365 protein-coding genes, 3 tRNA genes, 2 other RNA genes, 11 pseudogenes and 2 riboswitches (2 of these 383 running past the window's edge) are annotated in these 461373 nt (G+C 39.7%); of the genes and pseudogenes, 206 read left to right on the plus strand and 175 right to left on the minus strand.

Going from position 1 to position 461373, the window contains the following annotated elements; all coding sequences use genetic code 11:
* Positions 1-1072, minus strand: a pseudogene (locus G7074_RS22840) (PLP-dependent aspartate aminotransferase family protein) (it extends 43 nt beyond the left edge of the window).
* A gap of 123 nt (positions 1073-1195) precedes the next feature.
* Between G7074_RS22840 and G7074_RS22845 the strand changes: the two are divergent.
* The 5 genes from G7074_RS22845 to G7074_RS22865 all read left to right on the plus strand — a co-directional run bounded on the left by G7074_RS22845 (position 1196) and on the right by G7074_RS22865 (position 5311).
* Positions 1196-1690: a hypothetical protein gene (locus tag G7074_RS22845; RefSeq protein WP_233603884.1), complete on the plus strand. Its 495-nt coding sequence runs from the start codon at positions 1196-1198 to the stop codon at positions 1688-1690.
* A 305-nt stretch (positions 1691-1995) separates the two neighbouring features.
* The gene (gene mqnE, locus G7074_RS22850) at positions 1996-3189 is read left to right on the plus strand and encodes an aminofutalosine synthase MqnE (protein ID WP_166211536.1); all 1194 of its coding nucleotides are present in this window, start codon (positions 1996-1998) and stop codon (positions 3187-3189) included.
* 107 nt (positions 3190-3296) lie between these two features.
* The gene (locus G7074_RS22855; protein WP_124561345.1) at positions 3297-3920 is read left to right on the plus strand and encodes a histidine phosphatase family protein; all 624 of its coding nucleotides are present in this window, start codon (positions 3297-3299) and stop codon (positions 3918-3920) included.
* A 45-nt stretch (positions 3921-3965) separates the two neighbouring features.
* On the plus strand, positions 3966-4712 hold the full coding sequence (locus G7074_RS22860; protein WP_166211539.1) for a menaquinone biosynthetic enzyme MqnA/MqnD family protein: 747 nt from the start codon (positions 3966-3968) through the stop codon (positions 4710-4712).
* Positions 4709-5311: a hypothetical protein gene (locus G7074_RS22865; RefSeq protein WP_124561347.1), complete on the plus strand. Its 603-nt coding sequence runs from the start codon at positions 4709-4711 to the stop codon at positions 5309-5311. The genes G7074_RS22860 and G7074_RS22865 overlap by 4 nt, the downstream gene beginning before the upstream one ends.
* Before the next feature lie 79 nt (positions 5312-5390).
* On the opposite strand, the gene G7074_RS22870 is transcribed toward G7074_RS22865, so the two are convergent.
* Together G7074_RS22870 and G7074_RS27715 are read right to left on the minus strand one after the other, a co-directional pair.
* Positions 5391-5708, minus strand: coding sequence for an HPF/RaiA family ribosome-associated protein (locus tag G7074_RS22870; protein ID WP_233603936.1), 318 nt, complete (start codon positions 5706-5708; stop codon positions 5391-5393).
* 80 nt (positions 5709-5788) lie between these two features.
* Complete coding sequence (locus G7074_RS27715) at positions 5789-5917, minus strand: hypothetical protein (protein WP_255420126.1); 129 nt, start codon at positions 5915-5917, stop codon at positions 5789-5791.
* A gap of 170 nt (positions 5918-6087) precedes the next feature.
* Between G7074_RS27715 and mutS the strand changes: the two genes are divergently transcribed.
* The 4 genes from mutS (at position 6088) to G7074_RS22890 (ending at position 10492) form a co-directional block, all read left to right on the plus strand.
* Entirely contained in the window at positions 6088-8700 is a 2613-nt protein-coding gene (gene mutS / locus G7074_RS22875; RefSeq protein WP_124561348.1) for a DNA mismatch repair protein MutS, read from the plus strand.
* 63 nt (positions 8701-8763) lie between these two features.
* On the plus strand, positions 8764-9264 hold the full coding sequence (locus G7074_RS22880; protein ID WP_124561349.1) for a C40 family peptidase: 501 nt from the start codon (positions 8764-8766) through the stop codon (positions 9262-9264).
* 148 nt (positions 9265-9412) lie between these two features.
* Positions 9413-9880 carry a TlpA disulfide reductase family protein gene (locus tag G7074_RS22885; protein WP_124561350.1) on the plus strand — a complete coding sequence of 156 codons (468 nt, stop codon included), beginning with the start codon at positions 9413-9415 and terminating at the stop codon, positions 9878-9880.
* Positions 9881-9886: 6 nt separating this feature from the next.
* Positions 9887-10492 carry a thioredoxin family protein gene (locus G7074_RS22890; protein WP_124561351.1) on the plus strand — a complete coding sequence of 202 codons (606 nt, stop codon included), beginning with the start codon at positions 9887-9889 and terminating at the stop codon, positions 10490-10492.
* Here G7074_RS22890 and G7074_RS22895 read toward each other — a convergent pair.
* Positions 10489-11676 (minus strand): DUF1624 domain-containing protein, encoded by a 1188-nt coding sequence (locus G7074_RS22895; protein ID WP_124561352.1) that lies wholly within the window; start codon positions 11674-11676, stop codon positions 10489-10491. The two genes, G7074_RS22890 and G7074_RS22895, sit on opposite strands and share 4 nt — an antisense overlap.
* Positions 11677-11947: 271 nt before the next feature.
* On the opposite strand from G7074_RS22895, the gene G7074_RS22900 reads away from it, so the two are divergent.
* The 3 genes from G7074_RS22900 (at position 11948) to G7074_RS22910 (ending at position 14999) form a co-directional block, all read left to right on the plus strand.
* Entirely contained in the window at positions 11948-13372 is a 1425-nt protein-coding gene (locus tag G7074_RS22900; RefSeq protein ID WP_124561353.1) for a glycoside hydrolase family 125 protein, read from the plus strand.
* A 249-nt stretch (positions 13373-13621) separates the two neighbouring features.
* On the plus strand, positions 13622-14818 hold the full coding sequence (locus G7074_RS22905; protein ID WP_124561354.1) for a GAF domain-containing sensor histidine kinase: 1197 nt from the start codon (positions 13622-13624) through the stop codon (positions 14816-14818).
* Positions 14805-14999, plus strand: coding sequence for a hypothetical protein (locus G7074_RS22910; protein ID WP_166211542.1), 195 nt, complete (start codon positions 14805-14807; stop codon positions 14997-14999). The genes G7074_RS22905 and G7074_RS22910 overlap by 14 nt, the downstream gene beginning before the upstream one ends.
* Here the strand turns inward: G7074_RS22910 and G7074_RS22915 are convergent, their stop codons facing one another.
* Both G7074_RS22915 and G7074_RS22920 read right to left on the minus strand, forming a co-directional pair.
* Positions 15000-15353 carry a nuclear transport factor 2 family protein gene (locus G7074_RS22915; RefSeq protein WP_124561356.1) on the minus strand — a complete coding sequence of 118 codons (354 nt, stop codon included), beginning with the start codon at positions 15351-15353 and terminating at the stop codon, positions 15000-15002. It abuts the gene before it with no gap.
* A gap of 218 nt (positions 15354-15571) precedes the next feature.
* On the minus strand, positions 15572-17728 hold the full coding sequence (locus G7074_RS22920) for a glycoside hydrolase N-terminal domain-containing protein (protein WP_166211545.1): 2157 nt from the start codon (positions 17726-17728) through the stop codon (positions 15572-15574).
* 331 nt (positions 17729-18059) lie between these two features.
* Between G7074_RS22920 and G7074_RS22925 the strand changes: the two genes are divergently transcribed.
* The 7 genes from G7074_RS22925 to G7074_RS22955 all read left to right on the plus strand — a co-directional run bounded on the left by G7074_RS22925 (position 18060) and on the right by G7074_RS22955 (position 30313).
* Entirely contained in the window at positions 18060-20213 is a 2154-nt protein-coding gene (locus tag G7074_RS22925; RefSeq protein ID WP_166211548.1) for a GH92 family glycosyl hydrolase, read from the plus strand.
* A gap of 198 nt (positions 20214-20411) precedes the next feature.
* Positions 20412-21005, plus strand: coding sequence for an RNA polymerase sigma factor (locus G7074_RS22930; protein ID WP_166211551.1), 594 nt, complete (start codon positions 20412-20414; stop codon positions 21003-21005).
* A gap of 63 nt (positions 21006-21068) precedes the next feature.
* Positions 21069-22229 carry a FecR family protein gene (locus G7074_RS22935; protein ID WP_166211553.1) on the plus strand — a complete coding sequence of 387 codons (1161 nt, stop codon included), beginning with the start codon at positions 21069-21071 and terminating at the stop codon, positions 22227-22229.
* Positions 22230-22324: 95 nt separating this feature from the next.
* Positions 22325-25894 (plus strand): SusC/RagA family TonB-linked outer membrane protein, encoded by a 3570-nt coding sequence (locus tag G7074_RS22940; RefSeq protein WP_240916387.1) that lies wholly within the window; start codon positions 22325-22327, stop codon positions 25892-25894.
* A gap of 4 nt (positions 25895-25898) precedes the next feature.
* Positions 25899-27326 (plus strand): RagB/SusD family nutrient uptake outer membrane protein, encoded by a 1428-nt coding sequence (locus tag G7074_RS22945; RefSeq protein WP_166211556.1) that lies wholly within the window; start codon positions 25899-25901, stop codon positions 27324-27326.
* Between the two features lies 1 nt (position 27327).
* Complete coding sequence (locus G7074_RS22950) at positions 27328-29775, plus strand: zinc-dependent metalloprotease (protein ID WP_166211559.1); 2448 nt, start codon at positions 27328-27330, stop codon at positions 29773-29775.
* Positions 29768-30313: a DUF3347 domain-containing protein gene (locus tag G7074_RS22955; protein WP_166211562.1), complete on the plus strand. Its 546-nt coding sequence runs from the start codon at positions 29768-29770 to the stop codon at positions 30311-30313. The genes G7074_RS22950 and G7074_RS22955 overlap by 8 nt, the downstream gene beginning before the upstream one ends.
* A 103-nt stretch (positions 30314-30416) precedes the next feature.
* Here G7074_RS22955 and G7074_RS22960 read toward each other — a convergent pair whose 3' ends face one another.
* Entirely contained in the window at positions 30417-32240 is a 1824-nt protein-coding gene (locus G7074_RS22960; protein WP_166211565.1) for a M60 family metallopeptidase, read from the minus strand.
* Positions 32241-32964: 724 nt separating this feature from the next.
* Between G7074_RS22960 and G7074_RS22965 the strand changes: the two genes are divergently transcribed.
* The 11 genes from G7074_RS22965 (at position 32965) to G7074_RS23015 (ending at position 46426) form a co-directional block, all read left to right on the plus strand.
* A complete protein-coding gene (locus tag G7074_RS22965; protein ID WP_166211568.1) occupies positions 32965-33528 on the plus strand; it encodes an RNA polymerase sigma factor in 564 nt (187 codons plus the stop codon).
* A gap of 75 nt (positions 33529-33603) precedes the next feature.
* The gene (locus G7074_RS22970; RefSeq protein ID WP_166211571.1) at positions 33604-34773 is read left to right on the plus strand and encodes a FecR family protein; all 1170 of its coding nucleotides are present in this window, start codon (positions 33604-33606) and stop codon (positions 34771-34773) included.
* Positions 34774-34944: 171 nt separating this feature from the next.
* Positions 34945-38268, plus strand: a complete 3324-nt coding sequence (locus G7074_RS22975) for a TonB-dependent receptor (protein WP_166211574.1) — start codon at positions 34945-34947, stop codon at positions 38266-38268.
* Between the two features lie 11 nt (positions 38269-38279).
* Positions 38280-39932: a RagB/SusD family nutrient uptake outer membrane protein gene (locus tag G7074_RS22980; protein WP_166211577.1), complete on the plus strand. Its 1653-nt coding sequence runs from the start codon at positions 38280-38282 to the stop codon at positions 39930-39932.
* Positions 39933-41429, plus strand: a complete 1497-nt coding sequence (locus G7074_RS22985; RefSeq protein ID WP_124561369.1) for an arylsulfatase — start codon at positions 39933-39935, stop codon at positions 41427-41429.
* 555 nt (positions 41430-41984) lie between these two features.
* Complete coding sequence (locus G7074_RS22990) at positions 41985-42851, plus strand: class I SAM-dependent methyltransferase (RefSeq protein ID WP_124561370.1); 867 nt, start codon at positions 41985-41987, stop codon at positions 42849-42851.
* 463 nt (positions 42852-43314) lie between these two features.
* Positions 43315-43743 (plus strand): DUF1801 domain-containing protein, encoded by a 429-nt coding sequence (locus tag G7074_RS22995; RefSeq protein ID WP_124561371.1) that lies wholly within the window; start codon positions 43315-43317, stop codon positions 43741-43743.
* Between the two features lie 330 nt (positions 43744-44073).
* A complete protein-coding gene (locus G7074_RS23000) occupies positions 44074-44727 on the plus strand; it encodes a hypothetical protein (protein WP_124561372.1) in 654 nt (217 codons plus the stop codon).
* A 40-nt stretch (positions 44728-44767) separates the two neighbouring features.
* Complete coding sequence (locus G7074_RS23005; protein WP_124561373.1) at positions 44768-45124, plus strand: hypothetical protein; 357 nt, start codon at positions 44768-44770, stop codon at positions 45122-45124.
* Positions 45125-45299: 175 nt separating this feature from the next.
* The gene (locus tag G7074_RS23010; RefSeq protein ID WP_124561374.1) at positions 45300-45650 is read left to right on the plus strand and encodes a ferredoxin; all 351 of its coding nucleotides are present in this window, start codon (positions 45300-45302) and stop codon (positions 45648-45650) included.
* Positions 45651-45856: 206 nt separating this feature from the next.
* A complete protein-coding gene (locus G7074_RS23015; RefSeq protein WP_124561375.1) occupies positions 45857-46426 on the plus strand; it encodes a hypothetical protein in 570 nt (189 codons plus the stop codon).
* 233 nt (positions 46427-46659) lie between these two features.
* Here the strand turns inward: G7074_RS23015 and G7074_RS23020 are convergent.
* The 3 genes from G7074_RS23020 to G7074_RS23030 form a co-directional block, all read right to left on the minus strand.
* Positions 46660-46732: transfer RNA gene (locus G7074_RS23020), tRNA-Lys, on the minus strand.
* A 205-nt stretch (positions 46733-46937) separates the two neighbouring features.
* On the minus strand, positions 46938-47639 hold the full coding sequence (locus tag G7074_RS23025; protein WP_124561376.1) for an NUDIX domain-containing protein: 702 nt from the start codon (positions 47637-47639) through the stop codon (positions 46938-46940).
* Between the two features lie 2 nt (positions 47640-47641).
* Entirely contained in the window at positions 47642-48313 is a 672-nt protein-coding gene (locus G7074_RS23030; protein ID WP_124561377.1) for an HAD family phosphatase, read from the minus strand.
* A gap of 201 nt (positions 48314-48514) precedes the next feature.
* Between G7074_RS23030 and G7074_RS23035 the strand changes: the two genes are divergently transcribed.
* Positions 48515-49666, plus strand: a complete 1152-nt coding sequence (locus G7074_RS23035; RefSeq protein ID WP_124561378.1) for an aldose epimerase family protein — start codon at positions 48515-48517, stop codon at positions 49664-49666.
* A 312-nt stretch (positions 49667-49978) separates the two neighbouring features.
* Here G7074_RS23035 and G7074_RS23040 read toward each other — a convergent pair whose 3' ends face one another.
* The 5 genes from G7074_RS23040 to G7074_RS23060 all read right to left on the minus strand — a co-directional run bounded on the left by G7074_RS23040 (position 49979) and on the right by G7074_RS23060 (position 54116).
* Positions 49979-51148 carry an alpha-hydroxy acid oxidase gene (locus G7074_RS23040; protein ID WP_166211580.1) on the minus strand — a complete coding sequence of 390 codons (1170 nt, stop codon included), beginning with the start codon at positions 51146-51148 and terminating at the stop codon, positions 49979-49981.
* A gap of 148 nt (positions 51149-51296) precedes the next feature.
* The gene (locus G7074_RS23045; protein WP_124561380.1) at positions 51297-52118 is read right to left on the minus strand and encodes an amidohydrolase; all 822 of its coding nucleotides are present in this window, start codon (positions 52116-52118) and stop codon (positions 51297-51299) included.
* 12 nt (positions 52119-52130) lie between these two features.
* Complete coding sequence (locus tag G7074_RS23050; RefSeq protein WP_124561381.1) at positions 52131-52460, minus strand: L-rhamnose mutarotase; 330 nt, start codon at positions 52458-52460, stop codon at positions 52131-52133.
* 1 nt (position 52461) lies between these two features.
* Complete coding sequence (locus G7074_RS23055) at positions 52462-53316, minus strand: fumarylacetoacetate hydrolase family protein (RefSeq protein ID WP_124561382.1); 855 nt, start codon at positions 53314-53316, stop codon at positions 52462-52464.
* A 35-nt stretch (positions 53317-53351) separates the two neighbouring features.
* Positions 53352-54116 (minus strand): SDR family NAD(P)-dependent oxidoreductase, encoded by a 765-nt coding sequence (locus G7074_RS23060; RefSeq protein WP_124561383.1) that lies wholly within the window; start codon positions 54114-54116, stop codon positions 53352-53354.
* Positions 54117-54470: 354 nt separating this feature from the next.
* On the opposite strand from G7074_RS23060, the gene G7074_RS23065 reads away from it, so the two are divergent.
* The 7 genes from G7074_RS23065 (at position 54471) to G7074_RS23095 (ending at position 69668) form a co-directional block, all read left to right on the plus strand.
* Positions 54471-57206, plus strand: a complete 2736-nt coding sequence (locus tag G7074_RS23065; RefSeq protein ID WP_124561384.1) for a hypothetical protein — start codon at positions 54471-54473, stop codon at positions 57204-57206.
* Positions 57206-58759 carry a glycosyl hydrolase family 65 protein gene (locus tag G7074_RS23070; protein ID WP_166211583.1) on the plus strand — a complete coding sequence of 518 codons (1554 nt, stop codon included), beginning with the start codon at positions 57206-57208 and terminating at the stop codon, positions 58757-58759. Before G7074_RS23065 ends, G7074_RS23070 begins: the two co-directional genes overlap by 1 nt.
* A 283-nt stretch (positions 58760-59042) precedes the next feature.
* Positions 59043-60620, plus strand: coding sequence for a glycoside hydrolase family 28 protein (locus G7074_RS23075; protein ID WP_124561386.1), 1578 nt, complete (start codon positions 59043-59045; stop codon positions 60618-60620).
* Between the two features lies 1 nt (position 60621).
* Positions 60622-63438, plus strand: coding sequence for a glycoside hydrolase N-terminal domain-containing protein (locus tag G7074_RS23080; protein WP_124561387.1), 2817 nt, complete (start codon positions 60622-60624; stop codon positions 63436-63438).
* Between the two features lie 104 nt (positions 63439-63542).
* Positions 63543-67010 (plus strand): malectin domain-containing carbohydrate-binding protein, encoded by a 3468-nt coding sequence (locus tag G7074_RS23085; protein WP_166211586.1) that lies wholly within the window; start codon positions 63543-63545, stop codon positions 67008-67010.
* 98 nt (positions 67011-67108) lie between these two features.
* The gene (locus G7074_RS23090; RefSeq protein ID WP_124561389.1) at positions 67109-68695 is read left to right on the plus strand and encodes a sodium:solute symporter; all 1587 of its coding nucleotides are present in this window, start codon (positions 67109-67111) and stop codon (positions 68693-68695) included.
* Between the two features lie 40 nt (positions 68696-68735).
* Entirely contained in the window at positions 68736-69668 is a 933-nt protein-coding gene (locus G7074_RS23095; protein ID WP_124561390.1) for a dihydrodipicolinate synthase family protein, read from the plus strand.
* Positions 69669-69719: 51 nt separating this feature from the next.
* Here the strand turns inward: G7074_RS23095 and G7074_RS23100 are convergent, their stop codons facing one another.
* The gene (locus G7074_RS23100; RefSeq protein WP_124561391.1) at positions 69720-70589 is read right to left on the minus strand and encodes an AraC family transcriptional regulator; all 870 of its coding nucleotides are present in this window, start codon (positions 70587-70589) and stop codon (positions 69720-69722) included.
* A 226-nt stretch (positions 70590-70815) separates the two neighbouring features.
* On the opposite strand from G7074_RS23100, the gene G7074_RS23105 reads away from it, so the two are divergent.
* The 22 genes and pseudogenes from G7074_RS23105 to G7074_RS23205 all read left to right on the plus strand — a co-directional run bounded on the left by G7074_RS23105 (position 70816) and on the right by G7074_RS23205 (position 109494).
* Positions 70816-72453: a fucose isomerase gene (locus G7074_RS23105; RefSeq protein WP_166211589.1), complete on the plus strand. Its 1638-nt coding sequence runs from the start codon at positions 70816-70818 to the stop codon at positions 72451-72453.
* An 11-nt stretch (positions 72454-72464) separates the two neighbouring features.
* On the plus strand, positions 72465-73133 hold the full coding sequence (locus tag G7074_RS23110) for a DUF3826 domain-containing protein (RefSeq protein ID WP_124561393.1): 669 nt from the start codon (positions 72465-72467) through the stop codon (positions 73131-73133).
* A 456-nt stretch (positions 73134-73589) separates the two neighbouring features.
* A complete protein-coding gene (locus G7074_RS23115; protein WP_124561394.1) occupies positions 73590-76859 on the plus strand; it encodes a SusC/RagA family TonB-linked outer membrane protein in 3270 nt (1089 codons plus the stop codon).
* 11 nt (positions 76860-76870) lie between these two features.
* The gene (locus tag G7074_RS26785) at positions 76871-77587 is read left to right on the plus strand and encodes a RagB/SusD family nutrient uptake outer membrane protein (RefSeq protein ID WP_205944109.1); all 717 of its coding nucleotides are present in this window, start codon (positions 76871-76873) and stop codon (positions 77585-77587) included.
* 188 nt (positions 77588-77775) lie between these two features.
* Positions 77776-78719, plus strand: a pseudogene (locus tag G7074_RS28020) (RagB/SusD family nutrient uptake outer membrane protein).
* A 398-nt stretch (positions 78720-79117) separates the two neighbouring features.
* Positions 79118-80779, plus strand: a complete 1662-nt coding sequence (locus G7074_RS23125) for a polysaccharide lyase family 1 protein (protein WP_124561396.1) — start codon at positions 79118-79120, stop codon at positions 80777-80779.
* Position 80780: 1 nt separating this feature from the next.
* On the plus strand, positions 80781-82412 hold the full coding sequence (locus G7074_RS23130; protein WP_166211592.1) for a polysaccharide lyase family 1 protein: 1632 nt from the start codon (positions 80781-80783) through the stop codon (positions 82410-82412).
* Between the two features lie 117 nt (positions 82413-82529).
* Positions 82530-85691 (plus strand): DUF6298 domain-containing protein, encoded by a 3162-nt coding sequence (locus tag G7074_RS23135; RefSeq protein WP_166211595.1) that lies wholly within the window; start codon positions 82530-82532, stop codon positions 85689-85691.
* Positions 85692-85726: 35 nt separating this feature from the next.
* A complete protein-coding gene (locus tag G7074_RS23140) occupies positions 85727-87094 on the plus strand; it encodes a glycoside hydrolase family 140 protein (RefSeq protein WP_166211598.1) in 1368 nt (455 codons plus the stop codon).
* A gap of 115 nt (positions 87095-87209) precedes the next feature.
* Positions 87210-88142, plus strand: a complete 933-nt coding sequence (locus G7074_RS23145; protein WP_240916388.1) for a glycoside hydrolase family 43 protein — start codon at positions 87210-87212, stop codon at positions 88140-88142.
* A gap of 79 nt (positions 88143-88221) precedes the next feature.
* Entirely contained in the window at positions 88222-90054 is a 1833-nt protein-coding gene (locus G7074_RS23150; protein WP_166211601.1) for a six-hairpin glycosidase, read from the plus strand.
* Positions 90051-91613: a sialate O-acetylesterase gene (locus tag G7074_RS23155; RefSeq protein WP_240916389.1), complete on the plus strand. Its 1563-nt coding sequence runs from the start codon at positions 90051-90053 to the stop codon at positions 91611-91613. The genes G7074_RS23150 and G7074_RS23155 overlap by 4 nt, the downstream gene beginning before the upstream one ends.
* Entirely contained in the window at positions 91613-94387 is a 2775-nt protein-coding gene (locus tag G7074_RS23160; RefSeq protein ID WP_166211604.1) for a glycoside hydrolase family 2 TIM barrel-domain containing protein, read from the plus strand. The genes G7074_RS23155 and G7074_RS23160 overlap by 1 nt, the downstream gene beginning before the upstream one ends.
* Positions 94388-94526: 139 nt before the next feature.
* Positions 94527-97268, plus strand: a complete 2742-nt coding sequence (locus tag G7074_RS23165; RefSeq protein ID WP_166211607.1) for an alpha-L-rhamnosidase — start codon at positions 94527-94529, stop codon at positions 97266-97268.
* A gap of 254 nt (positions 97269-97522) precedes the next feature.
* Complete coding sequence (locus G7074_RS23170) at positions 97523-98188, plus strand: DUF3826 domain-containing protein (RefSeq protein ID WP_124561403.1); 666 nt, start codon at positions 97523-97525, stop codon at positions 98186-98188.
* Between the two features lie 127 nt (positions 98189-98315).
* A complete protein-coding gene (locus G7074_RS23175; RefSeq protein WP_124561404.1) occupies positions 98316-99446 on the plus strand; it encodes an exo-alpha-sialidase in 1131 nt (376 codons plus the stop codon).
* A gap of 95 nt (positions 99447-99541) precedes the next feature.
* Positions 99542-100939 carry a DUF4974 domain-containing protein gene (locus G7074_RS23180; protein ID WP_124561509.1) on the plus strand — a complete coding sequence of 466 codons (1398 nt, stop codon included), beginning with the start codon at positions 99542-99544 and terminating at the stop codon, positions 100937-100939.
* 3 nt (positions 100940-100942) lie between these two features.
* Positions 100943-101836 carry a sugar phosphate isomerase/epimerase gene (locus G7074_RS23185; RefSeq protein ID WP_166211610.1) on the plus strand — a complete coding sequence of 298 codons (894 nt, stop codon included), beginning with the start codon at positions 100943-100945 and terminating at the stop codon, positions 101834-101836.
* A gap of 10 nt (positions 101837-101846) precedes the next feature.
* Positions 101847-104357 carry a right-handed parallel beta-helix repeat-containing protein gene (locus G7074_RS23190; RefSeq protein WP_166211613.1) on the plus strand — a complete coding sequence of 837 codons (2511 nt, stop codon included), beginning with the start codon at positions 101847-101849 and terminating at the stop codon, positions 104355-104357.
* 54 nt (positions 104358-104411) lie between these two features.
* Positions 104412-105497: a Gfo/Idh/MocA family protein gene (locus G7074_RS23195; RefSeq protein ID WP_124561407.1), complete on the plus strand. Its 1086-nt coding sequence runs from the start codon at positions 104412-104414 to the stop codon at positions 105495-105497.
* Between the two features lie 172 nt (positions 105498-105669).
* The gene (locus G7074_RS23200; RefSeq protein WP_166211616.1) at positions 105670-107259 is read left to right on the plus strand and encodes a sodium/solute symporter; all 1590 of its coding nucleotides are present in this window, start codon (positions 105670-105672) and stop codon (positions 107257-107259) included.
* A 69-nt stretch (positions 107260-107328) separates the two neighbouring features.
* Complete coding sequence (locus G7074_RS23205; protein ID WP_166211619.1) at positions 107329-109494, plus strand: alpha-L-rhamnosidase C-terminal domain-containing protein; 2166 nt, start codon at positions 107329-107331, stop codon at positions 109492-109494.
* A 61-nt stretch (positions 109495-109555) separates the two neighbouring features.
* On the opposite strand, the gene G7074_RS23210 is transcribed toward G7074_RS23205, so the two are convergent.
* Positions 109556-110287, minus strand: a complete 732-nt coding sequence (locus G7074_RS23210) for a GntR family transcriptional regulator (protein WP_124561410.1) — start codon at positions 110285-110287, stop codon at positions 109556-109558.
* 230 nt (positions 110288-110517) lie between these two features.
* Between G7074_RS23210 and G7074_RS23215 the strand changes: the two genes are divergently transcribed.
* The 3 genes from G7074_RS23215 to G7074_RS23225 all read left to right on the plus strand — a co-directional run bounded on the left by G7074_RS23215 (position 110518) and on the right by G7074_RS23225 (position 116177).
* Positions 110518-112344 (plus strand): class I mannose-6-phosphate isomerase, encoded by a 1827-nt coding sequence (locus G7074_RS23215; RefSeq protein ID WP_124561411.1) that lies wholly within the window; start codon positions 110518-110520, stop codon positions 112342-112344.
* 72 nt (positions 112345-112416) lie between these two features.
* Complete coding sequence (locus tag G7074_RS23220) at positions 112417-113820, plus strand: sugar porter family MFS transporter (RefSeq protein WP_124561412.1); 1404 nt, start codon at positions 112417-112419, stop codon at positions 113818-113820.
* 14 nt (positions 113821-113834) lie between these two features.
* Positions 113835-116177, plus strand: coding sequence for a GH92 family glycosyl hydrolase (locus G7074_RS23225; RefSeq protein ID WP_166211622.1), 2343 nt, complete (start codon positions 113835-113837; stop codon positions 116175-116177).
* 166 nt (positions 116178-116343) lie between these two features.
* On the opposite strand, the gene G7074_RS23230 is transcribed toward G7074_RS23225, so the two are convergent.
* Together G7074_RS23230 and G7074_RS23235 are read right to left on the minus strand one after the other, a co-directional pair.
* The gene (locus G7074_RS23230) at positions 116344-117636 is read right to left on the minus strand and encodes a GH36-type glycosyl hydrolase domain-containing protein (protein WP_124561414.1); all 1293 of its coding nucleotides are present in this window, start codon (positions 117634-117636) and stop codon (positions 116344-116346) included.
* A 158-nt stretch (positions 117637-117794) separates the two neighbouring features.
* Positions 117795-118568: an IclR family transcriptional regulator gene (locus tag G7074_RS23235; RefSeq protein ID WP_124561415.1), complete on the minus strand. Its 774-nt coding sequence runs from the start codon at positions 118566-118568 to the stop codon at positions 117795-117797.
* A gap of 274 nt (positions 118569-118842) precedes the next feature.
* On the opposite strand from G7074_RS23235, the gene G7074_RS23240 reads away from it, so the two are divergent.
* The 18 genes from G7074_RS23240 (at position 118843) to G7074_RS23315 (ending at position 144927) form a co-directional block, all read left to right on the plus strand.
* On the plus strand, positions 118843-121596 hold the full coding sequence (locus G7074_RS23240) for a family 78 glycoside hydrolase catalytic domain (RefSeq protein ID WP_166211626.1): 2754 nt from the start codon (positions 118843-118845) through the stop codon (positions 121594-121596).
* A gap of 1 nt (position 121597) precedes the next feature.
* Positions 121598-122530, plus strand: coding sequence for a glycosylase (locus tag G7074_RS23245; RefSeq protein ID WP_240916390.1), 933 nt, complete (start codon positions 121598-121600; stop codon positions 122528-122530).
* A gap of 47 nt (positions 122531-122577) precedes the next feature.
* Positions 122578-122700, plus strand: a complete 123-nt coding sequence (locus tag G7074_RS27730) for a hypothetical protein (RefSeq protein ID WP_255456754.1) — start codon at positions 122578-122580, stop codon at positions 122698-122700.
* 7 nt (positions 122701-122707) lie between these two features.
* Positions 122708-125197 (plus strand): sugar-binding domain-containing protein, encoded by a 2490-nt coding sequence (locus tag G7074_RS23250; RefSeq protein WP_166211629.1) that lies wholly within the window; start codon positions 122708-122710, stop codon positions 125195-125197.
* Between the two features lie 172 nt (positions 125198-125369).
* Positions 125370-126530 carry an ABC transporter substrate-binding protein gene (locus tag G7074_RS23255; RefSeq protein ID WP_124561419.1) on the plus strand — a complete coding sequence of 387 codons (1161 nt, stop codon included), beginning with the start codon at positions 125370-125372 and terminating at the stop codon, positions 126528-126530.
* Entirely contained in the window at positions 126527-127678 is a 1152-nt protein-coding gene (locus tag G7074_RS23260; protein ID WP_166211632.1) for a CaiB/BaiF CoA-transferase family protein, read from the plus strand. The genes G7074_RS23255 and G7074_RS23260 overlap by 4 nt, the downstream gene beginning before the upstream one ends.
* Positions 127679-127984: 306 nt before the next feature.
* On the plus strand, positions 127985-129148 hold the full coding sequence (locus G7074_RS23265; RefSeq protein WP_166211635.1) for a CaiB/BaiF CoA-transferase family protein: 1164 nt from the start codon (positions 127985-127987) through the stop codon (positions 129146-129148).
* The gene (locus G7074_RS23270; protein WP_240916391.1) at positions 129141-130187 is read left to right on the plus strand and encodes an extracellular solute-binding protein; all 1047 of its coding nucleotides are present in this window, start codon (positions 129141-129143) and stop codon (positions 130185-130187) included. Before G7074_RS23265 ends, G7074_RS23270 begins: the two co-directional genes overlap by 8 nt.
* Positions 130184-130375 (plus strand): hypothetical protein, encoded by a 192-nt coding sequence (locus G7074_RS27375; protein ID WP_240916392.1) that lies wholly within the window; start codon positions 130184-130186, stop codon positions 130373-130375. Before G7074_RS23270 ends, G7074_RS27375 begins: the two co-directional genes overlap by 4 nt.
* The gene (locus G7074_RS23275; RefSeq protein ID WP_124561423.1) at positions 130376-131455 is read left to right on the plus strand and encodes a Gfo/Idh/MocA family protein; all 1080 of its coding nucleotides are present in this window, start codon (positions 130376-130378) and stop codon (positions 131453-131455) included. It begins immediately after the preceding gene.
* A 68-nt stretch (positions 131456-131523) separates the two neighbouring features.
* Positions 131524-131883 (plus strand): MaoC/PaaZ C-terminal domain-containing protein, encoded by a 360-nt coding sequence (locus G7074_RS23280; protein ID WP_240916393.1) that lies wholly within the window; start codon positions 131524-131526, stop codon positions 131881-131883.
* A 206-nt stretch (positions 131884-132089) separates the two neighbouring features.
* Positions 132090-133385 (plus strand): L-fucose:H+ symporter permease, encoded by a 1296-nt coding sequence (gene fucP / locus G7074_RS23285; protein WP_166211638.1) that lies wholly within the window; start codon positions 132090-132092, stop codon positions 133383-133385.
* Between the two features lie 15 nt (positions 133386-133400).
* The gene (locus G7074_RS23290; protein ID WP_166211641.1) at positions 133401-136841 is read left to right on the plus strand and encodes a glycosyl hydrolase; all 3441 of its coding nucleotides are present in this window, start codon (positions 133401-133403) and stop codon (positions 136839-136841) included.
* Positions 136838-138922 (plus strand): glycoside hydrolase family 127 protein, encoded by a 2085-nt coding sequence (locus G7074_RS23295; protein WP_124561427.1) that lies wholly within the window; start codon positions 136838-136840, stop codon positions 138920-138922. The genes G7074_RS23290 and G7074_RS23295 overlap by 4 nt, the downstream gene beginning before the upstream one ends.
* Before the next feature lie 147 nt (positions 138923-139069).
* Positions 139070-140488, plus strand: coding sequence for a sialate O-acetylesterase (locus G7074_RS23300; protein ID WP_166211644.1), 1419 nt, complete (start codon positions 139070-139072; stop codon positions 140486-140488).
* Positions 140489-140625: 137 nt separating this feature from the next.
* Complete coding sequence (locus tag G7074_RS23305; RefSeq protein ID WP_124561429.1) at positions 140626-142929, plus strand: DUF5703 domain-containing protein; 2304 nt, start codon at positions 140626-140628, stop codon at positions 142927-142929.
* 79 nt (positions 142930-143008) lie between these two features.
* The gene (locus G7074_RS23310) at positions 143009-143797 is read left to right on the plus strand and encodes an SDR family oxidoreductase (RefSeq protein ID WP_124561430.1); all 789 of its coding nucleotides are present in this window, start codon (positions 143009-143011) and stop codon (positions 143795-143797) included.
* Positions 143798-143907: 110 nt separating this feature from the next.
* Positions 143908-144927 (plus strand): zinc-binding alcohol dehydrogenase family protein, encoded by a 1020-nt coding sequence (locus G7074_RS23315; RefSeq protein ID WP_124561431.1) that lies wholly within the window; start codon positions 143908-143910, stop codon positions 144925-144927.
* A 214-nt stretch (positions 144928-145141) separates the two neighbouring features.
* On the opposite strand, the gene araA is transcribed toward G7074_RS23315, so the two are convergent.
* From araA to G7074_RS23330, 3 genes are all read right to left on the minus strand, one after another.
* A complete protein-coding gene (gene araA, locus G7074_RS23320) occupies positions 145142-146635 on the minus strand; it encodes an L-arabinose isomerase (protein ID WP_124561432.1) in 1494 nt (497 codons plus the stop codon).
* A gap of 127 nt (positions 146636-146762) precedes the next feature.
* A complete protein-coding gene (locus tag G7074_RS23325) occupies positions 146763-147464 on the minus strand; it encodes an L-ribulose-5-phosphate 4-epimerase (RefSeq protein ID WP_166211647.1) in 702 nt (233 codons plus the stop codon).
* Positions 147461-149161 carry a ribulokinase gene (locus tag G7074_RS23330; protein WP_166211650.1) on the minus strand — a complete coding sequence of 567 codons (1701 nt, stop codon included), beginning with the start codon at positions 149159-149161 and terminating at the stop codon, positions 147461-147463. The genes G7074_RS23325 and G7074_RS23330 overlap by 4 nt, the downstream gene beginning before the upstream one ends.
* A gap of 201 nt (positions 149162-149362) precedes the next feature.
* Between G7074_RS23330 and G7074_RS23335 the strand changes: the two genes are divergently transcribed.
* Together G7074_RS23335 and G7074_RS23340 are read left to right on the plus strand one after the other, a co-directional pair.
* Positions 149363-149812 carry a nuclear transport factor 2 family protein gene (locus G7074_RS23335; protein WP_124561435.1) on the plus strand — a complete coding sequence of 150 codons (450 nt, stop codon included), beginning with the start codon at positions 149363-149365 and terminating at the stop codon, positions 149810-149812.
* 70 nt (positions 149813-149882) lie between these two features.
* Positions 149883-151235, plus strand: coding sequence for a PhoH family protein (locus tag G7074_RS23340; protein ID WP_124561436.1), 1353 nt, complete (start codon positions 149883-149885; stop codon positions 151233-151235).
* Positions 151236-151399: 164 nt separating this feature from the next.
* On the opposite strand, the gene G7074_RS23345 is transcribed toward G7074_RS23340, so the two are convergent.
* Positions 151400-152611, minus strand: coding sequence for a TCR/Tet family MFS transporter (locus G7074_RS23345; protein ID WP_124561437.1), 1212 nt, complete (start codon positions 152609-152611; stop codon positions 151400-151402).
* Positions 152612-152894: 283 nt separating this feature from the next.
* Between G7074_RS23345 and gyrA the strand changes: the two genes are divergently transcribed.
* The 3 genes from gyrA (at position 152895) to G7074_RS23360 (ending at position 157841) form a co-directional block, all read left to right on the plus strand.
* On the plus strand, positions 152895-155480 hold the full coding sequence (gene gyrA, locus G7074_RS23350; RefSeq protein WP_124561438.1) for a DNA gyrase subunit A: 2586 nt from the start codon (positions 152895-152897) through the stop codon (positions 155478-155480).
* A gap of 27 nt (positions 155481-155507) precedes the next feature.
* Complete coding sequence (locus G7074_RS23355) at positions 155508-156596, plus strand: tetratricopeptide repeat protein (RefSeq protein WP_124561439.1); 1089 nt, start codon at positions 155508-155510, stop codon at positions 156594-156596.
* Between the two features lie 99 nt (positions 156597-156695).
* On the plus strand, positions 156696-157841 hold the full coding sequence (locus G7074_RS23360; protein ID WP_124561440.1) for a lipopolysaccharide assembly protein LapB: 1146 nt from the start codon (positions 156696-156698) through the stop codon (positions 157839-157841).
* A 158-nt stretch (positions 157842-157999) separates the two neighbouring features.
* Here the strand turns inward: G7074_RS23360 and G7074_RS23365 are convergent, their stop codons facing one another.
* Both G7074_RS23365 and G7074_RS23370 read right to left on the minus strand, forming a co-directional pair.
* A complete protein-coding gene (locus G7074_RS23365; RefSeq protein WP_166211653.1) occupies positions 158000-158917 on the minus strand; it encodes a hypothetical protein in 918 nt (305 codons plus the stop codon).
* 195 nt (positions 158918-159112) lie between these two features.
* Positions 159113-159484 carry a hypothetical protein gene (locus tag G7074_RS23370; RefSeq protein WP_166211656.1) on the minus strand — a complete coding sequence of 124 codons (372 nt, stop codon included), beginning with the start codon at positions 159482-159484 and terminating at the stop codon, positions 159113-159115.
* Between the two features lie 264 nt (positions 159485-159748).
* Between G7074_RS23370 and G7074_RS23375 the strand changes: the two genes are divergently transcribed.
* Positions 159749-160447: an endonuclease V gene (locus G7074_RS23375; protein ID WP_166211658.1), complete on the plus strand. Its 699-nt coding sequence runs from the start codon at positions 159749-159751 to the stop codon at positions 160445-160447.
* Between the two features lie 64 nt (positions 160448-160511).
* Here G7074_RS23375 and hemF read toward each other — a convergent pair.
* From hemF to G7074_RS23395, 4 genes and pseudogenes are all read right to left on the minus strand, one after another.
* Positions 160512-161403, minus strand: a pseudogene (gene hemF, locus G7074_RS23380) (oxygen-dependent coproporphyrinogen oxidase).
* A 114-nt stretch (positions 161404-161517) separates the two neighbouring features.
* Positions 161518-162750, minus strand: coding sequence for an MFS transporter (locus G7074_RS23385; RefSeq protein WP_166211661.1), 1233 nt, complete (start codon positions 162748-162750; stop codon positions 161518-161520).
* Between the two features lie 103 nt (positions 162751-162853).
* Positions 162854-163048 (minus strand): coproporphyrinogen III oxidase, encoded by a 195-nt coding sequence (locus G7074_RS23390; RefSeq protein WP_124561470.1) that lies wholly within the window; start codon positions 163046-163048, stop codon positions 162854-162856.
* Between the two features lie 126 nt (positions 163049-163174).
* Positions 163175-163483, minus strand: coding sequence for a phosphoribosylpyrophosphate synthetase (locus G7074_RS23395; protein WP_124561471.1), 309 nt, complete (start codon positions 163481-163483; stop codon positions 163175-163177).
* A 79-nt stretch (positions 163484-163562) separates the two neighbouring features.
* Here G7074_RS23395 and G7074_RS23400 point away from each other — a divergent pair, with 79 nt between their 5' ends.
* The 3 genes from G7074_RS23400 (at position 163563) to G7074_RS23410 (ending at position 166259) form a co-directional block, all read left to right on the plus strand.
* A complete protein-coding gene (locus G7074_RS23400; RefSeq protein WP_166211664.1) occupies positions 163563-164048 on the plus strand; it encodes a DUF4442 domain-containing protein in 486 nt (161 codons plus the stop codon).
* 10 nt (positions 164049-164058) lie between these two features.
* Complete coding sequence (locus G7074_RS23405) at positions 164059-164688, plus strand: helix-turn-helix domain-containing protein (protein WP_124561473.1); 630 nt, start codon at positions 164059-164061, stop codon at positions 164686-164688.
* A 212-nt stretch (positions 164689-164900) separates the two neighbouring features.
* Positions 164901-166259: an MATE family efflux transporter gene (locus G7074_RS23410; protein WP_166211667.1), complete on the plus strand. Its 1359-nt coding sequence runs from the start codon at positions 164901-164903 to the stop codon at positions 166257-166259.
* A gap of 241 nt (positions 166260-166500) precedes the next feature.
* Here the strand turns inward: G7074_RS23410 and G7074_RS23415 are convergent, their stop codons facing one another.
* From G7074_RS23415 to G7074_RS23440, 6 genes are all read right to left on the minus strand, one after another.
* Entirely contained in the window at positions 166501-167235 is a 735-nt protein-coding gene (locus G7074_RS23415) for a hypothetical protein (protein ID WP_166211670.1), read from the minus strand.
* A 38-nt stretch (positions 167236-167273) separates the two neighbouring features.
* A complete protein-coding gene (locus G7074_RS23420; protein ID WP_124561476.1) occupies positions 167274-167957 on the minus strand; it encodes a pseudouridine synthase in 684 nt (227 codons plus the stop codon).
* 42 nt (positions 167958-167999) lie between these two features.
* Positions 168000-168902, minus strand: coding sequence for a histone deacetylase (locus G7074_RS23425; protein WP_166211673.1), 903 nt, complete (start codon positions 168900-168902; stop codon positions 168000-168002).
* On the minus strand, positions 168902-169762 hold the full coding sequence (locus tag G7074_RS23430; protein WP_124561478.1) for a bestrophin family protein: 861 nt from the start codon (positions 169760-169762) through the stop codon (positions 168902-168904). Before G7074_RS23430 ends, G7074_RS23425 begins: the two co-directional genes overlap by 1 nt.
* A 130-nt stretch (positions 169763-169892) precedes the next feature.
* A complete protein-coding gene (locus tag G7074_RS23435; RefSeq protein ID WP_124561479.1) occupies positions 169893-170498 on the minus strand; it encodes a DNA-3-methyladenine glycosylase in 606 nt (201 codons plus the stop codon).
* Between the two features lie 3 nt (positions 170499-170501).
* Positions 170502-170990: a GAF domain-containing protein gene (locus tag G7074_RS23440; RefSeq protein ID WP_124561480.1), complete on the minus strand. Its 489-nt coding sequence runs from the start codon at positions 170988-170990 to the stop codon at positions 170502-170504.
* Between the two features lie 106 nt (positions 170991-171096).
* Between G7074_RS23440 and G7074_RS23445 the strand changes: the two genes are divergently transcribed.
* The gene (locus G7074_RS23445; RefSeq protein ID WP_233603942.1) at positions 171097-171849 is read left to right on the plus strand and encodes a DUF3291 domain-containing protein; all 753 of its coding nucleotides are present in this window, start codon (positions 171097-171099) and stop codon (positions 171847-171849) included.
* 1 nt (position 171850) lies between these two features.
* Complete coding sequence (locus G7074_RS23450; RefSeq protein ID WP_124561481.1) at positions 171851-172102, plus strand: hypothetical protein; 252 nt, start codon at positions 171851-171853, stop codon at positions 172100-172102.
* A gap of 412 nt (positions 172103-172514) precedes the next feature.
* On the opposite strand, the gene G7074_RS23455 is transcribed toward G7074_RS23450, so the two are convergent.
* From G7074_RS23455 to G7074_RS23500, 10 genes are all read right to left on the minus strand, one after another.
* Entirely contained in the window at positions 172515-172850 is a 336-nt protein-coding gene (locus tag G7074_RS23455; protein WP_124561482.1) for a Dabb family protein, read from the minus strand.
* A gap of 99 nt (positions 172851-172949) precedes the next feature.
* Positions 172950-173447, minus strand: a complete 498-nt coding sequence (locus G7074_RS23460) for a YMGG-like glycine zipper-containing protein (RefSeq protein ID WP_124561483.1) — start codon at positions 173445-173447, stop codon at positions 172950-172952.
* Positions 173448-173574: 127 nt separating this feature from the next.
* Positions 173575-174297 (minus strand): adenine nucleotide alpha hydrolase, encoded by a 723-nt coding sequence (locus tag G7074_RS23465; protein ID WP_166211676.1) that lies wholly within the window; start codon positions 174295-174297, stop codon positions 173575-173577.
* Positions 174290-174973, minus strand: coding sequence for an NAD-dependent deacylase (locus G7074_RS23470; protein WP_124561485.1), 684 nt, complete (start codon positions 174971-174973; stop codon positions 174290-174292). The genes G7074_RS23465 and G7074_RS23470 overlap by 8 nt, the downstream gene beginning before the upstream one ends.
* A 41-nt stretch (positions 174974-175014) precedes the next feature.
* Positions 175015-175947, minus strand: a complete 933-nt coding sequence (locus tag G7074_RS23475; protein ID WP_166211679.1) for an ABC transporter substrate-binding protein — start codon at positions 175945-175947, stop codon at positions 175015-175017.
* 104 nt (positions 175948-176051) lie between these two features.
* A complete protein-coding gene (locus G7074_RS23480; RefSeq protein WP_124561487.1) occupies positions 176052-176645 on the minus strand; it encodes a DUF6580 family putative transport protein in 594 nt (197 codons plus the stop codon).
* A 38-nt stretch (positions 176646-176683) separates the two neighbouring features.
* Positions 176684-178549, minus strand: coding sequence for a TonB-dependent siderophore receptor (locus tag G7074_RS23485; protein ID WP_124561488.1), 1866 nt, complete (start codon positions 178547-178549; stop codon positions 176684-176686).
* A 98-nt stretch (positions 178550-178647) separates the two neighbouring features.
* Positions 178648-178842: riboswitch (cobalamin riboswitch) on the minus strand.
* A 639-nt stretch (positions 178843-179481) separates the two neighbouring features.
* Positions 179482-180603, minus strand: a complete 1122-nt coding sequence (locus G7074_RS23490; RefSeq protein ID WP_166211681.1) for a PKD domain-containing protein — start codon at positions 180601-180603, stop codon at positions 179482-179484.
* Between the two features lie 16 nt (positions 180604-180619).
* Entirely contained in the window at positions 180620-181723 is a 1104-nt protein-coding gene (locus tag G7074_RS23495; RefSeq protein ID WP_166211684.1) for a YncE family protein, read from the minus strand.
* 19 nt (positions 181724-181742) lie between these two features.
* The gene (locus tag G7074_RS23500; RefSeq protein WP_166211687.1) at positions 181743-183776 is read right to left on the minus strand and encodes a TonB-dependent siderophore receptor; all 2034 of its coding nucleotides are present in this window, start codon (positions 183774-183776) and stop codon (positions 181743-181745) included.
* 94 nt (positions 183777-183870) lie between these two features.
* Positions 183871-184065: riboswitch (cobalamin riboswitch) on the minus strand.
* A gap of 84 nt (positions 184066-184149) precedes the next feature.
* Here G7074_RS23500 and G7074_RS23505 point away from each other — a divergent pair.
* Both G7074_RS23505 and G7074_RS23510 read left to right on the plus strand, forming a co-directional pair.
* Positions 184150-185397, plus strand: a complete 1248-nt coding sequence (locus tag G7074_RS23505) for a serine hydrolase (RefSeq protein ID WP_166211690.1) — start codon at positions 184150-184152, stop codon at positions 185395-185397.
* Positions 185398-185509: 112 nt separating this feature from the next.
* The gene (locus G7074_RS23510; protein WP_124561493.1) at positions 185510-186913 is read left to right on the plus strand and encodes a sigma-54 dependent transcriptional regulator; all 1404 of its coding nucleotides are present in this window, start codon (positions 185510-185512) and stop codon (positions 186911-186913) included.
* A gap of 190 nt (positions 186914-187103) precedes the next feature.
* Here G7074_RS23510 and G7074_RS27735 read toward each other — a convergent pair whose 3' ends face one another.
* The 6 genes from G7074_RS27735 to gatB form a co-directional block, all read right to left on the minus strand.
* A complete protein-coding gene (locus tag G7074_RS27735) occupies positions 187104-187895 on the minus strand; it encodes a chloride channel protein (RefSeq protein WP_255456755.1) in 792 nt (263 codons plus the stop codon).
* A gap of 26 nt (positions 187896-187921) precedes the next feature.
* Positions 187922-188893 carry a chloride channel protein gene (locus G7074_RS27385; RefSeq protein ID WP_255456756.1) on the minus strand — a complete coding sequence of 324 codons (972 nt, stop codon included), beginning with the start codon at positions 188891-188893 and terminating at the stop codon, positions 187922-187924.
* Between the two features lie 37 nt (positions 188894-188930).
* Positions 188931-189653 (minus strand): RluA family pseudouridine synthase, encoded by a 723-nt coding sequence (locus G7074_RS23520; protein ID WP_124561495.1) that lies wholly within the window; start codon positions 189651-189653, stop codon positions 188931-188933.
* A gap of 193 nt (positions 189654-189846) precedes the next feature.
* Positions 189847-190536, minus strand: coding sequence for a response regulator transcription factor (locus G7074_RS23525; protein WP_113951181.1), 690 nt, complete (start codon positions 190534-190536; stop codon positions 189847-189849).
* 103 nt (positions 190537-190639) lie between these two features.
* Entirely contained in the window at positions 190640-191752 is a 1113-nt protein-coding gene (locus G7074_RS23530; RefSeq protein ID WP_166211693.1) for a TlpA disulfide reductase family protein, read from the minus strand.
* The gene (gatB, locus tag G7074_RS23535) at positions 191752-193203 is read right to left on the minus strand and encodes an Asp-tRNA(Asn)/Glu-tRNA(Gln) amidotransferase subunit GatB (RefSeq protein WP_166211696.1); all 1452 of its coding nucleotides are present in this window, start codon (positions 193201-193203) and stop codon (positions 191752-191754) included. Before gatB ends, G7074_RS23530 begins: the two co-directional genes overlap by 1 nt.
* Before the next feature lie 312 nt (positions 193204-193515).
* Between gatB and G7074_RS23540 the strand changes: the two genes are divergently transcribed.
* The 3 genes from G7074_RS23540 (at position 193516) to G7074_RS23550 (ending at position 195354) form a co-directional block, all read left to right on the plus strand.
* A complete protein-coding gene (locus G7074_RS23540) occupies positions 193516-194073 on the plus strand; it encodes a hypothetical protein (protein ID WP_124561498.1) in 558 nt (185 codons plus the stop codon).
* Between the two features lie 124 nt (positions 194074-194197).
* The gene (locus G7074_RS23545) at positions 194198-194725 is read left to right on the plus strand and encodes a hypothetical protein (protein WP_124561499.1); all 528 of its coding nucleotides are present in this window, start codon (positions 194198-194200) and stop codon (positions 194723-194725) included.
* A 125-nt stretch (positions 194726-194850) separates the two neighbouring features.
* Positions 194851-195354, plus strand: coding sequence for a hypothetical protein (locus G7074_RS23550; RefSeq protein ID WP_124561500.1), 504 nt, complete (start codon positions 194851-194853; stop codon positions 195352-195354).
* 49 nt (positions 195355-195403) lie between these two features.
* Here G7074_RS23550 and alaS read toward each other — a convergent pair.
* Positions 195404-198024, minus strand: a pseudogene (gene alaS / locus G7074_RS23555) (alanine--tRNA ligase).
* Between the two features lie 116 nt (positions 198025-198140).
* Here alaS and G7074_RS23560 point away from each other — a divergent pair.
* The 6 genes from G7074_RS23560 (at position 198141) to G7074_RS23585 (ending at position 204835) form a co-directional block, all read left to right on the plus strand.
* Entirely contained in the window at positions 198141-198476 is a 336-nt protein-coding gene (locus G7074_RS23560; RefSeq protein ID WP_124561502.1) for a MerR family transcriptional regulator, read from the plus strand.
* A 589-nt stretch (positions 198477-199065) separates the two neighbouring features.
* On the plus strand, positions 199066-199569 hold the full coding sequence (locus tag G7074_RS23565) for a hypothetical protein (protein ID WP_158674089.1): 504 nt from the start codon (positions 199066-199068) through the stop codon (positions 199567-199569).
* A gap of 57 nt (positions 199570-199626) precedes the next feature.
* Positions 199627-200538, plus strand: a complete 912-nt coding sequence (locus tag G7074_RS23570) for a ComEC/Rec2 family competence protein (protein ID WP_166211699.1) — start codon at positions 199627-199629, stop codon at positions 200536-200538.
* Positions 200539-201086: 548 nt separating this feature from the next.
* A complete protein-coding gene (locus G7074_RS23575) occupies positions 201087-201863 on the plus strand; it encodes an enoyl-CoA hydratase/isomerase family protein (protein WP_124562420.1) in 777 nt (258 codons plus the stop codon).
* Positions 201864-201886: 23 nt separating this feature from the next.
* The gene (locus tag G7074_RS23580) at positions 201887-202570 is read left to right on the plus strand and encodes a hypothetical protein (protein WP_124562421.1); all 684 of its coding nucleotides are present in this window, start codon (positions 201887-201889) and stop codon (positions 202568-202570) included.
* A 96-nt stretch (positions 202571-202666) separates the two neighbouring features.
* Positions 202667-204835 carry a S9 family peptidase gene (locus G7074_RS23585; RefSeq protein WP_124562422.1) on the plus strand — a complete coding sequence of 723 codons (2169 nt, stop codon included), beginning with the start codon at positions 202667-202669 and terminating at the stop codon, positions 204833-204835.
* Between the two features lie 41 nt (positions 204836-204876).
* On the opposite strand, the gene G7074_RS23590 is transcribed toward G7074_RS23585, so the two are convergent.
* Positions 204877-205587 carry a DUF3307 domain-containing protein gene (locus G7074_RS23590; RefSeq protein WP_124562423.1) on the minus strand — a complete coding sequence of 237 codons (711 nt, stop codon included), beginning with the start codon at positions 205585-205587 and terminating at the stop codon, positions 204877-204879.
* Between the two features lie 4 nt (positions 205588-205591).
* Positions 205592-206197 (minus strand): transcriptional regulator, encoded by a 606-nt coding sequence (locus tag G7074_RS23595; protein ID WP_166211702.1) that lies wholly within the window; start codon positions 206195-206197, stop codon positions 205592-205594.
* A gap of 127 nt (positions 206198-206324) precedes the next feature.
* Between G7074_RS23595 and G7074_RS23600 the strand changes: the two genes are divergently transcribed.
* From G7074_RS23600 to pdeM, 4 genes and pseudogenes are all read left to right on the plus strand, one after another.
* Positions 206325-207359 (plus strand): ligase-associated DNA damage response exonuclease, encoded by a 1035-nt coding sequence (locus tag G7074_RS23600; RefSeq protein ID WP_166211705.1) that lies wholly within the window; start codon positions 206325-206327, stop codon positions 207357-207359.
* Complete coding sequence (locus tag G7074_RS23605) at positions 207356-208945, plus strand: ATP-dependent DNA ligase (RefSeq protein WP_166211708.1); 1590 nt, start codon at positions 207356-207358, stop codon at positions 208943-208945. The genes G7074_RS23600 and G7074_RS23605 overlap by 4 nt, the downstream gene beginning before the upstream one ends.
* A 61-nt stretch (positions 208946-209006) precedes the next feature.
* Positions 209007-211483 (plus strand): annotated as a pseudogene (locus G7074_RS23610) (ligase-associated DNA damage response DEXH box helicase).
* Between the two features lie 109 nt (positions 211484-211592).
* Positions 211593-212231 (plus strand): ligase-associated DNA damage response endonuclease PdeM, encoded by a 639-nt coding sequence (pdeM, locus tag G7074_RS23615; RefSeq protein ID WP_124562428.1) that lies wholly within the window; start codon positions 211593-211595, stop codon positions 212229-212231.
* Here the strand turns inward: pdeM and trxA are convergent, their stop codons facing one another.
* The 5 genes from trxA to G7074_RS23640 form a co-directional block, all read right to left on the minus strand.
* Positions 212232-212528 (minus strand): thioredoxin, encoded by a 297-nt coding sequence (gene trxA, locus G7074_RS23620; RefSeq protein WP_090763274.1) that lies wholly within the window; start codon positions 212526-212528, stop codon positions 212232-212234.
* Between the two features lie 115 nt (positions 212529-212643).
* Positions 212644-213258, minus strand: coding sequence for a hypothetical protein (locus tag G7074_RS23625; RefSeq protein WP_166211711.1), 615 nt, complete (start codon positions 213256-213258; stop codon positions 212644-212646).
* A 75-nt stretch (positions 213259-213333) separates the two neighbouring features.
* Entirely contained in the window at positions 213334-214695 is a 1362-nt protein-coding gene (locus G7074_RS23630; RefSeq protein ID WP_124562430.1) for a dihydrolipoamide acetyltransferase family protein, read from the minus strand.
* Between the two features lie 56 nt (positions 214696-214751).
* Positions 214752-215996, minus strand: a complete 1245-nt coding sequence (locus tag G7074_RS23635; RefSeq protein ID WP_166211714.1) for a competence/damage-inducible protein A — start codon at positions 215994-215996, stop codon at positions 214752-214754.
* 4 nt (positions 215997-216000) lie between these two features.
* Positions 216001-218661 (minus strand): putative LPS assembly protein LptD, encoded by a 2661-nt coding sequence (locus G7074_RS23640; protein WP_124562432.1) that lies wholly within the window; start codon positions 218659-218661, stop codon positions 216001-216003.
* A gap of 74 nt (positions 218662-218735) precedes the next feature.
* Here G7074_RS23640 and G7074_RS23645 point away from each other — a divergent pair, with 74 nt between their 5' ends.
* The 3 genes from G7074_RS23645 (at position 218736) to G7074_RS23655 (ending at position 221507) form a co-directional block, all read left to right on the plus strand.
* Positions 218736-219599 carry an N-acetylmuramoyl-L-alanine amidase gene (locus tag G7074_RS23645; protein ID WP_124562433.1) on the plus strand — a complete coding sequence of 288 codons (864 nt, stop codon included), beginning with the start codon at positions 218736-218738 and terminating at the stop codon, positions 219597-219599.
* Positions 219600-219613: 14 nt separating this feature from the next.
* Positions 219614-220390 carry an N-acetylmuramoyl-L-alanine amidase gene (locus G7074_RS23650; protein ID WP_166211717.1) on the plus strand — a complete coding sequence of 259 codons (777 nt, stop codon included), beginning with the start codon at positions 219614-219616 and terminating at the stop codon, positions 220388-220390.
* A 163-nt stretch (positions 220391-220553) separates the two neighbouring features.
* Positions 220554-221507, plus strand: a complete 954-nt coding sequence (locus G7074_RS23655; protein WP_124562435.1) for an MlaD family protein — start codon at positions 220554-220556, stop codon at positions 221505-221507.
* A gap of 171 nt (positions 221508-221678) precedes the next feature.
* Here the strand turns inward: G7074_RS23655 and G7074_RS23660 are convergent, their stop codons facing one another.
* The 5 genes and pseudogenes from G7074_RS23660 to G7074_RS23680 all read right to left on the minus strand — a co-directional run bounded on the left by G7074_RS23660 (position 221679) and on the right by G7074_RS23680 (position 225466).
* Positions 221679-222584: a ribonuclease Z gene (locus G7074_RS23660; protein WP_124562436.1), complete on the minus strand. Its 906-nt coding sequence runs from the start codon at positions 222582-222584 to the stop codon at positions 221679-221681.
* Between the two features lie 71 nt (positions 222585-222655).
* Positions 222656-223033, minus strand: coding sequence for an STAS domain-containing protein (locus tag G7074_RS23665; protein ID WP_124562437.1), 378 nt, complete (start codon positions 223031-223033; stop codon positions 222656-222658).
* A 44-nt stretch (positions 223034-223077) separates the two neighbouring features.
* On the minus strand, positions 223078-224022 hold the full coding sequence (locus tag G7074_RS23670) for a phosphoribosylaminoimidazolesuccinocarboxamide synthase (RefSeq protein WP_124562438.1): 945 nt from the start codon (positions 224020-224022) through the stop codon (positions 223078-223080).
* A 106-nt stretch (positions 224023-224128) separates the two neighbouring features.
* Positions 224129-224407, minus strand: a complete 279-nt coding sequence (locus tag G7074_RS23675) for a hypothetical protein (RefSeq protein WP_124562439.1) — start codon at positions 224405-224407, stop codon at positions 224129-224131.
* Between the two features lie 100 nt (positions 224408-224507).
* Positions 224508-225466: pseudogene (locus G7074_RS23680) on the minus strand (PhoH family protein).
* Between the two features lie 103 nt (positions 225467-225569).
* On the opposite strand from G7074_RS23680, the gene G7074_RS23685 reads away from it, so the two are divergent.
* Together G7074_RS23685 and G7074_RS23690 are read left to right on the plus strand one after the other, a co-directional pair.
* Positions 225570-226358 carry an S-adenosyl-l-methionine hydroxide adenosyltransferase family protein gene (locus G7074_RS23685; protein ID WP_124562441.1) on the plus strand — a complete coding sequence of 263 codons (789 nt, stop codon included), beginning with the start codon at positions 225570-225572 and terminating at the stop codon, positions 226356-226358.
* Positions 226359-226489: 131 nt separating this feature from the next.
* Positions 226490-227020 carry a hypothetical protein gene (locus G7074_RS23690; protein ID WP_124562442.1) on the plus strand — a complete coding sequence of 177 codons (531 nt, stop codon included), beginning with the start codon at positions 226490-226492 and terminating at the stop codon, positions 227018-227020.
* A 173-nt stretch (positions 227021-227193) separates the two neighbouring features.
* Here G7074_RS23690 and G7074_RS23695 read toward each other — a convergent pair whose 3' ends face one another.
* The 7 genes from G7074_RS23695 to rpsO form a co-directional block, all read right to left on the minus strand.
* On the minus strand, positions 227194-228144 hold the full coding sequence (locus G7074_RS23695; RefSeq protein WP_124562443.1) for a D-2-hydroxyacid dehydrogenase: 951 nt from the start codon (positions 228142-228144) through the stop codon (positions 227194-227196).
* 69 nt (positions 228145-228213) lie between these two features.
* Positions 228214-229287, minus strand: a complete 1074-nt coding sequence (gene serC / locus G7074_RS23700) for a 3-phosphoserine/phosphohydroxythreonine transaminase (protein ID WP_124562444.1) — start codon at positions 229285-229287, stop codon at positions 228214-228216.
* Between the two features lie 259 nt (positions 229288-229546).
* The gene (locus tag G7074_RS23705) at positions 229547-231970 is read right to left on the minus strand and encodes a TonB-dependent receptor (RefSeq protein ID WP_124562445.1); all 2424 of its coding nucleotides are present in this window, start codon (positions 231968-231970) and stop codon (positions 229547-229549) included.
* A gap of 99 nt (positions 231971-232069) precedes the next feature.
* Positions 232070-232741 (minus strand): ribulose-phosphate 3-epimerase, encoded by a 672-nt coding sequence (rpe, locus tag G7074_RS23710; RefSeq protein ID WP_124562446.1) that lies wholly within the window; start codon positions 232739-232741, stop codon positions 232070-232072.
* A 273-nt stretch (positions 232742-233014) separates the two neighbouring features.
* Positions 233015-234094, minus strand: a complete 1080-nt coding sequence (locus tag G7074_RS23715; protein ID WP_124562447.1) for a hypothetical protein — start codon at positions 234092-234094, stop codon at positions 233015-233017.
* Positions 234095-234224: 130 nt separating this feature from the next.
* The gene (pnp, locus tag G7074_RS23720; protein ID WP_124562448.1) at positions 234225-236360 is read right to left on the minus strand and encodes a polyribonucleotide nucleotidyltransferase; all 2136 of its coding nucleotides are present in this window, start codon (positions 236358-236360) and stop codon (positions 234225-234227) included.
* 175 nt (positions 236361-236535) lie between these two features.
* Complete coding sequence (gene rpsO, locus G7074_RS23725) at positions 236536-236820, minus strand: 30S ribosomal protein S15 (RefSeq protein WP_047797868.1); 285 nt, start codon at positions 236818-236820, stop codon at positions 236536-236538.
* A 355-nt stretch (positions 236821-237175) separates the two neighbouring features.
* Here rpsO and G7074_RS23730 point away from each other — a divergent pair, with 355 nt between their 5' ends.
* The 5 genes from G7074_RS23730 to G7074_RS23750 all read left to right on the plus strand — a co-directional run bounded on the left by G7074_RS23730 (position 237176) and on the right by G7074_RS23750 (position 242733).
* Positions 237176-237574, plus strand: a complete 399-nt coding sequence (locus G7074_RS23730; protein WP_124562449.1) for a hypothetical protein — start codon at positions 237176-237178, stop codon at positions 237572-237574.
* A gap of 82 nt (positions 237575-237656) precedes the next feature.
* On the plus strand, positions 237657-238076 hold the full coding sequence (locus G7074_RS23735; RefSeq protein WP_124562450.1) for a thioesterase family protein: 420 nt from the start codon (positions 237657-237659) through the stop codon (positions 238074-238076).
* 268 nt (positions 238077-238344) lie between these two features.
* Positions 238345-239769 carry an MATE family efflux transporter gene (locus tag G7074_RS23740; RefSeq protein WP_124562451.1) on the plus strand — a complete coding sequence of 475 codons (1425 nt, stop codon included), beginning with the start codon at positions 238345-238347 and terminating at the stop codon, positions 239767-239769.
* Between the two features lie 214 nt (positions 239770-239983).
* Entirely contained in the window at positions 239984-241771 is a 1788-nt protein-coding gene (gene lepA, locus G7074_RS23745; RefSeq protein ID WP_124562452.1) for a translation elongation factor 4, read from the plus strand.
* A gap of 80 nt (positions 241772-241851) precedes the next feature.
* Positions 241852-242733 carry a bifunctional 5,10-methylenetetrahydrofolate dehydrogenase/5,10-methenyltetrahydrofolate cyclohydrolase gene (locus G7074_RS23750; protein ID WP_124562453.1) on the plus strand — a complete coding sequence of 294 codons (882 nt, stop codon included), beginning with the start codon at positions 241852-241854 and terminating at the stop codon, positions 242731-242733.
* A gap of 401 nt (positions 242734-243134) precedes the next feature.
* On the opposite strand, the gene G7074_RS23755 is transcribed toward G7074_RS23750, so the two are convergent.
* Positions 243135-243470, minus strand: a complete 336-nt coding sequence (locus G7074_RS23755; RefSeq protein WP_124562454.1) for a Rieske 2Fe-2S domain-containing protein — start codon at positions 243468-243470, stop codon at positions 243135-243137.
* A 107-nt stretch (positions 243471-243577) separates the two neighbouring features.
* On the opposite strand from G7074_RS23755, the gene G7074_RS23760 reads away from it, so the two are divergent.
* Both G7074_RS23760 and G7074_RS23765 read left to right on the plus strand, forming a co-directional pair.
* On the plus strand, positions 243578-244201 hold the full coding sequence (locus G7074_RS23760) for a 7-carboxy-7-deazaguanine synthase QueE (RefSeq protein WP_124562455.1): 624 nt from the start codon (positions 243578-243580) through the stop codon (positions 244199-244201).
* 69 nt (positions 244202-244270) lie between these two features.
* Positions 244271-246124, plus strand: coding sequence for an OmpA family protein (locus G7074_RS23765; RefSeq protein WP_240916394.1), 1854 nt, complete (start codon positions 244271-244273; stop codon positions 246122-246124).
* Between the two features lie 234 nt (positions 246125-246358).
* On the opposite strand, the gene G7074_RS28025 is transcribed toward G7074_RS23765, so the two are convergent.
* The 3 genes from G7074_RS28025 to recQ form a co-directional block, all read right to left on the minus strand.
* Positions 246359-246493, minus strand: coding sequence for a DUF2071 domain-containing protein (locus tag G7074_RS28025; protein ID WP_199748423.1), 135 nt, complete (start codon positions 246491-246493; stop codon positions 246359-246361).
* Positions 246494-246569: 76 nt separating this feature from the next.
* The gene (gene kdsA / locus G7074_RS23775; protein ID WP_124562457.1) at positions 246570-247382 is read right to left on the minus strand and encodes a 3-deoxy-8-phosphooctulonate synthase; all 813 of its coding nucleotides are present in this window, start codon (positions 247380-247382) and stop codon (positions 246570-246572) included.
* Positions 247383-247483: 101 nt separating this feature from the next.
* Positions 247484-249673, minus strand: coding sequence for a DNA helicase RecQ (gene recQ / locus G7074_RS23780; RefSeq protein WP_124562472.1), 2190 nt, complete (start codon positions 249671-249673; stop codon positions 247484-247486).
* 91 nt (positions 249674-249764) lie between these two features.
* Between recQ and G7074_RS23785 the strand changes: the two genes are divergently transcribed.
* Entirely contained in the window at positions 249765-250733 is a 969-nt protein-coding gene (locus tag G7074_RS23785) for an SIS domain-containing protein (protein ID WP_124562458.1), read from the plus strand.
* A 14-nt stretch (positions 250734-250747) separates the two neighbouring features.
* Positions 250748-251839, plus strand: coding sequence for a mannose-1-phosphate guanylyltransferase (locus G7074_RS23790; RefSeq protein WP_166211720.1), 1092 nt, complete (start codon positions 250748-250750; stop codon positions 251837-251839).
* Positions 251840-251926: 87 nt separating this feature from the next.
* On the opposite strand, the gene rlmB is transcribed toward G7074_RS23790, so the two are convergent.
* Positions 251927-252694: a 23S rRNA (guanosine(2251)-2'-O)-methyltransferase RlmB gene (rlmB, locus tag G7074_RS23795; RefSeq protein ID WP_124562460.1), complete on the minus strand. Its 768-nt coding sequence runs from the start codon at positions 252692-252694 to the stop codon at positions 251927-251929.
* Positions 252695-252896: 202 nt separating this feature from the next.
* On the opposite strand from rlmB, the gene dnaB reads away from it, so the two are divergent.
* The gene (gene dnaB, locus G7074_RS23800; RefSeq protein WP_166211723.1) at positions 252897-254459 is read left to right on the plus strand and encodes a replicative DNA helicase; all 1563 of its coding nucleotides are present in this window, start codon (positions 252897-252899) and stop codon (positions 254457-254459) included.
* 313 nt (positions 254460-254772) lie between these two features.
* Here the strand turns inward: dnaB and chrA are convergent, their stop codons facing one another.
* Both chrA and G7074_RS23810 read right to left on the minus strand, forming a co-directional pair.
* Positions 254773-255990, minus strand: a complete 1218-nt coding sequence (gene chrA, locus G7074_RS23805; RefSeq protein ID WP_124562462.1) for a chromate efflux transporter — start codon at positions 255988-255990, stop codon at positions 254773-254775.
* A gap of 37 nt (positions 255991-256027) precedes the next feature.
* Positions 256028-256363, minus strand: a complete 336-nt coding sequence (locus tag G7074_RS23810) for a tetratricopeptide repeat protein (RefSeq protein WP_124562463.1) — start codon at positions 256361-256363, stop codon at positions 256028-256030.
* Positions 256364-256425: 62 nt separating this feature from the next.
* Between G7074_RS23810 and G7074_RS23815 the strand changes: the two are divergent.
* The 5 genes and pseudogenes from G7074_RS23815 (at position 256426) to G7074_RS23835 (ending at position 261579) form a co-directional block, all read left to right on the plus strand.
* Positions 256426-257162 (plus strand): annotated as a pseudogene (locus G7074_RS23815) (electron transfer flavoprotein beta subunit/FixA family protein).
* 89 nt (positions 257163-257251) lie between these two features.
* Positions 257252-258220 carry an electron transfer flavoprotein subunit alpha/FixB family protein gene (locus G7074_RS23820; protein ID WP_124562465.1) on the plus strand — a complete coding sequence of 323 codons (969 nt, stop codon included), beginning with the start codon at positions 257252-257254 and terminating at the stop codon, positions 258218-258220.
* Between the two features lie 52 nt (positions 258221-258272).
* Positions 258273-258887 (plus strand): bifunctional nuclease family protein, encoded by a 615-nt coding sequence (locus tag G7074_RS23825; RefSeq protein ID WP_124562466.1) that lies wholly within the window; start codon positions 258273-258275, stop codon positions 258885-258887.
* Positions 258888-259060: 173 nt separating this feature from the next.
* The gene (locus tag G7074_RS23830) at positions 259061-260440 is read left to right on the plus strand and encodes a nucleoside permease (protein WP_124562467.1); all 1380 of its coding nucleotides are present in this window, start codon (positions 259061-259063) and stop codon (positions 260438-260440) included.
* 8 nt (positions 260441-260448) lie between these two features.
* Positions 260449-261579 carry a DUF3667 domain-containing protein gene (locus G7074_RS23835; protein ID WP_124562468.1) on the plus strand — a complete coding sequence of 377 codons (1131 nt, stop codon included), beginning with the start codon at positions 260449-260451 and terminating at the stop codon, positions 261577-261579.
* Positions 261580-261787: 208 nt separating this feature from the next.
* Here the strand turns inward: G7074_RS23835 and G7074_RS23840 are convergent, their stop codons facing one another.
* From G7074_RS23840 to G7074_RS23895, 12 genes are all read right to left on the minus strand, one after another.
* Positions 261788-263077: a citrate synthase gene (locus G7074_RS23840; RefSeq protein ID WP_124562469.1), complete on the minus strand. Its 1290-nt coding sequence runs from the start codon at positions 263075-263077 to the stop codon at positions 261788-261790.
* A gap of 132 nt (positions 263078-263209) precedes the next feature.
* On the minus strand, positions 263210-263740 hold the full coding sequence (locus G7074_RS23845) for a DUF3347 domain-containing protein (RefSeq protein WP_124562470.1): 531 nt from the start codon (positions 263738-263740) through the stop codon (positions 263210-263212).
* A 97-nt stretch (positions 263741-263837) separates the two neighbouring features.
* A complete protein-coding gene (locus tag G7074_RS23850) occupies positions 263838-264380 on the minus strand; it encodes a hypothetical protein (RefSeq protein ID WP_124562471.1) in 543 nt (180 codons plus the stop codon).
* A 151-nt stretch (positions 264381-264531) separates the two neighbouring features.
* Entirely contained in the window at positions 264532-265035 is a 504-nt protein-coding gene (locus tag G7074_RS23855) for a hypothetical protein (protein WP_124560058.1), read from the minus strand.
* 127 nt (positions 265036-265162) lie between these two features.
* A complete protein-coding gene (gene miaA, locus G7074_RS23860) occupies positions 265163-266083 on the minus strand; it encodes a tRNA (adenosine(37)-N6)-dimethylallyltransferase MiaA (protein WP_124560057.1) in 921 nt (306 codons plus the stop codon).
* Complete coding sequence (locus tag G7074_RS23865) at positions 266083-266727, minus strand: hypothetical protein (protein ID WP_166211726.1); 645 nt, start codon at positions 266725-266727, stop codon at positions 266083-266085. Before G7074_RS23865 ends, miaA begins: the two co-directional genes overlap by 1 nt.
* Before the next feature lie 190 nt (positions 266728-266917).
* A complete protein-coding gene (locus tag G7074_RS23870) occupies positions 266918-267280 on the minus strand; it encodes a hypothetical protein (RefSeq protein WP_124560055.1) in 363 nt (120 codons plus the stop codon).
* Between the two features lie 50 nt (positions 267281-267330).
* Positions 267331-268425 (minus strand): MBL fold metallo-hydrolase, encoded by a 1095-nt coding sequence (locus G7074_RS23875; RefSeq protein WP_166211729.1) that lies wholly within the window; start codon positions 268423-268425, stop codon positions 267331-267333.
* A 147-nt stretch (positions 268426-268572) separates the two neighbouring features.
* Positions 268573-270129 carry a SusD/RagB family nutrient-binding outer membrane lipoprotein gene (locus G7074_RS23880; RefSeq protein WP_124560053.1) on the minus strand — a complete coding sequence of 519 codons (1557 nt, stop codon included), beginning with the start codon at positions 270127-270129 and terminating at the stop codon, positions 268573-268575.
* A gap of 25 nt (positions 270130-270154) precedes the next feature.
* Positions 270155-273544 (minus strand): SusC/RagA family TonB-linked outer membrane protein, encoded by a 3390-nt coding sequence (locus G7074_RS23885; RefSeq protein ID WP_199748326.1) that lies wholly within the window; start codon positions 273542-273544, stop codon positions 270155-270157.
* Positions 273545-273746: 202 nt separating this feature from the next.
* Positions 273747-274901 (minus strand): FecR family protein, encoded by a 1155-nt coding sequence (locus tag G7074_RS23890; RefSeq protein ID WP_158674040.1) that lies wholly within the window; start codon positions 274899-274901, stop codon positions 273747-273749.
* Positions 274902-275046: 145 nt separating this feature from the next.
* Positions 275047-275634: an RNA polymerase sigma factor gene (locus G7074_RS23895; protein ID WP_166211732.1), complete on the minus strand. Its 588-nt coding sequence runs from the start codon at positions 275632-275634 to the stop codon at positions 275047-275049.
* Between the two features lie 682 nt (positions 275635-276316).
* On the opposite strand from G7074_RS23895, the gene G7074_RS23900 reads away from it, so the two are divergent.
* Positions 276317-277333, plus strand: a complete 1017-nt coding sequence (locus tag G7074_RS23900; protein ID WP_039482617.1) for a LacI family DNA-binding transcriptional regulator — start codon at positions 276317-276319, stop codon at positions 277331-277333.
* 26 nt (positions 277334-277359) lie between these two features.
* Here G7074_RS23900 and G7074_RS23905 read toward each other — a convergent pair whose 3' ends face one another.
* Positions 277360-278292: an AraC family transcriptional regulator gene (locus G7074_RS23905; protein ID WP_124560050.1), complete on the minus strand. Its 933-nt coding sequence runs from the start codon at positions 278290-278292 to the stop codon at positions 277360-277362.
* 185 nt (positions 278293-278477) lie between these two features.
* Here G7074_RS23905 and G7074_RS23910 point away from each other — a divergent pair, with 185 nt between their 5' ends.
* Together G7074_RS23910 and G7074_RS23915 are read left to right on the plus strand one after the other, a co-directional pair.
* The gene (locus G7074_RS23910) at positions 278478-280547 is read left to right on the plus strand and encodes a TonB-dependent siderophore receptor (protein ID WP_124560049.1); all 2070 of its coding nucleotides are present in this window, start codon (positions 278478-278480) and stop codon (positions 280545-280547) included.
* Positions 280548-280573: 26 nt separating this feature from the next.
* Entirely contained in the window at positions 280574-281641 is a 1068-nt protein-coding gene (locus G7074_RS23915; protein ID WP_124560048.1) for an HmuY family protein, read from the plus strand.
* 367 nt (positions 281642-282008) lie between these two features.
* Here the strand turns inward: G7074_RS23915 and G7074_RS23920 are convergent, their stop codons facing one another.
* The 4 genes from G7074_RS23920 to G7074_RS23935 form a co-directional block, all read right to left on the minus strand.
* Entirely contained in the window at positions 282009-282188 is a 180-nt protein-coding gene (locus G7074_RS23920) for a hypothetical protein (protein ID WP_010602585.1), read from the minus strand.
* A 184-nt stretch (positions 282189-282372) separates the two neighbouring features.
* Entirely contained in the window at positions 282373-282957 is a 585-nt protein-coding gene (locus tag G7074_RS23925; protein ID WP_124560047.1) for a biliverdin-producing heme oxygenase, read from the minus strand.
* 78 nt (positions 282958-283035) lie between these two features.
* Positions 283036-283455, minus strand: coding sequence for a response regulator (locus G7074_RS23930; RefSeq protein ID WP_124560046.1), 420 nt, complete (start codon positions 283453-283455; stop codon positions 283036-283038).
* A gap of 1 nt (position 283456) precedes the next feature.
* Entirely contained in the window at positions 283457-285670 is a 2214-nt protein-coding gene (locus tag G7074_RS23935; RefSeq protein ID WP_124560045.1) for an ATP-binding protein, read from the minus strand.
* Positions 285671-285818: 148 nt separating this feature from the next.
* Here G7074_RS23935 and G7074_RS23940 point away from each other — a divergent pair, with 148 nt between their 5' ends.
* Complete coding sequence (locus G7074_RS23940; RefSeq protein ID WP_166211735.1) at positions 285819-286196, plus strand: response regulator transcription factor; 378 nt, start codon at positions 285819-285821, stop codon at positions 286194-286196.
* Here G7074_RS23940 and G7074_RS23945 read toward each other — a convergent pair.
* Genes G7074_RS23945 through G7074_RS23955 form a run of 3 tightly spaced genes read right to left on the minus strand, consistent with a single transcriptional unit; the run spans position 286193 to position 287551 of the window.
* The gene (locus G7074_RS23945; RefSeq protein WP_166211738.1) at positions 286193-286999 is read right to left on the minus strand and encodes a mechanosensitive ion channel family protein; all 807 of its coding nucleotides are present in this window, start codon (positions 286997-286999) and stop codon (positions 286193-286195) included. The two genes, G7074_RS23940 and G7074_RS23945, sit on opposite strands and share 4 nt — an antisense overlap.
* A gap of 18 nt (positions 287000-287017) precedes the next feature.
* Positions 287018-287170, minus strand: a complete 153-nt coding sequence (locus tag G7074_RS23950) for a hypothetical protein (protein ID WP_158674039.1) — start codon at positions 287168-287170, stop codon at positions 287018-287020.
* Positions 287171-287182: 12 nt separating this feature from the next.
* On the minus strand, positions 287183-287551 hold the full coding sequence (locus tag G7074_RS23955; RefSeq protein ID WP_124560042.1) for an STAS/SEC14 domain-containing protein: 369 nt from the start codon (positions 287549-287551) through the stop codon (positions 287183-287185).
* Positions 287552-287686: 135 nt separating this feature from the next.
* On the opposite strand from G7074_RS23955, the gene G7074_RS23960 reads away from it, so the two are divergent.
* Both G7074_RS23960 and G7074_RS23965 read left to right on the plus strand, forming a co-directional pair.
* Entirely contained in the window at positions 287687-288805 is a 1119-nt protein-coding gene (locus tag G7074_RS23960; protein ID WP_124560041.1) for an alpha/beta hydrolase, read from the plus strand.
* Positions 288806-288953: 148 nt separating this feature from the next.
* Entirely contained in the window at positions 288954-291224 is a 2271-nt protein-coding gene (locus G7074_RS23965; protein ID WP_166211741.1) for a glycosyltransferase family 4 protein, read from the plus strand.
* 120 nt (positions 291225-291344) lie between these two features.
* Here G7074_RS23965 and G7074_RS23970 read toward each other — a convergent pair whose 3' ends face one another.
* Positions 291345-292811 (minus strand): glycoside hydrolase family 130 protein, encoded by a 1467-nt coding sequence (locus G7074_RS23970; protein ID WP_124560039.1) that lies wholly within the window; start codon positions 292809-292811, stop codon positions 291345-291347.
* A gap of 153 nt (positions 292812-292964) precedes the next feature.
* Between G7074_RS23970 and G7074_RS23975 the strand changes: the two genes are divergently transcribed.
* Positions 292965-294086, plus strand: a complete 1122-nt coding sequence (locus tag G7074_RS23975) for a sensor histidine kinase KdpD (RefSeq protein WP_124560038.1) — start codon at positions 292965-292967, stop codon at positions 294084-294086.
* Here G7074_RS23975 and G7074_RS23980 read toward each other — a convergent pair.
* Positions 294072-295175 carry a metallophosphoesterase gene (locus G7074_RS23980; protein ID WP_166211744.1) on the minus strand — a complete coding sequence of 368 codons (1104 nt, stop codon included), beginning with the start codon at positions 295173-295175 and terminating at the stop codon, positions 294072-294074. The genes G7074_RS23975 and G7074_RS23980 overlap by 15 nt on opposite strands.
* 220 nt (positions 295176-295395) lie before the next feature.
* Here G7074_RS23980 and G7074_RS23985 point away from each other — a divergent pair, with 220 nt between their 5' ends.
* A complete protein-coding gene (locus G7074_RS23985) occupies positions 295396-296598 on the plus strand; it encodes a DUF763 domain-containing protein (RefSeq protein WP_166211747.1) in 1203 nt (400 codons plus the stop codon).
* A 325-nt stretch (positions 296599-296923) separates the two neighbouring features.
* Here the strand turns inward: G7074_RS23985 and G7074_RS23990 are convergent, their stop codons facing one another.
* Both G7074_RS23990 and gltB read right to left on the minus strand, forming a co-directional pair.
* Complete coding sequence (locus tag G7074_RS23990) at positions 296924-298390, minus strand: glutamate synthase subunit beta (protein ID WP_124560035.1); 1467 nt, start codon at positions 298388-298390, stop codon at positions 296924-296926.
* Positions 298391-298393: 3 nt separating this feature from the next.
* Positions 298394-302892 (minus strand): annotated as a pseudogene (gene gltB, locus G7074_RS23995) (glutamate synthase large subunit).
* Between the two features lie 422 nt (positions 302893-303314).
* On the opposite strand from gltB, the gene ffs reads away from it, so the two are divergent.
* Together ffs and fsa are read left to right on the plus strand one after the other, a co-directional pair.
* Positions 303315-303413, plus strand: an RNA gene (gene ffs / locus G7074_RS24000) — signal recognition particle sRNA small type.
* Between the two features lie 90 nt (positions 303414-303503).
* Positions 303504-304163 carry a fructose-6-phosphate aldolase gene (fsa, locus tag G7074_RS24005; RefSeq protein ID WP_124560033.1) on the plus strand — a complete coding sequence of 220 codons (660 nt, stop codon included), beginning with the start codon at positions 303504-303506 and terminating at the stop codon, positions 304161-304163.
* 184 nt (positions 304164-304347) lie between these two features.
* Here the strand turns inward: fsa and G7074_RS24010 are convergent, their stop codons facing one another.
* From G7074_RS24010 to G7074_RS24020, 3 genes are all read right to left on the minus strand, one after another.
* On the minus strand, positions 304348-304854 hold the full coding sequence (locus G7074_RS24010; protein ID WP_124560032.1) for an HAD-IIIA family hydrolase: 507 nt from the start codon (positions 304852-304854) through the stop codon (positions 304348-304350).
* A 140-nt stretch (positions 304855-304994) separates the two neighbouring features.
* Positions 304995-306281 carry a sugar MFS transporter gene (locus G7074_RS24015; RefSeq protein ID WP_124560031.1) on the minus strand — a complete coding sequence of 429 codons (1287 nt, stop codon included), beginning with the start codon at positions 306279-306281 and terminating at the stop codon, positions 304995-304997.
* A gap of 102 nt (positions 306282-306383) precedes the next feature.
* On the minus strand, positions 306384-307502 hold the full coding sequence (locus tag G7074_RS24020; protein WP_166211750.1) for a formylglycine-generating enzyme family protein: 1119 nt from the start codon (positions 307500-307502) through the stop codon (positions 306384-306386).
* 183 nt (positions 307503-307685) lie between these two features.
* Here G7074_RS24020 and G7074_RS24025 point away from each other — a divergent pair.
* The 4 genes from G7074_RS24025 (at position 307686) to G7074_RS24040 (ending at position 310470) form a co-directional block, all read left to right on the plus strand.
* Positions 307686-307758: transfer RNA gene (locus G7074_RS24025), tRNA-Lys, on the plus strand.
* Between the two features lie 248 nt (positions 307759-308006).
* Positions 308007-309224, plus strand: coding sequence for a site-specific integrase (locus G7074_RS24030; RefSeq protein ID WP_166211753.1), 1218 nt, complete (start codon positions 308007-308009; stop codon positions 309222-309224).
* 95 nt (positions 309225-309319) lie between these two features.
* Positions 309320-309808, plus strand: a complete 489-nt coding sequence (locus G7074_RS24035; RefSeq protein WP_124560028.1) for a hypothetical protein — start codon at positions 309320-309322, stop codon at positions 309806-309808.
* Positions 309766-310470, plus strand: a complete 705-nt coding sequence (locus G7074_RS24040; RefSeq protein ID WP_124560027.1) for a nucleotidyl transferase AbiEii/AbiGii toxin family protein — start codon at positions 309766-309768, stop codon at positions 310468-310470. The genes G7074_RS24035 and G7074_RS24040 overlap by 43 nt, the downstream gene beginning before the upstream one ends.
* Before the next feature lie 735 nt (positions 310471-311205).
* Here the strand turns inward: G7074_RS24040 and G7074_RS24045 are convergent.
* The 3 genes from G7074_RS24045 to G7074_RS24055 all read right to left on the minus strand — a co-directional run bounded on the left by G7074_RS24045 (position 311206) and on the right by G7074_RS24055 (position 314070).
* Positions 311206-311409, minus strand: a complete 204-nt coding sequence (locus tag G7074_RS24045; RefSeq protein ID WP_124560026.1) for a hypothetical protein — start codon at positions 311407-311409, stop codon at positions 311206-311208.
* A gap of 163 nt (positions 311410-311572) precedes the next feature.
* Positions 311573-312121 (minus strand): imm11 family protein, encoded by a 549-nt coding sequence (locus G7074_RS24050; protein WP_166211756.1) that lies wholly within the window; start codon positions 312119-312121, stop codon positions 311573-311575.
* A gap of 29 nt (positions 312122-312150) precedes the next feature.
* On the minus strand, positions 312151-314070 hold the full coding sequence (locus G7074_RS24055; protein WP_166211759.1) for an AHH domain-containing protein: 1920 nt from the start codon (positions 314068-314070) through the stop codon (positions 312151-312153).
* A gap of 467 nt (positions 314071-314537) precedes the next feature.
* Here G7074_RS24055 and G7074_RS24060 point away from each other — a divergent pair, with 467 nt between their 5' ends.
* Complete coding sequence (locus G7074_RS24060; protein ID WP_124560024.1) at positions 314538-314891, plus strand: transposase; 354 nt, start codon at positions 314538-314540, stop codon at positions 314889-314891.
* Positions 314892-315140: 249 nt separating this feature from the next.
* Positions 315141-315353, plus strand: a complete 213-nt coding sequence (locus G7074_RS24065; protein ID WP_240916395.1) for a transposase — start codon at positions 315141-315143, stop codon at positions 315351-315353.
* Between the two features lie 171 nt (positions 315354-315524).
* Here G7074_RS24065 and G7074_RS24070 read toward each other — a convergent pair whose 3' ends face one another.
* The 5 genes from G7074_RS24070 to G7074_RS24090 all read right to left on the minus strand — a co-directional run bounded on the left by G7074_RS24070 (position 315525) and on the right by G7074_RS24090 (position 320564).
* Complete coding sequence (locus G7074_RS24070; RefSeq protein ID WP_124560022.1) at positions 315525-315761, minus strand: hypothetical protein; 237 nt, start codon at positions 315759-315761, stop codon at positions 315525-315527.
* 307 nt (positions 315762-316068) lie between these two features.
* Positions 316069-317814, minus strand: a complete 1746-nt coding sequence (locus tag G7074_RS24075; protein WP_166211762.1) for a S41 family peptidase — start codon at positions 317812-317814, stop codon at positions 316069-316071.
* A 180-nt stretch (positions 317815-317994) separates the two neighbouring features.
* Complete coding sequence (locus G7074_RS24080; RefSeq protein ID WP_166211765.1) at positions 317995-318519, minus strand: endonuclease V; 525 nt, start codon at positions 318517-318519, stop codon at positions 317995-317997.
* 7 nt (positions 318520-318526) lie between these two features.
* Entirely contained in the window at positions 318527-319327 is an 801-nt protein-coding gene (locus G7074_RS24085) for an alpha-ketoglutarate-dependent dioxygenase AlkB (RefSeq protein ID WP_124560019.1), read from the minus strand.
* A 19-nt stretch (positions 319328-319346) separates the two neighbouring features.
* Positions 319347-320564, minus strand: coding sequence for a hypothetical protein (locus G7074_RS24090; protein WP_124560018.1), 1218 nt, complete (start codon positions 320562-320564; stop codon positions 319347-319349).
* A 273-nt stretch (positions 320565-320837) separates the two neighbouring features.
* Here G7074_RS24090 and G7074_RS24095 point away from each other — a divergent pair, with 273 nt between their 5' ends.
* From G7074_RS24095 to G7074_RS24120, 6 genes are all read left to right on the plus strand, one after another.
* On the plus strand, positions 320838-321947 hold the full coding sequence (locus G7074_RS24095) for an acyltransferase (protein ID WP_166211768.1): 1110 nt from the start codon (positions 320838-320840) through the stop codon (positions 321945-321947).
* Between the two features lie 282 nt (positions 321948-322229).
* The gene (locus G7074_RS24100; protein ID WP_124560016.1) at positions 322230-322703 is read left to right on the plus strand and encodes a (2Fe-2S)-binding protein; all 474 of its coding nucleotides are present in this window, start codon (positions 322230-322232) and stop codon (positions 322701-322703) included.
* Positions 322700-323338: a hypothetical protein gene (locus G7074_RS24105; RefSeq protein WP_124560015.1), complete on the plus strand. Its 639-nt coding sequence runs from the start codon at positions 322700-322702 to the stop codon at positions 323336-323338. The genes G7074_RS24100 and G7074_RS24105 overlap by 4 nt, the downstream gene beginning before the upstream one ends.
* 57 nt (positions 323339-323395) lie before the next feature.
* Positions 323396-324502, plus strand: a complete 1107-nt coding sequence (locus G7074_RS24110) for an XdhC family protein (RefSeq protein WP_124560014.1) — start codon at positions 323396-323398, stop codon at positions 324500-324502.
* On the plus strand, positions 324499-325083 hold the full coding sequence (locus tag G7074_RS24115) for an NTP transferase domain-containing protein (protein ID WP_124560013.1): 585 nt from the start codon (positions 324499-324501) through the stop codon (positions 325081-325083). The genes G7074_RS24110 and G7074_RS24115 overlap by 4 nt, the downstream gene beginning before the upstream one ends.
* Before the next feature lie 26 nt (positions 325084-325109).
* Complete coding sequence (locus G7074_RS24120; RefSeq protein ID WP_166211771.1) at positions 325110-327263, plus strand: molybdopterin cofactor-binding domain-containing protein; 2154 nt, start codon at positions 325110-325112, stop codon at positions 327261-327263.
* Positions 327264-327420: 157 nt separating this feature from the next.
* On the opposite strand, the gene G7074_RS24125 is transcribed toward G7074_RS24120, so the two are convergent.
* The 16 genes and pseudogenes from G7074_RS24125 to G7074_RS26815 form a co-directional block, all read right to left on the minus strand.
* Positions 327421-329817, minus strand: a complete 2397-nt coding sequence (locus G7074_RS24125; protein ID WP_240916396.1) for a glycoside hydrolase N-terminal domain-containing protein — start codon at positions 329815-329817, stop codon at positions 327421-327423.
* Positions 329818-329904: 87 nt separating this feature from the next.
* Positions 329905-331737, minus strand: a complete 1833-nt coding sequence (locus G7074_RS24130) for a right-handed parallel beta-helix repeat-containing protein (RefSeq protein WP_166211777.1) — start codon at positions 331735-331737, stop codon at positions 329905-329907.
* Positions 331738-331794: 57 nt separating this feature from the next.
* Complete coding sequence (locus G7074_RS24135) at positions 331795-334038, minus strand: beta-galactosidase (RefSeq protein ID WP_166211780.1); 2244 nt, start codon at positions 334036-334038, stop codon at positions 331795-331797.
* Between the two features lie 85 nt (positions 334039-334123).
* Entirely contained in the window at positions 334124-334603 is a 480-nt protein-coding gene (locus G7074_RS24140) for a hypothetical protein (RefSeq protein WP_124560008.1), read from the minus strand.
* 16 nt (positions 334604-334619) lie between these two features.
* Positions 334620-336515 carry a RagB/SusD family nutrient uptake outer membrane protein gene (locus tag G7074_RS24145; protein WP_124560007.1) on the minus strand — a complete coding sequence of 632 codons (1896 nt, stop codon included), beginning with the start codon at positions 336513-336515 and terminating at the stop codon, positions 334620-334622.
* A 17-nt stretch (positions 336516-336532) separates the two neighbouring features.
* On the minus strand, positions 336533-339724 hold the full coding sequence (locus tag G7074_RS24150; RefSeq protein ID WP_166211783.1) for a TonB-dependent receptor: 3192 nt from the start codon (positions 339722-339724) through the stop codon (positions 336533-336535).
* Between the two features lie 298 nt (positions 339725-340022).
* Complete coding sequence (locus G7074_RS28030; protein ID WP_370526656.1) at positions 340023-340136, minus strand: FecR domain-containing protein; 114 nt, start codon at positions 340134-340136, stop codon at positions 340023-340025.
* Between the two features lie 8 nt (positions 340137-340144).
* Complete coding sequence (locus G7074_RS24155) at positions 340145-341074, minus strand: FecR family protein (protein ID WP_166211786.1); 930 nt, start codon at positions 341072-341074, stop codon at positions 340145-340147.
* 104 nt (positions 341075-341178) lie between these two features.
* Entirely contained in the window at positions 341179-341757 is a 579-nt protein-coding gene (locus G7074_RS24160; RefSeq protein WP_233603876.1) for an RNA polymerase sigma factor, read from the minus strand.
* A 408-nt stretch (positions 341758-342165) separates the two neighbouring features.
* Positions 342166-343407 carry an MFS transporter gene (locus G7074_RS24165; protein WP_166211789.1) on the minus strand — a complete coding sequence of 414 codons (1242 nt, stop codon included), beginning with the start codon at positions 343405-343407 and terminating at the stop codon, positions 342166-342168.
* A gap of 2 nt (positions 343408-343409) precedes the next feature.
* Positions 343410-345128 carry a hypothetical protein gene (locus G7074_RS24170; protein ID WP_166211792.1) on the minus strand — a complete coding sequence of 573 codons (1719 nt, stop codon included), beginning with the start codon at positions 345126-345128 and terminating at the stop codon, positions 343410-343412.
* A 47-nt stretch (positions 345129-345175) separates the two neighbouring features.
* The gene (locus G7074_RS24175; protein WP_166211795.1) at positions 345176-345784 is read right to left on the minus strand and encodes a hypothetical protein; all 609 of its coding nucleotides are present in this window, start codon (positions 345782-345784) and stop codon (positions 345176-345178) included.
* A gap of 15 nt (positions 345785-345799) precedes the next feature.
* Positions 345800-346369, minus strand: a pseudogene (locus G7074_RS27740) (RagB/SusD family nutrient uptake outer membrane protein); the annotation flags it as partial.
* 20 nt (positions 346370-346389) lie between these two features.
* Positions 346390-347448, minus strand: a complete 1059-nt coding sequence (locus G7074_RS27745; RefSeq protein WP_205944112.1) for a RagB/SusD family nutrient uptake outer membrane protein — start codon at positions 347446-347448, stop codon at positions 346390-346392.
* Positions 347449-347528: 80 nt separating this feature from the next.
* Positions 347529-349505 carry a SusC/RagA family TonB-linked outer membrane protein gene (locus tag G7074_RS24185; protein ID WP_205944223.1) on the minus strand — a complete coding sequence of 659 codons (1977 nt, stop codon included), beginning with the start codon at positions 349503-349505 and terminating at the stop codon, positions 347529-347531.
* Positions 349472-350563, minus strand: a complete 1092-nt coding sequence (locus G7074_RS26815; RefSeq protein WP_205944114.1) for a TonB-dependent receptor plug domain-containing protein — start codon at positions 350561-350563, stop codon at positions 349472-349474. Before G7074_RS26815 ends, G7074_RS24185 begins: the two co-directional genes overlap by 34 nt.
* A 385-nt stretch (positions 350564-350948) precedes the next feature.
* On the opposite strand from G7074_RS26815, the gene G7074_RS24190 reads away from it, so the two are divergent.
* Positions 350949-352250, plus strand: a complete 1302-nt coding sequence (locus tag G7074_RS24190; RefSeq protein ID WP_166211798.1) for a hypothetical protein — start codon at positions 350949-350951, stop codon at positions 352248-352250.
* Between the two features lie 761 nt (positions 352251-353011).
* A complete protein-coding gene (locus tag G7074_RS24195; RefSeq protein ID WP_124559999.1) occupies positions 353012-355171 on the plus strand; it encodes an FUSC family membrane protein in 2160 nt (719 codons plus the stop codon).
* A 4-nt stretch (positions 355172-355175) separates the two neighbouring features.
* On the opposite strand, the gene G7074_RS24200 is transcribed toward G7074_RS24195, so the two are convergent.
* The 3 genes from G7074_RS24200 to G7074_RS24210 are packed head-to-tail and all read right to left on the minus strand — an operon-like array spanning position 355176 to position 358961.
* Positions 355176-355592, minus strand: coding sequence for a hypothetical protein (locus G7074_RS24200; protein ID WP_124559998.1), 417 nt, complete (start codon positions 355590-355592; stop codon positions 355176-355178).
* Between the two features lies 1 nt (position 355593).
* Positions 355594-356592 carry a PorP/SprF family type IX secretion system membrane protein gene (locus G7074_RS24205; RefSeq protein ID WP_124559997.1) on the minus strand — a complete coding sequence of 333 codons (999 nt, stop codon included), beginning with the start codon at positions 356590-356592 and terminating at the stop codon, positions 355594-355596.
* Positions 356589-358961: a gliding motility-associated C-terminal domain-containing protein gene (locus tag G7074_RS24210; RefSeq protein WP_124559996.1), complete on the minus strand. Its 2373-nt coding sequence runs from the start codon at positions 358959-358961 to the stop codon at positions 356589-356591. The genes G7074_RS24205 and G7074_RS24210 overlap by 4 nt, the downstream gene beginning before the upstream one ends.
* A 443-nt stretch (positions 358962-359404) precedes the next feature.
* Here G7074_RS24210 and G7074_RS24215 point away from each other — a divergent pair, with 443 nt between their 5' ends.
* Positions 359405-359815 carry an organic hydroperoxide resistance protein gene (locus tag G7074_RS24215; protein ID WP_166211800.1) on the plus strand — a complete coding sequence of 137 codons (411 nt, stop codon included), beginning with the start codon at positions 359405-359407 and terminating at the stop codon, positions 359813-359815.
* A 223-nt stretch (positions 359816-360038) separates the two neighbouring features.
* On the opposite strand, the gene bioB is transcribed toward G7074_RS24215, so the two are convergent.
* From bioB to G7074_RS24235, 5 genes are all read right to left on the minus strand, one after another.
* Positions 360039-361040, minus strand: a complete 1002-nt coding sequence (gene bioB, locus G7074_RS24220) for a biotin synthase BioB (RefSeq protein WP_124559994.1) — start codon at positions 361038-361040, stop codon at positions 360039-360041.
* A 21-nt stretch (positions 361041-361061) separates the two neighbouring features.
* The gene (locus G7074_RS27395; protein WP_240916397.1) at positions 361062-361592 is read right to left on the minus strand and encodes a magnesium transporter; all 531 of its coding nucleotides are present in this window, start codon (positions 361590-361592) and stop codon (positions 361062-361064) included.
* Positions 361589-362410, minus strand: a complete 822-nt coding sequence (locus G7074_RS27400) for a magnesium transporter (protein WP_240916398.1) — start codon at positions 362408-362410, stop codon at positions 361589-361591. The genes G7074_RS27395 and G7074_RS27400 overlap by 4 nt, the downstream gene beginning before the upstream one ends.
* A 149-nt stretch (positions 362411-362559) precedes the next feature.
* Positions 362560-363681: a magnesium/cobalt transporter CorA gene (gene corA, locus G7074_RS24230; RefSeq protein WP_166211803.1), complete on the minus strand. Its 1122-nt coding sequence runs from the start codon at positions 363679-363681 to the stop codon at positions 362560-362562.
* Positions 363682-363683: 2 nt separating this feature from the next.
* Complete coding sequence (locus G7074_RS24235; RefSeq protein ID WP_124559992.1) at positions 363684-364295, minus strand: WbqC family protein; 612 nt, start codon at positions 364293-364295, stop codon at positions 363684-363686.
* 259 nt (positions 364296-364554) lie between these two features.
* On the opposite strand from G7074_RS24235, the gene G7074_RS24240 reads away from it, so the two are divergent.
* Entirely contained in the window at positions 364555-365568 is a 1014-nt protein-coding gene (locus G7074_RS24240; protein WP_166211806.1) for a glycosyltransferase family 2 protein, read from the plus strand.
* Positions 365569-365692: 124 nt separating this feature from the next.
* Here the strand turns inward: G7074_RS24240 and G7074_RS24245 are convergent, their stop codons facing one another.
* The gene (locus G7074_RS24245; RefSeq protein ID WP_124559990.1) at positions 365693-366409 is read right to left on the minus strand and encodes a TlpA disulfide reductase family protein; all 717 of its coding nucleotides are present in this window, start codon (positions 366407-366409) and stop codon (positions 365693-365695) included.
* 12 nt (positions 366410-366421) lie between these two features.
* Positions 366422-366838 (minus strand): type II 3-dehydroquinate dehydratase, encoded by a 417-nt coding sequence (gene aroQ, locus G7074_RS24250; RefSeq protein ID WP_124559989.1) that lies wholly within the window; start codon positions 366836-366838, stop codon positions 366422-366424.
* Positions 366839-366985: 147 nt separating this feature from the next.
* On the opposite strand from aroQ, the gene xerD reads away from it, so the two are divergent.
* The gene (gene xerD, locus G7074_RS24255) at positions 366986-367885 is read left to right on the plus strand and encodes a site-specific tyrosine recombinase XerD (RefSeq protein ID WP_124559988.1); all 900 of its coding nucleotides are present in this window, start codon (positions 366986-366988) and stop codon (positions 367883-367885) included.
* Here the strand turns inward: xerD and prmC are convergent.
* Positions 367882-368739 carry a peptide chain release factor N(5)-glutamine methyltransferase gene (gene prmC, locus G7074_RS24260; RefSeq protein WP_166211809.1) on the minus strand — a complete coding sequence of 286 codons (858 nt, stop codon included), beginning with the start codon at positions 368737-368739 and terminating at the stop codon, positions 367882-367884. The genes xerD and prmC overlap by 4 nt on opposite strands.
* 164 nt (positions 368740-368903) lie before the next feature.
* On the opposite strand from prmC, the gene ribD reads away from it, so the two are divergent.
* The 4 genes from ribD to G7074_RS24280 all read left to right on the plus strand — a co-directional run bounded on the left by ribD (position 368904) and on the right by G7074_RS24280 (position 372346).
* Positions 368904-369959, plus strand: a complete 1056-nt coding sequence (gene ribD, locus G7074_RS24265; RefSeq protein ID WP_166211812.1) for a bifunctional diaminohydroxyphosphoribosylaminopyrimidine deaminase/5-amino-6-(5-phosphoribosylamino)uracil reductase RibD — start codon at positions 368904-368906, stop codon at positions 369957-369959.
* Positions 369956-370822: a DMT family transporter gene (locus tag G7074_RS24270; RefSeq protein ID WP_124559985.1), complete on the plus strand. Its 867-nt coding sequence runs from the start codon at positions 369956-369958 to the stop codon at positions 370820-370822. Before ribD ends, G7074_RS24270 begins: the two co-directional genes overlap by 4 nt.
* On the plus strand, positions 370809-371423 hold the full coding sequence (locus G7074_RS24275; RefSeq protein WP_124559984.1) for a YigZ family protein: 615 nt from the start codon (positions 370809-370811) through the stop codon (positions 371421-371423). The genes G7074_RS24270 and G7074_RS24275 overlap by 14 nt, the downstream gene beginning before the upstream one ends.
* A 62-nt stretch (positions 371424-371485) precedes the next feature.
* Positions 371486-372346 (plus strand): nucleoside phosphorylase, encoded by an 861-nt coding sequence (locus tag G7074_RS24280; RefSeq protein WP_124559983.1) that lies wholly within the window; start codon positions 371486-371488, stop codon positions 372344-372346.
* Positions 372347-372440: 94 nt separating this feature from the next.
* Here G7074_RS24280 and G7074_RS24285 read toward each other — a convergent pair whose 3' ends face one another.
* Both G7074_RS24285 and G7074_RS24290 read right to left on the minus strand, forming a co-directional pair.
* Positions 372441-372836 (minus strand): DUF1398 domain-containing protein, encoded by a 396-nt coding sequence (locus tag G7074_RS24285; protein ID WP_166211815.1) that lies wholly within the window; start codon positions 372834-372836, stop codon positions 372441-372443.
* 3 nt (positions 372837-372839) lie between these two features.
* Positions 372840-373889, minus strand: a complete 1050-nt coding sequence (locus tag G7074_RS24290) for an aldose epimerase family protein (protein ID WP_124559981.1) — start codon at positions 373887-373889, stop codon at positions 372840-372842.
* Positions 373890-373965: 76 nt separating this feature from the next.
* Here G7074_RS24290 and G7074_RS27405 point away from each other — a divergent pair, with 76 nt between their 5' ends.
* The 5 genes from G7074_RS27405 (at position 373966) to G7074_RS24310 (ending at position 378000) form a co-directional block, all read left to right on the plus strand.
* The gene (locus tag G7074_RS27405; protein WP_240916399.1) at positions 373966-374517 is read left to right on the plus strand and encodes a galactokinase family protein; all 552 of its coding nucleotides are present in this window, start codon (positions 373966-373968) and stop codon (positions 374515-374517) included.
* A 212-nt stretch (positions 374518-374729) separates the two neighbouring features.
* Entirely contained in the window at positions 374730-375113 is a 384-nt protein-coding gene (locus G7074_RS27410; RefSeq protein ID WP_240916400.1) for a hypothetical protein, read from the plus strand.
* Positions 375114-375190: 77 nt separating this feature from the next.
* Complete coding sequence (locus G7074_RS24300; protein WP_124559980.1) at positions 375191-375721, plus strand: RNA methyltransferase; 531 nt, start codon at positions 375191-375193, stop codon at positions 375719-375721.
* Positions 375722-375779: 58 nt separating this feature from the next.
* Complete coding sequence (locus tag G7074_RS24305) at positions 375780-376442, plus strand: YdeI family protein (RefSeq protein ID WP_166211818.1); 663 nt, start codon at positions 375780-375782, stop codon at positions 376440-376442.
* 241 nt (positions 376443-376683) lie between these two features.
* Positions 376684-378000, plus strand: coding sequence for an OmpA family protein (locus tag G7074_RS24310; RefSeq protein WP_124559978.1), 1317 nt, complete (start codon positions 376684-376686; stop codon positions 377998-378000).
* Positions 378001-378132: 132 nt separating this feature from the next.
* On the opposite strand, the gene G7074_RS24315 is transcribed toward G7074_RS24310, so the two are convergent.
* The gene (locus tag G7074_RS24315) at positions 378133-379431 is read right to left on the minus strand and encodes a DEAD/DEAH box helicase (protein WP_124559977.1); all 1299 of its coding nucleotides are present in this window, start codon (positions 379429-379431) and stop codon (positions 378133-378135) included.
* Between the two features lie 341 nt (positions 379432-379772).
* Between G7074_RS24315 and G7074_RS24320 the strand changes: the two genes are divergently transcribed.
* The 3 genes from G7074_RS24320 to G7074_RS24330 all read left to right on the plus strand — a co-directional run bounded on the left by G7074_RS24320 (position 379773) and on the right by G7074_RS24330 (position 381452).
* Positions 379773-379934 carry a hypothetical protein gene (locus G7074_RS24320; RefSeq protein ID WP_158674036.1) on the plus strand — a complete coding sequence of 54 codons (162 nt, stop codon included), beginning with the start codon at positions 379773-379775 and terminating at the stop codon, positions 379932-379934.
* Between the two features lie 6 nt (positions 379935-379940).
* Positions 379941-380011, plus strand: a tRNA-Met gene (locus G7074_RS24325).
* Positions 380012-380429: 418 nt separating this feature from the next.
* Positions 380430-381452: an LD-carboxypeptidase gene (locus tag G7074_RS24330; protein ID WP_124559976.1), complete on the plus strand. Its 1023-nt coding sequence runs from the start codon at positions 380430-380432 to the stop codon at positions 381450-381452.
* Between the two features lie 92 nt (positions 381453-381544).
* Here the strand turns inward: G7074_RS24330 and G7074_RS24335 are convergent, their stop codons facing one another.
* Together G7074_RS24335 and G7074_RS24340 are read right to left on the minus strand one after the other, a co-directional pair.
* Positions 381545-382861: a nicotinamide mononucleotide adenylyltransferase gene (locus G7074_RS24335; protein ID WP_124559975.1), complete on the minus strand. Its 1317-nt coding sequence runs from the start codon at positions 382859-382861 to the stop codon at positions 381545-381547.
* A 193-nt stretch (positions 382862-383054) separates the two neighbouring features.
* On the minus strand, positions 383055-383489 hold the full coding sequence (locus G7074_RS24340; protein WP_090763600.1) for an Hsp20/alpha crystallin family protein: 435 nt from the start codon (positions 383487-383489) through the stop codon (positions 383055-383057).
* A gap of 69 nt (positions 383490-383558) precedes the next feature.
* Between G7074_RS24340 and G7074_RS24345 the strand changes: the two genes are divergently transcribed.
* Positions 383559-384044, plus strand: a complete 486-nt coding sequence (locus G7074_RS24345; RefSeq protein WP_124559974.1) for a thioesterase family protein — start codon at positions 383559-383561, stop codon at positions 384042-384044.
* A 47-nt stretch (positions 384045-384091) separates the two neighbouring features.
* On the opposite strand, the gene G7074_RS24350 is transcribed toward G7074_RS24345, so the two are convergent.
* Together G7074_RS24350 and folB are read right to left on the minus strand one after the other, a co-directional pair.
* Positions 384092-385375, minus strand: a complete 1284-nt coding sequence (locus G7074_RS24350) for an FAD-binding oxidoreductase (RefSeq protein WP_240916401.1) — start codon at positions 385373-385375, stop codon at positions 384092-384094.
* Between the two features lie 120 nt (positions 385376-385495).
* On the minus strand, positions 385496-385864 hold the full coding sequence (folB, locus tag G7074_RS24355; RefSeq protein ID WP_124559972.1) for a dihydroneopterin aldolase: 369 nt from the start codon (positions 385862-385864) through the stop codon (positions 385496-385498).
* Positions 385865-385976: 112 nt separating this feature from the next.
* On the opposite strand from folB, the gene G7074_RS24360 reads away from it, so the two are divergent.
* The 7 genes from G7074_RS24360 (at position 385977) to G7074_RS24390 (ending at position 396819) form a co-directional block, all read left to right on the plus strand.
* Positions 385977-387167, plus strand: a complete 1191-nt coding sequence (locus G7074_RS24360; RefSeq protein ID WP_124559971.1) for an acyl-CoA dehydrogenase family protein — start codon at positions 385977-385979, stop codon at positions 387165-387167.
* A 2-nt stretch (positions 387168-387169) separates the two neighbouring features.
* Positions 387170-389821 carry a DUF3857 domain-containing protein gene (locus tag G7074_RS24365; RefSeq protein ID WP_124559970.1) on the plus strand — a complete coding sequence of 884 codons (2652 nt, stop codon included), beginning with the start codon at positions 387170-387172 and terminating at the stop codon, positions 389819-389821.
* Entirely contained in the window at positions 389808-390188 is a 381-nt protein-coding gene (locus G7074_RS24370; protein ID WP_124559969.1) for an SRPBCC domain-containing protein, read from the plus strand. The genes G7074_RS24365 and G7074_RS24370 overlap by 14 nt, the downstream gene beginning before the upstream one ends.
* 601 nt (positions 390189-390789) lie before the next feature.
* Positions 390790-391485 carry an ABC transporter ATP-binding protein gene (locus G7074_RS24375; RefSeq protein ID WP_124559968.1) on the plus strand — a complete coding sequence of 232 codons (696 nt, stop codon included), beginning with the start codon at positions 390790-390792 and terminating at the stop codon, positions 391483-391485.
* A gap of 12 nt (positions 391486-391497) precedes the next feature.
* Positions 391498-393990: a TonB-dependent siderophore receptor gene (locus G7074_RS24380; RefSeq protein ID WP_124559967.1), complete on the plus strand. Its 2493-nt coding sequence runs from the start codon at positions 391498-391500 to the stop codon at positions 393988-393990.
* On the plus strand, positions 393990-395447 hold the full coding sequence (locus G7074_RS24385; protein ID WP_205944116.1) for a DUF3526 domain-containing protein: 1458 nt from the start codon (positions 393990-393992) through the stop codon (positions 395445-395447). Before G7074_RS24380 ends, G7074_RS24385 begins: the two co-directional genes overlap by 1 nt.
* Positions 395448-395460: 13 nt before the next feature.
* Positions 395461-396819: a DUF3526 domain-containing protein gene (locus G7074_RS24390; RefSeq protein WP_124559965.1), complete on the plus strand. Its 1359-nt coding sequence runs from the start codon at positions 395461-395463 to the stop codon at positions 396817-396819.
* Positions 396820-397071: 252 nt separating this feature from the next.
* Here G7074_RS24390 and lysA read toward each other — a convergent pair whose 3' ends face one another.
* Both lysA and G7074_RS24400 read right to left on the minus strand, forming a co-directional pair.
* Positions 397072-398244 carry a diaminopimelate decarboxylase gene (lysA, locus tag G7074_RS24395; protein WP_124559964.1) on the minus strand — a complete coding sequence of 391 codons (1173 nt, stop codon included), beginning with the start codon at positions 398242-398244 and terminating at the stop codon, positions 397072-397074.
* Between the two features lie 318 nt (positions 398245-398562).
* Positions 398563-399876 carry an aspartate kinase gene (locus G7074_RS24400; protein WP_124559963.1) on the minus strand — a complete coding sequence of 438 codons (1314 nt, stop codon included), beginning with the start codon at positions 399874-399876 and terminating at the stop codon, positions 398563-398565.
* 261 nt (positions 399877-400137) lie between these two features.
* On the opposite strand from G7074_RS24400, the gene G7074_RS24405 reads away from it, so the two are divergent.
* The 10 genes from G7074_RS24405 (at position 400138) to rnpB (ending at position 408391) form a co-directional block, all read left to right on the plus strand.
* Positions 400138-401874 carry a phospho-sugar mutase gene (locus G7074_RS24405; protein ID WP_124559962.1) on the plus strand — a complete coding sequence of 579 codons (1737 nt, stop codon included), beginning with the start codon at positions 400138-400140 and terminating at the stop codon, positions 401872-401874.
* A gap of 605 nt (positions 401875-402479) precedes the next feature.
* Positions 402480-402851, plus strand: coding sequence for a hypothetical protein (locus G7074_RS24410; RefSeq protein ID WP_124559961.1), 372 nt, complete (start codon positions 402480-402482; stop codon positions 402849-402851).
* Between the two features lie 172 nt (positions 402852-403023).
* A complete protein-coding gene (locus tag G7074_RS24415) occupies positions 403024-403794 on the plus strand; it encodes an MbnP family protein (RefSeq protein ID WP_166211821.1) in 771 nt (256 codons plus the stop codon).
* Entirely contained in the window at positions 403795-404832 is a 1038-nt protein-coding gene (locus G7074_RS24420; RefSeq protein ID WP_233603874.1) for a cytochrome-c peroxidase, read from the plus strand.
* Positions 404795-405772 carry a transporter gene (locus G7074_RS24425; RefSeq protein ID WP_124559959.1) on the plus strand — a complete coding sequence of 326 codons (978 nt, stop codon included), beginning with the start codon at positions 404795-404797 and terminating at the stop codon, positions 405770-405772. Before G7074_RS24420 ends, G7074_RS24425 begins: the two co-directional genes overlap by 38 nt.
* Positions 405773-405781: 9 nt before the next feature.
* Positions 405782-406213 (plus strand): hypothetical protein, encoded by a 432-nt coding sequence (locus tag G7074_RS24430; protein ID WP_124559958.1) that lies wholly within the window; start codon positions 405782-405784, stop codon positions 406211-406213.
* 110 nt (positions 406214-406323) lie between these two features.
* Complete coding sequence (locus G7074_RS24435; protein ID WP_124559957.1) at positions 406324-406578, plus strand: YHS domain-containing protein; 255 nt, start codon at positions 406324-406326, stop codon at positions 406576-406578.
* Positions 406579-406677: 99 nt separating this feature from the next.
* Complete coding sequence (locus tag G7074_RS24440) at positions 406678-407328, plus strand: SCO family protein (RefSeq protein WP_166211824.1); 651 nt, start codon at positions 406678-406680, stop codon at positions 407326-407328.
* Between the two features lie 114 nt (positions 407329-407442).
* Positions 407443-407865 carry a cytochrome c gene (locus G7074_RS24445; RefSeq protein WP_124559955.1) on the plus strand — a complete coding sequence of 141 codons (423 nt, stop codon included), beginning with the start codon at positions 407443-407445 and terminating at the stop codon, positions 407863-407865.
* Positions 407866-408003: 138 nt separating this feature from the next.
* Positions 408004-408391: RNase P RNA component class A (gene rnpB / locus G7074_RS24450), an RNA gene on the plus strand.
* Positions 408392-408395: 4 nt separating this feature from the next.
* Here the strand turns inward: rnpB and G7074_RS24455 are convergent.
* On the minus strand, positions 408396-409274 hold the full coding sequence (locus tag G7074_RS24455; RefSeq protein WP_166211827.1) for a polyphosphate kinase 2 family protein: 879 nt from the start codon (positions 409272-409274) through the stop codon (positions 408396-408398).
* 143 nt (positions 409275-409417) lie between these two features.
* Here G7074_RS24455 and G7074_RS24460 point away from each other — a divergent pair.
* Together G7074_RS24460 and G7074_RS24465 are read left to right on the plus strand one after the other, a co-directional pair.
* Positions 409418-411867: pseudogene (locus G7074_RS24460) on the plus strand (transglycosylase domain-containing protein).
* A gap of 171 nt (positions 411868-412038) precedes the next feature.
* Complete coding sequence (locus G7074_RS24465) at positions 412039-415191, plus strand: basic secretory protein-like protein (RefSeq protein WP_124559952.1); 3153 nt, start codon at positions 412039-412041, stop codon at positions 415189-415191.
* Positions 415192-415266: 75 nt separating this feature from the next.
* Here the strand turns inward: G7074_RS24465 and G7074_RS24470 are convergent, their stop codons facing one another.
* Positions 415267-415617 carry a GIY-YIG nuclease family protein gene (locus G7074_RS24470; RefSeq protein WP_124559951.1) on the minus strand — a complete coding sequence of 117 codons (351 nt, stop codon included), beginning with the start codon at positions 415615-415617 and terminating at the stop codon, positions 415267-415269.
* 133 nt (positions 415618-415750) lie between these two features.
* Between G7074_RS24470 and G7074_RS24475 the strand changes: the two genes are divergently transcribed.
* The 4 genes from G7074_RS24475 (at position 415751) to bioD (ending at position 418869) form a co-directional block, all read left to right on the plus strand.
* A complete protein-coding gene (locus G7074_RS24475) occupies positions 415751-416527 on the plus strand; it encodes a LexA family transcriptional regulator (protein ID WP_124559950.1) in 777 nt (258 codons plus the stop codon).
* 80 nt (positions 416528-416607) lie between these two features.
* The gene (locus G7074_RS24480) at positions 416608-417063 is read left to right on the plus strand and encodes a hypothetical protein (RefSeq protein WP_166211830.1); all 456 of its coding nucleotides are present in this window, start codon (positions 416608-416610) and stop codon (positions 417061-417063) included.
* Positions 417064-417137: 74 nt separating this feature from the next.
* Positions 417138-418268, plus strand: a complete 1131-nt coding sequence (locus G7074_RS24485; protein ID WP_166211833.1) for a pyridoxal phosphate-dependent aminotransferase family protein — start codon at positions 417138-417140, stop codon at positions 418266-418268.
* Positions 418246-418869, plus strand: coding sequence for a dethiobiotin synthase (gene bioD / locus G7074_RS24490; protein ID WP_233603873.1), 624 nt, complete (start codon positions 418246-418248; stop codon positions 418867-418869). Before G7074_RS24485 ends, bioD begins: the two co-directional genes overlap by 23 nt.
* Positions 418870-419177: 308 nt before the next feature.
* Here bioD and G7074_RS24495 read toward each other — a convergent pair whose 3' ends face one another.
* The 10 genes from G7074_RS24495 to G7074_RS24540 all read right to left on the minus strand — a co-directional run bounded on the left by G7074_RS24495 (position 419178) and on the right by G7074_RS24540 (position 433080).
* On the minus strand, positions 419178-419876 hold the full coding sequence (locus tag G7074_RS24495; RefSeq protein WP_124559947.1) for a GDSL-type esterase/lipase family protein: 699 nt from the start codon (positions 419874-419876) through the stop codon (positions 419178-419180).
* 25 nt (positions 419877-419901) lie between these two features.
* Positions 419902-420804: a glycerophosphodiester phosphodiesterase family protein gene (locus G7074_RS24500; RefSeq protein ID WP_124559946.1), complete on the minus strand. Its 903-nt coding sequence runs from the start codon at positions 420802-420804 to the stop codon at positions 419902-419904.
* A gap of 21 nt (positions 420805-420825) precedes the next feature.
* Positions 420826-421725, minus strand: coding sequence for a glycerophosphodiester phosphodiesterase family protein (locus G7074_RS24505; RefSeq protein ID WP_233603872.1), 900 nt, complete (start codon positions 421723-421725; stop codon positions 420826-420828).
* A gap of 5 nt (positions 421726-421730) precedes the next feature.
* On the minus strand, positions 421731-423140 hold the full coding sequence (locus G7074_RS24510; RefSeq protein WP_124559945.1) for a calcineurin-like phosphoesterase family protein: 1410 nt from the start codon (positions 423138-423140) through the stop codon (positions 421731-421733).
* Between the two features lie 77 nt (positions 423141-423217).
* Positions 423218-424792, minus strand: a complete 1575-nt coding sequence (locus G7074_RS24515; protein ID WP_166211836.1) for a DUF5689 domain-containing protein — start codon at positions 424790-424792, stop codon at positions 423218-423220.
* 32 nt (positions 424793-424824) lie between these two features.
* On the minus strand, positions 424825-426408 hold the full coding sequence (locus G7074_RS24520) for a SusD/RagB family nutrient-binding outer membrane lipoprotein (RefSeq protein WP_124559944.1): 1584 nt from the start codon (positions 426406-426408) through the stop codon (positions 424825-424827).
* A gap of 10 nt (positions 426409-426418) precedes the next feature.
* Positions 426419-429913 (minus strand): SusC/RagA family TonB-linked outer membrane protein, encoded by a 3495-nt coding sequence (locus G7074_RS24525; RefSeq protein WP_233603871.1) that lies wholly within the window; start codon positions 429911-429913, stop codon positions 426419-426421.
* A 119-nt stretch (positions 429914-430032) separates the two neighbouring features.
* Positions 430033-431037: a FecR family protein gene (locus G7074_RS24530; protein ID WP_166211839.1), complete on the minus strand. Its 1005-nt coding sequence runs from the start codon at positions 431035-431037 to the stop codon at positions 430033-430035.
* Positions 431038-431160: 123 nt separating this feature from the next.
* Complete coding sequence (locus G7074_RS24535) at positions 431161-431727, minus strand: RNA polymerase sigma factor (RefSeq protein WP_124559942.1); 567 nt, start codon at positions 431725-431727, stop codon at positions 431161-431163.
* Between the two features lie 63 nt (positions 431728-431790).
* Positions 431791-433080, minus strand: a complete 1290-nt coding sequence (locus G7074_RS24540) for a sterol desaturase family protein (protein ID WP_240916402.1) — start codon at positions 433078-433080, stop codon at positions 431791-431793.
* A gap of 103 nt (positions 433081-433183) precedes the next feature.
* Here G7074_RS24540 and G7074_RS24545 point away from each other — a divergent pair, with 103 nt between their 5' ends.
* The 5 genes from G7074_RS24545 to G7074_RS24565 all read left to right on the plus strand — a co-directional run bounded on the left by G7074_RS24545 (position 433184) and on the right by G7074_RS24565 (position 438202).
* Positions 433184-433942, plus strand: coding sequence for an ROK family protein (locus G7074_RS24545; protein ID WP_124559941.1), 759 nt, complete (start codon positions 433184-433186; stop codon positions 433940-433942).
* A gap of 101 nt (positions 433943-434043) precedes the next feature.
* Positions 434044-435459 (plus strand): NADP-dependent phosphogluconate dehydrogenase, encoded by a 1416-nt coding sequence (gene gndA / locus G7074_RS24550; protein WP_124559940.1) that lies wholly within the window; start codon positions 434044-434046, stop codon positions 435457-435459.
* A 30-nt stretch (positions 435460-435489) separates the two neighbouring features.
* The gene (gene zwf / locus G7074_RS24555; RefSeq protein ID WP_124559939.1) at positions 435490-437004 is read left to right on the plus strand and encodes a glucose-6-phosphate dehydrogenase; all 1515 of its coding nucleotides are present in this window, start codon (positions 435490-435492) and stop codon (positions 437002-437004) included.
* A gap of 109 nt (positions 437005-437113) precedes the next feature.
* Positions 437114-437839 (plus strand): 6-phosphogluconolactonase, encoded by a 726-nt coding sequence (gene pgl / locus G7074_RS24560; RefSeq protein ID WP_124559938.1) that lies wholly within the window; start codon positions 437114-437116, stop codon positions 437837-437839.
* Positions 437840-437845: 6 nt separating this feature from the next.
* Entirely contained in the window at positions 437846-438202 is a 357-nt protein-coding gene (locus tag G7074_RS24565) for a DUF5655 domain-containing protein (RefSeq protein ID WP_124559937.1), read from the plus strand.
* Between the two features lie 45 nt (positions 438203-438247).
* Here the strand turns inward: G7074_RS24565 and G7074_RS24570 are convergent, their stop codons facing one another.
* The 3 genes from G7074_RS24570 to G7074_RS24580 all read right to left on the minus strand — a co-directional run bounded on the left by G7074_RS24570 (position 438248) and on the right by G7074_RS24580 (position 441889).
* Entirely contained in the window at positions 438248-439129 is an 882-nt protein-coding gene (locus G7074_RS24570; protein ID WP_124559936.1) for an exopolyphosphatase, read from the minus strand.
* A complete protein-coding gene (gene ppk1 / locus G7074_RS24575) occupies positions 439129-441189 on the minus strand; it encodes a polyphosphate kinase 1 (RefSeq protein WP_124559935.1) in 2061 nt (686 codons plus the stop codon). Before ppk1 ends, G7074_RS24570 begins: the two co-directional genes overlap by 1 nt.
* A gap of 100 nt (positions 441190-441289) precedes the next feature.
* A complete protein-coding gene (locus G7074_RS24580) occupies positions 441290-441889 on the minus strand; it encodes a hypothetical protein (protein WP_166211842.1) in 600 nt (199 codons plus the stop codon).
* 76 nt (positions 441890-441965) lie between these two features.
* On the opposite strand from G7074_RS24580, the gene G7074_RS24585 reads away from it, so the two are divergent.
* The 3 genes from G7074_RS24585 (at position 441966) to G7074_RS24595 (ending at position 444797) form a co-directional block, all read left to right on the plus strand.
* Positions 441966-442457 carry a YajQ family cyclic di-GMP-binding protein gene (locus G7074_RS24585; protein ID WP_113948827.1) on the plus strand — a complete coding sequence of 164 codons (492 nt, stop codon included), beginning with the start codon at positions 441966-441968 and terminating at the stop codon, positions 442455-442457.
* Between the two features lie 136 nt (positions 442458-442593).
* Positions 442594-443037 carry a GNAT family N-acetyltransferase gene (locus G7074_RS24590; RefSeq protein ID WP_124559932.1) on the plus strand — a complete coding sequence of 148 codons (444 nt, stop codon included), beginning with the start codon at positions 442594-442596 and terminating at the stop codon, positions 443035-443037.
* A gap of 146 nt (positions 443038-443183) precedes the next feature.
* Positions 443184-444797: a S8 family peptidase gene (locus G7074_RS24595; protein WP_124559931.1), complete on the plus strand. Its 1614-nt coding sequence runs from the start codon at positions 443184-443186 to the stop codon at positions 444795-444797.
* A gap of 47 nt (positions 444798-444844) precedes the next feature.
* Here the strand turns inward: G7074_RS24595 and G7074_RS24600 are convergent, their stop codons facing one another.
* Positions 444845-445891 (minus strand): NAD(P)-dependent alcohol dehydrogenase, encoded by a 1047-nt coding sequence (locus tag G7074_RS24600; RefSeq protein WP_124559930.1) that lies wholly within the window; start codon positions 445889-445891, stop codon positions 444845-444847.
* A 195-nt stretch (positions 445892-446086) separates the two neighbouring features.
* Between G7074_RS24600 and G7074_RS24605 the strand changes: the two genes are divergently transcribed.
* The gene (locus G7074_RS24605; protein WP_166211845.1) at positions 446087-446740 is read left to right on the plus strand and encodes a YceH family protein; all 654 of its coding nucleotides are present in this window, start codon (positions 446087-446089) and stop codon (positions 446738-446740) included.
* 245 nt (positions 446741-446985) lie between these two features.
* Here the strand turns inward: G7074_RS24605 and fabF are convergent, their stop codons facing one another.
* The 3 genes from fabF to G7074_RS24620 all read right to left on the minus strand — a co-directional run bounded on the left by fabF (position 446986) and on the right by G7074_RS24620 (position 449661).
* Complete coding sequence (fabF, locus tag G7074_RS24610; protein WP_166211848.1) at positions 446986-448236, minus strand: beta-ketoacyl-ACP synthase II; 1251 nt, start codon at positions 448234-448236, stop codon at positions 446986-446988.
* A gap of 162 nt (positions 448237-448398) precedes the next feature.
* A complete protein-coding gene (locus tag G7074_RS24615) occupies positions 448399-449163 on the minus strand; it encodes an SDR family oxidoreductase (protein ID WP_124559927.1) in 765 nt (254 codons plus the stop codon).
* A 12-nt stretch (positions 449164-449175) separates the two neighbouring features.
* Positions 449176-449661, minus strand: coding sequence for a PaaI family thioesterase (locus G7074_RS24620; protein WP_124559926.1), 486 nt, complete (start codon positions 449659-449661; stop codon positions 449176-449178).
* Between the two features lie 248 nt (positions 449662-449909).
* On the opposite strand from G7074_RS24620, the gene G7074_RS24625 reads away from it, so the two are divergent.
* The 3 genes from G7074_RS24625 to G7074_RS24635 all read left to right on the plus strand — a co-directional run bounded on the left by G7074_RS24625 (position 449910) and on the right by G7074_RS24635 (position 452624).
* A complete protein-coding gene (locus G7074_RS24625) occupies positions 449910-450821 on the plus strand; it encodes an AraC family transcriptional regulator (RefSeq protein WP_124559925.1) in 912 nt (303 codons plus the stop codon).
* Positions 450822-450904: 83 nt separating this feature from the next.
* Complete coding sequence (locus tag G7074_RS24630; protein ID WP_124559924.1) at positions 450905-451744, plus strand: SDR family NAD(P)-dependent oxidoreductase; 840 nt, start codon at positions 450905-450907, stop codon at positions 451742-451744.
* Between the two features lie 28 nt (positions 451745-451772).
* Positions 451773-452624: an SDR family oxidoreductase gene (locus tag G7074_RS24635; RefSeq protein WP_166211851.1), complete on the plus strand. Its 852-nt coding sequence runs from the start codon at positions 451773-451775 to the stop codon at positions 452622-452624.
* An 89-nt stretch (positions 452625-452713) separates the two neighbouring features.
* On the opposite strand, the gene G7074_RS24640 is transcribed toward G7074_RS24635, so the two are convergent.
* From G7074_RS24640 to G7074_RS28035, 3 genes and pseudogenes are all read right to left on the minus strand, one after another.
* A complete protein-coding gene (locus tag G7074_RS24640) occupies positions 452714-453133 on the minus strand; it encodes an arsenate reductase ArsC (protein WP_166211854.1) in 420 nt (139 codons plus the stop codon).
* 12 nt (positions 453134-453145) lie between these two features.
* A complete protein-coding gene (locus G7074_RS24645; protein ID WP_124559921.1) occupies positions 453146-453712 on the minus strand; it encodes a DUF6428 family protein in 567 nt (188 codons plus the stop codon).
* Positions 453713-453869: 157 nt separating this feature from the next.
* A pseudogene (locus G7074_RS28035) lies at positions 453870-454079 on the minus strand (ArsR/SmtB family transcription factor); the annotation flags it as partial.
* Between the two features lie 141 nt (positions 454080-454220).
* Here G7074_RS28035 and G7074_RS24655 point away from each other — a divergent pair.
* Positions 454221-454634, plus strand: coding sequence for an EamA family transporter (locus G7074_RS24655; protein ID WP_124559920.1), 414 nt, complete (start codon positions 454221-454223; stop codon positions 454632-454634).
* A gap of 124 nt (positions 454635-454758) precedes the next feature.
* Here G7074_RS24655 and G7074_RS24660 read toward each other — a convergent pair whose 3' ends face one another.
* Positions 454759-457044 carry a GH92 family glycosyl hydrolase gene (locus tag G7074_RS24660; protein ID WP_199748323.1) on the minus strand — a complete coding sequence of 762 codons (2286 nt, stop codon included), beginning with the start codon at positions 457042-457044 and terminating at the stop codon, positions 454759-454761.
* 320 nt (positions 457045-457364) lie between these two features.
* Here G7074_RS24660 and mnmA point away from each other — a divergent pair, with 320 nt between their 5' ends.
* Entirely contained in the window at positions 457365-458456 is a 1092-nt protein-coding gene (mnmA, locus tag G7074_RS24665; RefSeq protein ID WP_124559919.1) for a tRNA 2-thiouridine(34) synthase MnmA, read from the plus strand.
* Between the two features lie 124 nt (positions 458457-458580).
* On the opposite strand, the gene G7074_RS24670 is transcribed toward mnmA, so the two are convergent.
* Positions 458581-458895 (minus strand): hypothetical protein, encoded by a 315-nt coding sequence (locus G7074_RS24670; protein ID WP_124559918.1) that lies wholly within the window; start codon positions 458893-458895, stop codon positions 458581-458583.
* 291 nt (positions 458896-459186) lie between these two features.
* On the opposite strand from G7074_RS24670, the gene G7074_RS24675 reads away from it, so the two are divergent.
* Positions 459187-459549 (plus strand): response regulator transcription factor, encoded by a 363-nt coding sequence (locus tag G7074_RS24675; RefSeq protein ID WP_124559917.1) that lies wholly within the window; start codon positions 459187-459189, stop codon positions 459547-459549.
* Between the two features lie 48 nt (positions 459550-459597).
* Here the strand turns inward: G7074_RS24675 and G7074_RS24680 are convergent, their stop codons facing one another.
* Positions 459598-460194: an FMN-dependent NADH-azoreductase gene (locus G7074_RS24680; RefSeq protein WP_124559916.1), complete on the minus strand. Its 597-nt coding sequence runs from the start codon at positions 460192-460194 to the stop codon at positions 459598-459600.
* A gap of 196 nt (positions 460195-460390) precedes the next feature.
* On the opposite strand from G7074_RS24680, the gene G7074_RS24685 reads away from it, so the two are divergent.
* Positions 460391-460615: a hypothetical protein gene (locus G7074_RS24685; RefSeq protein ID WP_166211857.1), complete on the plus strand. Its 225-nt coding sequence runs from the start codon at positions 460391-460393 to the stop codon at positions 460613-460615.
* Between the two features lie 44 nt (positions 460616-460659).
* On the opposite strand, the gene G7074_RS24690 is transcribed toward G7074_RS24685, so the two are convergent.
* Positions 460660-461373: the 3' portion of an ion transporter gene (locus tag G7074_RS24690; RefSeq protein WP_124559914.1), read on the minus strand. It continues 111 nt past the right edge of the window; 714 of the gene's 825 nt are visible here — the last part of the coding sequence; its start codon lies off the right edge, out of view; its stop codon occupies positions 460660-460662.

Consider the following 461373-nt stretch of genomic DNA (forward strand, 5'->3'; position numbering starts at 1 on the left):
TGTTCCAACCCAACCGAAATGCGCAACAGGTTTTTAGGTGTTTTACTATCCGGTCCTTCAATCGAGTAGCGGTGTTCAATCAAACTTTCAACGCCGCCTAAGCTGGTAGCCTGCGCAAACAACTGCACTTTATTAACCGCTTTACTTGCTGCCTCTACACCACCTTTTACCAGGAACGACATCATACCACCAAAATCTTTCATTTGGCTTTTAGCAATTTCATGTTGGGGATGCGTTTCCAATCCCGGATAAAAAACAGCTTCTACCTTCGGGTGCTGATTTAAATATTTAGCTACTTTTTTACCATTCTCGCAGTGACCTTTCATGCGGTATGCCAGGGTTTTAATACTGCGCGTTAACAGATAGCAATCAAAAGGCGATGGAACGGCACCACCGGTTTGCTGCACATTCTTAATTTTATCCCACAGTCCATCCTTTTTCGCTGTAATCAAAACGCCACCTAATACATCGCTGTGGCCACCCAGGTATTTGGTACTGCTGTGCATTACAATATCAGCCCGAGCAAAATCGGGTTTTGTAAAATAGGAGAGGCGAAAGTACTGTCGCAGGCAAAAGTTATATTGGCTGCCTTTGCAATTTTAGTTATTGCACTTATATCCGTAACTTTTAACAAGGGATTGGAAGGTGTTTCAGACCAAATGAGTTTGGTGTTAGGCTTAACAGAGGCTTTAACCAGATCCAGGTCTGTTTGGTCGACGAAATCAAATTCAAGTATATCGGCGAAAATGGTAAGTAATTGTTTTTTAAAGCCCCAATACATATCATCGGGTGCAATAATATGGCTCCCTGCTTTTAACGCCTGAAACAAGGCCATACCCGAAGTATTGCCCGATGAGAAAGCAGCTGCATCTTCACCGTATTCTAATTTGGCTAAAGTGTTTTCTAAAGCAGACCGGTTTGGATTGCTTACCCGGCTATACATATGGCCTCCAGGGTACCCGCCATGCTCATCGCGAAAAAAAGTTGTAGACAGATTAATGGGAGGAGTAACATCGCCTGTAGCACTGTTAACGAGATTAGATGCGTGAATAGCAAGGGTTTCGGGTTTCATGATAATAGGGGTTGATCGAAATAATATCAGATTGCAATTTAATATTTTGCAGCTAATTTAAACTTCGTAATTGTTTTGGCAAGATTTATGTAACAACTTTGACAGAATTTAAATTAAACTAAAATGAAAAGATTATTTATAGCTATCGCAATCGCATGTTCTACTTTAGTAATGTTACAAAGCTGCAATACTGCAAAAAGGGTAACCGCAGGTGTTACCGGTAGCAGAGGTACAGTAGTGCGCGACTGGGTAGTAAGCAATGTAGCTTTAGAAGGTTTACCTGATGGTGCCGTGCAAGGTTTATTCGGCGAGAAATCGTACAAATGCTTTCAGGGCAGTACCTGGAAATTAACCAACAGCGGTAACGGATCGTACACTTTACCGGCATCAAGCGCGTGCGGATCGGTAATGCAGACTATTTTCTGGTCGGCAGCACCAAAAGATCAGACTTTCCAGTTTAAAAAAATCTACGAAGGTGATAAAGCTAAAAACGTAACTGAAGGTTACCGTTTAGTATTAACCGAACTTTCGAGCACCCAAATGGTATTAAAATCGCCAATTGAATTTGGTGGCAGAACAGCAAACATCATTTTAACGTTTGTACCAGCTGCACGATAATATTTAGCATTGAAAAACATACCCGAAAGCACTTCTGAAAAGAGGTGCTTTTTTGTTTACAACCTATTTTTATGAGCCACGGAAGCACGGATTAGCACGGAAGCTTCCCTGAAGAATATAGCTTACATAAACAATTAAATTTTGAATGATTGAATGTTTAAGGCAGGATGCATATTTACTCATTCAAAAATCAATCCTTCTAACATTCAAATAATGTATTGAGAAATAATAAAATACCGGTTTGTTACAAGAAAATGATTTTCAAATCGCCTCATTATTGTATTTTTGTTCAAAATATTTCAGGAATGAATACAACTGATCAGGTTGAAAAAATACTAGCTGATACCAACTTATCAACTGAACTACAAAACATTGCACACAAAGTTCTTCAGGGAGAGCGGATTAGTTTTGATGAAGGCGTTTACCTCTATGAGTACGCAGAATTAGGCTATCTGGGCGTTTTGGCCAACTTTGTAAGGGAGCAAAAACACGGCGATAAAACTTATTTTAACCGTAATTTCCATTTAGAACCTACCAATCTTTGTGTTTACGATTGCAAATTCTGTTCGTACTCGCGCCTATTAAAGCAAAAAGAAGAAGGCTGGGCCTTAACCATGAACCAAATGCTCGATATTGTAAAAAAATACGATGATGAGCCGGTAACCGAAGTGCATATTGTTGGCGGTGTTTTACCACAGTATGATGTGGCTTTCTATTCAGCACTGTTTACTGCAATTAAGCAATACCGTCCTGATTTGCATGTTAAAGCTTTAACGCCGGTAGAATACCACTATATTTTTAAGAAAGCTAAAATTGATTACGCAACCGGAATGCGCCTGATGAAAGAGGCCGGTTTAGAATCTATTCCGGGCGGAGGTGCAGAAATTTTCCACCCTGAGGTGCGCGATCAGATTGCCAAAGATAAATGTACAGGCGAACAATGGCTGGCTATACACGAAGAATGGCATAAACTGGGTATGCGTAGCAATGCTACCATGCTTTATGGTCATATCGAACAATTCTGGCACCGGGTTGATCATATGGAGAAACTTCGCGAGCTACAGGACAAAACAGGTGGTTTCCAAACCTTTATTCCGCTAAAATTCCGCAACCAGCACAACCAAATGAGTAATGTGCCCGAAGTTTCGGTAATTGAAGATTTAAGGAATTATGCCATTGCCCGTATTTATATGGATAATTTCGATCACATTAAAGCCTATTGGGCGATGATTAGTCGCGAAACAGCACAATTGTCGTTGAATTATGGCGTAGATGATATTGACGGCACATTGGATGATACCACAAAAATATACTCAATGGCCGGTGCTGAAGAGCAAACTCCTGCAATGAGCACCAAAGAACTGGTAAACCTGATTAAACAAGTAGGCAGAAAAGCCATAGAGCGCGACACTTTATACAATGTGGTAACCGATTTTGAGCATGTTGTTTTCGAAGAAGAAAAGAAACCTGCTTATTATAAATTACCGGTAGTGAATTAATTTAAATGAATGATTGATTGAAGGGTGAAATTACTGAATAATAGAATATTACTTTAACGTCCCCTTATTCAATCATTCAAAACCCGCTCATTCAATAAATATAAAATATGAAGCAAATTTATATCATCCGCCACGGCGAAACGGAATTGAACAGACAGGGCATAGTACAAGGCAGGGGTATAAATGCTGATTTAAATGATTTAGGTAGGGCACAGGCCGAGGCTTTTTATCAAACGTATAAAGATGTGGGCTTCGATAAAATCTACACTTCTGATTTAAAACGCACCTGGCAAACCGTACAGAAATTTATTGATTCGGACCTGCCCTGGGAACGTTTATCGGGCTTAGACGAGCTGGCCTGGGGAATTTGGGAAGGAAAACCCAATACAGAGGAGGCACGCGAAGCTTTTCGTTCGATGCTGCAATGCTGGCAGGAGGGTAACTACAGTGCCCATTTTGAAGGTGGCGAAAGCGTTCAGGATGTGTATGAACGTTTAAAACAACCCATGGAAGTTTTAATGACCCGGCCGGAAGAGCAGAAAGTATTACTTTGCATGCACGGAAGGGCCATGAGGGTTTTCTTATGCCTGCTGCTAGGAAAACCTCTAAGCGAAATGACCGAATTTCCGCATCAGAATACTGTTTTATACAAAATGGGCTTCGAGGATGGAAAATTTACCGTTCTTGAATTTAATAGTGCCGTTCATTTAGACGGTTTAGTGATTGGATAATCCGCTTAACGCCAAACGCGTTGCGCAAAACATTAGCATAACACCTTGAATAAGATTAAAATATCGGCTGTTGCCTACACCAATACCAAAGCATTTATATACGGCTTAGCACATTCGCCTATCATCGATAAGATAGATTTAAGTTTAGATATTCCTTCAGATTGTGCCGCTAAAGTAATTAACGGTCAGGCAGATATTGGTTTGATGCCTGTGGCCGCTATTCCATTAGTACCGAATGCTAACATTGTGGCCAATTACTGCATAGGAAGCGATGGCGCGGTAAATTCGGTATTTATTTTTAGTAATGTTCCGGTTAATGAAATCAAAACCCTACGATTGGATGCCCATTCCCGGACCTCGAATAACCTGGCTAAAGTTTTGCTAAAATTCCATTGGGAGAAGGAAGTAGAATTTACAACAGATCAAAATGCAGAAACAGATGCCTTTGTTTTAATCGGCGACCGTACTTTCGGTAAAACACAAAATTTTGCCTTTGTTTACGATATGGGCGAAGAATGGAAGAAGTTTACCGGTTTGCCTTTTATGTACGCTGCCTGGGTAGCCAATAAAGAAATTTCGCAGCAATTTAAAGATGAGTTTAATGCCGCTTTAAAGTTTGGCTTAGATCATCGTAAAGAAGTTTTAGCAGAATTACCACCTGTAAGCAATTTTGACCTGGAAGATTACCTTTACCACAAATTACAATTCGAGGTAACTGAGGATAGGATGAAAGCCCTTAATTTGTTTTTAGGCTTTATTGGACAACTAGATGAAAAACTAGCTGTCAGGTGATTAAGCAAATAAAAAGGAAGAAATGCATTAAAGCATATCCAATATTTCCACAAAGAACCTACAATAAGGAAATAGAAGATTATGATTGTTTCTATCCTAATACTTTTGCCAGCCATATTTTAACTTTAAAATCAAAAACATATAGAAAGTATTTAAAGGCTTTAGGCGAAGAACTTTCAAAGCTTTTAGATGCCCTGGAATTAGATGCCCTTATCTTTTTAGGTGATGAAAAATTGGCCTGGCGTTTTCGGGAAGGTAAATATAAAACCTTTAAAAAAGGGATGGATTTCTTTACAAAATCAGGTATAAAAAAGGATTTTAAGGGAGGTCTAATCGTAAACAAAGCATCTTTACCTCAGTTTATTAAACACTTTGTTGATCTTGTTCGCACCAACGGAATAGTACAATACATTTATTTTATCGATAAATGTCAAAGCATATTAGGTTCGTTTTGTAATGTTGGCAATATACATATTGATCTGATGAATAAAAACAGCAATGAATTATTCCAAAGCGCTATATGTAGTACAAAATTTGAGTTTTTAAGTGAAAGATGTGTTTTCCAGTTTGATATGAACGATAGGAAGCCAATAAAATAATAAAGCAACCCAATTCAGATTGCTTTATTCACCGTGCATAGCACTGCAGAACTTATTTCTATCTATTTACACATCAATTTTAATGGCTTTTCAACTTACCGGCCACTTTTTCGAGTGTACTTTTTAATTTTGTTAAAGCACCATTAAGGGCTAAATCGTAAGTGTTCCCCATGTTGGTTACTGCAATAGGATCTTTTCCTGTAATCCGGGCTTCTAATAAACATCTTTTATCGTCTAAACCATCTTTACTGCCATTTTCATCAGATAAATGAACTTCCAAACGCGTAATCAAATCACTGTATCTGCTCAGCCCTTCATTTAGCTGGCCTTTAATTTTTTCTTCGTACTCGTGGTGTATGGTTAAACTCTTGTCGGCATTCAGTTGGATCGTCATCATATTTATATTAAGTTTTATGTAGTTTAACGCATAAGTATGGGTATTTGTTTAAATTATAAAATTATGTAAATAAGTTAATTTTATGAGGAAGGCTTAAAACCGGCTATTGTTTTTAAACCTGATAGGAGCGGGCACGATCCCGATTTTTCATCGCGAGAAGTAAAGCGGATAGCAGGACTAAACTTTCCGAAAGGTGAAGAACGCTTCATTTTCAAATAAGGGTTTATTTAAATTGGTTAATTGTTCATGTTCGCTAACTTAAAACTGCCAACTGTGGATTGGAAACTGATTTCACTAACAATCTTTCAACTTTTCAACAAAACAACCGTACAATGCATATTCGTGCTATCTTTATGGCTTTTGCAAATTAATTTCAGTTTTGGCTAAAGACACGAATAAAGAAACCCCGTTAATGCAGCAATACAACGCTATAAAGGCGAAGTATCCGGGCGCATTGTTATTATTTAGGGTAGGCGATTTTTACGAAACCTTTGGCGAAGACGCCGTAAAAACAGCACAAATATTAGGTATTGTATTAACCCGCAGAGGAACGGGGCCAAATGGCGGCGCCCTCGAACTTGCTGGTTTTCCGCACCACTCTCTTGATAACTATTTATCTAAACTGGTACGTGCGGGCCAGCGTGTAGCCATTTGCGATCAGCTGGAAGACCCCAAAACAACCAAAACCATTGTTAAACGTGGTGTAACAGAACTGGTTACTCCTGGCGTGGCTTATGGCGATAATATCGTTAACCAGAAATCAAATAACTTCCTCGCTTGCGTTTTCTTCGATAAAACACAATTGGGCGTTTCATTTTTAGATATATCAACAGGTGAATTTTTAATTGCACAGGGCAACAGCGATTATATCGATAAACTTTTACAAGGTTTTAAACCTACAGAAGTTATTTTCCAGAAATCGAAACGACAGGCCTTTACCGAAAATTTCGGCGATCGCTTTTATATTTTCGGTCTGGATGAATGGCCTTTTACCAGCGATTACGGTAACGAAACGCTGATGAAACATTTCGAGGTAACTTCGTTAAAAGGTTTTGGTATAGACCGTTTACAAAGCGCAATTGTTGCTGCTGGTGTTATTTTACACTATTTAGGCGAAACAGAACACCGTAACCTGCAGCACATTACCTCAATTAGCCGCATTGAAGAAGATCGTTACATGTGGCTTGATCGCTTTACCATCCGTAACCTCGAACTGGTTAACTCTCCAAACGATAATGCAGTAACCTTGTTCGATATTTTGGACCATACCTGCACCCCAATGGGCGCGCGTTTGCTGCAGAAATGGATTATTATGCCTTTGAAGGAGCTGAAACCTATTCAGGAACGCCTGGGCATGGTTGAATATTTTGTGAAGCACGATACTTTACAAGAGGAATTTTTATCGCACATTAAGCAAATCGGCGATTTAGAACGCCTGATTTCTAAAGTTGGTTTACAACGTGTTGGGCCACGCGAACTGGTGGCTTTGAAACGCGCTTTGTACCATATCGAATCCGTTAAAAAACTGGCTGCCGATTCTAAAAATCCGTTTTTAATCAAAATTGCCGATCAGTTAAACCCTTGCCTGGCCATTCGCGACAGGATTGAAAGAGAATTACAGGCCGATCCGCCAGCACTATTGGTAAAAGGAAACGTAATTGCCGACGGCATTGATGAAGACCTGGACCGCCTGCGTAAAATTGCTTTTGGTGGTAAAGATTACCTTGTTCAGATACAGAAACGCGAAGCTGAAGCCACAGGAATTCCTTCCTTAAAAATTGCTTTCAATAACGTATTTGGTTATTATTTAGAAGTAACCCATACCCATAAAGATAAAGTACCAGAAGGTTGGATCCGTAAGCAAACCCTGGTTAATGCCGAAAGGTACATTACACCTGAACTTAAAGAATACGAAGATCAGATTTTAGGAGCCGAAGAGAAAATACAGGCTATCGAAGTGCGTTTGTATAACGAACTGATGTACGAAACGGCAGGTTATATCAAACCTATCCAACTCGATTCGTTCTTAATTGCCCAATTGGACTGTTTGCTGTGTTTTGCCCAGCTTGCGGCCAAAAACCATTACAATAAACCAAAAGTTACACCCGATAAGGTACTTGACATTAAAGGTGGCCGCCACCCGGTAATTGAAAAACAGCTACCGGTAGGGCAGGAATACATTACCAACGATGTCTATCTGGATACCGATAGTCAGCAGATTATTATGATTACTGGTCCCAACATGGCGGGTAAGTCGGCCATTTTACGTCAAACTGCTTTGATTGTATTGATGGCGCAAATGGGTTCGTTTGTCCCGGCAAAAGATGCTGAGGTGGGTATTGTAGATAAGATTTTTACCCGTGTAGGTGCTTCCGATAATATTTCATCAGGCGAAAGTACATTCATGGTCGAAATGAACGAAACGGCCAGTATCCTGAATAACATTTCAGACAACAGCTTAATTTTATTGGATGAAATTGGTCGTGGTACCAGTACTTACGATGGTATTTCGATTGCATGGGCCATTGCTGAGTTTTTACATCAGCACCCAACATCGCGCCCCAAAACCCTTTTTGCTACGCACTACCACGAGCTAAACGAACTGGCCAATACCATGCCGCGCATTAAAAACTTTAATGTTTCGGTTAAAGAAATGACCAATAAAGTAATCTTCTTGCGGAAACTTGTTCCGGGTGGAAGTGAGCATAGTTTTGGTATCCATGTAGCTAAAATGGCGGGTATGCCTCCAAAATTAATCAGCAGGGCAAACGAAATACTTAAAAAATTAGAAATCGACCGTACGGAAGGCCAAAGCATTAAAGACAGTATTAAAAAAGTGCAGAATCAGGCTTACCAGTTACAAATGTTCGCCATTGATGACCCTGTTTTGGTAAAAATAAGAGACACGCTTAATAATTTGGATGTAAATGCTTTAACACCAGTTGAAGCATTACTTAAACTGGATGAAATACAGCGTTTAATTAAGAATTAAGCAGATTAGGGGCTTATGGATAAAAATATTTAACCATAAGCCCTTGTTACTAAATTTATACCTATGCATACTAGCTTTAAACCTTACGCTTTCTATTTGGTTGCTTTAGTACTCTTCCTTTCATCGTGTGGTACGCGTAAATACACCGTTAAAACCGATACGAAAGGAGCAAAGGCGGCCGATGCCATGAGTAATTTAAAAAGCAAGCCGCTTTACCGCTTCATTACCGACTGGACTGGTGTTCGGTACCGTTTTGGCGGTTTGGATAAAGGCGGGATAGATTGCTCGGGATTTGCCTATTTGTTAGAAAAGGAAATTTACGGTGTAACCTTGCCACGTATCTCACGCGATCAGGCCAATGTGGTAAGGAAAAAAGGTATAGATAATTTAAAAGAAGGCGATCTGGTTTTCTTTTCCTTTGGAGGCAACGATGTAGACCATGTTGGTGTGTACCTAAATAATGGTTTTTTTGTGCATGCCAGTACTACCCGGGGCGTAATAGTTGATGATTTGACATTGCCGGCGTATCAGCGCGTATTTGTTAAATCAGGTTCGGTTAATTAGATCTCTCCCGTCATTTCGACTGAAGCTCACCGATTTTCATCGGGAGCGAAACGGAGAAATCTACATTAGATCTCTCCGTTTCGCTGTGCTTTAGTCGAGATGACGACTATCGTTAAAACAAACCCGCTTAAATTTCGTTATTCATCTTATGCGCACATTCCTTTTAATCTGCTTATCTTTAATTAGTTATTCGTTAAGCGCACAGGTAAAACTGTTAACGCTCGATGAACTGGATAAACGCATTGCCGCTGGTAAGGATACCACCTATGTGGTTAATTTTTGGGCAACCTGGTGCGCCCCTTGTGTAGCCGAGCTACCGAACTTTGAAAAACTGCGTGTAGCCAATTTAAAAAAGCCTGTAAAAGTACTCTTGATCAGTGTAGATTTTAAATCGAAACTGCAAAAAGAGGTAATTCCTTTTGTAGTAAAGAACCAGATCAAAGCTGAAGTGTTTCTGTTAAACGAAACCGACCAGCAAAAATATATCGAAAGGGTAGACCCCAAATGGACAGGCGCTATACCTGCAACATTATTTGTGAAACAAAAAACCAGACGCTTTTACGAACAGGATTTTACAGAGAAACAACTCAAAAGTACTTTGTTAAACTTAAAATAAGAGGTTATGAAACAGTTATTTCTAATTGGCTTGATGTTAATTTCGTTAGGTGCCTGTGCACAAGGCGAAGGGTATAAAGTTGGCGATGTGGTTAAAGATTTCGCTTTAAAGAATGTAGACAATAAAATGGTATCGATGGCCGACTACAAGGATGCTAAAGGCTTTATTGTCGTTTTTACCTGCAATACCTGTCCGGTAGCTCAGGCTTACCAGGATCGTGTTGCTGAGCTAAATGCCAGTTATGCCGCCAAAGGATATCCGGTTATTGCCATTAACCCAAATGATGCCGGTGCGGTTCCAGCCGAAAGTTTCGATAAAATGCAGGCCCTGGCCAAAGTAAAGAATTTCACTTACCCTTATTTGCTCGATCCGGACCATGTAGTTACCAAACAATTCGGTGCAAGCAGAACGCCGCATGTTTTCCTGGTAAATAAAAGCGACAAAGGAAATGTAGTTGAATACATTGGTGCAATAGATAATGACCCTGAAGGTGAAAACGCCACAAAAGAAGATTATGTAAAAAATGCGATCAATAATTTAGCCACAGGTAAAAAGCCTGCTGTTACCACAACCAAGGCTGTGGGTTGCAGTATAAAATGGAAAAAAGGCTAAACATACCTTAGCCACCATTGCCGGTGTGTTTCCTTATATTGCTTAAACCATCTACAAGGTAAATAAAGCGAGGCAACCACACTAAGCCATATTACATAAACCAGTGGCAAATTGAAGCCAAAAGCTGCCGGCCTGAACATAAATGGAATCTGAACAATTTCTTTAGTACTATGGCCAGTTGCAAAAAATACGATTACCAGTAACGTGTGCAGCAGGTAAAAGTGCAGCACATAGTAAAAAAATGGAACAGCACCGTACACCGAAGTTATTCTGGTAAACCAATTGCTTAGGTTTTCGGTAACGGCCAAAAAAAGCATTGCCGGGCCTAAGGTCATAGATATATATTGCAACGATGGCGGGTATTTGTTTACATTGAAAAAAGTGAGCAGGTTCTTAAACAGATCATCATATTCTTTACGCGGAACCGGATCGCCATATACATTGATTAATCTCAAGGCTACAAATACAAACACCGCTAAAAAACCTACCATCAATAAATTGCGTTGCCGGCGTTCGGCTTCGTATCCCTTTCTATACCAGGCGCCAACACCATAACCCACAAACATCACACCTGTCCACGGAAGGATGGCGTAAAACACACCTACAAAATGATTAGCAGATAGCGGTACAACCGTACCCGATGCAGTAAAAAATACTTTTAAAATCATTCCGCCTGCGAGGTCTTTTGGTGCCGGGAATAAGTTAAAAAGGTTATGTCCAAAAACCAGCACCAACCCAATAATCAGCACCGTTTTATAAGAAATCCGGCTGAAAATAGCCAAAAAGATCATGCTGGTACCAATAGCCCAAATTACCTGCAGGATAATAAAATTGTAGCCAGGATTAAAGGTTAAGCCAAAGGTGATGATTACGATTTCGACCAATATGAGCCATAAGCCACGCTTAAATAAGAACGCACTGGCCTGTGCAGCTGTTCTGCTTTGGGCGGATAAATAAGCAGATAATCCGGAAAGAAAAACAAAGGTTGGCGCACAGAAATGCGTGATCCAGCGGGTAAAAAACAGCATTCCTGTTGTGGTATCAGGATTTAATGGATCGCCTGTCATGGCACCGATATGAAAAAAATCGCGGGTATGGTCTAAAGCCATAATGATCATCACCAATCCACGCAGTATATCAATCGATAAAATACGTTTTGAAAGTGTGCTTTGTGCTGCATCCATAGCGATAAGTTTGGTTAATAAAGATACAAATTCAATTGGTTTTTATGCCTTTCTAAACTTACCGTTGCCGGTATTGGCCAGGTTATTAAAGCTCAATAGGAAAATCGATTTAGGAGTAGCTGAATTGGCAATTTCAATTTTGATCTTCAAAAAATTATAATAATATTTGTTAAACGCTAACCGAATAATCCCTATCAATAAAACAGATCATGCATCAACGATAGCTGAACCTCGTTTAGACAAAATTAAAAAAAGACCATAACACATCATAATGAAAAGAAGAACATTTATACAAAACACAGGTTTGTTAGGCGCAGGCGTAGTGGCTTCCAAATTCTCTTTTGCAGCTAATTTAGCCCCCGAATTTCCGGTTGTACGTGTAGCTGCGGCAAAAAGACATTTTCAAAGTAAGGCGGTAGATAATGCCATAAAAACCTTCCAGGCCAATGTTAAAAACCCTGAATTAACCTGGTTGTTCGAAAATTGTTTTCCAAACACTTTAGATACTACGGTTTATCACAGCGAAAATGGTGGCAGACCCGATACTTACGTTATAACCGGCGATATTGATGCGATGTGGTTACGAGACAGTTCGGCGCAGGTGTGGCCTTACCTGCAATTTGTAAATGAGGATGAACCCCTTAAAAAACTGATTGCCGGTGTAATTATCCACCAAACCAAATGTATTTTGAAAGACCCTTATGCCAACGCCTTTTATGGCGATGCTACCAAAGTAGGGGAATGGAAAACAGATAAAACCGCTATGCAACCGGGAGTGCACGAGCGTAAATGGGAAATAGATTCGTTATGTTACCCGATTCGTTTAGCTTACCACTACTGGAAAAAAACAGGTGATAAAACACCATTCGATGCCGATTGGAAAAAAGGAATTGAAGCAACTTTAAAAACCTTTAAAGAGCAACAACGTAAAGCAGGAAAAGGCCCTTATCATTTCCAAAGGGAAACTACACAACCAACTGATTCGTTGCCAATGGCAGGTTATGGTTTTCCGGTTAACCCGGTGGGTTTAATTTGTTCGGCTTTCCGTCCGAGCGATGATGCGACTATTTTTCCTTTCCTCGTACCTTCAAACTTCTTTGCAGTATCGAGTTTAAGGCATGCGGCCGAAATGATTAAAGTCTTAAACAGTGATAAAATATTAGAAAGCAGCTTATTAAACCTGGCCGATGAGGTGAGTGCTGCGCTTCAAAAACACGCCATTGTAAACCACCCGAAATATGGTAAAATTTATGCTTTTGAGGTAGATGGTTTTGGTAGTTCGTATTTGATGGACGATTCGAATGTACCTAGTTTATTAGCCTTGCCTTACCTGGGCGCGATGAAAATCGAAGATCCGATTTATCAGAATACACGAAAATTTGCCTTGTCAAAAGATAATCCTTACTTCTTTAAAGGCACAGCAGCCGAAGGTATTGGCGGACCGCACGCTGGTCAGGATATGATTTGGCCAATGAGTATCACCATGCGCGCCTTAACATCTAAAGATGATGCCGAAATTAAAGCGTGTATCGAAAGTTTACGTAAAACGCATGCAGGCAAAGGATTTATGCACGAGTCGTTTCATAAAGATAATCCTGCCAACTTTACTAGAGCCTGGTTTGCATGGTCGAACACTTTGTTTGGCGAGTTGCTTTGGAAAACATACCACGAAAAACCAGCTTTATTAAAAGCTTAATATCACTTCACCGCATTTATGTGTTTTTGATGCTTATTTAAAAATGGCTCAACATATAAATGCGGTTTTTGCTTTTGCCCAAAACAACATTCACATCAAACTTCACAATTAGCAATAATCTACACCGTATTTATACGCTTTTTAGTTTTTTACAGCATAATCTGTGTAAAATAAAAGCTAAGTTGTACAGATCCTGTTTTTTGAGAAAAGAAATATAGTTAAATTGCTGGAAAATTATTCATTCCGGCCTTGCAAAACCCCGTAACAAACATTCAAGCTGATATTGAAGCAGTAAATAATATCCCCACTGTAGCCAATATTTTAGAAATCGTATGCCGCACTACCGGGATGGGTTTTGCAGCTGTTGCCCGCGTAACTACCGATAAATGGATTGCTTGTGCTGTGCACGACGAAATAAACTTTGGCTTAAAGGTTGGCGGCGAACTTAAACTGGAAACCACAATTTGCAACGAAATCCGACAGCACAAAAGTGCAGTTGTTATTGATCATGTTGCCGAAGACCCTGAATATGCAGGGCACCACACACCTTTAATGTATGGTTTTCAAAGTTATATCTCTGTTCCAATCACCTTAAAAAACGGTGTTTTTTTCGGAACCCTTTGCGCCATCGACCCGAAGCCTGCAAAGCTTAAAAACCCGGCCATTATTGGCATGTTTACCATATTTGGTGAGTTAATTGCTTCTCATTTAGATGCGCTTGAACAGGTAGCTGAAGCAGAAAAGGAACTTAAAAAGGAGCAAGAAATTGCCATTGTACGCGATCAGTTTATTGCAATTCTCGGTCACGATTTAAAAAATCCTTTGAATGCGATATCCAGCAGTACTCAACTTTTATCCCGCTTAAATTTAGATGAAAAAGGTAGCCGCTTAACTAAAATTATCGCCGATGCTTCTTTCAGAATGAATGGCTTGATTGATAATATCCTTGATTTTGCAAGCGGCCATTTAGGTGCAGGTATTTCAGTAAACCGTACTAAAGACGAAGACCATGAGCGTTTATTAAAAGAGGTAGTAGAAGAGTTGCAAGCCATTTGGCCGGAACGACGAATAAATATGGTTTTCGACTTAACACACCCAATTAATGCAGATGGGAAACGGTTGGCGCAGCTTTTTTCTAATTTACTGGCTAATGCAATTAATTACTCGCCTATTGATTCGGTTGTAGAAGTAACGGCCAGCAGTACCAGCAATCAATTTAATTTGTGCGTAACCAATGCCGGAAAGCAGATACCTGCAGCCGCGATGGAACGCCTATTTCAACCTTTCTCACGCGGTGAGGTAGAACCGAACCAAAAAGGACTTGGACTAGGCTTGTATATTGCTTCAGAAATTGCCCATGCACACAATGGTACCCTTAAAGTATCATCAAATGCAGATAAAACTTGTTTTACCTTAAACTTTGCCAACAATAATGATAACAGTTAATGATCAGCTGCCCACTTCAACACTTCTGGAGTTAAAAACTGGTGACGCAATTAAAAACGAAAACAATCAATCCGGCGTGATTGAGCTGATAGAAATCACAGAAACAGATGAGTTTTTGATGTTTCGCTTTGTGCTTACTGAAGGCGAAATTAGTGTAAGAAAGCTCAAGCAGGTTTGTTAATTATAAAATGGGTCGCGGGTCGAATATGACCTGAATCGATTTAATTTTTTCGTCCTCAAGCTGGTACCAGCCGGCACAGAAGATGGTTTTACTGCCCATATTAATATCATACCACAGGCAAACCTCTTCGCCATCTGTAAATACTTTTTTAATATCGTATTTAAACTTCATCTTCTCCATATCAGCAATGTAAATATCAGCTCCATTTCTTTCGCCCATTACACCTTTAAAATACACCTCGTTATGCAATTGCTGCCTTGCCAGATTAAAATCTTCAGTGTTTAACGCATTTAAAAAATCCTGTACAACAACTTTTGCATTGTGCTCGGTTAGTAACTTATTGGGCGTACTCATATTGTAATTGCTTTAAAGGTAAAACGTGGGGAAGAAATAAATGTTTGAATTTCTGTGAAATATCAAATGAGCGGTGGAGACACCGCCCAATAGCAATGTTTGAGGTGGGTTGTCTCCACCCACCTGATAGACTTGTGAATTTTTCATTCATTTATGAACAGCTTCTGAATGATTGAATGACGAATAAAGAAAAGCCATTCAATCACACAGTAATACATTTAATTAAACTGGTATACTTTGCCAGCCTGGGTATTAAAACTATACCTGAAATCTTTGCCCGACTTTTCTTCAATTATGCCTTTTGCAGTAACCTTAAGCTGATTAGGGCTTCTCACAATGCATTTTTCTCCTGATAATGATTTGATCGCTAAGGCTACCACTTTAGCATCTTTCCATTGCAAGTTGATGATTTCGAAATTACCGCGGGCTTTTAAGCCTTTAATGTTGCCATTCTTCCACTTATCGGGTAATGCAGGTAGGAACTGCAATTCGCCAGCCTGGCTTTGCAACAACATTTCAGAAATACCAGCCGTGTAGCCAAAGTTTCCATCAATCTGGAAGGGTGGATGCGCACAAAACAAATTCGAATAGATACCACCACCTTTATTGTAATCGGTACCCGAACCACCCACAGGGGTAATAAAGTTCTGTAAAATTTTATAGGCATGGTTTCCATCCTGCAACCTGGCCCAGAAGTTCATTTTCCAGGCCATCGACCAACCTGTCGATTCATCGCCTCGGGCAATTAAGGTTACTTTTGCAGCCTGCGCCAGTTCTGGTGTTTTAATGGTGCTGATTTCTCTGCCCGGATGCAGGCCAAAGAGGTGCGAAATATGCCTGTGCTGATCTTTCGGATCATCGCGATCGGTTTCCCATTCCTGCAACTGGCCCCATTTACCGATTTTTGGTTTTAATAAATGTGCTTTTAAATCGGCAATGTGTTTTTTATAATCGGCATCTATGCCTAAAATATCAGCCGATTCGATGTAATTGGTAAAGAGATCGTAAATAATCTGATGATCGTGTGTTACCCCGTCTTCGGTAGGGCCATGCTCTGGCGACCAACCCATAGGGGCTACCAAAGTACCATCAGGACGTCTTTTTAGGTGGTCGTCCCAGAACTCAGCAATTTCTTTAATAATTGGGTAGGCGAAGTTTTTCAGGTAAGCTTTATCCTGGGTAAAAGCATAATGCTCCCAAAGGGCTTGTGCATACCAAGCACTGCCCGGTGTATTCCACAAGAAACTCATGCCCCCAAAAATATTGTTCTCTGTTTTTACTGTCCATCCCCGCGTATTTGGATATTGCTTTCGGGTATGCATTTTACTCACCTCGCGCATGCTGTTGATGTAATCGAGGTAAGGTACCTGACATTCGGAAAGATTTGTAGGTTCTGCCAGCCAATAATTCATTTGAATATTGATGTTAGAGTGGTAATCGCTTCCCCAGGGCGGAGTATTGCTTTCGTTCCATAAACCCTGAAGATTGGCCGGTAAACCACCTGCCCTGGAAGAACTAATCAACAAATACCTACCATACTGGAAAATCAGAGCCTCAAGTGCAGGGTCGGTTACCTTTTTATAGTTAATTAACCTTTGGTAAGTTGGCAGGTTTTGATTTGCTGCATCACTGGTACCCAGGTTTAAACTCAGGCGGTTATACAGCTGGCTATAATCGCTAATATGCGCTTTCAGCAGGTTATTGTAACTTTTTGCTTTAACGGCATTTAAAATCCTGTCTATTTTAGGAGCCGGTTCTTCGCCTTTCCAGTTTTGTTCGCGCTTGTTAACATAATTGGTCGCAGCTGTAAAAACAATGGTTACTGCATCTGCATTTTCTATTTTAATTTTTTCGTTATCGCCATCTTTTACGGTACTCAATTTTCCATTTTCAATTTTAACCAAAGCAGTAGCCTGATAAGTTATGCCGTTTGGCAATTTACCAGTCAGCTGAAGAATATTTCCGTTGGCTGTTATCGTGCCTTGATGCGCACCTTTTAAGCCAATAGCAGCCGAATAAGCATTTTTTTGGTTAGCTGTAAAGCGCAACACCATCACTTTATCCGGAAAGCTACAAAAATACTCGCGTTTAAATTGCGTTCCATTTTGCTTATAATCAATGGAATGAACTGCTCTGGTGATATCCAGTTTGCGGGTGTATGCGGTAAATTGCTGATCATTATTGTTAAAATCGATAAACAGATCGCCGAAAGCCTGATACATGCCCCGGTCGTTTTCATCGCCAGTCCATAAGGTATTATCGTTAAACTGAATGTGTTCCTGATCAACCCCACCAAAAATCATCCCGCCAATACGGCCGTTGCCAATAGGGTAGGCTTCGGTCATCCATTTTTTTGCAGGTTTATTATCCCACATCGTGAAAGCAGGGTTTTCTTTAGCCTGGGCTTTTGCCTTGTTTGTGAATTGAAATAGCAAGCACGAAAATAGTGTACAAATGAGGAGTTGCCTGTAATTGAAAAGCATGATGGTTATTTGATTAGTGTGTAACCAAAGATATATAAAATAGCGTGGCAAGAACCGAAACACCCCGAATAAAGCATCCCGATATTTGGCATATTATTCAATTATTTAAGCATAAGGTTATACGTAGCCACTTAAAATCAATTGGTAACTAATATGATATTTTATTGATGGACCTGATAGATTTTCTATATTTGATAGTACACACTAAAACGTTTTATGTAAAATGAAATCTCTAACCAAATCATTACACTTTATCTTATTTCTAAGTGCCCTGAGCTTGTATCAGCTACAGGCGCAAACCAAAGCCAGATTAACCAAATATGTAAATACCTTTATTGGCACAGCACCTTTAACCGATCCTAAAATACTGGGTTATGAGTTGCCACAGGGCTGGCGATCGTGGGCTGGTTTAACTTTTCCGGGTAGTTCATTGCCGAATGCCATGGTGCAACTGAGCCCGATAACCGAATTTGGTTCAGGCGCAGGCTATGAGTATGAAGACGATACCATTTACGGATTTGCGCATACCAACAAAGGGCACTGGAACCTGTGTAATATCCCTGTTTTACCACTATCGAACCCTTTAGGTAAATTCGGTTCTAAATTTTCGCATAAAAACGAAAGCGCTACTCCTGGCTTTTATCAGGTTTATCTGGATGATTACCAGGTAAATGTTAGGCTTACATCAACCTTAAGATGTGGTTTCCACGAATATGACTATAAAAACAATGGCGACAGGCAAATCCTTTTTAGCATGGGTAAGGCCAATAGTGGTGTTTCTACCTGGAACATAGCACAGGATGGGGAATCGGCTATACAAGGTTTTCAGGGAGGTGAGAACGTTTATTTTTATGCTGAAGTAAACGGAAAGATTGATAAACTTGATATTACCGATGCAAGCAAACGTTCGGGCTATGCCATTGTACATTTAGCCGATGGAAGCAAAGGGCCGGTAACTTTAAAAATAGGCTTGTCGTTTGTGAGCATTGCCAATGCCAAAGAAAACCTTAAACAGGAAATTGGCAATAAAACCTTTGCACAGATCCGTAACGAAGCAAGCAGCACCTGGGAAAACTTATTATCCAGTATCGAAGTAAAGGGTGGTACCAGCAAACAAAAACAAATGTTGTACTCTAGTTTGTACCGCTCGTTTTTATGGCCGGCCTTGCGCAGCGATGTAAATGGCGAATATAAAGATGCCAAACGCCAGGTGGTAAAAAGCGATTTCAGGTATTATACCGAGCCTTCGCTTTGGGATACTTACCGCAATAAAGATGTGCTGCTTGGCCTAATTACACCGAAGGTAACTTTAGATGTAATTAAATCGATGAAGGATGTAGGAGAAAAAACAGGTTTTATACCTACCTTTTTTCATGGCGACCATGGTGCTTCTTCTATTGCAGGCGCTTATTTAAGAGGAATTGATGATTTCGATATCCAGGCTACCTACCAGATTTTATTGCGTAATGCCAATGTAGCCGGTGGTGCGAGGCCATTTATAAAAGAGTATATCGAAAAGGGTTACATTTCTGACCCTGATGTAAAGAACCCACATGTAGAAACCAAAGCCAAGGCTGGTGTATCTAAAACACTGGAGTATGCATATGATGATTATTCGCTGGCACAGGTTGCGCAAAAATTGGGCGATACTGCCAATTATCGCATTTTAATGGCCAGATCGAAAAACTATAAAAACATGTTCGATCCATCAACGCGTTTCATGCGTGGCAGATTAGAAAACGGCGATTGGATTAAACCCTTTAACCCACAATATCCTTATTATGAATACATGTACCGCGAAGCCAATGCCTGGCAGGTTTCTTTTTATGCACCGCACGACATGCCCGGGCTAATTGAACTTTATGGAGGTGCAGCAGGTTTTGAATCGAAGTTAGACTCGTTATTTACCGTACCCTGGAATCCTAAATACATTGTCCGCAACGTAGAAACCATGATTGGCCAATACTGCCAGGGTAACCAGCCCGACCACGAGGCTCCGTTTGCCTATACTTTTATTGGTAAGCCCGAAAAATCGCAGAAGATAATCGATAAAATTTTAAACGAATTATATGGCATTGGTAGTGATGGTTTAGCACTGTCGGGTATGGATGATGCCGGCGAAATGTCGGCCTGGTACGTATTCAGTGCTTTAGGTTTATACCCATTTTCGGCCACCGATCCTAAATATATTGTAACCGCGCCCTTGTTTGATGAAGTGAAATGGAAAACCAGCAGCGGTAAAATCTTAACCATTACCAAGCCCGGAAAGGGAAGAGGCATTAGCCAGATTAATGTAGACGGTAAAACGAATGAGGGTTATTTTATTTCGCACGATCTGTTTAAAAACGGAGGCCATGTGCTGATCGAAACAAAATAGGAATAATCTGTTGCGTGTGGGTTAACAAATTTACGATTAAGCAGCAACTATTGAATTTTAGTAGTCAGGTTTTAAAAAAGTCTGACTTTTTTGTTTTAATCCATCGTTTTAAATGTTAAAATAGAGCTATAAAGCTGTAAAATAAACGCTTTTGCAATTTTATACTTACTTTTGTATGCCAAACAGGCAAAATACTTAATGAACAAAAGCACGGAGGTTGGCCTTGATACTATTTCCTTATTAAAATCTGGAAACAGAGTAGCTTTTGATGAAGTTTACCGCCATTATAGCAGCAACCTTTACCTACGCATTTTAAAAATGGTAAAAGTACAGGAGGTGGCCGATGAACTTTTGCAGGATGTATTTTTAAAAGTTTGGTTAAAACGCGACCTCATTGACGAGAACCAGCCCATTAAGGCATGGATTTATAAAATTGCCCAAAACTGCATTTACGATCACTACCGCTTATTGGCTAAAGATGCCAAAATGAGACAATACCTGATTGATCACTATTCGGAGCTTTACAACGAAACCGAAGAATATTTGCTGGATAAAGAGCGGCGGGCAGTTTTAAATCTGGCTTTGGACCAGTTACCGGAAAAAAGAAAACAGATTTTTATGCTATGCCGCATAGAGGGGAAGAGTTACGAAGAAGCCGCATCTATATTAAACATCAGTCCCTCAACGGTAAGCAACCAACTGGTAAAAGCTACCAAAAGCATGAGGGATTATGTGTTTTTCCATTCGAAAGAGTTCATGATTTTCGCAATTGCACTGCATTTAAATAAATAATTTATTTTTTTATTTCCGGAGTAGTGTGTTTTTGCTTTTGCTGCGTATACCTAACAAAGCAAGATGAAAATAACTCCGCAAATAGAAAACCTATATTCCCGTTATTCAAGCAACGAAATTACCGAAGCTGAACTCAATCAGCTGCTCGATTATTTTAATGTGGTCGATCGTGCTGATTTACATGCACTAATCGAATCGGAGCTTTTCGAAACAGACGAGCAATACGAGGCGAATACAAACCTGCAAAAGCATTTAAGCAATATTCATCATGTTATTTCGGCCAGTATAGATGCAGTAGAAAAACCACGCACGGCCAGATTACAGCCTGCATTAAAATCGTTGCTTAAAATTGCTGCCACCATTTTAGTCATACTGTCAATCGGTTATCTGGGTTATACCTATTTATGGAAACAGGCCGATATTTTGCCAGGCAGAAGTCTGGCTACACTTAAAATGAGTAATGGCCAAGAAATTAACCTCGATACTTTAGCCAACAAATCTATTACCACTACTTACGGAATTCAAATCACCAAGTCTTCAGGCGATCGCATTGTGTATACACGCGTAAGCGCCGTTGCAGATACCAACAGTTATTTACAAACCATTACTACACCATTAGGTGGAAAATACAAGATTACGCTTGCCGACGGAACACAGGTGGTTTTAAATTCTGGCTCTACCTTAACTTTCCCGATTGGGTTTAACCAGGCTGAAAGAAGAGTTTCGCTAACCGGAGAAGCTTATTTTGAGGTAAGCAAAGATGCCGAACATCCTTTTATCGTTTCTGCGGGAAGAGAAAGAATTACCGTACTGGGCACGAAATTTAATATATCGAGCTATCCCGACGATGACTTTATAAGCACCGCCTTGTTAGAAGGTAAAGTAAATTGTTTAGATGTTAAAACCAATGCCAATCTCATTTTACATCCGGGCGAGGCTGCTTTGATCCAAAACAATCAGTTAAGCAAATCGGCGGTTGATGTTTCCAATATGGCTGCTTGGCAGCAAGGATTCTTCGCTTTCGAAAACGAAGAACTTGCTGTAATTATGAAACGCCTGAGCCGCTGGTACCAGCTGAATGTAGATTATACATCAATCCCCGAAAAACGCATTTATGCCCGTATAGCTATGCAGGAAAACCTGGCTACTGTATTGGATATGTTATCGACCACCAGTGGCATTAAGTTTAAAATAGAAGGAAGGAGGGTAACTGTAATGAAGTAAGCTTTACGCAAAAACATTTCTACCACCTTATCAACAACCACTAACAAACTTTAAAGAATTTTAAATTGAAATCATCCCTTCAACTTAATAGGGTTATGGCTTTTGTAATGCTGTTTTTGCTTACACTGAGCCTTAAAACCACGCAGGCGCAAACTGCCACTTATACTTTTACATTCAATAATGCACTCATAAATGGGGTAATTACTGAAATTGCTAAAAAGAGTAATTATCAATTTATTTTTGATGCCGAATACCTTAAAAAAGCTAAACCGGTAACCGCTAAAATTAGCACCAATTCATTAAAAACAGTTCTCGAAACGGTATTTAAAGATCAGCCTTTCGATTACGAGATTAATAATAATACAATTGTTTTAAAACCCTCAAAGGCATTGGCGGATGAGGAATATATATTACACGGAATGGTAACTGATAGCTTAGGTTCGCCATTACCAGGTGCTTCGGTAAAAATAAAAGGGACTAACAAGTACATTTTAACTGATGGTAACGGACACTTCAACATCAATTTAACCGATCAATACAATACACTTGAAATCGTCTATGTTGGCTATCTTTCTGCTACCCAACGTGTCGATCGCGCTGCTGCTTTAAAAGTAGTAACGATTCGTTTAAGTGCTAATGCATCCTTATTGGCAGAAGTTGTGGTAAATGGCTTTCAATCCCTTCCACTCGAAAGAAATGCCGGAGCATTTAGTGTTGTTGATGGCAAGAAACTGAATGAGCAAATTAATCCGAACATTCTGGCCGCATTAGAAGGCCGTGTGGCTGGTTTGGCTTATGATAAAAACCCATTCGGATTAGGCGCCGATAAACAAGTTATACGAGGCAGGGGAACATTTTCTATCAACACAACTGGTGTTAGAACAGATCCTTTAATTGTTATTGATGGACTGCCTTCTGAAACTGCACTTGAAGATATTAATCCTTATGATATTGAATCTGTAACGGTTTTAAAAGATGCAGCTGCGTCTTCCATTTATGGGTCAAGATCTGCCAATGGTGTAATTGTATTAACAACCAAAAGAGCAAACAGCCCTGTTAAAATCTCTTTAAATACCGATTTCTTTGTGGATGCAAAGCCGAGGTTTAATTCAATGCATTATGCATCTACAGCCGATATTGTAGATTTAGAAACCGACGTATACAATAAAGAGCGTGCGCGTTATACGACAACCGAATCGATGTTTGGCGCTTATGGAACAGTCGCAAATGGAACTATCAGATATTACAGCCCACTATATCAACTATACCGGGATAGAGATGCAGGTAAGATAACGGCAGATCAGGTAAACCAGCAATTAGACATGTGGAGAAATTCTGATTATTATGAACAGTACCGCGATAATGTTTGGCAAAACGCTTTCCGCCAGCGTTACAACCTTTCTTTGAGTTCTGCAAGTGCAAAATCAAACACCTATGCTTCTGTAAATCTCGACAATTCTGCGCAAAGAGTAATCCATAATAATGATCAGAAGCTCAATATCTATTTTAAAAATACTTACAATGTAAATAAGTGGTTAACTACTACGCTTGGTTTTAATGGAAGTTATACCAAATCGGTTTCAACCGATGAATCTTATGATGCTTACAATGTAATCCAACCTCGATATGCTTCTATAGTTAACCCTGATGGCAGCCTTGCATATGCAGATTATGTAAACTTGCCTGATGGTATTGCCGGTGGAAATGTTAATGGCGCAATGGTTGGGACTTTAAAGAATAATGCACAGTTCCGTTCTTACCGGTTCAATATCCTCGAATCATTAAATGAAGGACAGGTTAACGCAACCAATATTGCATTAAGAGGTTTTGCCAATATACAGGCAAAATTAATGGAAGGCCTTAACTTTTCAAGTCAGTTGCAATTCGAAAATACAGCTACTAAATCAAATCAGTATTATGATGTAAATTCGTACAAGATGCGTGCGGCTTATAATGCACTTATTGGCTATACACCTGCAACTAACGTTTATACTTATGGGCTACCTACAGGAGGAAGATATGGTCAGAGGGAAAGAGGCAATAATAGTTATACTTTTAGAAACCAGTTGAGTTTCGACCGTACTTTTGACAAGGGAAAACATGCCATCTCTGCTATTGCTGGTTTTGAGATGCGCCAAACATTTTTACCAAGAGATATCGAAGATCTAAGATACGGTTATGATCCCATTACTCTTACCTCTACTTTAATTAATACCCAATCCATTAGTCAAACTGGTTTACCAAGTTATATTTATGGTGGTAGCAGAACATTATCTGTTTTAGGCAGAACGCAAACCGAAATTAAACATCGCAATCTTTCTACCTATGCCAATGCAGGCTATACCTATTTAAATAAATATAACATTACGGGTAGTGTAAGGGTAGATCAGGCTGATTTTTTTGGTGTAGATCCCGAATATAAAAACAGACCACTTTGGTCGGTAGGCGCAAGCTGGAATGCCAGTAACGAAGAATTTATTCAGGAACAAAAGTGGATTAGCCTGTTAAAGCTACGTACTACGTATGGCGTAAACGGAAACCAGAACTCAGAAAGTTCTAAATACTTAACAGCAAGAAGAAGAAGTGATAATCTCTTTCCATCACTACAATACATTGATATAACTGCTTTACCAAATCCAAAATTACGTTGGGAAAAAACAGAAACCTATAACGGCGGGGTAGATTATGCATTTTTATCTAACCGTTTAAGAGGAAGTATTGATGTGTATTACAAAAAGAGTACAGATTTAATTGTGAATACGGAATTAGACCCGACTGTTGGGGTAGCATCGAGAGCGATCAATAACGGTACATTGATTAACCGGGGTATCGAATTCACATTAGGTGGCGATTGGTTAAAATCAGGCGACCTCGTTTTAAGCTCAACATTTATTCTTGGCTTCAATAGAAACCGAATCGGTAAGGTGAACAGTGCAATTTCGCAGGCAGGTAACTACGTATCTTCTCCAGCACTGTATTATATAGAAGGCTCGGCATATAATACCTTATATGCTTATCGTTATGGCGGCATGGTAAATGGCTATCCATACTTTTTAGATGAGAACGGCAAGGCCAGTATTGAGTTTGATGCCAGTGGAAACCCCATTATTTCAAGTATAAAAAGTTTGAACAATTTTGGAAGCTTAGTAAATATGGGTACCATAACCCCAACTTACAATGGTTCATTTTCACAACGTATTTCTTATAAAAACTTCGAACTGGGTGCTTTATTGGTGTTTTCTGGGGGTAACGTGATTAGAAGAGATGTAACCAATATCAGTGCATATGATGTAACCGACGAGAACATTACGCAAAGGTTTAAAAACGGAAATATACCCGAAGTACCTCGTTTATTGGTAGACTATCCGGAAGCTTTAATCAACAGTGCCAGTACCATTAATACCATGTGGCAGGCTGCCGATGTAAATGTGGTGAAGGGCGATTATATCAAGCTCAGGAATATTTCCTTATCCTATAATTTGCCTAAAGGCATGATTGGAAAATTTAAACTTCCATCTGCAAAATTTACCGCACAGATTACCAATTTATGGTATGCTAGTGCGGCCGGAGATGATATTGATCCGGAATCTTTCTCGGGACTTACAGGTACCAGAACTCTAGAAAATCCTAAATCATTTGTGTTTGGCTTAAATCTAACCTTTTAACAAGATGAAAAAGAATATAACTATTATCGCGTTCCTGGCCGTTATTTTAATGGGCGGATGCAAAAAATATACAGATCTAACCCCAACAGGTTCATTACTGGTAGAAAATGCTCAAGATTACTACGAGTTGGTATCTTATCCTAACCGTGCTTATCTCATCAGCAATTTTCAGTATCTGGTAGATGATATGTGGATGAAAGAATCGAATTTTATTGGTATTACACCCAATATTAATACGGTACATTTCAGCTTTAACGAGAATATTGATCGTGTTTCGATGATTACCTCATCTAACTTTTACGACCGCTCATACGTTTACATTAATCGCTGGAACACTATTATTTCGTTGGTTGATGGAAGCAAGGGCGATGACAATGTAAAAGCACTGGCCAAGGCCGAAGCCAAAGTTTTAAGGGCATTTGATCACTTTCTGCTGGTAAACGTTTACGCCAAAGCCTACAACGCTGCAACTGCAGCAACCGATGGTGGAATTTGTATCATGGATAAATATGATTTAGAGGCACAGCCCGTAAAATCGACTGTTGCACAAGTGTATGATTTTATCCAGAAAGATATAGATGATGCCCTTCCATATTTACAGGCACAACCATCAGACCCCTACCATCCATCGTTGGCTTTTGCATGGGCATTAAAGGCTAAAGTACATTTATTTAAAAAAGAGATTGCACAGGCCAAACAAGCTTGCGAAAAGTCGCTTGCTTACAATAACCAGATTTTTGATCTGGTTAATTATACTACAAAACAAGGTGGCCCGTCTGTTACGCCAATCATCGCACCAAACAATCCTGAGGTACTGAGTTACATGTATATACAGGGGTACAATGAAACCAATTTTGGTTATACCTGGATAATCAGCCCTGAATTGAGAGAGTTGTTTGGCACTAATGATGCCCGCTTTAACATGTTTTTTAACACTACCAGCGCAAGCTTTTTAGATATTGGATCAAACTCAGCATATTACAGCATTTTTTACACCAGATTCTTTTACCCAACCGTTGGCTTAAAAACTACTGAAGTATATTTAATGCAAGCCGAGTGTTTGGCCAGGGAAGGTGATTTAACCGGTGCCATGGCTGTGGTAAATAAACTCCGCGAAAAAAGGATCATCTCAGGTACAATTACGCTTCCTGTACCCGCCACCAGAAAAGAAACGATGGATATCATTATCAACGAACGCCGCAAGGAGTTGTTTCTAGGCTTTAACCGCTTTATGGATTTAAAACGATTAAATACCGAACCAGAATATTCAAAAACAGTGGTACGCAAGTTTCCGATTGTGAATAAGACCGTGCCACAACAAACTTATACTTTGTTACCTACTTCGAGGTTGTACATCATTCCTTTTCCGCTCAATATACTTAAGAAAAATCCAAACCTAACATTAAATACCGACGAAAAGCTTCCGTTTTAAGATGAATATTAAAAAGATTATTTTTCCGATTGCCTGCGTGCTTTCAATAGCTGCCTACGGACAAAAAGTACAAGTAAAAACTGACAGTACAACAAAGAAAGCCACAGCCGATTACAGCAAGCTGATCCCTGAAAGTGCCTTAAGTCAAAGCGGATTGTTTGATGTGAAACGTGTAGAACAGAAGTGGTATTTTGAAGTGCCCGACAGTATGCTTAACCGTTATATTTTAGCGGTAACACGTTATGTAACCACCCCGCAGGGTATGGGTAGTTTTGGCGGTGAGCAAACCAACGAGCAAACCATTTATTTTGAAAAAGGCAATAACAACAACCTTTTGCTCAGATCAGTTCTATACCGTCAGGATGTAAAAAGCAACGAAGAATCTATTTACAAGGCTGTAATGCAATCGCAGGAAAACCCGATTGTAGCTGCTTTCGAAATTAAAGCTAAAAACCCTAAAACGGGTAATGCTGTAATTGAGGTAACCGATTTCTTTAAAAAGGATAACCCGATCGTTTCAATCGGTGCGACAGAAAAATCAGATAAGAAGCTGGGTAGCGTAGCTGATGACCGATCTTTTATCGAAAAGATCAGTACTTATCCTATCAATATCGAAATTAAGACCACCAAAACCTACAGCACCTCTGCAGGCAATATTCCTTCAGGCGCCTTAACCGGAGCTGTAACGGTACGGTTGAATACTTCTTTTGTACTGTTACCTAAAGTGCCGATGCGCAAACGTTTTGCTGATGAAAGAGTAGGTTATTTTAATAACAAATACATTCTGTTTGATGAAGAAAGACAACATGCAGATGCAAAGTACTTTATTGAGCGTTACCGCCTCGAGCCTAAAGATGCTGATTTAGCGAAGTACAAGCGAGGTCAGCTGGTTGAGCCTAAAAAACAAATTGTGTATTACATCGATCCGGCTACGCCAAAAAAATGGCGTCCATACCTGATCGCAGGAATAAACGACTGGCAAAAGGCTTTTGAAAAGGCAGGCTTTAAAAATGCCATCGTCGGTAAAGAATGGCCAGAGGCCGATACCACCATGAGCCTGGAAGATGCCCGTTTCTCTGTAATCAGGTACTACGCATCCGAAACACCAAATGCTTATGGCCCCAGGATAAGCGACCCGCGTAGTGGCGAAATTATCGAAAGTCATGTAGGTTGGTACCACAATGTGATGAAACTGGTACAAAGCTGGTACATGATTCAGGCTGGTGCACTGGATGAAAGGGCACGTAAAATGAATTTCGACGATGAGCTGATGGGACAGTTGATCAGATTTGTTTCTTCACATGAGATAGGTCATACCATTGGCTTAAAGCACAATATGGGCGCAAGTAGTCAAACTCCTGTTGAAAAATTAAGAGATAAGAAATGGGTAGAGGCTAACGGCCATACCGTTTCGATTATGGATTATGCCCGTTTTAACTACGTGGCCCAGCCTGAAGATCACATTGCACCGGCAGGTATTTACCCACGTATTGGGGCTTACGATAAATGGGCCATTAACTGGGGTTACCGTTATTACGATCAAGCAAAAGATGAATATGCCGAAGAGAAGATTACCAAAAAAATGATCCTCGATTCGCTTACAGCCAACCCAAAACTTTGGTTTGGTGGCGAAGGTAAAGAAGAAGACCCGCGTAGTCAGACAGAAGATCTTGGCGATGATGCTATTGCTGCCAGCGATTATGGCATTAAAAACCTGAAAAGGGTAGTACCCAACCTGGTAAAATGGACTTATGAACCGGGAGATCTGTACAACAATTTAAGCGATATGCACAAGGCAACTGTGCGCCAGTTTAGCCGTTACCTCTACCATGTAATGAAAAATATTGGCAACAGTTATGTAACCAAAAGAAGCGCAGATGAGGCAGGTGTTGTGTATACCGAAGTACCTAAAAAGCGTGTAAAAGGAGTAGTTGATTACGTAGGCCGCCAGCTTTTTGATGCACCACTCTGGCTATACCCGGCAGCGATTACCAGCAGGATTGCTACCAAAAGTATGGACGATATTGTGGATCAGCAAAATCAGATGCTAAACATGTTTTTGAGTCAGGGCTTAATTTACAACATAAGTCAGAAAGCACTGAACTCTGCCGATCCATATCCGGTAAAAGAATATTTAAATGATTTGAAAAATACCACCTGGATTAAATTCAGTGGAGCAGAAGCCAGCGATGTTTACCGCCGAAGCCTGCAGCGTTCTTACCTCGAAAAGTTAAATATGCTTATTAACCCGAAAGATATTGTTGATGGTAAAGCTATGACCACTGCCCAGCGCAGTGATGTGCGCCTGGAAGCCATAGCACATTTAAACGACATTAAAGAAACCATTAAACTGCTTGTTCCGCAAACCAGTGGAATAAACCAGCTGCACCTGAAAGACATGTTGCTGGAAATCGAAAAAATAACCAAAAAATCAAATTCAAATGCCTAATGTGAAACCTTACCTTATTGTTTTGCTCGTTGCCGCCCTATGGTTTGGCAATAGTGCAAAAGCACAGGTACTTACTTCGTTGCAAGAAGTGGGTACGCCAGAACTGGCCCAGAAACGCGAAGTCTTGAAAGAAAGCGTTATCGCCAGCTACCTGGGTATTAAAAATAGCCTTGTTAAATCTGATTCGCTCAATGCGGTTAAGTTTGCAAACGAACTGGTTACTGGTTTAAACCAATTTAAGTTTAAGAAACTCTCGCTCGAAAAAATGAATGAGGCTACCACAACACGTCAGGAAATGATCAGTCTTGCATCGGCCATTGCAGCAACCAGATCAATCAATAAGCAGCGCAGCGAGATGGATAAACTATCGGTTAAAATGTGGCTATTAATTGAAAGATTTAAACCAGAAAAAATGAGCCTTTATAAGCAAGTTTGCCCTATGACGGGCACTACCTGGATTAGTGACGATAGGGCCATCCAAAATCCTTATTACCCTAAAAACATGCTCACTTGTGGCGAGGTTAAAGCCAGTATTTAAGAAAATAAATAATTAGTTAATGATAAAAAGCGGCTATCTGGATAGATGCCGCTTTTATTGATTATTTGAGACAGAAAGAGCGCGCCGAAACCGGCCCGTTTTTTTAGTTATAAAGCCCCAGCTCCGCTAAGGATGCAAATTGCAAACCATCGTGTGCGTTATTGGCGATAACTTTAAGGTACCTTAAGGTTTTGGTGCTACCAAAGGCAAAATATTGTGCTCCACCCGCATTTTGTGCCACATAACTGTTTATAGCAGTAAAATTCACATTATCGGTACTGGTTAACACCTGGAAATCTTTAATCGCTCTACTTAATCCGCTTCGCTGAACTAAGCTTAAGCCTTTTGCTGTTTTGGACGATCCCAAATCAATTACAATCTGGTGTGGATAGCTTGTTGCCGTGCTTGTCCACCTCGAGTGCCAGTAAGTACTGTAGCTGCCATCAATTAAAGTAGCAGCCCTGCCGTTAGTAGCTCCTTCGCCACTGGTTTCTTCAGAGCTGAAAGAATTGATGGTCCAGCCGGTTTTGCTTAACTCTGTTAATGGTGCAACGTTATCCTGCAGGGTAGAAGGATCGGTAGTTGGCGCAGGTAAACCTAAAGCAGCCATATCAGTGTAAATTTGGGTGGTAGCTGCCGTAGTTGATAAATTTAAACCCCATTTCTGAAAGAAATTGCTTAGGTTCTTACCCGATATGTTACAGGCTTTCAACATAAAATAACGAAGTTTTGCATCATCGTTGGCCAATGTAGGGTTCTCTACACGCATGTCTTTGGCCAATGTTCTGTAGAAATTATCGCCATAAGCAAGGGTTAACTGTTGGAACATCGCTAACCTGATCCAAACATCTGTTAATGGATTGGCATAGCTGGTTGATCCGTTGTAATCTTTGGTACCATCGGCTTTACCTAAATAAGAAAAAACTTTTGGCCAGGTACCATCATTTACGAGTCTGTTAATAGAAGGGGTAAGCGTTCGTTGCACATATAAACTGTAAAGGTTAACGGTAACTTCGCCCAAAGTACCCCAGCGCCACATCATCTGGTGCTGATGGCCCAACTCATGCCACATGCCCCAACCGTTGGTACCCACGCTGCTTAAGGTTAAAATGGCATTTACATCCGAAGTAATATAAGCCGTACGGTAATCGTAAGCGAAAAAATAATAAGCCGGATCTTCGTGCTGGGTAAGCAAATAGGTATGCACATTTTTTGCATGTGCAGGCAATGAATTATCTAAACCATTCAAATCATCTTCGAGGGCAATTACCTGCGTAATTTTATTCAGTATGGCTGCCTGATCTTCTGTTTGGTACTGTATTGCTTTGGTGCGTGAAACAACAATAAAACAATTGCTACCTTCTAACACTACATCTGGCGTGGTATACGTTTGCAGTTGATTAATCCAGTCGGAATTTGTACTTACCCCAAGTTTAAAATAAGGTGCAAACTGATAACCACTGTTAAAGGTTAGTTTAGCGGTTGATCCGGTAGTGGCATTCGTATACCTGATCCATAGTAAACCGCCCACTGCATTGGTGATGGTATTGGTACCGGCAGTTAACTGTACAACTGTTGGCTGGGTATTCCAGGTGCCATATCTGGAGTAAGTACCAATCAGTAATTTAGGTAAACGTGTGCCCGCTGTTTGTTCTACGGTAATATCAAGGGTAGCATTTGGGGCCATGTATAAGCCAGTTGCAGTAAAATCTGTTAATTGGTACCCGTTTTTTAAGCGATCCTTTTCAATTGAGGCACTGATTTTTTCGGTAACGTTAAAAATGTTGGTTTGTGTTGCCGATTCTACCATGGCGCCGCTTTTAGGCGTTTGGTTTGTTGCCACTTCTTCGGGCAATACAGCTGCTTTTTTACAGGCAGCAAGGCACGTAATGGCCAGGGCAGTAAAGAGTAAAAGTTTCTTTTTCATGTTTAGGTTTTTGTAGGTTAGGTTATAAATAGCCCGAAACTAAAGTTAGCTACCGGGTTAATTGGTTTAGTTGTTGGGGTTAAATAACCATCAGACAGCACAAATCAGGGTATTAATGCACGGTTATTTAAAATTTGGTTACAACAGCTGTTTCTTAATTGATGTAAATCTCTGAATATCAATAAACGATAAACATCAAGTCTTTCTACAACGTCAGCCGAATGTATAAAGATTTACACCCAGATAAAAGAAAAAAGATTGCGCAACCGTTTGATTGTAATGGCCAAATAGTATTGCTATTGCCCGAAGGACGATATAATAAAGGTAGAGGCAGTAGTTTTCGGGATTAAGTATTTGGTTTGCCTTGTGTATTCTTAAGCATTTCACAATAATTACATGCCTTGCAAGTTCATTTTGAAAAACAGATCCCTTCAATTTTATGCAAAAAAAAGCCAGGACATAAAAGCTAAACTATTAACTTATAAAAGTATAGCTGGAAAGACAATACGTTTTAAAGTGGATTAATCGCACTGGGTTTAATTTCAGTTGATCAAACGTTTGCGCAATGATGGCCAAAAATTAACTTTTATTTATTTCTAAAGTAATGCTTAATATTGATTTGATGAATCCCGATTTTACAGAACCAAACGCATCGGAATGAATTAAATTATGCGCTGCTGTTTACTGCAGCTGGTAATTTTAAATTAAGGTCATTTTATTGTTAATGAATAACTATACCAAACTTCCCGACCTGGTACTCATTCAATTGGTAAAAGAAGGAGACCAGTTTGCCTTTTCGCATATTTACGAAAGGTATTGGGGAATGCTTTTTATACATGCAAGAAAAATACTCGGCAATGAAGATGAAGCTAAAGATATTGTTCAGAACCTGTTTTTTAGCCTTTACACCAATATCCATCACATAGATTTTAAAACTTCTTTCTCTTTTTATCTGTACCGTTCGGTAAAAAATATGGTGTTAGATCATATCAAACACCAGAAAATAGTTGACCGCTATCTCGAATCCTTTACTAATTTCTCCGATCAGGGAGCACTTGTTACTGATGAGGAAATTAGGCGCAAAGAACTGGAAAAAATTATTGAGCAGGGAATTGATGAGCTCCCCGGTAAAATGAAAGAAGTATTCTTGCTAAGCCGTAGAGAAAACATGTCGCACAAAGAAATTGCCGAAAAATTAGGCATTACCCAACACACCATTAAAAGCCAGATAAGCAATGCCATTCGCATTTTACGCAATAAAATAGGCGCCTGCCTGATGCTTTTCTAATTTAAATTAAAATATTTTTTTTCTTTCTCATACCATCGCCACTTTCAATCGTCTTAGTTTAACAAGCCTATTGAAATGAACATGGAAGAATCCACCTTTAAAGAACTTCTACAAAAATACCAGGATGGAAAATGTACTCCGGAGGAGCTTAACATTTTGGAGAGCTGGTATGTGGCAGAAGCCAGAAAGCCGATCCCCGCATACAGTGAAGCTGAACTGTATGAAATTAAAACTGCCGTATGGGATGACTTTTCGAAAAAAGCAGGTTTTAAGGCACAAGACTTTTCTCCAGAAAGCAAAACCGTTAAATTATTTAGGAACCTTGGCATTGCTGCAGCCCTTGTTGTGGCGCTGGGTATTGGTTTTTATTTTTACAGTACCCAAAATACCCAAACCAACCAATTGGCAAATAAGCAAACTACACCAATAGTACCGGGTAGTAACCGTGCCATGTTAACGCTTGCCGATGGAACAAAAGTTGCGCTTGATGACTCGAAAAACGGAGAACTAGCTCAAAAATCGGGCATTCAAATTGTAAAACTGGCAGATGGCCAATTACTTTACCGGATACCGAAATCAACACAAAAAACAGGTTTAGCGCACCTGTTAAATACCGTACAAACACCCAATGGCGGGCAATATCAGCTTATACTCGAAGATGGCACCAAAGTTTGGCTAAATGCAGCTTCTTCTTTGCGCTACCCTATGGCTTTTAGCAATCACGATAGGGTTGTTGAACTAGAGGGAGAAGCCTACTTCGAAGTGGCAAAAGATAAGAAAAGAAGATTTGTGGTTAAAACCATCCAACAGGAGGTAGCCGTATTGGGTACTCATTTTAATATTAATGCCTACCCCGAAGAAAGCAGTGTAAAAACAACCTTGCTTGAAGGCAGTGTACGCGTAGTACAAAAAAACAAAGAAACAGGCGCTACCGTACTTTTAAAACCCGGACAAGCTTCTCAATTTAATGGCGACCGGTTTGATGTGAAGGAAGTAGATACCGAAGAGGCCGTGGCCTGGAAAAACGGTTATTTCGTATTCGATAACGAAGACCTTAAAACAGCTGTTAGAAAAGTAGCACGATGGTACAACCTTGAGGTAGTGTACACCGGGCAGTTTGGAGCAGTAGAAATAGGAGGATCTGTATCGCGGTTCGATAATATTGATCAGGTACTACAGGTACTTAGGTTAACTACCAGGTTAAATTTCAAAGTTGAAGGAAGGAGGTTAATCATCAGTCACTAAAATTTAGCCTATAAATCGAAGGCGCGGCAACGCCTCCGATTACTGATAAAGGCTTAAAGCAATATTAATTATTTCAATAAACCAACTTAGCAAACCAAATGTATGAATTTTAAACAAAAAATCTTGGGTAGGGCATTTTGTGCCCATCGCGGACTAAAACGATACCTTATTATGAGAATCTCTTTGACCATGGTTTTGATGACATCGATCTTTCTACAGATCAGTATCGGTGCCGATGGTCAGAATATTACCCTAAAAGAAAATAATGCAGCACTGAAAGATATTTTAAAAAAAATAAAGAAACAGAGTGGCTACAGCTTTATTTATATGGGCAATGTTTTTAAAAATGCAAAACCAGTAAGCATATTAGCTAATAATGAAAGCATTACAGCGGTACTGGATGATGCTTTTAGAAACCAACCGCTTGATTATATGCTTAGCAATAAAACCATTATTGTTCAGCAGAAAAGCAATATACTGCCTCAAAATAGCAATATTGTACAGCTTAAAGATGTAAGCGGGAAAGTGCTCGATGAAACAGGCAGCCCCTTGCCGGGAGCCAGTATTAAAGTTAAAGGGCAAAATGTAAGTACAACAACAGATCTGAATGGGGTATTTACCCTGAAAGGCATTTCGGCCGATGCTGTTTTAACCGTTTCTTTTGTGGGTTATGAACCACAAGATGTGAACGTAAATACATTAGGCCAACTGGTTATTAAACTTAGTCCGGTTTCTGCCAAATTGGGCGATGTAGTAGTTGTAGGTTACGGTACACAAAAGAAAGCCAACCTCATCGGATCAGTTTCACAATTAACAGCCAAAGACATCAACGACAGGCCGGTATCTTCTTTAGCCAACGCACTTACGGGTCAGTTGCCGGGCGTTACGGTAATACAGCGTAGCGGTCAGCCAGGTGTAGGTACGGGTAACATTCAAATCAGGGGTGTAGGTTCGTTTGGCGCTAACGCAGGTGCATTAATATTGGTTGACGGTATTCCCGTAAACTCGTTTAATGATATCGACCCCAACGACGTAGCGAATATTTCGATCCTAAAAGATGCCTCAACAGCTGCCATATATGGTTCGCGGGCTGCAAACGGTGTTATTTTGGTTAGCACCAAAACCGGAACCAGTAGCGATGGTAAAATTAAAATTGCCTATAACGGTTACACTGGTACACAACGGGCTACAACTTACCCCGAATTTGTCGATTCGTGGGAGTATGCTACCTTGCTTAACGAAGCACAGCCGGGTGCCTATACAGCAGCACAAATCCAAAAGTATAAAGATGGCTCCGATCCGGATAATTACCCCAACGAAAACTACATCAAACAGGTATTAAAAAAATCAACTTTTCAAACCGGACATAATTTATCGCTATCCAACAGCTTAGGTAATACACAATATTTACTTTCTGCTGGTTATCTCTATCAAAATGGTATTGTAGAAAAGAACAATTATAACCGCTACAATATCCGGTTTAATATGGCTAATCAAATTAGCAAAAAGCTTAAATTAACCACACGCCTTTCGGGAGCACAATACATTAATAACGAACCCGCACCGCCAGCCACTTTAGACTGGACTGATATGTTAACCAACATTAGCCAGGTAATCAGGGTACCAGCCATTTATGTAAACAAACTGAGTAACGGAGATTATGGACTGGGTGTTGTGGCTAAAGGTACACCGGTTTCCTATTCGGATAACGAATCTTTCTTTAAAAGCAAACAGACCGATTTATTGGCCAATATGCGTTTGGATTGGGAAGTAATTAAAAATTTAAAACTTTCTGTTATTGGTGGATATACCCAACTAACGGGTAATTCGCAACGTTTTTTAGCCAACCAACGCTTAAACAGTACTGTTACGCTTGGCCCGGGAAGCCTTAATCAGGTTAGTTTAAATAATAACTACAAAACATTACAACAACTGGCTGAGTATAAAATAAAGATCAAAGACCACGAGATTGGTATTCTTGCCGGACATTCGTACGAATTCAATAAAACAGATACCGTTTCGGCAAACAGATCAGGATACAATAGTAATACCCTTACCCAAATTAATGCCGGAGATGCCAGTACCCAAAAAAATACTGGAAACGGAGCTGAATTTGCACTCGATTCTTATTTTGGTAGATTGAATTACAATTACAACAACCGCTACCTGGCCGAGTTTACAGTACGTTACGATGGTTCATCACGCTTTCCTGACGCCAGTAAATATGCAACCTTTCCGGCCGGGGCTATTGGCTGGCGTATTTCGGAAGAGTCATTTTTAAAAGATAAATTCAACTGGCTAAGCGACCTTAAAATTAAAGCTTCTTACGGTACACTAGGGAATCAGAACATTGGTAACTACGCTTATCAAAACGTACTGAATGCGGGATTTAATTATCCCTTTGGTGGCACTTTATCAACCGGTGTAGCCAATACCCGACTGGTAGATCCAACCATTAAATGGGAATCGACCCGAACAAAGGATTTAGGTGTTGAAGGTAGTTTATTTAAAGGGAAACTGGGCTTTAGTGCTACCTATTTCGATCGTTATACTTACGATATTTTGGTTAGTCCGGCTTCCAGTGTATCAACTGTATTGGGCTTTAGCGTTGGCTTACAAAACTCTGGCCGCTTAAGCAACCGTGGCTGGGAATTTACCTTAGATTATAGAAATAACATTGGCAGTTTAAATTACGCAGTAAACGGAAACTTCTCTGTGATCCGCAATAAAGTACTCGATTTGGGTGTAGGTAATATTACCCAACCTAACGGAATGGTAGGAAACGGATCAACCTTGTTTAATGGTTTTCCTATGGATATGTACTATGGCTATCGGGCTGATGGTTTGTTTGTTGATGCCGCCGATATTGCCGGTTATGCCAATCAGAAAAGCATTAACCCGAATGTAAAACCGGGCGATATCCGTTACCAGGATATAAGTGGCCCCAATGGTGTTCCTGATGGTAAGGTAGATGCCACTTACGACCGTACTTTTTTGGGCAGCAGGATACCTAAATACACTTTTGGCTTAAACCTTTCAGCCAGCTACAAGAAATTTGATATATCTATCCTGCTACAAGGCATAAGTGGTGCCAACGGTTATTTGGATGGTTATGCCGGATGGGCTTTTTACCAGAACGGAAATATTCAGCGTTACCAGGCTGATTCGCATTGGTCGACTGCCAATCCCGATCCCAATGCCAAATACCCACGCTTAGAAACCATTTCGAATACCGGCACAGCAAATACCTTAACTTCTTCGTTCTGGATGTTGAACGGTAGTTATTTGAAAGTGAGGAATGTACAACTGGGTTACAAATTTACTTCAGCATCGTTAAAAGATAAGGGAATTGAGGGCCTAAGGGTGTATGCTACAGCACAAAATCCACTTGCTTTCAGCAAATATCCTAAAGGCTGGGATCCTGAAACCATTACAAGTGGTTCTTATTATCCGATTATGGCAGTATACACACTGGGTTTAAATGTTAATTTTTAATGATTACTGAGATGAAAATATTATATAAATCTATATTACCAGGCTTAATTGTACTTTTACTGATGGTATCGTGCAGGAAAGAACTGGACAGAGCGCCTTTGGATCAGTTTTCGAGCCAAACATTCTGGGATACCGAACAAAATACCATGCTGGCACTAACCGGGGTATACAAAGGAAATATTCAGATGTCGGTTAATCCAACCAGTGCAGAGTTTTCGGCTACCGATTGGTGGTCTTACCATGGTTTGCTTTACCTCGAATTTGCTACCGATAATGCTTACGACAGGAGAGGAGACAATTCGGGTTTTAATACACTCACCAATGGCACGCTAACGGCAACCAACAGTTACCTGGCCAATTACTGGAGCTTAAGTTACAAACGTATTGCAAGGTGTAACTACTTTATAGAGAATATTGCCAAAGCACCGATTGATGCTGCTAAAATAGCCCGAATGACTGCAGAAAGCAGGTTTATAAGGGCTTGCCAGTACTTTTATCTTTCGCAATATTTTGGCGCTGTTCCTTTAGTCGAAAAAACACTCACCCTTACCGAAGCCAATACCGTAAGCAAAAGTACCAAAGATCAGGTTCAGGCCTATGCCGAAACGGAATTTAAGGCCATTGCTGCTACATTACCGAAACAGAACAGCATGCCGGCTGCCGAACGTGGAAGGGCTACACAGCAGGCAGCACTTGCATTTTTAGGCCGCATTTATCTTGCCCAACAAAAATGGACTGAAGCTGCAGCTACCTATAAACAGCTTATCGATCTCAATGAGAACCTTATTGATCCGAATTATGAAAGTCTTTTTAATGGCACCAACGAAACCAGTAAAGAGATTATTTTTGCCACACAATACATTCAGGATCTGGCACCCAATGCCATGATGCAGCATAATTATCCGGCTAAACTGGGCGGTTATGTTTTATACTGTCCGCTGGGAAGTTTGGTAGAATCGTACGAATTTACAGATGGTACGCCTTTTTCTTATGCTGATGCAAGGTACAATGCAGCCAATGTAGGCCTTAACCGCGATCCGCGCCTGAAATATACGGTATTGTATAACGGGCAGGCTTTCAAAAATATCGTTTATACCAGTAATCCAGATGACAGCAGTTCTCCCGACCAGTTAACTACAACCAAACAAGCCACCCGTACCGGTTATGCACTTAAAAAGTTTAACAGCGAGGCTTTTAGTGGTGGCGACCTGCAAAACTCGGGCGTCGATTTACCAATTATCAGGTATGCAGAGGTTTTGCTAAGCTATTTAGAAGCCAAACTCGAATCTGGTGCGGCTATCGATCAATCTTTGCTTGATGAAACCATCAATAAAGTTCGCGGCAGGGCCACAGTTAACATGCCTAAAGTAACAGAAACCAATCAGGCAGCATTGCGTACCATTTTACGCAGGGAAAGAAGGAATGAACTGGCACTGGAAGGAATCCGCTATTGGGATTTGTTACGCTGGAAAAATATCGGACAGGTACTGAACGGCGATTTCTACGGTGCGGCTTTTCCGGGAGCAACCAATCTTCGGAAAAAAGGAACAGCTGTAGATCCTTACAGCAGATGGTTTGTAACGTCTAAAGCTTTCAGAACCGGACAAGACGAACTTTGGCCTGTGCCGCAGAGTGAGGTGAATATTAATCCTAAACTTAAATAAATGAAAATTCCATTACTGATTTTAATGTCTTTTTTTGGTCTGCAGAGCTTTGCCCAGAAAAAACCCAATGTAATTTTAATCTGTGCCGATGATTTGGGCTATGGCGACCTGAGCTGCTACGGTGCAACTAAATTGCACACCCCAAATCTGGATAAACTTGCTGCCAAAGGTATCCGTTTTACCAACGGACACTCTACTTCAGCTACCTGTACACCTGCGCGCTACGCCTTAATGACTGGCGAATATCCATGGCGGAAAAAAGGAACAGGTATTCTTCCTGGCGATGCTGCATTGATTATTCCAACGGACAGGAAGACCTTACCAAAAGTTTTTAAAGAAGCTGGTTATCAAACCGCAATTGTGGGTAAGTGGCATCTGGGCCTTGGCGATCAGGTAGAAAAAAACTGGAACGGAGAAATTAAACCCGGACCTAATGAAGTTGGTTTTGGTTATTCTTTTATTTTTCCGGCTACGGCCGATCGGGTTCCTACTGTTTTTCTTCAGGATCATCAGGTAGTGGCGCTGGATAAGGCAGATCCGATTGCAGTAGATTACAAGCAGAAAATTGGCGACGAACCTACCGGAAAGGAAAACCCTGAGCTGCTAAAAATGAAAAGCACACCGGGACAGGGGCACGATAATACCATTGTAAATGGCATTGGTCGCATCGGTTTTATGACGGGTGGAAAAATGGCCCGTTGGGTAGACGAAGAGCTTTCTTTCACCTTCCTTACGCAGGCCAAACAATTTATTGCATCGAAAAAACAATCGCCTTTTTTCCTTTATTTCGCTTTAACTGAGCCGCACGTACCGCGTATGCCGGCAACCATGTTTAAAGATAAAAGTGGTTTAGGCGCCAGAGGTGATGCTATTTTGCAATTAGACTGGACAGTAGGAGAAATTATGAAGGAACTTGAACATCAGGGCATTGCACAAAATACCATGATTGTATTTACCAGTGATAATGGTCCGGTGCTGGATGATGGTTACCAGGATGAGGCTGTTACACGACGCAACGGACATACCCCTGCCGGAACACTTAGGGGTGGTAAATATAGCGCACTGGAAGGCGGTACGCGTGTGCCGTTTATCATCAACTGGCCAGCGGGTATTAAACCGGCTGTGTCTGACGCGCTGGTATCGCAAATCGATTTTATTCAATCTTTTGCTGCCTTATTGCAGGCCAAAATACCGGCTGGAACGGCAACGGATAGTGAAAACCAATTGGCTTCTTTTTTAGGAAAAAATAAAACCGGTCGCTCTGTTTATATTGAGCAGGGTGGAGCGCTTTCCATTATTAAAGATAACTGGAAATACATTACACCAGAAAAAGGACCTGCTTATGCTAAGGCGGTAGGTATTGAAACCGGAAACCTGGATGCGCCACAACTTTATGACTTGAGTAAAGACAAGGAAGAAAAAAATAATCTGGCTGCTACTTATCCCGATAAAGTAAAGGCACTTGCTGCTTTACTGGCAGAGATTAAAAGTAAATAGCACCCTACATTTTGATGTGAAAAGCATCGGTTTATAGCGCAGGCACTCCGTAAAAGGAGCTGCCTGCTTTTTTGTTTTAAGTTGTTTATCAAGTGATGCTATTCAAAGGATCGTCATGCTGAATGTATTTCAGCATCTCCTATGCCGGATACTTCGGTGTCGTCATTTCGAGCGAAGTGCAACGTAGTCGAGAAATCTGTCTTTATAGATTTCTCCGTTCGCTACCGGTGAAAAACCGGTTCACTTCAGTCGAAATGACGATTCTTCTATTGGGTCTGTCAATAGTAGCGGAATCGAAGGGCCTTTGTTATTCCATTCGCTTATCGTTATTGCGTAGGTCCGTCATTCCCGCGTATGCGGGAACCGTAATGCTTTCACTATTGTTCCATATCCACAGGCTTTTTTCCGCCTGACGCCGCGGGGCTTCGATATTCATTTCCCAGGTATAAAATCGGATCAGGGCAATGGCCAGAGCAGTAGGTTAAATTGTAAACTGGCTATACAATTAATACCAATCCCAATGCTTAAATTTAAGTAGCAGCAATAATTAAAGTTATGGATTCAACCCCTCCACCATTTGATCCTCTGAAATACAAACAAACCACCCACCAGCAATGGCAGGAAGCGGCAGAGGCCTGGTATCGCTGGAGTCCTTTGTTGCACCAATGGCTGGGCAAAACCACCGAAAAAATGCTCAATATGGCTGGCGTAACTACCGGACAAAACCTGCTTGATATTGCTGCTGGTGCCGGAGAGCAATCTATTACTGCTGCCAGAATGGTGGGGCCAACAGGCAGGGTTTTAGCTACCGATATTTCTGCTAATATTCTCGAATATGCCAAACAAATGGCCGCACAGGTCGGATTGAGCAACATTGACACCGCTGTAATGGATGGCGAAAAGCTAACGCTCGATGATGAAACATTTGATGTTGTAATTTCGAGGGTTGGGTTGATTTATTTCCCCGATCAGCAAAAGGCCCTGAAAGAAATGTTACGGGTACTTAAACCGGGAGGAAAAATAGCTGCCATTGTTTATTCCGTACCCGAAAAGAATACATTTTTCGCTATACCGGCCGCTATTATCCGCACACATGCCAAACTACCACCTACTTTACCGGGCCAGCCGGGGCCTTTTAGTTTAAGCCAGAAAGGGGTTATTGAGCTGGCTTTTTCTATGGCTGGGTTTAAAGATGTAAAATCGTGTCTGATTAATGCTCCTTTAATTTGCGAATCTGCTAAACAATGCCTGCAATTTGAAAAAGAATCGTTCGGGGCTTTGCATCAAATGATGAGCGGTTTATCCGAACCTGAGAAAGTTACGGTATGGGATGAAATAGAAACAGCGCTCAAACAGTTTGAAACAGAAAACGGTTTTGAGGGACCCTGCGAAATGTTGGTGGCTGTGGGTGAAAAGGGCTAGGTAATTCGCTTTATTTTGTCACAGATGCATAGAAAATCACAGATTTGAAACCATCAGATATAGCTCACCATCCGCTAACACAAAATTACCCCAAAATCGGCCCATGATTAGCATTGCTCAACCTAATATTTAGTTGTTCTTAACCCTATAATCCAAAGTCCTATCAACCAAAGCCAACAACTATAGCCAATGGTACTTACTATTTCACCTTGTATGCTCAAAGCAATCCCCAGCACGGGGCGAAGCAGGTACGAAGTAAACCTGGCTAAAAGGTGGCCTAAACGTGGGGTGAATGCGGAATTAAGGTGGGGTTTAGTGGTTATTTGGAATTTAATCAGATCGATTAAATTGGAATCATTCTCTTTACCCTAAGATACAAAAAAATAAGGGTATAAATATCCGATTGTTAAAATCGATATATTTGTTGTTAGCGCCACGCCTGACAGTATAATTCAACATATAAATGAATATCCCTGCACAAATAGAAGCTTACATTACCAGTCAACCCGAAGCCAAACGCAGCGACATGCAGGCGTTACACCACATCATTACAGCACTAATGCCAACTGCTCAACTCTGGTTTCTCGATGGCAAAAACAGTGAAGGTAAAATTGTTTCCAACCCAAACATCGGGTATGGGCTTTACACCATCACCTATGCTGATGGCAGAAGCAAAGATTTTTATCAGATTGGTCTCAGCGCCAATACAACTGGTATTTCGGTGTACATTATGGGGATTGAAGATAAGCTATACTTAGCCCAAACCTACGGCGCAACAATTGGCAAAGCCAGCGTTACAGGCTATTGCATTAAGTTTAAAGCTTTGAAAGATATTGATGTAAGTGTACTTCAAACAGCAATACGCGATAGGGTTGAGGGAGGAGTGATTTAATCTATATCAATCATTACTACATAATACATTTGAGCGTTAATTACATCCTGAATTTGAAACAGTCCTTCTTAACGTGCTAATTGCTTAATGATTAAAATAAGCCACCTTCAACCAATTAAGATAGTTAAGCCGCTTATTTCAGCAGATAATTAGCACATCTTATCCTGACAATGAAACAGCCCTTTCTTAATGTATTCAATCCCTTGGTGATTAAAATAAGCATGTGATGAACAAAAATATGAATAGCGATGCAACCTTCTATTGATCCTCGTCGTCTTTCCTAAAAACATAATTACCTAGATACTTACAGCACCAAAGAAATTTTAAACTATGAAAAAATCTACTTACCTGCTTATCCTCGCGCTTTGCGTTTTTACCAGTTCTTGCACCATGATGGTTAAGGGTTTCGCCAAACTCTTGGTTAAAGATTACAATGATTACACCAGTACCCATATTTCTGATATCCAAATTGTAAATCAGAATGGAAAGAGTGAAACATTTGGCAATTTGTACCCGCAAAAAACGGTTTATCTATATGTTTGGGGAAATAAGAAACTGTCTGAGCAGCAAGAAAAATCATACCTGTTATTGAAGGAACGTTTTGCTAAATATCCGGATGTAGTTTTTGCTACGCTTTATGTAGGCTCTGATACGACATTAAATACCAATAGGTTAGTTAACAATGCTTCATCGGCTGAATTCAGAGAGATTTTGAAACTTGGCGATCCTGCACCATTCATTATTGGAAAAGATGGTGCGATATTAGCTTACAAAGGCCCAAAACCAGATGACAAAATTATAGTAGATTATGTTATTTGCCAGGCCATAAAAGGCGAAGATGGAACCAAATCCGCTAAACGGTTTATTAGGGGAGTGAATGGGAATAGTCAGTTTAAATCGGATAAACTCATTGAATGGTACACTGCCCACTACGGCAAAGCTCCTGCAAATAAACTTCCGATGTCTCTATCTTCTACAAACTAGATTTTTATTCCCAATAGCGTGGAGTTTTTAAAAAAAAATATTGGCAAAGAAGTCCTCATCCATTGATTGGGAGAAAGTGAGCTATTCAGAGAAGGTATATCCACAACATTCATTTACGTTGCTAAAGTTGACCATGCCAAACGGTAAGCCAGGGACAGGCTGGGTTGATAAGGCTTTTAGCAAATATGAGTTCAAAGAATTTTGTCCTTATCACATTAGGATAAGTATCGACCTTACTGATAAAATTGCTGAAGATAATCCTGATTTGGATATGGGAACAATTGAGGATTTCTTTTTAGATGGGCTAAAGAAAATGTGCATTTGCCATTTAGTTTCCAGGCTCGCAGCAGATAAAGGAATAGATATGTTATTTATGCTGAAAAGGATGCACCTGTAGCGCAATTTTTAACAATGTCTGCGCAATCAGAAGACAGATTCGTATCTTTCACTTATAAAATTGACTTCGATCCTAAGTGGAGGAAAGTGGATAAATTACTTAATGCGCAGGAAAGAAAATTTGGCTGGTAAAACGCTAAATAAGTGGTTACTCCTCCACAATCAATAATAGCATAATGAAAATATTTGGAAATTTTTTCGATAAGGAACTACCAGGCAGATACCCAGAAAACGTTCAGGGAGATTTTTATGTAGAGAACCAGGTATGTATTACTTGTGGAGCACCTGAAGCCGAAGCGCCAGATCTGATTGAACATTCGAAAATCGAATACGGACATTGCTATTTTAAAAAGCAGCCACAAACTCCCGATGAACTCAATAGGGCAATAAGCGCAATGCAGGTTTCATGTATCTCAGGGCTTCGATACGGAGGTAAGGATGAGGAAATACTAAAACGGCTTTACGAGGCGGGACTAGCTGATGAATGTGATCACAAACCTAAAAGTAAATACCGTTCTCGTTTATAACGGGGGATTGCTGAAAACTGCGATTCTACATTTCTTAATGTGCTTAATTACTTAATGATAAAATTAGCCACCATTAAGCAATTAACGTAGTTAAGGTGTATTGCCTTTTACTACTGGATTTATACATTAAAAAGCTCCTTAATTGTTTTCCATTAATACAACTTAATGTTTATAATTATATTATTTACGACCCAAAATAATTAGATATGAAAAGAATATTACTCTTAGTATTGCTTATTGGTTTTACCAATTTAGTTAGGGCACAGAAATTTGAAATTTACGGAGCTTATGGGCTAGGTTCAGCGCAAGAAATCATAGATGGCCTATCAGATATGGGCACTTCATTAATAACAGGTGGTAATGCCAGTAGCACTACATCTCATGGCTTTGGGCCAATCATTGTTGGCGCAAATTATTACCTTACTGCAAGGCTAACCGCTGGTGTTTTATATTCAAACACCTCATCAAAATCAACTGTTTCTGCCGGAAGTACAGCTGGCTCGGATTATAAGAATACCTACAACGTTTTTATGGCAAGAACTGATTACCGTTACGTTAATAAAACAATTCAGTTGTATTCTGGCATTAGCCTAGGCGCATCCATAGCTAAAACTAAGCCTGAAAATGGAAACAGTACAAATACAGCCAGCAGTACAGACTTTGCCTACCAGGTTAATGCACTCGGAATAAGAGCAGGCAAGAACATAGGCGCCTTCGCCGAATTGGGCTTTGGTTACAACGGTATTATCAATGTTGGTATTTCGGCGAAATTTTAAATAAGCCGAGTTCGAAACAACAATTTGCTATCTTAAGGAGCTAAGCAATGCATTTTTGCATCATGCTTAGCTCTTTTCCTTGCTGCCCTAAGACTTGCGCCAGGTGTGAAGAACTGCAATTCTATCGCTATCTTAAGTTTATACTTATTTAATACCACAAAAAAATGTGAAAGCGCATTAGCGCCGACACTTTTTAAGCACAAAAAAGCCCCACATTTCTGTGAGGCTTTCTGTGATCCCGCTGGGATTCGAACCCAGGACCACTACATTAAAAGTGTAATGCTCTACCAGCTGAGCTACGGAATCATTTCCCTTTGTTTAAGGAGGTGCAAATATAGAGATTTATCCTTTCTTTGCAAATGTTTTTATAAAATGTTTTTGGTTCTTAGCGTTAAAATAATGTTATCTGTTTGTAACCTGCTGATTTTAAATTTGTAAGATCTGAAAATATTTTTCATCTTTTTTCTTAAAAAAATAGGCAGAACAAAAACGAGCGCTTAAGCTTAGCCAATTACTGTTTTGTGGCCTTAGGTATAAAGTTCAAAAAGGATTGAAACTGGGCTTTATGCTTGTTTTTATCCAGTTTAAAATAGAAAGCACCACGTCTGGAGCTCGATTTATCTTTTTCCGTTTGTTTAATGAGCAAACCACTGGCAGTTATTTTGCGGATAAAATTCCTGTTATCAATTGGTGCATCGTACACCTGCTCGTATAGTGCCTGCAATTGCGGGATGGTAAAACGTTTAGGTAAAAGTTCGAACAAAACAGGGTGGAGGGCTGCCTGATAACGGATTTTATCCATAGCGGCTTTAACCATAATGTTGTGATCGAAAATCAGTTCAGGTACATCTTTAATTTTAAACCATTCGGCATGGTATTGATCGTTAATCTGTTTGCTGTATTTATTGATATCGATCAAGGCGAAGTACACTACCGATACAGTACGTTCAATCGGATCACGATCGGGACTACCGTAAGCGTGCAGCTGCTCTAAATATACATCGTGCAGACCAGTAAGTTCTAAGAGGATGCGCTTCGCAGCGCCGTCGAGGTTTTCGGTTTCGCCGATAAAGCCCCCCATTAAGCTCCATTGATCTTTAACTGGCTCAATGGCCCTTTTTATAACCAAAAGTTTCAGTTCTTCGCCATCGTAACCAAAAATAATGCAGTCTACGGCAACCAGTACAGGTTTTTGATTTAAATATTTTCCCATGTTTAAAAAAGCATATTTAATTTAGTGTCATTGTAATCCGTAATATACCCTAAAATATTCGGATAACCTTCAAATTCTTCAATGGTATGTGTAGTGGTTAATACCACGCAAGGCATGCCCGCATTCAGGGCCGATTCTACACCTTTTGGCGCATCTTCAAAAACCAGGCAATCAGCCGGTGCAGTGCTCAGCGCAGCTGCAGCCTTTAAAAAGGTTTCGGGATCGGGTTTACTTGTTTGCACATCATCGGCACTTACAATCGCATCGAGGTAATGGCGGATGTTTAAACCATCAACCACGAAATCGATATTAAAAGGAATGGCTGCTGAGCCAATAGCCATTGGAATATCTGCATCCTTTGCCCGCTCCAAAAAGCCAGCCAGCCCATCAATTAATGCCAAGTGGGGTAAATAACCGGCCTGATAGCGCTTTTCTTTATCTACTGAAAGGCGTTCTACCTCAGCGGCGCTAAATTTACCTTTGCCGAAAACACGCTCCAGAACTTCGTGATTTTTACCGTACATTTCCTTTTTAACACTTTCGTAATCCAGTGCTGCACCTAAATCTTCGGTCATAATGCTGTACCAGGCCAACGTATGGTATTCCATATCGTTAATCATGGTTCCGTTTAAATCGAAAAGAAAAGCTTTAGGTCTGAAATTCAAATCGTGCATATTCTTGCTAAATTATGTGATTTTTTTTGATGTAGGGAATGATGATCAATATTAAGAGAAATAATATTATAATCGTTAACTTAACGTTAATTATTTTTTTACTACTTTAGCGTTAACCAAAAATAAATCTATATGAAAGCATGCGGGTTTTAATCTGTACAAATCACGACTGCTTCATCACCCTAAAACCAATAATAACTGATGAAAAAACCATTTCTTAAAGCGTTACCAGTGGCTACATTGTGTTTAGCCCTTGCTTTTTCTTCCTGCAACTCCAAATCGGATAAAGGCAGCGATACAGCCGCACAGCACGATTCGTTAAAATACAACAGCACGATTGATGGAAAAAGTGTTAAACTTTACACATTAAAAAATAAGCAGGGGGCTTCCGTTTCGATTAGCAATTACGGTGGCAGGGTGGTTTCGTTACTGGTACCCGATAAAAACAATAAATTAACTGATGTAGTATTGGGTTACGATAGCATCGGGGCTTATCGTAAAAAAGGCGAACCGTTTTTTGGCGCACTGATTGGCAGATATGGAAACCGGATTGGCAAAGGTAAATTTGCTTTAGATGGAAAAGAATATCAATTGCAGCTTAATGATGGTGTAAACACCTTGCACGGCGGTACCGATGGTTTTTTTGGCAAGGTGTGGGAAGCGAAGCAAGTGGATAGCACCAAACTGGAACTGAGCTATGTTTCTCAGGATGGGGAAGCTGGTTATCCGGGTAAACTGGATGTTAAGGTTTCCTATACGCTAACCGACGATAATGCCCTGCAAATTGATTATGTGGCCACTACAGATAAAACTACCATCGTAAACTTAACCAACCACGCTTACTTTAACCTAAACGGCGAAGGCGACAGCACAATTCTAGATCACGAATTAGTGATCGATGCCAGTGCTTATACGCCGGTAGATTCTACCCTGATTCCAACCGGTAAATTACAACCTGTTGCAGGCACTGCTTTCGATTTTAACAAAAGTAAATTGATTGGCAAACAAATTGGCGATAACGACGAGCAATTAAAATTTGGTAAAGGTTACGACCATAACTTTGCATTAACCCATCACGATGGTAAAGCACCCGTAGCGGTTGTTAAAAGCACTAAAACAGGTATTGTGTTATCGGTGATTACAACAGAGCCTGGATTACAGTTTTACAGTGGTAATTTTTTAACGGGCGCTGATAAAGATGGTAAAGGTGGTAAATCTTACCCTCACCGTTCGGCATTCTGTTTAGAAACGCAACACTTCCCTGATGCCCCAAACCACCCGAATTTTGCATCGACGGTGCTTAAACCGGGCGAAACGTATAAGACCAGTACAACTTATAAGTTCTCGAAATAAGATCGGGTATTGGCCGGTGTCTCACCGACTAGTAGATCAGAATTTAGCGTAGCTTTTTTCTGACCACGGAGGCACGGATAAGCACGGAATAACATATTTCTTGTTTGGTATCTCACTCACCAATAGATCAGAATTAGCGCAACTATTTTCTGGCCACGGATGAGCAAGGAATAGTGTTTTTCTTATTCGCTTATTGTTCGGTGTCTCACCAACCGGTATATAAAATTAAAGCTCCTGCTATACAGGAGCTTTTTTTATTTTTAACCAAATCTTCGGATAATCCTGTTTTTGGTACCTGGGCACTCTATTAACTTATACCGCTAATAACCTTTCAGGGAATTGCGAAATTTTTTCGATCGTGAGCTGTTGCATAATCTGGTATAAATGGGTTTTAAACATATTGATGGTATGGTCTCCACCTTCATTACCCAATGCCCCAACGCCATACATAAACGGGCGGCCCATAAAGTTAAATTCAGAACCTACTGCATGTGCCCTGGCCAAATCAACTCCAGAACGGATTCCTCCATCCAGCATGATCTTGAGTTTTGATTTATAGGCTTCATTTCCGGCGAGTTTAATTAAAGAGTTAATCGATGATTCACCAGCATCAATTTGTCGCCCGCCATGATTGGAAACAATAACCCCATCCACACCAATCTGTATAGCTGCCTGCATATCTTCATCAGTAGCTATGCCCTTTAATACCAATGGCCCTTTCCAGATTTCGCGGATGGCCGAAACCTTTTCTATGTCAACCTTCCCTGTAAACGTTCGGTTCATAAACTGTCCCAGCTGCGACATGTCCATTCCTTTTTCCATATAAGGTTTTAAGGTGGCAAAAGAGGGGATACCATGCTGTAGTGTTTTTATACCCCATAATGGTCTTGCAAATGCCTGTAAGATGTTGTTTACCGACATTTTAGGTGGTATTGAAAGGCCACTTTTAATTTCCTTGTACCTTAACCCGAAGGCAGGCACATCTACCAGCACAACCAGAACCGGACATTCAACTGCTTTCAAACGTGATAAAATATCATCCCTAAGTTTATTTTCTGTAGGGTGGTAAAGCTGAAACCAGGCTTTTCCTTCCGAAACTTCAGCAATCCGTTCGATACTACTGGTCGATACCGTACTCAATGTATAGGGGATATCGTGTTTAGCTGCCGCTTTAGCTAGAATTTCGGGCGCATTGGGCCACATTAAGCCTTGCAAACCGATAGGAGAAATACCGAAAGGAGCACTGTATTTGCGGCCAAAAAGCTCAACCGACATATCAATATCTCCACCAACACGTAAATAGTTAGGTTTTAAATATATATTACCGAAATCAGTTTCGTTACGGACCAGATTTAGCCCTTCGTTACAGCCGCCTTCTAAATAATCGAATGCAAATTTTGGTATTCTTCTTTTTGCTTTACTTCTAAGGTCAGCTACAGAAGGATATTGAGAATGATAAGGAAAGGTAATTTTTTTGCTCATTATTAAATTTATTATCTTGGCCGCAGGGGTGTTAAAAACCGAAAACTAACACTATATATTGTAATCTCCATCCTGCACTATCGGCCATGTTTGGTTTCTGGAGAATTTAAGTGCCAGGTAATAGCCACAAGGGGCTTAAAAACAGTCTTTAAAGACTATAAAAAACCTTCGCGTTATCAGAAAAGATCAATCTCCTTTCTGCAACAGTGAAACGTTCGGTATATTTATTTACTAAATTAAACCAATCCTCGTAAGGCCTGCTGAGTAACATTACCGGCCAGTCGCTGCCATACATTACGCGTTCAGGGCCAAAATGTTCAAATATTACATCAAAGGCGTTAAACAGTTCTTGCTCTGTCCAGTTTTTCCAGTCTGCTTCAGTTAATAAACCCGATACTTTACATTGCACATTGGGGTTTGCAGCCAAAGTTTTAATGTTTTCAGCCCACAATTTCAAATCCTGACTTTTTACATCTGGCTTGCCACAATGATCCAATACAAATGGCTGATCGGGAATTTGATCAACCATTTGTATAATGGCTTCCAACTGGTCGTGATAACACAACAAATCGTATGTATAATTGTATTTTTTCAACTGTTTAACTCCAGCAATAAAAGCTGGATTGAGGATAAAATCCCGGTTCTCAGCCTGCAGGATGTGCCTCCAGCCCTTAATGGTTTTATGATTGTTCCAGTAGCTTAAGCGCTCATCAAGATCAGGGTTTAACAAATCAACCCAGCCTACAATGCCTTTTATAATTTCGTTCTCTCCGGTCAGGGTTAAAAGAAAATCGTTTTCTTCTTCCGATTGACTGGCCTGCACTGCAACGCATCCGGTAATATTCAAATCGCTATACACCCTTAAGAGGTTTTTAGGAGAAAAATCTTTACGGATGGTTTGCATATCCTCATTAATCCAGTTATCTCTAACAGGGTCGAAATTCCAAAAGTGTACGTGGGTATCAATCATATTGTAAAAGCACTAAAGTTTAAATATCTGATCCATTAAGATCCATTTTTCGCCCGGTTTGGCACCTGGCAATGCCTGCTGGAATTTCCACATTAAAGTTTCCCATTCCTGCACTTTGGGGTTGGCTAAATCGGCCTTTCCTTTTTCTTCAAAAGAAAAGCTTTCGTTTACCTCCATAATCATAAATAACCGGTTACCAGTTAAATATATATCGAGGTTTTCGATCCCGGAAGCAATAATGCTTTCTTTAATTTCAGGCCAAACTGATTGGTGATATTGCTTATATTCTACAATAAGCTGCTCATCATCAACCAGATCGAGCGCCAGGCAATATCTCTTCATATTAGTTTTCGATGTAAGCTTTAACAGTCTGTTTACTTGTACCCAGGCCATCAATACCCAATTCAACTACATCGCCTGCCTTTAAATACCATGGCTCAGGTTTTTGTCCTAAACCTACACCAGCAGGTGTACCTGTGGTAATTACATCGCCAGGTAAAAGAGTCATGAACTGACTGATATAAGCAATCATAAACGGCACATTGAAAATCAGGTTCGAGGTATTTCCATCCTGTAAAGTTTTGCCGTTAACGGTTAACCACAAACGTAAGTTGTGTACATCAGCAATTTCATCCTGTGTAGCAATAAATGGCCCAATTGGTGCAAAGGTATCGGCGCTTTTTCCTTTCACCCACTGTCCGTTACGCTCCAGCTGGAATTCGCGTTCGCTGTAATCGTTGTGCAATACATAACCAGCAATATGATCTAAGGCATTTTCTTCTGATACGTAACTGGCTTTTTTACCAATAACAATAGCTAATTCTACTTCCCAATCTGTTTTTTTACTGTTTTTAGGGATCACCAAATCATCATTCGGGCCTACAATAGCGCTGGTAGCTTTGAAGAATAAAATGGGTTCGGCTGGAATAGGGGCATTAGTTTCTGCCGCGTGGTCTTTGTAATTTAAACCAACACAGATAATTTTAGAGGGACGTGCCAAAGCAGGACCTAAGCGTACACCTTTATCTACTTGTGGTAAATCAGCCGATGCAATAGCTGATTTTAATTTTTCAAGGCCATCGCCACCAAAAAACTCTTCGTTATAATCACTAACCAATGCAGATACATCGAAATAGTTATCGTTGATAATTACTCCTGGTTTTTCTGCTCCAGCTTCGCCAAATCGTATTAATTTCATGTTAAAAGGTTCTTTATTGTATTTAAAATAGGGTATTAATTGTTCAGGGTAGTAAATCCACCGTCAATCGGGTAATCGCAGCCGGTAATAAACGAAGCTTCGTCGCTACATAAATATAAAGCAAGCGCACCAATTTCTTCAGGTTTAGCCATGCGGCCGATAGGTTGTGTTTTAGATAATTTCTCGAACATTTCGGGGATGTTATCCGGATAGTTTTTCTGTAAAAAGCCATCTACAAAGGGCGTGTGTACCCTTGCCGGAGAAATTGAATTACACCTGATGTTTTCGCCGATATAATCTTTAGCTACGCTCATGGTCATGGCTTTTACTGCACCTTTTGCGGTACTGTAAGCAAAACGATCGGGTAAGCCAATTAGTGCTGCAATAGAAGCCATATTGATGATCACGCCACCGCCAGCCAAACGGATTTGCGGAATGGCAGCATACAAACAATTGTAAACACCTTTAACATTTACGCGCATTACACGGTCAAAATCGCTTTCTTCAGTGGTATCGGCTTTACCAATATGTGCAATACCGGCATTATTTACTAAAATATTTATGCTTCCAATCTGTTCAAAAACAGCTTTAACCGCCTGGTGGTCTGAAACATCGCAGGCATAACTAAAAGCCTGTTTGCCGGCAGTCTTAATTTCATCAAGTGTATCTTGTGCCTGTGCTGTACCCAGTTCGATGATATGTACTTCGGCATCCTGTTTGGCCAGAATAGTTGCAATAGCCCTGCCAATCCCACTTCCGCCGCCTGTAACTACTGCTTTTTTATTTTTGAGTGAAAACATGTTTGTTGTTTAAATTGATTGATAATGTAATATACGTATTTTGATTTGGCATCCTTAAATTATAAATTGAGCTTACCAGCGCCTAAAAAACGGACTTAATGTTATAATTGATTAGAATACGACTACAAATAAAATAAATATTGTTGATTAAAAATTTTATCTTCTTGTCTAAATATTAACAGATATTGTCATACCTGCCACAAACCTTTAAAAGGGCTTTACCTTGCATAAATTTTACAAAAGCTAAAGGCTAATTTACTTATATTTGAATATTATTTTTATATTTAAATAATATTACAACCAAATATTACACAAAATCCTAATTTTTAAGGGTTTGTTATAAGAGCCAATTGCATGAGAAATTTTCTGATTTTTATTTCCTGTTATTTTTTATCGATCTCTTTTTCAAGTGCGGCTAGTCGCGCCGAAAAAAATATATTAATACCAGCAACTGCGCATGTAAGGGTAAAGTTTGGCGCAGAGCAGGTTTTAAAAGCCTTAAATAAAATTGGTTATCAGGCCAGCATAACCGTGCAAGGCCAAAAGGCTACAAGCAGACCAGGTATCATCATCGGCATATTTACTGATGCGGTTTTGGCCAGCAAACTTCCGGCTGCCTTAAAAAGCAAAATAGCCAATGCAAAAAAAGAAGCTTATACCATTTATACAGATAAAAGTGGCACCTTATATATAGCAGGTCATGATGCATCGGGCACCTTATATGGCTGTATTGAACTGGCCGATAAAATTAACGAAACAGGTAAATTACCAACTGCATTAGCCGTTTCAGATCAACCCGAAATGGTACTCCGCGGAACTTGTATTGGCTTGCAAAAGCCCGATTATCTTCCTGGTCACGATGTTTACGAATATCCCTACACACCAGAAACTTTCCCCTGGCTTTACGACAAAGCCTTGTGGATTAAATACCTGGATATGATGGTAGAAAACCGTTACAATTCGCTTTATCTTTGGAACGGCCATCCATTTTCTTCTTTATTGAGACTAAAAGCCTATCCTTACGCAGTAGAAGTAGACGATGCCACACTTAAAAAGAACGAGGAAATTTTCAGGTTTTTAACCCACGAAGCTGATAAGCGTGGCATTTGGGTGATCCAGATGTTCTACAATATCATTATCCCAAAGCCATTTGCTGATAAACATGGATTAAAAACACAAGATCGTAACCGTCCGATTATTCCGTTAATTGCCGATTATACCCAAAAATCGATCGCAGCATTTGTAGAAAAATATCCAAATGTAGGCTTAATGGTTGCATTGGGCGAAGCTATGGAAGGCGTGGGGCAGGATGATATCGATTGGTTTACCAAAACCATTATCCCGGGTGTAAAAGACGGATTAAAAGCTGCCAGGATAAAAGAAGAGCCACCTATTGTATTGCGCGCACACGATACCGATGCGCCAAGCGTAATGAAAGCCGCATTACCGCTATATAAAAACCTGTACACCGAAAATAAATTCAACGGCGAAGCTTTAACCACCTACACACCACGCGGTGCCTGGGCAGAGCTGAACCGTAAACTGGCCTCAATCGGTACAGTAAACATCTCTAACGTACACATTCTGGCCAATTTAGAGCCTTTCAGATATGGTTCGGCTGATTTTATTCAGAAATCGGCACAGGCCATGAACAAGATTTATGGTGCTAAAGGCTTACACTTGTACCCGCAAGCCAGCTATTGGGACTGGCCTTACACTGCCGACGAAGTAAAAGGACGCTTACTGGAGGTAGACCGCGATTGGATCTGGTATAAAGAATGGGCCAGGTATGCATGGAATTCGCAAAGAGACCGCAACCAGGAAGTTAATTACTGGGGTAAGGCACTAGCCAATAAATATGGCACCACATTAACTGGCGGCAAAGCCATATTAAATGCTTATGAAGAATCGGGAGAAATCTCACCCAAACTCTTGCGCAGATACGGCATCACCGATGGAAACCGCCAAACCTTAACACTGGGCATGTTAATGACGCAATTGATTAACCCTTTCCGTTATGGTGTATTTACTTTAATGTACGAATCGGAAGCACCTGAAGGCGAAATGATTATCGATTACGCCGAAAAAGAATGGAAAAAGCAGGGGCACATTGGCGAAACACCTGTACAAATAGCCAAAGAAGTGGTAGCGCATGGTCAGAAAGCATTAACTGCTATACAAAACGCTGCACCAACGGTAACCAAAGATACCGCAGAATTTAACCGCCTTAAAAACGACATGTATTGTTACGATGCCATGGCGAACTTTTATGCCGAAAAGGTAAAAGCTGCACTCTGGATTTTACGTTATAAATATTCTAACAGCGTAGCAGACCTTGATCAGGCACTTCCGTTTCTCGAAAAAAGCGCAACACATTATGCCGAACTGGTTAAACGCACCGAAAAAAGCTACCTGTATGCCAATAGCATGCAAACCAAACAACGCAAAATCCCCATGCGCGGGGTTGATAAAACATTTATACACTGGCGCGAAATGTTACCGGTTTTTACTAAAGAGCTCAACCATTTTAAACACAGTATCGATTCGCTAAAATCGGTTAAACAAGGAGCAACAGCTAAAACGGTAACCTATAAAGCTGCCGAAGTAAAGATTTTAAACCATCCTGAAAGCTATATTTTAGCCAAAGATGCTGTTGTTTTTACTGACACAACCGTTAAAATTAAAGAGCTTGCCGATGAATTGCTGGGTTTAAAAGGCATTAAACTGGCTAAAGCAGATCAGATCAAAAACGGAACTGAAATTAAGTTCAGTACAGCTGTGCCGGTAAAATTACTGGTAGGTTTTTTCAATCAGAAGAATTCGCAATTCCTTGCGCCGCCACAGTTGGAAACCGATGCAAGCGCCAATAATTATGGTCAGTCGGAAATTAAAATATCAAATGCCCTGGTGCCTTATGGTTTCCCTCCGGTAAATGTGCACGCTTACGCTTTTGCAGCCGGAACACATAGCTTAACTTTAGGTAAAGGAGCTTGTTTGGTTTTAGGTTTTATTGATGATAAACAGGAACTCCGGATTTTTAACGCTGGTTTAGATGGCAGGGGAAAAGACATAGATTGGTTATTTGAATAATGATAAATACAAGAAATTTGATAGCTGCTGCGACACTCTCGTTATGCACTATTACCGGTTTTGCACAGCAAAAAATTATTTTAGGAACAGAAAAGCTGAAGAAATACGTTACCTATTTCAATTCAATTGATACGGAAGCGGTAAAAAACTATGTTCCCAATGCCGAAGCATTTACCTGGCTGGCAGGTCAAATCCCTTTATTTGAATGCCCGGATGAAGTGCTGGAACAAAATTATTATTACCGCTGGTGGACCTACCGCAAGCATCTGGTAAAAACACCGGAAGGGTTCATCTTTACTGAATTCATAGAACCGGTTAAACATGCTGGCAAATACAACTCAATTAGCTGTGCCTTAGGTCATCACCTTTACGAGGGCAGGTGGTTAAAAGACAACAGTTACCTGCAGGATTATGTGAAATTTTGGTTGTACCATGCTGATGTAGGTCAAACGAAGCAGCGTTTTCACCAATTTAGCAGCTGGATCGACGATGCGGTATATCAAAACAATCTGGTAAAGCCTGATCAGGAATTTTTAAAGGAAATTCTGCCTGCGTTGGATAAAGATTATACCAAATGGGAAGCTGAACGTAAACTTAAAAACGGATTGTTCTGGCAGAACGATGTGAAAGATGGGATGGAAGAGTCGATCAGCGGATCGCGGAAAGACCAGAACCAGCGACCAACCATTAACAGCTACATGTATGGAAATGCCATTGCTTTAAGTAAGATTGGTAAAATTCTTGGCAACAAAACCTTAGTTAGCAAATACAACCTCAAAGCGGACTCGGTTAAGAAACTGGTTCAGGATAGCCTTTGGAACCCCGCCTCGGCCTTTTTCGAAACCAGAAAAGCAAAGGGAGGTCATGCCGAGGTTCGCGAAGCCATTGGCTTTATTCCCTGGGATTTTAATTTACCTGATGATAAAGCTACCTATGCAAAAGCCTGGGATCAGCTATTGGATACCGCAGGTTTTAATGCGCCCTGGGGCTTAACTACAGCTGAACGGAGAAACCCAACCTTCAGAACACGTGGCTCGGGTCACAGTTGCGAATGGGACGGTGCGCTTTGGCCATTTGCCAGTTCTCAAACCCTGAAAGGATTGGTGAACCTGCTTACCAATTACAAGCAGCATGGTAAAATGAATGCCAGCGTATTTTATGCAGCGTTACATAAATTCGCTGCATCGCATACTAAAAACGGCAAGCCTTATATTGGTGAATATCAGGATGAAAAGAATGGCGAATGGTTAAAAGGCGATAATCCGAGAAGTAGTTTTTATAACCATTCTACTTTTTGCGATTTAATTATCAACGACCTGGTTGGCATTAAACCACGAACAGACAATACTTTGGAAATATATCCGCTAATCCCTAAAAACCAATGGGATTGGTTTATGCTTGATAACGTTTCATATCACAACAAAACTTTAACAGTATTGTGGGATAAAACCGGAACTAAATACAATAAAGGCAAAGGATTTCTGGTATTTGCAGATGGTAAAGTGATTTTTAAAGGCAAAGACTTGAAGCCAATAAAAGTGCAGCTGAATTAAGGGGATGAAGCGATGAAATCGCTGATCACATGCAAGCCCTGTCCGTAGTGTTAAGCAACGCGTCACTACGGATTGGCGAATAGAATTGAGTTTACAACTCAGTAACAAAGAACGAGTCAGAGACTCTTTTCCATGCGAAAATCCGTAGAGCCCTTCGGAACTCTACGGACAGATGAGGAAATTAAGCGATAAAATTGCTAATCAGGTCCGTCCTCGTTACAAACGAGGACGATATAGAGATGCCGAAATAAATTCAGCATGACGAAATTTATTAACAAAGCAGATGAAATATTTAATCAGGACTTTAACTTTTGTAATTGCGATAACAGCTTCCGTAAGCCTTAGTGCACAGAGCTACTATAATGTAATCAAGTATGGCGCTAAAAACGACAGCAGCAAGCTCGCCACTACTGCCATTAAAAATGCCATCGAAGCAGCATCAAAAGCAGGTGGTGGTACCATTTATTTCCCTGCAGGTAAATATTTAACTGGCGCAATCCATTTAAAAAGCAACATCACGATTTTGATTGATGCCGGCGCTGAGCTTCATTTTAGCGATAACTTCGACGATTACCTTCCGATGGTGAAGAGCCGTTACGAAGGGGTAGATGTAAGCAGTTTCTCGCCATTGTTTTACGCCTATAAAGCCGAAAATATCTCTATAATTGGTCGCGGTATTATAGACGGGCATGGCAAAAAATGGTGGGATTTTGTAGAAGGTTATAAAGAAGGTCAGCCGATCTCGAAATGGCAAACCACCTTTGCCAGCCTCAATAAAGACATTATACTACCCGACGACCCCAAACAAATGAAACGCGGCTTTTTGCGTCCGCCGTTTATACAACCCATGTTTTGCAAAAACGTATTGATAGATGGCATAACCATTCGTAATTCGCCATTTTGGACCGTAAATCCTGAGTTTTGCGAAAACGTTAAGGTTCATGCGGTAACCATCAACAATCCCCATTCACCCAATACCGACGGTATCAACCCCGAATCGTGTAAAAATGTACACATTTCAGATTGCCACATCAGCGTAGGCGATGATTGTATCACCATCAAATCGGGCAAAGACGCTCCGGGCAGAAAGATGGCTGTTCCTGCCGAGAATTATGTGATTACCAATTGCACCATGCTATCAGGCCATGGCGGAGTTGTAATCGGCAGTGAAATGTCGGGCGATGTGCGCAAAATCACCATCTCCAATTGTGTGTTTGACGGAACCGACCGGGGCATCCGCATTAAAACTGCCCGTGGCAGAGGAGGTGTGGTTGAGGAGATCAGGGTAAGCAACATTATCATGAAAAACATCAGAGAGCAGGCCATTGTACTGGATATGCAATATGCCAAAACCAATCCCGAGCCTGTTTCAGAGCGTACACCGATATTCAGGAATATCCATTTCGCCAATATTACGGGGCAGGTAAATCAGGCTGCCTATTTAAACGGCTTGGAGGAAATGCCCATCAGCAATATCACTTTTAACGACATTAACCTCGAAGCCAAAAGCGGTTTTTCGATCAGCAACGCCGCTGATATTGAACTGCATAATGTATCCGTAAATACACAAATTGGTGCTGCTGTAAAAGCCTTAAAAGTAAATAACCTCATTATTGATGGCTTAAAAAGCAATAAAATATCTGCAAATGCCGCTGTAGTAGATCTTACCAATGTTTCGGATTTGTTTTTATACAATGCCTTTCCTTCAGCCGAAATAAATAATTACCTAAAGTTGAGTGGCGCTGAAACCAAAAACATATTTTTAGGCAACAATAATTTCAGAAGGATAAAAACGCCGGTTAAAAAGGAAAAAGAAGTAACGGCTACCATCGAAATTATATCTGGCGACAAAGTACAATAACATGAAATTTAAATTTTTACTGGGCACTTTAATTTTAGCGGTAACCGTTCAATCGAATGGCTGGACACAGGAAAATAACCATACTTTATGGTACAACAAACCTGCAGAAAAATGGACCGATGCCTTACCAATTGGTAATGGCCGCTTAGGCGCTATGCTTTTTGCCGGAACAGCTGAAGATCACATCCAGTTTAACGAAGAAACCCTGTGGACCGGCAAGCCAAGAGATTACAACCGCAAGGGAGCCTATAAATATTTAAACGACATTAGAGAACTGCTTTTTAAAGGGAAGCAAAAAGAAGCCGAAACTCTTGCTCAGGCAGAATTTATGGGCCGGCAGAGCGAATCAGGCGACAGGAATACCTGGGTAAGTCAGATGAAAGCGGGGAAGGGCATTGAGGGAAACCCTGCATTAACCAGTTTTGATGATAAGCTTTGGAAAAGCATTAAAGTGCCTGCCTTTGATGGCTGGGAGACTGTGGGATTAGCCAATTTAGACGGAGCAGTTTGGTTTAGAACAAGTTTTGATGTTCCGGAGAATTGGATAGGAAAAGACCTCGTACTTGACCTCAACCGTGTTCGTGATCAGGATTTCACTTATATCAATGGTCAGTTGGTGGGCAACACCGATAACACCGAGCCCAGAAAATATACCATTCCAGCAAAACTGGTCAAAAAAGGCAAAAATATAATCGCCATCCAGGTACTCAATTATGCCGATAAAGGCGGATTGGTAGGTTATAAAGATACCAGCAAAAATATTGGAATTTATCCCGTTGGCGCTGACATTTCGCAAGGCGTTTCGCTGGAAAAGGAATGGAAATATAAAATACAGGACGAAAATCCGCCTGCTATACCGCAATATCAGGCAAGTTATCAGCCTTTTGGCGATTTAAATTTATACTTCAGGCAAAGCAAATCGCCGGTTAGCCATTATAAACGCTCGCTTGATGTGAGTATGGCGATTGCTAAAACCACTTTTACGATTGATGGTGTAAATTATCAGCGCGAATATCTGGCTAGTCAGCCTAACCAGGCCATTGTAATTCATTTAACGGCCGATAAACCCAAAGCCATTAGCTTTGATGCGGTGCTATCAAGTCCGCACCGTAAATCGTCGGTAAAGATGCTTGATAAGCAAACACTGTCTTTAAGCGTACAAGTAAAAGATGGAGCCTTGAAAGGGGAGAGCCGGCTAACGACCATCGTTAAAAAGGGAACTTTAAAAATCGTTAACAACAAGATCAGCATCAATCAGGCCGATGAAGTAACGCTCTATTTAACGGCTGGCACCAATTTTATTAATGCACAGGATGTTTCAGGTTTGCCTGCTACTGCCAATATTAAAGCATTAAACAGCCTGAAAGTAAAAACCTATGCTGAAATTAAACAAAACCACCTTAAAGAATACCAGCAGTACTACAACAAATTTGAGGTGAGTTTTGGACGTTCAGAAAATGAGCAGTTGCCAACGGATGAGCGCCTGGCCAAATTTGCAAGTTCAAATGATGCTGCATTTGCGGCTTTGTACATGCAGTATGGGAGGTATTTGTTAATTTCAAGTTCACGACCAGGTACACAGCCTGCTAATCTTCAGGGAATATGGAACGATTTATTAACCCCGCCATGGGGCAGTAAATATACCACCAACATTAACCTGGAAATGAATTATTGGCCAACAGAAATACTCAACCTTTCTGCTTTAAACGAGCCCTTATTCCAAAAAATTAAAGGATTAACCAAAACAGGTAGCGAAACGGCCAAACAATATTACAACGCGCGTGGTTGGGTTTTACACCACAACACCGATTTATGGAACGGAACCGCGGCTATAAACGCTTCTAACCACGGTATCTGGATGACAGGCGGGGCATGGTTAAGTCAGCATTTATGGGAACATTACCAGTTTAGTCAGGATCGCAAATTCCTGGAAACAGAAGCTTATCCTGCGATGAAACAGGCGGCTTTGTTTTTTGTAGATTTTCTGGTGAAGGACCCTAAAACTGGCTGGTTAATCAGCACGCCTTCCAATTCTCCTGAAAATGGTGGTTTAGTAGCAGGACCAACCATGGATCATCAGCTTATCAGATCGCTCTTTAAAAACTGTATCGCAGCTGCCGATGTGCTTCATACCGATGCCGATTTTAAAAAAACATTGGAGGAAAAACTAAAACAGCTGGCTCCCAACCAGATTGGCAAATATAGCCAGTTACAGGAATGGCTTGAAGATAAAGACGATACCACCAACAAGCATCGCCACGTTTCGCATTTATGGGGTGTTTATCCAGGTAACGACATTACCTGGGATAGTGATACCAAAATGATGCAGGCGGCAAAGCAATCGCTGTTATATCGCGGAGACGATGCTACAGGCTGGAGTTTGGCCTGGAAAATAAACTTTTGGGCCCGGTTTAAAGATGGCGACCACGCCATGAAACTCGTAAAAATGCTAATGAAACCGGCCAACAACGGTGCGGGGTCGTATGTAAACCTTTTCGATGCACACCCGCCATTTCAGATCGATGGCAATTTTGGCGGCGCTGCAGGCATAGCTGAAATGATTTTACAAAGTCATCAGGGTTATCTGGATATTTTGCCGGCCTTACCAACAGCTATACCTACGGGCAGCATTAAAGGCTTACAAGCCAGAGGTGGTTTTGAGGTGGATTTGAGCTGGGAGAACGGCACATTAACTTCATTCATGCTTAAATCTAAAACCGGTGGAGATTGCACGCTGCATTACAAAAACCAGGTTGTGCAACTGCATACCAAAGCAGGCGAAACCTATAAACTGAACGGAGATTTGAAACTGCTGTAAACATGAATAATAAAATCGTCATTGCGAGGAGGAACGACGAAGCAATCTCCTGTAATAGATACTTCCGAGGCCCTGGTTCATGTCTACACGAACCTAAAATCAATATGTCGAAACATTTCTTCATTTTATTGATCTTATGGAATATAAACTTTGCTAAAGCCCAAATCCGCAAAGATATTTCCTTAAACACCAATTGGCTTACGGTTGCCGACGAGAAAAGCAGCACTGCTTTTGATGGCTTTCAGGCGTTTACCTATCAAACTAGAAACTGGAAAAAAGTTAATGTGCCGCATACCTGGGATCAGTACGAAGGCTACCAACGCAAACTGCATGGCAACAAGCATGGCTATGCCTGGTACCGCAAAACATTCAAAACTAATGAAATTAAACAAGGTAAGCGGTTCTTTTTATATTTTGAGGGTGTGGGTTCTTATGCAACAGTTTGGCTTAATGGTCAAAAAGTAGGCTACCATGCTGGAGGCAGAACAACATTTACGCTCGATGTTACGGCGGCAATTAAACTCAATAACAGTGAAAATATATTGGCAGTAAGAGCCGATCATCCAGCCAATATCCAGGATTTACCCTGGGTTGATGGTGGTTGTTCTACCGAACGTGGCTTTTCAGAAGGCTCGCAACCCATGGGCATTTTTAGGCCGGTACATTTGATTGTTACCAACGAAGTGCGTGTAATGCCTTTTGGCGTACACATCTGGAACGACAATCAAGTTTCGGAAAAAGCGGCTGTTTTAAACTTCACCACTACCTTAAAAAATTACAGTTCCAAAAACAGGTTCGTCACAGTTTCCAACACCTTGCTTGATGCCTCCGGAAAAGTGGTACAGGTATTAAGACGCAATGTTAATCTCGTGGCAGGAAAGGAAATAGATGTGGCGCAAAAAACCGCTACCATTGTTAACCCTAAACTGTGGTCGCTTGAAAATCCCTATCGCTATACTTTAAAAACAATAATTATTGAAAATGGCAAGATACTCGATGAACAATTAACGCCTTATGGCATTCGTTGGGTTAGCTGGCCTATAGGCGAACAGGCCAGTCAAAAGGTATTTCTATTAAACGGAAAGCCTGTTTTTATCAATGGAATTGCCGAATATGAGCATTTAATTGGTCAGAGCCATGCTTTTAGCCCTGAGCAGATCCGTTCGCGGGTGATGCAGATTAAAGCGGCCGGTTTTAATGCTTTCCGCGATGCGCACCAGCCGCACAATTTACTGTACTCAGATTACTGGGATAAGGAAGGGATTTTGTGCTGGACACAAATGGCAGCTCATATATGGTACGATACGCCTGAGTTTAGAAAAAATTTCAAAACACTCTTAACCGATTGGGTAAAAGAAAGACGGAACAGTCCGGCAGTGGTTTTATGGGGATTGGAAAACGAAAGTACCTTGCCCGAAGATTTTGCCCGCGAGTGCACCGAATTAATCCGCAAACTCGATCCAACAGCTTCATCGCAAAGAAAGGTAACCACCTGCAATGGCGGTAAAGGCACCGATTGGGATGTGCCCCAAAACTGGACAGGCACTTATGGCGGCAATCCTTTAACTTATGACGAAGATTTGCAAAGACAGGTTTTAGTAGGCGAGTATGGTGCCTGGCGAACCATTGATCTGCATGATGTTGATGCGGCTGGTAAAGGTTATACCGAAAACAAAATGACAGATTTAATGGAAACCAAAGTACGCCTTGCCGAGTCGGTGAAAGATAAAACAGCTGGTCATTTTTTCTGGTTGTACAGTTCTCACGATAATCCGGGACGGGTTCAGGGTGGCGAGGGGCTTCGCGATTTAGATCGGATTGGTCCGGTAAATTACAAAGGCATGTTTACCCCCTGGGAAGAACCTACCGATGTTTTTTACATGTTTAGGGCTAATTATGCGCCAAAAGCAACACAACCAATGGCTTACATTGTATCGCATACCTGGCCAAACCGCTGGAGCAAAGCCGGTGTAAAAGATAGTGTAGTGGTATACTCGAACTGTGATGAAGTTGAGCTTTTTAACGACATTAACGGCCATTCACTAGGCAAAAGAAAACGTGGTGCCATAGGTATGCATTTCCAATGGGATAAGCCTGATGTTCAATACAATGTGTTATACGCTGTGGGGTATGTTAACGGGAAAGCAGTAGCTAAAGATCAGATCGTTTTGCAGAATTTACCCCAAAGCCCGAATTTCAACTTGCTGGTTAGCGAGAAGCAAATTACAAGACCAGAAAAAAACTATCATTATGTTTACCGAATGAATTGTGGTGGCGATGATTATATCGACACTAATGGCAATAAATGGTCGGCCGACAGGAATTTAACGGCGAACAACTGTTTTGGATCAAGCTCCTGGACAAAAGATTTCCCGGGTGTACCCACTTTTTTTGCCAGTCAGCGCCGTACTTTTCAACCCATAGCCGGTACATCCGACTGGAAATTATTTCAAACTTTCAGATATGGCCGCGATCGGCTGAAATATTACTTCCCATTGCCTGATGGCGAATATTTTGTCGAACTTTACTTTGTAGAACCCTGGTTAGGCATTGGCGGAGGCTTAGATGCGAAAGGAATGCGCTTATTCGATGTAGCTTTAAACGGTAAAACGGTAATACAGGATTTAGACATTTGGAAAGAAGCCGGCAGCAATGCTTTGTTGAAGAAAACTATCAAAACTACAGTTAAGGGTGGCGCACTAACTATCAATTTTCCGGAGGTAAAAGTTGGGCAGGCAGTTATTTCGGCTATAGCCATTGCCAGCTTAAACCCGAACATTAAGCCTGCGCCAGCAAGCCCATCGCTTTTAACTAAAATAAAAAACGCAGAGCTGCATAACTGGCTCGATATAGGCGAGGAGCAGTTTATCGGAGAAAATACAGGTTTTACCAATTTGCCATCCAATTTGTTTGGTGCCGAATGGCTTAAAGCTTCTCGTGGACAGGAGAGTATCGAATTTACCGCAACAGATACGGTAGACACTTTTGTGGCATTGAACCGCAACAGCAGTGTGCCGCAAGGTTTCGAAGATACCAAAACCGCATTAACCAATAGTAAGGCAGAAACCTACCAACTGTATCGCAAAAGGCTTAATCCACGGGAACGAATTATTTTTGATAGCCGCACAGCAACTGTTTTCGTTTTACCTGTTACCCATTTACAACCCGCTTACGATTTAAAAAGCACCATAACCTACAAAGCAACTGATGCCGCATTAAAAGGTAGCAACATTGCAAAAGAAGAACTGATGGGCAAAGAACGGGTAACTTTTAAAGCCAATACTGATGCCGTTTTAACCTGGCATATTGCTGTAGGTGTTGCCGATACTTACTCTTTAACCATTAAATACCACAATCCGTTTGAACAGGTGCTGAAAGCAAAACTCAAATTTTTATCGGCAGATGGAACTTTAATGAAAACAGAACAGGTAGAATTTGCACCAACCAAGGCTGGTAAATGGAACTATTACAGTACCAATACCGGCAGTATGATTAATGCGGGCGCCTATCAATTGAGAATTGTTGCTACCGAAACCAAAGGGCTCAGTATCGACGCTTTAGATGTTCAATAAGATAAGATGGTACAATATGTAGCCAAAATCTTATATGAATACAGCTATTTAGACACGCATATTTGTTTTAACCAAATTAATAAACGAGCCAACCAATAATGAAGGGTCTACCTATATTCGATCTTGCGATTATCGCCATTTATCTGGTTGGAATGATATTAGTTGGTGTTTATTTTTCGAGGAAAAATAAAAATGCCGAGCAATTTACAAAAGCTTCGGGCCTCATTCCCGGATGGGCAATAGGTTTATCTATTTATGCAACGTTTTTAAGCAGCAACACCTTTTTAGGAGTACCCGGAAAAGCTTTTGGCGGTAACTGGAATGCTTTTGTATTTAGCATTTCTATGCCCCTGGCCGCATGGGTAGCCTCCAAATATTTTGTACCCTTTTACAGAAATACAGGAGAAATATCGGCTTATACCCACCTCGAAAAGCGCTTTGGTGCCTGGGCGAGAGTATATGCAGTAGTATGCTTCCTGTTGACGCAACTGGCACGGATGGGCTCCATTTTTTTCGGTATTGCACTGAGTTTACAGGCTTTAACCGGCTACTCGATGCAGCTGATTATGATTGTAATGGGGATCTGTATCATTGTTTATACCGTTTTAGGAGGAATTGAAGCGGTAATATGGACAGAAGTAGTACAAGCCATTGTGAAAACATTTGGCGCGCTGCTCATCCTTTATCTGATCATCAGCAATATGCCAGGCGGGGTAGCTAAAATTGTAGAGATTGGAAAAACGGCCAACAAATTTAGTCTGGGTAGTTTCAAACCCGATTTTATCAGTTCGTCGTTTTGGGTGGTACTGCTTTATGGTTTTTTCATTAACCTGAACAATTTCGGTATGGACCAGAACTACATTCAACGCTACCATACCGCTTCATCAAGCAAGGCGGCATCGAAATCAATCTGGTTGTGTGTGTGGTTATATATTCCGGCATCCTTATTATTCTTTATTATAGGATCTTGCTTATTCGCCTATTACGAAATTAACCCGGAGTTGGTTCAATCCATTAAACACCAGGTAGCGGTAGAACGCTTGTCCTTACATGCTTCTGCAGCTGAAATATTGAAAGTACAAAATGCATTACAGCCTGCAGATTACGGGGATAAAATTATGCCGCATTTTATGGTAACTAAAATACCTGTAGGTTTAGTGGGCTTAATTGTTTCGGCCATTTTATCGGCAGCCATGAGTACCATCAGTTCGGGCATGAATGCTTCGGCAACGGTATTTTCTGTCGATATTTATAAAAGGTATTTTAAACCTGCAATTAGCGAAAAGCAAAACTTATCGCTTTTACACATCGCAACAGTAGCTTTTGGCTTGCTGGGCATGATTGCCGGTATTGCCATGATTGGGGTAAAAAGCATACTGGATGTGTGGTGGGAGCTATCTGGCATATTTGCTGCCGGTATGCTGGGCTTGTTTTTACTGGGTATTATCAGCAGGCAAACCAAAAACCATGAGGCCATAACCGCAACCATTATCGGCATAGCCGTAATTATATGGATGACATTTTCTTCACTTCTTCCTCCGGAATATGAAGCTTTTAGAAATCCGCTGCATAAAAACATGATTATCGTAACCGGTACTTTAACCATTTTTTTAACAGGGCTTTTCCTGACGAAAATTAAAAACAGAAAAATTAAAACGGCCAGCCAGGCCCCGGTTAAGGTCTAACCGGCAATTATTTAGAACAATTTTATCCCATCAGAATACAATGGAAAACTCACAAAAAGGGTTCATCCCGGTTATGCTTACGCCTTTTTTAAGCAACGGAAATATCGATTATCCGGCACTTACCCAGCTTACAGAAATTTATTTGCAGGCTGGGTCGTCGGGTTTATTTGCCAATTGCCTTTCGAGCGAAATGTTCGAATTAACAGATAAGGAGCGTATTCAGGCAATAAAACATGTCGTAAAAGTGGTTAATGGTGCGGTACCGGTGGTGGCTACCGGCACCTTTGGTGGCCCCATTTCCAAACAAGCGGATTTTGTAAAAGAAGTGAGCGACACCGGCGTTGAAGCAGTTATTGCCATAACTAGTTTACTGGCCGATGAAAACGAAAACGATACCATTTTTAACGATCGTGTTTTCGATCTGTTAAAACAAACCAACGATATCCCTTTGGGTTTTTACGAATGTCCAGTGCCTTACAAAAGAGTAATAAAACCCGAACAACTTGCTGATTTTGTTGCTACAGGTCGTGTAATTTACCATAAAGATACTTCGCTCGATATTGAAGCCATTAAGCAAAAAATAAAACTGACCGACGGTAACGCTTTTGGACTTTATGATGCTTATGTGGTACATGCCGTAGCATCTTTAAAGGCAGGTTCTGCTGGTTTATCTTGTATTCAGGGCAATTATTTCCCAGAGTTGATTGTGTGGCTTTGCGATCACTATAACGATGAAGCCGTTAAAGATGAAGTACAAAAAGTACAACAGTTTTTAATTGATAACATGGATGTGATGCACAACGTTTATCCGGTAGTTTCTAAATATTTCCTGCAAAAACGTGGCTTAAACATCTCTACATTTACCCGTAGAAACGTAGGCACCTTTACACCAAATGTGGTTAAAGAAGTAGAAAAATTGTTTGATGATTATACTGCCTTAAGATGTGATTTAAATATTGAGGTGTTCATATAAAAGGAATAGTTAAACCTTACAGGTTTTAAAAACCTGTAAGGTTTAAAAATTTTAATTCAAATACTTCCTTTTATAATCGAGTGGGGTCATTCCGGTTACTTTTTTAAAGTGCCTGTAAAAATTAGAAACATTATTGAAACCGCAATCGAAGCAAATCATCTCAGTTGGCAATTTATTTTCGATTAAGAAGCGGCAGGCATGACTCACCCTGATTTCGATCAGAAAATCGTAGAAAGTCTTTTTAGTCATCAGCTTGAAGTAACGACAAAAAGAAGTCACGCTCAAATTGCTTAAGGAAGCCACTTCTTCTAAAGTGATATCCTTTTTATAATTACTCAAGGTATAATTGCAAATCTTATTAATGCGCAATGTTTCAGACTCATTGCTCTGGTAAAAAGTATTTTTACTCGTTACAATGGTCGAATACTCATCAGTTTCGGCCAATGTTTTTAAAATCGATAACAGGATAATAATCCGGTCAAGATTAGTAGCATCTACTGCGGCGCGCATTAAATCAATCAGTTTATCCTTCGCCTTTCCTTTAATTACCATTCCGCTTTTTGCCTTTTCAAATAGTTTCGGAATCAGGTAAGCCTCTGGTAAAGTGAGCATGTACTTGCCCAAACAATCGGGGAGAAAGTGGATCACCATTGCCTCAGTAGTTAAATCGGGGTTGTTCTGAAAATACTCATCCTTGCAGCGCCAGGTGTGGGGTAGGTTTTCACCTAGCAATACCATTTCATCAGGCACAAAATTACTGATGTTATCGCCGATAAAACGCACACCTTCACCCTTAATCACATAGTGTAATTCCAGCTCCGGATGGTAATGCCAGATGTTGCCGAAATCGGGTTTAATATCGTGACGGATACTGAAAGAACTTTGCAGGGTAATGGGAACTTTATGAAAATGAGGTTTCATGATTTTAATTAAAACATTTGGTTAGGTCTGCGTTTGATGTTTGTGCGTACACCAATTGCAAGAGCCTAATTTAGGGAGATAAATGATAATATCCTATATTAATTTGATAAAAAACATTATAAAATGCTGTATTTCATTGCTGAGTTTTGTATAGAGGCACAATGTCATAACCAAATTACAAACGAACAAATTATTTTCCTATAAATTTTATGTTCATTAATAAAATATGAGACCAGATAAACCAAGCGAAATTCTTATCGTTTCCAGCGGAGACTTACGCCTTTCGGCAAACCAGAGTTGCTGGGAAGCGCAAGCCGAAATGGAGCAAAAATTAACTGCCGCAATTGAGAAATTTGGTTGGACGGTTAAACGTGCACACCCTTACGATCCGGATAAAAAACACGGCTTTATCGATTCGCAAAGAATGGGCATGGATATCTTCCGGAAAATAGATCCTGAGCAGCCTTTAATCGTTGCAGAAAGCGTTTGGCAATACTCACACCATGTATTGGCCGGCTTAACTACTCATCGCGGCCCGATATTAACGGTTGCCAATTGGAGCGGACAATGGCCGGGACTGGTGGGTATGCTAAACCTGAACGGCTGCTTAACCAAAGCACAAATTCCGTACAGCACTTTATGGAGCGAAAATTTTACCGATGATTTTTTTAACGACGGTTTACAGGAATGGCTCACTACCGGAAAAGTTAGTTATGACCAAAGTCACGTTAAAAGTTTTGCGCTAAATAAAATTCCATCAAGCGATGATAAAAAAGGTCGCGATTTTGCCAAAAACCTGAAAGAACGAAAAGTAATTATGGGTGTGTTTGATGAAGGATGTATGGGTATGTACAATGCTATCATTCCGGATGAACTGCTACACCGCACTGGTTTCTTTAAAGAACGCCTTAGTCAGTCGGCATTATACGCGGCTATGCTTCAGGTTACTGACCAGGAAGCTGAAGATGTTTTAAACTGGCTTTTGCAAAAAGGAATGACTTTTAACTGGGGCACTGAAGAAGCCACACAGTTAACCAAAAGGCAAACCCTCGAACAATGCCGCATGTATATTGCAGCCCTACGCATTGCTGATGAATTTAGTTGCGATACGATTGGCATACAATACCAGCAGGGATTAAAAGATTTAACTGTTTCAAGCGACCTGGTTGAAGGATTATTAAACAATGAAGACCGTCCGCCTGTATATGCGTTAAACGGCAAAGAACTTTATGCCAAAAAGGCTTTGCCTCATTTTAATGAAGTAGATGAATGTGCCGGCCTGGATGCTTTGCTAACCTACCAGCTTTGGCAAGAACTGGGTATGACCGGCGAAAATACCCTGCACGATATCCGTTGGGGTGAATATTACAAAGATGGCGAAATTGATGGCTTCGTATGGCTGTTTCTGATTTCGGGCGCAGCACCGCCTGCACATTTTATAAATGGTTATGCCGGCGCAAGCAGCGAGAGGCAACCGGCCATGTATTTCCGTTTGGGTGGCGGCTCGTTAAAAGGCATTAGCAAACCCGGCTTTATTGTATGGAGCCGCGTATATATAAAGGATAATGAATTACATTGCGATTTAGGTGTAGGCGAAGTGGTATCATTACCAGAAGCCGAAACGAAAAGAAGATGGGAGGAAACCACACCAGAATGGCCAATAATGCAAGCCATTTTAAAAGGTGTAAGCCGCGACCAGTTAATGGTGCGCCACAAAGCCAACCACATACAGGTAGTATATACCAATTATGAGGCCGGTGCACACGAAGCCTGTAGAATTAAAGCTGCTGCTATGGACGAACTGGGCATAAAAGTGCATTTTTGTGGAGATATAAACCTTGGTAAGAAAAGAAATTCTAATTAAAAATATAAAAAATGAAATCACAGATTTTAGCCCTGTTGTTAACGTGCTCAGCTGCAACCACGGTTTTTGCTCAAAATAATGCAGTTGCCGATAAGGCCGCCTATACCAAAACCATTACCGAGCGTGCTGCTAAAATTGTAGTACCCCTGGGTATTACCGATACTAAAAAAGCAGAGAAAGTTACAGGAATCATCAGAGATCAATACAGTAACCTGAACGATATTTACACAGCGAGAGATCTTGAGGTTAAAGAAATTAAAGAAAAGAACAAAGACAATAAAGTATTGAGAGATTCGGCTTTGGCCAAACAAGACCGTGCTGTAGAGGCATCGTTGGCCAAACTTCATAAAAAATACATCAGCAAACTGTCTGCACAATTAAACAGCGAGCAAATTGAAGGTGTTAAAAATGGAATGACCTATGGCGTACTACCACTTACCTACAAAGCTTACCAGGAAGAGATTTTAACCTTAACCGAAGATCAGAAAAAACAAATTCTGGTTTGGTTAACCGAAGCCCGCGAGCGCGCCATGGATGCAGAATCGTCGGATAAAAAACATGCCTGGTTCGGAAAGTACAAAGGCCGCATTAATAATTACCTTTCGGCCGCAGGTTACGACCTTAAAAAAGAAGGTATTGAATGGGAAAAAAGGCGTAAATTAAAGGCTCAGGGAAACTAATTATAATCAAGCCGGGTACCTGAAAATTTTTTATCATTTTTTATTTAAGAATATTTCATTTATATATGAATTTATCACTACATTGTATTGTCAATTAAGAAAAGGGATAAATGAGTATTTACTTTATTTTATCAGAGCAAAAATAAGTCAATATTTAACTACAATTCTAGCTATATCCATGTTTTAATTACAATTTAAATTATAATATACTTTCTAACCAAAGGATTAACAGAGATTGAAATATAATGAGCCAAATTACCTCTATTTTTTTGTATCATTTTTAATAAACGTTGATTTGACGTTATATTTTTTTATATAGGAAAAAAGCATTGATCTCCTTATTACTGATAATCAATTGCAACTTTATAATAATAAAGACAAAATTATAAATACCAGAGCATTAAATGGAAGGACTAAGCCTTCCAAAACCATGTTAAAAACTAACCAAATAATAAGATGAACTTAAAATTTTTACGCAAAATTTCTTTGCCTTTGCTGCTTATGCTTATGGCAAGTACAATTCTCTTTGCCCAAGACCGAAAGGTTACCGGTAAGGTTGTTGATCAATCCGACGGGAGTGGTATTCCCGGGGTGAATGTAAGCATCAAAGGTATTCCCAGTAACGTAAGCACAAATGCAGACGGCGTTTACACCATCCAGGTAAAAAACAACACAGATGTATTGGTATTTTCTTATATCGGATATATAAGGCAGCAAATCACGGTGGGTACCCAAAACAATATCAATGTAAAACTTCTTCCAGATAATAAAAACCTCGAAGACGTGGTGGTGGTGGGTTATGGTACCCGGAAGAAAATCTCTTTAACAGGTTCCGTTTCTACACCAGATTTAAAAACTGTAGAAGATATACCTGCCTTAAACATTACATCGGCTTTAAAAGGTACTACACCAGGTTTAAGTGTTTCTGGCGGAGCACAAAGACCAGGGCAAGGAACTACCATTACTATTCGTAATCCGGTGGTATTTGCTAAAGATGGCGGACAAGGAACCAATCCGTTATTCGTAATTGATGATATCATAAGGACACAAGCCGACTTTGATAATCTTGATATTAATGAGGTAGAGAGTGTAACAGTGCTGAAAGACGCAGAAGCAGCCATTTTTGGTATTCAAGGTGCGAATGGTGTAATTATGATTAGAACTAAAAAAGGAAGAATCGGAGCACCAAAATTTAATATTAGCAATTCATTAGGGGTTTCTACCGCTACCATTATGCCTAAATTGATGAATTCTTCGCAATTAGGAACGTTTTCAAATGATTATACAAATGCATCAGCATATATTCAAACTGTACCAGGTGTACCAGTAGACAAATTCATTAATGCTGACGGTTATTTAGTAACAGCAGGCGTGCCTGCAAGTTCCAGAACGGCTGCCTGGTATACTCCAGATGAGTTAGAATATTTTGCTAATAACAGTCATGATTACTTCAATGATGCTTTTGGTCCAGCTTACGTTTGGAGAACAGCAGCAAATATTAGTGGCGGAACAGATAAAGTAACTTATTTTATTGGTGGCGATTTCGTAAATCAGAACAGTAACTTTAAAGGAATTAATTCGCATAAATATGGTTTAAGGGCTTCAGTAGAAGCAAAACCTGCTAAAGGTCTTGTAACTTCATTATCATTAAATGCAAATATTGGTTATTCAAGAAGTTACTGGTATAAATTAACAAGTACCTCAGAGAATTTAGATAATGACGCGGCATCGTTACAAAATGTTCAGCCATGGCAAGAATATTTTATCAATGGTAATCCGGTAATTATTGGAGGAAGTAATACTGGTGGTAATGATAACATCAATTTTTTCCAAATCCAAAATTCAAATAACTATACCGGCGGTACAAATACATCAACAAATATTTTAGCCAAAGTAACTTATGAAATTCCAGGAATTAAAGGCTTAATGGCTACAGCAACATTTAATAAAAACTTAAATGCAGCTAACAATAAGCAATTCGGTACCACATTTGTTTATTATAAATACGCTGGGTTAGGCGCAAACAACCACATTCCGGGAGGAAATTTAACAGGTACTTTTAATGTGTTAAACGGGGATAAAGTTCGTTTAACACCAACATTTGCTGATAGCTACCAGATAAATGGTGGTTTAACCTACAATCGCACCTTTGGAAAGCATAGTATTTCTGCATTGGCTTTATTTGAGCAACGTGAACAATACAGTGAGAGTGTTAATGCCGAGGCAACAGGCTTAGTGGCGGGTGCCTTGGATTACCAATCATTTGCAGTAGGTACATCAAGCTCTAATCAATCATCAGCAGTAAGTCTTTTTGGCTTCCAATCTATTATCTCGAGATTAAATTATGATTACGATCAGAAATACTTGTTTCAAGCGATTTTTAGAAGAGATGGAAGCTCACGATTTGCACCGGGCAATAACTGGGGTAATTTTCCAGCTGCATCGGTTGGCTGGGTAGCATCAAAAGAATCTTTTATTGCTGATAATTTTAAGTGGTTAGATATGTTAAAATTCAGAGCCTCATTTGGTTTGTCTGGTGTGGATAATACAAAAGCTTATCAATATCTGGCCAATTATAACTTAGGTACTGGTAGCGCTGGAGGAGCTGTATTTAATGGAAACGATAACAGAACAATTGCGATTAAGCCAAATTTAGCGATTCCAAACGCAGATGTAACCTGGAATAAAGAGTTCAAAACCTCTTATGGTGTTGATATGGCTTTCTTAAAAAATCGGCTATCATTTACCGGAGAATACTATTGGAATCACGGTACAGATATTTTAACATCATTAAGCTCATCAGTTCCTGCTACAATTGGAGCAAGCACACCAACTGAAAACTATACCAATGCAAACACATTTGGTTGGGAGTTCTCTGCAACCTGGAAAGATAACATTGGAAAAGATTTCACTTACAGTTTTAGTCCGTTCTACACCTGGATGGATAATAAAATGTTAAAGGTAGATCAATCTGCAGCAATTGTTGGTACAGTTGAAGATGTTACCGGAAGATCTTCTGATTTAGGTGTATTTGGTTACAAATCATTAGGTATTATCAGAACTCAAGCTGAGGCTGATGCAATTATAGCACAAAGAGCTACAGCTGCAGGTGGATCTGCCAATGTTAAAATATTTGGACAAGCCTTGCAACCTGGCATGATCAATTACGAAGATGTGAATGGTGATGGGGTGATTAGTACCGATAAGAAAGATCAGGCATTCATCAAAAGCAGACAAAATAATCATAATGCTTTGGGTTTGAACTGGAATGTTGGCTATAAAGGATTGGTGTTAAATGTAATTATGGGCGTTTCATGGGGCGGCTGGACAACAATTGATGGTTTAAAGCCAGCAAATCAATCTAGTGCCGCAACAGGTGCATCTATTTATGATAACAGAGCGGCTTATTGGGTTGATCACTGGACACCAACAAACACAGACGCCACATACCCTAATCCGTTCTTTAGAACCAATTTTGAAGTAACGTCTGACTTTTGGTTAGTTAAGGCGACAAGTTTTAACATAACAAGTTTGAATTTAAGCTACAACATACCAACTAAAATTGCTAATAAAGTAGGTATGGCTAGTGCCAGAATTTTTACGGTCGCTACCAATCCAATTCAATTTATTAACCCATTCCCTGGTAAATACAGAGATTTGCAAACAGCTTTATATAGTTACCCAACACTAAAAACTTGGTCGTTTGGTTTAAATATTGGCTTTTAATACGTATAAAAATGAAAAAGATATTCGTTATAACTGCATTAAGTTTAGCTGTAATTTCGCTAACAAATTGCAAAAAAGTTTTAGAAAAATCAGACGTAGGAAATTTTACTGCTGAGCAAGTATTTAATGATTCAACCACGGTAAAATTGAATGTAGATTATTTATATAGTCAAAATCAGCCTAATTGGTTCGGTAGTACAGGCGGTTCTATTCACTCTGCCGGAACATATAATTTAACAGAAGAAAGTCAAGGAAGTAATGTTTTTGTTTTAGGTACTGCAACAATAGAAAGTGTTACTGATTTAGGGGTTGCTAACGCGAATAATAATAGCTATGGAAAAATCAGGACAATCAATACTTTCTTAAGAGATTTAAACGCAGGCAACCTGGATATAGCCATGAAACGTAGATTTGCCGCTCAGGCCTATTTTTGGAGAGCATTCAGATACTTTGAATTAGCTAAGCTGTACGGAGGGGTACCATTAATCTTAGTGCCACTTAACGCCGTTGGTGATGAAGCAAAACAATTGGCTTTAACACCTCGCGCTAAAACCAGTGAAGTATTTGCTCAAATTAAAAAGGATTTGGATTCTTGTGTAAAATACTTACCTGCAAAATGGCCTAAACAAGCCGATTATGGTCGGATTACTTCAGGCGCAGCTGCTGCTTTTATGGGTAGGGTATTGCTAACCTATGCCAGCCCGAGTTTAATCCAAGTAACGATGTAACAAGATGGCAAGCTGCTTATGATGCAAATAAAACTGCAGTAACACTTTTATCTGCAAACGGTTTTGGACTTTATTCAAAGTTCGACTATACCATGTGGACAACCGAAGGAGGAACGTCTACTGGTGCTCCATTAAATCCAGAAGCCGTACTCGTAACCGGATATAATACTTCTTCGGTAGATATTAATATGAATAACAACACATTCGATAATGGGGCCAGACCTAGATCTGTTTCTGGAAGCGGTTCATATACGCCTAGTTACGAAATGACTTTAGCTTTTCCAATGTTGGATGGCAAGCCAGCTACCGGAACCGGAGCATCCACAAAGTATCCGTATACAATGTCTACATTCTATAAAAATAGAGACCCAAGATTTAATGCAACTATTGCCTACAATGGAGCAACCTGGGGTAGTGTAATGAATGGTACCCGTTTATGGACATACTATTATTACAGTGCAGCTTCAGGTACAACAAATAAAACAACAGAAGCAACGGCAGCGAGCAATACCGGTTTTTATTTACGCAAGGGGTAGATGAGACAAAGGCATCTCCAAGTACATTTATCGGAACCGATTGGATTGAAATCCGTTACGCTGAAGTGCTCCTGAATTTAGCAGAAAGTGCAGCAGAATTGAATAAATTGGGTGCAGCAGATGAACCCTATGCAAATTTGATCGCGATAAGAAAACGGGCTGGAATTGAGGCTGGTGCCGACGGTTTGTATGGTTTAAGTGCTGGCATGTCACGCATTGATTTAGTCGCTGCTATTATGAAAGAAAGACAGATAGAATTCGCATTTGAAGGTAAAAGATTTTTTGATCTACGAAGGAGAAAGCTGCTTGAATCGACCCTCAACGGAATGAAAAGAAATGCACTTGTAATTCAGTTAAACAGAAGTGGTACGTTAGCAACCGACTATATTGCTTCTACCAGGGAAGCATCTGCCATAACTTCATTAGATGCCTTGTACGCTTCTAGTTTTACATTAAATTTAAAAGCATTGGATACCCAGAACATTAATTTCCAGGCAGGTAATTATTTCTATGGTATTCCAACAGCGGCAATAAACAATAACCTTAATTTACAGCAAAATAATACCTGGGGCGGTCCCTTTGATCCGCTTCAATAGATGCTTTAATAATTTTTTGGGGCGGTTTGCTCATCGCCCCGGTTTTTTTATAATTGGTTTGGAAAAGGAAACATTAATTTGTTTCCTTTTTTTCATTTAAGAATGTTACATTTATATATGAATTTTATTTATATCTTGTAACAGGGTTGAGAGAATGAATTTGATTTGTTACAGCTAATATTATCAATTGGTAATATTATACAAAACATAGCCAAAATTATACAGTAAACCACCCCAATTTGCATGCAACTTTGAAATATAATATACTTTCTAACCAAAATACTAACAAAGGATAAACAAAGAAATGAGCCGCAATTTTTAATAAATTTGTTCAGGCATTCCTGCTAACCAAAAATATTTGCGTAAATTCTTTCGCTTCCCAAACAAGCAAAACACAAATGAAAAAGAACCTTTTAAATCTGTTGCTTGCAACAGCATTAACGCTCCCGGTAAATTATGCATTTGCGCAATATCCAAACATCCCGGCCGACATTAAAAAATCATCCGATTCTATGATGAAAGAGGCTTATCACCAATCGGATATTGCCTGGGAAAAAGCTAAGCCAATTATGGAGAAAGAGGCCAAAATGGGCAAACCTTATATTCCGTGGGCAGGCCGCCCTAATGATTTACCACAATCAGAACTTTTGGCTTTCCCAGGTGCTGAAGGTGGTGGTGCTTATAGTTTTGGCGGTCACGGCGGTAGGGTTATTGTGGTAAAAAATTTAAACGATAAGGGTCCTGGTTCTTTGCGCGATGCCTGCGAACAGGGAGGTGCCCGCATTGTAGTTTTCAATGTAGCAGGTATCATCCGCTTAAAAACACCGCTGATTATTCGTGCACCTTATATTACAATTGCCGGTCAAACTGCACCTGGTGATGGCGTTTGTGTTGCCGGCGAATCGGTTTGGTTAAATACACACGACGTAATTGTACGCTTCATGCGTTTCAGAAGGGGCGAAACTTTTGTGGGCCGCAGGGATGATGCCATAGGTGGCAACCCGGTGGGTAACATCATGATCGACCACGTTTCGGCCAGCTGGGGTTTAGACGAGAACATGTCGATGTACCGCCATATGTACAATGATAGTACCGGTAAAACCGAAGAAAAACTGGGCACGGTAAATATCACCATTCAAAACTCGATCTTTTCTGAAGCACTAGATTACTGGAACCATGCTTTTGGTAGCACTTTAGGTGGCGAGAACTGTGCCTTTGTTCGTAACCTTTGGGCCGATAACGGTGCGCGTAACCCTTCAATCGGCTGGAACGGTATTTTCAACTTCGCCAATAATGTGGTATTTAACTGGAACAACCGCTCAACTGATGGTGGCGATTATACTGCACAATATAATATCATCAACAACTTTTATAAACCAGGTCCAGTTACCGAACTTGGCGATCCAATCAGCTATCGCATTTTAAAGCCAGAATCGGGCCGTAGTAAATTACCTTATGTGGTATTTGGCAGGGCTTATGTTAATGGCAACATCATCGAAGGAAACGAAAAAGTAACCCGCGATAACTGGAATGGCGGTGTACAAATGGAAGATAAAAAAGGAGGCTTAATGTCTTTCGAAACGGCAAGTAAATATTTCCCGGCCATGAAAGCACAAAAACCTTTCCCAATGCCTAAAATCAGTATTATCCCAACACTACAGGCTAAAGATTATGTACTGGCCAACGCTGGTGCTACTTTACCTAAACGCGATCCGGTTGATACCCGTGTAATTAAACAGGTGGCTACAGGCAAAATCGAAGTTCATCCCGATGCCAAACCTTCAGCTTTTCAGTTCGAACACCGCCGTTTAGCTAAAGATTCTTACAAACATGGCATTATTACCGAAATTTCACAGGTAGGTGGTTATCCTGAATATAAAGGAACACCTTACAAAGATACTGATGATGATGGTATGCCAGATACTTACGAAATCAAAAACGGCTTGAACCCTAAGGATGCTACTGATGCGGTTAAAATCACCAAAAGTGGTTATTCAAACATCGAAGTTTATTTAAACAGCGTAGTTCCGGTTTCAATTGTAAAACCTAACACTAAATAATATGCGCACCTGGAGCTCAATTTTTAGCGTACTGGTCCTTTGTGCCGTAGGAAATGTAGCATTTGCACAATATCCGGTTATACCTGAGGCGATGGAAAAGAAAGCCGATTCGCTTTTAAACAGTATAGAAGAGAAATCGGAACTTCAGTTTCTGAAGGTAAAATCCATTATCGATGAGGAGGCCAAACATGGCAAACCCTATATTCCATGGGCAGCCAAACCCAGCGACTTACCTCAATCCAAACTGGTAGCCTTTCCGGGCGCCGAGGGTGGTGGCGCTTATTCTTTTGGCGGTCGCGGGGGTAAAGTTTACGTGGTAAACAACTTAAACGATTCGGGCAAGGGCAGCCTGCGCGAAGCCTGCGAACAGGGTGGTTCCAGGATTATTGTATTTAATGTTTCGGGAATCATCAAACTTAAAACACCACTGATTATCCGCGCACCGTACATTACCATTGCAGGCCAGAGTGCCCCGGGTGATGGCGTTTGTATTGCCGGCGAATCGGTTTGGATCAATACCCATGATGTAGTAATCCGTTACATGCGTTTCCGCAGAGGCGCTACTGATGTAACCCGCAGAGATGATGCCATTGGCGGCAATCCGGTTGGAAATATCATCATCGACCACGTTTCGGCAAGCTGGGGACTGGATGAAAACATGTCGATTTACCGCCATGTTTATGATAAAAAAGATGGTTCTAAGCCCGAAAAGCTACCAACTGTGAACGTAACCATTCAGAACTCTATTTTTTCGGAGGCTTTAGATACTTACAACCATGCTTTTGGCAGTACCATCGGCGGCTTGAACAGTACTTTTATGCGTAATTTGTGGGCATCCAATATCAGCCGTAATCCATCAGTTGGTATGTATGGCGATTTCGGCTTTGCCAATAATGTAATCTTCAACTGGTGGAACCGCAGTGCAGATGGCGGAGATAATGCTTCTTTTTATAGTTTCGTTAACAACTACTACAAACCAGGACCTATTACACCTGCCGGCGAACCGATTTCTTATCGTATCTTAAAGCCAGAATCGGGGAGAGACAAAAAATTTGCCAACGAATTTGGTAAAGCTTACGTTACCGGAAATATTACTGAGGGCAATCCAAAAGTAACCCAAAACAACTGGGATGGTGGCGTACAACCAGAAACCAAACGCGATAAACAAAAACTGCTCGATTCGATGCGTGTAGATAAACCTTTGCCAATGGCAAAAATTTCGATCATCGATACCAAAAAAGCTTACGATTATGTACTGGCTAATGCCGGGGCAAGTTTGCCGGTTCGTGATGCTGTTGACCAACGCATTGTAAAACAGGTTAGCACAGGCAAAATAGAACACGTAGAAGATGGGAAACTGCCGGCTAAACAAAGTTATGTTAAACGACGCTTACCAGCCGATTCGTATAAACAAGGCATCATTTCGGATATTGCGCAGGTTGGCGGCTATCCTGAATACAATGGAAAACCTTACTTAGATACCGATCAGGATGGTATTCCGGATGCCTGGGAAACTAAGCATGGCCTCAACCCGAAAGATGGAAAAGATGCCGCAAGCCTTACAAAATCGGGTTATGCGAATATTGAAGTGTATTTGAATAGCCTGGTAGATATCAGTAAAGTGAGACCTTAAGCTTAAATACAATCCGCGATCGTCATGCTGAATTTATTTCAGCATCTCTTTAACAGCGACCCTGAAATAAATTCAGGGTGACGCGTATTTGAATTAAGTTGATTAACAAAAACATAAATGCCAAAAACTAACCACATATTAAAGTCACCATCACTTAAAACTATCTCCATTCTGGTGATTGCGTTTTTTGTGAGCCAGGTATCCTTTGGTCAGAAAACCAAACCAGTTGAGCCACCTAAGCCCATATTTAAGGGTAAAGATGGTAAAATGGCGTACACTGCTGATGCCCAGGGAAACCGCATTCCCGATTTTTCTTATGCCGGTTACATGGCTGGCGAAAAAGCTATTCCCACAGCTACAGTTAAAATTGTGGTTCCGGTGGTTGAGGGCGATGCGACCCCGTATATTCAGCGTGCTATTGATATGGTTTCTGCGCTGCAACCGGGCAAGAATGGTTTACGTGGTGCAGTTTTATTAGAAAAAGGAACTTATCAGGTTGCCGGAATCTTAAAAATTTCGGCTTCTGGTGTCATCATCAGGGGGAGCGGAATGGGAGAGAATGGCACCAGGATTTTCGCTACCGGTTTAGATCGTATCGGCCTAATCAGGATTTTGGGCAAAAACAACAAAATTCAACAAGCGGCAGTTGCCATTAACGATACGTATGTGCCTGTTAATGCCATGCAACTTACGCTGGCCGATGCAAGTGGATTTAAAGTGGGTGATAGAATCACCATACAACGTCCATCCACAAAAGAGTGGATTGAAACACTAAAAACAGTTGAGTTTGGCGGTGGCGAAAGTGCGCTCGGCTGGAAACCAGGTACAAGGGATATTTTCTGGGACCGTAAAATTACCGCCATCAGCGGATCAACCATAACTTTCGATGCGCCCATTACTACCGCACTCGACGCCAAAATTGGTGGTGCAACTGTTGCTAAATACAAATGGGATGGCCGCATTGCAAAGGTTGGTATTGAGAACCTAAAACTCGAATCAGATTACCACAAAGACAATATTAAGGACGAATATCATCGTTGGACAGCTATCTGCATCGAAAACGCAGAAGATGCCTGGGTACGGCAGATTGTTTTCGAGCATTTTGCAGGTTCTGCAGTGAATGTTCTGGCTACAGCCAAAAGAATTACAGTTGAGGATTGTAAATCCTTAGCCCCGGTTTCTGAAATTGGTGGCGAACGACGCAATACCTTTTTAACCACAGGCCAGCAAACGCTTTTCCAAAGGTTGTATTCAGAATATGGCTACCACGATTTCTCGGTTGGTTTCTGCGCACCCGGACCTAATGTTTTTGTACAATGCCAATCGTATTTGCCATTTAGTTTTAGTGGCGCTTACGATAGCTGGGCTTCGGGAGTGTTATTCGATATCGTAAATATTGACGGGCAGGCATTAAGTTATCTGAACCGTGGTCAGGATGGCCAGGGAGCAGGCTGGAGTGCTGCAAACAGTGTTTTTTGGCAGTGTAGTGCAGCAAGAGTCGACAATTACCAGCCACCCACTGCTCAAAACTGGGCTTTTGGCACCTGGTCGCAATTTGCAGGTAACGGTTACTGGGACATGTCGAATGAGCAAATCCAGCCCCGTAGTTTGTATTATGCCCAGTTAAAAGACAGGTTAGGCAACAGCGTTGATGCCCGAACCTTTGTACTTCCGGTTGAAACCGAAGCATCGAGCAGTCCGCCTGTTGATGTTGCCCTTAAACTCACCAAACTGGCTTATAAACCTGCATTAACCTTATCCGAATATATCGATTCGGCAGCAGAAAGGAATAAAATCCCAACCGATAAAGGTCAGGCTAAATCCGTTACCAGCTCAGGATTTCACAGCAGCAGCACCGTGCAAACAGCTGGTATAATGAGCATAAAAAATGGCTGGATTGCCCGTGGCAACGAAATTGTGCTTGGCGACAGGCAGGAAGTTCCCTGGTGGAATGGCAGCGCCCGTCCGCATGGCTTAAAAAACACGAAATTCCACATTACCCGTTTTGTACCGGGCCGCGAAGGAAATGGCTTAACCGATAATTTAGAGGAAATAACCGATTCGATGAAAAATGGCCAGGTTAAAATCCTTGATCACAATTATGGCCTTTGGTATGATAGGAGAAGAGACGACCACGAGCGTATCCGCCGTATGGACGGAGAAGTTTGGGCACCATTTTACGAACTTCCTTTTGCCCGTAGCGGACAGGATAAAGCCTGGGATGGTTTGAGTAAATACGATATCACCAAATACAACCTCTGGTATTGGGACCGTTTAAAAACTTTTGCTAACCTGGCCGATCAGAAAGGTTTGGTACTCATTCACGAAAACTATTTTCAGCATAACATTATTGAAGCCGGTGCACACTATGCCGATTTCCCATGGCGTACCGCAAATAACATCAACAGTACAGGTTTCCCTGAGCCCGTTCCTTATGCAGGCGATAAACGCATTTTTATGGCAGAGCAGTTTTACGATATCAGCAATGCACACCACAGAGCAATCCATAAAGCTTATATCCGAAAATGCCTGGAAAATTTCGACGGAAACTCTGGTGTAATCCAGCTTATCGGTGCTGAGTTTACAGGCCCTCTACATTTTGTACAATTCTGGATCGACACCATTAAAGAATGGGAAAAGGAAACCGGCAAACACCCGATTATTGGGCTAAGCGTAACGAAAGACGTGCAGGATGCCATTTTAGCTGATCCGGAACGCGCAAACGTAATCGATTTAATCGATATCCGCTATTGGCACTATCAGGCCGATGGCACTGCCTATGCACCGCAAGGAGGTTTAAGCCTTGCCCCACGTCAGCACGCACGCTTATTAAAACCTAAGAAAACATCTTTTGAAGAGGTTTATCATGCTGTTTCTGAGTATAAAACCAAATTCCCTGAAAAAGCGGTAATCTATTCGGGCGATAGCTACGATAATTTCGGATGGGCCATTTTGATGGCAGGCGGTTCACTTTCTAACGTAGATCATATCGATAAAGCTACACTTAACCTCATTGCAGGTACCAAGGCCTTTCTTCCGGTAGGAAAAAATACAAAGCAATATGGTTTGGAAAACGCAGGAAAAACCTATGTTCTATACAACGCCACCACCGAAGCCATAAGTGTAGACCTGACTAAAACCAGCGGGAAATTCAGTTTGAAAGTATTGAATCCTAAAACCGGAAAAGTACTGAAAGAAGAGAAAATAAACGGAAATACGGTTGCCAAAATCAGTAAAACCGGTGCAGGCGACGAGGTAATTATCATCAATAAAATTTAGTTATGACGCTTAAATCTAAAATATTTCTTTTATCAATGATATCCTTACTCGCCTTTGGCTGTAAGAAAAAGCCGTATTTTGGCGATAATAGCTTACTGGTTTCCGAAAATGGCAGATATTTAACTACCGGCGACGGAAAACCTTTTTTCTGGCTGGGCGATACCGGCTGGTTACTGTTTGGCAGGCTAACGCGCGAAGAGGCCAATACCTACCTCGAAGATAGAAAGCAAAAAGGCTTTAATGTAATCCAGGTAATGGTTTTGCACGATGTGCCCTCGCGCAATGTGTATTTAGATTCGTCGGTAGTGCATGCTGATGTGTCCAGGCCAATGGTTACGCCAGGCAATAACCCCAAAGATTCTGTTGCTTACGATTATTGGGACCATGTAGATTACATTGTAGACAAGGCGGCCGAAAAAGGGCTTTACATGGCCTTGGTACCCGTTTGGGGAACCAATGTTAAAACCGGAAAAGTAAAAGAAGCGCAAGCCAAAAAATATGCCGAATTCTTAGCTAAAAGATACCGTGACAGATGGAATATCATCTGGCTAAATGGTGGCGACATTAAAGGTTCTGACGGCTTGAAAGTGTGGAATGCAATCGGCCAGGCACTAAGGGCCAACGATCCGAATCACCTAATTACTTTTCACCCAAGAGGCAGAACAGCCTCTTCGCAATGGTTCCACAATTCGCCGTGGAGCGATTTCGATATGGTACAATCGGGCCATCGCCGTTACGAACAGGATACTTCTAAAAACGAAAAATTACACTACGGCGAAGACAACTGGAAATACATTGAAACCGATTATAAGCTAAAGCCTGTTAAACCTACTATCGATGGCGAACCCTCGTATGAAGATATTCCCCAGGGTTTGCACGATACTACCCAACCACGCTGGCAAGATGCTGATGTGAGAAGGTATGGTTACTGGTCGGTTTTTGCGGGGGCTTTTGGCTACACATACGGCCATAATTCGGTAATGCAGATGTACAAGTTTACGGATAAAAAACCTGCTTACGGTCCAAAAGACCAGTGGATTACCGCCCTGAATGCTAAAGGGGCAACGCAAATGCAATATTTAAAACAGCTGATGCTATCGCATAATTATTTCGATCGCGTACCCGATCAGACGCTGGTTGCCGGTAAAAACGGAGAAAGGTACGAGCGTGTACTCGCTACAAGAGGCGAAGATTATGCCTTCTTTTATACCTATACAGGCCAAAATTTCAAAGTACAAATGGGTAAAATTGATGGTGATGATGTAAAGGCATCGTGGTTTGACCCAAGAACAGGAAAAATCACACCAATTGGCGAATTTGAAAACAAAGGGATTCACGAGTTTGATCCTCCGGGAACACCTGCAAATGGTAACGATTGGGTGTTGATTTTAGATAATATATAGATAATCGTCATTTCGACTGGAGTGAAGCGGAATGGAGAAATCTATTTAAAGGATGTGAGATTCCCGCCTGCGCGGGAATGACGATCAGGGAAGTAAAGAAATAACAAAAAAAAACGTGTTAAAATCAAAGTTAATATCATCATTTCGGTTAGCTATAATTGGTTTGCTTTGCTGTGGGTTAACTTCCTGCTCCAAACAGGCTTACTTATTTACTTCGTTCCACGAACCGGCTACAGAAGGTTTGCGCCTGTTGTATAGTTATGATGCTTACCACTGGACCGATTTAAACAAAACGTTCTTAAAACCGGCAGTTGGCACGCAGAAAGTATTGCGTGATCCATCAATTGTTCAGGGTCCGGATGGCACTTTCCATTTAGTTTGGACCTGCAGCTGGAAAGGCGATAAAGGTTTTGGTTATGCCAGCTCCAAAGATCTCATCCACTGGAGTGCTCAGCAATTTTTACCAGTAATGGAAAACGAACCTAAAACCGTTAATGTTTGGGCTCCCGAAATTTTTTACGATGATGAAAAAAAAGAATTTGTAATTATTTGGGCATCAACCATACCATTCCGCTTTGCCAAAGGGATAGAAGAAGAGGAAAATAACCACCGAATGTATTCGGTTACAACTAAAGACTTTATAACTTTTTCTCAGCCGAAATTATTTCTTGATCCCGGTTTTAGTGTTATTGATGCCGTGATTGTGAAACGCGCAACTAAAGATTATGTACTGGTACTGAAAGACAATACCCGTCCGAACCGCAATTTAAAGGTAGCTTTTGCCAGGTCAGCTTTGGGGCCTTACAAAAATGTGTCTGAAACTTTTAGCCCGAAATTAACCGAAGGCCCTACGGTTGTAAAAACCGGAAAAGATTGGCTGATTTATTTTGATGCCTATGGACAAAAGATTTATTCGGCCTATAAAACAACTGATTTTAAATCCTTTAAAGATGTGACTTCCGAAGTTTCAATACCCGAAGGGCATAAACACGGAACAATTATAAAAGTGAAAAATAAAGTAATTCAGGATTTATTAAAGAGTAGATAACTCGTACAAACCTTGCAGGTTTTAAGAACCTGTAAGGTTTAAATAAGAACTCAGTGCCTTAGTAGTTAAAATATTAAAAATGAAAATATTTAAAATAATTAGTTTAGTCCTGTTGTTTGCATTGGCGATATCAAACGCGCAAGCGCAAGATACCGTGCGTTACACAGGCAAAACACTGGTTAATGCCGATTATCATCATGGCCAGCTAACACCGGTAGTGGGCGTGCACAATATTCAAACTTTCAGGGCGAACAGGGAACACCCTGAACTGGCCGAAAACTTTGGTTGGACTTATAACCACGCACCCATGCTGGCTTACTGGAATAACCGTTTTTATGTAGAATATTTAAGCGATAAAGTAGGAGAAAGCATCCCGCCGGGACAAACTTTACTACAATCGTCGAAAGATGGTTATACCTGGACCAAACCCGATGTAATTTTTCCGGTTTACCGTATTCCTGATGGCACTACAAAAGAAGGGCGCACCGATGTAGCTAAAGATCTCGATGCGGTGATGCACCAACGGATGGGTTTTTATGTATCCACCAAAAACGTATTCCTGGTTTTGGGCTTTTATGCCATTAGTTTCGATGCCAAAGATGATCCAAACGATGGGCATGGCATTGGCCGGGCGGTGCGCGAAATTCAGGCAGACGGCAAATACGGACCAATTTATTTCATTCACTACAATCCAGGTTATTCAGAAAAAAACACCCGATATCCTTATTATACAAAAAGTAAAAGCAAAGCTTTTGTTGAAGCTTGTAAGGAGTTGTTGACCAATAAATTAATGACCCAGCAATGGAACGAAGAGGCAGACCGAAAAGATCCGCTTATCACCTTGCAGAAGCAATACAAAGCGTTTAGCTATTACCATTTGCCTGATGGCCGCGTAGTAGGCTTATGGAAAAATGCACTAACGGCTATCAGTACCGACAATGGTAAAAGCTGGCCTGAAAGTGCTTTCCGTGCACCCGGTTTTGTAAACAGCAACGCCAAAATATGGGGACAGAAAACAAGCGATGGTAATTATGCAACAGTATATAATCCATCCGAATACCGCTGGCCACTTGCCATCTCTACCAGCAAAAATGGCTTAGACTATACTGACCTGTCCTTAGTTAACGGCGAAATCTCTCCGATGCGCTATGGCGGCAATTACAAATCCTATGGTCCACAATATGTGCGCGGCATAGAAGAAGGCAACGGAAAACCTGCCGACGGGAAACTTTGGGTAACCTACAGCATGAATAAAGAAGATATCTGGGTTTCTGGTATTCCGGTACCGGTAAGCACCACGGTAAAAACGCATGTAAACGATGATTTTAGTAAAATGCCGGCCGAACAGGCTTTAGCATTTTGGAATATTTACAGCCCGTTATGGGCACCTGTAAAGGTTGAAAACGGTAATCTGGTTTTAAAAGACAAAGATCCCTTTGATTATGCCAAAGCTGAACGCGTATTTCCTGCATCGGCTAAGCTAAGTGCTTCTTTCTCAGTCACTCCGAAACAGGATAATTTTGGCTTATTGGAAATTGAGCTGCAAGACGAGAAAGGCATGGCTACCGTTCGTTTAACTTTCGATACTGCAGGCGTGTTAAGTGCAAAAGCAGGTGCACGTTACAAAAACTTCCTAAAATATAAAGCTGGCGAAACTTACGATATTAAACTAAAACTAACCACCGCGAATCGTTTTTACACCATAACGGTTAACGGCAAAGATGTGCTCACCAGCCTGGCCTTTCAACCTCTAGCCAATGTTTCGCGCATTGTGTTCCGCACCGGAGATGTTCGCCGTTTCCCGGATGTTGATACACCTGCCGATCAGACCTACGATTTAAAAAATGCGGGCGAAGCCGAGAAAAAAGAAGCTGTTTACCTGATTAAATATTTAAAAACGGAGGGATTATGAGGCAGTTGACAGTTTACAGTTCGGAGTTTGCAGTTTTCCCTTCATTGCGCTTAAAGCGCTTCGTCATTCCGACTGTAGCGAAGGAATCTTTTAAGCAAACTATTAAGATTTCTCGGCTACGTTGCACTTCGCTCGAAATGACGATAATCATTACGCTCTTATCGTTTTTTTCGCTTACCACCAATGCCAAAATCCTGTTGCCGCAAATCTTATCCAGCAATATGGTTTTGCAACGCGATAAACCCATCACGATCTGGGGCTTCGCAGCTGTTGGCGAAAAAGTAACGGTTACCTTTGCAGGCCAGAAAAAAGAAGCGATTGCCGGCCAAAACGGAAGCTGGGCAGTGGTATTAAATCCATTAAAAACATCGGCAGAGCCACAAAGCATGATCATTTCTGGTGCTAATACAATCGAACTCAGCAATATCCTGATTGGTGAGGTATGGCTTTGCTCCGGCCAGTCGAACATGGAATATGCCATGCGTAAACTTGCCAAAATCCCGAAACCAAAAAACGACAAACTGGGTTTCCCGGCTGATGAAGTTGCACAGGCGAAAAATAAACAGATCAGAATTTTCCTGGTGAATAGAAAAACGTTGATTAAACCCGATTCTATTCATAAAAGCTGGAGTGTAGCCCAGGATTCAGCCTTGCGGGCTTTTTCGGCTGTAGGTTATTTCTTTGCGAAGGAACTACAGCAAAAGCTCGGCGTTCCGGTGGGGGTAATTTCTTCCGCTGTACCCGGCAGCGCCATCGAGCCCTGGATTAGTCAGGAAGCATTTGCTACAGAACCTTATTTCAAAAACGAAAAAGTGGGTAACGATCCGGGCAAGTTTTATACACCAATGATTGAACCGCTTTCCAAATTTAAAATCGCTGGCTTTTTATGGTATCAGGGAGAAACCAATTGCTTTTTAAGCGAAACGATCAGCTACAGTTATAAAATGAAAACGCTGATAAACCTCTGGCGCAAAGCATGGGGCGAAAGTAATCTGCCTTTTTATTATGTGCAGATTGCCCCTTTCGATTACAGCAAGCAAAAAAGCGATAAAGTGGTATTGACCGCCGATACAGAGCCTGCTTTTTGGGAAGCACAAGAACAGATCTTACGCTTGCCCAATACCGGAATGGTTTCAACCTCCGATTTAAACGATAACGGTGGCGATTTACATCCAACTTATAAATGGGAGGTAGGCAGGCGTTTAGCACTTTGGGCTTTAGCCAAAACTTACAAGCAAAAAACAGACTTTTCTGGTCCTGTTTATAAAACAGTCGCCTTTAAAGGCGATAAAGCCGTACTCGATTTCGAATATTTAAATGCAAACGCTTCTGATACTGTTACCGGCTTTACACTGGCAGGTGCTGATGGCAAATTTGTACCAGCCAATGCAGTTATCAAAGCCGGCAAGGTATGGGTTTCTGCTAAAGATGTAGCGCTGCCTAAAGCGGTGCGCTATAACTGGACAGAAAATCCCACCGGAAATTTTTACAACCACGGTTTACCCGCTTTACCTTTTCGAACCGATAATCCATTAAACCAGCAATTTAAAACCAATTAATGTTAAAACGAGCATCACTATTTCTTTGCTTTACTTTACTGTTTTGCCTGGCAAAGGCACAACAAACAGAGAAATTATATCTATCGGGTACGGGTAACGACAATACGGTAAACTGGGAATTCTTTTGTACAGAAGGCATGAATTCGGGCAAATGGACAACCATCCCTGTTCCTTCAAACTGGGAGCTGCAGGGCTTTGGCAAATACAATTACGGTTTCAACAAAGAAGAAAATAAAGGTAAGGAGCAAGGCCTTTACAAGTATAATTTCAATGTTCCCACTGTCTGGAAAAATAAGGAAATCAATATCGTTTTTGAAGGCTCGATGACCGATACTGAAGTCAAAATTAATGGTCAGCTGGCGGGAGAGATCCACCAGGGTTCATTTTATGTTTTTAAATACAACATTTCCAAACTGATTAAATTTGGAAGCGATAATTTACTTGAAGTAAAAGTAGCTAAACATTCTGCCAATGAATCGGTTAACAATGCAGAACGCAATGCTGATTTCTGGATTTTTGGTGGTATTTTCCGTCCGGTTTATCTGGAAGCTTTACCCCAAACCCACATCAACAGCGTACAAATCAATGCACAAGCTAATGGAATATTGGCTGCAAATATTTTAACCACTGGTGATGCTGATCAAATTTTGGTTCAATTAACCGATGTAAAAGGAAATAAATTCGGTAGTAATACCGCTTTTAAAATTACAGGGGCTAGCACGAGGATCAACCAGGCGTTTAAAAACCCCGCGCTTTGGTCGTCGGAGTTCCCGAATTTATATACCGCTACTTTTAAGCTAAGCAAGAATGGAAAAATGCTCCATACGCTTACCAAAAAAATAGGTTTCAGAACGGTAGAACTACGCGAGCGCGATGGCGTGTATGTTAACGGCGTAAAAATGAAATTCAAAGGGGTAAACCGACATTCCTTTTACCCATCATCTGGCCGTACCACCAGTAAGAAAATCAGCATTGCCGATGTGAAGTTAATGAAAGAAATGAACATGAATGCTGTTCGCATGTCGCATTACCCGCCTGACGGCCACTTTTTAGATGTTTGCGATTCATTGGGCTTATTTGTGATGGATGAACTGGCAGGCTGGCACGGCACATACGATACCCCAACCGGCACCAAATTATTTAAAGAAATGATGGCTAATGATGAAAACCATCCGTCTATTATATTTTGGGCCAATGGAAACGAAGGTGGCCATAACCGCGAACTCGATCACCTTTTCCCCGAAAACGACATTCAAAAAAGACCATTAATCCATCCCTGGGAAGTTTTTGGCGGTTTTGAAACCACGCATTACCGCGAATTTAATTATGGCATTGGCAATTACGATCATGGCCATAACATTTTAATGCCTACTGAGTTCCTTCATGGCATGTGGGATGGTGGCCACGGTGCGGGTATTGAGGATTACTGGAACGCGATGTGGAACAATCCGCTTTCGGCCGGAGGCTTTCTCTGGGACTTTGCCGACCAGGCTGTAGTACGCACCGATAAAAACGGCATTTTAGATACCGATGGCAATCATGGCCCAGATGGTATTGTTGGCCCTTACCACGAAAAAGAAGGTAGTTTTTTTACAATCAAGGAAGTTTGGAGTCCTGTGTTTGTCGAAAAAAGAGAAATCACACCAGCATTTGACGGAGCGTTGCGCCTGGAGAACAGATATGCTTTTACTAATCTGAATCAATGCAGCTTTGAATGGAAACTGAAAAGCCTGAAAAACGATGGTACCGAAGCGTATTTCAAAGCAGGCAAAGCTGATGCGCCCGATATTAAACCCTTTCAGAAAGGAAAACTACAAATTAACCTTCCGGCCGGCTGGAAGAATTTCGATGCCTTATATTTAACTGCAAAAGATGTTTATGGTCAGGAATTATTTACCTGGAGCTTCCCAATCAGCCTGCCGAAAGATGATGCCGCTAAGCTAGTAGTAACTACTGGTCCATCGAAAGTGAACCTGAAAGAATCGGCGACGCTTTTTCAGGTTTCGGCCAATGGCATCCAACTCACTTTCGATAAAACCACCGGCCTGTTGCAGAAAGCCGAAAATACCAAAGGAATTATCCCTTTTAACAACGGACCTGTTTTACAGGAAGGTGTAAATAACTTCAAAAATTTCACAAGCAGAATGGACGGGCAAAACCTGGTTATTGCTTCTACTTTTGACCGCAAGGAGAGTTACAATACCTTAGAGTGGACCATTTATCCATCGGGCTGGTTAAAAATGCAGGTAAAATATTTCCCTGCCGCTTATTTTACCACTTTCGTGGGTTTAAACTTTTCTTACCCCGAAACCGAAATTAAAGGCGTAACTTATAAAGGAAACGGTCCTTACCGGGTTTGGAAAAACCGAATGAAAGGCACGCAGCTGGGTATTTGGAAAAAAGATTACAACGATTCCGCCACCGGAGAACCAGCCTGGCAGTACCCTGAATTTAAGGGCTACTACTCGAATATGTACTGGTGCGAATTTGTGGGCAGGCAACAATCTTTTAAAGTAGTAACCGATCGGGAAGATGTTTTCCTGAGGTTATTTACCCCAAAAAAATCGAAAGACACAGAATATGATAACATGAGCCCAACTTTTCCTAATGGGGATATTTCTTTCATGAATGGAATATCTGCTATTGGTACCAAAACACAAAAACCAGAAACAACCGGCCCGATGGGCATGAAGCATGTTTTTTACGATTTTGAAAAAGAACCGGCGAGAGCATTGGATATGACCTTGTATTTTGATTTTTCACCTAAGAATTAACCCCAGATGAATTGGATAAACACAGATAAAAAATACTTTTAATTACACTATTGGATTATTGCAGAAAAGATCAGTGTTTATTTGTGTGCATCTGTGGCAAAAAATAATTAACGAAATCAGTGTAATCACCACAAAAAAAATGAACATTAAAACCTACATATCGATAATCATACTGCTGCTGTTGCTGCCATTCCAGAAAGTGGTGGCCCAGGTGAGTCTGCAAAACCTGAAATGCGAGATGTTGGTTAATCCATTAGGTATTGATGTAACACAACCCCGGTTGAGCTGGGAAATCATTTCTTCAAAACGTAATGTTATACAAAAAGCTTATCAGGTTCTGGTGGCTTCAACCGCCGAAAAACTGGCACAAAATGAAGGCGATCTCTGGAATTCGGGAAAGGTAAATAACGAAGAGTCGATCCACGTTAAATACAATGGACAAGCACTGACCAGCAGAATGCGCTGTTACTGGAAGGTAAAAACCTGGACTACTGCCGGCGAAAGCGAATGGTCAGCACCCAATTCGTGGACGATGGGCTTACTCAACTACAAAGACTGGCCGAAAGGCTGGATTGGTTTCGACAGGGCTTTTCCCTGGGATAATACCAAAACCGATTCCCGCTTATCCGTACGTTATTTCAGGAAGGAATTTCAAAACACTAAAAAAGTAAAATATGCCACGGCCTCCATTATTGGTCTGGGCTTGTACCAGCTTTACCTGAATGGCAAAAAAGTAGGCGAGGAGGTACTCACACCTTCACCAACCGATTACAATAAAAACGTAAAGTACAATACTTACGATGTTACCTCGTATTTGCAGGAAGGAAAAAATGCGGTAGGTGCTGTTTTAGGCAATGGTCGTTTCTTCGCCATGCGGCAAAACGAAAAACCCTACAAAATTAAAACCTTTGGTTTTCCTAAAATGCTGCTGAACATCCGTATCGTTTACAGTGATGGCAGTACGGCCAATATCGATACTGATGACAGCTGGAAAGGCACTGCCGATGGACCTATCAGGGCCAATAACGAATACGACGGCGAAGAATACGACGCAACAAAAGAAGCGATTGGCTGGAATAAGGCAGGTTTTGACGACAGCAAATGGCTGAAAGCAGAGTTTGTTCAGGAACCTTTGGGAACCATCGAGGCCCAGATGAACGAAAATATGCGGGTGATGAATACGCTCAAACCCCTTTCAGTTAAGACAATCCCGGGTGGCAGATACCTGCTGGATATGGGACAGAACATGGTTGGCTGGCTACAGATTAAAGTAAAGGGGCAGAAAGGCAAACAGGTTAAATTGCGCTTTGCCGAATCACTACAGGAAAATGGCGAGCTGTTTACCGCAAACCTGCGCAATGCCAAATGCACTGATTTATATACTTTTAAAGGAAACGAAGCAGAATCTTGGGAACCCACTTTTGCTTACCGGGGTTTTAGGTATGTAGAAATATCTGGACTGAATTATACCCCCAGCCTGAATGATTTTACCGGAAAAATGATCTACGACAAAATGAACACCGTAGGTACTTTCGAAACTTCAAATGCGCTAACCAATCAGATTTTTAAAAATGCCTGGTGGGGAATTGCCGGTAACTATAAGGGCATCCCGATCGACTGCCCGCAACGCAACGAACGCATGCCCTGGTTAGGCGACAGAGGTGCTGTAGCACACGGCGAAAATTTCCTGTTCGATAATGGAAAATTTTATGCCAAGTGGCTGCAGGATATCAGAAATGCACAAAAAGAAGATGGTGCCATCCCCGATGTTGCACCTGCTTTTTGGCGCTATTACAGCGATAACATGAGCTGGCCAGGTTCTATTGTACTTATTACCGAAATGCTCTACAAACAAACCGGCGATGTAAATGCGGTAACCGATAATTATCCTGCCATCAAAAAGTGGCTTCGCTACATGCAGGAGCGGTACATGAAGGATTACATCCTCACCAAAGACAGTTATGGCGATTGGTGCATGCCACCTGTAACCATTGAAACGGGCAGAGGTAAAAGCGCAGATAAAAAATATCCTTCCGAATTGATTTCGACGGCTTATTACTACCACTTTACACAACTGATGATGCAGTTTAGCCAGATAAGCGGAAATGATAATGATTACAAAGAATTTAAAGCATTAGGCGATAAAATTAAAGCAGCCTTTAATCAGAAATTCTACAATGAAAAAGGCTTTTATGCCAGCAACAACTTAACAGATAACATTATTCCGCTGTATTTCGGAATGGTACCTGAAGCGAATATTAATCAGGTTTTCAAAAACATCGTGTACACGGTTGAAGTAACCAATAAAGGGCATTTAAGTAATGGTTTGGTTGGGGTACAGTGGCTAATGCGCTGCTTAAACGATTACGGCCGGTCAGATTTGGCCTACACCATTGCCACGCAAAAAACTTACCCGGGTTGGGGTTACATGATCGATAACGGTGCAACCACCATCTGGGAGCTCTGGAACGGAAATACTGCTGATCCGAAAATGAATTCGCAAAACCATGTAATGATGCTGGGCGATTTGCTAATCTGGTATTACGAAAATCTGGCGGGTATTAAGGCCGAAAGTCCGGCGTTTAAAAAAATTACCATGAAACCCGAAATGATTAACGGTTTGGACCAGGTAACTGCGGGTTATCATTCCGCTTATGGCCTGATTAAAAGCAGTTATAGCAAAACAGATAATAAGTTTAACTGGAAAATTAGCATTCCGGCCAATACAACAGCTACGCTTTACATTCCTGCTAAAAACAAAAATGCAGTTACAGAAAGCTTAGGTTCAATAAGAGATTTAAAATTTATAAAATTAGAAAAAGACAGGGCCATTTATGAAGTAGGGTCGGGAGATTATGAGTTTGTGGTGGAGCAGAAATAACTCCTGTACCGTCATGCTGAACTTGTTTCAGCATCTCACCATAGAGCTCGTCATTTCGAGCGGAGTACAACGTAGTCGAGAAATCTGCTCATATAGATTTCTCCGTTGCGCCGCTGGTGAAAAACAGCTGGCTCCAGTCGAAATGACGATTCTTCTATTGGACACTGTCAACCTCATAGCAGAGTTTAAAACAGCCAAGATGACGCGCATTTGCACACTAAACAAAATTTTTAAAACCAATATAAAATAATATTATGAGAAAGATTTTAAGATTCTTTATGCTGATCAGCCTACTGATGATTTCAGTAAATATATTCAGTCAAACAAAAGAAATTGTTGCACCTGAGGAAATTACCAGCAAAGCCAAAGAATGGGTTTCAGCTTTAAATTTAACCGATGCAAGCAAAAAAACAGCGGTTGAGCACATCATCGCAGTGCATTTAACAACCATCAGAGACTGGCATAACGACCATCCTTCATCCACAGTTCCCGATGGGATAAATCCGGTAACCGGTACCAAATTAAGCGACTTAGACAAACAGATTATCGCCGATTCGGCCATGCCTGCTGCTGTGCACAAAGCCCTGATGGACGGCTTAAACCAAAACCTAACAGCCGATCAGGTAGAATTGATCCTCGATAAATATACCATCGGAAAGGTGGCTTTTACCATGAAAGGCTACAAAGCCATAGTGCCCGATTTAACTGCCGATGAAGAAGCTAAAATACTGGCTTACTTAAAACAGGCGAGGGAGCAGGCTGTTGATTATAAAAACATGAAGCAGATTTCGGCCATTTTTGAGATCTACAAAACCAAATCGGAGCAATTGCTCAATAACAACGGCCGTAGCTGGAGAGCGCTTTACAGTGCTTACACCAAAAAAATTAAAGAAGAAAAAGCAGCAAAAGCAAAACAGTAGCATTTAGTTTAGTCTCATCGTCATTCCCGCAAACGCGGGAATCTTAAAGCAAAAGAAATGCATAGCGAATCCATTAAGATTCCCAGTCGAGCTGAGAATGACGACCGTTCATAATTAATTAAAGAATATGATATTCAAAAGAACTTTAACCATAGCCGCAGTAGCATTCGCTTTAACCGCCAATGCTCAGGTAGAAAAATGGCAAACCGGTATAGTTAAGCAGGAGTTTTTATACGAAAAGGCACCGTTTCCGTCTTGTCACTCGGCTACTATTGCCGAAACGCCAACAGGCCTGGTGGCTTCATTTTTTGGAGGTACCAAAGAAAGAAATCCAGATGTGGAGATTTACATCAGCCGCTTTGTTGATGGAAAATGGCTGGCACCGGTTTCGGTAGCGAATGGTATTATGGCCGATGGTAAACGATTACCTACCTGGAACCCGGTATTGTATCAGGTACCCGGCGGCGATTTATTGTTATTCTACAAAATCGGACCTAAGCCTTCAGAATGGTGGGGTATGATGCGAACCTCAAAAGATGGTGGTAAAACCTGGTCGGAAGCTACGAAATTGCCTGCGGGGAACATCGGTCCGGTTAAAAATAAGCCCGTACTGCTAAGCAACGGAAACCTGTTCGCGTCATCGAGCCGGGAGGGTGATGGCTGGAAAGTACATTTCGAGGTAACTAAAGATAATGGCAAAACCTGGCGTACCGTAGGCCCATTACAAGAAAATGGGCTTAAAGCCATTCAACCCAGCATTCTGCAATACGGAAAGGGTAAACTGCAAATTTTAGCACGTACCGCCAACCGGGCAGTTGCCGAGTCATGGTCGGCTGATAATGGCGAAACCTGGACACCGCTTACCAAAACTACATTGCCCAACAACAACTCGGGTACCGATGCCGTTACGCTGAAAGATGGCCGCCAGGTATTGGTTTACAACCATGTGCTGCCTCCGGGCGATTTAGCGAAAGGAGCACGCACACCGTTAAATGTTTCTGTTTCTAAAGATGGTAAAACCTGGTACGCAGCACTGATTTTAGAAGATTCGCCCATTAGCCAGTATTCTTATCCGGCTGTAATCCAAACGGCTGATGGCATGCTACATTTCATTTATACCTGGAGAAGGGAAAAGATCAAACATGTAGTAGTAGACCCCTCAAAGCTAAAATTGAAGAAAATTGAAAATGGCATTTGGCCAAAACTGAACGGATATGCCGCACCGGTAATTACAGAAACCAAAAACGAGGAGCCATGAGAAATCTAAACCGATACGTCATTGCGAGGAACGAAGCAATCTTAATGCGTCTGAAGTTGTCTTTGGCTCCATGCTATCACCCTTTGAAGGGGAGGGTGACAAAACTACTTGCCATTGTAATAGTTTGGGTTCTTTCTATCGAAGCCGTTTCTGCCCAAACTCAAAATTCAGATAACGCCTACAAAAAACCTTTAATAGAGGTACTTAAAGCCATTGAAACCCGCTATAACGTAAAGATTAAATATGCTGAACCACAGGTAAAAGATAAGTGGGTAAATTATGCCACATGGCGTTTTCGGGCAAATGTTGACGAAACCTTAGCCAACGTGCTTACGCCGCTGGACATGAAAGTTAACAAAGAGAAACCAGGGGTTTACAAACTTAAAGAATACGAATATTACCGTTGGGAGGTACAAGATGGTTGGGCTTATTTGGATAGCTTGGCTTCAAAATATACAGATAAAGCGAGCTGGGAAAAACGGAAAGCCTTAATAAAACCTCAGCTTTTTGAAGCCTTGCAACTATCGCCTTTACCAGCTAAACCAGATGCGAAGCCCATTATAACCGCTAAAAGAATTTTCGACGGCTATTCGGTAGAAAACATAGCGCTGGAGATTTTACCCGGCGTTTGGATTAACGGATCACTTTATAAACCATTAAATATCAAAGGCAAAACACCACTTATCTTAAGTCCTGATGGACATTGGGAAAAACAGCGCTACCGTGCTGATTGTCAGATTCGTTGTGCCATGCTGGCCAGAATGGGCGCAATGGCTTTCAGTTACGACCTTTTTGCCTGGGGCGAATCGATGTTGCAGTTTAAGTATGAAGATCACCGAAAAAGCCTGGCGCAAACCGTGCAAACATTGGGTGGAATCCGTATTTTGGATTATTTCACCAAATTAAAGGAAACCGATACCAACAGGGTAGCCATTAGTGGTGGTTCGGGAGCTGGCAGTCACTCGATTTTAATGACTGCCATGGATAACCGTATTAAGCTCAGCGCACCGGTGGTGGCCATGTCATCATACTTTTATGGTGGTTGCCCTTGCGAAAGCGGTATGCCCATTCACCAATGCGCTGGCGGAACCGATAATGTAGAACTGGCTGCAATGGCTGCACCAAGACCACAATTACTCGTATCGGATGGCAGCGACTGGACTGCGCATACGCCTGAACACGATTTTCCATACCTGCAAAAAATGTATGGCTATTATGGCGTAAAAGATAAAGTTGAAAATGTGCATTTACCCGACGAAAAGCATGATTTCGGACCAAATAAGCGCATTGCCCTTTACGACTTTCTGATTAAATATTTCAAGCTTAACGGTAATGCGGTAAAAGACAAATCCGGAAAATACGACGAAAGCAAAGTAACCATCGAAAAAGAAAATGCCTTGTATGTTTTTGGCGATAAGGGAGAAAAATTACCCAAAAACGCTGTTATGGGTTTTGAGAACCTGCAAAAAATGTTTCCACAAAGCCTGAATTAAATTATGGAACACCAGAACAGAAGAACTTTTATTCACCATCTCGCATTAATTAGCGGTGGCTTAATGCTGCCCAATATTTTGCAGGCGGCTCCCCTAAAAAGCAGATACAAAGTAGCTGTAATTGATTTGATGATACTCAAACGTCAGAAATTAAGCGCATTAGACCTGACCAGTGAAATTGGAGCCGATGGATTGGAAATCGATATGGGCGGGCTGGGCGACCGGGAAACCTTCGACAATAAACTGGCAGATCCGGGCATCCGCCAGCAATACATAGAAAAAGCAAAAGCGCTTAACCTCGAATTTTGTGCATTGGCCATGACCGGTTTTTATGCACAGTCTTTTGCCAAACGTCCTACCTACCAAAAAATGGTGCAGGATTGTTTAGATACCGCTAAAGCCATGCACATTAAGATAGTCTTTTTACCATTGGGCATACAGGGCGATCTGGTTAAAAATCCTGAATTGAGGGTACCCATTGTTGAACGTTTAAAAATAGCAGGTAAAATGGCTCGAAAGGCAGGTGTAGTGATTGGTATCGAAACCGCACTGGATGCCAAAGGCGAATTACAGTTGCTGAAGGAAATCAACTGTAAAAACATCAGAAGCTATTTCAATTTTTCTAATGCGATCAAAAATGGCCGCGATTTACACGAGGAGCTAAGAATATTGGGACGCAAAAACATCATACAAATTCATGCCACCAACGAAGATGGGGTTTGGCTCGAAAACGACCCCAAAATTGACCTCAAAAAGGTAAAACAAACTTTAGATGAAATGGGCTGGATCGGTTGGCTCGTTATTGAACGCAGTCGTGATGCCAAACAGCCTACTAATGTGAAATACAACTTTACCGCCAACACCAAATACCTGAAGTCCATTTTCCAAGCCGGATAACCATTTTGTTATGAGAATTTACCTAACCATTTTGTTGATTTTAAATTTAATGTGCTCGCAATTAAATGCGGCTGATATTTATGTCTCTAAAATCGGTTCAGATCGCAATAGTGGTACAAAGGAAAAACCATTAGCTTCCTTACATTTTGCCATCCGGAAGGCGAGGGAGTTGCGGCGCTTAAACGATAATTCGATTAAAGGCGGGATTAATATCATCATTGAAAATGGTTATTACACTTTAGACGAAACCATTGTCCTTCGACCGGAAGATTCAGGCACAAAAGATAATCCGACACAGATTATGGCTACTCCCGGCGCAAGCGTTATTTTTAGTGGCGGTATAAAAATTAAGGGCTGGAAGAAATTAACCACATCCCTTGCAGGTTTACCTAAAAAGGCCACAGGTAAAGTTTGGATGGCTGATGCCCCTATGTTTGCCGATAATACTTTGCAGTTCAGGCAGCTCTGGGTAAATGGCAATAAGGCTGTTCGGGCTAAAGATGCCAATGGCGATGTCATGAACAGGATTTTATCCTGGGATGCACAATCTCAAACCTGCAAAATCCCCTTAAACAAAAACATCAACCTGAGTAAGGCAAAAGGTATCGAAATGGTGATACATCAATGGTGGGCCATTGCCAATTTGCGGGTAAAATCGGTAAAAAATCAAAACAATGCTGCTGAGCTTTCCTTTTTACAGCCCGAAAGCCGCATACAATCTGAGCATCCCTGGCCAGCGCCATGGATTTCTGACAAAACCGGAAACTCTGCTTACTATCTTACCAATGCCATTCAGTTTTTAGATGAACCAGGCGAATGGTTCGAAGACCTACAGCAGCATAAAGTATATTACTGGCCCACATCCGCGCAAAATATGCTTCAGGCAGATGTGGTTGCGCCGGCTTTAGAAAGCCTGGTAAAGGCGGCCGGAACAGTTGATCATCCGGTGTCGTACATTTCGTTTAAGGACATATCTTTTCAGCATGCATCATGGTTATTGCCATCCAAGCAAGGCCACGTACCGCATCAGGCAGGCATGTACATGCTCGATGCCTATAAGTTAGACCAACCGGGAACTGCCGATAAACCGACATTAGAGAATCAGGCCTGGGTTGGCCGGCCAGCTTCGGCTATCGAAATCAGCTACGCCAATCACATCGATTTTGAAGGTTGCAGATTCGAACACCATGCTTCAACCGGTATAGATTACCAAAAAGGAACGACTAACAACCAGATTAAAGGCAACTTGTTTAAAGATATTGGCGGATCGGGTATACTCATTGGTACTTTTTCGGATGAAGCTACTGAGGTACATTTGCCTTACCAACCTTCAGATGAGCGCGAAATTTCGGCTAACAACCTGATCGAAAACAATCTGATTACCGATGTAACCAACGAAGACTGGGGTGCGGTTGGTATTGGTGCGGGTTACGTGCGTGCGCTGAAAATCATCCATAACGAAATCAGCGATGTTTCTTACTCCGGAATTAGCATGGGTTGGGGCTGGACAAAAACCAAAAACGCAATGAAGGATAACACCATCAGCGGCAATAAAATCCATCATTACGGCAAACACATGTACGATGTGGCCGGCATTTACACTTTATCAGCCCAGCCGAACTCTTTTATTACCGAAAATGTGATCGATAGCATTTACACAGCCAGGTATGCACACCTTCCCGACCACTGGTTTTACCTGTACACAGATGAGGGATCTTCGTTCCTTACCATTAAAGATAACTGGACACCAAGCGAAAAATACCTGCAAAATGCCAACGGACCCGATAATTCATGGGAGAATAACGGGCCGGAGGTTCCCCAAAAAATCAAGCAAAATGCAGGACTAACACCTCCATACCAGTACCTGCTTAAAGATAAATCACCTATTTCTGCCACCCGAAAAATAAATAACGCAATAGATAAGCCCGTTGTTTTTGAGCTGATTTTTAAAGCTGGAGCCGTACCCAACGATAAAACCCTGACAGCATTTGCCCGCGAAAATAACCTTTTAAGATCATCCATTTACAGCTGGGAAAACCGTTTGGTGGTTTACACTTCAAACTTAAAAACAGAAAGTTTACAGCAAACTTTAAAAAGGCTCAATGCCACTGAGATTAAGTTGTACGAGAATATGTTTTACGATTTCGACCGGAAACAGCAATGTGGAACAGCACCGGTAAAAGAATGGGACAATATTATTCTATCGGCCAATCTGATTAATGACGAAAAGCTGCAAAAAGAATACCTCGATTACCACAAAACACAATTCGAGAAATGGCCCGAAATATCAAAAGGTTTTTGCAATGCCGATTTTCAACGCCTGGTTATCTTTAAAAAAGACCGTCAGCTGATGTTGATTATCAGCATACCCAAAGGTGCAGATTTAAATAAACTGAACCCTAAAACAACCGAAAACAACCCTAAAGTTGATGAATGGAATGCATTAATGAAAAAATACCAGGAAGGAATAGCAGGCACCAAACCCGGCGAGGTTTGGGTTTTCTTTAAACCTATAGACTGATCCGTCCCCCTTTGGAGGGGGCAGGGGGAGGAAATAAATAATACTTATTAAAATATGTTAAGATTAGGAATATTAGGATTAGGCGAGGGTAGAAGCACCATTTCTGCCTCACTGGCAAGCACCAAATTTAAACTGATTCAAATTTGTGATGCCAATAAAAAACTGTGCGAAGAACGCGCACTGGAGTTCGATTTTCAGAACTGGACCACCAATTACGACGACATGCTGAAAAGCGACAAAATTGATATGATTGCGATTTACACCCCCGATCATTTGCATTTTGAGCACATTAAGCTGGCTTTGGAGCACGATAAACATGTGGTTTGCACCAAGCCTTTTATCGACGACCTTTCGCAGGCAAACGAACTCTTGGCACTCAGTAAAAAAACGAAAAAGAAAATTTTTGTAGGCCAGAGCTCACGTTTTTTCGAACCAGCCATGCGGCAGCGAAAAGATTTTGACAAAGGTTTAATCGGCGAGTTAATCACCATCGAAAGTCATTACCATGCCGATCACCGCTGGTTTTTAGAAAAAGGCTGGTCCTTAAAACAATCGTTTAAATGGTTGTATGGTGGTTTAAGTCACCCTGTAGATTTTATTCGCTGGTACATGCCCGATATTGAAGAGGTAATGGGTTATGGTATGCTGAGCAGCAATGGCCAAAAAGCAGGCTTAAAAAACCAGGACACCATGCACTTCATTTTCAAGGCCAAAGACGGCAGAATTGCGCGTGTTAGTGGTGCCTATACCGGACCAACCCAGCCGGCAAGCCGCGATAGCGGCATGAGCTGTATCTTACGTGGAACAGAAGGCGCAAGTCAGGCCGATTACCACGAACTGCGTTATTCGGTTACTACCAAAACCGGTGAAGAGAAAATCATTACCTGGGGCGATGCCACTTTAAAGCATTATTTCCGTTTCGAAGGGCAAAGTCACCATGCCGGCGAGTACCAGAATTACCTGGATTATTTTGCCGATAGCATTAACAACAAGTTTACTGCTTATCCCGATTTAAAAGAGGGAATAGGTACCATAGCCCTTTTACAGGCCATGGATAGATCGCTGGAAACAGGATTACCCGTAAAAATTGATGAAATATTAACCAGTTATAACATTACGAGAGAATCGATAGGACTATAGAAATTCGTCATTGCGAGGAGGAACGACGAAGCAATCTTACTACTTAGGCTATGTAAGATAACCGCATTAAGATTGCTTCGTGCCTCGCAATGACGACAAATTAAAGGGCATGTATCGCGGGCGGATAAAGAAGTAATTCCGTGGCAAACAAATAAAAAAACAAACTAACCAAATGCACAACATTGTAGAACGTTTAACCAGTTTAGATTACATCATCGTAATGGCCTACCTCATCATCCTCATGGTGATTGGGTACCACGCCAGTTTTTCGAAGAAAAAAAGCGAAGATGAAACCTTATTTTTAGCCAATAAATCGTTAGGCTGGGCAAGTATAGGTTTCAACATGTGGGGTACAAATGTAGGTCCATCCATGTTGCTGGCCTTTGCCAGTATAGGCTACACCACAGGTATTGTGGCCGTCAATTTTGACTGGTATGCCTTCATCTTCTTATTTCTGCTTGCTATCGTTTTCGCACCAAAATACCTGGCTGCGCGGGTAAGCACCATGCCCGAGTTTATGGGGAACCGTTACGGCGATTCGACCCAAAATATACTGGCCTGGTATGCCCTGGTTAAGATTTTAATCTCCTGGCTATCATTAGGCCTGTTTGCAGGCGGTTTTTTGGTACGGCAGATTTTAGGCATCCCCATGTGGCAATCGGTTACTGTTTTGGTTGCTTTTGCCGGACTGTTTACCTTTTTTGGAGGCTTAAAAGCCATTGCCAAGGTTAACGTTTTCCAGATGATTTTACTCATTGCTGTATCTCTTTCACTTACCCTTTTAGGCCTGGACAAGGTTGGAGGCATCTCGGCTTTGTACAGTAAAACTCCCGGCCATTTCTGGAATCTGATACAACCTGCAAGCGATCCAAAATATCCCTGGTATGCCATACTTTTAGGTTATCCGGTAGCTGCCGTAGCTTTTTTCTGTACCGATCAATCCATGGTGCAGTCGGTTCTGGGCGCTAAAAACCTTAAGCAAGGACAATTAGGTGTAAGCTTTATCGGCTGGTTAAAAATCCTTTCACTGCCTTTATTCATCGTAACCGGCATATTGTGTTATGTACTTTTTCCTAACCTGAAAGATCCTAACGAAGCCTACATGACCATGGTAACCAATCTTTTCCCTCCGGGCATGAATGGTTTAGTGATTGTGGTACTGATTGCGGTTTTGGTTGGTACCATCGGCTCTTCATTAAACTCTTTGAGTACCGTTTTCACCATGGATGTGTATGTAAAGAAAATTAACCCACAGGCCACTAATAAGCAGATTATCAATATAGGCCGCTTAACGGTGGTTGCAGGCTGTATTTTCGCTGTAATCGTAGTGCTGGCCATCGATAACATCAAGGGATTAAACCTCTTCGATGTATTCCAATCCGTACTGGGTTTCATAGCACCTCCACTTTCGGTGGTTTTTCTGTTGACTGTATTCTGGAAACGCACTACCCGTAAGGCTGTAAATTTTACGCTATCAATCGGTTCAATACTGAGTCTGAGCACCGGAATTGTTTATTTATGGGTTTTACCACCCAGCGAATACACTTTCTGGCCGCATTACCTGATGTTGTCTTTCCTGATTTTTGCAGGCTTATTGGTTATCGCCATATTGATTTCACTTTTAGATAGAACACCCAGCGTTTATACGGCTAACGAAGCACACGAAGCCAATATCGAAAAACCCGACCGAATGGTTTGGATTTCGTGGATTGCCCTGGCCGTTGTAATGCTTGCACTATATATTTTCTTTAACGGGCACTAGAAATCTAACTAGCATAGATCTCTCCATTTCGCTGCGCTTCAGTCGAGATGACGAACCAAAATAAAAAATATGAAAAACCTAAAAAAAATACTCTTCATTACCTTGCTCCAGGCAATGGTAATGCCGGCTTTTGCGCAAAAAGCATCGTGGATCTGGTATCCAGGCGATTTTGATATTTACATGAGCAATGTGATGCAGAACCGGCGAACAGAACGTGGTTCGTTTTTTCCTGTATTCTGGAAAATGGATAGCCATTATGTGCTGGTCGATTTCCATAAAGAATTTACACTTAGCCAACCCGAGGAGGTTAAACTCTTTGTAGAAGGCACTTATAACGTTAAAATAGACGGACAGGCCATTACCGGTTTCCCTAAATCCATCCAGATTCCTGCCGGGAAGCATAAACTTAGCCTGAAAGTATATAGTCAGGCTACAGTACCCGCCATTTTTGTGCAGGGTAAAACTGTTGTATCAGATGAAAGCTGGTTAGCCACTTTCGAAGATAAAGAATGGATTGATGCGAGCGGGAAAACTTCCGATAAATCGGGTACTACCTTTGTTTCGGCGGGTTCATGGAGCTTAACCGACCCTAAAAGCTTACCATCTGCGTTTAAATTACCTGTTGTTGCACAAGCTTCCGTAAAAACGGATAAAGCCGGAGCCGGTTATGTAGCCGATTTTGGCAAAGAAACCTTTGGCTTTATAAAAATACACGGTTTAAAAGGTAAAGGCAAACTCAGTATCTATTATGGCGAATCGAAAGAAGAAGCTTTATCAACCGATAAATGCGAAACGCTCGATTACCTGGATATTGATCTGGCCAGTAAAAAAGATTCGGTAATGCCGCTCTCCAAAGCCTTCCGCTATGTTAACTTTCAGCCCGGTAGCGGTGTTTCTGCAGATTCTATTTCTATGCTTTATGAGTATGCGCCGGTTAGCGAAAGAGGAAGTTTTAAATCCTCAGATGCGGAGCTGAACAAGATTTACGATGTTGCCAAATATACCTTCCACCTCAATACCCGCGAGTTTTTTATCGACGGGATTAAACGCGACAGATGGGTGTGGAGCGGCGATGCCTACCAGAGTTACCTGATGAACTATTACTCGTTTTTTGATGCACCAACGGTAAAAAGAACCCTTTTGGCCCAACGTGGCAAAGATCCGGTTACAGCACATATCAATACCATTATGGATTACTCTTTCTATTGGTTTTTGGGCATTTACGATTACTATAAATTTACTGGCGACAAAAAATTTGTGCAGGACATTTATCCCAGGATGCAATCCTTAATGACCTACATCGATGGGCGGAAAAACAAAAATGGCTTATTGGAATGGATGCCGGGCGACTGGATTTTCATTGATTGGGCCGATAAGTTGAGTAAAGATGGCGAAGTAAGTTTCGAACAACTGCTTTATGCCAGTAGCTTAGAAACCATGGCAATATGCGCGAAACTCGCCAACGATACCGAAAGTGCAGCCAGATATGAAGAACAGGCCAAAGTACTGAAAGCCAAAATATTTGATTTGTACTGGAACCAGAACAAACACGCTTTGGTACACAGCAGGGTGGCAGGTAAACCGACGGAAAATGTGACCCGTTACGCCAATATGTTCGGCATCTTTTTCGATTATTTTACGCCTGAACAAAAGCTGGCGGTAAAAGAACATGTTTTGCTGAACGACAGCATCAATAAAATTACCACGCCATACATGCGTTTTTACGAGCTGGAAGCACTTTGTGCAATGGGCGAACAATCATACGTATTAAAAGAGATGAAAAACTATTGGGGTGGCATGCTTAAACTGGGTGCTACTTCTTTCTGGGAAGAATACGATCCCAACAAGAAAGGAACCGAGCATTTGGCCATGTATGGCCGGCCTTTCGGAAAAAGCCTTTGTCATGCCTGGGGTGCAAGCCCGATTTATTTACTGGGCAAATATTATCTAGGCGTTAGTCCTGATTCACCAGGTTACAAAACCTACACCATCGAGCCCAACTTAGGCGGTTTGGCTTGGATGGAAGGCAAAGTACCTACTGCAAATGGCGATATCGCGGTTTACATGAACAAAAAGGAAATCAGGGTAAATGCTGCTGTTGGTACCGGAAAGTTAAGGGTTAAAAGCAAGTCTAAACCTGTGGCAAGTGGAGCAGAAATTAAATCAATAGGAAATAACTTGTACGAAATCACAATAGAAAAGGGTAGAAACTATAGCGTTCGCTACAATTACTAGTGTGCATTTAAAATTACCGGGAACCATCAATTGATGTTGATCGTTCCCGGTTAATATCAGCTTAACTATCCCGTCTGCTTTCTACAGTGTACACAAAACTATCGGCATGGTAATAGCCTAAATTATATTCAATTGGCCGTTCTCCCTGATCAAAAACATAACGTTTTCTAAAAAGCAGGGGACTCCCAACCTCAACATCCAGTTTAGAGGCCATAAATTTATCAGCAGCTTTGGCGCTAATTTCCTCTTTCGATAAATTCGCAATTATCGAATGGTCTCTTTCCAGGATTTCATACAAAGGGCGTTTAAAATCTTCATCACCCGTTAGGCCAATCCTGGGGTGAAAGTAAGAGATGAAATAAACAAAAGGGCCTTCCTCTTTTCCCCTTAAACGCTCCAGTTTAAGAACCTTTTTATCCGTACCAATATCAAAGAAATGGGCCAGTTTCTCATCTGCATATACCCAGCTGATGTGAAGTTCGAAATTTTTAATCGGAATGCCTCTTGCCTGCATTTCTTGCGAAAAACTTAACCAGTTACTCGCTTTCGAACTAACCGAAACCTCAGCAACCTTAGTACCGATACCTTTTTTACGGATCAGCAAGCCTTCATAAACCAATTTGTTTAAGGCCTGGCGCAGCGTTGTTCTCGATATGGCCAGCTGCTTAGCCATATCCACTTCATTAGGCAGAAATTTAGTGGCATATTCAGGATCTTTAATCAGATTCCGCAATAATTCTTCTGCCTGAATGTGCAAAGGCACAGGGCTTTTATGATCGATTGAAAATTTCATTTTTTATGCAGCAATGCTTTAAGTACTACAATTATGCTTATGCTGTTGAAACAAAGATAGAAAAAGCATGTACAAACAACAACACATGTATGCATCCTTATTTCCATTTAAAGTAACTGATGGTAGTTAAAAGGTTATTATTCAATCTGGATAAAAGAAATTGAATAAAACATTAGGATAAATGTACATACATATATACATTTGTTCTTTAATAAGATAGTAGCCCGTTTATGGAAGTAAAAAATAATCCTCAGGAAACACGCACCACTGAACAATGGAGACAAAGTGGAGAAAAGATTTTACCAGAAAATATCAATCATTTCAATCAGCCTGCAGATGGTTATAACCTGTACCCGGTACATGCTTTGGGTGAGGGAAAAATATTTGATGGTTATGCTGCATTGGCCTCGTGGATTATTGAAAAAAGAACAGTAATTATAGATGGTTATGTTGGTGTTTTCTGGCGCGAAACAGAACTGGCTTTACAACAAATCTTTACCAATAAGAATCTAAAAGTTAACTGGCTGCGTACAACAAGCCAAATGAAAAGTGCAGATGTGGTACAAGAATCGGTAAATCCTTTTCTGGGCGAAGCTAAAAGTGTTTGGGGTAAAAAAACTACGCTTAAGCTTGCAGATTTTTTCGAACCCGGATTCACCCAAAGCCAACCCGATACTGCTTGTGAAATAAATATTGTAATTGGAATGGGTGCCTCATTAGTGAATTGGGATGCACCAATCATTTACCTCGATATCCCTAAAAATGAAATCCAGTACCGCATGCGTGCGGGCTCGGTAACTAACCTGGGAGCTACTACTACTGCGAGTGCTTTCGAAATGTATAAGCGCTTTTATTTTGTAGATTGGGAAGTGCTGAATAAACACAAAGCGGAAATTTTAAACCGCATTAGTATCGTTGCAGATGCCCAGCACAAATCATCGGTAAAGTGGATCGCGGCAAATGAACTGAAGAAAGGCTTAAAACACATCAGCCAGTCGGTATTTCGGGTTAGGCCATGGTTCGAAGCAGGCGCATGGGGCGGTCACTGGTTGCAGGAAAACATTAAAGGTTTAAATAAAGATGAAGTAAATTATGCCTGGTCTTTCGAAATGATTGTTCCCGAAAACGGCATAGTATTCGAAAGTAACGGGAACCTGTTAGAAGTTGCTTTTGATTTTCTGATGTTTAGCGAAAATCAGGCTGTATTGGGTAAACATGCTTCGGTTTTTGGCACCGAATTTCCGATCAGGTTTGATTTTCTCGATACGATGAGTGGTGGAAATCTTTCCATCCAATGTCACCCTTCATTGAAATACATCCGCGAAGAATTTGGCGAAAACATTACGCAGGATGAAACTTATTATATTCTTGAATGTAAGGAGGATGCGAAAGTTTACCTGGGTTTTCAGGAAGATATCAATCCAATCGAATTTAATCAGGCTTTAGTTAAAAGTCAGCAGCTAAGACAAGAAATAAACATTGAAGATTTTGTGCAGGTACACGATGCGCAGAAACATGATCTTTTTTTAATTCCAAACCGTACGGTGCACAGTGCCGGTGCCAACAACATGGTACTCGAAATCAGTGCAACACCTTATATTTTTACCTTTAAAATGTACGATTGGGTTCGTTTAGGTCTGGATGGTCAGCCCCGGCCAATTAACATTGAACATGCTTTTAAAAACCTTGACTTTAACAGAAAAGGGAAGGTGGTAACCAACGAGCTGATTTCGAAACCATCGGTAATTGAAAAAGGAGAGGATTGGGAGTTGATCCATCTGCCAACACACCGCGAACATTTTTATGATATTCACCGCATGGAGTTTGACACTGAAATCACGGTAAAAACCAATAATGCCTGCCATATTTTGATGCTGGTGGAAGGTACAACCATCAAATTAAAAAATACAGATGGCCAGCTTAGTGAATTCCATTATGCCGAAACTTTTGTTGTTCCGGCTGCAGCCGAAAGTTATACGCTGATTAATACGGGGAGTGGAAAGGCTAAAGTAATTAAAGCATTTGTAAAAGATGATCTGACTGCTGTAACTTTATAAAACAGCGGTCAGATTTGATGTGGATTTGTAATCCATTGTCAAACGAATTAAATTTTAACCAAAATAGAAATTATGAGTGAGCAAAAAAGAAGCCGTGTTTTTTTAATAACGCTGGTAGCATCGCTGGGCGGCTTTTTATTCGGCTTCGATATGGCCGTTATATCAGGAGTTTTACCGCTGGTACAAAAGCAGTTTGCATTAAGTGCCTCTCAGGAAGGATGGTTTGTATCTTCGGCCTTGTTGGGCTGCATCATCGGGGTAGCTCTTTCGGGCGAACTGAGCGACAGGTTTGGAAGGAAAAAACCGCTTATTTTAACCGCTATCCTTTTTGTTGCATCGGCCCTGGGTTGTGCATTACTTCCCAATCTGCCGGGCGTTATCGCATTCCGACTGTTAGGCGGTATTGGCATCGGCATTGCCTCCAATGTAGTGCCATTATACATTTCTGAAATCGCACCTGCACACATTAGAGGCCGTTTAGTTACCTACTATCAGTTTGCAGTTACACTGGGTATCCTGGTGGCTTACCTCAGTAATGCGGCTTTATTAAGCGGTGCTTCGACGGCTCTCACTGATACTTCTGCCTGGAGCAAGCTTTTCAATCAGGAAGCTTGGCGGGGTATGTTGGGGATGGGTGTGCTGCCTGCTGTTTTATTTTTATTTGGATTATTGCTCATTCCGGAGAGTCCACGCTGGCTGATACAAAAAGGCCATATCGCCGCAGGCACCTTAATTATCAGTAAAATTAACCGACAAGCGCCTTCAGAAATTGATCCCAATCAGTTTGCAACTGAAAACAACGGCACTAAAAATTCATATAAAGAATTATTTGCACCAACAATGCGTAAAGCCTTGTTAATCGGCATCTTATTGCCCTTATTTTCGCAGTTTAGCGGCATTAATGCCATTATATATTACGGACCAAGAATACTCGGTAATGCGGGCATTTCGTTAAGTAATTCGCTTATCAGCCAGGTTATTTTTGGTCTGGCCAACGTACTTTTTACCCTGTTCGCCATCTGGAAAGTGGATAGCTGGGGCAGAAGGCCACTTTATTTATACGGAACTGCCGGAGCTGCGATTTCACTGATCTTAACCGGTATATGCTTTTATTTTAACGCAACTTCAAGCATTTGGCTTTTGGTATGCGTTTTGGCTTTCCTTGCCTTTTTTGCCTGCTCAATTGGCCCCTTAAAATTCGTGGTTGCGGCTGAGATATTTCCCGGAGCCATCCGCGGAAGGGCATTGGCCATCAGCATTATGGTTATGTGGGTAGCCGATACCATCGTAGGGCAAATTACACCAATCTTGCTAAACGAACTGGGTAGCGCGGGTACTTTCTGGTTTTTTGCCTTCTTCTGTATCGTAGCCTTTATTGCAGTTTATAAATTGCTTCCAGAAACCAAAGGTAAATCGCTTGAAGAGATAGAAAATGACTGGAAAGAGGAAGCCGATAAGCCTGTTTTTTTTCACTAAAAAGAACTCCACCTATGAATTTAAAGCACAAACTTGCCGTTTTACTGCTGCTTAATTTATTTTACAAACCGATTAAAGCACAGTCAGACCACGATTTGCTGGCTTATGCCGATCCACGCATTGGTACAGCGCACAGCCGCTGGTTTTATTTTACACCCGGGGCAGTTCCCTTTGGGATGGCTAAAGCCGCACCATCAACCAACGGCTCTTATGGCAATAAAAGTGGCTGGGAAGCTGTAGGATACGACCAAAGGCATACTTCTATCGAAGGTTTTGCCAATTTTCACGAATTTCAGATTGGCGGGGTTGTTTTTGCACCATCCACCGGAAAACGGCAAACCCTGGCAGGAGCTTTGGAACATCCCGAAACCGGTTACCGTTCTGCTTTCGATCATAAAGACGAAACTGCCACACCCGGCTATTATTCGGTGTTGTTGAAAGATTATGGCATTAAAGCCGAATTAACGGCTACTAAAAGGGTGGCTTTTCATCGCTATACTTTTCCAAAATCAACCGAAGCACACATCCTTTTCGATATCGGCCACCAGCAGGGAGAGAGCGGAGAGGTAAGTGATGCAAGGGTTTACCTCACCAGTGATGGCAGAATTGAAGGTTATGTAATTACGAGGCCGGTATATGTACAAAAATATCAGCCCGGTGCCGACGTAAAAATGTACTTCTCTGCTGTCGCCAGTAAAAAGCCTTTAAAATTTGGCACATTTAACGGTGGCGAAATTACCACAGGAAACAAAAGTACCAGTGGCAAAGGAGCTGGCTTATATCTTACTTTTGCTACAAAAGAGCAGGAAAGCATTACCTTAAAAGCCGGGCTTTCGTATACATCAATCGCAAACGCTAGGCTAAACCTGGCTAAAGAAGCTTCAAACCTTTCTTTTGATCAGGCTAAGGCACAGGCCTTAAATACATGGGCCAGCTACCTGGGAAGAATCAGGGTAACTTCGGCAAATAAAGCAGATCTGACGAAGTTTTATACCGGATTATACCATGCCTTATCGGGACGTGGTTTGGCCAGCGATGTAAATGGGGCTTATCCTAAAAATGATGGAGGGATTGGTCAGATTCCGCTGGATAAGAACAATGTTCCGCTACATAACCATTACAATACCGATGCAATTTGGGGCGCTTTCTGGAATTTAACCCAGCTGTGGGCTGTAGCTTATCCTGAGTATTATTCAGATTGGGTTAAAAGTCAGTTGCTGGTGTATAAAGATTCGGGCTGGCTATCTGACGGGATTGCCAATAGCCGCTATGTATCAGGCGTGGGTACCAACTTCGTGAGCTTAGCGATGGCAGCAGCATACAACTCAGGAATCCGCGATTTTGATATCAAAACTGCTTATCAGGCTGCGCTCAAAAATGAATTAACGTTTCAAAACCGGCCATTTGGTGCAGGAAAGCCCGATTTAGATCGGTTTTTGAAATATGGTTACGTTAATCATTTGGATAGCGGTAGTGGTGCCAGCGAACGCTGGCAGTTTTCGGCCTCGCATACCTTAGAGTATGCATTCAGCTGCTACGCAGTTGGCCAATGGGCAAAACTTTTAAATAAAACAGCCGATTACCAGAAGTTAACTACACTTTCCAATGCCTGGAAAACCATTTTAGATCCTGCAACCAAATTCATCAGACCAAAAGATGAGCATGGCCATTTTATATCCAACTTCAATCCTAAACAGGCCTGGAGAGGTTTTCAGGAAGGAAATGCATGGCAATATACTTTTTACGTTCCCCAAAACCCGGATGCTTTGATTGCAGCCATTGGTAAAGCTGATTTTAACAGCAGACTGGATAGCATTTTCACCGTATCTGAAAAAAATAAATTTGGAGGTGGCACAACATTAGATGCTTTTTCGGGACTTGAAGGGCTTTACAACCACGGTAATCAACCCAACCTGCACACTTCATGGCTCTTTAATTTTTCAGGCAAACCATCGCTTACGCAAAAATGGGTAAGAAAAATTATGGATGAATTTTATGGCACCGAAGGTATTCACGGTTACGGATACGGGCAAGATGAAGACCAGGGGCAGCTTGGTGCCTGGTATGTAATGGCTTCGATGGGTATTTTTGATGTAAAGGGCTTTACCGATGCCTCGCCAGAAACAGGCCTCTCCGCGCCAGTTTTCAATACGATCAGAATCAAAGGCAATAAGAAATATTTCAGCGGTAAAGATTTCGAAATTATAACCCTTAATAATAATAGCGAAAACCGGTATGTACAGTCTTTTACACTGAATGGCAATGCTTTAAAAGCTCCATTTATGAAACTTAAAGATATCCAAAATGGCGGGAAGTTAGTAGTAAAGCTGGGTAAAGAACCAAAAGATACGTATTGATCTTTTACTCCGGGATCGTCATTTCGAGGGAGAATTCATTAGCATCAATTTAATTTCAATTAGTAATCGTTTTAAGATTCCCGCCTGCGCGGGAATGACGATCCCTCAAAAAAAAGGGATAGCAAACACCTGGTTTACTATCCCTTTTTCAGCTTTTAATTAGAAACTACTTCTTTTTCTCCAGTGCTGTTATTGCGGTCCACAATACGCCGGCTTCGCCCCTAAAACTTGATGAACCTTTTGGTTTATTGTCGGGTGTATACCATTCGTAAAATCCATTATTGCTGATTACACGGGCCAGCATCGGGTCTAGTGCTTCCTTGGCTTCTGCCAATAAATTATACCTGATTAGCTGGGTAACCATTCTGCCTCCAAACCAGGTCCAATCGCCACCATTTTGGTAAGAATATGGCCCCATTACTTTATTTTGAAAGGTACCGGCCGGGTAAACAGGGTAGAGTGTAAGGCCGATGGTTGCAGCATTGGCGTCTTTTACGTTTTTCTGCATTTTTTCATAAGCTTCCTTTACCTGTTTTTTGCTTAGCAAACCCGCTTCAATGGCAACCGCTGTACCACCGTGATAGTAAACTTTCGATTCATCGAACGAAGCCGGAAAAGGGGAGCCATTTAAATAAAGATGCGGGATATATTTCTGGGCTTTATCATCCCATAAATACTTGTTGATATTCTGGCGAACGCTTTTGTAAATGCCTTTCCATTTGGTAATCTCTGCAGGATTTAAATCGCCAACCGCAATAAAATCGTTTATCGCAATTAAAAACATGGCATTATCGTAAATATCAATCGCCCTATGGGTATTCTCGTCAATTACCACGCCCCAGCCTTGCTCGGGTTGTACATCGCCCCAATCGGCAGTAGTGGCACCCCAAATCAAGCCATATTTCTCGTTAAACCTTTCTTTCAACAGAAAATCCATAGCCCTTTCCATTTGCTTTTTAACCGGTAAGCCGGCTACCTGCTCATTTAAAATGGATTTATCGCCTGTAATATTGATATACTTTGCAATAGCCTGAATCAAGGAGGTTTCCTGATCGGTTTCTACCGTATTTTTATGTCCAAGATATCCCGGTACAAGGTCTGATTTATAAAAAGTACCTTCCGAGCCAGCCTGTTTTGACGGGATATAGCCATCCAGAATAGATCCGTCAGCCTGCTGAAACTGGAAAAATGTAATCAGGTGTTTCCTAATCTGCGATTTATCGTTAACCTTACAGCTCAATTCGATAAAGGTATTCAAATCCCTGATCCATACTTCACCATAACCATCGCCTGCGGTAAAACCTTTTTTAATCAATGCTTCGGCCATGGTTTTAACCTGATTCATTACAGCCGGTGTTACATTTTTTTGTGCTTTTGGCGCAATAGCTTCGGTTTGAGCCAACGATGTACCGGGTACGGCTAATGCAACCAGCATGGCTAATGCTATATTTTTATTCATAGGGTTGTAGTTTATATTGTTTATGCTGCTCCATACTGAAGCCGCTATTTGTTAGTTAATCTATATGTACAAACATATATACATTTAATTAAATATCAAACATTTTAACAATATAATTACGCCTGAGTTTGCATTGGATTTAAACCCAACGCAAACGCCTAAACCCCAATTCTTTGTTCTATTTTTTTAACGCATTTATTGGCTTCGGCCAAAATCACATCGCTTTCGATAGCCTGATCGGCATTTAGAGCATTCAGCATCGAAATGGTTAGACAGGCAATAATCCCTTTATTATTGGCAATACCAATGGGCACAGAAATATCAGTTACGCCCGAAACAGCATCACTGTTTTTGAAATAAGAGCCTGTTTGTTGAATATCAGCTAAAGAACTTAAGAAATCTTCCTGCTGTGGTTTGGCATATTTTTTAAAAATGGTATTGTTTTTCAGCACGGTATTCCTTTCTGCTTCCGGCATATAAGCGAGTAACACTTTACCCGATGCAGTTAATGGCAAAGGAAACAAATTCCCTTCTTCGATGGAAAGCGCAATTGGCCCCGGGCTTTTGGCGTGGATAATTACCATTACCTGGTTCATGTACAGAATACTCAGGTGACACGATTGCCGTATCGAATTGGCCAGTTCTTCTAAAGGAAACTGTGCGGCTTTCCTTAGCTCATCAATAGGTGAGTGGCGGTGCGACAGGTAAAAAAGTTTAAGCGATAACCGGTATTTCCCCGAAACCTCATCGCGCAGAATATAACCGCGGCTTTCCAAACTCATTAACATCCGGTAAATCTCATTGGGTGTTTTTTCTATACCAATGGCTATTTCGGTTTGTGATAGTGGGATGGATTGAGACGACAGGTACTCTAAAATATCAAGTCCTTTATCTAAAGCTGGCGCCTGATACTTCGATTCATTTTCTTTCATACAGGTTTAATTTGGTTGTATCGTATTTTTTACAGTTTCAAACATACAAAATGCTTTCATATTTCTCGTTCAGAACGAAATTATATAATTATTACAACAATATATGTTTTCATATTTAAAAAAAAGATTTATATTTGAATTACATGTAAAATTTAAAGTTAAGCAAATTCTACAGCTTATTTAATACGGGCCGGGAATTTATTTCTAACTAAATTGAACACGATAACCAACTATAAACCTAAATCAAAGCATCGAGAGCAATACCATAGGGCTAATGAACAAACTTGTAATCTTTTCTTTTCTTTACCTTTTCACTTTTTCGCTGTTTGCCCAGAAGATTAAGGTGTCGCGCCTAAGCTGCGAATACCGCTCAAATCCTCTTGGAATCGACCTTGCTCAGCCACATTTAAGCTGGCAGTTGGTGTCTCCGCGTCATAATGTGCTGCAAAAGGGATATCAGATTTTAGTGGCCACAAACCTGAGCACTTTAAAGCAAAACAAAGGCGATGTTTGGGATTCTAAAAAAACCATTACCAATCAATCTATCCAGATAAAATATAAGGGTCAAAAATTATTACCGGCAACAAAATACTACTGGAAAATTAAAGTATGGGATAATTTGGGGAATGAGTCTGCCTGGAGCGAACCGGCTTTTTTCGGGATGGGCTTGTTAAACATTTCTGACTGGAAAGGTGCTAAATGGATTGCCTACGAAAAACTGGCCGATTCTAACGTTAATGCGTTACCTACAGATGGTAAAAAGGATAAGTTTAATGGCAATAATATTCTGCCCATGTTTCGCAAAGGTTTTACCGTTAGCAAAACCATTAAAAAGGCAACGGCATTTATTTCGGGCTTAGGCCATTTCGAAATGACTTTGAACGGCAAAAAGGTAGGAAATGATTTTTTAGCTCCCGGCTGGACAAAATACGACCGCGAAGCCTTATATGTAACCTACGATATTACTCAGCACCTTAAAAAAGGTTCGAATGCGGTTGGGGTAATGTTAGGCAATGGTTTTTACTACATTCCACCGGTAAAAGAAAGGTACCGGAAACTAAAAGTTGCCTACGGCTTCCCAAAAATGATTTGTCGTTTGTTTATTGAGTATAGCGATGGAACTTCAGCAAATGTAATCAGCAACCAAAGCTGGAAAACGGCACCTTCGCCAGTTACTTTTTCGAGCATTTACGGAGGCGAAGATTACAATGCCACTTTAGAGCAAAAAGACTGGAACCTGCCGCTTTTTAACGATAGCAAATGGAAAGCTGCCATGCTAGCTGACGGGCCAAAGCTAAATGCACAAAAAGAAGAACCTTTAAAAATTTTCGATCATTTTCAGGCACAGCAGATTACCCAAACTGCTAATGGCGAATGGGTTTATGATCTCGGACAAAATGCTTCGGGCATTATTGAACTTAAAGTAAGTGGCAAAAAAGGCGATACCATCCGCATTACACCTGCAGAACTTTTAAAAGAAGATGGCACTGCTACCCAGAAAAACATGGGCGGCCCCTCATATTTCACCTATATTTTAAAAGGTAGTGGCGTAGAAACCTGGCGACCGAGATTTTTTTATAGCGGTTTCAGGTACCTACAGGTTAAAGGGGGCGTACCAGTGGGAAAAGAAAATCCATCCAGGAAAGCTGTGATTCACGATTTAAAAGGCCTTCATATACGCAATGCTGCCGAAACAGTTGGTAAATTTTCATCTTCCAGCGAATTATTCAACAAAACCTTTAACCTGATTAACTGGGGAATAAAAAGCAATATTGTAAGCGTATTTACCGATTGTCCGCACCGCGAAAAACTGGGCTGGCTGGAACAGCTGCATTTAATGGGCAGCTCGGTAAATTACAATTATGCCGCGGCACCTTTGTTTGAAAAAGCAGCGGTGGATATGCAAAACTCACAGCTGGCCAATGGTCTGGTGCCCGAAATCGCACCCGAATATGTTAAATTCGAATGGGGTGGCGATATGTTCCGCGATTCGCCTGAGTGGGGAAGCAGCAGTATTCTGGTCCCCTGGGATTTGTACAAATGGTACGGCGATAAACAAACTTTGGTTGATCATTACCCAACCATGCAGCGTTACATTCAATACTTAGGTACAAAAGCCGATAAACACATCCTTTCGCAAGGTTTGGGCGACTGGTATGACCTCGGACCAAAACCTCCGGGCGTTTCGCAGCTCACCCCAATGGGGATTACGGCTACTGCCATTTATCATTACGATTTAAAAGTACTCGAAAAAATAGCGACTTTATTGGGTAAAAAAGCCGATGCACTGGCTTATGCCAATCGTGCGGTATTGGTACGTGAAGCATTTAACAACAAATTCTTTAATACGCAAACCAAGCAATATGGCTCTGGCAGTCAAACAGCAAATGCCATGGCCGTTTATATGGGGCTGGTTGAAGAAAAAGATAAGCAGGCAGTAATCGATAACCTAATCAAAGACATCAAAAACAACAACAATAGCTTAACCGCAGGCGACATTGGTTACCGCTATGTGTTGCGGGTTTTAGAAGATGCTGGCCACTCGGATGTGATTTTCGATATGAACAGTCGTATTGATGTTCCGGGGTATGGCATGCAACTGACCAAAGGCGCTACTGCCTTAACCGAAAGCTGGGCGGCATTACCCAGTGTTTCAAATAATCATTTCATGCTAGGGCATTTGATGGAATGGTTCTACAGCGGGGTTGGCGGGATCCGCCAGGATGAAAATTCGGTAGCCTTTAACCGGATTAAAATCTATCCGGAAGTGGCCGGCGATTTAACTTCCGCCCATACGGCCTACCAGTCTGTTTATGGGAACATTTCAACCGACTGGAAAAAAACGGCTGATGGTTTTGAGATAGCAGTAAACATTCCGGTAAATACCACTGCTGTGGTTTATATTCCGGTTTCTCCTCAGCAAAGTCTTTCAGAAGCCAGTAATTCAGCCTTCCAAAACATGGGTATAGCTAATGGCAGAATGCAGGTGGCTATCGGTTCAGGTTATTATAAATTTAAGGTGAAATAACATGAGAACGATTTGGATATATCTAATTGGCATGTTAACGGCGGCTACAGCGGGGGCCCAGGAAGCTAAAAATCCAGTTTCCGCTGCAGAGATGAAAAAGATTTACCAGGAAGTTAAAACCCCTTTCAAATACGGGTTGGTAATGGTTCCGAACGACAAAGACCATAAAATGGATTGCCCAACCATATTTAGAAAAGGTAAATACTGGTACATGACTTACCTGATTTTTAGCGGCAGAGGTTACGAAACCTCGATGGCCAAAAGCAGCGATTTATTGCACTGGGAAAAGCAGGGTAAGTTAATGTCGTTTGCCGATTCAGGTAAATGGGACGATAACCAAAAAGCCGGGTACAACGCACTTTTAGATATCAAATGGGGTGGAAGTTACCAGGCTAAAAGCTTTAATGGCAAATACTGGATGTCGTACTTCGGTGGTAAAGAACGCGGATACGAGGTAGAACCTCTATCAATCGGTATGGCATACACCGATAAACATCCTTCAGTAGTGCAGGAATGGCAACGATTGGATAAACCAGTATTGAGCTCGCTCGACAGCGATGTACGCTGGTGGGAAAACCGGCATAAACTATTTAAAAGTACGGTGATTGCCGATCAGAAAAAGTTAACCGGCCATCCTTTTGTAATGTACTACAATGCTGTTGGCGATTCGCTGGCGAATAACAAAAAAACACGCTGGTACGAACGTATCGGTATGGCGGTATCAGATGATATGATCCATTGGCAACGCTTTATGAAAGATCCGGTGGTTCACCACCCGGTTGGCATTACCGGCGATGCCGTGATCCAGCAAATAGGCGATAATTACGTAATGTTTTACTTCGGTGCTTTCTGGCAGGACAGAAAAGGTTCTTTTAACCGCTTTGCGGCATCTAAAGACCTGATAAACTGGACCGACTGGACGGGGGCAACCTGATCGAATCGTCAGAAAAGTACGATGAGCTTTATGCACACAAATCATTTGTGATCAAATATAAGGGTGTGGTGTACCACTTTTATTGCGCGGTGAATAAACAAGACCAGCGTGGCATTGCTGTGGCTACTTCGAAAGATTTAGGAAAAAGTAAAGTGAATTTTGTTCAATAATTAAGAAATGAGAATACGGGGTAGCCATAAGATTTTATTTTTTTTAATTGCATGTTTAGCGATATCATATCATTGCGCCGCGACCATTATTCCTACTGGTTGGTGTCTCACCAACCAGTATAGCCAAACTTCGGTCGGTGAGACACCAACCGATAGGATTACGGAAACCAGAAGTAGAACCAGTTTTAACAAAGACTGGAAATTTTACTTAGGCGATGAACCGAAGGCAAAATCGGTTACTTATAGCGATTTGAAATGGAGGAAATTAACACTGCCTCACGATTGGAGCATTGAAGGCAAGTTCGACAAGAAAAACCCTGCAAAACCAGAGGGTGGAGGCTTACCAACCGGTATTGGCTGGTATAGAAAAGAATTTACTGCGCCAGCCAACTTCAAAAACAAATTGATCAGTATTGAATTTGATGGCGTTTACAAAAACAGCGAAGTTTGGGTAAACGGCCACCATCTGGGCAAGCGTCCTTATGGTTACAGCTCATTTTCTTACGAGATCAGCCAGTTTTTAAAACCCGGTAAGAACATCATAGCAGTAAAGGTCGACAATTCTGCACAACCCGATTCACGCTGGTATTCAGGATCGGGTATTTACAGAAATGTGTGGCTAAGCTCAACAGCAAAGGTGGCTGTTGCCAAATGGGGAACATTTGTAACTACCGATACTAAAGGCAAGGTGAGTGTGCAAACCCAAATCAAGAACAAAACCCTCAGACTGCAGCTAGTAGCTTTGGTGCACACCATTTACGATGCCAATGGCAAATTGATTTCAAAAACACAACCACAAAATATCAAAATAGATACGGCAGGGTTAATCGTCAACAGCGAAAGCCTGCTTAAAAACCCGGTGCTTTGGTCGTTGGCTAAGCCTTTTCAATATAAACTGGTTACGCAAATTGTCCAAAACAACAAACCCATCGATACTTACGAAACTAAATTCGGATTCCGAACTTTCCATTTCGATGCCGAAAAGGGCTTTTCGTTAAACGGAGTACCTACCAAAATATTGGGTGTTTGCCTGCATCACGATTTAGGTGCTTTAGGTGCTGCTGTTAATGTACGCGCCATGGAACGTCAGCTTGAAATCATGAAAGCGATGGGCGTAAATGCTATCCGTACAGCTCACAATCCGCCTGCACCCGAATTTTTAGACCTATGCGATAAAATGGGTTTTCTGGTTATGGATGAAGCTTTTGACATGTGGGCGAAGAAGAAAAACAAAAACGATTATCACCTCAATTTCGCCGAATGGCACAAGCGCGATCTGGAAGATATGATCCTCCGCGACCGTAATCATCCGTCCATTATCCTTTGGAGCATTGGTAACGAGATCCGCGAACAGTTCGATAGTACTGGTGTAGCCATCACAAAAGAACTGGTTTCAATCGTTAAAAACCTTGATCAAAGCCGACCAGTAATTTCGGCCCTGACCGAAACCGACGCGAAGAAAAACTTTATTTATCAGGCCAATGCCCTGGATATTTACGGCTTAAACTATAACCACAAACTGTATAAAGACTGGCCTAAAAATTATCCGGGTGTTAAATTTCTGGCTACCGAAACCACTTCTGCATTAGAAACCAGAGGTTTTTACGATACTGCCGATACTATTCGCCGCTGGCCGAGAGACGGAAAAACGAAATTCACCGAAGGGAATGCAGCATGGTCGGCATCTGCCTACGACAATGTTTCGGCCTATTGGGGCTCTACGCACGAAGAAACCTGGAAAGCAGCAAAAAAATACGACCATGTTTCGGGACTGTTCGTTTGGTCAGGTTTTGATTACCTTGGCGAGCCGCTACCTTATCCATGGCCGGCACGTAGCTCGTATTTCGGGATTGTAGATTTAGCAGGTTTCCCAAAGGACTCTTATTATCTGTACCAAAGTGAATGGACCGATAAGCCTGTACTGCATCTCCTTCCTCACTGGAACTGGGAGCCGGGTAAACTGGTTGAGATTTGGGCTTATTACAACCAGGCCGATGAGGTAGAACTCTATTTGAATGGAAAATCATTAGGCAAAAAATCAAAACAGAACGATGATCTTCATGTACAATGGAACGTAAAATTCGAAGCAGGTACAGTCAAAGCGGTATCGCGTAAAAATGGAAAAGAGGTTCTGGTTCGTGAAATAAAAACTGCTGGCGATCCTGCCAAAATTGAATTGATAGCAGACCGGAAACAGATCAAAGCCGATGGTAAGGATTTGTCTTTTATTACCGTACGTATTTTAGATGCAGCCGGAAATGTAGTGCCTAATGCCGATAACCTTGTTGATTTTAAAGTAGCAGGTGCAGGTTTTATCGCCGGTGTAGACAATGGCTTTCAGGCAAGTATGGAGCCTTTTAAAGCCAGTTACCGCAAAGCTTTTCATGGTTTGTGCCTGGCTATTTTACAAGCTACAGAAAAAGCAGGAACAATTAAGTTAACAGCAACATCAGCAGGTTTGTCCTCGTCATCAATAGTGATTAATACGGGTAAATGATGAGATAAATGCAGTTCGAAGCAGTAATGGGAGAGTTACCGGAGGGATGAAAGCTTGAAAGTTTTCATCTCGACTGTAGTGCAGCGAAATGGAGAGATCTATAATCAGATTTCTCGACTCCATTGCACTTCGCTCGAAATGACGGAATAAAAAAATTAAATAATAAGAATAAGTGGAGAAGACGATTAATTTAAAAGGAATAACCTGGAACCACAGTCGTGGGTTATTGCCCATGGTGGCAACCGCACAGCGTTTTTCAGAATTGCACCCTAACGTGAACATCACCTGGGAAAAGCGGAGCTTGCAACAATTTGCCGATTTCTCTATTCAGGAACTGGCCGAACATTTCGATCTGTTGGTAATTGATCACCCATGGGCTGGCTTTGCGGCCAAAACCAAATCAATTGTTCCTTTAGATTTTTACCTTAGCGAGGCTTATTTAAAAGATCAGGAAAACAATTCGCTGGGGCAATCTTACGAAAGTTATACCTACGATGATCATTTATGGGCTTTACCCATTGATGCTGCTACGCCTGTTGCCGCCAGCCGGCCGGATTTATTAACAGAAAGAGGCTTCTCTTTACCAAAGTCGTTTGAAGATTTACTAGCCCTGGCCGATGCGGGTCTGGTCGCTTTTGCAGGCATCCCAATTGATGTTTTAATGAATTTTTATACCCTTTGCTGCTCTCTGGGCGAAGATCCCTGCCAGAGCGATGATCAGGTAGTATCGATCGAAACCGGAGTAAAAGCATTGCAAATGTATCGCCAACTGGCATCAAAAATAGATCCGACCAACTTTAGCAGAAATCCGATTCAGGTTTATGAAGCCATGACTTTATCCGACGAAATTGCCTATTGTCCCTTTGCCTACGGTTATTCCAATTATTCGAGAAATGGTTATGCGCGCAAAGTGCTGCATTTTTATGATATGATCTCGCTGGATGGAAAAACCAATTTGAGGAGCACACTGGGCGGCACCGGATTGGCTATCTCTGCCAAATGTGCCGATCCCGAAATGGCGGCCAGATATGCTGAGTTTGTTGGTTCACCAGCTTGTCAGTCAACACTATATTTCGAAAGTGGAGGTCAGCCAGCTCATTTGGCAGCCTGGAAAAATGAAGAAGTAAACCGGCAAAGCCAGAATTACTTTTTAAATACCTTACCTGCCTTACAACGTGCATTTCTCCGTCCGCGCTATCATGGTTCGATGTATTTTCAGGATCATGCCGGCGATGTAGTGCGCGATTATTTGATGGGCAAAGGTGATGAAATAACAGTTTTAACTGTTTTGAACGAATTATATCAAAAATCTAAAAGCTTAGCAGTATCATGAACAGGCCGTTAGAAGGACTTTTGGTTTTAGAGTTCTGTCAGTTTTTGGCAGGACCATCGGCTGGCTTAAAACTGGCCGACTTAGGCGCACGCGTAATTAAAATCGAGCGACCTCAAACCGGCGATGCCTGTCGCGCTTTATCGATCAAAAATCTGTTTGTGGATGAAGACAGTTTGCTTTTCCATACCATCAACCGCAATAAAGAAAGTTATACCGCAGATTTAAAAAATCCGCAAGATTTAGAAAAACTTAAAAAACTGATTGCCAAAGCGGATGTGATGACGCATAATTTCAGACCGGGAGTAATGGAGAAAATTGGCCTGGATTATGCCCGGGTACAACAAATAAATCCAAAAATTATTTACGGCATGGTTACCGGCTATGGCAATGAGGGGCCGTGGAAAAACAAACCCGGCCAGGATTTATTGGTACAATCGGTTTCTGGTTTAACCTTTTTATCGGGGATAGATACCGATGGCCCCGTTCCATTTGGTTTATCTGTTTCTGATATTATGTGCGGTAATCACCTGGTACAGGGAATCATGGCAGCTTTAATTAAAAGGGCCAAAACCAATAAAAGTGTACTGGTTGAAGTGAGCCTGCTCGAATCGATTTTGGATGTGCAGTTTGAAGTAATTACCACTTACCTGAACGATGGGGGAAAATTACCAGATAGAAGCGGTGCAAAAGGCAGTGCGCATGCCTATTTAAGTGCGCCTTATGGCATGTACGAAACCAAAGACGGTTATATTGCCATGGCCATGGGAAACCTGCCAAATATTTGCGCCATTATCAATTGCGACATAACAGATTTATACGTTGAAGCAGGTTCTGCTTTCGAAAACCGCGATAAATTAATTGTACGGTTGGCCGAAACCTTTAAACAGGAAAATACCAGCAATTGGGTTAACCTGTTAGAAAGTAACGGTATCTGGTGTGCGGAGGTGCTCAATTACCAAACAGCCACTGCTTTAAGTACCTATAAAAATCTGAACATTGAGCAACAGATTGATTTGGACGGAGGAAAAAGTATCAAAACCACGGTAAGCCCGATCCGCCTGAACCAAAGAAAGTTATTTGCCAAAAAAGCTGCGCCAAAACTAGGTTTTGATACGGAAAGTATTAACAGGGAGTTTGAAATAAAATAGACAATCCGTCACCCTGAATTTATTTCAGGGTCTGTTTACAGTAGAAGAGATGCTGAAACAAGTTCAGCATGACGATCATGTTTACTTTAAACATATCCCACCAATATGGTTGGGATGACGAATAACTTAGAGTGTTTCGTGGTGACACGAACCACAAAGCAACCGATAGATAGTCGTCATTTCGACTGGAGCGCAGCGAAATGGAGAAATCTTTTAAAACAGATCCCTCCGCTACGGTCGGGATGACGGGAACGACTCGTTGGTCGGGACGACGGGAGAAGAATAAAGAATATAAAAAATAAAATTATGCGACCGCTTGAAGATTATTTAGTTATCGATTTCAGTCAGTTCCTTTCGGGGCCTTCTGCGAGTTTGCGTTTGGCTGATATGGGTGCGCGTGTAATCAAAATTGAGCGTTTAGGGGTAGGCGATATTTGTCGCACCCTTTACACTTCAAATCTGATTATGAATGGCGAATCGTCGGTTTTTCATGCCATTAACCGGAATAAGGAAAGTTTTGAAGTTGATTTAAAAAGCGTAGAAGATTGCGAAATGGTACGCGAGCTGCTTAAAAAAGCAGATGTGATGATCCACAACTTCCGGCCGGGCGTAATGGAACGTTTAGGTTTCGATTACCCATCCGTTAGTGCTTTAAATCCAGCCATTGTTTACGGCGAAATTTCGGGCTATGGAACTGATAGCGAATGGAAAAATAAACCCGGACAGGATTTGTTATTGCAATCTGTTACCGGATTAACCTCCCTTACCGGCAATGCAGATAGCGGTCCGGTTGCCATGGGCTTATCCATTGTAGATATGCTGGCAGGTGCACATCTGGCCCAGGGAATATTGGCCTGTTTATACCGCAAGGCCATCAAAAATGAAGGTGGTTTTGTGCAGGTTAGCATGATGGAATCGGCTTACGATTTTCAGTTTGAAACCATTACAACCTTTATGAACGATGGCGGCGCTTTGCCCGAAAGATCGAAGCAGAACAATGCAAATGCCTATTTGGGTGCCCCTTATGGCATTTACCAAACCGAAAATGGCTACCTGGCGTTGGCCATGGGCTCTATTCCTCAGTTGGGGAATTTACTGGGCTGCGAAAAGCTCGAAGATTATGTTGAAGTGAGCGAAGCTTTCGATAAACGCGATGAAATTAAAGCCATATTAGCCAGTCATTTGCTCAGCCAAACCACCGAAAAATGGCTTTCAAAATTAGAACCAGCCGATATCTGGTGTTCGGATGTATTAAACTGGAACGCTTTAATGCAACATGATGGTTTCAAAGTATTAAATATGATACAGGAAGTTCAAATGTTGGATGGCTATAAATATGAAACCACCAGATGCCCAATCCGTATTGATGGAGAATTATTAACTTCACCAAAAGGTTCGCCAAAACTGGGTCAGGACAACGAGAAAATCATCAAAGAATTTATTACACACAGTACCATTGCCAATGTCTAACCAAGCTGATACCTTCAAAATTGCCGTACGTAAATTTGGTCCTTTCGAATCTGCTATGCAGAAATTCTGGGACAGCTATTGTGCAGTTTCCGGTTGCACACTTCAACTGGAATTGGTGATTATGGATTTACACGAACTTTACGAGAGCACCATTACACGTAAAGGTTTGGCAAATGGTTTATTCGATATTGCCCACATCAATACCGATTGGGTGTATGAAGGTTACCTGAGTCAGGCATTTGAGATTTTAAACCCTTATATTAACACCAATAAACCGGTAAGCTTTCCCAACGGCTGGAGTAAATCGTTATTGAGCTTACAGCGTTTTGGCTGGGAAGTAGTGGGATTGCCCTTTCACGATGGCCCGGAATGTTTCATTTACCGCAAAGATTTATTTGAAAACGAAACTGAGCAGGCAAATTATCTAAAACAATATGGAAAGGTGCTCGAAGTACCCCAAACCTGGGAAGATTTTCATCAGGTAGCTCAGTTTTTCAACCGCCCGGCCGATAATCTGTATGGTAGCATCTTTGCCTGTTATCCCGACGGTCACAATACGGTTTTCGATTTTTGCCTCCAACTGTGGACCAGGGGAGGCAGCCTGGTAGATAAAGCCGGAAACATCAGCATTAATTGCCAGCCCGCTGTTGATGGCCTTGATTTTTACCGGAAAATAGTGAACGATAAAACCGCTGTTCATCCTCAATCAAAAGATTTTGAATCGGTTGCCGCCGGAGTAGCTTTTGCCAAGGGCGAAGCCGCCATGATGATCAACTGGTTTGGCTTTGCCGGAATGTGCGAAGTAGATGCAAATTCGAAGGTAAAAGGGAAAGTTGGGGTAGATTTACTACCTGCAGCTGCCGGTAAGGCATCGGCGTCCTTAAATGTATATTGGCTTTATACAATCGCCAAAGGCAGTAAAAACAAGGATGTAGCTTACGATTTTCTGAAATTTGCCACTAATGCAAAACAAGATAAACTGCTGACGCTGGAAGGGGCATCGGCTGCCGCCTTTCGACATGGAAAGATCCGGAGGTGAACGAAATTATTCCTTATTACCACAAATTAGAACAGTTGCATGAGGTGGCCAACATGCTGCCGCAGCATAAAAACTGGACACAAATAGCCAAAATTATTGATGAAATGGTTTTGAAAGCGATGCACACCACAGAAGCATCTGCAAGTTTAATTGAAAGAGCCCAAAACCAGATTAACGAATTGAATTAGATGAGTATCGATATCCAATATAAACCAACTTTACCCGAAACCAAACAGCCGATTATCATTATTGGTGCTGGTGGAATTGTGGCTGATGCCCATCTGCCTGCATATAAAATCGCTGGTTTCGAAGTTTATGGCATTGTAAACCGTACAAAAGAAAGAGCACAGAAACTGGCCGATGCTTTCGGCATTCCGCATGTTTTTGATACCCTTGCCGAGGCAGTTGCCGCAGCACCAAAAAATACGGTATTCGATGTTACCATCATGCCCGAGCAGTATATCGAAACGTTAAAGCAACTGCCCGATGGTGCAGCGGTTTTAATACAGAAACCAATGGGCGATGATTTTAACCAGGCCAAAGAAATTTTAGCTTTATGCCATGCAAAAAAACTCAAAGCCGCCATTAACTTTCAATTGCGTTTTGCGCCTTTTGTAAGTGCTGCAAGATACTTGATAAATAAAGGTTTAATTGGAGAACTGTATGACATGGAAGTGCGTGTTACCGTTAAAACCCCCTGGGAAATTTTCCCGCATGTAATTATTCACCCGCGTTTGGAAATTCAGTACCACAGTATCCATTATGTTGATTTAATCCGTTCATTTTTAGGCAATCCTAAAAGTGTGCTGGCTAAAACCTTAAAACACCCGGCTAAAAGTTTGTCTTCTTCGCGTTCTACCATTTTATTCGATTATGGAGATACCATGCATGCGGTAATTAACACTAACCACGACCATGATTTTGGTCCAAACCACCAGGAAAGCTACATCAAATGGGAGGGAACCAAAGGAGCCATTGTAGCTAAAATCGGCTTATTGATGGATTATCCGCATGGTGTGCCTGATGTTTTTGAATATTGCCTAGTAGAAGCAGGTAAAACACCGCTATGGCAAACCGTAAAACTGGAGGGTTCCTGGTTTCCAGAAGCCTTTATCGGTACCATGGCCAATTTAATGCGCTACAATGAAGGCTCAACCGATGTTCTACATACCAGTGTTGAAGATGTTATCGATACCATGGCGGTTGTGGAGAGTGCCTATCAATCGAGCGATACGGGTGGGGTGAAGGTTAAACAACAATTTAATTAAAACATCGTCCTCGTTTGTAACGAGGATGAAGGAGCAAAGCGATTGTATCGCTTAAAAAAACGAAAACTATGTATTTCAAATCAACATTTTTTGAAGACTACCAATTACAGGATAAACGTGTAACCTTAGGCCGCACCATAACCGAAACAGATTTTGTTGTTCACGCGGGACATACCGGCGATTTTTTTCCACACCACATGGATGCCGAGTGGTGTGCTACCCAACCGTTTAAACAGCGTATTGCACACGGCACCATGATTTTCAGCATTGGTATCGGTCTTACCGCTTCAGAGATTAATCCCGAAGCCATGTCGAAGGGTTACGATAAGCTTCGCTTTATAAAACCTGTTTTCATTGGCGATACCATCCACTCAACAGTAACCATTTCTGAAAAAGGGATAGCAAAAGACCTGAATATGGCACCGTAACCGAGCACGTAGAAATCATTAACCAGCACGGAGAAGTAGTACTGGTTTGCGACCATCTGCTTGTAGTAAAAAAAGTTCATTAGTTCTGTAATCATTAGTTCATTAGTCTGGATGCTTATATCTAAGCGCCATACCACCACCAATGAACAAGTGACACCAATGAACAAATGAACTATTGAACGAATGAACCAATAAAACCAAATATAATGAACCACAATACACCAGCTGAAATTGTAACTGAGCACGATCCCTCATCGGGGAAGAAGTACATATTACCATTTATACTTGTAGTTAGCCTATTTTTCCTTTGGGGAATGGCACATAACCTCGATTCTATCCTCATTCCACACCTTAAGAAAGCTTGTAATTTAAATAACCGCCAATCCACCTTAATTGATACTTCGGTTTTCTTTGCCTATTTCTTAATGGCCATTCCAGCAGGTATTGTTTTAAAGAAATGGGGCTACAAAGCGACAATGATTTCAGGTTTACTGGCCTTTGCATTTGGCGCATTTTTATTTGTTCCAGCGGCTAATAACCTTTCGTATATTACCTTTCTCATTGCACTTTTTATTATTGGTTGTGGTTTAACCCTGCTCGAAACCTCGGCAAATCCTTATGCTGCAGTATTGGGCGATCCGGCAAAAGCCACCAGCAGGTTAAACTTAGCCGCATCTTTTAACGGTTTAGCGGCCATGGTAGCACCAATGATTGGTGGTTTGTTTATCCTTTCCGGAAAATCGCATACCAAAGATCAACTTGCAGCAATGACTGAAACCAGCCGCAACAGTTATTTCCTTGAAGAAGCTGCTTCAGTTAAAACACCATACATCTCTCTGGGAATTATTTTACTGGTTATTGCAGTTATATTTTATTTCATCCACCTTCCCGAAATCAAAACCAAAAGTATTGATGGCGAAGCCAAAGGCAGTTTCTTTGGAGCATTACGTCACAAACACCTCAAGTGGGCAGTTGTAGCACAGTTCTTTTATGTGGGCGCACAGGTTTGCGTAACCAGTTTTTTCATCAGAATGGCGCAACAAGGTGGTGGTTTCGACGAGAAAACAGCTGCCTCTTACTTAGCCATATACGGACTCTTATTTACTGTGGGGCGCTTTGCAGGTACTGCGATCCTTCAGTTTGTATCTTCAAGTAAACTTCTGGTCATTTATGCAGTTATTTCGATAATCTTGTGCCTGGTAGCTATTTTAGGACAGGGTTCTTACGTCGTTTATGCTTTAGGCGGACTCGGATTCTTCATGTCGATTATGTTCCCGACTATTTTTGCACTGGGTATCGATGGCATTGGCGATGATACCAAACCGGGTTCATCGTGGCTCATTATGTCGATTGTTGGTGGGGCCATTTTGCCATTTGGTATGGGGAGCCTGATTGATTTGTATGGCGATAACATTCAGATTGGCTATAGCATACCACTAATTTGCTTTATAGTGGTGCTTTACTTCGGTTTAAGCGGCTATAAAATTGCACACAAATCTTAATTGCCTCTGCGAAAAATGAAACTTAGTTGGTTTAAGATACTGTCCGTTGTTTTATTGTTAAGCATAAGCTTTTCAAAGCAAACCTATGCTCAAAACGAAAATGCAAAGCCCTGGGTATTTTGGTACTGGATTAAGGCAGGCGTTTCAAAAGCAGGTATAACCGCCGATTTGGAGGCGATGAAAGCCAATGGCATTGGCGGAGCATATTTAATGAGCATCCAGGGCGCAGATAAGACACCGCTTTACAATCCGCCCAGTGTGCAGCTTACGCCTGAATGGTGGCAAATGGTCGAGTTTGCCATGAGTGAAGCCAAACGACTAAACCTTAAACTGGGCATGCATGTAAGCGATGGTTTCGCCCTGGCTGGTGGCCCCTGGATTAAACCCGAGCAATCTATGCAAAAAGTAGTTTGGTCAAAAATAAACATCAGTAATACAATCACTAAAATACATTTACCTCAACCCGAAAGTAAGGAAGATTATTACCGCAATATAGCGGTGTATGCTTATCCTTCACCTATTGGCGAAGGCATCTCTACACGCACGGTAATCCCTAAAATTACGGCTAGTAATGGTGCTGATGCAAGCGGATTGATAACGCCTGGCAATAAGAAAAACTTTGGTTCCAGCGAACCATGCTATATCCAGTACGAATTTGAAAAACCTTTCACTTGCCGAACGGTAACCATCAGGCTGAGCGGCAATAATTACCAGGCCCAGCGTCTGGCCATCCAGGTGAGTAACGACGGAAAAACCTATCGTTCCATTGGCAGGTTAGAGGCTCCGCGGCATGGCTGGCAGGACACAGATGAAGATGTTACGCATTCAATTGTGCCCACCACAGCTAAATTTTTCAGGTTTATTTACGATAAAATAGGTTCCGAACCAGGAGCAGAAGATTTAGATGCCGCCAAGTGGAAACCTTCATTAAAGCTGGTGAATCTCGAACTTTCTGCCGAAGTGCAGATTAATCAGTTTGAAGGGAAAAATGGCTCGGTTTGGCGGTTGAGCAAAAGAAGCACTGAGAGACAAATTGCCAAAAATCTTTGCGTTCCGTTAAAAGGTATTATTAACCTCACCAGTAAATTAAATCCTGACGGTACTTTAAACTGGAAAGCTCCAAAAGGAAACTGGACCATTCTAAGAATCGGACATACATCTACTGGCCATACCAATGCTACCGCAGGTGGTGGAATGGGCTTAGAGTGCGATAAATTTAATCCCGCAGCTGTTAAACTTCAATTCGATAGCTGGTACGGAGAAGCTTTAAAACACGGCGGACCCGAAATTGCTAAAAAGGTATTGAGTGTTTTTCATGTCGACAGCTGGGAGTGTGGCAGCCAGAACTGGTCGCCTTTGTTTAAAGCTGAATTTTTAAAACGCAGAGGTTATGATTTAACGCCCTATCTACCCATTATGACGGGTTTACCGGTAGAAAGCGCAAAAGTATCTGAAGATTTCTTATACGATGTAAGAAAAACCATTGCCGAACTGGTTGTTGATCAGTTTTATAAGACTCTGGCCAAGCTCGCAAAAGAAAAAGGTGTAACCTTTACAGCCGAGAGTGTGGCACCTACCATGGTAAGCGATGGCCTGTTACATTATAAAACCGTAGATGTACCCATGGGTGAATTTTGGCTGAACAGCCCTACACACGATAAACCAAATGATATGCTCGATGCCATTTCTGGTGCACATATTTATGGTAAAAATATTATTCAGGCCGAAGCATTTACCACCGTACGGATGGACTGGAACGAAAATCCGGGGAATATGAAAACGCTGCAGGACCGTAATTATGCCCTGGGAATTAACAAACTAAGCTACCACGTTTTTGCGCATAACCCCTGGGTGGATAGAAAGCCGGGGGTGACCTTAGATGGGGTAGGTCTTTATTTTCAGCGCGACCAAACCTGGTGGAAACTCGGAAAAGCCTGGATAGATTATGCCACACGCACACAAAATCTGTTGCAGCAAGGCAAACCAGTGGTTGATATTGCTGTTTTCACAGGCGAAGAATTACCCCGCCGTTCGGTTTTGCCCGATAGGTTGGTAGAAACCTTACCGGGAATTTTTGGAGCTGATGTTGTCGAATCGGAAAGAAAACGTTTGGCAAATGTTGGAGAACCATTGAGGCAGATTCCTTCCGGTGTTACCCATTCGGCCAACATGGCCGATCCCGAAAACTGGGTAAACCCTTTACGTGGCTATGCTTACGATAGTTTTAATCCCGATGTATTGGGCACCGCTACCGTTAAAAATGGTGATGTTGTTTTTGCAAGTGGTGCTACTTATAAAATTCTGGTATTCCCGGGAGCCATGAAAATGAACCCCAATTACCAGTACATGAGCTACGCAACAGTTAAAAAACTTTTCGAGTTGATAAAAGCAGGAGCTAAGGTAATTGTTGGAGATAAACCACTTTATCAATCTGGTATTAAACAGGTTAATGCCATGGAGTTTAATAAAATTGTGGATGAAATTTGGGGTGGAAACTTCGAATCATATAAAAACAATAACCATCCTGTTTACACCAAAAAAGTAGGATTGGGACAGATTTTTAAGGCACCTTTCTATGGCGAAACCTTTGATGTTTTAGGCTTGAAAAGAGATTTAAATATTAATGAATTCACAAACAATCATTTAAATAAGGATTATGCACCTGATATTGCTTACGCCCACAGAGTTGATGGAAACAAGGAAATTTACTTTATCTCTAATCAGCAAAATAGAAAAAGAGCATTACTCTTCAACATAAGAAATGGCAAAAAATCGATACAAAGCTATGATGCAGTAAGTAATGTATGGTCTGAGCCGCATAAGATTAACAACACATTTGATGGTACTGACATCAATTTAACCTTATATCCTAACCAATCTATTTTTTTGGTACTGGATACGCCGGAAGTATTTTCTTTTTATTCGCGTAGTGCAGAGGACGAATTGAAAGCCGCAAAAAATAAATCCATCGATAAAAAAGCGTTGGATATTTCAGATAACTGGCAAGTACAGTTCAATCCTGCTTATGGTGGCCCACCAAAACCAGTTGCCTTTAATCAGCTTAGCGATTGGACCAAAAATCCTGATTCATTAATCCGCTATTATTCCGGAACTGCAGTTTACACCAAAAATTTCACTTATAAGGGCGATACGCAAAAGGCCTGGATAGATTTAGGTGCTTTTTCGAGCATGGCAGAGGTTAAAATCAATGGCATTACTTGCGGCACTTTATGGACCCCGCCTTATCGCCTGGATATCAGCAAAGCCATTAAAAAAGGGGAGAACCAAATCAGTATTGAGGTAGTAAACACCTGGGCAAACCGTTTAATCGGCGATAGTAAATTACCTGAAGATAAAAGAATTACCAAAACAACAGCACCTTTCCGCTTGGAGGGAAAGCCATTAAATCCGGCTGGCTTATTGGGACCGGTTACCATTCAAATTGAAGAAAAATGATAAAAAAAGAATTGCATAGCTGCTCGTTTTTAAATGATATACTGAACCGTTGCTGGTCATTCATTTCTTTATCAGCTTTAGTCTTTATTTTTTTGGCTTTAGCCTCCGTGGCAAAAGCACAGGATAAGTCGCTGGTAAATACTTCAAACAGTCCTTATGCCAAACTGCACAGCATTAACCTGAGCGATGTAACCTGGACAAAAGGTTTCTGGGCCGACCGCTTTAAAGTTGCTACCGAAACCATGGTACCCAACATGTGGGCCATTTATAACGATCCTAAAATCAGTCATGCCTTCAAAAACTTCGAAATTGCTGCAGGCTTAGATACTGGATCACATGCAGGTCCATCTTTCCACGATGGTGATTATTACAAAACATTAGAAGCAGTAGCCGTACTTTACGCTTCGACCAAAAACCCTAAGCTGAACGATATGATGGATAAGGCGATTGCGGTAATCGGTAAATCGCAACGTGCAGATGGCTACATTTACACCAAAGCCATGATCGAGCAGCGAAAAACCGGCGCCAACAACCAGTTTCAGGATCGCCTTAGCTTCGAATCTTACAACATTGGTCACTTAATGACCGCCGGCTGCATCCATTACCGCGCTACAGGTAAAACCACCTTGCTCAATATCGCCAAAAAGGCTACCGATTATTTGTATAATTTCTACAAATCAGCTTCGCCTACTTTGGCCCGGAATGCCATTTGTCCATCACACTATATGGGCGTTGTGGAAATGTACCGGACTACAAAAGATACCCGCTACCTCGAACTGGCCAAACATTTAATTGCCATTAAAGGAAAAATAGACGACGGAACGGATGATAACCAGGATCGTATTCCCTTTTTACAGCAAACCAAAGCCATGGGGCACGCAGTAAGGGCCAATTACCTGTATGCTGGCGTTGCCGACTTATATGCCGAAACTGGTAAGGATTCGCTTTTGAAAACGCTTAATTTAATGTGGGATGACGTAAACCAGCATAAAATGTACATTACCGGTGGTTGTGGTTCGCTTTACGATGGCACGTCGCCTGATGGAACCTCATACAACCCGGCAGATGTGCAGAAAATACACCAGGCTTTCGGACGCGATTACCAGCTGCCCAACTTTACGGCACACAACGAAACCTGCGCCAATATTGGTAATGTGCTCTGGAATTGGCGCATGCTACAGATTAGCGGCGATGCAAAATATGCCGATGTGATGGAACTCGCACTTCACAACAGCGTTTTATCAGGCATTAGTTTAGATGGTAAGAATTTCTTGTATACCAATCCGCTTGCCCAATCAAATGATTTGCCCTTTAAACAACGCTGGTCGAAAGATCGTGTACCTTATATCGCTTTATCTAACTGTTGTCCACCAAATGTAGTGCGTACCATTGCGGAAGTGAGCGATTATGCCTACAGCGTTTCAGATAAAGGCTTGTGGTTCAATTTATATGGTGGTAACAACTTAAGTACTAGGCTGGCTGACGGCAGCAAGTTTTCCTTAACCCAAGAAACCGATTATCCATGGGATGGGAAGATCAAAATTACGATGAAAGAAAGTGCGGGCAAAGCCTATTCGATCTTTTTAAGGATCCCCGCCTGGACTCACGATGCAAAGATCAGCATTAATGGTAAAGCTGAAAAGATACCAGTAGTTCCGGGTACATACGCGGAGATTAAGCGGGTTTGGAAAAAAGGCGATAGGATTGATTTAAATTTACCTATGGAGGCTGTATTAATTGAAGCTAATCCTTTAGTAGAGGAGAACCGGAATCAGGTAGCCGTAAAGCGTGGCCCTGTGGTATATTGTTTAGAATCAACCGATTTACCGGGCAAAAGTATTTTCAATGCTTTTGTACCCGCCTCAACCAAATTTGAAGCTCAAACCATGGATATTGATGGAGCGAGGGTGATGGCATTAACGGGCAATGCTAAAATTGTAGCACCTAACAACTGGAAAAATGTACTTTACAAACCTATTGATGATAAAAATACAGCAACAACATTAAAACTGGTACCATACTTTGCCTGGGGCAACCGGGGCCATTCAGAAATGTCGGTTTGGTTGCCGCTGAGTAGATAAAATTACTCTGATCGTCATCTCGACTGAAGCAAAGCGGAATGGAGAGATCTATAATAGATTTTGCTTCGCAGAGCCTTCGGGTTCTCGACTACGTTGCACTTCGCTCGAAATGACGACCACGGTAATCGCTAAAAAAATAACACAACAATGAAATTAAAACTAATACTTTTCTTAAGCCTTTGCAGCAGCATTGCCTTCGCCACGGTAAAGCCTGCATCCATTTTTACCGATCACATGGTGCTACAACAGCAAAGCAATGTAGCCATATGGGGCTGGGCAAAACCCGCAAGCAAAGTTAAAATTGTGACTTCTTGGAACAAATCAAGCTATACCGTAAGTTCAGATCAGGCTGGAAAATGGAAAGTTAAAGTGGCTACCCCTTTAGCCGGCGGACCATACGAAATTGAACTAAATGATGGCGAAAAACTGGTACTGAAAGACATCCTGATTGGCGAAGTTTGGTTTTGTGGTGGCCAGTCTAATATGGAAATGCCCATGAAAGGTTTTAAAAGCCAACCCATAATCGGTTCAAACGAAGTGATTTTAAAGTCTTCTAATCCAAATATTAGGTTGTACACGGTTCCGCGTTCATCTATCACAGAGCGGCAGGATAACAGCAAACCTTCGCAATGGAAACTATCAGAGCCAGAAGCCGTTTCGAATTTCAGTGCTACCGCTTATTATTTCGGTTCGCTGCTGAGCGAAATGTTGCATGTACCCATTGGTTTAATCAACGATAGTTACGGCGGTTCTACTATCGAGGCATGGATGTCGCCAGATGATTTAAAGCCCTTTACAGAAGTTAAAATCCCTGCAAAAGGCGATTCCATTAAAGAAGTAAGCAGAACGCCCACTACTTTATACAACGGCATGCTTTATCCGGTTATTGGTTATGGCATTAAGGGTGCCATCTGGTATCAGGGCGAATCCAATTACGAGCGGCCACAGCGTTACGAAGATTTATTCCAAGCCATGGTTTCGAGTTGGCGACAACACTGGGATAACGGCGAATTTCCTTTTTACTATGCGCAAATTGCACCCTACAACTATTCATTAATAGCCAAACCAGGCACCAACTATAATTCGGCTTATTTAAGAGATGCCCAGCGCAAATCGCTCAGTAAAATCCCACATAGCGGAATGGCGGTTTTAATGGATATTGGCGAAGAAAAATCTATTCACCCCGCCAATAAAAAGCAAGGTGGCGAAAGGCTTGCCTATCTAGCCCTGGCTCAAACTTATGGCATCAAAGGCTTTGGTGCATTTAGTCCTACATATGAATCGGTAAGTATTGAAAAAAATACTGCCACCATTAAATTTCAAAATGTACCCAACGGATTAACTTCTTTTGGTAAAACATTATCTTTATTTGAGATTGCGGGCGCAGACCAGAAATTTTATCCAGCCAAAGCAGCGATAAAAGGCAGCAGTGTAATCGTTTCGGCCGAAGAGGTAAAAATACCTGTAGCGGTACGTTATGCCTTTAAAGATTTTGTAAACGGCGATTTATTTGGGAATGATGGCCTGCCAGTTTCCTCTTTCCGTACCGACAATTGGGAGCAATAACCATGATTTTAACCACAAAGACACAAAAGCAAAGAAATATTTTGAGAATGGACTTAAATGTGCTTATGCATTTGATATGGTCAATATTTTTAAACCATTCCTCAGGTGTTCTTAGATCTCTCAGGTGGTCGAAAATAATGCACCTTGAAACTAAAAAACTTGCCTTGGTGCTCTTAGTGCCTTTCTGTTTCGCTATACCAGCTGCATTTTCACAAGGAAAAGATTTAGCTAACGTAGTTTGGACTAACCAAAGTATCAATTCAGCCGAATCTATGCCGGTTGGCGGTGGCGATATCGGTTTAAATCTCTGGGTAGAAAAAGGCGAAGTTTACCTGTACCTTTCACGCAGTGGGACCTTCGATGAAAACAATACCCTCTTAAAACTTGGCCGAATCAAGCTCCAGTTCAGCCCGAACCCATTTGCTGGACAAACTTTTAAACAAGAACTGGTTTTGAAAGATGGTTATGCCCAAATCTCAGGTGCAAACGGAAAAACAAAAACCGAAATCAAAGTTTGGGTAGATGTTTTTAAACCTGTTATCCATTTAAACATCCAATCGGGCGAAAAAATAACAACAACTGCTAGCTACGAAAACTGGCGTTTTGCAGACCGCATTACTAAGGGTAAAGAAAATAACCAGAACTCGTATAAATGGGCGCCGCAAGGCATTGTAAAAACATTAAAAGATGAAATTGCCTTTAAGCAAAACCGCATACAGTTTTATCACCAAAACAAAGCAGAAACCGTATTCGATGTAGCCGTAAAGCAGCAAGGATTGGAGGATAGAAAAACCGGGCTGTTTAATCCCTTAAAAAACCTGGTTTTTGGCGGTTTAATGCAGGGAGATAATATGGTAGTAGCTGGAAATTACAATGGAACTTATTTGAGCACCCCCTTTAAGGCCTGGAGCCTGAAAAGTAAAAAACCAACTACAGCCGAACACCTCACCATTACACTACATACCAGTAAAACTGCGGCTATTGATATCTGGGAAAAGGAACTAAACAGCCTTAACCAAAGCATCAAAAACGATCAGCAAGCCAGCATCAAATGGTGGAATAATTACTGGAACAAAAGTTTCATTTACATACAGGCTAAAGATGAAGCTGCTAACCAATCGGCTAAAAACTATCAGCTTTTCCGCTACATGTTGGGCTGTAATGCATTCGGTAAATATCCCACTAAATTTAACGGCGGATTATTCACTTTCGATCCGCAGCTTACCGATACAGCTTTAAAATATACTCCTGATTTCAGAAACTGGGGAGGAGGTACCCATACCGCACAAAATCAGCGTTTGGTTTACTGGCCTATGCTTAAAAGTGGCGATTTCGATATGATGACACCGCAGTTCGATTTCTATCTCAATTTACTCAGAAATGCAGAAATCCGAACAGAAGTTGCATGGGGCCATAAAGGAGCAAGTTTTACCGAGCAATTGGAGAATTTCGGACTACCAAATCCTGCCGAATACGGCTGGAAACGTCCAGCTGATTTTGATAAAGGTGTGGAATATAACGCCTGGCTCGAATACGAATGGGATACGGTTCTGGAGTTTTGTATGATGATCCTCGAAACGAATCGCTACGACAACCGGAATATAGATAAGTATCTGTCATTGATTGAAAGCTCGCTAACGTTCTTCAAAGAGCATTATACTTATTTAGCCAAACAACGTGGTGCAAAAGCTCTTGATGGTGACGGGCATTTGGTTTTGTATCCCGGTTCAGGTGCAGAAACCTATAAAATGGCATACAATTCAACTTCTACCATTGCAGCACTGAAAACGGTGCTCCAGCGCCTGGTCGAATTGCCTGGCTTAACCGAAAATAAACGTAACGAATGGACAGCAATGCTCAAAACCATTCCTGATATCAATTTCAGATCTTTTCAGGGGCATACCACCATTGCTCCTGCAAAACTTTGGGAAAGGATTAATAATGTAGAAAGTCCGCAACTATATCCGGTTTATCCATGGGGTATTTATGGTATTGGGAAGCCTGATTTAGATACCGCCATCAATACCTTTAAATACGATACTGATGTACTTAAATTTCGCAGTCATGTAGGATGGAAACAGGATAATATTTTTGCCGCCAGATTAGGTTTAAGCGAAGAAGCAGCCAGATTAACAACGCTAAAATTAAAAGATTCAGAACGAAGGTTTCCTGCCTTTTGGGGACCGGGCTTCGACTGGGCACCCGATCACAATTGGGGTGGCTCCGGAATGATTGGTTTACAGGAAATGCTTTTGCAGGCAGATGGAAAACAGATTTACCTTTTTCCAGCCTGGCCGAAAGCTTGGGACGTACATTTTAAATTGCATGCGCCATACCAAACTACGGTAGAAGGAACTTTAAAAGATGGAAAATTGATCGATTTGAAAGTATTACCCGAATCGAGGAAGAAGGATATTATAAATATGAATAACCACAGATAAAAAGGATGAACACAGATTTCAATATAAAAAAACGTTATCCGTGTTTATCTGTGAAATCTGTGGCAAAAAATGAAAAAATATGGATTTACAGTTAAAAGAAAAAGTTATTATCATTACCGGCGCGGCTAAAGGCATTGGCCGAAGTATTGCCGAAGTATTTGCTAAGGAAGATGCCATTGCCGTAATTGTAGGCAGAAAGGCTGAAGACAACCAGAAAGTGGTTGACGAAATTACTGCGCAAGGCAAAAAAGCCGAACAGTTTGTAGCCGAACTTTCCCGACCTGAAGATTGCGAAAAAGTAGTTGCGCAAATCGTAGCTAAATTTGGCAGGATAGACGGTTTGGTTAACAATGCTGGCGTGAATGATGGAGTAGGCCTTGAAAGTGGTAATTATGAAGGTTTCATGGCATCGCTGCACAAAAATGTAATACATTACTATTTAATGGCGCATCATGCCTTGCCCGAGCTGATTAAAAGCAAAGGAGCAATTGTAAACATTACTTCAAAAACTGCCGAAACCGGTCAGGGAAATACCTCTGCCTACGCAGCAGCCAATGGCGGTAGAAACGCATTAACCCGCGAGTGGGCGGTAGAGCTATTAAAATATGGGATCAGGGTAAATGCGGTGGTAGTAGCCGAATGCTGGACACCAGCCTACGAAACCTGGATCGAAACCCTGACAGATGCACAGGAAAAGCTGAACGAAATTACGGCTAAAATCCCTTTAGAAAACAGAATGACAACCGCCGAAGAAATTGCGAATATGACAGTTTTTCTAATGTCGAACAAATCAAGCCACACTACCGGACAGATTATCCATGTAGATGGCGGATATGTGCACTTAGACAGAGCTTTGGCAAATGCTTAAATATTAATTATTGAATGAAAGAGTTATGAATGATTGAATATTATCAACAATATATTTATTCATTAATTAGCATTCAATCTATCATTCAAAATTCAATCATTAAAATTAAAATGAAAACCCTTACCTGTACAACCCCTGGCACTTTCGAATATTCAGAAACTGAAAAACCTGAACTTCAAAAAGACCAGGCCATTATTAAAATAAAGAGAATTGGCATTTGTGGTACCGACTTACATGCTTTTGAAGGCACGCAACCTTTCTTCAATTATCCACGCATTTTAGGGCACGAGCTTTCGGGCGAGCTGGTTGCCATTGATGGCAGAAGCGATTTTAAAATAGGAGAGGCTGTTACCTTTATTCCTTATTTTAATTGCGGCGAATGTATTGCCTGCCGCATGCACAAACCCAATTGCTGTGTTAAAATGCAGGTTTGCGGTGTGCATGTAGATGGTGGTATGCGCGAATATTTAACTGTGCCATCGCGTACGCTTTTGCATGGCGAAGGCTTGAGTTATGATGAACTTGCTTTGGTAGAACCTCTGGCCATTGGTGCTCATGGGGTGCGCAGGGCTGATGTACAACCCGGCGAATTTGTGCTGGTAATAGGAGCTGGTCCAATCGGCTTGGGTACAATGGAATTTGCCCGTATTGCCAGCGCAGAGGTAATTGCACTCGACATAAATGATGACCGTCTGAAGTTTTGCAAAGAAAAATTAGGTGTTACACACACCATAAATGCCTTATCGCCTGATGTAACGGAGCATCTAAGTAAAATTACCAATGGCGATATGCCTACAGTGGTAATCGATGCAACAGGTAACCAAAAAGCCATAAACAATGCCATAAACTACATGGCCCATGGAGCCAGATTTGTATTGATTGGCCTGCAAAAAGGAGATTTAATTTTTAATCACCCCGAATTCCACAAACGCGAGTCGACCTTAATGAGCAGCAGAAATGCTACCATTGTAGATTTTGAACATGTAATTCAATCTATCAAAACCGGTTTGGTTAACCCCGCAACATATATCACCCATCAGGTTAATTTTGAAGACATTAAAGATAACTTTGAAAGCTGGTTAGATCCGAAAAACGGGGTAATTAAGGCAATTGCAAAGATTGGGGAGTAGATAAATCTGTCATTCTGAACGCAGTGAAGAATCTCTAACCGAATTGTTTAATTGGATGGGATTCTTCACTGCGTTCAGAATGACAAAAACCATCGTCCGCGTTTGCAACGCGGATGTACGAGAACAGCGATTGTATCGCTGCCGAACCATAGGCATAAAAAAAGCCGATAATTTAGATCATTATCGGCTTTAACATTATCGAGCGCTTTGTTGCTTAACCTTTATAAAAAACCTCATTCCAATGTAGTTCATTTCTAAACTGGTTGATTTTGGTATCAGCTCCGATATTTATGTATTCTAATCCTGCGATGTTTGCAAAATCTGATAAGTGTTCGGTAGTTAAATTCTGACTGTAGGCTGTATGGTGTGCACCACCTGCGTAAATCCATGCCGCACAACCCGTTTTCATATCCGGCAGCGGTTTCCAGAGCACACGGGCAACAGGAAGATTAGGCAGGTCATTTTCGGCCTCAACTGCTTTAACCTCATTAACCAGTAAACGGAAACGGTTACCCATATCAATTAACGATGCATTTAAGGCATCGCCGCCACCTACGTTAAACACTAAACGTGCAGGATCGGCTTTACCGCCAATACCCAGCGGATGCACTTCTAAACTTGCTTTTCCCGAAGCTAAGCTGGCATCAACTTCCAGCATGTGCGAACCTAGAACCAATGCATTAGAAGGATCGAAATGATAAGTATAGTCTTCCATAAAAGCATTTCCGCCCGGTAAACCAGCACCCATTACTTTGCAGGCGCGTACCAAAGCCGCTGTTTTCCAGTCACCTTCACCGGCAAAACCATAACCATCGGCCATTAAGCGTTGGGCAGCAATACCTGGTAACTGAATCATACCATGTAAATCTTCAAAAGTATCAGAGAAACCTTTAAAACCGCCATCAACCAGGAATTTCCGTAAGCCAAGTTCAATTTTGGCAGCATCGTAAACCGATTGATGTCTCGCACCACCAGCCTTCAAATCATCGGCCATCTCGTAAGTAGCCTCGTACTCTTTTAGTAAAGCTTGAATAGCATCTTCACCAACTCCATTAATCACGGCCACTAAATCGCCAATGCCATAAGTATTTACCGAGAAACCGAATTTCATTTCTGCTTCAACTTTATCGCCATCCGTTACGGCTACAAAGCGCATATTATCACCAAAACGCACAAATTTAGCACCTTGCCAATCGTTCCAGCCTGCAGCAGCTCTGCACCAGGTATCAATCTGTTTAGCTACTTCTTCATCCTGCCAGTGCCCAACCACAACTTTACGGTCTTTACGCATACGCGAAACCATAAAACCGAATTCGCGGTCGCCATGTGCACTTTGGTTCAGGTTCATAAAATCCATATCAATCGTATTCCACGGAATATCGCGGTTAAACTGAGTATGTAAGTGCAGCAATGGTTTTTGCAATACATTTAAGCCTCTGATCCACATTTTAGCAGGCGAGAAAGTGTGCATCCAGGTAATTACCCCGATACAATTTTCGTCGATATTGGCTTGCTGTAAAGTTTCAAAAATCTCTTCGGTAGTTTTCACAATCGGTTTGTACACCACAGAAACCGAGATATTTCCATTCTTGTTTAACGAATCAGCAACTTGTTGTGCATGCGCTGCCACTTGTTTTAAGGTTTCTTCGCCGTACAAATGTTGTGTTCCGGTAATAAACCAAACCTGTAATTTTTTTAAATCAATCATTACTGTTTATGTTGTTTTTATTTATTCAATTAAACCTCACAGGTTTTATAAAACTGTGAGGTTTCTTATTTTTTGTTCAATTTCGGTTAATGAAACTCCTAACTGCCAGCTCAAAACTGAGAACTAACTACTTCTGTCCGTAATAAGCACCGGCTCCATGCTTGCGTTCATAATGCTTCTCAATGAGCGAGTCTTTTAACTTCGGGGCCTGTGGATTAATTTGCTGCGTTAATAAGGCCATCTGCGCAACTGCTTCTAGCACTGCGCTGTTGTAAACCGCTTTTTCTGCAGTTTTTCCCCAGGTAAAAGGAGCGTGGTTACTCACTAAAATCATTTCTACTTCTTTATGGCTTAAACCTAAACTTTCAAAATGGTTTATAATCTGGAAACCCGTTTCATATTCATAATTGCCTTTAATCATGGCATCATCCATAGGAGGCGCGCAGGGAATATCAACAGTTAAATGGTCGGCATGGGTGGTACCAAAAATCGGGATGGCTTTTTGTGCCTGTGCCCACGCCGTACCATAAGTAGAGTGGGTATGTACTACACCACCAATATTTTCCCAGTGTTTGTACAAAACAGCATGTGTTTGGGTATCAGAAGAGGGACGAAGGTTCCCTTCAACCGTGTTACCATCAAAATCTACAATCACCATTTTTTCCGGTGTTAAATCATCATAAGGCACACCGCTCGGTTTAATGGCAAAAATGCCTTTAGCACGATCGGCAGCGCTTACATTACCAAAGGTAAAAAGTACCAGCCCTAGTTTGGGCAACTGCATATTGGCCTCGTAGGCCTGCTGTTTTATGTCCTGATAGTTGCTCATGATAAATAAGGTTTTACGTCTTTTTTACTGTATTTCTCCAGGTAACGGCCCAGGCCTAAATATTGATCGTAATGCTGGCGGTAAAGCTTTTGCTTTTTCACGTTGGGTTGGTATTCTTTTTCAAAACCAGTTCCCATGGCAGCCATTGCAGCCTCAATGTTTGGATAAATACCTGCCGCAACAGCAGCAAACATGGCTGCACCTAAAGCGCAGGTATGCTCAAAACGGTGAATCCTGATTGGCATTTCTAATACATCGGCCATCATTTGCATAATATAAGCCGATTTTTTAGCCACACCACCAATACCAATAATCCCTTTTACAGGTACGCCTTGTTCTATAAAGCGATCTACAATGGCCTTAGCCCCGAAACAAGTTGCTGCAGCCAATGCCCGGAAAAATCTTGGAGCATCGGTACCCAAGCCTAAACCTGTTATAGCGCCTTTAAGTTCCTGGTTGGCATCAGGTGTTCTGCGACCGTTCAACCAATCTACAGCCAGCTCTGCATAATCTTCGTCCTCTAAAGCATCGGCCTGCTTACTCAAATTGGCAATAATCTTGGCTTCAAGCTCTTCCTTTAAAGCCAGCGCCGTAGCTTCATTTATTAATTCAGATTCCGTTAATAAACTATTTAGTGGCCAGCTGATTAAATTTTTAAACCAAGCATATACATCACCAAAAGCCGATTGTCCGGCTTCCAAACCGGCCATCCCCGGAATTACCGAACCATTTACCTGTCCGCAGATACCGTTAATCAGTTTACCATGTAAATCTTCGTTTGGTGCCACTAATATATCGCAGGTACTCGTGCCCATTACTTTACTTAAATAATAGGGTTCAATCTGACCTCCAACAGCTCCCATGTGCGCATCAAAAGCTCCTACACCAATTACCACATCGGTATTTAAGCCTAACTTATCAGCCCATTCGGTACATAAAGTTCCTGCAGCAATATCAGAAGTATCGGTATCGTTAAATAATTTGGCCCTGAAACCAGCCAAAAGCGGATCGAGACTGCTAAAGAAATCTTCTGGCGGTAAACCATTAAATTCTTCTGCCCATAAGGCTTTGTGTCCTGCGGCACAGCGGCTGCGTTTCATGGTGGTTACATCTTTGCCGCCACAGAGTAAAAATGGAACCCAATCACAATGTTCCACCCACGATTGGGCACTTTTCTTAATCGCCGAATCGACCCTTAAGGTGCGCAAAAGCTTAGCCCAAAACCATTCAGAGGAATAAATTCCACCTACATATTTTAAATAATTGGTTTCGAATTTGGTAGCATGCTCGTTAATTTCTGCCGCTTCCTTAACCGCGGTATGATCTTTCCATAATACAAACATGGCGTTAGGATTTTCTTCAAAACCAGGTGTTAAGGCCAAGGGAGTACCACTTGCATCAACCGCCACCGGACTTGAACCCGTAGTATCAACAGAGATTCCCTTTACCAGTCGGGCAATTTCTGCACCACCAGCTTTTTCTATACACTGTTTGATGGTGTATTCCAATCCTTCAATATAATCTAGCGGATGTTGCCTGAATTGATTAATAGCAGGTTTACAATATAAACCTTTTTGCCATCGTGGATAAAGAAAAACAGAGGCCGAAATTTCTTTCCCGTTAGCGGTATCGACTAAAACAGAACGAACAGAATCCGTCCCGTAATCTACGCCTATTACATAGTTTGCTGTGCTCATAACAATAAATAATCGTCTAATTAACGTTTATTTTTTTGAATTAAAAAATTTTATCGTTTTTTTATCTTTCAGGAAAAGGGAAGGGCTTAAAAATTAACATTTTTGCTGCAAATAAATAGTGCATCACAAAGTTTGAAATGAATATATTTATCCTGAACAATAACAAGTTACTGATTTAAAAACAAATACCACATTAACGCCATGAAGTACATCATCATATTAAGCATCTTGCTTTTAGGAACCACAGCATCGTTCGCACAAACGAAACAAGATAGCCTAGACATTAAACGCGCCGCACTTGATTACATTGAATCGCAACACAAGCCCAATCCTAAGCAAATGGAACAGGCATTACACCCACGTTTGGTTAAACGGACTTTTTGGAAAGATAAGGCCACCGGAAAAGATTATGTGCGCGAAACATCAGCAGAGTCGATGGTTCTATTGGCTGAAAGCTATAATAAGAAGAGCGACAAATTCCCTGTAAACCCTAAAAAGGATCTTAAGTTTCTTGATGTTTCAGATAGGACTGCTTCTGTAAAGCTATTAGCCGATGAATGGATTGACTATATGCACCTGGTAAAACTGAATGACTCATGGAAAATTATAAATGTACTTTGGCAATATAATGATAGTGCCCAACACCAATAAAGAATTGAAGCACGCTAAAAAAGAATGGCAAACTTTCGGCTTATTATGGCTAAAACCTTAAATTTACTTTATGGCCAAAAAAGATAAAGCAGATCCCGGTTTAACAAAGAAAATTTTCGTTTTGGATACCTCAGTAATCCTTTATGATCATGATGCGATTAACAATTTCCATGAGCATGATGTGGCCATTCCAATCCAAGTGCTCGAAGAACTCGATAATTTTAAAAGCGGTAACGATACCCGTAATTTCGAAGCCAGAAGCTTTATCCGCTTAATTGATGAAACGGCTAAGCAAAAGCTCATCAGCGACTGGACTCCGCTTAAAAAGCCAAATTCGGGTAAGTTTAAAGTAATTCTGAACGAAAACCCACTTGCTGTAAATGCCGAAGAGGTGTATGGCAAGGGCAAAACCGACCATAAAATTTTAAATGCTGCTTTAAGTTTAAAGGCCGAACATCCAGATAAACGCGTTGTGCTGGTATCGAAAGATATCTGCCTGAGGCTAAAAGCCAAAGCCTTATCGTTAAACGCCGAAGATTACGAAACCGGTAAAATTAAAAATGTAGATGAATTATATGCCGGCAAAACTGAACTGCACAATTTTTCGACAGAAATTATAGAGGCCGTAAAACAGCAACCGTTTACTGATGCTACAGATATCGGGCTCCCCGCCAAAAGTGCCAATCATTTCTACATTCTTAAAAACAAAAGAAAAACAGCCAACGTATTTTATAACAATAGCTTAAAAACCATTTCGGCCGTTTCTACTGATGCGATATTTAAAATCAAACCCAAAAATATAGAACAGGCTTTTGCTATACATGCACTTTTAGATCCCCAAATTAAACTGGTAAGCATACAGGGAAATGCCGGAACAGGTAAAACTTTGCTTGCATTAGCCAGCGCATTAGAACAGCGTAAAAACTTCAGGCAGATTTACGTTACCAGACCCATTGTTTCGTTAAGCAACAAAGATATTGGTTTTCTGCCTGGCGATGCGAAATCGAAAACCGATCCTTTTATGGCACCCATCTGGGATAATCTCAGGTTTATTAAAGAACAGTTTATCGGCGACCATAAAATGTCGGAAAAGATTGATGAACTGATCAATACTGAGAAAATAGCCATTGCACCTTTGGCTTTTATACGCGGAAGAACGCTGACTAAGATTTTCTTTATCATTGACGAAGCCCAGAATTTAACTCCTCATGAGGTAAAAACCATTATTTCGAGGGCAGGCGAGCATACCAAAATTGTATTTACAGGCGATATTTACCAGATAGATACACCTTATCTGGATTCGGAAAGTAATGGATTGTCATATTTAATAGAAAACGCCAAAAACCATCCCTTGTATGCACACATTACTTTGCATAAGGGTGAAAGGAGCGAGTTGGCCAACCTGGCGAATGAGTTGTTGTAACTTTTTATTTCCTCCTGATTGCACGGAGCATACAAATGATACCGTAATTTAATCTGCGTTTATCTTCTTAAATCTGCGGGAAAATAATGATGGAATAAACTTGCTTAAATCTCCCGCTGATTTCGCGGATTACACGGATGCGCTTATTAACTTGCGGGAAATAACTAATGGTATTTATTCAACGATCTGATTGCAATAAACAACCCAACCAAAGTTAAAACAGCACTCAGAATAAACGGTGCTCCTGGAAAATACACCGGCGCATGCCCCTCAATAAAATAAGCAAAAATATGGGTCATTACCCAGGGTGCAAATATCGCAGCCAAGCTCTGCAAACCGGTTAAAACGCCCTGCATTTCGCCTTGCGCATTTGCAGGAATCTGGTTAGAAATTAAACCCTGCATCGCTGGTCCTCCAATTCCGGCCAGTCCATAAGGTAGCATAAAGGCAAACATCATCCAGCCCTTTGTAGCAAAAGCAAAAGCCACAAAACCGATTATATACAACATCAAACCAAAATAAACCGCTTTCTTTTCGCCTATTTTTGGTAAAATAACCCGGATTAAGCCACCTTGCACCACACCAATTACCAAGCCCACAAACCCCAACGAGTAACCCACCCATGAGGCATCCCAGTTAAATTTCTCCATGGTGTAGAAAGTCCAGTTAGATTGTACCGAATGACTGGAGAAATACAATAAAAATAAAGTAGCCATTAACCCCATCAAAGCCGGGTATTTGCCAATGCTTCGTAACGAACCTATTGGGTTGGCTCTTTTCCATTCAAAAGCTCTGCGCTTTTCTACTGGTAACGATTCGGGTAAAATAAAATAACCATATAGCCAGTTAATTAGCGATAAACCCGCGGCTACCATAAAAGGAACGCGCGTACCAAAATGGCTAAAGGCGCCTCCCAATACAGGCCCTAAGATAAAACCTACACCAAAAGCTGCACCTACCAGACCAAAATTCTGCGCCCTTTTTTCGGGTGCAGAAATATCTGCAATATATGCTTGTGCAGTAGTAAAACTGGCACCAGTAATACCAGCTACAATCCGCCCAACGAATAACCAGATCATGGAAGGTGCAAAAGCCAGGAAAATATAATCAATACCCAAACCAAACAAAGAGCTTAATAAAACCGGCCTGCGACCGTAGCGATCACTAAGCGCACCAATAATAGGCGAAGATATAAACTGTACTGAGGCGTAAGCGAGCGTTAGCCAACCACCATATTCTGCTGCCAAACCAAAGCCACCACCTGTAAAATCCTGTATCAGCTTTGGTAAAACCGGAATGATGATCCCAAAACCTGTAAAATCTATCAGGAGGGTAACCATAATAAAACCCATTGCCGATTTTTTTTCGTTTGCCATAGTGTAAAAGGTTGATGCGCAAAAGTATCAGAATTACCCCATAAACTCAATTTTAGTTCTCTACAAACCGCATAAAGTCTATCAGGTTTTAAAAACCTGATAGACTTATCCAAAAACGCTTAAACTAACCTACAGCGAATTAAAAACAGTCAGGAGATTCAAAACCCTAATGAAAGCCTAAAACTTTTCCACAATGCCTTATTTCGGCATAATTTTGTTAAATTCGCAAGGTTATAACAATACCTTTTTTAAACATCGTTTTTAGTAACGAGAATAATAATTTATGGCAGAAGATTTAGAGAATCAGCAGAACGACAAAATCATTCAAATTAATATAGAAGAGCAGATGAAATCGGCCTACATTGATTATTCAATGTCGGTAATCGTATCGAGGGCTTTGCCTGATGTACGCGATGGATTAAAACCAGTACACCGCCGTGTTTTATACGGTATGTTGGGGCTGGGCGTAACCAGCGGTAAGCCTTATAAAAAATCTGCCCGTATTGTGGGTGAGGTTTTAGGTAAGTACCACCCGCATGGTGATGCATCTGTTTATTTCACTATGGTTCGTATGGCTCAGGATTGGAGTTTACGCTATCCAATGGTAGATGGACAGGGAAACTTTGGCCACATTGATGGTGACTCTCCGGCTGCGATGCGTTATACCGAGGCTAGGTTTAGTAAACTGGCTGAAGAAATGGTTGCTGATATTAATAAAGATACAGTAGATTTTCAGTTAAACTTCGATGATACCGAGCAGGAACCAACGGTTCTACCTTCAAAAATCCCGAACCTTTTAGTTAACGGATCGAGTGGTATTGCAGTAGGTATGGCCACCAACATGGCCCCGCATAACTTAACCGAGGCTATTGATGGTGTAATTAACTATATCGACAACCGCGAAATCACTGTAGAAGAATTAATGAAGTTTGTAAAAGCTCCTGATTTTCCTACCGGTGGTATCATTTATGGTTATACCGGCGTAAAAGAAGCTTTTGAAACTGGCCGTGGCCGTATTGTAATGCGCGCCAAAGCCGAAATCGAAAACATAAAAGACCGTGAGGTAATTATTGTTACCGAAATCCCTTATCAGGTAAATAAAGCACAAATGATTGAGCGTACTGCTGAATTGGTTGGCGAGAAAAAACTGGAAGGCATTTCAAACATCAAAGACGAATCGAACAAAGATGGTATCCGTATCGTGTACGAAATTAAACGCGATGCCAATGCTTCAATCGTATTAAATAACTTATATAAGTATACTGCGCTACAAACATCATTCAGTGTAAATAACATTGCATTGGTAAAAGGCCGTCCGCAAATGCTAAATCTTAAAGATTTAATTGTGCATTTCGTAGACCACCGTCATGATGTTGTTGTTCGCCGTACCAAATTTGAATTAGCTGAAGCCGAAAAACGTGCACATATTTTAGAAGGTTATTTAATTGCTTTAGATCATTTAGACGAAGTAATTAAATTAATTCGTGCTTCAGAAACTCCGGAGGAAGCCCGCGTAGGATTGATGGAGAAATTTGGTTTAAGCGATCTTCAGGCACGTGCTATCCTCGATATGACTTTACGTCGTTTAACGGGACTAGAACGTGATAAGATTAAAGAAGAATATGCTGAGCTGATGAAAACCATCGAATACTTGAAATCTGTTTTAGCTGACGAAGGCTTAAGGATGCAAATCATTAAGGATGAGTTGGAAGAAGTAAAACAGAAATTCGGCGATGCCCGTAAAACCACCATTGTTCACTCTGCCGAAGATATGAGCATGGAAGATTTCATCGACGATGAAGAGGTAGTAATTACCATTTCGCACGAAGGTTACGTTAAACGTACGCCAGCAACCGAATTTAAAGCGCAGGGTAGAGGTGGAAAAGGATCAAAAGGCAGTACTTCACGTAACGAAGACTTTATCGAACACATGTTGGTGGCCACAAACCACAACTATATGCTATTCTTTACCGAAGCAGGAAGATGTTTCTGGTTAAGGGTTTACGAAATTCCGGAAGGTTCGCGTACCAGCAAGGGAAGGGCAATCCAGAATATCATCAATATTCCGAAAGAAGAGAAAATCAAGGCCTACATTAAGGTTAAAAACCTGAAAGACCAGGAATATTTAGAGAACAACTTTATTATTATGTGTACCAAAAAAGGTACTATTAAGAAAACTTCTCTTGAAGCTTATTCACGTCCGCGTGTTAACGGTATCAACGCCATTAACATTAACGAAGGCGATGTATTATTAGAAGCTTGTTTAACCAATGGCGACAGCGAAATTGTAATGGCTTTACGTTCAGGAAGGGCTATCCGTTTCAACGAAAAAACTGTTCGTCCGATGGGTAGAACTGCTACTGGTGTACGCGGTGTAAGGCTGGCACACGATCAGGATGAAGTAGTTGGCATGATTGCTGTAAACAATCCTGAGGTTACCGTGTTAGTAGTATCAGAAAAAGGTTACGGAAAACGTACCGATATTGAAGATTACCGTGTAACCAACCGTGGTGGTAAAGGAGTAAAAACCATTAACGTTACTGAAAAAACCGGACAATTAGTTTCGATTAAAGACGTTACTGATAGCGAAGATTTGATGATCATTAATCGTTCTGGTATTGTTATCCGGATTCCGGTATCAGCTTTAAGGGTTATGGGTCGTGCAACGCAAGGCGTACGCTTAATCTCACTAAAAGGCGACGACGAAATTGCATCGGTAACCAAAATCGACCACGAGGAAGATGAAGAAGAAACAGTTGATTTAGAAAGTGTTGTAGTTGATGGCGAAGAATTAGAAGCCGATACTACAGCAGAAGCTGATGATGCTGACGAAGATGATGATTCAGATAACGAAACGGAAGAAAATTAACTAAAAATTAAGATTAGAATAAAAATTATGAAAAGAGTATTTCTAAGTATATTTCTGGCAGGTGCAGTAAGCGCTGCTTTTGCTCAGAAAAGCGAAGTTTCAGCAGCAAGAAACGATTGGGGCTTATTCCAGCTAACCTCGTCTAATGCTTCAACTCCACTGGCAAAAAAATTAGAATCTTTAGCAAAAGGATTAGCTCACACCGATAAAGCTATTGCTGATGAAAAATCTAAAGTAATGCCAGAAGCATGGTCATACCGTGCACTTTTTGCATCATCAGCTGCAATTTTAGATTCTGTAAGCACAGCAAATGCTGATGCAAACTTAAAAATTGCAAGAGAAGCAATTGTTGAAGCCAAAAAGCTGGATACTAAAGGTGCAGAGAAAGATAATATCAATTTAGCTGAAACCAACGTAATTAACGCAGTTAGAAACGGTGGTGTAATTGCTTATAATAAAAAAGATTTCAAAACTGCTTATCAAAAATTTGTTCAGGCAACCGAAATTAACCCTCAGGATACTTCAATGTATTTAAACGCAGGTATTGCTGCAAGAACGATTGAAGATTATCCGGGCATGATTACCCAGTTTAAAAAAGTAATCGCTTTTAATGCGCCACAATCTAAAGATCTGTATAATGAAATTATCAGCACCATTTTAGCCAAACAGAAAGATACCACTGCTGCTTTAGCTGTAATTAAAGAAGCAACGGCTAAATTCCCTGAAAACACTGAGTGGATCAAAACTGAGACTCAAATTTATATTGATAGGGGTGATGCTGCAAAATCTGAGCAAATGCTGGTAGCTTTAGCAACTAAAGAACCAAACAATGCAAATTATCAGGTTTTATTAGGAAACATTTATTTCGGTCAGGCTTTAAAATTACAAGCCGACAGAAATAAAATCGATCCTAAAAAAGTGAAAGAATTTAACGAAGTAACCGCTAAAATGAACGCTTTGTTAGATAAATCGCTTCCTTTTTACAAAAAAGCACTAGAGGTTGACAGCAAAAATGCAGGTGCATTAGAAACGTTGAAAACCATTTACGCTTTCAGAAACGACACTAAAAACTACGACGAAATTAAAAAACGTTTAGACGCTTTGCCTAAACAATAATTTAGTTAACGTTTTAAAAAAAGAGCCCTGAAATTTCGGGGCTCTTTTTTTTATGTCTATTTTTATGGTTTATTATAGTTTTACTCATTTCTTTATCCTATGCAGAATTGCTTTAAAATATCATTGATCGCTTTAACTTTAGTCTCTTTTAACGCGGCAGCTCAAAAAAGCCAAATCCTGATCGCAAGAAATTCGGTTGGTAAATTGCAGGCTTCAATTGCCAATAAAGAAGACCAAAAGAAACAACTGGCAATCATTACCGATGGCTTAAAATCAATTGAATCGGCCGAGAAAGACAGTAAAACAAAAAACTGGACCGAAACCTGGTCAATAAAATCCTACTTAACTTCTTTCGCGGCTATAATTGATACCGATCAGGGCAATTCGAATAAATATTACGATACAGCAGTAGAGGCGGTGGCCAAAGCCAAATCGCTTGATAGATACAACGATAATTCTGGCCTGATTAAAGCATCTGACCACAATATCCTGATCAAAAAGCAGGATAAAGGCAACGAAGCTTTTTTCAATAATGAATTTAAGGAAGCTTTTACCGATTTAAAGGAAGTAAGCAATAAGTTTCCAGCAGATACCACATTGGCATTAAATACGGCCATTTGTGCTTTAAACATTCAATCGTACGATGAATCGTTAAATTATTTTAAACGCGCCAAAGAAAACGGCATTAAAAATCCGTCGGTTTACCAAAAAATGGCGCAAATGTATGTAGTAAAATCTGATTATGAAACTGCAATCAGGACGCTGGAAGAAGGACTGGTATTAAATCCGTTTAACCGTTTCCTAACCAACGACTACATTAATCTTTTACTCGATACTGAAAATTACAGTAAAGCCACTTCATTGATTGAAAAAAACTTACAGGTTGAAAAGGGTAGTAAATTACTGTATTTTCTTTACGGTTATTTGCAGCAAGTTGGCGGAAACAATTCTACCGCAATTTTAGCTTACGATAAAGCTTTGGCAACTGATCAGAATTATTTTGACGCATTGTACCAACTGAGCATCGCGTACATCAATACCGCTAACGAAACGCTTAAAAAGAATGATGCCGATAAAGCCAGTAAATACAATGGTTTAATTAATCGCGCACAATTTGCTTTACAGCGCGCCAACGAAATCAATCCGAACGATAAAAAAACTGTTCAGCTGCTGCTTGATATTTACACCCGTAAAAAAGCTACAGACAAAGTTCAGGAGCTTAACCGCAAACTTCAGGAACTATAATTCCAATAAAGATATCGCACTGATTCATTAATTTATTTTGTGATTTTTTGAGCTGATTACAGCGAGTAGGTTAGTATTGCTAAAATACAACTTAACATAATATTAATTATATGACAAATTAATAATCTAAGATATTATCCCTGTAACCTCCGTTTTACTTAAGAAAAACTTAATTTTTCTAACTGATGATTATTCAGGTAAACCAAGGTGTTTTCGTTTGAACAATAAGGCGAATGCTCATCACGTGGAATAATTTTATTTTCATTCGTTTCAATATGGCGAATCCTGATTTTGTTGTAATCCACCTTAACAATGCTTTGGTTGATTAAGAAATAAATATGACCGAAAACATTTTGGCCATATTTGATATTAATCCTTTTTTCCAACGTAATGGAAAATTCTTCAAGCTTTAGAATTACATATTGAATTACAAATCCTTTTTTATCATCGATTTTCAAAGAAGATATTAATTCCGGATTTTCATAATCTTCTATATTAAAAACAGAAAAATTTCCGCGTGGTTCTTCTTCATCCTTAAAAAAATAACAAAGGCTCAGGCGCTTGTAATCTGAAGAGCAAAACAGATCTATCGGATCACCCATGCTTCGGTTATAATCAAAACTGTCTTCTTCAAAAAATATATTTCCATAAAAATCGATCTTCAAGTGCCATTTATTCCATTTTTCAGCTTGGAAAACAGACATATTAAAATAAAAATGACGATCTGGCAAACATTGAAACTTATTGAATTTATGAGTATTGAAAATTTCATCGGCTAAACTGATGGTTTCTTTGTGATTAAGGTCGGCATCAACAATTTCTATAAATAGGCTCTGATTACCCACCCCTTTAACGAGTGCAATTTCATCCGAATTTGCTATAAAATCAATTGCAACTATTTTCTCTATTTCATCCATGCTTTCCTGAATTTCCTCTGGCGCTGAATATGCTATAATGCCATGCTCTCGCTTAAAACTTCGGTTTAATTGTCGGGTAAAAAAATAGATGAATACGACGCCGATAATTTTAGCAATGGCATAGGATGAAGTGAGCATTAAAATTTGGACTAAAACCATTTTAGGTTGTTTACCGCTATTTATTTGTTTTCCGAACCAATTTAGCTAAATAAAACAACTAAGATGTAAATAAAAGGACTTTAGTATGCGGATTTTTGTTACGACTATCTGATAGGAATCCCCTTCTTCCCTTTTGACAAAAAATTCCCATTTGATATTATGCATCAAATGGGAATATCGTTTAAATTTATTTAATTACACACCAACAGCTTCTTCAGCCTGAGATTTGATATAACTATCAACCTGGTCGTGTGGAACTTCTTTTACAGGGATTAAAAAATCTCCGTTTGATCCTGATATTACAATTTGATTTTGGAAATGCCCAGGAAATGATCCTCTCGATATATATGGCGATGTACCACTTGCTAAAGGTCCTGTCCAGCCCATAGAATTAATTTTAAGTCCACCAACAAACTGCGGATCACGTGTTAAGGTAAAGCCATACGAATAGTTTGGCGCATCGCCTTGAACTTCTACAATAAAAATCCCAGGGGTACGTAATCCTGTCCACAGATAAGTTACTGTTGTTTTGGCCGGATTTACCGGTTCAGTTGAATAAAATCCCATTTTTTTTGTTTTATAGATAATCCTCTTTTTTACAAGGGTTTCGGTTTCCCTACAACTCAAGGCTCAATCAGATTATAAAGAACAAAAGAGCGTTTCGCACTGATTATTCCTTAAAGTTGTCAACCAAATATCCAGTAAACAGCTATATCAAAACAGCGTAATATCACCCTTATTTTGCTGCGTATTTCTACTTAGCATTTGAGTATATTTACTGTTGGAACATGATTGATAAAAACTATTTATCTCCAAACTTGTACTTCAAATATGTACGATCATTATAGCTTTCAGGAAGCAACCGCTTACCAAATTGAGCTTGCAAAACAATTAAAATTTGCGCAGGTAGATAAAATTAAAACCATTGCTGGTGCTGATATTTCGTTCAACAAAAACAGTACAACCATGTACGCTACAATTGTGATGCTTGAATATCCGGCTATGGTATTAAAATCTTTTGCTTTAGCCACTTTCGAAACCAATTTTCCATACAAGCCTGGTTTTTTAGGTTTTAAAGAAGTTCCGGCTTTGCTGAGAGTTTGGGAATTAATTGCAGATAAGCCGGATATTGTGGTGCTTGATGGCAATGGAATTCTGCACCCGAGGCGCATGGGTGTTGCGTCTCATTTTGGTATTTTAACCAATCAGGCAACAATTGGTTGCGCCAAAAGTCTGTTGTATGGCGAAAATCATGTGCCTGAACCCAATAAATTTAGCACAACAGTAATTAAAAGCCATGGCGAAACGCTTGGATTTGCACTCCGTACCAAAAATAATTGTGCGCCGGTTTACGTATCGGCCGGGCATTTAATTACGCAGGAACAAAGCCTCGAAGTAATTAAAAATTGTATTGGAAACTACCGGATTCCGGAGCCAACAAGATTGGCGCATAACATTGTCAACGACTTTAGAACTGGCAAACTCAAAGCCGGTTTTCATGAAGTTGTACCAGATTTAACGCTGTTTTAATTATCGCGAATAAAGCATAGGGATGCTGAAATAAATTCAGCATTGACGATTTTAAGTTTAAAACCTACACCCAGTTTATGCCTTTTTTAAGCAATTGCACAGTTTCATATTCTTCAGTACCAACAGCTGGCTGTACATTATAACCCCAATTGGCCTGTGGCGGTAAGCTCATCAAAATTGATTCGATACGGCCATTGGTTTCCAATCCGAATTTAGTTCCAGAATCGTAAACCAGGTTAAATTCTACATAACGGCTCCGGCGCTGATACTGCCATTCTTTTTGTTGCTCAGTAAATTCTTTATCGCGGTTACGGTCAATTAATTCAGTATAAATCGGCAGAAAAGTTTCGCCAACATTGATAGAGAAATCTAAAATCTGCTCCCAGCTTAAATTGGTATTTTCTGGTTTTAACCGATCATAAAAAATGCCGCCAATACCACGGGTTTCTTCGCGGTGTTTAATAAAGAAATAATCGTCGGCATGCGTTTTAAATTTCGGGTAAAAATCTGCGCTGAACTCATCGCAGGCATTTTTTAATTTATGGTGAAAAAACCTGGCGTCATTTTCAAAAACATAATGTGGCGTTAAATCAATTCCGCCACCAAACCAGCGTGTGTTTTCATTAAGTTCGAAATAACGGATATTCATGTGGATAATCGGTACCAGCGGATGGTTCGGGTGGATTACAATAGAAACACCTGTTGCAAAAAAATCGTCTTCGGTTACATTGAAAGCTTTTTTAACGGCTTCGGGTAGTTTGCCGTGTACAGCCGAAAAATTTACGCCACCTTTTTCGATAATCGCACCGTTCTGCATAATCCGGGTACGTCCGCCTCCCCACCGTTTCGCTCCCAAAGCTCCTCTTCAAACTTCCCTTGCCATCGGCAATTTCCAATCCACGGCAAATCTCATCTTGTATTTGCTTATAACGCGCTGCTACTTCTTCTTTCAACATGATGGCTCTTTCTATTTCCATACAAATTTAAGGCTATTAAAATAGCTATACTGATTTATGTTTAGATAGTACATTTTATTGACATTGACTGTGATTCGACCAGCCTGCTTTTGATTATTCCTCCAGGTAATCGAGGTCTTTACTAAAGCTTTCTTTTAAATACAATACAGAAATCATCGCAATTGCCGTTAAAACCCCCATTACAATAAATGCTGCCGGAATGATGTGATAACGGTGTACAAAAAACTCAAAAAGGAAAGTAATCGGAATTAATGCGCCACGTACAAAATTGGGTGCGGTGGTGGTTACGGTAGAACGGATGTTGGTACCAAACTGTTCGGCTGCGATAGTAACAAATGTAGCCCAATACCCAACAGCAAAACCCATAAACAAGCAAATGAGGATAAAGTTACTTTCAGTTAAACCGGTACTGGTAAGATAAACTATAACAGTAATTACTGATAAACCCTGAAAAATAAGCACAGTTTTCCTGCGCGATCTTAAAACCTGAGCCAGTACACCGCAAACTACATCACCAATGGCAATACCAAAATAAGTGTACATAATTCCTGTGCCGGCATTCAAAATATCTTTAGCGCCCAAAGCCTTACCAATTTCGGGCGATTGTGTAACCAGGATACCTACAATAAACCAAAGCGGAAGCCCCAAACAAATGCAAGCCAGATATTTCAAGAACCGTTTACGATCGGAGAATAGCATAAAAAAGTTACCTTTTGAGACCGCTTTATCCTGCTCAGCATTTTTAAACATCCCCGATTCGAAGGTACCTATCCGTAAAAACAATAATAATATGCCCATACCACCACCTACGAAATATGAGGTTTGCCAATAGAAATGTTTCCCAATTGTTGCAGCAGCAGCGGCACCCAATAAGCCTATTCCGGCCACAACCATTGTTCCGTAACCACGTTTTTCTTTATCCATGGTTTCGGTAACCAGGGTAATCCCTGCACCAAGCTCTCCTGCTAAACCAATACCTGCAATAAACCTCACAATAGCGTAAGCATGTATATCAGTAACAAAACCGTTGGCTATATTGGCTAGTGAGTACATCAATATAGATCCGAATAATACCTTAATGCGGCCAAATTTATCGCCAATAATCCCCCATAATAACCCACCAAACAATAAACCAAACATTTGCATGTTAAGCACATATTCTCCTTCGGTACGCATGTGCTCGGCCGAAATACCAATATCGGTAAAGCTTTTTAAGCGGACTACTGAAAATAAAACAAGATCATAAATATCAACGAAATAGCCCAGGGCGGCTACAATAACTAAGAAAATTACATTACGTTTGTTGGTTTGGGCTTGCTGGTCCATTTAAATATTTGGGTTTAGTCGCTGAAAGTACGCATTAACACAAATAAATTAAAATAGATTTTAAAATAAAAGCCACACTTTCTGTAGTGTGGCTTTTATGTGCTTAATGCAACATCTGTTTTGTGGTATCAGGAAGTTTTTTCGTTGTGTCAGTCATTTTCTTAGTGGTATCCATCACTTTGGTAGAATCCGTCTTCGTGCTATCTGAGGAACCAGCCATATTTTTAGACGAATTGCATGCTGAGGTGGCTATTATCAAAGAACCAGCAAAAGCAAGACTTAAAATTGTTTTTTTCATAGTTTTTATTGTTATCTATAATTCTAACAACCTTATAATCATTTGGTTTTAATTTTCTTCGCTAACCACATTATTGTTTAAAGGCATCAAACTGATTATCAAATTATAAACTGCAACGACATAAAATTATGCATGGTGTATTTTCAGCTTATTCAGCAGTTCGGGAGAAACGTTTTCGGCATAAACCCCATAACCATCTACCAAAACGCCTTTCAAACTTCCGGTATTCGATGAAATGGCATACACCACCGAACTATCTGCCGGATCGGTCATGCCTTCAAAACGGTAAACTTCTTCAATTTCAAACTCCTCCGGCATCAGAAACAAATTAATCGATTTGCATTCCAGTCCAACAGCAGTTAAATTAAAATCCAGGTTATAACCCCGGTGGTCTAAATCGCTTAAAGCGGCGGTAATGGTGTCGTATACATGCATAACCTAATTTACGCAAATATTACCAAATCAACCGCTATAAAACTTTAAAAGGTGCTAAAACTTTCTGATATTAGTAAGTATGATTATTTCTCAAAACACCCTTAAATGGGTAATGCGCTTTTACCCTCCGTTATTTTTTCAGCGCATTTGGGTTCAGAAATTTGAAAATGAATTTAGAAGCTGCACGGTTAAACTGAGTAAAAGTTTCCTGAATAAGAATTACAATGGCTCTATTTTTGGTGGAACAATTTATGCAGCAACCGATCCGTTTTACGCTTTATTATTTGATCAGTTGATGCAGCGTGAAGGATTTAAAGTACGTGTATGGCTTAAAAGCGCTTCTATACAATATTTAAAACCCGGACGCTCAACTTTATATTTTACCATCACCATAACCGACGAAATGCTTGTAGAAGCTACACGTGCGCTAAAAACCACCGGAAAGTTTGTAAAAGCCTATCCGATGGAAATTACCACCAAAAGCGGCGAATTGTGTGCTACTGTAATGAATGAAGTATATGTAAGAAACCTGCACCAGGGCGAAACTCCCCGTGTTGCCTATTAATTTTTAGATTATGCCGAGTATCAAGAGTTTAATTATGCAGGGCGAAGGTGTTATGCTCGATTTTAAGAAAACCATTAATAATACCGAGAAAATTGCGAAAAGCCTTGTGGCCTTTGCCAATAATAAAGGTGGTAAATTGCTGGTTGGCGTTGCCGATGATGGTTCGATTAAAGGTGTGAAATCGGAAGAAGAGGAAAAATACATGATCCTTACTTCGGCGCACCAGTTTTGCAAACCTGCAATAGAACCCAATTTTGAAGAGATTTATGTTGACGACAAACTGGTATTGGTGGTAAACATTCCCGAAAGTGATACTAAACCTCACTATGCGCTCGATGACCAGAAAAAATGGTGGGCCTATATCCGTATCGATGATAAAAGTGTGCTCGCCAGTAAAATTATTGTAGAAGTATTAAAAAACGACTACAAAGATAAAGGCGTGTTGATTTCTTATTCGGATAACGAAAAGAAACTGCTCGAATATCTGGAAGAAAACGAAAAGATAACGCTTAAAGAGTTTAGTAAACTGTTGCGCAGTTCTTACCGCAAAGCCCAAAAGATACTGGTTAATTTAATCCTCACGAACGTAATCAAATCGCATACTACTGAGCGGGAGGAATATTTTACAGCGGTACGGTAGGTTTTTCAAACACATTACACTCCTCTATTATTGATTGACGTAAATAAAAAGAGGTGTCATCTCGACTGGAACGTAGTGGAATGGAGAGATCTAGCTCGATAGATTTCTCGACTGCGTTGCACTCCGCTCGAAAGGACGCTAACCTAGGGGTGTATATTAACTTTTCTACACTCCTATTTTTTGAGGTTTAAAAACCCGACCTTTGTCTACCTATGTTTTCTAAAATTTACCAAAAATATAAACCCTACTATAAAGAAAATCTCCATCTTGCCTTACCTATTGTAGGCTCACAGGTTGGACATACGCTGGTGCACATGGCAGATAGTATTATTGTAGGCCATTTTACAGACACTACTCAACTCGCTGCCGTATCGCTTGTAAACAGCATTTTCATTCTAATTCTCGTAATTGGCCTGGGCATTTCGTATGGTTTAACGCCCCTGATTGCGCAGGAAAACGGCCGTCAGAATTACGAAGAATGCGGCCGCTTATTATCAAACAGCTTAATCATCAATATTTTAATTGGTGTCGTGCTTTATTGCCTGGTACATTTCGGCGTATTATTGGTTATCGATCACCTCGATCAAACACCAGCTGTTGTAAAATATGCCAAGCCATACCTAGGACTGCTTTCTGTATCCATCATTCCATTGCTGATATTCCAGACCTTTAAACAGTTTGCAGAAGGCTTGGGCTTTACCAAACAGGCCATGTTCGTATCGATATGGGGCAATGCCTTAAACATTACCCTGGGAATTATCTTTGTTAAAGGAATGTTCGGCATCAAACCTATGGGGGTAAGTGGTGTGGGTTGGAGTACCCTAATCGACAGGCTTTTAATGGCAACAGTGATGTGCTTTTATGTTTTAAGGTCAAAACATTTCAAAAAATATCTGACTCATTTTAAAGCTACTTTTATTGATAAGGCACGTGCGCTAAAAATTATTAAAATTGGTGCGCCGGTAGCCATGCAATATTCTTTCGAAATCAGTGCTTTTAGTGGCGCGGCAGTATTAATTGGAACCATCGGCGCAGTAGAGCAAGCTGCACACCAGATTGCCATTAGCTTAGCTGCAATGACTTACATGATGGCCAGTGGTGTAGCTTCAGCCGCTACCATTAAAACCGGCACCAATTTAGGCAAGAAAAATTTTGATGATCTGCGCAAATCAGCCATAGCCAGTTACCATGTTATATTACTATTTATGACTTGTACAGCCATAATTTTTGTGCTGGCGCATAACATTATGCCTTTTATTTATACCGAAGATCTATCCGTGGTAGCCATTGCAGCTCAATTGTTGATTATTGCAGGCTTTTTTCAGCTTTTTGATGGGACTCAGGTGGTAGGCCTCGGCGTATTGCGCGGGCTGGGCGATGTTAATATACCCACTTTTATCACCTTTCTGGCATATTGGGTAGTTGGAATCCCTGTAGGTTATTTGCTGGGCTTTAAATTCAATCTGGGCGTAAACGGAATCTGGTATGGTTTAACTTTTGGTTTATTAACGGCTTCTATCCTATTGTTTTTACGGTTTCAGAATAAAACGAAGGCGCTAAATAACCAATAATCTGACTACAATGAGCAAGAGTTATGTTAAGCACCCTGCATATCCAATCCTTCGACAGGCTCAGGATGACAAACTATAGGAAAAATCAAAAATTAGCTCCCTGCAAACCAATGAACTAATGACTAATGAACCTGATTATACAGTCCTTCGACAGACTCAGGATGACAGGCCATAAGAATAGAACCTGAAAATGAGCTCACTGCAGCCAATGAACCATTGACAAATGAACTAATAAACCAACCTACTTCCCAGCCACATTAACCACAACTCCGATAGTAAAGATAGAATTGCCCGCCGACATGTATTTGCGACTCTTTAAGCCAATATTACTACTTGTTGTATATTGGAGCTGGAAAGTTTTACTTAAAGCCATACGCGTAAAGAAAACAGGCTCAAAGAAAATATTATCTTCTTTTGGCTGAACTACTCCGTTTAAAAAGAAACGATCCATTTTTACGTGACTAATCCTCAACGCTGTCCCATAATTGATTGGAAAATCCTTTCCGAACAAATGCAGGTTATTTTTCTTTTTAGAACTGTAATTAACCTGCAAAAATGCTTTGCGGTAATCTACCTCCTGTAATTCGCTGCTAACTAAAACATCATCCTTAAAATCACGGAAAGTAATATCACTCCAGCCTTTTCCAACACCGCCGTAAATTTCAATAATGCGGTTATTATCCGGACCAAAAGTATCAAAATACCCTCCTCCAATTTCAATCAGTTTATGTCCGAAATCTTTGGCTTTTCTTTCACTGTTCATGGTTGATCCACTAAAAAGTACACCAATGTGATCGGAAACCGCATAGGCACCATTAATACTGGCATTACCCTTTAAAGAAATGTGACCGCCTCCGCTAAACTCTCCCTGCTTACTAAGCATCGGGGTATTTGGAACGTTGGGCATGTAAACTGAAGAACAACTGGCTACAAAAAGTGCTAAAACCGGAAGGGAAAAACGTAAGTATTTAATCATAGATGCTATATAAACTGATTTTGAAGGCAAAAATTGTGCTAGCGTTCCATTTTCATAAAATCCATCACCCTTTTAAATTCATCGTGTAAACCAGCTTTAAGATGTATTTGTTTCTGACTAACCGGATGAATGAATGAAAGCTCAGAGGCGTGCAGCAACATGGTGGTCATATCCCACTGTTCTTTAAAAAACTTATTCTGTTTATTACAGCCATGCGTCCTATCGCCAATAATGGGATGTAAAATGTGGCTGAAATGGCGCCTCAACTGGTGCATTCGGCCTGTTTTAGGGCATGCCTCAACGAGCGAATACCGTGAGGTAGGATGTTTACCAAAAGCAACATCAACTTCTGCCCTTTGCAATGTTTTAAAAGAGGTAAAGGCATCTTGCATGGTTCCATTCTCTTTAGCTAAAGGATAGTCTATATCCATCATATCAGGTGTAAAGCCCCTTAATATGGCGAGGTATTTTTTATCGGTTTTAGCATTCATAAATTGCTGATGCATAGTAATTTCAGATAGCTTATCAAAAGCAAACAATAAGATTCCGCTTGTTTTTCTATCCAGCCGGTGTACCGGACTTACATGTTTACCCACCTGATCCCTAAGCATCTGCAAGGCAAACTCGGTAGCATCACGCGCAATAGACGATTGGTGAACCAGCAAGCCGTGTGGTTTGTTGATTGCAATCAGGTTTTCATCCTCGTAAATAATCTCCAACATATCGGCGCGAAGATAAGGATATTATAGTTTTGGCGTAACAGCCTAGGCAAATAAATCAAAAGCCAGCCTGTAGGTATTGCAATGTGCATCTACAATTTCTTTAATATCTGCCGAATAACCACCACCCATACTCACCTGTAAAGGCAAGCCTTTATCTTTGCAAGCCTGCAGTACCACCCTGTCTCGTTCTTTACAGGCGGCCTTACTTAAAGCCAGCTTCCCCAGTTTGTCGGTAGAGAGTACATCAACCCCCGAAAGGTAAAAAACAAAATCGGGCTTTGATCTTTCAAAAGCATTTTTTAGGCTGGCATGTAAAAGTGCAAGATAAGCTTCGTCTTTCAGACCGTCTTCCAAGGCTATATCCAAATCAGACAGCTCTTTCCGGAACGGGAAGTTTTTATCGCCGTGCATGGAAAAGGTAAATACTTTAGGCTCATTTTGGAAGATTTCGGCAGTACCATTTCCCTGATGCACATCTAAATCTATAATTAATATACGATTAGCCAAATTACTATCTAATAAATAGTTAGCAGCAACAGCCTGATCATTTAACAAACAAAAACCTTCGCCCCAATTACTACCAGCATGATGTGTTCCGCCGGCTACGTTAAAAGCTATACCATGCGCTTTGGCATAATGCGCACCATCAATCGTGCCTTGTACAATACGGAGTTCGCGCTCCAGCAGCTGCGCATTTAGCGGAAAACCAATTCTTCGCTGATCGCGGAGTGAAAGGGTTAAATCGCGCAATTGCTCCCAATACTCCCTTTGGTGGGTTAAACGAACTGTGGCTTCATCAACACAATCGGGATGAAACAAATTGGCCTGCGATATGGTACCTTCATGCAAAAGCTGACCGGGTATCAACTCGTATTTTAGCATGGGGAAACGGTGCCCTTCCGGTAAAGGATGCGCATATAATTGATGCCAGGCAATTTTAATCATTAGCTTAAAATCTCCTCTACATGTTTTTCTATATTGGTGCAAATCTGATCAACCGGCAAATCGTTCGCATCCTGACCAAATGGATCTTCTATTTCTTCAGCTATCAACTCCAAACTCGCTAATACATAGAGAATAAAGGGAACAATCAGCACCAGGTAATAGCCTAAACTAAATACCCAGCCAATTGGAATGGTAAGCACATACACAAAAATAAACTTCTTGATAAACACACTGTATGAAAACGGAATAGGCGTATTCTTGATCCTTTCACAACCACCACAAATATCAGTAAACTGGTTTACATCATTAGTAAGCACAATTAGTTGCTCCTGCGAAACCAACCCTCTTTCGAGCAAATTATAAAGTCTCGAAATCATACTGCTAGCAATCTGGTTAGGAATATGTTTATGCTCCTCTACCTCGATCAAAAAGCTGTTTTTGCCAAAATACTTTTTTTCCCTTAAATGCTCTTTTAAGGCAAATGCGTATTTAGGAATACCATATTCAAAAAACTTTAAATCTTCTTCCGGTAATTTTAACGCTTTAATCTTCATTGCAAAATTGCGACTTACATTGGTTAGTCCACCAAGTAACTTCCTACCATCCCACCACCTGTCGTAAGAAGTATTGGTCCTAAATACGAGCAGCATGGAGATTACAAAACCCAGTAAGCTGTGCATCATACCGATGTTACTCACATAATCGCTTTTGGATAACTTAAAAATATTGAGCTCCAGAAAAGAAACCAAACCCGAAAACGCAGCCACACTTAACATCAAAGGCCATAGTTTACGGAAGGTATCGGCTTTATGGATATGAAAAATAAAAGTAAACCAATCTTTAGGGTTGTAATTAATCATTTCAGCTGTTTTAATTAGATAGCACGTCGTTATTAGGGAAATTCACCTTCTCAATATTACAAAAAAAGCAGGTAATGTTTCCAGTCCTGCTAGCAATTATTGCTTAATACCTTAGGAAGTATCTATGTTATTAAACTTTGTTTGGCTTGCTTACATATTTATTGCCTTTTACAAAAAAGCGCCACGGCAATAAAGCATGTTCTTGCGCGTAGGCGATACCAACCCTTGGTGAAGCCGCAATTTCTGCTTCTTCATACCGGATATTATGATCCTCTACCCAGATTTCGTCACCACCTAAGTGTTTTGCATTAAAACCTTTATCAATCCCCAATGCCTTTGCGGCAGAACCCGGACCGGCCGCTATTGCTCCTTTTGTATAAGGCATTTTGCGGCGCGCTTCAATTACATCAATACCTACCAGTGGTTCGATACCCCTGATTAACACAGCATGCGGTTCGTTTTCTACAGATGTGACAATATTGAATAAGTGATGCATGCCATAGCAAAGATATACATAAGCTACCCCGCCTTTCGCATACATGGTTTCGGTGCGGTTTGTCCTACGGCCACTATATGCATGCGACGCCTTATCCTTTACACCAAAGTAAGCTTCCGTTTCGACAATTATGCCTGCGGTAATCTGATCATCAACTTTCGTGTACAACACCTTACCCAACAGATCTTTTGCGAGCGCAACCACATCTTCATTCAGGTAATATTCGGTTTCCAGTTTCAAAAATTATATCGATAAATTATTTAACAAAACAACGATAACCTGCTCCAAATAAAGTCGATCTGTATCATCAAATTTATTCAATACTTCGCTATCTACATCTAACACACCAATTACTTCATCTGCTACAATTAAAGGAAGCACGATCTCAGATTTTGACGCCGAAGCACAGGCGATATGCCCCGGAAATTCTTCCACATCAGGCACAATAATGGTTTCGGCCTTTGCCCATGAAGTACCACAAACGCCTTTTCCCTTTTTTATGCGCGTACAGGCAACTGGTCCCTGAAATGGCCCCAAAACCAATTCATCCTGTTTCACCAGGTAAAAACCTACCCAAAACCACCCAAACTGTTCTTTTAATGCAGCAGCAACGTTAGCCATATTGGCTACAAAGTCGGTTTCGCCATCCAGTAAAGCTTCTATTTGAGGAATAATGGATTGATATTGTTCCTCTTTTGAGGTATTTCGGGTTATTGTTAAATCTTCTGCCATCTTACTAATTCTATAACCAAAGTTAATGATGATTTGCAATAAGCAATGCTATTGCAGATTTAATGACGAAATTTTGAACGATAACCTATCCTTAAATTCATTAGTTTTGGCAGTTAAAACTTCGACTGCTTTGATTACAGCCTTAACCATTACAAAATTTCGTGGCCTTACCATTCCCTTTGCTTTTATAGGCATGGCTGTTTTGCGTTTACCCTTGTGGCTCAACAAAAAATGCAGGTTCTGGAAATTAATGGGTAGTGGCAAAAATGCAGAGATTGATCTGGCTACCGATTTCAAACACTGGGCATTACTTACCACCTGGGAGTACCAGGAAGATTGCGAAGCTTTTTACCGCAATTCGCTGGTAACAAAATGGTTTAACTTCTTTGGTCTGGAAAGCTGCACCACCTTATTAAAACCTTTATCAAGCCATGGCTTATGGTCTAAAAAAGAACCTTTTAAGAGTGACAAAGACAATAACGAATACAACGGAAAAATTGCTGTGATTACGCGGGCTGCGATCCGGTTTAACCGTCTGAAAGAGTTCAGGCAAAACATTAAAAGAGCTTCCGATGCCATGAGGACTGCCCCCGGATTTATCCTCGCTGCAGGCATTGGAGAAAATCCTTTTCTGGATCAGGCTACTTTCTCCATCTGGGAAAATGCCGAAAGCGTAAAAAATTATGCCTACAAAACTTTTGACCATGCCGATGTGATTAAACTAACCAGAGCACGCCAATGGTACAAAGAAGAACTATTTGCGCGTTTTGAAATCATAACCAGCTACGGTAAACTAAACGGCATACCGATTAACGATTACCAACCACAAGTTAACCCCACCAAACCTAAAATTATTTAAAATGAGAGTTATAGCAGAATTACCACACCCTGAGTGTAAAATCACCATCTTTTCTATGAACCAGAAATACATTGTGAAATTTGAACAAGGCTCCTTCGAGCAAAGCTATAAATTAGCCGAACTCGACCTGAGTGGAGGGGGTGTAAATGATGTATTCGAAATACTTGACGAAGCATTTATCACAACAGTTATTGAACGCTTTAAATTAATGCGGAGCGATTTTACAGCCGCTTATAACAGGCATCAATATTAAATACGTAAATAGCTGATTTACTGATTATTAATATATAAATCAAAATTATATTTTGAAATTTAAGCTGTTTCAGAGAAACAAAACTACATTTAAGTCAGCATTTAGTTTAATTAAACAAATTTAAAATACTGATATAATGACAATTAACAATATACACAAAATATAATTCCGACTGCTTATTTTGCCAAATATATGGGAGGTTTGGTACAGAAACGTCATTTCGAAGTGTAACGAAGTCGAGAAATCTGTATAGATAGATTTCTCGACTTCGCAACCGAAGAACCGGCAGGCTCCATTCAATAGCTATCAGATCGAAATGACAATGATATTATTGGGTTTATATTTAAAGATCTCTCCATTCGCTGCGCTTCAGTCGAGATGACGATTACCGAAATATAGGTTGGGTTTGATCTTAAGCAATCACCGTATCGTGTACCACTACCCTGTACCAGTTTTTCGAGAATTTCTCTACAGCATCAAGATGTGTCTTATCTTCCTGATAAGCATTATGATCTTCGATATTTGCGAAGGTTATGGTTAGAGAGTAAGTAAACGAATTATCGGTAACCGGACGTACGGGTGTGTTTGCGGCCAAACCATAACTTAAAGTTTTAATGTATTTAATGGGCTTCAGGCTTTCGAAGAAATTGGCAAAATCGGCTATTTCACTTTTGGTTAACTGTGGTTTTAACCAGAACATTACAAAATGTTGAATCTGGCCTTTATCAGCTAAAGTTTGGTCTGTCATGAGGATTTTTTTTTGCGCAATATAGAAATGATTTTATGGTGCACAAAAAAAGCGTTGCGATTTTTACATCGCAACGCTTTTATTATATTAAGTAACCTGTTAGTTCTTAGGCTGAACACGACCTGATTTTCTATCTTCCCCTCTACCGATCAAATAACCACCACCAGCGCCCACTAAGCCACCAATAATGGCGCCACGACCTTTTTTCTTATCAATTAAAGCACCACCAACAGCACCGGCAGCACCGCCAATTACAGCGCCTTTAGCAGCATCACTCCAGCCTTTTTTCTTAGCTGTTGGTTGTGTACCACCGTAAGCACCGCTCGAACTACCACCTGAGCTTGCATATGACCTTGAAGAATTAGCTCCAGCCCTTCTTGCCGCTGCAAGTTCTGCCTGATGTTTAGCTTCTTTTTCCTGTTCTACTTTAGCTACTTCTGCTTTTTTAAAGCTATCTAATCTTAAACTATCCTTTACAGCTTTAATAGCCAACTGCTTTTCTGCCTGTTGTTGTTTTAATGCTGCTTCTTCTTTGGCCTTATTGTTACAGGCAAACATTACTGAGCTTAGTGCGATTACCACGAATATCTTTTTCATAACTTTTAGTTTTAAATGACGTTTGTCTGGCCCCTAACCTGCCAAACAATTTTCATTTGCATGTGCGATTTTAGTTAATTACAGATACTAAAGAAAAAATGATGCCAAAATGTTTTATAAAAGAAAATTATTCAACTAAATCGGTATACCAAAAGCCCGAAAGCTCCGTAGTCGAGCAGGGAGAATCACTTTCTGAAGCAGTTTTTGCAGGCGCATTATAAGTCCTAAAAACCTGCTCACCGACTGAAAAAGCGATTTTTTGTTTAAACACAGGCCCTTCAAAAGCGAAAGTATGAAATTCACCATTTTCGCCACAGGGATCAATTTCAAGGGGAAGGCTATTAATCAAATCCTCACTGATTACTTTTCCACATATATCTTTTAGGTTTTGCTGCGTACAAACAATGATGGTTTTATAGTCCAAACCTATAAACTCGCTGATCAGTCGCCTTGTATCTTTCTGCCAAAGCGGAAAAATAGCTTTGAGACCAATTTCTGCCAACTTATCTTCACGGTATAAACGAAGGTCTTCCAGAAAAATATCACCAAAAATAGAATGCGTAATACCTTCTGCTTTAAATTTACTGAGGTGGGTACGCATGGTATTATCGTAAGTTTCCATATCGGGCATTTCTCCCAAACGGATCTGATATAAAGGAATACCAATGCTTTCGGCTTGTCTAATCAGCAAAGCCTCTCTAACACCGTGCATCGAAACGCGGTTGTATTGTTCGGTAACAGTAGTAACCATGTACCTGATTTCGATTGTGGGGTCCTGAAGGGCATAGTGGAGTGCCAGTGTACTGTCTTTACCGCCACTCCAGTTGAAAATGCAGATTTTCTTATCCATTTGTTAAAATACTTTTCAGCTGCTCCATCCCGTTTACGGCATTTTGCTCAATGGTAATTACATGCTGATATCGTTTAACATCAGGGGTTTTAGGATCAATAATGTATTTTTTTACTTCTCGCGGAACGAAATCGATTAGTCCGGCTGCGGGATAAACTGCCAGTGAAGTCCCAATCAGCACAAATAAATCAGCTTGTTTGCAGATTTTAGCAGCCACTTCAATCATCGGCACAGCTTCGCCAAACCATACTACATGAGGCCGTAACTGAGAACCTAATTTACAGCGTTCGCCCATTTTAATTTCTGTTCCCTCAATGGGGTAAGTTAAACTGGGCCGCAAACTCGATTGCGAACGGGTTATGATGCCATGCAGGTGCGTAACCTTAGTTGATCCGGCACGCTCATGCAAATCGTCTATATTCTGGGTAACAATCTCTACATCGAAATCTTTCTCCAGTTCCGCGAGTATGTAATGCGCTGCATTGGGTTGAGCCGCTACCACCTGCCGTCTTCTTTCGTTATAAAACTCCTGTACTAACTCCGGATTTCTTTCCCAAGCCTCGGGAGTAGCCACATCGTACACGTTATATCCTTCCCACAAACCGTCCGAATCCCGAAAAGTTTTCAATCCACTTTCGGCACTAATCCCCGCTCCTGTTAAAACAACTAATTTCATAAGATGATTACACCGATTAATAGATTACACTGAGTTAATGATTATACGGATTGAAGTGATTGAGCATAATTGATAAACTTTTTAGCTATCCTTTCATCTGCTTTAAAGATCTGCGGATGAAACATACAGGCTAAAGCTTCAATACCTTCTACCAGAGTGCCTACACTAGGCTGGGTAAACATATCAAAATCTGCAATGTACACCTGATTGTTTTTTACAGCTTCCAAATCATTCCAGCCCGTTTTAGTTGTAAGCAAACTCATTTCTTCGAGGCTGCGTTTTTGATCGAAGCCACAAGGTGCAATAATCAAAACCTCAGGATTATACTTTACAATCTTTTCCCATGGGGTAACAATCGAATCGCCTGCAGGGTTAGAAAGCATATCAACCCCTCCTGCTGCTGCAATCTGAAAGGGAATCCAGTGCCCGCAATTGTATATAGGCTCTATCCATTCCATTAGCATCACACGCTTCAAAGGTGATTTGCTTTCCCGCAGTTTATCTAAAATCTGATCGGTTTTCTGCTGTAATCCTGCCAGATAGCTAAAAGCTACTTCTTCTTTTCCCAATGCCCTGGCAATGGTAATGGCGCATTCGAAAACATCCTGCAGGTTATTGGGCGAAAGCGGCACCAAAGTTGGCTGCTTGCTCAGTTTCATTACTGCAGTTTCGGTACAAACTGTATCTATGTTGCATACTTCGCAAATATCCTGCGTAAATACAACATCAGGCGCAATGCTTTCCAGAAGTGCATCATCTACCCAGTACAGACTTTTGCCCTGTGCTTTGGATGCAGAAAAAATCCGGTCGATTTCTATACTCGAATAGTTTTTACCTTCCAGGATACAGCGTACTACCTTGGGTTGATCTGCTGCTTCTTTCGGACATTCGAAGGTTACACCATGCAGGTAATCCTGAAGGCCCATATCGTAAATCATTTTTGTGGCAGCGGGTAAAAAAGAAACGACTTTCATTTGATGTAAAATGGAAAAGGTAAAATGTAATTGAATATTCTAAGTTAAAAAAAATCCTCTTTTGAACTGAGTCAAAAGAGGATTTCTATTTTTAAAAGGTATTATTATGCAGCTTGTGCTTCTAATTTTAATACCGGATATTTTGCTTTTAAAATCTCGAAAGCGCCAAAAAGTAAGGCTCCATAAATAACTGTTCCTTCTAAGAATCTAATTTCGAATGGAATAGCTTTAACCAAACAGTTCCAGTAACCTGCTAAATCCTGGGTATATGCCGGATTATTAATCCAAACACCCAAGTCGGTAACCAACCAATGGATAAGCACAATAGTTAATGTTGAGGCCAATAAATTTACCACGTTTACATTTTTAAGCAGAATTCTACCTACTAAAACCATTAACGCAAAAGCAATATAGGTCCAATACCAGCCCTGGTACAAAAATGAACCCCCACTGTATTTACTGAAAATGGTTGAAGCTAAAATAAAGTCGCTTAAAAACAAACTCAACAACGGAAAAGCAAAAGCTTTGGCGTGATCTTTAAAATAGGCACCACCGAATAAGGCAACCGCTCCGATTGAGGAGAAATTAGCAAATTTCAGTTCATCTGAATTAAATGTTACCAGTAAACGGAAAGCCGTAATCACCAATATCATTAATAGCAGTATTAAGGTGCGCGGATTAAACTTTAAATGAGACATTGTATTTTGGTTATTATTTAAGCAAAGTTAATTTTTTATTAGCGTATATTAAAACTTACGCCTGTATTAAAGTTAAAGCCAGGTGTATTGTAGCCAATAATTTCACTGTATTTTGCATTCAGGATATTTTTGGCATCAAAGAATACTTTTACGCGTTTTTTAGCCAAAGCATATTCTACGTAAGCATTTAGCAATTTATACGATGGCAGCTCTTCGTTTAAATAAGATATAAAATTGGTATCGAAACGTTTACCAAAGTAACGGTAATTGGCGCTGATGTATAAGTTTTGAGTTGCCTGTGCACCCGCTGTAATACCAAAAGTATTTTTCGGTCTGCGGATCAGGAAATCTACAGTTCCGGTATTTCCTTCAACATAAGCATAATAACCATTAACATTAAATACACTAAACTTAACTGCCGGCTCTACCTCTACTCCTTTAAATTTCTGGTTTCCCTGGTTAATATAACCTGTAGTGTAAACAATAGCATCGGTTAAATCGCGTTTAAAACCAGCTACACGCAAGCTAAACTGATCATCGGCAAAGCTCAGGTTTACACCTGCTTCGTAGTTCTGCGATTTTTCTGGCTTCAGGTTTAAATTAGCTCCATATTGTCCGAAAAGCATGTTTAAGCTAGGCACTTTGAACGCTGTAGATACCGTTCCAAACAACTTCACTTCTTTAATGATATTGATGGTTGGGGTTACCGAGTAAGTATAGTTTTCGCCATATTGATCGTGTTTGTTGTAACGGCCGCCTACCTCAAGGTTAAACACACTTAAATCGTGTAAAAACAACGATCCATAAGCTGCAAAAATGTTGGTTGTCGGATTGCTTGAATTGGTAATCAGTTTTGTTTTGCGGTTATCGATACCTACTAATAAATCTAATTTATTACCCAATTTCTGATTGTAGAATAAATCGATCAGGTTCATTTTACCGTAATTTACAAAATTACTGGCAAAGCCCATGAAGCTCGAATTTACATCGTTCGAGTTGCTTTCGTGACTATAGTTTAAAGTAATTTTTCCGGTATTGAGTTTGTATTCGGCATTAAAACCTCCGCTAAACTGCTTCAATATCGAATTATTGGCTGGTAAACCATCAGCAAAAGCGCCTTCATCTATTTTATAGTTACCATAGAAATAACGTAAAAACGGATTAACAGAAAGGCGCTTATCCAGTTGAATACCGAAATTAGCATTAACCCCATCCGTTTTAAAGCCATCTTTATCAAATTCGGCTGTGCTGCCTGCCGGCGCTACCGCTTCCGAAATACCATCGGTTTTAAGGTGTGTATAGTTAATGTTGTAAGAAAAACCTTCAACACCACCATTCAAGCCAATTGTTCCTTTATACGTTTCAAAACTTCCGGCACTGGCTACACCATAAATGGTATTTCCTTTTGGTCCGCCTTTTTTGGTTACAATATTAATTACCCCTGCTACTGCATCTGAACCATAAATGGTAGACTGGCCACCTCTTAAAATTTCGATATGATCAATCTGATCGATTGAGAATAAACGTAAATCGAATGTTCCGCTGATACTTGAAGGATCGTTCTGTACAATTCCATCAATTAATACCAACGTATAACCGCTAGCCGAGCCCCTGAAAAAGATACTCTTATCCTTACCCTGACTGCTGTTTCCACCGCTGATGATGATACCAGCTTGCTCATTCAATAAATCGGGTAATGATTTTCCGTTGCTGCGCTCCAACACCTCTCTGCTGATGATGCTAACCACTTTACCGGTTTGTGATTGTTTTTGATCGTTTTTGGTGGCAGAAATTACCACATCTTTAAGCTGCAAAGTGTCTTTTTGCTGCGCATTAGCCAACTGGCTAATCATTAGCTGCGCCAGACCTAAACCAGCAGCGGCTAAAATTGTTGTTTTGTTCATTTTGATGGTTAGTTTTACCTATAGCCAACAGATTGTAAAAAGAAATGAAAATACGTAAACGTTAAGTACTTCAAAACCCAGCTTCAATCCCCGAAAGCTACGAAATTAATGCTAGAGGCAGGTCTTCTGACTTACTCCCGGTTTTCTGCCTTCCCATTCCGGCGAGCTGGAGCAGTGGCGAAAGAATAGAAAAACCGTTACAGAGCTTACAGCTGCGGGACAGTTACAGATTTACACTGTATTCCCTTTTAATTCCGGATGTAATGCCGGAAACCAAAAGCGCCGCAAATGTAATAAAAAAAATACAACAACAATAGAATGTAAAATTTATTAGCACCAGGGCTTTTCCTGTGATCTAAACGAGCAATTTTTCCGTTATCGAGAAATGACGATCACCTTTTAAATCTGCGACCTTTACTGTGTAATCAGCGGGAAATATTCGCTAACCATTTTCGCGCAGATTTAATGATGAACGCAGATAAAATAAAGACTAAGCGCTTATGACTAAATATTAAACGTATCAGGCGAATTACCGAAACCAACTAGCCTGATACAAATTCATTATGATTAGATATGTTTTGTATGTAATTCAATACATTTTGAGTGTCGCGTGATATGATTTCAGTCTTCTTTGATATAATTTGTATGTAATTCGATACGTTTTGAGTCTTGCATGATACTTCTTCAGTGTAATTTGATACTTTTTGTATGTAATTAAATACGCTTTGGGTCTTGCATGACATGATTTCAGTCTTTTTTGATATGATTTGTATGTAATTCGATACGTTTTGAGTCTTGCAAGAAAATATTTTAAACTAACCAGATGCAGATTAACTCTTGTTAGTATTTATTAAAAACGATGTAAACGAAAAAGGCCTGCACCAGGCAGGCCTTCTTTTATTGAGACGTTATTTATAGGTAGATGCTCGTATTTATTTGATCCCTAAATCAACTGCACCTTTAACTTCAGTAGAAATTTCTCCAAGGCTACCTGCATCGGCACTTTGGCCAGTATACACCTTAACAAAATCGATTGTTTTTAAATCAACTTTGTTTCCGCTTTTATCAACCGCCAACGATAAATCGAAGCTGTTATACAGATTGGTTTTGTAATCATCGCCTGTAGAATAACTGTCGGTATAGCCCCAATCAAAAGGAGAACTGATCACAATACTACCTACCTTACCTGTTGATGGCGGTAATAAGGTACCTTTAAACGTAATTGTTTCCTGATTTGCAGCAAATTCAGGGTAAAAATTGTGTTTGTGAAAATTATTAACCTTCACTTCGCCGCTATTTCCCTGGTTATCTTTCCAGGTTACATTTGCAAACGCTTTAGGGTTGGTATAGGTAATCTCATAGTTTTTAATGGTTGTAGCTTTGGTGTACTCGCTTCCGGCCAATTCATACCATTCATCGTCAGCAAGGCCATTACCATTGCTATCCTGACTAACCATTACAACGCCTGGTTCAGAAAAATGATAAGGAGCACCTGATGGGTTACCATAAATGGCAAGATCGTTACCTGTGTTATTAACTACCGAGTGGTCGAAACCGAAAATAATGTAGCCACCAAAGCCACCTAAAGAGATTAAGTTAGTGGTACTTCCAATTAATTTCTGCGCCTGTTCTGGTTTACCTAAAGTTTCGTTTACAAATTGCCCTGGTGCAGGTAAATAATCTAAAATCCGGCTAATAAATTTGCTGCTTGCAGGTGTAATCTCAACCACCGGAACCGGAACGGTAATGGTGTAAGTATGTGTAAATTCGCCAGCTTCGTTATAACCCTTGTACGCTAAAACATAAGTACCGGCTTTTGTGGCAGTAAAGTTATAGTTGTAAATGGTACTTACCACTTTGCCATCTAATTTCCATTCGTGCTGAAAAGCCTGGCCATTGTTTGTACCTGCGCTAAAATTGGTTGCTACCGCTACCTTAGCTTGTACTGCATCTGTTTTAACCAGTAGATTTACATCAGGCCCGAGTACGTTATCTTTCTTACAACTGAATAAGAACAGACAGAAAACCATGGCATAGTTTATTGATTTTTTCATTTTGTGTGTGTTTATGTTATTTAAATAAGAATGCAATGTGTGCCGGAATATCGCCGGTGGTAAACGTAAATTTCTTTTTGCCTGCTTTATCGAAACAGTAAATGATACCTGGAGTAACATAATCCCTGGCATCGGTTACAAAAATATCTCCTGATGTTGGATCTACTGCAATGCCATAAGGGAGTGTAATTGAAGCTTCAGTACCATCGGTTATAAAATTATTACTTGCAACTGTTTCATCTTTTACGTTAAGTTTCACGTAGGTTGATTTTGAGGTAGCGTAGCTGTAAGAAAACAGGTAAGCGTCATCATCATTAATCCAGAAGTCGCTAACAGGAACATTGAAGTTCTTTTTAACAGCATCGGTTTTGGTGTCGATTACATACAGCGACGAAGCAATGGCTGCATAATCACCTCTCGAAATCACATACACATCACCATACTTATCGGCTTTTAAATGGTGAAGGTTAATGGCAACATCAATTTTTTTAATCTCGGTATTGGTTGTTAAATCAATTACCGATACAGTTCTGTCGTAGTTTGGATAGTTGTAACCACCAGAATTGGCCACATAGAGTTTGGTACCTACAACCGCCATTTCTTCGGGTTGATTACCTACCGTTATTTTAGTTTTAATGGTACTCAAAGCAGTGGTATCTACTACGGCTACATAGCCATCATAAGATGTGATATAAGCGAAATTCTTATAAAAGGTAACATAACGCGGGTTGTTGATATCCAGTTTAGCCACCTGCTTTGCGTTGCTGGCATTTAAAATTTCTACTTTATTGCTTCCGTTTACAACAACATACATTTTAGCGCCGTAAATTTTGATGTCGTTACCCACATCGCCCAGGCCTAAAGTAACAGCCGGATTGGCTGCGCCAAATATATTCCTCGTGTATTTCCCATCATCATAGCTATAGTAATCTAAAGATGATTTGTTAGAACCCCAGTTGCCTTCATTCAAAACATATAAGCCCTTTACGGTTAATGATGGGGTTTTGGCTCCCTGTTCAGCGTCTTCATCTACCGGGGTATCTTTTCTACAGGCAAATGCCAGGGCTGTTAAAAGCAAAAAGCCGGTTAGTTTTAAAACGTGGTGTAATTTGTATTTCATATCGTGATTTTAAATTGGTTTAAAAATTAGCGGATAAAGTAAGTCGGTAGTTACGACCAGGCATTGGATAGTTAAGTACCACATCGTAATACTGGTTAAAAACATTATTGATTTCGGCATTGATGAAGAACCTGCTTTGGTGGTAAAAAAAATTTGCACCAAGTGCTAAATCGTGGGTGTACCACGGCTTAACATAGTTAGCTGCTATATTGGCCTTTTGGCTATATCGTTCGCCGGTGTAGATGTAACCATAATTAAACACCAGGTTTTTATAATCAATTCCAAATCTTGCCGATCCGCTATGTACAGGGATGTAGGGAATCTGATCGCCATACCTGAAGGCTGTGGTACTAATATCTACTGCTTTTTCGAAGGTATAATTCGCACTTGCCTTCAGCTTCAACTGTAAATCTAAATCCCAAACCGTTTGAATATTGGTTTCGAAGCCTCTGATACGCACACGATCGAGGTTAACCATGGTCCATCTGCCTAAATTATTACCTGGAATGGCTACAATCTTATCTTTTACCAGATTATAATAGGCATCAGTCTGAAGGGATAAATAAGCAAGGCGCCTCCCGTTTGAAGTATGTCCGTAAGTAAAACCCAGGTCGTATTGACTGGTGTATTCGGGTTTTAGCTTGGAGTTTCCAATAAACGTGTAATAGAGGTCGTTAAAAGTGGGCATCCGGAAAATGGATTTGTAAAAACTGCGAATGCGGAAATCTTTGGTTTGAAAAGGTTGCCACGATGCCATTAAAGCCGGAGTATATTCCTGCCTGTTGGCTGATTGATTACCATTTTTAACCTGCTCTGCAATCAGGGTTGCTAAAACATTGGCTTGTATACTCAATCTTTTTAGGTTTAAGGCGCTCGCAAGTGCTACTAAACCGGTATTACGTTTAGGGTAAGCAAAATCGTACAAATTGGCATCTAACTGTTGTAAACTGTAATCTGTAGCCAGCGAAACCTCCCAAATACCCGATATTTTATAAAGATTGACTGCAGAGATGTACCATTCCGTTTCGGTAAAGCGGTTGTCTAAAAAGCCGTTTTGTTGTTTAAATTCGGGATCGAGGTAACGCATAAAACTATATGCATACTTCGTATTGAACATAAAATTATAGCGGGCACTCCTTTTATTCTGGTACGAAGCCTGAATAAAACTATTATCGTCCCACTGGCGCTGTGTAAAGGTAAACCTGTTCGAAACAATAGCCCCGGGCAGTCCGCGTGCCGAATTGTAGTTGTATAATTTAAGGTTCCACTTGCTGCTATCAGGCAATAAGCCAAACAGCGTTGCTTCTACCCTTGCCGATTTAACATCGCTGTTATTCCGGATAATGGTGGTATCGTAAGCCAGTTCTTTATACCTGAATTTATATTTGCCGTTGGATTCTAAATAGCTGGCATCTAAAAGGAGAGAGATTTTATTGCTGATTTTTTGTTTATAACTGATATTCGGGTTAATCAATCCGAATGAGCCGGTTTTTAAACCAACGCCCAACCCATACTTTTTCCCTTCATTAAAAGCAGGTTGTGCTGTTCGAAGGTAAAGTGCACTGGCTGCTGCATAACTTCTGGCTGGCATCAGTAATTCGGGTTTTTGACCAACATAAACAGCAATCTCTTCGAGGTTATCTAATGAAAACTTGCCTAAATCTACCTGGCCGTTTTGGGCATTTCCAAGCTGCACACCATCATAAAAAACAGCAGTATGGTTGCTGCCCATGCTCCTTACATTAATAGTTTTTAAACCGCCAACACCTCCGTAATCTTTTAATTGTACACCGGCGAAATAGCGTATGGCATCGGCAACCGAAAGACTGTTCAGGCGTTTTAATTCCGTCCCTATGAGTATTTGTACCGGAGTTGGCGATAAATTTACCTTTGAGTTTTTATACTCTGTTATTTTAACATCCTGCAATTGATTGGCCTTTGCGGTATCAATCTGCGCGACTGAAATAGCAGGCAAAAGAATGCCCGTGCCCAATAGCGGTGCCAGCAAAAAGAAAAACCTGGTGCTTAGTAAAACACCTTTAATTTTGATCATTTGATTGTGAGTTTAACCCACAGCCAACAGATAGAAAAGAAATGAAAATACGAAAAACGTAAGTACCTCACCCCTAGCTTCAATCCACGAAAGCTATGAAATATAATGCTAAGGCAGGTCTTCTGACTTACTCCCGGTTTTCCGGCCTTCCCATCCCGACAAGTCGGCACAGTGGCAAATGATTGGAAACCCGTTAAGGAGCTTACAGCTGCGGGACAGTTACAGATTTACACTGTATTCCCTTTTAATTCCGGGTGTAATGCCGGAAACCAAAAGCGCCGCAAATGTAAGAAAATTAACCAACATGTAAAATGGATGATGGAAAATGGTCGTTTTAACAGAAAAGGCTAAATTAGGAATCACATTATAACACATGAGAAAAATTTTAACTGTTGTACTTTCGTTAATCAGCTTATCTGCCATGGCGCAAAAAACCGATACCGTGTTTCTCAGGAAACTGATGGAGTCGAAACCCGAACTTTTTTCGGCTGTGCTCAATCATCCGAATAAAAACCAAATACAAATTATGTACACACAGGTTAACCGCGATGCCCAAAACAAGCCCAGCTTTAAAACCTTCAGTTATAATTTAGATCCTCATCACTATTTTTATCCGGCCAGTACCGTTAAACTTGCGGCTGTAATTTTTGCGCTGGAGAAAGTAAACCGTTTAAAAAGCACTGGTTTAACCGCACAAAGTATTATGGTTACAGATAGTGCTTTTAAAGGTCAAACCAAAGTACTAAAAGATACGAGCGCCAGTAATGGTTTGCCATCTGTTGCTCATTACGTTAAAAAGATTTTGCTCACCAGTGATAATGATGCATTTAACCGATTATTTGAATTTATTGGTCGTGCAGAAATTAACCAGAAACTAAAAGCATATGGCTTTAACGACAGCCGGATATTAAACCGTTTAGCCATAGGCGATGCAGGCGAATCAACTAAACACTCCAATCCGGTTAAATTCTATAACAGCAGTCAACTGGTGTACAATCAGCAGGCACAGTATGATCCCAAAGATTATGAACTGAGCTTAACCAATCTCACTATGGGAAAAGGTTACCTGGATAGCGCCGATAAACTGGTAAACAAACCCTTTAGCCTGGCCGGAAAAAATGCCTTCGCGATTAACGATCAGCAGAAATTGATGCAAAAACTGATTTTTCCGGAAGCATTTCCTGCAAAAGAACGGTTTAAATTAACTGCTGATAATTATAAACTCATTTACACCTACATGAGTAAATATCCAACAGAAAGCGATTTTCCTAAACATGATCAGAAAGAATTTTGGCCTACCTATGCTAAAATGCTTTATTACGGCCGCGAGAACATTAGTCCGGATCCAAACATCAGGATCTTTAATAAATATGGCGACAGCTACGGTTATATTATCGACAATTCTTACTTCGTTGATTTTAAAAACGGCATCGAATATTTTTTAACCGCAGTCGTACATAGTAATGAAGACGGCATATTTAACGACAATAAATATGAATACGATACCGTTTGTTTTCCATTTATGAAAAACCTGGGCAAAAGTATTTATGAAGTGGAATTAAAAAGAAGCAAAAAACATAGGCCCGATTTAAGCAAGTTCAAACTCGATTATAAGCATTAAACAGTAAAACCTTTCGTAGCTTTTTGGGTTTATAGCGTATAAATTGTACAAAAAACTATACATTAATTAAAAAATAATATATTCGCATTTCAAATAAAAGAATAAAGCACTAATGGCTAAACTATTAATAATTGACGATGAACGAGCGATAAGAAGTACCTTACGCGAAATTCTGGAATACGAAAATTACGAAGTTGAAGATATCGATAATGGTATTGATGGCCTCGAGATGATCAAAAAAGGGAATTATGATCTCGTACTTTGCGATATCAAGATGAACAAGATGGACGGTATGGAGGTGCTCGAACAAGCCCAGGCCATTAAGCCCGATTTACCTTTTATTATGATATCTGGTCACGGTACAGTAGAAACCGCTATCGAAGCCAGCAAAAAAGGCGCTTTCGATTTTATTTCCAAACCACCTGATTTAAACCGCTTACTAATTACTGTACGCAATGGTTTAGATCGCGGAACTTTGGTAACAGAAACCAAGGTATTAAAGCGTAAAGTAAGTAAAACACGCGAAATACTGGGCGAATCGGAAAGTATTTCGAAAATTAAAGAAACCATCGAACGTGTTGCCCCTACCGAAGCCCGTGTATTAATTACAGGCGCAAATGGCAGTGGTAAAGAACTGGTTGCCCGCTGGTTACACGAAAAATCGAACCGATCAGAAAGCCCTTTAATTGAAGTAAACTGCGCCGCTATTCCTTCAGAACTAATTGAAAGCGAACTATTTGGTCACGAAAAGGGATCGTTTACCTCTGCGGTAAAACAACGCATTGGTAAGTTTGAACTGGCTAACGGCGGCACCTTATTTTTGGATGAGATTGGCGATATGAGCCTTTCGGCTCAGGCAAAAGTGCTTCGTGCATTACAGGAACATAAAATTACCCGTGTTGGTGGCGAAAAGGAAATTGATGTAAACGTGCGTGTTTTAGCCGCAACAAATAAAGATTTATTAAAAGAAATTGAGAATGGTAATTTCCGTATGGATTTGTACCACCGCTTAAATGTAATTAATATTCATGTGCCTCATCTTACCGAACGTACTGATGACATCCCTGTAATTGCGCAAAACTTTTTAGAGCGTATTTGTGGCGATTACGGCATGCCGGTTAAAAAGATAAACGACGGCGGAATGTCGGCCTTACAAGCTTTACCATGGACAGGTAACGTACGTGAGCTGCACAACATGATTGAACGTTTGATTATTTTGAGCGATAAAGTAATTACTGAAAATGATGTGCGTGCTTTTGCCAACCCTGGCGGTGGAACAAACATTGGTGCTGCAACCAGTGCTCAGATTGCCAGCTCAGGCGGCTCAAGCCTTGCTTCTACTTTCGATTCGTTTAATAATTTTCAGGATTATAAAGATCATGCAGAACGCGAGTTTATTAAATTCAAGCTCGAGAAAAACAATTGGAATGTTTCTAAAACGGCCGATGAAATCGACATTCAGCGTAGCCATTTATACAGTAAAATTGAGAAATTTGGTTTAAAAAGAGCTGAGTAGTACGATAAGTTGAAAAGTTTTGAAGTTGGAATGTTTGAAGATTAGCCGGATAGCATTCCAATTTTTTTATGTCAATAAACCAATCGTCATCTCGACTGAAGTGCAACGGAACGGAGAGATCTATCAAGAATATTCACCAAAAGATTTCTCCACTTCTCTCGAAATGACGATAACTGAAGATGAATTGACTCTAACCCATATAATCATTCTGCCGCATCAGCAAGGCCCTGTATTTGTTAAAGATTGCAGTCTTAGAAACGAACCCCAGATAACGGTTTTGTTCAGAGAGTACCGGTAAAATCCATACATTTTCCTGTTCCATCTTTTCCAGTACCATTTTAAGATCATCGGCCTCGGTAAGTGTGTTTGGTGCAGCTTGTACCAAATCTGCAGCCAGTAAGTTTTCCTTATCCGGATTGCCCATCATCTCATTAAACAGCTTTTCGATGTAAATGATACCTTTAAAATCGCCCGTCTCATCGGTAACCGCACAAATATTTTTACCCGATTGTACAATTTCATTCATCTTTAGCGAGAGTACATCATTCAGTTGTAACTGGGGATAACTCTTCTCAATCAGATATTTTAATTTCATCTGGTTCAAAACCGTAGTATCCTTATCCTCGTGAGATAAAAGCTCACCTTTATCAGCCAATACTTTGGTGTAAATAGAATGTTTTTGCGAACCACGGTTAATGGCGTAAGAAATAGCCGTAGTAATCATTAACGGCACCATTAAAATATAGCCTCCCGTAATTTCGGCAATAAGGAAAATACCCGTTAAAGGCGCGTGCATGATGGAACCCAAAGCAGCGGCCATACCCGCCACAATAAAATTCGACACGTTTAACTGCGCCATACCGGATAAATTTACCGTATAGGCAAAAATAAATCCGATTAATCCACCCATGATTAAGCTTGGCGCAAACGTTCCGCCATTACCACCGGCACCTAAGGTAATGAGGGTAGCAAGGGATTTCATGAAAATGGTGACCACAGTAAACAACACTACAATCGCAGGATATTATTGTAATCTTCGAAAATACTGTTGTTAATTACGGCCAGGTAATCGCCTTTTAGTAAGCCTTTCATCGTAATATAGCCTTCGCCATATAATGTTGGAAAAAGAAATACCAAAGCGCCAAGCATTAAACCGCCCACAACTACCTTGGTGTAAGGATCTTTTATTTTATAAAAGAGGCCTTTAATGGCATAATTCGCTTTGGTAAAATAAATGGAAAACAAGCCAATTAAGCCCGCCAAAAGCACATAATAAACCAATGCATCCATTTTCCAACCCTCAGTTACCAAAAAGAACAACTGCTGCGTGTAAAATGCCCTGGCCACCACGGCTGCGGTAGCTGCCGATAAAAGCAGCGGAATAAATGCTGGAATAGTAAACTCGGGAAGCAGAATTTCTATTGCGAAAACAATACCTGCCACCGGACTATAAAAAGCGCCTGCAATACCTGCGGCCGCACCACAAGCCACCAACATGGTAATTTCGCGATAGGAAAGCCCCAGAAAACGGCCCAAATTTGAACCAATGGCCGAACCACTGGTAACTATTGGCGCCTCCAGGCCTGTAGAGCCACCAAAACCAACCGTAACTGCAGCTGTAATTACCTGCGAATAAATGTTGTGGGGTTCTACCCTGCTCGATTTCTTCGAAATAGCATATAACAAAGGTGTTAAACCGGTTTCGAATTTTGTTCTTCGTATAAAATACTTAATATACAAAACGGTTAAAAGGATCCCAATCATCGGAAAAATAAAATACAGGTAGTATTTATATTTCCAATGCCAGTCTGATTGAAGAAACTCTTCGATATGATGGGTTAAACTTTTTAAAGCAGCCGCCGCAAGTCCGGCCAAAACACCTACTATAATAGCCAGAACTACTAAGAAATTACGGTTTGATATCTTTGATTTCCGGTATTGGTTAATCTGATCAAGGTAATTTACAAAGCGGATATACATTTAGTTCTATTTTTACTTTTCAGCAGAAAAACGAAGGTTAAGCGTCAAATTTGTCCAAAAGCTTAATTAAGGTGGCAAAATCTTTTGGATATGGCGCATCGATCACAATGTCTTTATCATCAAGCCCTTTAAACACCAGGTGCCTAGCGTGTAGTGCAAAACGTTTCATGATGGGTTGTTCTTCTTCTCCTTTGGTTAACCTGTAACCTCTTTTGATCGAAGAAAGAAATACGGGTTTTCCTTTATACATATCATCGCCAACAATGGCAGCCCTTTGTGTGGCTAAATGGATGCGGATTTGGTGCATGCGGCCAGTAATAGGCTTGCACTCAACCAAAGTATAGTGTTTATAATATTTTAGCGAATCGAAAATGGTTTCGGCACGTTTTCCCTCAACCCTATCAATGGTTACATTCTTATTTCCATCGTTTAAGATTGGTAAATCGACCATTAGCTCATCAAAAATCACATGACCATCTACCACAGCATGATAGGTTTTATTTACCTTTCTTCTTTCAAACTGCATAGAAGCATGACGATAGCCTTCAGGATTTTTCGCAATAATTAAAGCTCCAGAAGTTTCCTTATCTAAACGGTGACATACCTGTGCATCATAGCTATACTGCTTGGCTAAACGCAAAACATTGGTTTCGCCAGCCGCGCCTCTTTCATCAAGCGATGCTAAGAACGGAGGTTTGTTAATGACAATAAAATCGTTGTCTTCGAAAAGGATAAGGTCTTTAAAATTTGGAAACTTCAAACTGTGCTGTGATTAATGAAGCGCAAAAATACGATTTTATTTTTTAAGCCACCCGTCGCCCTGAATTTATTTCGGGGTCTCATGGATAAAGACGCAGATCTCAATATAAAAAGAGCAACACTTTGCTTAACCAAAACAAAAAAGCCGTCCTAATGCGAGATTAGGACGGCTTATATTTTTAGGTCAATATCAATTAAGATAGCTCAAATTTATATCCCACACCTTTAACCGTCGACACATAGGTTTCGCCTAATTTTTCGCGCAGTTTACGGATATGTACATCGATAGTACGGTTAGTTACCACTACAGAGTCTTCCCAGATATTTTTAAGGATCGATTCGCGGGTGTAAACTTTACCTGGTTTAGAAGCTAAAAGATATAATAATTCGAATTCCTTTTTAGCCAGCACCACTTTATTACCACCTTGAAAAACGAGGTATGCTTCGCGGTCAATTACTAAATCACCAATTTCAAGCTTATTTTCTGATACTTCTTCTGTACCTGCATTTCTTCTTAAAATTGCATTGATGCGGCTTACTAAAGCCCTTGGTTTAATTGGTTTGGCGATATAATCATCGGCACCCACATTAAAACCGGCAATTTCCGAATACTCCTCGCTTCTGGCCGTTAAGAAAACCATAAATGTATTTTTGAATTCAGGAATTGCACGCATTAAACGGCAAGCCTCAATCCCATCCATTTTAGGCATCATAATATCCAGGATAATCAAATCAGGATGAACCTTCTTTGCAACTGTAATTCCCTCCTGACCGTTGGTTGCGGTGAAAACCTGGTACCCCTCTTTCTTTAGGTTGTACTCAATAAGCTCCAGAATATCTGGTTCATCATCAACAATTAATATTTTCTGACCTGCGTTGTTCATAGTTAAATATTTGTTACGAAAGTACTGTCTATGATGCAATATTTAGTTAAGCCTAAGTTAAGAAATTGTTAATTACTTAAATTAGTTTAACATGAAATTTGTTTTAACGTAACGTTTTGGCTAAGAAGTCCTCCAGCGCTGTTCCACGAAGGTTTTTAGCTACAATTTTCCCTGCCGGATCAATCAAATATGAAGTAGGAATCGCTTGCACCTGATATTTTTTTACCGTTTCACCGTTAAAATCTTTCAATTCCGATACATGTGTCCAGGTTAATCCGTCGGCTTTAACTGCACCTAACCAGGCTGCTTTATCGGTATCGAGCGAAATACCCAGAACGTCAAAATTCTTAGTTTTGTATTGATTGTAAACTTTTACCACGTTCGGATTTTCCTGGCGACAAGGCTGGCACCACGATGCCCAAAAATCTACCAATACATATTTTCCTTTATAATCAGCTAAACTAACGGGTTTACCTTCTGCAGTATTAATGGTAAATGCTGGTGCTATTTCGCCAACTTGCACTGCTTTTAACTGCGCCATTTGCTTAACGAAAGCATCTACAGTGGCATTACCTTTAATATCTTGTTTAACCTCATCAGCAAATTTTACCAGTTCAGCTTCAAATTCCTGCGGACTTAAAGTGTTCATGGCATAAAAACTTGCCAACGTACCTTTATTGTCTTTAGCAAATTTTAAGATCTGCGTATTTAACTGATTGATGTAAGATTCGTACTGAGGCTTCATCGATTCTAAAATGGTCGCCCTGTTTTGCGGTTGCGTAGCTACTTTCGCTTCAAAATCAGCCTGTAGTTTTTCAACTTGCTTGGCAAAGGTATTTCTGATACCATTAAGCTCCGATAATTTATCTACCTCGTTTGCACCCGAAATTTTGTACGCCATGGTTTTATCAGCCAAATCAGCTTCCAGTTTAATTGCATCGTCGTTTTTAGCAATCAGCATAAATTCATGGTTACCTACCGATACCCTGAAAAAATCTACAGAAGGGGTTTTACGTATAAACTTAAATTCGCCTTTTTCCGATAAATTAGTCGAATCGATTGCAACCATATTACTATTTTGCATACCATACAAAAACACCTTTTTTTCTGCCCCCGGATTTTGGAAAGTTCCGTCAATCGTGAAGCTATCTTTTGGTTTACATGCGGTGAAAGCAATTGCAATCAGCACAATCAGGCTCAATTGTTTTATTCTCATTATTTCAGTTTTTCAAGTATTAATTCGTTTAATTTTTTTGCATCAGCTTTTCCTTTGGCAAGTTTCATTACATCGCCAACAAACAAGCCTAAAACGCCTTTTTTACCTTTTTTATATGCTTCTACCTGTTGCGGGTATTTATTTAACACTTCATCAATAAAACTTCCCAGTTCATCACCGTTTTCGGTAATTAAAAGATTTAAAGTCTGGGCAAGCTCTGCTACATCCGTACCCGCTTTGGTTTCAATTGCAGGCAATAGTTGTTGTATGGCAATTTGTTGAGTTAGCTTTTTATCATCAACAAGATTAACTGCAACCGCAAGCTGTTCAGGTTTAACCTTATAAACATCAATGGTAATAGCTTTTTCGTTTAAAATAGCCCTAACCGGACCAATGAGCCAGTTAATTAAACTTTTTTTGGTATTTACGAGTGGTAAAGCAGCATTAAAATAAGTTAGTAAAGCTAAATCTTCTGCAAACAAGGCTGCATCGGCCTTACTAATGCTAAACTCCGCAATCATCTTTTTCGAAATCTCATTTGGCAAAGCAGGCATGGCCGATTTAATTTCAGCTAGCCAGCTATCCGAAATGTGAATAGGCTGTAAATCCGGATCGGAAAAATAACGGTAATCGTTTGCTTCTTCTTTGGTACGCATAGGTGAAGTAGTACCATTTTCAGCATCAAAATTAAGCGTACTCTGAATAATTTTTCCTCCGTTGCTAATCACTTCAACCTGACGGCCAAATTCAAAATCCATTGCCCTGCGTACGTTGCGCATGGAGTTTAGGTTTTTCACTTCGCAGCGGGTACCAAATTCAGTTGTGCCCACCGGACGGATTGAAATATTGGCATCGCAACGCAAACTACCTTCTTCCATGTTTCCATCGCTCACATTTAAATGCCTCACCAGTTTCCTGATTTCGCTCAGTAAAGCCGAAGCTTCTTCCGCACTGCGGATATCAGGCTCCGTAACAATCTCAATTAAAGGCACTCCAGCGCGATTCAAATCAACCAACGAATATTGATCATCCTGATCGTGGATACTTTTACCTGCATCTTCTTCTAAATGAATGCGGTTAATACCGATTTTCTTTGTCGATCCATCAGCAAGTTCAACTTCCAGGAAACCGTTAACACAAATTGGCTGATTATCCTGCGTAATCTGATATCCTTTAGGTAAATCGGCATAGAAATAGTTCTTCCTGTCGAAATGATTGATTTGGTTGATGGTACAATTTAACGCCAGGCCAATGCGAACCGCTTTAGCTACCACTTCTTTATTTAGCTTTGGCAAAGCACCGGGCAAGGCCAGCGAAACGGTTGATATATTTTGATTAGGCGAAGCACCGAAAGCAGCACTATCAGCAGAAAATATTTTGGTATTGGTATTTAACTGAACGTGGATTTCCAGTCCTGAAACGAGTTCGAAATTGCTATTTTGTAAAGACATTAAAGCTTTATATGTTAAAATTACAGGCAAATATAGTTATTATTTAGTCTTTCGTTAAAAAAGGCTTGATGGAGAATTTTTTAAAAATCCCTATCAAAACAACCTTTCTTTAACTAACAAATAAACAGCTGACAATCAATAAAATACAAGACAACTGGCAATTTACTCAATACACTGAGTAAAATTACTCCGGTGTATTGAGTAAAACGAATCCGTTAAAGAATGTTAAATCCAAATCACCTAATTAAACTACTCTTTATCTGCGCCGTCTATCCTAATAATTAACACACACAAAACCTTTAATTTAAGATTATGAAAAAGTTAGTTTTATTTGCCGCAGTCCTGATGGTTTCATTATTCGGCGTAGATTATGCAAAAGCACAAGTTAGTTTAAATGTAAATATAGGCTCACAACCTGTTTGGGGTCCAACCGGATACGACCATGTAGATTATTATTATTTCCCGGATATAGATGCTTACTATTATGTTCCTTCTTCCCAGTACATTTATTTAAATGGTAACCGCTGGATATGGGCGAACAATTTGCCTGCACAATATGGCAACTTCGATTTATATCGTTCTTATAAAGTGGTAATTAACAAGCCAAAACCTTATTTGCAAAACAATTTTTATGTTACCAGGTATAGCCCATATAAAAACTATGGTGGTCGCCAGGCGGTAATAAGAGATAGTCGCGAAGCTAAATACTATGTAGTTAAAGGCCATCCCAACTATGCTCAGAAACAGGTAACTGTAGTACGTCCCGAACGTAATAGACCACGAAATATAAAAGTAGTTAAGCGGGTAGAACGAAACGATAATGGTAGACCAGAAAGAAATGGTGGCGAACGAAGAAATGAACGCCATTAATCAAAATATTTAGTTAGTCGTGTAGAGGAGCATCCCAAAAAGATGCTCCTTATTTATTTAATGAGTTTGGCACGTAGTTTGGATACTTTAAATAACACTTAAACACACATAAATTAAATCTGTTATGAAAAAATTATTTTTAGTCGCGGTAGTTATGATGGTTTCATTGCTCAGCATGCCGGCAAAAGCCCAGTTAAATATTAACGTTAATATCGGTTCTCAGCCCTTATGGGGTCCAACGGGATACGACCATGTAGATTATTACTACCTACCCGATGTAGAGAGTTATTATTACGTTCCGCAAAGGCAGTTTGTTTATTTAAATGGAAATGACTGGGTATTTGCCAACTCTTTGCCGTCCAGATACGGTAACTATGATTTATACAACGGTTACAAGGTTGTGATCAATTCGCCAAAACCCTATTTAAATTTCAGAAATGATAAAGTAAAATATGCAAAGTATAAAGGTAATAAAGGCCAGTTGATTATCAGAGACAGCCGTGATAGTAGATATTATGTTGTAAAAGGACACCCGCATGGCATGCCTCCAGGTCAGGCTAAAAAAATGTATGGAAAAGAAGATAACGGGGAAGATCACGGAAAAGGCCATAAAAAAGGTCATGGAAAAGAAAAAAACAAAGAAAAATACTAATATGAGCATTTAGTTAAATTAAAGGAGTGCCAGAATAGGCGCTCCTTTTTTTATATAGCTGTTACAATAGATTTTTTGGCACAACGTTTGAATTACATTAAACACACACAAATTAATAGATTATTATGAAAAAGTTATTTCTCCTTTCCGCGATTTTAAGTATCGTGGCTTTAACGTCTAATCAATCTAACGCTCAGGTAAGTATTAATGTAAATATTGGTTCACAACCTGCATGGATCCCGGCAGGCTATCAGGATGTTAATTACTACTACCTCCCCGAAGTACAGTCTTACTATTGTGTTCCGCAAAGACAGTTTGTTTATTTAAGTGGAAACAGATGGACCAGATCAAGATATTTACCTGCAAGATATAGAGGCTATAACCTGAACCACGGTAGAAAAATTGTAATGTATGGTGATAATCCTTATCGCAGCTATAATAACCACAGGGTAAGGTACGCCAGTCATCAAAACTATTATCGTTCATCTTATGGCGGTGGCGACAGAATCAGATACAATCCATCAAGAAATAACTATAGAAGCTACAGGGAAGATAACAGACACCACGATAGAAATGTGAATGCGAGTTTATTCTCGAGAGGACACCGTGAAAAACATGGCAGACATTAAAATAAAAAAAGAGGCTTTAAGCCTCTTTTTTTATGCATTTATACTATGCTTAATGTGCATGTGGAATAAAAGTTTCGGCCTTTTCTAATACTGCTTTTAAACCAGCTGGATTCTTACCACCAGCTGTTGCATAAAATGGCTGTCCGCCTCCGCCACCCTGAATTTCTTTTCCAAGCTCACGAACAATATTAGAAGCATTTAATCCTTTTTTAACCAAATGATCGGAAAGCATAACCGTAATACCAGGCTTGCCTTCAATTTCTGTAGTAAAAACCAAAAACAGGTTATCAACCATATCTTTTAAAGAGAATGCCAGATTTTTAACTGCTTCAGCACTCTGTATATCAATATGTTTGGCAATTAAATTAATTCCGTTAATACCGCGTACGTGATGTACAATTTCATGTTTTAAGGTATTTACGCGTTCAATAGTCGATTTTTCAATCTCCTTTTTCAGTTTCGCATTTTCGTCAAGCAAAGCTTGTACAGCAGCCGACAAGTCTTTACTACCGTTCAATAATGTTTTTAAATGTCCTAATTCTTTCCTTTGATCTAAGAAATATTGTTCTGCTTTATCAGCAGTAATTGCTTCTATACGACGAACACCGGCAGCAACTGCACTTTCTGAAACAATTTTAAACGAACCAATCTGACCGGTAGCTTTTACGTGCGTACCACCGCAAAGTTCTTTAGAGAAATGATCGTCGAAAGTAATCATCCGAACAAAATCACCATATTTTTCACCAAATAAAGCGGTTACCCCACTTTCAATAGCATCCTGATAAGGCACGTTTCGTTGCTCTTTCAGCTTAATATTTTGTCTGATTTTCTGGTTCACAATCACTTCAATCTGCGCCAGCTCCTCATCGGTTACCTTTGCAAAGTGAGAAAAATCGAAACGCAGGTAATCAGCATTTACCAGTGATCCTTTTTGGTTAACGTGCTGACCTAAAACCTGTTTTAAGGCAGCATGTAATAAGTGTGTAGCCGAGTGATTATCTTCGGTTAAAACACGTTTATCTTCATCTACAACAGCCCAGAACTTACCTTCCAGATTATCTGGCAATATATCAGCAAAATGAACTGTTAAGCCATTCTCTTTTTTGGTATCGGTAATATCAATCCAAAACTGGCGACTGTGGTCCTCTAATCGGCCGGTATCTCCTACCTGACCACCACTTTCTGCATAAAAAGGTGTTTGGCGTAAAACCAGCTGAAACTGCTCTTTGCCTTTAGCTTTTACTTTACGGTATTTTAAAATTTCGGTCTCAATTTCTAAGTCATCATAACCTACAAACTCGCTTTGATCATCGGCATTTACAATTACCCAGTCACTGGTATCAATAGCGGTAGCGGCGCGGCTATCGTCTTTTTGTTTTTTTAATGCCTGTTCATAGGCTTTTAAATCAACCGACCAGCCTTTTTCTCTTGCCATCAGCTCTGTTAAATCGATCGGGAAACCGAAAGTATCAGAAAGTTCAAAAGCAAAACTACCTTCTACGCTATTATTTACAGCCTGATATTTCTCAAAACGCTGAATTCCTGTTGATAGTGTACGTAGGAAAGAAACTTCTTCTTCCAAAACCACTTTCTGTACAAAATCCTGTTGCGAAACCAACTCATCGAAAACACCTTTAAACTGTTCGGCCAGCAAAGGCACTAATTGGTTTAAGAAAGGCTCTTTAAAGTTTAAAAAAGTGTACGCATAACGTACTGCACGGCGTAAAATCCTGCGGATTACATAACCAGCTTTATTATTAGAAGGCAATTGACCATCTGCAATAACAAATGAAATGGCACGGATATGATCGGCCATTACACGCATAGCGATATCGGTTTTCTCGTCTGCACCGTATTTTATTCCTGCTTTATCAGAAATAAACTGAATCATTGGCTGAAAAACATCGGTATCGTAGTTAGATGTTTTTTCCTGTAAAACGCGTACCAAACGTTCAAAACCCATTCCGGTATCCACATGTTTGGCTGGTAAACTTTGCAAGGAACCATCTTTTAAGCGGTTAAACTGCATAAATACATTATTCCAGATTTCGATTACCTGAGGGTGATCTGCATTTACCAGCGTAGCACCATCCACTAATGCTTTTTCTTCATCGGTACGGCAATCAACATGGATTTCTGAGCAAGGGCCGCATGGTCCTGTATCGCCCATTTCCCAGAAATTATCTTTTTTATTTCCTGGTAAAATATGGCTCTCATCTACATATTGTTTCCAAAGGTCAAAAGCTTCCTGATCTTTAGCTAAACCTTCTTTCTCGTCGCCTTCAAAATAGGTAACATATAATTTTTCTTTTGGAATTTTATAAACTTCGGTTAGTAGTTCCAGCTCCAGGCAATGGCTTCTTTTTTAAAATAATCGCCAAAGCTCCAATTGCCCAACATTTCGAACATGGTGTGGTGGTAAGTATCAATACCTACTTCTTCCAAATCGTTATGTTTACCCGAAACCCGCAAACAACGTTGAGTATCTGCAACACGAGAATATTTGATGGCAGCCTCTCCCAAAAATAAATCTTTAAACTGATTCATACCCGCATTGGTAAACATTAAGGTTGGGTCGTTTTTAACCACAATCGGTGCGGAAGGAACAACATGATGCTGTTTCGATTCAAAAAAACTAAGGAATGCCTGTCTAATCTCTTTTGCTGTCATTTCAATAATATTGGAGGGAACAAAATTAAAATTTTATTGCGTTATTAAGGAAAAATCGAGCTACATTTGAACACTTTAATTAATCGATATAAAACACTCATAATCAAGCTCAAAATATGCCGTATAAAGAAAGAGACATTAATAAAATGTATTATACCATGGGCGAAGTGACTGAAATGTTTAATGTAAACGCTTCACAGATTCGTTTTTACGAAAAAGAATTCGATATCCTTCAACCTAAGAAAAACAAAAAAGGCAACCGTCTTTTTACTCCAGAAGATATAGAAAACCTGAAAATCATCTTCAACCTTGTCGATGAAAAAGGCTTCACTTTAAAGGGCGCTAAAGATTACCTGAAAAACAATAAATCTGATGTAAAAGAAAATCAGAAAATTATTGATTCTTTAGAAAAGCTAAAAGGTTTTCTGGTTAATCTATCTCAGGAACTTTAAAACATAAAACCTTACTTAAAAGTATTTTTAGAATTACATTCCTTGTAGTTTTAAAAATATTTTTTCTATATTAGTTCTACAGAACAAAAAATCACCTCTATTTTCTTTAACCGATTAACGCTCGCTTATGAAAGTATGGTATTTTTTGTTACGTGTCTTTTTTCCTCGCTATGTATCTGATCAAGATTATTTGCGTAATCTTTTAGCGCTCACCAATCGCAATCAAATAGTTATTTCTATTACATTGGCTTTTAGGGCCAATTCAGTAAATGACTCCCACCGTACGCTATACAAGTGTGATGTAGGTATGGCTCCTAATTACAAAAATCGTCCGGTTATCCCCTATTACCTTCCTAAGCAATTTACTTGAAAAACAATTTATTATGCGTTTTAAAATTTTAAGCATTGTATTTGTAATGATCGGATTTATTGCAAGTGCACAAACAACAGAACAGGAAGAGCCATACGCGATATTGTAGAAAACGTTGCCGAAAACCTTCCTGATGATTACGATATAACCGAACTGGTTGAAGTATTAACCAGGTACCGCAAGCACCCCATTAATTTAAATAATACCTCGGTTGAGGAATTGAAAACATTGATTTTTATTTCACCACTCCAAATCAACAATTTCTTTGCCTATTCCAAAGAGAATGGAAGGTTGCTGGACGTGCATGAATTGCAAATCATTCATGGTTTTGATGTTAAAACAATTGAAAATTTAATTCCATTTGTTACCGTAAATAAAATAGCTGAATATGAAAGCTTGCAGTTAAGCAAGCTGTTTGGTGCTGGGGAGCACGATATCATGATGCGGTTTGCTCAAACCTTAGAAAAACAAAAAGGTTTTACAGATTTGCCAGGGAACCGTTATTTAGGTACGCCTGAACGCTTTCAAACACGGTGCCCTTATAACTATGCTTCGATAATTTCGGCTGCCTTAACATTTGATAAAGATGCAGGCGAAAAATTTATAGGCAAACCATTCGATTTCTTTTCTGCCAACGTAACACTGTCCAAATTGGACAAGGTAAAAAAGTTGGTTCTGGGCGATTATACTTTGCAGTTTGGCCAGGGATTGACTTTATGGTAGGCTTTTTCTTTTGGCCAAGGTCCTGATGTAACCAGCGTTGCCAAAAAGGATTTAGGTTTGAGCCCTTATACTTCAGCCAACGAATATTCATTCTTCAGAGGTGCGGCGGCTACCATTAACCTATATAAATATTTCGACATTACTCCTTTTGTTTCCTTCAGGCATTTAGATGCCAGCCAAAAAGAAAATAAGCTGGGCGAGCCTGAGCAGTCTACCATTAATCAAACTGGCTTACACCGGACACCAACAGAAATTAAAAACAAAAACAGCCTAACTCAGCGCACTTACAGCCTGGTTTTGCAGTATACTAAAAATGAGTTTGGTGTAGGCACTGTTGCTTACCAAAGCAGTTACGATAACAGTTTTATAACACAAACCGCACTTTATGATAAATATAGTTTTATGGGCAATAAACTAACCAACCTGGGGCTTTTTTATAATTATACCTTCAAAAACATGTATCGGTATAATGAAGTCGGCAAAGCTTTAAATGGAGGTGTAGTGGCAATAAGTGGCGTACTAATCAGTTTATCGTCTTCGGTTTCTGCGGCGGTAACCTACCGTAACTACAGCAAAAATCAGGGAGTGCCCGAATCAACCGAGGCGGTAAATGAAAGAGTCTTTTTTTCGGCCTTTTGCCAGCTCATCTATAATCCTTTCTCCATTTGGGACGTTGGCTTTCAACTTTCTTATTTAGCTGTTTTCGGGCTATTCTATTTACAGCCAAAAATTTATAACCTGTTTTATATCGAAAATAAATGGCTAGATAAATTATGGAATTTTATAGCGATGTCGTTGGCGGCACAAATTGCTACTTTCTCTTTAAGCATCTATTACTTTCACCAGTTTCCACTCTATTTTCTCATTGGTAATCTTTTCATTACACTACCCCTGGTATTAATGATGTATTTAGAGGTTGCCGTATTAATTCCAGGGCTTAGTTTTTGGCTCCTGCTTTCGAATGGCTAATCAAGCTCACCAACACAGTTTTAAAATGGATAACCAATCTGCCTTTTGCAACCTTTTCTTCTATCTACATTACTTTAACCGAATTTATATTGTTGAGCTTTAGCCTGGGTTTATTTTTTTACGGTCTCGCCAGGCTCAATAAAAGGTTCATCTTTTCATCATTATCTCTTTTTGCCTGTTATCAGTTACTCATCGCTTACGGTAGCCTCAGGGCCTCATAACAACATAACATCGTCTTCTTTTCGTTAAGAAAAAACTATGCTGCTGCTTTTACGCGGGGAAAAAAAACCGTTCTGGTTACCGATTTTTATTGATAGACAATTCATTAAATTATAAGCAATTACAAGGATCAGGTTCCTTTTCTGCCATGTGGATTACTGCAAACAGTAGGTTCGATTTAAACAGCATTCCTCCAGATATCAGGTTTCAAACCTTATTAATCGATTCCACTAATAAAGATTATCGTATCAAACAATTACAGGAAAACACAAAAAGTGCTTACGTTTTAAAGAAAAATAAAGCATATTTGATACAACTAACCCAATAAGATGGAAAATCTGGTTTTGTACCATGTTGCAGAAAGAATTGCAACAATAACAATCAACAGGCCTGAAAAAAGGAATGCATTAGACCCTCAGCTCATTGCCAAACTTACAGCAGCATTTATAAAAGCATCGGAAGATGATTTGGTTAAAGTGGTAATTTTAAATGCAAACGGAAGTTCGTTCAGTGCAGGTGCGGATTTAGAATATCTGCAACAACTACAGCAGAATTCCTTTGAAGAGAATGTAGCCGATTCTAATAACCTGAAAAAGCTTTTCACCACCATTTATTATTTACCTAAAGTGGTTATAGCACAGGTTGAAGGGCACGCCATTGCCGGAGGCTGTGGTTTGGCTACCATCTGTGATATTGTTTTTGCAACTCCAGAAAGCAATTTTGGTTACACCGAAGTTAAAATTGGCTTTGTGCCGGCTATTGTTTCGTGCTTTTTAAAACAGAAGGTCAGTGAAACAGTTTCCAAAGAAATTCTGCTCACCGGAAATACCTTCTCTGCTGAGCAGGCACAGAAATATAATTTAATCAACTTTGTAACAAATTCGAATGAAATTCATCAAAAAGTACAAGATTTTGCATTAAGTTTGTGTAACGAAAGCTCTGGAAATTCATTAATGATTACCAAACAGCTTATTAACCAGACGAATAATCCATTACTGGAAAAAAGCCTGGAAACTGCTGTTCAAATCAATGCCCGGGTTAGAGAAAGTGAAGATTTTAAAAAAGGAATCGCTTCATTTCTGAAAAAAGAAAAAATTAATTGGTAAAAAAACTAAACTGAAATAAAAACATGTTCAAATCAATCAAAACAAGCGTTGTAGCTTTAATCTTAGTGGCTAGTGCAGTAATTGCTCATGCGCAAAAGAAAATGACCGAAGGTACTCTTACTTACGGTTTAGTATACAAATTAACGGAGGAGCAAAAAGCTGCTATGGGCGGACAAGAGCCACCTGCAGAACTGAAAGTTAAATTCAATAACGGTTTAACTAAAATTGAAATGGAGCAAGGTCCGGCTTTAATTGGCATTGTATCAGACAATAATGACAAAACAGGTTTACTTTTAATCGATGTGCCAATTGCCCAAAAACAATTCGCGGTTAAACAATCAAAAGAAGATATTGAAAAAGCAATGGGTGCATTGCCTAAGTTTTCTGATTTCAAAGCTACAGGCGAAAAACAAACTGTTGGTGGCTTTAACGCAGAAAAATATACTTTTAAAGATGACAAAGGTGGTACGCACGAACTTTGGGCAACTAAAGATGTGGAATTACCAAATGTAGGTGCTCAAAACTATTTCCCTGGTTTAGCAGCTTTCCCGGTAAAATACACTTTGGTACAGAGAGGTATCGAAACTACTACTACCTTAAAATCGATAGCAGAAGGTAAAGTTGGCCCAATTTCGAAAGAAGTTCCAACCGGATACGAAGTAGTTACGATGGAAGATTTAGCAAAAATGCAAGGTGGTGGTGAATAATTAACCATTTACAGCTAATTAATAGCTTTTTAACTGACGGCTTTTTATTTAAATTAGTCCAAAAGTTAAAAAGCTTTTTTTATGACCTAACTTTATATGATTAAAAAACTATTACTCAGATTATCAGTTACCTGCATTGCAATATGTGCTGTAATTGATGTAAATGCCCAAAACATTAACTGGGCAAAGGATGGTAACTCCTACTATCAAATTGCTGGCGGAGAAATTATTTCAATAACACTTCCTAAAAGCGACAGAAAAACAATTATTTCAAGAGCATTATTAACACCTGCAGGTAATAACGATGCTATTGCCGTAAGAAGCTTTCAGTTATCGAACGATGGCACAAAAGCATTAATTTATACCAATAGCAAAAAAGTTTGGCGCTACGATACACGTGGCGATTACTGGTTGGCCGATTTAACTGCAAACAAGATTGTACAGATTGGAAAGGACAGACCAGCATCTTCTTTAATGTTTGCCAAATTATCGCCCGATGGTAGTAAAGTAGCCTACGTTAGTAAACACAATTTGTATGTAGAAAACATTGATGGAACCGGTGCGAAAGCTTTAACTACAGATGGTACCGATCGCATGATTAACGGTACTTTTGATTGGGTTTACGAAGAAGAATTCGATTGTCGTGATGGTTTCAGGTGGAGTTCGGATGGGAAATCGATTGCTTACTGGCAGATCGATGCTACTAAAATCAAAAACTTTTTGATGATCAACAATACGGATTCGATTTATCCTTATACCATTCCGGTTGAATATCCTAAAGTTGGAGAAAATCCTTCAGCCTGTAAAGTTGGAGTAGTTGATATTAATACCGCCAAAACCAACTGGTTAAATGTACCGGGCGATAATGTTCAGCACTATATTCCACGTATGCAATGGGTGCCAAATAGCAATAACATCATTTTACAACAACTTAACCGCGAGCAGAACGAAAGTATAGTATTTATCTGTGAGGCCTCTTCTGGTGCTGCAAAAGCCGTTTATACCGAAAAAGCCAAAGCCTGGATTGATGCACAGGATGAATGGAAATGGTTAAACGACAATAAAGAGTTTACCATCGTATCTGATAAAGACGGTTGGAACCATCTGTACAGAATTAGTTTAGATGGCAAAAAAGAAACCCTGATTACCAAAGGAAATTATGATGTGATTGATGTTAAATTAATTGACGTTAAAAACAACATGGTTTATTTCCTGGCCTCTCCAACAAATGCCACGCAGAAATACCTTTTCAAAACCAAATTAGATGGAAAAGGAAAATTAGAGCAGGTTACCCCTTCAGTTTTACCTGGTACACACAATTACGATATTTCTCCAAATGCAGCATTTGCCCGTCATTCATACAACAGTGCTATTGTTAGGCCAATTACCGAGTGGATGAATTTTACAACTGGTAATCCGTTTACCATGGATGGCAGCATCACTACACAGCTTTCAAAACAAGAGGCAACAAAAAATAAAGTAGAGTTTTTTAAAGTAACTACCGAAGATGGTGTAGAAATGGATGGTTGGATGAAAAAACCTGATAATTTTAACCCATCTAAAAAATACCCTGTTGTGTTTTATGTGTATGGCGAACCCGCTTCGGCAACTGCACTTGATACCTACGGCGCAGGAAGAAACTTTTTGTATGCCGGCGATATGGCGAAAGATGGCTACATCTACATTTCAATGGATAACAGAGGGGCACCAGTACCAAAAGGGAGTACATGGCACAAAGGTATTTATAAAAATATTGGGGTAATAAATATCCGGGACCAAGCCATGGCAGCGAAGAAATTACTTTCCACCAATGCCTTTATGGATAAAGACCGTGTGGCTGTTTGGGGCTGGAGCGGCGGTGGTTCGTCTACCCTGAACCTGATGTTCCAATATCCTGAAATTTACAAAACAGGTATTGCTATTGCAGCAGTGGGCAACCAGTTAACTTACGATAATATTTATCAGGAACGTTATATGGGAACGCCTTTTCCAAGCAAAGAAGCTTATGTTAAAGGATCGCCAGTTACACATGCAAAAAACCTGAAGGGTAACTTATTATATATTCATGGTACGGGCGATGATAACGTACACTACCAGAATGCTGAAATGCTGATCAATGAGTTAATTAAAAACAGAAAGGTTTTTCAATTAATGAGCTATCCAAACCGTACACACAGTATCTCTGAAGGCGATGGAACCAGCGAGCATTTATCGTTAACCTACACCAAGTTTTTAAAGGAAAACTGCCCTCCGGGAGCAAGATAATAGATAATCACACTTAAAAAGCAGCCCGAAAGCTGCTTTTTTTATATCACAAACATTTGGGTTAGCATAGCCGTTACAATGGCAATTCCAAAACTCAGCAGGGTTCCGATTAATACATATTCCGTTAATTTAAGGTCGTGGGCTTCTTTTAAGTCGCCAAACCTGAATATAGATTTTGCCGCAAGCAAAAAGCCAACTGCTTCAAAATGCTTGGTCAATATAAATACAAATATCAATACCCTTTCCAGTATACCAATGTATTTACCGGCATTCTGCAATGATTTTGGGCTGTCTGGCTGATTATCCGGAATCCAGCGGGCAATAATAACCCGCATGATAATGGAGGTAGGCATGGTTAAAAACAAAGCTCCCGAAATGATTATCCAGGTTTTGGTTTCGTTCAGGTAACTGATATCCAGACTTCCTTTATAAAACAGATGCCATACTGCTACAATAGATGTTAAATGCAATACCTGATCGATAAAAAACAGCAAGCGGGCATTTTTTTTCGTTTGAAACAATAATTTCAATGCATCAATTGTGAAATGGATTACTCCTACAAGTAAGGCCACTTTCCATACCGCAAAACTTAAAAATATCAGGAATATCAACGCAATATGTATGGCTACATGCAGGTAAAGTTTGGCTGATTTTAGTTTCTTTATCTCTTTTTCTTCAACCCAAGAGGCTGGTTGCAAAAAGAAATCCCCAATTAAATGGGCAATAATAAGTTTGATGAGGTAGATATCCATTATTTTAAAACATTTGGTTCAATTTTTTACGGTACAACTTATCCATATCCATTATTTCGGCAAAATGAGCACGCTTTAGGGCTTCACTAACCGATGATTGTGTTCTGCCCGAAATAGCAGCCAATTTGCTTTGCAATATATTTTCATACTCCAGCGCCAGTTTAACCATTTCGGCAGCTACAATGCCCCAACTATCCATTGCAATAAGCGCAAGCTTAATTAAGGTATTTATTTCTTCATCAAAATCAGCAGAACTGGTTTTAATGGCCAGGTTCAACTTGATTTGTTTTAAGCTATCAAAGGCAGCACCAGAGTACACAAAAGCATCGCCACTATCTTCTGTCAGTTTCTTTCTTTTGCCTCGCACTTCACCAATCCCCAATCCCATTCTCACATCTGCAGCCCTATTCAACCTAATACAAGCCTTTAAATATATAGCTGTTTTCAATGCTTCTGCTGCACTTACTTCTACCTGAAAACTATCGCCCCGAAAAATCTCCCACCTGTTATGCTTGCCCGAAACAACTTTTAGCGCCCCTTTTAAGCTTGCTAACCAGGTATCTTTTATTTTACGTGAGCCTATAATATCGCCTGTTATAATGCAAATCATAACACCAATATCGATAAAATAATTAGAAACAACAAATAATATCGGGTAATTACCCGATATTTCTATTTATCGGGTAATTACCCGATATTAAACTAAAACCAATTGAGATATTGATTGTTAAATAGTCATGGCATTAATCGAATTTACCAAAAGAGGCATTTATTGCAATCAGGGAGATTTTTACGTAGACCCCTGGTGGCCTGTAGATTATGCCGTAACCACGCATGGCCATAGCGACCATGTTCGGTTTGGCAACAAATATTACCTCTGCCATACGCTTACCAAGCCTATAATTCAACGCAGAATTAGTGAAGATTTAAACGTAGAAACGCTCGAATACGGCGAAAGTATTACCCGCAATGGCGTAAATATTTCATTCTTCCCGGCAGGGCATATCATTGGATCGGCACAGGTTAGATTGGCTTATAAAGGTGAAATATGTGTAATATCGGGCGATTATAAAATTGAAGATGATGGTATTACTACACCTTTCGAGCCCGTAAAATGCCACTCATTTGTTTCTGAAAGTACTTTTGGCTTACCGGTTTACAAGTGGCAAAAACAAGAAGTGGTTTTTAACGGCATTCAAAACTGGGTAAACGATAATATCAGTCAGCAACGTACAAGTGTATTAATTGCCTATAGTTTAGGCAAGGCACAGCGGCTGATTAAAAATCTGGCGGGCAACGTTGCGATATATGTGCATAGCAGTATTGCGAACCTGAACGAGGTAATTGTAAATGCAGGCGTAAATTTACCCGAAACCATCAAGATAGTACCCGAAACCACTAAAGAAGCCTTGCAAAAAGGAATTGTGATAGTTCCGCCTGCAATGCGTGATAGCCGCTGGATCAAAAATTTAGCCCATCCGGCTACAGGCATCTGTTCCGGATGGATGCAGGTTAGGGCACATCGTCGCTGGCAGAGTGCGGATGCAGGTTTTGCATTGAGCGACCACGCCGATTGGAACGGCCTTATGGAAGCCATTACCGCAACAGGAGCCGAAAAGGTTTATGTAACCCATGGTTTTACAGCTGCATTTAGCCGCTTTTTAAATGAGAAAGGTATTGAAGCCAGTGAAGTATTGACCAAATTCGGACAGGAAGATGATGAGGACAACAAAGTTGATTTAGCCGGGCAAAACGAAAGTAAATTACCATGAAACATTTCGCACAACTGATTCAGCAGCTCGAGCTCAGCAACAAAACCAATGATAAAATAGCGGCTTTGGTTCATTATTTCAACTCTGCTAATGATAAAGATAAAGTTTGGGTAATTGCTTTATTTACCGGAAAAAAGCCAAAAAGACCCATCAAATCAGCTCTGCTTAAATATTGGGCAATCGAAATTACCCAAACGCCAGAATGGTTATTTTCGGAAAGCTACGCCAATGTGGGCGATTTAAGCGAAACTATTGCTCTTCTTCTTCCACCTGCAGAAAACACTTCCGATTTGCAGCTTTACCAATGGATTGAAGACCTGCATTGCCTGGAAGGCAAGGATGATGATACCAAAAAGGCTTTTATTTTTAATGCCTGGAACCATTTGGAAACACAGGAGCGCTTTATTTTTAACAAACTGATTTCCGGAAATTTCAGAATAGGCGTTTCAAACAAAATGCTCGTTAATGCTTTGGCTAAACAAAGCAGTTTAGATAGTGCACAGATTATGCACAGTATTATGGGTAAATGGAATCCTTACGAAATTACTTTCCATGAGCTTGTTAATGGGATCCATGTAAATACCGATAATTCCTGGCCCTACCCTTTTTGCCTCGCTTATGCTTTGGAACAGGAGCCCGAAAACCTGGGAGATATTACGGAATGGCAGGCAGAATGGAAATGGGACGGCATACGTGGACAAATTATAAAACGAAATGGCGAACTTTTTATCTGGAGCCGTGGAGAAGAACTGGTAACCGAACAATTCCCTGAATTGCATTTCCTGGTTGATGCACTGCCTGATGGTATCGTTTTAGATGGAGAAATACTTGCCATACAAGATAAAAAAGTATTGTCATTCAACACATTGCAACAGCGTCTGAACCGCAAAACAATTAATAAAAAACAGTTAGAAGATGCCCCTATTGGGTTTTTCGTTTACGATCTACTGGAATACGAAGCACAGGATTATAGAACACAACCGCTAAGCGAAAGAAGACAAATTTTAAACGGTATTATTGGCAATTTAGGCGAAAGCGTGGTAATCCTCTCCCTGGTTATAAATTGTAACAGCTGGGAAGAACTCACAGCGTTAAGACAAACTTCGCGAGCTATAAACAGCGAAGGCATTATGCTCAAAAAGCTTAATTCGTTATACCATAGCGGCCGTAAGCGAGGTGATTGGTGGAAATGGAAAATCAATCCATATACCGTTGATGCTGTAATGATTTATGCGCAGAAAGGAAGCGGCCGAAGGGCAAATTTCTTTACCGATTATACTTTTGCTGTTCGCGATGGCGAAAACCTGGTCACCATAGCCAAAGCATATTCGGGCTTAACCGATAAAGAAATTAAAGAAGTAAATAGTTTTGTAACCCGTAATGCCATCGAAAAATTTGGCCCCGTGCGCACCGTTAAACCCGAACTGGTTTTCGAAATTGCATTTGAAGGTATTGCCGAAAGCAAACGGCATAAAGCAGGACTAGCCTTGCGTTTTCCACGTATATTGAGGTGGAGAAAAGATAAAAAAGCAGCAGAAATTAATACATTGGAAGATTTAAGGCAGTTGCTACAGTCTACTTTGTAATACAATCGCTTAAACCTCACAGGTTTTAAAAACATGCAAAGTTTGTATAAAAAATTAAACAATGAACCAAACCAAAACCAAAGGTTATAAAAAGATAAAACAATGGCTTAAAACCCATAAGCGCAGGCCGTTTCAGTTTCAGGAAGAGGCCTGGCAGTATTATCTTAATGGTTATAGTGGTCTGGTAAATGCCCCTACTGGTTTCGGCAAAACCTTTTCTTTATTTCTGGCAGTTGTAATTGAGGCCATGAACGCCTCCGAAAGCAGCAATAAAAAAGCAAAAGACCGGTTGCAATTGATCTGGATTACGCCTTTACGCTCTCTGGCTAAAGATATTGCCCGGGCGATGCGCGAAACTTTACTGGAACTGGAACTCGACTGGCATGTAGGTGTAAGAAACGGCGATACTAGCCAGGCGGAAAAAGTTCGGCAAAAAAAATCGATGCCAGAAATCCTGCTGATTACCCCGAAAGCCTGCATTTGCTTTTGGCTCAAAAAGGATCATCAACTTTATTTAAAAACCTGAAATGCATTGTGGCCGACGAATGGCATGAGCTATTAGGCAGTAAACGTGGCGTATTGGTTGAATTGGCTGTTTCTCGCATTAAAGGCTTGCAAAAGCAGGAAAAACAACAATTTTTAAGGGTTTGGGGGATATCTGCTACCATTGGAAATATCGATGAAGCACTGGATGTTTTAGAACCTGATATCAACACCAAACGCATTATTGTTAAAGCTGACCTGGAAAAGAAAATCCTGATTAAATCTATCCTGCCCGATGATATTGAAACACTCCCATGGGCAGGGCATTTAGGACTAAAGCTAGCTTACAAACTATTGCCGATTATAGAAAAAAGCAAAACAACCCTAATTTTCATTAATACCCGCGGCCAATCGGAAATGTGGTACCAGCATTTGCTCAATATTGAACCCGAACTGGCCGGGCGCATTGCCATACACCACGGTTCAATAGATTTCGAACTTCGCAACTGGATTGAGGATGCTTTGCATACGGGTCAGTTGAAAGCTGTTATTGCCACTTCATCTTTAGATTTAGGAGTAGATTTTAAACCTGTTGATACGGTAGTACAGGTAGGCTCGCCTAAAGGTGTAGCCCGTTTTTTACAGCGTGCCGGCCGGTCGGGCCACTCTCCTCACGAAACCTCTAAAATATATTTCCTCCCCACTCATGCTCTGGAACTCGTAGAGGCTGCCGCAATAAAAGAAGCAGCCAAAACCAACAATATCGAAAGCAGAGAACCCTTTATTATGGTTTTCGATATGCTGGTACAATACCTGGTTACCCTGGCTATTGGCGATGGCTTTGACGACCGGGTGATTTATAACGAGATTAAAAACACCCATGCTTTTAAAATGATCGTCCCTGAGGAATGGAGTTGGGTGATGCAGTTTATTACCTCGGGCGGTGATAGTTTAAGTGCCTATAACGAATTTAAGAAAGTAACTAAAGATGAAGACGGACTTTGGAAAGTAAAGAGCCGCCAACTGGCCATGCGCCATCGCCTGCACATCGGAACCATTGTTAGTGATGCCATGCTGAAGGTAAAATTCCTCTCAGGAGGCTACATTGGCATGGTAGAAGAATATTTTGTAACCCGGCTAAAGGCAGGCGATAACTTCAGACTGGCTGGTCGCGTGCTCGAATTTATCCATGTAAAGGATATGACGGTAATTGTGCGCAACAGCAAACAAAAAAATGCGATATCGCCGAGCTGGAATGGCGGCAGGTTGCCCTTGTCGTCAAATTTAGGCTCGGTTTTGCGTAAGAAATACAATGAAGCGCTGGATAAAACCCATCAGGATGAAGAGTTGGATTCGGTTTACCCCCTGTTCTTATTGCAGGAAAAACGCTCGCATGTGCCGCGTAACGATGAATTATTAATCGAACTGATTAACAACAAAGAAGGTTTCCATTTATTTGCCTACCCCTTTGAAGGAAGGCTGGTACACGAAGTGCTTGCTGCGCTTGTAGCTTATCGCCTGAGCAAATTGCTGCCCATCAGTTTCTCTATTGCCATGAACGATTACGGATTTGAACTGCTTAGCGAAACAGAAATACCCATGGACGAATCAATTGCTTACGAAGTTTTTTCGCCCAAAAATTTAACGGAAGACATTACCCTGAGCATCAATTCAACAGAAATGGCGCGGAGGAAATTTCGTGATATTGCCTGCATTTCGGGTTTGGTTTTTCAGGGTTACCCCGGAAAATATGTGGCTAATAAACACCTACAGTCATCGGCAGGTTTATTTTTTAATGTTTTTAGTGATTATGACCAACATAATTTACTTTTACGGCAAGCATACGATGAAGTGTTTTATCAGCAACTGGAAGAACCGCGACTGGCCGCTGCATTGGAAAGAATTCAGTATGGTGCAATTGTAATTACTCACCCGAAAAGCTTTACCCCGCTTTCTTTTCCAATTAAGGTAGATAGTTTGCGGGAAAACATGAGCTCGGAAGAACTAGAGCAGCGAATTGCAAGGATGAAAGCAGAATCAGAAAAAATTAAGTAATACTTTTAACTATATAGGGCATTTGAGAAAATATAAGTTCTAAGTTTTGGGCGATATGCCTTATAAGTTATTATATTTCTTAAATGGTAACACTATCACATATTTATTAATGACCATTACAAGCCACGGAGAAGAACTGATTTTAGATAAAGAGCGGGCTTTATTTCTACCTAAACATCAACTTTTGGCCATAAGCGATCTGCATTTGGGTAAATCGGCTCATTTTCGTCAAGCCGGAGTGCAGGTGCCTGCTACCATTGCCCAGAGTGATTTGCAACGGTTAAGTGGCTTAATTGAAAAATATCAACCCCAAACCCTACTCATTACCGGCGACATGTTTCATCATGGTTTAAACACAGATATTGATGATTTTTCGACGTGGAGAGCACAATATGCTGATTTGAAATTACTGCTCGTAAAGGGGAATCACGATAAACTGGCCCATGCAGATTATGCGAAAATGGGAATTGAAATACACGATCTCAGTTATTGCTTAGGGCCTTTTTGTTTTATTCACGATGCACCCAAAAATGATGCAGCAGAACTTTACCCTATTAGCGGGCACATCCATCCGGGTGTAACCATTGTGGGCAAGGCCAAACAACGGCTCAAATTTCCTTGTTTTTACTTTGGCAGAAGTTATGCTGTTTTACCTGCTTTTAGTCTCTTTACGGGCTTGTATACCGTTTACCCTAAAAATAATGAAAGGATATTCGCTGTAACCCCCAAAACCGTTGTAGAGGTTTAATTAAGCGTGCTGATCTATAACCTGCTTCAACTGTGCAGCCTGTACCACACCGCTCTGGCGCCAAACAGGTTTCCCATTTTTAAACAAAATTAGCGTAGGCACACTCTGTACATTAAAGGCCGCTGCAGCAGGCTGGTTTTTATCGATATCTACTTTGATAATCGCTGCAGAATCTCCTACCTGTGACTTTAACTGATCCAAAACGGGTTTCATCATTTTGCAGGGTCCGCACCATTCGGCAAAAAAATCAACCAAAACAGGCTTTTCGCCATTGATTAAATCGGAGAATTTAGACATGCTACTTGTTTTTAGTTAGAAACAAAGGTAAATGGGATTGGTTTTAACGAGAGCAGTCAAGTTCTTTTAAAACTTGACTGCTCAGAATTATAATTTTGCAACAATGCAATATAAATTAAGCATTTACCGGCAGTTCTACATTTAAAGCAGTTACCCAGCTATCAAACAGGTCTTTCTCTATTTTAATTACTTCAGCGGCGTGATTTTCCCAGTCAGGTGAAAAGTTAACCAGCTGATTAATCATTTCTTCTAAATGGCCTTCTTCTTCTAAAATAATCGACTTAACGTTTACCTTACTTTTCGCCTCATCTAAAACCGCCTGGTAAATTGGATAAAGCTCATCGGCACGCACCTCTATTGCGTAAGTAACAAAAAGGTAAGCTGCAAACTTTAAATCGTAACCAGAAAGATTAAATGCTGCTTTCAAGTAACGGCAAACCGCAATATCTAAAGCATGTAAATAATATTTGGTGTTATTTGGAGATAACAACTCTGCGTTGGTATAGGTCTTACAAGAGGTTTCATCAACCTTTGCAATCTGCTTTTTCAGGTAATAGGCATGGCGATGTTCTTCGGCAGCATGTTTAAGAATAATGAGATTAACATTTTCCTTATGTTCTGATGCCGAAATCTTTTTAGCACCTGCATTTTCCATGTAAGACAATGTATTTAACCATTTGGCATGCAACACATTATCGGAAACTATCTTTTTTAAAATTGAATCTAACATTCTTTAATGGTTAAACTGGTAAAAGGTTTAGATTGTTGGCATTATGCCAGCTGAAAACTTTTAACTGTAAACTTGTTATATCTCCCTGTTCAAATCCCAGGCCTCTAAATAATCGGCAACCCTGCGTACAAACATACCACCCAACGAACCATCAACTACCCTATGATCGTATGATAATGAAAGGAACATCATGTGGCGTATAGCAATTACATCACCGTGTTCGGTTTCTAATACCGCAGGCTTCTTTTTAATAGCACCTACAGCCAAAATAGCAACCTGAGGCTGGTTAATAATTGGTGTGCCCATTACATTACCAAAACTACCTACATTGGTTAAGGTAAAGGTTCCACCCTGGGTTTCGTCGGGTTTTAATTTAGAGTTTCTGGCACGCGTGGCCAAATCATTTACAGCTTTGGTTAAACCTACAATATTTAACTGATCGGCGTTTCTGATTACCGGAACAATTAGGTTTCCGCTTGGTAATGCTGCTGCCATACCAATATTTATATCCGCTTTTTTGATAATCTGTGTTCCGTTAACCGAAACATTAATCATCGGGAAGTCTTTAATTGCTTTTGCAACTGCTTCTACAAAGATCGGTGTAAAGGTAATTTTCTCGTTTTCGCGTTTTTCGAAGCTGTTTTTCACTTTATTACGCCATAAAACCATATTGGTTACATCGGCTTCAACAAATGAAGTAACATGTGGCGAAGTACTTTTGCTCATCACCATGTGATCGGCAATCAGCTTACGCATCCTGTCCATCTCAATAATCTCATCGCCACCGCTTACTGATGTGGTAGATGGCTTACTTGCGCCAGAAGGTTGTGCTACTGGCTGAATATTTGGCTTGCTCTCGCTTGCTTTTTCAACCGGAGGTGGTGGAGCCAAAATAACAGTTTGCGTTTTAATTACATTTCCGCCATTTCTGTTGGCGATATAGTTTAATAAATCGTCTTTATTTAAGCGGCCATCGGCACCAGAGCCTTTAATTGCATCAAGCTCTGCAAGCGAAATATTTTCCTGTGCGGCAATACTTTTAACCAAAGGTGAGTAAAAACGCTCAGCAGCACTAAAATCAGCTTGCTGGCTTGTATTTTGTTCCGGCAATTGTTCAATCCCCGGAATCGTTTCAGTTTTCTCTTCTGTTACCGGAGCAGCAACAGCAATTTCTTCTACCTGAGGGGCAGATCCACCTTCGGTTTCTATAATCGCAATTATATCACCAACCTGGGCAACTTCGTCTTCCTTAAATAATTGTTTAACCAATTTACCCGCAACCGGCGAAGGAACTTCTGAATCTACCTTATCGGTAGCGATTTCCAGAATGGTATCATCTAAATCAATAGTATCACCCGGTTGCTTTACCCATTTAATCACCGTTGCTTCTGCAACACTTTCACCCATTTTTGGTAACAATAGTTCGTATTGAGCCATATTAAATTACAGTATTTTATATTGGTAACGCCACAAAAATACAGTTTTTATTCCTTCTAAACTGTTTCTTTAAGTAGATTTAATAACATGGTTAATGCTGCAGTTGCCGAACGCTCGATGTTTTGAATACGTTTGTTACTGAAATTAAACAGTTTAGCTACAGTTTTATCTTTCGAAGAAATTGAAATCCATACGGTGCCAACTGGTTTGTCTGCTGTTCCGCCATCTGGTCCTGCTATTCCGCTTACTGCAATAGCATAATCGGTTTTAAAGTGTTTAATAGCGCCTTCTGCCATTTCTTTTACCGTTTCTTCACTAACTGCACCGAAGGTAGCCAATGTAGCTGCCTTTACGCCAAGCACCGATTCTTTAAGTTCGTAAGCATAGGTAACCGCTCCGCCCCAATATACTGAAGAACAGCCCGGGTGTTGGGTAATTAAATGGGCTATATATCCACCGGTACAACTTTCGGCTGTAGATAGGGTAAGACCGCGGACATGCATGATGTTTAGAATCGCCTTTTCCAAAGGAATATCTTCATCAATCACCACAAATTTATCCACCTTTGCCATAATTTGCTTGGCAAAAACCTCCACCTCAGTTTTTAATTTGACTTCATCATCGCCTATGGCAGATAAACGCAAACGCACCTGCCCTAGTTTGGGCAAATAGGCAAGTTTAATATGTGCCGGTAATGCATCTTCAATTTCTTCTATTTCTTTGGCCAGAAATGATTCGCCGATGTTTGCTGTAAGAATGGTTTTATGTACAATGGCCGGAAGTTCAAACCTGCGTTTTAAGCGGGGAAGAATTTCATCCCCCATGAGGTACATCATTTCGAATGGAACACCAGGCATAGAAACAAAAATCTTATTGTTCCTTTCAAACCACATACAGGGCGCTGTACCGTTTTTATTTACAATTACCTCGCAGCCATCCGGTACATCGGCCTGCTGAATATTAACATCAATTAGAGGGCGTTTAAATTTTTCAAAAATCTGACGCACCATTTCTAAAGCACCTTCATCGCGCCTAAAGCCCATGTTAAAATACCTGGCCAGTGTTTTTTTGGTGATATCATCTTTAGTTGGTCCTAAACCGCCCGTAATAAGAATAATATCAGCTCTTTGTTCGGCCTGGGCTAAAGCATCCAGAATGTGTTGTTCGTCGTCAGATATCGAAGTGATTTGTTTTACAGAAATTCCGGTCAGGTTTAGCTGTTGGGCCATCCATGCAGAATTAGTATCTACAATTTGTCCGATTAGAATTTCATCACCAATGGTAATAATTTCGGCTAGCATAAATTTATTGGTATGTGCTGTAAAAACCTTGTCTTTTGCTCAATTTTAAATCCTGTAGTATCGATGCTTTTACTTTAATCGTTACAGAATAACTTTTGTAAGCACCGTAGGGTACCCAGTTTACACTCATATCCCAGCAATGTAAATCGCGATAAATGGCCAAGTTCATAGGTGTTAAGCCTCTGTTTTTAAAATCGTAACCAGAGTTAAAGGTAACTTTCCATTTAGGCGTTAAATTAACATCGCCATTAAAATTCAGTGTATTAGAAATGGTTGTACGATTTCCATCATTCGAATACTGAAAACTATAAGAGAACGAAAAATTCCAAGGAATATTGAAATCAACAAAAGCATTCGGATCACGGCTAATGGCGGCCAATTGTTCCGACTGAATATCGGTCAGGCCTTTTTTATTCGCAGCTTCTCCTAATTTATCGTTAGCCTCGTTCTTGCGTTTTAAAGCTTCAGGGTTTAAGCTGTAATCGAACGAGAAACCAAGGTTTGCCAAACGTGGCAATATTTTTCCGCTCTGCCAGAAATAACGGTCCTGCCTGATCAACAAGTTGGAGCCAGGAATGGTATCGGGTCTAAGTGAATAAGGGTCCAAGGTACCATTATAGTTGATTCCCAGCTTATCTGTAAACTGAGATCGACCACTAAAACCAATGGTAGATAATTTGTAAGACTTAGCTAAAAAGTTGTAGGAGCCACTAAAACTCAAGCCCTGTATAATGGGGATTTTTTTTGACCCTGTGCCTGTAGTATCGTTCTTATTCCTCACCTTCAACTCTACCGTATTATCAACCCCGAAACCAATTGATGCATTAGGCCCACCGAAAGATCCCTGCTGCGCCATACCATCAAAAATAGAATATTTTAAGGGCTGGCCTCCAGTTAAAATTTCCTTACCGTTTTGATCGATAGCAGGTCTGTAAGGCCCTGCTCCTGCTTTAGTAAAATCGGGCGAATAAGAGAAAGAAACGTTTGGAGTCATTACATGCCTTAAGGCCTGAATCTTTCCTTGTGGGTTAAAATCTCTTCTTCCATAAATCTTCGTCGACATACTGGTAGAAAGGCTATAGCTCCCTGCCCTTTTAAAACCGCTAAGAGTATCTTCTCTAAAGGTATAGGTGTTATCGGCAAACTGGGTGTAACGTCTGTTTACGCTCTGAAAATTCCAGACTTCATTATACGTTCCTCCTAAACTAAAGTTTAAATATTTTAAGGCTGTGAACGACATATTAACCGGAATGCTGTGTGCAATACCACTTCTTAAACGCTTTAAACCATCGTTATCAAAAAGTAAACTATCAAAAGTATCAATACTATTTGTTCCCTGAAGACTATAACCAACCGTTATTTTTTGATACCACTTCTGTTCTCCAACAGCATTTTTTTTACTGAAAGGGTTAAATGTAGGTACGTTAAATGTTACTTCTGGCAACCTAAGTGATATGGCCCTTGTACTTAAAGTCTGATCACTTCTAGCAGCCAAAGACAAGTTCATGTTGTTTGAAAATGTTTTGGCATAACTGACACTACTACTTGTAGAATTGGTAGAAATTGCATTAATATCGTACGAAGTACCTGCTGCCGTATTTCTATAATATCCCCTTTTACCACTCGACACCAACCTTACACTGGCACTGAAAGTCGTACCAGGCTTAGCATTGGCATTTTGGCTATGACTCCAGTTAATACTAAAGTTTTTGGTTGGGTTTCTAAAAGCCTCAGTTCCTTCCAAACCATCTTTAAAGCTGGAGTAAGACAGGTTAATGTTACCGTTAAATTTATACCGCTTGGTGTAATTACTTAATAAACTGGTTTCGTAAGAACCATTGGTATAAATAGAGCCCATTATTTTGGCATCCCAGTAATCGTTTAAGCCAAGATAGTAACCCCCATTCTGCAAGAAAAATCCACGGGTTGCATCCTCACCCGGTGTAGGTAATATTACACCAGATGTACGTTTATTCGGCTTTGGAAAAAATGCGAAAGGCAGACCAAAAAAGGTTGGAATATCTTCAATAACCATGTAAACCGGGCCGGTGATAATCTGCTTTTCGGTTACAACGCCTTTAGAAATCATTAAACCAAAGTGTGGATGCGGCAAATTACAGGTACTGTACATCACATTTTTGATATGCAGTTCATCATCTATCTGTTTTTTACTTTGTCCGCCAGAAAAGAACCCACCTTCCTGTTCAGAGAAAACGCCATAAACCTTGGCCCGTGTAGTTTCCGAATTATAAAAAATAGAATCGGCTATTGCTGTACCGTCAGCACCCGATTTAAAAATTGGCCTACCAGTATATCTTCCCGATTTCGGATCTTTTACTCCTGTGGCAAAAATCGTATTTTGCTTTTTGTCGTATTTGATATATCCCGCATCAAGTTCAAAATCGCCATAAACTACTCTGGCATTTCCGTACAGGTAAACAATGTTTTTATCGGCACTCATCTTCACAGAGTCATCGGCCTTGTATTCGACTTTCTGATCGATACTACTGTTATTTTTGCCCTTTTTAAGGGTTGTATCCTTTTTAGTTGTGTCTTGCTTAATGATTTGCTGCAATGAAAAATGAGAAAATGCGTTAGCTTTACTAACAGCAAGTGTTAATAAAATGACAGAAATTAGTAAAATAGAGCTCTTAAGAAGTTTCAAATTCGTATTTGAATGTTATTTTTGCACAAATGTTTAATCAAAAACGTTCAAAATTAGTGAAAAATATACCATTGATGTATCTTAAATCCATTTTAACATTTATTATTTGCTTTACGCTATCAAACTCATTTGATAATCAGGCTTTTGCGCAGGAATATAAAATTAAAACAATTGTAATTGATGCCGGCCATGGCGGTAAAGACGGCGCTACACATGGCGTTTATTCGAAGGAAAAAGACGTGGCCCTAAAAACAGCTTTAAACCTTGGCCGGGCGCTTCAGGATAGCCTGAAAGATATCAAAGTGATCTACACCAGAGAATCGGATGTGTTTATTCCGCTTTATGAGCGTATTAATATTGCAAACAACTCAAAAGCCGATCTTTTTATCTCCATTCACTTAAACGATATGCCGGTTCGCGTTTCGCGGGTTGTTGATTATTATAAAAAAGTTCGGGGCAGAAAAGTTCCGGTTTATAGAACCGTTACTTCCAAAAGCACTTCTACCCGTGGCACTGAAACATTTGTATCGGGAACAGGACGTTTGGGCGAACAGGACGAAGTAATTAAACGGGAGAACGCATCTATGTTTCTGGAGGATAACTACCAGAAAAACTACGAAGGCTTTATTGCCAATACCCCCGAAAACGATATTATGTTATCTTTAATGAAACAAACCAACAGAGACAGGAGTTTAAAGTTTGCTTCTATGCTTCAACAAGAGTATGTTAACGCAGGACGCATTAACCGTGGCGTACAGGAAAAGAGCTTAGCTGTACTTGCAAGGGCAGCAATGCCGGCGGTTTTAACCGAAATTGGTTTTGTTAGTAATCCAGATGAAGAAGATTATATGAACTCGCCAGAAGGGCAGAAAGAGATAGTTGATGGTATTATTAAGGCAATTAAAAATTACAGGCGTATAGCTGAAACATCATTTTAACAAACCCATTTTAAATGAAGATTAAACTTCTGGTTAGCCTATTTTTTCTTTCGGTAATAGCTGTTACACATACATTTGCACAGGGATACAAAATTAAAACCATTGTGATCGACCCTGGTCATGGTGGCCGAAAGCCAGGTGCATCGGGCAGTTTCTCAAAAGAAAAGGATATTTCATTAAAAGTTGCGCTAAAATTAGGCGATATATTAAAGGAAGAACTGCCGGATATTAAAATCATTTACACTCGAAAAACCGACATTGATGTTGACTTATACAGACGGGCAGAAATAGCCAACGAGGCCAACGCCGATTTGTTTATTTCGATTCATTGCAATTCTATGCCGCCAGGCAACAAACACATTAAAGGTGTAGAAACATTGGTTGCCGGCTCCCACCGCTTAAAGGAACAGGATGCTGCCATCCGCGAAAACGCCGATATCAAACTTGAAAAAAACTATAAAACCAAGTACGATGGCTATGACCCAAACAATCCGAGTAGCTTTATACTGCTATCTTTACTAAAAAACACATTTCGTGATAAAAGCATTAAATTTGCCAAACTAATCCAAAACAGCTACATCAGCAGGGATGAAAGATTAAGCCGTGGTGTTAAAGAACAAGGCGTGCTGGTATTACAACGTTGTGGTATGCCTGCTGTATTAACTGAGGTTGGTTTTATTTCAAATTCTGACGAAGAGAAGTATATTAATTCTGCAAAAGGTCAGAGTGAAATTGCCAATTCTATTTTAGATGCAATAAAAACATATAAAAAAAATATCGAAGTTAAATAAGTGGCATTATAAATGATAGTTATTTTAACTTTGCAGAAAATATAGAACATATACCAAACAATTAATGCTGGCTTTGTGTATTTATAAAGTTTAGCTTAAAAAATAAATTACGCTCTACAAGTTTAGATTGATAACAAAACTTGTAGCCATTAAAGAAACACTCATGAAGATTAAGAACGAAACCAAAGTAGGTATTTTAGCTGCATTTGCCATTGCTTTATTAATAATTGGATATAATTTTTTAAAAGGGAATTCTATCTTCTCAAACGAAACTACTTTATTTGCCAAATATACCAGAGTAGATGGTTTAACGGTATCTAAACCCATACTGATTAATGGTTACCAAATTGGCCGGGTGGCAAAACTCGAACTTCAAACCGATGGAACTATTATTGCCACTTTAAGTATAAACAGCAAATATGAAATTCCTGAAAACAGTATTGCACGTTTAGAAGGTACAGATTTATTGGGTAGCAAAGCAATTGTAATGTCGTTAGGTAATTCTAAAAAAATGGCCGAAGATGGTTACACTTTAAATGCAAATGTAGAAAAAGGACTAATGGAGCAGGTTCAGCCGGTACAAAAGAAAGCTGAATTGATTATTGGTAAAATGGATTCTATTTTAAGCAGTGTAAACTCAATCCTGAATCCTAACTTCCAAAAAAATGTTGACAAAAGCTTTAACAGTATTGCCGGTACTTTAGCTTCGTTAGAAACCACATCGAAAAAAGTAGATGGTTTAGTAGGATCTGAAAGTGCACGTATTGAAGCTATTTTTAAAAATGTTGAAGGTATTACAGCTAACCTGAACAACAATAACAAAAAGATTAGCGATATCTTAACTAACATTAACACCGTTACCGATAAATTTGCAGCAGCTAATTTTAAACAAACATTAGATAACGCCAACAATGCTATTGCCGATTTACAAAGTGTAATTTCAGGTATTAAAGATGGTAAAGGAAGTTTAGGTTTATTATTGAACGACAATAAAATGTACGAAAACTTAAACAACGCTTCTAAAAACCTGGATGCATTAATGATCGACTTAAAAGCCAATCCAAAGCGTTATGTTCACTTCTCTGTATTTGGAGGTGGTAACAAAAAAGACAAGTAATTATTTTTAATAAATTCGGAAGCCCTGGAGAAATTCAGGGCTTTTTTTGTGCTCAATTGGCGGAGAAATTTATGTTAACCATATAAGCATATAAGGCGATGTAAACTCAAATGTTTCTGACATGAATTATATGGTTAAATAATAGCAAATAGGTTAACACAGAATACCTTTTTAAAGCTGAAAAGTCCTCCCCTCTACTGCCAGCTCGGTATTATCAAAACCAGCCTGAGCCTCTTCGAAAAGCATTTGTAAAGTTTTGTAGCGTGATGAGAAATGGCCGATCAACAATTTCTTTGCGCCTATGGTTTTAGCAACCTCAGCAGCTTGTAGTGCAGTAGTATGATGTGTTTCTCTGGCCCTATCCAACAAATCGTGCATAAAGGTTGCCTCATGGTAAAGCGTATCGCAGCCCATTATTGTCGGAAAATAACTTTCATCAAATAAAGTATCCGAACAATAAGCGTATGCTCTGGGTGGATCGGCAGCTACAGTATAATCGGCACTGCGTAAAATTTCTCCGTTAGGCAGCTCAACATCCATTCCTTTCTTGAGGGAGGTATAATAAGCCATCGGAACGTTTTCTGCCTTATCCTTAATCAGTTTACGCTGCCTTTTCTTTTGCTGAAAAAGGAAACCTGTGGTAGGAATACGGTGATTTAAAACAATGGTTTTTACAATCAGATCGCTGTTTTCGAAAATCTGTTTCGGTTCATCTGCCTCAATCGGAAAAAACTCTATCGGATAGCGCAAAACCGTATCGGAATATTTAAACTGGATTTCGAGAATTTCGAGCAGTGGCTTTGGACCGAAAATTTGTATGGGCTTTATCCTGCCGTTTAAATGCAGACTGGAAAGCAAACCAATCAGCCCAAAGTAATGATCGCCATGTAAGTGGCTGATAAATATATAATCGATGCGGGCGGCTTTTAAATTAAATTTAGCCAGTTGTTGCTGGGTCCCTTCGCCACAATCAATTAAATAGCATTTTTCGTTACAATTTAAAAGCTGTGCCGATGGATTCCGGTTAAAAACAGGAGTTGCCGAACTGCTTCCTAAAATGGTAACTTCAAATTTCATAATGATGAGATATAAAAAGCCTCGTAGATTTTGAAAAACTACGAGGCTATAATATTATTGGATAATATAGATTATTTAGCGCCTCTGAATTCTTTTTCCAGTTCATCCATAAAGATGAAATCGGTTGCCTCTTCTAATGTATTAACAAACGTAACAGACTGAAATATGTTTGATAATTCTATAATTGTAGCAAGCTCATCGCTAATTCCAGTTACGATAAACAATCCTCCAGCTGCTTTGCAAAGCCTGTCGCCAACCAGTAAACAGCTCAAATCCTGTGCATCATTGCATTCAGTAACGTGGCTAAGATCAACAATTATATTTTTAAACCCTTCTGCATTAAGCAAATACAGTTCAGATTTTAAACCGGGGGCATTATCGTTTGTAAACCTGGTTTCTTCCAACCTTAAGCTTACATATTTATCGTGTTTATCTACTGAAAATTTCATCTCTCTAATCTTTATTGCACTAATGTATAAATTTCTTTCGGAAATTAAAGTGTTTCAAGTGCCTTTAAAACATTAGTTTCGATGCGGCTCGAAATGGCATCTGCATCTGCTTTCATAAAGGTCTCACCTACAATCTTTTCGTAAAGCTCGATATAACGCTCCGAAATGGAATTTACAATTTCCGGAGTCATTTCTGGTACCACCTGCCCATCTTTACCCTGAAAGCCGTTTTCGATTAACCATTTACGCACAAATTCTTTCGAAAGTTGCTTTTGTACTTCATTATTATCCTGACGTGCCTGGTATCCTTCTGCATAAAAATAACGTGATGAATCAGGTGTGTGGATTTCATCAATCAGATAAATTACGCCATCCGCCTTACCAAATTCATATTTCGTATCTACTAAAATTAATCCGCTTTTTGCAGCAATCTCAGTTCCACGCTTGTAAAGTGCATAAGTATATTGTTCTAATTTCTCGTAATCAGTTAAAGAAACAATTCCTTTGGCTAAAATATCTTCTTTCGAAATGTCTTCATCGTGACCAACAGCTGCTTTAGTAGTTGGGGTGATAATTGGTTGAGGCAATTTATCGTTCTCTTTTAAACCATCAGGTAAAGAAACACCACAAACTGAACGTTTACCTGCACTGTATTCGCGCCATGCGTGACCAGCTAAATAACCCCTGATTACCATTTCTACCTTAAAAGGCTCGCAAATACGACCAATGGTTACCATCGGATCTGGCACAGCTAAAACCCAGTTGGGCACAATATCCTGTGTGGCTGCTAAAAACTTAGCTGCGATCTGATTTAACACCTGTCCTTTGAATGGAATAGCCTCTGGCAAGACAACATCAAATGCAGAAATGCGATCTGACACCACCATTACCATAAACTGATCGGCTATAGTATACACATCGCGAACTTTACCTTTGTAAAAATTGCTCTGATTGGGGAAATTAAAATGGGTTTCTTTAAGTGCTTTCATGAGGCGGTAAAAATAGGAAAAAAGTCGGAAAGTCCGAAGACTGGGATCAGAAGTCCGAAGATATAATTTACTAAAAAAACAGCAGTTAATAAGCTACGGGTTTAGTTCATTTCAGCTTATTTAAAACCTCAATAAAGGTCTTTGTCAAAATGGTGCTGATATTTTCACTTTTCACTTGAAGCGTGATATGATTATTAATTTTAATCAACTGAAGCCTTCCTTTAAAAATGTGTGCCTCATCAATATTAACAAATTCGAACAGCTTTCTAAGCGTTTCCTTTTTACAAACCCATTCTTCATTGTTTTTCGAAATGATTAGACGAATGGTATGCGGCAGTTTCTCAAAAGAAAGTTTTAGGTTATTTTCTAAAAAGATACTTTCCATAATAATAATATTAGATGGATAATGTAAGACGGATAATGGTTTTTGAAGGCTTTAACATTTTCCATGCTACATTTTACATCATCCACCTTACATCACCCATTTACTGAATATCACCATAAGCTTTAAGAATATCTTTAACCAGTTTATGGCGAACTACATCTTCTCCGCTTAAATAAATAATATCAATACCTTTAATGTCTTCTAATATCCTTAAACCGTTAAACAAACCCGACATCTGTTTCTTTGGTAAATCTACCTGCGTAACATCACCGGTAACAATAAACTTAGCTGTTGGCCCCATACGGGTTAAAAACATTTTTAACTGCATATCGGTGGCGTTTTGAGCCTCATCCAATATTACAAAGCAATTATCTAAGGTACGGCCACGCATAAATGCTAAAGGAGCGATTTCTATCGTACGGTTTTCAATATAAAACTTCAGCTTTTCAGCAGGGATCATATCGTCCAACGCATCGTAAAGCGGACGTAAATACGGATCGATCTTTTCTTTTAAATCACCTGGAAGGAAGCCGAGGTTCTCTCCTGCTTCTACAGCCGGCCTGGTTAAAATGATACGCTTAATTTCTTTATTTTTCAGTGCCCTTACTGCTAAAGCAACTGCTGTATAGGTTTTTCCTGTTCCGGCAGGACCAATGGCAAATAAAATATCATTTTTAGCAATACTGCTCACCATTTTACGCTGATTAGCCGTTCTGGCTTTAACCAATAAGCCATTTGTACCGAAAACAATCACTTCTCCGCCTCCACCAGTTGGCTGTTCGACATCTTTTTTTGCCAGGTTTGTTGCTTTCGCTCCCAGTATCGATTCTACATCGTTATTGGTTAGCGAACTATATTTTTCGAGGTGAGCGACCAGCTGGTTAAACTTCTCCTCAAAAGACTTAAGTTCCTGTTCATCACCGAGAACCTTAATATCACTTCCCTCGCCACAAGTTTCAACTTCGCGAAAGCACCTTTAATCATTTCGTAATTCTCATTATTCGGCCCCCAAAAGTGAGCAGGATTTACGGTATCCAGAGTTAATTTTAATTCGTTCAAACTGTAGTATTTTAAAAAGTTATCGGGGTATATTAATTAAAATTTGAATATTTGCAGACGCTTAGGCCTGTACACAAGAATAAGCAATAATAATGAATTTTTAATGGGGATAATTACTTTAACAACAGATTTAGGTTCAAAAGATTTTTACCAGAGTGCACTAAAAGGTAGTCTGCTGAGTCTTATGCCTAATGTTAATTTAATTGATATTACCCACGATGTTCCTTCGTTCAATATTTCGTACGCAGCTTTCGTTTTAAAGAACGCTTATCCCTATTTCCCAAAAAATACGGTACACTTAATCGGCATCGATTCTGTGTATAGCGAAAACACTAAATACATTGCAGTAAAGCACCGTGATCATTATTTTGTAGGCGCCGATAATGGTATTTTCTCCCTCCTTTTTGATGAGCATCCGGAAGATGTGGTAGAGCTGAATATCATGCAGGATTTGAAGTATCTGCACTTTCCATTGGTTGATATTTTTGTAAAAGCTGCTACACACCTGGCTAAAGGGGGTAAGCTAAAAGATATCGGTTTACCTGTAGCAGAGATTGAGCAAAAGATGCTTTTACATCCTGTTATTGAGAAAGATGTGATTCGCGGAAGTGTAGTTTACATCGACACTTTTTGCAACGTAATTACCAATATTACAAAAGATCTTTTTACCCGTATACAGCAAAACCGCGATTTTACCCTGCATTTTAGAAAGAGCGAAACCATTACCCAATTGAGCTGGCATTACAATGAAGTACAGGAAGGCGAAAAACTTTGCCTATTTGGTATTAGTAACCACCTCGAAATTGCCATTAATAAAGGTAAAGCCAGTGGTTTGTTAGGCTTACACCTGGGCGACATTGTTAGAGTGGAGTTTCATTCGAAGGCTGGTTAAAAGGAGAAAGACCAAAGCCGAAAGCTTGATTAAGAATAAATGACGATCGCTATTAGTTGCAGATTGTGACGTTATTCATCTTCTCTTTTAGGAAAATAAAACAAGTTCACTCTTTTTCACGTTTATAGCACATGAAGAAATATTTTTACCTACTCTTTGCCCTCTTATTTAATCTTCAGCTTTTCGCTCAACAAGATACCACAGCTTATGCTGCCCAGCGCGCCAAAATAAATTCACTATTGGTCGAACGAAGTGCCAAATTTGGTCAGTACGACGAAAGCCTGAACCAGCGTACCGGGATTTTTGGCTGGCAAACCAAGCGTGATATTAAAAATTCCAACGAAATCCTGCGTCAGGTTGTACTAACAGATAATAATATTTTTACCGAGCTTAAGATATTGATGGACTACAAAGATCTTCAGAATCAACAGAAAATAGCTGTTTCTGATCATTCGGAAGAACGCATACAACGCTATATGCAAACCATTAAAAAATTACAGGATCAGAATGAGCAATTAAAGGTAGCTGCCGACAAAAGGGATAAAAGTAAAAACCTGGTTAATTACCTCGTGGTGTTTTTAATTTTGGTAATGGCCGGTGGTTTTTATTTTTTCAACAAAAAACTACAGCAATATAAAAAGTATGAAAAAAGCGCTATTTAAAGTCCTGGTTAAAATTAACAAGGTCATTTTGCCTAGTTTGTATAAGAAAGATCCTAATAAGCTAAACACATGGCAAAAAGCGATTTTAGGTTATCGTTATTGGGTATTAAAGAAGGCGTTAGATTAGATATCAGACCTTACAGATTTTTTAAACCTGCAAGGTCTGGTATTATTTATTTTTTAAAATGCTCGATAATCAATGTAGCCAATTCCGAACCAATACGCTCCTGAGCTTCATTTGTTGATGCACCAATGTGTGGTGTTAACGAGATTTTAGGGTGTGTTAAAATTTCAGCCAATGGTGTAGGCTCATTATCGAAAACATCTAAACCTGCAAAAGATACTTTACCAGAGTTTAATGCTTCAATTAAAGCAGGCTCATCTATTGTTCCACCACGTGAGCAGTTTACAATACCAACGCCTTTTTTCACTTTAGCAAATTCTTCAGCACCTAAAATCGGCTTATCAGCAAATGGTGTATGCAAGCTTAAGAAATCACTTCCGGTAATTACTTCATCCAAAGAAACGGTTTTAATTGGAATACTTACCGATTGACCGCCCTGAAAATCTAAAGTAATTTCAGTTTCGGTTGGATATAAATCGTAAGCTAAAACATTCATACCTAAACCTAAAGCAACTTTAGCAGTAGCACGGCCAATACGACCAAAACCGATAATACCAATGGTTTTCCCACTTAGTTCAGTTCCTTTTGCATAAGCTTTTTTAAGGTTATTGAACTGACTTGAACCTTCAACAGGCATTTTACGGTTAGCATCCTGTAAAAACCTGATACCGGTAAATAAGTGAGAAAATACCAGTTCGGCTACCGATAAAGAAGAAGCTGCAGGAGTATTTACAACTGCAATACCCTGACTACGTGCATATTCCACATCTATATTATCCATACCTACACCACCTCTACCAATTAATTTAATATTTGGTACAGCATCAATCAGCTCTTTTCTAACTTTTGTAGCACTACGAACTGTAATCGCATCATACTTTTTTAAAGCTTCAGCCAGTTGATCTTGTGCAATAGTTTCGGTATCAACCTGGAAACCTGCTTTTTCTAATAATTCTTTTCCGATCGGATCAATTCCGTCGTTTGCTAATATTTTAAACATTGTTACTTATGATTGCACCGATTAATAGTTTACATTGATAAATCTATTAATCGGTGGTTATAATTTATATTAATTCACCTTTGCCTGTTGTTCCTCAAATGCCTGCATGGCATCAATTAAAGCGTGTACGCTTGTAATTGGCAAAGCATTGTACATCGAAGCACGGAAACCACCAACACTTCTGTGGCCTTTAATACCAACAATACCTTGTTCTTCTGCATATTTCAGAAATGGTTTTTCCAGTTCGGCATTTTCCATTACGAAACAAATATTCATTTTAGAACGATCTTCAAGTGCACAAGTACCTTTGAATAAAGGATTACGATCAATCTCTCTGTAAAGTGCTTCGGCTTTTTGCTTGTTTTCTCTCTCGATTTCAGCAACACCGCCTTTTGATTTTAACCAACGCAGGTTTAATAAAGCAACGTAGATAGAGAAAACCGGTGGAGTATTGTACATCGAACCATTATCGATATGCGACTGATAGTTCAGCATTGATGGAATTTTACGGTCGATCTTGTTTAGAATCTCGTCCTTAACAATCACAATGGTTAATCCGGCCGGGCCCACATTTTTTTGTGCACCTGCATAAATTAAATCGAACTGAGAAACATCAATCACACGGCTCATGATATCAGACGACATGTCGCATACTACCGGAACAGTGGTTTTAGGTGTTTCGAAAAGCTCAGTACCGTAAATAGTATTGTTCGAAGTGTAGTGGAAATAAGCACTATCAGCCGGAATCTCGAAATCTTTCGGAATAAAGGTATAATTAGCATCTTTAGAAGAAGCCACTACATTTACATTGCCTACCAGTTTAGCTTCCTTTAAAGCCTTACTAGCCCAAACGCCAGAATCTAAATAGCTTGCAGTTTGTCCATCGCCCAACAAATTCATCGGCACCATTGCGAACTGTAAACTTGCACCACCCTGTAAAAATAAAACGGAATATCCCGATGGCACATTTAATAATTCCTTTACCAATTTATCAGCTTCTGCAACAACTGCCTCAAACTCGGTTGTTCTGTGCGAAATCTCTAAAATTGATAATCCATCGTTAAAATCTAAAACAGCCTGAGCTGCTTGTTTAAACACTTCTTGAGGTAAAATACAAGGGCCTGCGCCAAAATTATGCTTCATCTTATTATATAATGTTTTATGGGCGTAAATGTAAAATTTTTATAGCAGTTATGCCTATAAAATCGTACCATAAAAAATTAAATTTTGTTAAAAAAAAGACTAAAAATGATGTTTTTCTTGCAGTTTTTGCAATGAGGCTTCCAAGTAGTCAAATATGTTGAATTGATATGGTATGAAAGCTGTTTTTCTGATAGAAATGGCTCCACTTTTTAATCGGAAATACTTCTACTGCAACTTTTAGGGCAATGTAACCGACTGCTTAATTATTTTTCAATTTAACAATCAGTTTTAAATTAAATTGCCTCCCGGTTAAATAATTTGGAATGGCGTACTGAACATTATCTACATCCTTTAACCATAAATAAGAAACTGTATTATCGATATTGAGCAGGTTAAAAACTTCAAAAAACAGAATCACGGAACTGAAATTACGGTCTAAGAATTTTGGTTTATGCAAAGCAGTATCGTCCAGGAAATCTTTAGAAAAACCGATATCTACCCTTTTATAAGATGGAACAAAAAACTGATCCAAATATCTAGGTGTTTGTGTAGGGCCAATGGGCAGGCGTGAGCCATAGAGCGCATTTAAATGCACCTTATATGTAGGACTGTTCAACAACCGATCCTGAAAGAAAATAGAGAAATTTAACCGCTGATCTGTTGGCCGTTTTAGATAACCCGGATAAATGGTGGTTCCGTTTTGCACATAACTATCACCGATAATATCTTCATTGGCATGCATCACCGACATCCTGAAATACGAAACCAGGTCTTTCACAAACTCCCCTCCTATACTAAAATCGGCACCATAGGCATAGCCTTTTGATATTTCATTTGCGAGGTATTTTATCCTTAAATTATCAATTTTGTAAGGAATTAACCGGTCGGAATATTTAAAATAAGCTTCAGAAGTAAATTTTAAGCGTGTGCCGAAGGCATCAAAAGCGTATTCATAACCCAAAGAGGTATTGTAAGAACTTTGTGCTTTCTGATCGACATTTAAAACGCCCGAGAAATTGCGGATGGTACGGTATGATGGCGGTTGTTTGTAAACGCCAGCCGTAAACCTTAAAATTTTATTGTTAGAGTTAGGCCGGTAAGCAATCAGCATCCTCGGACTGATTAACAGTTGTTTACTTAAAGAACCGTAGGTCGCGCGTGCCCCCAACTGTAGCTCGGCCGAGCTGGAAAGCGAATAACTATCCTGAATATAGGCGCTGTAGTTTTTGATATCGAGGTTATTCTTAACGTTAATTACATTCTGCATTACAACATTTTTACCATTATTGGGCAAAATAAAACCTGCAGAATCGGTATAGTTATATTCATTCAATTTATCGTTATATGTAGATTGATCGAATTTAAATCCCCATGAAAAAACATGACTGTTAAAATTCTGATCAACCTTTATTTCTGATGCAAAAACCTGGGTATTTAAACTGTTTCGCCCATAATTATAATAACTTCCTATTCCTTTATTTTTACTAACAGGGCCAAAATTTTCGCCCGAAAAGTTATTGTCTACTTCCGCAAAAACGTAGCTTCCGTTAATATCGAAACGCTCACGCTCAATCGTATTAAAATAACTGTTTATAAATTTAACCACTAAATTTGGTCTCGGCGAATAAGCAGCAGTAACAGCACTACCAAAAGTCTGATAATCGTCTATCTCCTGCCCAGTATAATCTACATTTAACTTAAGTGTAGTGCTTAATGTTCCAAACTGCGTTTCGCGGTTGGTAGGTACCAGTTTAAATTGACCAATATTAAAATTACTCAAAAAACTGATGTTAAATTTAGGCGAAAAATCATACTGGTACAGCACTTGTGCATCAGCGTAATTGGGACTGTAACTCCCTTTTTCGTCCTGCTTAATTAGCACACTCGTATTATTCTTGTAACGTAAGCCAGCCAGTAAAAAACTGTGCTTAAATACTTGCTTTGTGCTTAAAGAAGTATTTAACAAACTGGTACTCAATATGGTCTGGTTACTATCGGGTTTATCGTATCTGATATCCAGAATAGATGAAAGCTTATCGCCATATTTGGCTTCAAAGCCACCAGCCGAGAACTTTGCTTTGCTGACCAGATCGGAATTGATAAAACTAAGTCCCTCCTGCTGCCCGTTGCGGATAAGTACAGGCCGGTTAATTTCTACATCATTGATGTAGATTAAATTTTCGTCAAAATTACCCCCACGAACGCTGTACTGTGCACTTAATTCATTATTGGTAGATACCCCAGGCAAGGTTTTGAGCATTGTTTCAAAATTACCCGAAACCAAAGGCATAGCGCCAATATCGGTAACATTTATGGTGGTGGCATTACTGAGCTGGTTTTGCTTATTGGTAATATTTACCTGCTCCAGTTCATTAATATTGGCTATTAAATTAACTTTTTGCAATATTCGCGCACCAGAACGTTCGTTAAATTTGATGGTTTGAGGCTGATAGCCCAAGAGGGAATATTTAATACTAAAGGATTTGGATTTTGAATAAATGGTATACACACCAAATTCATCGGTTACAGTTGATTGTGCCTGACCTAATACAATAACGGTAACTTGTGCCAGCGGCAGCTTTTCTTCATTTTGCACAATCCCCGAAACCCTAACCAGAGGTTGGGCGACAGCTAAACCGCAACCGGCAATTAAAAGAAGAAAGAGGAGCCGTAATTTGAGCATTTTTAGTATCAACAGGTATTTGCCAGGCAATAAAAAGTATTAGCATTTAAGTGCTAAAAAATTACTTATTATCATCAGAACAATTTAGCAATAAAACAATTAAATACTCACACTATTATGGGTTAATTGTTTCATCTCAGAAATAGTTACTGTAGGGCTTTCAGTCGCAAAAATTGCATTACCCGCTACAAAAGCATTCGCACCCGCCGATATCAGTGTAGCTATATTCTGCAAACCTACACCACCATCTACCTCAATAATTAAATCGTCGTTAATTCCTTTAATCAACGCTTTCAGATCCTGTATTTTTTTATAGGTATTGTGAATAAAAGCCTGACCGCCAAAACCGGGGTTAACAGACATAATCAGCACCAGATCCAGATCTTCAATTACATCCTGCAATAAAGTAACAGGTGTATGTGGGTTTAAGGCCACCCCGGCTTTACAGCCTGATGCCTTTATTAATTGAATACTACGGTGCAAGTGTGTACAGGCTTCGTAATGAACGGTAATGCGGTCTGCCCCTGCCTGAGCAAAATCCTGAATGTATTTATCAGGTTCCACAATCATTAAATGAACATCCAAAGGTTTTGTTGCATGTTTTTTAACAGCACCCATAACCGGAAAGCCAAAAGATATATTGGGTACAAAAACGCCATCCATCACATCAACATGGAACCAATCGGCTTCACTGTTGTTAATCATTTCAATATCACGCTGCAAATTGCCAAAATCGGCAGAAAGTATGGATGGGGCTATAATGTATTTCATATTTTGGTATTAATCCTTTCAATAATGCGAATAAATCGCTTTTATATTGTATCTGCAAAGTCTAAAAGCAATCGTCACCCTGAATTTATTTCAGGGTCTTAATAACAGGTAAGATGCTGAAATAAATTCAGCATGACGAATTGGTAAGAATTTCCTTTTTCATAGCAATACTGCAAGTTACAAAAGAACCATGAAAGTTTTTAGTGAGAAACATTCAAGTTCTCATTTCATATGAAAGAAAAATTTCTATTTGTCAGCTTAAAAATATATTATTTACTTAGAATCCCTGTCCCTTTCGTGTTTTTTAACTGTATTTAAATAAGTTAGAATTAATTTTCTTTTTTCATTATCTCTCATCTTGTTCTTTAACAGATCGTAAAAAACGTTTATGTATAGCAGTTCATTATCCTCAACATAATAAGTTAAAATTTGTGGTTTTGTAATCTTTGAATTTTCGTAAGCTCCTTTTAGTGTTTTACTCTTTTCATCCCAGCTATACTTTACAATGGTAGAATCGTTTAACAAATAATTTAAGTCCGGGTAATCATTATTCTTCCATTCATTAAAGCCATGGGAGTAAACCATTTTTAACATCAAAGGATTGGTCTTCAGCTTGATTGACTCCAGCCATTTTTGACGCGATCCCAAAGCACCTGTGGTATTCCCATTAGACAATTCATTCAATACAGGGATGAAACGGTTATTATAATATTTGTAGAAATACAAATTATTCCACCAAATCCCCGAGCCGGTGATATAATCTTCCCTGTAATAAATTATGGTTTTGCCATCTGCATCTTTATAATGATTAAGCTCAAGGCCATAATAATTATATATCGCTTTTTTTGCTAATAACGAATCGCCATTAAAGAAATAAAGATTAGTTCTTCCCCGGACCCGATCTTCATTAAAAGAAATTGCAAACTCCTTTTTATTTCTACTCCCTTTACCAAAAGCATAAAATTTAACCGGAATATTTTTTTCACCCAGATAAATACTGTCGAGTTCTATTTTACCAAAGATTTTTTCAGCTTGATCAATCTTTATTGATCTCTGTTTAATAGCTGTTTTTAATGTACTATATTCTAATTTATTTAACTTCCGGTTAATTTGTTGAATAGCTAAAAACACAGAATCGGCATAAAAAGAAGTTTTTTTCACCAATGAATCAGTTGAAAGCCTTCCAACACTATCCATAAAGGCAATCAAGCTTTTTTCGCTGAAATTAGCTGATTTGTTTTCTAAGGTTCTCGATGTATTTTTTTTATTGGTGTTGCCTTTTGATTTATGCTCTTGTTGGTTGCAAGCCATAATCAAAACTGAAAATAACAAAAGTAGTGCGGTATTCTTCATAATAGAGAAGCGATTTAGAACTCAATAAATCTAAGAAAAACGTTTCACATAAAACAAAAAACCCTTTCAGCTAACTGAAAGGGTTTTCGTTATTGAGATGCTGAAACAAGTTCAGCATTACGTTCACCTATTAAGCTTTTGGTGCAGCTGGTTTTTCAGGTCTTGGTAATAAAACCTTACGGGAAAGTTTCATTTTACCTTGTTTATCGATGTCTAACAATTTAACCTCGATTTTATCACCTTCTTTTAACACACCATCCATGGTTTCTAAACGTTCCCACGAAATTTCAGAGATGTGTAATAAACCATCTTTACCTGGCATTACTTCAACAAATGCTCCGAAAGGCATAATTGATTTTACTTTACCTTGGTAAATTTCGCCAATTTCTGGTTTAGCTACAATGTTACGGATACGGGTAACTGCTGCATCAATTGATGCTTTATTATCAGCAAATACCTCAACAATACCTTTTCCATCAACTTCTTCGATAGAGATTGATGCACCGGTTTCGCGTTGCATTTCCTGAATAATTTTACCTCCAGGGCCGATAATTGCACCAATAAATTCTTTATCGATAGTTAAAGAAACAATACGTGGAGCATGTGGTTTGTAATCCTCATTCGGCTGGCTGATGGTTTTCTTCATCTCGTTTAAGATGTGTAAACGACCATCTTTAGCCTGCAATAAAGCTTTTGTTAAAACCTCGTACGATAAACCATTGATTTTTAAGTCCATTTGACAAGCAACGATACCATTTTCAGTACCAGTTACTTTAAAGTCCATATCACCTAAATGATCTTCGTCACCTAAAATATCAGAAAGGATTGCATATTTACCAGTTTTCTCATCGGTAATTAAACCCATTGCAATACCCGAAACCGGAGATTTGATTTTAATACCAGCATCCATTAGCGCTAATGTACCAGCACACACAGTTGCCATTGATGATGAACCGTTTGATTCTAAAATATCAGATACAACACGGATGGTATAAGGATTTGCCTCACCTTGTGGCAATACTTTTTTCAAAGAGCGTTGTGCTAATGCACCGTGACCAATTTCGCGGCGACCTGCACCTCTGTTTGGTCTTACCTCACCAGTTGAAAAACCAGGGAAGTTATAGTGCAATAAGAATTTTTGGTAACCATTAAAGAAAGCACCATCAATCATTTGCTCATCATCTTTGCTACCTAAAGTAACTGAAGTTAAAGATTGAGTCTCGCCACGTGTAAATACAGCCGAACCGTGAGCAGCAGGTAAATAACCAACTTCACTCCAGATAGGACGAATTTCAGTAGTTTTACGACCGTCTAAACGAATACCTTCATCTAACAATAAATTTCTAATCGCATCGTACTGTACATCATGATAGTAATGTTTTGCCATTGCTTTAGTTAAATCAGCAGTATCTTCTGGCATTGCTTCGAAGAATTCGTTAATAATTGCTGTGAAACCAACTTTACGCTCATCTTTGTTCGAGCCAGATTTAGCTAATGCATAAACTTTATCGTAAGTATCGGCGTAAACTTTTGCTTTTAAATCAGCATCGTGATCTTCGTGGCTATATTCGCGTTTTACAGTTTTACCTGTAGCCTCTGTTAATTCAACCTGGATAGCACATTGTTTTTTAATTGCATCGTGTGCAAATTTCAATGCTTCAACCATTTCATCTTCCTGAATTTCATCGCACTCACCCTCAACCATACCGATATCGTTAGCCGAACCAGCAACCATAAACTCTAAAGTTGCACGCTCTAAATCACTGGCATATGGATTGATTACCAATTTACCATCGATTTTAGCAACACGTACTTCAGAAATCGGACCATTGAAAGGAATATCTGAAACTGATAATGCAGCCGATGCAGCTAAACCAGCTAAGCAATCAGGCATAATATTTTTATCAGCAGAAATTAATGAAATCATCACTTGAGTATCAGAGTGATAATCTGAAGGGAACATTGGACGCAAAGCCCTGTCAACCAAACGAGAGATTAAAACCTCGTAATCAGATAATCTTGCCTCACGACGTAAAAAGCCTCCTGGGATACGGCCTGTTGCTGCATATTTCTCCTGATAATCAACCGATAAAGGTAAAAAATCAGTACCTGGTTTAGCGCCCACTGTTGATACTACTGTTGCTAACAACATGGTATCGCCCATTTTTACTACAACCGAACCGTCAGCCTGTTTAGCCAGTTTACCAGTTTCAATTTCTACAATTCTGCCATCGCCCAAGTCGAACGATTTTTTTATTACATTCATTTAAATAGAATTATGGTGTGTTTTCCTCTTTCTACACACCGTTGTTTATATATGTTTTTGTTTTTGCAAACGAAGATAGAATTAAAAAATCTATCTATGATAATCCCCGTCATTTTTTTTTGAGGTAAAGTAAAAAGCCATTCCCTAAAGAATGGCTTTTCTGATAAACTTGCGCTTATTTTTGTTTAATGATATCACGCAACTGAAGAGTTTTGATGATAGCACGATAGCGCTCAATATCTTTTTTGTATAGGTAAGCCAAAATACCGCGGCGTTTACCTACCAATTTTTGAAGTGACAACTGTGTAGAGAAATCTTTACGATTTTTCTTTAAGTGTTCTGTTAAGTGCGCAATACGGTATGTGAATAACGCTACCTGACCTTCTGCAGAACCAGTGTTGGTTTCTACTTCGCCGTGTTGTTTAAAGATTTCGGCTTTCTTTTCTGGACTTAAATACATTTCTTGAATAATATTAAAGCAATAAAAATTAATTAATTGTGGCGCAAAGATAAAGTTATTTTTGGTTAAAAGCAAATGACAGTATGGATACTTTTTCAGCCCTTAATACCTTGATTATTAGCTTAAATATTTAATAGTTAATAAGAATGAATCCTAGAGTTTTTCTATTTTAGAACTTAGATACCATTAATACCAAGAGATGCGGAAACCGAAAGTTAGCAAAGAACCCAAATTATCATTAAACACCATTGTTGGAGTGTGCGCAGTTGTAACAAGTATTTGCGCAATAATTATAACACTATACCAAACCAGATTACAACGAATTCAGCAATATGCATCAGTAAAACCGCTGTTAATGAGCTATTCCAATAGCTTTTCTGATAAAATAAACACTAACGATCAATCTTATCATTACGAACTTCTGATTGCAAATCAAGGTTTAGGGCCGGCAATTGTATCTGATTATGCATTTTATTATAAGTCAAAACCCTATCAAAACATAGCCGATATTCTTAAACAAATAAAAACCGACCACAAACTGGATTCAACAAAAGCTGTACTGCTTACTAATTTATGGAAAAATGAAGTGCTACCAGTTGGAGAAAAATTAAGTTTAATCAAAATAGATGATGAACGTCTGGGGCCATTGGTCGAAAAGTCTGATATTAAAATAATGGTTCAATATGAATCGCTTTATGGGCAACAGTGGAGGTTTATGAGTAATGATAAATCCGGGCCGAAAGAAGTTGAATAACTTTTTCTTTTGAAAAGCTGTAACAAAAACTTTAAAAACGGCTTTAAAGTAAATACCTTACTTTTGCAGAAAACATTTACCCTTGGAAAAGAATCAATACAGCATCTTCGAAAGCGAATTACGTGTCCGTCCGGATGATATAGACATGTTCAACCACGTGCACAACAGTAAATATTTAGATTATGTGCTGGCTGCCCGTTACGAACAGATGGAAAGGTTTTACGGAATGCCTTGGGAACATTTTACCAAACTAGGGTTAGGCTGGGTGGTAAGCCGTGTTGATATCAATTTTAAACGCCCTCTATTGATGAACGACTTGATGCTGATCCGTACCGGAATTTTAACCATGCACGAAAAAGGTTGCTCGGTGCAGTTCGAAATCATCAATAAAAAAACCGGCAAGGTAGCTTCGGATGGCATTTTTGACTACGTATTGATTGACCTGAATACCAACAGAGGCTCTAAGGTTACTGAAGAGATGATCAAAGCTTACAGTATTTAAGGGCGATTACACAGATAAGAGTACTGAAAAAATAATCCGTGAGTTCCGTGCCTCCGTGGCAAATTAACCATCAACTAAAATAATCGTCCTCAAAATTTGACGTTTAGAATTTTTCTTTATCTTTGATCTATCAAAAAGACCAGAGCCATGATAGTATCTGCAATCCGTTTGAGGTTCTAAACACCGAGGATTCCCTCCGATTTTAATTTTAGGTATATACGCGTAATGCGTATCATTTGGTTTATTCATTACATTTTAACTTTATTATATGTCACAGTCCATAAAGACAAAGGGCAAACTATCTTCTTTTTTCGAGCTGCTCGTGCAAGCTATAAAAGGTCACGAGGTCGATTTAACAGCTATCAGTATAAAAAGGGCCATTATTTTACTGGCCATCCCTATGATGCTGGAAATGGCTATGGAATCTGTTTTCGCGCTGGTTGATTTATATTTTGTTGGCCATTTGGAAAATAGTAGTAACGCTATACAAACCGTTGGCTTAACAGAATCTGTTTTAACTATTATTTATTCGCTCGCTATTGGTTTAAGTATGGCTGCCACAGCAGTTGTAGCCCGCAGAATAGGTGAGAAAAATCCCGAAGCTGCTTCAAAAGCAGGTATGCAAACTATTTTAATTGCCGTAAGCGTTAATCTCATTATCAGTATTTTAGGCTTAATTTATGCCCGCGATATTTTATTACTGATGGGCGCAAGTACGGTAACCGCCGATCATGGTACTCCTTTCGTACGCATTATGATGGGTGGTAGTCTTATTATTGTATTGCTGTTCTTAATTAATGGTATTTTCAGAGGTGCCGGAAATGCCGCCATTGCCATGCGAAGTTTATGGATCGCAAACATTGCAAATATTATCCTCTGCCCTATTTTCATCAACGGTTTTGGCCCGATACCTGCATTTGGTTTAACCGGCGCAGCCATTGCAACAACCATTGGCCGAGGTTTGGGTGTAACTTACCAGGTTTACAATCTTTTTAATGGTAAGAATGCATTAAAAATTATCATTAGTAATTTTATTCCCGATTGGGAGCAGATTAAGGCTATTGTAAAAATTGCCGTTCCTGGTATTTTGCAGTTTAGTATAGGTTCATGCAGTTATATTTTTCTTACAAGATTAGTTGCAACAACCGGAGGGCCAGATGGTTCGGCAGGATTTCAAACAGCTTTGAGATTAATGATGTTTTCTATATTGCCTGCATGGGGGCTTAGCAATGCTTCTGCGGCTCTTGTTGGGCAGAATCTAGGTGCTGGTCATTTAGATAGAGCTGAGAAATCAGTCTTTATAACAATGAAGTATATGGTCGGTTTTATGGCAATAATAAGTATACTTTCTCTGACATGCGGAAATTTATTTGCAGCGTTTTTTACATCAGATAAAAAGGTAATTGAAATCGCAAGTTATGCATTAAAAACACTAAGTATTGGCTTCATCATTTATGGATTGGGAATGGTACTTACTAGTGCATTTAATGGTGCCGGCGATACCTGGACACCTACAAAAATAAACGTTTTTGCCTTTTGGCTGTTTCAGATTCCCTTCGCTTACTTTTTGACCAGGTTTTTAGAGCTGGGCCCAACCGGAGTATTTATAGCTATACCAACCGCCGAAGCAGGAATTGCTGTAGCCGCTTACATCCTGTTTAAAAAAGGTAAATGGAAGAAAACGGTTGTTTAAACACTATAAGAAATTAAGATGAGGCTATATCATAAATTAAATATAAATTATCAATCCAGAGTCTGTCGGAAAACCATGAATAAATGCCTTCCATAGTATTTTGATGTGTTTAACCAGATAAAATTGAAGTAATTTTATAACTAATGATACAGCCTCTCCTATCTTCCATTTTCCCCCTTACAATTTCCATTAAAAAGCATATCTTTGCGCAAAGATGAAGCATATACGTAATTTTTGCATTATTGCACATATCGACCATGGTAAAAGTACCCTGGCTGATAGGTTATTAGAATATACAGCGACGATTTCGCAGCGTGAAGCGCAGGCGCAATTGCTCGATAATATGGATTTAGAGCGTGAGAGAGGCATCACCATTAAAAGTCATGCCATACAAATGAACTATAAAGTTGGTGATATTGAATATAATTTCAACCTAATCGATACACCCGGACACGTAGATTTTTCATACGAAGTTTCGCGTTCTATTGCTGCCTGCGAAGGTGCGCTACTTATTGTAGATGCATCGCAAGGTATACAGGCCCAAACCATTTCTAACTTATATCTTGCTTTAGAGCACGATCTGGAAATTATTCCGATTTTAAATAAAATGGATTTACCGGGCGCAATGCCAGAAGAGGTAAAAGACCAGATTATTGATCTGATTGGCTGTAAACGTGAAGATATTATTCCTGCATCGGGTAAAACCGGAATGGGGATTCCTGATATTATCCAGGCAATTGTTGATCGTGTTCCAGCACCAGTTGGCGATCCGGAAGCACCTTTGCAAGCTTTAATCTTCGACTCCGTTTTCAACTCATTCAGGGGAATTATTGCTTACTACAAAGTAGTAAACGGAGAAATTAAAAAAGGTGATAAAGTAAAGTTCATCAATACTGGCAAAGAATACTTAGCTGACGAAGTTGGTATTTTAAAGTTAGATATGGCGCCACGTAATGTGGTTAAAACCGGAGATGTAGGCTACATTATTTCAGGAATTAAAGAAGCAAGAGAAGTAAAAGTTGGGGATACGATTACGACTACTGCAAGACCATCATTAGATGCCATTCAAGGATTTGAAGAGGTAAAACCAATGGTTTTTGCCGGTATTTATCCTGTTGATACCGATGAATTTGAAGAACTTCGTGAGGCCATGCACAAATTGCAGCTTAACGATGCCTCAATCGTTTTCGAACCTGAAAGCTCTGCAGCTTTGGGCTTTGGTTTCCGTTGCGGTTTCTTAGGCATGCTGCATATGGAGATTATCCAGGAACGTTTGGAGCGTGAATTCGATATGACGGTAATAACAACCGTTCCCAACGTATCTTACGTTGCGCATACTACCAAAGGCGACGAAATTTTTGTAAATAATCCATCTGATCTACCTGACCCAAGTAAATTGGATTCGGTTGAAGAACCTTATATCAAAGCCAATATCATTACTAAAGCTGATTTTGTTGGCCCTGTGATGTCACTTTGTATTCAGAAAAGAGGAACAATTGTAAATCAATCATACTTAACATCGGATCGTGTAGAATTGGTTTTCGAAATGCCAATGGGCGAAATTGTATTCGATTTTTATGATAAACTGAAAACAATTTCTAAAGGTTATGCATCCTTCGATTATCATCAGGTTGGTTACCGCAAATCTGATTTGGTTCGTTTAGATATGTTAATTAATGATGAACCTGTTGATGCTTTATCATCATTGATCCACCGTAGCAATGCTTACGATTTCGGAAAAAAAATCTGCGAGAAATTAAAGGAACTGATCCCACGTCAGCAGTTTGAAATTAAAATTCAGGCTTCTATCGGTGCCAAAGTTATTGCCCGTGAAACATTAAGTGCTTTGCGTAAAGATGTAACCGCCAAGTGTTATGGTGGTGATATTTCCCGTAAACGTAAGTTATTGGAGAAACAGAAAAAAGGTAAAAAACGTATGCGTCAGGTGGGTAACGTAGAGATTCCGCAAACGGCATTTATGGCAGTTTTGAAATTAGACTAAAAATAGAATCAAGTGTAAAGTATCAAGTTGCAAGCAACTGAAATCTTGATACTTTATACTTGCTACCCCGATATTTAAACATGAAACTATTAGACGGTAAATACGTATCAGAAAAAGTTAAAGTTCAGATTGCCGAAGAAGCAGCTGAGTTTTTGAATAAAACAGGGCGCAAGCCACATTTAGTTGCTATTTTAGTAGGTAACGATGGTGGCAGCGAAACTTATGTAGCGAGCAAGATGAAAAATTGTGAGAAGGTAGGTTTTAAATCTTCACTTCACCGTTATGATAACTCGGTTACAGAAGCAGAATTGCTGGCTAAAATTGAGGAAATTAACCAGGATGAAGATGTAGATGGCTTAATTGTACAATTGCCATTGCCAAAACACATCGACCCTGAAAAAGTTACTGAAAAGATCGATCACCGCAAAGATGTAGATGGTTTCCATCCGGTAAACCTGGGCAGAATGATGCGTAATTTACCATGCTTTATTCCGGCAACGCCTTACGGTATTTTGCTAATGTTACAGGAATACAATATCGATACAACCGGTAAACATTGTGTTGTGGTTGGCCGCAGTAATATTGTGGGCAGTCCTATGAGTATTTTAATGGCCCGAAATGCAAATCCTGGAAACTGTACTGTAACACTTACCCACTCGCGCACCAAAGATCTAAAAGAACAGGTTTTACAGGCCGATATCGTAATAGCTGCTATTGGTAAAAAGAACTTTGTTACAGCCGATATGGTTAAGCCGGGCGCCATTATTATCGATGTGGGCATTAACCGAGAAAATTCTTCGGAAACTAAATCAGGCTTTAAACTATATGGTGATGTTGACTTTGATAATGTTGCACCAATATCATCGTACATTACCCCGGTACCAGGCGGCGTAGGCTTAATGACCATTGTGGGTTTATTGAAAAATACTCTGGCATCAGCAAGGAAAGAGATTTATTCTTAAAGGTAGAAGGTTATAAGGTGGAGGACTCAACGTCCAAAAAATATAGAAAAGCGGTTCATTGTTGGATCGCTTTTTTTGTTTAGCGATATGCGATTGGTGATTAGCGTTTGATGATTACTTCCCTATTTGTACTGTACTCTAATAGAAAGGCGACCTGATTAAAATGTTATTCTCACATAAAAGATCCTGAAACAAGTTCAGAATGACGTATCTCACTGGTTCGTTATTGCGATAATGAATGAACTTATGGTTAGTAAACTATTGATAAATTGAGCATAAGCGGCCGCTAGGAACAATTAACCCATAAAACAGGGAGTTGGGTGTTGTGAGTTTGGAGTTTGGAGTCAGTTAACCTATTTAAACAATTAACCAGTTAACCTACTAATGAACAAGTGAACCAATTAACCCCACAACTTGCTCCACCAGCTTTCTTCAAAGCCAATGTACAAGCCATCCTCCCGCAATTCGGTTGGATAGATGCGAATGTAATCTCCCTGCCCTTCTGCTCCTCTTCCGGTTTCGAGGCTGTACTCATAACGGTGAATGGGACAAATTAAATGCCCGTTTTTACACCAGCCCCCGCTAAAATGTCCGCCTGCATGTGGACAATGTGATTGGGTAGCGATAAGCTTGTCTTCATTATTGATTACACAGATCTGTTTGCCACCAATCGAAATGGTTTTAATGTCGTCGGCTGGTGGAATCTGATTGTTATTTAAGGCTTTAAACCACTTCATACAGCTAAAATACGGCAAATAAATATCAGTATTATTTCATCTTTCTATTAAATTTCGAAATAGGAACTGCTTCCCCATATTTTTTTAAGATATTTGCATCCTCAAAAATGAAACAAGACATTCCAGAAGACGGCACATTACTTCCTTTAATGGAAGAATTTTACACCATACAGGGCGAAGGATTTAACACTGGCAAAGCGGCATATTTTATCCGTTTGGGCGGTTGCGATGTGGGTTGCCACTGGTGCGATGTTAAAGAAAGCTGGGATGCCGAAATGCACCCGCTAACCGCTTCGGATGTTATTGTAGAAAATGCCGACCGCTTTCCGGGTAAAGCCGTTGTAATTACCGGTGGTGAGCCTTTAATTTACAACCTCGATTACCTGACCAATAAGCTGAAAGAAAGAGGCATACTAACCTTTATTGAAACCTCTGGTGCCTACCCGCTATCTGGCAACTGGGACTGGATCTGTTTATCGCCCAAAAAATTTAAAGCACCAAGGCCAGACATTACCCCTTTTGCCAACGAGCTGAAAGTAATCGTTTTCAATAAAAGCGATTTTAAATGGGCAGAAGAATATGCCGCAATGGTATCGCCGGGCTGTAAGCTTTATCTCCAGCCCGAATGGTCAAAATCCAAGGAAATTACACCAATGATTATCGACTATGTGATGGCCAATCCGAAGTGGGAAATTTCTTTACAAACACACAAATTTTTAAATATTCCTTAAAAACGATACATTAGCTTTATAACCAAATGTTAATGTATGAGGTTTTGTCTGTTCCTATGTTTTAGTTTTTTGAGCTTTTGTGCATTTGCGCAAGGCTCGGGCAATAAAAAAGCACAAAATTCTTTTGAGAACGCAGGTGCCGCAATCCAAAAGCAGGATTTCGCAGGTGCTGAACAGTTACTGAAAAATGCCGTTGAAAGCGATCCGCTATTCCAGAATGCCTATATTGTTCTGGCTGGGGTTTACAAAATCCAACGGAAATATCTCGAAGCTAAAGGCGCTTATCAAAAAGCCATACTTGTTAATAAAAGCGTAAAACCTGAGGTTATTTTTGGCCTGGCAGAAACTGAGTTTGCTACACAGGATTATACTAAGGCAAAACAAGATTTCGACACCTTTTTGGCCCTCGATGCTTCATCTGAACGTGCTAAAAAAGCAAAGAAATACTTACTGGATTGCGATTTCGCTATTTCAGCAGTTAAAAAACCGGTAAAATATATACCAACCAATCTCGGTGAAGGGGTGAATACAACAGATGCCGAGTATTTCCCTGCGTTGACTGCAGATGGCGAAACCTTAATATTTACCCGACAGGTTAATGGCAACGAAGATTTCTGGACTTCACAATTCAAAAATAATACCTGGACTAAAGCTACGCCCTTATCGGCCAAAATAAATACCGAACGCTATAACGAAGGTGCACAAACCATTTCACCTGATGGCAAATACCTTTTTTTTACGGGCTGTAACCGCCCTGACGGATTGGGCAGATGCGACATTTATGTTTCGCACCGTGAAGGCAAAGACTGGGGCGAGCCTTACAATGTAGGTAAGCCTGTAAACTCCGAATATTGGGAGTCGCAACCTGCCATTAGCCCTGATGGTAGAACCTTGTATTTCATCAGCAACCGACCTGGTGGTTCTGGTGGTTACGATATATGGAAAAGCACCATTACTGATGACGCTAAGTGGGGGCCTGCAGTGAACCTTGGTCCGGATATTAATACCGCATATGATGAAAATACACCTTTCTTACATGTAGATGGAAAAACCCTCTATTTTTCATCAGACGGATGGCCGGGTTTTGGCAACAAGGATATTTACTACAGCCGCATGGATGACAGCGGAAAATGGCAGAAACCATTTAATATTGGCTACCCCATTAATTCGTTCGATGATGAGAGTGGTTTAGTTGTAAGTGCCGACGGAAACTTTGGTTTGTTTTCGTCGAATTTAAAGAACGGCTTTGGTGCGCAAGACATTTACAGTTTTGGGATTCCGGAGCAAGCCAGGCCGGCAAAAATTACCTATGTTAAAGGCGTAGTAAGAGATAAGGACACTAAAAAAACCATTGAAAGTAACGTTCAGGTAATCGATCTTAAAACCAATAAGACCGTTTTTGATGACTACACCGATCCTGAAACGGGCGAATTTCTCGCGGTAATGCCCATAGGGAGCGACTATTTGTTTAACGTAAACGCTGAAGGTTACCTGTTTTATTCAGAAAATTTCGAACTAAAAGCAGCTGATATTAGCAAACCCTACCAGATAGCGGTAGAGATTGAAAAAATAAAACAGGGCGGTAACGTAACCCTTCGCAATATATTTTTCGACACCAATAAATTTAACCTGCTGCCTGCTTCTATCCGCGAGCTCGATTTATTAATTGAGTTCCTGCATCAAAATGAATCGGTTAACATCGAAATTCAAGGACATACTGATAATGTTGGCGATGATAAGCTGAATGAGAAATTATCGTTTAATCGGGCAAATGCAGTGTACGATTACCTGATTAAAAACCAGATTGATACCAAAAGGCTTACTTTTAAAGGCTTGGGTGCAAGCAAGCCAATTGCTGATAATAAAACTGAACTGGGCAGAAAAAATAACAGGAGAACCTCTTTCGTGATTACGAAGGTTTAATATTTTAAGTTGTGATTCTGAATGTAGTGAAGAATCTCCCTCAAATGAAAACACATCCACAAAAGATGCTTCATTGCATTCAGCATATAAAAATCGCGAAATCACATCGCTATAGCTTTAAGACCCCACCTGCACGGGAATGACTGTCTAAATTCGCTAGAGGTGGGTGTCTCTTTAATAAATACCACGCCACGTTTCCAGTCATCTCCCGCTTTAAACCTCAGGTTTACTTCTTCAAAAAGTACTATGAAAAAGTACATTGAAGCCAAGCAGCTTTACGTCGACAAACATAAATCCAACCAGGCTTACATAATATTTCCCCTCCCAACTATCAAATTCAGTATTAGGCGGTAAATACTTTAAAAGAATTTCCTTATCTACAGCATACTGTGCAAGTGCAAGCTTACTCCCTCTGCAGTTAAGAAAACTCCTTTGTTTGAAACCATTACAAAACCGCTTGTCTGATACGGATCAGTTTGGTTAAAGTTTCTTCAAGCAAATCTAAATGCAGCATATTGGCTCCATCAGATTTGGCATTAGCCGGATCGGGATGTGTTTCGATGAACAGGCCATCGGCACCAACGGCAATGGCTGCTTTAGCAATGGTCGAAATTAATTCGGGTTTACCACCAGTAACACCGCTGCTTTGGTTGGGTTGCTGCAAGCTATGGGTACAATCCATCACCACGGGTACGCCAAAACTTTGCATTTCGGGTAAACCGCGATAATCAACTATTAAATCCTGATAACCAAAGGTATTTCCTCTGTCGGTTAAAATCACTCTATCATTACCGGCTTCTTTAATTTTCTCCACTGCAAATTTCATCGAACCAGCTGATAAAAACTGGCCTTTTTTTACGTTAACTACTTTGCCAGTTTGGGCTGCTGCAATTAACAAATCGGTTTGGCGACATAAAAATGCCGGAATCTGCAATACATCTACATAAGCTGCTGCCATAGCCGCTTCATCACTTTCGTGAATATCGGTTACTGTAGGCACACCAAATTCGCGGCCAACCCTTTCCAAAATCCTTAAAGCCTTTTCATCGCCAATGCCTGTAAATGAACTGCCTTTGCTCCTGTTAGCTTTGCGGTAAGAACCTTTAAAAATATAAGGAATTTTAAGTTTATCGGTTATGGTAATAATCTTCTCTGCAATGCGCATGGCAATTTCTTCGCCTTCAATAGCACATGGACCAGCCATTAAAAAGAAATTCCCTGAATCTGTATTTTTTATTTTATCTAAATAGTTAAGCATGTAAAATGGATGATGTGTGATGGAAGATGTAAAATGGATAATAGACAAGAAGATGGGAAAAATAACTGGATACATGATCCATATTACCTTTCCCATCTTCATTAATTCCCTAGTTCTGACATGAATTTAATGCGCATCAATTGAATTTCTTCGCGCGTGTAGTCTGTTTCGCCTAGCTCGTTTAAGGCTTCATCAATAGAATCGCTTTCTGCAGCCCTGAAATAATCAAAAACTTCATCCTGTCTGTCGTCATCAATTACTTCATCAATGAAATAATTCAGGTTGAGCTTTGTTCCGGAGTTTACAATCGATTCTACTTCTTTAAGGATTTCCTCGTAGGTAATACCTTTTGAATCGGCAATATCTTCGAGGCCAATCTGCCGATCTATATTCTGGATGATGGAAACTTTCATTTGCGATTTATTGGCCTGGGTTTTAATAATCAGGTCAATCGGGCGCTCAATGTCGTTATCCTCTACATATTTTTTAATCAGTTCAATAAACGGCGTTCCGAATTTCATTGCCTTTCCTGAACCTACACCAGAAATCTGACGAAGTTCATCCATAGCGATGGGATAATGTGTACACATTTCCTCCAGCGAAGGATCCTGGAATACCACGAACGGTGGAACGTTTTTCTGCTTAGCGATTTTTTTACGTAAATCTTTCAGCAACGATAAGAGGTGCGTATCTAAAGCACTTGTGCCTTGCTTAACATCATCATCATCATCGTCGGCACCACTTTCAATCGGCTCGTTTAAAATAAACTTCAGGCTGTAAGGGTTAACAATAAAATCTTTTCCCTGCCTGGTTAATTTTAATAAACCATAATTATCGATATCCTTAAAAAGGAAATTATTTAACACTGCCTGGCGTACAATCGATTTCCACATCAGTTCGCCATCTTCTTTACCGATACCGAACTCAGGTACTTTGCTGTGCTCATAAGCAATGGTCTGGGCAGTTTCTAAACCTAAGAAAACATTCAATAAATGGGCATCATCAAACTTCTCGCCTGTTTTTTCTATGAATTTTAAAAGGGTAGACAATTGATTTTCAGCATCAAATTGCTTTTTAGGCTTCTTGCAGTTATCGCACATGCAATTACAGCCTGTTTCGTTAAAGTTTTCGCCAAAATAATGCAAAATCTGTTTACGGCGACAAACGCCCGATTCGGCATAATCAATTACTTCTTTTAATATCTGTGTACCAATTTCCCTTTCAGAAACCGGTTTATCTTTCATAAACTTAGCAAGCTTATCTACATCTTTTTGCGAGTAGAAAGCAATACAAACCCCTTCGCCGCCATCACGTCCGGCCCTACCTGTTTCCTGGTAATAGCCTTCCATGCTTTTAGGCACATCGTGGTGAATTACAAAACGTACATCCGGTTTATCGATCCCCATACCAAAGGCAATAGTGGCTACAATCACCTCGGCATCTTCCATTAAAAATTTATCCTGTGTTTCTGCCCTCACCTTAGGGTCTAAACCTGCGTGGTATGGCAAAGCACTAATGCCGTTTAAGTTTAAAGCTTCGGCAACTTCCTCTACTTTTTTACGGCTTAAACAGTAAATAATCCCAGATTTACCGGGATTGGATTTAATGTACTTGATAATCTCTTTGGTAATATCGCGCTTGGGGCGGATTTCGTAAAACAGGTTCGGCCTGTTAAATGATGATTTAAACAGGGTAGCTTCTGTCATCCCCAGGTTCTTCATAATATCCTGCTGCACTTTTGGTGTAGCGGTAGCCGTTAAAGCTATAATTGGAATATTATTGCCCAAACCAGCGATAACCTGTTTTATTTTACGGTATTCAGGCCTGAAATCGTGCCCCCATTCAGAGATACAGTGTGCTTCATCTACCGCAACGAAAGAGATTTTAATCAGATTTAGAAATTCAATATTATCTTGCTTTGCTAGCGATTCAGGTGCAACATACAATAATTTGGTCTGACCGCTTAAGAGATCAGATTTAACTTGCGTAATTTCAGATTTATTGAGAGATGAATTCAGAAAATGAGCGATACTGTCATTTCCACCAAAAGCCCGCAATTGGTCTACCTGGTTTTTCATTAATGCAATTAACGGAGAAATAACAATTGCCGTCCCTTCGCTCATTAAAGCTGGTAACTGATAGCAAATCGACTTTCCTCCGCCTGTTGGCATAATAACAAATGTGTTATTGCCTTCTAAAATATTTGTTATGATCGACTCCTGATCACCCTTGAAATTGTCAAACCCGAAGAAATTTTGTAGGTTATCAAATAACGACTTTTTCACGTCCATTTTGTGTAATAAAATATGCGATGCTATTTTTCTATCCAAAATAACATAATTTTACAAGAATTTCAAGTATTAACAGACAATTATTTTCTCTTTGAAAAGTAAAAAATCAATTATACAATCGGCTGTAAGCACTTTAGAGCTCGAAGCAGCAGCAATATTAAACGTTGCCAGAAATATTAATGACGATTTTGAAAAAGTCGTAACCAGCATTTTACACTGCAAAGGCCGGGTGATTGTAACCGGAATTGGCAAAAGTGCAATTATTGCCCAAAAAATTGTGGCCACCTTTAATTCAACCGGTACACCAGCTATATTTATGCATGCTGCCGATGCCATTCACGGCGATTTGGGCATGATCCAGATAGACGATGTAATTATCTGCCTTTCAAAAAGCGGCAACACGCCCGAAATTAAAGTACTTGTTCCCTTACTCAAAACTTCGGGTAACCTTTTAATTGGTATGGTAGGTGAATTAGGCTCTTTCCTGGCCGAACAGGCAGATCTGATTCTGAACACTGCTTTCGAAAAAGAGGCTTGTCCGCATAATCTGGCTCCCACTACCAGTACCACTGCACAACTTGCCCTGGGTGATGCCCTGGCTATTTGCCTGCTCGAATGCCGTGAGTTTAATGAAGCAGATTTTGCGAAATACCACCCTGGTGGATCCTTAGGTAAAAAGCTGTATCTAAAAGCGAGAGACCTGGCCCTATCCAACGAAAAACCATCTATTTCACCCACAGCATCGGTAAAAGATGTACTGATCGAAATTAGTAAAAACCGTTTAGGCGCCGTAGCTGTTGTAGATAACAACAACCATATACTTGGGGTAATTACCGACGGCGATATTAGGAGGATGTTGGAAAACAACAATACAATTGAAAATTTAAAAGCCGAAGATATTATGGGCAAAACACCCAAAAGCATCCAACATGATGCTTTGGCAGTGGATGCCCTGGAGATTATCAAACAAAATAACATAACACAGTTGTTAGTTCTGGAACAAAACACTTACTTTGGCATCATCCATTTGCACGACCTCTTAAACGAGGGGATTGTGTAATTTTAAAACATAAAATGAATAAAGATTATTATGCCTTAATTATGGCCGGCGGCGTAGGAAGCCGTTTTTGGCCGGTAAGCAGAACAGAATATCCAAAACAATTTATTGATTTCTTTGGCATTGGTAAAACACTGATACAAAGTACTTATGACAGATTTTTAAAAATCTGCCTACCTGAGAATATTTTTATTGTTACCAACGAGATTTATGTAGATCTGGTAAAAGAACAACTGCCGCAGTTAAGCGAAAACCAAATATTAGCAGAGCCATTACTTAGAAATACGGCACCATGCATTGCCTACGGAAGTTTTAAAATTGCTGAGTTAAACCCCAATTCTACCATTGTAGTTGCTCCTTCCGATCATACCATTGGCAATATGGACGAGTTTATAAAATCGATAGAACAATCTTTAGATGCAGCATCGAAAAATGATTGCTTGATTACTTTAGGCATTAAGCCAAATCGTCCGGATACGGGATACGGATACATACAACACACTGATTATGTGCTAAATACCGATACAGATTTACACAAGGTTAAAACATTTACAGAAAAACCCAACCTCGAACTGGCCAAATCATTTATTCAAAGTGGCGATTTTTTATGGAATGCGGGAATTTTCATATGGTCATCAAAATCCATTCTGAAAGCTTTTGAGAAACACTTGCCCGATATGTATGAAATATTCAATCTGGGCAGGGCTGACATGAACACAGCAGGTGAAAAAGAGTTTATCAACAATGCTTATTTTCAGTGTACTAACATCTCTATAGATTTTGGCATTATGGAAAAAGCCGAAAATGTATATGTGCTTCCCTCCGATTTTGGCTGGTCTGACTTAGGTACCTGGGCTTCGATTTACGAAATGGCCGAAAAAGATTACGTTGGAAATGCAGTTATCCCGTCAGAACAGGTTATTATGTTCGATTCTTCGAACTGTATGGTAAATGTACCAAAAGATAAGCTGGTGATTATGCAGGGTTTGCACGATTATATTGTAGTAGAAAACAACAATATGCTAATGATTTGCCCAAGAAACGAAGAACAACGTGTTAAAGAATTCGTTGCAGAAGTAAAATCGCGTTTTGGCAATAAATTCATTTAAAGATGTAACATGGACGATGTAAGATGGATGATGTAGCATAGTTCCGCATCCCCCATCTTACATTTTCCATCATACATCCATCTTACATTAAATGCTTCTTTGTCTGATCGCTTCGTATATAATTACGCCTGCCGATACAGAAACATTCAAAGATTCGATTTTGCCGGCCATTGGTATTTTAGCCAGATGATCTGCAACCCTTAACAAATCGTTCGAAATCCCTTCATCTTCCGAGCCCATTACAATTGCTGTTGGCATGGTATAATCAGGCGCATATATTAAATCGTTTGTTTTTTCTGTACAGGCTACAATCTGTAAGCCACTCTCTTGTAAAAACAAGCAGGTTTTGTGCAAGTTGGCATGGCGGCAGATGGGAATGCTGAACAGGGCTCCGGCCGATGTTTTAATGGCATCAGCATTAATCTGTGCAGCATTTTTTAATGGCACCACGATGGCATGAACACCCGCACAGGATGCCGTCCGTGCAATAGCGCCCATATTGCGTACATCAGTTACGCTATCTAAAATCAAAATTAAAGGTACCTCTCCTTTTTCAAAAATGGCAGGTACAATGTCTTCAATATTTTGATAGGTAATTGGCGAAATTACCGCAATAATGCCCTGGTGGTTTTTCTGCGACATCCGGTTCAGTTTCTCAATAGGAACTGAATTTAAAGGGATTAAGGTATCTTTTAAAAGTGCTTTCAACTCCAGAAATAATTCGCCCCCAAGGCCACGTTGCTGATAAATGGTTTCAATATCCCTTCCAGCTTTAACAGCTTCTATAACAGCCCTGATACCAAATACAAACTCATTATTCTCTTTTGCGCGTTGCGGTCTTCTAAAATTATCCATGTTCTAAAATTGTTAGGCAAAAGTATTCAAATAAAATGTTTTAGCCCTCATCTATGTTATTCTTATTCACATTTAATTGTTCAAAAAAAAAAAATGTTTCCTAAAACCCATAAAAAAATCAATATGATTATGCTTCAATTTGTTAACAAAGAGCTAGTAACTTATTCAAACAAGCCCATCAAAATTTAACTACTTTTGTGGAATGAGTAACGATAATGAACAAGGCGGAAAAAATAGCTTCGCTGCCCGAAAGAGCAGACTGAGCAATACAGTAAGTTCGATGGGAAAAATCCCACCACAGGCATTAGACTTGGAAGAGGCAGTTTTGGGAGCACTCATGCTCGAAAAAGATGCCCTATCAGCTGTAATTGATGTTTTAAAACCGGATGTTTTTTACAATATCGCCCATCAAAAGATTTTTGAGGCCATCCACGTTTTGTTCCAAAAATCGAAACCAGTAGATATTTTAACCGTTACTTCAGAATTGCGTACCATGGGTGCGTTAGAAATTGTGGGTGGTGCATATTATATTACCAGTTTAACTAACCGGGTTGCTTCGGCCGCAAACATCGAATTTCATGCCCGTATCATTTCTCAGAAATATATTCAGCGTGAGCTCATCAGAATATCGACTGAAATTATTACCAATGCCTACGAAGATACTACTGATATTTTCGATTTACTGGACCAGGCAGAAAAAGGACTTTTTGAAATTGCCCAGAATAACCTGCGAAGAGATACGCAGAAAATGGAGGATATCATTAAGCAGTCGTTAGCATCGCTTGAAGAATTAAGAACAAAAACAGATGGTTTAACTGGTGTTCCAACTGGTTTTACCGGATTAGACAGAATTACCGGGGGCTGGCAAAAACAGGATCTGGTAATTATTGCTGCGCGTCCGGCGATGGGAAAAACCGCATTCGTACTTACCTGCGCACGCAATGCAACGGTTGATTTTGCCAAACCATGTGTGGTGTTCTCGCTTGAGATGTCGTCTGTTCAGTTGGTTAATCGTCTTATTTCAGGAGAAGCCGAAATTGAGCAGGAAAAAATCAGAAAGGGAAATTTACAGGAGTGGGAATGGCAACAGCTGCACAGCAAAATTGGCCGCTTAACCGAAGCTCCCCTATTAATTGATGATACACCTGCACTGAATATTTTTGAGTTCAGGGCTAAATGTCGGAGGCTAAAATCGCAGTACGATATTCAATTGGTAATTGTCGATTACTTGCAGTTAATGCACGGTAAAGGCGAAGGTAAAGGTGGCGGTAACCGTGAGCAGGAAATCGGTAGTATTTCAAGGGCACTAAAATCTGTTGCTAAAGAGCTAGATGTACCGGTACTGGCACTATCACAGTTAAGTCGTGCGGTAGAGAGTAGACCTGGTTTACAGGGAAAAAGGCCAATGTTATCCGATTTACGTGAATCGGGTTCAATTGAGCAGGATGCGGATATGGTATTGTTCTTATACCGTCCTGAATATTACGGTATCACCGAAGATGAGCAAGGAAGATCGCAAGCAGGTATTGGTGAGGTAATTATTGCCAAGCACCGTAACGGTGAAACCGGTATTGTACCACTTAAATTCGTAGGTAAGTTTGTTAAGTTCCAGGATCTGGAAGATGATTTTAACGCACCGCCGAGTTCTTTTGCAGCTGATCCGGCAGCCGGAATGTATCCATCTCAAGATTTTGAAAAACAAAGCAACGTAATCATCCGTCCTTCAAAAATGGATGATTACAGTGATGATGATCCACCGTTTTAATAATCAGTTGTCATCCTCAGCCTCCCGATGAATCGGGATAGGTAGTCGAAAGAGCCGGTTAACTAAATCAAACTATGGTCCTTGTAATCAGGATCACACTATAAATATAAAGGCCTCTATTCTTATAGAATACAGGCCTTTATCGTTTTTAACCATACACTTAATTACCACTAAATCCTGATAATCTCTGTGAAATAACGAATGGGCGGTGGGGACACCGCTCACCTGATAGATCATCATAAGCTCAGAACATATATCGATTAAACAAAAGCCTATAATTATAGGCTTAAAGCATATATCATTTAGCTAAACACTAAAACAAATAGGCCAATAGTATACCGGCTAAGACGATAATTGGCGGGCTCACTTTGGTAAAGTTGAGCAAAAGAAACGTAATCAGCATAATGCCTAAAAATAACCAATTAAAACCCATTGGAATTAACAGGAGAATAAAAGCGGCAATAATAAAGCCTACACTTACAGCATTAATGCCTGAAAGACTGTGCTTAATTCGCGAGATTTTTTTAAGGTCATCCCAAAAAGGTACGATAAACAAAACGAGGATTAAGCCTGGTAAATTAATACCGATTACACCAATTAAACCTCCTAAAATCTGTCCCCAAAGGCCATAACCAAAATTTTTCATGCTTAGTGCCCCCAGGTAGCTGGTAAAAGAGAAGGTTGGTCCGGGTAAGGCTTGTTGTAGTGCAAAGCCCGATAAAAATCCAGAGGCGTGCAAATAATGCTTCATCTCTACAAACTCGGTAAACATTAAAGGTACCAACACCTGTCCGCCTCCAAAAACCAGTATTCCATTACGGTAAAAATTCTCCAATAAACGAATAGGCAAACTAAAAGGCGATGTGCGGTTAATGATAGCGCCCACTAATGCGAAAAGCAACAAAGCACCCAAAAAATAGATTAGTTTTCGGGGGTTAACATTCGAAAATAGTTTAACCCTGAGTTCGGCTTCTTCTTTAGGGGTTTCAATGGCTGATGAGATCATCCCTCCGATTAAAATAGACAAGGGAAAAACATAGGCATTCCGTAGCACCAGCGTGGCAATAACCGAAGCAATGGCCAGAAATATGGATACCTGAGAAGAAAGCACTTTTTTACCCAGCTGCCATGCGCCATAAGCCACAATACCAAGCGCAATGGGCTGAATATATTCTAAAACCGCATTAAATTTTTGCTTCTGATCGAGCATGGCATAACTGATTGCAGCAAAAGTCATAATGCTGGCTGTGGGTAAAATCCAGATCAAAAAAGTAATAATAGCCAGTTTCAGCTTCCCTACTTTCCAGGCTATACCTACTAATGTTTGCGTGGAGGCCGGCCCGGGTAATACCTGCGCCAGTGCATTTAACTCCAAAAGCTCTTCTTCGGAGATAAATTTAGTACTCTGTACAAAATATTTAAGCAATAAAGCCAGATGCGCCTGCGCCCCACCAAAAGAGGTGAAGGTAAAAAAAATAACATTCCGGATAAACAGCCACTGCTTTTTGGCAGCAATAGGTTTGGTTTGCATCAATTAAAACTGATAACTGTTAACTAACAAGACTAAACTAGTCATCTTCATAATCTAATCCTGCTGCCGAATTGTAAGCGCCCTGCAATTCGGAAAAAGCATGCATATCGCGTTTATTGCGCGCCACTTGCATTCCCTTTTGATAAATTTCGATTGCTTTTTCTTTCTGTCCGTCTCTTTCAAATAATTTACCCAAATGGTAATAAGTGCCAACATAATCGGGATGCTTATCAGTTAACTGAAGGTAAAAAGAATAGGCTTTTTCTTTATCATTTTGCACGTTATACTCTGTGGCTAAGGCATATAGTATAAACGGATCGTTGGGATCACTTTCTAAAAAATCTAATAACTTACTTAAACGGGTACTTGACATTTTTATTCCTTGCTTTTTTAATTAAATTTGCAGAAAGACCTTATATAATAAACATATAACATATGAAAATATTAGTTTGTATCAGTAATGTGCCAGACACAACGACAAAAATAACTTTTACCAACGATAATACCGAATTCAATACCGCAGGAGTACAATATATTGTTAACCCTTACGACGAAATTGCACTGGCAAGGGCAATTGAGCTAACTGAAGGTGGTAAAGGAACAGTAACCGTAATCAATGTGGGCGAAGCCGCCAACGATCCAACCATTAGAAAAGCACTTGCAATTGGTGCCGACGATGCAGTTAGGGTAAATGCAGCTCCAAGAGATGCATATTTTGTGGCTAAGCAAATTGCAGAATACGCTAAAGACAAAGATTTCAATGTTATTTTAACCGGTCGCGAATCTATCGATTACAATGGCAATCAGGTTGCAGCCATGGTTGGCGAATTTTTAGATATCCCTTCGGTATCGATTATCAAAAAACTGGATATAGACGGCGATACAGCAACTATCGAAAGAGAAATTGAAGGCGGGAAAGAAGTATTAACCGTTTCGGGTAAATTTGTAGCCAGCTGTGCTGAAGGTGTAGCCGAGCCTAAAATCCCTAACATGCGTGGTATCATGAGCGCAAGAACAAAACCTTTAGCAGTTGTAGAGGCTGTTGCCATCGACGAGGTAACCAAGGTAACCAAATACGAAACCCCTGCCCTCGCGGAACAGTTAAATTAATTCCTGCCGATCAAACCGAGCAGTTAATTAGCTTGTTACACAGCGAAGCTAAAGTAATCTAGTCAGTTAGCAATTCAGTTGACTGACCGAGCAGAGATAAATTAATAATAATAAATATAATACTCCCGCTAAGGGATTTAAGGATAAATATATGTCAGTATTAGTATATGTAGAACAAGCTGAAGGTAAATTTAAGAAATCTGTATTCGAAGCCGTTTCTTATGCCAAAGCCATTGCCGATCAACAATCTACCAGCTTAACCGCCATTTCAATTGGCGATGTTGCCGAAAGTGAATTAAAAGAACTGGGAAAATATGGTGCAGCTAAAGTATTAAATGTAAGTGCCGATCAGTTAAAATCTTTCGTTAATCAAGCTTATGCCAGCGTTATTGCTGCTGCTGCCGAGAAAGAAGGCGCAGCAATTGTGGTATTATCTAACTCTTTCTCAGGTAAAGGTTTAGCGCCACGTATTGCAGTAAAACTTAAAGCAGGCTTAGCCGATGGCGCTGTTGAACTACCAAGTACTGATGGTAAATTTGCCGTTAAGAAAACTGCTTTCTCTGGTAAGGCTTTTGCCATTACCGAGTTAACTTCTGCCAACAAAGTAATTGCTTTAAACCCGAATGCATTTGGTGTTAAAGAAAATGCTATCGATGTAACTATCGAAAACTTTGTCGCTGATATTAAACAATCAGACCTGGGTACTGTTATTAAAGATATTGTTAGGGCTACTGATAAAGTTTCGTTACCCGATGCTGAGCTGGTAGTATCGGCAGGAAGAGGTTTAAAAGGCCCTGAAAACTGGGGAATGATAGAAGAGCTTGCAGGCTTATTGGGCGCTGCTACCGCTTGTTCTAAACCCGTTTCTGATGCTGATTGGAGACCACACTCAGAGCACGTTGGTCAAACCGGTATTGCCATCAGCCCGAATTTATACATTGCTATCGGTATTTCTGGTGCTATACAGCATCTGGCAGGTGTAAGCTCATCGAAAGTGATTGTGGTAATTAACAAAGACCCGGAAGCTCCTTTCTTTAAAGTAGCCGATTACGGTATCGTTGGCGATGCTTTTGAAGTTGTACCAAAATTAATTGAGGCATTAAAAGCACATAAGGGATAATATTTTACAGACCTTATAGGTTTTAAAAAACCTATAAGGTCTTATCATAAATATGAAAAAAGTTAAATTAGATATTGTAGGTTTATCTTACAGCCAGACTCAATCTGGTGCTTATGCCCTTGTTTTAGGAGAAGTAAATGGACGCAGGCGCTTACCCATTATTATTGGTGCGTTCGAAGCTCAGGCCATTGCCATTGAAATTGAAAAAATGACTCCAAGCAGGCCATTAACGCACGACCTGTTTAAATCGATGGCTGATACTTTTCATATCAACATTCAGGAAATTATTATCTACAACCTGGTTGACGGCGTTTTTTATGCCAAACTGATTTGTAGCGACGGCAAAAACACACATGAAGTTGATGCCCGCACCTCGGATGCTATCGCACTGGCTGTTAGGTTTAATGCCATGATTTATACCTACGAATTTATCCTCGCTTCTGCAGGTATTGTAATTGAAGGAAATGATTTTCTTTTTCTCGAAAATATGGATTCGATTGCTAAAGAACCTGAAGCCGATACCTTGCCTACCTCAGGCCAGCAACCAGGCTATAGCGATCTTACCTTAGAAGAGCTGCAACAAAAACTACAGGAGGCCATAGCCGAAGAAGCTTATGAAAAAGCAGCAAGGTTAAGAGATGAACTGAATAAGCGCGGAACTTCTTAATTTCCCACCTTCAGGCATTAAAAAAACTCAAATCTTTTCAGATTTTTCTACAAAATCTCACCAATAAAAAAGCTAAAACCCAAAATGATCCAAATTGTTTAAAATAATTAAGGATCATTTTGGATTATGACTTAAAATAGTTCTATATTCAGCTTTTAAACTAAACTATTATTATGAATGTTAAGTTTCGCTTAACTATAATGAGTTTCATGCAATTCTTTGTATGGGCTGCCTGGTTAATTACAATTGCAAATTATTGGTTCGGAACCAAACAATGGGATGGTGCAGATTTTGGAATTATTTTTTCTACAATGGGCATTGCCTCGCTGTTTATGCCTACTCTCACCGGTATTTTAGCTGATAAATGGATCAATGCAGAAAAACTTTATGCCATTTTGCATATTCTTTACGCGGCGACCATGTTTTACCTGCCACAGGTAAATGATGCACACACCTTTTTCTGGGTAATACTGGTAGCCATGTGTTTTTATATGCCAACCATAGCGCTTAGTAACTCCATTAGCTACACCACCTTAAAAAACGGCAATTTCGATGTAGTAAAAGACTTTCCTCCTATCCGCGTTTGGGGTACCATTGGCTTCATTGCTGCTATGTGGATTACCAATTTAACCGGTAATAAAGCCAGTGCCAACCAGTTCTACATTGCGGGTATAAGTGCTTTACTTTTAGGTGTATATTCTTTTACACTACCAGCCTGTAAACCATTAAACTTAATCAGCGATAAGAAAACATTTGCACAAAAACTTGGGCTTGAATCTTTTAAGCTTTTTGCCGATTATAAAATGGCCTTGTTTTTTATCTTCTCGATGTTTTTAGGGGCTGCTTTACAGTTAACCAATGCTTATGGCGATGTTTTTTTAGATGAATTTAAGTTATTCCCGGTTTTTGCAGAATCATTCGTAATTAAATATTCCACTATCATTTTATCGATTTCGCAGGTATCTGAAACACTTTTTATTCTGGCTATCCCCTTCTTTTTGAAAAGGTTTGGAATTAAATGGGTTATTGCCATTGCGATGTTTGCCTGGGTGTTGCGTTTTGGTTTATTTGCCTACGGCGATCCATCTACCAACCTCTGGATGATTATCACTTCTTGTATCGTTTATGGTATGGCATTCGATTTCTTTAATATATCGGGATCTTTATTTGTAGAAACATCAACTGCGCCAAAAATCCGTTCTTCTGCCCAGGGCTTATTCATGATGATGACCAATGGCTTTGGGGCTGTGTTTGGCAGTTTGGTTTCGGGCTGGATGATTAGCCGCTTCTTTACCACTTATTATCATAGTATTGGTTCGCTATCTAAATACGTTAAAAGTGAAGAAGACAATGCACACTTGCTTAAATTCTTAAAAAACAAAGGCATTGATGTGCTGCCAAACGGAGATCTGAGCAGGGCATTAGATGTAAAAGACTGGCATAACATCTGGTTAACCTTTACCATTTATGTACTCGTTATAGCAGTCGTTTTTGTTGTGATATTTAAGCACAAACATACCCGCGCCGAAGTAGAAGCCATTAATCATTTATAATCCGTCCCATGTCAGCTGGTAAGTACAGAAAAGAACACGATTGTTTAAACTGTGGTTCGCATGTAGAATCACATTATTGCAGTAAATGCGGTCAGCCTAATTTAGAATTAAAAGAGAGTTTCTGGGCTTTTATTAGTCATAGTATTGCCCACTATTTTCATTTCGATAACAAATTTTTTCAAACGCTTGCTCCACTCCTAACCAAACCCGGTAAAGTTACACTCGATTATCTGGCCGGTAAAAGAGCCAGGTACATCAACCCGGTGAGCATGTACATTTTTGTATCAATTGTATACTTTTTGGTGGTTTATTCGCCAAAGCATGTAGCAAAGGATAATCATGACGACGATGGCATCACGGTTGAAAAGAAAAAGAATCAGAATGTAACCGATAGTGTAAGCAAAGCGCTGAAGCTAGCAGGAATGCCTGAGAACAACGCTATTATTAAAAAGACCGTAAAATCTTTAGATAATGCGATAAAGATTAAAGAATTTAAAAAACTGGGGTTTAAGGACCAGGAAGTTGAGCTGAACCGGATAAAAGCCGAAAACGTTACACTTAAATCTGATTCGCTTGAAGATATTATTGATAATTACAATGATATCCATATCGAAAGGAACGACAGTACTTATGCGGCCTATCTGGTACGTCAGCAAAAACTTCCTTCAGCCGATCAGGATAGCTGGTACGAAAAGTTAATCAAAAAAAGGGCGATTAGCCTTGGCGAAAAATCGGAAGTGATTAATGAAACCCTGGAGCACAACAGGCCAAAACAATACTTTTTATTGATGCCGTTACTGGCGCTTTTCATCATGTGGAATTTCAGGAAGAATCACATTTACTATCTCAACCACCTGATTTTCACCATTCATGGGATGACCGCCTATTTTATCGTTCAGATTTTTACAGCTCCGGTAATTAAGCATGTATTTGGAGGCAGTGGTGTCTTTACCAAAATTATCGAATTGGCTGTTTTGGTTTGGATATGCTGGTATATGTTCAATGCATTAAAGGTATTCTATCAACGCAAAACCGGCAGTATCATCTTTAAAATGTTCTGGATCTTCGTACTCTTCTGGATTGCGTTTAAGGTATCAGAATTTGTTATGATTAATTTAATTTATTACGTAGCTACGTAGCCCGCGCTTCGTTACTACTTAAGAGAGTCGTCAGCTCGATCGGAAGGTAGTAGAGCGGAGAGATCTAATTCATAAGTGTTATCGAGATAAATCTCTCCCTGCCTGTACGGGCTTACACTTCAGTAGAGATGACGGCTATTAGTAAAAAAGTATTACCCACAAAAAAACCACCCGAATTTTCGAGTGGTTTTTTTTATGTTTAATGAAACTATTTTCTGTTTTTAATCTCAACAAATTCCCTATCGGTTTCACCAACGTAAACCTGACGCGGACGACCGATTGGCTCTTTGTTTTCGTGCATTTCTTTCCATTGTGCAATCCATCCCGGTAAACGTCCTAAAGCAAAAAGAACGGTAAACATTTCTGACGGGAAGCCTAATGCGCGGTAAATAATACCTGAATAAAAATCTACGTTCGGATATAATTTTCTGTCGATGAAATACTGATCGGTTAGGGCTGCTTCTTCTAGTTTTTTAGCAATTTCTAAAATCGGATCGTCGATACCTAAATTCTCTAAAATATCATCACAAGCCTTCTTAATGATTTTTGCTCTTGGATCGAAGTTTTTATATACCCTGTGTCCAAAGCCCATCATACGGAAAGGATCATTTTTATCTTTAGCTTTAGCAATCCATTTTTCAGTATCGCCACCATCAGCTTTAATCAGTTCGAGCATATCGATAACGGCCTGGTTTGCACCACCGTGAAGCGGTCCCCAAAGTGCGGCAATACCTGCTGAAACTGATGCATATAAATTACAATCAGACGAACCAACAATACGTACAGTAGATGCCGAACAGTTTTGCTCGTGATCTGCATGCAGGATCAGTAATTTGTTCATTGCATTTACCACAATCGGGTTTACTTCGTAATCTTCGGTACGCTGGCCAAATGTCATCCAAAGGAAATTGGTAACATAATCGTATTTATTTTTTGGATAAATAAGCGGATGACCTAAAGACTTTTTATAAATAAACGAAACGATTGTTGGAAGCTTAGCCAATAACTTAATAATGGTTAGGTTTTGCTCTTCTGCAGTTTGGTTTGGCTTTAAGCACTCTGGATAAAATGTAGATAGAGAGAAAATTAGCGACCCTAACTGACCCATTGGATGAGATCTTGACGGATAACCATCAAAGAATTTTTTCATATCCTCGTGAATCAGCGTATGCTTACTAATTTCAGCCTGAAAACCGTCTAATTGCGCTTGGGTAGGAAGATCTCCGTAAATAACCAGGTAAGCTACTTCTAAAAAACTAGATTTTTCTGCTAGCTGCTCGATACCGTAACCTCTGTATTTTAGAATGCCTTTTTCACCATCTAAAAAAGTGATTTTGCTTTTTGTAGAACCTGTATTTTTAAAACCAGTATCTAAAGTTACAAAACCTGTAAGATCTCTTAATTTTGAAATATCAATGGCCTTTTCGTCTTCTGTTCCTGTAATTACTGGCAATTCTATTGTCTTACCATCAACTTTGATCTCTGCAATATCTGACATATTATTGTATTGTGTTTATAGCTTTCTAAATTATATAAAATTAATATACATGCATAACAAATCTGTTAAATTAATATGAATAATTAGTCAGGAAGACGTAACAATCATGCTTAACAAAACAAATCGTGCCTGTTATTTCGATTTGATTTCTTCAACTACCCTTCCGCACTCCATCATCTCGTTTCCGTAATAAGGATTCTTAATTTTCTTTTCCGTTGATAGCCAGTCGCCTCCTTCGCCTTTATTGGCCATTGGACAATGCTGCACATAAATGGTGCCTTTTTCTATTTCGGCATTTTTAACTAAAGCAATTAAATCGGCGCTTAAAACGGTGAAGTCTTTTCTTTGTACTACCAGATTATTGGTACCCGCAATTTTACCGGCAACCTCAGCAGTAAGCTCGCAACCTTCGTAAGCTGCCAAACTATTTTTCAAAGCTTCGGCCGTTTTTTGGGCAACTGCAGCATCAGATTTAACCAGAGCGTTTTTTAATTCGACATATTGAGCAAAAATTACCGATTTTTTTTCATCTTTTATCGTTACATCATTTTTAACGCTCACAGAATCTGTTTTTACGGAATCTTTATTTTCAGTTGTCTTTTTTTCTGACTGATTGCAGGCCATTAATGCAGTGAGTATGGCTATTCCGAATATTCTTTTCATTGTATTTGGTTTTCGGCTCAAAATAGCAATTAATATGTTAAATAAATAAAAAAAGCCCCGCTAATTGCAGGGCTCTTTAAAATAAATGATATTTTAATTATAATTTAAAATTATAACCGATACGCAGGTTATACTGACCTGTTTTCATGAAATACAAATCAGATGCGCTATTGTTTACATAGCCTTCGTATCGTGCACCAATTTCAAGTCCGTTATTCCACTCGTAGCCAAGGCCTCCGGTATAAATGAAGTTCATTTGTGCACTTTCTTTAACTGCCAGGCCAGTACCCAGGCCACCGCCTAAATACATCCTATCAATTACATAAGCTTTAACTCCACCCATTAAAGGAATAAACTGAAAATTTAAGGGGCTGTCTTTCCACCTTAAGCGGGTATAACCAGCCGAAGCCGTTACAGCAACATCTTTGGATAAATCGTATTGCAATTTTACGTCTGCTCCGTAGCCATAATCCATTTCTGAACGATCTGGAAACAATCCGGCATTAACACCAACTCCTATTTTAAAGGCCATGCCGTTAGTACTCATGGTCTGACTCATTTCTTGTGCCTTTAAACTGTTGGTGCTTAATATTGCAATTGCCGTTAATGCCGTTGCAAAAAGTCTTGTAAATGTTCTCATTGGTAAAGTATTTAAGTTATCAAATAAAGGTTTAAATGATATACGATAAAACCAGACAACCAGATTTTTAATTTTCATTTTTTTCAGAATATTATGAAATAAAAAAGCCTCCCTTAAAAAAAGGAGGCTTCTCATTTATTATTGGAAATGATTACAAGCTAAATCCGTAAGCTAATCTGATACCAGCGAAACCAATGCTACCATTATTTGAATAACCTTCATATTTGGCTGCTAAATCTAATCCGTTACTCCAGGCATAACCAACTGCCGGTGAGTAAACGAAAGAAGTTCCAGAACCTTTATTTGTACCAAAACCTGCGCCAATTTCTGCTAAGCCATATGCACCCGCACCAGAATCATCAAAGAAATATTTTGCTCCTGCTTTAACCGGGATTACTCCAAAGCTTCCGCCTCCGTAAGAGTCTTTAATAGAAAAATTATTGTAACCTGCAGTTACTGGAATAGACAATTGCTTATCTACGTTAAACTGATACCGGATATCACCTCCAATCACTAAACCATATCCAGTTGACGTTCCCGCTCCTACATTTAATCCTATTCCTAAGTTCCGGCTTGATTGTGCATTAACATTTGTAGTAAAGAATAACGCTACAACAGCTGCTGATGTAGCAATAATTTTCGTAATTGTTTTCATGTTTAAGATATTGTTTTTGAGTTAAACTAATATGCTTCAACAAACACAAAGGCTGTGCCAAAAGGGCTTTTTAAGCACTTTTCAACTCATAAAGTAGCCTTAAAACGACTAATTTTGTTAAATTAAACTACGATGAAACTTTTTGCAAAACCAGCTGTTTTAACTGGTTGGTAGTAGCTGAAGCATCGAGCCAATTGATGTTTACATTGTCCTTTTCCATCTTTCTGAAAAAGGTATTCTGCCTTTTGGCATACTGGCAAATGGCAATGCCTAACCTGAGCTTTAACTCATCTAATGTATCTAAGCCCTCGAGGTAATTTACAATGAACTTATACTCGAGTCCGTAGAAGATGAGTATTTCTTTACTAATGCCTACCTGTAACAATTGTTGTACCTCTTCTATTAAACCTGCCTTAAACCGTTCTTCTAACCGGGCCAGTATTTTAGCACGCGTAACTTCTACCTCGTTCTTTAAGCCAAAAATTACCGGTTTGAGCAAAGGTCGTTCAACCATTTCGAGCGTATTCTCCTTTAAATAAGCTGCAATTTCTAAAGCCCTGATTAATCTTTTTTTAGAAGATAGATCGACGTGCCCTACATTTTGACTAGGATTGTTTTGCAATTGCATAGTCAGTTCTTCTTTTGGAAGCAACTCCAGTTGATCTCTCAGAGGCTGGTTAACAGGAATAGCTGTAAAAGTTTGGTTCTGCAGCAGGCTATGGATATACATGCCTGTACCACCACAAAGGATCGGTATTTTGTTTCGGCTGATAACCTGCTCAAAAGCTTCGTAAAAATCGTTCTTAAAAGCGTCTACATGGTAACGTTCACCGGGCTCTAAAATATCAATCAGGTGGTGAGGAATAGTTGTACCTGCTATATTATACTCCTGGAGATCTTTCCCGGTTCCAACATCCATTCGCTTAAAAACCTGACGACTATCTGCACTGATGATTTCACCATTTAACGCATGAGCCACCTGAACAGCTAATTTGGTTTTGCCAGATGCAGTTGCACCTAAAATGATGATAAGGTTGTGCTGATTCATTAAAATTTGAGGATGAATTTTAAACTCCCGGTATTGAATATTTGTGCATCTCCAATTTGTGCGTCTTTGATTAACTGGCGTTGAAGCTGTCCGTTTAATCCATAATATTGAGGAGTTACCACTGCTGTTTGTAAGAAACCAAGCCTTAAATACGCTTCGCCTGCCGACCAATCCCGATCGGCGTAAGTCATTAAATCGTTTGGTTGATATAATGCTGCAAAATACGAAATGAGTTTGCTCAGGCCTCCAGTAATAGAATAACCTGCCTTCACTGCAAAGCGGATCAGCTCTGCCGATTTATAATTTTCGGTATGGTTCATTTTACGGAGGGCAGAAAAAGTAGCTACAGCAACGAGTTCGTCCTTTTCGAACAAACCAATTTTATAGCGACTGCTCACTGCACCCTGCAAATGGTTTTCGTTTAAAAAAGTATCGGCTTCGGGTTTGGCAATCTTATGAATTTTTGTTTTCCGGCCATGAACTCGTTTATTCTGACCAAGCAATGAAGTAAGTCTGGCCAAAACCTGTGCAGGTTTTAGGTACCAAATATCTTCCCAGAGGTGAATAAGCTTAAGATTCGCTATGGCATACTTTTCCTGAAGCTGAATAAGGTTTTGGGGATCAAATGGATTATTTAAACTCACCAAATTAATGACGAGTTGATCTGTTAACTTTAACAATTGAAACTCCCCTCTAAAAAGAATCTACAATCTACCTTACAAGCGGCAAGTGCTTTTATTAATTCATTATGCCAGCTGCTATCGGAAGTTAAAATGCTCAATCACCAGAAGTTTAGTTCAGAAAAAATTCAGGTGCAAATTTAGCATCAAATTATTAAATCCACTCTTTTTCTTTAAAGTTAGTATGGATAATTTCAATAAGGGTTTCCACTTCCCTTAGTCCTGCGTCATCGAGTGAGGTATTTTTTAAACCTGCTTTATTTGATCCAAAGTCTTCTAAATGCTGGTTCGAAGCAGAAAATTCTTCGGTATTAACCTTCACCTCTACCTCCTTACCGTTAATATAAACCCCTGAAAAAAAACGCTCGGTTATTTTTTCACCATTAACGGCTATATTTTTTTCGCTGTATAGGTCGTAGCCTGTTTCAGAATTTTCGTGCACGGTATAGCCACGTGTAGCGTAAGGCTGCATACCAGCCCTAATGGTTTGAAAAATTTCTACAAGATCGGTTTTCATGATGGTATTATTTTTCAATTAAACACCGCTAAGTAATTATTGTTTAATTTTTATGCTTCAAGCCACCAGTTTTCTGTTGGCATATATTGGTTTAAAATTATTGTTTCGCCTAAACGTGGGGTAACCAGGGGCAAATGTTTAACAGCAGCGGCTTCTACTACCCTTTTAACCGGTTCGTTCCACGGGTGCATGGCTAAGCTAAATTTACCCCAGTGTACCGGCATTAAAACTTTTGCCTTTAAATCAATAGCGGCCTGTACCGTATCTTCCGGAAACATGTGTATGTAAGGCCAATAGGCATTATACTGCCCGCATTCTAATAAAGCCAGATCGAACGGTCCATAGGTTCCTCCAATTTGGGCAAAATGTGTATCGTAACCAGAATCACCACCTAAAAACAGTTTACAATTAACAGTTTTTAATACGAAGGCCGACCAAAGTGTTCGATTGCGTTTAAATTTCCTTCCGGTAAAATGCCTGGCCGGAACTGCCGTTAATTCGAGACTATCAAATAAAGTTATCGATTGACCCCAGGCCAGTTCAGTAATTTTATCTGGCTTAATTCCCCATTTTTCTAAATGTTCGCCTACACCAAGTGAAGTAACAATCGTTTTTGCACCGGGCGCAATGGCTAACATACTCTGATAGTCGAGGTGGTCATAATGATCGTGGGTAATCACCAGCACATCGATATTTTTGAAATCAGCTGCTTTTACTACATCGGTACCAGGGAAAGCCTTGCTCCCAATAAATGAAAAGGGCGAAGGTGCTTTACTAAAAACCGGATCGACCAAAATCCGCAATCCATCAAGCTTGATTAAATAAGAAGAATGCCCAAACCAGATAATTTCGGGCGCATTGCTTTTAGGTTGGGTATCTAAATCAGGTTGATTAAAAGGAAGTGCCTGCACAGGGATCTTACCGGGATGCTTTTCGAAAAAGAATGCCTTTAATATGGTAAAGAAACTTACACCTTCGGGTTGCATTGGCGTAACTGAAAGATTTTGTAAGGCTCCCTGATTATAATTGGGTAACTGTTGGGTTTTGGCCAGTCTTAACCCTCTTGGTAAGCGACCAAAAACAGGCAGATTGGTTATTACTAAAAACGCAATAACGAGAAAAAGTATTATGTATAAGGCTATCATGTTATTTATAAATTGGAGCAAAATATGAATATGCTTTTATAAATATAATACACTAAAGATAAATGACGTATGGATTACTTGCGGGTTAAAACAAAAAAGTTCTCCGGTTTTAGTGCCGGAGAACTTTTTCAATTGATTAAGAGCGAATTATTTTAACAGCCACATAGCCTGGTTTACATCATCGTTACCTCCGTACTGGCTGGCAATGGCGGCCGAAAGGTTAGCCGAATTGTAACTCAGTTCGTTTGAAGGATACAACCATCTTAAAGGAAAATTAGTAGATGGCGAATTTAAGTTTGTAGTAGAATTAAGTTTAAATACCGGATAACCCGTTCTTCTGTTTTCGAACCAACCCTGATATTTGTTCCCCTGCAAAAAGCTGGCTAGATACTTTTGTGTAATTACCTGTGCTATTTGCTGCTCGGTAGTTCCCGTTAAAGCCACAGTAGCCGGAAAAGCATCGATATAAGCCGCATCCATTTTCATGTTATGGTTATAATCGGCCAAATCAGGGGTGTATTGGGCTATAAACTTCATTGAGTTGGTAATACCGTTGGCATAATAAGTTTGCGCAGGTGTACCGGTTATCCAGCCGCGTATGCTAGCTTCGGCCAGAATAAATTGTAAATCCCAATAGTTAAAAACGCCTACAGGCTCTGCGTTTACCAGGTTTACGTAACGGGCATTGATATCGGCATAGTCTTTATTCACCCTTCTGGTTTGTAAACTCGAAAATGAATCGGAAGGCTCTACACTGGGATATGCTGCCATATCGCTTTGCGAAACACCGGCAGTAATTTTAACCGGAGATGGCTTGGCATAATAGAAAAGACGCTTATCGTTAGTTCCCTTTAGTGGTTCTAATAGTACATTGGTTAACATGGTATAATTCGACTTAACGAATGAGTTACCCGATCCAGCGGGAACATCGCTCCATGGATAATTCTGACCAGCAGTTGCATTGTAAGCCAATGCAAAGTTATCATTGAAATCGCGCATTAAAGGGCGGTTGGCTACGATATCCTTAAAGCGTTCAATCACTTTCAAATCGGCATCACCTGTTTTTTTATAGAGATTGATTAATACATGCAACTCGAAACTATTGGTTAACCTTCTCCATTTATCGGTACTGCCAGCAAAAATAGGATCGCCTTCAAAGGTAGCTCCTGATGCAAATAAGGCATTGGCCTGATCCAGCTCGTTCAAAATACCAAGGAAAACCGTTTTTTGGCTATCATATTTAGGTTGTAATATCGCCTCCGATTCGCCTTTAACAGCATCGGTATAGGGAATATCACCAACCTGCATGGTGGTCATAAAAAATTGCCATGCTCTTACAAAATGGCCCAATGCCTGGTAGGATTTTTTTAGCCCATCGCTGGTGGCGTAATTTTCCATAGGGGTAATATTGCGCAAGAGGGTTATCCTACTAAAATCAGTGCGGCTAATTTTGTTGTATTGAAAATTCTCTTGTCCTTCGCCCCAGGTTAGATATTTGCCCAGTAAGAATGGCTGCATAAAAGATTTGGTGCTGCTGATATCTCCTCTGGTAATATTTAAAATCATACCCGTAGCCAGCATGGCTGAATTTACCTGTGTTGTTGTATTGGGATTGGTATTGATATCGTCGAACTTGCTACAACCGTTACTTAATAGTGCCAATGCAGGCAATAGTAAGCTATATTTTAAAAATTTACTTTTCATAAAATCTTCTTTAAACAATAAATAACTAGAAACCTACCTTAACATTAAAACCTACCATTCTCATTGATGGTGAGTTTAAGTTCTCGGTATCAACATCGGGATCTGAGTATTTGAAATTGGTCCACATAAACAGGTTCTGCCCGGTTAACGAGAAAGATGCGTTCTTTAAGCCCAGTTTAGTTGCTGTTTTTGATGGTAAGCGGTAACCCAGTGAAACTTCACGTAGCTTAACAAACGATTCGTTCTGTACCCTTGCATCGCCACCACGGTACCATTGTGCATAATCCTGATAGCCAATTGGCACATCATTTACGGCATATTTACGGGTATCGCTGGTAATCTGACCGTATTTATCGTAAGTAACACTTCCTGATACCACTTTAACCCCCTGGCCAACATAATTATTCTGCCCAAGTACTACCTGATTGTAACGATATTCGTTATCTGTTTCGGGAGCAGTACCTGAATCGAACATTTTATCGTAAACGTAATTGTACATTAAGCCACCAATACGCCCGTCGATATTAACGCCAAGCGACCAGTTTTTATAGGTGAAATTATTGATAAAGCCAAAACTGAAATCGGGATCTCCGTAACCTAGTTTTTTAACATAATCGCTCCAAACCGGGTAACCACTTTCGTGAATTACATTCCCTTCGGGATCTTTAACCCAGTAATTATCAGTATAGGTATCTAACCTTTCTCCTTTTTTAACCCATAAATTATCAGGAGAGTATACCGGATCTAAATTTACATAATAACGGTGCTGGTTAGACCAGTTGATAGTAGAATACCATTCGAAATCTTTGTTTTTGATCACTGAACCATCCACTGTAATTTCAAGCCCCCTTCTTTCAAAAGTTTCCTGGGTGTTTATAATAGCCATAGAAAAGCCCGAAGAATTTGGCAAGAATGCTGTATTACCATTTTGCTTCAAATCGGTTTGTCTGTTGTAATAGTATTTATTAAAATAGGCTACATCAAAATGCAGGCGTTTTTTAAATAAATATCCGGCAGCTCCAATCTCGTAAGTTCTGTTAGAGCTTGGTAATAAACCTTCCCCGATAAGGTAATTTGGATAACTTGCAGAATTTAGGCCATTCCAGGCAGCAGTAGTTGTACCGTATGCTTTATTAATTGCAAACGGATCGAATGCTGTTTTAAATACGGCCCACGAACCACGGATCTTGAACATATCAATAACCTTTGGTAGTTTAACCAATTCAGAAACTACGATACTCGAACCAATTGATGGATAAAAGTAAGACCGCGACGCTTTTGGTTGTGCAGAATTCCAATCGTTTCTACCGGTAAAATCAAGGAAGATGGCATCGTTATAGCCAATAGAAGCCCTGCTATACAAACTGTTGATCTGTCTGGTTCCATATCCTTGTGATACTGTTGGTGGCTCTACCGAACCTGCTAACGAATAAAAAGTTGGCGAAATTAATCCGTTCTTAGTTGTTCCACTTAAGGATTCGTCTATATAATAATAAACCGTTCCACCCGCCAAAGCATCTATTGTAAACTTGTTAAGTTTCTTTTTATACCCCAGTATTAAATCATCATTTGTACTAAAGCCTCTCGAATCCTGAATAGAATACATTCCTCTGGCATTCCAACCACTTCCATTCACCGCACCACCACGGGTAGAAAATATATTTGCAGTTGGGTTGCGGAAAGTAGTTTTGTTATTATAGTTATCGTAACCTAAGCGTACCAATAAATTAAAGTCGCTATTGATCTGATAACTGGCCGTAACATTCGCATTTAAGGTATTGTTTTGGGTACCATTTAACTTCTCGTAAGCGATTAAATATGGGTTATCGTACCAGTTGGTGTACATCCAGTTCTGGGTTTTATAAGGCACTTTCCAGTAATCTTTATAATCGCGAATATCGTATTCAGTACCTGTCCACATAATTAACTGGTACAAATAACCCTGGTTGTTATAACCTCCGCCCCAAATTTGGTCGGCCCAGCGGCGGCTTACCCCCATGTGTCCTTCCAGTTTAAATTTATCGCTTAGCTTCATCTCACCGGCCATGGTTAAATTCACCATGTTCAGGTTCTGATTTGGGAATTGTCCTTTATTGTAAATATCATTTAATCCAATCCTAAAGCTTCCGTTCTCGCCGGTTTGGGCAATACTGATATTGTTATTTAAAATAATCCCTGTAGATGTAAAATTCTTCAGGTTATCTTTCCCTTTCGATACCAAAGGCATATTATCTTCAAACTGCTTGGTAACAGGATTCCAGTCTCTGGCAGTTTTACCTGCATCAAGCTTAGGACCCCAAACGTAGTCGTTATCAATAACGCCATTCTGTCCCCTGCCATACGAGCTTTGTACCTTAGGTATAGCCAGGAAACCCAATGATGCCATGGTATTGCTGTTGATATCAATTGAGAATCCTTTACCTGCAGCACCTTTTTTGGTTGTAATTAAAAGTACACCTCCCGATGCTCTTGAGCCATACAATGCAGATGCGGTTGGGCCTTTAAGTATATCCATACTTTCAATATCATCAGTAGGCACATCTCTTAACGACATGTTACCATAAGGCACACCATCTATAACCAACATAGCTGGTTCGCCACGTAATTCAATAGTAGGACGGGCATTAAATTCGGTTGAGTTTTTTATTACCAAGCCAGAAACCCTTCCGGTTAATGAAGTAGCAACATCTACACCTTTAACGGTTTGCAGATCTTTGCCCGCTACCTTTTGTACGGCATAACCCAACGATTTTTCTGACCGTTTTATTCCCAAAGCTGTAACTACCACATCTGTTAATTCGGTTGTGGCAGCTTGTAAAGAAATCTTATAATCACGTTTGCTGTCAATAACAATTTCTCTGGTAGTGTAACCAATAAACGAGATAATCAGCGTGGTACCTACATTGGCATTAACTGAAAAGTAACCATTAGCATCAGTTGAAGTTACCGACTTGGTTTCTTTAACCATTATGCTAGCGCCAACAATAGGCAAGCCATTTTCGTCTGAAACTCTGCCACTAATCGTTTCGAAAAACGGATTTGAGATCAGCTCATTTTTTTTTCTGAGTACAATTGTTTTATCAAATATTTTGTAGCTCAGTAACTGATTTTTAAGGCATAAATTAAGCACCTGCTCAAGTGGTGCATTTTTCACATCGATGCTTATATTGTGTGCATTTTGCAGTTCAAGATTATCGTAAAGAAAAACGTATTGGGTTTGTTTCTCTATCGATTTAAATATCACTTCCATCGAAACATTTTTTTGTTTCAATGTGATGTTCTGACTATAAACACTTGCGCTTACCTGGCACAGACAAGCGAATAAAAATAGTGCGGTTAGTTTCATCACCAATATTAATTGTGTGGGCTTACGCCGGATTAATGATCCGGTCATAAAAAATGTACTAAAATTCATGATTGAATTTGGGTTTAAAACATAATTGCTTAGATAACTTATTGTGTCCCTGCTGCAGATCAGCTGGCGCAGGTTTTTAACCCACTCATTGCAAATAAAGTGGTACGAACACTTTGCATTGCTTTTAAGCGGATTGAGATCGAATGTCTGGAGTATTATATCTTCATATGCTGCACTTTATAGTTTGATTTGGTTTGGTTATTTATTTAGGGTTCACTGTAATCTGATTGTATTCTACTTTGCAATGAATACCACTGTAAGCCAGCATTTCGACTAATTTTGCTATACTCACATTTCTAGGTATTTTGCCTGAGTATTGTTTTGCCGGAATTTTGCCATTGTAGATCACCTCCGCATCATACCAACGCGAAACCTGGCGCATCACTGATGGGAGATCTGACTTTTCGAACTGGAAGTAGCCATTTTTCCAGGCAACTACAGCCTCGAGATCTGCTATCTCATTTACTGCAATACCATCAACTTTACCATTCAGGCTAGCCTGTTGACCAGGTTTTAAAAGTGCCTTTTTATTGCCCCGTTTAATTTCAATACTACCTTCGAGCAAGGTAGTACGCTGATAAGCTTCATCAGCATAAGTATTTACGTTAAAATGAGTGCCCAGCACTTTAATATCAGATTGATCGGTATGAACAATAAATGGCTTTGTTTTATTTTTAGCTACTTCAAAGTACACTTCACCGGTAACTTCTACTTTACGTTCATTGCCAACAAAAGCGGAAGGAAATTTAACCGACGAGCTTGCATTAAGCCACACCTCAGTACCATCTACCAGAATTAAATGGTATTGGCCACCGCGTGGGGTGCTTACTGTGTTGATGGCTGCTGCTTTTGCAGTTGTGTTACCTGTAAACCTGTAAAGCAACTCGCCGCTTTTCGTTTTAATTACCTGCACCCCGGATTGGTTTGCAACTTGCCCATCAGCAGTTTTATTGAGGATAACCTGAGAACCATCGGCCAGTTGCAGTACTGCATTGTTGCCTCCCGGAATAATTGGTTTTGTATTTGTTTTAATTGAGGTAGCCAAAACGGGAGAGCGATCGCTTTGGTTGAAATAGCTATATATACCCGCAATTAAAGCAATTAAAATAACCGCCGCTTTAAAAAACAGTGCATAATTTAATTTAATCTGCTTAGGTTTTGGTTTATCGATATGGATTATTCTAGCAGTTACCCGATTTAAAATTTGTTTTTTAACTTCAATATCTGCTAACTCGTTATGTGTTAAATCAGCACCATCAATACGCTCGTACCACTCCTCTACCAGCTTTTTTTCGGCTGGTGTAGCAGTTTGGTTATTGTATTTTTCGATTAAATATTTGATTTCGTTCGTATTCAAAATAGTGGCTTTTATATGTGTATACGGTTGCCTGGCATAAAGTACCATGGCATTATTATTTTTTTTTATAATAAATTGCTAAAACCTGCCTAAAGGTCTATCAAAGGCATTAATAACCAATTATTGGGCAAAATGAAAAGGAAAATTATAAGTGTTTGGCAATAAACAGAGCCAGTAAGGCTAGCGAAGAATCATAATCCTTAACACGCGTACGCAAGCGCTGGTAAGCCATTTGTAACTGATTTTTCACGGTTTGCTCGGATAAAGACAAGTCCTGTGCGATTTGCTTTATAGAAAGGTCGTCCTCTCGTTTAAGCAGGTAAATTTCTTTCATTCGTACCGGCATCCGTTCTACTTCGGTATCAATAATGGCTTTCAGTTCTTTTTCTAAGATTGTATTTTGAGAATGTATATCGGATGGCGCTACATTAGCGGTTACACTAATGGCATATTTTAAGCGAACGCTGTCTTTTTCGTAAAGTTTTAAGATTTTGTTGCGGAGGATCGCAAATAAATAGGCCAGCACACTGCCTTCGGCATCCAATAATTCAATCTTATCCCACAAACTTACAAATACATCCTGAACCAGATCCTGGGCCAGATCGGTGCAGTGTACCTTTTTATAAGCTTGTTTGTATAGCGCATTCCAGTAAGCATCGAACACCAGGTTAAATGCTTTATTTTTGTCTAATTTGACCAGAAGAAAAAAGTTACTTTCTAATGCTTTGTACATAAACAATCTGGGATGACGGTTAAGGTTTTTAAGGTGCGCCAAAGAAATAACATCATTATTAACCTAATGTTAAATTTATTAAATTATTTGGTACAGCGTTGTTAAATTAAAAATTTGCTGATACAAAAAAGAATACCTGATATAACTGGGATGTGATTATTTGATGTAAAAAATGGGTTTCTACTTATCCTTTAAGTGTACTGGTTATCTATTTGGTTAAAAATATATTGCTGCACAAGATAGCATTTCCTGCAACAAATTACCCTGTTAAAAAACGCTTAAAATTTATACCTTTGAAAAGGGTTAACATATAGCTTAGATAACTTATTGTTTCCTGCTTGCAGGAATAAACCCGATTTAACGAGGAGTGGTACGAACACTTCTCGTTTTTTTTTAAAACACCCCTCGTTACAAGGGGCATTTCTGTTAATCATTGGGGGGTGTTTCTTTATTCTCGCTAAGACTAATAATGTGCTAAAACCATTTTTTTAGTCTCCAGGAATTGCTTTCTATCTATAAATTTTATATTATTAAGTATTAATCAGGCAATCTGTTTTGTGGCCCGAATGTATCGATATTTAATGCTTTGAAGAAAAGATTTGAAAGAAAAAAACAACGCAAACGTTTGATTAATTTTGTATTATTACATATTGAAGAAATTTAATGTAGTTTAGCACTTAGAATGCAATCGAAACCAACAACCATAAAGGAAATAGCCAGAATTTTAAACATCTCACCCTCCAGTGTATCAAGAGGGCTGCATGACCATCCGAGTATTGGAGCAGTAACCCGTGAGAAGATTAAACAGCTGGCCAAGTCTCTGAACTATGAGCCTAATAATGCGGCTATACTTTTTCAAAAAGGCAAAACTTACACTATTGGAGTAATTTTACCAGAACTTTCTGAACACTTTTTCTCTATAGCCATTTCGGCAATTGAAGATGAGGCCATCAAGAAAAACTATACGGTAATTTTTGCCCAGTCGCACGATAACTATGAACAGGAAGTAAAGCTGGTAGAAAAAATGAAAAACCAACGTGTGGATGGATTATTGGTCTCGATCAGTAAAGACACCTCGAAGTTTGATCATTTTGAAAAATTAAATTCTTTCAATATTCCGGTAGTATTTTTTGATCGGATCCCTCCTTTTAAAAATGTCCACTATGTAGCTTGCAGCCTCGAGAGCGCAACCATTAAGGCGGTAAACTACCTGCTTAAAAAAGGGCACAGAAGTATTGGTATGATTAACGGGCCAAGCACACTGTACGCCAGCGAAGAGCGTAAAGATGGGTATATGCAAGCCATTACTTTTAACCGTTTAAAGTTCGATCCATCTTTAGTAGTCAACTGCGATTTAACCGAAGAAGGTACCATAGAAGCTGCTGAACAGTTTTTAAACCACAAAAGGAAACCAACCGCAATTGTTGCATTTAACGATTATGTGGCTTTGTTTTTAATCAAGTACTTTAAAAAATTAAATGTAATTAACGATTTCGATGTAGTGAGCTATGCCAATCTGCCTATTATCAGTTACCTGGATAATTCGCCGGTTGCTTCGGTAGAACAATACCCCTATTTACAAGGACAAAAGGCTGCAAACATCCTGTTGGATTTGATTCATAGCCCCGTTCCCGAAAATCAGGCCTATTACAATACCATTGTAGAATCAGACCTGATTATTAATGAGGTTAAAGAATAGTACGGGCAAACGTTTGTGCTAAATAATTAATGCTTATTTAAACTACCTGGCAAAACCTCGTATTGTTTTTTAAAGGCAGCAATAAAATGCTGCGTGTTTTTATAACCTACCAAAAAAGCGACTTCGTTAACCGTTCGCTTTTCTTTAGCCAGGTAGTAATGTGCTTTTTCCATTCTGATTTTATACAGATAGCCAAATACTGTATGGCCGGTTAGCGCTTTAAAACCTTTTTTAAGTTTAAAATCGTTAATACCGGCTTTGCGCGAGAGCTCAATTAAAGAGCTTGGCCTCTGCAGGTCGCGCTCTACCAGTTGCCGGGCATAAATAATCTTTTTTAAATCTTCTTCCTTTAAAACAACCCGTTGTTTATCCAACTTTTGGTTACTGTGGATCACAATTAGATCAAGCATACGCGCTTCTAAAAACAAACGCTTTACCCTGCCCGAATGATTGGCATGACTTAAGCTTTGTAAAATTGAGCTTACTTCGGGTGTTATCGGTTCTCTTAAAGGCAAAAGCGCGTCCTGATGAAATTCGCGTCCCATTGCCTTCTGAAAATAAGCTTCGGTAAGTTGAATATATACCAAACTTGTTTTTTCGGCTACCCGGAAAGCAATGTGGTTTACTTTACCCAGATTAAGGTTTTGCTGGTTTTTAGTCAGCGATAAAAAATTTTGTTCTGCCCCACTACAGGATGTTAAGCTTCCGTTTAAACAAAATAACAGCCCAATGTGCTCGTGTGATGATTCAAAACATAAATCTTCAGGTTGATCACTTTCAAGCTCAACCAAACTGATATGAATGCCTTCGAACCACATTTCCTTTACATCTACATGCATATGTGGTGTGTTAATGGCAATCTCTGCTTCCTCTATATCCTTTAAGCCTGCAAAATTTGCCGGATAAATATTTTTATAGCATACCGTTCCATTAGCCTTTATTGAGCGCTTAATCTTCATTGATAACCAATTTATTTAATTCTTACGGGTGATACTTTCCTATCCTTTTGAGCGATATAAAAAGCCTAATCCCTATCTGTGCTTTCAATTTAATCCGTTTAGCGGCATTAATTATCCGTTTAACGTTATCTCCTTTTGGTGATAATGCACAAATTTGCACAATTATTTATAATTAGTCTAAATAAATGAGAATATATTTATCAATTGCCTTATCGCTTTGTGGATTTGTTACTGTGGCTCAAGAAATTAAAGTTGATACCGCTAAGGCAAATGATTTAAAAGAAGTTGTCATTACCGGTCAGTTCGGCCCACAATCGTTACGTAACTCAGTTTACAACATCAGAACCATTAGCGCAGAGCGGATTAAGCTTCGTGCAGCAAATAGCGTACAACAGGTTTTAAATACCGAATTGGGCTTTCGTTTCAGCAACGATTTAACTTTGGGTACAACCGATGTTTCTTTAATGGGCATGACTGGCAGAAATGTTAAAATATTACTGGATGGTGTGCCCCTTGTTGATCGCTCGGATGCACGAGAGAGCTTAAACCAGATCGACATTAATACTGTAGAAAGGATAGAAATTGTAGAAGGCCCCATGTCGGTAGTGTATGGTACAGATGCCCTTGCAGGTGTAATTAATATCATCACCAAAAACCCCGGCAAGGCCTTGTTAAGTGTTAATGCGCGCATACAGGAAGAAACTGCAGGAAATGAATATAACCTGCTCAATGGTGCAGGGCAACACAATCAAAATTTAAGTGTAAGCTGGCAGAAAAATGGCTGGAGTGTACTGGCCGGTGCCTCGCATAACGAGTTTGGTGGATGGAATTTAGCACCAAAAGATGCTTTTATACAAGAATTTAGTTTATACCAAAACCAATGGAAACCCAAAGCACAATGGCTTGGAAATGCCAAAATTGGTTACCGCAACCAGAACTTTAATATCTGGTACCGTTTGGATGGCGTTAAAGAAGATATCGACAGTAGGTTTGGAATAAATTCTACCACTTTTGAGGGGAAGCTTGCCACTTACACCACCAAACGTTATAATCAACAGTTACAATCTGAATGGAGGATAAACAATAAACTACAATTAACTGCAATTGCCGGTTATACCGATTTGCAGAGATCAACCCACACCGTTATCCGTAATTTCACCAGTAACAGCGAAAGATTAAGTTCGGATAAGGGCGAACAGGATACCGCCAAATTTAACAATGGCATTTTTAGAGCTACAGCTATCTATGTACATAATCCATCTGTCTCATTTCAACCAGGAATTGAATACAACCGCGATGCTGCCAGCGGACAAAGAATTAGCGGATCGCCGGTGATTAACGATTATTCGGCATTTGTTTCTGCAGAAATTAAGCTTTCACCTAAAATTAACATTAGGCCCGGATTAAGGTTTATTAAAAATTCGGTGTACGATGCGCCACCTGTAATTCCGTCATTAAATACCAAATTCATTATAGCCAAAGATCTCGATTTACGTCTTGCTTACGCACGTGGCTTTCGCTCTCCGGCCTTAAGAGAGTTGTTTTACGATTTTATAGATGCCAGCCATACTATTTTAGGCAATCCCGATTTAAAGGCTGAGCAATCAAACAGTTTTAACGGCTCTCTGGCATGGTCGGGTATACACCGTGGAGCTATACAGTTCCGTTCTACCTTATCGGGTTTTTATAACCTGTTTAAAAACAGGATTATGTTTGCGGCCTCACCTACCGACAACTCAGTTACATCGCTATTTAACGTATCAAAATACAAAACCACTGGCGGCACTTTAGATAATACCTTGATTTACAAAAATCTGCAAGCCACACTGGGCATATCTTACATAGGACGATATAATGAATTAAGCGAAAACAAAACCATTGAAACACCAGAGTTTACATGGGCTACTGAAGTAAACTCGAATATTACCTACTCCTTCACTAAAATAAATGCCGGGATTAGTCTTTTCTATAAATATACTGGCAGTTTACCCAGCTACCAATCGGTTACAACAAACAATGAGCAGACCATAAAACTGGTTAAAATTGCTGCTTTTCATACAGCTGATTTAATGTTTAACAAAAACCTGTTTAAATCATTAACCCTTAATGTGGGTGTTAAAAACCTGTTTAATGTTACACAGCTTTCTAATACATCAACAGCAAGCGGTGGTGCACATAGCACTGGTGGTGATGTTCCATATAGCTATGGCAGATCGTATGTACTGGGCCTTACTTACAACTGGAATAAACTTTAAAATTAAAACAACATAATTAAAATAACATGAATAAATTAAACTCAATGATCGCAATCGCCTTTTTAGCGATAAGCTTTACGGCTTGCAAAAAGGATGCTGATGAACCTGTATTTGTTGCGCCACCATCAGACGGGAGCACTTTAACCCTTAACGGATTAATAGGTGCCGAGGCCGGAAGTGCTGCTGGAAACAGCGTTTATGTAGATTTTAGTGCCGATAAACAAACTTCAGTTGAAAGAGATAGCTGGGATTTGGGTTTTTATTCAGGAGCTGATTTTAAAGTTATCTTAAACTCTACTAATGGTGCTTCTGCCCTGGTTATTAATAAAACAGACTTAAACGCAGTAACCGCCGCTGATTTTGACCCAAATGCATTAAAAGTTGGTCAAGGTCAAGGTAGCTTCACTATAGTTGACGACGGCAGAGAGGCAAATATTTTAAACAAAATCGCCATTGCAGCAATTTCTGCAACTGATACCGAAAACAAAGTTTATATCATCAATAGAAAAGGTGGTGCAGCAACTGTTTTACCTAACGATGAACTTTATAAAATCAGGATAATTAGGAAAGGTACAACAGGTTATACTTTACAATATGCAAAAGTAACTGAAACGACTTTTAAAACATTAGATGTTACCAAAAACGTTGATGCTAATTTTCAATTTACTTCTTTAGTAAAAGGAACTGTTGTTTCTGTTGAACCTGCAAAAGCAAACTGGGATATTGTTTGGGGCTATAGTATGTACTGGACTGCTACTTTCCCATATGCATTTTCGGATATGGTTTTCATTAATAATTTGGCGGGTGTAACTGCAGCATCTGTTGCTACCACTGTTAAAAGCTATGCTGCTTTTTCAGAAGCAGACATTGCAAGTGTAAGTTTTTCATCAGCAAGGGATGTGATTGGCTCAAAATGGAGAACCTCACCTAATCAACAAGGTGTAGGTGGAGGTGTTAGCTCAGATTTCTTTTACGTGATTAAAGACGGATCAGGAAATGTATATAAATTAAAATTTGTTAGCTATATCTCAGGAGATGGCGGTACCCGCGGTAAACCGGTAATCGAGTATAAATTGGTTAAAAAAGGTTCGTAGTCAATAACCTCAATCAAAAAAAATATGTTTTGTTAGTTGGATAGATGCTCTCCGCGATGGGGAGCTTTATCTTTTTATAGGGAGGCAACCTACTATCGAAAAATCGAAATATAAGCGTCTTGCTGAACTTGTTTCAGCATCTCTCTAATAAAGAAGGCATGATGAAACACCTGTGTCTGGATATCCGGGAATTTAAACACAGCAACCGCCTAATACTCCCCCTGAAACTAGTTCAGGAAGACGAGCTAAATAGCATTTCTTATCTCTGCACATTAATGCAATCAATCGCACCAGCCTTCGTAAGGTGCTTAAACGCAAAAAGGGCTCTGGCGTACCAGAACCCTTTTTGTTTCTTACTCGCGAAATATTATTTGCCAGAGTTTTTCTTGTCAGTTACTTCTGCACGGATTTCTTGTGCTAAAACTTTAAGATCTTGCATTGCTTTACGCACACGAGTACCAGCAGCTGCATTGCCAGCATTATAAAATTTTTCTACATCTGCTTCAATCGCAGCAACAGCAGCTTTAACTTTTGAGAATTTTTCCATCGCTAATTGATGTTTTTAAGGTTTAAAAAATTTATTTTTTTCAATAATACATATTTACCTTGAATATACAACAGAAAGCAAATATTAATTTAAAATAAGTTTTGCACATTTTCACAAATCAAAAAAATGCCCTGGCACTATTATAGACGTATTTTTTCGATTTTCAGGATTAAAATTCAGCAACTTAGTTGAGTTGTTTCGCCAGGTTTATGAGGTTATTAAAGGTAAGATTGGCACTATTTATACAGGCTTCGTAATCGGCCTCTACAACCCTTTCATTAAGCACAGAAACAAAGGTTTTCCATTTTACACTCAATTCGTCGCCATAAACGCCGTAGTAATTTAAGCCTTCTTCGTGCCCCTCAAAGTGCTTATTGGCTAAAATATGGCGCTTAATTACGTTTCCACCCAGTGTAGCCCCTTCAAACACATATAAAGCTCCCAAAACTTCGCCTGTATTTTTCTTCGGAACAAAGAGTTCGAAATCCAGACCGGGTAGCGTTAAATTATCAATTTGCCAGTAATTAAGATCTTTCTCTAAGGCAGCGAGTTTTAACCTGCTGTTCATATCCAGTTCAGCGGCAATATCTGCATCGAGCATATTGCTCAATTCGTTTTCGAGCTTTTGGTGGATGATGTAATTAACAGTTAGTAATTTTCTATATTGTTCTACACTTAAAGTGTTATTCATTATTTCATTTACGAACATTAAAGATTCGAGCGCTGTGTGGTTCGCGGCCGTTTCGCTTCTCAATAAACTGGCAATCATAAGGGGTATTTAAATTTAAGTATTAATAAAAGAAGAAAAGATCCGGCTTTACAACCGGATCTTTTAATATAATTGTTGCTAATTTAACCTGAGATGTTGATTAAACCAAAAATCGTGCACAGAGTGTACACATTTCACCAGGTTATCGTAGCCATTAGGTTTCGTTAGATAGGCATTGGCTCCAAACTCCATCGAAGCCTTTACGTCTTCTGGATTGTCGGATGTAGAAAACAAAATTACCGGAATTGATTTCAGATAAGGAATATCCCTGATAAACTTCAACAAATCGAGTCCTGATAAACCGGGCAGGTTTAAATCAAGTAAAATTAATTTGGGTTTGATTTTACTCTCAGCAAAATTTCGCAGCTTCAACAGCGCCTCGCTCCCATCTTCCACAATGGTGAGGTTTAAAGTATCTTTAACTTCCTGCACTGCACTCTGCATAAAGAATGCATAATCTATATCGTCTTCTACGTAAAATATATCTGGTGTTTTCATTTTATCTGTTTTTAAATGCCACATAAAAGGTAGAACCTGCGTTGAGTTTACTATCAAACCAAACTCTTCCGTTATGCCGCTCTACCACTCTTTTTACAATAGCTAATCCTACCCCTGTTCCTTCAATATCCTTAACATTATCCATGCGCTTAAAAAGCTCAAAAACCCTGTCGTAATATCTGTTATCAATCCCAATACCATTGTCTTTAATGGCATAAACCGTTTCTTCGCCATCAACATAACCCGAGATCTCAATTCTGGGCTTATCGACCGTTGATGAGTATTTTACGGCGTTCCCAACCAAATTGGTAAACACCTGAGCAATCATCGTTCTATCACCCTTTAAATTAGGTAACTGGCCAAAAACCAATTCAGTCTTATCTGCTTTAAAAGCATTCCAAACTTCGGCTTCTATTTCCTTTAACAACAAAGGCATGTCAACTGTTTCAAAATTTATATCCGAACGGCCAACTCTGGCTAAATTTAGTATCTCCTTAATCAGGAAATTCATCTTATTGGCGCCATGCAAAATACGGTCGAGCATCTTTTTGCCATTATCGTCGATACTTTTGTTTTTAAGCAACAGTTCGGTATATGTCTTAATCGAAGTTAAAGGTGTTCTTAGATCGTGCGAGATGGTATAACTAAAGGTATCCAGCTCTTCGTATGCAGCCTGTAATTTCTCGTTAAGCAGCCTAATCTCGTTGGCTTTTTTATTGATATCGGTAATAATGATCTCGCGAATGCGTAGAACAGAAGAAATTTCTTCGGCGCGCCAATTTTCGGAAGTATTGTTTACCACTTGCGACCAGGTTTCGAAAGATTTTCTGGGCGACAGATTTAATAAACCATTTCTATCAGGACTTACTGGTTTCTCGGGATTACCCGCCCAGTTAACAGTGGTGATCTGTTCGGGCTTAAACCAGATAATCATTTCGCCCAATTCTTTATTTAGGGTACAGGAAAGCATTCCCGATGCGATCTCTTTATATTTTTTTGCTGGCGAATGTATTTCCGATAAGCGGTGGGTGTAATAAATAGACTCATCGGTGGTTTTCTTTAACCACTCGGCCAGTTCCCGAATATCCACCTCAAGCGGCACTTCTCCAATGGTTTTGAGTTCATTTTCGAAAATAATGGCCACGCCTGATGCCGTTGTAGCATCTAAAATCGTTCTTCTATGCCCTGTTATGGCTTCAATTAAATACTTATCGCGTGTTAAATACTCTGAAAGCACGTTAGCCGTATCTTTAAACTGCTCTACTACTTCTGCTTCTTCCTCTTCCTGGCGGTATTCTAAGGCCGATGAGAGAATTTGTCCAATCAGTTTAGAACCTTCCCTTGCCTTATAATCAATAAATTTCGGACTGTAATTGTGACATGCAATTAATCCCCATAGCTCGCCATGCGAAATAAGTGAAATGCTAAAACTCGATTGAACGCCCATATTTTTTAAATACTGGATATGTATAGGCGAAACGGCTCTTAATCCTCCGTTGGTTAAATCGAGCGGCTCATTTTCTTTAAAGGTTAAAATGGGTGCATCGAGCTTATTTACATCGGCAATTAAACGGGTAAGGTTCAGTTTGTAAAGCTCCCGAGCCTGTTTTGGTATATCGGAAGCAGGATAATGCAAGCCAAAAAAAGGCTCTAAATCAGGTTCTTTTTCTTCTGCAACTACTTCACCATGACCATCGTCTAAAAACTTGTAAATCATGATCCTGTCGTAATTGATCAGTTTTTTAACCTCGAGTGCAGCACCGCTTAGCAAAGCAGAAACGCTCTTGCCCTGAAGCATGGATGATGCCGAACGGCCAATTGAACTTTGTATATCGTATTGCAGGGTTACCGGTTCAAACTCCAACAACCAGTTTTTTTGGGATGAAGAAATGATCAGGTAAAAGGGATCACCGTCCAGCTCAACAGGGTGCGGACTAATGGCGTCGAAATTATCGCGGATAATACCCAGCTTAAGCAGATCTTCTATATTAAACTCTGGATCTTGTTGTTTAATAAATGTATTAACCACAGCAAGAGGTTTATTTAACAGGTTTTTAGCCTGCTCACTAAAAAAATCTCCTGCATTTTCGCTGATGTAACTTATGGTAAGATCCTTTTTATCAACGGCTATCAGAAAACCGTGCGACTGAATTTTACCAGGAATGTGAATGGGTTCTTTATCACAATTGGTTAAGTCGACAGAAAATTTATTCATATATTATAGATAAGACAAACGCATTTGAATTTACGAATTAACAAATATTAGTTTATTTTTTAGCATGCTGTACGAATTCGACAAATTCGGTTTCAAGGATAGTTTTTTATTCTATATTTGTTCCAACTAATAAAAAAACATCCCCGTTTTGGCAAAAAAAAACATTTTGGTTATCGAAGATAATCATGCAATCCTTGATGTTATTACCCTGATTTTAGAAAGCGAGGCTTTTAATGTGGCCGGTTTAAATAAGGGCGCAGACTTCATCAGCCATGTCCACGATTTTAATCCAGATGTGATTATTATGGATATTATGCTGCCAGACACCGATGGAAGGATACTTTTGAAGGAAATTAAGGGTACCGATACAACACAACACATCCCGGTTTTAATGATTTCGGCACGTTATAATGCAACTAACTATATCCTCGATGGTATTGAAGCAGATGATTTCATGGCCAAACCTTTTAACATTGACGATTTGATGGATAAGATCTACGCCTTACTCAAAAAAAGAGTAAGTTAATCAGGCATTCCTGGTAATTTTATTCCGTCCAGTTTTAGGTTTTTCATCAATTCCCGCTGAAAAGATAATTTTGTATCGGTAAAACCATGTGCCTTTACCCAAATATTGAAAATTACTTTATAACCACTTTCTTCTAAAACCGATACCCCTATTCTCCGCTCGGGTGTTTTTAAGCAAGCCTTAAATTCATCTACCGTTTTATTAAAAATCCCGACTAACAGATCATAATCTATCCCGTAACTAAATTTCATCTCAATATCTACCCGTCTGCTGCCTTCTCTGCTAATGTTGATAATAACTTCGTTTGATAATTTTCCATTCGGAATAACTACCGTGCGGTTATCGAAAGTTTTAACAATGGTATAGAATATCTGGATAGATGTAACCGTTCCCTCCTGCCCCTGTGCAATGATATTATCGCCTACCACAAACGGCTTAAGCAATAAAATAAGTACTCCGCTTGCAAAATTTTGTAAGGTTCCGGATAAAGCCAAACCAGCTGCAACGCCAATACCTCCTATCAGTACGGTTAAAAATGTGAGCTGAACACCAATAACCTGCATTATGGTTAGTACCAGTAAAATGCGCAGTGTAATCAATATTAAACTGGTAAGAAAAGGACGCAACGATGGGTTTACATCTTTACGGTGCATTCCATTTTGCAACCATTTGCCAAGCAGCTTAATAAGCCATAATCCTAAAATGAGTAAAACAATACCTAATATTACTGAGGGGCCTTTGGTTATAATCCAATCGTAAGCTTTGTTATAAAAGCTGTTTAGGTTAGCGGTGTCTAATGTCATAAAACTGGTTCAAAAAAATTACGGTTTCTTATGTTTTACCGGAGCATCTTTGGTTACCTCTACTTTTTTGGCATCCTTGGCCGATGTTACTTTTTCATCGGCTCCTTTTGCTTTTGCATTTTTCAGCGCTGTAGCCTTGCTACTTTCAGCCGGCGTTTTTGAATTTTTCATAGGTAGTATTTATTAATCATTATTGAGTAACCAGGCTTTGGCCGCTTCAAGTTCATCGGGCTTAAAACCTTTAGAAGAACCGGGAGTGGCTACAGTAAAAATATCGGTAAACCACTCCACCCCTTTTTCGGCAGTTACAACAGCTATTTTTTTCCATTTGGTAAAATTTTGTAGTCCTGCCATGGCATCCTGTACCCAGGCGCCTGCGGTAAAATTTTTAACATCGGTATCTAAAACAAGTAAATACCTGATTTCATTAAACTTATCGGCTGTTCTTTTAAGGCCTGGCTGCAGAACATGTTTAATATCTTCGCTGGTTACTTCGCCTGTGGCCCTTACCCCAAAAACCTGATCGGGTAAGCCCGTAATTTCTGCTAACATATTTTTTTTTATAGTTAGAACACCATAAAAGATAAAGATGTTTGGATTTTGATCAGATTCTACCAAGTTGTAAGGCGGTAAAAACTCTTAACTGATTCACACTGTTATAGAAGCAACAGAAATAAAATTAAACTCATGAAAATCAAACATTTAAAAAACACAGCATTTTTACTTGCGGGTATAATGTTGCTTTGGGCATGTAGCAGCAATACCAAAACGAGTAGCACGAACGATACTACCTTAACCGATTCTACTGCTGTTACCAGTTTAAAACCTGTTGGTCCACCACCCGAATGGGGTAAAACCATTAAACCTGAAATGCAAACGGTTATCGAAAAATTAGCCAGTTATGGCGATAAACCCCTTGAAACATTAAGCGCTACCGATGCCCACAAAAACCACACACCTACTGATGCTGTTATGGATCTGGTTGAACAAAACCGCATTAGCCTGCCTACACCAAAAGTAGATACTACCGGTAAAGATATAGCTGTTAGTGGGGGTAAGATACATCTGCGTATTTACACTCCAAAAACAGGTAATGGCCCTTACCCACTTATCGTTTATTACCATGGAGGTGGTTTTGTAATTGCAAACCTCGATGTGTATAATGCTTCGGCTCAGGCTTTGGCAGAACAGGTTGGCGCGGTTGTAATTTCGGTAGCTTACCGTTTGGCGCCTGAAAATAAATTTCCAACAGCCCATAACGATGCTTTTGCTGCCTACGAGTGGGCGGTTAAAAATGCATTCGATTTAAAGGCCGATCCTGGCAAAATTGCAGTAGCAGGCGAAAGTGCGGGAGGAAATTTGGCAGCCAATGTTTCGGTTATGGCGCGCGATAAACAGATTATGATTCCGGTACATCAGCTTTTGGTTTATCCCATTGCACAAGCCAATATGAATACTACATCATACAAAACATACGAAAAGGCCAAACCTTTGAATAAAGCCATGATGGGTTGGTTTACAGAAAAATATTTAAACACCATGATTGAAGCCGAGGATCCTAAAATTTCGCTGGTAAATGCCAACTTGAAAGGCTTGCCGCCAACAACCATTATTACCGCCGAAATAGACCCGCTACACGATGATGGAGTAATGTTGGCCGATAAGCTTAAAGCCGCCGGTGTTAAGGTGTCGAGTAAAAATTACGATGGTGTAACGCACGAATTCTTCGGGATGGCCATTGTTGTTCCGGAAGCTAAAGCAGCACAGGCTTACGCAGCAGAGCAACTGAAAGCCGCTTTTAAATAAATCTTAAATAATGGAGCGAAGTGATAAACCGCTCCATTATTACCTTTATACTTCAGCTTGTTTTGGGTTTATTGAGTTGCATTTACCAAAACCGCAAACTATTTAGACTTAGCAATGTTGTTTAAATACGAATTTAGCTGACCTACCTATGAAAATCGCTTATATTTCTACATCCCTGCCGCGCGAGTGCGGTTTGGCAACATTTAACCACAACTTAGTTACTGCTTTAAGTTTAAATGGTGATTATGATCCGGTAAAAAGCTTTATTGTTGCACTTAACGAATCAGATAATATCGTTGAACATGTTTACGGAAAGGAAGTTAAATTTGTAATCAGGCAGCAAAACCAGCACGATTATATTGAGGCAGCCGATTTTATAAATAATAGTGAAGTTGATACCTGCATTATAGAGCACGAATTTGGAATATATGGTGGTAACAGTGGTGTGTTTTTATTATCTCTGGTAAACAGATTAAATAAACCTTTTATCATCATTTTGCATACGGTTTTAAAGGATCCTAATTTTATGCAGCTTACTATCCTCAAGGAGCTTGCGCGTAAATCGGCCAAAATTGTGGTGATGAGCAAAAAAGCGGTGATGTTTTTAACCAGCATTTACCAGATTCCTAAGGCAGCCATCCGCTTAATAGAACATGGTGTACCCGATTTAGAGCCAGCTACAAATAATGAAATTGCGGAAAACAGCCTGTTTAGAGACCGTAAAGTATTGTTTACTTTTGGTTTAATTAGCCGCAATAAAGGCCTAGAAACTGTAATTAAAGCCTTGCCTAAAATTGTAGAACAGCACCCGGAGGTTTTATATGTTATTTTAGGGAATACGCATCCTGGTGTAGTAAAACATAATGGCGAAGAGTACCGCAACAGTTTAAAAGCATTGGCAAAAAATTTAGGCGTAGAAAACAATATTACTTTTGTAAACAAATTTGTATCAGAAAATGAGTTACATCAGTATTTAACAGCCTGTAGCATCTACATTACTCCTTACTTAAATGAAGCACAAATTACCAGTGGCACCCTATCTTACGCCGTTGGTGCCGGTGCAGCCGTAGTTTCTACCCCATATTGGCATGCTCAGGAGCTATTGGCCGACAACCGGGGCAGATTATTTGATTTTAAAGATGACGCACATCTGTCCTCTATTGTAAATGAATTGCTAAGCGATAATGATACCTACCAGCAACTTAAACAAAATGCTTATGCTTATGGCTTAAATTTACGGTGGCCTGCTATTGGTAATGTATATCTTAAAACTTTACGAGAAGCATTAAATGAGGAAAAGAAACCCGAAAGAGCGATTCCTCCAATTATTGATGTAGAACGGATGCCCGTACTTAACCTGAGCCATATTGCATTATTGACAGATGATACCGGAATTATTCAGCATGCACGTTTTGGAATACCCAACCTAAAAGAAGGTTATTGCATTGATGATAACGCAAGAGCCTTAATTATGTCGCTAATGGCTTGCGAGTATGACAAGAACCCTAATGCATTAAAATTTATGCCGGTTTACCTCAGTTTTATCCAATACATGCAAACCGAAAATGGAAATTTCAGAAACTTTTTAAGCTTTAACAGAAAATACCTCGATGAAGTAGGCTCTGAAGATTCTTTCGGCCGCACCATTTGGGCGCTAGGTCACTTAATATGTAGTGCCCCAAACAATTCTTACCGCGAATTTGGAAGAGAACTTTTCTGGCATGCTGTTCCACATTTTAGAGATTTGAAATATATCCGTGGAAAAGCCAACACCATAATTGGCCTTTCTTACTACCTATGTGCACATCCCGGCGATGAACTGATAGTCAATGAAATTAACCAATTAGCCAACGCACTAATAACTGCCTACCAGCAAAACAAAGATGGCGACTGGCACTGGTTTGAGGATATTTTAACTTACGATAATGCCATTTTACCCCTGGCATTGTTGCACCACTATGAAGTTACCGGCCATGCAGCATCGTACAAAACTGCAATGGAAAGTATTGCATTTTTAAATACATTTTCTTTTCAGAATGGATACTTAAACCCGGTGGGAAATGCCGGATGGCTTAAAAAACATGGTAAAAATCCGGTTTACGATCAACAGGCTATTGAAACTATGGCTATGGTGTTGCTGTATGCCAAAACTTTCGAAATCACTAAAAACGATCAATATCTAAGTTTAATGCACACCAGCTACGAATGGTTTCTGGGTAAAAACAGTTTACACATTCCGTTATATGATTTTGAAACCAACGGTTGTGCGGATGGCCTGCAGTTTAACAGCGTAAACAGAAATCAGGGTGCAGAAAGTACTTTAGCTTATTTCATTTCACATTTGGCTATACTTAAAGCCGCAGAAGCCGAATATGAGACTTTATTATCGCCTTTAGTTGAAGCAGATAAGTGTAGTTAGTCTAATTGTACTAATTAATTTGCGAGTGTTCTACACAGATTACTTCAGCTCACATAGCCCTGCTTCGCAATAACGAATTCTTTTAAGTTTCGAAGCAGGACGGATTGGCTTACCAGAAACCTAATTATTCTCAAGTAAGCGGTTCAGCAATAATTCTAAATTTACAGTAGCAAACGAAGAACTATAATCCGATAATCCGTAAGGAATGATTAATTCGCCATTGCTGATAATGGAACCACAAGAATAGACTACATTGGGTACGTAACCTTCCCGCTCATCACCATTAGGTATAATTAAAGGCTCTTTTAAATGACCGATTTCTTTCCTCGGATCTTCCAGATCGAGCAGACTTGCACCAATACAATACCGCCGCATAGGCCCCACTCCGTGTGTAACTACAATCCAACCCTTTTCTGTTTCAATTGGCGAGCCGCAATTACCGATTTGAACCAGCTCCCAGTCATAACGAGGTTGTTTTAACAAAATCGGATTTTCCCAAACGTTAATCTTATCCGAAAACATGAGGTAATTATTCCAGCCATCAATGCGGCTCATCATCACAAATTTTCCGTTAATTTTTCGTGGAAACAATCCCAGGTTTTTATTCTGCGCACCATCACCATACAATGGAATAACTTTGAATTCATAAAAATCCTCCGTTTGCACCAGTTTGGGTATAATCAGCGAACCATCAAATGCAGTATAAGTGGCATAGTATAAAACCTTGCCGTCGTCTCTTACAAATTTTACAAAGCGGGCATCTTCAATGCCTTTGCGTTCAAATTCCGAGATCGGAAAAATAACACGATCAGAAATATCGGTATCTTTAGAAAAACTGATGGTATGGTAAGTATCTGAAAGCCAAAGTATCTTATCATATTCGATTAAGCGTGCAGGGTTTTCTTTATTGAGGCTTTTAGAATCTTTGATGAGATTGCTTAAACTGGTATATTCAAATCTATCATCCAGTTTAGCCTCAATTTCTTCCAAAACAGACGGATCGATCTGTGCATAAGCAGCCTTTTTTAAAAACAGTTTTTTAGCATAAATGGCATTCTTTACCACTTCAGCCTCATCTACATAATTGCCTACAGGCAAAACCTGAATATTATTATTTTTATCGATTAAAGCCCGGCGGAAAACAATGGAAGATATATGCCCCTCGCCCACAGCCCTAAAACTGATGATTACCCTTTTCTCTCCCTCAACCAAATCGGTTTGATCGGGATCTTCGACTATGCTTGGATTAAAAAAAGCAGCCGATTCAATAGAATATTCGTGTGTAAAGTAAGCGCCAATCAGCAAGCGTGTATATTCGTCAATATGCTCAAACGAGGTACCGAGTGTGGTAAACTGCTTTTTTAGTTTTTTACAATGTCGCGTTAAAACTTTGGTTATGTTTCTATGCCGTTTAGAATATTCCTGCAGTATTGGCGATACCAGAGAAAATACTTTTTCATCAGAAAACAGCAATACTTTTTTAATTACTTCTAATGCACGTTCCTCTCCATTAAAAAAAAAACGGGCAATAACTCTTTTTGTATCAGGATAAACCTTAACAGGCTTACGTTCAATATATAGTCTCATTATTTATTTATTTGGTGGTAATTAAACAATTGGCCTCCCTTACCTGCAACTTTATATTAACTAAATTTACTACTTAATTGTTTATATTATTTATCAGTTTAATCATAATCTTTACCTTTATCGCAACATCTCTTCATTTAAAACAATCAGGCCATGCACAGTGAAAAAGTAGTTGAAAATAACAAGTCCCAATACGAAGCGCTGCGCTTAGCTAAACTAATGCATTACGAAATTCTGAATACTACAGCCGAATATACTTTCGACAGAATATCCCATTTAGCTGCTGGTATATTTGACGCAGCCGGTGCAGGCATCTGTTTTGAGGGGAACGCATCGCTCTTCCAAAAATCGATAGTTGGTCATCCATTGGTTAATCCTAAATTGCCACTTTGCAATAATGTTAATGTTGTAACCGAAGGAGGCAGCTCCATCATAACCGCTCCGCTCCTAACTCCGGAAGGTTATCTGCTGGGCGTAATTTATGTTTCTACGGTTGAAACGATAGCGCCAACCGAAATACAAACAAAAATGCTCAACCTGCTGGCAGAAATGGTGATGGACAAACTGGAATCGAGAATGGCAATGCGTAATGCGTTCAGGGCTTATGATGATCGCCTGCACGTGCTTATCCATGACCTTAAAAACCCAATGACTACCATTTCCCTGCAATCGGAGTTGATGGGCAGAATACCTGCTATTGATGATAAGGCTGTATTAATTGCCGGTAAAATCAACTCGCAGTCGAAAAAAATGGTCGATAGCCTGAATGAAATTTTAATTCCGGCTAAAAAAGCTGCTACCGGATATAAACCAGAAAAAGCTCAGATTGATTTAAAAGAAGTACTGGAATCCGTAAAACTAAACTTCGATCTGCAGCTAAAAAACAAAGGCCAATCCATTTCGATCAATATTTATGAGCCCCTCTTAATATTTGGAGATGTAAATAAACTTACTGTAATTTTTAGCCAGCTGGTTGATAATGCGATTAAGTTTTCTCCATTGGGAACAGAAATCAAAATAACACATCAAAGCACTGCTACTGAGCTTACCATTGCCATTAATGACAAAGGTGTAGGCTTAACTAATGAAGACCTGGAAAATACTTTTATCAAATTTGCTCCATTGAGTGCCGCACCTACGCAAAAAGAAAGTAGCAACGGTCTTGGCTTAATTACGGCAGGTGCATTTATAGATATGCATAAAGGAAAATTATGGGCAGAAAGTGATGGCAAAGGTTTAGGTGCAACTTTTTATGTGAAACTACCGATTAGGTAAATCTGTTTCTACTAAAAGTTCAAGCTTAATTTCTTCGAGCACAATTCTTTGTGGCTGGCCCGTTCTATGGCACGACCATTTAATTAAGCGGATTAAACCATTTTCAATTTCTATCCCGGTAATATCGCCATCATTGAAACAGCAACAGCCACTGTTAAAGTAATTGGGTTTATATTTCCTAAACCTCGGAGCCTTATCACCTGCCCGGGTTTGCTTAACCAGCTCTGCGTTTAAGGTTGCAATAACTTCCTGGCTATTATCTCTTTTGGCTTGCTGTAACTTAAGATAAATTCTTTCTAAATGTGTTAATGAAGCAAAAACGGGTTGGTGTGTATGCCCCGTAATTAATACTTTATTGGTTTGTGTAGCCACCCAGCTATACATCATAATATTGTGTGCAGTTTTAAGTTGGTTATCGTATGCCGGTGTATTGGGGTTAATTTGAAGATAAGCCTGCAGCGGAGCCCATACTGTACTTACAAACCATTTACTAAACCAGTTTCCATCACTTTGCAAATCGCCCTGATGACCATGTGTAAGAAAAATATCCAATAATTGAGCGCCAATAGGCATGCGCAATATAGCCCCCTCATAAATGGGTATTTTTTTGCCGTAAATCCTGTTTAAGTTAAAACCTGAAAGCGGGTCGTTGTCCCAATACAAATCGTGATTACCAAATATTTTGGTAAACATCCCCTTATTTATAAAAACCTTTTCCGCCTCGAAAGTCTTTTTATTGTGCCTGATAACTGATTCCATCAAGTTTTTCCAAAGCTCTTCACTATCGCCTAAATTGATATAATGGAAATCGTTTATGGCATAATGTTCAAGTGCTTTAAGATAGTTTATTTCCGCAAGGGTAAAATCGTCAGCGTTATCGCGAGCACCTTTATGCTGGTCGGAAAAGATGATAAACCGGTCTGCTTCGGTAATTTCTAAAACGGGTCCACGCTTGTCGGGTGTTTTAACAATGGTTCTAAATAGTTTGTTTAATGCGCCATGTATACGCCTGCGGTTGGGCCGTGAGCCGTATTTATTAGACATGCGAATAATCCAATTGTTCAATAAACGTTGAAGAAATTTGCGCATCAGCTGTTTTAAATTTATGCCTCCGGTTGAAGATAACAAAATATAAGGCCAATCGTTTAACCAACACGGAAGTATTTTTAAATTCCAAAACCAAAGCATAAGATCAATTGTAAGCCATGGAGACACGGATTAGCACGGAAATATTGTTGATTCTAATCTCAGCGGCAATAAACAGAAATTATTTCCCTATAGCGCAATATTTTTACTAAATTTGTTAGTATTGAAAAGATCAGGAAGCGCAGATTTACCTTTACATTATGGCCAGGTTCCACCCTGGTTGGCACAACGTATGGCCAAACTGGGTCTTGCGATAACTGAAGCTATTTTAGCTGAGTATGGCAAAGCAGAAGTAATACGGCGATTAAGCAGTCCGTTTTGGTTTCAGAGTTTAGGTGCAGTAATGGGCATGGACTGGCATTCATCGGGTATTACTACTTCCGTAATGGGTGCCTTGAAAAAAGCCATTAATCCACTTTCAAAAGAACTGGGCATTTACATTTGTGGTGGTAAAGGGAAGTTAAGCCGTGAAACTCCAAACGAACTTTTGCGCGTTGCAGAAAAAACCGGATTGGATGGACAAATGCTCGTGAGATCGAGCAAGCTTAGTGCAAAAGTTGATAATACGGCTATTCAGGATGGTTTTCAGCTTTACCTCCATAACTTTATTTTAAGCAGTGATGGCGATTGGGCCGTAGTGCAACAAGGGATGAGCAATTTCAGCGGCACAGCCAGACGCTACCATTGGCACTCTGAAAACTTAAAATCCTTTGTAGAAGAACCGCATACAGGGATTTGTGGAATTAACCAGGGCCAAATATTAAATTTAACCGCCTCTGCAGCCAATCCTACCCGAGAAGCCATAATGGGACTGACTACCGAAACACCTACCCGAATGATCGCCGAAATACAAAAACTGGTATTACCTAGGCACCATGAGGTGAAAGCAAAAGATATAAACCTAAAAAGATTGGGTAGTATTTTGTGGCTGACACAAGAGAAAAGACCAAGTGATTTTGAAGAGCTGCTCTTACTCGAAGGCATAGGACCCCGCACACTACAATCTATGGCGCTGGTGAGTGAGGTAATTCATGGAACGCCATCACGTTTTACCGATCCTGCCAGGTTTTCTTTTGCACATGGAGGTAAAGATGGTCACCCTTTTCCAGTTCCGGTAAATGTGTACGATGAAACCATAGACTTTTTACGCCAGACAGTTGAGAAGGCTAAAATTGGCAATACCGACAAACAAGAAGCCATAAAATCGCTGCATCGTATTGCCGGTAATGCAGAAAAAGACTTTGTGCCCAACATGGAATTTGAGAAGGTGATTGAGCAGGAAAGAAAAAACAGCTGGAAATACGGTGGAAGAACAGTGTTTGGTAAAGAGAAACAATCGAAGGATGAGCAGCTGAAGTTGTTTTAGATTTGTGTTATGATTGCACTAGAATATAGCCACGGATACCCAAACTACACGGAGAGTTTTTTCTACAAGCGAAAGGTCGGTGTCCCCACCGACCTCTTTATTTAGCACTCGTTGTCCATTATTTGTTTCGGTCGGTGCGGACACCAACCGATAGAATAAGACTCCGTGTCAATAAATAGATGCAGCTTAAAATATTTTTTATAGCATCTGCTTCAATTGGTGAGGACACTAACCGATAGGATAAATCTCACCATCCATAGCCATCTTTAAACAAAAAAAGCCGTGGTTTGCACCACGACCTTAAAAATATAAATTTTAAAACCTACTAAGCATAAGCAATTGCATCTCTCGAGGCCAGTTTAGTTGTTCCCATTAAGTATTCATCTACTTTACGGGCAGCTTCCCTACCTTCTGAAATGGCCCAAACTACCAACGATTGTCCGCGGCGAACATCGCCCGCTGCGAAAATCTTAGCAATATTGGTTTGATAAGTGTGTTCAGAAGCTTTTACGTTTCCTCGGTTATCTAGCTCTACACCTAATTTTTCAATTAATCCCTCTTTTTGTGGATACAAGAAACCCATTGCAAGAAGTACCAATTCGCAAGGCAACTCTTTTTCCGATCCCGGAACTTCCTTAAAAGTAACCGGACGACCATTTGCATCAATCTCCCACTCTACATCTACCACTTTTAATGCCTTAAGGTTTCCGTTTTCATCAGCAATAAAGTTCTTGGTATTTACAGACCATGCCCTTTGTGCACCTTCCTCGTGCGAAGAAGTGTTTTTCAATAGCATCGGATAAGTTGGCCAAGGCATATTTTCGCTACGCGCTTGTGGCGGCATTGGCATAATTTCGAACTGCGTTACCGATTTAGCACCATGACGATTTGAGGTTCCGATACAATCTGAACCTGTATCACCACCACCAATTACGATTACATTTTTACCTGTAGCCATAATATCTTCGGTTTCAACCTTGCGGTTAGCCACACGTTTATTTTGTTGTTTTAGGAAGTCCATCGCAAAATGAACACCTTTAGCCGAACGACCATCAATTGGCAAATCGCGTGGAATAGTAGAACCACCAGCCAATACAATGGCACTAAAATCTCTCAATAAGGTACCAATCTCTACGTTCTCACCTACATTGGCGTTACATTTAAAGATGATGCCTTCTTCTTTCATTAAATCGATACGGCGATCGATTACATTTTTCTGAAGCTTAAAATCAGGAATACCATATCTCAATAAACCACCTGGTGCATCGTCGCGTTCGAAAACGGTAACTTCATGTCCAACCTTATTTAACTGAGCAGCAGCAGCTAATCCTGCCGGACCTGAACCAATAACTGCAACCTTTTTACCGGTTCTGATTAATGGTGCCTTTGCTTTGATAAATCCTTTTTCAAAAGCAATTTCGATAATATGCTTTTCAATTTCCTCGATAGAAACCGGCGGACGGTTAATACCCAGTACGCAAGCCGACTCGCAAGGCGCCGGACAAATCCTGCCTGTAAACTCAGGGAAATTGTTGGTACTTAATAAAATGTTGGCAGCCTGCTCCCATTTGCCCTGATAAACTGCATCGTTAAATTCAGGTATTACGTTACCTAGTGGGCAACCCGATTGGCAAAAAGGTACGCCGCAATCCATACAGCGCGCAGCCTGATTATTTAATTCTTTTGCGGGCAATTCGTTTAAAAATTCCCCATAGTGTTTTACACGCGTTGCAGCCTCTTCTCTGGTGGGCGCAACTCTATCGTATTCTTGAAATCCTGTTACTTTTCCCATGGCTTAGTGTGTTTTTACTTGTTGGTTACGTTTTGCTAAAACTGCTTTGTATTCTTTAGGGAATACTTTTACAAAGTGAGCTGATTGTGTTTTCCAATCACTTAAGATAAACTCAGCTACCTTACTGTCTGTTAATCTGATATGCGATTTAAGCAAAGCCAAAATACGCTCTTCATCTTCAGCCTGCAACGGATCTAAATCAACCATTTCCTTGTTGCATTTGCGTGCAAAAGTTCCGTTTGCATCGTAAACCCAAGCTACACCACCACTCATACCTGCAGCAAAGTTACTTCCTGTATCACCAAGAATTAACACCTCACCACCGGTCATGTACTCACAACCGTGATCGCCAACTCCTTCTACAACTGCTGTTGCACCAGAGTTACGTACGGCAAAACGTTCACCAGCTTTACCACGTGCAAATAACTCGCCCGAAGTAGCGCCATACAATGCCACGTTACCGATAATAATATTTTGCTCAGGTATAAAAGTTGAATTTGCAAAAGGATAAACTGCTAATCTTGCACCCGATAATCCTTTACCCACGTAATCGTTCGCCTCACCTTCCAGTGATAAAGTAACCCCACGGGTATTGAATGCGCCAAAACTTTGTCCGGCCGAACCAACAAATTTAAAGTTGATGGTATCAGGCGGCAAACCTGCACTTAAATGTACTTTAGAGATTTCGTTAGATAACATAGTACCTAATGATCGATCGGTATTTTTAACTTCGAAACTTGCAAAAACAGGTTCGTTGTTTTCAATAGCAGATTGTGCCGCTGCAATTAGTTTATGATCTAAAACGTGATCTAGACCATGATCCTGTGCTTCGGTGTTAAATAAAGGCAGGCCGTTATCTTCAGCTTTGTATAAAATAGCCGATAAATCAAGGTGTTTTAATTTCCAGTCGATTGCAGGCAACTCGCGTGCTTTTAAAACATCAGCCTGACCAATCATTTCGTGAATGGTTCTGAAACCTAATTCAGCCATAATTTCGCGTAACTCTTCTGCAAGGAAATAAAACAAGTTTACTACGTGATCGGCATCACCGGTAAATAATTTTCTCAATTCCGGATCTTGTGTTGCCACACCAACCGGACAAGTATTCAGGTGGCATTTACGCATCATGATACAGCCCGAAGTAACCAATGCAGCAGTAGCCACCCCCATTCTTCAGCACCCAATAATGCTGCAATAGCAATATCCCTACCTGTTTTTAACTGACCATCAGTTTGTAAAACGATTCGGTTACGTAATTTGTTTTTAACCAATGTTTGGTGTGCTTCTGCCAAACCAAGCTCCCAAGGTAAGCCAGCATGCTGAATAGAAGTTAACGGCGAAGCACCGGTACCACCATCAAAACCCGATACCAGAATTACATCGGCATGTGCTTTAGCAACACCGGCTGCAATAGTACCTACACCTGCTTTAGATACCAGTTTAACGTTGATCCTTGCAGCGCGGTTGGCATTTTTAAGGTCGTAAATTAACTGGGCCAAATCCTCAATCGAATAAATATCGTGGTGCGGAGGAGGCGAAATTAAACCTACACCTGGTGTTGAGTGACGAACTTTCGCAATCCAGTCATCCACCTTGTGACCAGGTAACTGACCACCTTCACCAGGTTTTGCACCCTGAGCCATTTTAATCTGCAACTCATCGGCATTGGTTAAGTAGTAACTGGTTACCCCAAAACGGGCAGAAGCTACCTGTTTAATGGCCGAACGCATACTATCGCCATTTGGCAATTTAGTATAACGCATTTCGTCTTCACCACCCTCACCGGTATTGCTCTTTCCGCCAATGCGGTTCATAGCAATAGCTAAAGTAGAGTGAGCCTCGTGAGAGATAGAACCGAACGACATTGCTCCCGTTGCAAATCTTTTTAAGATCTCGGTAGTAGATTCTACCTCATTTAACGGAACCGCCGGACGGGTATAATTAAATTCGAACAAACCTCTGATGGTATAAGCCTGTTGAGTTTGCTCATTTACCAGTTTAGAGTATTGTTTGAAAATGTTAAAATCGTTTTTACGCGTCGCATTTTGCAACAAGTGGATGGTTTGCGGATTAAATAAATGCGCTTCACCTCTGCGACGATATTTATAGGTACCACCAGCAGGCAATAAGTTTTCGGTCTGCGTTGCCGGACCAAAACTGCGGTGGTGCTTAATTAATGTTTCTTTTGCAATTTCATCTAAACCTAAACCACCAATACGCGAAACAGCACCAGTGAAATAAGTATTAACCACTTGTTTGTTTAAACCTAAAATTTCAAAAATCTGTGCACCTTGATATGACTGCAAGGTAGAGATACCCATTTTAGAGAAGATTTTTAACAAGCCGCTGTTTACTGCGTAGATATAGTTTTTAGTTAATTCTTCTGTAGATAAACCAGATTCTTCCTGAAAACCACCAATGGTTTCTAGTGCCAGATAAGGGTTAATTGCTGTAACACCAAAACCTAATAACGTAGCAAAATGGTGTACTTCCCAGATATCACCAGCCTCGATAACAATACCAACAGCGCCACGATAACCTTTACGTATTAAGTGGTGGTGTACTGCCGAAACTGCCAATAATGAAGGCATTGCAGCATGTTCAGAATCGATAGCCCTATCACTTAACACAATTACCTGGAAACCATCTTCAACCGCATCAACCGCATAACGGCACAAACGATCTAAAGCTTTCGCCATTGCACCCGGCTTACCATCGGCCCTGAAATAGGTTTGTAAAGTTTTAGCCTGGAAAACACCGGTATCGATACTTCTCAGTTTTTCTAACTCCTGGTTGGTTAAAATTGGATGCTTAATTGCAACACAGTGTGCTTGTCTAGGATTTTCATCTAACAAGTTACCGTTGCTACCCATAAAACTAGCCAAACTCATTACCACTTTCTCCCGAATCGGATCAATAGGCGGATTGGTAACCTGAGCAAAAAGCTGTTTAAAATATGAAGATAAATGTTGCGGACGTTGTGATAAAATAGCAAGTGGCGTATCGGTACCCATCGAACCAATAGGCTCTTTACCTTCAAGTGCCATTGGCTTAAGCAAAAGATCTACATCTTCCCTGCTGTAGCCAAAAACCTGCTGATATTTAAAAATAGATTCGGTCGATAAACCGGTAAACATTAAGCGCGGCTCAGGCAACTCCTCTAAACGAATCTGATATTGGTTAATCCAATCCGCATAAGGACTTCCGCCACAAACCTGTGTTTTAATTTCTTCATCGCTAATGATCCTGCCTTGCTCCATATCCACAACGAACATTTTACCTGGCGTTAAACGACCCTTTTCGATAATTGTACTTTGATCAATCGCTAATGCACCAGCTTCAGATCCCATGATAACGCGATCATCGGAAGTAATAGCATAACGCGAAGGGCGTAAACCATTACGATCTAATGTGGCACCAATTAATTTACCATCGGTAAAAGCAATTGCAGCCGGTCCGTCCCATGGCTCCATTAAAGTAGCGTGGAATTCGTAGAAGGCTTTTTTAACCGGGTCCATATCATCGTTACCATCCCATGCTTCAGGCACTAACATCATTAAAACATGAGGCAACGTTCTTCCGGCGTGGAATAACAATTCGATTACGTTATCCAAACAGCCAGAATCGGAGTTGGTTTCGTCGATAACAGGTAAAAGCATATCCAGCTCTTCAGGCGTAAAATGCGAAGAAGCTAATGATTTAACACCTGCCCTGAACCAGTTTAAATTTCCCTGTAAGGTATTAATCTCCCCGTTATGTGCAATAAAGCGGAAAGGCTGTGCAAGTCTCCACGACGGGAATGTATTGGTTGCGAAACGTGAGTGAACCAAACCTAAGGCCGAAACCACACGTTTATCGCTTAAATCGCTAAAATAAGTACGAACCTGCAAAGAAGTTAACTGACCTTTATATATAATAGTTTGCGCAGATAGCGAAACGATATAAAAATCTTTACCGCCATGTACGGTATTAACAATCAGTTTAATTAGGTAATTCTTAAAAATATAAAGCTTACGCTCAAAATCTGCTCCTGATGCTACGGCATACGGACGGGCAATAAATACCTGTTCAATTTCCGGCTCAACAGAAAGCGCCATACTACCTATATCTGTTGTATCTACATCAACTTTTCTGAAACCTAAAATCTCAAGACCAAGTTTTTCTGCAGCACGGTAAATCAGCTCTCTACACTCTTCTCTTGATCGGATATCTTTTGGCATAAACAGCATACCTACACCATAATTATTGGTTTCCGGTAAGCTGAAGCCAGCTTTTAAACATTCATCATAAAAAAATTCGTGAGGAATCTGAATCATAATCCCAGCGCCGTCGCCAGTATTCGGTTCTGCTCCACTTGCCCCTCTATGGTCTAGATTCTCTAAAATAGTAAGTGCATCGGAGATGATTTGATGCGATTTTCGCCCTTTCACATGCGCAACGAACCCAATACCGCAGGCATCGTGTTCAAATTGCGCATCGTACAATCCACTGTTTGGTTCCATTCTTTGCTCGTTAGTTGTTAGTGTATAGGAAACACTAAGATATAAAAAATTTCTGGTAAATTACAGAGTTGACATAATTTTTTGAAAAATTTTATCCCTTATTCAATTAAAAGCAGTTAAAATAGAAAATTTATAATTAAACAGCTATATAATTACAATTAACATAATGATAATATTGTACAATAATTTCACTTTTTCTGGTAAAATCAAGCCTAAATCGATTTAACTATTAATTCATATATGAATTAAATACTCGAATATAAATAATTCATGAATGCATCAATTATTTTTGGTTTTATATAGCCTATTTAAAAGTACACAATTAAATTTTATTAATTTACTAATCAGTCAGATAGCAACAATCTATAAAAAATTCAAGAAATGGGTTTTGCAAAACAACTTCTTTTTCTACCTTTGTGGCCGGGCAAGTCTTTTACGACCAGCTCCCTTTGAACTCCCCAGGATGGGAACATAGCAAGGGTAGAAGGTTGTAGCGGTGCGATAGAAGGTGCTTGCCCTTTTTTTTACCCCCTAACCCCTGAAGGGGGGATATTAAATTCTTCAGGGATTCTAACAGCAGAACCTAATAATCACTTTAAGAATTTATAAGCATGAAATTTTTTATTGACACAGCAAATCTTGATCAAATCAAAGAAGCGCAAGATCTTGGCATTTTAGATGGTGTAACTACCAACCCTAGCTTAATGGCTAAAGAAGGTATTACTGGCGATGAAAATGTAATTAACCACTACAAAGCCATCTGCGATATCGTTGATGACAACGTAAGTGCTGAAGTTATTTCGACCACTTTCGAAGAAATCATCAAAGAAGGTGAAGCATTAGCTGCTTTAAACCCTAAAATTGTGGTTAAAGTGCCAATGATTAAAGATGGTGTTAAAGCCATTAAATATTTTTCTTCAAAAGGAATCAAAACCAACTGTACTTTAATTTTCTCTGCCGGACAGGCTTTATTGGCTGCTAAAGCAGGAGCAACTTATGTTTCTCCATTTTTAGGTCGTTTGGATGATATTTCGAGCGATGGCTTGGTTTTAATCGAAGATATCAGAACTATTTTTGATAACTACGGTTACGAAACACAAATCTTAGCAGCATCAATCCGCGGACCATTACACATTGTAAACTGCGCTAAATTAGGTGCTGATGTAATTACAGCTCCTTTAGCCGCTATTGTAGGTTTATTAAAACACCCTTTAACTGATAGCGGCTTAGCTACTTTCTTAGCAGACCACGCTAAGGCAGCCAGCAAATAGTCTGGAGAATTAAGCTTGGAGTTTTGAGTTCCAAGCGCATAAAAAAAGTCCTAAGTTAAAACAACTTAGGACTTTTTTATGGACTACATTTTAAAAGAATAGCCCGTACATTTAAGGAATTATCAAATGTTCTATTTTGGTTTAGACAATTGGCGACTCCAAACTCCCAACTTAGAACTCTAAACTAAACCAAAGACTCACGACTAAGAACCTCTTTAACCGTCTCGTAACTGATCTGCTCATCTGGCTCAATCAGAATCCCCTTCACTCCTGCTCCGTTGGCCGCTTCCACGTCGCGCGGTTTATCGCCAATCATTACCGATTGCTTTGGGTCAATATCGTACATATCGATAGCGTCCAGAATCATTCCTGAAGCCGGCTTTCTGCACTTACATTCACCACCAACAGTTGGATGATGCGGGCAATAGTAAAAACCAGCTATATCGGCACCTTTCGCTACAAAAGCATTGCGCAGCATCTGGTGCATAATGGCCAGCTCCTGCTCACTGTAACGCTTTAAGGCAATGCCACCCTGGTTTGTAATTACAATTAACAAGTAACCCTCGTCAAAAAAACGCTTTAAAACGGGAATCTGATAATCAAGGATTTTAAAATCTTCAATACGGGTAATATAATCGTATATTTCGTGATTGAGTACGCCATCACGGTCGAGAAAAATAGCTTTATTCATTATTGAGATATGAGTATTGTGATTTGAGGTACAAGATTCGGACCTCGTTTATAATTCGCCAAAATAACTGAAAATTAATGGCAAAAGAAAGCCCAATCTTTTCAGACCGGGCTTGACTCATAAAATTTATTTGGTTTGGGTTATTTTATATTTAATCCGGCTTTATGTCCTTTAATAGCAAAATAAAGAATGTAAAGGTAACAAGGCAATACCGTTAAAAGGTAAGCCAGCTGGAAATGAACATGTAATTTTTCGTTTAAGAAAGCATATAATAATGGCATTAAAGCGCCGCCTGCAATACCCATAATCATAATTGCCGAACCTATTTTGGTAAATTTACCCAGATGGCTAATACCCAGCGGGAAAATTGCCGGCCACATTAACGAGTTTGCCAAACCTAGTAGGGCCACAAAGATAACGGCAAACCAGGTAGAAATAGCGAAAGATAAAACGGTAAACACGATACCTAAAATGGCGCAAATTCTAAGTGCTTTTTGCTGAGAGATGTATTTCGGAATGGCTATGATCCCCACAATATAACCTATTAACATACTGAAAAGCGTAATCGAAGTTAATTTCCCGCTAATTTCAGGGCTAATACCTAACTCACGACCATAAATCCCGATGATATCTCCAGCCATAACCTCTGCCCCTACATATACAAAAATACATAGCGAGCCTAAAAACAAGTGTGGAAACTGGAAGATGCTTTTATGTTTTACCACTTCACCTTTGGTTTCGTCAACCACATCTTCTTCAACTTCTACTTCTGGTAAATCGGTAAATTTAATTACTACAGCAAACAGACAAAACACAATGGCCAATACAATATAAGGCATGTTAACGCGACCTAAAACCTCGTTTAACAATTGTTCGTGCGCAATGCCGGTTGCTGCTTTAATTTGCTTTTCAACCTCCGATGCATTTTTTAGAAACAAGCTACCCATAACCAAAGGCACAATCATACCTGCAAATTTGTTGCAGATACCTGCCATACTGATACGCTTTGCAGCACTCTCGATTGGACCAATAATTGTTAAATATGGATTTGAAGCTGTTTGAAGCAAAGCCAAAGCTGCACCCTGAACAAAAATACCAGTTAAGAAAAGACCGAAAGTACGGGTTTGTGCTGCTGGTATGAAGATTAGAGAACCTAAGCCTAAAATAACCAGCCCTAAAACAATTCCATTTTTAAAACCTACTTTTTTCAGTATCCACGATGATGGTAGAGCCAAAAAGAAGTAAGCCATATACGAGGCAAAGGTTACAAAGAATGCCTGTAAATTTGATAAGCCAAAAGATAACTTAAAGAAAGGAATTAAGGTTCCGTTCGCCCAGGTTACAAAGCCAAAAATAAAGAATAAGGCACATATAATAACGAGCGGTTTTGGTCCCTGCGTTTGGCCTGGTTTTGTTGTTTGTTGCATAAATATTCGGTTCGGTTTAATTTGATTGCGCCAAACTAAACAAATATTTCAATAATTTCCACAACAAACGTTTGCGTGATTTTAAATTTAACAAGCCCCAGCTTAATTGGAACTAACGCACCTGAAACCGGTATGCTCTAAGCCAGTATCGGCAGAAGTTTTCATTCTCGAAGTTACCCGATAACCTTTGCAATAAGAAGCATTACACATAAACGAGCCTCCTCTAACCACACGCTTAGGTACTGTTGGCTCCATTGGGTCGTAACTATCTGCCGGGCCTTGTGGGTTACTGGCAATTCCCGAAAGTTTAGCATAATAATCAGGACGGTACCAATCGTTACACCACTCCCATACATTACCTGCCATATCGTAAAGGCCGTAGCCATTGGCTTTAAACAATTTTACCGCTGCCAGGCCATTGTAGCCATCCCAATCGGTATTTTTTACAGGAAAACTTCCTTGCCAGGTATTGGCTTTGGGTTTCCCCTTTTCAATATCTTCGTTACCCCAGGGGTATTTCTCGTTTTTTAAGCCGCCACGTGCTGCAAATTCCCACTCGGCCTCTGTGGGTAAGCGTTTGCCCGACCACTTGCAATAAGCCATGGCATCATCCCATGAAATATGTACTACCGGATAATTTTCCCTGCCTTTAATGCTGCTCTTTGGCCCGTGCGGATGTTTCCAATCGGCACCTTTAATCCAGGCCCACCATTGCGAGGCATCGTTTAAACTGGTAACGCGTTTAGGTTGATAAAAAACCAGCGATGCGGCTACGAAAACACTATCGGGTGGCTTGGGTGTACCCGGAGGCAGCTGTTTTTTCATTTCTTCCCAATCGGGTTTACGCTCTGCAGTGGTTACATAACCGGTAGCATATACAAATTTCTGGAAACTGGCATTGGTAACTTCGGTAACATCCATCCAAAAAGAAGACAGCTTAACCTGGTGTTGTGGATATTCGTCTTCCCTGCCCTCTTTATCTCCGGCGCCCATGGCAAACTCGCCTGCAGGAATTAACACCATACCTTCATGACTCAGTGCTTTACTGGCAAAACTCGAAGTATCTTTTACTCCACCAAAACGGCTGGGCATATTTTTTTCGCACGAAGCCAGCGAATCTTGTTTGTGTTTGGCCTGTGCCGCTTCATCAGATGATTTAGACTGGCAGGAAAATAAGCAAAGCGAAGGTAGAAAAAAGAGTAAACGGAAAGATTTGTGCATGATGGATGTTAAATATTGAGCGATAAAAATATCAATTATGTTTAAAAAAGAGAAGGTAAATAATTAATTCACCTATAAATCAATACAGTTAGCAGTTTTGATAATTTTTTATTTGCAGGAAATAGGTTAGAACCCTATATTTGCACCACTTTAAAGGAAACGGATAACGTTTTAAGCAAAGTAGATTCCGTAGCTCAGCTGGTAGAGCATTACACTTTTAATGTAGTGGTCCTGGGTTCGAATCCCAGCGGGATCACACCAAAGACTATCAAAATGTATAAAACCCTGCAATCGCACGATTAGCAGGGTTTTTGCTTTTAGGGAATTGCCAAAATTCACATGATTTCACAAAACTTTAGTGCGTGATTCGGTGAGTGAGGCAAAAGGTTAGAAATTGACGCACCGAATTTAACATAATCAATTATTGTACAGGTTATTACAAACTGTACATCTTGTATTTTTTTAGTCGCAAAGCTACATTTGTTTAACTAAAATCGAGAGATTATGAAGACCAATTTTAGCCTGCTTTTCTATCTAAAAAAGCAAAAGAACTATGTGAGTGGAAATGTGCCGATCTACATGAGGATTACCGTGGATGGCAACCGTTCCGAACTGTCCACCAATCGAGACTGTGACCCCAAACGGTGGAATGCCAAAGGAAACCGTGCCATGGGTACAAAAGAGGAAACAAAAGTATTGAATACCCATCTTGACCAGTTGCAGAATGCAGTTTATTACGCCCATCAATGTGTTTTTGATATGGGTTTGCCTATTACTGCTGATGCCATTAAATCCAGTTATCTTGGCACACTGACCAATTCCCATACCCTGCTGGAAGCTGTTTCCGACCATAACGAAAAAATGGAACAGCTGATGGGAAAGGATTATGTCCGTGGCACCCTGAACCGTTATAAAGTTTTGGAAAGACACCTGAAGGTTTTTATTCCTTTGAAATATGGTGCAGCCGATATGGACATTAGGACCATCGACCAGGCATTTCTGAATGGATTTGACCATTATCTAAGGTCTGATAAGAACTGTGCGAACAATTATGTGGTAAAGAACATTAAGAACCTCGGGAAAATTCTTCGTATCTGTATGGAAAATGAATGGATAGACAAATCCCCATTTACCGCTTATAAAGGCAAAACTAAGAACGTCGACCGTTTTTATCTGAACAAAGAGGAATTGGCTCATATCGCGGGCAAAGAGTTTTTATCGGAGAGATTGAAGCAGGTAAGAGACGTTTTTATTTTCTGTTGTTTTACTGGTTTGGCTTATGTCGATGTCTTCAAATTGAAACAGGAGAATATCAGAAAGGGAATTGATGGCGACCGATGGATCTTCACCAATCGGCAGAAAACCAAAACAAGGTCATCGGTTCCGCTACTGTCAACAGCTGTTGAGATTGTCGATAGATATTCCACCAACAAAGTTTGCCATAATAAAGGCTTGCTTCTTCCTGTTCCCAGCAACCAAAAGATGAACGAATACCTGAAGGAGATTGCCGACCTCTGCGGAATTGAGAAAAAACTCACCTCGCATATTGCCCGCCATACCTTTGCCACTACCGTTACGCTATTGAATGGTGTACCCATAGAAAGCGTATCGAAGATGCTTGGACATACTGACATCAGGACTACCCAGCATTACGCTAAAATTTTGGATATCAAGGTAAGCGAAGACATGGCATTGCTAAAGAAAAAGTTAGCTATGATATAAATCAATAAATTTAATAATAACAATCAAATGACAAATATTTAAAAATATTAGGCATTAGTTCATGTTTTAGTTAGATTTGTAGGATGTTAAAGGAATTGAACAAAAGAGTAATCGTTGTGCACTGGAAAAGATTTGCCAGTACAGATATCGATGTGTTTTCAAGTCTGAAAGGATTTTGCGACAGTTACCCAACCTATAACTATCATACATTGAACAACTATCTTTCGAAAAAGAAGATTCCGTTCGAAAACGATGAAATCAAAATTGAAAGACAGCCACTGATACAAAAGGTCAGAAGACCAGACCTTCCAAAGGTACTGTTCTGGGACTTTGATTTCGATAAACTGGACTGGAACAGGAGTTACAAAACCGTTATCGAACGGGTGTTTGATAAAGGTAGTCCTAGGGATTGGGAGGAAATGATCAGATTTTATGGGCGAGAAAATGTAGTGAAAACGCTTAAAGAAGACATCACATACCTTTCTGACATGACCATGGAAGCCGTTTGCAAATATTTTCAGTTGAGCAAAGAAAAACTCAGATGTTACACAAAGAAACAGTTACACAAGGGACACTGGATCTAATCCAGGCACTGATGCAAGACCATCAGCTCAACTCCTTTTACCTTGTTGGAGGTACCGCACTATCTTTGAGGATTGGACACAGGGAATCCATAGATATCGACCTTTTCAGCTCATCGGACTTTGATGGTGATAGACTCGCCGTACATTTAAGGAACACCTATGGCGCAGATGTAAAACGCCACAAGGGCAACTATGTAAGTGGTAGTATTGGCGAAGTTGATTTTGATTTTATCTCACACAAGTATCCATCTATCAGGCCAATAGAAACCATTGAAGGCATAAGGATGATGTCCAACCAGGATATATCGGCCATGAAGATCAATGCAATAGTAAATAGCGGACAACGGATTAAGGATTTTATCGATATGCATTACCTGTTAAAAGAAATGCCATTGAACGAAATATTGGATTACTACTGCCAGAAATACCCAAATGTCGATCCTAACACCGCTAAGTCATCCCTGATGTACCATAAGGATATCGACTTTAATGTTCCCGTAAAATTAATGGACACAAAGCTAAAATGGCAGGATGTGCAGAAAAGCATCATAAAGGCAGTACGTGAATACACCAGTCTATTAGAAAACAGGGAATTGTATCGTAAGCTTCAGGAAGCAAAAAATAGCCAGAAAAATGACCGTGGCAGAGGGATGAGTCGCTAGACTTACACAAATAACAGGGATAGGTTATCACGAAATGTGATAACCTATCTTAAGGTAACAAATAAGCACCTTAAGATAGGAAGGCATTTTAATTTTCTCCTGATTTGTTCAGAGAAAAATGAGTTGGATATTAAACCCATCCTCGATATTATTATAAAAAAACTACTGTATTTCCAAAAGCTGTAATAACCCAAAATCCTCAACCCTCAACTCCATATTCTGGTTCCTGCAATTTTTGAGGTATAATTTTAATTAAGTTCCGAATTCTTAGTGGCCCACCTTCAAGTTTTCATTCTCTCTTTGAGATCCATTCTTCTAATTCAGTCAATGAGATCGGTGTCAACATGCTAAAAGTCGTAAACTGTTATTTCAATATTTTTCTGGAACTTAGAAATATACCTGGATTTTTAATTTACATGAATAATATTTCAAGAGTTAGGGATTTTCCTTATTCATTAGTTCGAGATGCGCAAGCTTATATCTTGAACAGTTCGGCTTTTCTATTAATCTATTTCAATATCTGTTTTTGAGGGAAATTCATCCAAAACAACAGATTCATTCCCATAAAATCTCCTTAAATCAGAATAGTGTTTGTTGATTACTCTTCGTTTACTCATTAATATTCTTAAGGAATCAAGCAAACTCGTATCATCAAACAGCATCTTTTTTGAATATTTATGCGTCACGTGTTGCTCTACTCCTTCTTTAAACAATAAAGGAAAACCCGTATCAGACCTAATGACAAGCTATAGCAGGACGAGACAATGCTTCGTAACAAATCAGATCTTCGGGCATTTTGGGCAAATCATATAGATTGCACAACTCATTGAAAGCCATTTCAGCTTGCTGGAAAGTTGATTCTTCAATTGATTGTATTTTAACGAGTAGGTCGTTCAGTTTTTGATCATTTTTAACCCATTGCTCAAAAGTAGGTATCATGTGATATTGTTTGAAATACGTGTTGCTCGTATGAGTTATTTATATCGGTTTTTTCGCTCATTATGTAGCCATTCGATCGAATTTAAATTACTTGGTGCAAATTCAATTCCTGTAAATCCATGCTGTTCAATAGTTTTTTTAAAGTTTTCAGAAGCATAGTATCCTACACCCCGTCAACATTACCCAATGCAAACACATCTTCAACAGTACCTTCCTTGATGTAAACATGATCTATTGTTGTTTTCCAACTGTCTTCACCTTGAAGGGTTAAATACTTGTGGAATTCATTTAAGGTTGATAGTGCCGCTGGTTCCAGATAAGTACCGCCTTCAGGTTTGCGTTTTCTGGAAACAACATCAGATCTTGAAAAATCTACGTTTTCGAACATAGAAATGATTGGACTCACTATCCAGTATTCAATTGTTGTATCTTTACTTAAGACGGGGCATTTAAAATATTGAAAAAGTCCACTGTCAAACCTTTCGAAAACCCCTTTCAGTGCTTTACTTATAAGCAATTTTCTTGTGAATCCTGCAGGTACAGCACTTATTAGATCTGTTAATTTGGATCTTTTGTGTAAAGTTCCGACAGGAGTAATAGGTTCAAAGCTAACTTTTTGAAATTCAATATTATCAATGAATGCTGGATTGGTATCCCAGCCTTCAGGAAGCTTTGCATCTTGAATTTGGCTGGATTGTCCAATAATTTTCAAATCTAAGCTGTGTTTAATTCTATAATACATCAAAAAAGTAATTGATTAAGGGGAACGTTGGGGTAACTATTAATAGCATTGCGAATATCGCTTATTATATTTAAAATTTCATCATAAGTCTGCTCTGGTGATAAATTACTTGAAATTTGATCGAGTCTAAGCTGCACTAAATCATCGTAATGCGAATGACTCCCACTGTGTACCAAGGTATTCAAAGGTATCCCATTTAATGCTTCATTCATATGGAAGAAATATTTTGATTTGGCTGCCTTTTGAATGGCTCTATGTGCAGATTTAGCCCAAGGAATTATGTGATGCGCTTGCCTAAGGTCTCCCTTGGCAAGGTTTAAAACCTTTCTGAGTTGGCTTCGGTTTCCAAAATGTATTGCGTTGCCAGCATAAGCTACCCATTTTAATGTTGTTTTTGAACCATTAGCTAAATTAAGTGTCTTTTTTGCATAGCGAGCACCGGTTGCCCACCAACCTGCGATAGGAATGACCCCTATAGCACTTAAAGTAGCATTTACGCCATCTCCTTCGACAAGATAGATAACAGCATTTGCGAGGTCTGCTACTTCCCCGTATACAGGGATTAGTCCAACTCCGTCTAACGCCAAATGAAGCATTTCTTTACTCGCATAATAGAAAACTTTCCACTTTGGCCAATCTGGATGTTCAAATTTAATTATGGCGCATTCAGTCGAAAAGTAGGTAGCAAAGTATAAACCAAGATCGGGATTAATAGTTGTCGGTATTGTGGATGAAATATTGGTATAAAGCGTTTGAGAATTAGGAGTATTTATCTGATTTGACAAAGTTCCCTTTATCATCATTGCCGCTGCCACCTGTGACTCAAATGAGTAATCGTCTTCACTTACAAGATCATTCAATTCGTTACTGATGGAAGGGTTGTTTACAATAAAATTTCTAATTTCACCAGTTTGATTAATAAGAGAATTGGCTAACAAAGTTGATTGTCCAAGAGAAAGACTTGGCTCAGATGGTGGGTCTATTGGGCCGGGATCTACACCATCGCAGGGATTAGGAGGCAGTGCCATTAATCTGGTTCCTTTTTCAAAAGCGACACTAACCGTTGGAATTCCTCCATCACATGGATTATAATTTGGTGGGGGTGTAGGGGTTGAGCTTCCACCACCCCCACCTCCATAATCACTAGCTGTTTCTGTTAGCTGACAAACTTCGTAAACCTCAACATTTGTAGTATATCCACCAGCATGGTCTCCAGGAGGTACAACACCTCCAAAATTCCATGGACATCCTTCATCCCACGGCATATGATTTCCGTTGGAACACCCGTATGCAGATGTGGTCATAATGGTATATCCAATACATATCTGAGCAAGCATGTTTTTATTTCCAGCAGCCATTAATTTATCCCTACCTTCGGTTTTGACAATGGAAAGTGCTTCTTTGAGGTTGAGACTTTCTAATTGAATGGGAGCAAAAGAAACAGCTCCATCGTATTGGAGATAATTTGTTTTTCTTCTTTCATTGATCCACTTTTGAGAAGGGGTATAAGTGGTTATAAAGGCGCTTGTTTTATCATCTTTTATTTCTATTGTAAGATTTCTAAAAGATATAGCTCGAGCAGATGTTAATGGCATCTTAAATATATAGCTAACACTGTTTTTATTAATGATTTTTTGAATAGTATCTGTATATATGGCTAGATCGTGGTGATAGGTTTGATCCCCAATAGACATAACTCTTTCTCTTGAACCGCTAGATTTGAATTTTTCTTTAAGAACTCCAAAAGACCCTATATCGACAGATCTCAAAAATTCATCATATGTGATTTTTTTTATCGGCTCTTCTATTTTCCCATAGCTAGGACTAATTGCTAATTCTTTTTTGCAGGATGCAATAACTAAGGTACACAGTAGTGCAAGGCAAGCCATAGCTTTGCCGATTGAGAGTGTCATTTTCATGAAGTTTTTTAAATTTTCCGCAACTAATATAAAACATAATCCGTCGAGAATATTATCTTTTTTTCACTTTACTTATTTTTCGCTGACTTGAAGTGAAGTTTATCGTCTGTTCATTTAATTTTGGAATCTACAAAGTCTTATTCTTTTAATTAAAAAAAGCTTATATTTATTGAATAGCAATTGTGCAACAAAAAATACAGATGAAAAAGGTGAGTGATTCGGTGAGTCACATTTCAACCCACGTCCAGATAGCCGTTGAACGCTGAAATTGAACAAAGTTTACATCCCAGCGGGATCACAGAAAATAGTATCAAAACTACGTAAAAGCTTGCAAATCAAATGATTGCAAGCTTTTTTTTTATTTTAGTGGAAAAACTAAATTACTCACCGATTTGGATCAAGCGGAAAAGTTGGGGGTAATGGAATAATTTATTTCTTTTGTAGTTTTAATACCAACATCTATTTCCTTGACAGCAGCCGAACAAACCCTTATTAGTTTTTTATTGCCAGAAGGCATCTTAGATTATTTCGAACTTACTAAAGCCGATAAAGCGACCAAAGAACTGCACATCTACCTTGAAGAGAAGAATATAGCGCCTGATGGTTACCACAAAGATGATCTTGAATCCAAAGGATTCTTTCCCGAAGTTCAGATACAGGATTTCCCAATCCGTGGGCAGAAGGTGGCCCTGTGCATCAAGCGACGTAGGTGGACAGTAAAAAAGACTGGAGAGATTATTAGCAGGGATTGGGATTTAATACGCAAAGGGACTCGAATGACTACGGAATTCGGTCTTTTTTTAAAAGGAATATTTGGATAACCATCCCATTAGCTGTTATCATTTAGGGCACTACTTCCAGGTTGATGGCAAATAGCTCAAAGAACAATATAAAGAGCATATCAGTGATTACAATGATTGGGATCAGAAAGCGCATGCTGATGAATGGATGCTTTTTGGAGAGAATATAAGTCCTAGGCTTAGTATTGATGAAACCGCTTTATCCAATGGGGAACTCTTACTATTGTAACCAATAAGGAAGCCAAGGGTAGAAAATGCACTATTGTCGCGATGATAAAGAGTACAGTGGCCGAAAATATTATATCTGTACTGAAAAAGACCCCAGGAAAACTTAGGAAAAGGGTGCAGGAAGTAACCATGGATATGGCTGCCAACATGCAATTGGCCGTAAAACGGTGTTTTGTAAACGCGCACCGGGTAATTGATCGTTTCCATGTTCAGAAATTAGCGTATGATGCCGTTCAGGAAGTAAGGATAATCTAAAATATATGGCTAAAATAATCCCTCCCTCAACTTTTCCGCTTGATCCAAAGTTCCATTGATCATAAGGGATTAATACTTCGGTAAATTTTCTAACCTGTTTGATTTCCCACTCGTTTATAGGATGGTCTTTGTGATAAATATCTCTGGCTAGAAGTACTTTTAACTGTCGTTCTATGAGTTCCCAAAGAAATTCAAAAAATACTTCTTCCTTCCATCAGGGTGGGTTTCCAGATAATATGCTAAATGTCGCTGGTAAAATTCTTCAATGCGTTCTTCGCTTATGGCAAAAATTCTTTTAAATAAGAGTTTTAGAAAATTTTCACGGCTCCAAGATATGGGGTTTCCAATATCTAAGGTGTCTTTGCTAAAATCAAAACGGTCACGTTGTTTAAAATAACTGCTACTCATAGGTCAAAGAATTAGTTAAAGTTGGTAATATATTAAGCTTCTGGCATAAAGTCATTAGCGGTACTCTATTCAAGTTATTATTCTATAATATCAAACTTAACCTGCACGGAGTAAATAAATCCAAACTCTTTATTGCCAAAAACAACTTTTTCATTTCATGTAACTAGGATAGGAATATTTAAACCAATTTATGAAGTTTTAAAAGCGATAGAACCGATTTTAGAAAACACAACTAAAAAACATCAGTACAGCACTTAGTGACCCCTTAACAAATAATTGATATACAAGTTATACTCCTCTAAGGATATTACTTAGCATTAATATGCAATAAGTTTTTAAATACAAATTCTAGAACCGCATCCCTGTTTCCAAGTATGTCCTCAACAGAGTTTGATACCTGATAATCAGGAATAGCGCCTCTTTTTTGCATAGATGGGTTTATTGCATACACGCCATGTAAAAGCGGTATTGTTATGGCGGTTTCAGTATGGCCGCCTAATATTGATATTTTTTGAACCCCATTACTAATGCCTGCATATCCGGAGGTTTCACTTCCGACCAAAATAGCATTCGTATATTCTTTTAGAAGTCCTGCGGCTGTGCCAGCCGCGGAAACTGTTCCACCATTAATCAGCACCACCAATCTTCCATTAAAATGATATTCTTTGATTGGATCAAATTTCTCTAGTGCGACATCGGATTTTGTCACCTTAAAAGTTCCATCCATTCGCTTAGCCAGGCCAAAGTCTTCATCTAATTCAAGTTTAACGCCGGTTGCTTTCAAAAAGTAGTTATCATTCCCCAATGTAGTTACTTCTTTAGCTGGAATTATGGGCTTATTAATAAAGTATTGAAGTAAATAAGCGGCATTTTCCGCCTTACCACCACTATTATCTCTTAAGTCGATGATTAAGTCTTTAATTTTGTTAGCAGAAATTTCTTTAAAACATTTTTTATAATAATCAGGAAAGGTATTTTTGGGTTCATTAAAACTGTCTTTGAAAAATCGATCGATTTTGAGAATTGCATGATTTCCATGCTTATTAAGCGTAAAATTAAAAGCATCTGTCGATTGGATGGTTAATGGATAACGTTTTCCTTTGAGTGCCATGTAGTTTTGTTCAGAGACGGGTTCCACTTGTGCGGTTAAAATTTTGTTAGACTTATAATCCCGGTAAGAAAGATTGTAGGACAATTTTTCTCCAAAAATCTGCGGATATAGTTTACCAAACAGATGGAAGTAAGAAACTCCTAATTTATGTAGTGTAGGAGATTCGCTGGTACCATCGGAAGAGAAATATTTCAAAGTTTCAGATAAAATCTTATTGCTTAAATAACCATCTATTGCCAGAATTTCAGAGCCTTCAGGGATTTGTAGATTACTCAAGTTGTTGACAATGAAAATGCGCTCATCTTTAACGTAAATTTGAAAGGGTAGCCATTTTTGATTAGCTATAATATCACCCAAATGGTTAAAAGCTTTTACACTCGTATGGTCATCATGAATATTAGCAATCATTTGGAGTACAACCTTGTAAAAATCTGCAGCCTGCATAGGTTTGGAAGTTTCCAACATCAATTTGTCTACCATTTCTTCAAATTTCTCCGGGGATTGATTTGTATAAAGGCCTGGATGTGTTTTGATAAGTGCATTTTTAAATTTATTGAGATCAGCCTGCATGGCTTCAGGCTGATAGATTATGGGTTGTTGTGCAATTACCGTTTCAGGTGTAAAGTTATCCTTGGTAAACAAAGATATGTCGCCGCCCTGGTTCACTGTCATTTCACCTTTGGTAGCATCAAATAACAACTCAATGCCAGCCTTATAATACAAGAACTGATCTTTGGCACGGGCCTCCAATGGAAATGCGTTCTGCCCGGTTGCTTGGGCTATTAGTGTCGTATTATTTTTGCTGATGGTTATTTTGAGCGACGATTTTTTACTGCTGTAAATGCCTAGGTAGCTGTCTAGGGGTGGCATCATGATGGTTTGTGCCGCTACGCCAAAGGTAAATTTGATAAAGATTGATAAGAGTATAAAGATTTTTTTCATGATAAGAGCTTTCTTATAAGACGAATATAATATAAAAGACATCACTTTTAACAAACTTTCCAGATGGCCTTTAAACGCTGAAGATTGAACCAAGTTCATATCACAGCGGGATCACAGAAAGCCTCACAGAAATGTGGGGCTTTTTGCATTAAAGATCCTTTCTAACCAAGTTAAAGATACTTAGCTGCAATTTTGTTCACCGTTTTTTTGTTTAGTAAGTGAATCAAGGTGTTTCAGTAATTTTGGAATTCGATAATCTCCAGCCATACTAGCAATGTATTCAACTGCTTTATCAATATTAAGACCAATTGAAGTGATGAAAAGAGGATTTTGACTATCTCCTCTCTTTAGTTCTCGTTTGTTTTTTACAATTGAGGCAAAATTAGTTTTAGCAACCCCTATTATTGGCACCTTTTCTTCCAATTGTTTGTATAAATGACCGCCTAAGCCCATTTTATCATTATCATCTAAAAATACGAATCCGTCAACTACAATCATCTCTATTTTTTCGAACCTGATTTTTTTCAATAAACTTAGAATGCAAGGTAATTCCCGCCTGTAAAATTCACCAGGAATATATTCTTCAATATCTTCAAGGATTTCACAATAGACCGAGAAATCATCCATTGTTTTCCAGTTTTCAAAAGCCAGACATACTGTTTTAGCTTTATTCTCGTAGTAATAGGTATCAAAAGATAAAATCATCCAATATTCAAATTTTATTGATGGGCATCAATCTGTCTGCTATACTTAATGTATATGTCAGTTCTGGATAATCGAAATTTATAAGGCGATTTTCCTGCCCCCGAAGCTTAAAGAATTCTGCTTTTTGTTCTTCACTAGCAGACTCTAATAATTGACCGTTAGCAAAATAAGGCAAGTTATCCTCAAATTGGATAAATGTTTTTGACTTTCTAAATGTTATGCCCAACCATTTATTATCTGACTGTAATGTTTTTTGATGGAACATACGATCTAATATAATTTTATGAAGAAACTTACTGTTCGTTTCTACAGAAAATAAAATCAATGAATTATGTGTTAATGGAATTTCAAGTTCTTCATCACTACCTTTTTCTTTTACTATTAACTTTCTCAACTGGTTATCGGACAATTCTTCTGGATTTTTATAACAGGAAAAAAGCCCTATATAAGAATTAGCGTCCAAATCCAGGCCTTGGTCGGAATGATAATTCATTTTGGAATAATTAAAATCATAGACTTCAATCAAAGCATTATTGAAATCAACTGGTGGTAAGTTATTCAATTCGCTATCTTTAATTGCAAAATTTATATGTTCGATAATAAAATCGTGAATACTAGAAAAATTTTGTGCGGCTATATGATATGCTGTTGTAGTTCTAACGATTGGAACACCCTTTTCTTCGATTTTAACCAGATGGTTACCTATTCTTCCTTTGGCAACGCATTCAAAATCAACAGAAGTAATTAATTTCTCATATAAATTTATATCGAATGAAAGAGTGATTTTTTGAAATCCAGGAGTACTCATAATTATTTAATGAAGCATGTTAGTATATTGGCCTTTCATAATCACCAGAATTCATACTAAAATGAATTCTACCATAATCAATTATGCTTTTAGTTGTATTTTCCCTGTAATAAGAATTACGTAAATCTTCAAGCATTTCAGAAGTCATATCCTCAAGTTGGAAAAGATTATTATTCTCCTTAATGTATGTTTGAGCATTCATATATACGGCCTCAAGGTTAGAACAACGTACCACATATCCCATTCTGGTAGGAATTTGATCAATGTTTAAAATGGATGGTTTGATTTCATGAGTATATAATCTATTTGTTGAAAGAGGAATAATAAAGACTGAATTTGGATATAGCGTTATACTAAACTCATTGATCAAAGCAGGATCGTCAACTGATTTTTTTAACTTGAAGTGAAGTCTTGTTAAAGCACTTGTTTCCTTATAACACCAATCATATTTATCCGTCTTGGAAGGCTTTATATTGTCCATAGCCGACATGTCATAGAAAGTACAAAAGGCGATAAGTCCATCTTTGGGCATATCTTTCGTTTTGTCAGAATGTGCACTAATCTTCGATTTTATTTCTTTCTGATTTTCCTTTCTTTTGTTTTCATAGATCTGTGCTAATACGTGATTCAATTTCGTTTCTTTCTCAAAAACAAATTTTACAGAATCATTTAAAAGATCAATTATTTTACGGTCCGTTTCGCGAAAGTTGTCTGTTGGCCCTGTTAAATTACTTGAACATCTCAATAACCTAAAATGGAGTACTTCATTGTTATCAATTGTTTCTTCTTTTAAGATTTCTGTCAGATAGATTCCTTTTCTAAAGGATTTTGACTCTTTTGTAGATTCCGTCAATTCCTGAAATTTATGTTCAGTCTCTATGCTATTAAAATAATCATCATTAAATAGATTTCTAAAATAAACCCCAGCATTATTAACAACAATAGGAACTTCGCCAAGTTCAACAACATCTATATTGTCCTCATTAACCAAATTCTCATAATTACTTGAAAATTCTCGAATGATATATGTTTGTATTTTATCCAACTTGATGCTACTCAGATCTCCACATACATAGAGCCTTTTACCTATTGTGGTCTGTACTTCCGGAACTGTATTTACTACCTTTCCACAGAAATTGTCAATTAAATCACTGATTTCTAAGTGTAACTCTCTCCTTTCAAACAAAACAAGCAGTATATTTTTGTCTTTAGAAATTTGATTTTCAATCCCTTCCATTTCGTTTTGTTATTTAATAAATTTTGGTCCCCTATCAAATATACAGAACTAACCATTGTTTCAAAATTTTCAACGAAAGAGAAACATTCGCTTAAATCATCCCACCCGATCTGTGTACCCTATACATTAGCTTGACCTCCTGCCCTTTCCCTTCTCTAAAAATGAGACTATTTGTAGGGATTTTGATACGATTAGTTGAGTTCGGCTATCTGATTTATTTAATTTTACAAGTTCAACAAATAACCATTTATAAGCGAAAACATAACCATCACAATGTCTGATAACCTTTCTGCAAAACCACATTATCCAATACTAGATGGATTACGTGGTATAGCTGCCATTATCGTTGTAACCTTTCACCTCACTGAGCCACTAGGCACCGGACATTTCGATATCCTGGTTAACCATGGCTACCTGGCGGTCGATTTTTTCTTTCTTTTATCGGGTTTTGTAATCGGCTATGCTTACGACGATCGCTGGAATAAAATGACTGTGGGTACTTTCTTTAAACGCCGTATCGAACGGCTTCAACCCATGGTGGTATTAGGCATGACCCTCGGCGCAATCGGTTTCTATTTTACCGATTCAACCATCTGGCCACTCATCCACACCATTCCACTGTGGAAAATGCTACTGGTAATGCTCATTGGTTACACCATCCTGCCTGTTCCCCTATCGCAAGATATACGCGGCTGGCAAGAAATGCACCCGCTAAACAGTGTGGGCTGGTCGTTATTTTTCGAATACATTGCCAATATCCTGTACGCCGTCGGTATCAGAAAGTTTTCTAAAACGGCACTAAGCATTTTGGTATTAATTGCAGCCATAGCGCTGGCTCATTTGGCTATTACCAGTCCCAATGGCGATGTTAGCGGAGGCTGGACACTAAACGTAGAACAGGTTCATGTAGGCATAACGCGCACAATGTTTCCTTTCTTTGCGGGTTTACTACTCTCTCGAATAGCGAAACCCACGCACATTAAACATGCCTTTTTATGGTGTAGCCTAATGGTTGCCATCGTTTTATATATGCCACGCATAGGTGGTACCGAACACCTTTGGATGAACGGAATCTATGAATCCATATGTATTATCCTTGTTTTTCCGTTCATCGTTTACCTGGGGGCCAGTGGCGTAATACACAGCCAAACGGAAAGCCGGATATGCAAATTCCTGGGTGATATTTCCTACCCGCTTTACCTGGTGCATTATCCACTGGTGTATTTTTATGTCGCGTGGATTAGTAACAATAAAGGTACTTCCATTGTGCAGGCCTGGCCTTATGCTTTATTGATTTTAATCGGCAGCATTATTTTAGCTTACATCACTTTGAAATGGTATGATGAACCTGTTCGCAAATGGCTGAGGAAAAAACTGGGATAAATTTGAGGTTTACGACATTCTAGCTTGCTGTTTATTCAGTGCTAATACAAAGAATATTATAAAGGCATCCACAGCGGTGCCTTTTGTGCAAATAAACAATCCTGCATCGCAGCCCAACCTACCCAAATTACTGATCCACTACCAAAATTACCGATCAGCAAACTTTTACCGTACAAAATTGTAAATTAGTGTATTGAACAAAATTTAGCTGTTGTTATCTCATCCTGGCGCAGTTAAGCAGTACAACAACTGCAATAATTAACAAAACATAAAACGAATCTTATGATTTCATTAAACGTTAATGATCAGATTTTCGACATTGATGCCGATCCTGACATGCCCTTACTTTGGGCCATCCGCGATTTGGTTGGCTTAACCGGTACCAAATATGGTTGTGGGGTAGCTCAATGCGGAGCCTGCGTGGTACACCTCAATGGCGAGGCAGTGAGATCGTGCATTACCAAAGTGAGCCGTGCCAAGGGCCAAAAAATCAGAACAATTGAAGGTTTATCTAAAAATAACGATCATCCTTTACAACTGGCCTGGAATGAGGTAAATGTTCCGCAGTGTGGCTATTGCCATTCAGGTCAGTTAATGTCGGCGGCGGTATTGTTGCGCGAGAACCCCAACCCTAGTGATGCTGATATTGATCAGGCCATGGCCGGTAATATTTGCAGGTGCGGCACTTACCTACGCATCCGCAAAGCGATACACCTGGCTGCCGAACTGCAAAAGAAAGGAGAAAGTAAGGGATGAGGAGAAAATTTTCAAATTTTACCAAAGCCCATGCAGGTACCCTACGCATAGCAGCGGTAATGGGTGTAATCCTCTCATTGGTAACCCTTATGGCTTTTACGCTTCATCACGATGTTAAACCAACCACTACTCCAGCTGTGGTTAAAGATAGTGTGGCTTCGGTTGCAGCTTTCAAAAAGGTGTACAGCGTGCTCAAGAGTCCGCGGTGCATGAACTGCCATCCCAGTGGCGATATTCCTTTGCAGGGCGATGATAGTCACCAGCACACCATGAGTCCGCGCCGCGGCTTAGATGGTAAAGGTGTGTATGCCATGAAATGTAGTAATTGTCATCAACCCACCAATACAGCCGGAAAACATACGCCACCTGGTAACCCTAACTGGCATTTACCACCAGCCAACATGAAAATGATTTTTCAGGGCCGTTCGGCCAATCAGCTGGCCAAACAATTGGTAGATCCAAAGCAAAATGGCAATAAAGACCTGAAAAAATTGCTCGAACATGCCGATGATGGTCTGGTTTTATCGGGCTGGAACCCCGGCGAAGGTCGTACTTTACCACCTTTGAGTCATGCAGAATTTAAAAAACAATGGACCATATGGCTTAAAACGGGAGCTTATGCGCCTGCCAAATAGCAACAAAGAAATTAAAGCATTAGCCCTCACTATCAAACCGATAAACTTCGAGCAGATATGAACGAAATTACTGAGATCCTGAAAGCCTACCATAAAGCCAGCAAAGCCAATATCAGGACAGCGCTGGCTACAGTAGTAAAGGTAGAGGGCTCCTCTTACCGCCGGCCCGGGGCCAGGATGCTGGTTACTGAAACCGGCCAGCTCACCGGAGCTATTAGTGGCGGATGCCTGGAAGGAGATGCACTCCGCAAGGCACTGGCAGCCATACACCTGCAGGAAAACCGACTGGTTACTTACGATACCAGCGATGAGGATGATGCAAAGCTTGGTGTACAACTGGGCTGCAACGGCATTGTATATATTCTTTTTGAACCCTTAACTGCAGATGCAAAGATCAACCCGATAGCGATACTTAACGAAGTGGAAGGAAAGCGCGAGGATGCGGCTATTGCGGTTCTATTTTCATTAGAGGGCCAGCAACATGCCGGTACGCAATTACTTTTAAAAGCGAATGCCGATTTCAAAAACATATCTGGCTTAATAAACAGCAGCATTGAAGAGGATCTTCAGGAAGTGTTGCTGAGCAAAACCTCAATATTTAAAGCTTACAGCTTCGATAATCAGCCCGTTACAGCTTTCCTCGAATTTATCAGTACCCCGATTGCGCTTGTTATTGCAGGTGCCGGTAACGATGCCCAACCACTTGCTCAAATGTGCCATTTACTGGGCTGGCAGGTTACCGTTATCGATGGCAGGCCTGCTCAGGCAAGCAAAGATCGTTTCCCAACAGCCGATTGTGTACTGGTTGCCAAAGCAAGCGAAGTTGATGTAACGAAAAGCGATGCACGCACGGCATTTGTACTAATGACGCACAATTACAATTATGATGTAGAACTGCTCGGCAGATTACTGGCCACCAATACACCATACATTGGTTCGCTGGGGCCTAAAAAGAAACTCCTGAAAATGCTTGATGAACTGGGCTTAGATACCGAATCAAACAGGCTCAGGGTACATGGCCCAGTTGGCCTTGATATCGGTGCCGAAACTGCAGCTGAAATTGCCGTTTCTATTGTTGCCGAAATCAAGGCCTTCTTTTCCGGCGCGGCGAAAGAACCATTGAAAAACAAAATCCTACCCATCCATCAACATGTTGGCTTATGAAAACAGGAATCATTATGCTGGCAGGCGGAAATTCGAGCCGGTTGGGCCAAGCTAAACAGTTGCTTACCTTTAATGGAAAACAGCTGATTGATATTGTAACGGAAGCCATGCTTACCAGTGGTTTCTCGCCTGTACTGGCCGTATTGGGCGGGCACGCAGGGCAACTTACAGCAAAACTGAAAATAGATTTCATCATCAATCAGCAATGGGAAGCAGGAATATCAACCAGTATTGTAGCCGGGCTTAGTGCAATGTTGCAAAGTAATCCAGATTTGGATGGCGTAATCTTATCCGTTTCCGACCAGCCTTTTATCAGTGCGGCTGTATTTAAAACCCTTTTTGAAACGCAGCAAATAAGTGGAAAAGGAATTGTTGCCAGCCAATATGCCAGCACCATGGGTACACCGGTATTATTTACCAAAAAATATTTTGCGCCACTTTTAGCCTTAAGCGGCAACAGCGGTGCAAAGGCTATTATTGTCGAAAACCCAAATGATGTAGCTACAATAGCCTTCGAAATGGGCCATATAGATATAGACACAATGGCCGATTATACCAATTTAACTCAACAACACACCTGAAAAGGGCAAAATTAAAATATACAGCTATGGAAGAAATTTCGAGACGCCATTTCATTAAAAGTGCAGGTACTGCAGGCTTTGCAATTTGGTTAGGTTTATCGGCAAAAGGAAATCCATTAATGGCGATGGACATTGCTTCAGCTAATTTTAGTCCTTACATCCTGATCGAATCCAGCGGACTGATTACCATTTTCAATACCAAACCGGAAATGGGTCAGGGAACGCTGCAATCTTTTCCGGCATTAATTGCCGAAGAGCTCGAAGTTTCCATGGATCAGATCATTATCAAACAATCGAATGGCGAAAAAGTGCTTGGAGGTGGGCAAAGTGCCGGCGGAAGTGCATCAATCCGCACCAACTATCTGCCCATGCGTAAAGTAGGTGCGGCAGCCAAAGAAGTACTGATTATCGCTGCCAGCAGGATTTGGGGAGTTGATGCTGCTGAATGTTATGCCGAAAACGGAACAGTAATTCATAAAGCCAGTAAAAAAACACTTCCATACGGTAAACTGATTGAGGAAGCCTCGAAAATAGAATTACCTAAAAATCCTAAACTAAAAGATCCGAAAGATTTTAAAATTTTAGGAAAAGCAACCAAAAGGCAGGATATCCCACTTAAAACCAATGGAAAGGCTGGCTTTGGTATTGATGTAAAGCTACCGTGTATGTTGTATGCTGTGGTAGAAAGAAGTCAGGTTTTTGGGGCCACTTTAAAAAGTTACGATGCTACAGCGGTGATGAAAATTGCAGGTATTAAAAAAGTTGGACCGATAGAGCGTATTGTTGGAAAATACAAATATAAAGGCATAGCCATTATCGGGAACAGCTATTGGACGGTTAGCCAGGCGCGTAAAAAGTTGAAAGTAGTTTGGGAAAACAATGGCCACGAAACGTTTAACACCGTTGATTATGAAAACCATTTGCGCAAACTGGCTGCAGAACCTGGTGTAACGGGCAAAAATATCGGTTCGGTTGAAACGGTGCAGATTTCGCCCGAAAATACCTTCGAGGCTTTTTACGAAACCCCTATGGTGGCGCATCATACCTTGGAACCCATGAACTGTACAGCCCATGTGCAAGGCGATAAACTGGAAATATGGACATCGACCCAGGTAGCCAGTGCTATGACAGGAAGCGGTGCGAACGATTTACCCAAACAAGTGGGCTTTGCACCCGAAAACGTGAAGCTAAACAACCAGTTTATAGGTGGTGGCTTTGGGCGCAGATTGTATTTCGATTATATTGTTGAAGCTGTAAATGTGGCCAAACTGGTTGATGTACCGGTAAAGCTAATCTGGTCGAGAGAAGATACCACCACACAGGGACCATTTAGGCCAATGACTTTTTCGAAACTTTCGGCAGGCTTTTCTACCGATGGAAAACTGAGCACCTTTCAGCACAAGGTAATCAGCCCATCTTATTTTGAATCGATGCAGGCCAATTTCGACCGTACAAAAGTGGATAGCATTATGATGGAAGGGATTGCTGAGCAGGCTTACGAAATCCCCAATTTAAAAACTACTTACGTTAGGGCCGACCTACATATTCCCGTAGCTGCATGGCGTTCGGTTACCAGTTCTACGCTAGCTTTTGCACATGAGGGTTTTATTGATGAACTGGCCTATAAAGCCAAAAAAGACCCGATGGATTTTCGGCTGGAGATGCTCACTAAACCTTCCGATACTAAAAAAGTGCTGCTTAAACTAAAAGAAGTATCCAACTGGGAACAAAAACTACCTCAGGGTAAAGGTCGTGGTGTTGCCGTATGGGATTTTTTCGCCGGCCTCGCCGGACAGGTAGTCGAAGTAACCCATCACCCCGATAAAACCATTAGCATTGATAAGGTGATTGCCGTTATTGATCTCGGAGCGGTGGTGAACGCAGATAATGTTAAAAACCAGATAGAAGGAGCCATCATCATGGCGCTGGGTGCTGCAATTAAACCCGGTATTACCTTTAAAGATGGTAAAACGGTAGAACAAAACTTTTACGATAATCCGCTGGTGCGTATTAATGAAGCGCCTGCTGTTGAAGTGCATATACTGGCCGATGGCGGAAAAGTGAAAGGTGTTGGCGAACCGGGCTTACCTCCTTTTGCCCCTGCCCTTGCCAATGCCATTTTTGCTGCCAGCGGAACCCGGTTTAGAAAAATGCCTTTTGAGCTAAAAACAGTAGAATAAATATAAAATGGTGTAATGCTGATTGGCATTTGTATCAAAGGCTTTGCCATTACTTGTTTCGATTGGTGAGGATACCAACCGATAGGATGAGCTACTGGTTGGTGTCTCCACCAACCAGCAAAATTAGTTTTAGCGACACCAGCCAATAGCAATATAACTAGTCAAATTTCAGGGTATAGCTTTTATTCGCTACGGTATTCATCTCTTTTAATTTACCATTATACATCACTTTACAGTTACCACCTTTACGGGAAAGCATAATGGCGCTTGTTAATTTTCCGTCTTTCCAGGTCATATTCACCACAAAATTACCTCTGGCTACGAAACCTTTAACAGCCCCGGTTTTCCATTCAACAGGCAATGCGGGCAATAATTCAATGTAGTTCTGATGGCTTTGCAAGAGCATTTCGGCTATACCTGCCCCACCGCCAAAGTTTCCATCAATTTGAAAAGGTGGATGAGCGCCAAACAAATTGGCATATATACCGCCGCCGCCATATTTAATGGCCGCATCTTTACCAACAAAACGCATCAGTTTTTTTACGGCATCGTAAGCCCGCTCGGCATTTTGCATCCTGGCCCATAAGTTTATCCGCCAGGTAATGGCCCAGCCTGTACCTTCGTTTGTGCGTAGTTCAAGCGACTTACGTACAGCATCGGCCAGTTTTGGTGTTTCGGAAGTCGTAATGCTGTAACCCGGATACGCTGAAAACAGGTGTGATAAATGCCTGTGGTGCGGTTCGCGATCTTCCCAATCATGATACCACTCCTGCAGGTTTCCTTTTTTACCCACCTGATAAGGATAAAGTTTAGCCATGGCCTGCTTCACTTTGGTTTGGAAGGCTTCGTCTACTTTTAATACCGCAGCTGTTTTTAGATAGTCGGTAAACAACTCCCTGATCATGGCCAAATCGGCAGTACTGCCGTATAAGGTCTGGCCTACATAACCTTTATCGGTTATATAAACATTCTCGGGCGAAGTTGAAGGTGCGGTTACCAGGTAGCCTTTTTTATCGGCAGTTAAAAAATCGAGGCAAAACTGCGCCGAACCTCTTATTAAAGGGTAAGCCTGTTGTTTTAAAAATTGCTGATCGCCAGTAAAGGCATAATGCTCCCATAAATGAGTGCTTAACCAGGTGCCACCCATTGTCCAGTTGGCCCAGCAAGGATCGCCCTCACCACTATCGCCTACAGGGTTAGTCATGGCCCACATGCTGCTGTTGTGGTGACATACCCAGCCCCCTGCATTATAAAAATTCTTTGCCGTAAGGGCACCGGGGCCGGCCAAACGACCAATAAAATCTAACAAAGGTTGGTGCATTTCGGGTAAGTTAGCTGCTTCGGCGCCCCAATAATTCATTTGTGCATTAATATTAGTGGTATAATTGCTGCTCCATGGTGGGCGTACCGATTCGTTCCAGATGCCTTGTAAATTAGCGGGCAATCCACCCAGGCGCGATGAACTGATTAACAAATACCGGCTGTACTGATAAAATAAAGCGATTAAACTGTTATCGGTTTTACCTGAGGCAAAACGGTTAAGGCGGTCTATAGTGCTTAATTTTTCGTTTTCGGTATCGCCGAGTTGTAGCGATACCCGGTCAAAATATTTCCTGAAATCGACCTGATGTGCAGTTTTTAAGCTTTCGTAATTGCGGTTGGCTACGTTTTTAAGGTAAGCTGCCGCTATCGCATTTTCGGCCTTGCCTGCTGTACCCGGATTCTTGTCAACCCCATTGTAACTGGTAGCCATTGATAGTGCTAAAACCACTTCAGTTGCGCCTTTAATGCTTAAAGTACTGTCTTTCAAAACCTGTTTACCGTCAGTTTTTAGCACTTTCAGCATCGAAACAAAGCGCATGGCATTTACAGTATCGTTTACTACAGCATTGGCAATATTGCCGCGATAATTGGGTTCAGTGTGCACCGGAGCCCAGCCTTTAAGCAACAGCATACCTTGTTTAACCAAACTTTTGGCCAATAGTTTACTATCGAAATTACAGGTGAAATTAAGTTTATCTTTACCGGAAGCGGTTAGCCTAAAAATAATAAGCTGTTGCGGATGCGAAGCAAAAGATTCGCGTGTATAGGTGGTCTGATTCGACTGATAACTAACTTTCGACACCGCGTTCTGAATATCGAGCTCCCTCCTGTAATTGGATACCTGGCCGGTGTTGGCAAAATTAAAAAACAGGTTGCCCAGGGGCATAAAAGCTTCAGAGTATGGTCCCTGCATAAAATGTACCAGCGAATCGGCCTTTTTATAATCTTCGGCAAACAATGCTTCCCTTACCGGAGCCAGGTAATTTTTAGCATTGGGATTGATTTTCGAAGCATCAATCGGCCCACCCGACCATAATGTGGCCTCATTAAGCGAAATCTGCTCTTTATCAATACCGCCATAAACCATCGCACCTAAGCGGCCATTACCAAGCGGTAAAGCTTCTTCAAACTGTGTGGCGGGCTTGGTGTACCAGAGCTTAAGGGCATTATTTTGCTGTGCATTAACGATTAGGCATACACTCACATAAAGTAAAGTCAATAAAAATCTCATTTTCATTTGGTTAGTTTATAGGAACTGGAAGTAAATTAAACAAAAAACCAGGCTTTAATCATCAATTGTTTTGGCAAAATCCTAAACTTAATTATCATGCTTGCCTAATTCGCTGTTTACAGGTATATCAAACTTAATATCAGATTTGATATCTGCCTTAACCATATCTTTCAATTGTATTGTTGGTTTTACGTTGCCAAACTGGTTTCCTTTAATTAGTACGCCGCTACAACCCCAAAAATTTAGCGCAGCACGCACTTTACCTGCTGGCATAAAATCAGATTTTTCTATCTTGTTATTAATAAAACTCAGTCCTTTTGTACTTTTTGCCGATAAAACCGGATAGTCGTACTGCTTGAAAGTATTATTTTCGATCCTGATGTTGCGGTGCACATAATAATTCTTAACCCACTCGCTGTTTTCGGGATTGATTTTAATGGCGTAATTATCAGACCCACTATTAAAACCACATTCTATAAACTGGTTATTGCGGATGGTTACATCTGCTACCGGGCCCGATTCGTACCAGCCCATGGCATCATTTTCGATCAGGATAGCATGCATGCCTGTACGGTAATACACGTTATTTTCAATGAGTACCTTGCGCCGCGTAGTAATTAAGGTTCCGCGCGAAATGGTGCCTTCAAACCTACAATTGGTAATTTTTACGGCTGGTGTCCAGGTTACATTTTCTAAAGCGTCGCCCACTTTTAATTCTGTAGGAAAAGGTTTATCGAGCTCTACGAGCATTTCGCGTGCTGAGATTAATTTAGCTGTTTTAACTACACCTTGCGCAAAAATCTGTAGGGCGGCACTGTGTAAATAAGCCACGGTATCACCAGGTACAAAAGCATTAAAGCCATAAGTTTGGTGGTGCATAAATTTTAGCTTTAAGACATTGGGCGATACAATTTCACTTACTTTTAAATGTGTTCCGTGCACATTAACCGGATCATCGTGCATGCCATTATACCGGCAATTATTAAGCGTAATCTGCCCTTTGCAACCCGAAAAGTGCATGCCATCGGCCGATGAAGCAATTACACGACCGCTACCCGGCTCTGGTGCTACGGCAACATTATCGTAATGCAGGTTTTCGCAAAATTGCGATACAATGCCTAAACCATGCATCGAATACATATTAACGTTTTGCAAACTGATGTTTTTAGAATGGTTGTTAAATGCGCCCACATAATCGCGGTAACGGTCCCTAACCGTCAGCACATCGCCAGGCTGCGCTTTAAACCTTGAAAAGTTACCAGTAAATTTCACTGTTGATGATGACACCTGTTCGGCTTTGCTTTTGGCAAAAACATCCCAGTTGCTGTAAAACAAGGTACCAGCCGTTGGCCTTACCAATACGGCATGATGGTTTTTGGTAATCCACTTTTCGCCATACCACTCCAGCTGGCCGTTAATAATCGCAAATTTGCTGTCAGGATGTACTTTAACGGTAACCGATGTTGGAGTAATTTCCTGCAAGGTCATTTCCGACATCCCTGGTCTTTCGTAATTAACCGAAAGGTTTTGAATGCGGATGTTTTCGCTGCCATCAATTACCCAGGTAATCATTTTACCATGAAATACAAAAACAGAACCGTTGCCTTCCAGAGTCAGGTTTTTTAAATCTTTCAGATATAAACCCACCCTTTGCTTCTTTACCGGAAATTCTACTTCCGACGAGCTGTTTGAAATATAATAATGGCTTTCTACAGCACTGTCGGGCCAGAAATCGTATCTTCCTTTGGGGAAATTTAACACGGTATTGGTTTGGCTTTTTGCTACTTCAATTGCCTTTTGCACACTTGCAGTAGCATCGGCAAAACTGTTGGGCTGGGCACCAAACCGGGTAACATCAATGGTTTGGGCATAGAGCTGATGCCCTACGCAGCATAGTAAGAAGAAAATATATTTTTTCATCGTGCGTGGTTATAAATATAGCTTTAATCAATTAATAAAGCATCTTTACAGCAGAGATTAATGCTTCAAATTTATAATAGTTTGATACTGTGGAACCGCAGTAATCGAAACAAAGCTTGTTCCTTTGGCTTTTATTTCCTGTACTTTATCTACTGCTACACCTGTCGTTTTATCGTCCCAATCTTTTAAATTAAGGCTAAAGCTGCCTTTTTTCCAAAACCTTTGGAGGCTGATTTGCCAGGTTTCGCCATTAAACAGGTTATCGGTTTTAACTAGTCCTTGCTGAACCAGATCGCAATCATTGCCCAGATAATTTACATTTAAAATAATATCATTTACATTTTTAGGTAGTGTAGGGTTCAAAGTAACTTCGGCTGTTTTATTGCCTGGATATTTAACTTCTACTTGTGGCTTATAAACTGGCGACTGCCAACGATAGGTATCGAAAAGCGTGCTGGTAGTTTTTGCTGTAACCGCGCTAAAAACCTGCAAACCTTTGGGGTAAACCATTAAATCGAACACTGGTTTGCTTAACTGTTGTAATGTAACCTGGTCTTTTTGCACCAAAACATCGGCCTGAGTAATTAGCAGTGCATCTTGCCCCTTAAGTTTGGTACGCCAGGCATTTTCGGCCTGCGAGGTGGTAATAAACACCACATTAATCTGGTTTCCATCTACATCAGCAAAACTACAATCGGTGCGACTGCCTGCTTCGAGCTGTAACTGATTAGCGGCTTGGGTAACTTTCCAACCTGTAATATCTTTGCTTTTCAGCGTACGGGTATCAATTGCCAGCTGGGGATTTACACCGTTTAGACGCTTAAAAAACAAGGTAATATTTTTATCATTTACAAGTTTAGCGAAAGGCTGTGCAGTGGCATATTTAATTAAAGCCGAGCCCACTTTTAAATTAAATGGCAAAATGGCCGTAGTTTGTCCTTTCAGCAATAACGCCGGGAAATGAATGGTTTCGTTGGCTAAATTAACCTGCATCGAAACCGTTTTATCGGGCATGGTTATGCGCGCCTGTGTGTTGCCTAAAAAGAGAAAGCCGCTGTTACCACTGGCCCTGGCCACATACCTTAAATCGCTGGTATTTTTTTCATCCCGTACCCGATTTTCGGGTTCGTAAACCTGCATAGGCGCCAGTTCAGTACCGAAATCGTTAATAAAAGTATGCAATACCTTAAGCTGTTTGTACGAAGGTCTGATCAAGCCAAATTCGTCAATAGGAGACTGAAAATCGTAACTTTCAGGATAACCGGGTTCTTTTAATCCGGGTGTTTGGGTACCGCCATGAAACATATAATACCCCACCAGGTTCATTCCGCGACCTATCTGATTTTGCAAATGTGCCGCCACAACTTCTGGCGCAACTACAAAACGGTTGCGGTAAGTCATTTGGCTACCAGCGCCCTGCTCGCATAATCCTCTCGGAAATTTATTTACATCGTAAAAAACTTTGCCCAAAGCATCAGTCATGATCCATTGGTCGTTACCATACAAAAAGTCTTTGGTGGCTACTCCTCCGGCCCTTTCCCAACCCCTGTAAGCATAAGAACCCTGCAAAGGAATTACTTCCATTTTGCTATCGTCGAACACAGTATTGGCCGTTACACTCCAGTAAACCGGATTAATTTGTGCTTTTTGAGCCATTTCTTTCAATGTACTGATATGTGCGGCCTGTCCGCTGGCATATTCATTTTCTAACTGTGTACCTATAATCGGCCCACCAGCTGCAAAAAACAAATCTTTGGTTTGTTGTGCAATCTGGTTAAACAAAACAGCCGATTCTTTCAGATACTCGGGGTTATTACTCCTATGTCCTTTAAGCTTTTGTATCCATTCCGGATAACCGCCATTTAATTGCTCACCATGGCTCCAGGGTCCAATCCGTAACCACACATACAGACCGTGTTTCTGGCAAAGTTGAATAAATTGACGTAGATCGCGGTTTCCTTTCCAGTCCCATACGCCTTTCTCTCTTTCATGCTCGTTCCAAAAAACGTAGGTAGCCACAATGGATAAGCCTCCGCTTTTCATCTTTAAAATTTCTGTTTCCCAATCTTCGGGCCTTACTCGGTTATAGTGTAGTTCGCCCATCATCGGAAACCAGGGCTTGTCGTTTTTAGTGAAGTATTGATTGTTTACGCCCAGCTTTGTACCGGCTGGGTTTGTGCCCAACATTGGGATATTATCGCGTTTGGGTGTTGTTGCGTTTTTGATGTTAATCTGGTAAACCTGTGCTTGTAAAACGGTTACAAAGAGCATAAGTAAGCCAAATAAAAATGTTCTAAACATAATCATCTTAATTAATTTCAAATGTGTGTGTGAAAAAAGAGCCGTTAAAAATTTTAACGGCTCCAAACTAAACCAACTTAACTAACTAATTATTTGTAAATGAGGTTATATTAATGGTCCATACCCGGCTTGCGCCGTTTGCTGCAGTTACTACATATTTAAGCTGCTTTGTTGCATCAGTAGGATCGCCAAGTGTAGGCGTTCCGCCTGTTGGTGAAATACTTGCTGCAGTAGAGATATTCATATAAAACCACAGTTTACTTTGCACTACTTTGGCTTTCTCGGCAGCTGTAAACTGGCCATTCGCAGCGGGCACAGTTATTTGTACGTTTATTGTCGAATTTGCCTGGTCGATTTGTTGTGCCAATCCCAACTTTTGATAAGCTACAATGGGCTGCCCGTTCATGGTTTGCGTACCATTAAAGCGGTGCTCAACATTTACGAGTGTAATTTCGTTGGTATCAAATACCGCGTAATCAGTTAGTCCCTTTTTTAAACAAGAAGACAACAAACCCAATGATAAGATCATCATCAGTAAGGATATATGTTTTATTTTTAGTTTCATGATTTTTACTTTAAGGTTACCATCCTGGATTTTGTGGACCGAACTTGGCATTATTATCGATATAGCCTTGCCCTATCGGGAAAAGGTATCTCCTGGAAGCATCGAATTTTCTATTGTTATATTGATTGTTAAATGGCCCGGTTACTATCGAAAAAGATTTGCTATCTTTTGATAAATCCATTACACGGATGGGTTCAGTTAACTCACTAATGGACTGACCAGAAGCCAGGCCATTGTTTGCATCGCCGCCAAATCTGCCCCAACGCAACAAGCTATAATAATGATCGTTTTCTTCTGCGAGTTCTACCCTTCTTTCAATTTTATAATCTTTCCATGCAGCAGTTGTTGTACCTGCTGTAGAAGCAGGAAGCTTACCATGTAAAACCCTGGTTTTGTTTAGGTTTATGAGCGCATTGGCAATATCTCCTTTAAGTAAATAGGCTTCGGCAAGGTTTAAATATATCCTGCCCAACCGCATACAAACCCAATGGTAGTCGGTATTAACACTATTTAAATAACTTGGCGCTACATTGGTATACAATCCCTTACGCCAGTACATATTACTTAAACTGGTTTCGTATCCACCACCATTAATAGTGCCCAAAAACCTACCCGAATTACCTTTTAAGCTCGTAGTAAATAATTCTCCGTAAAATGTATTTTGATCGCTAATGATAGAAGCTTTCCAGCGTGCATCCCTATTCTCGTTGGTTAAGGTTAACATGGTTTCGGTACTTCCAGCTTTAATGCGACCCATTTTCACCAACACGTCATTATTCAGTTTAGCTGTTTTATCATCAGGGAAGCCTGATTTAGCAAAGGGTGCAATTACATTTACGCTTTCATCAACAGCATTAAGGTACTGAGAGGTTTGGTTCCAGGGCAGCGCTTTGGTAGGATCGGCCTTATCGATTGTTAAGTAATCATCGGTAAAGTTCTGCGTAGGAAAGTTCTCTGGCCAAACCTCAAAAGGCACCGGCTTGTTAAATAAAGGTGAGCCGCCAAATTGCGTAATTGTTTCTGGCTTAATATTTGGCAGTTGGTGTTGCATTGGCGTACCACTCAATGAAGTGTTAATCGCTTTTCTGTACACAGCGAAAATAATTTCATTTGATGTACTTTTGGTTTCGTTAAACATGCCTTCATAATCCGTATCGAGCACATAGCCGCCACCAATTACCAATTGGGCATTGGTTATAACTTTATCAAGCAATGGATCGTTAGCCGCAACATTTGGTGCTGCCGGATAATTTTTATAAGCAAGCGCTTGCAAACAAACCTCAGTTAAAAACCCTGCTGCCACATATTTATTAGTTCTACCCGATACTTTGGTAGCTGGCAAATCAGCAACTGCATCTTCGAGATCTTTGATGATGTAATTGTAACTTTCGGAGGGGTTTGCGGTACTTGGTAATTTAAGCTCATCATTTTCAGTTAAAACCTTATCTATCCAAACAATGCGGCCTGTTTTTCTGGCAATACTGAAGTAAGACATAGCCCTTAAAAACTTGGCTTCGGCAATCAGTGTTTTTTTATCAGCGTCTGCGATACCTGCTGATTCGGTTACGTTTTTAATAATTACATTGCAACGACGAACCGCTGCCCAGTTATTAAAACCGTAATCGCTCCTATTGGTTAAAGTTTCTGTAAAAACCGGGAGTGCATCGCTTGCATTGCCATAAGCACCTATAATGTTTGCGGTATAAGTATCTTCAGCACCCTTAAGACCACATGTGTAAGCGTTCATGATCCCCGAGTAAGTGCCATAAATAAAAGTTTCGGCATTGGCCTTGCTACTCCATACTACATCAGGACTGATCAAACTTAAAGGTTCTGCATCCAATACTTTTTTACATGAGCCTAATACCAGCAAACCAGTAAAAACTCCAATTATTGTTATAATTTTTTTCATGATTTTTAATAGTTTAATTAGAAACCTACACTTAAACCCAATGCAAGTGTGCGCTGAATAGGGTAATTGTAATTATTGGTATCTGATTCCGGATCAATAAAATATTTCTGGCTTTTTGCCGATGTTAATAAATTCGTACCCGACGCAAATAACCTCAGGCTTTGAAATGGCGATTTTTTTAGCAAACCTTGTTTAAAATCATAACCTATTTGCACATATTTTAGACGTACATATTTAGATTGAATCAACCAAAAATCACTTCCACGCGAACTATTACTGCCGTTAACGGCATCATTACTAATTGCTCTGGGAAAAATAGCATTTGTGTTATCTGGTCGCCAATAATCAGTTTGAAAATCATAAACGAGTAAATTTTGTCCGCTTACACCCTGAATTACATCTCCGATATAACGATCTCTATTACCTGCTCCCTGTACAACGGCATTTAAAGAGAATCCTTTATAAGCCAAATCAACCGTAATACCATAATTGGTTCGTGGAGTTGTATTACTACCTATTCTTCTAAAATCATCTCCGTTAAGTTGTCCGTCTCCATTTAGATCAAGGTATCTTAAATCGCCTGCACCTACATTAATTGAAGTGATACGACGAGCTCCGGTTAACAATTGGCTGTTATCTGTATAAAATCCACCATTTAAATAACCAGTTTGTAGAAAACTGCCAGTTGTATTGGTTGTTCTGGTATATGGATTTTTCAATGTAGCGTCATCATCTGCTGCCGAGCGCTCTGTCAATGAATTGAATCGGGTAAAGTTGACACCAATTTTATAGGTCAGGTCGCCGATGTTACTCGCCCAATTCACATTAAAATCAAAGCCTTCAGTTCGGGTAGCGCCTTCGGTAAAGTTTATTTGTGGCAAACCAATGCCCAGTGTTTGAGCAAAACGAGGGTCGCTGGTTACAAATCCGGTTCTACGGGTATAAAAATAATCGAAGGTGGCATTTAACCGATTATTCAGGGTTCCAAATTCTAAGGCTAAATCTCTGTTACCAATAGTTTGCCATGAATAAGTATTACTAGGCAAACTACCAGGTTCTGATGTACCCTGAACCATATTGCCGTTAACTACATAAGCCTGGGCATTAATGCCATATGCGGGTACATATCCAAATGCACCAACACCGGTTTTATCGCCCAATACACCATAAGAACCTCTTAATTTCAAAAAGTCCAAAATATGTTTTTCTTTTAGCGATTTCATAAACGGCTCATCAGAGATGATATAACTTCCTGAAACGGCGTAAAAAGTACCCCATTGTTTACCGGGCACGAAAAGATAGTCACCATCCCTTCTAACCGATCCCTCTACTGAATATCTTGATTTGTAAGTATAGGTTAACCTACCTAATAACGCTGCTCTTGCTGCTTCGCTTTCGCCACCACCAACAGTTTGGTTTAAAGCTGGCCCAGCTACTAACTGATCAAAAATAATCTGATAACCTACTCTACTCCCATTAACAGATGATGATTCATCTCGCTGACGTTCTGCTACCCCTGTAAAATCGATACTATGATCGCCAAAAGTTTTATTGTAAAGTACGTAACCTTGCAGGGTTAATGTACTTCCCTGTCCTTGCGATACGGTTAAGCCTGGTGCATTACCAAATATTGGTGATGTACTGTTTAAATTATAGGCAGGTGCAAGATAATTCCAACTTTTACCAACGTTATTGTAGGTAGTATAAGCACCATTAAATTTAAATCTTAAACCATCTAAAAAGTGAGCTGCATACTCCAGACCTAAATTGGTATTTAAAATTTTAGCAAAGCCTTTATTATATCCGGATTTAGGATCCAACTCCCTTACCGGGTTATCAGACTGCGTAGTTGGCAAACCAAATTCGTTAACAGCCAATTGCTCTGGTGTTCTATTTTGAATGTGGCTATATATATTTCCATAACCTGCACCAGGCTGAATATTACTTTCAATAAAACCATCTAAACCTGCAGTTACCTTTAGATTTATATTTTCAAACTCGCTGGTTGTATTTAAACGGTAAGTAGTACGTTTGTTGTAATTGTTATCGGTTTTTAAAATGCTACTCTGATCGTAGTAAGAAAGACCCGCATAGTAAGTTAATTTTTTAGTTCCTGATGTAACTGCTAAATCATGGCGCATTTCCGGCGCAAAATTCTTCATAGTCAGTGCCTGCCAATCGGTATTGGGGAAATTAAAAGGATCTGAGCCGGTACGCAATTTTTCTAATTCAGCATCCGTTCTAAACGGGGTTCTACCTTCGGCTGCATATAATTTATTTTTTGCAAGCGCCTGGTCATAAGAACTAAGTTTTTCAGGGAATAAGGTTGGTTGAGAAAATATTTGATTGTAGGAATAATTAATTTTGATTACCCCTTCTTTACCTCTTTTGGTAGTAACAAGTACTACTCCATTTGCACCCTGATTACCGTATAAAGCAGTAGCACCAGCATCTTTTAAAATCGAAAAGCTCTCAATATCGTTAGGGTTAAGATTAGAAAAATCATTTGCAGAACGCACAATATTATCGATAACATAAATTGGACTTTGGCCACGAATTAAAATACCACTTTTAGTACCCGGGGCTCCATTACTTGCTGTCACGATTATTCCAGGTACCCTACCTGCCACAGCATCGTTAATAGATTGTACCGGCAAAGGTGCTACATTACTCATATCTAAAGTACTGATGGCACTCGTAGTTTTACGCTTGGTTGTTGTACCATAAGCTTGTACAACAACCTCATCCAAACTATTATCATCGGGCGTTAAGGTAACTGCCATAGAAGTTTTAGCTGGTACTTCCAGTGTTTTATATCCTACCATTGAAAATATCAAAACTGCATTATCGGGTACTTTAAGGGTAAAGCCTCCATTACCATCGGTAGAAGCGCCTATTCCCTTTGTACCTTTCACAATAACGGTAACTCCCGGGAGCCCTACACCTGTAGTGTCGCGCACCGTTCCTTTAACAATGATATCCTTGCTGGCTTCTCCGGCAGGTAAAATAGTAATGAGGTTGTTCTGTTGAATATTAAAATTAAGTGTGGTCCCTGATAACAACGCACGCATCACCTCTTCCAACGAGGCTTCGCTTGTTTTGATATTGATTAATTTGTTAAACGGCCCTTCTGTTGGGCTGTATACAAAACGGTATCCGCTTTGTTTTTCGATGATCTGCAAGGCTTTTTCGAGTTTGATATTTTTCATATCAAGCGAAAGTTTTTCTTGTGAGAAAACCTTGGCAGAAACATTTAAACAAGTAACAAATACTAATAAAAATGCAATCTTCATGGGGATGATGATTTTAGAAAGCAGCCTGAGCCATGGCGAGGCTTGACTAATGTAAATTTTAATCATATTTTTGTTTTTTGATTGGTTTATTTGGGGCTACGCATTTCCAGTGAGGAACCCCAGATTAGAAAAAAGATCAAAAAATTTAATTGGGGAATGTGTTCGAGCACTTCCCCTTTTTCTTTTTGATACAGGTTTATTTTGGTTAGTTTGTTTATTTGGTTATTGTAATGTGATCTCCTTTCTGTTTAAAATTAAAATATTTAACCTGTTGCAAATTGTGCAATACCGTTAGGATGTCTTCATTTCTAAAATTGGCGGTATAAATATATTCGGCTACTTCTTTATCCCGAACTCGATAGTTACATTAAACCAGCGTTCAAGACGCTCTTTAATCTCTTCAAAATCGTTGTTTATAAAAATGATATCGTTATTGGTCCAGGCCGATTCTACTACCTGTTTATTCATTAGCGTAAGGTTATTGACCTCAATTTTAGGTAACCTGTACTGGCGCTCTTTAATTGATTGACCCGGATCTATCGGTGCCATTAACATGTGATAGGTGATTTTTTGCCCTGCTTTAAGGATAATGGTATTTTTATTTAAGCCGGTATTGTCTTCAAGCTTAATCGTACCCCGTACCAGGGTTGCAGCCGATTCGTTCTCATTTGCATAACTTTTCACATTAAATGCAGTACCCAACACCGTAATCTTAAAATCTTTGGTGTGTACAAAAAAGGGTTTGGCAGCATTGTGCTTTACGTCAAAGTAGGCTTCTCCGGTTAGCTTAACATTTCTATCTTTTTGATCGAAGTTATCTCCCAGTTCAATTTTACTGTCGCCATTTAGATAAACCAAAGTACCATCGGGTAAGGTAACTTTCTTCTTCTCTCCTTTTTTAGCTGCAAAATTTTCGGCATAATGCAAGCTGTTATTCGGTTGATTATAAATGTTGTACAATAAACCTATAAACAATACGACCAAAAGAGAAGCGGCGATAGCATAATGTACAGATCTGAAGCGCTTAACTTTAGTTACAGGACTTATCTGGTTAGTAAGGTAATCTAGCTGTTTATTAACCGGTTTTAAATTACCGCTTAATACCTGGTATAACTTTTTAGCTGCCTGCAGTGTTTTATGTTTTTCAGGATGTTTGGCTATCCATGTTTCCCAGAAAATCACACATTTTTCGTTGCTACCTTCGCAATACTGCTTAAAGGTATCATCCATTAAAAAATCTTCAGGGTACTTATATTCATCAATCATGGAACGGGCTTTTAATACCAGTGCACAGAAAGTGATTTTTTTACCAAGTATTTTTTACTTTTTTTTTATTTTATTTAAAAATGTGCTTCAAAGCGCTTAGAGCATTAGAATTTAAGCTGTGTACGCAAAAATTTTAATGCGCTATAAATGGTATTATAGGCTGTTCTTACTGTTAATTGTGTTCTTTTGGCCACATCTTCGTAACTCAATCCATCATAAAACCGCAATTGGATTAATTTTCTTTGCTGAGGGGTTAGTTTTTCGAGGGCAGCAAGCAAACTGGTTTTTACCAGCTCGTCTGATTGAATTTTTACGATCAGTTCTTCATAAGGCATTTCCAAAAGAGCTTCATCTTCTCTTACAATTACTGAAATGGCTTTGTTTAAACGTTGTTCGTGTGCAATCCGTTTTAAAATTTTTCTTTTTAAAATCGTACGCAGATAAGATTCAACCTGTTCTACACGGGGTAGTGTTTCGTGTTTTTCCCAAATTTCGAGAAATACCTGGTTTAATGTATCGGTAACCACTTCTGAGTCGCTGCAAACCCTCAAGCCAAATCCGGCTAAACTTCTATAGAGGCTTTTATACAAATTAAGAAAGGCATCTCTTTCGCCCATACATAGGGCCTCCCACCACAATACATGGAACGTAATTTTATCCTCGGCGAAATTATGCTTGTCCATGATAAAATTTACGACTGCTCTTTCCTTTTACCGGAAATGAAACACTTGTATTGGGATAATTTTGCAAAAATATAGTCATTAATCGTTTAGTCAGCACACGATTTAGGGATATTGTGCTGTGCAGTTTTTTGGTTTTGTTGTAGCTTGGTTTGTTACAAGGTACAGGTTAATCTTCAAATACCTTTCCTTTAATCACTTGTTTTTTTTATTTCAGCTTATTGTAAGCCAAAATATTTTCAAATCTGAACGAGAAAAAGTTTAGCAAAACTAAAAAAATTAAGCTATTATAAACAACATAAATTGCTTTCGGCAGCTTAAAACAAAAAGTGTTGAACTCAGACAAGCCGAATCCAACACTTCAAAAAACAAATATCTCTGTTTAGTATTTATATAAATTACCGACTTTTTTTAATCCTGCTCAATAAAGTTAAGTTCCCTGTCGTGCGTTTCGGGTATAGTGAGCACACTGTATATGCCAATACTAAAACAAATTACCCCCACCACTGCCGCAGCATTAAGCGCTAGTATATCGGGTTTTAAAGCCGCATAAAGTGTTGTCATTAATACCACCGTGCCACGAACCATATTGGGAATGGTAGTTGCTGCCGTAGCCCTTAAATTGGTTCCAAACTGTTCGGCACCAATAGTAACAAACATAGCCCAATAGCCAATACCAAAGCCTAGCCAAAGGCACATGAGGTATATTCCTGTAGGATTTGCCAGACCTCCATACAGGTAAATAATCGAACCCAAAAGCGTAAAGAGCATGAGTATCATTACAGCCTTCTTTCTGGAGCAAAGCAGATAACTTAATACACCACTCAGCAGATCGCCCGTAGCTAGGCCAATGTAACACCACATTACCGAGAGGCCTGGTTTTACCTCTTCCGTTATGCCTAAAGCCTTGGCAAATTCGTTGCTAAAAGTAGCCAGAATACCGATTACATACCAGGTTGGCAATCCGATACCTATACACCTGGCGTAGAGTTTTAAGCGGCGGGTATTGGTAAAAAATGATTTAAAACTCCCCTTACGAACCTGCTCACGTTCGGCTATCTGTGTGTACATGCCCGATTCGAAAACCCCTATTCTCAAAAGCAGCAGCAATATCCCTAAACCACCGCCCGTGAAATAAGCATAACGCCAACTAAAAAGCTCAACGGTAAAATAGGCTGCAACAGCGCCTAGCAAACCCACGCCTGCAACTACCGAGGCACCAATACCGCGCAATTTTTTAGGCAGGCTCTCTGAAACCAAAGTTATGCCTGCTCCAAGCTCTCCGGCCAAACCTACACCGGCAACAAAGCGCAAAACTTTATATAGGGTAATATCCTGAACAAATCCGCAGGCAAAATTGGCTATTGAATAGGTAATAATCGATCCGAAAAGCACCGATAACCTGCCTTTTTTATCTCCCAAAATGCCCCACAATATGCCGCCCAATAGCAAACCACTCATTTGCCAGTTCAAAATGCTCGCTCCTTCTACAGATTGTGCTGTTTCATCCAGGCCCAATTCAATCAGGCTCGGAATCCTAACAATGCCAAACAGCAGCAAATCGTATATATCTACAAAATAACCTAAAGCTGCAACAATAACTACCGTGCTGAACAAGTGCTGCCATACACTTTTACCACCAATCCTTTCCATATTTATTGATAGATAAAAGTAACGCTTACCACACAGTCCTTATCGGCCACAGCCCTTACCCAATGAGCACTAAAGCCGGCAGGAAATTCGTATTCAACGGGTTTGCCTGGAGTAAGGTTAAAGGTTTTGTATTGGTGAAAACCAGTGAGGTCGAAATCAACTTCAAGGGTAATTTTCACAGGGATATTTGCAGTTAAGCTAACCTTTTTACGGTCGTAACCCGTCATTAAGTAAGGCAACGAAGCTTCTCCGGCTTTTACTGTAGTATTTTTCCAAACGCTTCCCGTGCCTACTGCTTTTCCCATTTTCCACATATCATCTACCCCACCATACCACAAGCCGTTCGAGGAGTTGCCAAAGTACTGGCCATCAGCCCGTGCATCTTTTTTTGTTCCGCTGAGCACCAATAACCCGCGCCAGGTACAGAAATCAATAATTTTTTTATTATGGGTGGTAATCGGTCGCAAAGCAATAAAACCACTTTCCCTGCCAACTTCATAAAAGGTGCCCGAAATATTCAGCATAAACCGTTCAGATTCGATTTCCCTTTTATCGCGATAGGCAAAGGTTTGGTAAATATCTGAACCTTTGGGCAAGCGAAATGTACCTGTTGCATCTTTTACAATTACCGAAGCCTCATCAACCGTGTATCCCTTAACTAATTTTCCTAAACGCAAAACCTGTGCGCTACTGTCGGTTGTTGGGGTAACAGTAACCAGTTTCTCATCTACTTCCGTGTACTTATTTTCGCTTGTTTGCAATACCTGCAGGTTTTTATTAAAATTTGCCGGACGGATAATGTTTGCATTAACCGGACTTGTTTCCGTAATATCGGCCAGCGATTTAAACAATGTATTATTTGGTGTATGTGGCTTTCCGCTGAAATGCATAAAGGCTGTTGCGATGCAATCTTTATCGGTTTTAAACCTGATCCAGGTGGCTTTCAAATCTGCCGGCAGCAGAAAATATTGATAATGGTTAGCATCCAGCCTGATTTTTTTATAATCTTTCCAGCTATTGTTTCCGCTTACATCGATCTGGAGTGTCACCGTAGTTTGCTTATCGGCTAACAAATGGAGTACCTTTTTATCAAATCCATTAATGAGATAAGGATCTGATGGGGTATTGCCCTTAACTGCATCCTTTTCCCAGGGGCCGCCCCATCCCGTAGGACTGCCCCATTTATTAAGATCGTTCCACTGGCCAAACCATAAGTTGGATTGAGCCCGTCCGGCCAACGGATTTTCTAGCACCGTGGTTTCGTCTGTTGCAATTACAATCTGATTGTTCCAGTTGCAAAAATCGGGGATATAGCGCAAATGGGTGTTAAGTGGTGCAATTCCTCCACTGTTTGCCCGGGAAAAGGTTTTTGGAAAATCATACATCATTGCATGCATATCCATCAGCATTTTGCCATTCCCCACTTCACGGATGCGTGGCCATTCGGTATACCAGCCCCCACGGTGATCGTAAGTATGGGCAGCCTTAGGTAAACGGTAGGTATACCATTGCCCTTTATCCAGTAGTTTAAGTATAACCGAACGTTTATCCCAGCCTATACTCCATAGCGGGGTCTTATTGTCTGGACTGCCATAAATACCTCCCGGTCCGGTTACATCGGTAAACTGCCTGCGTTCTACTATTTCCCATTTTTTACCATCCCAACTGGCCAGTACTCCTTTTTCTTCATTGTTACCGGGTAAACTGCCTGCCTGAAGCATGTCTTTCGTTATTTTAAAAACGGCTTCCTCACCATTGTTGGCTACAACTAATTTGCCCTGTGCTGTATAAGCCCCTTACCGTGCCAGCCAGGAACAGGCTTATGAAACAGTTTATTAACCGCGAGTGTATGTACGTTTACTTCATATAGCACACCTTCCATATCATAAAAATACACCATGTTTTCGGGATCAGACAGGTGCCTGGCTGTTGCGGTCATCCGGCCAGGCATTACACTGAAAGGGATGGTCCTCACTTTGCCCTTATCATCAATAAAATAACTGCTGGTAATAAGCTGGTTGGACTCACGATGGATCATCCTATTGGCTGGTGTACCACCAATACTTTCCGGATGAATGGTTACATTTAAATCTTTATCTAAACTGTAAAGCTTATCGGCGCTGCCATGGGGCTCATGTGGCGAATAGGTAACCATCCAAAGCTGACCGGCCCAGGGTGTAATGGCGCCTATACCGTTTTCAAAACCCTGGCCTCCCTTCTTATCCTGCAGTTCTTTTTTTGGCCAGCCTTCGTTAAAGGTGGCCAGATGCGGATATACACCGCTAACCTGAATGGGTTTAGTTTGGGCTTTAACTAAAAATGGTATAACGAGTGCGGCTACTGCACTTAAATAGATATTCGGTCTTATGTTTTTCATCTCTTTTTAAAAATCTTAATAATTAGGGTTTTGCGTAAGGCTTGGGTTTAACCTAACCTCCTGCTGTGGTATAGGCCAGAGGTATTGTTTGGTGGCATCGAACTTTCTTACAAACTGTATTTTAACATCGCTACCAAAGCCCGAATAATCGGCGATACCGTCAGCATCAATAGGTGTTATGCCCGGAAACGGCCATTTTGCTCTATTTTGGTTTGCAGGATCGGGCAGTGCAATAATGGGTTTATTAAGTGCTCTTTCAGCCAGTTTCCATCTAATCAGGTCCATATAACGCAGGCCCTCGAAAGCAAACTCTATCCTCCTCTCCCGCCTTACTATTTTTTTAAGCTGAACCGGATCCAGTGTCGTAATCGCCGGGTAAGAACCTATACTGGTAGCAGCAACGCCGTATCCCCTTGCCCTAACCCGGTTTATTGCCTCCAATACTGAAGCATCTAACTGCCCCAGTTCTATTTTGGCTTCTGCGTAGGTAAGCAGCATTTCTGCAAAACGTACAATAATGGCGTCATTATCTTCGATATGGGTATCGGACCAGCTTTGCTCAACGCCTTTTTTAAACAGGAAACCGGTAAAGCTGGCAAATGGTGCTACTCCCTCGAGTCGTTATTGGTAGCCTTTCTGGCCAGTTTTGAGCTCCATACCTGCAAAGAATCGGGATGTGGATTGTAGTTGTAGCCTAACCAGTAGGTATTGAAAGGAACCACAGTAGCTGCAAGTCGCGGATCGCGGTTAGCAAAGGGATTTAGTGGATTGTAAAGCGGCGATTCGTTAATCGGTTTTCCGTCTGTACACTCATAAGCATCTACCAGCTCACGGGTTGGCATGGTTGCACCAAATCCTCCAGCATTTCTCGATAAGATATCATCGGGTGTTGCTGAAACTTTCTGTGCCTGATCTCGCGGAATGCCAAGAATAATCTCGGGACTAAGTTCTCCTGCTCTCTGAAAAAGAGCGCTGTAAGAATTATTTAGACTATAAGCTCCGGCACCGGTGAGATTCATCACAGCCAAAGCAGCCTCGCGGGCAGTTTCCCAATCGCCCATATAAAGGGCTGTTCTGGCTTTAAGTGCCAATGCAGCTCCTTTTGTTAACCGTTTTATGCTCGAAGAGGCATAATTTTGCGGCAGGTTCTGCGCTGCAAAATCAAATTCCGCTTTCAGAAAATTATAGATATCGGCTTTACTGCTCTTCTTAACGTTGTAAGATTCTTCGAGCGTAAGGGTTTTAAGGTTAAGCGGAACATCTCCGTAATGGGTAATCAGTTTACTGTATTGATAGGCCCTGATTAGCCTCATTTCGGCTTCCAAAGTAGTCATTACAGTTGCCGGAGTACTGGCTGCCGCCCGATCTTTATTTTCGAGGAAAGCATTAACACGTGCAATAGCTTTGTAAGCATTGGTCCAGAAGGTAAGCGAAAAAGCATCTGATGATGACTGTGTACCGGCGATAACCGGGTTTGAGCCGCTTCCACCGCGGTAGTAACAGTTATCGGAGAAAAACTCTTCCCAGGCACCTGTATTTTCTTTAATTGGCGCCCAAAAATCTAAACGATAAAGGTCGTTTACCGCCAGTTCGAGCTCTACCTGGTTGGAATAAAGCTGCTTGTTGAAGGCGAACTTAGGGGATTTAGATCGAGCTTTTTGCATGACCAAATGCAAATGCCCAACATTGCTATAATAAAGAGGTTCTTTTTCATTTTAAATAAGGTTTGATATATCCCTGTGTATTAAAATTTTACGTTAACACCGCCAAGAAATGTGGTTACGATTGGATAAGCTGCATTTCCCGATTCAGGATCGGCATATTTGGGGAATTTGCTACTGGTAAAGAAATCGTTTACTGCCACATAAAAACGGATAGATTGTAATCCCACTTTCTTCAGCAATGGCTTATCAGCTAAGGTGTAACCCAAAGTTGTATTCTTGATCCGGAAGTAAGCTCCGTTAAACAGCCAAAAATCAGACAGCGCATAATTATTTCCGGAAACGGTATTGGTTAAGCGCGGATATTGGGCAACCATATTTTGCTCAGGCGTATTGTTTTTGCTGTAGAATTTCCCGTCAATCAGTTCCGGAAAATTGCCAAACTGCTCCTGAAATGGCCTCACCACTTCACTATTCAACCTGCTCAAACGTTTAGCTACCCCCTGAAAGCTGATGCCGAAATCAAATCCTTTATAAGCCAGATTGATGTTACCACCATATTGATATCTTGGTAATGAACCGCCAAGCAGCACCCTGTCATTGGCATTGATAATACCATTATTATCGGTATCTGCGTAGCCTAAATCGCCTGCCGTAACCGCGTTACTGGTTCTGGGCGCTGCGTTTGCACTGGCAGTGTTTTGGTAAATACCTGTTGAACGGTAGCCGTACCATTCGTTAAACTGGCTACCCTCAAAAATAGACTGATCGCCAAGAATTTGTGTGCCGCCCATATTTACGATATTCGATTTGGCATCCGAAAGGTTAAAGCCGGCACTATAGCTCAGTTCCCCAATTTTATCTTTCCAGCCGATGGCCATTTCCCAGCCTTTAACATCTAATATTCCGGCATTTTGTGTAGGTCTGTCAAAACCAAGGTTTATCGGAATATCCAGTCCTAAGAGGATATCGGTAGTTCTTTTTTGGTAATAATCAGCAGTCAGGCTTAATCTATTGTTCAGGAAAGCAGCATCAATACCTATATCGGTAGACTTTGTGGTCTCCCATGAAATGTTTTGAACGGCATAAACGGTTTGTGCCCCTCCATTTAACGGAATTACGCTTCCGTTCTGATAAAACAACGCGGTACTCAAATCAATACTGGCCTGGTAAGGATAATTGCCAATACGCTCATTTCCTACCTCTCCATACGAGCCCCTCAACTTTAGAAAACTAACCCATTTGATGTTTTTCATAAATTTTTCTTCGCTCAAACTCCAGCCCGCCGAAAATGATGGAAAATAGGCATCGCGATAAGCAGGTGCAAAACGCGAAGACTTATCATACCTTAAATTTGCCTGTAAAAAATAACGGCTTTTGTAATCGTAGCTTAAACGACCAAAGAACGAACGGAGGTTAGCCTCTGATGCATCGCCCGAATTATCTCTCAATAACTGTGAGCCTGCGTCGAGATAAGGAAAATCGGTAAGTACAAAACCACTTCTCGAAGCTCCTAACGATTCCTGGTTGCTATAAACACCTTCGTACCCCAGCAACCCACTAAAATTGTGGTTATTAACCGTTTTGTTATAGTTGGCCAGAAACTGACTGGTTAACTGGTAAATCTCATTCCTACCCTCATTTAAAACCGTTAAGGCGGTATTGGATAAGGTAGTAGGCGACCCATCTGCCAGTGTATAGGTAATTTTTTTAGAAAAGGCTTTTGTTTTATTAAAATCAAAGGTCGGAGCCAGAATACCAGTCAGGGTTAAACCTGTTACGGGTTTAAAGTTTAATGCCAAACGCCCCTGCAATTGGTTAGAGCGGCCCGTTGTAGTTCCACCTTCGTTTAATTGCGCAAGAGGGTTTCTACCATCCTTAGCAATAGAATACTTACCATTGGTATAGCGGTCGGCATAAACCGGAGGCATTACCCTTGCCTCGTAAATTGGTGTTTGGCCACTAAAGGGATTCGATACCGGCGCCAAACTGTTAAGCCTTCTTAATCCAAGATCAACAATAGCACTCAGTTTCTCTGAGATTTTGATATCGTTATTGATCCTGAACTGATAGCGCTCATAATTGTAGTTATCGTAAAATGCCCCACATTCTGGTAACCTAACGAAGCCTTGGTTTTCAGCTTTTCATTGCCAGCGGTAAATACCACGTCATGCTGCTCCCTGGGGGCATATTTATTAGTCATAATCAGTTGCTGCCAATCGGTATTGGCAAAAGGAAATTTATCGGGTGTTGCAGCCCTGTTGGCTTCGAAATTCACAATGTAATCGTTGGCATATGGCCCTGTTGCAGCGCCATCATTAGTAGCCTGCTCGTTAAAGTATTTCATGTAGGTTGGCGCATCAACATAAGCCGGCAAGGCAGTAGGTTTTTGTAAAGCATACTCGAAATTGTATTCGAGATTCGAGGCACCGTTTTTACCGCGTTTGGTGGTAATTAAGATTACCCCGGCGGCACCACGCGAGCCGTATATGGCAGCCGAAGCCGCGTCTTTGAGCACATTAAGCGATTCGACATCATTCGGGTTCACCAGGTCCATACTGCTTACCGGAATACCGTCTACCACCACCAAAGCATCGTTATTGTTTAGCGTGGTAATGCCGCGTACCCTAACCGTAGCGCCCGAACCAGGCGCTGAACTGCTCCGCGTAACCGATACTCCTGCTACCGCGCCCTGCAAAGATTCAGAAACCTGCAGGGTTTGCCTGCCCGAAAGTTCTTCGCCGCTAAGTGTAGCAATGGCACCGGTTAAATCTTTTTTCTTTTGCGTTCCATACCCCACTACCACCACATCATTTAAATTGGTTTGATCGGCCATTAGTGCAACTTCAAGTGGCTTTCCGTTAAGAATAATTGTTTGTATTTGATAACCCACATAACCGAAAGTCAAGCTTTTTACAGCATCAGGTATGGTTAGGGTAAATCGACCCTGAGTATCGGTTAAGGTTCCATTTTTTGTGCCTGGTACACTCACAGTTACACCGATCAGGCTCTCCTTTGTTTTCGCATCGGTAACTCTACCCGAAACGATCTTTGTTTGTGCATGAGCTGCATAGTAAATACAGGCTAGCACCAACAATAGCAATAGGTTCTTTTTCATTCAAGATTTGGTTAGTTATTAAATAGTTTGTTGGTTCTCTTCACTGATGATAACACCAGCTAACTGTAAATTTAGGGGCATATTTAGCTAAAAACACGCTCAACAGCTGACCAAAGCTGAGCCATTATTTAGTACAACATAAAACACTAACTAACAGCACCTTAAATACAAAAAAGAACTTAAATGGATAAGCCGATAAAACGAAAAAATAGTTGATCTGAGCCTTACCGTTTATTTCATCGATTTTAAATTGTGAATCGCAACCCGAAACCATGCGCTTTTATTTTGATATGGTGGCTTTTTCTGTATTTTTATGGCACATCCGATAACCGATCAACTAACCAAACATATTATCATTACCCGTCCCCAAGTGATACAACAAAGCATGAACGAAGAATCCCTACAGGCTGAAAACATCTTATTCTTCCGCAACCTGGATAGCTGCTGTCAAAAAATAGCAGAACAGACCGGTAACCAGGATATAGCTTCGTGGAAAAACAGCGATTATGTTAAGCTCAGTGGTTTACTTTATCGGAAAACAAAAGTGCATTTGGGCGAGAATACCCTGAAACGGATATTTGGTAAAGTCAAAACCTCTAACCGCTACTACCCGCAGAAAGCCACTCGTGATGCGTTGGCACAGTTTATTGATTTTCGCGACTGGCAGGAATTTGAGCGTATTAACTCACTTACTATTGAAAAACCTCCCCTACCAAAGCCGACACAGTCAAAAGAGCCTGTAAAACCATCGAAAAGGGCTAAGCACACGCTTAAAGTTATTTTATTTGCTATAACAGTATTGGTAGGGATTAGTTTATGGATTTACATTAAAAGTCTGATTAGCGATCAGGACATTAAACTTCTGTGCCTAAACCCCAACGGGATAAGTCCACACTCTGCACTTTTTAAACTAAACGTTAAAAACAATGCGAAGATTAACCGCGCTGAATACCTTATCGATTTTGCAGATGGCAGTACCATGAAGAAAAGTTTTTCGGCAAATCTGGTTAACCATTACTATGAGGCTCCCGGAAGGTATTTCCCTGTACTGTTCCATCACAAAAAGCCAATAGATACAGGATGGGTTTACCTTCAAAGCAAAGGTTGGGATTTGATTGCTATGGTAGAACATGATACCACCAGGGTATACCCAGTGAGTTCTGCCGCGCTCCAAAACGGAAAAAGAATATCTGCATCCACTTCTGCGCTTATCAAATCAGGCGTTGATACTACCAAAACCTTTTTTGTTTCATTTGCCAACGTTAAACCGACTACCATAAGTGCCGACAACTTTGAGTTAAATGTTTTCATCCAAACCTCGCCCTCTCGCCCCGGAGTACGCTGTTCGCAAACAGATTTAATTGTATATGGAGAAAAAGACTTTCATGCGGTTAACCTCATTAAGCCAGAATGTGTAGTATGGAGCAATTTGAAATTTTCTGAGAACCAGCTTGATGGTACAAAAGATGACCTGAGACCACAGGGCCAGGACCTTCGCAATGGCAAACACATTAAGCTAAGGATTGAAAACCAGCACGCCAGGCTTTTTGTAGATAACAGGGAAATCATTAATAGCAGATATAAAATCCCTATTGGTAAGCTCATGGGAGTAAAAATAAGATTTGCAGGTGTAGGTAGCTTTGAAAATTTTGAGGCCTATGACCTAAAAACAAAAGAAAAGTTTTAACTGCTATTAATTAGCATTCCAATAGCAATCGATCAAACAAGTGAAACAGGCAATCTTCAAATTATTTTCTTGTTGAGCAAGCGCTTAAAAACAAAAACGGGGACTTTCTTCTTTCGATTAAGTTCCCCGTTTTTAACTTTAAAAACAACCATAGCTGTATTTTAAAGCATCTAATTCTTGTTACTTTGATTTTTCCGTTATCGTTAGGTCTTGCAACTTTTACGATTCGTGAAAATTTATTTCCAACTCTTCTGTCCGTAAACTTCTTAGCTTTCAATAATCTCTGTTAGGCCTGTGCAGTTTTCTTATCGGCCAATCTCTCGATGGTGATATATATTCTTAATCGGTTTAACCCTTTCTGAAACTAACCGTTATCCTTGTAAACTATCCGAAATCTGTCACCTCTCGGTTCTTTATTTCTTTTGGATTGTTTTATCAGAATTCAAAGTACTTCGTATTTGATATGATCTAATTTAGGTGTAAAACCATTATCTGTCAAGAAAAAACAATGGTTTTTATAAACAAAGTTTTCAACCTAAATCAACTGGTTATCAACAATTTAAAAACAACAAAACCTTGTTTTTAACCATAAAAACGCATTTATTTTCAGTTTATTAACATTGGCTCCATTTTTACTCATACACAAAACATAGCCAACTGGCAATCAGAACCTTACTGTTTTTCGGCGTAAAATGCTAAAAAAACAAAAAACTTAATTTCAATCTCAACAAAAAGAATTGCTATTATGTTATTTTTGTAATATGCAGATCAGGCAACCCATTAGAAACATACAAGACTTTTTATTGAGTACGTATTTTGCCGACGGTCTGCGCATTACCATCGGTGTACTGCTACCCTCTTTGATATTTGCTCAGTTTGGCATGCTTAAATATGGCATGACTTTATCGCTCGGTGCTTTATGTGTGAGCGTAGTGGATAGTCCGGGGCCAATGGTGCACCGGAGAAATGCCATGTTTATTACCACGGCACTCATTTTCACCTTTTCAATTATTACCGGTCTTACCAACAAGAACCATTATTTTATTGGCTTTTTACTGGCTGTATCGAGTTTTATATTTTCGATGTTTTACATCTATGGCCTCAGGGCAGCCTCGGTTGGTACTGCAGTGTTGCTAATTATGGTGCTCAGTATCGACGATATCAGGCCCTGGCAGGAAGTATTGCTTCACTCAGCACTGGTTCTAGCAGGTAGCTTATGGTATACCGGTTTAAGCTATTTTGTTTACCGCCTGCGCCCCTTCCGGCTGGTGCAACAATCGTTAAGCGATTCGATTTTAGAAGTAGCCGAATTTTTAAGGGAAAAAGCCAAATTTTATCACCAGAACAACAATTACGAAAAAACCTACGCCGATCTGCTACAACTCCAGGTATCGGTGCATGAAAAACAGGATGCGGTTAGGGAATTGCTTTTCAGAACGCGCGAGATTGTACGCGATTCGACACCTGAAGGTCGTTTCCTGTTATTGGTTTTTGTTGATATGGTTGATCTTTTTGAGCAGGTTATGTCTACTTATTACAACTATCAGCAGCTGCACGATCAGTTTGATAAGGCAGGTATCCTGTCTGATTACGAAATGGCCATTAAACGTATTTCTTATGCTTTAGATGATATTGCTTTTGCACTGAAAAGCGGTGGTACACCAGTTGTTTCCAAACGGCTGCTCATTGAAATAGAACGTTTAAAAATTAAAATCAATAACCTCGAAAAAAATAACCAAAACCAGGAATACAATACGCTGGGGATTATTGCGCTGAAAAACATTGAGGTGAACATCGAGAATATCCTTTCGCGTGTTAAAACCATTTTCAGCTATTTTAAAATCAGGAATAGCAAGGATATTCGCCAGGCAGAGGTAGATACGGAAAAGTTTATTACGCGCCAGAAGTTCGATTTTAAACTGTTTACCGAAAACTTAACCTACAGTTCTTCCACTTTCAGGCATTCGCTACGTGTTACTGTAGTAATGTTACTTGGCTTTGTTGTATCGCTGGTCTTAGATTTTTCGCACAGTTACTGGATTTTACTCACCATCCTCGTAATTTCCAAACCTGGCTTTAGTTTAACCAAAGAACGCAATTACCAACGTTTAATCGGTACAACCGTGGGGGCGTTTGTGGGAATGGGTGTGCTTACCTATATCCACGACAGAAATACCTTATTTGTAATTTTGCTGATTTGTATGATTGGCTGTTACAGTTTTCAGCGTAAGAATTATGTAGTAAGCGTACTTTTTATGACACCCTATATCCTCATTCTCTTCGATTTTTTAGGGATGGGATCTATTGCGTTGGCCAGAGAAAGGATTTACGATACTTTTATCGGCTCGGGCATTGCACTACTGGCCAGTTATTCTCTCTTCCCCACCTGGGAGTACGAAAACCTGAAAGAGGCCATGATCGATATTTTAAAAGCCAACAAGGATTATTACGACCAAGTTATTAAATTGTACTTTGAAAAGAGCTATAACCGTACAGAATATAAACTGGCACGTAAAGAAGTATATGTAAGTACGGCCAATCTGGCTTCCCTGTTCCAGCGAATGTTTTCTGAGCCTAAAAGTAAACAGCTATTTATTAAAGAAGTACACCAGTTTACCTCTTTAAGTCACCTGCTGTCATCATATGTAGCTACACTTTCGCTTTATAACAAGGAACATGAGTTTGTTTTCGAAAGTTTTGATCACTTAAAACCGATTGCGAACAATACCAATTACCTGTTAGATGCAGCCCTCAACAACCTTTTGCAGGGAGCTGGCACCTTAGATAATGTACCTTTAATTAGATTGAACGATAATGGTTTAAGTGCTAAAAAAGGCGAAGACCTTGTGCCAGAGCAGTTCGATTTGATTCAGAAAGTAGCTTATGACATTTATAAACTCTCGGTTAAAATAAAACTGTAACCTTTTATTTAATCAGACAGGCATTAAAGGGTAAAGTGTACGATTCTCCGTTATCGAGTTTAAAAGTAATCTGCCCATCACAGCCAAGCTGCTTCTCTGCAATATCTTTGGCATTAAAAACGACTGAATAAGAACGTTGTTCTGTATTGTCTGATTGAATTGAATCAGTTCGAACTTTGAATTTCAGTTTTACCTCAATACTACCTGCAGTAACAGATATTTTTTCAATCTTATTGAATTTAGATTTGGTAGTAAAATCGAGTAACAAGGCTCTGGGTGCATTAGTCGTATCGCTAAAAAGGCTAAAAGCATAGTAAGTTTTACCCTCGCGGAAATACTGGTAATCGAGTTGCTTTTTCTGGCAATAAGCGGTGTTGGCCAACGCAAAGCAAAACAGGAAACAGATAAAGGTTTTCATCATATTAAAATCTGGGGCAAGGCACTTTAAACCCTTTAAAGTTATTGTGCCGGTATATAAAAGAGAGTTCGTAAGTGCGTGGCGTGGCATTTAATAATTTACTGCCATATACCGTATAATTTATGCCTGCACTAATATTGCCAACAGCCGCCCCAACATAGGGGAAAAACGATGCTTCGTTAAATTTATACCAAAGTCCTAAATTTAGTTTTACTTTGGTTTCTTCGCCGGGTTTTAAACCTAAAACAGTACCTAATATGGCATCTTTGTTTTTATTCTGCGCATTGTAAACCCCGGTAACATTTAGATCTGCAAAATCATTTAACAGGTAAACCATACCCAGGTTAACGGTTCGGCGGGCAGCTACAAATTCGCGACTGCTATTTAAAAGCGCATCTTTAGGACGGGTTAAATGGTATTGCGCATAACCACCGGCAATGCTCAGCCTATCGAAATTTGCGGCAAAATTAACCCCGATGTTTACGTCGAAATAAGCCGTTTTATCGTTTTTTAAATCGAGGTAATTGGGCATCGAAGTATCAAAACCACCACCGTTATACTGCGAAGCAAAGGTGAGTTTATTGTAATCGAGGTATTTGGCTACGTAGGCAATTTGTGGAGCCAATCCGAATTTAAAGCGGTGTTCTTCATCAAAATACTGGTAGTAAGAAACACTGGCACTGAGATATTGCGATTTTAAGGCTTTATTTAGTGATTCATCAAACAAGCCACTTAAGCCTATGCTAAAGTAGTTATTGGTAAAATTTTCGTCCTCAACCAGTTTAATATCACCCGAAACGCTATAGGTATTATAAGGATCGCCGAGATTACCCCATTGCTGCCTTGTATTAACTGCAATACGGTACTCGCCATCAAAGAAACCCGTAAAGGCCGGATTTAACGAGAGTGGTGCAGCAAAATACTGCGAAAATTTGGGGTCTTGTGCCGAACAACATACAGCAGCCAGGCACAAAAAGAATAGTATCAGCGCTTTGTACATCATAATATCAGAATAGTTTTTCCTTTTGATTGAATTTTTCCGCCAAACAGATCAATTCCTTCTGCAAACCACGAAAATGTTTCAAGCGGCTGCATTTTGCTCTTAAACTGACCATCCCAACCTCCATTAACAAGAGCCTCACTTTCGTAAACCAAAATACCCCATTTGTTGTAAACCCTGAAACTCGTTAGTTTCTTAACGCTTACCAAAAAAGGATACAAGCGATTATTGGTTTCCTTTTGTGGCGTAAAAGCGGTTGGTACTATAATTTTAGGCTGTGGCAAAACAGTTAAGGTAATTGAGGTGCTGCTTATACAGCCATTCGTACTTTGTATGGCTACATAATAAACTCCTGCCCTGTTTATTTTTGTAGGGTCCTGTACTGGACGTTTCAGGTCCTGATCTTCAAAATAAGTAGCCTTAACAAATGCGCTGCTGCCTTTGGTAATTTCTGGTGCGGTTAAGTCGATAAATTCATTATCAAAAATGGTTTTTGGCTGATTTAAAACAAGTTTTGGCGGTTCATTGAAGTTGACTACAATTTTAGCGGCGCTAAAACAACCGCTTTCGTTGGTTGCCTTTACATAATAGATACCTGGTTTTACAATCGCTTTAGGGTAAGCAAGCGGATTTGCAAGGGCTTCATCACTAAAAAAAGTGTAAGTAAAGTGTCCATTGGTTTCGGTGTATAATGCCGGATTGGTTAAATCTACCTTGTCAGGATAACAGACTATTGCAGGCTGATTTATTGTAAAAACAGGTGGACTCGTTATGTTCACAACTATTTTATCACTTACCACACAACCCGCTGCACTAACTGCTTTTACATAATAAACTCCGGATTTATCAATGTGCGAAGGATCGCTTAAAGCTTTGCTCAGCGCCTCATCTTCATAAAAACTATATTTGAACGTAACGTCGCTGCCGATAAAATTTTTCAAAGTGGTAAGATCTACCAAATCGCCCAGGCAAACGGATTTTAGATTGGTAATTTTGAGCAGGGGCATCTCTTGAATTGTTACCTCAACCGGAACCAGCTTGCTACAGCCAAATTCGTTTGCAAACTTAATAAAATACCTGCCAGAAGCTTTAATGTGCTGTGGGTCGGTCAAAATTTGCGTGGCAGCCTCATCAGCATAATAGGCTTTGGTTATGCCGCTCAGTTCGCCCACACATAATTCGTTCTTCGTAATATCCACACTTTCCGAATAACAAACCGCAGCGGGGCTATTAACTGTAATATTGGTTACTTTATATACAGCAATATCGATTGGCACTACACTCTCACAGCCTTTGTTATTGGTGGCTTTAATGTAAAAGGTTTTATCGGCAGTTATTTTAACAATAGCCCCAATTTGCTTAGTCAGGTCTTTATCTTCATAAACCAGATAAGTAAAATCGGCCGAACGGTTTAAGATGTACTTTTCGCTTAACAAATCGATTTCACTGCCCTGGCAAACGATATCTTTATTTAAAACCTGTAATTCATAATCTACTCCTTTTATTACCGTACTGATTGTACTCGGACAACCAAAACCGGGATAAGGAACTACATCTAAAACAATCTTCGATCCATCGGCCGGTTTAGGTTTAATGCTGATGGACTGGCCTGTACCATATTTAACCGATCGATCTGCATTGTACCAGCTATAGCCCTGAAAGCCACTTGGCCCCGAAATATTTAGGGCATCGGAACTTTTGCAATAAGTACTTCCTGCTATCGGACCACCGCAAACATTGTTTATATCTACATAAGCATAACCAAAATGGCCACCTCTGGCGCAATCGGTACTGATAAACTCAATCAGCAACTCCTTGCCCTGGTAACCCGATAAATTTATGGTAACCGCCGACCAGTCTTTATAAATTACGCCTTCATAATCGGCAGATTTTTTAAAGCCAGGTAAGGAAGAAGTAGCTACATACTCAAAAGAAGCGCAAGGGATATACTCGTTTTTTTCTACATCCTTTACACGCGCAATAAACCGTGGTTGCTCGTAAGGTTCGTGATCGGGGTCTTCTAAAACCACTGCATACTGATACGTTAAAGTAAAATCAGGCCGGTCTGCAGGTACGGTCATCTGATACGAAATACCATCCACCTGGCTTCCGGTTCCGTTATCACCAATTTTAGCTACAAAATTGCCTCCAGATGGCGGGATAAGATTAAAGCCTCCATAAGGGTCAATAAGGTTTTTCTTACTAATGATCGTATGTCTTCCCGTAGCAGGTTTAGCAACTTCGTTTAAAGTAAAGGTGGTTTGGTTGTTTTCAATGCTAACCAGACCGGTAAATATCTTCCAGTTCTGAAAATTTCCATTTTCAAAGCCAATATTCTCCGGGCAGGATTGCGCATAAGACCTGGTTGGCATAGCAAAGCATGCTATGAGCAACATCAAAAACAATCTATTGATCAACGGGATGATTTAAATAGTTATGACATAAAAATATCGTTTTAGTATATGCAGAGATTTTGTGTCAGGATAAAGTCATGCTTTTTTACACGAAACCGGATACTAATAAATGAGTAGAGCTAATTCTTACATGTACTCAATCTTAACACTAAAGATCATAACTGTCTGATTTTCAATAATATTAAAAACAAAATTATTTACCCTACAATTTTCAGATTCATTTTCGTTTTCATTTTTGATGATAAAAGTGCGGATATAACTCCTGTTTTTTTACATGAAATGATTTTAAAATATTTCAACTATCGCCAATTATGCCCTTAGCAGTATTTTTAAGCAGTCTAACCATAGCTAAAAACAAAGACAACTGTAATTTGTTAAACTAAATCAATTAAGAAAATATTATGGAAAAGCTATATACAGCTGAAGTTACAGCTACTGGAGGAAGAGACGGACACATTAAATCTGGCGATGGAATACTGGATTTCGATTTAAGAAAACCAAAAGAATTGGGTGGACAAGGTGGTGCCACCAACCCCGAAGAGTTATTTGGTGCAGCATGGGGTCCATGTTATTTGGGAGCTTTAGGTTCTATAGCCGAACGCGAAGGTATAGATGTAAGTGAAGCAAATGTAAAAGTTTTGGTTTCGTTTAATAAAGATGGAAATTCATTTGTGCTTTCTGCCGATCTGGATGTACATATCCCGGGCATCTCTCATGAAGAAGCACAGTCGCTGGCAGAAAAGGCGCACAGAACCTGCCCTTATTCTAAAGCTACTAAAGGGAATATCGAGGTTAGGGTTACTGCGGTGTAGGTCCTTGTACAAACCTACATGATAGTCGTCATCTCGACCGAAGCGCAGCGAAATGGAGAGATCTTTAATTAGATTTCTCGACTACGTTTCACTTCGCTCGAAAGGACGAGCTACAATAAATATGTATTTCTTCAAGAAAAATTTCCTTTAAACACAAAAGATCCCGATTAAAAACCGGAACCTTTTGTGTTTTTATCAAAGTCAGCTGTCAACTGGCTTAAAATTATATCGCTTCTTCTTTAACCAAAGTATTAGCCGGACGGCCGTTTTTAAAAGCATCGCGGGTTTTTAATCCCAATAGTTCGAACATGGCCATATCATCAACAAAAGCCGGGTTTGGTGTAGTTAGCAATTTATCACCTGCAAAAATAGAACTTGCACCTGCCATAAAACAGAAAGCCTGCTCTAATGTGCTCATTTCATTTCTTCCGGCAGATAAACGTACCACTGAATTTGGCATTACAATACGTGCAGTAGCAATCATCCTTACCATATCCCAGATCGGTACACGGGGTTGATTTTCTAAAGGCGTTCCTTTAACAGGTACCAAAGCATTAACCGGCACCGACTCCGGATGTGTTTCCATATTTGATAAAGTCTGTAGCATCGAAACGCGGTCTTCTACGGTTTCACCTAAACCAATAATACCACCGCTACATACGGTTAATTTAGCTTTACGTACATTATGAATGGTATTTAAACGGTCATCGTAAGTTCTGGTCGAGATAATACGTTTGTAATCATCTTCAGAAGTATCCAGATTATGGTTATAAGCATATAAACCGGCATCAGCTAAACGTTGTGCCTGATCTTCTGTAAGCATACCCAGGGTACAGCAAACCTCCATATCCATATCGTTAACAGCTTTAACCATATCAATAACACGGTCAAAATCGCGGTTATCGCGCACCTCGCGCCATGCTGCGCCCATACATAAACGTGATGCACCACCCTCTTTTGCTTTTACTGCAGCGCTCACCACCTGGCTAACCTGCATCATAGGCTGTACTTCTACATCCGTATGGTAACGGGCAGCCTGCGGGCAGTAAGAACAGTCTTCTTTGCAGCCACCTGTTTTGATAGAAATCAATGAGCTTACCTGAACCTCATTGTAATCTTTATTCGCTCTGTGTATGCTTGCTGCTTCGTAAACCAGATCTAAAAATGGTCTATTGTAAATTTCGTATATTTCTTCTTTTGTCCAATCGTGTCTTGTCGTTTGCATTCGGATCAGGATTTGTTTAAGCTATAGTAAAAGTTTGCTGGCTAAACCTAAAATTAACAGGAAGCCAAAAACATCGGTAAAAGTAGTAATAATTATAGATGATGCAATGGCAGGATCGATGCCCACCCTTTTTAAGATTAGCGGAATACCAGCCCCGGTAATGCCTGCAATAATCAGGTTCCCAGTCATTGCCAGGAAGATAACCAGGCCCAGCATCGGATTTCCATCAAAAAAGAAGGCAAAAATAAATACAATTAATCCGTTAGAAGCTCCGTTGATTAAACCTACTGTAAACTCTTTTAAAACGGTTCGGTAGGCTTGCTTGTCGGTCAAATCGTAAAGAGAAATACGCCTTACCGTTACTGCGAGGGCTTGTGTAGCTGCATTACCGCCCATACCTGCAATAATGGTCATGTAGGCCGCTAATGAAGGAATTAATTTAATGGTTGGATCGAAATACCGCACTACCGATGAGGCTAAAAAAGCCGTACCTAAATTGATGATTAACCAGGGCAAACGCGATTTCACCGCCTCTACCCAGTTACCGCTCAATTCCTCGTCTTCTGATACCCCGAAATTTTAAGGATATCCTCGGTACTCTCCGCTTCCATTACATCGATTACATCATCGAAAGTTACCCTTCCGAGTAGTTTCTGGTGATCGTCTATAACCGGGATACTGGTTAAATTGTATTGCGAAATTAAATTAGCTACTTCTTCCTGGTCGGTATCGGGATGCACATAAACGGCATCAACCTTTACCAGCTCGGTTATTTTGGCATTGTGCTTGGCTTTGATAATATCTTTAAGCGATACAATGCCTTTAAAAATCTCCTCATCATCCACCACGTAAATGGTGTAAAACTCTTCCATTTCCTCGCTCTGACGGATGATCTCGTCGATTGCGTCTTTTTTGGTGAGGTTAATATTTACACAGATCAGCTCTGTGTTCATCAATCCACCCGCAGTTTTCTCGTCGTAGGTTAACAGGTTTCTGATCTCAGAAGCATGGTCATCTTCCAGGTCTTCGAGAATTTCTTTCTGTTCGTGGTCTTCGAGTTGCGAAATAATATCGGTCGCATCATCGTAATCCAGCTCCTCAACAATTTCGGTACGTTTATCAGGGTGCAGTTGAAAAAGCAGGTCTTCGGGATGGGATTCTTCATCCATCTCCGAAATAATTTCGGATGCAGTTTCTGCAGGCAGCAAATTAATGATGTGCTGCTGTTCCGATTTATCTAAACGTTCAAATAAAATAGCAATTTCTGAGGCATGGTATTCTGCCAAAACCTCTACCAAAATTTCATCACCGGCTAAAATTGCATTTTTAACCTTCAGTACGTCGCTTTTATCTATTTCGAATGACTGCATTTATCTCTTCAGCTGGATGTTTCAAAAGTAAAGGTTATTTTCAATAATCAGGGCTAGACTACACTCAATTAATTTAATGATTTATCCAGCTTTTTGAAAAATAAAATTTCAAAAACTTGGAAATGCGAAATTATCTCTATACAAAATCATTATTTAAACCAACCTTTGCGCCAAAAATAAATCACCTGCAATACCGCAATTATCCCCATTATAATCCATGTCCAGGTGTAACCATGCGGACTGTAAAGCTCAGGCATGTTATCGGGCATTACTTTACCCGTTACCGGATCTTCACGACTAAAATTCATGCCATAAATACCTGCTATAAAGGTTAGCGGAATAAAAATAGACGAAATAATGGTCAGTACCTTCATAATCTCGTTCATCCGGTTACTGATAATCGACAGGTTCATATCAATATTAGCCGAGGCAATCTCCTTTAAAGATTCTATAAAATCAATAATCTGAATACAGTGATCGTAAGCATCCTTCATATAGGTTTTAGTCAGATCGGAAATTAACGGACTGTCTGTTCTGATAATATCATTCAGTTTATCGCGCTCTGGCCAGGCCACCTTCCTGATCGTAATCAGTGAGCGCTTAATACCCTGGGTATCGTACATAATCCGCTTATCCGGGTTATCGAACAGCCGGTCTTCAATTGCATCCAGTTCTTCACCCCAAAAGTTCAAAAGCGCGAAATAATTATCAACGATCACATCCATAATGGCATACATCAGGTAGCTGCTGCCACCAATCCGGATATTCCCCTTGCCTATTTCCAAACGTTTCCTTACCGGCTCAAAACAATCGGCATAAGTTTCCTGAAAAGTAATTAAGGTTCGTTCGGAAAGGATAAATGAGATCTGATCGTTATTTAAAACTCCCTCATCGTTTAAATACAAGTGGCGGCTTACCGAAAAAATGTATTTGTCGTTATCGTATTCATCTAATTTTGGTCGCTGGTAAGAACTGGTAATGTCTTCTAAAACCAATCGGCTGATGTCATATTTCGAATATAGGGTTTCAAATATGGTTGGGTCACCCAGGCCCTTAATATCAAACCAATAATTAAAATCCTTGCTTTCAATCAGTTTATCAATGTTATTAATATTGTCTAATTCTACTTTCTTATAGCTTTTATCGTTATAAGTATGCAATACAATAATTGGTTTTAAAGCATCTTCATCAATAGCATATAAACCCGGACTAGTGCCTGGTGCCGGCACTTTGTAGTGCTTATGCCTGTTACGTGGTTTGTTTTTCCCCATAATTATAAATATAACCGGGCCTGTGGGCCCTGATTGAATAACAAATCAACAATGCTTAAGTTGGGCAAAAATTGATGCCGGTCTTCAAATACCTGATAATACGGCTTATTATTTACCATATCTTCTTCCTTTTTAGGGTTCATCATCCCCCTATAATCGAGCTCCGGTGGTACCGTATCGTTATATTCGTTGGTAGTATTCATGATAACGGGCAGTTTGAGTTTTTTATTTAACCATTCTATCAGCTCGAGGTTATAATCGAACAAAAACTCAAATTTTTCATGATAAAAGCGTGATAGCTCGTCTTCGTAATATTCAAAATATGCGGAACTTCTGTAACAGCCCTCTAAACTAAGCCAATGTAAACGCTGCCATTTAAAATCGTAGCTAATGCGCACGTCTTTCATTTTGGTATGCGTTTTTGAACCTTTAACCACAGGCACGGTAAGATCTAGCTTCCCGTTAGGCGAATAAATACTGGCCCGGTTCCGGTACGTTTGCTTAGCCAAATGTTCGTGTTTTTCAATTAAAAAATCTGGCCCCAGCTTTTGCAATAAACTAAAATAACCAACTGGTGGAAGATAAAATAATGGAAGTATAGCTGTATTCTGCATTTGAAAATTTATGTTTGTAGCTGAAACGTTTAAAAATAATGATTTAAAGAGGGATTTCGCATTCTGGCCTGTTTTTTATACCAGCTATAACGCTTTACACCTTCCCTGCTATTTTTTTGCAAGATTACTACATTATCTGCTTTATTTAAGCAATGGGTTTAGAAAAATTATAGTAATCGTCCTTATTTTTAAATTTTATTAAAAGATGATTTGGTTCCGTAGCGATAAACAAGCGGAAATTTAACCCGAAATAAAAAGAATGAGTCCTTCTGTAGCCATTGTAATTTTAAACTGGAATGGAAAAGCATATTTAGAAAAATTTTTGCCCGGAATTTTGCAGAGCAAGTATGATAACCTGCAAATTGTTGTAGGAGACAATGCCTCGACCGACGATTCTGTTGCTTTTGTACAAGAAAATTTCCCCAGCATTAAAATTATCCGGAACGAGGTTAATTATGGCTTTGCAGGCGGCTACAACAAGGTTTTAGAACGTGTTGAGGCAGATTATTTTATTCTGCTCAACTCAGATGTAGAAGTTACCCTTAACTGGATACAGCCAGTTATCGATTTAATGGAAAGTGATGCGCAAATTGCAGCTGCACAGCCTAAAATAAAATGGTACAGCGACAAAAACCAGTTCGAATATGCAGGTGCAGCCGGTGGATACCTTGATATTTACGCTTTCCCGTTTTGCCGCGGAAGGTTGTTCAACGTTTACGAACAAGATAATGGCCAATACAACAATACCCAAGAAGTGTTTTGGGCCAGTGGTGCAGCGTTTTTCATTAAAAGTAAATGCTGGAAAGAAGCTGGCGGACTAGATGCTGACCTTTTTGCGCACATGGAAGAAATAGACCTCTGCTGGCGCTTAAAAAACCTGAATTATAAAATCATGTACTGTCCCGATGCAGAAGTGTACCATGTGGGTGGCGGTACTTTGCAGACCGAGAATCCTTTTAAAACCTACCTTAATTTCAGGAATAACCTCATTATTATGCAAAAAAACCTGCCTGCAAGCGATGCCGTTTTCAGGATTTTTATCAGGATGTGTATAGATTTTGTAGCCTGGTGGCACTTCCTGCTAAGTGGAAAACCTAAATTTACCATGGCGGTAAGCAAAGGGCACTGGCATTTCTTAAAATCGCTAACTAAAACAAATAAAAAACGAAAAGCCTTTCAAAAGCCTTATGCTACACATCAGGGTGTATTTAACAACAGCGTGGTTTGGGCATTTTTTATCCGGAAGATTAAGTACTTTTCTGCTTTAAAATAATTTTAACTACAAAGCACGCTAAGCATGGCGCAAAGAGCGCAAAGTTAGGCATACAAAACACTCTTAAAATCTTTGAGTTTCTCTGTGTAAACTTTGTGACCTCTGTGGTAAAAATGCTCATGTCTTATTTCAAAGATTCTTCAATCGATTTCTCAACCCAGTTTACCGTATTCGATCCTAAACCTAGCGTACTAAATTTAATGTAACCCTTTTTATCAATCACAACATGTGTTGGATAGCCTTTTACGCCGTATTTACTGGCGATAGAGCGTCCTCCACCGATAATGTGATAATCAAAAGGCATTGTTTTTAAAAAAGGTTTAAGTTCATGCTTTTCATCCAGAGCAATCGCCAGGAAAACCACATCTTTATTGTCTTTATATTTCGCAACAATTTCGTTCAGGTGCGGAATTTCGGCCTTGCAGGGCGGACAATTGATAAACCAGAAGTTAATCACATACACCTTTGCGGTACTATCCTTCAAGTTGTATCTATTGCCTTCAATATCGCTGGCCTTAAAGCCATTAAATAGTTCGCCTTCTTTAAAAGATTCGCTTTCACGTGGCCTTGGCATTTTTTTTACATAAGCCGCTTTCTCATCAGCAGAGAGCTCATAAATCAGATATTCCTTTTCACCACTATCTGTGAAGGTTTTCCTGTCTTTTATTCCATATTTACCTGATTGCATTAATTTTTTCCAGGCATTGTAAGGATAAACCATCCCATCTTCTCCTCGTATAACCGATTGTTCGTTAAGAATGGTTCTTTTTTGTGTAGTTTCTTGTGCTTGCCCCAACAAGCAGTTAATGAGTAGAGCAGTTAATATTAGATATTTGAACATATAATCTGAGATTTATATAAGCAAACTTTCAATAGCCAGGCGGTAACCATTCATGCCAAAACCGGTTAAAACGCCCTGGCAATTCTTACCCGTTAAAGAAACATGGCGATACTCTTCACGCGCATAAATATTTGAAATGTGCACCTCAACTACCGGGGTTTTAATGGCTGCTATGGCATCTGCCAGCGCAACTGATGTATGGGTATAGCCACCAGCATTTAAAATAATTCCGTCGTAAATGAAACCAATTTCATGCAATTTATTAATCAATTCGCCTTCTACATTGCTTTGGTAGTAATCGATTTCGATAGCCGGGTATACTGTTTTCAGTTCTTTAATGTAATCTTCAATGCTGGTATTACCATAAATAGAAGGTTCGCGTACGCCTAAAAGATTTAAATTGGGGCCATTAATAATTTGTATTTTCATCTGTTTATAATCTTGTTTTAATGATGATTAAGCTACCGTCATTTCCATAATCTATTCGATTTTTGAAAAAATCATGATGGTTTCATGATCACTTGTAACGTTAAATGTTGTAACGTTGCAATGTTATAAAAAATCTCAAATAAAAGCATGCTTTGGCAATCATATATTAAAGGTTTTAGATCTTATTTAAAACTCGAGCGATCGTTAGCTGTCCATTCGGTTGAGGCTTACCTGAGCGATATCGAAAAACTGGTGCAGTATTATCAATCGTTAGATGAAACTCCGCAGCTTACCGATATCCGTACAAGCGATATCAAATCTTTTATTTCGTGGTTAAATGAGTTGGACATGCAGGCCAGTACCCAGGCCAGGGTAATTTCGGGCTTGAAAGCTTTCTTTGCTTATTTGATGATTGAAGAGGTAATTACCAACGATCCAACGGCGTTAATTGAAGCGCCCAAACTTAGCAGAAAGCTACCCGATACACTGAATATTTATGAGATCAACGCCTTAATAGCCGCCATTGATGCCTCTAAACCCGAAGGCATGCGCAACAAAGCAATAATTGAAGTACTATACAGTTGTGGTCTACGCGTTAGTGAGTTAACTGATTTAAAAATATCAAACATTTTTCCTCAAATCGAATTTATTAAAGTAATTGGTAAAGGGAATAAAGAGCGTCTAATCCCGATTGGAAGTGAAGCACTGAAGCTGATGGAGATTTATATTAACGAAGTGCGGGTGCATGCCAATATAAAAAAAGGTCACGAAGATTTTATCTTTCTAAACCGCTTTGGAGCCAAGCTTTCCAGGATTTCGATATTCAACCTGATTAAAAGTCTGGCTGTAGGTACGGGCTTAAAGAAAACCATTAGTCCACATACTTTAAGGCATTCTTTTGCCACACATTTAATTGAAGGTGGAGCCGATTTAAGGGCTGTACAAGAAATGCTGGGGCATTCGAGCATCACCACTACCGAGATTTATACGCACATTGACCGCGATTATTTAAGAGAAGTAATTACACAATTTCATCCGCGGTCTTAAGCAGGTAAACGGCAGCAAATCATCCGGTCTTTTCCTTGCATATCTTTTCGTAACTCAATGTTTTCAAATCCTTTACTAACCAACATATCAACGGTTTCCTGACCTAAATATTCATTGATTTCAAAGTATAACTTCCCATTAGGTTTCAGGTTTGTTAGCGCAAAAACAGCAATGGCTTTGTAGAAAATTAGGGGATCATCATTACTTACAAAAAGTGCCAAATGTGGTTCATATTCTAAAACATTATCGTGCATTTCAACTTTCTCTAAATACCTGATATACGGCGGATTACTTACAATAACGTCAAATTTTAATTCACTTGAAAAAGTTAATATATCAGCCAAGATAAAATTCACTTCCACACCTATTTGCGTAGCATTTAACTTAGCCACAGTTATAGCCTCTTCCGAAACGTCTAACGTAGATACTCCTGCCTGTGGCAAATGTTTTTTAAGCGTAACCGGAATACAACCCGAGCCTGTTCCAATATCTAAAATTTTAATATCGCGAACTGCAAACTGTAAACTGCTATCTGAAATAATCCACTCCACCAACTCCTCAGTTTCGGGTCTCGGAATAAGTACATTTTCATTTACCTTAAATACCAGTCCGTAAAAATGAGCTTCGCCCAAAACATGTTGCACCGGTTTCCCCATCTGCAAATCGCTAAGCATGCTTAACAATTGCTGTTCGTTAACCAAATCAACAGCTGTATCGCGCAGCATCCTCAATTGAGTGAAAGACAAACCTAACACATGCGCTGAAGCAAGTCTAAACAAGGCACTGGCTTCCTCGCCATCATATAAAGCTTTAAGCTCTAACTGATAAAATGCTTCTAATTCTCCAATTTTCATTAACAACAGTTTTGTTTTAGCAGGTAGTATCTGGTTAATGCACAATTTACAGCAGCATAACACCTTTCCTCCTGACATTTCAATGGCTGCAAAATTACTTATTTAGGATGATATCAATTCTGTTTAGCGCGCTCCATGACTCTTTTTTTACTACTTTTGCCACCATGAGCGACGAATTTTACATAAAACGCTGTCTGGAATTGGCCGCTTTGGGTATTGGCCAGGTTAGTCCAAATCCTATGGTTGGTTGCCTAATTGTAGCTAACAATCAAATTATTGGTGAAGGCTACCACCAGCAGTACGGCCAGGCGCATGCCGAACCCAATGCAGTAAAAGCTGTGTTCGATAAATATGGCGGCCAGGCCGAAAATTTATTAAAACAAGCTACCGCTTATGTAAATTTAGAGCCCTGTGCGCATTTTGGCAAAACCCCGCCTTGTGCCGATTTATTGGTTAAACATCAGCTCAAAAGAGTAGTAATCGGAAACCGTGATCCATTTTCGGGTGTTGATGGCAAAGGAATTGAAAAACTTAAAAATGCCGGAATCGAAGTGATTAGTGGCATTGCAGATGCTGAATGCCGCCATTTCAACCGCAGATTTTTTACCCGAATACAGCAACAACGGCCTTATGTTATTTTAAAGTGGGCCGAAACAGCCAATGGCTATTTTGCTACAAGTGATGGTCACCAGAAATGGATTAGCGGAGCCCTAGCTAAACGTCTTGCACACCAATGGCGAACCGAAGAAGATGCAATCCTGATTGGCAAGCAAACGGCTATTATCGATAATCCACAGTTAAGCTCAAGAGAGTGGCCGGGTAGAAATCCGATACGCCTGCTTATTGATAAAAACCTGCAGGTTCCGCAATCCAATCACATTTATAACGAAGCGGCTAAAACCATTGTTTTTAATGAAGTTAAAACCGACGTGGTTGGCAACATTCATTACATTCAAATGGAAGACATGCAATTCTACCTCCCGCAAAAGATTGCCTTTCAGCTCTATTTGATGGATATACAATCGGTAATAATTGAAGGTGGTGCAAATATTTTGAAGCAATTTTTAGATGCAGGTCTTTGGGATGAAGCACGAGTTTTTACTTCCTCAACCAGCTGGAACGAAGGTATACCATCACCCGCAATAAATGGTAATCTGCAAGAACAGGTTCAAATCGGAAACGATAAACTATCTATCTATATAAACAACCTAAATAAATGATCTACATTACTTTAAGCATTTGCTGTAGTGTTACCGTAGCCGTGCTGTTAAAGCTGGCCAAACGTTATCAAATCAGCATTATCCAGGCAGTTGCCGTAAACTATTTTGCCGCCTTAACACTTTGTTTTTTCTTTTTCAAACCTGATATCAAATTAGTAAGCAGTGCAGCGCCATGGCCCATATACACTGCTTTGGCTATACTCTTACCTACTATATTTTTGTTCCTTGCTGCTTCTGTTAAAAACCTTGGCATTGTTAAAACCGATATCGCTCAGCGTTTGTCGCTATTTATCCCAATACTGGCCGCTTACTTTATTTTTAAAGAAGATTTTAACAATCTAAAAGTAGTTGGCCTAACCGTTGGTTTTGTTGCCATTTTCCTAACATTTTTACGCAAAAGTAATCCTGATCAAAAAACAGGAAACCTTATTTATCCGGTAATGGTATTTATTGGCTTTGGAACAATTGATGTACTGTTTAAACAAATTGCCTTATACAAAGAATTACCCTATACCACCTCTCTTTTTACCATTTTCTGCATGGCTTTTGTGGTTTCGCTGGTTATCGTTGCCGTAATGACAATTTCCGGGAAGATAAAATTACAATTGGTTAATCTGGCCTGTGGGTTGATTTTAGGCTTCTTCAACTTCGGAAACATCCTTTTTTACCTAAAAGCACATAAAGCCCTGTCGCAAAACCCTTCTACAGTGTTTGCGGCAATGAACCTGGGCGTTATTATAGTCGGTACCCTAATAGGTGTTGCAGTGTTTAAAGAAAAATTAACAAAGATAAATTACCTTGGAATAATCCTGGCCATTGCCGCGGTTATTTGCATTACCCTTTCGCAAAATGTTGTTCGATGATTCGTATAAAACAATCGGGAGTGCATCAGAAGGCATATTTCGAGATAAAGGGAGCAAATTTATTGCTTATACCTATCCCATCCGTTCGGAAGAAGAAGTTAAACCTCTTATTACCGCTTTAAGGGCTGAGCATGCTAAGGCAAGGCATTTTTGCTATGCTTACCGCTTAACACCGGATCGGTCCGTATTCCGGATTAACGATGATGGAGAACCATCTGGCACTGCTGGCAGACCTATACTCAACTGCCTGTTATCAGAAGATGTGACCAATATTTTGGTGGTGGTAGTTCGTTATTTCGGCGGAACCTTATTGGGTGTTCCAGGTTTAATTAACGCATACAAAACCGCCAGTATAGAGGCGATTAAAGCAGCAACTATTATAAACAAAACTGTAAATGATGTTTATGAAGTTAATTTTGATTATCTTCAAATGAATGATGTGATGAAGCTGGTGAAGGAAGAAAACATTGAAGTTTTGGCGCAACAATTTGATACGCAGTGTGTATTGAAATTCGAAATCAGAAAAAACCAACTGAACCAGGTTTTAGGTAAATTTGATAAAATAGCAGGCGTTAAATTAAAATACCTGCAAACCATTTAAACCTGACCATTATTGCCAGTAGATTTTAGTTACCTGTAAAACGAAGAATAATCAATAATCAAATGAAAATAGCTGAGAGCGATTTAATTATCAACCCCGATGGCAGCATTTATCACTTAAATTTGTTGCCAGACGATATTGCGGATAACGTAATTACCGTAGGCGATCCTGACCGGGTTGGCGAAGTGAGCAAATATTTCGACAAAATTGAGTTTAAGAAAGGTAAACGCGAATTTATAACGCATACAGGCTATGTAGGTAAAAAGCGGATTACCGTGCTTTCAACCGGCATTGGCACCGATAACATTGATATTGTTTTTAACGAACTTGACGCCCTTGTAAACATTGATTTCGAAACCAGGGAGATTAAAAAACATCTTACTTCTTTAAATATTATCCGCATAGGCACTTCTGGCGCGGTACAGCCCGATATCCCGATGGGCACAATTCTGGCCTCATCTTACGGTTTAGGAATGGATGCCCTGATGAATTACTACTACCATGAATTAACTGGAGATGAACGCAGTTTAATGGATGACCTGAAATCGCATTTTGGCCATCTGAAAAATATAAACCCATATTTAACAGCAGCTAACGATAATTTACTAAATACCATCGGTAAAAATATGCACCATGGCATTACCATTACGGCACCAGGCTTTTACGCACCCCAAGGTAGAATTGTACGCGCCAAAAACGCAATCCCCGATTTTATTAGTTTAATTAACAGCTTTAGCAGCAACCAGCACCGCATAACCAATTTAGAAATGGAAACCGCGGGTATTTATGCTTTGGCTAAAGTTTTAGGACACAAAGCACTATCGGTAAATGCCATTTTAGCCAGCAGGGTAAAATTCGAGTTTAGCAGCAATCCCAATAAAATTGTAGATGATGCTATTAAAATGGTTCTGGAGAGGATTTGATTGTAATAATTGAATTTTGAATGACCAAATGAGTGAATTTTCTATGCTCAGGCACAGCTTTATGCAATCATTCAAAACTCAATCATTCAATCATTTAAACTTTAGGTATTTCTTCTTTCACCAGCTCATTTCCGGCGCTATCTAAATACGTACAGGTCATTTCTTCTGTATCAATAATCCATTTTTCTACGCCAGCATCGGCCGCCTGCTTACAGAAAGTAAAAAAATCGGTTTCGCCCTGCTGATGTATTTTTAAAGCATGCTCCAGTTTTTCAGCAGAAGATACTTCGTTAATAATTAAAGCAGGATAATCCTCCGGACTCTCCTGCTGTGCATTATCTTCATCATCAAAGTAAATAGATAAGCCATTGTTTACATAAACATCATTTCGCTTAACCCCCATTGCCTTAATTTCTTTAATAAATTGAGGAAAATCTGCACCGGTTTTAATCTTTGCCGCTGCTGCCTGGATATTCGAAATGGTAAACATACTTTATCTGTTTAATGAAACTTTGTAAACTGTTGTTTGTGTATACAAATCATCTGGCCTTAACACAGTACTCGGGAATTCCGGAATATTAATTCCGTTCGGATGATGTTGTGTTTCTACGCAAAAGGCGCTGTAACTTTCATAATCACGTCCATCTTTGCCATTTTTTACATCTAAGTATTTAGCTGTATACAAATGCGCTACCGGCTCAGTAGTATATACACTTAAAGTTAAACCGCTTTCTGATTCAATTGTTTTGCTAGCCAGTGATAAATCTCCATAGATTTTATCAAGGACAAAAGTTTGATCGTATCCTTCATCCTCGTTCCAGTCGCGACCAATTTCTTTTAACTGCGTAAAATCATGTTCAGTATCTTTAACCGGAATTAACTTACCTGTTACCGAGTAATTATCATCCTGTTCCAAATAATTAGCGGCAAAAATCTGTAATTTATGGTTTTTAATGTTTCCACCTTTTGGCGCAAGGTTAAAGTAACCATGGTGGGTTAAGTTAATCGCAGTAGCCTGATCTGTTTCAGCTTCGAAGCTTAAAATCAGTTCATCATTTTCGGTCAGTTCGAAGGTTAAATCAACGATCAGGTTCCCAGGATAGTTCTCTTCACCATCCGGGCTTTCATATTGCAATGTAACTGCTGGTTGTGGACCCTCAACTACATCAATTATATCCCAAACTTTTTTATCGAAACCAGTTATACCACCATGAAGGGCATCGGTACCAGCATTTTGAGCCAGCTGGTAAGTTTCGCCATCAATTGTAAATCTGCCGTTTTTAACACGGTTGGCATAACGACCAACTACCGCTCCTAAATAAGGGTAACTTGCCAAATATGCAGGATCAAGATATCCTTCAATGGTATCGAAACCCAATACAATATCCTGCATTTCGCCATTGGCATTTTTAACTACAAATTTGCTGATGATAGCACCGTAATTAAATATTTTAACATAAGTGCCTTTGCTGTTGGTTAGTTCGATTGCGATAACTTCTTCGCCATCAATAATTTTTCCGGTTGGTATTTGCTGAACGCTCATAAATTGTAACTTAGGGCTTTTGTTTCCTAAACAAACATACCATTATTACTCGCTTTTTATAAATATTTTTAGTCAAATGAACATTAATCTTGAGGAAAAATTTGCCGAGCATTATCATAAAAAAGCCGATGCACTTTATTTTACACCTGGCCGCGTTAATCTGATTGGTGAACATATCGATTACAACGGCGGTTTGGTTATGCCTTGCGCCATTACCTTAGGCACTTGGGTAGCCATTGCGAGAAATAACGACAATAAATTCAGGTTTAAAAGCTTGAACTTCGACATTGAGACAGAAGTTGATAACCAGTTAAACACTAAAAATGAAGGTGTGTGGGCAAATTACCCAATTGGTATAATTAACGAACTGATTAAAGATGGTAAAGAAATTGGCGGACTTGATTTCTTGTTCTACGGAAATATTCCCATTGGCTCCGGACTTTCCTCTTCGGCCTCAATAGAAATTGCGACAGCATATGCATTAAACAACTTCTTTAACCTGGGCTACCAGCAACTCGAACTTGTAAAAATGGCCAAGCGGGTAGAAAACGATTTCATAGGGTTGAATTCAGGTATTATGGATCAGTTTGCTGTTGCTTTCGGGAGAAAGATAAAGCCATTGTTTTAGATTGCGAAACCTTAAAGTATAAACTGGTAGATGTTAACCTCGGCCATTATGTACTGGCCATCATTAACACCAACAAACCGCGCGAACTGGCCGATTCGAAATACAATGAACGCGTAGCTGAATGTCAGGAAGCACTGAAACTTTTAAACCAGGAAATTACCCTGCACAACCTTTGCGAGCTGACTGCCGAAAAACTGGCTTTACACAGTCATTTGATTCCAGACGAGGTAATTTTAAACCGTGCAACGCATGTGGTTAAAGAAAACGATCGTGTGCATCTGGCCGCAAAAGCTTTAAACGGAGGTAACCTCGAAGAATTTGGCCGTTTAATGTACGCTTCACATCAATCACTCAGAACTTTGTACGAAGTAAGTGGTAAAGAACTAGATGCAGTAGTTGATTTTTGTACAGGTTATGAACATGTAATTGGTGCCCGGATGACTGGAGCTGGCTTTGGGGGCTGTGCAATTACCTTATTGAAAAAAGGTTACGAAGAAGACTTTGCAAAACATTTAACCGATTATTACGTAGCCCAAATAGGTTACCCTGCCGCCATCTATATCAGCGAAATTGGTAGTGGGCCTGCCAAAATTTAAAACATTTAACCAGATTTTAGCTAAAGATTAAACGTCTTTATCGGTGTAATCCATAAATCTGTGGAATCAATTTAAAAATGAGAAAATTAAAATTAGACGAGTTAAACCGTCCGGATATTGAAGAGTTTAAAGCACAGGAAAAACTACCTGTTGTAGTGGTTTTGGATAATGTGCGCAGCATGCACAATGTGGGTTCGATATTCCGCACAGCTGATGGTTTTGCACTCGAAAAAGTAATACTTTGTGGCATTACCGCCCAACCGCCACACCGCGAAATTGAAAAAACGGCTTTGGGTGCCACACAATCTGTAGATTGGATTCATTACGCCGATACTGTACAAGCAGTTGGTGCTTTGCGCAGTTTGGGGTATGAAATAGTAGCCATTGAGCAAGCTGAAAACAGCACCATGCTGAATACTTTTAAGCCAGACCCCAACAAAAAATATGCATTAATATTCGGTAACGAGGTTGATGGTGTTAGCGATGAGGTAATGGCAAAAATTGATGAGTGCATCGAAATTCCACAATTCGGCACTAAACACTCGTTTAACATTGTGATTTCGGCAGGGATTGTATTCTGGGATTTCTTTGCTAAATTGAGATTGTAGTTCTGCCTGTTTTTTTACCATAAAGCACACGGAGAAAAGTACAGGAAACATAGAGACAATGGAAAATTCATTCTTAAAAAAACTTCAGATCAAACCAAGCTATAAAGTTAAAATAGTTGATGCTCCTGAAAACGCGGCAGCAATATTCGGCGATATTCCGATTGAAATTATAATGCAATACCAGGATACCGCAGATTTTAATGCACTCATTACTTTCACAACCAGCAAAACGCAGCTAAACGCCCAGATTAAAAATAACATTGGGCATATGGAGGCGAAAACGATATGCTGGGTGTTTTACCCCAAAAAGACTTCAAAAATACCCTCAGACCTGGAGTTGATGAAGAGTTGGGAAGAACTGGGCAGTTTTGGCTTAACGCCCTGCGCTTCGGCAGCGGTAAACGAAACCTGGACTGCCCTTCGCTTAAAATTCATTACTGAAGTAAAGCCTTCGGGCATGCGGAACGATCATATTAAAACCAATGAATTTGGCGAATATATCGATCCCGTAAACAAAACGGTTAAACTGCCTGATGATTTGCAAACACTTCTGGCTGCCCATACAGCGGCCTATACTTACTTCAATACCCTGGCCTATTCTCATAAAAAGGAATATGTGCTTTGGATTTTAACCGCAAAACAGGAAAAAACACGCCACAGCAGACTTGAAAAAACAATAGAAATGCTGTTAAACCAGAAGAAGAATCCATCTGATAAATAAAATTTCTTAGATATCCATTCCTTACCTAAACTTTCTTTTTGTATAGAATTCTATACAAAAAGAAAGGTAATCCCTTTTGTTGCGTAACTTTTTCGTGAAATGTTTTTTAGCCTCTAATCTTCTGATAAATAGACTATTTATACAAAAACAGTGTCTTTTGGCAAGATTTTTTCTTAATCACAGCAAAACAGTACGACATAAAAACTGTTAAGACACTAAATATTTACAAAAATAGAAAAACATGAATACGAGAATTACTAAATCAACAATGTTGATTGCCCTACTAGGATTATCATCACAATTATTTGCACAAGAAACCCCTACGGCTACTGGCCGTTTCTCTCCTACTAAGTTCCGTACCTGGTCGGTAGGTGTACATGGTGGTTTATTAACCCCAAGAACCATTTTTGGAAATTCAAATCATCAGTTTGAAACTCCTGTTGAGCATATCGGTTACGGCGGTTACGTAAAAAAACAAATTTTACCACAATTGGGTATTCAGGCTGATTTCCTTGCAGGTAAAGTAGAAGAGCTACGGGCTGCTACAGGTACAGGTACTTTTATCCCGAATACTGGTTATAAAACCAATATCCAATGGTCGGGTGCATTATCAGCGGTGTGGAATGTAGCGAACATTAGCATTAACCAGGAAAACGCCATTTTAACACCTTATTTAAAAGCCGGTGCAGGTTACATGTCATCTGGCGCAACAACTGCCCCAAACACAATTGATGCAGGTTACTACAGAGAAGGTTGGTTTGTGCCAGTTGGCGCAGGTTTAAAATTAGGCGTAGCTAAAGGTATCAATGTAGATTTAGGTTACGATGTTAACTTTGTTAAGTCGGCTAAATTTGACGGTTTCAATGGTCCTACAAACGATCGCTTTGCTTACGCTCATGCTGGTTTGGAATTTGCCATCGGCGATAAATCGAAACCTCAATTGCAAAACTATAGCTCATTAGCTAACCTAAACAAGCAAACTGCTGAAGAAAGTGCCGAATTAAGAAGAGCATTATCAACTGCTGAGCAAAATGCACAACGCGATAGAGAGCAATATGCTAAAGATTTAGGCGATGATGATAATGATGGTGTAGCAAACAAATTTGACAAATGCCCTGGAACTGCTTCAGGCACTGTAGTTGATGGTTCAGGTTGTCCGATTAAAGTTCAACGCGAAGTAATTAAAGAAACCAAAGTAGTAGTTACAGAAGCTGACCGTAAAGTGGTTAAAGATGCAATTACGAACTTAGAATTCGATTTAGGTAAATCAACTATCCGTTCTAAATCATTTGCAACTTTAAACCGTGTAGCAAACTTATTGGTAGAGAAAAACTTCAGTTTAAAATTAGCTGGCCATACCGATAACACAGGTGGCAGAGAATTAAACTTACGTTTATCGAAAGACAGAGCCGAATCAGTAAAAGCTTACTTAGTTTCGCAAGGTGCAAATGCATCAAGAATCGAAGCTATAGGTTACGGACCTGACCAACCAATTGCAACGAACAAAACTGCAACTGGCCGTCAACAAAACCGTCGTGTAGAATTTACATTATACTAGTCATAAATGATAACGACAACAAAAAAGCTCCCCGGATTATTTTCCGGGGAGCTTTTTGTTTTAAACATTAACGTTTAATCATATTCTAAACCGAGAGACGCTGAAAAAAGTTCAGCATAACGAAAACGATATTTACGATAATCCTTTTTTGTTTTTATAAGTCATTTTGGCTTTGGTACCTGCACTATAATTGTAGTTCTTCAGGTTACTGGCTTTCTTCTCGTGAAAAGCTGCACCGCGTTCACTGTTGTCCGCTTCCTCCTCGCCTTTCTTTTTCTTGGCTTTGCTGGCCGCATCAACAATTTTTAAATCTTCAGGCAATTCCATTACCTCTAATTTCTGCCCAATTGCCTGCTCAATCTTTCTTACTTCTATCAGTTCAATATCGGTTGAAAAAGTAATTGCCACCACATCTTCATCACCATGCTTAACAATACGCTGAATTAAGGTTTCTTTTTGCTCTGGCAATTCGAAATGTAAAATAAAAGGAATGCCCTGGATATCCAGTTCACCCAGGTTTTCATTGGCTACTATTAAAACCCTGGCTGCAGCATTTTCCTTAAAATCTTCAATATCGTCATAACCCTTATCGTCAAAAAATAAGGAACGATAAATCGAAATCTCATCTTCTTTGCTATGGTTAAAGTTCTTATAAACCGTTTGGGCAGTTAAACGTGTATTTACAAAAACGACTACTTTATCAAAAACCTCTACATCGTTTAACAGCAAGGTTAACAGATTAAGCTTTGTTCTGAAATTGGGAACCTGATACAACATCTGCTGGTAAACCTCAGCCTGCTTTTCGCTAATTTCATCCACCTCAATAGTTGCTGCCGAGTCTTTCATGAAAGGAGCAATCATGTGGTTTAGTTTTTCGTGCAGTACCTCTGTAAACACTACATGCTGAGATTTATAAGCACTGTTAGCCAGTTCAACAACCGGTAATTGCAAGCCTTTTTTAACTATAAGCTCGGCATTATCTACAATGAATAATTGTATTTTATTGGTATTTAACGCCAATTTTAAATACAACGCACGGGCACGATCGGGTACAGCTACAATAATATCGCAGCCATCCGTAATTTCGTTCATCTGTGTTTCTACAGCACCACGGCTATCAATTCCTAAAATCCTGAAAGTACTGTTGCGGTTCAATAATTTAAACTGCTCCAAAACATGATCAACATGCTCAATATCCGGCACTAAAATTAATGCCCTTGGTGCTTCTTCAAAGGCATATTTCAATTTCATTAAAGTAGCTAAAACGTAAGTAGTTGTTTTCCCAGAACCTTCAGGCCCTACTGCTATAACATCCTGGCCACCTAAAATTCTCGACATTGTTCTGGCCTGGATTTCTTTTGGAGTTAAAAATCCTGCATCAGTCATGGCCGCTACAAGTGGTTTGCTAAGTTTTAATTTATCTAAAGACACAATTCCTATTTTAATGATTTGAAAATGCAAATATCCTTAAAATAATTAGCTTTTAGAGAAAAGCTTTGCAAATGAATACTACCTATACAAGTACAGGCGACTTACAAGAGCCTAATTCCGGATCAGCATGAGCGTTATTTTACAATCTTTTTAAAGTAATAAGTCGTTTTAGACAGCTTAAACCCAATTAACTAAAAAATTAATTAACTCGCTATCAATAGATTAAAAATTATTTCAAAATAAATACTACTAAATCTATAGATATTATATACTTATTTATATATTTGCTCAACATTAATCATTAACTAAAATATGGTGTTAAACAATTAAACGCAAAAACAATGTCAATTTATTTTCAGTTCCCGGCCATTGATGAGTATCCAAATTTAGCCTATCCGCTAAAAACAGAGCTACACGATACGCAGCAAATTAAGGTTGAAGATAATATTGCGCAAGAACAGCTTTCAGAGTTAAAAGATTTTTTATCCTTAAAGCCTGTTTAAAAACATGGCCAGTTGACCGATTGGAAGGTTGGAGTTTCATAAACTTTTTACGATGGTTCGAATCCATTACTAGGCCGCTAAGTGTATTTCATAGCACTTTACACTGATCCTGCTCAGGTCAGTTAAGATTTGGTTATCTTATATTTGTTTTGTTGTTAGCAAAGGCTATCCGCGATGGATAGCCTTAACTTTTTTGTGTCATTCTGAATGCAATGAAGAATCCTTAACCAATTAGAATATTCCTGACCTGCATAGTATCTATGCAAAAATCATAAGAGATGATTCGTTTCACACAGCATGACAAAGTCTCGTATTTTAAAATTTTCAAAACTTTTCATTCCGTTCGTGGTTATTTATATAATTCACATTATACTAATCTTTTACAGATTAATTTGTTTGGTTTAAAAAGGGGATTTATGGATATAAATCCCTTTTCTTTTTCGCCAGAATTTTAAATCCTATATTTAGCCATATCAATTTTACCACTTATTTTAGATGAACAGAAAACATTTCCTTTCTTCGTTTATTGCGGCCACCGCTGTACTTCCGGCCTTTAAAACTTTAGCAAGTACCTTAGAAAATGAAAACTCATCATTTAAAATACCGCCTTATCTAAAAGCCGGCGATACTATCGGTATCACCAGTCCAGCAGGATACATTACGCAGGAACAGATTCAGCCATCTGTTTTACAAATGCAAAGCTGGGGCTTTAACATAAAAGTGGGCGAAACCATTGGCAAACGCGATTTTACCTATGGTGGTACAGACGAAGAAAGGTTAGCCGATTTTCAGCAGATGCTTAACGACCCGAACATTAAAGCGATTATGTGCGCCCGTGGCGGTTATGGTTTTGTGCGGATTATCGATCAGCTCGATTTTTCGGCCTTTAAAAGAAATCCAAAATGGATTATAGGTTTCAGCGATATCACAGTGCTCCACTGTCACCTGGCCAAAAATTTCGGCATCGCTTCTATCCATTCGAAAATGTGCAACAGCTTTCCTGATGATTGGGCTAAAGCCGAGCCTATACAGATTGAGACCATCCTCTCGATAAAGAACGCATTAATTGGTGAACAAATGGGCTATACTGGCCCCTTAAATAGTAATAATCGTTTTGGAAAAAACGATGGGATCTTAGTTGGCGGCAACCTGAGTATTATTGAAACCCTGGCCGGTAGTAATTCCGATTTAGACACCAAAAATAAAATCCTGTTTATAGAAGATACAGGAGAATACCTGTACAGCATAGACAGGATGCTATGGAATTTAAAACGCAGCGGCAAGCTTAAAAACCTGAAAGGCCTTATTATAGGTGGTTTTAAAGTTAAACCCGATGATGCAGGCGAAGAATTTGGCAAAACCGTTTACGATATTGTACTTGAAAAGGTAAAGGAATACATCTACCCTGTTGCCTTCGATTTTCCGGTTGGGCACCAACGCAATAATTTTGCATTAAAATGCGGTGTTAATCATACTTTAATGGTTAACGAAAGTGGCGCAACCCTCAGAACGAATTAATTTTTCCTGATTATTCTTACAGCACTAAAATTATAAAAAACAAAAAATGCCAGGATAAACCAGGCATTGTAATCATTTATAGTAAGCAGAAACTAAACCGTCTTCACTTCATTTTCAGCATAATCCTCAATATCCGTAATATAACCGTTTACCAGCAAGAAATCAAACAAAGGTTTGGCATCTGGCGTAACCGGCATATTGGTGGTATTAATTACCTGGTTAGTCTTTTTATCTAAGAACGGGTAAGCAAATAAACGCACGTTGGTATTAAACATATCGTTTACATAGCTCAATAACTGACCTGAGTAATTATCGCCTTTAAAATTCGACGAGTTGAATACAAATTTCAAGTTGTTGATGTTAGTGGCTAAGCCTACGCTTTTTGGCTTACAACGAGCCAGGTACTTAGCCAAACGGTTATGGCGCGTAAAGTTTGACACGATAACAATATTTCCGGTATCGCACATTTCCTGAGTTCGCTTCGCTACCGCAGCCAGGTCAATATCATCAGGAGTTTCGTGTGCATCGGTTAATACATTGGTGAGTAAAACCTCAATCATAACCGCAAGATTACCTTCTTCTACCTTATTGGTACGCTTAAACTGATCGGTTGCTTTATTAAACAAACTAAAGTTAGGTAACGATTTCTGACCGTATTTGGTCCTTAAAATCATGATATCTTTCTTGTACAACAGATCTTTTGCCTGACGAGGATGTGCATCTGCATCAAAAATTGCTGCTGCCGAGAAATCTTTCATAATCATGTACAGATTAAGCAAAATATTGTCGACACCTTCAAATGCAGGTCCTTTAACGGAAATTAAATCGATTTCTACCGAATCAATTGTTAAGTTATCGGCCAAAGATTCGACCATTAACTTAGGATCCTGGCAATGATAAAAGGCAGCATAAACCAGATTTACCCCAATAATACCCAAAACACGCTGTTGCATATTTACATCTGTATCGAGTAAACGAACGTGGAAAAAGATTTCGTTCGGTAAGCCTCCGGGTTCATTCTGAAAACAAATACCAACCCAACCATGCGGCTCGTTAGTACGTTTATAATTTAAGGTTGTTACCGTGTCGGCAAAGGCAAAAAAAGTACGGCTTTCATACTTCTCGCCCGATAAACGTTCGGTTAACAAGCCAAATTCGTGATCGAGCATTTGCAAAAGCCTGTTCTGACTAACATAACGGCCATTTGCCTCGGCACCGTAAATGGCATCACTAAAAGTCATATCGTAAGCCGACATGGTTTTAGCAACCGTTCCAGACGCTGCACCTGCATTAAAAAAGTTTCGCGAAACTTCCTGACCTGCACCTATTTCGGCAAAAGTGCCATAAATACGCGGGTCAAGGTTTATTTTAAGTGCTTTACGCTTCGTATCCAGAATTTCTCTCTCCATGCCGCAAAAGTACAAATTTTTGAGATTAAGCTAATTTTAAGTGTGTAACTTAAAATCAATCTAAATACTGAATTTTCTCCGTTGAACTCCCAAGAGTCATTTTTAAAAAAATAAGGTTAATGCCATCCAGCATTAACCTTATAAAACCTAAACTTAAACTATTATGAAAAACCCTCTTTCGAGAATATTTTATTTACGATACTACAATTTCTTTATGCTGTAATTTAGCATCGTCTTTTTTGCTGATGTTGATACTTAGAATACCATCTTTGTATTCGGCAGTAATTTTATCGCCATCGGCAGTATCTGGTAAATTGAATGATCTTGCAAATGAGCTGTAATCAAACTCTTTACGGGTAAAATCTTTAGCTACCTGAGTTTCGTCTTTTTTAACTTCTGCCCAAACAGAAAGCGTATCTTTTTTTAAATTGATTTGAAAATCTTCTTTCTTTAAACCTGGTGCAGCCAATTCAATCACGTAAGCAGTTTCATTTTCATGAATATTTACATTTGGCGATTTATCAACCGCTTTGTTTTTAGTTATCGCATCGCTAAACAATGAATCGAAAACATTGTTAAAGTAAGGAGCTGTGTTACGGGTTCTGTTGTTAAAATTTACAAGTGTCATATCTCTAATTTTTTATTTTTTTAATTTGATAATACACCATATTCAACTTACATACCAAACCATTTTTTTATGATTTTTAAGACATTTTGGCAAAAACAAAGCAAAACAAAAGACAAAACGTCAGTTTTAAGCGGTTTTTCAGACAAATTCAACTATAAAACTGATGTACCTTTGCGCTTTATCGACTTCGATATGATGGGACACGTAAACAATTCGGTGTATTTTACTTACCTCGAAATTGCCAGAAGCCAGTATTGGGAAGAAATCATTAAATGGGACTGGAAACAAACCGGAATTGTAATTGCCCACGCCGAACTGGATTACATTTTACCCATTGTAATGCATGATAAAATTGCTATTCATGTTAAAACATCAAGAATTGGGGATACCAGTTTTGATCTGGATTATCAGATTGTTAAACTGAAAGGAAATGAAGAGGTTATTTGCAGTCGGGGAAAAACAGTTTGTATTGCAATTGATTATGCCACCAAACGGCCAACAGCAATACCTGAAGCGGAAAAACAGAAAATGCTGAGTTTTGAGCAATTAACTTAAGTAATATCATCAGCTCCAGAATCTTATCCCGGAGCTGATGATAAAGATTAATCGGGCATTATTTTACCAGGATTTAAAATTCCTTTTGGATCGAAAACCTGCTTAATTCCACGCATTAAATTCAAATGGATTTCGGAATACTTGATTGGCATAAATTCTTTCTGCACCAAACCAATTCCATGTTCACCAGATAAAGTACCGCCCAGAGCTGTGGTGAGCTCGAAAATTTCGGCAATACCAGATTTAAGCTTGTTTTTCCAATCTTCATCGCTCATTCCGGCTTTTATAATATTTACGTGCAGGTTACCATCGCCGGCGTGCCCATAACAAACGCTTTCAAAACCATACCGGCCACCAATTTCCTTAATACCGTTTACCAGTTTAGGTAAAGCAGCACGGGGCACAACAGTATCTTCTTCTTTATAAACTGAATTCGATTTTACCGATTCGGCCATGGTTCTTCGCATACGCCAAAGCTCTTCTTTCTGGCTTGCAGTATCGGCAAACAAAACCTCTGTACACTTATGCTCTTCTAAAACGATATTTGTTTTCTCGCAGTTTTTAAAAATATCATCTAAATCATCGCCATCAAATTCAATCATGAGCAAAGCTGCAACATCATCTTTTAAATCAAACTTTATATCGTCGAATTTAATTACCCACTCCACTCCTTTTCGTTCCATAAACTCTAGGGCTGATGGCGTTACCCCAGCCCTAAAAATAGCTGAAACAGCTGCACAGGCATCTTCGTTGGTACTAAAAGAGCCCATCATCAATACCGATTGTGAGGGTTTAGGCAATAGCTTGGTTACAATTTTGGTTACTACACCCAAAGTACCTTCCGAACCGATCATGAGCTGGGTTAAATTATAGCCCGAAGCATATTTTAAGGTATTGGCACCTGTCCAGATGATATCGCCGTTAGGTAAAACTATCTCCAGGTTTAAAATATATTCGCGAATGGTACCATATTTTACTACACGTGGTCCACCCGAACCATGCGCCACATTACCGCCAATAAAACAAGAGCCCTTACTGCTTGGATCAACCGGATACAGCAAGCCTTTTTCGCCAACAGCATTGATAAATTCTTCGGTAATTACACCTGGCTCAACAGTAGCCTGCAGGTTTTCGGTATCAATATCTAAAATGGCTTTAAATTTTTCCATCGATAAAGAAACACCCCCATAAATAGGCAGAGCAGCACCGCTTAAACCTGTCCCACCACCGCGAGGCGTTACTGGCACATGATGGGCATTACAGATTTTTAAGAGGGCCGAAATTTCTTCGGGCGTGGTGGGTTTCACCACAACCTCGGGCTGGTAACGCAAATCTTCGGTTTCATCGTGACTGTAGTTCTGTAAACTTTCTATATCCGTAAAAACTTTATCCGCCCCATTGCTGAGGTGATTTCTGCTAAAATTTCGGTATTTATTTTGGTAAAATTCATTTTAATTGGCTGCTGAGTAACTAAGTTTAACAAAAGAATGGCCTATTTGTCCGGGCATTGGCGGATTAAGCTTTTTCATGCTTACCTCGATCTTTTCTACAAAAGGATAAATTTCGATTACTTTAGAAATGATGTTATTCAAAACGGTTTCCAACAGCTTTTGGGTATTTTTCATTTCGGCCCTGATAATGCTGTTCAGCTCTTCGTAATTCACTGTTTGCGCCAATTCATCATCAAATCCAACTGGTGTAAATTCGGTTGTTAAATCTATAATAAAATGATTTCCAGTTAATTGTTCTTCCGGATAATAGCCGTGCAAGGCAAAGCATTTTACATCTTTTAAAGCTACGGTTTGTTTTATTTGGCTCATCTATGTTTTGTATGTTGCAAAATTAAATTTTTATTCACGAATATAATGCCCATTGCCGTAAATTGTTACCTTTGAAATGAACCCAATTGCTTAACCAGATTAGTATATAACCATGAGCAAATCAGCAAAAAAAGACTTATACGAAGCACCAGACTATTATTTATTGGACGAATTGTTAACCGACGAGCATAAACTGATCCGTGCAACAGCGCGCGAATGGGTAAAAAAAGAAGTAAGCCCCATTATTGAAGATTATGCGCAAAAGGCCGAATTTCCCAAACATTTAATAAAAGGACTGGCCGACATAGGCGCTTTTGGCCCGACTATTCCCGTTGAATATGGTGGTGCGGGTTTAGATTATACCGCTTATGGTATTTTAATGCAGGAAATTGAGCGCGGCGATTCAGGAATCCGCTCTACTGCATCTGTTCAGGGTTCGTTAGTAATGTACCCGATTTATGCCTACGGCACTGAAGAACAGCGCAAAAAATACTTACCTAAACTGGCCAGCGGCGAAATGATGGGATGCTTTGGTTTAACGGAACCTGATCATGGTTCGAACCCGGGCGGCATGGTAACCAATATTAAAGATGCCGGAAGTCATTATGTTTTAAATGGAGCAAAAATGTGGATCAGCAATGCGCCATTTGCAGATATTGCAGTAGTATGGGCTAAGGATGAAGCAGGCAAAATCAGGGGAATGGTGGTTGAGCGCGGCATGGAAGGGTTTTCTACACCTGAAACGCACAACAAATGGAGTTTAAGAGCTTCGGCCACCGGCGAACTGGTGTTTGACAATGTGCAACTCCCGAAAGAAAATGTTTTCCCCGAAATAAGCGGGCTCAAAGGGCCTTTGGGTTGCTTAAACCAGGCACGTTACGGCATTGCATGGGGTGCATTAGGCGCAGCAATGGATTGTTACGATACTGCGCTACGTTATTCGAAAGAGCGGGTACAGTTTGGTAAACCGATTGGCGGTTTCCAGCTGCAACAAAAAAAACTGGCCGAAATGGTTACCGAAATTACCAAAGGACAGCTTTTGGTTTGGCGTTTGGGCACTTTAAAAAGTGAAAACCGCGCAACGGCCGAACAAATTTCGATGGCTAAAAGAAACAGTGTAGAAATTGCACTTGATATTGCCCGCAACGCCCGTCAAATGCTTGGCGGAATGGGAATTACAGGCGAGTATTCGATTATGCGCCACATGATGAACCTAGAATCGGTGGTTACCTACGAAGGTACACACGATATACATTTACTGATTACGGGAATGGATGTAACAGGATTAAACGCTTTTAAATAAAAATGATTAAAAAACTTACGCTCTCAATCTGCCTTCTACAAATGATGGTTGGCTTTGCCATTGCACAGAAAGGAAAAGTAGACATTAACCCGCAACTGCCTAATTGGTTACAGAAAGTAAATGTCATGAATAATAAGCCTGCTTATAAAAATATTCAGGACGGGTATTACCTTTTTCTTGTCGAAAAACAAAACAACCTCGAAAGTAAAGAGCAATATTCACATATCATCAGAGAAATCAGTAACAGTACCGGAGTTCAGAATGGATCCGAAATATCGGTTTCTTATGATCCCAGTTATGAAAAACTAATATTTCATCAACTCACGGTATGGCGCAACAATCAACCAATAAATAAACTTAGCTTACAAAATTTCAAAATCCTTCAGAACGAAAAAGAGCTTTCGAGATTCATATACAGCGGCCTATATACAGCTTACCTGATTTTGGATGACATTAGAAAGGGCGACCGCATAGAATATGCCTTTACCATACAGGGCGGCAATCCGGTGTTTCCAAAATATTCTAATACCATTTATTTTGAAGGAAACAGCCAGATTGTTAACGTATACAACAATCTCATTTTTAAGCCGGGCAGAACAATAAGAACAAAAAATTTCAACGCTGTTCCTCCCCTTAAAAAATCAATTGTTAATGGCTTAAATGTTTTCGAATGGCAAAACTCCATGACAAAAACCTATCCTGCTAATGATTTTGAGCCTTCTGATTATGATCCTTTCGCAAGAGTACAGGTGTCTGAGTACAACAGCTGGCAGGAAATTGTTGATTGGGGATTAAGTTTACAACAAAATTATTCGAAAAATTCTGCCATTATAAACGAAAAAGTTGCAGAATTAAAGCTCAAAGCAAAAGGAAATAAGGAAAAATACCTTGAGCTGGCAACCAGGTTTGTACAGGATGAGATCAGGTACATGGGCATCGAAATCGGTGAGTATTCCCATCGGCCAAACAGCCCTGAAAAAATATTAAAGCAACGCTATGGTGATTGCAAGGATAAATCTACCTTATTGTGCCAATTGCTAAAGGCGAATGGCATTAATGCTTATTCAGTATTCCTAAATACCTACCTAAAAAAGGAAACAGCTTCATTATTGCCCAGTCCTAATGTATTTAATCACGAAACGGTGCTTGTAGAATTTGAAGATAGAAAAATATACATCGACCCCACTGTTTCAAACCAGCGTGGCCCAATTTTAAACACCTATTTTCCTTATACGGCAAAGGTATTAGTTTTAAAAGAAGGTAATAAAGAACTAAGCGAAACCAAACAGGAAAATCTTGGCAAATTAAAATCGTTGGTGGTTTTTAATGTTGAAGACACTTCGTCGACCAATAAATCAACACTCACCATTACCAGCGAGTACTCGAATAATTATGCTGATAATTTTAGAGAAGAGCTGAATAACAGCGGTGCTGATAACATTGAAAAAACGTACATAAAATATTATTCAAACCTTTATCCTGGTTTAACGATAAAGGAACCGATTGAAATTAAGGATGATGAGGCTAAAAATATTGTTACCGTTACTGAACATTATGAAATAGACAGTTTATGGACGCGCAGTGAAAGCGATCACTCGAAGCGGATAGCTTACTTTTATGGCGATCTGATTAATGATCAGGTTATATCAATCAAGAAATTCAGGAATGCTCCACTCCTATTAAAATTCCCTTGTACCATCGAACAGGAGGTGAGGATTATCCTTCCCGAAGTTTGGAATTTTGAAGATGAAAACATTACAATAGACAATGATAACTATAGATTTTTATACACAGCCAACGCTAAGTATAATACTTTAACACTGACCTATTATTACCAAAACTTTAACGATTCTTTACAGCCAAACAGCATAAACGACTATATAAAAGACAGTAAAGAAATCCTCAACACCCTATCTTACAGCATTTACTGGAAGGGCGGTACTGCTGATGCTGAAAACAATGGACTAAATCTTCAACTACTCGCTGTTGCATTTTTGGTCTTTTTATTAACCACTTTTATTGCGATTTACGGCTACACCAGAAGAACAGCTTTCGACATCGAATCTATTAAAAATGCATGGAAATTAGGCGGTTGGTTGGTTATACCCGGCATCGGAATTACACTTAATCCACTTATTATTTTGGTTTCTGCAGTAAAAGAAAACCTCTATTCAAACAGGATTTGGGAAGGAATTCAATCAAGCCCACACTCATTCCTGCTTAATGCCAGTGTGATCTTTACCTTAGTATTTAATGTAATCTTGTTTGTTTTTAGCATGTTCATATTGGTTTCATTCTATAAGAGGCGGGATTTTTTTCCGAAATACTATATTATTTTCCTTATTTTTTCTTTTGCAGTAACCTTATTGGATACTGTTGGAAGTATTTACCTACATAAATTAATGAACAAGGAAGCTTTAAATCCTTCAGAATTTCTTTCTGTATTAAGAATTGGTATTTTTGCAGGCATTTGGATTGCTTATTTCCTCAAATCAGAACGTGTTAAACAAACCTTTGTGTTTTCTTATCCCGATAATGACTGGAGAAATGCTGTAATTAAGGATTTAAATGAAAACTTCAGGATTAGCAATCTCGAAAACAATATTACTAATACGCAAGAAACAATAGATATAGACGATCATGAAAGACTTTAAAAAATACACCTATATACCTGCCCCACCCGAAGAAGTTTATTTAGCGCTTACCAAAGAAACCAGCATTAAATTATGGACAGGTGCCGAGGTGGAGTTTGAAGAAGTACCCGGAACTGAATTTTCTTTCTGGGATGGTGATATTACCGGCAAAAACATTGAATTTGTGTATGCTAAGCAAATTGTACAGCAATGGTATTTTGGTGAAGAAAACGAGCCTTCAATCGTTACCATCAAACTGCACGAAGATAAAAAAGGCACCTCATTGGAATTTAAACAAACCAATATCCCCGATGAAGACTACGCCGATTTTACTGAAGGCATACAAGAATATTTTTTAGGTGGATTGGTCGATTTTTTTGATGAATAACGAATAAACTTACATACAAAAAATTTAGTAGCGGGTATTTTGTTCTAATTATACAGAAACAAACAATTACTTCTATACCTGCTCATATTTAAAAATTTTGCAACAAAGCTGCATTTATATTCTTTTTAAATGTAACTTTGTTGCGTTGAAGTCGCTACAGCATCCATACCGCAGCAAAATATTTTCCCGCATTTGGGCTTTACTGATATTGGTAATATTTGTAAACGCAACCCTGGTTGAATCACTTCATGACCATGGTGCAGAAAAAAGCAATACTGAAAATCAATACCTAAGTAAAGGACATCCGATAAAACAATTGAGTACACCAAAGTTAAAATGCAAACTTTGCGAGGTACTTAAACACAGAGCACACTTCTTCAATATCCCCTCTCCTACACCTCTGGCATTGCCTATTACGAAACCGGTATTTAAAACCGATGGTTATCTGTTTAAACATACTGTTGTTTTTATTTTATCGTGTAGCAACAAAGGCCCGCCAGCTCTAATTGCTTAAACTGCCATTTATGGCGGTTATCTCTTAATCAATCTATTCATTTCTTTTAATGTGCTGCCGCAAGGCCTGCACCTATACCCTTATTTTATGCTTCAAGCTATTTCTTTATCTAAGAATTATCAATCTTTTCGTGCCTTAAATCAGCTCAACTTAACAGTTAACCCGGGTGAAGTATATTGTTTACTCGGCCAAAACGGCGCCGGAAAAACCACTACAATTAACCTCTTCTTAGGTTTTATTGCGCCAACCGAAGGAAAAATACTGATCGATAATGTAGAAGTTTCACCATATGATAATCAGCGCCGCAAGCATCTGGCCTATATACCGGAAGTGGTGATGCTTTATGGCCATTTATCGGCTTTAGAAAACCTTGATTATTTTTCGAAACTGGCAGGTTTCAGCTACGGAAAAGAAACACTCGTTAATTTCCTAAGCCAGTGTGGCCTGGATACCAAAGCACACCACAAACATTTATCGGGCTTTAGCAAAGGCATGCGCCAGAAAGTGGGGATTGCCATTGCGCTTGCAAAAGATGCAAAGATCATTTTCATGGACGAACCTACCAGCGGGCTTGATCCAAAGGCCACCGAAGACTTTACCCAACTGGTAAAACAGCTGGCTAACGAGGGCAAATCGATCTTGATGGCTACGCACGATATTTTTAATGCGGTAAATGTAGGCTCACACATAGGTATTATGAAGCAGGGCGAACTGATCCATACACTCCAGGCCAGCGAAATCAGTGCAGCCGATCTCCAAAAACTGTATCTCCAAACCATTTAATACAATCATTTCATGAAATTGATATCCGCTATTTTTCGCATCATCTTTATTATTGTTTTGTTCCAATTTATCAGCTTCCACATTATGGCACAGGTTAAGGTAAGCGGCAAAGTAATTGATGCTAACCATCAGGCCATTAACAAGGCTAATATTAAATTTAAAAGTGGTAAAGACCAGTTGAATACCAGCACCGATTCGCTTGGTAATTTTGCTTTAATCCTGCCAAAAACAGCCAGTTATACACTTAGTGCAAGTGCAATTGGTTACACTGGCTTTACCAAAAATTATCTCATCAGTAACGACATTAATATTGAGCCGATAACACTACAGTCTTCAAATGAAGAATTGCAAACTGTTGAAGTGATAGGTACCAACAGCCGAAAATATTATGGCAATTATTCTTTTTCGGCTACTAAAACGGCCACTGCAAACAAAGATATTCCACAGGCTATTTCATCGGTTTCGAAAGAGTTAATGGCCGACAGGCAGGCAGCTGTGCTGGCCGACGCGGTAAAAAACATAACCAGTGTATCGCAAAGCAGTTATTACAACCAATTTGCTATCAGAGGAATTAATCAGAATGAAGAAGGTGCAATTATTAACGGGATGCGTACGCGTCAGTATTATTTCAATCAGCCTTTAACCAATAATCTCGAACGCATTGAAGTAATAAAAGGTCCGGCGAGCGCTACATTTTCGAGTGTAGACCCGGGTGGTAGTATTAACCTGGTAACTAAAAAGCCATTGACCGAAAACCGAAAAGAAGTGAGTATCTCGACTGGAAGCTTTAGCACGATACGTGGTGCACTAGATTTTACAGGCCCTTTAAATACAGATAAAACCCTGCTTTACCGGTTAAATATAGGCTATGAAGACGGTAAAAGCTTTAGGAATCTGCAATACAGAAAGGGTTATATCATTGCACCTTCGTTCTCCTACCGCCCATCAGACCGTACCAGTTTAAATGTTGAGGTGGTGATGAACAACAGCAATTCGCGGTTAGACAGAGGGCAGGCTATTTTTGGTGCCATTGCGGGGCAAACAGATTTGAACAGCACGCCCATTACCTTTAACATGGGCGCCAGCAACGATAGGTTTAATACCCAGGATTTGATGTTAATGACCAGTTTTTCGCATCAGCTTAGTAAAGGTATTGCATTTAATGCAGCATATATGAAACAAAACTGGAACGAAGACTTACTGGAACACAGAACAACCAATGCTTTTGGTGTTGATGAAAACAATCAGCCTATACCTACGTTGGCAGCTATGCGGGCAGTACAACGACAACAAAAATGGGGCACTGATAATTTGAGTACTTATTTCAGTATCAATACGCGCACTTTTAGTATTAGCCATAAGCTTGTAATTGGTTACGATAGGATTAACACACAGAAACTGAGAGGCGGAGGAGAAAATTCGGCTCAGGGTTACCGTTTAAAGGATGGCACAATTGCCACACGTTACGATCCTGCCAAAAAGGATTTATATCTTTTTAAAACCATAAACGGTGTTAATGCGCCAGTACCCAATGTAGAACATTTCAATCTGGCTAATCCGGCTTACACGCTTAAAAATTTAAGTGATTACACCTTTACTAAAACTGAAATTCCGCCATCCTATTATCTTGTTAATGGCATTTACGTGCAAGATCAGCTTACTTATGGCAAATTAACGCTTACCCTGGGTTTAAGGCAGGAATGGTACAAAGATTACAGCAATTACCAGCTGGCTACCGAAAAGAGAATTGCACAACACAAACTTTTGCCAAGAGCCGGAATTACCTATGCACTCAATCCAAACATCAATATTTATGCAACCTACCTCCAAGGTTACCAGCCACAAGGCAACACCTCTAGTCTGGTAATTATTCCGCCACCTGCAGGCACTAATTTCAAGCCTTTAGAGAGCGATCTCAGAGAAATTGGTGCAAAATCGGAATGGCTGAACAGGCGCTTAATGATAAATGTTGCGCTTTTCGAAATCAACCAGAAAAACCTGTTGATGAATGCAAACGACCCTTTAGATGTAAACCGTTTAGTTGAACGTGGTGCACAGCGAAGCCGGGGTTTCGAATTTGAAGCTTCGGGCCTTATTAGCGCCAACTGGCAATTTAATGCAGGTTATAGCTATATAGATGCTATTATTAAAGATGACTTTAATCCTCAGTTAATTGGTCAACGGGTGCAAAATACACCAAAGCACAGCGCCAGTTTATGGACGCGTTACAACCTTGAAACCCTAAAATTAAAAGGTATTGGCTTTGGTGCAGGTGTACAATATAGTGGCACCAAGCTTCCGCTTTACATCAGAGATTTCGAATTGCCAGCATACACGCTTTTTGATGCAGCTATTTATTATTCGCCTGTGGGCAGCAAGGTGCAATTGGCTGCAAACCTGAATAATATTTTAAACAAAACCTATTGGGTTGGTGCACAAAATTATTTACGCCTTTTTCCTGGTACCCCCAGAAACATCATGTTTAACGTAACCTACCGTATATAATGTCGAATATTATCACAACAATTGCCAAACAGACCTTTAAAGCAGCTTTTAGCACCAAAGCCACTATGGCCCTCATTATTCTACTGGGTTTATCGCTTTGTATGGCAACTTATGTAGGATGGCAAAATTACAAATCGCAGCAAAACCAGCGCCTGCATTATAAAGAATTGGTTAGGGCACAGTGGCTGGCGAAACCCGATAAACACCCGCACCGGATGGCGCATTACGGTTATCTGGCCTTTCGCGAAAAGCATGAACTGAGTTTTTTTGATTTCGGGATTGAAAGCTTTGCTGGTGTCAGTATTTTTCTGGAAGCACACAAGCAGAATACCGTTAATTTTAGCGAAGCCAGCTTTGCCAATGGCATGTTACGGTTCGGCGAAATCAGCGTAGCCATGGTATTGCAGCTTTTGGTTCCGCTGCTCATTTTCTTTTTAGGTTACAACAGCATCTCGGCCGAACGCGAATCGGGCACCTTGAAAATCTTACTTTGCCAAAATGTAAGCTGGAAGCAACTGCTGTGGGGCAAAACCATCGGCATTATTAGCGTCTGCTTATCTATTTTTTTACCGCTCATCTTACTCACCATTTTATTGTGGGCTTCTTTGAGCAATTGGCAAATTAATCCTGATTCGGGCCTCCGCCTGCTGTTGCTAATTTTGTGTTATTCGGTATATTTCTTTATCGTTTCGGCCATTACGGTTTTAGTATCCGCATATCACCAAAGTTCGCGGGCAGCATTAACCACCTTACTGGCCTGCTGGATTTTTTTTATGGTGATTATGCCCCGGGTTACACAAGCTATTGGAGATAAAATCCATCCTTCGCCTTCCAAAATAGAATTTGCCAATGCCATTTCTGCCGATATTAGCAAACAGGGTGACAGCCACAATCCTGATGATACCCATTATGCCTCCATTAAAGATTCTTTACTTAAAGCCTACCATGTAGATGATGTAAAAAAACTCCCATTCAACTATGGAGGCTATATCATGGCCGAAGGCGAAAAAATCAGTTCGAAAATATACAGCAATCACCAGCGCCTACTTAACGCAAATTTTGAAGAACAGAACCGTATAACCATGTTATCTGGTTTTCTGAATCCTTATTTATCCCTCAAAAATATTTCGATGGCACTTACGGCTTCAGACTTTAAAACCTTTGTCGATTTTCAAAACCAGGCAGAAGCCTACCGCTACCAGCTGGCGCAAAAAATGAACAAATTGCAGATCGATAAAATGAGTAACATTTCGCCGGGCAAAACTGATAAACCACTGGCCATTAGCCGATCCAACTGGGCACAACAACCCGATTTCAACTACAAATTTACCCGTTTAGGCACAGTACTGAAAAGCGAAATGCTGGCACTCACTTCATTATTATGTTGGTTAATGGCAGTAGTTGTAATGATTCAATGCACCGCCCGCTGGGTTAAAACTATCCCAAACCAAAATTAAACACTTGCTACAAATGAATAAAAGCATCTATACATTAGAATTTAAGCTGTTTTTCAGAAACACTTCTACATGGATTGGCATCATTATGCTAAGCTTTATGGGTTTTGCAGGCTTATACTTCGGCAAAACTTTCATCAAAAAACAGGAACAGGTAATTGAAAAAGCTGCAAGTTTGCAAAAGCAGCAAACCGCGCAAAATATATCGTATTTTGGCAAGGATATTGGCTTGTTTTTCTATCACAATAAATTTTCTGTGGCCAATCCACCTGGTACCTGGGCAGCCTTTGCTAACGGACAGCGCGATGTAAACCCCTATTTAATATCAGTAACAATGCTTGGCCTTGAAGGTCAGCTATATGATACAGACCTGAGTAATCCGTTAAGCCTGCTTTTAGGTAAAATGGATCTCAGTTTTGTGTTTATTTTTCTGTTTCCGCTGGTTATTATTGCTTTTAGTTACAATCTGCTGTCAGAACAAAAGGAAAGTGGTATTTGGCCGTTGTTAAATGCACAAATCGATAACACTTTTTTAATCATCTGGCGTAAGTTTTTGGTGAGGTTAATTGTAATTTTTCTTCTTGCAATAGTGCTTATGCTGGTAGCCGCTGTTTACCTGAAACTACCGTTTGATGCTACCTTTGCAGTAGTATTGGCTTTAATTCTACTCTATCTGACATTCTGGTTTGCTGTTTCATTTGTTGTTATTTCCATCAACAAATCGTCGAATTTTAACGCTTCAGTACTGATTGCCGTATGGGTGCTATTGTGTATTGTGGTTCCGGCAAGCTTAAATCTATTGCTCACCAAAAAATACCCGGTGCCTGAGGCCTTACAAAATGTGATTAATCAGCGTGAAGGTTACCATGAAAAATGGGACATGGACAAATCAGTAACCATGATACCCTTTTTTAAGCATTACCCTGAATTGAAAAAATATCCTTTCCCGGATGCGAAAACCTTTAGCTGGTACTGGTATTATGGCATGCAGCAAATGGGCGATGATGCAGCTGTAGCAAGTCGTTTGTTAATTGAAAAAAAGCTGGCCTCGCGACAATACTTTACCGAAGTAGTTGCGTTATTTTTCCCAAGCATACAAATGCAATTGGGTGTTAATGTGCTTGCAGGTACTGACTTGGATAGCCACTTAGATTTTCAGCAGGCCATTAGAAAGTATCATGAATCAGTAAGATTGCATTTTTACCCAGCCATTTTCACCAGTGCTGAGCTTAAAAATACAGATATAGAAACTTACAAATTAGAAAAACACACCCCTCAAAATGTTCCTGCTATCTGGATTAACTTATTATCGATAACCACATTAACTGTGATTTTAGCCGGATTGGGTTATTTTTCCTTAAAAAGGAGAATTTAGTCTCACCTTGGATTGTTATCCTGAGTCTGTCAAAGGACTAGCATAAACATATGCAAAAAACACTTCGACAAGCTACCATTGACAGGCCCAATAGAAGATTCGTCATCTCGACTGAAGCGCAGCGAAATGGAGAGATCTTTAAATAGATTTCTCGGCTACGTTGTACTTCGCTCGAAATGACGACTCCGAAGGGGCTGTAACTAATATTGATTTTTATCCAATAAATTAAGCCTCAGGGTGACAAACTTAGTTTTATATCTCGGTACTATAAACCGATCTGATGGCGTCGCGCAAATTGTATTTAGAAGCCATAACCTCACCATAAGCACCTGCGCTACGGATAGCAAAAATATCACCCCTGAACGACTCAGGTTGCTCAACCTCTTTACCAAAACAATCGGTACTCTCGCAAATTGGCCCTACGATATCGTACTTAAATAAGCCTGGAGTTTGGACCTTGGAGTTTGGGGTTTGAGATAAGTTCTCTATTTTGTGATAAGCCTGGTACAATGCCGGACGCATCAATTCAGTCATACCTGCATCTAACACCACAAAATTCTTTTTCTTACCTTTTTTGATGTATAAAGCACGTGTAATTAACGAAGCTGATTGTCCAACCAATGCCCTACCCAGTTCGAAATGTACTTCCTGGCCGGCTTTAACTTCTAAAAATTCATTGAAAATTTTAAAGTAGGCTTCAAAGTCAGGAATCTGGTTATCAGGATTGTGATAATCAATACCCAAACCACCACCAACGTTTAAAACTTTTAGGGTAAAGCCTTTATCTTCAAACCAGGTTGCAAACTCATTTACACGAACGCAAAGGTTTTTATAAACATCTAAATTGGTAATCTGCGAACCAATGTGGAAGTGGATTCCAATGAATTTTAAGTTAGCAGAAGCTTTTAACGTTTCAGCACATTCAGGTAAATCCCACGAGTTGATACCGAATTTATTTTCATCCAAACCAGTTGTAATGTTGTGGTGTGTGTGCGCATCTACATTCGGGTTGATACGGATAGCTACCTGAGCCGTTTTACCCTTTTTAGCAGCCAATTCGTTTAACACTTCCAGTTCCTGGATCGACTCTACATTGAAGCAAAAAATATCAAGATCAAGTGCTTCGTTTATTTCCTTATCTGATTTACCCACTCCGGCAAAAACAATCTTACCGGCTTCAAACCCTACTTCAACGGCCCTTCTCACCTCGCCTGCACTCACGCAATCGGCACCGAAACCAATACCTTTAATCTGTTCAAGCAAAACAGCATTGAAGTTGGCCTTCAACGCGTAATGAATGTGAAACTTGTACGGAGCAGCAGCATCTGCGCAGGTGCGCAAAGTTTTCTGCAACAACTCAGTATCATAATAGTAAAAAGGTGTTTCTATATTGTTAAACTTTGATATATCTTTATCGGCGAACATGTTCAAATTCCTTATTATAATTTTAATTTTATTCTTTGGGCTGGTATATATAGGTAACTACCTCGATTTAAAGCACGGAAGAATTACCCATAAACAATACAATGGCAAAATTCGGTTTTTTATCGTTTTACTGCTCATTGTATTATTTCTCATATTTATCAAAAAATGAAGATAGCAGCAGCCCTATTTATTGTGCTTATCCTTTCGCTTGGCTTATTTAACTCTTGCAAAAAGTATAAAAACGGACTATTACCAGCAAGCTTTCTGGCGGTTCATTTCCTTATCGGATTGCTCGTAATAGCCGGTGCGTTTTTTCTCTTATTCGAATAAACGGTTGTGCAGGCTTCTTAAAGCTTCTGTTTTATATTCGCTTAAAATTAAAAGCGAAACGTTGTAATTGCTGCCACCGTAAGAAATCATGCGGATTGGAATGTGTTTTAAACCTTCCAAAACCCTACTTGCAAAACCATGTTTTTCAGAACCGAAATCGCCTACAACACATACAATACTGTGGTCGGTATCTACTTCTACCGTTCCGAAACTTTCCAGTTCTTCGATAATCTGTGGTAAATGAGCAGTTTCATCAATCGTTAACGATACGGCCACCTCAGAAGTGGTAATCATATCGATTGGTGTTTTATAGCGTTCAAATACTTCGAAAACCCTGCGCAAGAAACCATAAGCCAATAACATACGACTCGATTGGATACGGATTGCCGTAATACCATCTTTGGCTGCAATTGATTTGATTTTGCCTTTTTCACTATCGTGCGTAATTAAAGTACCGGCAGCGGCTGGCTCCATGGTATTTAACAAACGAACCGGAATTTTATATTTCTGTGCCGGAAAAACCGACTGAGGGTGTAAAATTTTCGCACCAAAGTAAGCTAACTCGGCCGCTTCATCAAATGATAACTGGGCAATTGGCTTAGTTCCTTTCACAATACGTGGATCGTTGTTGTGCATTCCGTCAATATCCGTCCAGATTTGAACTTCTTCGGCCAGAATTGCAGCACCCAATAACGATGCAGTGTAATCACTTCCACCACGGCGCAGGTTATCTACTTCGCCGAAACTGTTGCGGCAAATGTAACCCTGGGTAATAAACAGCTTGTTATCTTTATGCTGTTCCAATAATGGCATTAAATGTTTGGTGGTAAAAGGAATATCCGGTTCGTTATCCTCATCCGTTTTCATAAAATCTAAAGCCGGCAGCAATACCGATGGTACGCCGATAGATTTTAAATAGATGTGGTATAAAGTTGTAGATAACAATTCGCCTTGCGCCAAAACAACTTTTTCTTCAATTGAAGTAAAAAGGTCGTTAGCCAAACCAGCTAAAAAGCCAAAGTGGTAATCAATTACTTCATTTCCCTGCTCCTGAAATTCGGCAGCCGGCAAAAGTTCTATTACAAAGGTTTTATATTTTTGGTAAAGGTTTTCAACGCACTCGCTTCCCTTCTTCTTATCACCAGCTAAAAAATGATTTGCAATTTCTACTAAACTGTTTGTGGTACCAGACACAGCTGATAGCACCACAATCTGCTCTTCATTTGGATTAATGATATCCAATAATTTCGTCATGCGCTCGGGACTACCTACAGAAGTACCCCCAAATTTTAATATTTTCATCTAGTTCTTTGTTGTTTTTTCCAGCGAAAAAGCAGCGGTAACTTCTAAGTTTACAACTATTTTAAAAAAGTTACAGTCTACCCACTTTAATACCGGATTTTCTTTATTATTGTATCGGGGCGTGAAAATAAGCAAAACAAGCTTAAAAGCAACATCCTCAACAAAATAAAATTTGGATGAATGAAAATAAATGGGTTTTTAGCCAAACTTCATCCATCAAAATTTGTTCAATACCAGATATTAAATTTAAAAAACAGCTCAATGCAAGCAATTGATCAATCAACGCAAGCCACAATTAATCAGTGGTTAAGTGGAAATTATGATGAGAATACCAAGGCCGAAATTCAGGCTCTTGTTGATAAAGATGCAACTACCGAATTAACAGATGCCTTTTATAAAAGTTTAGAGTTTGGTACCGGTGGTTTACGAGGTATTATGGGGGCTGGTTCAAACCGCATTAACAAATATACCATTGGTACAGCTACACAGGGCTTGGCCAACTATTTAAACAATAAATACCCTAACGAAAAAATTAAAGTTTCCATTGCGCACGATAGCCGCAACAATTCTGACTATTTTGCTAAAATTACTGCCGATGTTTTCTCAGCAAATGGCATTCACGTTTATTTCTTCTCTGCATTAAGGCCAACTCCCGAATTGTCTTTCGCAGTGCGTCATTTCGGCTGCAAAAGCGGTGTGATGTTAACCGCATCGCACAATCCGAAAGAGTATAATGGCTACAAAGCTTATGGTGCTGATGGTGGCCAGTTTACTTCTCCTGATGATAAGCTAGTAATTGATGAGGTAAATAAAATCAAAAGCATTGATGAGGTTAAATTTGACCGCGTAGATGCAAACATCGAATTAATTGGTGAAAATGTAGATAAACTGTATCTGGATGGTATTACTGCCTTGTCGATCTCGCCAGCAGCCATTAAAAGACAGCACGATTTAAAAATTGTGTTCTCTCCTATCCACGGAACCGGTATTACCCTGGTACCGAAAGCACTTGAGCAATTTGGTTTTACCAATGTAACGGTGGTTGAAGAACAAAGCAAACCGGATGGAAATTTCCCTACGGTTGTTTATCCAAACCCTGAGGAAAAAGAAGCCCTTACTTTGGCCATGAACAAGGCGAAAGAAATCGATGCCGATTTGGTTTTAGCTACCGACCCTGATGCCGACCGCGTGGGTATTGCCGTGAAAGACAATAATGACGAGTGGGTATTATTAAACGGTAACCAAACCGGTTGTTTATTAATTAACTATTTATTATCTGCCTGGCAGGAAAGCGGAAAACTGGATGGCAATCAATTTATCGTGAAAACAATTGTTACCTCTAACCTGATTGAGGAAATTGCCAAAAAGAAAAACGTAACCTACTACAATACTTTAACCGGCTTTAAATATATCGGCCAGTTAATGACTGAACTGGAAGGTAAAAAATACTTTATTGGCGGTGGCGAAGAAAGCTATGGTTACCTGATTGGCGATTTGGTACGCGACAAAGATGCGGTAGTTTCTGCAGCGTTTATTGCCGAAATGACCGCTTATTATAAAGATAAAGGTGCCAGCCTATACAATGCTTTGTTAGATATGTATGTAGAGTACGACCTTTATAAAGAAGACCTGGTATCCTTAACCAAAAAAGGAAAAACCGGTGCTGAAGAAATTAAAGCCATGATGGTTAAATTCAGAGAGAACCCTCCTGCCAGCCTTGGTGGTTCTAAAGTTTCGGTACTTAAAGATTACGAATTAAGTCAGGAAACGGATTTAGCTACTGGTAAGGTGACCAAACTGGATTACCCAACCTCTGATGTTTTACAGTTTATTACTGCCGATGGAAGCATTGTTTCTGCCCGTCCGAGTGGTACCGAACCAAAAATTAAGTTCTACTGCAGTGTAAACGCACCTTTAGCCGATAGAAAAGATTTCGAAAAAGTAAATACGGCTTTGGGCGATAAAATTAAAGCGGTAATGACTGATTTGCAGGCATAAAAAAAATTAATTTAGATAAAGTGCTAGCCTTTCAGGCGGCGATAAACACAGATGAATAGTTTTTCATCTGTGTTTTTTGTTTAAGCCGTATTAATGTTTGGCCACAGATGTACAGATTATCACTGAGAAATAACGATAAAATGACAGGAGAATTTTCTGTGTGCTCTGTGAATCCGTGGCAAAAAAACAAATGCACATCTGCGACTGGTTAGCCAAAGATGCACCGATTAATGCGGAGGAATAGCGATAAAATGAAAGGGAAATTTTCTGTGTGCTCTGTGAATCCGTGGCAGAAAAACACATGTAAATCTGCTACTGGTTAGCCACAGATGCACCGATTAACACTGAGAAATAATGATAAAATGACACGAGATTTTCTGTGTACTCTGTGGATCCGTGGCAAAAAAAACATATATGCATCTGCGACTGGTTAGCCACAGATGCACCGATTAACACTGAGAAATAAAGATAAAATGACACGAGATTTTCTGTGTGCTCTGTGAATCCGTGGTAGAAAAAACATATGTTCATCTGCGACTGAATAATTCAATCTGTTTTTTCTTTGCTGCAACCAATTTCTTTAATACTTTTGCAGCTCAATACCCATGTTCAAAAGAATTCTGATATATCTTTTAGTAATCTGTACAATTTCCAATTGCTACATGCAGTTAATTGTGTACTCGGGTTACCAAATGAATAAAGAATATATTACGAGTGTATTTTGTATTAACAATGCTCACCCTGAGCTACATTGCGATGGTCAGTGTTTCCTGGCTAAAAAATTAAAAGATTTAGATGGTAAGAACAAGCAGGCACAAGAAAACCTGAAACGGGTTGTTGAGGCCGAACCAGGCTTTAAGCTTGTTGTACTTAACCATACTATCCCATTCTTTATCATAAAATCAGAAAGTGGTTATCTGGAAAAACCAGTTAAAGACCTTTCTATTTCTATTTTTCATCCACCGAAAACGGTTTAAGTATTTTTTAATTCGCGGTTTTTGTTTGTCATGCTGAGCGCAACGAAGCATCTCATTAAGAACGGCCAAATCTGTTATTCCATGTAATATTAATTTCTGCCAATTATTCCAGAGATTCTTCATTGCATTCAGAATGACAGTAACATTTTTTTACTTATCCAATTTTCTTAAAATGAAATTAACAACATACTTATTGACATTATTGTGCCCTGCCCTACTTTTAACTTCCTGCAAAAAAGACAACAATGAAACCGCTACAGAAACTAAATCAAATTTCACTATCGAGTTCGACAACCAGGTAAACGGAAGTACTTTAGTTTTAAATACTGCAACTTACAAAAATGCTAAGGGCGAAGATTTTAAAATCAATGTATTTAAATACTACGTTAGCAATATTAAATTAAGCAAAGCCGATGGCAGCAGCTATCTTATTCCGGAAAGCTACTTTTTAATCGATGCTTCAAAAGCAGAATCTACAAACATTACCTTAAAAGATGTACCAACCGGCGATTATACCAAAATCGAATATACCATTGGTGTAGATTATGCCCGTAATTTTGCAGGAGCCCAAACGGGTGCTTTAGATCCAATAAATGGCATGTTCTGGACCTGGAACAGTGGTTATATCTTTGTGAAACTGGAAGGTACATCTCCACAATCTATAGCGGCAAACAATGCACTTACCTTTCATATTGGCGGTGTAGTTGACCCAAACAACACCATCAGAACATTTGCTACCGAAATTAATGCAGCCAATCCACTTCGCGTTAGAACAGACAGTAAACCCAAAATGCACTTTATTGTAAATGCTGCAGCTTTGTTTACCGGTAAAACCGATGTTAGTTTTGCTGCATTGAACTTTACAATGGGTGGGCCAAATTCGGTAATTGTGGCAAATAATTATGCCAGTGGATTATTCCGTTTAGATCATATCCACAATTAAATGCTGAGGAAAACAACCGTCTTCGCAATGCTTGTTTTAAGCATTGCGTTGATGTATGCCTGCAGTAAGAACGAGGATGAGGCAATTCCGCAAGAAACTAAAATTGCTTTCAGCGTTCCTTCAAATTTCCCTGCTCCGGCATACAATTTCGAAGATAACAAGCTAACCAATGCTGGTTTTGCATTGGGCAAGAAACTATTTTATGATGCCCGCTTATCGGCAGATAAAAGTGTTTCGTGCGGGAGCTGTCACCAGCAATTTGCGGCTTTTACGCAACTCGATCATAAAGTAAGTCATGGCGTAAACAATTGTCAGGGCAAGCGCAATACGCCGCCTCTGGTTAATCTGGCCTGGCAAAAAGCGTTCTTCTGGGATGGTGGTGTAAAAAACATCGAAACTTCGCCGTTAAATGCCATCACCGATGCCTGCGAAATGGGTACAGATATCCAAACCATCGTTGCTTTTTTAAAAGCCACCGCGCCATATCCCGATATGTTTAAACAGGCATTTGGTTCAACTGAGATCAATTCGCAACTGATACTGAAATCCATTACCCAGTTTACCGCCATGCTGGTTTCGGCCAATTCAAAATACGATCAGGTAATGCGCAAAGAAGGTGGCGCTGCTTTTACGGCGACCGAGCAGGCTGGTTATACGCTTTTTAAAGAAAAGTGCAGTTCTTGTCATGCCGAACCTTTTTTCACCGATTTGTCTTATCGCAGCAACGGTTTAGATTTGGTGAGCGCTGATGAGGGCCGGTCGCATATTAGCAGCGTAAAGACTGACTTTGGCAAATTCCGTGTGCCTACGCTACGTAATATCGAATATACCAGCCCTTACATGCACGATGGCCGTTTTTACAGTCTTGATGAAGTACTAAACCACTACGATTCTGGCGTAAAAGCAGCCGAAAACCTGGATGCTTCCTTAAAAAACGGCATCCGGTTAAATAGCTCAGAAAAAGAGCAGATTAAAGCATTTTTAAAAACATTAACAGATCATGAGTTTATCAAAAATACACTATTTAGCGAATCGTAAATTATTCATTCTAGCTTTCCTGCTGTTAGGCAGTAAGGCTTTTGCATGCGATATTTGTGGCTGTTTTATGGGCATTACCCCCTATTACAACCGCAATAGCATTAGCCTGCTATACCGCTACCGCTCATTTAACGGTTACGAAGGGCAATCACATTCGCTGTTTCCAAACGGTGGAAAATTCTTTATTCCGGCCCGTAGCCAGGATTCACCAATTACCGGCCATGCAGGTAATCCGAACGACTACGAATTATACCGCTCGCTGGAAGTGAGAGGTAAATATTTTATTGGCAACAGATTAGAAGTGAATGCTATTTTGCCTTATGTCTCTAATAGCGAGCGTTATAATGGCTATACCTCAACCATTGGTGGTGTAGGCGACATCAACGTATATGCTGGTTATCATCTGGTGCAAAAGCTTGATGCCAACTTTAAACAACAGCTTATTGCAGGTGCCGGAATTAAATTGCCTACCGGAAAAAATGATTTCAAAAATTCAGCCGGTATCCGTTATTCTTCGCTTATGCAGGCCGGAACCGGCAGTACCGATGGTTTTATTTACCTGAACTACCTCGTTGGCCTGGGTAAATTTGGCGCAAGTTTAAATACATCTTACAAGGTAAATGGCACCAACAGTCGCGATGAGGGAATTGCCAACAGTACAACTAGTTTCCTTAACATTTTCTATAAACAAAGCATTGGCAAAGATTGGCAGGTTATGCCTTCGGCACAGTTCTTTTACGAGTATTCGGCCGGCGAAAAATACAAAGGACAAAAAACTGGTGAACACGTAATGAACAATTTAATGGGCGGTATAGGTGCAGATATCTTTTATAAAAACGTTGCATTAAATATCGGGGTTCAGAAAAATATCTGGGAAGCCGAAACCGACCACCCGATGAGTGCCGGCAAGGCTTACGTTGGACTTACTTATAATTTTTAATCCATAAAAATGAAAAAACAAATAACGTTTGTAATGGGTGCCTTAACGATCTTTTTCACTGCCTGCAAAACGGAACCCAATGCCGAAGCCGTGCGTAAAGAGGTTTTAAACATCCACGATAAGTTAATGATTGACGGGGAGAAAGTTGTAAAAAACAAAATGAAGCTCGATACCCTCTTGCTTTCCGATAAATTTAAAAAATCACCAGATTCTGCAATTTTAAAACAAAATGTAAGGGATTTAATTGTTCGCTTAAATGCATCCGACGAAAAAATGATGGATTGGATGCATTATTTCAAAGATGATTTTAAAGGTAAAACCGCGCAAGATGACCTGGATTATTACAAATCACAAATGATCAAAATCCGTGAGGTGGAAGATGGCTATATTAAAGTTACCCGCCAATCAGATTCGGTTTTAAAAGTTTATAATATTAAGTAGTCAGAGGTCGGGAGACGGAAGTCGGAAGATATGATGCATGCTGGTAAGCGAGTATATGCATCTTCACTTCAGTCTTCTTACTTCCGCCCCGGACTTTATAAAAAATAGATATGAAAAAATTAAGCATTTTAATAATCCTGATGGGATTAGGCTCATTCGCTGTAAATGCGAATCCGATTATCACGAAGCAAAAAGAGGCAGTGGTTGATTCTGCTAAAAAAGTAGTAACAGACCTGGTTTGCAAAATGAAAATAAAAGCAGCATCGGCGAAAACTACCGTTTACAATAAAGAAACCTACTTTTTTTGTTCCGAAAGCTGCAAACAGAAGTTTATAGCCGAACCAGCGAAGTATGTGAAGAAGTAAATCCAGGGTATCACCTTAAAGAGATGCTGAAATAAATTCAGCAAGACGATATATCAAGCAAACTAAGGATCGTATATTTACATTTTTTAAATTCAAAACATGAATAAAATCATTTCTTATGCAGCAGCCAGCCTGTTGTTCGTTTCTATATTTACCGCTTGCAAACAAGAAAAAAAACTTCCATTCTATGGCGAACGCCATGCAGAGATAGTTAAAGATGCTGCCGGAGTAGAAAAAATTGATACAGTTTACCAAACCATTCCCAACTGGGCTTTTTTAAACCAGGACAGTGTTTTAACCACCAATAAAGCAACGGATGGAAAAATTTATGTTGCCGATTTCTTCTTCACCTCTTGCACCACCATCTGCCCTACCATGCACCGCAACTTAATGACGGTTTATAACGATTTTAAAAGCAATCCGGATGTGATGTTCGTTTCGCATACCATCGATTTTAAATACGATAAACCATCCGCATTAAAAAAGTACGCTAAAAAACTAGGGGTTGATGGCCCAAAATGGCAATTTCTTTATGGCAGCAAAGACAGTGTTTACACGCTGGCCGAAAAGAATTATTTAGTTGCTGTTGGTGAAGATAGCACTGCAAAAGACGGCTATATCCATCAGGGCTATCTGGTTTTAATCGACAAAGATCGCCGGATCCGGGGCGCTTACGATGGAACCAAGGAAGACCAGGTGGAGCAACTAAAAAAGGACATTCCGGTTTTACTGGCAGAATACAAAAAATAATAATCTAAATCGTCATTTCGACTGAAGCGAAGCGTAACGGAGAAATCTATCCTTATAGATTCCTCGGCTCTATTTCATTCCACTCGAAATGACGATCATCACAACAAAACATCCATGCGCAAGTACATCATCAACTCTATTTTTTTGCTTTCAGTTATTGCTGTTATCGTTTCCTGCCAGAATCAGGAAACCATCGATCTGCAAAATTACATGTCGAACGGAAAAGACATTTACAAGAGCAGGTGTCAAAATTGTCATGGCGAAAATGGTGAAGGCTTAGGCGAACTTGCACCACCTTTAACCGATTCGGTTTTCTTAAAAACAAATAAAGCGCGTCTGGCTTGTTTTATTAAAAACGGTGCTAACGAAACTTTAGTTATTCACGGCAAGGAGTACAAAGAAAAAATGCCTGCCTTCCCTGAACTGGCCGATATTGATGTAGCGCAAGTAATGGTTTACATCACCAATTCTTTTGGTAATAAGCAAGGTTTTGTACCCTACCCGGAAGTTTCGAAGCAATTGCAGAATTGTAAGTAAAGTTATGCTAAAGCTAGCTCCCAACCTTATTTTTTTAGATTTATTGAGATGATAAAATAAATTCTGCATAACGAGCATCTCTATTAAAATTTTGCATTCTTAGCACCTTTCTGCTTAAAAAAACACATCTTTGCGCAAAATGCAGGTTGTTCTATCGCTGTCCCGATTTATCGGGAGAGAGGAAAGTCCGGGCAACGCAGGGCATCCCGCTTTCTAACGGAAAGGGGTTCAGGATTGAAAACCTGAATTACGGAATAGTGCAACAGAAAATATACCGTTCCGAATCCGCTTGCGGCATCGGAATAAGGGTGAAAACGTGCGGTAAGAGCGCACGAGCGTTGCAGGCGACTGCAGTGGATTGTAAACCCCGGGAGTTGAAAGACCAAATAGGCTAACGCATGTAGGGCTGCCCGTCCGATGTTAGTGGGTAGGTCGTTAGAGATAAACGGCAACGTTTATAGTGGATAAATGATAGAAGTCTTGAGCAATCGAGAAACAGAACCCGGCTTATAGACCTGCATTTTTTTATTTTATTCCGCTAATAAAGCTGCTTTCGTTTCACCCAGTTTTAAGGCCTCTTCATCGCTCAGTACCGGAAACTTTAAATCCAGATTTTTCAATCTATCTTCAATAATTTCGCTAATAGCTAAACGGGCAAACCACTTTTTATCTGCTGGAATAATGTGCCACGGCGATTGGGCTGTACTTGTTTCATTAATCGCATCCTGATAGGCTTCCATGTATTTATCCCACAAAGCCCTTTCCTTAATATCGCCGGAAGAAAATTTCCAGTTCTTGGTCGGGTCTTCTATCCTATCCAAAAAGCGCTGTTTCTGTTCATCCCTGCTTACATTTAAAAAAAATTTAAGAATTACAGTACCATTTGCGGTTAAATGTTGCTCAAAATTCCGGATGCTTTGATAACGCTGGTTCCAAAAGTCTTTATTGATCTTTTTCACCTCAGTTATCCCCGGAATATTTTCACTCAATACATATTCGGGATGTACTTTACATACCAGCACATTTTCGTAATGCGAACGGTTATGTATCCCAATACGCCCACGCTCTGGTAAGGCTTTATAATGTCGCCACAAAAAATCGTGCTGGTACTCTTCAGATGTAGGTACTTTAAAGCTATACACCTGGCATCCCTGCGGATTCAGTCCGCTCATAACATGTTCTATTGCGCTATCTTTTCCTGCAGCATCCATCGCCTGAAAAATAATCAGAACCGAATGTTTTCCCGAGGCATACAGTTTCTCTTGTAAATGATCGAGCTCTATCTTGGAATTTACCAACGCATCTTTTGCTTTTTCCTTATTATAACCCCCAGTAAAGTCGGTTTTATGGTTTTTTAATGAAAATTTCTTGTCCCCTTGTACAATTAATCCCTTAAATTCGTTTTTCATACCAATACATATTTTAAATAAACAGGTGCATCAATAATTTAAATATAGAACTAAAAAATAAGTAAATTAAATACGTTAATTTGCATACAGAGTTTTTTTATATTTAGCGCCTTAGCATTTACTACAAGATCATCTTAACCAATATGTTTAAAGAGATAAAAAACAAGTACTTACGTTATTTTTCCATTGTTCTATTTTTTGTAATAATTTTCTTTTCTGCGCTTCAACTTAATTTTTTGTGGCTATTTGGCTATTCTCCCAGTGTACGCGACATCAAAGCGCCAACCCTCCGTGTTGGTTCAGAGCTTTACACTGCCGATGGTAAACTAATTGGCCGCTACTTTAAAGAGAACAGAACCCCGTAAATTACGAAGAAATTGCCCCAAGTGTAATACAATCATTGGTGGCTACAGAAGATGTACGTTTTTACAAACATTGGGGAATTGATGTACAGGCTGTAGGCCGTGCAGTGGTTGGTTTGGGTAAAGATGGTGGTGCCAGTACCATTACACAACAACTGGCCAAAAACCTCTATCGTACCCGCTACAACAAATCGCAGGGCTTATTGGTAAAAATACCCTTGGTGCGCACTTTAATTGTAAAATTAAAAGAATGGATGACAGCAGTAAAGCTCGAATCTAACTATTCAAAAAACGACATCATTACGATGTACCTCAATACGGTTTCCTTTGGTAACAACACTTATGGTATTAAAACAGCCAGCAGGATTTATTTTGATAAAGAAGCCAAAGACCTAAGCACAACCGATGCAGCCATGCTGGTAGGGATGCTCAAAGGAACTACCCTGTACAACCCAACCAAAAACCCCGCAAAGGCACTTGAAAGAAGAAATGTGGTGCTTGCCCAGATGAACAAATATAAATATCTGAGCAAAGACAGCTTAGCCCAGCTATCAAAAGAGCCTATTAAACTGAAAGAAGGTAAAATGCAGGATGGCAGTGATGGCGATTCTTATTTAAGGGCAGCTGTGGCTAAATACCTCGAAAAATGGTGTACCGATAACGGTTACGATTTATATGAAGATGGTTTAAAGATTTACACCACCATCGATTCTAAACTTCAAAAATACGCTGAAGAAGCCGTTGCCGACCAGATGCGAATTTTGCAACGCAGGTTTTACAACGTATGGGGTAACGAAGATCCCTGGTACGATTCGGAGAAGCAAAAAGTAGATTATCCGGATAGGGCCATGAAAAACCTGCCGATTTATGCAGCGTTGCAAAAGAAATTCCCTAATAATCCAGATTCTGTCCTGGCCTATTTTAATAAAAAGAAAAGGATGCAGATTTTTACCTATAAAGGCGATCGAGATACACTCTTTTCTACTTTAGATTCGATCCGTTATTATGGAAAGATCATGAACACGGGTATGATGACCATGGAACCTGCCAGCGGAAAAATTAAGGTTTGGGTGGGCGGAATTGACCACAAATTTTTCAAATACGATCACGTTAACCAGTCTAAACGTCAGGCGGGCTCTACTTTTAAACCTTTCGCTTACCTTACAGCTTTAGAACAAGGCATGAGTCCTTGCGATAAGTTTACCGATAAACCGGTTAAAATTGCTTACCAGGATAAAGGCCAAACCAAATACTGGGAGCCTAAAAATGCCGATTACAGCATCACATACCGCGAAATGAGCTTAAGATGGGCCATGGCCAGATCAGTAAATACTATTACTGCACAGGTTACCGAAAAAGTAGGCTGGGATAATGTAGTAAAATATGCACACGAATGCGGTATTGATAGCCATTTAGAATCTGTTCCATCGGTAAGTTTGGGTTCAAACGATGTTACTGTTTATGAAATGGTGAAGGCTTATGCCACTTTCATGAACAAAGGCATTAAAACCGATCCGATATTAGTTGAGAAAATTACCGATCAGGATAATAATGTAATTGACGAATTTAAGCCTAAAACCAAAAGGGTTTTAACAGAAGAAATTGCCTGGTTAATGACCTACATGTTCCGTGGTGGTATGGAAGAACCCGGAGGAACTTCTCAGGCACTGTGGGAATGGCCAAACTTATTCAGAAAAAACAATCAGATTGGCGGTAAAACAGGAACTTCATCTGATTATGTAGATGCCTGGTATATGGGCTTAACCAAAGATTTGGTAACAGGTGTTTGGGTGGGTTGCGACGAAAGAACTGCACACTTTAAAAATGGCGAACAAGGAGAAGGTTCGAGAACTGCATTACCTATTTTTGCCAAATTTATGGAAAAAATTTACCTCGATCCTAGTACTGGCTACACATATGGTCCTTTCCCGAAGGCTACAGTTGATATTACCCGTACCTACAACTGCCCTAGCCCGCAAATTGTTAGAGATACCACTTCAACCGATAGCGTAATGGTTGACTCGACTGAATTTATAGTACCAGAAACTCCGGAAACAGCTACCCCAGTAGTGGTTGAACCTGAAGTTAAAAAGGAAGAAAAGAAACCAGAACCAGTTCAAACCCCACCTGCAGCAACTGTGCCCCTAACCAAAAAAGAGGAACGCGAACTGAGAAGGAAACAACGCCAGGAAGAACGGGAGAAGAAAAAAAACGAGAATAACAACAATTAAAGGATTTTCCTGCAATAAACTTTCGGCTAACCCAATATTTTGGGTTAGCCGAAAACCTTAAAAAAATGTTAAAATTTCTATAGTATTTTAAACAATTGCTATTTTTATTTTCCAAATCTCATACCATTTCATTTTCGTAAATTATTGAACATCGATACTAAAACTACACATATGAAAATAGGCTCTACTTTATTAAAGCGATATGTTACTTTATCGCTCCTGCTTATTCTTTCACTCTCTGTAAAAGCCCAATATTTTGGCCAAAATAAGGTAAGGTATAAAAAACTCGATTTTGAGGTCCTACAAACACCCCACTTCGAAATCTACTACTACATTAAAAACCCTAAGCTGCTAAAACGCTTTTCGCAGGATGCCGAAACCTGGTATAAAATGCACCAGGAGATTTTCAGAGATACTTTTTTAAAGAAGAACCCGATTATCTTATACAATAACCACCCTGACTTTCAACAAACTACTGCGCTGAACGGCGAAATCGGAATTGGTACCGGCGGGGTTACTGAGGCCTTAAAAAACCGCGTTATTATGCCGGTTATGGAGCTGAATAGCCAAACCAGACACGTTTTAGGTCACGAGCTGGTTCACGCTTTTCAATATCACCTTTTACTGGAAAAAGACTCGATTAGCCTGGAAAATGTAGGTCAAACACCACTTTGGATGGTTGAAGGGATGGCCGAATATCTTTCTATCGGGAAAAAAGATGCCTTTACCTCGATGTGGATGCGCGATGCGATGTTAAACCGCGATATCCCTTCGCTAAAAGATTTAACAAATTCTAATAAGTATTTTCCATATCGCTATGGACAGGCATTCTGGACTTATATTGGTTCTCAATATGGCGATACGACTATTGTTCCGTTATTTAAGAATACGGCAAAATATGGTTACGAAAATGCCATCAAATATACCTTTGGTTACGATGATAAAACCTTATCCGGCCTTTGGAAAAACTCGATCGATGCGCATTACAAACCCATGCTAAAAGCAGATAGTTCGCAGATTAAAATTACGGGAACTAAAATTATCGATAACAAAAATGCCGGTAACATGAACGTTGCCCCTGCCCTTAGCCCTGATGGCAAATACCTGGCGTTTATGTCAGAAAAAGACCTCTTTGGTATCGATTTGTTCCTTGCCGATGCCAAAACCGGAAGAATTATCAGAAAACTTAGCAGTCAGATTTCTAATGGCCACATTGATGATTTCAACTTTATAGAATCAGCCGGGGCATGGTCGCCAGATAGTAAACAGTTTGCCTTCAGTATTTTCAGCCATGGAAAAAACCAAATGATGGTTATTGATGTAGCAACTGGTTCTACTGTATCGCAAACGGCAATGGGAAAAGTGCAGCAATTTGGCAATTTAACCTGGTCGCCTAACGGAAAAGATGTAGCATTCTCAGGTATGGTTGAAGGTCAGAGTGACATCTTCTCTTACAACCTGGATACGAAAGTTGTAACCCAAATTACCGACGATGTGTATTCTGATTATGCACCGAGCTACTCTCCTGACGGTAAAAAACTGGTATTTTCGTCTGATCGCGCAGCCATTCAGGCCAATACTGTAAATGCTGTACTTCCAATTAATTTAGCAGTTTACGATATCTCAGCAAAAACGGTAACCAACCTGGATGTATTCCCAGGTGCAAATAACCTTAATGCGCAATTCTCTGCTAACAGCCAAAACATTTATTTCCTATCCAACAGAGATGGTTTCAGGAATTTATACAAATACAACTTTGCAGATAATACCGTAGATCAGTTAACTGATTACTTCACCGGTATCAGTGGTATCACCGAATTTTCGCCTGCCATTTCAGTATCTGCAACCGATGATATTGTTTACAGTTACTATCGTTACCAACGTTACACCCTTTATAATGCTAAATTAAGCAGTTTTAAAGCCAAACGTATTGGCAATCAGGAAGAAAATTTCGATGCCGCTATTCTGCCGCCAATGGAAAATATTGGCGTTAACATCATCAATTCGAACCTGAACAATTTCGACCGTTTCGAAAAAACGGTAGCCGATTCGATGAAAGTAGTTCCATACAAACCAAAGTTCAGGTTAGATTATCTGGCAAATAGTGGAGTTGGTGTATCAACAAGCCGCTTCGGAACAGGTATTTCTGGCGGTATTGTAGGTATGTTTAGCGATATATTAGGAACAAACCAGATTATCGCAAACCTTTCGGTTAACGGAGAAATTTACGATTTTGGTGGCCTGGTTGGCTATATCAATCAAAAAAGCAGAATTAACTGGGGAGTTGCAATATCACACATCCCTTACGTTTCGGGTTTTAGCTCATACGGGTTTGAAAAACTACCTGCAAACAATAATTCTTCTACAGATGCCATTAATTACCGTACCGATATCATCAGGACTTTTGAAGATCAGGTTCAGATTTTTGGAGCCTATCCTTTTAGTAAAATACACCGTTTTGAGTTGGGTGGCGCCTTTTCACATTATAGTTATCGCATAGATCGTTATAGCAACTACTATAATCCTGGTGGTTTTTATCTTGGATCTGACAGAAGCAAAATTTCAAATGATCAGGCTTCCCTGGATTATGGGATTCCATTTAATTCTTTCACTTTATATCAGCTAAATGCTGGCTTTATCGGTGATAATTCTATTTTCGGTTTAACAGCACCGCTTGATGGCTTTAGGTACCGAGTAAGTGGAGAAAAATACCTTGGAACCTATAATTTTGCTGGCGTAACGGCCGATTTGCGCAAATACTGGAGAGCTAAACCGGTTACTTTTGCAGTAAGAAGCTATAACACTTTAAGAATCGGTAAAGATGCAGATAAGCTTTATCCAATGTACCTGGGCTATCCATACCTCATCAGGGGTTATGAATCTAACTCGATCTATAAAACAACATCTGCAAGAGCGTCAGAATCTTTTGATATTAACCAGTTAAGTGGTAGTAAAATCGCTGTAGTTAACTTTGAGATACGCCTGCCTTTTACCGGACCGAAAAAACTGGCAGCGGTTCCTTCTAAATTTCTATTCTCTGATTTAAACCTTTTCTTTGATGCAGGTGTAGCCTGGACTAACGATACTAAAGTAGTTTTCAAAAGTGAACCAACTTATACAGATGTTCCTGTAAAAGATGATAACGGTAAGGTTATTGGTTCTTACCAAACCACAAACGAACGTGTACCGGCTTTAAGTGTTGGTGTATCGCTACGGGTAAATGTTTTTGGCTATTTTGTATTGGAGCCTTATTATGCCATTCCTTTTCAGCGTAAAGATGTTAAAGCCGGTGTGTTTGGCTTAACCTTTGCACCGGGCTGGTAATCATTAATTAAAAAGCACTAGTTATAAAAAAAGCGATCGGGTTACTGATCGCTTTTTTTGTAGGATATGTTTTTATTAAGATAGGCTATTGAATGATAACTTAACCTGGTTGGTTATGTTTCGGTGTAAAAGGATATTTTCGAAATCCAGTCCAATGGTTAAATCAATCCAATCTGGATTACATGATCGCACTAAACGTTCTTTTTGCATGCGGGTAAACCTACTAATTGCTTTAAAACGAACCAAAGCCTGGGCTTCTGATTTAAACTCTTCAAAATAAACTAAACGGGTTAATTGCATTCCATTATCAAAGAATAAGTTTGGCATCTGTTTGTAGAAATCTAATGTCTTAATCAAATCAGAACTCATGCCTACATGCATGCTGGTGCGATTTCTGTCGGTAACGATATAAACAAACTTTTTCATGATCTTATGTTTAAAAATTAAAACTAAACTATTTAGTATATCTTCTTGCAATTAAAAATAATATTACTAACTTTATGAGCATAAAATTACTAACTATTTTAGTAATTCCAAATTTATTTTAAAATTTATTTTTATGTCAAATATTTCAAATAATTTAAAGTACCTCAGGAAGAAAAAAGGCCATACACAGCAAAATTTCGCTGATATTATGGAAATTAAAAGATCTTTAATCGGCGCCTACGAGGAAGACCGTGCTGAGCCTAAATATGAATTACTAAAAAAAATAGCAGAATATTTTGACTTAACCATTGATGAATTCATCAATGAAAAAATTTCGGACAGCTGGAAACCAAAGCCAAAAAGCCAGGGATCGAACCTACGGGTACTGAGTATTTCAGTAGATCAAAACGATCGGGAAAACATCGAGCTTGTGCCGGTTAAAGCCAGCGCTGGTTACCTGAATGGTTTTTCAGATCCACAATATATAAGCGACCTGCCAAAATTCCAGCTTCCTCTGCCTGCTTTAAGGCAAGGTACTTTCCGCGCATTCGAAATTATGGGCGATAGCATGTTACCTGTTCAACCGGGCAGTGTAATTATTGGCGAATACCTCGATAACTGGAACGAAGTAAAAACTGGCGAAACCTATGTCATTATTAGTAAAAATGAAGGTGTAGTATATAAAAGAGCTGGTAACCGTTTTAAAGAAAACAAAGACCTGAAATTAATTTCAGATAATAAGGTTTACGATGCTTACACCATTGCTGCTGAAGATATTTTAGAAATCTGGAAGGCAAAAGCCTATATTTCTACTTCTTTACCAGAGCCTGCACCAGACCCAACAATGGAAACCCTGACCCAAATGATGGCCCAAATGCAGAAATCAATTTCGCAGTTGAATAAAAATTAACATTTTTTTAACAAGCTCCGATTAAACCGTTTACATTTTTTTACATCTATCAGTTTAACAAACACATAAAAAAATTAAACATGAAAAGAGCAATTTTAACCATAGCAATTGCAGTAATGGGCTTAACAGCTGCATTTGCTCAACAAGACACTACAAAAAGGGCAAGAAGACAAATGCCTAAAATGACAGCTGAACAGCGTGCTGAAAGAGTTACCGCTAAAATGGAAAAAGAGCTAAGCTTAACAGCCGATCAGAAGTCGAAAATTTATGCGATCCAACTGGAAAATGCAAAAACCATGGATACCTGGAGAAATGCAGACCAGGGCGATATGAAAGGTAAAATAAAAGATCGTAAAGCAGCTATGGATGCGCAAAAAGCCAAAATAGATGCCGTTTTAACTGCCGATCAAAAAACCAAAATGGATGCTTTCCGTGCAGAAGCCAAAGAAAAAGCAGGTAAAATGAGAAAAGGATTGGGCGGTAGAGGTAAAAAAGACAAAGAGCCCGTGGTTTCTAATCCACCTTCGCAGGGATAAATTGAGTAAAACGTAATTAATTATATTTTTAAAAGCGTTCCGGTTATTCGGAACGCTTTTTTTACTTTTGACCAATGCGTAAAATAGAGCAGTTCCTTAACAGCAAACTCCAAGAACGGAAGGATAACCTTTCGATCAGAAACCTGTCTACCAACCTCCCTCCTGTTGATTTTTGTTCTAATGATTATTTGGGTTTTGCGAGATCAATCGAATTACAGCAACTTGTTTCTGATCTAAGCAGGCAGATACCTAATTATAAAAATGGCTCTGGAGGTTCGCGCTTATTGAGTGGCAACACTGCTTATATAGAAGAAACCGAGCATTTCATTGCAAATTTTCACGGTGCAGTAAGTGGCTTAATCTTCAATTCGGGATACGATGCTAATGTTGGGCTCTTATCAAGCATTCCACAGCGTGGCGATACCATTATTACTGATGAACTGGTTCATGCCAGTATTATAGATGGTTGCCGTTTAAGCCATGCTACACGTTATAAATTTACGCATAACGATATAAATGTGCTCGAAGCGAAACTCAAAATGGCGCAAGGAAACATCTTTGTGGTAGTAGAAAGTGTTTATTCGATGGATGGCGATACTGCTCCTTTAACCAGTATGGCTGAACTTTGTGCGCAATACGAGGCTAATTTAATTGTCGATGAAGCGCACGCTACTGGTATTTTTGGCGAAATGGGTAAAGGCCTGGTACAACAACTCAATCTTACCGATCAGGTATTTGCAAATGTAGTTACTTTTGGCAAAGCCATAGGCGCTCATGGGGCAATAGTCCTGGGTAGCCCAAACCTGCGCCATTACCTTATTAATTTTGCGCGGTCGTTTATTTACACCACCGCAGCGCCCATTCATAATATCGTTACTGTAAAAGCAGCCTACCAGTTATTGGGTAAAACAGATCACACTATCATTCATCAAAAGATTGCGCTTTTTAGAAAGTTACTTAAAGAAAAAAACATACAGGCCTTAAACAGTGAAAGCGCTATACAGGGCATTTTATTTTCTTCGAACGAGCAGGCTAAACAAGCAGCAACAACCTTACAACAAGCAGGCTTTGATGTAAGGGCTATTTTAAGTCCAACTGTTGCGTTGGGCAAAGAGCGACTACGCATTTGCCTCCATACTTTTAATACTGATGAGGAAATTACCTCGCTGGTTAATCACCTAAATGAATTTCAACTTAATGGCTAAATATTTTATTACCGGCATTGGCACCGGCATTGGCAAAACACTGATTAGTGCAATAGTAACCGAAAAACTCAAGGCCGATTACTGGAAACCAATCCAATCGGGCGATCTTGATACCAGCGACAGCCTAACCATTGGCAGCTTAATTTCAAATACTAAAACTGTCATCCATTCTGAAAGCTACCGTTTAACTCAGCCCTTGTCGCCGCATTTATCGGCCAAACTGGATGGAATTGAAATTGACCTTAATCAGATTAACATACCCGTAACAGCAAATAACCTGATTATTGAAGGCGCTGGTGGTTTAATGGTTCCGTTAAACGAAACCGAACTGATTATCGATTTAATCAAAAAACTAGACGTTGAAGTAATACTGGTTTCGCAAAACTACCTGGGCAGCATTAACCACACTTTACTATCGCTCGATCTGCTCAAACAATATCATATTCCGGTTAAAGGAATCATTTTTAACGGTGATGAGAATGCGGAAACTGAAAGATACATTCTGCAGTATAGTCAGGCAAAAAAGCTGGGCTATGTACCACAATTAAGCCAGATTGATCGGGAGCAAATCGTATTAGCTGGCGAATATATTTCACTTTAAGAACTTAAAAAAACTAATATCTATTGTCATTCTGAGCCTATCGAAGGACTTCAATAAGCTATTTTGAAGCATTTCGACAGGCTACCATTGACAGCCCCAAAAGAAGAATCGTCATTTCGACCGAAGCAACGGGTTTTTCACCGGTAGCGAAACGGAGAAATCTATAAAGACAGATTTCTCGGCTACGCTGCACTTCGCTCGAAATGACGAATCCGAAGCGGCAGTCGCTAATATTGATTTTTATCCAATAAATTAACCCTCAACGTGACAATCTTGAAAATAAATTGTGCTATGGGGCATCCTCCCAATTAACGTTCAGTTAAATAACCACTCTTTTTAAGAAAATCTGCCCATACCTGATAGCCTGCAGGAATAAGGTGCAAGCCATCTTTAGTGAGCTCGGCTCTTAAATGTTTATCCTGATCGGTAAAGTTCGGATAGAGATCGATAACGGTTACGTTTTTTGCCGCAAATTGCCTGATCTGATCATTCAGCCACAAAATATGCTCGTCTTTACCATAATGATTTCTAAATTTTTCGAAAGAACTGTTTACAGGTAAAAGGGTGTTGAAATAGATGTGGGTTTTCTTCGATCCCTTTCTTATTCTGCTGATGATGCTTTTATAATTCCTTAAAATCACACTATCCGGAATATTCCGCGAAATATCGTTAATACCAATCAGGATGAAAACTTTAGCAGGTTTGCCATCAATTACATCCTGCAAACGTTCCAGTACCCCAAAGGTAATATCGCCTGAAATACCCCTGTTTTTAGCCTGTGGCAGATCTAATAATTTAGCCCAATCGGTACCAGCGGTAATGCTGTTGCCCAGAAAAACAAAATCCTTTTTCGATTTCGGATCAGCTTTAAATTTTGCAACCAGCTCTACATATTTACCCGGACGATAAGTGCTATCCCATTTTACTACCTGGGCCTGTACCGGCTTAAAATTTAACAGTATGAGCGCAAAAGTAAAAACCAGTAACCTGTTTAAAAATGTTTTCATTTAATTTTTATAAAAGCCTAAAATACTACTTTGCCTGCACTAAAATATCTGGATAATCAGAAATAATACCATCTACATTCAAGGCTTTCAACTTCTGAACATCGGCCAGGGTATTGGCTGTCCACGGAATAATTTTAACTCCATCGGCATGCGCCTTTGTTACCAACTCTTCGGTAACCATTTGCCACACCGGACTTAAAATAAATGGCTTAAAGCCTAAATCGGCAATATTTTCTTCATAAGTTTTTTTATTGGCCACAAGGAAAGAAGTTTTAACGGCCGGGTACTTTTGATGAATCAACTGAATTGTTCGCTTATCAAACGATTGGATAACCACAAATGGAGTAATTTTCTTATTGTTAATTACTTCCATTAAAAGTTTAACAAAAGTTTCGGGATCGGGATTGGTTACGCCATCACCCTTTTCGCTGCATTTGGTTTCGATGTTGTAAAAAAACTGTCTACGTTTATTGGCTTTAATATCGCGTTGAACCGCATCAATTAAATCGCCTAGCAAAGGCAGCTGTGTTTTTTCCTTTTTCTGTTGTGGAAAAAGCGCATAATATTTGCTCCCAATGTCGAATTTCTTAATTTCATCGTAATTCATTCCAAAAATCTGGTATTTACGTACGTCCGATTCCGGAATTTCTTTTCCTTCGGGAGTAAGCATAAATGCAGGACTTAAATAATCATCGTGCGTAACTACTACCTTGCCATCTTTAGAAATGTGGGTATCCATTTCCAAAGTAGTTATCCCTTCTATCTTCATTGCATTAAGCATGGCAGCAATGGTATTTTCAGGCATTAAACCACGACCACCACGATGTGCTTCTGCACTGAATTTAGGGAACTCTGCTGTTTTTTGGGCAAACACGCTGCCTCCGAATAAAGATACCGCAATAAATACGGCTGATACATTTAATTTCATAGTTATATTGTTATTTCTATTTCAAAAAAGGTTCGGATAATCGGTCATTATTCCATCTATTTTTAAAGCTTTTAACCGTTCTATTTCAACTTTGGTATTAACCGTAGCCGTTAAAACTTTTACCCCATCTGCATGTGCCTTACCAATTATTTCGGGATTAAAATCTTTGTAAGATGACCCGATGATAAAGGGCTTAAAACCCAGTTCTTCAATATGCTCTTCGTAACTTTTATTGTTGTTAACCAAATAGTTTAGCCTTACCTCAGGGTATTTTTGATGGATAAACTGTAATGCCCGCTTATCAAAAGACTGGATAATGGTATAATTCAATATCCCTTTTCTTTTAATCACCGCCAACACCAACTCGGCGAATTTTTCGGGTTTTGGGTGTAGCACATCATCTCCTTTTACGGTCGATTTAATTTCAATATCGTAAAAACATTGTTTTTTGTGGTTGCTCTTTATACAGTGCTGAACAGAATCGATCAAATCGCCCAATCGTGGAATATAACTTTTAACCTGCTGCTGTTGTGGAAATGCGGCATAAGGTTTTGCTCCCACAATAAAGCTTTTAAGGTTATCGTAATTGAGTTGATAAACCGCGTATTTCTTTGCATCTGCTTTCGGTATTTCATTGCCGTTGGGCAACAGTATAAAAGCCGGGCTCAAATAATCGTCGTGTGTTACCACCACTTCGCCATCTTTGGTAATGTGGGTATCCATTTCCAAGGTAGTTACCGAGTAGTTCTTTAACGTAAAGAGCATAGCCGGAATGGTATTTTCGGGCATTAATCCCCTGCCACCCCGATGCGCCTCTGCACTAAACGCAGGATATTGGCCCAATTGGTCAGGCATTTTAATTTGCCAAACCGATAGCGCCCCCACCAAAACCAAACCAGATAGCGATACGAAGATTTTCATTGATTCTATCCTTTAAATTCAGCTTCAAATTTCTCACCAAAACGATCAGTAGCCACCACTTTCACGTTTTTAACCTCAGGGCCGAAATGCGCCATAAATAAATGATCTGTTGCAATTGGCTCTACAAACGGACGTGGGTTAGGTAGTTTATCTCCCTGATACAATTTAACTGCCAAGGGGTCAAAGCCATCCTGCTGTACTAATGCTCCCATTGGTTTCCCATCCAAAAAGTATTCAACCTTCCATTCGGGATCGTAATTCCAAACGTTTGCAATCAATCTTTTCTGGTTGGTTAAGGTTTCTACATCAATGCTTACCTGTACTTTGCGATCCTGTTCCGTTGATTTATAATACCACTTTAAATCTGTGCCACTTACCTCGTAGATACCGTATCCACGTGGTGTTCCGTCTCCACAAATCGGGCCCGTCCACCAACCGCCACAAACCGTACCGTGGTTATGCTCAAAAATACCATCCTTAATTACATTTTTATTAAAATGGGTATGGCCAGACATGATGTGTACATTTTTAAATTCCTTAAGTAAGGCATAAAAATCACTGTTATTCTTTACCGAATTATGGATGGGAATATGCGTATTGATAATTAACAAGGCATCCTTAGGCACAAACATTAAATCTTTGGCCAGCCAATCTAACTGGGTTTGTGAAATAAAACCATCGTAGGTACGCTCTACACCCAGATAACGCACATCATCTAAAACTACATAGTGTGCCTTACCACGGTTAAACGAATAGTAGGTCGGCCCGTAATGCGCTTGAAAAGTGTGGTCAGAAGTTTCATCGTCACCCATACGGTAATCCATATCGTGATTACCAAGGCACTGAAAAAAAGGAATACCCATCTCAACCACGGCCTGGTTATAATCAGCAAACAGTTCGTGGTTATCCCAAACGATATCGCCTACCGTAATGCCGTGCACAGGGATATTACCCATCGCTTTTATAGCCTTTTTGGTATCAGGTACTGAAGTTGCCATCATTTGAGCAACATCTTTTTTGCTTTTTACCTGTGGATCGGCCCAAACGATAAAATTGTGTCTGCTGTCATCAACCTTCATTTTTTTCAGTTCGAAATTCAGTTCAGCTTTGGCTCCTGGTTTTTCATAATATTTAGCCAGAAAGCTATCGGTTGTAAATTCGTAACCTGCAGGTGTACTAATCCAGATAAAGCGCGCAAGTTCGTGCACTTCGAAATTGTACACACCGCTTTTATCAGTTTGTACCACATTGTATCCATCAGATACGACAACATTTGCAACCCCTTTGCCTTTACTGGTAATTTTACCTGTAATTTTCTTATCGCCTGCTAAAAAAGAAAATGAATGGCTTTTTAAGCTCACAAATAAAGTTGTAGCCAATAATCCACCTTTTTGTATAAAAGACCTTCTGTTCATTGTCGTATTTAAAAATTTTGCAAAAAACAAGGCTAAGGGCAATTACTCCTTAGCCTTGTTACAAATTCATTTTATTCTTATTTTATCTGTGTTGCCGGCACACCTAATGGATTATCAGTAGTTGGGGCTGGAAAAACACCTTCTATTTCGGCAAGAGTTGATGTTAGCGTTAACAAAATATTCGTTTGTGTTCTGGCTTTAACCCATTTACCTAAAGTTACACTGTACACACCGCCAAACTTATAATAATAACCTGCATCTGAAGGTGTTGTATACGTAAAGTTGATGGTATTTGTTCCTTGACGGTAGAAAGGCTGAGCTGCCAGGGTTATCGGATTTACAATATCGTAAATATCGTTGTTCGCAATGCGATAGCCTATTGCCGGAGGACCCGCAGAATAAAGTAAACCGCCTGACCCTACAAATAAAGCATCAATTGGCGTACTTGCTTCGGTTACCGTTGTTCCTTCGAATACTGCTACACCGTAAGCATTCCCACTGTTCGCCAGCAAATTGGTGGTTTTGGTTCCAAATCCATCGCCTGCAATAGTTGAATAATCAAATGATCTAATCCAGTTTGAAGAAGCTATACTGGTAGAATTAACACCAGCAACTGCCGAATTAATTAATTTCTTGGCTCCACCAACATAAAAATAGGTTCCCTTTGCTGCTTTACCTGAAGTTAAGTTAAACTTATAGGTTCTTAAATCGCCCAAAGCCCATCCATTTGTTGGATTAATTGCGGGTGTAGATGCACCTGCATTGTTTGTAGTTACCACAGAAAACGGTGTTACCGAAAAGTCGATATCGCGGGTAGCCAAAAATTGGATATACTCGTTATTCGCATCTGTACCTTTTGGATCGGCAATCCAGCCACTTATTATCATTGCCGGAATACTAACAGTACTACTTAAAACCACTACATCAGATGCGGTACGCAATCTATGTTGAGGAATTAACTTCCCGTCAGCACCTGCTTTATTAAAGATAATACCGTAAAAATTAGCTAAAAATGGCAAGGTTTTACTTGCAAAAGCTGCTGTCGGCTCAGTATGAAGTGTGATGTTATCAAAACCATCGTTTACCAATCTATCGCCCGAAAAAGTATCCGTTGGTGCTGGCACAGGATCAAAACCTCCTTTTACAATGGCAACCAAAGTACTTTCATATGCTTCTGGATTGGCCAAAATATAACTACTCGGTACGCGGTTAGGTGCAATGGTTACTCCACTGGCTAATTTAGTAATATTGGCAGGTACTACATTCTTAACTTGTAGCACACCGCTTTCGCGTGTTAAAATACAGCCGTTAATATCTACTGCAATCGAATCGCCCGGTACATATTTTGCTGCATCAGCACCTATATTAACTGTAATACCGCGTAATTTCGATAATCTCTTTTTATCTTGAAGCACCAAATAACCAGCAGGCATGTTTCCTCCGGAATGATCAGAGACTACCACTCCACTAATTTTGGTCGAACCAAACATATTATCGGCCGATAAGGTAAGATCACTTCCTTTGTATAAACTTCGCAAATCTAACATTGGAATGTAGGGACCTACCGTTCCTGCCGGATATTTAGTTTTTTTGCAAGCAGCAAATGCAAGCACTGCAAACAAAATAAAACTATAGCTTAAAATTCTTTTCATGTTATTTAAATTAAAATAGTTAGAAACACACATTAAGGTTTTTGCCACCAAACTTGTGTATAAATCTCATCCGCTCCCTGAACCTCTACTGCTTTTTTATAGTTTGTAGGATTAGCTGATTGAACGTAAACCGGATAGGTTAAACGGGCTGGCATAATACCTCCATTTTTTAAACCAGCTCCTTTTGGTAAAACCGGATGACCCGTACGACGGAATTCAACCCATTGTTGCAAATCTTCCAAAAACAACGTGTAGTATTTTTGCAAATGGATTTGCTCCATATGATCATCAACCGAACCTGCTGGCGACCAAACGATATCTGCATCAGTTAAATAGGTTAAAAATGCAGCATCAGTAATGGTTGCTGGCGTAGTTGGTGTGGTAGTAGCCGTTAGGTTAGGCCAAATTGGCAACCATGTAGTAATTGTACTTAAAATACCTGTTTTATAATAATTATCAGCTGTTCCAGTGGTAATGAAGCCTTTTAATGCAGCTTCTGACAGAATAAAGTTTAACTCTCCATAGGTCATAATCATACCATCTAAAGGCTCTACCTGAAGATTTGTAACCAATGCACTGCTTACAGTAGATGCACTTGAATAAAAATAGGCTTGCTTTGCTATACCTGCTCCTGGAAGGTAACCGCCAGGTACACCAACAAAACCATTCGAACCTTGTGCTATTCCCCATCTGTTTACTCCGCCTTTACCATATTTGGTAATATCTAAACACGGATGTTGCCAGTCTCTTAAGTGATCGATAAAGAATGAACCAATTGAAGGTGCGGTAAAATCCTGCGTACGTACGTTGGTTACATATGGATTGGTATAAGGGCCTGTTCCCACCCATCTTAAAATTGCCGAATCGTCGTTACTCGTCATTTTAGGATATGTAGAGGCTTTGGTATCAACCATCTCTTTAATCTTTGCAATCATATCCGAAGACACTTCTGCCTTACCCGACAAACGCAACAACATTCTCAAATACAAAGAATTACCAAATTTTCTCCATTTAGAAACGTTTCCTGAATAAACAGGATCACTCGATGCTAAAACAGCCGGACCTGTTGCCAATAAAGTATTAGCTTCTTCCAGTTTTTTAAACAAATCGAGATAAATATCCTTTTGAGTATCAAATTTCGGTTCCGTAATACCGTTTTTTGCCTGATTAGATTCAGAGTAAGGTGCATCACCATAGGCATCGGTTATCATTGAATAAATCCATGCCTGGCAGATTAAAGCAATACCTTGATACGATTTATTTGCGGTTAAAGGTTCGCCTGCTTTTGTATAAATATCTTTAAAATTAGTTAATTGAACATACCAGTTATTCCATAAATAATCTGCGTAGGTTCTTCTGTATTCGTACCGGAATACTTGCGCATCTGCATCGCTTAGCGATACGGTAACCTGCATTAATTCGTTATTAAAGTTACGGTTACGAACCATATTTGCCGTTACTGTGTTGACTAAAGCGGGTGCCAGCAATTGTGCCGGTGTACTTGTTGGCGAATTGTTTGGATCTGTATTGATTTCGGTGAAATCTTTTTTACAAGCGGGTAATACCATCATACTAATGGCTACCATACCGATAAATGTATATAATCTCTTTTTCATATTATTAGAATTAAAAACCAACCGTTAATGTTACCCCAAATGTTCTGGTTGATGGAAATTGTGCTGTTTCAAAACCTTGTACAATATCAGTTCCTGAAAGCGTACCAAACTCCGGATCGAAAATTGGCCATGGCGACCAGATAAATAAATCACGACCGTATACACCAACTGAAGCTCTTTGTAAACCTAATTTTCTGGTTAATTTAGGTGTTAAAGTATAATCTAAACGGGCCTCTCTGAATTTTAAGAAATCGGTACTAAACGTACTTCCTTCAGCGTTATCTGCTCCCATTTGCGCCCTGTAATAGGCATCAACATCATAGGCAACTACATCATTCGGGCGATATGTTCCGTTAGTATTTTGAACAACACCAGTACCAATTATACCATTGTATCTTCCCGGAAGTGTATTGGTTGTTTTTCCTTGCTCCACTAATTTGTAGTTGGTTAAAGAGTGTGCTACTGCACCAACCTGTGCATCGAACAATACGTTTAAGCGAAATTGTTTGTACCTAAACTCTGATCCAAAACTTGTTTTAAATTTTGGTGATGTATTTCCTAAATAAACAACATCGTCGGTAATTTTTGCAGTTCCGGTAGTTGCATCGTACACAATTTGTCCATCAGGAGAACGTACAAATCCACGACCATATAAATCGCCCATGCTACCGCCAACCTTCGCTACAACCTGTCCACCGGCAACAGGTCCGGTTCTTAATACTACTGAGCTATCGCCATTTATATCGACAATCTTATTTCTATTGGCAGCATAGGTAAAATTCGCGTTCCAGCTAAAATCTTTTCCTTTTATTATCGTTCCGTTAACCGCAAGCTCAATACCTCTGTTATCTACACGACCCGCATTGATAACCATTTGATTATAACCTGTTGAACGATCCAGAATACGGTATAAAATTTGATTTTTTGAATTACCAGCATACATAGCAAAATCAAAATTCAATCGATTCTTAAACAAACGTATATCGGCACCCACCTCGTAAGTACTGGTGGTTAATGGTAACAAATCCGGATTAGGTAATATGGTTGGGTTTTGCAATGCACCACCCGTATACAAACCACCAGCAGCTGACGGATAAGTATAAGAAGTGATGTAAGGTGTATTTGTGGTACCACCTACTTGCGAATACGAAGCCCTTAGCTTGGCATAATTAATAACTTTGGGTAACTTAACTACTTCAGATAAAATAAAACTTAAACTTGCTGATGGATAAAAGAATCCAACATTGTCTGTTCTTGAAGGTGTTGCCAAAATACTAGACCAATCCTTTCTACCCGTTAAATCTAAATACAGGTAATTTTTATAGGTTAATGAAAGCAAACCATAAAAACTATTGGTAGCATATTTATTCCGAAGCGGTAAGGTTACCAATGGGCCTGCTGCATTCGAAAAAGAATACAAGCCTGGATAGATTAACGAATCGGCTCTGATTTCATCTCTAATGTATTTATTCTTAAGCATGCTACCACCTGCTGTCGCGGTTAATTCGAAATCCTTTGTTACTTTTTTGTTATATCTTAATAAGAAATCGGTACTGGCTTCCTGCGAATAAATATTTTGCGTACGGTATGATCCTTTTGGTAATTTAGTACCTGCATCATACGGACGATCTTGTTCACGTTGCTCGTAACTAAAATCGAGCGATGTTCTCACTTGTAAGCTTAATTCCTTAGTAAAACTATAGGCAGCCTGCACATTTCCAGTCATTCCGTTTCGTATCGATTTATTTATAAATTCGTACGAAATAGCATATGGGTTTTCAGGAAATGAACTAAATGGATATTGAATTGCTCTACCTTCCTGACCAGTTTTCCAATAATCTCTTAATCCATTTGGATCAGCATTTGGTTGCCAGAAAATGTACCAGTACATTAACGATTGGTTGCCATAACCTGCACCGGGTAAGTTATCGCTAAACTTGTTGGTATAGTTAATTTTAGATGAAATAGTTAACTTATCGTTTACTTTCGAATTAACCGATAAAGCTACCGAATTACGTCCGTAACCTGTATTTGGTGTAATCCATTTATTATCTACATTGGTAAATGAGAAACGGGCCGTAGTTTTATCGGTACCACCATCCACACTTATCGAATTGGTATATGTTTGGCCGGTTTTAAAAAAATCGTTTACTCCGTTTACATACGGAACCCATGGAGTTCTTTCGGTACCCACTTTTTGGGTAGCCGGATCGTATTGGTAAAACATTTGACCATTAAACCTTGGTCCATATGCCGAACTCGTACCACTCGTACTTGCTCCGTCTGCACCAGCACCATACGAATAATAATCGGCACCGGCTAAACCCTGTCCGTATTCATATTGTAAATCTGGAGAGCGGTTCATGCTCTCGAAAGAAGCATTCGAATTAACAGTAATTCCCAATCCTTTACGTTTTGGATTACCAGATTTTGTGGTAATCAAAATAGCACCATTTCTACCACGTTCGCCATAAAGTGCAGCTGCACCCGGCCCTTTTAAAATTGAAACCGATTCTATATCCTCCGGATTAATATCATTTAAACCACTACCGTAATCGGCAGGCATATTATCGCTGCTTGTTCCGTACACAGATTCGCCAGCAATTGCCGTAGAACGACCACTACCACCGCTAATTGCAACTCCATCAACTACGATTAACGCTTCACTACTTCCACTTAAATCGCTCTCGCCACGTAAAACTACCTTAATTGATCCTGTAGGACCTCCATTTGAGCGTATTAAATTTAGACCGGCTACTTTTCCCGAAAGGGCATCCAACCAGTTACCCGAAATGGCATTCGTTAACGCTTCGCCTTTAACGGTTGTATTGGCGTACCCCAATGCTCTTTCTTCACGTTTAATCCCTAAAGCAGTAACCACAACCTCATTAAGCGAATTATCTGCCGATTTAAGCGTAAAATTTATTTTTGTAGTTAATCCATTGCTTACTTTTATCAATTGTTTCCGCGCAATTTCATACGAAATAAACCGGGCTTCAACAGTATAAATTCCTGGCGTTACATTGAGGTTAAACTCGCCATTATTATTGGTTTGCACCGACAAATTTAGCTCTACAACCCTTATGGTTACTGCGGGTATAGCCACATTGGCTTCGTCTACAACAATACCAGCAAGCTTGCCTGTGCTCATGTTCTTTGCCGTAATTACAATATTATTACCGCTTATTTTATAGCTAAAAGGCAATCCCTTTAAAAGCAGGTCCATCACTTCGCCTACCGAACGCTGCCCGCGCGAAACATAAACCTTTTTCTGATCGTTTAACTGGGTATTGTTGTAAGCAATAGTATTTCCGCTAAGCTTCTCTACACTTTCAAAAGCTTTTTTCAGTGTAATTCCATCTGCTTCGAATAAAATTTTCTTATCCGATTGAGCATATGCATTATTCATAATCGAGAACATACTAACGGCAATGAATACCATCATTATGATCAGTTTTGAGTGATACTGATGGATGTTTTTCATCCACCCGGTATTAATTTTCATATCTTTACTAAGTTTTACTTTTTCAAATGAGTTTAAACAGTTTTCCGGGTCCGGAATGTGTCCAGCATTTCGGACCATTTTCATTTTTGTAACCTTTATATCATATCTACTTTCATAATTTATTGTTCATAAATAATTACCTTGTTTTCATAGATTTTATATTTTGAACCAGATAGTTTGGCAATAACTTCCATAACCTGGTTTACGGCACTCTTGTTAAATTTTGCGGTAAGTTTCATTGCTTTTAAGCTTTTGCTTTTAATTTCCACTTCCACATCATACTCGCGCGCTATGACATCGGCAATCTCGCTAAGCGGTTTATCATAAAAAAACAGCTTATACTCCCGCCAGCTGTCAAAATCAACTGCATTTACCACCTCTCTTGTGGCCACCCCACTTTCTTTTATAATGTTTAGCTGTTCGTTAGGTAAAAGAAATTTAACCGGATCTGCTTTGCCTTTATTTTTAACAATTACGCCTACCTTACCGGTTTGTACAGTAATGCTGATGGTTTTGGCAGATGTATAGGCGTTAATGTTAAATGAGGTACCTAAAACGGTCGTACTAACCTTTCCGATATAAACCACAAATGGCTGTTTATCCCGATGCTGCACATCAAAAAAAGCTTCACCTTCCAGGTAAACTATTCTTTTACCTGTATTAAAGTTTTGGGCATAACGGATTTTACTATCCCCATTCAGGTAAATATTCGATCCATCGGGCATGGTTACTAGTCTTTTCTGGCCTTTTGGATTATAAATTTGATGGTAGGCAATACTAACAACAGGTTTTGAACGGTTTACATTAAAATAGATGACTGGCAACATTAAAATAACAATTGCAGCGGCAATGCTGATGTACCTGCGGTAGTTTAGCTTGCTAATCACTGCGGCCTGAACAGACGTATTTTTTGCCGTGTGCTGCTGAATGGCTGCCCAGCTTTTATGTTGATTTGCCGGCTTGTTCAAAAATTGATCTGCTGTTTCGAAAGCCTGAAGGGTTTCCCTAAAAAGTTGTTGGTTTTGCTGATTGCTGTCAACCCAGATCAATAAATCGGTAAGATCTTCGCTTCGGATAGTTTTCTTGCTGTAATCTTCAATTAATTTATAATAATGTTCGTCCATTTAATTATGCTGTTCTATGGGTAAGACAGCAGAAACGGAAAGAATACGTAGTTAAAAAAGTTAAGTTTAGATTAATAAAATGTTAACACCATTAAAAAGGTAACATCGAATTAAAATAACGGATTAAATGGCCGATCTGTCAGCCGCGAGATGCCTGAAGCTTTTTACAGCCTGATACAATAGTGTTTCTACGGTTCTTACAGATATTCCCAATATTTCCGAAATCATATTTTTTTCGAGCAAGTCTATCCGGCTCATTAAAAGTACCTCGCGCTGGCGCCCAGGCAATAAATTAATTAAATTTATAATCTCAGAATATGATTCGCGACTAGCAAGCAGATCGTGTGGATTTAAGTAAGTATCGGGATAATTTAAGCTATCTTCATGATCGTTTAAACTGAGGGTATTTAATTTCACCCGTTGTATTTCGTTAAATGAAAGATTCTTGGCCGAAGCAAAAAGATATTTCCTGATCGATTTGATCTGTAGCTCATTCCGTTTGTCCCACAGTTTCATAAACAAATCTGCTATAAGTTCTTCAGCTTTGTTATAATCCCTGATGTAAATAGATGTAAACTTACATAAGGCGGGGTAATACCTGTTGAATAGGGTTTCAAGAGCAAGACTATCCTCATTGATTAACAAAGACACTAAATCTTCGTCACTTTTGCCAAAATACATATCCTTCATCTGGTAGCAAAATTAGACTGCTAACGTTAGGGAATTATTAAGAAGACTTTGCGTTTAGGTTACCTATGTATTAATTTGGTTGGATTCATATTTAAAAACATATTTCTTATACAGCTTGTTCAACGAAAAAACACGTTCCAAAATAATTAATCCCACAACTGGAAATATGAGTAACTCCAGAATATTAAACTGGTAAAAAAAGAAAGCAAAAAGCACAATCAGCCTAAAACATTCCAGGTAATAAATCCACCTGCGCTGTTCTAACAATGCGCCGATGTTAACGAGAGTAATGAGGATAAAACTTAAAATAGCCGCTTTATTAACCCCAGTTAGAAATTGGTAATACATGGTGGCAAAGGTTAACAAATCTACCACCAGCAAAAGCTGTAAATTTAAATAGATTTTGAATGTAGGTTTACTGGCAGGTGCTATCTTATCCTGGAAATAACGCTTTTCCAAAACCGGCCTGATATTCTGATCCATTAAGGCCGGGCTTCCAAAAACAGCATTCCACTTGGCCTTAAAACCACTTGCTCGCCTGTAAGCCTCTCCTATCTCGAGGTAATAATGAAAATGTTGCCACAAAAAGCTATAACTTTTAATGGGATGCGTTAACCCATACTTAGGAGCTTCCTCTTCAGCTTGGAAAGTCCCGAAAAGCTTATCCCAAAAAACAAAAACATCGCCATAATTTTTATCCAGGTATTTTTCATCCGATGCATGATGCACGCCATGCAATGAAGGCGTAATCAGTACGTTTTCCAGCCAGCCAATTTTGCCAATTAGTTGTGTATGCGTAAAAAAAGAATAAGCCCCATGTGCCAATAATATGGCAATAATCATATTGGGATGAAAACCGATTAACGGCAGTATACACCAAAAAACATTGCGAAAAACGGCCTGAATAGTCGTAATCCGTGCGGCTGCAGAAAGATTAAATTCTTCGCTTTGGTGGTGTACTATATGTGCCGCCCATAAAAAGTTAATTTCGTGCCCTAACCTGTGGTACCAGTACCAAACCAAATCGGTTGATAGCAGTAATAAAATCCACACGTACCAGGCTGTAGAAATATTAAACAAGGCATAATTTGCATATACCCATTGGTATACCTGATAAAAACTGGCTGCTATAAACAAATTCAATAAACGCTCGGCAATACCTACACTAAAATTTGCCACTGTACTTTCGTATTTAAAAACCTTAGCCCTCTTTTGGTGCTGAGCTATTTTAAATTCAATAAAAACGAAAATAAAAAACGCAGGAATAGCAAATGCAAGGTAGTTTACCGTCATAACAGTTTTAATATTTTTAAGTTTAACGCTGCAAACATAAATATATTCTACTAAATACATAGATTTTATAGATTTATTTTATTACATATTGATTACTACTATATCTATTTATAGTTTGCCGTTTTAAAATATTTGCAGAACTTCGATCCCATAAATACATACTATGGCTACACAGAAAAAAGTTGACAATAACAATATATTATCTATCGATATTGGCGGCACAAGTATTAAATCGGTGCTGTTGGATGAAAGCGGCAACATGCTTAACGAATATGTAAAAAGTAAAACACCGCCAGAGGCTACACCTAAGGATATTGTTAGCGGAATAGCAGAACTGGTAAAACCTTTCCCTCAAACCTACAACCGGATTTCGATTGGTTTTCCAGGTTATGTTAAAAATGGCGTGGTTAAAACGGCCCCTAACCTGGCTAAAAACAAGTGGGAAGATATAGATCTGGCACAGCGCGTAGCCAATGTATTGGGGCACCCCGTGCGTTTGGTTAACGATGCCGACCAGCAAGGTTTGGGCGTGGTAGCTGGCAAAGGCTTTGAAATTGTTTTTACCGTAGGTACAGGCTTTGGTACAGCTTTATTATTTGATGGCGAACTGTTGCCTCACTTAGAACTGGCCCACTTTCCCATTAGTAAAGAAGAAGATTACGACGATTATATTGGCAATAAAGCCTTTGAAAAAATTGGTGCTGAGCGCTGGAACAAAAGGCTAAAAAAGGTAATCGAAACCTATAAAACAGTATTTAATTACGATACGCTCTACATAGGTGGTGGTAATTCGAAGCAGATTGATTTTAAACTCGAAAGTAATATTAAGATTGTAACCAACCGCGATGGCATTAAAGGTGGTGCAAAACTCTGGAAACTGGCCGATAAGTACAATATTTTCACGGTATCTCCAAAAAAATAGCACTACTTTATAAATTCACTGTTTATTACAATCTTTTAACAACAAAATCTGCAATATTAATTTGTAAACCCTATTTTTGGGTGCATTCAAAAAAATAAAAAATGGCAAATAACGATTCGAAAAAATATAAATTGGGAATGATTGGTTTAGGCACTATGGGCCGTAACCTTTTGTTAAACATGGCTGATAAAGGTTTCTCGGTAACCGGTTATGATAAAGACACCAAAATGATTGCTAAGCTTGAAGAAGAAGGCAAAGCACATCAGCTGGAAGGATTTAACAACATTGAAAGCTTTATTTCGAGCTTACAAACACCGCGTACCCTGATTTTATTGGTACCTGCAGGCCCGATTGTAGATAGCGTTATTGCCGAATTGAAACCACTTTTAAGTAAAGGCGATATTATTATCGATAGCGGAAACTCACATTTTACCGATACTAACCGCCGTGTAGATGAACTTGAAAAAGATGGTTTACATTTCTTTGGTATGGGTATTTCTGGTGGTGAAGAAGGTGCGCGTTTCGGTCCGAGTATGATGCCAGGCGGTGATAAACAGGCCTACAACGTAGTAAAAGATGTTTTTGATGCCGTAGCAGCTAAAGTTGGTACCGATCCTTGCGTAACTTACATTGGCCCGGGTGCTTCTGGTCACTTTGTAAAAATGGTACACAATGGTATCGAGTATGCCATTATGGAACTGATTGCCGAAGTATATGGTATTCTTAAAAATGGCCTGGGTTATTCGAACGAGGAGATTTATAAGGTATTCAAAAAATGGAATGAAGGTAAATTGCAGTCCTTCTTGCTAGAAATTACTGCGGAAATTTTCTTGGTTAAAGATACTGAAACCCAAAACGATCTTTTAGATCAGATTAAAGACGAGGCTCGTTCAAAGGGAACCGGAAAATGGACTTCAGAAGTTTCTATGGAACTTCAGTTACCTGTACCAACCATTAACGAAGCTGTTTCTAACCGAGATTTATCTAAGTTTAAAAAATTAAGGGTATCGCTTGAAGAAGCATTTGGTAAAAAAGACACTAAAATCGATGTTACCGTTGAAGAATTAGAAGATGCTTTCTATTTCTCTATGATCAGCGCTTATGCACAAGGTATGCACTTATTGGTGCAGGCATCAAAAGAATACCAGTACGATTTACAATTGCAGGAAATAGCAAAAATCTGGCGTGGTGGCTGTATCATCAGAGCTACTTTCTTAGCCGATATCTATAAAGCTTACGATAACAACAATGCTTTAGAACACCTTTTTGGTGATGCCGGAATCCAGCAGATCATTAAAGGTACTTTAGCGGGAACACGCAAAACAATAGCTGCCTGTATTAACTCTGGCTTAGGCATCCCTGCATTTGCTTCTACGCTAACCTATTTCGATACCATTACCACTGGCCGTATGCCTTCTAATTTAATACAAGCTCAAAGAGATTTCTTTGGGGCACACACTTTTGAACGTATTGATAAAGATGGTGTTTTCCATGCCGATTGGAATAAATTATCATAAACTATACTAGACTCACGGAGAAAAAATAAAATGAAAACTAAAACCGCATTAAACCCGACCATATTCGTAATATTTGGCGGAACAGGTGATTTAAACAAAAGAAAATTAGCGCCTGCCCTATACAATTTATTTATGGAGGGTTACATGCCAAATAAGTTTGCCATTATTGGTACCGGTAGAACCGAATTTACTGATGATAGCTACAAAGCTGCCCTGGAAGATGCTGTTAACCAATTTTCGCGTAGCGGAAAAGTTAAAAAAGACAGATGGGATGATTTTGGAAACACCATTCACTATTGCCCAACTGATTTTGCGCAGCCTAAAACATTCGAAAACCTTAAAGCAGCAGTAGAAAAATACCAGAAAGAATATGGTGTTGGCACACAGGTAATTTTCTACCTTGCCGTTGCACCTAACTTCTTCCCTATTATTGCCGAGTGTTTACAGAAATATAAACTTACGCAAGATGAAGATAACAGCAGAATCGTAATCGAAAAACCTTTCGGTCATGATTTAGAATCTGCAAAAGAGCTGAATACTTTATTGAGCACCATTTTTACCGAAAAACAGATCTACCGTATCGATCATTATTTAGGTAAGGAAACTGTTCAGAACATGATGGCTTTCCGTTTCGCTAATGCGTTATTCGAACCACTTTGGAACAGATCTTATATCGACCACGTACAGATTTCAGTAACCGAACAGTTGGGTGTTGGAGATCGTGGTGGTTACTATGAAGGTTCGGGTGCTTTAAGAGACATGATCCAGAATCACTTGTTACAGCTACTCTGCCTGATTGGAATGGAAGCCCCGATTAATTTTGACGCCGATGAGATCAGAAACCGTAAGGTAGAAGTTTTAAAAGCCATGCGTCCATTCTCTGCCGAAGATATCCGTTTCCATACCGTTCGTGGTCAATACAGCAAAGGCTGGGTTGAAGGCAAGGAGGTTCCGGGTTACCGTCAGGAGAAAGGTGTTGATGATCATTCAAATACAGAAACATTTGCGGCGGTTAAGTTCCATATCGATAACTGGAGATGGCAGGGCATTCCGTTCTACTTAAGAACAGGAAAACGCTTAAACCAAACTTCATCGTTAATTACTATCCAGTTCAGAGATGTACCACACCAGATTTTCTCTTCAGGTGTAACTGAAAACTGGCAACAAAACCGTTTGGTAATCAGTATTCAGCCAGAAATGAGTATCCGTATGCAAGTACAGGCTAAACGTCCTGGATTAGATATGGTATTAAACCCGGTTGATATGGTTTTCGATTACAAAGGAACTTACGAAGGTGATACCCCCGAAGCTTACGAAACTTTGTTACTGGATGCAATGATGGGCGATCAAACCCTGTTTATGCGCGGCGATCAAGTAGAAGCAGCTTGGGAATTGGTGATGCCGATCTTAAACACCTGGGAAAGCAAAAAATCAATCAATTTCCCTAACTACCCTGCCGATAGCTGGGGACCTGAAGAAGCTGAAGCACTGATTGCAAGAGATGGTTTCCATTGGTTTAACCTGCCACTGAAGAATAAGGATTAAACAAAAAACCCGTCATTGCGAGGTACGAAGCAATCCTACTACGTTTGTTGTTCAAAACCAGACGCTTTAAGATTGCTTCGTACCTCGCAATGACGATTAACTTATAAAAATGAATCTACTTATATACAAAACCCTCGAAGAGTTAAACCAGGATTTAGCTGACTACGTAATCAAAATCGCTGAAATGTCGATTGAAGAAAACGATCGCTTCAATTTTGTTTTAACCGGAGGAAGTTCTCCAAAAGCCTTATATCACCTTTTGGCTACAGAGTGCCAACACAGAATTGACTGGGAAAAAGTTTATTTCTTTTTCGGCGATGAGCGTAATGTACCCGCCAACGATGATAACTACAATGGATTAATGGCTAAAAAAGCAATTTTAGATCCATTGGGCATTAAAGAAGATCATATTTTTTATGTAGATACCACTTTAGCACCTGAAAAAGCGGCTATAGAATATAAAAAAGCAATTGATAAGCATTTTAATGGCGAAGATATTGCGTTCGATCTTATTCTTTTAGGTATGGGCGATGATGCACACACGGCATCTATCTTCCCACATACTACTTTGGTTAAAGATGAGGAGGTAAACGTAGCTTCGGTATTTGTTGAGAAATTAGATACCTATCGCATCAGCTTTACTGCACCATTAATTAACAAGGCAGATAATGTGGCCTTTTTAGTTTTCGGCGAGAATAAGGCTGAGGCTTTAAAGCACGTGATTGGCGATGAGCAGAAAGATGTAAATACCTACCCTTCTCAACTGATCAATCCAATTGACGGAAAATTAACCTGGTTTACCGACGAGGCAGCTACAAAATTATTAGAAGATTAAAATACCATGTCTGACGAGCAACAATTATCAGACTTTTTAAACGGAAAAACGGAATATACCTTAGGGTTATTCCGTTTTTTTATTGCACAACTTACCGGGTTGGGCACAGTTAACTTACGTCCTACTAAATCGATGGTTGCCATTGAAGGCAAAAAAAGCTTTGCCTACATTACCCAACTGGGTAAAAATTTCATCCATGTCGTTATTCCTTTCGATAAAGCTTATGAAGACAACCTTTGCTTTACCAAAATTGTACAGGTACCTGGAACCAATCAGTTTAACCATCATTTAAGGATCTTTTTTGAAGAAGATGTAAATGATGAAGTGAAAGGATTTCTGAAAATGGCTATGGAAAACGACTAGCTGGCCTTGGCTCGTGCAGACACGAACCAAGAACTAGCAACCAACTTAATCCAGTTTTTCTTCTATCAACAGCTTAATGATACCATCAGCTAATCCTACCTTCGGCACATAAATTTGCTTAATGCCCGTCCATTTCATTAAGGTCAGGTAAATCTCGCAGGCTGGAATAATTACATCGGCACGATCAGGATTTAAGCCCAAAGTGTTGATCCGTTCCTTTAAGGAGTAACTGGTTAACTTATTGTACATCGCATTGAGCTTTTGCAGTGACAAAGGCGCGTTTTCCTTCTCGTCCGACATGCGGAAAAGCTTGTTAATGTTTCCACCCGTTCCAATACCAGCCAAATGTTTGTAAGCTTTGGTATGCTCTTTTACCCAGTCTTTCATTTCATCCCAGGTTTCTTCCTTATCCTGATTATCAAGCATCCTGATGGTACCGATATTGAACGATCTCGAAGCCTCGGGCACCCCCTTTACAAAGACAGATAATTCGGTACTACCACCACCTACATCAATGTACAGGTAGGTTTTATTCTCATCCAGTTCCTCTTCAATATGGTTGGCGTAAATAATATTGGCTTCACGTTGTCCTTCGATAATTTCCAGCGTCACATCGGTTTGTTGCTTAATCAGCTTTACAATATCCTGTCCGTTGTTGGCTTCACGCATAGCTGAAGTTGCACAGGCCAGGTATTCGGAAACGTGATAAACATCCATCAGGTTTTTAAAAGCCGTCATGGTTTTTACCAGATCTGCCGATTTTTTCTCAGAAATATGCTGATCCAAAAAAGCATCATCGCCAAGCCTTAATGGCACACGGATGAGTGTATTTTTCTTGTATTTGTATTTTCCGTCCTGTTTGCTGATATCGGCAATGAGTAACCTCACGGCGTTCGAACCGATATCTATAGCTGCGTATCTTAACATTATGATTGATGCTTGGTTTTTAAATAGTTGTAGATGTCTACCTGCGCTCTTATTTTTTTACTTAATCTGTTTTTATGGTATTTATTGTTGTTTAGGGCATTAATTTGCCTCGATTTGGTATTATCCTGCAATTGCAGATCAATAATATCCTGTATCTCCTGTTTAACATCCTGGTCCAGTACCGGAAAACCTACCTCTACGCGGTGTTCAAAATTCCGGCTCATCAAATCGGCTGATGATAAATACATATCGTTTTTGCCGTTATTACCGAAAATGTAAACACGTGCATGCTCTAAAAACTTATCGATAATGCTGATGGCCGTAATATTTTCGCTAAAGCCCTTAACACCCGGAATTAAGCAACAAATACCACGCACAATCAGTTGAATTTTAACACCTGCATTGCTGGCATCGTAAAGCTTAGCTATAATACCTTCATCAGCCAAACTATTCACTTTAAGCAAGATATAAGCAATTTTGCCGGCTTTGGCATTTCTAATTTCGCGGTTAATGAAATTAACCAATTTCGACCGGCTTTCTAATGGCGAAACAATTAAATGCTTAAAGCCACCAGTAACCGTTCTTTTGTTCAGGGCATCGAAAAGTTTCACCAAATCGTTGGTAATTTCCTTTCTGGCCGTAAAAATACTATGGTCGCAATATAAACCTGCTGTTTTCTCGTTAAAGTTACCGGTAGCCAGATTGGCGTAATATACTGGCTTATCTTTCTCTATCCGTTTAATCAGACAGATTTTTGAGTGCACTTTATAATCGGTAAGGCCATAATTTACCTTTACGCCTTCTTCCATTAAACGGGTTGTCCAGAAAATGTTGGCCTGCTCATCAAAACGGGCTTTAAGTTCTAGTACAACCGAAACAGTTTTACCGTTTTTAGCAGCGTTGATTAAAGCATTGATTACTTTCGAATTTTCGGCCAAACGATAAAGTGTAATCTGTATTTCGGTTACTTTAGGATCGATAGCCGCTTCGCGAAGAAACAAAATGATATAATCGTACGATTGGTATGGCAGGTTAACCAGATAATCCCTTTGTGCAACCTTGGCAAAAACACTTTGCGTACGATGCAAATCGCGCACTTTTAGCGGAACATTAGGCGTATACTCCAATTCCTTTTTACCCACATTTGGGAAAGCAATAAAATCTCCAAATTTGTGGTAGCGGTTACCCGGAATTAAACTCTCGGCCTCCAATTTTAGTTTGTTAACCAAAACAGTAAGCATATTTAAAGGCATGGCCGAATCGTATAACAAACGCATCGGTTTACCTTTTTTACGCTTTTCAAGGCTGTTTTTAAGGTCTTCGATAAACTTATCACTCACATTGTTATCAATATCCAGCTCCGCATCTCGGGTTAACTGAATAGAGTAAGCTTCTAAATTATCGTAAGTAAAAATATAGAAGATATCGTCCAGGCAATAGCGGATAATATCTTCGGCCATGATGATAAATTTTAAATCGTTTGTTTCGGGGAGAACGAGAAAGCGCGGTAAACTGGGCGGAATTTCGATCAGGGCATATTTTTCCCTTAACTTGGTATCCTTTTTCGATAATTTAACGAAGAAATACAAAAACCTATCCTTTAATTCGGGAAAAGGTTTATCCATATCCAGCATAATGGGTACCAGATTCGATAAGATTTTATCTCTGAAATGGTTTTTAACAAACTCGCCCCGACTCACATTGAGCTGAGTATCGTTTAAAATAAAAATCCGGTTCTGAGCCAGCTCATTAATTAGGGTTGCCTGAAAAAGCTGATCAAATTTGCGTTCCTGTTTTACGACTATGTTTTTAATCTCATTCAGGATTTTTTTAGGGTTAAATCCTAAGAGTGCTTTGGCTTTATCGTTCAGATTAGTCAACCGGGTCATGGTAGCTACACGAACGCGGTAAAACTCTTCTAAATTTGACGAAAAGATAGAAAGAAACTTAATGCGTTCAATTAGCGGCACAGTTTCATCGGCTGCTTCCTGCAGCACACGCTCATTAAAATAAAGCCAGCTAATTTCGCGGTTAAAAAACGGTATCTTCTTCTTACTCATTTAAAAAAATAAAAAATCCCTGCCAAAACAGGGATGTTCAAAACTGCATATTAATTTGTTAAATCGATGTTAATTAATTGACGCATTAACGTTAACAAATTTATTTTTTGGCTGGTGTTTTAGTTGTTTTCTTAACTGGTGTGGCGGCTTTTGTTGTTGTTTTCTTAACTGGAGCAGCCTTTTCGGTTTTCGGAGCAGTTACCGTTTTTGCAGGTACCTTACTTGCGGGCACAGCTTTTTTAACGGCTGGGGCTACTTTCGTCACAACCTCTTTAACTGCTGCAGCTGGTTTGGCCAGTACTTTTTCGACTTTTTCTTCGGTGGCAATTGCGGCAACTTTCACACTCTGTACCACGGGTTTAGCTTTAGCAACTGCTTTTTTAACCGTTTTTTCGGCAGTTTTTTCCGATTTACTTAATGGCTTTGCCGCCGTTTTTTTAACTTCTTTAGCTTTCTCTTTTGATGAATGTACCAGATCATCTATTTTTTGTCCAACCTCGGCTTTTACAATGGTAAATTTCTTGGTCAGTTTTTTTGCAACGCGCTTACTGGCTTTCCCTACTTCCACACTGATTTCCGATACATCATGACCTAAACTTTTGATTACTTCCAGAAATTTGTCGGTGATAGATTGCTCCAATTGTTTCTTAACTTCCTTTTTCGTTATCTTTTTTTGAGACTTCGGTTTAGTGGTTTTCATATTATTTTTCGTTTTTTTGTGAGGACAGAATAATTTCTACTAAATCTACTTATTTTTTTACTTTAAAGCTAAAACCATGCCTTCTTTTGATATAGTAAGTAAAGTTGATGCGCAAACGCTCGACAATGCCGTTAACAATGCAAAAAAAGAAATCCTTAACAGATACGACTTTAACGGTTCGAAAAGCACCATCGATCTGGATAAAAAAGCAAACGTAATCACCATTGTTACCGAAGATGATATGCGTTTAAAAGCCATTGAAGATTCGATCATTTCAAGGATGATGAAACAGAACCTTGATCCAAAAAGTTTAGATTTTGGCGACGAACAACAGGCTTCGGGCAATATGATCCGCAAAGAAATCAGCATTAAAGAAGGATTAGACAAAGAAGCCGCCAAAAAAGTGGTTGCGAAGATCAAAGCCAGCGGCTTAAAAGTACAACCCTCTATCATGGATGATCAGGTAAGGGTTACCGCTAAAAAAATCGATGATTTACAGGCGGTGATCAGTTTATGCCGGGGCGAAGATTTCGGACAACCATTGCAGTATATTAATATGCGTAACTAATAGGGTTAACTGTCTTAGATGGTTAACTGTTTAAACTGGTTAATCGGTTAACTGTTTTGGTGGATTCCATCAGTTAACCAATTTATACAATTAACCGATTAACCATTAGATACGCTTAACCGATTAACCTAAAAAAATGGAAATCAGCGAAAACGGATTCATATTCTCTGATAAAAAGGAGCTTTTAAATATCGAAGCCATACACCATTATTTAAGTGTAGAATCGTACTGGGCAAAAAATATCCCGTTAGAAACGGTAAAACGCTCAATTGCAAATTCACTTTGTTTTGGTATCTATAAAAACCAGGAACAGGTGGGTTTTGCCCGTTGGGTAACTGATAAGGCAACATTTGCCTGGCTTTGTGATGTTTACGTAGCGGAAAATTACCGTGGACAAGGTTTATCTAAAAAACTGATGTCGTTTATGATCTTCCACTCCGATTTGCAGGGGCTGCGCCGCTACCAGCTGGCTACTTTAGATGCACATGGCTTGTACGAACAGTTTGGCTTTGCAGCAATCGAAAACCCCGAAAGGCAAATGGGTATTGTAATCCCCAATATTTACAGCGAGCCTAAATAAATTAACTTATTTTAAAAACATACAATCCAGATGAAAAACCTTCTGGATTTTTTTATTTGGAATGTGCCGAAAACATCATTTTTAATACATTTTCGTCTAATAGAAAAATTAAAATTAACTTTCGGCGTTTAATTCAAAAATATAGAATGAATAAAAGTAGAATTTTCAGCGCGCTTTTAAGTGCAGCGCTCGTAAGTGCGGTACCAGCTTTGGTGCAGGCACAAAAAGCAAACTGGCAAAATCTTGATCTTAAAAGTGATAGTACATTCGGTATCAGTACCGAAAAAGCATATAAAGAGCTTTTAAAAGGCAAAAAATCGGTTAAGGTAATTGTTGCCGTTAACGATGGTGGTGTGGAAGCTACACATGAAGACTTAAAACGCATCATGTGGGTAAACAAAAAAGAAATTGCCGGCAATGGTAAAGACGATGATAAAAACGGTTATGCCGATGATATTAACGGCTGGAACTTTATTGGTGGCCCAAAGGGATCGGTAAACTTTGAAACCTTAGAGTTAACCCGTTTGGTACGCCGCGATATGGCCCGTTTTGCCAATACAACTGATGCAAACGTTGCAGAAAAAGACAAAAAAGACTGGGAAACTTTTAAGGCAGAAAGAGCTGACCTCGAAAAACAACTGGGAGAAGCCAAAGCAAACTTAGCCGGTATTAGCGGATTTAAAAATGCACTTGATGCTGTGGTAAAAAAAATCGGTAAAGAAAATCCTACTGCCGAAGACTTTAAAAACTTTAAACCTAGCACACCAATTGAAGGCCGTATACAAAGTGTATTGGCAAAACAGCTTGAAGAAGGTAGTTTTAAAGATTTTTACGAAGATCAGATTAAGGAAGGTTTCGATTATTACACCCGTCAGGCAGAATATAACCTAAACCTTGATTATAACCCACGCGATATTGTTGGCGATAATCCGGATGATGTTAACGAGAAATTTTACGGAAACAATGATGTTGCTGGTCCGGATGCCATGCACGGTTCGCACGTTGCCGGTATTATTGCGGCAGATAGAACCAATAAAATTGGAATCTGGGGCGTTGCCGATAATGTTGCCATTATGGGCGTACGTTGTACACCAAACGGCGATGAGCGCGACAAAGACGTAGCAAACGGAATCCGTTATGCGGTTGATAATGGCGCTAAGGTAATTAATATGAGCTTTGGTAAAGCTTATAGCTGGAATAAAGCTATTGTTAATGATGCCATGAAATATGCTGCTTCTAAAGACGTATTGATTGTACAAGCTGCCGGCAACGAAAACAAAGATATCGATGTAGAAACCAATTACCCTAACCATAAAGACCTGGATGAAAAAACCATCGCATCGTGGATTACAGTTGGCGCTTCTGGCCCAACTGACGATGAGACATTAAAAGCCAGTTTCTCTAATTTTGGTAAAACACAGGTTGATGTTTTTGCGCCAGGTGTACACATTTACTCTACTGTACCGGGTTCTAAATACAAAAACTTAGATGGTACCAGTATGGCCTCTCCTGTTGTTGCAGGTTTAGCGGGTTTAATCCGTTCTTACTATCCGAAATTAACGGCTGCTCAGGTTAAAGAAATCATTGTTAAATCGGTCACAAAAGTAAACCACAATGTTTCTTATGCTAAAGGCGAAGAGCCAGGTGCTGAGAAAGTATCAGTTCCTTTTTCTGATCTTTGTATCAGTGGAGGTATCGTTAATGCTTACAATGCGTTGAAATTAGCAGCTACCTATTCAGGTAAAACTACTGCTAAATAAATATTTTTAAAGAAGTCAAGTTTTAAAAACTTGACTTCTTTATCGAATTACAATGTATCCATATCAATTACAAAGCGATACTTTACATCGCTGTTTAATACCCGCTCGTAGGCTTCGTTTACGTAATTGATGTTAATTACTTCCACCTCCGAAACGATATCGTGCGCTGCACAAAAATCGAGCATCTCCTGTGTTTCTTCAATACCACCAATACTCGAAGCTGTTAAAGCCCTGTTGCCATGCATTAAAGCCGAACCCGGGAATTTAATTGGCTCTGCCGGTAAACCTACGCAAATGTGTACACCATTAACCTTTAAAAGCTTAAAGTACATTTCGTAGTTATGTGGTGCTGAAACCGAATCGATAATAAAATCGAAATGCTTGGTATATTGAGCCAGTTGTTCAGCATCTTTTGTTACTACAAAATTATGGGCACCTAATTTTCTGGCATCAGCTTCTTTTGAAGGCGAAGTACTTAAAACCGTAACATCGGCACCAAATGCAACGGCAAATTTAACCGCCATATGACCTAAACCACCAAGACCTAAAATGGCAACTTTATGTCCTTTGGTAATGCCCCATCTTTTAATGGGCGAATAGGTTGTAATTCCGGCACAAAGCAAAGGTGCTACCCCAGCCAGCGGAAGTTTATCTGATACATGAACCACAAATTCTTCGGTACACACAATTTTGTTCGAGTAGCCACCGTAAGTTGGCGTAGTTTTATCGCGCTCTACGCTGTTGTAAGTCCAAACGGTTTCGCCTTTTTCGCAAAACTGCTGCTGACCGCCTTTACAGGTTGGGCATTCCTTACAACTATCAACCATACAGCCAATACCAGCTAAATCGCCTACTTTAAATTTAGATACCGCCGAACCTACTTCGGTAATACGGCCCACAATTTCGTGGCCCGGAACCATTGGGTACCTCGCAGGCCCCCACTCGCTACGCACCTGGTGAATATCGGAATGACAAATTCCGCTGAATAAAATTTCGATCAATACATCTTTTGGTCCAACGTTTCTTCTTTCGAAATTCCATGGAGCCAGTTTATCGGTTTGGCTGTGAACAGCGTATCCTTTTGCAGCTATCATATATTTTAAGTTTTATTCAAAGCTAGAAGATTAAGCTTTAGCATTCGTCATGCCTGCTTCATTTCGGGATATGCCATATTGTTGCATTTCTATTTTCAGCGACTAAAAAAACGAGCTATTTTACACTAATCCCTTATAAATTAAGCTATAGCAAAATAATTTTCAAAATATTCATTCAATTTATATTTTTATAAAATGGACAACGTAAAACCACTACCCGATTTATCTGCAGAAGAACAACGTGTTTTAGGCGCATTAATAGAAAAAAGCCGAACCACACCCGATTATTACCCAATGACGCTGAATAGCTTAACCGCTGCATGCAACCAAAAAAGCTCGAGAAACCCGGTAGTAAATTACGATGAAGAAACAATTACCTTAACCTTAAACCAGCTTAAAATTAAAGGGTTAATCTCAACAGCTACAGGTGGTTCCAGTCGTGCAACTAAATATAAACACAACCTGGCAATCGTTTACCTACTGTTACCTTCTGAGTTGGCCATTATTTGTCTTTTATTATTACGTGGTCCATTAACCCCGGGCGAAATAAATAGTAATTCGGGCAGGTTATATGAGTTTGAAAACATTGAAGAAGTTTTAACACAGCTGGAAAAACTATCAGAAGATGAACCCGCTTTTGTAAAACAGCTGCCCAAAAGAACCGGACAAAAAGAAGCACGTTTTGCACATTTATTAGGCGAACAGGCAGAAACCACTACAGAACCCGAAACAGAAAGCTCCCCGGTGGTCTCCGCTTTTGATTCAACCGAATTGGAAAACCGTATCGAAAAACTGGAAAAGGAAGTAGAAGAGCTGAAAGAACTGGTTAATTTGTTGATGGATAAATAGTTTGGTCGTCAATGGTTTATTGGTCAATAGTTCATTATTTCTACCCATAGCCCAAACGTCATTTCGAGTGGAGCTAAATCTTCATAGCCAAACCGTCATTTCGACCGTAGCGGAGAAATCTATTTAGTCTCTCGATCATTACCCAATAATTTCTCCGTGTTTTTCCGTGCCTCCGTGGCAAAAAACTCAAGGAAAAAAAATGCCCGGCTATGAACCAGGCAATCACTTTATAATAAAAAAATAAATTAAGCCGTGTACTTTTTAAATATCGTACTGGCGGTATGCCCTCCGAAACCAAAAGTGTTGTTTAATACATAATTAATTTCTTTTTTAATTGGCTCGCCCAGAACAATATTTAAACCTTTAGGAATATTTTCATCCAGGTTTTTCGTATTAATTGTTGGCGGAATAATACCATCTCTGATGGCTAAAATGCTGATCACACTTTCAATCGCACCAGCCGCACCTAACAAGTGACCCGTCATAGATTTAGTTGCACCAATTACCACAGGCAAGCCATTAAAGACGCGATTGATAGCCTGTAGCTCACTCAAATCGCCCAAACCGGTTGAAGTAGCGTGTGCATTAATGTAATCAATCTGATCAGCAGTAATTCCTGCATCTTTTAAAGCGCTGGTCATACCCAATCCGGCACCAACCCCATCAGGAGGCGTTCCGGTTAAGTGATAAGCATCTCCGGCCATACCGCCACCAACAATTTCGGCATAAATATGTGCACCACGGCTAACAGCATGCTCCAGTTCCTCTAAAATCAAGGCTCCTGCTCCTTCACCCATCACAAATCCGTCGCGATCTGTATCAAAAGGTCGTGACGCACCCTGTGGATCATCATTTCTTTTCGATAAAGCCTGGGCTGCATTAAATCCACCTACTGATGATTTGGTAATGGCAGCTTCCGAACCTCCGGCAATCATAATGGCTGCTTTACCCAAACGAATGGTATCAAAAGCATTAATAATAGCCGTGTTAGAAGAAGCACAAGCGGAAACGGTACAATAATTTGGACCGCGTAAACGGTGTCTGATCGAAATTACACCTGCTGCGATATCCACAATCATTTTAGGGATAAAAAACGGGCTAAACCTCGGCGTACCATCACCAGCATGGAATTCTTCAAGCTGCGCTTCAAACGTACCGATACCACCATTTCCGGTTGCCCAGATTACCCCTACTTCGGCCAGTTCATCATCGGTCATTGTACTAAAATCGAGGCCCGAATCGGTTATCGCCTGATCGCTTGAAGCGATTGCATACTGCGTAAAAACGTCGTATTTTTTTATTTCCTTTTTATCCAGAAAGGTCTCGGCATTAAAGTCTTTTACCTCGCTTGCAAACTGGGTTTTAAACTTTGAAGCATCAAATTTTGTAATCGGACCAACACCACTTTTGCCAGCCAGTATCTGTTGCCAAAAGCTTTCAACGGTATTTCCAAGTGGGGTTATTGCGCCCAAACCTGTTACTACTACTCTTTTCATGTTAATTATTTTTAGTCAATGCCTTTAAATCAGCTTGTAATTAAAGGCAAGCGCAAATCCGGGATTTACACTTATCGCGGCAAAAGTACTATTCCTGTAGCTAAAATTGATATGATAAATGTAAAGCCTGAATCCTTTTTGTTCCTGCTTATCCCCTGCTTGTTAAACAGATTCAATCCAGGCTTTTCGGTTTGCATTCATGACATTTAAGGCATCTGCAGGCGATTGTCTGTACAATTCGTATATTTTTGCCGTATCACCAACCCTGATTTCAAAATCATCGTTTGCCAAAGCAGCAATCAGTTCATCAGCTACCATACTTGGTTTTATACCGTTATGCCCACCAATTTCTTTAGAGAATTCGGTATCAACCAATGGCGGCATCAATTCGAAAACCTTAACAGGCGATCCTTCCAAACTCAACCTTAACGAAGTAGAATAAGAATGTAAAGCTGCTTTACTGGCCGCATAGGTTGGCAAGGTAACGCCTGGTACATAAGCCACAATTGAAGAAACATTTACAATAGCTGCTGATTCTTGCTGAGTTAGTACAGGCAGTAATTTCTGATTAACCCTAATGATGGATAAATAATTGGTCAGCATTTCGTCTGCTGCATTGGCATAAGCATCCTCATTATGATCTGCCAGGTTATACAGAATGGCTCTCCCAGCATTATTAATCACGATGTTTAACTGCGGATAATCGGCTTTAATACGTGCTACCAAAGCCTCTACATCTTCGGCCTTGCTTACATCCGACAGGATGGTTGTAACATTACTTAACGATGCCGCAACAGCGTCTAAACGCTCCTGGTTCCTTCCGGTAACAATTACATGGTTGTTTAAAGCAGTTAATTGTTTAGCAATTTCTAAACCGATACCGGCAGTACCGCCGATTAATAAAACAGTATTTTGTGAAGTTTTCATTTTATATTTTTTTTAAAATTTTAAGATTAAACAAGTGCTCACCGCGTGAGCATAAGTGGTATTATTTTCATCAAGTAATTGAGCTTCAAGCAAAGCAGTGCGACCACCCAGATTAATCACTTTAGCCTGTGTTTTTAATTTTCCGGTTTTGATGGTAACCGCTTTCAGGAAATTTACTTTAAGTTCTAAGGTGGTGTAGCCCGTTCCGGCGGGCAAAAGCGAATGCACCGAACAGCCCATAGCCGAATCTAAAATAGCCGTAATTACGCCACCATGCACTGTTCCGATAGGATTATAATGGAATTCCTGTGGGGTAAATTCGAAAACTACATTCCCTTTTTCTATTTCGGTTACGCTAAAATCCAAAGTGTATAAAAGTGGTGGCAAGGGAAACTGATTGTCACGCATGGCCTCTAAATAAGCTATACCATCCATTTTCATGGCTTCTTGTGCGCCTTTCATTGGGTCTTCCCAGGTTATTTCTTTAGTTCGTTTCATATTAAATACCGATCGGTATATTTTATAGCAAAAAAAATATTTTTCAGGCTCTGCTTCTTTCCTTCATCTCGAAATACAAGATTTCCAGACATCAATTCATAATAACAGGACAAATATATACCGATCGGTATATTTATTTGTCGCCAGAAAATCTTTTTTTCAAGTGGAGTAGAATACTGGCTGAATTGCTTTGTATAACAGGAAAGCAGATTTTAGTTTTAACGTTTGAATTTTGTAACTTTGATTTTATGAGCAAACCAGAGAGCATAGAAGATTTTTACAGAAACAAATTCAGTTTTCTACCCGAAAACCTACAGAATGACGTAGGTCACTTTAATGTTTTTAAGCTGGAAGACTGCCTGAAAGAAGACGCCAGACCGATGAGCTATAACCGCCGTGATTACTATAAAGTTTCGCTGATTCGCGGTCACAACGTATATCACTACGCAGATAAAAGTGTAGAGATAAATGGCACCGCATTGATATTTTTCAACCCGCTTGTTCCTTACACCTGGGAATTGGCGAGCGGGCAAAAAAGCAATGTTACCGGTTTCTTTTGCATTTTTACTGAATCCTTTTTTAAGGAAAAAATCCGCGGGAACATTGGCGACTTACCCATGTTTATACCCGGTGGCAAGCCAGCTTACATTTTAAATGAAGCACAGGAAGCACATGTAGAAAGCATCTTTTCGAAAATGTTTGAAGAGATTAATACCGATTACGTGTATAAATACGACCTCTTAAGGAACTACATTACCGAGATTACGCACTTTGCCTTAAAAACACAGCCTTCGGAAGCTTTATTTAAACATGTAGATGCAAACAGCCGGATTACATCGGTATTTACCGAGCTGCTGGAACGCCAGTTCCCAATCGAAAATACTACCCAGAGGTTAACCATGCGCTCGGCAAAAGATTACGCCTCGCAACTTTCGGTACATGTTAACCACCTTAACCGCGCCATTAAAGAAACTACAGGTAAAACCACTACCCATTACATTACCGAACGCTTACTAAGCGAAGCTAAAGCCTTATTAAAGCATACCGACTGGAATATATCGGAAATTGGTTACTGCCTAGGCTTTGAAGAACCTACCCATTTTAATAACTTTTTCAAAAAATTAACCAACCACACCCCTACCTCTTACCGAATTGTTTGAATTTCGTAATCATCGGTTTGAATCATGTAATAGGTAGCATGCCTCTTGTTTGTAATTTTGTCTAAACAAAAAAAGATAAAATTATGGACAAGAAAAAAGTTTGGTTTATTACCGGAGCTTCGAAAGGCTTAGGATTAAGTTTGGTTCATCAATTGTTAAAAGCCGGCCAATATGTTGCAGCCACTTCGAGAAATATTGCCGAACTGAAACAAGCAGTAGCTACTGATTCGAAAAAATTCCTTCCGCTTTCGGTTAATCTTTCAGACGAACAAAGTGTAGAAAAAGCCATTAAAGCAACTGTTACCCAATTCGAACGCATTGATGTGATTATCAATAATGCTGGTTATGGCATTGGCGGCAGTATAGAAGAACTTAGCGATGCAGAAACACGCAATAGTTTCGACGTAAATGTATTCGGTACCTTAAATGTAATCAGAAAAGCTTCTCCTTATTTGAGGGCGCAACGCTCAGGGCATATTATCAATATTTCTTCAATTGCCGGCATTACAGGCGCAACTGGCTGGGCTATATACGCTGCTGCTAAATCGGCAGTAATTTCCCTATCCGAAATATTGGCCGAAGACCTTAAAGATTTTGGCATTAAAGTTACCGTAGTTGCACCTGGTGCATTCAGAACCAGTTTTTTAACCGCCGAATCTTTGGCACTGGCCGCTAATCCAATTGCCGAATATGAAGCAGTAAGGGAAACGCACGCCCGGTATCTAAAAATGGATGGCCAGCAAATAGGCGATCCGGAAAAAGCAGCTGCAGCCATGATTTCGCTTGCCAGCATGCCCAACCCACCATTGCACTTATTATTAGGTAGAGATGCATTTGACCGCGCTACAGCCAAAATTGAAGCATTAAGTAAAGAAATTAATGCATGGAAACCGATTTCTATCTCAACAGATTTCGACCAGTAAACCCTATTTAAAATTTAAGAAAAAGATTATGGACAACCAGAAAGTATGGTTTGTAACCGGCGCTTCAAAAGGCCTGGGACTAACCTTAGTAAAAAAATTATTGGGCAATGGATATCATGTTGCAGCAACTTCGAGAAATTTAAGCGATTTATCCAAAGCAGTTGGCGAACACGAAAACTTTTTGCCCTTAGTTGTAGATTTAATCAACGAAGGCAGTGTAGAAGCGGCGATCAGCCAAACCATCAGCAAATTTGGCCGTGTAGATGTAGTGGTTAACAATGCAGGCTACGGCATGTTGGGTGCGCTTGAAGAGTTGAGCGACAAAGAATCACGTGAGAATTTCGACATCAATGTTTTCGGTTCACTGAATGTAATTAGAAAGGTATTGCCACAAATGCGAAAACAGCAATCAGGGCATATTTTCAATATTTCATCTATCGGTGGTTTCTCAGGAAATTTCCCTGGATTTGGCATCTATTGCGCTACCAAATTTGCTGTAGCAGGCTTTACCGAATCGCTGGCAGCAGAAGTAAAATCGCAAGGTATTAAGGCAACAGTAGTAGAACCGGGTTATTTCCGGACAGAATTTCTGAACACAAGCTCTTTAGCTGTCCCGGCAAACCCTATCGATGCCTACAAAGAAGTGCGCGATTCGCAGGCTATGCACCAGAACGATATTAACAACCAACAGCCCGGCGACCCGGCCAAAGCTGCTGAAGTAATGATTGAAGCTGCTAAAAGCGAAAATCCACCATTGCATTTATTCCTGGGACCCGATGCCTATCAGGTTGCAGAAGCAAAAATAACTGATGTACAAAGGGATATGGCTAACTGGAAATACCTGGCAACAGCTACGAACTTTGAAGCGGCGAATGCTTAATTAGAATTTTATCACGAACTGGCAGATTAGCGGGTTCGTGATAATTCTTTTTATCCTATTAATATAGTGTACAAACATTTATTGCCAGGCTACTCGCTTAAATTTTTGCTAACAAAATCTTCCATGTAAACCTTTACCAAATCTCTGGTTCTCTTAAATTCAGCCATAATTTCTGTTTCCGTACCAATAGCTTTTGCCGGATCGGGAAAATTATGGTGCAGCTTGATGGCTTGTGTTGGAAAATACGGACAGCTTTCTTTCTCATGATCGCAAACCGTAATCACATAATCAAACGGAACATCAACATATTCATTAATATTGTTTGACGTTTGACCGGATATATCAATTCCATCTTCTGCCATAATCAATACCGCTTTGGGGTTAACACCATGAACTTCAATTCCGGCACTGTAAATTTTAGCTTTGGTTTGCGCAAAATGTTTCAGATAACCTTCTGCCAGCTGACTTCTGCAGCTATTACCTGTACACAGCACTAATACATTTTTCATAAATTTAAGTGATTAACAACAGCCGCTTCCAAGTTTACAATTGGTTTCGTTTGCAGCCAAATTTACCAGCTCAACTTTTCTTTTTTCAGGTTGTACTGGCGCACAACACTCTTCGCCTGTTGCTGTAGTTCCGCAGCTGCCACCTCTGCCAATGGCTTTACATTGTGTTGCATCGGGTGTTAGGTCCAAAATCAGGTTTTCGCCATCAATTTTAAATTCACCAGGAAACATTTGCCTGGTGTCAAAAGCAGAATTTCCAAATTCAATTTTAACAATGACATTAGGGTTTAACGGCAGTTTACTTTCAACTAAATCGATGATAGACAATGCCTTTTTCACCTGCATGGCCCTAGCTTCTTCCTGCATTTCAGGTTCCCAAAGCTGCACAATAATTTCGGTCCATACGTTCATTACTCCACCACAATCAACCGACACAATGGGGGCCTGTTTAATTTCGGTGATGTGATAATTGGCTTTAACCAATTTATCAGAGGCATACCGGAATTGTAGTACCAATTCTGGATGTTGTTGAAGTTCAGTTTTGAAACTGCTCCAATCAATAGAGATGTTATTAATCATAATATTGCAATTTAACGATTGATTTGTATAAAAAATTTTAACAGCAGTTTTGCTCACCCTGATATGATGAGAAAAAATCGCCAAGTTGTTTTTGTAAGAACTTCAACATTTTAGATTCAATACAATAGCAAATGCTTACTCCTTCTATGGTTCCCTAGATAATACCTGCATTTTTAAGTTCTTTTAAATGCTGCGAAATGGTTGCTTGTGCTAAACCAATTTCCTCTACCAAATCGCCACAAATGCAGGTATTTGACTTAAGAATACGCTGTAGAATAGCAATACGGGCAGGATGTGCCATCGCCTTAAGCAGTGCTGCCAGCTGGTTTTGTTCTTCGGTAAAAATTTCTGTTTTAGTAAGTCCCATAATTATATATCGCAATATTACGATAGTTAGATTGAATATTAAAATTTATTTCCAGTATAATGGCCAAATACAACCTTACAATAGATTTGGACGTTCTGTTTAGTGAATAAAAATTAGTAATTTAATAAAAAAAATCAATCTATGTGGAAATTTTACGCCATACTTTCGGCCTTATTTGCTGCTGCAACAGCCATTTTAGCTAAAGTTGGGCTTAAAGGGATTAATGGAAATGTTGCAACGGCCATTAGAACGGTTTTAATTCTGTTTATTGCCTGGGGCATTGTACTGGCAACCGGAGAAATTACCCAACTCAAAACATTGAGCAAAAACAACCTCCTCTTTTTAGGATTATCCGGGCTGGCAACTGGCCTTTCGTGGATTTTTTACTTCAAAGCGCTCGAAACCGGCGATGTTTCTAAAGTAGCACCCATTGATAAACTCAGTGTGGCCATTGCCATGGGACTTGCATTTTTAATTCTAAAAGAACCCATCGATGCTAAAACACTTATTGGTGGCGGGCTGATTGTTGCCGGAAGCATTGTAATTTTGCTATAGTTTTTTATCCTAAAAACATAAAAACTACCTTAAAACCTTATACTCGAAACCTTAAAAATTTCAACAAAAAAAACCGCTGACTAATACATAGCCAACGGTTCTACATTTATATAGGGATGAGTAATTACTTTTTCGGTTTTGCGCTCATAAAGAAAGTAAGTTTACCACCATTGGTAATATCCGCATGTTTAATTTTATGATTGCTGATTTCTTTGCCGTTCAATAAAACTTTTTCTACATACACATTTTTGTCACTTTGTTTAATGGCCTCAACGGTGAAGGTTTTGCCATTTTCTAAATTGATTACCGCATGGCTAACCAGTGGACTACCCAACGAATACACATCAGAACCTGGTGCCACCGGATAAAATCCAAGCGAAGAGAACATATACCAGGCGCTCATTTGTCCGCAGTCATCATTTCCGCCCAAACCATCGGCAGTTGGTTTATATTGCATGTTTAAAATGTGGCGTACCTGAGCCTGTGTTTTCCAGGGCTGATCGGCCCAGTTATACAGGTAAGCAATGTGATGCGCAGGCTCATTTCCATGAACATAACCACCAATAATGCCTTCGCGTGTAATATCTTCGGTGTGTGCAAAAAATTCATCAGGTAAATGCATGGTAAATAAAGTATCCAGGCGTATTGCGAATTTCTTTTTGCCACCCATCATTTCAATCAGCGTTGCCGGATCTTGTGGTACAAAGAAACTGTAGTTCCAGCTGTTACCTTCAATAAAACCCTGTCCTTCGGTATCTTTCGGATCGAATTGTTTTTTAAAGGTACCATCGGCCAGTTTAGGGCGCATAAAGCCTGTGGCGCTATCATAGTTATTTTTCCAGTTGTTAGACCGTTTAATAAATTCATCATAAACATCCATACGGTTCAGTTTCTTAGCCAGTTGGGCAATTGACCAGTCGTCGTAAGAATACTCCAGATTGTTAGAAACAGAGATACCCGATTTTTCGGCAGGAATGTAACCCTTATCCATATAGTAACCAATCCCTTCGTAATCGCGGTGCTTCGCTGTAGCTATACAAGCATCCAATGCCTTATTCGCATCGCCGGTATAGGTACCTTTAATAATAGCATCTGAAATAACTGAAACGCTGTGGTAACCACTCATACACCAGTTATCGTTGGCATAGTGCGACCAGATTGGCAACATGTGTAAACTGCTTTGATCGTAATGAGCGAGCATCGATTTCACCATATCGTTACTGCGGCCAGGCTGCGTAATGTTAAAAAACGGATGTAATGCCCGGTAAGTATCCCAAAGTGAAAAAGTAGTGTAATTGGTAAAACCATCAGCTTTATGTACCCCCTGATCTAAACCTTTATATTCGCCGTTAACATCGGTGTAGGTTGTAGGGTTAATGTAAGCGTGGTATAAAGCAGTATAAAAATTAATTTTATTATCCTTAGAGGTAGTTACCTGCACTTTATTCAACTCCTTGTTCCAGGTAGCCTGCGCCTGTGCTTTAACTTTTTCAAAATCCCAGCCCGAAATTTCGGCACGCATGTTCTGCAAGGCATTTTCCTGGCTAACCGGCGAAAGCGCAAACTTAATTTTCACCTTCTCTCCTTCCTGCGTATCAAAATCGAAGAACATTTTTAACTTTTTGCCTGCAATTTCAGGGAAGTTCTGTTCCTGATTAAATTTACCCCAGAATCCGCGGTAAGCTTGTTTGGCATCGTAACTTTTACGCCCATAGCTTTTAAAAGGTTTAGAAAAACTCATCGCAAAATATACTGTTCTGGTTCTGGCCCAGCCATTGGTTTGGCGATAGCCGGTAATCAGCGTATCGTTTACTACGCGAACATAGGTCCAAACTGTTTTTTCTTCATAATTATAAATCCCGGCCATCAAATCTAAGATAATATGCGATTGATCTGATTTAGGAAAAGTATATTGATGCATCCCCACGCGTGTGGTCGAAGTAAGTTCTGCAGTGATATTATCATCATCCAGCTTCACTTTGTAATAACCTGCTTCGGCCACTTCGTTTGCATGCGAAAAAGCCGAACGGTAACCGCCTTTAGGATTTGATGCAATACCCGGATTTAACTGTAGCTTGCCTTGCGTTGGCATGATTAAAAAATCGCCCAGATCAGAATGTCCGGTCCCGCTAAAATGCGTATGGCTAAATCCGGTAATGGTTTTATCTTCATATTTATAACCCGCGCAATATTTGTACACGTCACCATTGTACTTACCGTTTACTTCGTAAGATAAGGTATCGGTTTCGGGACTTAACTGTACTGCACCAAAAGGAACAGTTGCACCGGGATAGGTATGCCCCATTTTTGAAGTACCAATAATCGGCTTAACATACTGCACCAGATTCTGCTGTGCCGAAGCAACCATGCCTGAAAGCAAAAGACAGGGCAGCATAACTTTTTTAATCATATCCGTTTTGAGATTAGCTTGTTTTCTTTAAAATTCTAAGGTAGAAATTTATCTTCAAATATGCGCAAATAACAAGACTAAAACGTTTAAGTAAAACAAAAAATACATTTTATATGGTTTAAATTTAGGGAAACCCGGTTTATTGGTTAACCGGTTAATTGTTCAAACTGCTTAACCAGAGATGCTCAACAATCGGGCAATTTAGCAATCGCACAATTCTATTTTACGGATTTTACAATCCAAAGCTTTTTACAAGTAACTGACTTCCTTTAAACAATTTCAGCTAAATAAACCTTATTTTTGCATCCTATATTTTTAAAATGAGTAAACACGGTAGAATTCTGGTTGCCATGAGTGGCGGGGTTGATAGTTCGGTAGCGGCTGTAATGTTGCATGAGCAAGGTTACGAGGTGATTGGATTAACCATGAAGACCTGGGACTATGCTAGCTCTGGCGGTAGCAGTAAGGAAACTGGTTGCTGCTCTTTAGATAGCATTAACGATGCCCGTACACTTGCTGTAAACTATGGTTTTCCGCATTATATATTGGATATCAGAGACGAATTTGGCGATTATGTAATCGATAATTTTGTAGATGAATACCTGGCCGGAAGAACACCAAACCCATGCGTATTGTGCAACACGCACATTAAATGGGAAGCTTTATTAAAACGTGCCAATAAACTCGACTGCGAATTTATTGCAACAGGGCATTATGCTAATATCCGCCAGCAAGATAGTGGCCGTTATGTAATTTCGAAAGGAAAAGACGAAAATAAAGATCAGTCGTACGTATTGTGGGGTGTTTCGCAAGAAAACCTTTCGCGCACCAAATTTCCTCTTGGAAGCTTCGCAAAATCTGAAATCAGACAAATGGCTTTAGATATGGGTCAGGAAGAGTTGGCTAAAAAATCGGAGAGTTACGAAATTTGTTTCGTTCCGGATAACGATTACAGGGCTTTCTTAAAACATAAAGTTGAAGATTTAGAAGACAGAGTTGCGGGTGGTAATTTCATATTGAGCAATGGCATGGTGGTGGGCCAGCACAAGGGCTACCCTTTTTATACCATTGGCCAGCGCAAAGGCCTGGGTGTTGCTTTTGGCGAGCCTATGTTTGTAACCCAGATCCTGCCCGAAAGCAATACGGTGGTTTTAGGCAAAGCCGAAGAACTGGAGCGCCGCGAAGCGATGGTAAGGAATATTAACCTGATTAAATACGCCAGCATTGAAGAACCGATGAGCGATATCATCACTAAAATACGCTACAAAGATGCAGGGATGCTGAGCACAATTGTGCAGGAAAAAGATAAAATGCGCGTAGTGTTCGATCACAATGTATCGGCTATTGCACCCGGCCAATCGGCAGTGTTTTACGAAGGAAACGATTTATTGGGTGGTGGTTTTTTAATTTAAGAGGAGCGTCATTTCGAGCGAAGTGCAACACAGCCGAGAACCACGGAGTGCTCAGCGAAGCTAAATCTAATTACAAAAGATCTCTCCGTTTCGCTGCGCTTCAGTCGAGATGACGAACACCATATTATTCACTCCCTTTAAAAACATTTAGGGTAGCTGTTTTCCAATGAATATATCCTAAATCACCGCACACCTGAGCAACAAAATGCTCTACATCTTCGGGTACATCATTTACTACGCGCCACCTGATTTTGTATTTGGGGTTATAACTCACGTAAACTACTAAATCATCATTTCGCTGCCCCACTGAATGTAAAGATTGCAGGTGAATATCCTGTAAATCTGCAGCAGCTATCCTTAATCTTTCATTCATAATTTTCCCTAAGGAAAGATCGGGTCTGAAATCTGTTTCAAATATGGCTAAAACGGTAACGGTCATAAAAAATAAATATATCAGCAAACAAACGAAGCCATAAGCTTTTTGTTTAAAATAATTACACACCATACGTTGGGTTTAAACATCAGCCTAACGTATTTTCGGTTTCTCCAAAAGCAAATCTATACTAAAAAAATTAGTATCAAAATTTATTCTGACATTTTTTTCAGTTAAAGTAAAAATTAGATACAGCCATGACAAGGGCATTATCAATGGTGAATAACTTGATAAATGTGTACAACTATTTTAAACATCTGATAACTAGATCGGTTATCTATTTTAAAAGGAGGACTTATGAAAAAGTGCATCTATGTTGTAGAAGATAATCCAAATATCAGGGAGATTATAGAATTTCTGTTGATTGAGGAGCTTTACGAAGTAAAAACCTGCCCCAACACCAGCGACTTCTGGTTACAAATGAATAATCACCTGCCTGATATGGTGATTTTAGATGTGATGTTGCCTGATGGCAACGGACTGGATATTTGCAATACTTTAAAAGAAAATATTAAAACACACAACATTCCGGTAATGATGATGTCGGCCAATAACCACTTAAATACAGTTAAAGCCAAATGCGCAGCGGAAGATTTTATTAATAAACCTTTCGACCTGAACGATTTTGCAGGAAGAATAGAAAAACACCTGATGAATTAAATTTAGTATTTCAACAGCGGCAAATCTGCCGCTGTTGAAATATATTAACTATAAAGCTATTGCTGCAACAGCTTTATCCAAAGCTTCGTCTTTCAGGTTTGGCATGCTTAAGCCCTCTACCCTATAAGCGGTAACATCTACCATTCCTAAAAAGCCCAATACCGATCTCAGGTACGATTCTGTAAAATCGTAAGCCTTCATTGGCCCGTCAGAATATACTCCGCCTGATGAAATGGCCAGATAAACCTTTTTACCTTTTACCAATCCCTCAGGACCATTTTCCGAATAACTAAATGTTTGGCCAGCACGCGCAATGTGATCGATCCAGGCCTTTAAAGTAGAGTGAATCCCAAAATTGTACATGGGCACGCCAATTACAATGACATCAGCAGCTTTAAGCTCAGCAATTGATTCATTAGAGTGCTGAACCGCTTCGGCCAGTTGAGGGGTATGGTTTTCGGCCGGCGTAAAGAAAGAGTTGATATGCACCTCTTCTAAATGCGGAAAGGGTGTATTGGTAAGATTGCGGGTAGTTACCGTACTACCCGGATTTGCAGCCTGTAACTTTTCTACAATCGCATCCCCTAATTTAACACTGAAAGATGCTTCGCCTCTTGGGCTTGATATTAAATGTAATATTTTCATTTTTTGCCTTTATTTATATCTGGCAAAATTATAGACACGAGCTATCAAAAAGTTATTACTATACTAAAGGATAGCGCTATCCTTTAGTATAGTAGCGGCAGCAAAGTAGCTAAAAACAGCTACAACCCTGATGGTTTAACATTTTAATTTTCTATAAACTTAATCCAGCCTCAATCTGTTTATAAAAGAAAATGCTATGGAAAATCAGGAAAACAATCAACCAAAAGATGATGAATACACGGAAGATGAAGTGCAATTTGCTGGTGGCGAAGGCACGCAACTGAATGAACAAATTACTGGCCCCGACGATGAGGACGAGGATGATGAAGAAGAAGCAACAGATGATTACAACGAATCGGACATTGAAGAACTCGATAACGATCCCAATGCTTACGATAAAGATGATAGCGAAATGTTATAAATCAGAAAAAAAATGCCAGATTGATAGCCACTCTGGCATTTTTCTTATCTAAACAACGATGATCCGCAATATTTACAAAACAAAGCATCGCTGTCATGCCCTTCCCTGCTACAACCAGGGCACGATTCGGGTAATTCCTTTTTATGCCTGGCAGCCATGGCTATATCGTGCGTAATAATGCCGGTAGGCACCGCAATAATAGCATAACCAATTAACATAACAACCGAGGCCACGAATTTACCCAATGGCGTAATTGGAGAAATATCGCCATAACCCACCGTTGTAATGGTAACAATGGCCCAATAAATACTTTCTGGGATATTTGAAAAACCATTTTCGCGCTGCTCTACCAGGTACATTACCGAACCAAGTATAACTGTAATGGTTAAAACCGTTAGTAAGAAAATACTGATTTTGCGGATACTGTTTTTTAAAGCAGTTGTTAAAAAATTAATCTCTGTTAAAAAATGTCCGAGTTTAAAAATCCTAAAAACCCGTAATAAACGCAGCGCCCTGAATACCAGCAAAGATTGTGCGCCAACAAAGAATATACTTAAATACGAAGGCAGTAAAGCAACCATATCAATAATGCCCAGCGGACTAAACACATAGCTCAGTGGCTTACGGATACTGATGAGCCGCAAAATGTATTCGACAGTGAAAAGTGCGGCGAAACCCCATTCCATCACATTAAAAAGCTTACCGTAGTGTTGATGAATACTCACCACACTATCGAGCATCACAACAATAATACTCGA

Origin of the sequence: Pedobacter sp. HDW13 (genome assembly GCF_011303555.1) — a bacterium.
Taxonomy (GTDB): Bacteria; Bacteroidota; Bacteroidia; order Sphingobacteriales; family Sphingobacteriaceae; genus Pedobacter.

Excerpts from the sequence above, each read along its gene's own strand:
- G7074_RS22845 (WP_233603884.1), top strand. The coding sequence starts at position 1,196 with ATGAAAAGATTATTTATAGCTATCGCAATCGCATGTTCTACTTTAGTA.
- mqnE (WP_166211536.1), top strand. The coding sequence starts at position 1,996 with ATGAATACAACTGATCAGGTTGAAAAAATACTAGCTGATACCAACTTA.
- G7074_RS22855 (WP_124561345.1), top strand. The coding sequence starts at position 3,297 with ATGAAGCAAATTTATATCATCCGCCACGGCGAAACGGAATTGAACAGA.
- G7074_RS22870 (WP_233603936.1), bottom strand. The coding sequence starts at position 5,708 with ATGATGACGATCCAACTGAATGCCGACAAGAGTTTAACCATACACCAC.
- G7074_RS27715 (WP_255420126.1), bottom strand. The coding sequence starts at position 5,917 with ATGAAGCGTTCTTCACCTTTCGGAAAGTTTAGTCCTGCTATCCGCTTT.
- G7074_RS22880 (WP_124561349.1), top strand. The coding sequence starts at position 8,764 with ATGCATACTAGCTTTAAACCTTACGCTTTCTATTTGGTTGCTTTAGTA.
- G7074_RS22885 (WP_124561350.1), top strand. The coding sequence starts at position 9,413 with ATGCGCACATTCCTTTTAATCTGCTTATCTTTAATTAGTTATTCGTTA.
- G7074_RS22890 (WP_124561351.1), top strand. The coding sequence starts at position 9,887 with ATGAAACAGTTATTTCTAATTGGCTTGATGTTAATTTCGTTAGGTGCC.
- G7074_RS22895 (WP_124561352.1), bottom strand. The coding sequence starts at position 11,676 with ATGGATGCAGCACAAAGCACACTTTCAAAACGTATTTTATCGATTGAT.
- G7074_RS22900 (WP_124561353.1), top strand. The coding sequence starts at position 11,948 with ATGAAAAGAAGAACATTTATACAAAACACAGGTTTGTTAGGCGCAGGC.
- G7074_RS22910 (WP_166211542.1), top strand. The coding sequence starts at position 14,805 with ATGATAACAGTTAATGATCAGCTGCCCACTTCAACACTTCTGGAGTTA.
- G7074_RS22915 (WP_124561356.1), bottom strand. The coding sequence starts at position 15,353 with ATGAGTACGCCCAATAAGTTACTAACCGAGCACAATGCAAAAGTTGTT.
- G7074_RS22920 (WP_166211545.1), bottom strand. The coding sequence starts at position 17,728 with ATGTGGGATAATAAACCTGCAAAAAAATGGATGACCGAAGCCTACCCT.
- G7074_RS22925 (WP_166211548.1), top strand. The coding sequence starts at position 18,060 with ATGAAATCTCTAACCAAATCATTACACTTTATCTTATTTCTAAGTGCC.
- G7074_RS22930 (WP_166211551.1), top strand. The coding sequence starts at position 20,412 with ATGAACAAAAGCACGGAGGTTGGCCTTGATACTATTTCCTTATTAAAA.
- G7074_RS22935 (WP_166211553.1), top strand. The coding sequence starts at position 21,069 with ATGAAAATAACTCCGCAAATAGAAAACCTATATTCCCGTTATTCAAGC.
- G7074_RS22940 (WP_240916387.1), top strand. The coding sequence starts at position 22,325 with ATGGCTTTTGTAATGCTGTTTTTGCTTACACTGAGCCTTAAAACCACG.
- G7074_RS22945 (WP_166211556.1), top strand. The coding sequence starts at position 25,899 with ATGAAAAAGAATATAACTATTATCGCGTTCCTGGCCGTTATTTTAATG.
- G7074_RS22950 (WP_166211559.1), top strand. The coding sequence starts at position 27,328 with ATGAATATTAAAAAGATTATTTTTCCGATTGCCTGCGTGCTTTCAATA.
- G7074_RS22955 (WP_166211562.1), top strand. The coding sequence starts at position 29,768 with ATGCCTAATGTGAAACCTTACCTTATTGTTTTGCTCGTTGCCGCCCTA.
- G7074_RS22960 (WP_166211565.1), bottom strand. The coding sequence starts at position 32,240 with ATGAAAAAGAAACTTTTACTCTTTACTGCCCTGGCCATTACGTGCCTT.
- G7074_RS22965 (WP_166211568.1), top strand. The coding sequence starts at position 32,965 with ATGAATAACTATACCAAACTTCCCGACCTGGTACTCATTCAATTGGTA.
- G7074_RS22970 (WP_166211571.1), top strand. The coding sequence starts at position 33,604 with ATGAACATGGAAGAATCCACCTTTAAAGAACTTCTACAAAAATACCAG.
- G7074_RS22975 (WP_166211574.1), top strand. The coding sequence starts at position 34,945 with ATGAGAATCTCTTTGACCATGGTTTTGATGACATCGATCTTTCTACAG.
- G7074_RS22980 (WP_166211577.1), top strand. The coding sequence starts at position 38,280 with ATGAAAATATTATATAAATCTATATTACCAGGCTTAATTGTACTTTTA.
- G7074_RS22985 (WP_124561369.1), top strand. The coding sequence starts at position 39,933 with ATGAAAATTCCATTACTGATTTTAATGTCTTTTTTTGGTCTGCAGAGC.
- G7074_RS22990 (WP_124561370.1), top strand. The coding sequence starts at position 41,985 with ATGGATTCAACCCCTCCACCATTTGATCCTCTGAAATACAAACAAACC.
- G7074_RS22995 (WP_124561371.1), top strand. The coding sequence starts at position 43,315 with ATGAATATCCCTGCACAAATAGAAGCTTACATTACCAGTCAACCCGAA.
- G7074_RS23000 (WP_124561372.1), top strand. The coding sequence starts at position 44,074 with ATGAAAAAATCTACTTACCTGCTTATCCTCGCGCTTTGCGTTTTTACC.
- G7074_RS23010 (WP_124561374.1), top strand. The coding sequence starts at position 45,300 with ATGAAAATATTTGGAAATTTTTTCGATAAGGAACTACCAGGCAGATAC.
- G7074_RS23015 (WP_124561375.1), top strand. The coding sequence starts at position 45,857 with ATGAAAAGAATATTACTCTTAGTATTGCTTATTGGTTTTACCAATTTA.
- G7074_RS23025 (WP_124561376.1), bottom strand. The coding sequence starts at position 47,639 with ATGGGAAAATATTTAAATCAAAAACCTGTACTGGTTGCCGTAGACTGC.
- G7074_RS23030 (WP_124561377.1), bottom strand. The coding sequence starts at position 48,313 with ATGCACGATTTGAATTTCAGACCTAAAGCTTTTCTTTTCGATTTAAAC.
- G7074_RS23035 (WP_124561378.1), top strand. The coding sequence starts at position 48,515 with ATGAAAAAACCATTTCTTAAAGCGTTACCAGTGGCTACATTGTGTTTA.
- G7074_RS23040 (WP_166211580.1), bottom strand. The coding sequence starts at position 51,148 with ATGAGCAAAAAAATTACCTTTCCTTATCATTCTCAATATCCTTCTGTA.
- G7074_RS23045 (WP_124561380.1), bottom strand. The coding sequence starts at position 52,118 with ATGATTGATACCCACGTACACTTTTGGAATTTCGACCCTGTTAGAGAT.
- G7074_RS23050 (WP_124561381.1), bottom strand. The coding sequence starts at position 52,460 with ATGAAGAGATATTGCCTGGCGCTCGATCTGGTTGATGATGAGCAGCTT.
- G7074_RS23055 (WP_124561382.1), bottom strand. The coding sequence starts at position 53,316 with ATGAAATTAATACGATTTGGCGAAGCTGGAGCAGAAAAACCAGGAGTA.
- G7074_RS23060 (WP_124561383.1), bottom strand. The coding sequence starts at position 54,116 with ATGTTTTCACTCAAAAATAAAAAAGCAGTAGTTACAGGCGGCGGAAGT.
- G7074_RS23065 (WP_124561384.1), top strand. The coding sequence starts at position 54,471 with ATGAGAAATTTTCTGATTTTTATTTCCTGTTATTTTTTATCGATCTCT.
- G7074_RS23070 (WP_166211583.1), top strand. The coding sequence starts at position 57,206 with ATGATAAATACAAGAAATTTGATAGCTGCTGCGACACTCTCGTTATGC.
- G7074_RS23075 (WP_124561386.1), top strand. The coding sequence starts at position 59,043 with ATGAAATATTTAATCAGGACTTTAACTTTTGTAATTGCGATAACAGCT.
- G7074_RS23080 (WP_124561387.1), top strand. The coding sequence starts at position 60,622 with ATGAAATTTAAATTTTTACTGGGCACTTTAATTTTAGCGGTAACCGTT.
- G7074_RS23085 (WP_166211586.1), top strand. The coding sequence starts at position 63,543 with ATGTCGAAACATTTCTTCATTTTATTGATCTTATGGAATATAAACTTT.
- G7074_RS23090 (WP_124561389.1), top strand. The coding sequence starts at position 67,109 with ATGAAGGGTCTACCTATATTCGATCTTGCGATTATCGCCATTTATCTG.
- G7074_RS23095 (WP_124561390.1), top strand. The coding sequence starts at position 68,736 with ATGGAAAACTCACAAAAAGGGTTCATCCCGGTTATGCTTACGCCTTTT.
- G7074_RS23100 (WP_124561391.1), bottom strand. The coding sequence starts at position 70,589 with ATGAAACCTCATTTTCATAAAGTTCCCATTACCCTGCAAAGTTCTTTC.
- G7074_RS23105 (WP_166211589.1), top strand. The coding sequence starts at position 70,816 with ATGAGACCAGATAAACCAAGCGAAATTCTTATCGTTTCCAGCGGAGAC.
- G7074_RS23110 (WP_124561393.1), top strand. The coding sequence starts at position 72,465 with ATGAAATCACAGATTTTAGCCCTGTTGTTAACGTGCTCAGCTGCAACC.
- G7074_RS23115 (WP_124561394.1), top strand. The coding sequence starts at position 73,590 with ATGAACTTAAAATTTTTACGCAAAATTTCTTTGCCTTTGCTGCTTATG.
- G7074_RS26785 (WP_205944109.1), top strand. The coding sequence starts at position 76,871 with ATGAAAAAGATATTCGTTATAACTGCATTAAGTTTAGCTGTAATTTCG.
- G7074_RS23125 (WP_124561396.1), top strand. The coding sequence starts at position 79,118 with ATGAAAAAGAACCTTTTAAATCTGTTGCTTGCAACAGCATTAACGCTC.
- G7074_RS23130 (WP_166211592.1), top strand. The coding sequence starts at position 80,781 with ATGCGCACCTGGAGCTCAATTTTTAGCGTACTGGTCCTTTGTGCCGTA.
- G7074_RS23135 (WP_166211595.1), top strand. The coding sequence starts at position 82,530 with ATGCCAAAAACTAACCACATATTAAAGTCACCATCACTTAAAACTATC.
- G7074_RS23140 (WP_166211598.1), top strand. The coding sequence starts at position 85,727 with ATGATATCCTTACTCGCCTTTGGCTGTAAGAAAAAGCCGTATTTTGGC.
- G7074_RS23150 (WP_166211601.1), top strand. The coding sequence starts at position 88,222 with ATGAAAATATTTAAAATAATTAGTTTAGTCCTGTTGTTTGCATTGGCG.
- G7074_RS23155 (WP_240916389.1), top strand. The coding sequence starts at position 90,051 with ATGAGGCAGTTGACAGTTTACAGTTCGGAGTTTGCAGTTTTCCCTTCA.
- G7074_RS23160 (WP_166211604.1), top strand. The coding sequence starts at position 91,613 with ATGTTAAAACGAGCATCACTATTTCTTTGCTTTACTTTACTGTTTTGC.
- G7074_RS23165 (WP_166211607.1), top strand. The coding sequence starts at position 94,527 with ATGAACATTAAAACCTACATATCGATAATCATACTGCTGCTGTTGCTG.
- G7074_RS23170 (WP_124561403.1), top strand. The coding sequence starts at position 97,523 with ATGAGAAAGATTTTAAGATTCTTTATGCTGATCAGCCTACTGATGATT.
- G7074_RS23175 (WP_124561404.1), top strand. The coding sequence starts at position 98,316 with ATGATATTCAAAAGAACTTTAACCATAGCCGCAGTAGCATTCGCTTTA.
- G7074_RS23185 (WP_166211610.1), top strand. The coding sequence starts at position 100,943 with ATGGAACACCAGAACAGAAGAACTTTTATTCACCATCTCGCATTAATT.
- G7074_RS23190 (WP_166211613.1), top strand. The coding sequence starts at position 101,847 with ATGAGAATTTACCTAACCATTTTGTTGATTTTAAATTTAATGTGCTCG.
- G7074_RS23195 (WP_124561407.1), top strand. The coding sequence starts at position 104,412 with ATGTTAAGATTAGGAATATTAGGATTAGGCGAGGGTAGAAGCACCATT.
- G7074_RS23200 (WP_166211616.1), top strand. The coding sequence starts at position 105,670 with ATGCACAACATTGTAGAACGTTTAACCAGTTTAGATTACATCATCGTA.
- G7074_RS23205 (WP_166211619.1), top strand. The coding sequence starts at position 107,329 with ATGAAAAACCTAAAAAAAATACTCTTCATTACCTTGCTCCAGGCAATG.
- G7074_RS23210 (WP_124561410.1), bottom strand. The coding sequence starts at position 110,287 with ATGAAATTTTCAATCGATCATAAAAGCCCTGTGCCTTTGCACATTCAG.
- G7074_RS23215 (WP_124561411.1), top strand. The coding sequence starts at position 110,518 with ATGGAAGTAAAAAATAATCCTCAGGAAACACGCACCACTGAACAATGG.
- G7074_RS23220 (WP_124561412.1), top strand. The coding sequence starts at position 112,417 with ATGAGTGAGCAAAAAAGAAGCCGTGTTTTTTTAATAACGCTGGTAGCA.
- G7074_RS23225 (WP_166211622.1), top strand. The coding sequence starts at position 113,835 with ATGAATTTAAAGCACAAACTTGCCGTTTTACTGCTGCTTAATTTATTT.
- G7074_RS23230 (WP_124561414.1), bottom strand. The coding sequence starts at position 117,636 with ATGAATAAAAATATAGCATTAGCCATGCTGGTTGCATTAGCCGTACCC.
- G7074_RS23235 (WP_124561415.1), bottom strand. The coding sequence starts at position 118,568 with ATGAAAGAAAATGAATCGAAGTATCAGGCGCCAGCTTTAGATAAAGGA.
- G7074_RS23240 (WP_166211626.1), top strand. The coding sequence starts at position 118,843 with ATGAACAAACTTGTAATCTTTTCTTTTCTTTACCTTTTCACTTTTTCG.
- G7074_RS23245 (WP_240916390.1), top strand. The coding sequence starts at position 121,598 with ATGAGAACGATTTGGATATATCTAATTGGCATGTTAACGGCGGCTACA.
- G7074_RS23250 (WP_166211629.1), top strand. The coding sequence starts at position 122,708 with ATGAGAATACGGGGTAGCCATAAGATTTTATTTTTTTTAATTGCATGT.
- G7074_RS23260 (WP_166211632.1), top strand. The coding sequence starts at position 126,527 with ATGAACAGGCCGTTAGAAGGACTTTTGGTTTTAGAGTTCTGTCAGTTT.
- G7074_RS23265 (WP_166211635.1), top strand. The coding sequence starts at position 127,985 with ATGCGACCGCTTGAAGATTATTTAGTTATCGATTTCAGTCAGTTCCTT.
- G7074_RS23270 (WP_240916391.1), top strand. The coding sequence starts at position 129,141 with ATGTCTAACCAAGCTGATACCTTCAAAATTGCCGTACGTAAATTTGGT.
- G7074_RS23275 (WP_124561423.1), top strand. The coding sequence starts at position 130,376 with ATGAGTATCGATATCCAATATAAACCAACTTTACCCGAAACCAAACAG.
- G7074_RS23280 (WP_240916393.1), top strand. The coding sequence starts at position 131,524 with ATGTATTTCAAATCAACATTTTTTGAAGACTACCAATTACAGGATAAA.
- fucP (WP_166211638.1), top strand. The coding sequence starts at position 132,090 with ATGAACCACAATACACCAGCTGAAATTGTAACTGAGCACGATCCCTCA.
- G7074_RS23290 (WP_166211641.1), top strand. The coding sequence starts at position 133,401 with ATGAAACTTAGTTGGTTTAAGATACTGTCCGTTGTTTTATTGTTAAGC.
- G7074_RS23295 (WP_124561427.1), top strand. The coding sequence starts at position 136,838 with ATGATAAAAAAAGAATTGCATAGCTGCTCGTTTTTAAATGATATACTG.
- G7074_RS23300 (WP_166211644.1), top strand. The coding sequence starts at position 139,070 with ATGAAATTAAAACTAATACTTTTCTTAAGCCTTTGCAGCAGCATTGCC.
- G7074_RS23305 (WP_124561429.1), top strand. The coding sequence starts at position 140,626 with ATGCACCTTGAAACTAAAAAACTTGCCTTGGTGCTCTTAGTGCCTTTC.
- G7074_RS23310 (WP_124561430.1), top strand. The coding sequence starts at position 143,009 with ATGGATTTACAGTTAAAAGAAAAAGTTATTATCATTACCGGCGCGGCT.
- G7074_RS23315 (WP_124561431.1), top strand. The coding sequence starts at position 143,908 with ATGAAAACCCTTACCTGTACAACCCCTGGCACTTTCGAATATTCAGAA.
- araA (WP_124561432.1), bottom strand. The coding sequence starts at position 146,635 with ATGATTGATTTAAAAAAATTACAGGTTTGGTTTATTACCGGAACACAA.
- G7074_RS23325 (WP_166211647.1), bottom strand. The coding sequence starts at position 147,464 with ATGAGCAACTATCAGGACATAAAACAGCAGGCCTACGAGGCCAATATG.
- G7074_RS23330 (WP_166211650.1), bottom strand. The coding sequence starts at position 149,161 with ATGAGCACAGCAAACTATGTAATAGGCGTAGATTACGGGACGGATTCT.
- G7074_RS23335 (WP_124561435.1), top strand. The coding sequence starts at position 149,363 with ATGAAGTACATCATCATATTAAGCATCTTGCTTTTAGGAACCACAGCA.
- G7074_RS23340 (WP_124561436.1), top strand. The coding sequence starts at position 149,883 with ATGGCCAAAAAAGATAAAGCAGATCCCGGTTTAACAAAGAAAATTTTC.
- G7074_RS23345 (WP_124561437.1), bottom strand. The coding sequence starts at position 152,611 with ATGGCAAACGAAAAAAAATCGGCAATGGGTTTTATTATGGTTACCCTC.
- gyrA (WP_124561438.1), top strand. The coding sequence starts at position 152,895 with ATGGCAGAAGATTTAGAGAATCAGCAGAACGACAAAATCATTCAAATT.
- G7074_RS23355 (WP_124561439.1), top strand. The coding sequence starts at position 155,508 with ATGAAAAGAGTATTTCTAAGTATATTTCTGGCAGGTGCAGTAAGCGCT.
- G7074_RS23360 (WP_124561440.1), top strand. The coding sequence starts at position 156,696 with ATGCAGAATTGCTTTAAAATATCATTGATCGCTTTAACTTTAGTCTCT.
- G7074_RS23365 (WP_166211653.1), bottom strand. The coding sequence starts at position 158,917 with ATGGTTTTAGTCCAAATTTTAATGCTCACTTCATCCTATGCCATTGCT.
- G7074_RS23370 (WP_166211656.1), bottom strand. The coding sequence starts at position 159,484 with ATGGGATTTTATTCAACTGAACCGGTAAATCCGGCCAAAACAACAGTA.
- G7074_RS23375 (WP_166211658.1), top strand. The coding sequence starts at position 159,749 with ATGTACGATCATTATAGCTTTCAGGAAGCAACCGCTTACCAAATTGAG.
- G7074_RS23385 (WP_166211661.1), bottom strand. The coding sequence starts at position 162,750 with ATGGACCAGCAAGCCCAAACCAACAAACGTAATGTAATTTTCTTAGTT.
- G7074_RS23390 (WP_124561470.1), bottom strand. The coding sequence starts at position 163,048 with ATGAAAAAAACAATTTTAAGTCTTGCTTTTGCTGGTTCTTTGATAATA.
- G7074_RS23395 (WP_124561471.1), bottom strand. The coding sequence starts at position 163,483 with ATGCATGTATACGACACCATTACCGCCGCTTTAAGCGATTTAGACCAC.
- G7074_RS23400 (WP_166211664.1), top strand. The coding sequence starts at position 163,563 with ATGATTATTTCTCAAAACACCCTTAAATGGGTAATGCGCTTTTACCCT.
- G7074_RS23405 (WP_124561473.1), top strand. The coding sequence starts at position 164,059 with ATGCCGAGTATCAAGAGTTTAATTATGCAGGGCGAAGGTGTTATGCTC.
- G7074_RS23410 (WP_166211667.1), top strand. The coding sequence starts at position 164,901 with ATGTTTTCTAAAATTTACCAAAAATATAAACCCTACTATAAAGAAAAT.
- G7074_RS23415 (WP_166211670.1), bottom strand. The coding sequence starts at position 167,235 with ATGATTAAATACTTACGTTTTTCCCTTCCGGTTTTAGCACTTTTTGTA.
- G7074_RS23420 (WP_124561476.1), bottom strand. The coding sequence starts at position 167,957 with ATGTTGGAGATTATTTACGAGGATGAAAACCTGATTGCAATCAACAAA.
- G7074_RS23425 (WP_166211673.1), bottom strand. The coding sequence starts at position 168,902 with ATGATTAAAATTGCCTGGCATCAATTATATGCGCATCCTTTACCGGAA.
- G7074_RS23430 (WP_124561478.1), bottom strand. The coding sequence starts at position 169,762 with ATGATTAATTACAACCCTAAAGATTGGTTTACTTTTATTTTTCATATC.
- G7074_RS23440 (WP_124561480.1), bottom strand. The coding sequence starts at position 170,990 with ATGGCAGAAGATTTAACAATAACCCGAAATACCTCAAAAGAGGAACAA.
- G7074_RS23450 (WP_124561481.1), top strand. The coding sequence starts at position 171,851 with ATGAGAGTTATAGCAGAATTACCACACCCTGAGTGTAAAATCACCATC.
- G7074_RS23455 (WP_124561482.1), bottom strand. The coding sequence starts at position 172,850 with ATGACAGACCAAACTTTAGCTGATAAAGGCCAGATTCAACATTTTGTA.
- G7074_RS23460 (WP_124561483.1), bottom strand. The coding sequence starts at position 173,447 with ATGAAAAAGATATTCGTGGTAATCGCACTAAGCTCAGTAATGTTTGCC.
- G7074_RS23465 (WP_166211676.1), bottom strand. The coding sequence starts at position 174,297 with ATGGATAAGAAAATCTGCATTTTCAACTGGAGTGGCGGTAAAGACAGT.
- G7074_RS23470 (WP_124561485.1), bottom strand. The coding sequence starts at position 174,973 with ATGAAATTAGTTGTTTTAACAGGAGCGGGGATTAGTGCCGAAAGTGGA.
- G7074_RS23475 (WP_166211679.1), bottom strand. The coding sequence starts at position 175,947 with ATGAAAGTCGTTTCTTTTTTACCCGCTGCCACAAAAATGATTTACGAT.
- G7074_RS23480 (WP_124561487.1), bottom strand. The coding sequence starts at position 176,645 with ATGTCTCATTTAAAGTTTAATCCGCGCACCTTAATACTGCTATTAATG.
- G7074_RS23485 (WP_124561488.1), bottom strand. The coding sequence starts at position 178,549 with ATGAACAAAACAACAATTTTAGCCGCTGCTGGTTTAGGTCTGGCGCAG.
- G7074_RS23490 (WP_166211681.1), bottom strand. The coding sequence starts at position 180,603 with ATGAAAAAATCAATAAACTATGCCATGGTTTTCTGTCTGTTCTTATTC.
- G7074_RS23495 (WP_166211684.1), bottom strand. The coding sequence starts at position 181,723 with ATGAAATACAAATTACACCACGTTTTAAAACTAACCGGCTTTTTGCTT.
- G7074_RS23500 (WP_166211687.1), bottom strand. The coding sequence starts at position 183,776 with ATGATCAAAATTAAAGGTGTTTTACTAAGCACCAGGTTTTTCTTTTTG.
- G7074_RS23505 (WP_166211690.1), top strand. The coding sequence starts at position 184,150 with ATGAGAAAAATTTTAACTGTTGTACTTTCGTTAATCAGCTTATCTGCC.
- G7074_RS23510 (WP_124561493.1), top strand. The coding sequence starts at position 185,510 with ATGGCTAAACTATTAATAATTGACGATGAACGAGCGATAAGAAGTACC.
- G7074_RS27735 (WP_255456755.1), bottom strand. The coding sequence starts at position 187,895 with ATGAAATCCCTTGCTACCCTCATTACCTTAGGTGCCGGTGGTAATGGC.
- G7074_RS27385 (WP_255456756.1), bottom strand. The coding sequence starts at position 188,893 with ATGTATATCCGCTTTGTAAATTACCTTGATCAGATTAACCAATACCGG.
- G7074_RS23525 (WP_113951181.1), bottom strand. The coding sequence starts at position 190,536 with ATGAACAACGCAGGTCAGAAAATATTAATTGTTGATGATGAACCAGAT.
- G7074_RS23530 (WP_166211693.1), bottom strand. The coding sequence starts at position 191,752 with ATGAGAATAAAACAATTGAGCCTGATTGTGCTGATTGCAATTGCTTTC.
- gatB (WP_166211696.1), bottom strand. The coding sequence starts at position 193,203 with ATGTCTTTACAAAATAGCAATTTCGAACTCGTTTCAGGACTGGAAATC.
- G7074_RS23540 (WP_124561498.1), top strand. The coding sequence starts at position 193,516 with ATGAAAAAGTTAGTTTTATTTGCCGCAGTCCTGATGGTTTCATTATTC.
- G7074_RS23545 (WP_124561499.1), top strand. The coding sequence starts at position 194,198 with ATGAAAAAATTATTTTTAGTCGCGGTAGTTATGATGGTTTCATTGCTC.
- G7074_RS23550 (WP_124561500.1), top strand. The coding sequence starts at position 194,851 with ATGAAAAAGTTATTTCTCCTTTCCGCGATTTTAAGTATCGTGGCTTTA.
- G7074_RS23560 (WP_124561502.1), top strand. The coding sequence starts at position 198,141 with ATGCCGTATAAAGAAAGAGACATTAATAAAATGTATTATACCATGGGC.
- G7074_RS23575 (WP_124562420.1), top strand. The coding sequence starts at position 201,087 with ATGGAAAATCTGGTTTTGTACCATGTTGCAGAAAGAATTGCAACAATA.
- G7074_RS23580 (WP_124562421.1), top strand. The coding sequence starts at position 201,887 with ATGTTCAAATCAATCAAAACAAGCGTTGTAGCTTTAATCTTAGTGGCT.
- G7074_RS23585 (WP_124562422.1), top strand. The coding sequence starts at position 202,667 with ATGATTAAAAAACTATTACTCAGATTATCAGTTACCTGCATTGCAATA.
- G7074_RS23590 (WP_124562423.1), bottom strand. The coding sequence starts at position 205,587 with ATGGATATCTACCTCATCAAACTTATTATTGCCCATTTAATTGGGGAT.
- G7074_RS23595 (WP_166211702.1), bottom strand. The coding sequence starts at position 206,197 with ATGATTTGCATTATAACAGGCGATATTATAGGCTCACGTAAAATAAAA.
- G7074_RS23600 (WP_166211705.1), top strand. The coding sequence starts at position 206,325 with ATGGCATTAATCGAATTTACCAAAAGAGGCATTTATTGCAATCAGGGA.
- G7074_RS23605 (WP_166211708.1), top strand. The coding sequence starts at position 207,356 with ATGAAACATTTCGCACAACTGATTCAGCAGCTCGAGCTCAGCAACAAA.
- pdeM (WP_124562428.1), top strand. The coding sequence starts at position 211,593 with ATGACCATTACAAGCCACGGAGAAGAACTGATTTTAGATAAAGAGCGG.
- trxA (WP_090763274.1), bottom strand. The coding sequence starts at position 212,528 with ATGTCTAAATTCTCCGATTTAATCAATGGCGAAAAGCCTGTTTTGGTT.
- G7074_RS23625 (WP_166211711.1), bottom strand. The coding sequence starts at position 213,258 with ATGTTAGATTCAATTTTAAAAAAGATAGTTTCCGATAATGTGTTGCAT.
- G7074_RS23630 (WP_124562430.1), bottom strand. The coding sequence starts at position 214,695 with ATGGCTCAATACGAACTATTGTTACCAAAAATGGGTGAAAGTGTTGCA.
- G7074_RS23635 (WP_166211714.1), bottom strand. The coding sequence starts at position 215,996 with ATGCTAGCCGAAATTATTACCATTGGTGATGAAATTCTAATCGGACAA.
- G7074_RS23645 (WP_124562433.1), top strand. The coding sequence starts at position 218,736 with ATGTATCTTAAATCCATTTTAACATTTATTATTTGCTTTACGCTATCA.
- G7074_RS23650 (WP_166211717.1), top strand. The coding sequence starts at position 219,614 with ATGAAGATTAAACTTCTGGTTAGCCTATTTTTTCTTTCGGTAATAGCT.
- G7074_RS23655 (WP_124562435.1), top strand. The coding sequence starts at position 220,554 with ATGAAGATTAAGAACGAAACCAAAGTAGGTATTTTAGCTGCATTTGCC.
- G7074_RS23660 (WP_124562436.1), bottom strand. The coding sequence starts at position 222,584 with ATGAAATTTGAAGTTACCATTTTAGGAAGCAGTTCGGCAACTCCTGTT.
- G7074_RS23665 (WP_124562437.1), bottom strand. The coding sequence starts at position 223,033 with ATGAAATTTTCAGTAGATAAACACGATAAATATGTAAGCTTAAGGTTG.
- G7074_RS23670 (WP_124562438.1), bottom strand. The coding sequence starts at position 224,022 with ATGAAAGCACTTAAAGAAACCCATTTTAATTTCCCCAATCAGAGCAAT.
- G7074_RS23675 (WP_124562439.1), bottom strand. The coding sequence starts at position 224,407 with ATGGAAAGTATCTTTTTAGAAAATAACCTAAAACTTTCTTTTGAGAAA.
- G7074_RS23685 (WP_124562441.1), top strand. The coding sequence starts at position 225,570 with ATGGGGATAATTACTTTAACAACAGATTTAGGTTCAAAAGATTTTTAC.
- G7074_RS23690 (WP_124562442.1), top strand. The coding sequence starts at position 226,490 with ATGAAGAAATATTTTTACCTACTCTTTGCCCTCTTATTTAATCTTCAG.
- G7074_RS23695 (WP_124562443.1), bottom strand. The coding sequence starts at position 228,144 with ATGTTTAAAATATTAGCAAACGACGGAATTGATCCGATCGGAAAAGAA.
- serC (WP_124562444.1), bottom strand. The coding sequence starts at position 229,287 with ATGAAGCATAATTTTGGCGCAGGCCCTTGTATTTTACCTCAAGAAGTG.
- G7074_RS23705 (WP_124562445.1), bottom strand. The coding sequence starts at position 231,970 with ATGCTCAAATTACGGCTCCTCTTTCTTCTTTTAATTGCCGGTTGCGGT.
- rpe (WP_124562446.1), bottom strand. The coding sequence starts at position 232,741 with ATGAAATACATTATAGCCCCATCCATACTTTCTGCCGATTTTGGCAAT.
- G7074_RS23715 (WP_124562447.1), bottom strand. The coding sequence starts at position 234,094 with ATGAAGAATACCGCACTACTTTTGTTATTTTCAGTTTTGATTATGGCT.
- pnp (WP_124562448.1), bottom strand. The coding sequence starts at position 236,360 with ATGAATGTAATAAAAAAATCGTTCGACTTGGGCGATGGCAGAATTGTA.
- rpsO (WP_047797868.1), bottom strand. The coding sequence starts at position 236,820 with ATGTATTTAAGTCCAGAAAAGAAAGCCGAAATCTTTAAACAACACGGC.
- G7074_RS23730 (WP_124562449.1), top strand. The coding sequence starts at position 237,176 with ATGAGCTATTCCAATAGCTTTTCTGATAAAATAAACACTAACGATCAA.
- G7074_RS23740 (WP_124562451.1), top strand. The coding sequence starts at position 238,345 with ATGTCACAGTCCATAAAGACAAAGGGCAAACTATCTTCTTTTTTCGAG.
- lepA (WP_124562452.1), top strand. The coding sequence starts at position 239,984 with ATGAAGCATATACGTAATTTTTGCATTATTGCACATATCGACCATGGT.
- G7074_RS23750 (WP_124562453.1), top strand. The coding sequence starts at position 241,852 with ATGAAACTATTAGACGGTAAATACGTATCAGAAAAAGTTAAAGTTCAG.
- G7074_RS23755 (WP_124562454.1), bottom strand. The coding sequence starts at position 243,470 with ATGAAGTGGTTTAAAGCCTTAAATAACAATCAGATTCCACCAGCCGAC.
- G7074_RS23760 (WP_124562455.1), top strand. The coding sequence starts at position 243,578 with ATGAAACAAGACATTCCAGAAGACGGCACATTACTTCCTTTAATGGAA.
- kdsA (WP_124562457.1), bottom strand. The coding sequence starts at position 247,382 with ATGCTTAACTATTTAGATAAAATAAAAAATACAGATTCAGGGAATTTC.
- recQ (WP_124562472.1), bottom strand. The coding sequence starts at position 249,673 with ATGGACGTGAAAAAGTCGTTATTTGATAACCTACAAAATTTCTTCGGG.
- G7074_RS23790 (WP_166211720.1), top strand. The coding sequence starts at position 250,748 with ATGAATAAAGATTATTATGCCTTAATTATGGCCGGCGGCGTAGGAAGC.
- rlmB (WP_124562460.1), bottom strand. The coding sequence starts at position 252,694 with ATGGATAATTTTAGAAGACCGCAACGCGCAAAAGAGAATAATGAGTTT.
- dnaB (WP_166211723.1), top strand. The coding sequence starts at position 252,897 with ATGAGTAACGATAATGAACAAGGCGGAAAAAATAGCTTCGCTGCCCGA.
- chrA (WP_124562462.1), bottom strand. The coding sequence starts at position 255,990 with ATGCAAACCAAACCTATTGCTGCCAAAAAGCAGTGGCTGTTTATCCGG.
- G7074_RS23810 (WP_124562463.1), bottom strand. The coding sequence starts at position 256,363 with ATGTCAAGTACCCGTTTAAGTAAGTTATTAGATTTTTTAGAAAGTGAT.
- G7074_RS23820 (WP_124562465.1), top strand. The coding sequence starts at position 257,252 with ATGTCAGTATTAGTATATGTAGAACAAGCTGAAGGTAAATTTAAGAAA.
- G7074_RS23825 (WP_124562466.1), top strand. The coding sequence starts at position 258,273 with ATGAAAAAAGTTAAATTAGATATTGTAGGTTTATCTTACAGCCAGACT.
- G7074_RS23830 (WP_124562467.1), top strand. The coding sequence starts at position 259,061 with ATGAATGTTAAGTTTCGCTTAACTATAATGAGTTTCATGCAATTCTTT.
- G7074_RS23835 (WP_124562468.1), top strand. The coding sequence starts at position 260,449 with ATGTCAGCTGGTAAGTACAGAAAAGAACACGATTGTTTAAACTGTGGT.
- G7074_RS23840 (WP_124562469.1), bottom strand. The coding sequence starts at position 263,077 with ATGTCAGATATTGCAGAGATCAAAGTTGATGGTAAGACAATAGAATTG.
- G7074_RS23845 (WP_124562470.1), bottom strand. The coding sequence starts at position 263,740 with ATGAAAAGAATATTCGGAATAGCCATACTCACTGCATTAATGGCCTGC.
- G7074_RS23850 (WP_124562471.1), bottom strand. The coding sequence starts at position 264,380 with ATGAGAACATTTACAAGACTTTTTGCAACGGCATTAACGGCAATTGCA.
- G7074_RS23855 (WP_124560058.1), bottom strand. The coding sequence starts at position 265,035 with ATGAAAACAATTACGAAAATTATTGCTACATCAGCAGCTGTTGTAGCG.
- miaA (WP_124560057.1), bottom strand. The coding sequence starts at position 266,083 with ATGAATCAGCACAACCTTATCATCATTTTAGGTGCAACTGCATCTGGC.
- G7074_RS23870 (WP_124560055.1), bottom strand. The coding sequence starts at position 267,280 with ATGAAAACCGATCTTGTAGAAATTTTTCAAACCATTAGGGCTGGTATG.
- G7074_RS23875 (WP_166211729.1), bottom strand. The coding sequence starts at position 268,425 with ATGATAGCCTTATACATAATACTTTTTCTCGTTATTGCGTTTTTAGTA.
- G7074_RS23880 (WP_124560053.1), bottom strand. The coding sequence starts at position 270,129 with ATGAAAAGTAAATTTTTAAAATATAGCTTACTATTGCCTGCATTGGCA.
- G7074_RS23885 (WP_199748326.1), bottom strand. The coding sequence starts at position 273,544 with ATGAATTTTAGTACATTTTTTATGACCGGATCATTAATCCGGCGTAAG.
- G7074_RS23895 (WP_166211732.1), bottom strand. The coding sequence starts at position 275,634 with ATGTACAAAGCATTAGAAAGTAACTTTTTTCTTCTGGTCAAATTAGAC.
- G7074_RS23900 (WP_039482617.1), top strand. The coding sequence starts at position 276,317 with ATGCAATCGAAACCAACAACCATAAAGGAAATAGCCAGAATTTTAAAC.
- G7074_RS23905 (WP_124560050.1), bottom strand. The coding sequence starts at position 278,292 with ATGAAGATTAAGCGCTCAATAAAGGCTAATGGAACGGTATGCTATAAA.
- G7074_RS23910 (WP_124560049.1), top strand. The coding sequence starts at position 278,478 with ATGAGAATATATTTATCAATTGCCTTATCGCTTTGTGGATTTGTTACT.
- G7074_RS23915 (WP_124560048.1), top strand. The coding sequence starts at position 280,574 with ATGAATAAATTAAACTCAATGATCGCAATCGCCTTTTTAGCGATAAGC.
- G7074_RS23920 (WP_010602585.1), bottom strand. The coding sequence starts at position 282,188 with ATGGAAAAATTCTCAAAAGTTAAAGCTGCTGTTGCTGCGATTGAAGCA.
- G7074_RS23925 (WP_124560047.1), bottom strand. The coding sequence starts at position 282,957 with ATGATTGCCAGTTTATTGAGAAGCGAAACGGCCGCGAACCACACAGCG.
- G7074_RS23930 (WP_124560046.1), bottom strand. The coding sequence starts at position 283,455 with ATGAAAACACCAGATATATTTTACGTAGAAGACGATATAGATTATGCA.
- G7074_RS23935 (WP_124560045.1), bottom strand. The coding sequence starts at position 285,670 with ATGAATAAATTTTCTGTCGACTTAACCAATTGTGATAAAGAACCCATT.
- G7074_RS23945 (WP_166211738.1), bottom strand. The coding sequence starts at position 286,999 with ATGACATTAGACACCGCTAACCTAAACAGCTTTTATAACAAAGCTTAC.
- G7074_RS23950 (WP_158674039.1), bottom strand. The coding sequence starts at position 287,170 with ATGAAAAATTCAAAAACGCCGGCTGAAAGTAGCAAGGCTACAGCGCTG.
- G7074_RS23955 (WP_124560042.1), bottom strand. The coding sequence starts at position 287,551 with ATGTTAGCAGAAATTACGGGCTTACCCGATCAGGTTTTTGGGGTAAGG.
- G7074_RS23960 (WP_124560041.1), top strand. The coding sequence starts at position 287,687 with ATGAAAATCAAACATTTAAAAAACACAGCATTTTTACTTGCGGGTATA.
- G7074_RS23965 (WP_166211741.1), top strand. The coding sequence starts at position 288,954 with ATGAAAATCGCTTATATTTCTACATCCCTGCCGCGCGAGTGCGGTTTG.
- G7074_RS23970 (WP_124560039.1), bottom strand. The coding sequence starts at position 292,811 with ATGAGACTATATATTGAACGTAAGCCTGTTAAGGTTTATCCTGATACA.
- G7074_RS23975 (WP_124560038.1), top strand. The coding sequence starts at position 292,965 with ATGCACAGTGAAAAAGTAGTTGAAAATAACAAGTCCCAATACGAAGCG.
- G7074_RS23980 (WP_166211744.1), bottom strand. The coding sequence starts at position 295,175 with ATGCGCAAATTTCTTCAACGTTTATTGAACAATTGGATTATTCGCATG.
- G7074_RS23990 (WP_124560035.1), bottom strand. The coding sequence starts at position 298,390 with ATGGGAAAAGTAACAGGATTTCAAGAATACGATAGAGTTGCGCCCACC.
- fsa (WP_124560033.1), top strand. The coding sequence starts at position 303,504 with ATGAAATTTTTTATTGACACAGCAAATCTTGATCAAATCAAAGAAGCG.
- G7074_RS24010 (WP_124560032.1), bottom strand. The coding sequence starts at position 304,854 with ATGAATAAAGCTATTTTTCTCGACCGTGATGGCGTACTCAATCACGAA.
- G7074_RS24015 (WP_124560031.1), bottom strand. The coding sequence starts at position 306,281 with ATGCAACAAACAACAAAACCAGGCCAAACGCAGGGACCAAAACCGCTC.
- G7074_RS24020 (WP_166211750.1), bottom strand. The coding sequence starts at position 307,502 with ATGCACAAATCTTTCCGTTTACTCTTTTTTCTACCTTCGCTTTGCTTA.
- G7074_RS24030 (WP_166211753.1), top strand. The coding sequence starts at position 308,007 with ATGAAGACCAATTTTAGCCTGCTTTTCTATCTAAAAAAGCAAAAGAAC.
- G7074_RS24040 (WP_124560027.1), top strand. The coding sequence starts at position 309,766 with ATGTTACACAAAGAAACAGTTACACAAGGGACACTGGATCTAATCCAG.
- G7074_RS24045 (WP_124560026.1), bottom strand. The coding sequence starts at position 311,409 with ATGATACCTACTTTTGAGCAATGGGTTAAAAATGATCAAAAACTGAAC.
- G7074_RS24055 (WP_166211759.1), bottom strand. The coding sequence starts at position 314,070 with ATGAAAATGACACTCTCAATCGGCAAAGCTATGGCTTGCCTTGCACTA.
- G7074_RS24065 (WP_240916395.1), top strand. The coding sequence starts at position 315,141 with ATGATAAAGAGTACAGTGGCCGAAAATATTATATCTGTACTGAAAAAG.
- G7074_RS24070 (WP_124560022.1), bottom strand. The coding sequence starts at position 315,761 with ATGAGTAGCAGTTATTTTAAACAACGTGACCGTTTTGATTTTAGCAAA.
- G7074_RS24075 (WP_166211762.1), bottom strand. The coding sequence starts at position 317,814 with ATGAAAAAAATCTTTATACTCTTATCAATCTTTATCAAATTTACCTTT.
- G7074_RS24080 (WP_166211765.1), bottom strand. The coding sequence starts at position 318,519 with ATGATTTTATCTTTTGATACCTATTACTACGAGAATAAAGCTAAAACA.
- G7074_RS24085 (WP_124560019.1), bottom strand. The coding sequence starts at position 319,327 with ATGAGTACTCCTGGATTTCAAAAAATCACTCTTTCATTCGATATAAAT.
- G7074_RS24090 (WP_124560018.1), bottom strand. The coding sequence starts at position 320,564 with ATGGAAGGGATTGAAAATCAAATTTCTAAAGACAAAAATATACTGCTT.
- G7074_RS24095 (WP_166211768.1), top strand. The coding sequence starts at position 320,838 with ATGTCTGATAACCTTTCTGCAAAACCACATTATCCAATACTAGATGGA.
- G7074_RS24100 (WP_124560016.1), top strand. The coding sequence starts at position 322,230 with ATGATTTCATTAAACGTTAATGATCAGATTTTCGACATTGATGCCGAT.
- G7074_RS24105 (WP_124560015.1), top strand. The coding sequence starts at position 322,700 with ATGAGGAGAAAATTTTCAAATTTTACCAAAGCCCATGCAGGTACCCTA.
- G7074_RS24110 (WP_124560014.1), top strand. The coding sequence starts at position 323,396 with ATGAACGAAATTACTGAGATCCTGAAAGCCTACCATAAAGCCAGCAAA.
- G7074_RS24115 (WP_124560013.1), top strand. The coding sequence starts at position 324,499 with ATGAAAACAGGAATCATTATGCTGGCAGGCGGAAATTCGAGCCGGTTG.
- G7074_RS24120 (WP_166211771.1), top strand. The coding sequence starts at position 325,110 with ATGGAAGAAATTTCGAGACGCCATTTCATTAAAAGTGCAGGTACTGCA.
- G7074_RS24125 (WP_240916396.1), bottom strand. The coding sequence starts at position 329,817 with ATGAGATTTTTATTGACTTTACTTTATGTGAGTGTATGCCTAATCGTT.
- G7074_RS24130 (WP_166211777.1), bottom strand. The coding sequence starts at position 331,737 with ATGAAAAAATATATTTTCTTCTTACTATGCTGCGTAGGGCATCAGCTC.
- G7074_RS24135 (WP_166211780.1), bottom strand. The coding sequence starts at position 334,038 with ATGTTTAGAACATTTTTATTTGGCTTACTTATGCTCTTTGTAACCGTT.
- G7074_RS24140 (WP_124560008.1), bottom strand. The coding sequence starts at position 334,603 with ATGAAACTAAAAATAAAACATATATCCTTACTGATGATGATCTTATCA.
- G7074_RS24145 (WP_124560007.1), bottom strand. The coding sequence starts at position 336,515 with ATGAAAAAAATTATAACAATAATTGGAGTTTTTACTGGTTTGCTGGTA.
- G7074_RS24150 (WP_166211783.1), bottom strand. The coding sequence starts at position 339,724 with ATGAAAAATATCAAACTCGAAAAAGCCTTGCAGATCATCGAAAAACAA.
- G7074_RS24155 (WP_166211786.1), bottom strand. The coding sequence starts at position 341,074 with ATGATTGATGAATATAAGTACCCTGAAGATTTTTTAATGGATGATACC.
- G7074_RS24160 (WP_233603876.1), bottom strand. The coding sequence starts at position 341,757 with ATGGACAAGCATAATTTCGCCGAGGATAAAATTACGTTCCATGTATTG.
- G7074_RS24165 (WP_166211789.1), bottom strand. The coding sequence starts at position 343,407 with ATGGAAAGGATTGGTGGTAAAAGTGTATGGCAGCACTTGTTCAGCACG.
- G7074_RS24170 (WP_166211792.1), bottom strand. The coding sequence starts at position 345,128 with ATGCTTCAGGCAGGCAGTTTACCCGGTAACAATGAAGAAAAAGGAGTA.
- G7074_RS24175 (WP_166211795.1), bottom strand. The coding sequence starts at position 345,784 with ATGAAAAACATAAGACCGAATATCTATTTAAGTGCAGTAGCCGCACTC.
- G7074_RS27745 (WP_205944112.1), bottom strand. The coding sequence starts at position 347,448 with ATGCAAAAAGCTCGATCTAAATCCCCTAAGTTCGCCTTCAACAAGCAG.
- G7074_RS26815 (WP_205944114.1), bottom strand. The coding sequence starts at position 350,563 with ATGAAAAAGAACCTATTGCTATTGTTGGTGCTAGCCTGTATTTACTAT.
- G7074_RS24190 (WP_166211798.1), top strand. The coding sequence starts at position 350,949 with ATGAACGAAGAATCCCTACAGGCTGAAAACATCTTATTCTTCCGCAAC.
- G7074_RS24195 (WP_124559999.1), top strand. The coding sequence starts at position 353,012 with ATGCAGATCAGGCAACCCATTAGAAACATACAAGACTTTTTATTGAGT.
- G7074_RS24200 (WP_124559998.1), bottom strand. The coding sequence starts at position 355,592 with ATGATGAAAACCTTTATCTGTTTCCTGTTTTGCTTTGCGTTGGCCAAC.
- G7074_RS24205 (WP_124559997.1), bottom strand. The coding sequence starts at position 356,592 with ATGATGTACAAAGCGCTGATACTATTCTTTTTGTGCCTGGCTGCTGTA.
- G7074_RS24210 (WP_124559996.1), bottom strand. The coding sequence starts at position 358,961 with ATGCCAACCAGGTCTTATGCGCAATCCTGCCCGGAGAATATTGGCTTT.
- G7074_RS24215 (WP_166211800.1), top strand. The coding sequence starts at position 359,405 with ATGGAAAAGCTATATACAGCTGAAGTTACAGCTACTGGAGGAAGAGAC.
- bioB (WP_124559994.1), bottom strand. The coding sequence starts at position 361,040 with ATGCAAACGACAAGACACGATTGGACAAAAGAAGAAATATACGAAATT.
- G7074_RS27400 (WP_240916398.1), bottom strand. The coding sequence starts at position 362,410 with ATGCAGTCATTCGAAATAGATAAAAGCGACGTACTGAAGGTTAAAAAT.
- corA (WP_166211803.1), bottom strand. The coding sequence starts at position 363,681 with ATGGGGAAAAACAAACCACGTAACAGGCATAAGCACTACAAAGTGCCG.
- G7074_RS24235 (WP_124559992.1), bottom strand. The coding sequence starts at position 364,295 with ATGCAGAATACAGCTATACTTCCATTATTTTATCTTCCACCAGTTGGT.
- G7074_RS24240 (WP_166211806.1), top strand. The coding sequence starts at position 364,555 with ATGAGTCCTTCTGTAGCCATTGTAATTTTAAACTGGAATGGAAAAGCA.
- G7074_RS24245 (WP_124559990.1), bottom strand. The coding sequence starts at position 366,409 with ATGTTCAAATATCTAATATTAACTGCTCTACTCATTAACTGCTTGTTG.
- aroQ (WP_124559989.1), bottom strand. The coding sequence starts at position 366,838 with ATGAAAATACAAATTATTAATGGCCCCAATTTAAATCTTTTAGGCGTA.
- xerD (WP_124559988.1), top strand. The coding sequence starts at position 366,986 with ATGCTTTGGCAATCATATATTAAAGGTTTTAGATCTTATTTAAAACTC.
- prmC (WP_166211809.1), bottom strand. The coding sequence starts at position 368,739 with ATGAAAATTGGAGAATTAGAAGCATTTTATCAGTTAGAGCTTAAAGCT.
- ribD (WP_166211812.1), top strand. The coding sequence starts at position 368,904 with ATGAGCGACGAATTTTACATAAAACGCTGTCTGGAATTGGCCGCTTTG.
- G7074_RS24270 (WP_124559985.1), top strand. The coding sequence starts at position 369,956 with ATGATCTACATTACTTTAAGCATTTGCTGTAGTGTTACCGTAGCCGTG.
- G7074_RS24275 (WP_124559984.1), top strand. The coding sequence starts at position 370,809 with ATGTTGTTCGATGATTCGTATAAAACAATCGGGAGTGCATCAGAAGGC.
- G7074_RS24280 (WP_124559983.1), top strand. The coding sequence starts at position 371,486 with ATGAAAATAGCTGAGAGCGATTTAATTATCAACCCCGATGGCAGCATT.
- G7074_RS24285 (WP_166211815.1), bottom strand. The coding sequence starts at position 372,836 with ATGTTTACCATTTCGAATATCCAGGCAGCAGCGGCAAAGATTAAAACC.
- G7074_RS24290 (WP_124559981.1), bottom strand. The coding sequence starts at position 373,889 with ATGAGCGTTCAGCAAATACCAACCGGAAAAATTATTGATGGCGAAGAA.
- G7074_RS27405 (WP_240916399.1), top strand. The coding sequence starts at position 373,966 with ATGAACATTAATCTTGAGGAAAAATTTGCCGAGCATTATCATAAAAAA.
- G7074_RS24300 (WP_124559980.1), top strand. The coding sequence starts at position 375,191 with ATGAGAAAATTAAAATTAGACGAGTTAAACCGTCCGGATATTGAAGAG.
- G7074_RS24305 (WP_166211818.1), top strand. The coding sequence starts at position 375,780 with ATGGAAAATTCATTCTTAAAAAAACTTCAGATCAAACCAAGCTATAAA.
- G7074_RS24310 (WP_124559978.1), top strand. The coding sequence starts at position 376,684 with ATGAATACGAGAATTACTAAATCAACAATGTTGATTGCCCTACTAGGA.
- G7074_RS24320 (WP_158674036.1), top strand. The coding sequence starts at position 379,773 with ATGTCAATTTATTTTCAGTTCCCGGCCATTGATGAGTATCCAAATTTA.
- G7074_RS24330 (WP_124559976.1), top strand. The coding sequence starts at position 380,430 with ATGAACAGAAAACATTTCCTTTCTTCGTTTATTGCGGCCACCGCTGTA.
- G7074_RS24335 (WP_124559975.1), bottom strand. The coding sequence starts at position 382,861 with ATGGAGAGAGAAATTCTGGATACGAAGCGTAAAGCACTTAAAATAAAC.
- G7074_RS24340 (WP_090763600.1), bottom strand. The coding sequence starts at position 383,489 with ATGACACTTGTAAATTTTAACAACAGAACCCGTAACACAGCTCCTTAC.
- G7074_RS24345 (WP_124559974.1), top strand. The coding sequence starts at position 383,559 with ATGATTTTTAAGACATTTTGGCAAAAACAAAGCAAAACAAAAGACAAA.
- folB (WP_124559972.1), bottom strand. The coding sequence starts at position 385,864 with ATGAGCCAAATAAAACAAACCGTAGCTTTAAAAGATGTAAAATGCTTT.
- G7074_RS24360 (WP_124559971.1), top strand. The coding sequence starts at position 385,977 with ATGAGCAAATCAGCAAAAAAAGACTTATACGAAGCACCAGACTATTAT.
- G7074_RS24365 (WP_124559970.1), top strand. The coding sequence starts at position 387,170 with ATGATTAAAAAACTTACGCTCTCAATCTGCCTTCTACAAATGATGGTT.
- G7074_RS24370 (WP_124559969.1), top strand. The coding sequence starts at position 389,808 with ATGAAAGACTTTAAAAAATACACCTATATACCTGCCCCACCCGAAGAA.
- G7074_RS24375 (WP_124559968.1), top strand. The coding sequence starts at position 390,790 with ATGCTTCAAGCTATTTCTTTATCTAAGAATTATCAATCTTTTCGTGCC.
- G7074_RS24380 (WP_124559967.1), top strand. The coding sequence starts at position 391,498 with ATGAAATTGATATCCGCTATTTTTCGCATCATCTTTATTATTGTTTTG.
- G7074_RS24385 (WP_205944116.1), top strand. The coding sequence starts at position 393,990 with ATGTCGAATATTATCACAACAATTGCCAAACAGACCTTTAAAGCAGCT.
- G7074_RS24390 (WP_124559965.1), top strand. The coding sequence starts at position 395,461 with ATGAATAAAAGCATCTATACATTAGAATTTAAGCTGTTTTTCAGAAAC.
- lysA (WP_124559964.1), bottom strand. The coding sequence starts at position 398,244 with ATGTTCGCCGATAAAGATATATCAAAGTTTAACAATATAGAAACACCT.
- G7074_RS24400 (WP_124559963.1), bottom strand. The coding sequence starts at position 399,876 with ATGAAAATATTAAAATTTGGGGGTACTTCTGTAGGTAGTCCCGAGCGC.
- G7074_RS24405 (WP_124559962.1), top strand. The coding sequence starts at position 400,138 with ATGCAAGCAATTGATCAATCAACGCAAGCCACAATTAATCAGTGGTTA.
- G7074_RS24410 (WP_124559961.1), top strand. The coding sequence starts at position 402,480 with ATGTTCAAAAGAATTCTGATATATCTTTTAGTAATCTGTACAATTTCC.
- G7074_RS24415 (WP_166211821.1), top strand. The coding sequence starts at position 403,024 with ATGAAATTAACAACATACTTATTGACATTATTGTGCCCTGCCCTACTT.
- G7074_RS24420 (WP_233603874.1), top strand. The coding sequence starts at position 403,795 with ATGCTGAGGAAAACAACCGTCTTCGCAATGCTTGTTTTAAGCATTGCG.
- G7074_RS24425 (WP_124559959.1), top strand. The coding sequence starts at position 404,795 with ATGAGTTTATCAAAAATACACTATTTAGCGAATCGTAAATTATTCATT.
- G7074_RS24430 (WP_124559958.1), top strand. The coding sequence starts at position 405,782 with ATGAAAAAACAAATAACGTTTGTAATGGGTGCCTTAACGATCTTTTTC.
- G7074_RS24435 (WP_124559957.1), top strand. The coding sequence starts at position 406,324 with ATGAAAAAATTAAGCATTTTAATAATCCTGATGGGATTAGGCTCATTC.
- G7074_RS24440 (WP_166211824.1), top strand. The coding sequence starts at position 406,678 with ATGAATAAAATCATTTCTTATGCAGCAGCCAGCCTGTTGTTCGTTTCT.
- G7074_RS24445 (WP_124559955.1), top strand. The coding sequence starts at position 407,443 with ATGCGCAAGTACATCATCAACTCTATTTTTTTGCTTTCAGTTATTGCT.
- G7074_RS24455 (WP_166211827.1), bottom strand. The coding sequence starts at position 409,274 with ATGAAAAACGAATTTAAGGGATTAATTGTACAAGGGGACAAGAAATTT.
- G7074_RS24465 (WP_124559952.1), top strand. The coding sequence starts at position 412,039 with ATGAAAATAGGCTCTACTTTATTAAAGCGATATGTTACTTTATCGCTC.
- G7074_RS24470 (WP_124559951.1), bottom strand. The coding sequence starts at position 415,617 with ATGAAAAAGTTTGTTTATATCGTTACCGACAGAAATCGCACCAGCATG.
- G7074_RS24475 (WP_124559950.1), top strand. The coding sequence starts at position 415,751 with ATGTCAAATATTTCAAATAATTTAAAGTACCTCAGGAAGAAAAAAGGC.
- G7074_RS24480 (WP_166211830.1), top strand. The coding sequence starts at position 416,608 with ATGAAAAGAGCAATTTTAACCATAGCAATTGCAGTAATGGGCTTAACA.
- G7074_RS24485 (WP_166211833.1), top strand. The coding sequence starts at position 417,138 with ATGCGTAAAATAGAGCAGTTCCTTAACAGCAAACTCCAAGAACGGAAG.
- bioD (WP_233603873.1), top strand. The coding sequence starts at position 418,246 with ATGAATTTCAACTTAATGGCTAAATATTTTATTACCGGCATTGGCACC.
- G7074_RS24495 (WP_124559947.1), bottom strand. The coding sequence starts at position 419,876 with ATGAAAACATTTTTAAACAGGTTACTGGTTTTTACTTTTGCGCTCATA.
- G7074_RS24500 (WP_124559946.1), bottom strand. The coding sequence starts at position 420,804 with ATGAAATTAAATGTATCAGCCGTATTTATTGCGGTATCTTTATTCGGA.
- G7074_RS24505 (WP_233603872.1), bottom strand. The coding sequence starts at position 421,725 with ATGAAAATCTTCGTATCGCTATCTGGTTTGGTTTTGGTGGGGGCGCTA.
- G7074_RS24510 (WP_124559945.1), bottom strand. The coding sequence starts at position 423,140 with ATGAACAGAAGGTCTTTTATACAAAAAGGTGGATTATTGGCTACAACT.
- G7074_RS24515 (WP_166211836.1), bottom strand. The coding sequence starts at position 424,792 with ATGAAAAGAATTTTAAGCTATAGTTTTATTTTGTTTGCAGTGCTTGCA.
- G7074_RS24520 (WP_124559944.1), bottom strand. The coding sequence starts at position 426,408 with ATGAAAAAGAGATTATATACATTTATCGGTATGGTAGCCATTAGTATG.
- G7074_RS24525 (WP_233603871.1), bottom strand. The coding sequence starts at position 429,913 with ATGAAAATTAATACCGGGTGGATGAAAAACATCCATCAGTATCACTCA.
- G7074_RS24530 (WP_166211839.1), bottom strand. The coding sequence starts at position 431,037 with ATGGACGAACATTATTATAAATTAATTGAAGATTACAGCAAGAAAACT.
- G7074_RS24535 (WP_124559942.1), bottom strand. The coding sequence starts at position 431,727 with ATGAAGGATATGTATTTTGGCAAAAGTGACGAAGATTTAGTGTCTTTG.
- G7074_RS24540 (WP_240916402.1), bottom strand. The coding sequence starts at position 433,080 with ATGTATTTAGTAGAATATATTTATGTTTGCAGCGTTAAACTTAAAAAT.
- G7074_RS24545 (WP_124559941.1), top strand. The coding sequence starts at position 433,184 with ATGGCTACACAGAAAAAAGTTGACAATAACAATATATTATCTATCGAT.
- gndA (WP_124559940.1), top strand. The coding sequence starts at position 434,044 with ATGGCAAATAACGATTCGAAAAAATATAAATTGGGAATGATTGGTTTA.
- zwf (WP_124559939.1), top strand. The coding sequence starts at position 435,490 with ATGAAAACTAAAACCGCATTAAACCCGACCATATTCGTAATATTTGGC.
- pgl (WP_124559938.1), top strand. The coding sequence starts at position 437,114 with ATGAATCTACTTATATACAAAACCCTCGAAGAGTTAAACCAGGATTTA.
- G7074_RS24565 (WP_124559937.1), top strand. The coding sequence starts at position 437,846 with ATGTCTGACGAGCAACAATTATCAGACTTTTTAAACGGAAAAACGGAA.
- G7074_RS24570 (WP_124559936.1), bottom strand. The coding sequence starts at position 439,129 with ATGTTAAGATACGCAGCTATAGATATCGGTTCGAACGCCGTGAGGTTA.
- ppk1 (WP_124559935.1), bottom strand. The coding sequence starts at position 441,189 with ATGAGTAAGAAGAAGATACCGTTTTTTAACCGCGAAATTAGCTGGCTT.
- G7074_RS24580 (WP_166211842.1), bottom strand. The coding sequence starts at position 441,889 with ATGAAAACCACTAAACCGAAGTCTCAAAAAAAGATAACGAAAAAGGAA.
- G7074_RS24585 (WP_113948827.1), top strand. The coding sequence starts at position 441,966 with ATGCCTTCTTTTGATATAGTAAGTAAAGTTGATGCGCAAACGCTCGAC.
- G7074_RS24590 (WP_124559932.1), top strand. The coding sequence starts at position 442,594 with ATGGAAATCAGCGAAAACGGATTCATATTCTCTGATAAAAAGGAGCTT.
- G7074_RS24595 (WP_124559931.1), top strand. The coding sequence starts at position 443,184 with ATGAATAAAAGTAGAATTTTCAGCGCGCTTTTAAGTGCAGCGCTCGTA.
- G7074_RS24600 (WP_124559930.1), bottom strand. The coding sequence starts at position 445,891 with ATGATAGCTGCAAAAGGATACGCTGTTCACAGCCAAACCGATAAACTG.
- G7074_RS24605 (WP_166211845.1), top strand. The coding sequence starts at position 446,087 with ATGGACAACGTAAAACCACTACCCGATTTATCTGCAGAAGAACAACGT.
- fabF (WP_166211848.1), bottom strand. The coding sequence starts at position 448,236 with ATGAAAAGAGTAGTAGTAACAGGTTTGGGCGCAATAACCCCACTTGGA.
- G7074_RS24615 (WP_124559927.1), bottom strand. The coding sequence starts at position 449,163 with ATGAAAACTTCACAAAATACTGTTTTATTAATCGGCGGTACTGCCGGT.
- G7074_RS24620 (WP_124559926.1), bottom strand. The coding sequence starts at position 449,661 with ATGAAACGAACTAAAGAAATAACCTGGGAAGACCCAATGAAAGGCGCA.
- G7074_RS24625 (WP_124559925.1), top strand. The coding sequence starts at position 449,910 with ATGAGCAAACCAGAGAGCATAGAAGATTTTTACAGAAACAAATTCAGT.
- G7074_RS24630 (WP_124559924.1), top strand. The coding sequence starts at position 450,905 with ATGGACAAGAAAAAAGTTTGGTTTATTACCGGAGCTTCGAAAGGCTTA.
- G7074_RS24635 (WP_166211851.1), top strand. The coding sequence starts at position 451,773 with ATGGACAACCAGAAAGTATGGTTTGTAACCGGCGCTTCAAAAGGCCTG.
- G7074_RS24640 (WP_166211854.1), bottom strand. The coding sequence starts at position 453,133 with ATGAAAAATGTATTAGTGCTGTGTACAGGTAATAGCTGCAGAAGTCAG.
- G7074_RS24645 (WP_124559921.1), bottom strand. The coding sequence starts at position 453,712 with ATGATTAATAACATCTCTATTGATTGGAGCAGTTTCAAAACTGAACTT.
- G7074_RS24655 (WP_124559920.1), top strand. The coding sequence starts at position 454,221 with ATGTGGAAATTTTACGCCATACTTTCGGCCTTATTTGCTGCTGCAACA.
- G7074_RS24660 (WP_199748323.1), bottom strand. The coding sequence starts at position 457,044 with ATGATTAAAAAAGTTATGCTGCCCTGTCTTTTGCTTTCAGGCATGGTT.
- mnmA (WP_124559919.1), top strand. The coding sequence starts at position 457,365 with ATGAGTAAACACGGTAGAATTCTGGTTGCCATGAGTGGCGGGGTTGAT.
- G7074_RS24670 (WP_124559918.1), bottom strand. The coding sequence starts at position 458,895 with ATGACCGTTACCGTTTTAGCCATATTTGAAACAGATTTCAGACCCGAT.
- G7074_RS24675 (WP_124559917.1), top strand. The coding sequence starts at position 459,187 with ATGAAAAAGTGCATCTATGTTGTAGAAGATAATCCAAATATCAGGGAG.
- G7074_RS24680 (WP_124559916.1), bottom strand. The coding sequence starts at position 460,194 with ATGAAAATATTACATTTAATATCAAGCCCAAGAGGCGAAGCATCTTTC.
- G7074_RS24685 (WP_166211857.1), top strand. The coding sequence starts at position 460,391 with ATGGAAAATCAGGAAAACAATCAACCAAAAGATGATGAATACACGGAA.